Consider the following 461,373-nt stretch of genomic DNA (forward strand, 5'->3'; position numbering starts at 1 on the left):
CTGGAAAGTTTGAATCTGCCGGCGGCGCTGCTGTTGGGGCCAATGGCAATGGCGATCGTTTTTGCCGCGCGAGACAAACCGTTAATCATCCATCGCAATCTGTTTTATCTGGCACAGGGCGTTGTGGGCAGCATGATTGCCCGCGCCATTCCCGCTTCAATATTTGTAGAAATCGCCAAAAACTGGCCCTTATTTATCGCCAGTATTTTCTCGGTCATTATCGCCAGTTCGTTGCTCGGCTGGTTACTGACGCGTTTTCAGGTGTTGCCCGGTTCGACGGCCATTTGGGGCTCATCGCCTGGTGCGGCTACCGCCATGACGCTGATGGCGGAAAGTTATGGTGCGGACGTACGGCTAGTGGCGTTTATGCAATATCTTCGCGTGGTGATTGTGGCGGTTGCGGCAACCATCGTGGCGCGGATTTGGGCGCCGGAGGTGCCTGCCGGTGCCGCGCCTTCCAGCTTTGATATTATTCAGCCTGTCGCCTGGGGATATTTTGCCATCACTGTTTTGGTGATCCTCGGTGGCGTGTTGGCCGGCAAAGTTTTCCGCATTCCGGCGGGACCGTTGTTAATGACCTTAGCGGGTGGGGTGATTCTGCAGGATTTTAATCTGCTGACCATTGAATTGCCGCCGGCGTTATTGATGGTGGCGTATGCGATTATTGGCTGGAGCATTGGTCTGCGATTTAATCGCGCCATTCTGCTGTATGCCGCCAAAGCACTTCCCCGACTGTTGCTGTCTATATTAAGCCTGGTGGCGATTTGTGGTTTGTTCGCATTTTGTCTGGTGCATTTCGCCGGAATCGATCCGCTGACCGCCTATCTGGCAACCAGTCCGGGTGGGGCGGATTCAGTCGCGATTATTGCGTCATCCAGTCACGTGGATATGCCTTTCGTGATGTCGATGCAAACCGGCCGCTTTATAGTGGTGTTATTAACCGGCCCGGCGCTGGCGAGGTGGGTCGCCAATTCGATGGCATCCCGACAGCGTAAGCAGGATCGGCATCCCTGAAAAACAAAAAGCCGGGTTACCGCGCAGTCATGTCAGAGGCATTTCGACATTAACGGGCGGTAACCCGGCTTTATTGCGCCGTGCTTTACTGCGTTTCAGGGAACGGCATGGCGTTTCCTGGTGCTTCACGGTGAATATGCAGGAAGGTTAAATGACGTTCGTACTGATCGAGAATGTCATTAATGATCTGCTCTTTGGTGTAATCCATCAAATCATTGCCCTGGCTGCCTTCCAGCAGGAAGGTTTCCAGTCGGTAGTAATCGGTTTTACCGCTACGCGCACGGTAGGTGAAGGCCGGAACCGAGTACTGCTGTGGCCAGATCTGATACAGGAAGCTCTGCTCTTCACCCAGCGCTACCGACATTTCCAGATGGTTCAGACGTTCATCTTCCAGCGGCGGCAGTTCATTGACCTGCACCTGAGCACCGCGACGTTCCAGTTCAAGCGCAACTTCCTGCATCGCTGGCAGACACACGGTGTCGAGCATCTTGCGGGTATGCGTACTGCCCGGATAATGCATCACGCGGGAGATACGCTGTTTCCAGTTCAGGCGATCTTCACGCGATACCGGCATTGGCTGGGTATTCACCACGCTGCTCGCGCGACGGTGATCTTCCACCCGCAGGGATTTATACAACCCGGCCATCACAAAGAAAATCACGAAGCTGAACGGCAGACCCATGATCACGGTGGTTTTCTGCAACGCGGTCACGCCATTCACCATCAGCATACCCACGGTCAGCAGGCCTATCGCCAGTGACCAGAAGATCCGCAGCCAGTTCGGCGCATCATTGTTGATATCACTCAGTTTTGAGGTGAAGTTACCTAATACCAGTGAACCCGAATCGGCAGAGGTCACATAGAACAGCAGGCCGGTAATGGTGGCGACCGAAGCACTGAAGGTGAAGGCAGGATACTGCGCCAGCAGGCTGTAGAATCCGCGTTCAGGGTGCGCCAGCGTTTCCTGGGCAAAGGCCATGTTGCCGCCGATGATTTCGTGCAGGGCGCTGTTACCAAAGATCGACAGCCATAACAGCGTGAAGATAAAGGGTATGGTCAGGGTGCCAACCACAAACTGACGGATGGTACGTCCACGGGAGATGCGCGCCAGGAACAGGCCCACAAATGGCGACCAGGCAACCCACCACGCCCAGAAGAACAGCGTCCAGTTATTCATCCATTCAGTCGGGCGGTCAAAGGCGAAGCTGTTCAGCGTCATGCCCATAAAGCGGCTGATGTAATCACCGACGTTCAGCACCAGCGCATTCAGTAAGAAGCTGGTATCGCCGACAAACAGCACGAAGATGATCAGGAACAGCGCCAGCAGCACGTTCAGCTCCGACAGAATGCGAATACCTTTATTCACGCCCGAGGTAACGGAAATCGTCGCCATTATTACCGATAAGGCAATCAGCGCCGCCTGCGCGGTCAATCCTTCCGGCACATGGAACAGTACATGCAGACCGTAGTTCAGCTGCACCACACCAATACCCAGCGTGGTGGCAATACCAAAGATGGTACCGATCACCGCCGCGATATCCACGGAGTGGCCAATCGGGCCATTAATACGCTTGCCGAAAATAGGGTATAAGGCGGAACGAATGGTCAACGGCAGACCATAGCGGTAGCTAAAGTAGCCCAGCGCGATGCCCATCAGTGCATACATCGCCCAACCGGTCAGTCCGTAGTGGAACAGCGTCCAGACCATGGCCTGACGCGCAGCTTCCATGGTTTGTCCCTGGCCTTCTGGCGGCATCATATATTGCGTCACCGGCTCGGCCACGGAGAAGAACATCAGATCGATACCGATACCCGCCGCAAACAGCATCGCTGCCCAACTGGTCAGGCTAAACTCCGGCTTGGATTGCTCCGGCCCCAGTTTGATTGAGCCAAAGCGCGAGGCGGCAATCAGCACCACAAAGACGATATAGACCGTTGCTGCCAGCAGGTAATACCAGCCGAAGGTATTGGAGACCCATTCAAGGGCACTGTTAATCCACCGATCCGATAAATCCGTGAAGAAAATAGTGGTGAGGGAGAAAAGCAGAATCAGTCCTGCAGAAGTGAAGAAAACCACTGGGTTGATGCGGTCTTTTTGTTCTTTCCTGGATATTTCAGTCGTCGGCATACCATCTCCGAAAATAATCAAGATTGACCCCGATCTTTGCAAAGCGTGCCTTAGCGCATACTGGGAAATTCCGCCGCATATCCGCTAACTACACTGGGCAATAGTCAGGTTGTGAATTTATCCTTCTGATTTGGTTGTATTAATTCGTCAATTTCTCACCTTTTTTGTTGAAGATTTGTCAAAAGAGGCCACTATCATAGGTTTTATTGATTGAGCATTCAATTAAAAATAATTTCAGTATGGAAACTGTTGGCTTTATTTCCACATAAAGTGTGGCTTTATTTAACGGGGATTTTGACAGGAATATTCGAAGCGGCAGAAATAAGAATGCCGCCAGGGATGAGCTGGCGGCAGTGCGGGCGAAAAGCAATTAGTTATAAATGATGGCTGTGCCATGCAGGTTGTTCTGACCAGAGGTCGAAGTGATGAGGAAAGATTTCGCGCCCGCCAGTTGGGCCTTCTCCGAGAGTTGTGACTCCAGTGAGGCGAGGTTGGTGCTACCCGTTGCGCTGATCACGCCGATTTTCTGCTGGTTATCCGGGGCACTGCTGACCAGGTCGGCAGCCATGCTACCGAAAGACAATGAACCTAAAATCACAGCAGCTACAGCTAATTTGATGTTTTTCATGACGATACCCTTAATTTAAAATTTGTTATGGTGCAAAAAGCTCATACGGTGCAATTACTGATAAATCTCTGCAGTAGCATGCATGCGGTTATTACCGGTGGTTGAGGTAATACGGAACGATTTTGCACCGGCTGCATCGGCTTTAGCCGACAGCTGAGATTCCAGGGAAGACAGGTTAGTACCGGTGGCGGTAACCACGCCGACCTGCTGTTGATTAACCGGTTCCTGACCGACGCTGTCAGCAGCGAAACCAGCAAAGGAAACGGAAGTCAGTGCGATAGCAGCCAGGGTCATTTTCAGGTTTTTCATAGTCTTTATTCTCTCTCAATTCGGTTTAGTTGATGTCTGCGTCGTTATTAGTTAACGATCGATAACTAAATGGTATTCCTGCCACGGCGATCCGTCAACTGCATTTTATTAACGACCGTTAATTTAATGGTCAAGCGCTTGATAAAAAATGATTTAAAGTTTCAAAAAAGTTTTTCCCGACGCGGATTTCGCCCACAACATCCTCGTAAACAAGGAAAGTGACGAACAGGCTCGACATGGCCGCTTGATTGTTTTTATAATGATCGGTAATTTATTCCTCATTGCGTTGCCAAAGAGAGGATCTATGACCGATCAGGAAATCTGCACCCGTAAGGGCCGGGGACGGCCAAAAACCTTCGACCGGGAAGCGGCGTTAGACATTGCGCTTGAGCTGTTCTGGCGTCATGGCTATGAAGCCACTTCACTCTCCGATCTGGTTGAAGCGACCGGAGCGAAAGCGCCAACGCTGTACGCCGAATTTACCAATAAAGAAGGGATGTTCCGCGCCGCAGTGGATCGCTATATTGAGAAGTTTGCCGAACAGCGGCAGGCTGCTCTGGCTTGCCCTGAAAGCTGCGTAGAGAAAGGCGTGGAAGGGTATTTTCGTTCCACCGCCGCCTGCTTTACCGATGGCAAAAAACCGGCCGGCTGCTTCTTTATCTGTACCTCTACCGCACTCTCAGCGGATTCATCCGAGGTCGCTGATATGCTGCGCGCGCGCCACAACAGTCAGGAGAATCACCTGAATGAGTTTCTGCTGGCGCGTCAGGCCGCAGGTGAGCTGGACGCGAAGACCGACATCACGGCGCTTTCTGCCTATCTGGGATGCTTACTGCAGGGCATGTCCGTCCGCGCCCGCGAAGGCGCCAGCCGCGCAGAACTGGATAGCATTATTGATACGCTTATGCTGCAATGGCCGATATTAAGCCGGACAGGCTGTCACTGAGTCCGGCACGATCGTAAAAGAGGAGTCACCATGACAATTGAATATGCAACCATCGCCGGGGGCTGCTTCTGGTGCACAGAAGCGGTCTTCAAACAGATTACTGGCGTCGTGTCGGTAGAGAGTGGCTATATTGGTGGCCACACCAGCAATCCAACCTACCGTCAGGTTTGCGATGGCAACACCGGCCATGCAGAAGCCATTCGTCTTGGCTTCGATCCGGAGAAAGTCAGCTATGGCGACCTGCTGGATATCAGCTTTGCCACCCATGATCCTACCCAGCTGAACCGCCAGGGCAATGATATCGGCACGCAGTACCGTTCAGCGATTTTCCCGGCTGATGAAGCGCAGGCAGAAGAAGCCAAAGCGGCAATTGTGCGTGCGCAGGAAGATCAGACCAGCCCGATCGTGACCACCATTGAAGGTCCGGCCGAGTGGTATCCGGCGGAAGAGTATCATCAGAACTATTGGGAAGGTGAAGGGCAACAGAACCGTTATTGCCTGGCCGTGATCCCAGCCAAACTGCAGAAGCTGCACAAACGTTACGCTGACCGTACCAAGTAGCGGACAAACAAAAGAACGGGCGCAAGGCCCGTTATTTTATAACGCTTTGCTGCGAAGACGAACGCCCACCAGCAACGCCAGCACCAGTAAGGTACAGATAAAGGCGGTAATGCCAACCCAGCCAAACTGATGCCAGAAAACGCCTCCCAACGTGCCCGCCAGGCTCGAACCCAGATAATAGCTAAACAGATACAGCGAACTTGCCTGTCCTTTGGCACGTCTGGCGCGTGGGCCAATCCAGCCGCTGGCAACCGAATGGCCGGCAAAGAACCCCGCGGTAAAGAGCATCATTCCCGGTAAAATCAGCCATACCGAACTGAACAGCGTCAGCAGAATGCCCACCACCATCATCCCGATGGAAAACAACAGTACTGCCGGGCGGCCATATTTGGCGGTCATCGCGCCCGCTTTAGGGGAACTCCAGGATCCGGTCAGATACACCACGGACAGCAGGCCTACAATGGCCTGACTGAGCCCATAAGGCGGCGCCAACAGGCGATAGCCGATGTAATTAAACATCGTCACAAACGCGCCCATGAGCAGGAAGCCTTCCGCAAACAGCAACGGCAGACCGCTGTCGCGCCAGTGCAGCCGGAAGTTAATCAGTAAACTGCGCGGCTTGAGCGAGGCAGGCCGGAAATGGCGCGAAGGCGGCAGAATTTTCCAGAACATCAGCGCCGAAGCCAGCGCAAAGCAGCCAATTACCGCCACCGCCACCCGCCAGGAAGTGAAATCAGTGATCACGCCGCTCAGCAGCCTGCCGCTCATGCCGCCAATCGAATTGCCGCTGATATAAAGGCCCATTGAGAAGGCAATCACCCCAGGATGCACCTCTTCACTGAGATAGGTCATGCCAACGGCCGCCACGCCGCTTAATGACAGCCCGATTAGCGCGCGCATAATCAAAATGCCGTGCCAGCTGGTCATGGTGGCAGAAAGCAAGGTGCAGACTGCTGCCATCAACAGCGCGGTCACCATCACCGATTTACGGCCAATCGCATCCGACAGCGGCCCCGTTACCAACAGCCCGAGTGCCAGCAAGCCGGTCGCAACGGAAAGTGACAGGCTGCTGGCCGCCGGAGATACGCCGAATTCCTGCGAGAGCACCGGCATTATGGGCTGCACGCAATAAAGCAGGGCAAAGGTCGCCAGTCCGGCGGAAAACAGCGCCAGCGTGACCCGCATAAACTGCGGTGTGCCGCGATTGATGTACTCATTGCTGAGCGGGAGGGGTTCAGAAGGCCGCTGCAGGCTGTCAGGAAGCGTCGCGGAAGGTGATGAGCGATTCACTGCAAATCCTTGAAATGAAATTATTCTGTTTACTGTAATAAGGGATTAATATGATGTCTAATCTATTAATAATCTCGAATGAGATGTTTAAAATATGACTATTGAGCTTCGTCACCTGCGCTACTTTATTGCGGTTGCAGAGGAGCTGCATTTTGGCCGGGCGGCGCAGCGGCTGAATATCTCACAGCCACCGCTCAGCCAGCAGATCCAAATCCTTGAGCAGCAAATTGGTGCCAGGCTGTTTGCCCGCACCAACCGCAGCGTGCAGCTTACCGCCGCAGGCAGCCAGTATTTGCTCGATGCCCGGCAAATCCTGCTGCAGGTCGATCAGGCTGCGGATAAGGCCGCCAGGCTGCACCGGGGAGATGAGGGGGAACTGCGCATAGGTTTTACCTCATCCGCACCTTTTATTACCGCCGTCTCTGATGCGCTGTTTACCTTTCGCCAGCGCTATCCCGGCGTGCATATTCAGATGCAGGAAATCAACACCCGCCAGCAGTTGGAGCCGATTAACGAAGGGCGGCTGGATCTGGGGGTGATGCGCAATACGCCGTTACCTGAAACCCTGGACCATCAGCTGATGCTGCGCGAGCCGTTATTTGCGGTATTACCGAAATCCCACCGCTTAGCCACGCGCCCGGAGATCTCTGTCAAAGCGTTGGCGCAGGAACCTTTTGTTTTCTTCGATCCTAAAGTCGGTACGGCGCTGTACACGGAAACGCTGGCGTTGTTACAACGCTACGAGATCCAGCCCAATATTGCCCAGGAAGTGGGCGAGGCGATGACCATTCTCGGACTGGTTTCAGCGGGATTAGGCATTTCAATTCTGCCGGCCTCATTCAGCCGCATTCGTCTTGAGGATGTCAGTTGGGTGGCGCTAAAAGAAGCGGATGCCTGGTCAGAAGTGTGGCTGGTTTGGGCGAAGCGGCGGGAAACCACCGCGTTGATGAAACACATGAAAGAACTGCTGTTACCCTCGCCAACTGATGGATTATCAGCCGGCTGAACGGCTTTTATGTGCTGCAAATCACATTCCGAATCAAATATTTGACGCCATCCGCGAAGTGTTTCACCATGACCAAAAGCTTTATTTTGAAGCGCGAAAATAAGTGGGAGCAGGGGTGTGATAGCGGACGGTCAGCCTGGCCACATTGACCAGATCAAACAGACAAATGCAGGGGCAGTTTATCGGCTGATTGATCGGTTTGGTCCCATTTCGCGTATAGAATTAGCCCGCAAGGCGCAGCTTGCGCCTGCCAGCATCACCAAGATTGTGCGTGAGATGCTGGAAGCCCACCTGGTTCAGGAAACCGAGTTTCAGGAAGCCGGCAGTCGCGGCCGTCCCGCAGTGGGATTAATTCTGGATACTCAGGCCTGGCATTACCTTTCTGTTCGTATTGGCAACGGTGATATTACCCTCTCGTTACGCGATTTAAGCAGCCAGCTGGTGACCGAAGATCTCTGCCCGTTACCGGTGGAAAACAGCGAGCCGTTAGTCGGGCGCATTATTGCTGAAGTGGACGCCTTCTTTATCCGTCATCAGCAAAAACTCGAGCGTCTGACGGCGATCGCCATCACCTTGCCCGGCATTCTCAATGCCCGCAGCGGCATAGTTCATCGCATGCCTTTCTATCACATCACCGATATGCCGCTGGGTCCCGAGCTGGAAAAGCGGACCGGTCTGCCGGTCTATATTCAGCATGATGTTTGTGCCTGGACGCTGGCGGAATCGTTATTTGGTGCCGCTCAGGAAGCGAAGAACGTCATCCAGGTGGTGATTGACCATCAGGTGGGTGCCGGCGTGATCACCGGCGGCAGACTGTTACATAACGGCAGCAGCACGCTGGTTGAAATTGGTCATACCCAGGTCGATCCTCACGGCAAGCAGTGCTACTGCGGCAATCACGGCTGTCTGGAAACCGTTGCCAGCAGCGAGAACCTGCTGGAACAAGCGGCGTTGCGGCTCGCAACCTCCGCTGACAGCACGCTGCATGACCAACCGTTGACGCTGGAAGCGTTGTGCGATGCGGCCTTACAAGGCGACCCACTGGCTACCGAGCTGATCGTCGGTGTCGGTCACAGCGTGGGACGCATTGTGGCGATCATGGTCAACCTGTTTAATCCACAAAAAATACTGATTGGTTCTCCGCTCAATCAGGCCAGAGACATTCTCTTCCCGGCGATAGCAGATTGCATCCATCGTCAGTCTCTCCCGGCTTACAGCCAGCAGATCGCCCTCGAGCCGACACAATTTCTTAACGTCGGAACGATGCCCGGTGCCGCACTGGTAAAAGATGCCCTTTATGATGGCACCTTGCTGGTTAAACTGCTGCAGGGCTGATTCTCCTCGCTTATCGATAAAATATTGCGCTAACGCAAGCTGACTTTCCGCAGACTGTCCTACTATGCCGGTTGTTAATTGTTAATTCTTTTTAATCAATTTGATCGGTTATGACTAACGGAGGGCAGCAATGTTGAAGCGGATATTTGTGACGGGCACGGATACTGAAGTGGGGAAGACCGTAATCAGCCGCGCGCTCCTGCAGAAGCTGGCTGAAGGCAATAAAAGCACGGTGGGCTATAAGCCTGTCGCCAAAAGCAGCCAGCAAACAGAGCAGGGGCTCAGGAACAAAGATGCGCTGATCCTGCAATCTTCCTCCACGCTGCAATTGCCTTATGCCGCGATCAATCCGTTCACCGTGCTCGATGATGAGGTGAGCACCAGTCAGGACATCTTCGTTGATTACGCCACATTAAGCACCGGACTCAGTTCGTTAACTGAGCAGGCGGATTATGTGGTGGTGGAAGGTACCGGCGGCTGGCGCAGCCTGATGACCGATTTACGGCCGCTTTCTGAATGGGTGGTGGAAGAGAAAATTCCGGTGGTGTTGGTGGTCGGCATCAAGCTGGGTTGCCTGAGTCATGCGCTGTTAACGGCGGAAGCGATTATTAATGATGGTTTGCCGCTGCTGGGCTGGGTCGCGAACCGCATCAATCCGGGGCTGGCGCATTACGCTGAAATTATTAAGGTGTTGAGCAACAGCATTCAGGCACCGTTGTTAGGGGAACTGCCGTATCTGCCACGGGCTGAAACGCGCGATTTGGCGAAATACATCGATTTAAGCGCAGTCAGGTTTTGACGGTTTGCATCGGCCTGACAGGAAAAGGCCCTTAACTGACTTTCAGCGGCGTCCCTGTAGCTGAAAGTCAGTTATCGTCGGATCAGGACAGGTTCAAGGCGCGACGTGTACGACCAGAACTCAGATAGCCCGCAATATAATCCTGCGAAATCTCCCCGCTGTATCGGCCTTCTTCATCGACAATCGGCATCCACACCAGATTGTGCTCATACAGTTTCGACAGCACGATACGCAGGTTCTCTTCCGCACGACCGGTGACGGTAAACTTGTTCAGCATTTCAATACACTGTCCGGTGGCACCGCGCGCCTCACGACGTTTTACAAAGCCCAGCGGCTTGCCGTCATCATCCACTACGGTAATGGAGCGCATGTCGTTGTCATCCATCATGCCGAACGCTTCAGACAGCGGCGTATTCTTCTTCACGGTGATGGTGGGCTGCTGATCGGTAACGTCGCCGGCCTGAACCAGCAGAAGGCGTTTCAGCGTACGGTCCTGGCCAACGAAAGAGCCAACAAAGTCGTTAGCCGGCTTCGCCAGCAGCTCATCCGGGCTGGCGCACTGCACGATTTTCCCCTGACCGAATACCGCGATTCGGTCACCCAGTTTCAACGCCTCATCAATATCGTGGCTGACCAGCATCACCGTTTTCTTTAGCTGGCGCTGCATATCCAGAAACTCATTCTGGATCACTTCACGGTTGATCGGGTCGACCGCGCCGAAGGGCTCATCCATCAGCAGTACCGGTGGATCTGCGGCCAGCGCACGGATCACGCCGATACGCTGCTGCTGTCCGCCGGACATCTCACGCGGATAGCGATGCAGGAAGGTTTTCGGATCCAGCGCCACCATGCTCATCAGCTCAGTCGCGCGCTCACGACAGCGCTTTTTATCCCAGCCAAGCATTTTTGGCACCACGGTAATGTTCTCTTCGATGGTCATGTTAGGGAACAGACCAATCTGCTGGATCACATAGCCGATGTTGCGGCGCAGCGTCACCGTATCCAGCCCGCTGGTGTCTTCGCCATTAATCAGGATTTTGCCGCTGGTTGACGGGATCAGACGGTTAATCATCTTCAGTGTGGTGGACTTTCCGCAGCCAGAAGGGCCGAGCAGCACACACATTTCGCCTTCCGGCACGTTCAGGCTGACGTTATCCACGGCATTAAAGGTGGACCCATTTTTCTGGCTAAACGTTTTTGTGAGATTTTCCAGTTTTATCATTATCGAATCCCCTTCGGAGTCAGCGCCAGCTGCAAGCGGTGCAGCAGCCAGTCGAGAATAATTGCCAGCAAACAAATCATCAGCGCGCCTGCAATCAACATACGGACGTCACTGCCGCTGATGCCGTCAAGCAACAGCAGGCCGAGACCACCCGCACCAATCACGGCGGCAATCGCCATGACACCCACATTCATCACTACCGCGGTACGAATACCGCCGAAAATGACCGGCAGCGCCATTGGGATCTCCACCCAACGCAGACGCTGCGAAAAGGTCATGCCGATTCCACGTCCCGCTTCACGCAAACCCGGCGGTATATTTTCCAGCGCGGTATGGGTGTTGCGCACAATCGGCAGCAGGGAATAGAGGAATACCGCGGTGACCGCAGGCAGCACGCCAATGCCCTGACCGATCATGGAAAACAGCGGGATCATCAGGCCAAACAGCGCGATAGACGGGATGGTCAGCACGATAGTCGCCAGGCCCAGCACCGGCGTTGCCAGCCACTTATAGCGAACAATGACGATGCCGAGCGGTACGCCGATGACGATCGCCATACCGACGGCCAGCCCGACCAGCCACAGATGCTGAAAGGTCAGTGAGGCTAAATAGCTCCAGTTATCAATAATATAATGAATGGTATCCATACTGCCTCCTTAGATTAAGCCTTTCGATTTAAGGAAATCACTCGCGACCGTCTGCGGCGACTGATGATCGATATCAACGCGCTTGTTCATCTCGGTGATGGCTTCATCGGTGATAAACGGTGACAGGGTATTTAGCGCATCGGCCAGTCCCGGATGGGAATCCAGCGTCTCTTTGGTGACCACCGGCGTTACCGCGTAGCTTGGGAAGAAGTTCTTATCATCCTTCAGCACTTTCAGCTCGAACCCTTTTACGCGGCCATCGGTGGTATAGATCAGTCCGGCATCGACAAAACCATCACGAATGGCGTTGTACACCAGGCCTGGGTCCATCTGGCGGATTTGCGGGCGATCCAGCGGCATGTTGTAGGCTTTCTGCAGAGGTTTCATGCCATCAGAGCGGCCGGCAAATTCCAGATCCAGCCCTAACATCCAGTTATGGTCGGGATCGTTTTTACGCACTTCTTCAATCTTCGCCACCAGCTGTGACATGGTGTCGATATGCTCTTCATCGGCACGTTTGCGCTGCATAGCAAACGCGTAGGTGTTGTTCATTGGCGCCGGATTAAGCCATACCAGGCCAAGTTTGGCATCAAGATTTTTCACCGTCTCGTAAGCCTCTTTCGAGGACATCGGCTTGTTGATATGGTTGAAAATAATCAGCGAGGTGCCGGTATATTCCCAGGTCATATCAACCTGCTTATTGATCATCGCATTGCGGCCGATGGTGGTGGCGATATTGGTTTTCGCTTCAATCTGGAAACCTTTCTTGCGCAGATACTGGGTGGTCAACGCGGAAAGGATATGCTGCTCGGTGAAGCTTTTCGTCGCCATCACAATCGGTTCAGCGGCGGCCACGGTGGCACTCATGGCCAGCGTGGCGCTCAGCGCCAGTGCGGTATGACGAACCCAGCGGGTTAACGAAGAGGCCTTAGCCATGTATTGCTCCTTATTATTCTTCTAAACGGCCGTATGCGGGCTGACCAGACGGCCAAGGCCTGCCAGCAACATATCGAGGATCAGCGCAAACAGCGCGGTCGCAGCGGCACCCAGGATCAGCGTCGGGAAGTCGTTAAGGTAGATGCCGGGGAAGATCAGCTCGCCATAGCTACTGGCACCAATCAGAAACGCCAGCGGCGCGGTTCCGACGTTAATTGCGGTAGCCACACGGATGCCGGACAGCATCACCGGCCAGGCATTGGGCAATTCTACCTTACGCAGGCGCTGACCTTTGGTCATGCCAATGCCGTTGGCCGCTTCAATCAGCGAGGCCGGCACCGAACACAGGCCCGAATAGGTATTTCGCACAATGGGCAGCAAAGACGCGAGGAACAGGGCGATAATCGCCGGACGATCGCCAATGCCAATCACCACCATCGCCAGCGCCAGAACGGCGAGGGGCGGTAAAGTGTTACCCACATTGAAGATCTGCATGACATACTCGGCCCACTTTCGGGCGGCGGGGCGGCTGAGGATAATCCCACTGGGGATGCCGACCAGCAAGGCGAACAGCATTGACCAGAACACCAGCATCATATGCTGCTGGCCAAGGTACACCAGGTCTACCTGGCGGGCTTTGATGCTTTCAACGCCCAGGCCGTATACCAGCAAGCCAATGACTACGGCAAGAAACAGAACGGCCAGTGCAGCACGCCGGAGAAGCGTTTGGTTTTGCATGAATTCCTTTCTCCCTGATATTCCGGAATGAAGCGTGCCCCGGAAACGGTTATAAATGTGACGTTAAACGCTTTTATTGGATAAAGGGTTTGAAAGCGCCTTAAAACCTATAGCAGGCTAGTCACGGCTGTGCCAAGTTTTAGGCCGAAAATCAGTAGGATAGTTTTCGACCATACTGATGCAGAAGCCTTACCAGCACTGGCTTGAGTTCAATGAAAATATTTTATCGTCAAATTGGTGACACCGTAACAAATAGCCGTTTATAAGAAAGCACGTTTCGGAAACTCTGTCCTTAAAACCAGGCCAGAATAGAAGGAGTTTATCAAGGGAACCCTATGTCTGAATCAGCACAACACCAGGTCACGCATCGCCACTGGATACTGGTCGCCGCCATGCTGGCGATGTTTATGGCGGCCATTGAAGTGACTATTGTTGCTACCGCCATGCCAACGATCATTGCCGAACTCGGCGGCTTTTCGCTGTTTGGTTGGGTTTTTTCTATCTACCTGCTGACTCAGGCAGTGAGCGTGCCAATCTACGGACGTCTGGCGGATCTCTGGGGCCGGAAACGGGTGTTCTTTATTGGCACTTCACTGTTTTTGATCGGCTCAATACTCTGTGGATTTGCCAGCAATATGGCGTGGCTGATCCTGTTCCGCGCATTTCAGGGGCTGGGCGCAGGGGCGATTATGCCGCTGACCTCAACCATCATCGCCGATGTTTACCCGCCTAAAGAGCGGGCCAGCATTCAAGGGTGGCTTTCCAGCGTATGGGGAATTGCGGCCATTACCGGACCGCTGACCGGCGCGTGGATCGTTCAGCACTTTAACTGGGCGCTGATATTTTGGGTAAACGTGCCGATTGGCATTATCTCGATGCTGATGCTGGCCAAATGGTTTCCTGAATCCAGCAAAGAACAGACGCAAAAGCTCAATCTGGCCGGCAGCGGCTGGTTAATGCTCACCGTGACAGCGCTGTTAACGGCGTTGTTACAGGCCGAGAGCCTCGGTTACTGGTCGGTGGCGCTGTTGGTCATCGCTCTGTTGTCGGGCTATGCGTTAGTCAGGCATGAGCGGGGCGCTGATGAGCCGTTGTTCCCGATGGCTATCTGGCGCAGCCGCACGCTGGTCGCCGGCAATGCCGGAAATCTGGTGATTGGCGCGGCGATGATGGGGATCAGTGCCTTTCTGCCCACCTGGATTCAGGGGGTAAACGGCGGCACGCCGCTGCAGGCTGGCAGTGCGTTAGCGATGATGTCGATCGGCTGGCCGCTCGCCAGCACCCTCAGTGGCAGATTGATGCAGCGAACCTCATACCGGTTTACCGCGCAGTTGGGTTCGGTGTTGTTAATCGTAGGCACGGCGATGCTACTGACGCTACACAGCAACAGTTCGGTCTTTCACGCCGGGATATCAGCTTTTGTGATCGGCACCGGCATGGGGATGACCAGCACCACCTTCCTGATTGCGGTACAAAACACTGCGGAGTTTCATATTCGCGGCATCTGCACCGCATCGATTATGTTTAGCCGCATGTTGGGTTCAGCGCTGGGCACGGCGGTATTGGGCGCGGTACTTAACTATAACCTGCTGATCCGCCTGCCGGATTACAACGATCCGGTACAACAAATCATGTCGCATTCACAGCGTGAAGCGTTGCATCATGGCACGCTGCACCAGATGGTGAGTGAGATTGCCTTGTCGTTGCATTGGGTTTTTGCGGTGTCGGTGGGCATTGCGATGGCGAGTCTGGTGATCGCGCGATTTATCCCGGCGACAAAACCGCATTAGGTGGCACGGGCATGGCAGAATTGTTGAAGAGTTGAAGAGTTGAAGAGTTGAAGAGTTGAAGAGTTGAAGAGTTAAAGAGTTAAAGGGGGCGAAGCGTTTCGCCCCCAACGCGTCAGGAAGCGGGTGCATCCTGTGAAGTGCCGGTGCTGGCTGGCACCGCGTCATTATCGGCGCCGTTGCGCTTATAGACAATTTTCTGCGTATCGTTTTCACAGTGACCGACAACCTGGCCGCCGGCCTGGTCTGCCTGATCGTTTGGCACGATATCCAGCGAGAAATCGCCCGCCGCTACGCCATTATTGATAATCTTCTGATTAATATCCGCTTTTACCGTTTCACAGGAAGCCTGTGCGGCCAGAGGTGCAACAACCATCAGTGCGGCTAACATCCACTTAGTGTGTTTCATCATGTCATCCCTATTTTTGCGTGTGCTATCAATACTGTGCTAACTATAGCAGCTCAGGGCGCAATGATCTGACGACCAGAGCGGCGATCCAGGCAGCGCTGAGTATTCGGCTCCCAGTAGGCATTCACGTTCAGACTTTGATCGCAGGCATCACGGGTATCAGCAGCCCGATCGTACTTGTCGAAATTCTTCTCAACGCGCGAGTTTACTTTGTTACGTAAACGATGAGTTTCATCCCATTGCTCTTTTTCCTGACGAGCCTGCTCATTGCTCAGGGCATTATTGCCATCCTGAATAATCAACCTGTCAGTTTGCGCCTGTGCGCTGTGCTGGATGCTGAACAAAGTGCCAAAAAGCACCAGCGGCAGAGCAGCCTTGCTCAGATGTTTTTGCCATTGTTTCATCGTCATTTCCTTGGTTTTGCTGTTGATCCCAACGCCTGTCGGCAAGCGTATGCTTAAGATAGTATATCATCAGGCTGAAAAGGCTCACCAGTCAGCCGCGTCTTCGTTTAGGTTTCAGAGAGTGAATGAATGCTGTTTTTTAAGACAACCTTGCTGTTTTTTCTCACCGCGCTGGCAGAAATTATAGGCTGTTTCCTGCCGTACCTGTGGCTTAAAAAGGGCGGTTCCGTGCTGTTGCTGCTGCCGGCAGCGGCCAGTCTGGCCGCCTTTGTCTGGCTGTTAACCCTGCATCCTGCGGCAAGCGGACGCGTGTATGCCGCTTACGGCGGCGTCTATGTGGTGACCGCGTTACTGTGGTTGCGTTTTGTCGATGGTGTAAAGCTGAGCCAGTACGACTGGCTGGGTGCCATCATCGCCTTTAGCGGCATGCTGATCATTGTTGCAGGCTGGGGAAGGAGTTAACGGGGTAAGGGCAAGCGGGGTAGATTCAGGAGCGAATCGGAACCTCACTTGCCCATCTGACTTATTCCTGAGCTAATGCTTCCAGGTTATCGCGGAAAGCGGTGACGGCAATCGCCCGGTTATCGGCCTGATAACGGTCTTTCGCTGCGGGTGCTGAGCTTTGCACCGCAATCAATTGCCACGCATCATTCACCTTCAGTAATAGCGGGGAACCGCTGTCGCCAGGCAAGGTATCACACTGGTGTGAAAGCACGCCTTTTTGTGCCCAGCCGGTCACCAGACAATCGCTATGAGAATACAACGTTTCCAGATGATCCAGCGGATAGCCTGCCTGGGTCACTTTGCGATCCTGGGTTTTTAACGCATCGGTTAAATCGCTGCGGCTACCGTCAAATAACGGGATTGGCGTAATACCGGAAGGCGGATTGCGCAAAATAATCAGACCGTAATCATAAGGGGCCGCAGAAGAAGGGACAATCCAGCCGTCACCGTCTGCTTTCAATTTGTGGCCGAGTTCGGGATCGACACGGGTTTCGATATCGTGAATATCATAACGCCAGCGACCTTTGGTATTTGAAATAAAGCGCAGAGCAATGGCTTTATCGACTTTACCCGGCGGGGCCAACAGGCAATGGCCGGCGGTCAGAACCAGGTGAGCAGAGATCAGGGTAGCGCTACAGAGATTGCCGCTTGCCGTTTCCAGTTGGCCGATGGCTTCCCAGGGTGGGCTGGCGGTATCAGCGACAGGTTTGCGATCGTCTTTCCCAAAGAACAGGGTTTTGACGTCAGCGGCACTAGGGCTTTCATCGTCATCATCTGCGTGGGCATAAAACGAAAAGGCTAAACATCCGATTAAAAAAACAGCTGTCAGTCGCATGTCTCTCTCTGAGTGGAGAATTAATGGGGGGAGTTAACCACGGCGTGATAATAACTATAGTCGTATAGTCAAAAAAAAGGGAGTTTAATTTGGAATATCAGCACGCTACGAAAGTTACAGGTAAAAACTGGCGGCGATAACACCACAAAGGATCATAAAGCCCAGGATAATTTCGAATAAATAGCGACGCACCATCATCCGATACTCCAGGAAAGAAACACCCGGAATAATCCGGGTGTTTGATTGAAAGGCTGTTGAGGGGGGAGTCTGGCTCCCGCTTCATGAATTACGCTTTAGGAGCAGCGGCTTTCTTAGCAACTTTCTTGTGGTGTACTTTTTTCGCTGCCTGAGCTTTCTGAGCTACTGGCTTAGCGGCTTTCTTGTGGTGCACTTTTTTAGCAGCCTGCGCTTTCTGAGCGACTGGCTTAGTGGCTTTTTTGTGGTGCACTTTTTTAGCAGCCTGCGCTTTCTGAGCGACTGGCTTAGTGGCTTTCTTGTGATGTACTTTTTTCGCTGCCTGCGCTTTCTGAGCTACTGGCTTAGCGGCTTTCTTGTGGTGCACTTTCTTAGCAGCCTGCGCTTTCTGAGCAACTGGCTTCTTAGCGGTTTTCTTGTGGTGCACTTTCTTGGCAGCCTGCGCTTTCTGCACAGTTGCTTTGTGTTTTTTGTGATGCTTAGCGGTAGTCGCTTTAGCCGGAGCAGCAGTCGTTGCAGCAGAAGTGGTTGCTGGAGCGGCGGTGGTTTCAGCAGCGAAAGCAACTGAAGACATACCCATTGCAGCGGCTACAACCAGAGCAAATAATTTTTTCATTGAAAAACCCTCAAAAGTTTAGTTCATGTGTCAGCCCACTGCGGGGCCGGTGAAGTAACTATATGAGAAGGGGGAAAGGCTTTCAGTGAGTGATTGGTATCGGCGTGTAACGGATTGTACGAAGTGAGGAAGGCAGGCGTGTAGCCTGCCTTGCAGGGGGATCAGAAGCCGTTTAAATAACGATTTTCCAGATGTTGACGGAAGTATTGCGGGTTAAGATCTTCCCCGGTGGCGTTCTCAATCAGCTGTTTGGTACTGAAACGGCTGCCGTGCTGCCAGATATTTTGCTGTAACCAGTCAAACACCGGCTGCAGGTTGCCTTCGCGCAGCAGTTCATTAACGTCAGGCAGCGCTTTCTTCACGCCCTGGAACAGCTGAGCGGCGTACATGGCACCCAGGGTATAGGTTGGGAAATAACCAAAGGCACCATCGGTCCAGTGAATATCCTGCATACAGCCGTCACGGTAGTTGCCGGTGGTATCCAGACCCAGCAGTGACTGCATTTTTTCCTGCCAGAGATCCGGGATATCGTCGACCTCAATCTCGCCTTCGATTAACGCACGTTCAATCTCATAACGCAGAATGATGTGTGCCGGGTAGCTGACTTCATCGGCATCAACGCGGATCAGGCCTGGCTTCACCCGCTGATTCAGCGCGATAAAATTGCCTTCTTCCAGCTCCGGACGATCGCCAATCAGCAGCTTAACCTGGGGCAGCAGCAGGCTGAGGAAATCCGCGCTGCGTCCGAGCTGTTTTTCAAAGAACAGGCTTTGCGATTCGTGGATCGCGGTGGAGCGGGCATGAGCAACCGGCTGGCCTGCCCACTGCTTTGGCAGGTTCTGCTCGTAGCGCGCATGACCGGTTTCGTGGATCACGCCCATCATCGCGCTGATAAATTCGTTCTCGTTATAGCGGGTGGTGATGCGCACGTCATCAGGAACGCCGCCGCAGAACGGATGCGCGCTGACATCCAGTCGGCCCGCATTGAAATCAAAGCCCAGCTGCTTCATCACCGCCAGACCCAGCTGTTTCTGCGATTCGACCGCAAACGGGCCAACCGGCACATCCACCACTTCCTGAGCCTGCTTATCAACAATGCGCTGCAGTAACGATGGCAGCCACTCTTTGATCTCGCCAAAGGTCTTATCCAGTTTGGCACTGGTCATGCCCGGCTCGTAAATATCCAGCAGCGCATCGTAGCGCGAACAACCGTTAGCCTGGGCGCGGATTTCGGCTTCCTCGCGGCTCAGCTTCACCACTTCCTTCAGGTTCTCTGCAAACCCTTGCCAGTCGTTAGCCGGACGCTGCTGACGCCAGGCGTGCTCACAACGGGAACCGGCAATCGATTTGGCTTCCACCAGCGAGGCGGGAAGCAGGGCAGCCTGCTGCCATGCGCGGCGCATCTCGAACAGGTTGGCGCGCTCAACATCATTCAGTGAAGCCTGTTCAGCTTCATCCAGCCAGTGGCCAACCTCTTTTGCGGTCAGGATTTCGTGCTGCAGCACGCTCAGTTCCGCCAGGGCAGCACCGCGCGCGCTGCTGCCACCTGGCGGCATCATGGTCATCATATCCCAGCCAGCAATGGCGGAGAGGTGGCCGAATCGCGACAGGCGCGTGAAGGTCCGGGTTAAATTAGCGTAGGCAGATGACATGGCGCTCCCTTGAATGATTTATGGCGCTGTCAGGCAGCGCGAGGTGACGATAAGGGTAAATTAACTGGCCAGCAAAAGCGAACGCTGGCGCCGCCGAGCGGGCTGGCATCGATCAGCACATAGCCGTCAAATGCCTGGGCAATGGAGTGGACAATCGCCAGGCCCAGGCCACAGCCGCCAGTCGCGCGGTCACGGCTGGGATCGAGACGCATGAAGGGCTCGAATACGCGCTCGCGCTCTTCCAGCGGAATGCCCGGACCATCGTCTTCCACCTGCAGGCAGGCAGTATCACCGTCAAACCACAGGCCGACCCGCAGCCGCTGGTCAGCATAGCGCAGCGCGTTGTTGACCAGGTTGTCCAACACCCGCTCCATCAGGCGGGTATCCGCCACGCCCAGGTTTTGACGCTGCGGCATATCCAGTTCGATAGTGAAGTCAGGCTGAACCGAGCGGATATCATCCAGCCGTTCACGCAGCCATTCGGCTAAATCCAGTGACTGCAAATTCAGATCAACCTTAGGGCGATCCAGCCGGGCATAGGTCAGCAGTTCTTCAATCAGCGCTTCAAGCTGACCAATGTCCCGGTTCAGCGCCGCCGCTTCGGCATCGGTGAGGTTATCGCTCATCTCCAGCCGGTAACGCAGGCGAACCAGCGGGGTGCGTAATTCATGGGCGATGCCGTCAATCAGCTGTTTTTTACTGGCCACCAGCGTATTGATGTTGTCGGCCATCTGATTAAACGCCACGCCAAGGCGCAGCAGGCTGGAGGCGCTGTCGAAATGGATGCGCTCGTTCAGATGGCCCTGGCCAAAGCGCTGGGCGGCCGTTTCCAGCCTGAGCATGTCTTTCCAGTGCGGTCGCATCCAGATAAACACCGGCAGCGCCAGCGAGATGCCAATAAAGGCTAACAGCGCGATATCCAGAATGCGCATCTCATGCAGGAAGAACAGATAGGGAATAGGCCCAACCGCCAGCACATAGTGGCTGCGGGGAATATGCTGCAGGAAGGTGTACTGATCGTCCAGCGCCACAATCTCACCGGCGCGCAAGCGGCGCAGGGTCGGGGGATCCAGCTGATAGCTGCTCATCGGTTCTATATGCAGCTTGAAAGATAAATTCAGCTCCAGATTATCGATGGTTTTATTCCAGTCGCGTGGCGGAATTTCACGCAGTTCGCTGCGCATCAGATAGAGCGAGCTTTTCATCAGGTCATCCATCGACTGACGACCGGCCCGCTCGGCGGTAAATTTATACACCAGGCCGACCAGCATCGCCATGACCAGAAAGCAGACGAACAGCAGCAGGTAAAACTGAATAAACAGCTTCTTCATTTAGCGTCCCACGCGTGTGGCGCAAAAAGGTAGCCCTTATTACGAATGGTCTTGATGCGATAGGGTTCGGTGGCGCTGTCCAGCAACTTTTTACGCAGGCGGGAGATCGCCACGTCAATGCTGCGATCCATGCCATCATAGCTGACGCCACGCAGCGTTTTCAGCAGGGCATCGCGGTTAAGGATCGACCCGGCATGCGTCGCCAGCTCCCACAGCAGATCAAAGTCCGCAGTTGAAAGGGCGACGACTTCATTATTCAGCGAAACCTGGCGGTTGACCGGATCGATAGCCAGCGTGCCGAAGCGCAACGCATTCTGACCGGCAACTTTAGGCGCGATCTCATCACTCTGGCTGCTGCTGCCAGCCTGACGCAGATGCAGGCGTAGCCGCGCCAGCAATACCGCGGGTGGGGTGGTTTTCAGAATGTAATCATTGGCCCCCATCTCGAGAGAGAGAATGTGATTCATGTCGCTGTCGAGAGACGTCAGCAGCACGATCGGCCCCGACCAGTCCTGGCCGGCACGCAGGTCCCGACACAAGGTCATGCCGTCTTTGCCAGGCAGCATAATATCCAGCATCACCAGGTCTGGCATGGCTGCCGCGATGGTCGCTTCGGCCCGATCGCCACGGCTTTCAACAATCACTTCAATATCATGGCGACTCAGGTACGCGGCGATCAGTTCACCAACATCCTGGTCATCTTCGACAAACACGATTTTGTTCATAGGGCTGTTTTTCTGAAATGGAAAGGCAAGATTACCCTTTGTTAAACTTAACTACTATTACCCGCTGCTAAATAACGTCAGATGTATAGTATAAGCACCCTATACTATGCCATTATATCCGCCGGGTTGCCGTGGCGACTCAGGGGAATAATCTTGAGAGAAAGGAGAACGAGAGTGTCTGATAATAAGCTGGCATCTGCCGGGTGCAGTGATTATATCTGCCTCAATTATATCGATTTTCTCGCCGCATCCTGTAAAAAGCGTTGGAGCTTTATGGATGCGATCTATGGGGTTATCCCGATTTTCGGTGTGGTGACCCGAAACTCCCGCGACCTGCCTGAAATCCCTTCTGAAAGACTCAAAGCGCTGGCGTTACAAATCATTTCGACCCAGGTCAGCGATGAGATAAACATCGCCCGATTGATTACCCTCGCTGAACAACAACACATTGAGCAGTTTGATATTCTTCTGCCTTATCCGCTTTCGGATCGTCAGCTTGACCTCGTCCATCAGGAGTACGTCAAGCCGCTGACCCTGCAGCAGAAAGATGACCGCTTAACGGTCAACCTTCCGGCCTTTTCGCACTAGCGAACCAGCATCCACATCGCAGGTGCCGACGCCACCACCAGCAATGCCATCGCCCCTTTTTCCAGCACGTTAAGCTGCGCTGTGCCGCGTCCACCCCGGCGGGCAAACAGGAACAGCAGTACGCCTGGCGCATACAGCACTACCGAAAGCAGCAGATGCAGTGGGCCTGAGGCATACAGCAGCCAGAGGCCATACGCACTGGCGCCGCTGGCGATAGCCATGATGCCCGGTCGGTTTAGCTGACGCGCCACCTTAAACAGATACGCACCCACCAGGAAATACGGCACCAGGATCATTTCTGAGGCAATGGTCAGCAGCGTGTTGTAATCCGACCCCGTCAGCCAGATCAACACCAGGCACACCTGCACACTGATATTGGTTAGCCACAGCGACGCGGAAGGCGCGCCGCGACGGTTCTGCTTTGCCAGCGATCGCGGGAAGGCGCCATGCTCTGCGGCCATCAGCGGCACTTCGGCGGCCATAATCGTCCAGCTGAGATACGCACCGCACACCGACACAATTAAGCCCACGGCGATGATCACATCTCCCCAGGATCCGACCAGACGGGTCATTAATCCGGCCATCGATGGATTGCGCATGCCAGCCAGTTCCGCTCTTGGCACCAGGCCTAAAGAGAGCAGGGTGACCAGCAGATAAACAATCAGTGCCGCCATTACCGCCAGTAAGGTCGCGCGGCCCACATCCTTCTTATTACGCGCGCGGGCAGACACCACCACCGCGCCTTCCACGCCGATAAACACCCACAGGGTTATCAGCATGGTGTCTTTCACCTGCTGCCAGACCGGCGTGTGCAGCGCCAGGCCGGTAAAGTCAAAATGGAAGCGGTCATAGTTAAATGCCACGGCGGCAAGCACCACAAACAGCCCTAACGGCACCAGCTTACCCAACGTGGCCACCAGATTGATGCTGGCGGCGGTTTGCACGCCACGGAGCACCAGCCAGTGCACCATCCACAGCAGCACGGAAGCGCCGAGCACCGCCTGCCAGGTGTTACCATCACCGAACACCACGTGTCCCGGCGAATCGGTAAAGAAGCTGAGCGCGGAAAAGACAATCACCAGATAGGAAACGTTGGCGATCACCGCACAAAGCCAGTAGCCCCAGGCGGAACAAAACCCGACCAGCTCACCAAAACCTGCACGGGCATAGGTAAAAATGCCTCCATCCAGTTCGGGCTTCAGGCGCGTCAGTAACAGCAACGCCAGTGACAGCAAAATAATGCCCGCGCCGGTGATGGCCCAGCCGATCAACAGCGCTGCCGGGCTGGCAACTGCCGCCATATTTTGCGGCAGGCTGAATACGCCCGCGCCAAGCATCGAGCTGAGAACCAACGCGGTCAGCGCGGTAAGACCTAATTTTTTGTCCAAAAAAGCATCCCGATAGCAGAATAAAACACCAGTTCAGTGATAATCCGTCGCGTTTAATGCGTGTAAACAGCATGGGCCGTGAAGGGATCAACTGAAGAAGGCGGGGATTCTACGGAGTGAGGGCAGGAGATGCAATGCGAACAGGCTGGTTTGTGACTGGTTATGCACAATCAGGGTAGGAAGTATGCAAAAGAGAGAAGACGGCCCGGGAGCCGTCTTCTGACGAGATTACTTGAACAGGTCAGCAGAGACCGTCAGGTTACCGCCGCTCTGGTTAGACCATTGACGCGTGATGTGATAGTACTTCGCGCCTTTCTTAATCGCCGCCTGACCAACAGCATCAGAAATTTCGGTTGGGGTACCGAAGTGGCCGGTAAAGGTCACGCTGTCGAATGGCTGCATCTGTGCCGCAGTGATGGCGCTCACTTCCTGCACGCTCTTGCCGTCCGGTGTTTTGACCGTGTAGCGCTGACCGGTAGAGGATTGCGTCTCGAAGAAACGTCCCACATCCGCGCTTGGCGTTTGCGAGGACGCAACGCCTGGGATTTGTACCTTCGCCGCTTCCGCACCACCCGCCGCCAGCGCCGCTTTACCGGCTTGAGAATCAGCAGGGATCAGGTCTGGAGACTGAACTTTACGCTCTGGCGCATTGGCTTTGTAGACATAGGCGGTGATGTACTGGTTGCCGCCGCTGTTGGCATCAATCTGACGAACAATAAAGAAGGACGCAGCGCCTTTCTCTTTTGCCGCTTTAGTGATGGCATCATTGACGTCAGGCTGACTGCGGTAGAAACCACTGATCGAAACCGTATCGTAAGGTTCTAATTTATAGGCTTCAGCTTTATTCAGTTCACGAACGCCGTTGATCACGCGGTCGTTAGAAGGTGCCGCTGCAGGCGCATCATTGTGATACACGTCTGCCACAACACGCCAGTTCCCGCCATTGCCGTTGGTATCATTAATACTTTGAATGTAATAAGAAGCGGCGCCCAACTCATCGGCACGTTTTGACACGGCAGCGCTGGCGTCGTTAATCGCATTAAAACGGCCAGAAATCGCAATACGATCAAAGGGTTTCAGCGCGGCCGCTTTTTCTGGTGACAGTTCCTGTGCCGCAAAAGCGGATAATGATGTGAGTGACAACAGGGCTGACGCCAGAATGGTGTTCTTCAGCTTCATAAAAATAATCCTTCGCCTTACGCAAAAAATGAGTACGAAAACGTGCTGGACTCTTGATGTGTAACAGATTAGCAGCCGATTATTGCATGTAATAATGCCTGCTGTCTCAGCCATTTTGAGCGATTGGTTGTCTGCGCTGAGCACACCCACGGTGAGGATATTAAATAATTGTTAAATTGCGCGCTTAGCCGTCCGCTTACCACCTAAGCTGGTTATTGATATCACTTATATCGTTAATTCATTGTTAAATAATATGTTTTTCCCACGCTGGCAGGCCCGTCAGGATGTTTTTTGCTAGCAGATTATGCGTGTTTGTCGAGTAAATACAGTATCAAAGTGATGCCTTTGCCGCTTTCCTCTGAATTTTTATATGAAAAGTCGCGAAGTGTCGTGCCGTGGCTGGATCGCAGCACATATTTTCAGTAGGTTATAAACAGTTTGAAACAGATCCTGCACCGGTCGTTTGGGCCGTTGCAGCAGGACCAACCATCATTTCACCTCTGATGAAAGGGATTATTATGCTAATTGGAATAACCAAAGAGCGGTTGCCCAACGAAGCGCGAGTCGCTGCAACACCGAAAACGGTAGAGCAGCTTTTAGCACTCGGCTTCAGCGTGGCGATTGAGCACGATGCCGGGAAGCTGGCCAGTTTTGATGATGCTGCCTATGCGGCCGCCGGCGCCACGCTGGTCGACACCGCTACCGTCTGGCAGTCAGATATTATTCTGAAGGTCAATGCACCGGATGATGCCGAGATTGCCTTGACCCGCGAGGGCAGCACGCTGGTGAGTTTTATCTGGCCAGCCCAGAATCCTGAACTGTTGGAGAAACTGGCAGCGCGCAACGTGACCGTGATGTCGATGGACGCCGTGCCGCGCATTTCACGCGCTCAGTCGCTGGATGCATTGAGTTCGATGGCCAACATCGCCGGCTACCGCGCGATTGTTGAGGCCGCCCATGAGTTTGGCCGCTTCTTCACCGGTCAAATCACCGCCGCAGGCAAAGTACCGCCGGCAAAAGTGATGGTGATCGGTGCGGGTGTGGCGGGTCTGGCAGCGATTGGTGCCGCTGGCAGCCTTGGCGCGATTGTCCGTGCTTTTGATACCCGCCCGGAAGTGAAAGAGCAGGTGCAGAGCATGGGCGCCGAGTTCCTTGAGCTGGACTTTGAAGAGGAAGCGGGCAGTGGCGACGGCTACGCAAAAGTGATGTCAGAAGCCTTTATTAAGGCGGAGATGGCGTTATTTGCGGCACAAGCCGAAGAGGTCGACATTATTGTCACTACCGCGCTGATCCCAGGGCGCCCGGCACCGAAGCTGATCACCGCTGAAATGGTGGCTTCGATGAAGCCGGGCAGCGTGATTGTTGATTTAGCGGCGCAAACCGGCGGTAACTGCGAACTGACCGTCGCCGATCAAGTGACCACCACCGCAAACGGCGTGAAAATCATCGGTTATACCGATCTGCCAAGCCGTTTACCGACGCAGTCCTCACAGCTGTACGGCACTAACCTGGTTAACCTGCTGAAGCTGCTGTGCAAAGAGAAAAACGGCGAAATCAGCGTAGATTTCGAGGATGTGGTGATCCGCAGCGTCACGGTTATCCGTGAAGGTGAAGTGACCTGGCCGGCACCGCCGATTCAGGTGTCTGCTGCCCCGAAAGCGGCTCCAGCGGCGAAAGCTGTCGAGAAAGTTGAGAAGGCGCCGGTTTCTCCGTTGCGTAAATATGTGCTGTTCGCGCTGGCGATCGTGCTGTTTGGCTGGTTCGCCAATGTCGCACCTGCGGCGTTCCTGTCGCACTTTACCGTTTTTGCACTCTCTTGTGTGGTCGGCTATTACGTGGTCTGGAACGTCAGCCATGCCCTGCACACGCCGCTGATGTCGGTGACCAATGCCATTTCAGGCATCATCGTGGTCGGTGCCGTCCTGCAAATCGGTCATGGCGGTTGGGTCAGCTTCCTGTCCTTTGTTGCGGTGCTGATTGCCAGTATTAATATTTTCGGTGGTTTCACCGTCACTCAGCGCATGCTGAAAATGTTTCGTAAGAACTAAGGGGTAATCAATGTCTGAAGGATTAGTGACTGCAGCATACATTGTTGCCGCAATTCTTTTTATCTGCAGCCTGGCTGGGCTGGCGAAACATGAGACGGCTAAACAGGGCAACCTGTTCGGTATCAGCGGTATGGCGATTGCGCTGCTGGCGACCTTGCTTGGTCCGGACAGCGGCAACGTTGGCTGGGTCCTGTTAGCGATGGTCATCGGTGGCACCATCGGTATCCGTCTGGCGAAGAAGGTCGAAATGACTGAAATGCCAGAGCTGGTTGCCGTGCTGCACAGCTTTGTCGGTATGGCCGCAGTGTTAGTGGGCTTTAACAGCTACCTCGATCATGGCCCGGGCCTTGATTTGGTGCTGGAAAATATCCATCTGACCGAAGTGTTTATCGGCATCTTTATCGGTGCGGTGACCTTCACCGGTTCTCTGGTGGCCTTTGGCAAACTGCGCGGCAAAATTTCATCCCGTCCGTTGATGCTGCCGCATCGTCATAAGCTGAATCTGCTGGCGCTGGTGGTTTCACTCTGCCTGCTGATTGCCTTTGTCCGCACCGACAGCACCGGAGTACAGGTGTTTGCTCTGCTGATTATGACGGTGATTGCGCTGGCTTTCGGCTGGCATCTGGTGGCCTCAATCGGCGGTGCGGATATGCCGGTGGTGGTGTCAATGCTCAACTCCTATTCAGGTTGGGCAGCGGCGGCAGCGGGCTTTATGCTCAGCAACGATCTGCTGATCGTCACCGGTGCGCTGGTGGGCTCCAGCGGGGCGATCCTCTCGTACATTATGTGTAAGGCGATGAACCGCTCGTTTGTCAGCGTGATTGCCGGTGGGTTTGGCACCGACAGCAGCTCAACCGGTGAAACCGATGAAGTGGGTGAGCACCGTGAGATTGATGCGCAAGGCACGGCAGACATGCTGAAAAACTCCACCTCGGTGATCATTACCCCAGGCTACGGCATGGCGGTCGCGCAGGCGCAATATCCGGTTGCGGAAATTACTGAAAAGCTGCGCGCCCGGGGCATCAAGGTTCGTTTTGGTATCCATCCGGTCGCGGGTCGTCTGCCTGGGCACATGAACGTGCTGCTGGCTGAAGCGCGCGTTCCGTACGATATCGTGCTGGAAATGGATGAAATCAACGACGATTTCAGCAGCACCGATACCGTGCTGGTGATTGGTGCCAACGACACGGTGAACCCGGCTGCGCAGGAAGATCCACGCAGTCCAATCGCGGGTATGCCGGTGTTAGAGGTGTGGAAAGCGCAAAACGTGGTGGTATTTAAACGTTCAATGAATACCGGCTATGCCGGTGTGCAAAACCCACTGTTCTTTAAGGAAAACACGCAGATGCTGTTCGGCGATGCGAAAGCCACCGTCGATGCCATTCTGAAAGCCCTGTAAAAGTGCCCCGTCAGCGGGGGCTTAAGGTGTAAAAAAAGGCCGGGATTTCCCGGCCTTTTTGTTGTTCAGAGACTGACATTAATCGTCTTCATCATCATCAAGTTCAATCGGCGAGGTAAAACCGTCGGGCTTAATCGCCAGCAAATCGCAGCGCAGATGATCAATAACCTGTTCCGCGGTATTGCCGAGGAACGCCGCAGATATCCCGGTTCGGCCAATCGTGCCTAATACCACCACACCCGCATCCAGATGTTCCGCTAAATTCGGGATAACCTCTTCCGGCAGGCCTTTATCGACGTGGGTAAACTTCTCATCAATGCTGAATTTTTGCCGCAACGCTTTCATCGCCAGCAGATGCTGACCGCGGATCGCATCGTTATAAACGCTCGGGTCAAAGTCCGGCAGTTCAATGGCGATATTAATGGGCGTAATCGGGTAAGCGCCTACCAGATGGACTTCGGTATGGTTGACTAAATCAGCCAGTTCCAGCGTCTCTTTTACCAGCTTGGTATTGAGTGGGTCATGATGCGGTTCTTCACTGGCAAGGTTAACGGCCACCACGGCGCGGCCACCTTCAGGCCACGGCTGATCCTTCACCATCCAAACCGGGCACGGGCATTTACGCAGCAGATGCCAGTCGGTAGGGGTAAAGACTACGGCCTGCAGGCGATCGTGCTGGTGAGCCATCTTCAGCACCAGGTCATAACGTCCATTCAGCACTTCCTGAATGATCGCCTCGTAAGGGCGGTTATGCCAGATCACTTTGATCTCAATGTGGACGCCCGCATCCAGATAAGACTGGGCCTGTTCGCGGATCCATTCGGTGCGCTGACTGACCACGCCTTTCCGCATGGTGGTGCGTTCATCAGGCGACAACAGGGTGGTCATTTCGTATGAGAAATCATAAATCGGCAGGAAAGCCGTGATCCGGCCACCGAGGCGCTGGTTCAGGTATACGGCACGGCGTAGCGCAGGCTGATCGTCCTGCTGCGGATCGACCGCCACGAGAATGTTTTGATACTTGGTCATAACGGGTTCTCCAGACACTGATCGTGATAGGTTAAAGATAGCCCAATAGCGGCCCGTGCAGAAGGAAAAAGTTATAGGCGGATCAATATTATAACAAATAATAAGCAGGCTATTCACACCTCGCCAGCCGGCTAACAACAGCAGAAAAAAGGCTTAGCAAAACCGCGTTGCCAACCCGGCCCCAGCAACCCCACGCCATCAGCGGTAGCTGGCGTGTGCAAAGCAAGACGCGGTCATTTTTCAGAAATCAGAAAAAGGGGTGATTCAAAGCCGTTGGTGTTAAAAACATCCCGCCATCAAGCCGTTGAAATTAATCTTTTAACTTCATTATTTCGCACTTTAGGAATCTCTAACCCTGAACTTTATAACCGAAGCGTGAACCAATGAAAGACCGTCACAATAATCTGCGGCCAGGTTAGTAACGGCAGTCATTATAAGTCATGAATGAATAATCTGATTAAAATTGATGTTTTGGGGTTGAATGTTGTGTTAGCGAAAAAAGAGTGTGAACGATGTGATAAGGACAGGAATTTATTCGACAGAGTCACCTCTACGGATAAAGCGCTGTGTGAAGAGTGTTTACATACTGAAGTGATTGAACTGAGAAACCGGCAATGCCAACAGAATGCTGGGGCTGACAACAATGTTAAATAAGAGTGGTTTACCCATGACGGATAATATTGATGTGAGCATCATTATTCCGGTGTTTAATGCAGCGGATAGCATTGGTGATTTGATAGACGAAATTTGCCGTGAAAAACGGGTTAATTTTGAACTGATCGTCATTAATGACGGTTCCAGCGACACCACTCACGACATTATCGCCGCCATCGCCGATCCACGGGTGGTATTGATAGACCAGGTCAATAAGGGCGTTTACGCGGCAAGAAATGCCGGTTTGGCCGCTCACCGCGGCAAATGGTTGATGTTCCTCGATGCGGATGATCGTGTCGGGGAAGGGTTTATCTATAACCGCTTAATGCTGGCGGAAGAGAACCACGTTGATGTACTGGTGATGAATGCCTGGCGCGATGGCTTCGGGCATGAACATAAGGTTGCGATCCACCAGAAGCAATCCTGCAATAAAGTGATTAGCGGATTCAGCTGGATGCAAAGCTGCGTTGATAACGATGAGTGGCCCCATTACCTTTGGCTACAGCTGGTCAGGTCGGACTACGTCAAAAGGCATCGAATGACCTTCCATGAAGGCAAAAGCCACAAGGACATTTTGTGGACGGTAGAATTAGCCATCAATAATGGCAACTTTTATATTTCGGATGAGAAAGACTATACCTATCTGCACAATGCTCAGTCGATTACCAATCGCGGGGATTATTTTGATCTCAGAGCAACCAGCTATATCGATGTGATTAAAAAATTAATCAACTATTCCCGTAAGCCAGGATATGAGTCGGTCAGGCTCTGTTTATTGCGGCATGCCCTGGTTGAGACGCGACATTTTCTTGGACTGTACCGCAACCGGGTACGGGATAAGGATAAAATTAAGCGCAACTTTAAGGGGAATATTTCGCTTTCAAGACTGGGTAAGGGAATTAACAGTCCGAGTGATTTCTTCTTTTATATAAAGCTGGTGCTAAAGCTAAGATAAACAGCACTGAAAAGGCGGGAAGGGGGCAAAAACGCCGGGTTAGCAGGCCAACCCGGCGGAGTTTAATCAGGCGATGGCGCGGCTTTGTCCGGCCAGCTGCGACAGCACATCATGATCTTCAATGGTGATGTATTTGCCTTTTACCGCCAGCATTCCGCTTTTCTGGAAGCGACCCAGCAAACGGCTGATGGTTTCAACGGTTAAGCCGAGATAATTTCCAATGTCGCCACGGGTCATGGTCAGACGAAACTCGCGTGGAGAGAAGCCGCGTTCGGCAAAGCGACGAGACAGGCCGTAGATAAAGGCCGCCAGTCGCTCTTCGGCATTTTTCTTGGAGAGCAGCAGGATCATTTCCTGATCGCCTTTAATCTCACCGCTCATCAGGCGCATCATCTGCTGACGCAGGCTTGGCATTTTGCCTGACAGGTCATCCAGCGTTTCAAACGGAATTTCACACACCATGGCCGTTTCCAGCGCCTGGGAGAAACTCGGATGCTGGCCACCATTGATGGCATCGAAGCCCACCAGGTCACCCGCAAGGTGGAATCCGGTAATCTGTTCGTCACCCTGTTCGGTGATGGTATAGCTCTTAATGGTTCCGGAACGAATAGCGTACAGCGATTTCAGCTCGTCCCCAGCTTTGAACAGCGTCTGGCCTTTCTGAATCGGCTTTTTGCGTTCGATAATATTATCCAGCTGATCGAGCTCATGCTCGTTCAACGTGAAGGGAATACAGAGCTGGCTGATGCTGCAATCCTGACAGTGAATAGCACAACCGCCAGACTGGATACGTCTGTTGATAACACGCTTTTCCGGGATCATAGAGATACGCTCGATTGATTATTGACTGGGGTCAATTTTAACATTTTTTAGTCACAGAAGGGAACTGATCCGAGCAGTTTTAGCCATATAAAAAGAAGGGATGCTGTTTAAATTTGCATCCCGTTGAATATATTGATTTTAATCAAACCTAAGGCTTATCCACTGCGGTAATGCTGCCCGAATAGTGCTTTGTTTTACTCTTTTCGTTCACGCGAGCAGGTTGTTCTACTTTTATGATTAGCGTCAAGATCCCCGCAAACAGGTACAAACCGGTATAGGTCCAGACAACCCCGACGATATCAAAGAAGGGCAAAACCAGCGAGGCGATCGCCGGAGCTAAAAAGTTACTCAACCCGGCAGACAGGTTATAAATCGAAATGGCCGCACCTTTATGTTTCGGTTCCAGCACCGGGAATACCGCGGTCATCGGTACAAACGCGGCAACCGTAATCCCTAACATCACTGCCGGGATCATCGCCACCCAGTAATTGTGGCCAAAGGTGACCGGCAGATAGTAAAACGCCAGGCTGGACAGGGCGCAACCCAGGCAACCGAACCAGCGAACCTGACGGATCCAGCCGATATATTCTCCCAGCACGCCCCACATAATATTGGTGAAGATGGTGACAAAGAAGAACACCGCCCAAATCTGCAGCCACTCCGACATGCTAAAGCCCAACCGGCCGACAAACAGCATTGGCATGATCACCGCAAACCCGAACAGCGACAGGGTATTGATAATGCGGATCAGGCATGCGAGGAAGATATTGCGGTTGGTGAACAGAATCGTCACCGCTCGGGACAGCTCGGTGAACTTCTCCCGGGTGGTCAGCTTGGCCTTTTCACTTTCGCCACCCACTTTGCGCAGCAGCACCATCGCCATGACGCCGCCGACCACCACCCAGGCAATTGCGAACCACAGCGTGCCGGTTTCGCCTATCCACGGAATAGTGAAGCTCGGCAGATAGCTGCCAATACAGCCAATGCCCACCGAGTACATCGCCCAGAACCAGCCCATCGCCGATGAAAGCTGATGTTTAGGAACGTTTTGCACCACCAGCATCACAAACGAGTAGATAAACAGCGGATACGCCAGCCCACGGATGCCGTAGAACAGCAACATCAGCGGATAGTTACGCATGCCCAGTCCGAGGGTCATAAACAGGATATGCATCACCACCCAAAGGATGAAGCCAATGCGCATTGCGCGCTGCGGGGTGATAATTTCTGCCACCACACCCGAGCTCCAGGCCGCCAGCGCCGCCGCCGCACCGTAAATCGTGAACACCAGAGCGGACTCTGCCGGGCTGAATCCGAGGTCGGTGATGTGTTTTGACAGGAAGGCCATTTCGAAGCCGTCGCCACTCATAAACACCGCAATGGCGATATAACCCCAAATCAAAGACAAGGGGAGGCCGAACCAGTTTTTTGCTGATTGCATGATGATTCCTCTAAGGCGTGCAGGGCCCGGACGGACATGGCGTCCGGGATGATTTAGAAACCGAGTGCGCGAGCCTCGCGCTGTTGTTGATAGAGCAAGCGGAAATAAGCCAGCCGCTTTTGCAGCCGCTGATGGCGGCCAGCCTCAGGCAGATAGCGGGTTAATTCGGCAGGCTTGCGGCAGACCACGGCTTCGTCACCGCCATCAGCCAGCCAGCCTAATCGCGCGGCGCCCAGCGCACCGCCAGCTTCACCGCCCTTATGGGTAACAATCGGGATATTCAGCGCGTCAGCCAGCAGTTGCGCCCACCACGGACTGCGGGCGCCGCCGCCGATCAGTGAACAGCTGTTGATGCGGGTGCCCGCCTCCTCCAGCACCTGCAGGCCGTCAGCCATGCCAAAGGTCACGCCTTCCAGCACGGCATAGGCCAGTGAGGATCGCTGGGTGGCGTGCGTCAGCCCATGAAACGATCCTGTCGCCTGCGGGTCGTTGTGCGGCGTGCGTTCGCCCGATAAATAAGGCAGAAACACCGGCGCGTTGAGCTGTTCAGCAGCACTTAAGGTGGCCACTTCCGCTAACAGCGTGGTTTCTGACGCTCCCAGCAGATCGCACAGCCAGCGCAGCGCACTGGCAGCCGTCAGCATCACGCTCATCTGGTGCCAGCGCTCAGGTAACGCATGGCAAAATGCATGGACCGCAGACGCCGGATTAGGGCGGAAGCGATCGTTAACCGCGAACAGCACGCCGGATGTGCCCAGAGAAATAAACGCATCGCCCGCATTGACGGCGCCAATGCCCACCGCGCTGGCCGCATTGTCACCGCCGCCGCCGGCGATGATCACCTCATCACGCAATCCCCACTGGCGGGCCAGTTCCGGTTTGAGTTTTCCCGCAGGTTCAGATCCCTCAACCAGGCGCGGCATATGATCGCGAGTCAGGCCACAGGCAGCCAGCAGGCTGTCGGACCAGTCTCTCTTCGCCACATCCAGCCAGAGGGTGCCCGCCGCATCCGACATATCACTCAGTTTCTCACCGCTCATTTTCCAGCGCAGATAGTCTTTTGGCAGCAGGACGCTGGCCGTCTGGGCGAAAATTGCCGGTTCATGGCGCGCCACCCATAACAGCTTGGGCGCGGTAAAACCGGGCATCGCCAGATTGCCGGAAATCGCCGACAGATCGGCGGCTAATGCCATTAGCTCCTGGCATTCTGCGGCACTGCGGGTGTCGTTCCATAAAATGCACGGACGCAGCACCCGATTATCACCGTCAAACAGCACGGCGCCATGCATCTGGCCGGAGAGTCCTATCGCACGGACGCTGGCCCAACGTTCGCCGACTTTTGAACGCAGGCTGCTGACCGCCTGTTGCAGCGCCTGCCACCATTCAGCCGGATCCTGTTCAGACCAGTGCGGATGAGGGCGCTGCACCGTGAGTTTCGCGCCTGAAGTAGCGATAATCTCGCCATGTCGATCGATCACCAGCGCCTTGATTTCCGACGTTCCCGCATCAATTCCGAGATACATAACCGGCTCCTTATTCGCTTACCGGCTGCGGATGTCTGGCCCAGCTTTGCAGGCTGGCGACCGAACGCTCCAGTAACGCGGCAAACTCTGCGCGCTGTGACAACGGCCCAAACAGGGTGGCATCGGCGGCATAGCGCGCCAGCGCATCCTTATGGCTGAACATCTCATGGCGTGCCGCTGCATCAAGAGCACCGTCCTGATAGTCATAAGGCAGATCCTGTTGATGCCAGCGTTGCAGGAACAGGAAGAACAGCGCCGGGAGCAGCGAGGTCGCGCGCGGCGTTTCGCCCCGTTGGTAGGTTTCCATCAGGGTGGGGGTAATAAAACCAGGGATCTTCGAGAGACCATCGGCGGCCACGCGCTGGTTAGTGTCGCGAATATACGGATTCGCAAAGCGGGCCAGCACCACGTTGCGGTAGTTCTCAAGATCTAACGGGCTTGGCAACAACGACGGGATCACGTCCTGAGTGACATACTCCCAGGCCATCTCTTTAATTTCCTGGGTCTGAGTACTCTGGTGAATAAAGTCCTGCCCGACCAGCGTCCCGGCCCAGGCAATGCAGCTGTGGCTGGCGTTCAGGATGCGGATTTTGGCTTCTTCCCATGGCAGCACGGAGTCGACCATCTCCACATTGACCTTTTCCAGCGCCGGTCGTCCGGCGGCAAAGTCATCCTCAATTACCCACTGGATAAAGGCTTCCGCCATTACCGGCGCGTTATCGGCAAAACCGGTGGCGTCCAGCACGCGCGGCGCGATATCGGCAGTCGGACGCGGCGTGATACGGTCGACCATGGTATTGGGCGAGGTGGTATTTTCCGTAACCCAGGCCAGTAACGCCGGCTCGTTGCGCAGTTTAAGGAAGGTGAGGAAACCCTGGCGGAAACGTTCGCCGTTATGCCGCAGGTTGTCGCAGTTAAGCAACGTCAGCGGATTGCCGTGCGCGGCCATGCGGGCCAGCAGCACGCGGGTCAGGGCACCATAAATCGTCCGTGCCTCTCCCCGCAGATCGGCTTTGATATCCGCATGCTCAGGGTCTAACTGGTGATCGTTATCCAGAAAATAACCGCTCTCGGTCACGGTAAAGGCAATCACTTTAGTACGCGGATCGGCGCCTTGCTTGATCAGCCCTTTAAGCTCCGCGTCCCACGGCACCAGGGTTTTTATTGAGGTAATTTTCTCATACTGACGTTCCCCTTCCGGGGTGACGGTTTCCAGCGTGTACTCGCCATTTTGCGCGGCCAGCGCCTTAAACAGCGGTACCGCATCATCGCGAATATTGCTGAGCGCGATCTCCCAGCGGCAATCACCCTGAGCCATCAGGCGATGCAGATACCAGGCCTGATGGGCACGGTGAAAGGATCCTGCACCAATGTGCAGCCAAATCGACGGGGTAGCAGTGGTCATCATTCTCTCCTGATTTTGGGCATTTGCTCGCAAAAGGGGCTTTTGCCTGATGCGTTATAGCCTGCTGATTCTGCGCACGGCTGTCTGCGGGATAGATCACAAAATTTGCTTTTGCCCGATGGTCGGGCAATTATTCAGAGTAAGCTGGAAAAAAATCGCGGAGCCAAGGAATGAGTAAGCACAATAAGAAACTGGATCAGGCTGCCAGAGCCGCCTGGATGTATTACGTCGCTGGGGAAACCCAGCACGACATTGCCGATAAGCTTGGCGTATCACGCCAGGTGGCCCAGCGGCTGGTGGCGCTGGCGGTAGAGGAGGGCCTGGTGAGCGTCAGCATTACCCATCCGGTGGCGGACTGCATGACGCTGGCCGAACAGATGAAAACCCGCTTCAATCTGGAGATCTGTCAGGTGGTGCCGTCGGCGGGAGTGGATGGTGAAGGCTTGCAGCAGATGATCGCGGTTGCCGGCGCGGAAGTGATGGCACAAACGCTGAAGCTGGAAGACGCGCAAACCATTGCCGTTGGCTCGGGACGCACCTTGCGGGCAACCATTGATGAGCTGCCCGAGTTTGACCGGCCGCAGCACAGTTGCGTGTCACTGATTGGCGCAATTGCCAGTGATGGTTCCTGTACCCGCTATGACGTACCGCTGTGGATGGCGGAGAAAACCCAGGGCCGCTATTTTATTCTGCCTGCGCCGCTGTATGCCGACAGCGTAGAAGACCGCGATCTGTGGTGTAACCACCGCATCTATCGCACCGTCACCGAAAAAGCGGCCAGTGCCGATATCATGTTCGTTGGCATCGGGCAGGTTGCCGCAGGCTGCCCGCTGAATGCCGACGGCTTTATTACCGACAGCCAGGTGAGTACGCTGGAATCGCTTAAGGTGGCGGCAGAAATGCTTGGGCACTTTATCGGTGAGGATGGCCAGCGGGTGCCAAGCGAGTTAGATCGGCGGCTGACCAGCGTGGAACTCACCGCGCAGACGCAACGTAAAGTGATCGCCTTTGCGGGCGGTGAGGACAAGCATAAAGCGATCGCCGCCGCATTACGGGGACGCTGGGTGACCGGGCTGATCACCGATGAGGCCAGCGCCCGTTACGCGCTTTCGCGGGGCGATTAAGGGGATAGCTTCCGGCGAGACTTTTGCTAAACTTGCTGGGTGGAGCCATTCTCCACCTCCGTTTTTTTGACCTCCGGGGGACCGCAAGATGAATCTTGACGAGCAGGATCTGTTTAAAGATGCGATGGCACTGGAAGACGTTAAGCCGCTAAAGGATTGCGCCAATGTTCACTGGTTGAAATCCCCCTCAACCAAATCACCCCGAAACACCCTGGAAGACCTGCAGCTGGATAATCCCCTGACCAGCGGTTTTCTCACCATACTCCCGCGCGAAACGCCGTTAGAATTCAAGGCCGAAGGTATTCAGCAGGGCGTTCTGGATAAGCTGCGCCACGGAAAATATCCCGCCAACGCCACGCTGAATCTGCTGCGGCAGCCGGTGGAAGCCTGCCGACAGACGCTTTACAGCTTTATGCTGCTGGCCGAGCAGGAGAACTACCGCAATCTGTTGATTGTGCACGGTAAAGGGCGGGAAGATGATTCACATGCCAACATCGTGCGCAGCTATCTGGATCGCTGGTTGCAGCAGTTCGATCTGGTACAGGCTTACTGCTGCGCGTTGCCGCAGCATGGCGGCAGCGGGGCCTGTTATGTCGGATTGAAGAAAACCGAGCAGGCCCGGCTGGAAAACCGCGAACGCCACGCCAAACGCAGTCGTTAAGCCTTAAGCTGGCTACCCTGAATGGGATTTACGCACGGTAGCCAGCAGCACTTCTGCGCTAAGGCTTAACGGCGCGCCGGTACAGGTTATGATCCCCACCGATTCACCAGGCCCGTGCGATGCGATTGGCAACGCGGCCAGCGACTGATGCAGCAAATCCTCTTTGATCGCGCCCGACGGCACAAACCAGACGTAGTTGTAACGCAAGGCAAGCTGCCGGGCGAGGGACGTCGCCGACGTTTCCACCAGCGTGGACGGCAAGCGGCAGCCCTGTTCTTTGATCATCTCATCTGCCAGACGTCGGGGTGCCGTGCCTTCCGGCGAAATCACTACCGGCCAGGACAAGGCTTTGGAAAGCGTGACGTTGTCACTCAATAACGGGTGATCGGGCCGAACCACTAGCCGTAAATTTTCCATAAACAGCAGTTCATAGGTCAGCCCGGTCATCATTTCCGGATCGGCCATGCGACCGATGCCGACATCAAATTCTCCGGCTCTCAAACCGGCAATCAGCACGTTATTGTGCAGGGTAGCCACCTGAACAATCGCCTGAGGTTGCAGCTGGTGGAAGCGATCCAGTATCGACGGCAGCATCCCCAGCGCCACGGTGGTCAACACGCCCACGCGCAGCACCGCCGGCTGATCAATCTCTGCCGGGCTGAAGGATTGCCCGGCGTGATTCAACGCATCAAGGATCCTCACCGCATGGGTCAGGAACTGCTCGCCCATGGTGGTTAACTGCGCGCCCAGCCGCCCGCGATCGAATAACCGTGCACCGGCCAGCTCCTCAAGTTCGTTAAGGGTCTTGGACAGCGCAGGCTGGCTCAGCGACAGCGTTTCGGCGGCACGACCGAGCGTCCCTTGCTGAGCAACGGCGACAAAAGTGTGCAGATGGCGCAAGCGAATGCGCTGATTAAACAGGTAATTTTTATCCATAACCCAGCGTAAGTAGCAGGCCAGCCAACTGGCAAGGCGCATAAGAGAGATTTGTTAACCTTATTGCAAAATTTAGTTAACATTTACGGCTTTTGCACAGTTTTCCATCACTTTTAACCGCGTTCATAGCGGCTAAGTATCAAAGCGCATTATCAAAACGGCCTTTATTCACCGCTGTCGTAACGGTTGTTCCTTAATAAGACAGGTCAACACGCAGACAATCCGTTATCATAGCCGACACTTTTTTTCAGGAAACGTCGCCAGCCCCTGACTGCTGCTGGCCCATGGAGCGCTAACGTGGAGAGTACCGCTGCGATTGATGTGCGTGCCTTAATTAATCAAGGCAGCATCAGCCGTTACCAGCAAAGGATTATTGCCCTGTGCTTCGCCGTGGTGGCAATGGACGGCATGGACATTGCCCTGATGGGGTTTATTGCACCGGCGCTGAAAAGTGACTGGGGCGTCAGCACTCATCAGCTTGGGGCGGTGATCAGTGCCGCACTGATTGGCCTGGCGCTGGGGGCGATGCTGGCAGGTCCGCTGGCCGACCGGTTTGGCCGTCGGGTGGTGATCATCAGCAGCGTGTTCTTCTTCGGCTTATGGACGCTGATGACCGCGCTGTCGCACAACGTCGATCAAATGATGCTGTTCCGCTTCCTCACCGGGCTGGGGATGGGCGCGGCAATGCCCAATGTCGGCACGCTGGTGGCGGAATACTCTCCTGAACGTAAACGCGCCTTCATTATCACCGTGGTGTTCTGCGGCTTCACCTTTGGTGCGGCGGGCGGCGGATTTGCGGCGTCGTGGTTGATCCCCAACTTCGGCTGGCATGCGGTGCTGGTGGTGGGTGGAATTTTACCGTTACTGATGGTGCCAATCTTGCTGAAGGGATTGCCGGAATCGGTGCGGTTTCTGATCGCCAGACAGGCGCCCGCTGAACGCATCCGCCAGATCGTCGCAAAAATGGCACCGGACCAGGCACTGAACGGGCGTCAGTTCGCCATGGCGGAAAAACCGCAGTGCCACGGCGCGGCGCGGCTGGTGTTGAGCCGTCCTTACCTGCTGGGCAGCACACTGCTGTGGGGCGCCTATTTTATGGGGCTGTTCCTGGTGTATCTGATCGGCAGCTGGTTGCCTTCGCTGGTGAAAGACATGGGGATGACGGTCACGCAAGCGGCGCTGGTCACCGCGATGTATCAGGCAGGCGGCACGGTGGGTTCGCTGTTTGCGGGCTGGATGATGGACCGCTTCAATGCCAACCTGGCGCTGGCAGCGATCTATTTTACCGGTGCCATCGCCACGGTGGCGATTGGCTTTGCCCCAGCCCACACGCTGGTGCTCAGCCTGGTGGCCTTCTGCAGTGGTTTTTGCCTGAATGGCGCCAATACCGGAATGAACGCGCTGTCTGCCAGCTATTATCCCACTCACGCCCGTGCCACCGGCTCCAGCTGGATGCATGGCGTCGGGCGGATTGGCGCGATCCTCAGCGCGTTTGCCGGCGCGCAAATGCTGTCGATGGGCTGGAACATCACCGAAGTGTTTAGCAGCCTGGCGATCCCGGCGGTGCTGACCTCATTACTGCTGCTGGCGAAATACCGTTACGGCTACCGTCGCTAACCCGCAATCCCGGGGCCGATCACAAATTACCAATAATTTTTTCCGGCTCCTGCGCTTTCCAGTAATCTGACTGCATCACTGCAATAAGGGTCAGAAAATGGAAAGTAGATGGGTGTCTGCCGATAGCCTTCGCGCCGGGTTTGCCAGTGCGATGTCGGCGATGTATCAGCAGGAGGTGCCGCAATATGGCACGCTGCTGAAACTGGTCTCACAGGTTAATGCCGAGGTGCTGGCGCAGAATCCGGCCCTGAAACAGCAGCTTGAGCGGGACAATGAGCTGTCGCGGTTAAGCGTTGAACGCCACGGCGCAATTCGGGTGGGCACCGCGGCTGAACTGGCTATGTTGCGGCAGGTGTTTGCCATTATGGGCATGTATCCGGTCGGCTATTATGACCTTTCTCAGGCCGGGGTGCCGGTTCACTCCACGGCGTTTCGTCCGCTGGACGATGACGCGCTGAATGCCAATCCTTTCCGTCTGTTTACCTCGTTACTTCGTTTAGAGCTGATCGACGATCCTTCCCTGCAGCAGCAGGCGGCAGAAATTCTGGCCGCGCGCGATATCTTTACGCCGCGCTGCCGTGAACTGGTCAGCCTGCATCAGCAGCAGGGTGGATTGACCGAGCAGCAGGCGGAAGAGTTTATTCCGCAAGTGCTGGAAACGTTCCGCTGGCATCAGCAAACCACCGTTGACCAGGGCACCTATCAGGCCTTACTCGACCAGCACCGTCTGATCGCCGATGTGGTCTGTTTCCCCGGCTGCCATATCAACCACCTGACGCCGCGCACGCTGGATATCGATCGCGTGCAGGCGCTGATGCCAGACGCGGGCATCACGCCGAAAGCGATTATCGAAGGGCCGCCGCGTCGCGAGGTGCCGATCCTGCTGCGGCAGACCAGTTTTAAAGCGCTGGATGAGGCGGTGCGTTTTCGCGACGCGCAGCAGGGCACGCACACCGCCAGGTTTGGCGAGATTGAACAGCGGGGCATTGCGCTCACTGCCAAAGGCCGCGAGCTGTACGATCGCCTGCTGCAGGAGAGTGAAACGGGCACTGACAACCGCGTTCACCAGCAGAAGCTGGGCGACATTTTCCAGGCCTTCCCGGATGATGCCAAAACCTTACGCGTGCAACAGCTGGCCTGGTTTACCTTCCGCCTGAGCGAAAAGGGCCGCGCGCTTCCTGAGCAGATTGCCGCGCAGCAAAATATCGAGACTTTACTGGATGCGGGGCTAATCAGCGCCACGCCAATGATCTATGAGGATTTCCTGCCGGTCAGTGCCGCCGGGATCTTCCAGTCGAATTTAGGCAGCGAAACCAAAGCACGGAGTCAGGGCCACAGCAGCAAAGCGGAGTTTGAAAAAGCGTTAGGCGCGGCGGTGCAGGATGAAATTGCACTCTATGCCCAGCGGCAAAAAGCCAGTCTGGCGAGATGTGGTGTGACGCAGATGCGCTAAAAAAACCGGGGCATGAGCGCATGCCCCGGTTTTTTACTGTAAACGTGGATTTTTTATTAGCGCATATTTACCCGCGCCGAGGAACATAATCGCCAGCGCACCAAACAGGTAAAGCGCCTCGCCTTCCAGCGCCCAGGCCCCTACGTTGGTACGGTCCCAAATCGCGCCGGTTTTGACCAGCAGCGTGGCCACCACCAGATTCACCGCAATCACAAATGCGGCCGGACGGGTCATCAGACCGATAATAATCATAATCGGGGCAACAATTTCCCCAATATACGCGCCGTACGCCACGAAGCCGGGTATGCCATGCGGTTTCAACATATTGGCAATCCAACCGACGCCATGGATTACCTTAAATTCGCCATGAAACAGCAGCAAAATGCCAAAGGTCAGGCGCAGCACCAGCTTGCCTAAATCAGGACGATCGGTCAGGCGGGAAAATCCATTATTCAGGGCCGAAAACATGGTCAAATCCTTTCAGATAAGGGGAGAGGAAAACATAATCAAAAATGAACAGCGATGAAACTCAAATCCTCTGAATCTCTCTTTCAATCGATTTGCTGTCCGCTCAGCATAATCTGCAAATGGCCGCAAAGATTGGACTTTCGTCTCACGGCTGCAAATAATGATTAGCAGGCTATTTCAGGATGAGATGATGAGACACGATCGTTTGTTAAGGACCAGTACCGCGGAAGGACGGCTTCGCGGAAGTCTAGAAGACGGTGTTTTTGTCTTCAGGGGCGTTCCCTATGCGTCACCACCCGTGGGTGCGTTACGCTGGCAGCCGCCTAAACCCGTTAAACCGTGGCAAGGTGAGCGCGATGCCACCGCCTGGGGAAATGCCAGCTGGCAGAACCGGGAATATTGTCTGGCGGTAGGCGGAGGCGATCCGGGTAACTTTAGCGAAGACTGTTTGTATCTCAACGTCTGGACTCCCGATCTGGAACCGGCTCGTCCACTGCCGGTGATGGTGTGGATCCATGGCGGCGGTTATGCCATGGGCGCGGGCGGTCTGGCACCTTATAACGGATTGCCGCTGGCTTCGCGCGGGGTGGTGATCGTCACCATCAACTATCGACTGGGCCATATGGGCTTTTTTGCCCATCCGGCGTTAGACAAAGAGTATCCGGCGGGTGAGGTGGTGAATAACTTTGCCTTGCTCGATCAGATTGCCGCGCTGCAATGGGTACAGCGCAATATCGCCAGCTTTGGTGGCGACAGCAGCAACGTCACCCTTTTTGGCGAATCTTCCGGGGCGCGAAGCGTTCTGTCCCTGTTTGCTTCGCCGTTGGCCGCCGGGCTTTTCCACAAAGGCATTGCCCAGAGCGCCTATACGCTGCCGGATGTTCCCCGCCAAAAAGCCCTCAACACCGGCGTCAGGCTGGCCAGCCATTTCGGGCTGGAACAGGCAACGGCCGAGCAGCTGAGGGAATTACCTGCTGACGCCTTCTGGCAGCTGGACAGCTCGCTGGCTAACGGACCGGTGGCCATCGCTGGCGACTGTGTGTTACCGGAACCGATGCTCAGCGTCTTCACCGCCGCGAAACAGCTAAAACTGCCGCTGATGATCGGCAGTAACAGCGATGAAGCCAGCGTACTCAGCTACTTTGGCGTTGACCCGGCAAAAGTGATTGCCGGAGTACGCCAGACGCAGCGAATCGGGCTGCGGCTGAAAATGATCCGCATGATGTACGACGGCGTGTATGACGACAGTGAGCTGGGCCGACAGGTGGCCCGCGATATGACCTTCACCACCATGGGCTATATCGCCGCGCTGGCGCAGCACCGCAACGGCATGCCGGCATGGCGGTACTATTTCGATTATGTCTCTGAAAACGCGCGCGATCTGTATGTGAACGGCACCTGGCACGGTAACGAAATCCCCTACACGCTGGATACGCTGGACGCCTTCGGTGACGAGAAAAGCGATCGACCGTTTACCGACAACGATCGGGCATTCGCCAAAAAGGTCAGCGACTACTGGCTGAGTTTTGCCCGGGATGCCAGCGCCTTCTCGCATCAAATCGAGGGCGAGATCAACTGGCCGGCCTGGCGTCCGTGGGAAGACAAGGTGATGCGCTTTGGCGTCAAGGGGCAGGCGGTGCTGAAGCTGGAAAAGCGCTTTATGCGCCGACGGACCCAGTTGTTCCGTCTGTTGATGAAAGGGATGGTGCGGTTAAACGACTAGTTGCGTAACATAATTATTTCTCCGCTAAATCGAATGTTTTGGCGGTTACTGCGTTAAATGACTTTGGCAGCAAGGACTTAACTGATATGGAGGTCAGTCTAAGTTTTTGAATCGCCAGCGGATATCCCCTCAGTTTTTCTCACTCCGTGCCGATAATAGCGGATAAGCGCCCGATCTTTCAGGCGATGTAATCCGCATTAATACCGTTACGGAGTAGTTATGAACCTGTTAAAAAACTTTACCATCCGCAGCGTGATGCTCTGGATCCTCGGGCTGTTCTGCCTGATGTGGTCTGCCGTCGGCATGTACAGCGTCTATTCCCTCAATGCGCTGGGCCACGGAAATGAGGTCGATCGTGAACTGGTCAATCAGATGACCACCCTGAGCAAAGGCAACGATCAATATTTCCGCTTTATCACCCGCCTGACGCGTGCCGTGGAGTCCCGCCAGTCTGGCAGTGCCTCTGCTGCGGCGGATATGGCGTCGGTGCAAAAGGCGCTCGATAACATGTCTGCGTTGCTGGCCGATTTTAAAGCCCAGTCACCGGGGCCGATGGATGCGGGCTATTCCGCAGCGGTGATCGGCAGCTGGCAAAAGCTGCTGGATAACGGCGTGCTGCCACAGATGCAGCTGGCACAGCAGGGCAATATGGATGCGTTTCGGCGCCAGGCGACCGGCGTCACGCCAGCCCTGAGCCGCGAGTTCGGAGCCACCGTCGACAAATTCAATCTGGCGGCGGGTCAGAAGCTGGATACCACCCGCGTTACCGTTGACCATCTGACCGATGTCACCAAAATTGTCATTGTGCTGTCGGTGATCGTCGGCCTGTTTATCTTACTGTTTACTGACCGCTACCTGGTCAAAATGCTGGTGCGTCCGCTCGACGGCATGCGTGAGCATTTCCGCCTGATTGCCGATGGCGATCTGAGCCATCCGCTGGAAGATATCGGTCGTAACTGCGTCGGAAAACTGGTGCCTTTGCTGCGCGCCATGCAGGACAGCCTGCGTGAAGCGGTGAGCGCCATCCGCAGCGGTACGGACAATATCTATCGCGGCGCGGCTGAAATCTCTTCCGGCAACAACGATCTTTCTTCTCGCACTGAAGAGCAGGCTGCCGCGCTGGAACAAACGGCGGCGAGTATGGAACAGCTGACGGCCACGGTGAAATTTAACGCCGACAACGCCCGTCAGGCCAGCGACCTGGCGCAGAATGCCTCGGTCACCGCCAGCAAAGGCGGCAAGCTGGTGAATGATGTGGTCACCACCATGCAGGGCATCGCGGGCAGTTCGAAGAAGATTGCCGAGATCACCAGCGTGATCAACAGCATCGCCTTCCAGACCAATATTCTTGCGCTGAACGCGGCAGTTGAAGCCGCGCGGGCCGGTGAGCAGGGCCGTGGCTTTGCGGTGGTCGCCAGCGAAGTGCGTAACCTGGCGCAGCGCAGCGCCGGTGCAGCGAAAGAGATTGAAATGCTGATTGCTGACTCAGTTTCCCGCGTGGAAAAAGGATCGCTGTTGGTCGGTGAAGCCGGCAGCACCATGGACGCGATCCTCAGCGGCGTGGTGGAAGTGACCGAAATCATGAAGCAGATCGCTTCGGCTTCTGAAGAACAGAGTAAAGGGATTTCGCAGGTCGGTACGGCGATCACCGAAATGGACAGCGTCACCCAGCAGAACGCCTCGCTGGTAGAGCAGGTGTCGGCAGCGGCCAGTCAGCTGGAACGCCAGACGGAAGAGCTGACCCTGTCGGTCTCGAAATTCCGCCTGTCGCCCGTGTCTGCCGCAGCAGCGCCCGCACCGGCTGCCTATGTTAAGCCCGCCGGCGGTATGACGCGCGCGCTGACGGCTAAACCGGCGGCGGCTTCGGCAGATGAGTGGGTATCGTTCTAAGGGTTGTGCCCGCGGAGATCACCGCTGGCATAACCACGCCACCAATGCAGCCAGCTGCGGTGGCGCTTCTTCCGGCGGGCGCTGGATCAGACTGTAGACTGCGCCCGTTTTCACCGTCTCACTGAACGGGGCGATCAGCCTCTTCATCGCCAGATCCGCTGCGATCAGGGTCACATCGGCCACCGTCACGCCAAATCCCTGAATCGCCGCGCTGATCGCCAAATCCATGGTATCGAAATGCTGGTTGCGCTTCAGCAACACCGCTGACGGCTGCTGGCTTAACCACAGCTGCCAGTCACGCCCGTCGGCCGTGGGATGCAAAAAAGTGAAGCCTGAGAGATCGCTGACTGCCATCGGTTTTTCAGGCTGCAGGCTGGCGGCGATAACCGGCGTCAGTTCCTCATCAAACAACCGGCAACTGCCGGCCGGCTGGCTCCCGTACAGGATCGCCACGTCATGATTATCCAGCTGGGTGCTGTGGTCGACGGTGCTGGTCAGCGAGACGTGGAGATCGGGTTGCGCCTGCTCCAGCGCCACCAGTTTAGGCACCAGCCAGCGCATGGCACAGGTCGGTGCCTTCAGCCGGATCACGCCATGGGTTTTGCTGGCCTGTTCGGCCGCCTGCATCATCTGTTCGAAGGGGGTTTTCATTGCGGGAAGCAGGCTGGCGCCCTGAGCGGTGAGGGTCAGGCCACGGGCGTGGCGATCAAACAGCGCAAACCCCAGCCAGTTCTCAAGCGAAGCAATTTTGCGGCTAACGGCGCCCTGGGTGATGCACAGTTCCCCGGCAGCGCGGGTCAGATTCAGGTGCCTGGCAGTGACAATGAAGGCATGAATTGCATTGAGCGGGAGCGTGCGCCGTGACATTGTTTGCCTCTGAGCTATGTTTAAAAGTCATAGCTATTATGACAACAATTCGCTTGTCGGCTCAAGTGTGCTCACGTTGAATAGAGACATTGCGCATTCCACCTCCAACGGAGACAGCATGACCATCAAATCCTCTGTACAGCAGCGTTCAAAATTACCGGATGTTGGCACCACCATTTTCGCCGTGATCGGCCAACTTTCTGCCCAGCATAACGCCATTAACCTGTCCCAGGGCGCACCCAACTTCCCGTGCGACGAGGCTTTGATCAACGGCGTCACCAAAGCCATGGAGCAGGGGCATAACCAGTATGCGCCGATGACCGGACTGGGAGCGCTGAAAGAGGTGTTAGCCAGCAAGGTGCAGACGCTGTATGGCCAGCAGTATGACGCGGCCAGCGAAGTGCTGATCACCGGCAGCGCCAGCCAGGGGATTTATGCGGCAATCGGTGGTCTGGTGCACAGTGGCGACGAAGTGATCTTCTTCGAGCCGGCATTTGACAGCTATGCGCCGGTGGTTCGCTTGCAGGGCGGCGTGCCGGTCGGTCTGAAGCTGCAGGTGCCGGATTTCGCCATCGACTGGGATGAAGTTCGCGCCTCAATTACGCCGCGCACGCGGATGATTATCATCAACACCCCGCACAACCCGAGTGCTCAGGTGCTGTCGCGGGCCGATCTTGATCAGCTGGCGGCCATCACCCGCAACACCAATATCGTGGTGCTGTCCGATGAAGTCTATGAACATATCCTGTTTGATGGTCGTCAACATCAGGGCATGGCAACGCACCCGGAGCTGGCTCAACGCAGCGTGATCGTTTCATCGTTTGGCAAAACCTTCCACGTGACCGGCTGGCGTGTTGGCTATTGCCTGGCCCCGGCGGAGCTGATGGAAGAGATGGTCAAGGTTCACCAGTTTATGATGTATTCCGCCGACACCCCGATGCAGGTTGCCTTTGCGGATTACCTGCGCGAACCGGCTAACTATCTCGGACTGGGGGAGTTTTATCAGCGTAAGCGCGACATGCTGGCGGAACTGATGAAAGCGTCGCCATTTACGCTGCTGCCGTCAGCAGGTTCGTTCTTTATGTTGGCCAGCTATGCAGATTTCAGTGACGAATCTGACAGCGAAATGGTAAAACGTTTGATTGTTGATCACGGTGTAGCAACTATCCCACTTTCGGCGTTCTACACGGATGGTACTGACAATAAATTGATCCGTCTCTCTTTCGCAAAAGACGAAGCCACACTGAAGGCGGGCGCTCAGGCGCTGTGCCAGGTGAAGCCTCGCTAATAAATCTCCTGAGGGGAAGTTGATGAAGAAACTGAATGCACTGTTTGTGGCTGTAGGCCTGCTGTCTTCCATGTCTGCACTGGCGCAGGAAACGCTGCGTTACGGTCTGGAATCGCAGTATCCGCCATTCGAAAGCCGCAACGCCTCCGGTGAGCTGGAAGGGTTCGATATCGAGCTGGGCAAAGCGATTTGCCAGGCGGGCAATTTTAAATGTAGCTGGGTAGAAAGCAGCTTTGATGCACTGATCCCGGCACTGGCGGCGAAGAAATTCGACGCCATTAACTCGGCGATGAACATCACCGAAGCGCGCATGAAAAGCATTGGCTTCACCAAACCGATTTACCGTATTCCAAGCCAGCTGATTGGCAAAAGCGGCTCAGGCCTGCAACCGACCGTTGACTCTTTAAAAGGGAAAAACATCGGCGTGTTGCAGGGCTCAGTGCAGGAAACCTTCGCCAAGAAGCATTGGGAACCGCAGGGCGTGACGGTCACCTCTTATCAGGATCAGAACCAGGTTTACAACGACATGGTTGCTGGCCGTCTTGATGGCACGCTGGTGATGTCCGCAGCGGGTCAGTCTGGCTTCCTGGAAAAGCCGCAGGGTAAAGGCTTTGCCTTTGCGGGTGGCGCGGTAGAAGACACGCAGATCCTCGGCGTGGGTATCGGTTTTGGCCTGCGTAAAGACGATGCCAAACGCAAGCAGGAACTGGATGCGGCCATCACCAAAGTTCAGGCTGATGGCACCGTGACCAAGCTGGCGGCGAAATTCTTCCCAGGCATTGATGTTGCAGTTAAAGAATAACGCGCGGGCGTGAAGTCGCGCTGAGAGGCAGAGTGAGAAGGGGCGAAGAAATTCGCCCCTTTTTTGTTTTTATTTCGCCGCCAGCAGGCAGAGCTGCTCTGCGACCAGGTAGGACTTCACAAACGAGGGCACCGGCAGGAACTCAAACTTCGAATGGAAGTTATGCGCACCGGTAAAGAAGTTTGGCGTCAGCAACCCTTTAGCGGAAAGCGCCGCGCCGTCTGTGCCGCCGCGCATTGGCGTCACTTTCGGGGTGATATCCAGTGCTTCCAGTGCGGCAAAGATCAAATCAATGGCGCGACGATCTTCGCCGATCGCATTGCTGATATTGCTGTAGGTGTCGGTAATGGTAAATTCCACGCTACCGGTCGGGTACTGCTGGCGGATTTTCTCGGCCACATCGGCAATTTTCTGTTTACGCTGCTCAAATGAGGCCAGGTCAAAGTCACGAATTGAGGCCTTCAGCCGCGCTTCGTTGGCGTTGGCGGTCATATCATTAAACCAGACATAGCCTTCGCGGCCTTCGGTATGTTCAGGGGTTTCGAAACGGTCGAACTCACCGACAAAATCCATTGCCATCAGCAGCGGATTGACCAGCACGCCCTTGCCGGACATTGGGTGCGCGGTCACGCCGGTCAGCCGGATTTCAGCCGCCGCCGCGTTAAAGTTTTCATACACCACTTCACCCAGCTCACAGCAGTCGATGGTGTAGGCAAAATCGACATCGAAGCGCGATTTCAGATCGAGGGCTTTCGCCCCACGCAGGCCGATTTCTTCATCAGGCACAAACGCCACCACGATATCGCCGTGCGGCGTGTCGTGAGTCAGATTTTCCATCAGCGTCATCACCACGGTGACCGCCGCTTTATTATCCGCACCCAGCACGCTGGTGCCGTCACTGAAGATCACGTCCTGGCCATGATAGGCATTGATTTCCGGGTGTTCCGCAGTGCGTAACCAGATATCTTCTTGCTGATTCAGGCACAGGTCTTTGCCTTCAAAGCGCAACGTCTGCGGATGGATATGCGGAGACAGACCAACGTCGACGGTATCAATATGGGTGATAAAGCCGATGCGGGGTGCAGCAGGGCGGTTACCCGGTTTAACGGCGGTGACGGTAGCGAATTCATCAATCACCACATCCTGTAATCCCAGCTCACGCAGTTCTTCGGCCAGCATTTTCGCCATATTGTGTTGTTCAGGCGTGCTGGGCAGAACCTTAGCCGAGGCATCACTCTGGCTGGTGACGGCAAGGTAACGGTAAAAACGGGTGCTGAGCTGGCTGGCCAGTTGCTGATTCATCCTGTCTTCCTGTGTCTGTGTGGGGGTAAAGCGGATTTGTTATAACTATCAGAGAGTCAGGCCCAGGTCAAAGCCCGGAGCGGAGAAATGACGGAGCGGACTGGTCAGTAAATAGCCAGTTGAAAGGCTTCTTCCGGCGAAGCGCTGAGAAGCCACTATACTGAATGTTCATGATAAACAAACAGGAGGACAGTCATGACCATTCATAAGAAAGGGCAGGCGCACTGGGAAGGCGATATTAAGCAGGGTAAAGGCACGATCAGCACCGAAAGCGGCGCGCTGAAAGAGCAGCCATATGGCTTTAATACCCGTTTTGAAGGCAAACCAGGCACTAACCCGGAAGAACTGATTGGCGCGGCCCATTCGGCTTGTTTCTCAATGGCGCTGTCGCTGATGTTAGGCAATGCAGGCTTCACCCCGGAAAGCATCGATACCGTGGCCGATGTGTCACTGGATAAGTCGGGTGATGGTTTTAAAATCACCAAAATTGCCCTGCAAAGCCAGGTCAAACTGCCGGGCATTGATAGCAGCAAATTCGATGAAATTATCAACCAGGCGAAAGCCGGTTGTCCGGTCTCTCAGGTGTTAAACGCTGAGATTACCCTCGAGTACAAGCTGAACTGATCCTTCAGTCTTCTTGACGCTCTGTGTTCCCTGCCGTCCGGTGGGGAACAGTCATTTTACCTCCGTCCTACCCTCACTTCTCATTGACTTCTCGTCAGACGCCACTCACTTTTCAGGCGGATATTTTACCGATCCCGCGCGCAAATAATTTTCAATCATTTGAAATATAACCCAATCTTATGGTCAAAAATGCGTCTTTTTACTGGCTCCCTCTGGAGATAGCGATTAGATTGTTAACTGTTCAGGACAGACAATAAAAGCACTTTAAAGTGAGGATGGAGATGAGAAAATCAGTATTAAGGACGGCAGTCGCCGCGTTGGCGTTGGTTGTGGCTTCTGGGGCCGCGGCGAAAACGCTGGTGTTCTGTTCGGAAGGATCGCCGGAAAACTTTAACCCGCAGTTATACACCTCAGGGACCAGCGTTGATGCCAGCGCCGTGCCGGTATATAACCGGCTGGTGGATTTTAAAGTGGGCACCACAGAACTGATCCCTAGTCTGGCAGAGAGCTGGGATATCAGCCCCGATGGTAAAACCTACACCTTCCATCTGCGGAAAGGCGTAAAGTTCCAGAGCAATAAAGCCTTCAAACCGACCCGCGACTTCAACGCCGATGACGTGATTTTCTCGTTTATGCGGCAGAAAGATCCAAAAAACCCGTACCACAATGTCTCTAACGGCACCTACGCCAACTTTGAAAGCCTGGAGTTTGGCTCGCTGATCCAGAATATTGAAAAAGTTGACGACAACACCGTGCGCTTTACGCTGGCCCATGCAGAAGCGCCGTTCCTCGCCGATCTCGGCTGGTACTTTGCCTCGATTCTCTCGGCTGAATACGCTGACGCGATGTTAAAAGCGGGCACGCCAGAGAAGGTCGATCAGGTGCCGATCGGGACCGGACCTTTTGAGCTGGTGCAGTATCAGAAAGATTCGCGCATCCTGTTCAAGTCCTTCCCGGAATACTGGCAGGGTAAAGCCAAGCTGGATCGGCTGGTATTCGCCATCACGCCGGATGCGTCGGTGCGTTTAGCCAAGCTGGAGAAGAACGAGTGTCAGGTGATGCCGTTCCCGAATCCCGCCGATTTGCCGCGCATGAAAGAGAATAAGGATTTGGTGCTGATGCAGAAGCCCGGCCTGAACACCGGTTTCCTCGCATTCAACACGCAAAAGCCGCCGATGGATAACGTTAAGGTCCGTCAGGCGCTGACCATGGCCATCAATAAGCCGGCGATCATTCAGGCGGTCTTCCAGGGAACCGGCACCGCAGCGAAGAATCTGTTGCCGCCGGGCGTGTGGAGTGCCGATCAGGATCTGAAGGATTACGACTACGATCCTGAGAAAGCCAAAACCCTGTTAAAAGAAGCCGGCATCAAGCCGGGCACCACTATCGAGCTGTGGGCAATGCCGGTTCAGCGTCCGTATAACCCGAACGCGCGGCGCATGGCGGAGATGATCCAGGCCGACTGGGCGAAAGTGGGCGTCAATGCCAAAATCGTCAGCTTTGAATGGGGTGAATACCTGAAGCGGGTGAAGGATGGCGATCATCAGGCCGCGCTGATGGGCTGGACCACCGCAACCGGCGATCCGGATAACTTCTTCGGTCCGTTGTTCAGCTGTACCTCGGCCAACGGCGGGTCGAACTCCTCGAAATGGTGTTACAAGCCGTTCGACACGCTGATCACCGAAGCCCGTAGCGAGCAGGATCATAATAAACGCATCCAGCTTTACCGCCAGGCGCAGCAAATCATGCACGATCAGGCCCCTGCGGTGATGATTGCCCATTCGACCATCTTTGAACCGGTACGCAAAGAGGTGACCGGCTATGAGATCGATCCGTTTGGCAAACATATCTTCTATCAGGTTGATATGAAGTAATGCCGGTGGCCCTCGTTATGGGGGCCGCCGTTTATCCCCTTTGCTGTTGACGCCAGTGAGCGATCAGCGTGGCGGTTTTTTCCCGGTCGATCGGCCGGGAAGGGGTATAAATCACCAGGCCCAGATCGGCGCGGCCATCAACGGCAAACGAAGAGTATTCGAAATTGCACTCGCCCACTAACGGCAGGCGCGTATGTTTGATGCCCTCGCCGTACTGCTGAACATCATAATTTTGCCAGATGGTGTTGAATTCGCTACTGCTCTGGCAAAGCTCATCAATCAATGGCTGCACGGAATCCATGGCACCGGCGCGCATCACTTCCGATCGAAAAGCCGCGACGGCAAACGTGGCATCCTGCAGCCAGTTCACCATATGTTCTTTCACGCGGGGATCGCCAAACAGGATCCGCAGGATGTTCCGCTGTTCGGGCGCCATTTTGCTGTAGTCCTTCAGCACCGCACGCGCGGCTTCGTTCCAGGCAATGATGTCCCAGGTCGGGGTTTTCACCATCGCCGGGCTGTATTCCAGCGAATCCAGCACCCGCTGAAGCTGCGGCGATATCGGCTCCCAGGCCTGATAATGCACCTGCGGCGCGCGCTGTTGCGCCAGGAAAAACAGGTGTTCGCGTTCCACCGGTGTCAGTCCCAGCGCTTCAGCAATCCGGTTGAGCACTTCAGCCGAAGGCGAGCCGCCGCGGCCTTGTTCCAGCCAGGTATACCAGGTGGCGCTGACGTTGGCGCGGTTGGCCACTTCCTCCCGCCGCAATCCCGGCGTACGGCGGCGGATCGGGGAAATACCAAAATCCGCCGGATTCAGCTTCGCCCGCCGATCTTTCAGGTAACTGCCCAGTAATTTGCTGTCCACGTTATGGCTTCCTCAAGAATGACTTACAGGGGTAAGTTGTTTGGTTGCTCTGTTTATTGCTGTAGCAAGTCGTCTGGATGCTTCGGTGACCTCGTCAGGGCGCAAAGTCGTTGTTAACCTTTCCCTCAGTGCTGGCTGAGTTTGCCGCTGTTACAAAGCAATTCGTATGGATGCTCTGGTGGCAAGTTCAGGGAGAGAAGGTTGAACGCAAAGTCGCCGTGCACCCATCCCTGGGGACTCAGCGGCGACATCCCTGTCGCCGATGCTTTGCTTATCAACCTTCTCTCCCTTCCCCAAGGCTTCATTGTTGCCTGTTTCAATGGGGTCACACAAATCAAAACCCGCTCCCCTAATGTATTTGACCTGTGTATCCACCAGGCCACCCAACGACACTAATGTTATGGGGTGGCGGCATAGAGCCCGGTAGCCGAGTGTCTGCGGCAGGGATGCCGCAGCCAAGCCCCCAGGGATGGGTTCACGGCGTCTCGGATACCGGGCTCTATGCTGACGCCATACCCCCGAGCCGGTGTTGACCTAAAGCCTTTGACCTTAATGCCTTTAAACTTAAAACCCCGAACCCACTCAGAACCCATACTCGCTACGGAAAAATTCATTCTGCTGCTGCAACTGCTCACTGACAAAGGTGAGAAACAGATTCAGCGCTGCGGATCGCTGGCGGCCGTTAACCGTTTGGACCTGAAGCGTGCGCTGGGTGAGCTGATCGATGCCGATAGACCGTAATGCCAGACCGTGCTCTTTGGCCTGATAAAGCACGGTAAACTGGCTGCAAATGGTGATTGCCTGCGGGTTTTGCTGCAGGAAAAAATAGAGCGTACTGAAATTATTGCAGGTGATCGCCGGCTCGATAAAAGTACCGCTCATCTGGCAGGAGAGCTCAAACAGCTGGCGGACGGTGGTGCCCTGATCGGGTAACGCCACGGGGAAGGCCTGCAAATCCTTTAGGGTAAACGCCTTTTTCGCCAGCGGATGGGACTGTTGCATCACGATCAATACCGGCGCAGGGAAAGAGGCCACGACATCGACGCCTCTTTCCGGCTGCAGGCTGAACTGAAAAGCAACATCACACTCTCCCCGGCGCAGGATCTCCGCCACTTCCAGCGCGCTGCCCACGGTCAGATTAAAACTGACCGACGGATTCAGATGACGAAACTGCGAACAGAGCGCGGGCAGCAGGCTGAACGCCATGCCGTCAGTGCAGGCAATACGCAGCGCGGTTCTTCTCACCGCTTTCAGCCCTTTGATTTCCGCCATCGCATGTTCCATATCCATCAGGCTCCGGCGCACATGATTTTCAAAAATCTTCCCGGCATCGTTCAGCACCATACCGCGCGCATGTCTGTCGAACAGCGGGGCGCCGATTTCCGCTTCAAGCTTCTGGATCTGGCGACTGATGGCCGAAACCGCGACAAACAATTGTTGGCTGGCGGCACTCAATGAGCCGCAGTTGGCGACGGCCAGAAAATAGCGAATTTCAGAACTGTGCATTGCTTTGCCTTCTGCTGGTGCATGCTGCTTAACTGTGCAATCTTGCCTTGCTTTAAAAGCAACGCGTGTTTGATATTTTGATGATTGTGGCAAACCCCGATTTTAGCTTAGATGGATGCAGAACATAACAACAAACAAGCAAACACAACGGGCGGACCTATGACGGGTGAACAGGCAGTGGCGCAGGCCACAGCGTATTTTGATAGCGGCGAATTTAAACAGGTACTGGCACGACGCGTTGCCTTGCGTACTGAAAGTCAGCGCAACGATCGTGACGAAGAACTGCAGCGCTACCTTGATGAAGAGATTGCCCCGGCGATGCAGGCGCTTGGGTTTACGCTGACCCAGCTTGAAAATCCCAGCGCACACGCACGCCCTTTTTTAGTGGCCAGCAGAATCGAAGATGCAGCCTTACCTACGCTGCTGTGTTACGGACATGGCGATGTGGTATTTGGCGATGATGAAAACTGGCGCGAGGGACTGGATCCCTGGCAGCTGACCGAAGAGGGCGACCGCTGGTACGGCCGTGGCAGTGCCGATAATAAAGGACAGCACACGGTAAACATCGCGGCGCTTGAGCAAATCTTCCGCGCGCGCGGCGGCAAGCTGGGTTTTAACTGCACGTTCCTGTTTGAAATGGGTGAAGAGATCAGCTCACCTGGCCTGGCGCAAATCTGTGCCGAAAACCCAGAATTGCTGAAGGCCGATATCTTTATTGCTTCTGATGGTCCACGGCTGAATGCGCAGCGCCCAACGCTGTTCCTCGGATCGCGTGGCGCGGTAAACGTCCGACTCAGTATCCATGCGCGCGACCGCGATTATCATTCCGGTAACTGGGGCGGTTTACTGACCAATCCGGGAACTCAACTGGCTAACGCGCTGGCCTGCGTGGTCAATCAACATGGTCAGCTTCAGGTTGCAGCGCTCAAACCGCCGGCGATCTCCGCTGCCGTGCGGGAAATCCTCAGTGATATTGATGTTCTGGACAGCACCGATGGCCCGCAGATTGAGGTTAACTGGGGCGAAGCCGGGTTGACGCCAACCGAACGCTTATACGGCTGGAATACCTTCGAAGTGCTCTCACTCCTGACCGGTAATCCAGAAAGGCCAATGAATGCCATTCCCGGCAAAGCTACGGCGGTGTGCCAGCTGCGTTTTGTGGTCGGCACCGACTGGGAAAATATCGCTCAGCATCTGCGTCAGCATCTCGACAGTCATGGCTTCAGCCAGGTTGAGGTGGAGGTACTGCGAGGATCGCCTGCAACCCGGCTTGACCCACGCGATCCGCTGGTGGACTGGGCGCTTCAGGCGATGTCCTCGATTAGCGGGAAAAAACCGGCGCTGTTACCCAACCTCGGCGGCTCGCTGCCAAATGATGTCTTCGCTAAAATCCTCGGCTTGCCGACGTTATGGGTGCCGCATTCCTATCCCTCCTGCGGTCAGCATGCCGTTGATGAACATATGCTGAAATCCATTGCCCGCGAAGGGCTGCAAATGATGACCCAGCTGTTGTGGGAGCTGGGCGAGAAGGGCGCGGATCTGCTGGCCAGCCATCAACAGTATCAGCAGCAGGAGAAGACGGTATGAGCAGCGTCGTTCACCCGCAGTCTGACACGTTAAGCACCACGCCGAACCTGTATAAAACCCTGTTTGCCACCTGCGTGGGCAATGCTCTCGAATGGTTTGATATCGCGGTATACGGCTTTTTCGCCAGCTATATCGCCCATGCGTTTTTCCCCACTCAGGATCCCGCCGTTTCCCTTTTGCTGACCTTTGGCAGCTTTGGCGTGTCCTTCCTGATCCGGCCATTGGGGGCGATCGTACTGGGCGCTTATGCTGACCGCGTCGGGCGCAAAAAGGCACTGATGATGTCGATCACCCTGATGATGGTCGGCGGGCTGATCATTGTGCTGATGCCGGCTTACGGCACCATCGGCCTGATCGCGCCAATCATGATCCTGCTGGCGCGACTGATTCAGGGGTTCTCTGCAGGTGGCGAGTTTGGCAGTTCCACCGCCTTCCTCGTTGAACACTTTCCTCATCGCCGCGCATTTATCGCCAGCTGGCAGTTCGCAACCCAGGGCGCGAGCACCCTGTTAGCGTCGGCGTTCGGACTGGGATTAACCCAGTGGCTAAGCGAAGCGCAAATCCAGGACTGGGGATGGCGCATTCCTTTTGCTTTCGGACTGTTAATTGGCCCGGTCGGCCTCTATATTCGTCGTCATGTGCATGAACCCGCCAGCTTTGTCGCGCAGGAGAAAGCTCATTCTCCGCTGAAATTGCTGGCCGGGCAGCAGAAGAATCTGATGCTATTGGCCATCGGACTGATGGTGATCTCGACCGGCATTAACTACATGCTGAATTATGTCCCCACCTATGCCACCAAAAGCCTGCACCTCTCTGGGACGGCGGCGTTCAGCGCCACCCTGTTAGCCGGGGTTATTCTGACGGTGGTCACGCCATTGATGGGGCTTTGGGCGGAGAAAATAGGGCGCACACCGCTGATGTGGGGATCGCTTATCTTGCTGATCCTGACGATTTACCCGGCCTTCCTGCTGGTGGTGAACCGTCCTACGGCGGGAATGCTGCTGATGCTGGTGGGATGGATGGCGTTGCTGAAATCGGTTTATTTCTCGACGGTGCCGTCAATGATGGCCGATCTGTTCCCAATGACCACCAGGGCCAGCGGGATGGCGATCAGCTACAACATCGCCGTGACGGTGTTTGGTGGTTTTGCGCCCTTAATCTGTACCCTGTTGATTACCGCTACCGGAACAAGTTTAGCGCCAAGCTATTATCTAATGGCACTGGCATTGCTCAGCGGATGGGCGTTGTATAAAACCCAGTCGCTAAAACGCGTAACGGCATAACGAAGAAATGCACCTCTATTGTCCGCAGGCAACGGACAATTGGAGGTGCACTTTCAGCGAACGTTTACCCCGCTTTTACCTGCAGGATCACTGAGGCACGGCGTTCAATCATCCAGTAAACCAGGTAACCGAAGCCGACTGAGCCAACCAATAACAGCGCCATTGCGAGGTACAGAATAGTCTGGCTGCTGCCCGCAGGAATAATCAACTGGATCATTTCCACCAGTGCCCCCATCAAAAGGCGATGGCAGACATAGATTGAATAGGAAGCCAGACCGACGGCCGTTAATACGCGACCCGCAGAAGACGTTTTACTGATGCGGAAACTGAAAAACGTCAGAATAAAGAAACTCAGGGTCAGCACCACCAGTTGCAGAAAACCCTGGGAAAGCGTTGTCCCAACGATAACCAGGAAGGCCACCATCAGCAGCGAATATCCGCTGTGAAACCAGGGTATCGTTAATCTCGGCTGTATGGCAAAACAAAAAACACCGCTGAGAAAATAAAGCATTACTGGATTGGTATAGAACTGGAACCAGGGGTTATCGCTCGGAACCAGTAAACTGGCGGCGGCCAACACAATCACGCTGAGGAAAATCAAGGTCAGTCCAGAACGGCGTGCCAGCAATAAGCCAGTAGAAAAAATCAGATAAAACAACATCTCGTAGCAAAATATCCAGCCTGAGGAGAGCACCGGTGTCAACGAACCGAGCTCTTTAATGTAGACCGAAGGAATAAAAAGCAGTGACAGGATATTATCCACAGGTTCTACGGTTGTAGATGGAAACCACGAGGGTTGTATCACCCAAAATACAATAGTGACCAGCGTGAATAAATAATAAACCGGCAATATTTTTACCAGTCTTCCTTTAATAAACGGAATGACCTTTCCTTCGCCAAAGTCATTCCAGTGCAGGCTTGAAATAAGATAGCCACTGCTCATAAAAAAAAGGAAAACGCCTAGCTGACCGATTGAAGAACCATAACCTGCCAAACCTGAAAATTTCACGTCACTTAATTTACCGGCAAAACTTTCTGCATTGCAGAGTACGATCAATAAACAGGCTGCGGCGTGCAGCCAGGTAATAGAGAGTAAATTATTTTTCATGTAAATGACCCCGGTGCTGTGTAGGAAACCCCTCACCGCAGAACGGTGAGGGGCAGGGAGCATATCCATTTTTAGAATTGAAGATTGATGGATTTTATCATTGGGCCTTTATTGGCCTCTTTGTAATGAGATTGCTGTGTGTGTCTTTCTTTCAACACATAAGCTCAAACGCGCTCTGTGTGAGGTGATACATTAACCTGATTTAATCATTTATTTCCATATGTAAAATACCACTTTAATTAGTTTAGGAATTTCCTGTACCTGTTGCTTTAATTAATTTTGGATAAAGTGTGCAAGTAATAAATGGCGCTAATAATTGTTTTTTGTTTAACCGTCAGCAAGGTGCTGAATTCAGGCAACACAGTGCTAATACTGGGAATTTAACGGCGACAAATGATTAGCAACTTCTGCCAAAATGCCGGGGAACACAACCGGTCATCATGAATAGTTAAGGACCCTTAACTATGGGACTATTCCTGGATCCCGGTATAAGGGGGCTGAATGAATGCGGCATGGCCTGATATGACCGGAAGCAGCCGGTAAAACCCCGCCGGCTGCTTCATTACTGGAAACACAATGTGAATTAATGATACTGCAGATAGGCCACGTGAGTTTGTAAGTACTCCTCCAGACCGTGGCGGCCGTCGGCGCCGCCGATACCTGATTTTCGCCAGCCGGCATGGAACCCCTGCATCGCCTCAAAATTCTCGCGGTTCACATAGGTCTCGCCAAACTTCAGCTGTTGGAGTGCCTGCATTGTGGTGTTCAAATCACGGGTGAAAATCGAGGAGGTCAGGCCATACTCGCTGTCATTGGCCAATTCAATCGCCTCTTCAAGGGTGTTGAAGGGAATAACCGGCAGCACCGGGCCGAAAGTTTCTTCCTGAATAATCGCCATTTTTTGAGACACGTTGGTCAAAAGCGTCGGCTCGAAGAAATAGCCGCGCTGGCCACTGCGTTTCCCGCCGGTGACAATTGTCGCGCCTTGTTCAACCGCCAGCGCGACCTTTTGTTCAACGCGCGTCAGGGCATCGGCGGAGATCAATGGGCCCATATCGATGTCGCTGCGTTCTGCCGGATTGCCGCTGGTCACCTGGCCGAAAGCGGTCGCCAGACGCCCGACAACCTCGTCATAAACCTCCCTTTGCACATAGAGCCGCTCAGCACAGTTACAAACCTGCCCGGTATTGATCATTCTGGAGCTGACAATGGCTTTTACCGCCAAATCGAGGTCTGCATCATTCATCACTATTGCAGGCGCTTTTCCGCCCAACTCAAGAGAAACTTTAGTGATATTCGGCGCCGCTGCCTGCAAAGTGGCAATACCAGCGTTGACGCTACCCGTCAGGCTGACCATACCGACCTTGGGATTGGCGGCCAGCGCCTGGCCGACCTCCGGACCATAACCGGTTACCAGGTTAAAGACGCCCGCAGGCAGACCCACCTGGTCGACAATGTCGGCAAACAGCATGGCGTTGTTGGGCGTCAGTTCGCTGGGCTTAATCACGATGGTGTTACCGGTGATTAAGGCCGGGGCCGCTTTACGCGCAATCAGGAAGAAGGGGAAGTTCCACGGCAAAATACCGGTGGTAACGCCAATCGCTTTTTTAAATACCATGATGGTTTCATTCACCCGATCGCTTTGTACGATCTCGCCTTCATAACGGCGAGCCCACTCAGCCATATAGTCGAGGTAATCTGCGGTAAACAGCACTTCCGTTTGCGCCAGTTGCTGGGTTTTACCGCCCTCGGCAACAATGGTGGCGGTGATTTCTGCTTCACGGCTACGGATACCGGCAGAAATTTTGCGCAGCCAGTTGCCCCGTTCCACGGCAGGAAGGGCTTCCCAGGCGGGCTGTGCCGCTTCTGCGGCATCAATCGCCCGGTCGGCATCTTCACGGTTGCCTTCCGGCACCTGAGAGAGCAATGCTTCCGTCGCGGGGTTAATCACATCAATCCAGCGTCCGCTGCGGTTTTCTACAAACTGGCCATTGATATAAAGGCGATGTTGGCGTGCGGTCATGGCAGATTCTCCGTAAACACTATTTTATGGTGAGGTTAATGAAATGTTGCGTTATAAAATACTGCCGCAGGAAAAGCGCGATGACCTTTCCCTGACTGCCATTCAGTCGTAAGGAGTGGCAGAATCTAAAAGAACCGCAGGGTCTGACGGTGAAAAAGCAATTTACGCTTAAAAATGAGGGGATTATCAGGTGGGAAGGGGATTTTCATGGAATGGCATCAGAAACAGGATTTGTGATCGCGGTCAGCAGGAGGCGCTGAATTTTGCCAGGTTTCTGCCACAGCGGGCAGTCAGCCTAAGGTGCCCGCGGTTCGATCCTTCGTAGACTGCGGATACCGGGCACCTCACCCTCCTACGAAGGAAATAATAATGAATCAAGCAATCCTTTCAGGCATCCTGTGGCATCTGGTGGGCGCGGCCAGCGCCGCCTGCTTCTATGCTCCGTTCAAAAAAGTCCGTCACTGGTCATGGGAAACCATGTGGTCAGTTGGCGGTATCGCATCGTGGATCGTTTTACCCTGGGCGGTCAGTGCCGTATTGCTGCCAAACTTCTGGGGGTACTACAGCAGCTTTTCTCTCTCTCAGCTGTTGCCTGTCTTTCTCTTTGGCGCCATGTGGGGCGTAGGGAATATCAACTACGGTTTGACCATGCGCTATCTGGGCATGTCGATGGGGATTGGTATTGCCATCGGTATCACTCTGGTGGTCGGCACGCTGATGACGCCGTTACTGCAGGGCCGCTTCGTCGAACTGTTCAGCTCAGCAGGGGGCAGGCTAACGCTGCTGGGCGTCCTGGTTGCGCTGATTGGTGTGGCCATCGTTTCACGCGCGGGCTTATTAAAAGAGCGGGCGATGGGCATCACCGCCGAAGAGTTCAACCTGAAAAAGGGGCTGGTGCTGGCGGTGATCTGCGGCATCTTCTCCGCCGGCATGTCCTTCGCGATGAACGCCGCCAAGCCGATGCATGATGCGGCGGCGGCCCTGGGTATCGACCCGCTGTATACCGCATTGCCGAGCTATGTGGTGATTATGGGCGGCGGTGCGCTGGTCAATCTTGGCTTCTGCTTTATTCGTCTGGCAACAAAATCCGATCTTTCGGTCAGAAAAGATTTCTCGGTGGCCAAATCCATGCTGATCAGCAACGTGCTGCTCTCCGTGCTGGGCGGCACCATGTGGTATCTGCAGTTCTTCTTCTATGCCTGGGGCCATGCCCGCATTCCTGCGGAATATGACTTTATCAGCTGGATGCTGCATATGAGCTTCTACGTTCTGTGTGGTGGTCTGGTCGGGCTGGTATTAAAGGAGTGGAAAAATGTAGGGCGTCGTCCGGTCAGCGTACTTTGCGGTGGCTGCGCGGTGATTATCCTCGCAGCGAATATCGTCGGAATGGGCATGATGTCCTGAGGCGAGCCTGAGTGGGCAGGATGCCCGAGGTTGTTACCGTCACCACAGGGACGTGGTGCCGGCCGTTCCTTCCTTCCTTTATCCTTCGTGTCGGGCAAAATGCGTTTTACGTTGATTGCCATGTTCAAACTGTTGCCTGAAGGCGCTGGGCGTTAAGCCCGTTTCGCGGGTAAACACCACCGAAAAATAGTTACTGTCATCAAAGCCGCATCGGGCGGCCACTTCACCGATCAGGCAGTCGCTGCTGCGCAGCAACACCTTCGCCCGGCACAGCTGCAGCTGGCGAATGTAATGGCCAGGCGTCATCCCGGTTTGCTGGCGGAACAAGTGCTTCAATGCACGTTCTGACAGCTGATGCTGTTGGCAAAATGCGCTGAGGTCAAAGTTAGTGGCAATCTGTCCCTGAATGGCGGACATCAACAGGTCTAACTGCTCACCTTCCGGTAATTGCCAGGCGCTGTCCGCGGCATATCGGTGACGTTGTAACGTCAACACCAGCTGCAGGAATAAGGTTTCGGTTAGCTGCCTGGAGAGCTGGTCGCTTTTCCGGCTCTCCTGCATCAGCTGCTGAATGACTCCACGGGCCAGCGCCATCCCCCGGGTGGTCAGCCGCCAGGCGGAACCGTCATTCTCCGGCAGGAAGTTTTTCCAATCCAGTCCCAGCGTGAAGCGCTCCGGGCAGTAGATAATGTTGTCCAGCACCAGATCGTTAACCGACTGGAAGCTGTGACAGTCATCTGGCCGCAGGTAGAACAAATCCCCGCAGGTGATTAGCCAGGGTTTGTCATTCATCACATGCAGGCCGTTGCCCCGCCAGACGATCACTAACTCGCTGAATTCATGGATATGCAGCGGGAAGCTGGGCTGTGGCGCGCGGTCAGCAACCGCCACAGGCATCAGCTCAGAAGGGAAATAGTCGGCTTTCGCCAGGCGAAGGGTTGGCGTCAAGGTTCACCTCACAGATCATTTTGTCTGATGGTACGCGGAGAGGTGCCAAACTCGCGCTTAAACAGTGTGGAAAAGTGATTGCTGTCACCAAATCCACACTGATAAGCAATATCGGTAATGCGCATTTCACTGTGCCGTAGCAAATGACGCGCCTGCAACAGACGTAGTTGATTCAGATAACGTTGCGGTGTGCTGCCAGTTTGTTGTTTTAACTGGCGATGCAGGGTGCGTAGCGACAGCGAGAAGCGGGTTGCCAGCGCTTCCCAGTCAATTTCTTCACTGAAATGCTCGGCCAGCCAGTTAAGCAATCCGCGCATCCGGCCATCCTGATCGTCTCCTGGCAATTCGCTGCACCCACGGCGCAACAGCACCAGCAGCTGCATAAAGCGCATCTCCTGTTCCGCCTGATTTTCCCAGTCGGCGCGATCGGGCGACTTGCCCAAATCATCAATCAGCGCTTTCGCCTGTGCCAGCACCTTGTTGCCAATGCGCCAGTGGGACGGGTAGTTGCCTTCGCATTCCTGCGGCAGAAGATGCTGAAAGCCGGTGACAAAGCGGAAGGCTTCCGGCCCGCGGTAGAGCACATTGGTGAGGATCAGCTTGTCGGTATTTTCGTACAGATGGCGATCGTGATTGCGCACAAAGCAGACGCAGCCACCGCATAAAGGACGCGGCTCGCCATTAAAGATATGGATGCCCGCACCTTGCTCGACAATCACAATCTCATGGAAATCATCGTGATGGTGCTCGGGAAACGCACCCTGAGGGGCACGCGGTTCTATGGCTATCGGCAGTCCGCCGCTCGGGAAAAAATCCACGCTGTGTAATACGGTCATGATCTTTCCTCTTTAGCAGTCATCGGGCAAGTCTACTGCCCGACGCGGGGCGCTGACCTTGAATTTTCGACAGCAATTAGCCGCAAACGAGCTGTATTTCTAAGAATGGTGCAAGGGAATAACAGATTTGCGCGGCGTGTCACATCGACACCCTAAGCAGTTGAAAAACAAAACTGTGAGCTGATTCACGTTCACCTTTGCCAGATTGCCAGCGGCCGACAGCGGCTGGCAGTTACGGGAAGGTGTCAGATCGTCAGGCTTTTAGACTGTGGCTATCGAACAGAAAGGAAGCCAATGCTATGACCTTGCGAAATTGTGTTGCCATCGATCTGGGTGCCTCCAGCGGCCGCGTGATGCTGGCCCGTTTTGATGCCCAAACGGGTGAGCTTCAGCTGGAAGAAGTGGCCCGTTGTGTTAACCGTCTGGTGACCGTGGATGAGCAGCAGTGCTGGGATGTGGATGCGCTGGAAACCTTTATCACCCGCGCCCTGAACACGTTGGTCGAACAGGGCATCGTGCCGGACAGCATCGGGATCGATACCTGGGGCGTGGACTACGTTCTGATGGACCAGGATGGCGAAAGGGTCGGTTTGCCGGTGGCCTACCGCGATGGCCGTACGCAGGGCGTGATGCAGCAAGCCTGTCAGGCGTTATCTCGTGAGACGATCTATCAACATACCGGCATCCAGTTCCTGCCTTTTAACACCCTGTATCAGCTACGCGCGCTGACCGCCTCCAAGCCTGAATGGCTGGATCGGGTTAAGCATGCGCTGATGATCCCGGACTACCTTCATTATCGTTTAACTGGCCAGCTGAACTGGGAATACACCAACGCCACTACCACTCAGCTGTTGAACATTGATAGCGGAGAGTGGGACGAGACGTTATTGGCGTGGACCGGTGCAAAGGCCAGCTGGTTTGGCACGCCTTCGCAGCCGGGGACGCCACTGGGTAACTGGACCAGCGCCGATGGCCAGCAGGTGCCGGTGATTTCCGTCGCTACCCACGATACCGCCAGCGCCGTGCTGGCAGCGCCCGTCGCCGGAACCAATGCCGCGTGGATGAGCTCAGGCACCTGGTCGCTGATGGGGTTTGAAAGCCTCGAACCCTTTACCGGTGACGCCGCGCTGGCACTGAATATCACCAACGAAGGCGGCGCGGAAGGCCGCTATCGTGTGCTGAAAAATATTATGGGCCTGTGGTTGCTTCAGCGTGTTTGCAGCGAACTGGCTATCGAGGATTTATGTGCGTTGATCGATGACGCAGAACGCCAGCCAGCCTGCCGGTCACTGATCAACCCCAACGACGATCGCTTTATCAACCCAACGAATATGGTGCGGGAAATTCAGGATGCCTGCGTTGAACAGGGTATGCCTGCGCCAACGGACGCACCGGCACTTGCCCGCTGTATTTTCGACAGCCTGGCGCTGTTTTATCGCCAGGTCCTTCATGAACTTGAGGCGTTGCGGGGCCATGCTTTTAGCTGGCTGCATATTGTCGGCGGAGGCTGTCAGAACCCGTTACTCAACCAACTTTGCGCGGATGCCTGCGGTATCCCGGTGATCGCCGGGCCAGTTGAAGCCTCCACGCTCGGCAACATCGGCAGCCAGCTGATTGCCAGTGGTGATATTCAGGACGTCACGCATCTGCGTCAGCTGATCAAACAAAACTTCTCTCTTAAAACGTTTACCCCTCACGCCAGTGACGTCTATCGCCGCAGTTGGCCGCGTTTCCAGTCACTGACACACAAGGCAAAGGAGCTATGTATATGACCCGAGCAATCGAACAGGCGTTTGAGCTGGCGAAACAGCGTTTCGCTGAAATTGGCATTGACGTCAACGCTGCGATGGCCCAGCTGGATGAGCTACCCGTTTCCATGCACTGCTGGCAGGGCGACGATGTAAAAGGCTTTGAAAATCCGCAGGGCGCGCTAACGGGCGGTATCCAGGCCACCGGGAATTATCCGGGCAAAGCCACCACGGCTAACGAACTGCGTGCCGACCTCGATCAGGCGATGGCGTTGATCCCAGGACCGAAGCGTCTGAATCTGCACGCTATTTATCTGGATGCCGAAAGCCCGGTCGATCGTATCGACATCAAGCCCGCGCATTTCAGCCAGTGGGTTGAATGGGCGAAGAAAAATAAGCTCGGTCTGGACTTTAACCCTACCTGTTTCTCGCATCCGCTCAGTGAGGATGGTTTTACTCTGGCGCACCCTAATCCGGAAATCCGCCAGTTCTGGATTGAACACTGCAAGGCCAGCCGGAAAATTTCCGCCTCCTTTGGCGAACAGCTGGGAACGCCGTCAATTATGAATATCTGGGTTCCGGACGGCATGAAGGATCAAACCATCGATCGTTTTGGCCCGCGCGAACGACTGATGAACTCGCTGGATGAGATTATCAGCGAGAAGCTCGACCCTGCACATCATTACGATGCGGTGGAAAGCAAGCTGTTCGGCATCGGTGCGGAAAGCTACACCGTGGGCTCCAATGAATTCTGCCTTGGCTATGCCAGCAGCCGCCAGACGGCGCTGACCCTGGATGCCGGTCACTTCCATCCTACCGAGCAGGTCTCTGACAAAATCTCCACCGCCATGCTGTACGTTCCGCGTCTGTTGCTGCATGTGAGCCGCCCGGTGCGTTGGGATAGCGACCATGTGGTGGCGCTGGATGATGAAACTCAGGCCATTGCCAATGAAATCGTCCGCCAGAAGCTGTTCGACAAAGTGCATATCGGCTTGGACTTCTTTGATGCCTCCATCAACCGTATTGCGGCCTGGGTCATCGGTACCCGCAACGCGAAAAAGGCGCTGCTGCGTGCGCTGCTTGAGCCGGTAGACACCCTGAAAACGCTCGAGCTGGAAGGGGACTACACCACGCGTATGGCGCTGTATGAAGAGCAAAAATCTCTGCCGTGGCAGGCCGTGTGGGAAGCCTACTGCCTGCGTCACGATGTGCCGGCCGGTGCCGGTTGGTTAGGCGATGTTCGCCACTATGAACAACACGTTCTCAGCAAACGTTAAGGATCTAACATGCAAAATATTCTCAATGCCTGGTTTGTGCGGGACATGGTCAAAGCCACCAGCGATATGTGGCTGAAAGGATGGGATGAGCGCAACGGCGGTAACGTCAGCCTGCGTTTACTGGACGAAGAAGTCAGGCCTTTTGCGCAGGACTTCGATCGCGAGCCACGTACCGTTGAGCTGACGCAACCGGCTCCGGGACTGGCAAACTGCTGGTTCCTGGTGACCGGATCGGGCAAGTTCTTCCGCAATGTGCAGCTGGATCCTGCCGACAGCCTGGTGCTGCTTCGGGTCAGCGAAGATGGCCGCGCCTACAGCATTTATTGGGGGCTGACCAACGGCGGCCTTCCGACGTCTGAACTGGCATCACATTTCCAGTCGCACAGCGTGCGCATCAAGGCCACCAACGGTGCCGACCGCGTGATCATGCACTGTCACGCCACCCACTTTATGTCGCTAAGTTATGTGGTTGAGCTGGATTCTGCCCGTTTCACCCGCCTGTTATGGGAAGGCAGTACCGAGTGTCTGGTGGTCTTCCCCGATGGCGTGGGCATCGTGCCGTGGATGGTGCCTGGCACTGACGGCATCGGCGAAAAAACCGCTGAACAGATGGCCTCCCACAGCCTGGTGATGTGGCCATTCCACGGCATCTTTGGCGCAGGACCGACGCTTGACGAGACCTTTGGTCTGATTGATACCGCGGAGAAATCGTCAGAAGTGGTGGTGAAAGTGCTGTCGATGGGCGGTATGAAGCAGAGTATCACCACCGCAGAACTGATTGCGCTGGGCGAACGCTTTAACGTTAAGCCGTGGCAGGCTGCACTGGAGGCGCGTCATCCTCATGTTGCGTAAAGCGTTCGTGATGCAGGTTCATCCGGATAAGCATCAGGAGTATCAGCAGCGGCACAACCCGATCTGGCCTGAACTGGCGAAAACCCTCAAGGAGCATGGCGCGCATCATTACAGCATCTTTCTTGATGCGCAGCGCAACCTGCTGTTTGGCGTGGTGGAGATAGAATCAGAAGCGCGCTGGAATGCGGTGGCAGAAACCGACGTATGCCAGCGCTGGTGGCAATCGATGTGTGAACTGATGCCGTCTAACGCGGATAACAGCCCGGTAAGTACTGAGCTCAAGTCGGTGTTTTATCTGGACTGAGAAAACAAAAAACCACCTGAAAAGGTGGTTTTTTTTAAGCTTAAATCCGCTTAGCCATTAATGCGTAACTGCGGATAACGCCGCATGCTCCACGCACACCAGGCCAGCGCTAGCAGGCCAATCGTACCGCCAGCGTAACCAATATTCTGCATATCCAGATGCAGGCTAACCTGATTACCCAGCAACGCGCCGCCGCCAATCCCGATATTATAAATCCCCGAGAGTAACGACATGGCGACGTCAGTTGCATCCGGTGCCAGCGCCAGCACGCGAACCTGCACCGCCAGCCCGATAATCATTATTCCCATGCCCCAGAAAATACACAGCGTGGAAATCGCCAACGTATGGGTGGCCGAAACATACAGCGTCAGCATGCAAAGGGTAATTAGCGCTATGGCACCCAGTAAAAATGCCGCCGGAAATTTATTGCCGAGGGTACTGAACAGAATGCTACCGACAATTCCGGCTGCACCAAATATCAACAGCAGGAAGGTAGTAAAGTTGGCACCCATCGCCGCCACACTTTGAATAAACGGCTCGATATAGCTGTAGGCGGTATAATGCGCGGTCACGACGATGGCAATCAGTAAATAAAGCGAAACCAGAGCAGGGCGCTTAAATAACATCGGCACGCTTTTCAGTGAGCCAGTGTGCTCACTTGGCAGCTTCGGCAATAATTTCGCCAGGCACAGCATGGTCACCAGCGCGACGAATCCAATCACCCCGAAAGTAATACGCCAGCCGAGGTACTGTCCAATCATGCGACCAATCGGCAGGCCCAATACCATCGCCAGCGCGGTGCCGGTTGCCAGCATACTTAATGCCTGAGTCTTTTTGCCCGCTGGCGCAACGCGGATCGCCAGAGACGCGGTAATCGACCAGAAAATGGCATGAGACAGGGCAATGCCGATACGCGACAGTACCAGGATATTGAAACTCCAGGCAAAGGTCGAGAGCACGTGGCTGGCGATAAACAGCGTGAAAATGGCAATCAGCAGGAAGCGACGCTCAACATTTCTTGTCAGCAACATCATCGGCAGTGACAGCAGGGCAACGACCCAGGCATAAATGGTCAGCATCAACCCGACCTGTGCCGTGTTCATATTGTAGCTGGCCGCAATGTCAGACAGCAGACCGACCGGTGCAAATTCGGTGGTATTAAAGATAAATGCGGCAATGGCTAACATGAAGACACGTAGCCACGCTGTTTTGCGTGAAACAGGATTAGTAGATTGCATTGGAGTTAACGACTTGTTGATAGAAAGTTAATTCCACATCGGGCGGAATCTAAGAAATTAAGCGCGTATTGTGTTTTATTTATCCGCCAGATGACACCGAAAAAGTGCCCTTTTTTGTAAAACAGTATAATTGTCGGACTCTTCGCCAATAAAAAGGCCGCAACGGCCTTTATGAGTCTTGATAATGCCTTAGCTGTGGCAAAAAAACGGCTGGCTGTCGGCAGGAAATAACCTGTCCGGCCGATTCAGCTGGCGACCGGCTTGGCGTGCTTACCGCCCTTAACCAGGCTGGACCAGTAAACTCCGGCGTGTCGCTACCGCTCGGATCACCAATACCAGCATCACAATCCATTCAGCGGCCAGCGTCAGCAATACCGCCTGCTGATAACTGCCATGCTGTTGTAATACCTGACTGTAAACGGTGCCTAACAGCATCGGTCCCAGGCCAAACGCGGCCTGCTGCACGGTAGACAGCATCGCACTTCCCGCACCGGCATGATCTTTCGGCACATCAGACAGGCCGATACGATAGAAGCAGCTGACGATAAACGACTGGCCAAAACCAATTAAGGCGGTTGCCGGGATCAGCGCATAAATGCCAACGTCAGGCCAGCCGGTTTTAAAGGTGGCCATCAATGCCAGTAATCCCGCCATTTGAATCCCACAGCCGGTCAGCAGCATGGCGATGCGGCTTAACTTCTCAGCGATGCGGGTGGTGCACAGCGAGCCAATAAAATAGGCCACGCCCAACGCAATAAAGGCGTTCCCCGACTGGAAAGGCGTCATACCCAGGCCGGACTGCAGGGTAAGCGCCACGGCAAACATAAAACCGCTCCAGCAGGAGAAGAACAGCACCGCAATGGACAGGCCGAAGCGCACACCGTTCAGACGCATCAGGCTGGGTGGCAGCAGCGGATGCCCCTGTTGCTGTTCCAGCGTCACTTCCACCCGCCATAAACGGTGCAGCAAGACCGGGAAAGCGGCCAGCAGCAGGATGCAAGGCCAGGACCAGTGCAGCAACGGCCCCAGCGCCAGCGCTAACAGCAAGCAGCCAATGGCGCTGGCGAGGAGAACCGTGCCGGCCAAATCGATGGAGACCTTCTGCGATTTTTTGGTTTCAGGGATGCTTTTCGCGGCAAAAAGCACGATCAGGACACAGAGCGGGATGTTGATCAGGAACACGCTGCGCCAGCCATAGCCCCCAAGGTTGGCGGCAATCAGGAATCCGCCCAGCACCTGCCCGATAATAAAGGCCAGCCCGCCAATGCCGCCGTACAGGCCGATAGCGCGGGCATGGGCGCGCCCATGCAGACAGACGTGCAGCGTAGCGAGGATCTGCGGTACCACCATCGACGCGCCAATGCCCTGTAACGCGCGGGCAACCAGCAACAGCCAGACGGAATCCGCCAGGCCACACAGCAGCGAAGCGATGCCGAACACCACCACGCCCAGCGTAAACACCCGGCGGCGGCCATAGTTGTCACCCATTCGGCCGCCCATTGCCAGGCTAACGGCAAAGGCAATGCCGTACACCGCAACGATCAGCTCCAGCTGGATCGGCGAAGCGTGCAGGGTGGTGGACATGGCATCCAGCGCCACGTTAACGATGGAGAAATCGATCATCGGCAGCAGTTGCCCCGCCAGTAAGACCAGCAGGCCGCTGCGGCCCAGCGTTGGAGAATCGGAGGCGTTGTTCATCAGGTAAAAACCTTGTCAGCAATCAGAATGAGGCATAGCATCAGCGATCTGTGAAACGGGTACCAGTTTTTGATTATCATGGTATAAATGCTACCCGTATGCCCTGGAGAGCCCGACATGCCTGAGATTACCGTTATTCCTGCTGCGGAAAATAACCGTCAGTTATTGGGGGCCTTTCTGCGCCGCCGTCGGGAAAGCCTGGATCCTAACCGATTGGGGCTTCCGCGCATGCGAAACCGCCGTACGCCGGGCCTGCGGCGGGAAGAAGTCGCGCAGATGGCCGACGTCGGCGTCACCTGGTATACCTGGCTGGAACAGGGAAGGGAGATCAAAGCCTCCAATAAAACGCTGACGGCGATTGCTTCGGCGTTACAGTGTAACGAAGCGGAAACTCAACATCTTTTTTCGCTGGCCGGTCATCAGTATCCGGTGCAGGCCGCGGCACGGGTCTGCGCGAAAGTGTCGGCGCATGGGCAAATCACCCTCGATGCGCTGCATCCGTTACCCGCCGTTATTCAGTCGGCGCGCTTTGATATTATTGGCTACAACCAGGCGTGGCAGAAGTTGGTCAATCTGGATTTACAGGCCATTCCTCCGGAAGACCGAAACTGCATTTTGCTGGCATTTACCAGTCAGGCCTGGCGGGACTCCATGCTGGACTGGGAAACGGTGATGCCGAATATGGTGGCAAGATTCCGCGCGCAAATGGGCGATAACCTTGAAGATCCGCACTGGAAATCGATGGTCGATCGTCTGCTGGCCTGCTCGGACGAGTTCCGCAATATCTGGGAACGATATGAAATCCGCGCGATTGAAAATCAGGTTAAACGCTTCTTCCATCCTAAAGTGGGTGCCTTAACCCTGCGGCAAAATAACTGGTTCTCCGCACCACGAAACGGTGAGCGTCTGCTGGTTTATATCCCGGAAGATGAAAACAGCGCGGCGGCGTTAAGCCAGATCACCGCTGACAGCTAGCGGATAATTGCCGCGCTAATTCACACCCTCTTACCAATTCAGGGCGCATTATTCCCCTCTCAGGTTAAGCAATCCCCCGCGCATTGCGCTACCCTGGTCAGTGAAGGCGGCAGCAATGTCGCTCCCGTTTCTCAGCATAAGGAATTCAGTAATGACTCAACGTCCCACTGTTGCAGTATTGGGATTAGGCGCGATGGGCCACGCCTTCGCCGCTAATTTAGTGAAAAATGGCTTTACCACCTCTGGCTGGAACCGTACCAAAGCCCGCGGCGAAGATCTGCAGGGCGCAGGACTGAAGCTGGCGGACAGCCCAGAACAGGCGGTAGAACAGGCCGATGTGGTGATCGCCATGCTGGCCGATGCACAAACCACGGAATCGGTGCTGGCTCAGGCGCAAGGCTCGATGAAAAACGGCGCGATTGTGGTGCAAATGGGCACCATTGGCGTTGAATCGACCGAAAAATTGATTGCCACCTTCCAGCAGCAGCGCCCTGATGTGGTGTTTCTCGACGCGCCAGTTTCCGGCACCAAAACCCCGGCCGAAAATGCCCAAATTGTGGTGCTTGCCAGCGGCGATCGTCAACGTGCTGCCGCGGTTGAGCCGGTTTTTGCCGCCATTTCAAAAGGCACCAAATGGCTGGGCGAAGCGGGTGCCGCTTCAAAAATGAAGCTGGTGGTGAATGCCTGGCTGATCTCGATGGTGCAGGGCCTGTCAGAAAGTACCCAGATGGCGAAAGAGTTTGGCTTCACGCCGGATGACCTGTGGTCGGTGCTGGACGGTGGTCCGCTGGCGGTACCTTATGTAAAAGGTAAGCTGGAGATGATGAAAGAGGGAACTTATGACCCACAAATGCATCTTACATGGGCACTAAAAGACGTTAACCTGGCATTAGCGGCGGCCAAAAACAGTGAACTGCCTGGCCTCAACCTGATCTCGGATGTCTGGCAGGATGCAGTGGACGCGGGCTATGGAGAGAAAGATTTGTCGGTGGTTTATCGCTATCTTAGTGAGAAGTCCGGCTAAAAAAGCGAGCCGGTCGACGATCGGCTCAGTCATAATCCCCTAAATATCATAATGATAAGGGGAATAGCAGTAATCGCTTAGGCAGAACCTTCTAAAGTGCAACAGTATTTGTTATATTAAACAGGTATTGTTTTTACTAGTTGATTGATTTTTAATGCTTTTTAAGACCGCCGCAAAAACGGTGATGCACAGCTAAAAGCAAGGATCTGAACATGCTTGATATTCGTTTTCCTACAGCCTTACAAATGGTGCTCTGTGTGGCCCAGGCGGAGCGGGAAGGTAAACGCAGCACCAGCAAAATTCTGGCGATGGGCCTTGAGGCCAATCCCAGTTTTGTCCGCAAGATGATGGTGCCGCTGACTCGCGATGGCATTATTGTTTCCACACTAGGCCGGGCCGGGACCATTCGTCTTGGCCGACCGGCAGACGAGATCACCTTATGTGATATCTATACGTCTGTGCTGGAAGACAAGCCGTTACTGGCAGGGCGCCCTGAAGTGCCTGCCCGCTGTCTGGTCAGTGCCAACACCTGTTGGTTCTTCAAGGAACTGGCGCGAGAAGCTGAACAGGCTTCGCTGGACGTGCTGGCTAAGCGCACGGTCGCAGATGCGTTAAGAGAAATTTTTGAGCGCGACAGGCGTGATCCGGAAGGCAGCTGCGAGGCAACACGCGCCCGCGAAGAAGCTGAAAGCTAGCCCTCCCGTAAAAAGAAACCGGACATCGTGATGATGCCCGGTTTTTTTATGTCCGTTACCAGGCCGACGCTTCCTCAGGCGGCGTGGGTTCTTCGCCGGAATAGCGCGTCGGTGGGATCCCGACATGGCGGGTGAAGGCGACGCTAAACGCGCTGGCCGAGTTATAGCCCACGCGTTCCGCCACGTCGGCAATCCCTCCCTGTTTACGCAACAGCAGATTTTTGGCCATCGCCATCCGCCATCCCAGTAAATAAGCCATCGGCGCCACGCCTACCGCCTGACGGAAACGTTCAAAAAACGTCGAACGGGACAGGGCGGCTTCCTTTGCCAGCTGCGCAACCGTCCAGGGAAAGGTCGGCTGCTCATGCATTTTGGTAATGGCGCTGGCCAGGCGTTCATCGGCCATTCCCCGCAACAGGCCCGGCGAGGCAGCGGCTTCGGAAGTGGATCGCAACGCTTCGATCAGCATCACTTCCAGCAGCCGCGCCAGAACCACCTCCCTTGCCGGACGCTGGGCGCGGCATTCATCGCCGACCAGTTGCAGCAGCGTCGCCAGCCTTTTTTCGCCACGGATATGCACCAATTCGGGAAGCAGGGAAACCAACAGGCTGGCATCGGGCGAACCAAAAACGCAATGGCCGACCAGCGTCTGCACCTCGGGCGGACCATTCTGCGCGCCTAAGCGGAAGTGACCGGGCTGCAACGCCACCGGCAGGCAAAAATCGTCAGCTGCGATGCGTTGCTGGCTGGTCATGATGAAGCCCTCAGCCGCGGGGATCAGCACAAAGTCGTCCTGCTGTAATAGCAGCGGCGCTTTGCCATCCATTGTCAGCCAGCACGCGCCCTTAAGAATCACGCAGTAGAAGGGGTCACCCGAGACGGAACGCCGTATCCCCCAGGTTCCCGCCGCACTGACCACTTTCGAGAACGGCGTACCCGGTTGTAAAAGGGTAACGACTTCGGCAAGCGGATCGATCATGGCTGGACTCCTGCTAATGAAATCTGGACGTTTGAGTGTAGCAAGTCCGGAACGATGCGCCTATTGTTTCTGCTCTGTTCACAACACCACGGAAACTCTGATGAAAACGATTCTGATTACCGGCTGTTCATCCGGCTTTGGTCTTGATATTGCACGCTATTTCTTGCAACGGGACTGGAAGGTCATCGCCACCTTACGCACGCCGAAAGAGGGAATTTTCCCCGCTTCCGACAATCTTACCGTGCTGCCGCTGGACGTGACCGACACGGACAGTATCCAGCAAGCCATTGCCGCCGCCGGACCGATTGATGTGCTGGTGAATAATGCCGGCATCGGGCTGTTTGGCATTTTTGAAAACCTGTCGCTGGATACCGCGCGGGAGATTTTTGAAACCAACACCTTTGGCACCATGGCGATGATCCAGGCGGTGCTGCCGCAGTTCAGAGAAAAGCAGGCGGGGGTGATCGTGAATGTGACCTCCAGCGTGACGCTGATAGCGCTGCCGATGCTGCCTGTCTACACCGCCAGCAAGGCGGCGGTGAATGCCTTTACGGAATCACTGGCGCTGGAACTGGCTCCCTTCAATATTCGTCTGAGTCTGGTGCTGCCAGGCAAGTCGCCGGAAACGCGCTTCGGAGAAAACGCCCGTTCGCGGCTGGGTGAATTCCCGCCGGCCTACGCAGGCTTTGCACAACAGGTTTTTGAACAGCTGACCGCGCCATCCGACGACGTCACCACCTCGCAGGATGTGGCCGAAGCGGTGTGGCGTGCGGTGAACGATCCGTCCAGCCCGATGCGGATTGCGGCGGGAAAGGATGCGGTTCCGCTGTTAAAGGCGTAATGCCAGGCGCATAAAAAAAAGCCGGACAGCGTAAAGTTGTCCGGCTTTTTGCGTTGAGGCGCTTGGCGTCTCGGATCAACCGGGGCAAACGTCCACCCCGGAATTTAAGGTTTAGCCTTCAAAGGCCGGTGACGGTTCTGCTGCGGGTTCTTCCTTTTTCACCAGCTTGCGCAGGGCAACATAGAACACCGGCGTCAGGAACAGGCCGAACAGCGTGACGCCCAACATGCCGGCAAACACGGTGATGCCGGTAACGGTACGCACTTCGGCACCGGCACCGTGGCCCAGCATCAGCGGGATGGTCCCGGCGATAAAGGCAATTGAGGTCATCACGATCGGGCGAAGACGCAGGCGACAGGCTTCCAGCGCGGCCTGAACGATAGTCCGTCCCTGCATTTCCAGTTCACGGGCAAACTCGACGATCAGGATGGCGTTTTTACAGGCCAGCCCCATCAACACCACTAATCCCACCTGCACGAAGACGTTGTTATCCCCGCCGGTCAGCCAGACGCCAAACAGCGCGGACAGCATGGTCATCGGCACAATCAGGATCACCGCCAGCGGCAGCGTCCAGCTTTCGTACAGCGCAGCCAGCACCAGGAAGGCCAGCAGCACCGCCACCGGGAAGACGATGATCGCCGCATTGCCCTGCGTGGACTGCTGATAGCTCAGGTCGGTCCATTCAATGTTCATACCGTTTGGCAGGATCTGGTCGGCAATATGCTGTACCGCCTGCATCGCTTCGGCAGAAGAGAGCACGCGCGGATCGGCATCGCCAATCAAGTCCGCCGCCGGGAAGCCGTTATAGCGGATCACCGGATCGGGCCCATAGGTGGTGCCGATATGCACCATGCTGCCGATCGGCACCATTTCGCCATTCGCATTGCGGGTGCGCAGGTTGGCAATATCCTCAATGCTGTCACGGAACTGACCATCGGCCTGCGCATACACTTTCCAGGTACGACCAAACCGGTTGAAGTCGTTAACGTAAGACGATCCGAGATAGGTTTGCAGCGTGCCAAACAGATCGGTCAACGCCACGCCCTGCGCCTTGGCCTTATCACGGTCAACCTGTGCATCCAGCTGTGGCACGTTGGCCTGATAAGTGGAGATCGGGAAGTGCAGGCCAGGCGTTTGCATAATGGTGCCGGCCATGGCATTGGCAGCCTCCTGCAATGCGCCATAGCCTAATCCCGCGCGATCCTGAATATACAGCGAATAACCGGCACCCTGGCCGAGACCGAGGATGGGCGGTGGCATAATCGAGAAGGTGAAGCCTTCCTGAATCTGCGACAGCTTGGCGTTGATTTCGGCGTTAATCTCAGACGCGGAGCGCGTGCGTTGATTCAGCGGTTTCAGCGCAAAAAACACCGTGCCGGTATTCGGCGTGTTGGTGAACTGCAGCGCGTTCAGGCCAGGGAAGGCGACCGCATCGGCAACACCGTCGGTGTGCAGCGCAATATCGCTCATCTGGCGGATCACTTTATCGGTCCGTTCCAGCGAGGATCCTTCCGGCATCTTCACGCCGCCAATCAGGTACAGCTTGTCCTGAGTCGGGATAAAGCCCGCCGGCACCGCTTTAAACATCACGCCGGCACCAATCAGCAACAGAATATAGACGCCGAACACCGATCCACGGCGCTTCAGGATGCGGGAAACACCGCCCTGGTAGCGCGCAGAGTTACGGTTAAAGAAGCGGTTAAACGGACGGAACAGCCAGCCGAACAGCGCATCGATAATCCGGGTAGTACGATCCTTCTTCGCATCATGCGGTTTCAGCAACAGCGCCGCCAGCGCCGGAGAGAGCGTCAGGGAGTTGATGGCTGAGATCACCGTGGAAATGGCGATGGTCACCGCAAACTGCTTGTAAAACTGTCCGGTCACGCCTGACAGGAAGGCCATCGGCACAAACACCGCACAGAGCACCAGCGCAATGGCGATAATCGGACCCGACACTTCGCGCATCGCCTGATGCGCTGCCGCCCGCGGTTCCAGACCTTCTTCGATATTTCGCTCGACGTTCTCCACCACCACAATGGCATCATCGACCACGATCCCTATCGCCAGCACCAGCCCAAACAGGCTGAGGGTGTTAAGCGAGAAGCCCAACAGGTACAGGATTGAGAAGGTCCCGACCACCGACACCGGCACCGCCAGCAACGGAATGATCGAGGCGCGCCAGGTCTGCAGGAACAGGATCACCACCAGCACCACCAGCAGAATCGCTTCCAGCAAGGTATGCAGCACGGAACTGATGGAATCACGTACGAAAATAGTCGGATCGTAAGGGGCTTTCCACTCGACGCCATCCGGGAAACGGGTCGCCAGCTCGGCCATTTTCGCCCGAACCGCATTCGACAGATCGATGGCGTTGGCGCCCGGTGCCTGGAAAATACCAATCCCTACCGCGTCTTTATTATTCAACTGCGAGCGTAAGGCATAGCTGCCCGAGCCCATTTCAATGCGGGCCACGTCGCGCAGGCGAACAATCTGCCCGTCTTCGCCGCTTTTCAGAATGATATTGCCGAACTCTTCTTCGTTCTGCAGGCGTCCCTGCGCATTGATCGACAGCAGGAAATCGCTTTTATTGGGCATCGGCTCTGCGCCAAGCTGCCCGGCAGACACCTGCACGTTCTGCTCCTGGATCGCCGACACCACATCGCCTGCGGTCATACCGCGCGCGGCAACCTTGGTCGGATCCAGCCAGATACGCATGGCATATTCACCGGCACCGAAAATCTGCACCTGGCCGACACCCGGCAGACGCGCCAGCTCATCTTTCACCTTCAGCTGCGCGTAGTTGCGGAGATACAGCGAATCGTAGCGACCGGACGGTGAATCCAGATGAACCACCAGCGTCATGGTCGGCGACTGCTTCTGCGTGGTGACACCCTGACGGCGCACATCCTCCGGCAGACGCGCTTCGGCTTGCGCCACGCGGTTTTGCACCTGAACCTGCGCCTGATCCGGATCGGTCCCCGGACGGAAGGTGACGGTGGTCACCAGCACGCCATCGGAACCGGCAATCGATTTCATGTACATCATGTTTTCGACGCCGTTAATCGCTTCTTCCAGCGGCGTCGCCACGGTTTCAGCAATCACTTTTGGGTTGGCGCCTGGGTATTCCGCACGCACCTGCACGCTTGGCGGTACCACATCAGGGTATTCACTGATCGGCAGCAGCGGAATGGCAATCAGCCCGGAGACGAAGATCAGAATCGACAGCACGGCCGCGAATATCGGTCGGTCGATGAAAAATCTGGAAAAATCCATAACAGTTCCCGCAGCTTAAATTAAAGGGAGGCTGGCGCCATAGGCACCGTTTTGGCATTTACCGCCATCCCAGGCATAAATACTTTCTGCACGCCGTCGACAATCACCCGATCGCCGGACGTCAGGCCGCGCTGCACAATGCGCAGGCCGTCAGCCATCTGGCCGGGCTGGATATCACGACGCTGGGCTTTATTCTGCGCATCGATCACCCAGACAAACTTACGGTCCTGATCGGTCAGCACCGCTTTGTCATTGACTAACAGGGCAGGGAAGTCGGCGCGGCCCGGCAGCTGCACGCGGGCGAACAGCCCTGGCGTATACAGACGCTGGTCGTTATCCAGCAGCGCGCGCATGCGGATGGTGCCGGTGCTGGCAGTCAGTTGGTTATCGGTAAAGTCGACTTTGCCGGTGTGCGGATAGCCATCCTCACCGACCAGGCCGATTTTTACCGGCAGCGCGTGATGCGCCGCAGCGGCACTTTCGCCTTCACGGCTGATGCGCTGATAACGCAGGAAGGTGGCTTCATCGACGTCGAAATAGACATACACGGTGTTGAGCGACACCAGCGTGGTCAGCACGCTGCTGCTGTCGCCGGCGGTCACCAGGTTACCGGAGGTGATCATCGCGCGGCTGGCGCGGCCATCAATCGGCGCGGTGACTTTGGTAAAATCGAGATTCAGGCGCGCCATATCCACTGCGGCCTGCGCCGCCAGCACGTTCGCCTGCGCCTGGGTTGAGGCTGAACGCCGTTGTTCCCACACCTCACGTGAAATCGCCTGGGTGCCAATCAGCTTCTCGGTCCTGCCGGACTCGCTGCGGGCCAGCTGCGCCTGAGTGATGGCACTGGCGAGATCGGCCTGAGCGCGTTCCAGCTCAGCGCGATAGGTACGGTCATCAATGGTAAACAGCACGTCGCCTTTTTTAACTTCCTGGCCTTCGGTGTAGTTCACTTTATCGATATACCCGGTCACGCGCGGGCGCAGCTGGACGCTCTGCACCGCTTCAATGCGGCCATTGAAGTTATCCCACTGGCTGACGGTTTGTTGCTGAACCTCAGCGACACTGACCTGCGGGGCAGGCGGTGCGCTCTGTTCAGCCCCTTTGGAGTCGCAGCCCACCAGCCAGATTGCTGTGAGAAGCGACAGTGCACTGAGGCGCAGGTGCGATGAGGTGAAAGATTTCATGGTTATTAATCCCTTGCAGATGCTGACGACGTGAAAAAAGGAGCACGGCATAATGCATAAAATGTATTTATGATAAATACACTAAACGCAAGGATTGTAGGGAGAGGGTAAATTAAGTGCAAGTGTTATTGTTGCTTTTAGCATTTTCTTGTCAACACCCGTATCAAAATGTGAACGGCAAGAAAACAGGGGGAAGAGTGAGGCGATAAAGAGGAGAGTGCCAGCGAATCGCATTTAATGCAACAATTAAACTTGCATTAAGCGGTCGGCTGCTTTAACTTGTGGATATGCATTCATTAAAGTTACCTTTTACCCTTCTGCGGGGGAGAGGTCAAGCCAGGCTAAAACAAAAAGCATTAAAAGGGGAAGCGCAATGAGCCATGATGATTTTATTACCGATCTCGTAAAGTGGATCGACACCCACATCGAAGGGAAAATGGATCTGGATACCGTTGCCGATCGGGCCGGGTATTCGAAATGGCACCTGCAACGGATGTTCAAGCAGCATACCGGCTACGCACTGGGCGAATACATCCGCGCACGTCGTCTGAAAAAATCTGCTGAGCGCCTGGCAACGGGTGGTGAGCCGATTCTGGATGTGGCGATTTCGTTTGGATTTGATTCCCAGCAGTCGTTCAACCGCAGCTTCAAACGTCAGTTTGGTCAGTCTCCGGGCGCATGGCGTCGACAGGTTCAGGTCAGCGCCTGTTCATAAACTGCGCATCTCTTCAATAGCGGGCGTCTCAGCCCGCTGTGATTTCTGCAATAAGTCCCGTCCACACCTCAGACTCGTCTTGTTTATTCCGCCCGATAGCCGCAACGCATTGTATACTGTCTGAATCACGCTGATTTTTATTACTATTCAGACAGGAATTGTCATTGATGTGGAAACAGAACAAACAGGGTTGGTGCGAGGCGGCCAGTTATCTACTGATTTTCGCCGCGCTCTTTATGATATTCCCGTTACGCCTCCTGCCCTGTTTTCTGGCCGGATTTATCGTTTACGAAACCATCCTGGCGCTGACGCCGTGGGTTGAGCGACTGGTCAAAGGGCCGATTGCCCGCTGGATCATCATATTCTTCCTTACTGTCATCATTGTGTTAGGGCTGGTGGTTGGCGTCAGCAAGCTGATCGGCTTCTTATTGAATGATTTCCAGAACCCGGCGGCGTTCCATGCGGCGGCCAGCAAACTGCTGGAAGACGCCCAGCGTACGCTTTCTCCGGTGGTTTCCCGCTATTTACCGGCCGATATAGATGAGCTGCAACATCAGGTGGTCACCTGGCTGCGCGAGCATCTGGTGGTGGTCCAGACCTTTGGTCGTACCGCGGCCCATACCTTTGCCACCATGCTGATTGGCATGTTGCTGGGGGCTATCATCTCCCTGCGCATCAGCAATGTGGATACGCAGGATGCACCGCTGCGCCATGCGCTGCTCGAGCGTCTGACCGTACTGGCCGACTCGTTCCACAACGTGGTTTTCGCGCAGATCAAGGTCTCGCTGGTGAATACGGTGCTGACCTGTGGCTTCCTGTTCGGCGTGCTGCCGCTGTTCGACCTGCACTTCCCGTTTGGCAAAACGGTGGTGGTGCTGACCTTTGTCGCCGGATTGCTGCCGATTATCGGCAACCTGATCTCCAATACGGTGATTGTGCTGATTGGCCTGTCGATTTCCCTTGAAGCGGCGGTGATCTCGCTGGTGTTCCTGATGCTGGTGCATAAGCTGGAATACTTTATCAACGCGCGGATTTTTGGTTCGCGGATCAATGCCAAAACCTGGGAAATCCTGCTGGCGATGCTGGTGTTTGAATCCGCCTTTGGCCTGGCCGGGGTGGTCGCGGCACCGGTCTATTACGCCTACCTGAAAAGCGAGCTGCGCATTGCCCGGCTGATTTAATCCTTGTCGCGGGCCTGATATCAGGCCCGCACTGCCTTTTTCCCACCGTCGCCACTATCAAGGCTTTACGCCACATCACATCGATCTTATGGTAGGGAAAACGACTGACAGTTGAGCCCGCCATGCCCGCGCTTTTGCACACGTTGCTGCACCAAATCCTGCTTTCCATGCCGTTATTTATCCTTATTGCCTTAGGCTGGATGCTGGTTCGCTGGCGAAAATGGCCCGACAGCATTACCGAAGCGCTAAACCGCGTGGTCTTTAAAATAGCGCTTCCGGCGATGTTATTCCGGCTGATAAGCGATTTCGGTCAAAGCCCGCCGGTTGATGCCCGCTTACTGATCGCTTTTTTCGGCAGCTGCCTGATCGTTTTTGTTCTCGGCAGAGTGATGGCCAGCCGGCTGTTTAAGCTGGATGGCATTTCCGGGTCGGTATTTGCGCTGGGCGGCATCTTCTCCAATAACGTGATGCTCGGCTTGCCGATTGCCACGGTGATGCTGGGCGAAAAGGCGATCCCGTCGGTGGCGCTGGTGCTGGTGTTTAACGGCCTAATTTTATGGACGCTGGCCACGGTGTCCGTCGAGTGGGTCAAACACGGCGCGCTTAATTTGAAAGGGTTTGGCAAAACCGCGGTCAGCGTGCTGAAAAATCCGCTGATTATCGCCATTCTCTCCGGCACCTTGTTCAGCCTGACCGGCATCCCGCTGCCGCAGATGATCGATAAACCGGTGAGCATGCTGGGCACCATCGCCGTGCCGCTGGCGCTGGTGGCGTTAGGCATGAGTCTGGCCGCCTATAAAGTGAAGGAGGGCCTGAGAGAGAGTTATGCGATTTGCCTGCTGAAGCTGATTGTCCAGCCGCTGGTGATTTGGGGCCTGGCGGTGATGCTGGGCCTGCCGCCGCTGGAAAGCAAAGTGGTGGTGCTGTTAGGATCGATGTCAGTCGGCATCAATGTCTATTTAATGTCGCAACAATTCAATGCCTTAACCGGCCCGGCCGCCACCAGCATGCTGCTGTCGACGGTTTTCTCCGCAGTGACCACGCCGCTGCTGCTAATGCTAATGGACCTTGCCTGACGATGAAGTGTGAGCCAGCTGGCGGAACTGACGCGAGACGCTTGCGGTAAGTACGTTTATTTCATTATCTTCTTTTATCGGTAATTTTGTTTCGTTTATAAGCACGGCGAAACGGACCGATCCTTACCTCCGGAGAAGAAGAATGAAAACCTACAAAGCCCTGCTGCTCGTCGCCTCACTGAGCTGTTCCACCAGTGTGCTGGCGGAAACCATCGGCGTTTCAATGGCCTATTTCGACCAGAACTTCCTGACCATCATCCGCCAGTCGATTGATAAAGAAGCCAAAGCCCGTGGCATCACCGTGCAGTTTGAGGATGCGCGCGGCGACGTCGGCCGGCAGACCGATCAGGTGCAAAGTTTTATCAGCGCCGGTGTTGATGCCATCATCGTCGATCCGGTCAACTCGGCCGGCACCCCGGCGATGACCAGACTGGTGACCGCCGCCAAAATTCCGCTGGTTTACGTCAACCGCACGCCTGGCGATATCAAACTGCCGAGCGGCGTGGTGTTTGTCGGCTCTGATGAGAAGCAATCCGGCACCCTGCAGATGGAAGAGCTGGCGCGTCTGGCAAACTATCAGGGCAAAGTGGGCATCATGATCGGCAACCTGACCGATGCGGGCGCCATTCAGCGCACCAAAGACGTGGAGCAGGTGGTCGCCAAGTACCCGAAAATGAGCGTGGTACAGAAGCAGACCGCCAACTATTCCCGCAATGAGGGGATGGATCTGATGCTCAACTGGATGACCAACGGTGAAGAGATCGACATCGTGGCCGCCAACAATGATGAAATGGCGATTGGCGCGATTATGGGCCTGCAACAGGCCGGCAAGAAAGACAGCAAAATCCTGATTGGCGGCATTGATGCCACGCCGGATGGGCTGAAAGCCATGTCCTCGGGCAAAATGCAGGTGACCGTTTTCCAGGATGCAATTGGCCAGGGCAAAGCGGCGGTGGATGTGGCGCAGAAGATGATTAAAGGCGAAAAGCTCGACCCGTATTACTGGATCCCGTTTGAGCTGGTCACCCCGGCCACGTTACAAAAATACGTTGATAAGGAATAGACGCTAAATCTGCCGTCGCGGTAAACTCCGGCGATGAATAAAAAACTGATTATTGCGGCGATCCTCGCCATTGTGGCCACCGCCGCCGGCTTACGCCACCCGTCCAAACCGCCTGCCGATCGTCAGCAGGCGGCGCACACCTCAACCGCCTCCGCGACCAACAGCAGCAGCGATATCAGCACGCTCACGCAACAGCAGCGGGTGGCCGACTATCTGCACCAGCATCAACGCCTTCCTGCCTATTACCTGACCAAAGGTGAAGCCAGAAAACAGGGCTGGGAACCGTCGCGGGGCAATCTGTGCCAGAGCCTGCCAGGCCGGGCAATCGGTGGCGATCGCTTCTCCAACCGCGAAAAAGTGCTGCCGGAAAAGCAGGGGCGACACTGGTTTGAAGCGGACGTGAATTATGACTGCGGCCGCCGGGGAAGCGACCGCATGCTGTACTCCAGCGACGGGTTGATTTACGTGACCAAAGACCATTACCGCAACGTTGAACAGGTGTATTAAGATGAACACGGTCAGCTTCGACTTTGAGCATATCGCCGACGTAGCAGACTTTTATCGTCAGTTCTGCCACAAGTTCGCCATTGACATGGCCTTCGGCAACAATCTGGATGCATTTTGGGATGCGCTAACCGGCATGATCGCACTGCCGGCGCGCGTAACGCTGCGTCATCTGACCGCGCATGCCGATCCTCAGCAGTTTGACGGCGTGATTGCCGTGCTGCGGGAAGCGGAAGAGGCTTCCGGGGGAAAATTCAGCCTGCGCATTCGCTAACGCTATTGATGGAAGCGCAGGGCGACATCAAAGCCCTGCTGCGGCAAGACCACAATCGCGTCCTCCGCCTCGCTAAACTGCAGATCGCCCTGATGCAGTGCCGCTCTGACCTTCGCCAGATCCTCAGTCTGAAAACTTAACGCCGCCATGCGTGCCGAGCCATCATAATTATCCGGCAGCGCGTGGAAGCGCGACCTGACATAATCTTCGGTCGCAAAGCGCACGCTGGTCACGCCGGCGGTCAGCAAAAAGGCGCCTTCCTGACATGCTCTCAGGCTGTTGGTGCCAAACAGGCGGCTGTACAGCGAGGCAACCGAGGCCGGATCTCTGGCCACAATCACAAACTCGCTGATGTTTTTCACGCCGTTCGGGTGCTGTTGCCACGCGGGCTGCCACACCGCTTCCGGGGTTAAATGCTGACAGAAAAAGCTGCGGCCATCGGCGATCAGCGACGGACGAACCCGCACGGTGCGGAACTTCGCTTCAGTCACCGTGCCGTCCGGCAGGGTCACCGGACGGTGGAAAGAGGCGGGCTCATCGCCGTCTAAATCCTGACGTAACAGATGCTTATAATCCTGATCGGCATCCTCCGTTTTCCACACCAGGCCACTGAGGCCCGGAGACGCCTGCCAGAGATCGGCGCGGCTGCTCTTTTTACCTTTCTCATAGCCGAGCAGCTCAAGGTAATTTTCACCAAAAATTGCCAGATGATTACTGGAGCCAAGAGAATGATGGCCACGTTCGGTCAGCTGAAAACCCAACCTGCGGTACAGCGCGCTGGCAGCATCTAACTGGTCGGCGACGTTAATCACCACATGATCAAGAACCGCCTTAGGGGTAGGGACAGGCATAATGGTGCTCCTTTTTTTATTATTTCGCCGCCACCCGCGCTAAGGCGCGAGGAACCAGCTGGGTAAAATAGCGGACGGAGGAATCAATGATCGCTTCATCAGGATCAAAGCCTGGATGATGCAGGCCAAACTCACTTGCGCTGCCGATGCTGACAAACACCCCCGGCACATGGTGCAGATAGAAGGCAAAGTCCTCGCCGCCCATCTGTGGCGTCGCGGCGGCTTCCGCCTTAAAGCCGGCCTCGCTGGCCAGATCGAGCGCAAACTCCGCCCATTCCGGCGTATTCACCAGCGCAGGCGGACCTTCAATCCACTCCAGCTCGGCTTTGGCGCCAAAGCCGCCGGCAATGCCCTTAATCAACGCCGTGATCTTTTCAGGTATTGCCGTGCGGATAGCCGCATTGTGCGTGCGCACCGTGCCTTCCAGCTCGACGCTTTGTGGCAGCACGTTCCAGGTGTTGCCGGCGGTGAAGCGCGTCACGCTGACCACCACCGACTCCAGCGAGCTGAACGTCCGGCTCGGCAAGGTTTGCAGTGCGGTGACGATCTGGCTGGCAATCACGATTGAATCAATGCCTTCATGTGGCCGTGCGGCGTGCGCACCTTTGCCCTCAAGGCGGATCACAAAGCGGTCGACGTTGGCATAGAACGGACCGGCGCGGGTTTTAAAGCTGTTCAGCGGTAAATCGGGCGCGTTATGCATACCAAAAATTGCCTGAACGCCGTCCAGCACGCCGGCATCGATCAGCTGTTGCGCACCGTTAAAGGTCTCTTCAGCCGGCTGAAACAGGATGCGCACCCGGCCCGTCAGTTCGGCTTCCTGCTGCTTAAGCTGATGCGCCACGCCGAGCATCACCGAGGTATGGATATCATGGCCGCAGGCGTGCATCACGCCGGCATGGGTCGACGTCCAGGGATGATTCACCGCTTCATCAATCGGCAGCGCATCAATATCGGCCCGGAGGGCGATCAGCGGTTCGCCCTGGCCGATTTCAGCCACCACGCCGGTTTTCAAATCGTACGGCAGCAGGCGGATATTGCCTTGCTTCAGCCACGCGGTAATCCGTTCCGTGGTGGCGAATTCCTGATTCGACAGCTCCGGATATTGATGCAACTCACGGCGCCATTGCACCAGTTGGCTGGAGGGTAACGAAGTCATACGGCTCCTTATACGTCAGAAGGGATAAAGGGTTCGCCCAGCGTCAGCATCAGGCGGTTGGCCCAGGCAAAAAAGGCGCTGGACTGGATCACATCCAGCAGCGCCAGGGTATCCAGACCCTGCTGCTGCAACGCGACAATCTGTCCCAGCGTGGCCTGTTGCGGCGTCACGGACAGGGCAGCGGAGAAATCGATAATGGCCGCCCAGCGTGCGGACTGGCCTTCGGACAGCTTGCCGCCGGGGGCGACGCCAATCAGTTTTTCGACCGAATCGAAATCTTTCGACAGCTGGCTGGCTTTGCGGGCGTGTACCGAGGCGCAGAAGATGCAGCCGTTAACCTTACTGACCACCGCAGCCGCCAGTTCGCGGTCGGCGCGTGGCAGGCCGCCGGAGGTGAAGAAAATGCCTTTATCCGTCAGCGTGCGCTGTTCCAGCACCGGTAAATTCCGCGCCAGCAGGCGGAAATAATCGGAGTCGCTATGACCAAACTTCGCCAGCACCTGTTTCTCTTCATCCGTGAATTCCGTCAGCGGTTTGGCGGCCAGCCAGGGTTCCCAGCCGAGGTCCTGCTGGGTGAAGGCGGTCAGCGCGGTTTTGCCACTGGCGGTGGTGGCCGCCTGATGCCAGACACCTGCCACCACCGGCAGTGCGTTGGCGGTTGAGGCGTGGCCCTGCAACAGCTGTAAGCCGGCCCGCAGGCGACTCTGGAAGTTAATAAAGGCCACTAACTGTGACAGTGTCACGATGCCGCGCGCGGTCCAGCCCGCCGCCTGTAAGGCCTGCAGATGTTCAGGCGTGGCGCTGACCGGCTCGAAGGTCAGACGGTGCGCCCAGGCTAACGCCAGCTCATGACGGGGGCTGTTATCCAGTGCGCCAGCCTGCGGCTGGTAATGCGCCTGTAAAGTGGGCTGCGCATTCCATTCCGCCACCCGTGCCGCCAGGGCGAAACGTTCAGCCAGCGGGAAATCGGCATCCTGCTGGCTAAAGATCACCTCATAGCTGCCTTGCGCGTGGCGGGTTGCCGCTTCCCGCGTGTTGCGGGCCTGGGCAAGCTCAGAATCCGGCGCGATATCCGCCAGCGAAGCCAGTAAATCCGTTGCAGTGGTCATCATCATCTCCGGTTAAGGTTTCAGGGTTCTTAGCAGTGGCGCAATGTGCTCAGCAATCAGCTCAACAGAGCGCAACGTGTCGGCGTGCGGCGGTTCAACCGAATGAACCTGGAAAGAGATATCGGTGACGCGGGGCAGCACGCTGTCCTGCAAAAGCGATGCGGTGACCCGTTCCACGTTGCCGACATGGGCGTCAACCTGGCGTAAATAGTCGTCAAAACTGTCGCCGCGCAGCGGCTGACCGGAGGCCACAAACTGGGTGACCTGGGCACGAATACCCGGCTCTGCCAGCTTGCGGGCGTAGTGATCGGAGTCGGCAACAAAGGCGGTGCGGGACGCGAGGATCCTCGGCTCAACGCCGGCCGGAAGGGCGTCGAGATAGGCATCGATCATCGGGTTTTGCAGCGCATCCAGCGGCAGATTGGGCTGGTCAGCCGGGCGAGGCTGGGTGCGTGACAGCATCAGTCCATGCCCACTTTTCGCCGCGCGTACTGCGCCTTCCACCGAGAAGGTGGCAATCCACACGCGGTCCGCCAGCTGCGGCGCCGGGGGATACAGGTGATTATCGGGATGGCTGAGCGAGTCGCCACGCCAGGCACTGAGCAGCGTGTGCAGATGTTCTCCAAACACCGCACCGCGTTGTTCGAAGGTCAGGCCAAACGGCAGGAACGAGGTTGGTGTGCCGCCGGAACCCAGTCCAATCTCCAGTCGACCTTCGGCCAGCAGATCCAGCACTGCGGCATCTTCCGCCACGCGCAGGGCATTTTCCATCGGCAGCGTGATAATCGCCGTACCCAGACGGATGCGCTGGGTATGGGCAGCAACATGCGCCAGAAACAGCAGCGGCGAGGGCAAACCGCCTTCATTTTCATGGAAATGGTGCTGGGCTATCCAGGCGCTGTCGAAACCCAGCCGCTCAGCGTGCTGGATCTGCTCGGTGGCCAGGCGGTAGCGCGCGCTGGCCGGGACCTTATCCAGCAGGCGGGTGAAAAAGCCGATACGTTTAGCGGTCATGAAAACTCCTTAACCGGCGGGGAATAAACAGGGATCGCGGCCAGCAGCTCGCGGGTGTAAGCGTGTTGCGGTGCGTTAAAAATAGTGACAACGTCACCAGATTCCACCACTTCACCGGCCTTCAGCACGGTCAGGGTGTCGGCAATCTGCTGCACGGTAGCCAAATCGTGGGTAATAAACAGGTAGGTCAGGCCCTGTTCTGCCTGCAACTGTTGCAGCAGGGCGAGGATCTGCGCCTGCACCGTGACGTCCAGCGCCGAGGTGGCTTCATCCAGCACCAGAATCGACGGTTGCAGGATCAGCGCCCGGGCCAGCGCCACGCGCTGGCGTTGGCCGCCGGACAGTTCCCGCGCGCTGCGCGACAGGATATCGAGCGGCAGCGCCACCTTCTGCGTCACCGCTTCCACCCGCTGGCGGCGTTCGTCGCGGCTGAGCCGGTCAAAATTCAGCAGCGGTTCTTCAATAATGCGAAACAGCGTTTGCCGCGGATCGAGCGAGGCGAACGGGTTTTGGTAAACAAACTGGATGCGGCGTCGCAGCTGGCGCAATGATTCGCCCTGCAGGCCGTTGACCACGATACCGTCGAGGGTGATGCGGCCAGCGTCCGACGACTCAAATCCCAGCAGGATCCTCGCCAGCGTGGTTTTGCCCGAACCCGACTCGCCGACGATGGCGTGGGTGGTGCCACGGGCCACGGCAAAACTGACCTCGTTCAGCGCCTGTAACCGTTGGCTTTTCCCCAGCGCGAAACCCTTGCTGATGCGCGAGGCCTGAATCGCCGGAGCGGAGAATGAGCGCGGGCTGGCGGAATTATCAGGTTGGCGCGGACGCGGCAGGGCATCGGCAAGCAACTGGCGGGTATAAGCCTGTTTTGGCGCGCCGATCACCTGCGAGGTCGCGCCCTGTTCCTGAATCTCACCATTGCGGAACACAATAATGCGGTCGGCGCGCTCGGCGGCCAGCGCCAGGTCATGGGTGACAAACAGCACGGCGGTGCCGGACTCACGGCGTAAATGATCCAGCAGGTCGAGAATGCGCTTCTGTACGGTGACATCCAGCGCGCTGGTCGGCTCGTCGGCAATAATAATGTCCGGTTTCAGCGCCAGGGCGATGGCAATCAGCACGCGCTGTTTCATGCCGCCTGACAGCTGATGAGGATACTGGTTAACGCGCTGCTCAGGATGGCTGAGCCCGACGCGGGTCAGCAGCTCGATCGCCTGCTGTTTGCGTCCGGCGCGGTCAGAGACGCGATGCAGACGTAAAATCTCCTCCACCTGATCGCCAATGGTTTTCACCGGATTAAGCGAGTTGCCCGGATCCTGCGGCACCAGGCTGATACGCGCGCCGCGAACGCTGTCCAGCCGTCGCGACGACCACTGGCTGATATCTTCGCCGTTCAACAGGATACGACCCCCGTCGCGACGGCCATTTTCCGCCAGCAGGCCAATAATCGCCTGCGCGGTGGTGGTTTTACCTGAGCCGGATTCGCCGACCAGCGCGACCATTTCCCCTTTGTTAAGCTGGAAACTGACCTGATGCACCACCTCTTTCCAGGCTGCGCCAGTGCGATAGCTCAGGCTCAGTTGCTCAACGTTGAGCAGTAACTCGGGTTGCGAACTCATTTCCGGCCTCCTGAAAGTTGCTGGCTGATGCGGTTGGCCGCCAGCACCACGAACACCACCACCAGACCGGGGAAGGTGGTCAGCCACCAGGCGGTGGCCAGATAGTTGCGGCCTTCGGCGATCAGCAATCCCCATTCCGGGGCTGGCGGCGGGGTGCCGTAGCCGAGGAAACTCAGGGTAGAAAGGGCGAGGATCGCTTGACCAAACTGTAGCGCACCATAGGCAATGACCGGGGCCAGCGCGTTGGGTAAAATATGGCGCCACAGCACCGACAGAAAGCGTCCGCCGCTGCCAAACGCCGCTTCGACGTAATCACTGTGGCGAATGCGCACCACTTCACCGCGCGCCAGGCGGGCAAAGCTGGCGATGGAGGCAATCCCCACCGCCGTCGCTGCGTTGAGGGTGCCAAAGCCCAGCAGGATCAGCACGCTTAACGACAGCAGCAGCGAGGGAATCGACAGCAGCACGTCAACCGCACGCATCGCTACCGACTCGGTTTTACCGCCTACCGCACCGGCCAGCACGCCCAGCGCGGTGCCAAAAATTCCGCCCATGGCCACCGCCAGCAGCGCGGCGGACAACGAGTGCGACGCGCCATAGACAATGCGGGCGAAAACGTCACGACCCAGCTGATCGGTTCCCAGCCAGTGTCCGGCCTGCGGGGCCAGACGCTGCGCGCCGGCAATCCCTTCAACCGCGCTGTATGGCGTCAGTAAAGCGGGAAACAGCGCGGCGATGGCCGCCAGCAGCATCACTAACCACGCCAGCCACAGACCGGGCTGAACGTTCCAGGCCTGACGGGTGGGCGTGGGCTTTTGCCGCGCGGTGGCAAAATCAACAAGGCTCATACGGCACCTCTGGTCACGGTTTGCAGACGGGGATCGAACAGCGGCATTAACAGATCGACCAGCATATTAATCAGCACAAAGCCCAGTGCCGAAATCATCACCACCGCCTGTAATACCGCGACATCCTGATTATTCACCGCCTGTTGCGTTAACTGGCCGAGGCCACCTAAACCAAACACCGTTTCGGTGATCAGCGCACCGGCGATCAGCTCGCCCAGCAGCAGTCCGGCGACGGTCAGCACCGGCAGCATGGCGTTACGCAGTACGTGCCGCCACAACACCCAGCTTTCGCTGGCGCCTTTGGCGCGAACCACCGCCACAAATGGCCGGGTTGCCACCTCGTCGATGCTGCGTAACAGGATTTGCGCCAGCGGGGCGGAAATCGGGATTGCCACGGTGATCACCGGCAGAATCAGGCCCTGTAACGGGGAAGGGTTGATCACCGGTATCCAGCGCAACTGGAAAGAGAACAGCTGAATTAACGCGATACCCAGCCAGAAGGTCGGGATGGAGATAAACAGCACCGGCACCGATTGCAGCAGGTTTCGCAATCCCCGCAGCGCCGGAATGCGCGACAACGCGGCCAGCACAAATGCCAGCACCACCGCCAGCACAAAACCGCAGCCGGCCAGGCGCAGCGTCTCTGGCAGATTACTCTGCAACTGTTCGCTGACCGGCACGCCGGCCTGTACCGAATAGCCAAAATCGCCTTGCAGCATCGCGCCGAGGGTATGCAGATACTGCTGCCACAACGGACTGTCTGCGCCATAGGCCTGCCGCATCTCGGCGATCTGTTGCGGGCTCAGCCCCAAATCCGGGTTCTGAAACTTAATCAGGATCGCATCGCCGGGCAGCACCTGCAGCAGCACAAAGGAGAGCGTAAACGCTGCCCACAGCACCAGCACCCCATGCCCAACCCGATACAGCAGATAATGGCGCATTCAGATCTCCTTAATGCTTTTCAAGCCAGGCGCTATAAAGCGCAGGACGGCCGACCGCTTCGAACTTCACGCCCTTAAGCCATGGCGCACCGGCAAACACCTGCGGCTCTTCGAAAATCGGGATCACGTAAGCCTGCTCCAGCAGGTAGCGTTGCACATCGCCGGTCAGCTGCAGACGTTTGGCAGGGTCGATCTCGGCAGAAATATTCACCAGCAGCTGATTCAGCTTGTCATCCCGGAAGCTTTTCACCTTGTCACTCGATCCGCCTTTTTGCAGCAGCGCATCGCGGTTGGCCGGATAGAAGCTACTTTTGATCACGTCCGGATCGGCACGGCCCACTTCGGTGACGTTCAACGGCGTTTTCAGCGGGTCAAGGCTGTCCAGCGTTTTGCTGCCTGCATCACCCGCCTTCACTTTCAGTTCCACGCCGACCTGACGCCACTGCTGAGCGATAAGCTGCAGCACCTCTTTGTTCTGCGGCTGCGGCAGGGACTCGTAAACGGTCAGCGATAGCGGCTTGCCGTCTTTCTCGCGGATGCCGTTGGCGCCCGGTTTCCAGCCCGCTTCATCCAGCAAGCTTTTGGCTTTCGCCTGATCGAAGGTCAGCTTGTCGGCAAGGTTGACGTAGCCTGCGGCGGTGGTAGCAATCACCGACGTGGCCTGCGGATAGTTAGGGGAGAACAGCGTTTCCACCACCTGCTTCGAGTTGGTGGCAGTCAGCAGGGCCTGACGCACACGCAGATCGCTGACCAGCGGGTTATCAGGACGGAAGCTCAGGCTGTCGTTGACGCCACGGGTGGGTGCGGCATAAATCGGGAAGTTTTGATCTTTAGCCTGTTTCTCGTCGTAGGCCTGCACCTGGCGGATAAAATCCGCCTGACCGGCCAGCAACGCGCCGATGCGCACGCTATCCTCAGGCGTCACAATAATCTTGATGCCGTCGAGGTTCGCCGGGCCTTGCTGAGAGATGTTTGCCGGTCCCCACTGGTAATCCTTACGGGCGACCAGATCGACCTCACGACCCAGCTTCTCATCGCTGACCACAAACGGGCCGGAGCCGATGATATGGCGGGCATCGCCCAGCTGATCGAAGCTGCGCGCCAGGGTGCTGAGTGACACCAGTCCTGAACCGATGGTGGCGGTGCCTTGCAGGAAGCCGGGGGACGATTTTTTGAAATAGAACTTCACGGTCAGCGGATCGACCACTTCGCTATGATCATAATTGTTAATCACTTCTGAAACCGGCAGGCGCAGGGCTTTATTACCCAATCCGTAGGTGTCGAAGTTCTTGGCGACCGCATTGGCATCCAGCGGCGTGCCGTCGGAGAAGGTCACGCCGGGATGGAGTTTGAAGGTGTATTCGGTTTTATCGGCGTTAGTTGTCCAGCTCTGGGCAATCCAGGGTTCAACCTTGAGGGTTTCCGGATTTTGCCAGGTCAACTTGTCGGTAATCTGATTCAGGATGCCGCCGTTAGGGTAAAAACCGCCCGCCGGGGGATACAGGTTGGTGTGCGCCTGCTGCTCCAGATAAATCAGCGTGCCGCCTTTAACCGGCGAATCCGCCGCAACGGCGTTTCCACCAAACAGGGCAAGGGCAATGCTTAAAGCCAGCGGACGAGCCAGCGCCTCAGGGCGGAAAGTGTGTGGCATAGTGGGATCCTTTAACGTCAATATTTTCAGGGAAGTGACGTTAAATATCAGGCTTTAGCAGGAGCGGGGTGAACCAAGGAAATCATCTAAGGTTAATCGGCAGGCGAATATAGGCGGGATTGACGGTACGGCAGTCTTATTGTGGGCTGAAGCTGCACAAACGCTGCTTCAGCCCGGATATTCAGGGTGATACCGACGATCAGCGGGGCGGCTCTTCAGGCTCTGCGGCATATTCAACGATCAGCGTGCCGCAGTCCAACATCGCAAAGTATTTCTTCACATTTTCGGTGTTGGTTTGCGTAAAGGGGATGAACCAGTCTGAATCTGTTTTATGGATTTCGCCATCAAGGAAAGTAATTTGAGCCGCCTGAGCGGCAGACCAGGCTTTACCCTCAGACGACCAGCCATCATAGTTTTTCAGCCGGGAGCGTAAGACTACAATTTTCGCCTGTTCCGGCGTGAACTTCTGGCACTTCGCCAGATTCTCCTCGCTGTAAAGATAGTGCCCGGTGCGCAGGTAGATAAGGGCAATGACTGCCGCCAGCGGCACGGTAACTATCAGCACAATCGCCCATATCCCTATTTTTACTTTCCTGTTCAAATTCGATCCTTCACTTTTCATTTTTAACGAAGCATTTAATTGATTTATAGCAATAAAGTTTCAATCTCTATTTCATCCTAAACCGCCAGGAAGCAATAATCATCCTTCTTATCATGAAATGGAGTTCATCGAATGGCAATATCAGTTTATTTACGGGTTAGCGGCAATATTCATCAGATGATCCGACGTACCATGATTTTAATTGCCGGTATCTTATCGACGGCGTGCATGGCAGCAGCAAACGACTGGCACGCTTATATTCGGCTGGTGGAACAGGCCGACGGCAAAACGCTGCAGGCACTGCCGCAGGAGATTAACCGTATTGGCGACACCCTTGACGATCGGCAGACGGAGGCGCTGACGACCGCGCTTAGCAGGGCGCTGATTAAAGACCCTGTCGCGGTAATTACTGCAACCCGCGCGCTGGATCACAATGCCGACCCGTTAAAACAGCGTTTCGGTAGCTCGTTTATTTGCGCCATACCCGGCATGACCCACTTTACTCAACAGCAAATTGAAGCCTATTTTGCCAGGGCTGAACCGGCGCTAAAAAGGGCTGGTCCTGAGGCGGCGGGGTGCCTTGGAACCCTGCAGGAGGTGATTGAAGAGGTCAGGCAAGAAATAGCACAACATCCTGCAAGATAATCTCCCAGCCCAAACCCGGCGGATGCCGGGTTTTCTTTTCTCACATCGGCACATTTCGCTAAACCCGTTAATTGCCAAATATTCCCACCCCGCACCCGCCCATCATATTCACTTTAGCTATAAGACATTCCCTTTAAGTCCTTTCCAGTCATATCGGCTCTGCCTACTATCCCGTGTCATAAGTTTTATCAATAATGCAGCAAAAACAATCAGTTCATTTAATAAGCGATTCAATCGCCGCAGACAGACAGGCAACAGATGATAGTTTTACGCAACGTATTCAAGACCTTCAAAGGCACGGCGGGTCCGATCAGGGCCGTCGACGATGTCAGCCTTCAGGTTGAACAGGGGCAGATCTACGGCATTATCGGCTACAGCGGCGCGGGAAAAAGTACGCTGATCCGTCTGCTTAACGGGCTGGAAAAACCCACGTCGGGCAGCGTGACCATTGCCGGGCAGGATATTGCCCAGGCAAAAGGCGAAGCTTTGCGCGCGGCACGGCTGAAAATCAGCATGGTGTTTCAGCACTTTAATTTGCTGTGGTCGCGCACCGTCAGCGAAAACATCGCTTTTTCGCTGCAAATTGCCGGCGCACCGAAAGCGGCGATCCAGACGCGGGTCAAAGAGCTGATTGAGCTGGTGGGGCTGACCGGCAAAGAGTCGACCTATCCGGCCAACCTCAGCGGCGGGCAGAAGCAGCGTGTCGGCATTGCCCGCGCGCTGGCCAACAATCCCGAAGTGCTGCTGTGTGACGAAGCCACTTCGGCGCTCGATCCGCAAACCACCGATGCTATCCTCGATCTGCTGCTGGATATCAACCGCAAGCTGAAGCTGACCATCGTGCTGATCACCCACGAAATGCACGTGGTGCGCAAAATCTGCCATCGCGTGGCGGTGATGGAAGACGGTCGCATCGTCGAAGAGGGCGAGGTGCTGTCGGTCTTTACCCATCCGCAACAACCGATCACCCGCCAGTTCGTGAAGCAAACCAGCGAGTACAGCCGCGCAGACACGCCGTTCAATGCTGAACTGGTGGATGAGACGGGCGGCAGCGTGCTGAAGCTGACCTTTATCGGTCAGAGCACCCGCCAGCCGATTGTCGGCGAACTGACGCTGAAATACGCGCTGCCGTTCAACATCCTGCACGGCAAGATGACGCAAACCAGCAACGGCACCTTTGGCGAACTGTGGTTACAGGTCAACGCAAACCGCAGCCAGTTGGAGAACATTCTGCAGGACCTGCACGCGCATGGCATTACAACCGAGGTGGTCGCCAATGATTGAGTCCCTCTTTCCGCACCTGAAACTGGACCAGCTGTGGTCTGCGACCGGTGAAACCCTGTACATGACCGCGATTTCCGGCGTGGCGACCTTTGTGCTGGGAATTGTACTCGGGCTGGCGCTGTTCCTGACCGCGCGCGGCGGCCTGTTCCAGAACCGGGCGATCTATGCGCTGATCTCGGTGCTGGTCAACGTCTTCCGCTCGATCCCGTTCATCATTCTGATTGTGCTGCTGATCCCGTTCACCAAAAAGCTGATCGGCACCATTTTGGGCGCGGATGCGGCCCTGCCGGCGCTGATTGTCGGGGCGGCGCCGTTCTACGCGCGGCTGGTGGAAATCGGCCTGCGCGAAGTCGATAAAGGGGTGATTGAAGCCTCGCGTTCGATGGGCGCGCGCATCAGTACCTTGATTTTCCGCGTGCTGCTGGCGGAATCCTCGCCAGCCCTGGTGTCGGGCATCACCGTTACGCTGATTGCGCTGGTCAGTTACAGCGCGATGGCCGGGGTGATTGGCGCAGGTGGCCTCGGCAATCTGGCGTATCTGGAAGGTTTTCAACGTAACCACGGCGATGTGACGCTGGTGGCGACGGCAATGATTCTGGTGATTGTTTTTATCATCCAGTTCGTAGGTGATCTCGTGACCACACGGCTCGATAAACGTTAACTTTTAGGGGATTTACTGTGAAAAAAACACTGACACTGCTGGCTGCTGCCACTCTGGCTGCGATGAGTCTGAGCGCATGGGCTGATACGCTGACCGTTGGCGCGTCCAACGTACCGCATGCTGAAATTCTGGAGCAGGCCAAGCCAATCCTGGCGAAGCAGGGCATCGATCTGGAAATCAAACCTTTCCAGGACTACATCCTGCCAAATACCGCGCTGGCCAGCCGTGATATCGACGCTAACTACTTCCAGCACGTGCCGTATCTGAACAGCGTGCTGAAAGACCATGCCGACGACAAGACCTATGATTTTGTCAGCGCTGGCGCAATCCATATCGAGCCCATTGGCATTTACTCGAAGAAATACAAATCGCTGAAGGATCTGCCACAGAACGGCAAAGTGATCATGCGTGATGCGGTGGCGGAAGAGGGCCGTATCCTGTCAATCTTTGAGAAGGCAGGCGTGATTAAGCTGAAGCCTGGCGTCAGCAAAGTGGACGCGCGCATCAGCGACGTGGTTGAGAACCCAAAACACCTGCAGTTTATTGCTAACGTCGAAGGCGCGCTGCTGCCGCAGATGTACAACAATGACGAAGGCGATGCGGTGGTGATTAACGCCAACTACGCCATTGATGCTGGCCTTAATCCGGTAAAAGATCCGATTGCCGTTGAAAGCGGTGAAAATAACCCGTACGCCAATATCATCACCGTGCACCGTGGCGATGAAAACAAGCCGGATATAAAAGCGCTGGTCACCGTGCTGCATTCGAAACAAATTCAGGACTGGATCCGCACCAAATATAAAGGTGCCGTTATTCCGGTGAATAACTGATTCCAGGTTTTGTTTATGCAAAGGCCGGGAAACCGGCCTTTTTCACATCGAGGCGTTATGCTTCGCGGACTTAGTTATTTCTCTGGAAACCTTTGCGCTATTTCTTAATTTACCTTTCAGACGATAAGCGGAATATTTGCCAGTAGATTGCTTAACCCGCCTGACTGGAGCGCATGATGACAATACATAATGGCATTACCGAACTGGTAGGTCAGACCCCGCTATTACGCCTCACCCGCTTTTCCCAACAGCATCAACTGACTGCCGATCTGGTCGCCAAGCTGGAATATTTTAATCCCAATCACAGCATCAAAGATCGCACCGCGCTGGCGATGATCGAAGCGGCGGAGCGCAGCGGCAAGCTCAGGCCGGGCATGACGCTGGTCGACACCACCAGCGGCAATACCGGCATTGGCCTGGCCGCGATTGCCGCGGCCAAAGGCTATAAGTTTCGCGTCTATCTGCATGACAAACTTAGCGCCGAACGTTTTGCCATCCTCAACGCCTTTGGTGCGGAAATCATCCCGTTTAGCGCGGTGCCCGGCTTCGACAAGGTGATCGAAGCGAGTGACGGCGACTTTGTGGCTGCCGCCCGCTGGCTGGCCGATAACGTGATCCTGAAAGAGCCGAATATCTGCTTCACCTGCCAGTTGGAAAACCCGGCCAATCCGCAGGCCCATTTCCACAATACCGGGCCGGAAATCTGGCAACAGGCCGGAGGGCAGGTTGACGTGCTGATCGCGTCCGTCGGCACCGGCGGCACGCTGTCAGGGGCGGGACGCTATCTTAAGCAGCTTAACCCGCAGATCGCACTGATCGCCGTCGAGCCCGGCCGCTTCAGCATCCCGGACAAGGACAACCCGGACACCCGCGAGATCACCGGCGTGCATGCCTTCAGCGAGGTGCCCCCGGAGCGGGTGCCACTGACGCTCGATCGCGGTTTGTGCGATGAAGCGATTGCGGTGGAGAGCTGGCAGGCGGTGCAGACGGCGAGGGAAGTCGCCTTGTCGGATGGCATCCTGGTGGGTGAGTCCTCGGGTGCGGTGCTGTATGCCGCGCGCGAGGTTGCCCGGCGGCCGGAATATGCCGGCAAGCGGATTGTGGCGATCCTCGCGGACAGCGGCCTGACCTACCTCTCCACCGGCCTGTTCGATCCCGGCCTCAGCGTTGAACAGCTGCAGGCGGCCGCGCTGAATCGCCAGGCGGAAGCGATCGCCTGAGTCACCCCAGCCCATAAAAAAGGGCAATCAGCTGATTGCCCTTTTTGCCATTACATCAACATTATTTCTTATCCAGCGACCAGGTTGCGCTGGCAACGTTAACCTTCACCGGCAGCAGGCCAATCTGGGTAAACTTATCTGCCAGCGCCTGCTGTTCCTTAAACACTTCCGGCGTCATTCGCTCTGCGCCAAACGGCATTCTGGCAATCGCCCGCTGCCAGATCGGCTGCGGCAAACCGGTCGACGTTGACAGTATTTTGGCTGCCTCTTCCGGGTTTTTGTTGGCCCAGTCGCTCAGCGTGCCGAGCTGATCGACCACCTGTTTGGCGGTCTGCGGATAGGTATCGGCAAACTTACGGCTGGAGAGATAGAAGGTGTAATGCGGCACCAGCCCTTCGGCATTTTTGATCAAACGGGCTTTGGCATTGGTTTCCACTTCCGCGTAGTAGGGATCCCAAATCACCCAGGCATCGACCGCGCCACGCTGGAAGGCGGCACGCGCATCGGCAGGCGGCAGGTAAATGGCCTTCACGTCCTTGTAGCTTAATCCGGCATTTTCCAGCGCGCTGACCAGCAGATAGTTAACGTCGGAGCCTTTATTCAGCGCCACGCGTTTGCCTTTCAGATCGGCCACGGTTTTGATGTCTGAGTTTTCCGGTACCACAATCGCTTCGGTTTTGGGGTTAGCGGGCGAGTGCGCCAGATACACCAGGTCGGCCTGCGCCGCCTGGGCGAAGGTCGGTGGTGCATCGCCGGTGGCGGCCAGATCGATACTGCCGACGTTCAGCCCTTCCAGCATCTGCGGGCCGGCCGGGAATTCGACCCACTTCACCGCGATGCCTTGTTTTTTAAACTCGGCATCCAGCGTGCCGCGGTACTTCAGCAGCGCAAAAATATTGGCTTTCTGGAAACCGATGGTGACCTGTTTAGGGGCAGTTTCTGCCATGACGTTAAACGCCGAGGCGCTGAGTGCGGCGGCAATCAGGCCGCTCAATACGATTTTTTTCATCTTTAATCCCAGTGTTTTAAGTGGTGTTTCAGCAACATAGCAAACCGCGCGAAAACGGCTTAACGAGTAAAATTGCTTTGCTTAGCTGAAAAAATCATGGCCAGACCGCCTCACGCACCTTGATCGCGCGGGAAAGCAGGCCAAGGGCGTAGAAGCGATCCGCAATCGCCTGCTGCTGGCGAATAATGGTCAAATCCATGCGCCGCGGCTGATGGCTGCGGCGCGCCAGCGCATGGCCGAGGGACGCGGTGGACAGCCCGAGCTCAGCGGAGAGCAGCACGGCGGCCTCATCGCGGTGTGCCTCGATATACTGTCCGGTGTGTTCCAGGGCCGACATCAGCGTGTCCAGCAAATCGGCGGAATGCCCGACAAAATCGCGATGCGCCAGATAGAACTGATGGTTGTTCACCCGGCCAACGCCGTTGGCGATCACCCGCAGCTGCTCGCCGTGTTCGGCATCGCTCAGCAGCGGGTCCCACATCATCCAGGCATCGACCGCATGATGATCGCTGGGGGTCAGCGGATATTTCGGCGGGGCATAGACCACGCGCACGTCGTCCAGCGTCAGGCCCGCCTCATCGAGAATTTGCAGCAACAGGTAATGGACGTTGGAGCCTTTATTCACCGCGATGCGCTTACCGCGTAAATCGGCCGGCGTCTGCACCGGGCTGTCGTGCGCCACCAGCAGCGCCACGCTTTGCGGCGCGGCGGGTTCCCAGGCGACATACAGCAGCGGACTGTTGCTGGCCTGGGCGAACAGCGGCGGCACTTCGCCGGTGGTGCCAAAATCGATCTCGCCGTTGGTCAGCGCGTGCAGCAACTGCGGACCGGCGGGAAACTCGCTCCACAGCACGCTAACGCCGCGATCGGCAAACTGCGTTTCCAGCGTCTGCCGCACTTTCAAAATCCCCAGATTGCCAAACTTCTGGTAACCAATCCGCAGTTCGCGCTCGCTGCTGCCCAATTCGTTCGCGGTTTTGCCTGTCGCGCCGGCCACGCTGCGGCGGGCTTTAATCAGGCCCAGATGGCCAAGATGGGTGCGCAGCGTATTGCGGCTGATGCCCAACAGGGTAGCGGTTTGCAGCTGGTTGCCCTGGCTCAGTTCAAAGGCATTGCGCACCAGCGAATCCAGCACCCGCTGATAAAGCGGGCTGTCATTTTCTACCAACTGCTGGCGTAAGAACGCATCCAGCGAATCGTCATCATGGGGCAGCGAGGTCAGATTAGCGGCGCTGAGCCGCAGCTGCTGCGGCGTAATCAGCGGCTCTCTGCTCAACAGCACCGCATTGTGCAGGGTGTTTTCCAGCTCGCGGATATTGCCCGGCCAGGCATAATCCATCAGCGTGCCCAGCGCTTCCTCACTGAGGCGCAGCTGCGGACGGCCCAGCCGCCGGGCATACAGCGTTAAAAAGTGATCGGCCAGCAGCGGAATATCTTCCCGCCGCTGGCGTAACGGCGGCAGCGCCACCGCCGCGACATTTAGCCGGTAATAGAGGTCTTCACGGAAACGACGTTCACGAATGGCATGCGCCAGATCCACATGGGTGGCCGCCACCATCCGAACGTTGACCTTTACCGGGCGACGCGATCCCACCCGCGTCACTTCGCGCTCCTGCAACACCCGCAGCAGCTTCACCTGCAACGGCAGGCTAAGCTCGCCGATTTCATCCAGCAGCAGCGTGCCGCCTTCCGCCGCTTCAAACCAGCCCTGATGACGATCTGCCGCGCCGGTAAAGGCGCCTTTCTCATGACCGAACAGTTCGGATTCGGCGAGGCTTTCGGTCAGCGCACCGCAGTTAACCGCCAGGAACGGCCGGTCGCGTCGCGGGCTGTGATGATGCAGATAGCGCGCCACCACCTCTTTGCCGGTGCCGGTTTCCCCGACGATCAGCACCGTGGCGTCGGTCGGCGCCAGGCGGTCCAGAACGCTCTGGAAGGCAATAGAAGCAGGATCAATTAACACCGGGCCGTGGGTTTGCATCGGGGATCCCTCACATTAAGCGGAACGGAAACCATACCTTCAGACGCGGGCGATAACGAGGGGGTGACCGGCCGGTTTGCTGCAAATGCAGCAGACGGTCATCAGTGGCTGTTGCATTTGCAGCAAAAAGGGACGGGGATCTTAAAATCTAACCCATTGAAAAATAATAACAATGGCAGGATTAAATTGTGGCATGGTTCCTGCTATGGTCTTTATAACCAAACGAGAATAATCAATACAATAAATTCAGATATCGTTATATAGGAAACGGATAATGAGCGACGCAGCGCAGGACAATCTCAACGTATTTTGGTTTTTACCGACCCACGGCGATGGCCGTTATCTCGGCACCACCGAAGGCGGAAGAGCCGTCGATCTGCCGTACCTGCAGCAGGTGGCGCTCGCCGCCGACAATCTGGGGTATTACGGCGTACTGATCCCCACCGGCAAAAGCTGCGAGGATTCCTGGTTAGTGGCCTCCGCGCTGGCGCCGATCACCAAACGGCTGCGCTATCTGGTCGCGGTGCGTCCCGGCTTACAGCCGCCGAGCCTGGCCGCGCGGATGGCCGCCACGCTGGATCGCCTGTCGGAAGGGCGTCTGCTGATCAACGTGGTGACCGGCGGCGATCCGGTAGAAAACAAGGGCGACGGCATCTTCCTCAGCCACGCCGAACGATACCAGGTCACCCGCGAGTTCCTCGAAGTCTATTCGCGCCTGTTAAAGGGCGAGAAGGTCGATTACCACGGCGAGCATATCCGCGTGGAAGGGGCTGAAGTGCTGTTCCCGCCGGTGCAGGAAGACGGTCCGCCGCTGTTCTTTGGTGGTTCTTCGGAAGAAGCGCTGGAGGTGGCCGCCAACCAGATCGATACCTATCTGACCTGGGGCGAACCGGTTGAACAGGTGGCGGAGAAAATCGCCGTGGTGCGTCAGCGCGCTGAAGAGCGGGGCCGCACGCTGGATTACGGCATTCGTCTGCACGTGATTGTGCGGGAAACCGAAGAAGAAGCCTGGGCCGCCGCCGACAAGCTGATTGCCCACCTTGATGATGACACCATCGCCGCCGCGCAGAAGATCTTCTCGCGGATGGATTCCACCGGACAGGCCCGCATGAGCGCGCTGCACGGCGGCTCGAAAGACGGGTTGCGCATCGCGCCTAACCTGTGGGCCGGCGTTGGCCTGGTGCGTGGCGGAGCGGGCACGGCGCTGGTAGGCAGTCCGCAGCAGGTGGCGGATCGTATTCGTGAATATCAGGCACTGGGCATCAAAAACTTTATCTTCTCGGGCTATCCTCATCTGGAAGAAGCGCACCGCTTTGCGGAACTGGTGATGCCGTTGCTGCCGCTGGCCAGCAATGCCGAGAAGCGCCAGCGTACCATCAATACCGGACCCTTTGGCGAAACCATCGGTGGCGATCGCCGTCCGGGCAAACAGGGAAACTGAGTCATGAGCGATCGGCAGATTGTCATTATCGGCGGCGGCTTTACCGGCACGGCGCTGGCTGTCCACCTGGCGCGGTTGGGTCACGCCGGACTGGAGGTGACAATTATTGAACCGCGCGCCCAGCTGGCTCAGGGGGTGGCCTATGGCACCATCGATCCGGCGCACAGGATTAACGTGCCGGCGGCCAGAATGCAGCTTTCGGCGGCGGAAGAAGGGGACTTTGACCGATGGTATCGTGCCTCGGCCGCTTTTCAGATCGATGCCAAAGCCTTGTGGCAGGACGGCAAGGTCTATCCGCAGCGCGGCCAGTTTGGCGCTTACGTGGCAGGCAAGCTGGCTGAGGCGCTGAACACCTCGGCGGTGCGGGTGACCCATATTCAGGATCGGGCGATAGCGCTGCAAAACGGCGAGGTGCTGACGGCGTCCGGCAAAAAATACCGCGCGGATGACGTGGTGCTGGCGGTCAGCCATCCGCCGCCTGCGGTGCCGGCAAAACTTCAGCAGGCGCTGGCCGGGCATCCTGCGCTGATCGCCAATCCGTGGCAGGCCGATGCGCTGAGCCAGGTGGCTAAAGACGATCGGGTGGCCATTATCGGCTCCGGTTTAACCATGTCGGACGTGGTCGCCTCGCTGCATCGTCAGGGGCATCGCGGCAGCATCGTCGCCTTCTCCCGCCGGGGTCAGCTGCCGCGTCCGAATATCACCGGTGACTTTGCGCCGCGACCACTTGATTACCAGCAACCGCAGGCCGCGACCGCACTCGGCTGGTTGCGCCGCATCCGCCAGGAAGTCCGTCTGGCCGCCGCCGAACAGCAGCCGTGGCAGCTGGTACTGGACGATATTCGCCTCAACGGTCAACGCCTGTGGCAACAGCTGCCGCTCAGCCAGCAGCGCAGTTTCCTGCGCCATCTGCGGCCGTGGTGGGATGTGCATCGCTACCGCATTGCACCACAGGTCAGCGCGGTGCTGACGCGACTGCTGCACAGCGGGCACCTTCAGGTGCTGGCCGCCAGCCTGCAACAGGTGGCGGTCGATAACGACACGGTGATCCTGAGCCTGAAGCGACGCGGCCAGGCACAGGCCGACAGCGTGCAGGTCGACCGGCTGATTGTCACCACCGGCCCGGCCCACGGCGCACTGTTAAGCAGTAATCCGCTGCTACAGCAGTTGGCGACGGAAGGGCTGATTAAGGCCGATCCGCTGGCGATGGGGATCGCTGTCGATGCCTATTCCCGCACCCTGAACCGCCACGACCAAAGCAATCCCCACCTTTACGTCGTCGGGCCCGCCGCGCGCGGCCGCTTCGGTGAATTAATGGGCTTACCGCAGGTTGCTGAACACGCCGAATCCCTGGCGCAGCAGCTGCTGGGGATCGCTTCCCGGTCCGACGGCGAGCGATGTCCCCCTTCCTGAACCGCTGATTTTTCCTGAAAAAAATATCCTTTTACTGAGTGCCGGAACGGAAGGGCGAGCCCTTGCCGTGCCTGCTATGGAGTCTGCTATGTCATCGCAACGTGAAATTCGCCTGAACGCTTTTGATATGAACTGTGTCGGTCACCAGTCTCCCGGCCTGTGGGCGCACCCGCGCGACCGCTCGTGGGAATATAAGGATCTGGCCTACTGGACCGATTTGGCCCGCCTGCTGGAAAGAGGCAAGTTCGACGGACTGTTTATTGCCGACGTGCTGGGGGTGTATGACGTGCTGGACGGCAACAACCATGCCGCGATCCGCAACGCGACCCAGGTACCGGTTAACGATCCGCTGGCGCTGATCACCCCAATGGCGTTAGTCACCGAACACCTTGGTTTTGGCCTGACCGCCTCGCTCTCCTTCGAGCATCCTTACCCGTTTGCCCGCCGTATTTCCACGCTGGATCACCTGACCAAAGGTCGCATCGGCTGGAACATCGTCACCTCGTATCTGGAAAGCGGGGCAAAGAATATCGGTCATCAGAGCCAGACCGATCACGATGCGCGTTATGACTATGCCGACGAATATCTGCAGGTGGTGTACAAGCTGCTGGAAGGCAGCTGGGAAGACGATGCGGTGGTACGCGACCGCGTGCGCGGCATCTTCAGCGATCCGACAAAAATCCACCCGATTAACCATCAGGGCACCTTCTTCCAGGTGCCGGGCATTCACCTGTGCGAACCGTCGCCGCAGCGCACGCCGGTGCTGTATCAGGCCGGAGCCTCCAGCCGGGGCAAGCAGTTTGCTGCTGAGCATGCCGAGTGCGTGTTTGTTGCCGCGCCATCAAAAGTGCTGCTGAAGAAAACCGTGGCGGATATTCGCCGTCGCGCGGCGGAGGCCGGCCGCGATCCGCGCAGTATCCTGATTTTTAACCTGCAAACGGTGATCGTCGGTGAAACCGACCAGGCAGCGCAGGCGAAGTGGGAAGAGTACAAAAAATACGTCAGCTATGAGGGCGCGCTGGCGCTGATCTCCGGCTGGACCGGGATCGATTTTGGCCAGTATCAGCCGGACCAGGTACTTAAACACCTGCACACCAACGCCATCCAGTCGGCGGTGGAAACCTTCTCCACCGCCGATCCGGATCGTCAGTGGACGGTGCAGGCGCTGGCCGACTGGGTGGGGATTGGTGGTTTTGGCCCGCTGCTGGTGGGCAGTGCAGAAACCGTCGCCGACGAGCTGCAAAGCTGGGTGGAAGAGACCGATGTCGATGGCTTTAACCTCGCCTACGCCGTCACTCACGAAACCTTCACCGATGTGGTGGAGTTGCTGATCCCGGAGCTGCAAAAACGCGGCGTCTACAAGAAGGACTATCAGCCGGGCACCCTGCGCGAAAAACTGTTTGGCCAGGGCGACCGTCTTGCAGCGCCGCATCCTGGCGTGGGCTATCGCCGCGTGTCGGGCGACGTGCCGCAGCCGGAGAGTGAGGTGCTCAATGATTGAAATCTCTGAGCTGAAAAAACACTATCCCGCGCCGGGCCGGAAAACGGTGGAGGTGTTGAAAGGCATCTCGCTGACCGTGCCGCCGGCGTCGATCACCGCCGTGGTCGGCCCGAGCGGCGCGGGAAAATCCACGCTAGCGAAGTGCATCAGCCTGCTGGAAAAACCCTCGTCGGGCAGCATCCGGGTCAATGGCGAGGATCTGTCGCAGCTGTCGGGTGACGCGCTGCGCGCCAAACGCCGGGCCATTGGCACCGTGTTTCAGTCGTCAGCGCTGTTGCAGCGTAAAACCGCCTGGGAAAACATCGCGCTGCCGCTGGAGTGGCTCGGCGTGGTGCCCGGTGAAATCAAACGCCACGTCGGGCAGCTGCTGGACAGCGTCGGCCTGAGCGATAAAGCCAACGCCTTTCCGGCGCAGCTGTCCGGCGGCCAGCGCCAGCGTGTCGGGATTGCCCGCGCGCTGGCGCTGAAACCGTCGGTGCTGCTGGCCGATGAAGCCACCTCGGGGCTGGATCCGCAGGCCACCAGTTCAATCCTCGCATTGCTGAAACAGCTGCGCGATCGCTTTGGTCTGTCGATTATTTTGATCACCCATGAAATGGACGTGGTGCGCAGGGCGGCGGATGCGGTGGCCGAAATCAGCGACGGACGGCTGGTGCAACAGGGCACCCTGAGCGATCTGCTCTCCAGCCCGCAGTCGAGCCTGGGACAACGGCTGTTTCCGCTACAGCCGCTGGAGGCGTCGGGGGATATTCTGCTGCAGCTGACCTATGGCGATCGCCCCCTAGCCACCGACTGGATCAGCCAGCTTAGCCAGCAATATCAGCTGCACATCGATCTGCTGGCGGCACACGTTGAGCAGGTGGGCGAGCGGCTGGCAGGGCGGATGCGCATCGCCGTGCGCTTTGGCGCGCAGCGGCCCCGCCATCAGGTGCTGATCCAGCAGCTTTATCAACTGGGTATCAATGCCGAAATTCTCGATCTCCAGCCCGCATTGCAGGAGGCCGGATGAAACCCGCAGACGTAATGAGTCATGACACCCCGTGGCGCGATATCCACACCCTGATGCTGCCGGCCTACGGCGAAACCTGGCTGATGGTCGGCATCGTGATGCTGTTTGTGGTCACCTTCGGCGGCCTGTTGGGCATCGTGCTGTTTAACACCTCAAAGCGCGGATTGTTTCCGCATGTGGCAATGAACCGTAGCCTGAGCTGGATAGTGAACATGGGACGCTCACTGCCGTTTCTGGTGCTGATGGCGGCGATCATTCCGTTCACCTTCTGGCTGACGGGTACCACCATCGGCATCCCTGCGGCGGTGATCCCAATGATTGTTGCCGGTACGCCGTTCTTTGCCCGGCTGGTGGAAACGGCGCTGCGCGAGCTGCCGGCTGACGTCACCGCCGTGGGGCTGGTCTCCGGCGGGTCGACCTGGCAAATCATCCGCCGGGCGCAGGTCAGCGAAGCCTTGCCCGCCATCGTTGCGGCTATCGTGCTTAACCTGATCTCGATGATTGAGTACTCGGCGATTGCCGGCACCATCGGCGCAGGCGGTATCGGTTATCTGGCGGTGGTCTACGGCTATCAGCGCTTCGACAACCACATCATGATCGCCACCATTCTGGTGCTTATTGCCACCATTCAACTGATTCAGTTTACTGGCGACCGCCTGGTTGCCGCACTTCAACCTTCTCAGGGATCCTGACCATGTCGCAGCACCAGTTTGAAATCAGAAAAAAGAAAAAATGGCCGGGCGTTGTCGCCGTGGTGGTAGTGATTGTCGTGGCGGGCGTGGCCTGGCATCTGCTGGCGAAAAAGAGTGACGCCGTCACCTTTACCGACACGCTGAAGGTCCATTTTGAACCGGCGATGGCCGGCGAAGAGCGCATTATCCAGTACGTCGGTCAGCATATCGCGCCGGATTATGGCATCAAGCTGGAAGCGGTGGGCTTGCAGGATCCGGTGCAGGCAGACCGCACGGTGGCCGACGGCCAGTATGCCGCCACCGTCTATCAGCATCAGTGGTGGTTAAAGCAGGTGGTCGACGCCAACAAGTTTGCTTTAACCCCGGCGCTGCCGATTTTCCAGTGGGCATTTGGCATCTACTCCGATCGCTATACCTCGATTAAGGATTTACCGGAAGGCGCGGAAATTGTGGTGCCCAATGACGGTGCCAATCAGGGCCAGGCGCTGTGGTTATTGCAACGCATCGGGCTGATTGGTCTGGATCCGACGGTGGAGCCGCGAATGGCGCAGCTTAAGGATATCAAAACCAACCCGCATAATTTCAAGTTCAAGGAGCTGGACCTGTTAACCATGCCGCGCGCATTGAACTCGGTGGATGCGGCGATTGGCTACGTGTCCCAGTTTGACGCCGGCAAAGTTCCGCGTGAGAAAGGGATCCTTTTCCCGCCCGCGCCGAAAACCTTTGCCTCGCAGCTGGTGATTGGCACGCCGTATCTGGACGACGAGAACATCGTCAAGCTGAAGAAGGCCTTTGCCGACCCACGCTTGCAGCAGTGGCTGAAAGAGACCAATGACCCGTTAGTGAAAGGTGTGCTGGTGCCTGTTTCGGCAGAATAATCGCGCGCGTTTTAACCCTGAATCACCGGATAGGCCTTTGGCTTTTCCGGTTTTTCTGCTTGTCAAAAAAACATGAATATCTTATTGATTTTTATGGTTTTATAATGATTATTTGTTGTTTGTCCCCGCCGCAAGATCCTTCTATAAACAGCTCATCACCCGCGAATAATAAAATGATGAGGCCAGTATGAGCACGATTAATCTTGAGGGCGAACGGATACTCCCGCCGCCGCATTCAACACCGATAAGCTCTGTCAGTGACGTGGCAAACGTCATTAACAGCAGCAGCAGTAAAAACAGCTACGCCCGCTGGATCGTGTTTCTGGCACTGGGCGGCGTCTTCCTCGATGCCTACGATCTGACCACGCTGTCCTACGGGATTGATGACGTGGTGAAAGAGTTCGGGCTGACGCCAACCCTGACCGGGCTGGTGACCTCGTCGATCATGATCGGCACCATCGTCGGCAACCTGGTCGGCGGCTGGCTGACCGATAAGTACGGCCGCTACTCGGTATTTATGGCCGACATGCTGTTTTTTGTGGTGTCGGCGATCGCTGCTGGCCTGGCACCGAACGTCTGGGTGCTGATCGGCGCGCGTTTCCTGATGGGCGTCGGCGTCGGGATTGATTTGCCGGTGGCGATGGCCTACCTGGCGGAATTCTCTAAATTCACCGGCAAGGGCAATAAAGCCTCGCGGCTGGCAGCCTGGTGCCCGATGTGGTACGCCGCGTCCTCGGCCTGTTTCTTTATCATTTTTGCCCTCTATTTCCTGCTGCCGAAAGAGCATCTGGACTGGCTGTGGCGCGCATCGCTGCTGTTTGGCGCGGTGCCTGCGCTGCTGATCATCGCCGTGCGCAGCAAGTTTATGAATGAATCGCCGCTGTGGGCGGCCAATCAGGGCGATCTGAGTGGTGCGGTGCGCATCCTGCGCGATTCCTACGGCATCGTTGCCCACGAAGCTGAGCCAGAAAAGCCGGCGATTGAGAAAAAAGCGCCGCCTAAGGTCAGCTTCCGCGTGCTGTTCCAGAAACCCTATCTGGAGCGCACCGTGGTGACCGCGGTGATGAACGTCTGTATCTCGTTTGAATACACCGCGATTGCCTTCTTCCTGCCGTCGATTCTGGCGCAGTTCCTGGGCGCCGGCGTGTTTGAAACCATCTCCGCCTCACTTGGCCTTAACGCGCTGTTTGCCTTTACCGGCGGCCTGTTGGGCATGCGCCTGGCGTGGAAATTCCCGTCACGGCATGTGGCGATCGCCGGCTTTGCGCTGCAGTTTATTGCGCTGATTTCGCTGGCGCTGGTCGGCCATCCTGAAGCGACCGCCGGGGTGGTGTTTGCCATGCTGATGCTGGGTCTGTGGCTGTTCGCCGAAGGTTTTGGCCCTGGCGCGCAGATGATGATCTATCCGGCGCTCTCTTATCCTACCCATATTCGCGCCACCGGCGTCGGCTTTGGCCGCTCGCTGTCAGGCATTGGCAGCGCGCTGGCGCTGTTTATCCTGCCGATCCTGCAGGCGGCGTACGGCACCAATATGTTCTGGATTGTCTCGCTGGCCGCCATTATCCCGATTTTCTTCCTGCTGATTATTCGCTTCGAACCGACCCGTCAGGACATTGACACCGAACACGAAACTGGAGAACACCATGTCTGAAGTCACTTACCCAGATTACGAAATTCTGGCCGCCCGATTCCGCCCGATCTTCAACCAGATTGCCGAAGGCGCGGTCGCGCGGGAACATCAACGGACGCTGGCCGATGAGCCGATCCGCTGGCTGAAGCAGGCCGGATTCGGCACCCTGCGCATCCCGGTCGATCAGGGCGGATTGGGTGCCAGCCTGCCGCAGCTGTTCCAGTTGCTGACTGAACTGGCCGAAGCCGACTCCAACCTGCCGCAGGCGCTGCGCGCCCATTTTGCCTTTGTCGAAGATCGCCTGAATCAGCCCGACAGTGAAGGGCGTCGCCAGTGGTTCAGCCGGTTTGCCGACGGTGAACTGGTCGGCAGCGGCTGGAGCGAAATCGGCAACCTGAAGCTGGGCGAAATCAAAACCCGGGTGTCGCCGGGCGAAAACGGCTGGCGGTTGAACGGCGAGAAGTTTTACAGCACCGGCACGCTGTACGCCGACTGGATCGATGTCTTTGCGAAGCGCACCGACAACGACCGCGATGTGATTGCGCTGGTCAGTACCCATCAACCGGCGGTACAGCGCGACGATGACTGGGATGGCTTTGGTCAGCGCCTGACCGGCAGCGGCACCACGCGCTTCAACGAGGCGGAGGTGGAGCAGGCGCACGTCTATGACTTCAGCGAACGCTTCCGCTATCAGACCGCGTTTTACCAGCACGTATTGCTGGCGACGCTGGCCGGCATTGGCCGCGCCGTCAGCCGCGATGCTGCGCAGGGCGTGGCGGCGCGTAAGCGTATCTACAGCCACGGCAACGCGCCGCTGGTGAAGCAGGATGTGCAGGTGCTGCAGGTGGTCGGACAAATCGACAGCTGGGCATGGGCGGTGGAGTCCGCCGTGCAGCGCGCCGGCCATTCGCTGCAACGGGCGTTTGACGTCGAGCATCAGGGCGGCAGCGAAGAGGCGATCCAGCAGGCCAACGTGCAGGCGGAGCTGGAAGCTGCCAAAGCGCAGGTGATTGCCACCGAGCTGATCCCGCGTGCCGCCACCGAACTGTTTAACGCGCTGGGCGCATCGGACACCCGCGTCAGCAAGGCGCTGGATCGTCACTGGCGTAACGCGCGCACCGTGGCGTCACACAACCCGGTGATTTACAAAATCCGCAACGTCGGCGACTGGGCGGTTAATGGCCGCGAACCGACGTTTATCTGGCAGATTGGCAATGGGGAATAGGGCTGTGGACGCGCCGAAAAAAATCCTGTTAAACGCCTTCAATATGAACTGCGTTGGGCATATTCATCACGGCATGTGGACGCATCCTCAGGATCGTTCCACGGAATTTAACAGCCTGAGTTACTGGCTGGATCTGGCGAAGATCCTCGAAAAAGGGCTGTTTGACGGGCTGTTTATCGCCGACATTCTCGGCGTGTACGACGTCTATCAGCAGGGGATCGCCCTGACCGCCAGCGAATCTATCCAGCTGCCGGTCAACGATCCGCTGATGCTGGTGTCGGCAATGGCCAGCGTCACCGAACATCTGGGCTTTGGTTTGACCGCCAACCTGAGTTACGAAGCGCCGTATCCGTTTGCCCGCCGCTTTTCGACGCTCGATCACCTGACCGCCGGTCGGGTGGGCTGGAATATCGTCACCGGTTATCTCGACAGCGCCGCCCGCGCCATGGGGCAGACGCAGCTGTTGGGGCATGACCGTCGCTACGATCAGGCCGATGAGTTCCTCGACGTCAGCTATCAGCTGTGGGAAGGCAGCTGGGAAGAGGATGCGGTGCTGGCCGACCGTCAACAGCGGCGCTATGCCGATGCCAGCAAAATTCATCCTGTGCGTCATCACGGGGAATTTTATCAGGTTGAGGGTTATCACCTTTCCCAGCCGTCTCCGCAACGCACGCCGCTGCTGTTCCAGGCGGGAAGTTCTGCACGGGGCATCCAGTTCGCCGCGCGCCATGCGGAGTGCACCTTTGTTAATGGCAGCACGCCACAGGCGATGCGCGCACAGGTGGACAGGCTGCGGCAGGCGGCGAAAGAGGCCGGCAGGTTGCCGGAGGATCTGAAAATCTTTATGGGCATTTCGGTGATCGTCGCTCCCACCGAACGCGAGGCGCAGGAGAAGCATCAGGAATACCTGCGTTATGCCAGCCCGGAGGCGGGCATTGCCCACTTCTCCAGCTCGACCGGCATCGATCTGGCGGCGTTCGACCTTGATGAGCCGATTCAGAGCGGTGCCACCCGGGCGATCGAGTCGGTCAGCAAAGCCTACAGCGGCTGGACCAAACGTCAGCTGCTGGAGCAGCATGCGTTGGGGGGACGCTACGCGCTGATTGTCGGCGATCCGCAACAGGTCGCGACCGCGCTGATCGACTGGATCGACCAGGCCGGGATCGACGGCTTTAACCTCACGCGCATCGTTAATCCGCAAAGCTATATCGACTTTATTGAATTAGTGGTGCCGGAACTGCAACAGCGCGGGCGGTATAAGACCGCTTATCAGCCCGGCTCGCTGCGGAAAAAACTGTTTAATAGCGACAGGCTTGCCGAACGCCATCCGGCCGCAGCCTGGCGTAAAGGAGGGCGGAATTACCGCAATAATCAGTAATCCGTTCTATTGCTAAAACTCGCTCAGGCTTAGCTGAAATTGATCTGAATGGATTAATTTCAGCATGCTAAGTTGAACTCTTATTAATTTCACCAGGTACAGATGATGATTAGCCAAAATATAAAAAACAGTGCGGTTATTAAGTCAGGTTTGCGTGCGTCAGGTTTAGCCTTATTTACCCTGTCGGTATTATTTTCCCTGTCCGCTCAGGCGGCACCGAATGGTGAGGTGCCGTCGTTGCAGGGAAAACGCATCGGGATCACCGTGGCCGGGACCGATCACTACTGGGACCTGAAAGCCTATCAGGGTCAGGTGGATGAGGTGAAACGCCTTGGCGGCACGCCAATCGCGCTGGATGGCGGCAGGAAGGAGGCGCAGCAAATCGGCCAAATCCAGACGCTGATTGCGCAAAAGCCGGACGCGATTATCGAAACGCTCGGCACCGCCTCGGTACTGGAACCCTGGCTGAAAAAAATTCGCGCCGCCGGGATCCCCTTATTTACCGTCGATACCGCCAGTCCGTCGAGTATTAACGTTACCACCTCGGATAACTTTTATATTGGCGAGCAGCTGGCGCTGAAAATGGTTAACGATCTGCATGGTGAGGGCAATATTCTGGTATTTAACGGTTTCTATGGCGTGCCGGTGGTTGCCATGCGTTATGACCAGCTCAAAGCGGTATTAAAATGGTATCCAAAAATTAAAATCATTCAGCCGGAGCTGCGTGATGTGATCCCCAATACGGTGCAGGATGCCTATGCGCAAATTAGCCAGCTGTTAAATAAATACCCGAAAGGCACGGTGCAGGCGATCTGGGCGGCGTGGGATGTGCCGCAAATTGGGGCCACCCAGGCGGTGGATGCCGCCGGGCGGAGCGAGATCAAAACCTACGCCGTTGACGGCAGCCCGGACGTGGTGTCGCTGGTGAAGGATCCGAAATCCAGCGCCGCGTCGGTCGTGGCGCAGCAACCGTACCTGATCGGCCAGACCGCGGTGCAGAACGTCGCACGCTATCTGGCGGGCGATCGCTCTCTGCCGCCAGCCACCTACGTACCGGCGCTGGTGGTGACCAAAGAGAATGCCGCTGAGGTGCAGAAAACGCTGGGACAGAGCGATGCAAAATAACGCTCCGCTGCTGGCGATGAGCAACATCAGTAAAGCCTTTGCTGGCATCCCGGCGCTGCGTCAGGTCTCGCTGACGCTGGCGGCCGGGGAAATCCATGGCCTGATCGGCCATAACGGTGCGGGCAAATCGACGCTGATCAAAATTCTCGCCGGGCTGCAGCAGGCGGATGACGGGCAGATTGTGCTGGAAGGGCGGGAAACCGCGCTTCCTTCGCCGCAGGCGGCAAAGGCGCTGGGGATTGAAATTGTCCATCAGGAGCGGCTGCTGGCCCCGAGCCTGACGGTGGCGGAAGCGCTGTTACTGGGTGAGGAGCCGCGCTATCCCGGCCTGCCGTTGATCAACCGACGGCTGATGCGCCGCACGGCGGCACAGGCGATTACCGATCTGTTTGGCATCGCCATTCCTCCCGATCGCCTGATCGCCGATTTAAGCGTGGCGGAGCAGCAGCTGGTGCAGATTACCCGAGCCATGCGCCAGTCGCCGCGCATTCTGGTGTTTGACGAGCCGACCGCCGCATTAGGGCAACATGAAGTGGCGGCGTTGTTTCGCGCCATTCGCCACTTGCAGCAAAAGGGTCTGGCGATCCTCTACGTCTCGCATTATCTCGATGAAATTACCGCGCTTTGTCAGCAGGTGACCGTGCTGCGCGATGGCCGTAACGTCGCCCATCATCAGGTCAGTCAGATCACCGCCAGCCAGCTGATTGGCGATATGCTCGGCGGCGAACAAAAAGCGCTGACCCGCCGGGATGCGCAGCCGCAAACGCATCCGCTGTTGCGGGTTGACAATCTGGCGGCCGCCGGGCGCTTCGAACAGGTCAGCTTTACCGCGTATCGCGGTGAAATTCTTGGCATCACCGGCCTGCTGGGCTCCGGCGGCAAGGCGCTGGTGCGCGCGCTGTTTGGGTTGGAACATGGCCTGAGCGGCGCGCTGACGCTGGATGGCGAGGCCTGGCTGCCGCATTCGCCGCATCAGGCGGTGAAGCATGGCGTGGCCTTTGTGCCGGAAGATCGCCGGGCCAACGGCATCGCGCCGGATCTGAGCGTCAGGGAAAATATCGCCCTGACCAGCCTGTCGGCCTTAACGCAAAAACTGCTGATCGATGGCGGTAAAGAACGCCGCCTGGTGGCGGACAATATCCGCGATCTGGGGATCCGCACGCCCGGCGATCGGGCTGCGGTGCGCCTGCTGTCCGGCGGCAACCAGCAAAAGGTGGTGCTGGCAAAATGGCTGAATACCGGGGCGAAAGTCTATCTGCTGGATGAGCCGACGGTGGGGGTGGATATCGGCGCGAAGGCGGAAATCTACCGCGCGCTGCACCAACTGGCGGCCAGAGGGGCGCTGGTGATCCTGTTTTCAACCGATTTACTGGAATTGCAGTCGCTCAGCGATCGCATCCTGGTGATGGCGCGCGGCAAAGTGGTGAAAACCCTGCAGGGCGCGGACACCGACGATCATGAAATCCTCGCCTGGGCCGCTGGCGCTCAGTCGGCGGCGACGGGAGCGTTAACATGACCGAACTTTCTTCTGCTGCGTCAGCAACGGCGGTTAGCGGACGCACTGCCTCCGCGCGCGATCGTAAAGGGCCGCTGCTGCAACTGGGCGCGTTTCTGCTGATTATTGCGGTGCTGGCGGTGTTTGCCTTCCTGTCACCCATTTTCCTCACCTTCGGCAATCTGGGCAACGTCCTGCAGCAAACTGCGGTCACCGGCACGCTGGCCTTTGGCCTGACGCTGGTGCTGAGCGGTGGCGGCAGCCATTCGCTGACCGGCGGCATCGATCTGTCGGTGGCGGCCAATATGGGTCTCAGCGCGGCGGTTTTCGCCACTCAGCTAAGCCAGGGCGGGTCGCTGGAAACCGCCTTGCTGTTGGCGTTACTTACCGGCGGCGCGGTCGGGCTGGTCAACGCCATCGCGGTGGTGTGGCTGAAGATTTTGCCGCTGTTAGCCACCCTGACCACCATGAATATCGCCCTCGGGCTGGAGATGGTGGTGACGCAGAATTCAACGGTGCCGGTGAGCGGCCCGCTGTTCGATGCGCTGATTGGCGCAGGGCCGTTATCGCTGCCGTGGCTGGCCTGGGCCTTTGCCATCGTGGCAGGGCTGTTCGCGGTTCTGACCCATCTTTCTCCGTTCGGCCTGCGGCTGCAGGCGGTGGGCAGTCATCCGCTGGCCGCACGGGCCAACGGGCTGTCCGTCACGCGCTATCTTGCCGCCAGCTACGTGCTTTGCGGGCTGGCAGCCGGTCTGGCGGCGTTCGGTTCAGTCACGGTGCTCAGCGGCAGTTCGCCGGGCGCCAACGATAACCTGCTGATGGTGATCGCCGCCGTGTTGCTTGGCGTGGTCTTTTCGCGGCGGCTGGTGCCCACCATCCTCGGCACATTGGTAAGCGTGGTGTTCCTCGGGCTGATCGCCAATGGTTTCCAGCTGATCAACGTCTCCAGCTACTGGATCAACGGCGTAGAAGGCGTGCTGATCCTGCTGGTTGTCTCGCTGACCGCCTTCCTGCGTCAACGCCATCAAAGGAGTAAGGTCCTTGTCTGATATCACTCTGTCGCCGGTCCTGACCCGGCTGCGTGGCAACCTGCTGCGGGTCAGCGTGTTGATCTGTTTTGCTGCGCTGCTGATCTTCTTTAGCTGCTTCGCGCCAGGATTCTTCAGCCTCAATAATCTGCAAAGCGTGCTGCTGAATAATGTCGCGCCGCTGGCTATTGCCGCGCTGGCGATGACCGTGGTGGCCTCGATGGGGGCCATTGACCTGTCTATCGGTACCGCCATCGATTTTGCCTGCCTGGTGCTGGTGACGCTGATGCTGCATCAGGTCGGCCTGCCGCTGGCGCTGGGTGCCGCGTTACTGGCGGCGCTGTGCGTCGGGCTGTTCAACGCCTTTCTGGTGGCGGTGCTGGGCGTGGAGCCGTTTCTGGCCACGCTCGGCACGCTGTTTATCGGCCAGAGCGTGCAACAGCTTTCGTCGGGCGGCGGCCAGCCGGTCTATTTACTCAGCCAGGTGCTGCCGCCAGGCTTCTCCGCCATCAGCCACGGTTTGCTGGCGGGGATCCCGCTGCCGCTGTGGTACGTGCTGGTGATTGCCGTGGTGCTGCATATCCTGCTGCAACGCACCCGCTTTGGTCGCGCGCTGACCTTTACCGGCGTGCAGATCAGCGTCGCCCGCTACTCGGGCATCGCCGTTGGCCGCACGCTGGCGGTGGGATTTGTGCTCAGCGCGGTGGTGGCGGGCGTGGTGGGGCTGATGCTGGCCGCTAACGTCAAGGCCTGGGTGCCGATGTCGGGCAATGCCTACCTGCTGAACGCCATCGGCGCGGCCTTTATCGGCAGCACCTTTTCGGCTCAACGGCGGCCCAACGTCGCGGGAACCTTGCTGGGCGTGGTGTTGCTGAGCTTTGTCGCCAACGGGCTGTTGCTGATTGGCTGGAACTTTTACTGGCAGCAGGTCGCCACCGGCGTGCTGATTTTTCTGGTGCTGGCCGCCGGTGCGCTGAAAGGCCGGCAACGCGCCTGAACAAGGAACAATGATGACTGACAAGACGCCGCAACCCTTTATCCTGTTCGGCTTTATGATGAACGTGGTCGGACATATTTCCGCCGGATTATGGCGCCATCCCGAGGACAGCGCCGACCGCTACAAGGATATCCGCTACTGGGTGGAGATCGCCCGCTTGCTGGATGATGCGGGCTTTGACGCGCTGTTCCTCGCCGATGCGTTGGGCCAGCTGGATGTCTACCAGGGCAACGCTGACAGCGCCTTGCGACTGGCGGCGCAGATGCCGGTGAACGATCCGCTGCTGCTGGTTTCGGCGATGGCGGCCGCCACCCGCGATCTGAGCTTCGGGGTGACGGTGTCGACCACCTATGAACACCCCTATCTGCTGGCACGAAAATTCACCACCCTCGATCATTTGACCAACGGCCGGATTGGCTGGAATATCGTCACTTCAATGCTGGATTCAGCGGCTCGCAACCTCGGACTGACCCGGCAAATTTCCCATGACGAACGCTACGATCGCGCGGAAGAGTTTCTGCAGGTCACCGGCAAGTTATGGGAAGGGTCCTGGGAAGACGACGCGGTGCGGAATAACAAACGGCAGGGGGTGTATACCGACCCGCGCAAGGTGCATCCGATCGCGCACCAGGGCCGCTATTATCAGGTGCCGGATGCGCACCTCAGCGAGCCCAGTCCACAACGCACGCCGGTGCTGCTGCAAGCGGGCACCTCATCGCGCGGCAGCCACTTTGCCGCGAAACATGCCGAAGTCATTTTTATGGCCGGGCTGACCGCCGAGGCGATCCGCAACGATATTGCGCTTATTCGCACGCTGGCGGCGGAGTACGGGCGCGATCCCGCCTCGCTGCGCTTTATTGCGGCGGTCACCGTGGTCACCGGGGAAAACGATGCGCAGGCCCAGGCGCGCTATGAGGATTTCCAGCACTACATCAGTGAAGAGGCGGCGCTGGCGCTGTTCTCCGCCTGGACCGGCGTTGACTGGTCGGCGTTCGATTTGGATCGTCCGCTGGAGTATATCGAAACCGATGCCTGCCGTTCCGCGCTGGCCAGCCTGACCCGAATTGACGCAGGCCGACAGTGGACGCTGCGGGAAGCGGCAGGTTACATCGCCATTGGTGGCCTGCATCCGACGCTGGTCGGCGGCGCGGCCACCATCGCCGATCGGCTTGAGCAGTTTGCGGCTGAATCCGGCGTCGATGGTTTTAATATCGGTTATGCGATCAGTCCCGGCAGCTTTGAAGATTTCGTCCACTATGTGGTGCCTGAACTCGCGGCGCGCGGCAGGATCGCCGCCAGACCGGCCACGCCCTTAACGCTGCGTGAGCGGTTACAGGGCGAAGGGCAATCAAGGCTGCCGGACGATCATCCCATCAGCCAGTACCGTCATAACCGCTCTGAACCCGGCTAACCCTGCTTTCCTGTGCCAGGCTTAACAGCGATGCATAGCATAAGACATCGCCTGAGACCTTAAGGAGAACCAATGAAAAAGATGCTGGCACTGGCCGCATTACTGGCTTTTAGCAGCCACACGATGGCCGCAGAGGGCGGATATAAAACCGGCGAAGCGCCACCGCCACCGCAGCAGAAAGATGCGGGTAAAAAAGGCACCGAAGATACCGCCGAAAGCACGGTCGCCTCACTGGCGGATCAACGATTAAATGCCTGGGTGACGCTGGAAGGATTTTTGATTAAGAAAACCGGGGCGGAAACCTTCGATTTCCGGGATGACAGCGGCACCATCCGCGTCACCGTGCCGCAAAGCGCCTGGAAAGGTAAAGAGTACAGCGCCAAAGATCTGGTCCGCCTGAGCGGCTATGTGAAAGGTCAGGGCAAATCCCGCCATGTCCAGGCGCAACAGATCAAAGCGCCGTAAGTTCACTATTTCACAGCTCCTGCCGGACAGGGGCTTTTTTCCGTTTCCTCACGCCGCTTGAAAACCATAATTAGCCTGAAGCTCGAACCATCCCCTTTTATTACCCGTGTGCCATTTAACTGGCCATGAAAACCCCACCCCAAATACAGCAAACCGCATTGCTTAATCTGTTTCAGGCAAAGCTTTGCCGAAAATAAAATAACCGAATTTTGCCGTGTTAATTACGTCAACTTCAATCTGCTTGCGAGGTAAATGGCGTATTGCCATTTTATCACTACATATTTCACTTTTTGTTGTTTTACCTGTTCGCATTGCCACGCCACACTCAGTGGCAATTAGACGTGAAAAGGAATGGGTGAATGGCATATCGACTGAGTCTGTTAGATAAATCACCGGTTGCACCGGGTGAAACGCCGGGCGCAGCCCTGCAGCGCACGCTGCAACTGGCTCAGCAGGCGGAAGCCTGGGGCTTTCATCGTTTCTGGCTGGCTGAACACCATAATACCCGTCATCTGGCTGGGCCTTCGCCAGAAGTATTAATTGCGTGGATTATCGCCCAGACCCGACATATTCGCGTCGGCTCTGGCGGCGTGATGTTGCAGCATTACAGCCCGTATAAAGTTGCCGAGAATTTTAATTTACTCGCCTCACTGGCGCCCGGTCGAATTGATCTTGGCGTCGGTAAAGCGCCCGGTGGATTACCCCTTTCGACCCATGCATTACAGCAAGGCGTTCATGCTGACGAAAAGGGCAGCTTTGCCGAACAGTTGAGCTTACTGGATAACTGGTTGCAAACCCCATCGCCGGGTGATGAAGCCGATGAGGAAACGCTGAATGCCACGCCGCTGCCGTTAAAACCGGTGTCCCGCTTTTTGTTGGGGGCCAGTGAAGAGAGTGCGCGGCTGGCGGCTGAGCTGAACTGGCAGTTTGTCTTCGCGGCGCATATCAACGGCGACAGAAAGCAGCTGGAAAACGCGTTAAACACCTATGCACGCTTAAGCCAGGGACAGAAAGCGCTGGTGGCGGTGCAGGTGGTGGCGGCGGACTCGCCGGCGCAGGCCGAGCTGCTGGTCTCCGGCATGAAGCAGTTCCACGTGCAGGTCAAAAACGGTCCCGGCGTTAATGTTGCCAGCCTTGAACAGGCGGAACGCTATATACGACAGGGCGGCTTTACCGATTACCTGATCGAACCGCGCACGCCATCGCTGCTGAAAGGCACCGCCGCGCAGGTTCATGCGCAGTTTGAAGCGCTCCATCAGAACTTTGGCATTGATGAATTCATCATCGATACACCGATCGTCGATGCCGCAGCGCGACGAAACTCGCTGGAACTGCTGGCGACCCATCATCTGATCGCGGCCTGAAACGTGCAGCGGAGGTTTACCTTGAAGCCAAATGAAGCACAGCTGATTGAATGGCGTCGCGAATTGCACACCTGGCCGGAGCTGTCCGGCAAAGAGTTTGCCACCACCCGACGCCTGCGTGAATGGTTGCAGAATGCCGGCATCAGGCTGCTGGAAACGGCGCTGGAAACCGGCGTTGTGGCGGAAATCGGTGAGGGTGAACCGCTGATTGCGCTGCGTGCGGACATCGATGCGTTACCGATTTTTGAAACCAGCGGCGTGCGTTTTCACTCGCGGGAAGCGGGCGTGATGCATGCCTGCGGTCATGACCTGCACAGCGCGGTGATGCTCGGTGCCGCGCTGGAGCTGAAGGCCAATGAAGCGCAGCTGAAAGGCCGGGTACGCATCCTGTTTCAACCGGCGGAAGAGATCGCCGTCGGGGCAAAGCAACTGATCGCCGCCGGACTGCTCGACGGCGTGCAGGCGATTTTCGGCATGCATAACGAGCCGGGCCTGCCGGTCGGCACCTTTGCCACGCGCAGCGGCGCGTTTTATGCCAACGCCGACAAATTTATTATTCGGGTGACCGGCAAAGGCGCGCACGCCGCCCATCCCGAACAGGGGGTTGATGCGATTGTCGTCGCCAGCCAGATTATTCAGGGGCTGCAAGGGCTGACCAGCCGCAGCTTCAATACCCTCGACAGCCTGGTGCTGAGCATTACCCGCATTGACGGCGGAAAAACCTGGAACGTGCTGCCAGCGGGCGTCGAATTTGGTGGCACCGCACGGACCCACGATCTGCAGGTGCGCGCAGAGCTGGAAGCCCGCGTGCGCCAGCTGGTGGAAAGCTACGCGCTGGCCAGCGGCGCAGAAGCCACCCTGAGCTGGCATGCCGGCCCGCCGGTGCTGGTGAACGATGCGGACTGGGCGCAGTTCAGCGCGCAAGTCGCTGAGCAGGCCGGTTACCGGGTGCTGAATGCCGATCTGCATCTGGGGGGCGAAGACTTTGCCTTCTATCTGCAACAGGTGCCAGGCGCTTTTGTCAGCATCGGCAGCGCCAGCGAATATGGCCTGCATCACGGCAGCTTCAATCCTGACGAGGCGTCTATCGCCCCGGCCTCACACTATTTCGCGCTACTGGCGCAGCAGGCGTTGCAACAGCTTAACGCCCGATGTTGTACGCCCCTGACCGAAACGCACTAAATCCCCGATTAACGCCTGAGCGGGAGGATCACCGTCCTCCCGTCCGGCACCGCTATCGCTAAAAAAGAGAGAACATTATGACCCGTAGACAGCTTCGACTGGGCACTATTCTGCACGGCGCATCTGGCAATATGTCCGCATGGCGCCATCCGGCGGCGCAGGCAGATGCCAGCATCAACATTGATTACGCCAAAAAAATCGCCCGTAAAGCCGAGCAGGGCAAGCTGGACTTCCTGTTTGTCGCCGACGGTCTGTTTATCAACGAAAAGTCGATCCCGCACTTCCTCAATCGCTTTGAGCCGCTAACGCTGTTGTCCGCACTGGCGGGCGCCACCGAGCATCTGGGGCTGGTGGGAACGGTTTCCACCTCTTACAGCGAACCCTTTACCGTCGCCCGACAGTTTGCCAGCCTCGATCACCTGAGCGGCGGTCGCGCCGGCTGGAACGTGGTCACTTCGCCGCTGGAAGGCTCGGCAAAGAACTTCTCGCGCCAGCAGCACCCGGAACACGCGCTGCGCTACCGCATTGCGGATGAATATCTGCAGGTGGTGAAAGGGCTGTGGGATTCCTGGGAAGAGGGCGCGTTTGTGCGCAACAAGGAGAGCGGTCAGTTCTTCGATCCGCAGAAACTGCACACGCCAAATCACCACGGCGATTTCTTCCAGGTGCAGGGCCCGCTGAACATTGAGCGCACGCCGCAGGGCCGTCCGGTGATCTTCCAGGCCGGCGCGTCTGAAGATGGTCGCAAGCTGGCCGCCCGCCATGCTGATGCCATCTTTACCCATCAACCGACCCGTGAAGAGGCGCAGGCTTTTTACCGCGATGTGAAAAATCAGGTGGTGCAGAACGGCCGTCAGGCGGATGAGCTGCATATTTTCCAGGGCGTCAGCGTGATTGTCGGTAACGATGCGCAGGATGTTGAGGATCAGTATCAGGCCACCGCCGCGCTGGTGTCGATCAAAGATGCGCTGAACTATCTGGGGCGTTTCTTCGACCATCATGACTTCTCGCAATACCCGCTGGATGAGCCGTTCCCGGAGCTGGGCGAGATTGGCCAGAACAGCTTCCGCAGCACCACCGATGAGATCAAACAGAAAGCCCGTCAGCACGGCCACACCCTGCGTCAGGCCGCGCTGGAATCGGCCACGCCGCGTCCGCTGTTCCACGGCACGCCGGAACAGGTCGCCGACGGTTTGCAACTGTGGTTCGACAGCGAAGCGGCCGATGGCTTCATCATCAATGGCGGGACGCCGGATACCTTTGAGCGCTTTGTCGATCGCGTGGTGCCGATCCTGCAGGCAAGAGGCCTGTCACGTAGCGAGTATCCCGGCAAAACCCTGCGCGACAGCTTTGCCCTGAAAAATCCCCTTAATCAGTTCGCTAAATAATAAGAGCCTGAACAATGCAGAAAACTCATACCTTTATCGCCTTACTGTTACTGGCCGCCAGCGGCAGTAGCCTTGCAGATACCACCAATGTGGCGGTTAACGGTCAGCGCGTCAGTCTTGAAGCCAATAAAACCCCGGTCAATACCGAAAAAAATCCGCAGGCGGTCTCGGCATTACCCGCTGGATTCCGCCCGGCGGTTCCCGGCTCCTTTACCGTGGCGGTGGCAGCGCTGAATTCGCCGCCGCTGACGGTGTTTTCCGATGACAACAAAACCCTGCTCGGCAGCGAAGTGGATATCGCCCGTCTGGTGGCCGACAGCCTCGGCCTGAAGCTCAACGTGGTGCCGACTTCCTGGGAAGACTGGCCGCTGGGCGTGGCTTCCGGCAAATATGATGCGGCGATCACCAATATTACCGTCACCAAAGAGCGCAAAGAGAAGTTTGATTTCGCCACCTACCGTAAAGACTCGCTGGGCTTCTACGTCAAAACCAGCAGCCCGATTAAATCGCTGAGCAAAGCGGAAGACATCGCTGGCCTGCGCATCATCGTCGGTTCCGGCACCAACCAGGAAGCGATTCTGCTGGCCTGGGATAAAGAGAACCAGGCGAAAGGGCTGAAGCCGTTTACCCCGGTCTATTCCAAAGATGATGCCGCCCAGACGCTGGCGCTGCAGTCCGGCCGCGCGGATGCCTATTTTGGCCCGAACGTGATTGGTGCCTGGAAAGCGGCGCTGACCGGTAAAACCCGACTGGTCGGCAGCGTCGATGGTGGCTGGCCAAAGGCGGCGCATATCGCGGTGACGCTGAAAAAAGGCAGCGGCCTGGTCGATCCGGTGAATATTGCTTTGAACGGCGTGATGAAGAACGGCGACTACCAAAAGGTGCTGAATCGCTGGGGAGAAGGGGTTGAAGCCATCGACCATTCCGAAATCAACCCACCCGGATTAGGCGACTAAGGAGCCCGCAATGAGCGACAGACAATTCCGCGATGTCTCGCCGGAGGCGCCCGAACTGCAACCGATCCTCACCGGGTTGTTTGGCGAGTATGCCGCGCGCTACGGCGATTACTTTAGCAGTCTGAAAGAGGTGGAGCTGACCGAATGGTATCTGCCGCCGCAGGGGCTGTTTATCGTGCTGGAGAGTGATGGCGAGATCATCGCAATGGGCGCGTATAAGCCGTATGACGCGCAGACGGCTGAGCTGAAGCGCATCTGGACGCGCAGCGATCGGCGTCGTCAGGGGCTGGCGCTGATTGTGGTCAAAGAGCTGGAGCGCCGGGCGATCCTCGCCGGTTACAGCCGCTTTTTCCTCACCACCGGATTCCGTCAGCCCGAAGCCGTGCGCCTGTACAGCGGCCATGGCTACGTGCCGCAGTTCGATCTGAGTGGCGACCTGGAGCGTTACAGCCAGCCGCCGCATGACGGTCGCCTGCGTTTTATTAAAGTGGTCGATGCTGACCGCATCGCCCAGGCCAGTTAAGGAGTGAGCATGGACAAGCAGCTGGAAGTGGTACCGGCCCGGTATCCAGGGCGCATTATCGGGGCGGTGGTCGCCCTGTTTATTCTTGCCGGTGTGGTGCAGTCGGTGGCCTTTAACCCGCGCTGGGAATGGGGCGTGTTTGCCCGCTGGTTCTTCGATCCGGTGATCCTGCACGGGTTGGGCCAGACGCTGCTGCTGACCCTGTTGGGCACGGTGTTCAGCCTGGCGTTCGGCGGCGTGCTGGCACTGGCCAGGCTCTCTTCCTCCTGGTTGCTGAGCAGCCTGGCCTGGGGCTATATCTGGCTGTTCCGTTCACTGCCGCTGATTGTGGTGCTGATCATTCTGTATAACTTCTCGTACCTGTACGAAACCCTGTCGGTCGGCGTGCCCTTTACCAGCCTGTCGTGGGGCCATTTCCAGACCATTAACGTGCTCGGTCAGTTCCCGGCCGCGATTATTGGCCTGACGCTGGTGCAGGCGGCGTACAGCGCCGAAATCATTCGCGGCGGTTTCCTCGGGGTGGATTTTGGTCAGCACGAAGCGGCGTCGGCGCTCGGCTTATCGGCCTTCCGCCGTACCTTCCGCATCATTTTGCCGCAGGCGTTACGCGCCATTATTCCGACCGCCTTTAATGAAATCATCAGCCTGGCGAAGGGCACCGCGATGGTGTACGTGCTGGCGATGCCGGAACTGTTCTACACCATTCAGATGATTTACAACCGCAATCAGGAAGTGATCCCGCTGTTGATGGTGGGTGCGGCCTGGTATCTGATTATCACCACCGTGCTGTCCGTGATCCAACATAACGTGGAAAGCTGGCTGGCACGCAGCGTCACCCGCGAACCTAAACCTTCACGCTGGCGTCAATGGCGTACCCGCGTCACGCCTGTTACCCCGTCAGAGGAGATCGTTCATGTCAGAAGCCATTGATTACCGCAACGTCAATGCCACCGGTGCCATCAGCATTACCGGCGTCAGCAAAAGCTTTGGCCAGCATAAGGCGTTGAACGACGTCTCGCTGGAACTGGAACCCGGTTCGGTCACGGTGATCCTCGGCCCGTCGGGCTCCGGGAAATCCACCCTGCTACGCTCGATTAACCATCTGGAGCGGGTCGACGAGGGCTTTATCCGCATTGATGGCGACTACATTGGCTATCAGCAGCGGGGAGACAAGCTGTATGAACTGAAGGAGAAGGCGATCCTGCGGCAGCGCATCAACGTCGGCTACGTGTTCCAGAACTTCAATCTGTTTCCCCATCTGAGCGTGCTGGAGAACCTGATTGAAGCGCCGATCGCCCATCGTCAGCTGTCAAAACGCGATGCGATTATTCGCGCCGGTGAGCTGCTGGATATTGTTGGCCTGCGTCACAAGGCCGATGCCTGGCCGCGCCATCTTTCCGGCGGTCAGCAGCAGCGCGTCGCCATTGCGCGGGCGCTGATGCTGAATCCGCGGGTGATGCTGTTTGACGAGCCGACCTCCGCGCTGGACCCGGAGCTGGTCAGCGAAGTGCTGGACGTGATCAAGAAGCTGGCACGGTCCGGCACCACGCTGGTGATCGTCACCCATGAGATCGGCTTCGCCCGTGAAGTGGCGGACCATGTGGTGTTTATGGACGAGGGCAAAATCATCGAGCAGGGCAGCAGCACCCAGGTGTTGAACAATGCCCGTCATGAACGAACGCGGCGTTTCCTCGCCCGTGTGCTGTAAGGAAGGGACATGATGATCAAAGCAAACCCATTATGGCAATGCAGTCTGCTTGCCGCTTCGCTGACCAGCGTGATCTGGCTCAGCAGCGTTACCGCCACGGCGGCAGAAAAACTGGACGTGTTGAAGAACGAAACGCCAATTAATGCGCCGGCGAACCCGGACGCGATCGGCAAGATCCCGGCGGGATTTCATTTTATCGAACCGGGTTACCTGACGGTGGCGACCTCAGCCACCAATTCGCCGCCGCTGGCGTTGCTGGCGTCGGACAATAAAACCCGCATTGGCAGCGACCCGGATATCGCCCGCTTATTAGCCGACAGTCTGGGCTTAAAGCTGCGACTGGTGCCGGCTTCGTGGGAGGACTGGCCGTTAGGGATAGCGGCCGGGCGTTATGATGTGGCGATGTTTAATATTGCGGTCACCGAAGAGCGCAAAAAGAAGTTCGATTTTGCCACCTATCGCTCGGATAACCATGCGTTTTCGGTGAAGGCCAACAGCCCGATCGCCGCCATTAATTCGCCGAAGGATGTCGCCGGTAAGCGGATTATCGTTGCCTCTGGCACCAATCAGGAACGCATCCTGTTGAGTTGGGACCAGCAGAACCGGGAAAAAGGGCTGGCGCCGGTTGAGCCGATTTATCTGACCGATGATGCCTCGGCGACGCTGTCGCTGCTATCCGGCCGCGCGGATGCGATGTTTGGTCCACACTCTATCGCCGCCTGGAAAGTGGCATCTCGTGGGCAAACCAAACTGGTGGGCAACGGCCCATTCCGCGCCTGGGTGGCCGTCACCACCAAAAAGGGCAACGGCCTGGCCCCGGCATTACAAACCGCGCTGGATGGCACCATTGCCGGCGGGCAGTATCAACAGGTGCTGCAACGCTGGGGCGAGCAGGATGAAGCGATTGCTCATTCCACGGTGAATCCGCAGGGGATTGTTTATTAAAAATATTGGTATTTTGCAGAAGTATAGGGTTGATTTGTTGACAATATAGGTTTTCGACCCTATATTTCGCATGGCGCTGGGATGGCGTTTTAAGGGATGTTAAGCTAACAAGGATGTTATATGGTTCAGATCTATTGGACAGGTAAAGCAGCGAAAGACCTGCGAAAACTACCAGCGAGAGACCAGGAAGCTGTGCGCAGCAAGGTTAATTCTCTGGGTGATTTCCCCATTATCGGCAATCTTGATTTCAAAAAGCTTACCGATATGAAAAACCAGTTTCGCCTCAGAGTTGGAAATTATCGTGTCCTCATAGAGTTACATGGTGGAACCCCAGTAGTGATTGAAATTCTGCACGTTCTTCGCCGAAACAACTCGACCTACTAAGCAAACTGGGCGATCCGTCTGGCTTTTCACCTTAGCTTATGATTTTTGGGCTAAGACGCCAAAACAAGCAGCATAATGATAATTTTATAACTCTCTGAATTAGGAAGGATTAATGGCATGGCGATTCAATATATCACCAACAGTAAAGGTGAAAAACTTTCGGCTATTGTGCCTATGGATTTGTTTAAAAAGTTAATTTTTAACAGCGAGTTAGATGAGCTTTATGAATACCTTGAAACCGAAAGGGGCCCCAGCGATAACGTTAAATACCCCAATGAGGTGATAAACATATTCTCATCGAAAAACTGCACCATGCAGGCTGCCTGGCGACTCTACAGAGGCATGACGCAAAAGCAAGTTGCTGAAAAATTAGGAATCACTCAAGCAACTGTTTCAGAGTTTGAAAAGTCAGAAAAACCCAGAAAAGATAATTTAGAAAGGCTTGCCCAACTCTATAAGTGTGATCCCGAACAGTTGACGTTAGAATAAATTTAACCCCGCATAAGCGGGGTTTTTTGTAGATAAATTAAGGCGATAGAAACAGGGTGGCAACCTGTTTCACTGATGATATGTCGGCGAACAGGTCGCGGCTTTTATAAGGTCAGATAAGTGAGCGCCTGGCATATCTGTCCACCGCATAACGGATGCAGATATCCTTATTTCCGTTCAATGCTGGGATCCGGTAAATCTGGTGTCACAGAACGAATAATCCTTTAGGAGATGATGATGAGCAACTGGTTAACTCGCCTGTTTGGGCAGATCGCTAACGGGCAAACCGATGAAATGGCCAATCACAATCCGATCTCAGAACGCGTGTTTGAGTCGATTATTCCTATCGCCGGGATGTATGGCCTGGATTTTGGCAATTTCGATCCAAGATGGTTTGCTAACGCCGATTCGCAGTAAACCCGTAAGTGGGTCACAGCTCAGGAAACAGATCGGGATAGTCCGTGTAGCGTAAAGATTGAACGTCGAAACCATCGCCGTGAGGTGAAGGAATGTGTTGAAAGTAGGGTCGTGTGTTGAGGTTTGCTGTAGTTTTGCACGCTATGTGTTACCGGGGCAGGCTGAATCTGCCCCGGTTTTTTCATGCCTTACTTGCCAATCTGCTTCAGGATTAATGCCAGCTCATCACGCTGTTCGCTGTTGATTTCACGCGCTGCCGAGTAGCCCGCGTTCTGCAAAATCATCTCGTTTAATCCCACCAGCCAGTCGTAAATATACCAGGCCGCGTAATTATTCGGTTTCAGATCCAGTTTGGTCAGGCGCTGGCCGGGGCCCAGGCTGGCGGTCTGCGTTTCCGGTTTGGCGAAAATCGGCTTTCCACGGTTGATCTTGCTCTGCGGACGCTCGGCTTCCGGCACATGCTGGAAACCTAACCAGGCGACAAAATCCCCCATCACGCTTAGCGCGCGGGAAACCTGACGATCGGCCATCATTTCAACCGGCGTGCCTGACGCGTCATGATCGGTCAGCTTTTTCACCAGCAGGGCTTCAATATCTAAACGGATGCTGGCGGTCACCAACTCTTCGGTCAGCATTTCCAGCGTCGGCTTGGTCACGCCCAGCAGCTCCAGCAGCGGCCCCTGATCCGGCAACTGACGCAGAATATTGATCCAGTGGCGATACACCTGCTGGGCAAATTCGGCTTCGGGCTCTTCGGCGGCGTGTTGCTCTTCCGCATTCAGCAGTCCGGCGACCGGCTCATCGCTCAGTAAATCGATGCTCATGCCGATGCCAAACGGGTCATCTTCACTTAACGCATACTCTTCCACCAGCGGACGCTCGCCGGGATTCTGACGCTGCAGGAACAGGTGACGCAGGGTTTCACGCGCAGGCAACAACCTTTCCAGCAGCTCGCCATGCACGCCGGTTCTGGCCTGCAAGGATTTCAGCAGGCTTCCGGCAATGCGCAGACGCGCCTGCGGCTCTTCCTTCTCGGAGGCCAGATACCAGCGGCCCAGCAGGTTTTCTGCCAGTTCACGACGGATTTCGGCGCTCTGTTCCTGCAATCTTTCCACTTTGGCTTCGCGACGGATCTCGGTCATCAGCCAGCCCGCCATGCGCTTAACGCCTTTTTCATCCATCGCCAGCATCGATCCCCAGACATCGCCCGGATTACCGACATAACGCTGAACGGCAGCATCAAAGTTCTGTCCACGGGTGATGCGCTGATCGAACGGCGTCAGTGCCCAAATCAGGCCGGGCTTGCGGCGGCTGCGCACCTGGGTATTTTCGCCCTGAGTCTGCTTCACCCAGTTATCCAGCACGCGGCCAACGGTGCGGGTCTCTGAACGGTGACCGACGGCGCTGCACACCATCAGCAGGTTAACATCCTGATGCTCTGCGGCACGGGTTAACAGGAAAGGGCGCTTGGCGGTCATAAAGGCCAGCGCCAGCTCATGGTGTTCATCATCGGGCAGCACCGCAGGCTGTTCGAAGCCCGGATAATCCAGCATATCAACCTGCTCAAACAGGCTCTCACGCGGGGCGCTGTACAGCGGCATCAGCACTTCACGGCCTAACAGCGCCAGCTCGGCCAGCGGCAGATTGACCGGCTGCAGATTGCGGCCGTTATGCTGAGGTACCACCTGAATCACGCGATCCGACGAGGCGTTGAAATAACGCAGGCCGTTGCTATTCAAAATACTCAGGGACGCATCGTCCAGCGCCGCCAGCGGAGCCAGCACGCGAGGCACGCAGGAGACATGATGCAGCACGTGCGCCAGCTGGCGATAAAGGGCGGTCAGCCCGCGATCTTCATTCCATAACAGCGAGAACAGGCGGGCACGATCGTCGACGCCGAGCATCGGGGCCAGTTCAATCGCCAGCGGCCAGAAGTGCGTTTCCAGCGCTTTACCGGAACACAGCTGCGAGGTGGCAAGGCGATCCCACAAGGCCACCACGTCCTGGCGGTTCATGCCATCGATGGCCTCTGGCTGACGGTACATCGACACCGTTTTCAACCGTTCAGAAATCTGCTGCTCGTCGAGCACCGCCGGTTGATCGCCGCAGCGGCGTGACCAGACGTCGGCCAGAATAGCGACCAGCTCTGCTTCACTCAACAGCGCCAGCTGCACCGGCCACTCGTTATCAACGCGAACCTGCTGACCGCTGTAGCGAACCACCATGGTGCCGGTCAGCTGTTGCGGATTCAGCACGCTGTAGTCGATCACTGAACTGCCCAGCGCAATCTCGGTTTTGCCTTTTTCACTGGCCGCCAGGGAGGTGATCAGATAGGACTTTCCCGCCTGCGACAGGCCAAAGAAGCCAATCGCGCACTCTTTACCGGCGGCTTCCAGCAGGTTAGTGGCTTTATTCAGCTGACGCTGCAGCCGCACGCTCAGGCGATCGGCTTCCATATTCAGGCGCGGCGAGGTTTCGCGGGCGCTTTCCAGCCAGCTGACCGAGCGCTCAATGCCCTTGGCCAGCGTTTCCAGTTTTTTGCCGAAGGTGCCGGACAGCTGTTTTGGCGTCAAAGGTTTCATTTCTTGTATACGCTCCCGCTGTCGATCCAGTAATGGGTTAATCCCGATCCGCTGCTGGCTAAGGTGTTCAGCTTCAGGCGTAAATGCTCCAGCGGAACCTGGGTGCCGTCATCGAGCGTGGCGTCCGCAATTTCAAAGCGTTCCGGGCCAAAGTCGCCGGATTCTTTAGCGACAGCAAGTTTAATTTTCAGCACCTTGTCGCCAGCCACGCTGCGCGCCAGCTGTGGATCGGCAATGTGCAGGGTGTAAAGCGGCGAGGCGGGCCAGCGGTCATTATCCAGCTGACGGAAGCCCAGCGTCAGGGCACCGCGTACCTGGAAACGCTGACGGGAATCGAGGCTGAACTTCTCGTCATCCAGATCGATATCGCCATACCAGACGTTATCGCTGCTCAGCGCGCCGTTGCTGTCCAGCATCCCCAGATAGCGGATGGTTGAATAGGGCTGGAAATCGCCGGCTTTGAACCAGAAGTTCGCCAGGCGTAAATCCAGCGACAGCAGGCAGAGCATTGCCCCGACGGCGGCGGTAGATTTAGGGTTCTCAATGCGGCCCTGTTTGTTAAACGGATACCAGTCGTTGGTGTGGTAACCGTCCAGCGACAGAATACGACTGACCGGCAGCGGCTGAAGGTGGCGGAACAGCGCCTGCACGCCAGGGAAGCGTGAAGGGCGACCGGTAAGCAGCAGCACATCGCAATCATACACCGCCACCACTTCCGCCATCGAACGCAGGCTGTGGGTGATGTTCATGCGCGGTGACAGGAACTCGGCGTGCAGCTTGCTCAACTTGACGATCAGCGGCACGCGCAGAATATCAAACTCATCGGCTTCACCCGGCAGCTCGCGCTGGATTTCCCGGTTGATGTAATCCAGCAGCTTGCTGGTCGGTGGCAGCGCCAGCAACTCTTCAAAGCGGGCATCCACTTCGGCATTCAGATCCAGCGGATCGAAGCGCTCGTAGGCTTCCAGAATCGCCTGGCCGACCGGAATAAACACCTGTAACGTGACCTGCTGACGCAGCGTGGAGTGCCCATCCAGACGACCTTCATGGCCGAACAGCCGGGTCATCACGCCTTCCGGGTTGACCATACCAGCCTGCTTGAACGCCGCCTGTAAGGCCGGCAGAACATACAGCTGGATCACGTCGAGTAAGATGTCGTCACCGGCCAGCTTAAAGCCTTCACGGAACAGCAGGCGCGGCATGATTTTGACGTTGTTGCCGACGCCATCATCAAGACGGTACTGGGTGATCGCCAGGTCCGTGGTGCCGCCGCCGATATCAATCGAGGCGATGCGCAGGGTTTTGCCAACCGGCTCATCCGCCGCGCGGGCGCGGTCCGGGCGTGCCATGCTGACAAAGAAGGCTTCCGCACGGCCCCCAAAGTTCACCTGGGTTTCATTGTAGAGATAGACCATCTGACCACAGGTGGCTTCATCCCATTCCATCTGCACTTCCGGCACCGGCACCAGGCTTTTGGCCTTATCTTTGGCGCTGGTAAAGTCGTCATCTGCCGGGTGCCAGCCCATCGCTTTCCACACCAGCGCGATGGCTTCGTGCATCCGGCGGCGGAAGATTTCCCGCTCGGGTTTCGGCATCGCCGACGGCAGCGTCAGGATGATGTTGCGTAACTGGCGCGGCGCGCTGCTGTGCAGCATTTTCTGGCGCTGGATGGCGCTGTTCATCTGCATCAGGGCCTGGGCCAGCAGTTCAGACAGCATAAAGCTCATCACCGAGCTGCGGCTGTACTGCGGCAGGAACACCGGCAGACGCTCATCAAACGGTTGGTTATACAGCGGCTGGCCTTCGTCATTGACCAGATTGGTCATCGGCGCGGCGGTGGCCAGCGGCTCCTGGGCGGAGTTGCCCGGCGTCCGGCTGAAGCGCCAGCCCGGCGTGTAGCTCTCTTCATCCCACAGGTAGCGACGCGGGCTGGAGATGCCGGTGGCGCCTTCGGTGCCGAGACGCTGCAGCGCCAGATGGCTGGCTTCGCGGCCCACGCGGGTGATCGATGGCCAGATAAAAGCGTCATCGCGCCCGCTTTCGACCGAGAAGTTCTGTTTGCCAAAGTTGGCCTGGGCAAACTCCACGCGGCTTTCAAACAGCTCGTTAAACAGCTGATGCGGTTCGCTCAGGTTGCGCAGATGCAGTTCATAGGTGTGCTTGAGGCCATGATGATCGTCAACATGCTCTTCCACCATAATGCCGCAGGTGTGCGAGTTGCCGACATCGAGGATCAAGTCCACCGGGATCGCCGGTTCCTGCAGGGTGGCGGCGCTGATTTTTAGCTCTGGCAGATTGAGCTGATCACCGAGCATATGCAGGACATTCAGGTAATGCGCCTGATATTCGAACTCGCGCAGGGCGGCACGAATATTGACCTGCGGGCGGTCTTCCACGCTGGCCGCCTGCTGGCTGAACACTTCGCGCAGCCAGCCGTCAATCCAGGTGTGGTCGAGGAATTCGCCCAGTTCGTTACTGCGATGTGCCAGCGCAAAGCTGACGCCATTTTTGACGTCGCTTTCGTTCAGCGCCAGCGACTCATCTTCACCTTCGGCCCAGACACGGGTTTCAAAGGCCAGGCAGACGCGGTACGAGTTGCCATTCTGATCCGGCTTTTCAAGGGCGATAATCTGCATGCGCGCCCAGTTATCCGGGCCACCTATAAAGGTGCGCGGCGGATTGAAGCGCAGGAAGGGCAGCGGCAGCCAGATGCCGTTCAGCAGCGCAAGGGATTGCGCCAGCGGGAAGCTGAACTCCGGCTTCACCACTTCAGGCGCGGTGCCGGCGTTCACCGGCAGCATATATTTGCCATTTTGCGTGTTGAAGTTCAGGCGCAGCAGCGGGCCGTTGGCGGTCTGGCGGACAAATTTGCCCGGCAGATCGGCGTCCAGCTCAGGCGTCAGCGCAAAGTCGAGGAACTGAATGCCACTGTTCTGAATCAGCGTCATATTCGGTTTAAAATCAGCGATCGTTGCCAGCATCATCATTTACTCTCGCGCTTCATCGTCATCGGTAACACCGTATTGGCATCGTACTGTCCGCTGCATTCGGCTGCGCCAGTCAGGCCTTGTTTACATACCAGGTCCGGCATCTGATAGCGCGAACCGTCACTGCATTTGGCTTTGGTGCGGCTGTTGATCACCAGGTTGCCGGATTTCATCAGGCCGGCATACACATCAACGCGGCACACGATGCCATCGCCCATGGTCATTTTTGCCACGCCTTTGCCAGCTTTCATCTGATAGCGCAGGCTCGGTGGCTTGCCGGTGATCGGGTTCTTACCGCCAACAATCACGCGCCACTGGCCATCAAGGAATTTGGTTGATCCCAGCTTCACCGCATTGGCCGGCAGCACCAGGTCATCTTTCTGCGCGGGTGGCAGGTCGGCGACCGGTTCAGCGGGTTGTTCTGCCGCGGGTGTCGCCGCAGCCGTCGCATCAACCGGGGCAACGGTTGAAGGCGCGACCGGCAGCGCAGGTTTCACGTCGGCAGGCGTTTGCGGTTTAGCGGCTTCAGGCGCGGCTGCTGGCTGAGGTGCAGCTGCGGACTGAGGTGCGGCAGCAGACTGAGGTGCTACGGCGGGCGTTGTGGCTGTCGCTTCAGGCTGTGGCTGGGCTTCTGGCTGCGCTTTCGTCGCTTCAGGCGCGGCCGGTTTCACTTCCGCCGGCGTGGCGGTTTTCGCCGTATCCGGTTGGGAAACACAGCCTTTAATCTGCACGCCAAAGGCAATCAGCAACGCGGCAGCCGGCACCATCCAGCCGTAGCGGATCAGCTTGTTTTTCGCGGCAGGCGATGTCACCGGCGGTTGCGCTTCTACGGCTGCAGGGGCTGCATCCACCGGGGCTTCCGGTAATAAAGGCGTCACGGCAACCGGCTCTGGCAGCACGTCAGGTGCGGCGGCAACCGGAGCAGGAACGATAACCGGGGCCACGGCGGTAACCGCGGGGATCGTCGCCGTCATTTTGGAGAGATTCAGTGGCGGCTCGTCCTCTTCCACGGCGCGCAGGCAATCCAGTGCATCCTGACGGGATTTTTTATCCAGGCTGACGAAGCCCCAGAAGGTCAGCACCGGCTTACCGCCCACCAGATAGACAAAGTTCTGGTCGGGGAACTGCAGCGCCTTGGCGAGCAGGGCACCGAACAGCTTCTGGCTGGTTTTTTCTGACTGCTGTGCTTTCTGGCACATATCCGCAACGGCCTGCTGGCAGGCGATCAGCTGATTGAGCGCATGGCTGCGGGAGCTTTCGCTCGCGGCGGCCCAGGAAGTGACCTTTCCGGAAATCGGTGAGTACCAGTCAAGGCGATCGCCGGCATCGTTAGGCTGAGGGATAGCCAGGCAATCAGCAATCTGAGGTTGTTTCCTGAGGCGCAGCGTTTCGCGCAGTTGCAGGGCTGACAAATAAACGGGCTGACCGTTCTCGCCAAGAGGCAGAACCGCATCCAGACTTCCGCTGCGTAAGAATGATTTTGCCACGCAAAAAGGACCTTCTAGTCAGAAGTGGAAAGTAAACTCTTCTCCAGTGTTGCCGATAGTGTAGTTGAATTTGACTTAAGGCTAAGGCGGAAATAAGAGGGTAAACAGGTGATTACTTTCGCAATGGGATGCGCGAAAGGCAGTGCCGAATAGGGTGAAAATTCACGGTGGCCATCCATGGCCGGGGGATATCCTGCCGTTTAACCGTTTACTCGCCGGCTAAACGGGCGTACAGCCTGTCCAGATCGTGCCATTCCTCAATGCGATGCTGGTCGATCAGCAGGAAGCGATTGCAGCTTGAGGCGATCAGCTCCCGGTCGTGACTGACGATCAGCGCGGCACCCTGATAGTTACCTAACGTAGCGGCGAGCTGCGCTTTGCCATCCAGATCCAGATGGTTGGTCGGCTCGTCGAGCAGCAGCAGGGAATAACGCGCCAGCGAGAGGCCGACAAAAAGCAGCCTCGATCGCTCGCCGCCGCTCAGCGTACTGACCGCTTGCTGATGCCGTATCCACGAAAATCCGGCGCTGATTAACGCCATTTTCCGCTGTTCGCTGGTCATCGGGGCAAAACGCGCCAGCGCATCGCTCAGGCTTTCACGCTCATCGAGCTGCATTAGCCGCTGATCGTAATAGCCCACCTCAACGCGGGGATGAAACACCAGCCCGTCACGCGGGTGCGAAAATCCCTGCCAGACGGTACGCAGCAGAGAGGATTTACCGCCGCCGTTGGCGCCGATAATCGCCACGCGATCGCCACTTTTGACCTTCAGACTGTTGACGGTAAACAGCCGCGGAGAGCCAACATCGGCGGAAATCACCGCATTCTGTAGCTCAATAAGCCGATCGGCAGGCAGTGCTTCGCCCTGAAGCGTCAGCCGCCATTTCGATCCTTCCGTCAGCAGCGTTTGCTCATCCCGGAGCTTGTCGATGCGCTTCTCCATCTGCTTAGCCTTGCGGGACAAATCCTCGTTATCGTAAACCTGTCCCCATACTGCCAGCCGTTTCGCGCTTTTCGTCACCCGATCGATTTCACGCTGCTCGGCTTGATTGCGTAACGCATCGGTTTCATCCCGCAGGGCCAGTTCCGCCAGCGCCTGGCTACAGGGCAAGTGAAAGCTGTGCAGCTGCTGGTCACGCATAATCCAGCTGCGCTGAGTGACGCGATCCAGCAGATAGCGGTCATGAGAAACCAGTACAAAACTGCCGTGCCAGCTTTTCAGAAACTGCTCCAGCCACAGTAGCGTCGGCAAATCCAGGTGGTTGCCCGGTTCATCAAGCAGCAATAAATCGGGCTGCAGCATTAACGCTCTCGCCAGCAGCAAACGCGTATGCTGTCCGCCGCTGAGGGTATCAACCTGTTGTTGCCAGACCGCTTCGTCAAAGCCTAAGCGGTCGAGCATTACCTCGGCCTGCCAGCGATCGCTTTGACGTTCGGCAGCGGGAAGTTGGGCAACAACCGCGTCAATCAACGTCGATTGGGTCAACGCGGCGGGAAGGTGCTGTTCGATATGCGCCATCAGACAATGACTGGCTTTAGTCACCGAACCGGAAACAGGCTCGATATCGGCGGAAAGCAGATGCAGAAGGGTGCTTTTGCCACAGCCGTTATGACCAATCAGGCCAATACGATCGCCGCTTGAAAGCGTCAGGGAAACCCGATCCAACAGCGGACCAAAGGCGTTATCAAAACAGAGTGATTGTGCAGAAAGTAATGTGCTCATTGCTTAATCCAGAGTTGCAGGCAAAAGCATGCCCGTCGTCATAAAAAGCAGACGACAACCCGGAAAGCCGGAGGGAAGGGAAAATCAGTAGGTAGCTTCGCTCAAGCTCAGGTCATCGCCGCAGGAAAGCGGATTAGCCTGAGCAGCCCAAATACCAAAAGTACGTGAAAATAAATTCATTTCACAATACTGCATGGGGGCCTCCTTACTATTGGTTAAGGGTTAATTTGTGCCAGAAGTATAGCCATGAAATCAACAGGGTTTCAAATCGCATTGAAAATAATCAGAAAAAACCGTTTTAAAGATGCCTCTCAATTACAGCTTAAATTTCCGCCAAATCTGCCGATAGTGTACTTGTGACGAATACCATAAATATGACAATAAGGTTACAACATGATTAGCACGATTAAATCCGGGGTTTTATCACGTGTTTTCTACAACAATACCCGTCATTCAAAAGCGACATTAAGTTCGCTGAACGACGCCATTGCGATGATCGAATTCACGCCCGAAGGCATTATTTTGAATGCCAATGCGCTGTTTTTAGAAAAGATGGATTACGAGTTGCATGAGGTGATCGGACAGCATCACCGGATGTTTTGCCCGCCATCGCTGGTCAGTTCGCCCGAATATGCCCACTTCTGGCAACGGCTGAAACAGGGCGAAAGCTTCAGCAATAAGTTTCTGCGCATTGCCAAAAACAGCCGTCCCTTATGGCTGGAGGCCAATTACGTGCCGGTGCAGGACCGCAGCGGTCGGGTGATCAAAATCGTTAAGCTGGCCTCGGACATCACCGACCACATTCTGGATGCGCAGGAACAGCGGGCGATGACCAATGCGATTAACCGCTCAATGGCGGTGATTGCCTTTAACCTGCGCGGCCAGGTGCTGCGCGCCAATGACAATTTCCTGAAAACCATGGGCTATCAGTCCCATGAAATTATCGGCAAAAATCACAGCCAGTTTTGTACGCCTGAGCTGGCGAACAGCCGGGAATATGCCGAGTTCTGGAAAAAACTGCGCCGTGGCGACTTTGTTTCCGGGCAGTTTGCGCGCATCAATAAGCAGGGCAAAACCATCTGGCTGCGCGCCACCTATAACCCGGTATTCGACGAAAACAATCAGCTGTATGAAGTGGTGAAGTTTGCCACCGACGTGTCACCACAGGTGATGAAAAACCAGCAGGAGCGCGAAGCCGCCGAGCATGCCTATCAGGCCGCGCTGGAAACCAGTGAAAATACCCGCGTTGGCGTGACGGTGATTGAAAACAGCGTGCGAAAAATGAATGAAATTGCCAGCGAGCTGCGCAAAGTCTCCAACGATATTAACGGGCTCAGCTCGCAGTCGGCGCAAATTGGGGTGATTGTCGAAACTATCCGCTCGATTGCCAGCCAGACGAACCTGCTGGCGCTGAATGCGGCGGTGGAAGCTGCACGCGCCGGCACCCATGGCCGCAGCTTTGCGGTGGTTGCCAACGAGGTGCGCAGCCTGGCGGCCAATATTCATACCGCCAGTCAGGAGATCTCCGGCGTGGTCGATCGCAATCACGAGTTAGCGGCGATGGCGCAGAAGAACATCACCGCAAACCTGGTGCGTGCCGATGAAGGCGTCCATCTGGTGCGCGAAGCGGGCAACGTGATCGTCGATATTCAGGCCAATTCCTCGCAGGTTGTCGAAGCGATCGGCCACGTTACCCACAAACTGACGGATTAAGTGGCGCCCGGCGTAATCTCTGGTTATCGACGCCTCGCGGTTCATTTTACCGCGAGGTTAATTTTCGCGCGGTCTGGTCGATAAAACCGCAATAGTTACAATCAGATACAATAGACTGGTCTCTTATGACGCGTTTCGGTCCATGGCAGCCTTGAGCGGTTTGCTAAACTCTCTCAGGTAATTTCAAAAACCGAGGTGAAGAGTGAAAATTAAAAGCTACGCAGCTATGCAAGCCGGACAGGCCCTTGAACTGTACGAATACGAAGCAGGTGCACTGAGTACAGAAGAAGTGGAAGTGGAGGTTGAATACTGCGGCGTCTGCCATTCTGACCTGTCGATGATTGATAATGAGTGGGGCATCTCCAGCTACCCGACCATTGCCGGCCATGAAGTGATTGGTCGCGTTTCGGCACTGGGCGAAGCGGCTGCGGGCAAAGGCCTGAAAGTCGGTCAGCGTGTCGGCATTGGCTGGACGGCGAAAAGCTGTCAGCACTGCGATTCCTGTATCAAGGGTGAGCAGGTTAACTGTGAAAATGGTTCAACGCCGACCATCCTGAATCACGGCGGTTTTGCTGAAAAACTGCGTGCAGACTGGCAGTGGGTGATCCCGCTTCCGGAAAGCCTGGACGTGGCCAGCGCCGGTCCGCTGCTGTGTGGCGGTATTACGGTGTTCAAACCGCTGCTGATGAGCAACATCAACGCCATGAGCCGCGTCGCGGTGATTGGGATTGGTGGTCTGGGCCACATCGCCATCAAAATCCTGCGTGCAATGGGCGCGGAAGTGGTGGCATTCAGCTCAACGCCAGGCAAAAAGCAGTCGATTCTGGATATGGGCGCAGATGAAGTGGTGAACAGCCGCGATCCTGAAGCCCTGAAAGCGCAGGCCGGACGTTTCGATCTGATCCTCAGCACCGTGGCTGTCGACCTCGACTGGAAACCGTACTTTGACGCGCTGGCGCCACAGGGTAAATTCCATACCGTGGGTGCAGTGATGAAGCCGTTCCAGGTCAGCGCGTTCGACCTGATTATGGGCGACAAAGCGGTAACGGGTTCTTCTACCGGTTCTCCGGGCCAGCTGCGCTCTCTGATGAAGCTGGCATCCCGTGCCAACATCGCCCCACAGGTCGAGTTCTTCCCAATGTCGAAAATCAACGACGCGCTGGATCATGTCCGCGCCGGTAAAGCGAATTTCCGTGTGGTTCTGAAAGCGGATTTCTGATTCGCGCATAAAAGTTCCTGACATTGTTAACCAGCGCACTGTGCGCTGGTTTTTTATTGTCTGAAGCCGGGCATTCACCCGCTATAATCAGTGTTATTGCACTCCCGCGCAGCATTCAGTATGTTGTCCGCCATTCTCACCCGGATCAGGACATACCATGACCACTCACTCTTCAAATGACCCAATGCATGGCGTAACCCTTGAAGCCGTCGTTCTCGCTTTAGTGGATCGCTTTGGTTGGGCCGAGTTGGCCAACCGCATCAACATCAACTGCTTCAAAAGCGACCCGAGCGTCAAATCCAGCCTGAAATTCCTGCGCCGCACGCCGTGGGCACGTAAGGAAGTGGAGGATTTGTACCTTGCCTCGCTGAACGACAAATCTGCCGCGACCACCCGCGCCACAGCAGTGCCGCAATCTGCGCCGGTGCCCGATCACAGCGCGACGCACGAGCCAGACATCCTCACCGAAGATCCCTGGGCGAACTGGAAAAAGAAAGACCAGTAAATCAGAGGCTTCTTAGCGCTTAAGGCATGTTCGGGCAAGTGAGCAGGCATTTATGGCTGATACTCTTTCATTCATCATGGCAACGACCTGACGGTCAGCGCTGGTTTATGACGAATAACGAAAGGATTACCCATGAAAGCTGCAATCTACACCTCACCTGGCAAACCTGAAGTCCTCCATATTGCGGACGTTGCCGATCCGGTTCCTGCGGATAATGAACTGTTGATTCGGGTTGAAGCGATCAGCATTGAGGGGGGTGATCTGGTAAATCGCCGCGAATTTCCTCAGGAAGACCATGCGGTGATCGGCTATTCCGCCGCCGGTGAAATCGTACAAATCGGTAAAGACGTCAGCGGATTTAGCCTGGGTCAAAAGGTCACGACCTTCTCGTGGAAAGGCTCCCACGCTGAGTTGCGCGCTGTTCCGGCGGGCAACTGTTTTGTGGTGCCGCATGGACTGGATTTGGGCGTGGCGGCGACTATCCCGGTCAGTGCCGGAACGGCGGCATGGGTTCTGGAACTGGGCGCGCTCAAGGCCGGTCAGACCGTGCTGGTGTTAGGTGCCAGCGGTGGCGTGGGCGTGGCGGCAGTGCAACTGGCAGCGAAGAAGGGCGCGCGCGTGATTGGCACCGGCACCCGTGCGGAAAGCCTGGAAAAACTGCGCGAATATGGCCTGTCTGACGCCATCGTCACCGCCGATAAAACCGCCCATGAGCAGGTTCGCGCACTGCTGGACGGCAAGGGCGTCGATCTGATTATCGATAACGTCGGCGGCGATGTATTAAATGATGCGCTTCAGGCATTGAACGAAGGCGGACGGGCGGTATTGGTTGGTGTATTCGGTGGCCGCAAAACGCAAATCGATGCCGGACAATTGCTGATGCGCCGTCAAACGGTGATTGGCTGCCTGCTTGGCCCAATTATGGGTGAGCCGGAACCGCGTAAACTGATTGAGGAACTGCTCAACCAGGCGCTTAGCGGCGAACTGAACGTGCCGATTGACGCCACCTTCGCCTTCGCCGATGTGGCCGAAGCCCATCGCCGTGCAGAAGAGCGCGGCCGCATTGGCCGCGTGGTGATGACCCTTTAGTCAGCCAGATCCTCTTTGGTCAGATAATGTCTCTGCATGCCTCGCTCGGGGAAATCCGGCAGAGACATTTTCAGCGCATAGCCGAGTTTCTGGTAAAACGGCAGCGCCTGGAAGCTCATCGTATCGACCTGAACATGCAGGCAGCCCAGCGTCAGGGCTTCCTGCTCTGCCGCTTGCATCAGTTCACTGCCTAATCCAGAGCCTCTGCTGCTTTCGCTAACCCACAGATAATCAATGCACAGCCAGGGACCTCTTTTGGTGGCAATAAGCCCGCCGGTCATCTTGCCTTCACTGTCGTGGCGGTAAATCCCCACCTCATGCCACTGGCTGTTACTGAAAAATTGGCGGTTATATGCACGAAGCCCATCCAGCAATTCTTCACGATCTTTATCGGTAATTTTATGGCTGACGGTCAGTTTCATTGCGGTCCCTTTTTGCTCTGATTTTAAGGCGTTATAACACAATAACCCCTCTCCAGATCAATGATCCGCGCCTTACCATGGCACCACCTTTCCCTGATAATCCAGATAGTGCAGCCCGCGGCGGCCTTCATATTCCGCCATGGTATTGACCAGTGACGGAATGCTTTCACCGATGGTTAACCGCGCGCCGGCACCGCCCATATCGGTACGTACCCAGCCTGGCGCCATCAACAGCAGCGTTTTGCTGTCATCACTGTGGCGCGCGGCAAAACTGCGCATAAACATATTCAACGCCGCCTTGCTGCCGCGATAGAGTTCGTAATTGCCGTTGGTGTTATTGGTCAGGCTGCCCTGGCCGGAAGACATCACCGCCAGGGTTCCGTTTTGCTCCACCAAATCCTGAAACGCTTCGATAAAGCGCATCGGGCTGAGGGCATTGGTGATCATCACGCGAATAAACTCCTCGGTGGACACATCGGCGATGGTTTCTCCGTCCTTGTTTTTCACCCCCGCATTAACAAACAGCATCTCAAAGCGATGTTCACTGAGGCGTGAGTGCAGATCCTGAACCTCGTCCGGCACGGTGATGTCGACGGTTTCCACTTCAAGCGCATGCGGGAACTGCTCTGCGAGCATCTCCAGTTTTTCGGTGGAAGCGCTGCGGCCGGTGGCAACCACCTTGCAGCCGCGCTGCAGATACTCTTCGACCAGCGCGAATCCCAGCCCGCGAGAAGCGCCGACGATCAGCACGGTTTTGGCATGTGATAAAGGCATTATGCTGTTCCTCTGAATAAGGCTTCCGGTCAGGGAAGCGAAGACGTTTGCGTCACTGAGAGAAATATAGACCCGTGACAGACCGGGCGGAAGACGCAGCATTTGCAGTAATAACCTGCATCAAACGCCTTCCCACCGTTTCTGTTGCATGCCAGGATAGGGCATGACTGATCCCGATCTGAACTTACTGATTGCGTTAGATGTGCTGCTGGCTGAAATCAGTGTGGCTGGCGCTGCGCGTCGGCTTGGCTTAAGTGCTTCGGCGATGAGCCGCACCCTGAGCCGGCTGCGTGCGGTAACCGGCGATCCGTTACTGGTGCGTGCCGGACGAAAAATGGTGCTGACACCCTATGCCGACGGCCTGCGCGAACGCACCCATCACGCGGTTTCCGATGCCCGATCGCTGCTGCGACCTTCCACCAACACCTTGCAGTTAGCCACCCTGGAGCGAACCTTTACGCTGCGTACCAATGACGGTTTTGTGGAAACGTTCGGTGCGGCATTGATTGCAGCCGCCGCTGCCGTTGCGCCCGGCGTGTGTCTGCGGTTTGCGCCCAAGCCGGAAAAAAGTGCCGAACCGCTCAGGGAAGGGCTGATTGATATTGAGATCGGCGTACTGGGTGAGATGGGGCCGGAAGTGCGGTTGCAGGCGCTGTTCCGCGATCGTTTTGTTGGCGTGGTCAGAAAAGGGCATCCGCTGGCGGCAGAAACCCCTGTCAGCAAAGCGCGTTATGTCTCTTTCAGCCATGTGATCGCGTCACGCCGTGGGAAGCTACGGGGTCCGGTAGATGACGTGCTGGCCGAGTCCGGCCTGCAGCGGAAAATTGCGGCAGTGGTGCCGGGCTTTTCTGCCGCGCTGGCGGTAGCTGAAGCGTCCGATCTGGTGGCGCTGGTGCCCGCTTCCTGCCTGAACAACACCATGCTGTCGGGGCGACTGGTTGCCTTTGCGCTGCCGGTGAAAACGGCAGAGATCACCGTTTCACAAATGTGGCATCCCAGGCTGGATGCGGATGCCGCACATCGCTGGCTGCGCCAACTGCTGCTGAGCGTCTGTCGGCCGCAAAATACGCTATCGTCCTGAGCTGTGGCATACTGCGTATAATAAACCGTACGGTTCAGTAATTAATAATGCGGTTCCGATCGTCATCGCATCAAGGCTCAACCCGTTTTTAAGGAATAATTATGAGAACACTGACAGAGGAAAAACGTCAGGCAATCATTGTCGCGGCTTCCCAACTTTTCCAGGATGTGGGCTACGAACGCGCCTCAATGAATGAAGTAGCAAAACGAGCCGGCGGTTCCAAAGCCACGCTGTATAACTATTTCGCTTCGAAAGAAGCGCTTTTTGAAACGGTGGTCCGCCATCACAGCACCCGCTTTCTGACTGAAGCCGCGTTGCAACTGGTGGCAGAAGAAAACGTTGGCCAGAACCTGGAACAACGGCTTATTCAGTTTGGGGAAGGGATGTTGAAGGTGCTGGGCGGTGACAATCAGGCGATGCAAATTTACCGCGTGGTGGTCGGTGAAGCGGGGCATTCTGATATCGGCAACCTTTTCCTCGATGCCGGCATTCGCGAAAGTATGGGCACGCTTGGCCAAGTGATGTCTGAAGCCATGCGGAAAGGTGAGCTGAGTGAAGCCGATCCGATGCTGCGAGCCCAGCAATTCACGTCGTTAATGAAAGCCGAGATAGACGGTTTCATGCTGCAGCGGGAAATTCCCCAATTCACCTCAGGGCAGATCGCACTGATGGTAACCAGGGGCGTGAACGTCTTCCTGTACGGCACCCTGGCTGGGCAGGCGGGTCGCCAGTCATAAGTTTCCCTGTGCCGGACAGGATGCTGTTTGCGTCGACAAGGTGATTGCGGTCGCTGCAATCTGTTCACTGAGCCGGTTGAGCAGGGTTTGCCACGCCGGGAACAGCGCTGAAACGTCACCCCTTACCGCTTGTGATAAATCGCTGTGACACAGGGCCTGACGGTTTTCAGGTTTCAGCGTCAGTATCCAGTCAGCCTGCAGGTGGATTTTGTTTCCTGGCCAGCTGTCAAAACGGCGCACTTTTACCTTCACGGTGACCACGGGCCTGTTCGGCTGATTCGCCAACCCGGCAATATCCTGCGTTGCCAGTCGCTCCGCCAGTTGAGCGGACAGGGCGGTGGTAAACTCATCAGCCAGCGGGCTTAACCAGCGCTCGTTTTCAAGTATCGCCGCGCCGCTGCTGTTCTCTCTGATCACCACCTGCTGCATATCGAGCTGTGCCGGCACGATAACCGGCAAAACACTGATATCAAAATGGCTCCGATAAGCGGCGGAAGGCGTGCTGCTCATTAAGGTGTGATAGTGACTATCAGGCGACGTACATGCCGCCAGCAGCAGGCATATTCCGGGCAGTAAATATCTCACTCGACCCTCCATTACTGTTTCCCTTCTGACTTCGCCTGGCGATCGGCCGCGCGGCCCTGAATCAACGATTCGGGATGGCGGCTCAGCTGGTCGCTGACATTTCTGATCGCTTTAAACGCCCGTGCCGATTCCTGCAGGGTCTGCACTAACCCCATTAACAGCGGTGAATCTTCGGAAGTTATGTTCTGAACGTTGTCACTGCTTTTCTGTACCGACAGCAGCAGCGAATTGGCGCCAGGTAAGGTTTGTGTATTGACGATGCGCAGGGTTTTGCTCAGTTCGAACAGCGTGCTGTCCAACCGGTTGCCGATCGATTCCAGCGGCATTTTATTGACCTTACCGACGATATCGGCGAGCTGTTGCTGAATTTCATCCAGTCCGCCGCCGATCGTTGGCAGCATTAACGGCCGGGCATGGCGATCAAACGGGACCTTTGCCGCCTTGGGGAAAAAATCCAGTGTCAGGGTCAGCTGTCCGGTTAACAGGCTGCTGGCAACGGCTTGCGCCCGTAACCCGTGATCGACCAGATCCTCGGTGAAAACAGCGGCCGCCATTGCCGGATCGCCTGAAGATTTAGGCAGTTTATTGAGCACGTTGCCCATTCTGGCCGGATAGACCTCAATATCGACCAGCGTGGGGAAACGATAGCCGTGGGGATCGTAGTCCAGCGAGACGGCAGAGACCCGGCCGATCCTGACGCTGGCGAACACCACCGGCGCGCCCACCTCCAATCCACGCACCGAGTGTTCAAATCTAAGGCGAAAAGTCATCTCCTGACCATCTGCGGGCGCCATCGCTTTATCCTGATCGGCGGCCAGCGGGAAAATGGCGGCAGGATTAGCGGGTGCTGATGGCTGACTGTCCGGCGTGTAAAAGGCGATGCCGCCGGCCATAATGGCGGCCACCGTTTGTGTCTTTAACTGGAAACCGTTACTGCCAACGGAAAGATCCAGCCCGCTGACGTTCCAGAACCGACTATTGGCGGTGACCAGGCGATCGTAAGGGGCGTCAATAAAGACTCGCAGCTGAACGCCTTTCCCGTCCTCCTGAAGATGGTAGGAGGCAATGCGGCCAACCTGCACCCGGCGAAAGTAGACCGGCGAACCCACATCCAGCGAGCCCAGATCGTCTGTGTTAAGCAGAAATTGACTGCCGGGCGTATCGTTGATCACCGAAGGCGGCTGTTCAAGCCCGGTAAATTCGCTGGCATGTTGCGCGGCTTTGCCTTTATCCACGCCGATATAGGCACCGGAAAACAAGGTATCAATTCCGCTCACGCCATTGATAGCCACGCGCGGCCGGACGACCCAAAAACGGCTGTCTGCGGCGGTTAAATTCTCTGCATTTTTATTCAGTCTGACCTGCACCAGCACCTTTGCATCGTCAGAACTTAGCGAAACCGCCTCCACCACACCGACGTTGACCTCTTTGAACTTCACCACGGTTTTTCCCGCCTCCAGTCCTGAAGCATTGGTGAAGACAACGGTGATCAGCGGCCCTGCGGCCAGATGAGACTGTATGAGCAGGGTTATCCCGATCACCAAAGCCACCATGGGCACCAGCCAAATCAGATAGGGTTGGCTGCGCAGATAGAGTGGCTCGTCAGTTGGCTGTGCGTTCATGGCGTGACTTCCCAGATACTTTGTGAACGAAAACGCTGTGCCGACAGCATCGTCAGGATCACCACCAGCGCGAAATAGATAATCCCAGGCCGGGGTTCGGCTTCACTCAAGCCCGGAAATTGCACCAGACCGGTGATAATCACCACCACGAAGACATCAAGCATCGACCAACACCCGACCCATTCGGTGAAGCGATACAACCGGTCTCTTTCGCGTCGCGCCCACTGGCTTTTGCGCTGGCTGGTCAGCAGCAGCAGGGCCAACGCGATAAATTTAATAAAAGGAATAACCATACTGGCCAGGAAGATCAGCAGCGCAATGCCCGGAGATCCGCTGCGCCAGAACTCAATGATCCCCTCGAAGATGGTTTTCTCGCTGCCGGTGCCGAAAAAAGAGGTAAACATCACCGGCAGCACATTCGCGGGCAGGTAAAAAATCATCGCGGCTATCAACAGCGCCCACGCCTGACCGTTGCCTCCATGCTGGTCAGGTACCGACGGTGCTGCCCAGAAGGGACGAAGATCCCGTGCAGATAGCCGGAAGAAAAGCAGCGCAGACGCCGCAAGTGCCCATGCGCCGGCACCGGGTTTGACCTGAAGCAATGTGGATAGCTTGATGCCCACCACCAGAAACCCCACGGCAACCACCAGCGGCATGCTCCAGGGGGCGATGGTTCTGAGCAGGGAGGTAATTGCAGCAAAACCCGGGGCTTTTCGCTGAAATTGACCAAATAGTGACAGCCAGACGATCAGCAAAATCTGCGTCATCGGCGCGACGACGATCAAAAAAGTCGACAGCACCGACAGCAGCAGCGAGTGTGCCTCGCCCGGACCCAGCCAGGCGGCTTGCCATAACGTCATCTCTTTTGAGCTGCCCTGAAAATTCAGGCTGATCACGGGCAACAGGCAGGCAAACAGCCAGCCCAGCGCGGCCGCGACAGCAAGGGGTAACAGCGATGGCGCCTGGCCTGCTTTTCGCCACAGCGGTGCACGACAGCGACAACAGAGTGCCGCCTGACTTCCAATCGGAGGAGACAGGCGATGCAGGTAGTTGCACTGTGGGCACACCACCAATTCTGATTCTGGGTTCATGGGCCGACCCTGGCGGATCACTTCAGCGTATTCGCTAATTCATCGGCCCCTTTGTCGATGCCGACTTTGGCCGCGCTAAGCGAGCCAATCGTTGCGGAGATGTTCATGGCATTCGGAAACTGACGGGCAACCCAGGCAGTCAGTAATGTATTGCTCTGCGCATCGTAAACTTCGACCGCATAGTCGACATAACCACTGAACATGCCCCGGCCACCGCGAACAGACTGCACAATATTGTACGGGCCGCCTGCAAGATCGAATTTGGTGAAGGTACCCACGACCTGGGTGGTGGTATCCGCTCCGGTCAATGTCAGTTTTATCCGCAACGTTTTCGGCGCAACCACGGTGGTTTCCTGATAGTGCGCGCGAAGACTGGCGGTGAATTTCTCCTTCATATAGGCCGCCAGCTGTTGGCGATCGGCTGGCGACATATCGCCAAACTGGCTGTCAGCACCCTGATAAATCGTCACTGGTTCAACAATCATGGTGCTGTACTGATTCCAGTCCACCTGCGTGCTGTACTTAAACGGGATGCGATCCGCTTCATCGCCCGTATTGGGTGTCAGCCGCGAGGCGGAATCTATCCCGGCATAGCGGGCGGGTGGCGTGCCGGCACAACCGGTCAGGAAAACAGCTACGGTGAGTAAGGCAACAGTCGACAGTCTGATCATTTTTTAGGCCCTGGATAAAGGAAAGAGAAAGGTCAGTGGATAAACTCAGTCTATAACTGAACTGTACGGTTTAGTTATGCATGGGTTGTGAGGAAGTGTCAAGAGGATGTTGCGTGGTGTTAACGTGAGGGAGGCGGTTAACGCCAGCCACAGAGGATGTGGCTGGCGGAGCGATCAGGGTTGACGGACCAGCGCCCGAGTCTTATCCAGCAGGAAAGGGCGCAGATAACCGACGGTGTTGGAAAGCAGGATGACATCCTCTGATACCGTGATATTCAGCACATCGCGCAGATAGCGTTTGCGGGTTTCCATCCGCTGCCAGACATCCGGATAGTGGGTTTGCAGTGCTTCTCTTAGCGCCGCATCAGCCAGCGCAACGGTATCTTCAATGCTGCAACCGCCATAGCCAGGCAGTGACGGAATAATGTCGATCTGAAAAATCATTCCGCTCTCAAGCGCGATCGTCGAATCCGGGTAGACCGGCGAGCAGAGCCACTCTTCATCCGCCACCAGATGGCCCGGATTTAAATGCCAGTGCCATTTCGCCTTCGGCATGGCTTCTTCAACAACCTGATAAAGCTCGCCGCCCGTCAGGCCTGGGCGAAGGGCTTCCAGCCAGCGGGTTACCGCACGATAGTAGGGGATGGCTAACGCCGGCAGATAATCCGCCACTGCCGCAGGCAGTTCATTTTCAGCCGCCACCACATAGGCGGAACGACTGGTCAGCCCGCCCTTAAAGCCGACGGTCATCGAGAACTTATCACCGGCCTGAATCGCTTTATCCGTGGGGTATAAGCCCGCATTGGCAAAGCGGTCGCCGGTGGCGGCGATGGTAATGACGCTATTCGGCTGACCATCCGCAGCTAATAGCTGGCCAATCTGCTTCTCGGTTTTACCGGGTTCAATCTGCTCAAGCGCGGCCAGCACGTTGGTTGAAGCCAGATTAGCGCCATACTCATAAAAGGCGATTTCGCTGGCGGTATTTAGCCGACGCACGCCAACGTCAGGGGAAATAAACAGCGAGGTGGCGTTAACCACATTTTTCCGCTCGCCTGCGGCGTCGATAATGGCTTCAACAATAAACGACGGCACGTCGAAGGTATAACGGGTGTCGCGCAGCCGGTTGGTAAATAACTTCCAGCCGACCACGCCGATCTGGCTTCCGCTGGTGAGGCCTGCCTGCAGCAGTACATCCACTAACGGCGCGTCGTTATCCATCGGTTGATTAGGCAGGGAAAAGGCCGGTGCGTGCAGGCATTTGCCGCCGTTGCGTGCAAAGGGAACCAGTTTCAGATTCTCATTACCCATCACGTAAGTCAGTTCCCCCTGCGCCGTGAGGATCAGCAAGGCTTCTTCAAAGCGCGGAATAAATCCGGCGAGGTATTCAAAATTCCCGCCATGCTCTTTGTCGGCATAAATTGCAATGGCATCAAGCCGATGCTGCTGCATGGCCAGGAGAATATTCTGCAGCCGCTGACGCATCGCCTCATCGCCGATCGCCGGCGATTTTGCATCAGGGAAGGTCTTTGGTGGCGGGACAGACGTAAGCTCAAAACGGACAGGGGACTGATTCATCGTCAACCTCAATTATGCTGTAGCTCTTTCATTCCATGCATCAGTGTACTGGATATTGCCATCTACAATGCGCCAGGTAATTTTTTCATACTGCATACTGACGCTTTCTGAGTGGTTCATTTTATCGTTTCCCGTAAGTTTTACATTGGGCACTGAGCAGTGAACGCTGGTGATTTTTACATTTTCCAGAAGCACCATATAGTAGCAAACCTCTTGCCCCGCATCATTGATGTTATAGAAGCGGATTTCAGCACTTTTTAATGACTGTCCGGTAGCTGCTGCCTTGTATAGATAGGGAGTTGAGCTATCGACATCCTTTTCAATACGCATTGATGAGTGCTGTCGCGTGCCTGTAATTTTTCCTGCTGCAGTGTCTACCGGTAGGTTTATGCCGTGACTTAATCCAATTATTTCAATGCTTCCTTCACGATCACGAACATCGACAGAGCCTTTAATTACTGCGCCGCCATCATCGGTTAGCCACATATAAGGTGGAATTGGCATTTAACTTCTCCTTATTTTTCGTAGTAACTTCATTGTTAAAATATAAATTACAGTAGTTATGGAAAATACAGAGATGACAGAGATATAAAAATACAGATCGTAAAAATTATCAGCTCCTATCTCTACATCACCATAGATAAGTCTAGCAATCCTAGTCGCTAAATCATGATCAAACCAAAATTCAGGACTGCCGAGCGCTCTTCCGGTGATTAATGACACCCCGAAATAAAAGATTGCTTTGATTGTTCTACGGACAAAAGTTCTTATTGCCACCGGCAATCACCTCTATCAATCCCCGAGCCATAAGAGATTTCATGCAGGGAACCTGTACTGGTGCAGTTTGAAGTAATGCATCACGAATCAAGGCATAATCAGAGTTATGAACTAATGTAATGCATCCTTCAGAGGAACGGCCGGGGTGAAGTCTGAATAATCCACGTTTAACTCCATTTATCCAGGTATGATCGTCAATCGTCAAGTCATCCCTGAACAATGCAAACCATTCATCACGACCAAATTCAGCGCCATTATAAATGCTGTTATAAATATCTTGAGACTTGGCTTTAAGCCACGAGCCTAACCCACCGCCACCACGCTCAACTATCCAGTATTTTCCTGGTGGAACAGGCCCTTCGTTGGGAATTGCTCCGCAGGCGGCATTGTTCATGTAAGCGCCTTTGCCAGAAAAGGCCATAAAAACGCCCACACCATAAAGGTTAAAGGGTACGTAATCCGCGCCGTTCAGAATCAGAGTTCCATTCAGTGCCATCGCTTCTTCTACACTCCATGTAATAACATTGTGTGATGATAACTTTGTTTATTATTTGGGGCCAGCGTTTATTAATTTAAATTGAAAATCAATTTGGCTTAAGTTGATAACGTGCGGGGGAAATGCCCCCCGCGCGTCGCCTTAACGGCCAACGGACTGCATTTGTACCAGCGTCGCCTGCAGAATCTCTGCAACCTGGCGCTGCGTGTCTTCATCGCTGCCGTGATACGCATGCAGCTGGCTGCGCAAATCGTGGATGGCCTGGGTCAACTCCGGTGAAAACGGCTGGCGGTGTTCGAACATCGCCTGACTGACGGAATCACTCTGGCTGGCAAACAGGGCCAGCTTGGCAATCAGGGCATCAGCCACCGCCTTGTTTTCGTTCAGATGCGCTTCGCCTTGCTCATTAATCGCATAGCGTTTGCGGTTGCCTTCCTGCTGAACGGTCACAAAACCCACATCCTCAAGGTAGGTCAGCGCCGGATAAATTACGCCTGGGCTTGGCGTATAAAAACCACCGCTCTTGTCGGTCAGGATCTTAATCAGCTCATAACCGTAGCTGGCCTGTACTTTTAACAGGGACAGCAGCAGCAACTGCAGTTCGTCCGCGCCAAACTTACGGCCACGCAGGAAAGAAGGGCGATCGCGATGACCGGCGTCGTCCCGGCCGCCACGGTGTCCGCCGCGATGCCCATCATGACGATCGCCACGGCGATCGAAATGACGTTCACCAGACGCATCATGACGCCCGCGATGGTGGTGGTGATGTCCGCTGCGGGGATCTTCATGGCGGCTGCGCATCCGCTCATTGCGCATCGCTTCACGCCACTGGTCAAACATCATCGCCAGCGCCTCTTCGCGACTTTCGGCCTGTTGGAAGCAATCACTGCGACGGTCCTGAGACTGGGAGTGAGAATGGTGGCGACCGCCACGGCGATCATTAAACATTTCTTTAAACATAGGGTTCTCCAGATTGAAAGGTATCTTACGACTGTATCGTAAGATAGTGCTAGTTTTATATCTTACGATAGTAAATAGCAACAGGCAGCGATCGGCATTGCGCACGTTATGTTCATTTCGGTCTGAGGGCAGGGAGGGTGAAAAGGGGAATGCGCAAGGGTGGATCTCAGCTCTCATGTCGCCATTGGCAGGAAAGCCGGATCCGTCGCATACTCCTTTAATGATTCATTTTTATCATGTTAAGGAACAACGTCGTGATCAACGAGCAGCGTAAAACCACGCTTTCCTCCATTCCCTTGTGGCAGAGCCGTGGCCATATGGTCAGCCATGCCTTAGCGAAAAGCCTGAGCTGGTTCGCCTTTGTGAACGGCAGCTTTGCGCTGATGATTTACCTGCGCAACATCATGTTTGGCAATTTTGATGCGGGAGTGGTTGTCTCTGGCAAACTTTTGACGGTGATCGACCTGCTGATGTTAGCGACCCTGCTGGTGTCGGTCGCCATGCTGGCCATCTCTTTCGTTTTGAAGGCGAAGCCATCTCCAGCAATTAAGCCTTTACTCTCGCTCCTGTTGCTGCTGCAAAGCGGACTCTGGGCCGCCAGCGGCTTCAGCTTTATCACCGCGTTGCAGACGCCGCTTGCCTATCCCTTAAGTTCGATCTTGATGATGAGCGCGCTGGCAGCCCTCTATTACTGGCCTTCAGGTCTGCTGCTGTTTGTGGTGCCCATCTGGCTGGCCACGGTGGCGGGGAATCTGCAGGTCAATGCCGGGTTGAATCTGCGTTTTTCAGCGGTGTGCCTGATCTTCACGCTGATCCTGATTTACGGCCGCTATATGTTGCAGGGCTGGTTTAATGAAGCCTGGCTGCGCTTTCAGGAAAATCAGCTGCTGATTTCCAGGCTGGATACGCTGGCCCACCAGGATGTGTTGACCGGCACCGCCAACCGCCGTGCGCTGGAAGATCATCTGCACAATGCCGTCAGCCGACAGGCGAGCTTTGAGCTGATTATGCTCGATGTCGATTATTTTAAACGCTACAACGACCATTATGGTCATCAGGCCGGAGATGTCTGTCTGGCGGAAGTGGCTGCGGTGCTGAAAACGGCGGTACGCACCTCCGAGGATCTGGTGGCGCGTTATGGCGGTGAAGAGTTTGTGGTGATGCTGTTTGGCGCAACGCCACAAGGTGCAGAGCAGATTGCCGAACGCATTCAGGCTAACCTGCAACAGGCGCATCTGCGGCACGAACGGTCAGATGTGAGTGACACTGTCACGGTGAGTATGGGCATTGCCTCATCGGATGGCAGTAAGGGCGTGGCGCAGATCCTCGCCGAGGCCGATGCCGCACTGTATCGTGCCAAGGAGCAGGGCCGTAACCGCTGGTGCCGTTAGGGGCACGCAGCGCATGTCAGCAGGGTGAGCGCTGAAGGTTGGCCGCTGTTCCGCTATCGCTACCCGCCGTTATTTTTTTGCCGGCGCACTGTACCAGTCCGCTTCTTTCACCAGGACCGGCGCGTCGGGCTGATTCACAAAGTTAGGCGACATAATCTGCACGGCAAATTCGCTGAACACGTCCTGTATATGGCCGTTGAGTTCACTTCTGACCGCGGCCAGCGACTGGCCTTTCAGCAGTCTCACCTGCAATTCATACGAGATATACCAGTCCATTAACGCCAGTTGGCGCACCACCGGCGGCTGCATGCCATCGATGCCGCTTGTCCGGCTGGCGGCAAGCTCAAGCATTGCATGTACCTGTCGCCACGGCGTGTCGTAACCGATGGTGACGCCGGTGGTCATGTTAACGCCGCCGCTTTGGACGTGGGTACTCAGATTGACAATTTTCCCGCTCACCACCACGGCATTGGGTACCGTCACTTCATAATTTTCCCGGGTGATGATTTTCGTCGCCAAAATGCCCACCTCACTGACCATGCCTTCATGATCCGCCAGCCGGATAATGTCACCCCGGCGCAGCGCGCGGGAATAGGTCAACACCAGTCCGCTCATCGCATGGTTCATCACCCCGGCGGAACCCAGCGTCAGCATTAAACCAAAGAACACGCTGATCCCTTTGAAGGCCAGTGAATTTGCACCCGGCAGAAATGGATAGGCGATCGACAGCGCAAACAGCCAGATCATCACGCTGATTAATTTACGGGTGACGCCAACGGTATCCGGGTGCAATCCCGGCAGCTGCAGGCTGCCGGTTTCAACCCGCTGCAAAACCAGTTTGAGCAGACGCTGGATAATTCCGGTCAGAACAAAGATAACGCAGACGATAAACAGCCCAGGCAGGGCAGACAGGAGAATCACCCCGGCTTTTTGCACCATGCCCACGCTGTAGCCACCCAGCTCCATGCCCCAGATGCGCGTATAGGGGAACAGCCTGAGTACCCAACTGATCCAGAGATAGAAGGCCAGCAGGCACACAAGGGTGACCAGTAATAAATATAACCGCAGTTCAAAAGCGCCGATAAAACCCCGTAACGATCGGGGGATCAGGCTTTTGTTCTTTTGCTGACGTTCAGCGAAGAAGTGCTTCACCGGCCTGATGGAATAGCCCGCCGCAACACACAAGGCGATGACCGTTATCAAACCGGCAAGGCTTTTGCCCAGTGATAACAGCAGGTATTTCGGTGAATACTGCTCAATCATCGCCTGTTGCAGCGTCTGTAATCGTTGTGCCACTTTCGTGGCGGCCTGCGGCAACGTCAGGTCATCGCCTTCATCCAGATCGCTATCGGCCAGCAGCATAAGGGGCTTGTTATTGACGCTAAACAAGACCGCCTGGCGTTGATAACGGGTGATCGGGGTGAGGACCAGCGGATGGCGCAGGTCATCCTGGCTCAAAGCCCGCACGGTATTCACAATGCGCCTTACCCGCTCCTCGGGCGTAGTGAGGCCGAATTTCGCCTGAAGCATCACCACCGGTTGATTAAGTAAGAACAGCGTGCGGGCTATCTCCTGAGGAGAAGGCGACTGGCGCGGCTCGGCGCTATGAGAAAGAAAAGGGAATGACAGCAATATTCCCCAGAGCAGGCAGCAGATCGCGGGTTTGATCATCGGCAAACCTCTGGCACATCCGGAAAAAAATCGCACCTGACCGCGGCGTTTGCTGCCGCAGACAGGCTTCCCGTGTTCATTCACTATTTAATGTCAGGGCACTCTATGTCGTCGATAGCTTCGCCGTAGGCGTCGTTGTTTTTATTCCGTAACGCCGCGGCCACGGCGAGGATCTGCGATTCGGTCTGCTTATCGTGCAGGAACGTGGATTTTATTTTTGCATCGGGAATAGCGGGATCAATCTGGCAATGGCTGCGTAAGTCATTGATGATTTTTTGCTGCCTCAGCGCATAAGCCAGGTCGTCGTACGGTGCTGCCACGGCGGAAGCCGTCAGCGAAAATAAAACACCGGCCAGAATCGTTTTGCGAAAGTTCATGCTGTTGCTCCTGCAGAAGTTAGGGCGTTGTGGTGGTGAGTACGGTGCCATTCCCCGGACACAAGGCGGGATCGAACACCGTTTTCCAGTCTTTTTTCATATCAACAATCGTCCAGCCGTATTTTCCCGCCAGCGTTAATCCGTTCACTAAGGTTCCGCTGGCCGGCGGATGCGCATCGTAGGCATATTCGCGTTGGCTGTCGGTATGGTGTACCAGCAAACCAAAGGTTTTCACGTCGGGATTAGCTGAAGTGTATTGCAACATGGGCACATCGCCATCGCTGTTGCCAAAAGCGGCTACCGGGCGATGGCCCATAAACAGATGGATCGCCACCGGCTTGGCGGCGGCATCATCATAGAACGCACCGTTCATGGTTTTGCGCAGTTGGGTGCCGTTGTCGGTAAGGGAAAATTCAGATAACGAAAAGGAACCCACCACTTGCTCAGGCGGGATGTCATACATTTTCTCTGCCAGCACACGCATAAAATCCACGCCGCCACCGGAGATAATCCAGGTTTTAAAGCCGTTTTGCCGCAGATAATCCAGCAACTGGCGCATCGGTAAATACCCCAGCCGATCGTAACCGCAACCAAAGCGTGCGTGTTTCTGCGTGCTGACCCAGTCGGTCACCCGTTGGGTGAATTCTTCGGTGGTCATATTGCTGTGGGTCAGAGCGACCAGCTTAAACAGCCCTTTGCTGCCCGACGCGGCCAGCGTTTTGATGTCGTTCTTTAACGCCGCAGAAATCAGCGGGTCGCTTTGCCATTCAGGATGGGCCGGTGCCAGCCGCTTCAGCTCATCCAGCGCAAACTGCAGCTGGAAGGTGACCGGCGCTTCTGGCCACAGGGTGCCATCATTATCAAACACCACGTAGCGCTGCTTCTGCGGGATAAAGGCGGGATCGCCCGGCGTGGTGGCGTGGCCAACCCACTGTTCGATGGCCGTTTTGGCGGCGGTGTCATTCCATGCCGACAGCGTCGGATCGGCGGCAGCCTGACACACGCCCACGCCGCATAACAGTGCCAGAGCACAGAGTTTACTCTTCATGTTTTCTTCCTTTTCAGCGTTGCCAGGTCGGGCAGCGGCACAATGCGCCAGATCCGCAACCCGCGTTGAATAACAAAACGGCCCGTGCGCCATAACGCGTGACGCATAAACCAGCCGACAATCGCCAGCAAAATGAGCGCGACAGCGATCGATACGGCAGGCCAAAGGGAGCTCGTGCCCTTAGCTCGCAGGACGTTTTCACTGCCTGCCGCCCGTGCGGGCGCGATGGTATAGGAGGCTGGTGGCAGCGAGGCAATCTGCCATTGCTGATTACGGGTGTCCCACCAGCGCAGCTTGATCTCGGGCAGGATCAGGGTGCCGGCCGTGGCGGGCAGATAGCGCAGGCGTTCAGTGCGCTGGGCGCCGATCACCTCACCGCGGCCCTCGGTTAGCAGGCTGTTTTCCGGCGTCAGGCGTTGCGTACCTGAGCCAGGAATGGCGAACAGGATTTGCGGGATCTGCGCCGGGATCACCGCCTGCGCCTGCACCGTTACCTGCCGTTCAATGACGTCACCAACATGAATCGTCCGTTCGCCGTCGGCCCGCCAGACCTGAATTTTCTGCTGCAGGCTGAGGGCGCTGGCCGGCAGAAAACGATCCGGCTGTTGTACGCCGGCTGGCCAGCTGACCTGTTTCTCTATCGCGGGCAGCGTCACCGTTTGCGGCGGTTGCCCGGCCGAAGTTAGCGTCAGATCCATCGCCGGCAGCCTCAGCATGCCGCCATCCCAGGCCATCAGCTGCCGCTCCATTTTGATGCCGCTCCAGCTGGTACTTCCCTCGCGCCGTGAAACCAGCTGGTTGGGCAGCGAAGTGGTCAGCAGCATGCCATTTTCGACCGTCATTTCTGGCCATTCCGGCGGAGGATTAAACCAGCTATCCGTCCAGAAGGTGATCGCCACCCGCACAGGTTGTCCGGGGACCAGATGATCCGGTGCTTCCAGTTCGCGGGTCAGCGTCATTGCCGCCTGCGGCATCGCGGAAAACAGTAAAAGTATCAGCAGAAACCGTCTCATTTCCCCTCCGCAGGCGCTGAGTTGTAGAGGTTTTCCAGCAGGCCGCTGGGTGACAGGCTGAGATTGTCGTACCACTGATTAACCTGCGGCGAGTTGCCCGCCGTGGCCTGCATATCCTGCTGCTTAACGCCCTGATCTTTCTTCAGATCGTTTTTGATCGCATCGGGCGTTTCATCCTGTTCCTTATGCTGAGAATCCTGACGATCGCGCTCTTTTTGCCGTAATTGCATGATGATGTGCGCAATCTTCGCCCGGTTATCTTTCGCCATCGTCCAGTCAGGCCGCAGGCTTAATGCCTGGTCATAACTGGTCAGCGCCTGCTGCCACTGCTTTTGCTGCGCGTAGCTGTTGCCGATCCACAGCAGGGTATCGGGTGTGGCTGGCGCCTGAAGAAAAGCGCTGGTGGCCGCAGGGAAATCGCCGGCGTTGTAAAGGGCAATGCCGCGCCACAGGGGATTGGTGAAATGCGCTGCTGCCTCAGCATAATCACCCCGGTTGAAGGCCCGCTGCCCCTGTTGATCCGGACTGATAAAGGCCTCAGTCCAGGCTGCGGCGGCTGGTGGCGTAAAGGTGGTCAGCGAGACGGCGATCAGCAGCAGTAAAATCATCTGCTGACGCCAGACCAGCAGCAATAACAGCATTGGGATAATCAGCAGGTAACCACTGTTTTTCCAATGCAGATCGCTGCGGGAGTTTTGCTGCGCCACCACGGACTGCTGAATGTTTTGCAGAATGGCGGGCAGGTCGTCATCGTCAGCGGTCGCCAGCGTTACCGGAATACCGTTATTGCGCAGCTGTTCGAAACGCGGCACGTTCAGGCGGGTATCAATCCCTCGCGCTGCCAGCGCCTCCGGCAGCGCGCCGCCTTTAGCCGTGCCGGGCACCCATACCTGCAACGGCAGTTTCTGTTCCGCCAGCCAGCGCGCGTCTTCCGCGCTGAGGTTGTCGGCCACCAGCAGCAGGCTGTGCGGCACCGTCGGCGACTGAGGCAGGTTTTTTAGTGCCAGCGCAATGGCTGCCTGTAATCCGGAACCTTCCCCTTCGGGCAGCTGCGTGGGCTGCTGCGCGTCGAGAAACAGCCGGAAAAATGCGCCGTCGTTGGTCATGGGCGTGGTCAAAAATGCCTGCGCGTTGTACACCACCAGGCCCATATGGCTGCCGGGAAGCCGGCTCATCAGCGCTTCAATTTTCGGCTGCATGCGTTGATGACGGGAAGGCGGTAAATCCTGCGCCATCATGCCCAGGTCCTGTTGCAGGATCACCATGACCTGAGTTTGCGAGGTCATGCCGGCGGGCAGATCTTTTTGCCAGCTCGGCCCGGCCAGCGCAATACAGCCCGCTGCGAAAAGCCACGGCAGCACCTGAAACAGCGATCGGCGCTGGCCATGAATGAGTGCGCGGGCAAAAGGTTTGGTCATAATGCGGTGCCAGGCGCTGCGCGAACCGCTGGCGAGAAACCACAGCAGTGGGCAGAGCAGCAGCCCCAGCAGCCGCCACGGATAGATAAAGAGAAAGTCCGTCATGTTCTGCGCTCCCGGATAAGCCGTAGCACGGTGAACGCCAGCAGCAGACACATCGCTCCCATTAGCGGCCAGTGAAACAGCGGCAGGTGCCAGGAGAATCCCGTGGTCCTGACCTGCGAAGGCGTCATCGCATCAATCTGCTGCCAGACGCTGTCCAGCGCCTTACCGGATGTGCTGGCCTGCAGGGCCTCGCCGCCGGTCAGCTGGGCGATCTGTTTTAACAGCGCCGTATCCACTTTATCCTCTCCGCTGCTGTTGATGTCGCCAAAGGCGATGGTATGCACCTGAACGTGATGCGATGCTGCCAGCTGTGCCGCCAGCGCCGGAGAGAGCTGTGACGCGGTATCGTTGCCATCGGTCAGCAGGATCGCCAGCCTGCTGGCATCTCGATCCAGGCTGCTGTCCAGCAACTTGACCGCCACACCCAGCGCATCGCCAATGGCGGTTTGTTGGCCAATCATGCCGGGGGCCAACTGGTTAATCCGCGCCAGCAACGCCTGCTTATCCTCACTGATGGGCGCAAAGGGCCAGGCGCTGCTGGCAAAAATAACCAGTCCAATGCGATCCGTTTTGCGCTGGGCGACAAAAGCACGCACCGATCGCTGTACCGCCTGCAGCCGGGTGATGCCATCCTGCGCATCGTTTTTCTCCATCGATCCGGACACGTCCAGAATCAGCACCATATTGCGCATCGGCTTGATGATTTGCTGTGGCGGCATCAGGTATTCCGGCCTGGCCAGCGCACACACCAGCAGCGCCCACACCAACCAGAAGACCAGCCGGTCCGGCCAGCGGATTTTCGCCGCTGGCGTATGCAGCTTCAGCTCGCCCGCCAGCGCCGGTAAAAACGGCACGCGGACTTTCTCTTCCTGCTGCCGTTCTTTTGTCGGCAAAAAGTGCAAGACCAGCGGCAGCAGAAGCAGGATCCCGGCCAGCGGCCAGGCAAAATCAATGTGGGTCAGCAGGTCAGACATCAGGAAGCGTCTCCAGCCAGCGGGAGAGTTGCTGTTGCAAACGTGCATTTTGATCCGGCTCCAGCCGGTTATCCCGCTGACAATAGCGGCCAATCAGCAGCTGTCGGTCAGGTTCATCCAGCGGCAAACGGGCGAGCAGGGCTTCTGGACGGTCCAGCGTCGAGATGTCGTCGCGCGGATGGTGCACCAGCAAAATGCGTTTGATCACCGCCAGCCAGCCGTCGGCATTTTGCTCCTGCCGGATATGGCGTCGCGCTTCACGTCGCCACCGGTTCCGCCGCCAGCGCAACAGGCGGAGGCAGAACCACACCAGCAATGCTGCTGACAGTAACGCGCCGAGCACAATCCAGCCCGGCGGCAAGGGCAGCCATGGGATCGCCGCAGGCAGGGCGGGATGCGCCAAATCAGGCACGGAAAATCCTTTCGCCAGCATTCAAAACCCCTTTTGTAGTTGCGGCAGCAGATCCTCACCGACCACAATCTGATTGACCTTAATCCCCAGACGCGTCAACCGGTTCTTCTGGTTTGCCAGCCGGGTGGTCACGCTGTCCTGAATTTGGCTGCGCAGGGCGGGCGAAAGCGAAAGGGTGGTTTGCCGATCCTGATACCAGGCGGCCAGCTGGCCTTGTGCCGGTAAACGCAGATGCAGGTCGTCGAGGGTAACAAAGGCGCTGATTTCACAGCGACGCCGCAGGCCTGCCAACAGCGCTTCACTGTGGGCATCCTGGTCGTGGAAATCGCTGATAATTGCCAGCCAGCTGCCGGTCGGCACGCTGCCAGCGATCCGTTCCAGGCTTCCCGCCAGGGTCATCGTTGCGATGACTTCCTGCGGATACTGTTCCGCTAACCGCTGGTTATAACTCTCAAGGTGGCTCAGTAGCGGGGTCAGGCTGGTTTTCGGCGAACGGCAGGGAGTCAGCGCGCAGGTTTCATCGTCAAACACCAGGCACCCGAGGCGATCGCCGTCATGCCAGCTGCGCCAGGCCAGCAGCCCGGCCAGCGTCGCCGCAGCCACCGATTTGCTCTGGCCGCGGGTGGCGAAATACATATCCAGACGCTGATCGACCAGCAGAAACACCGGGCGCTCACGCTCTTCGTTATACAGGCGTATCCACGGCGAACGCAGCCTGGCCGTGGCCTGCCAGTCAATCAGCCGGACATCATCCCCCGGCTGATAGCGACGCAGGCTGTCAAAATTGAGGCCGCGACCCTGCTGTTTTGACGCCCGTTCACCCGCCATTGCACCGGGCGGCATCTGTCCCGGCGGGTTGTTCAGCCTGCGGGCTTCGCCAGCCAGCGCCATCAGCGCGGCACGATCGATCACCAGAGGGCTGCTCATCATGCCACCACGGCATCAAGCAGCATTTGTACTGCCCGATCGGCGCTACAGTTATCCGCATTGGCCTGATAGCTCAATAGCAGGCGATGGCGTAATACCGCTGGCGCAATGCGCTTGATGTCTTCGGGCAACACCGCATCGCGACCTTCCAGCCACGCCAGCGCGCGACCGCAACGATCCAGCGCCAGCGTACCGCGCGGGCTAACCCCAAGGGCGATATAGCTGGCAAAGGTTTCACTGACCGAGGCCGGCTGTCGGGTCATTTCGACCAGGTTAATGATGTAACTCTCGACCGTTGGCGCGACGTAAACGCTGGCGATCTCCCGCCAGCAGCTGGCAATGTCGGCCTGGCTTAGCCGGGTGATCGCTGCGGCAACAGCGTCGGGTCGGGCCGCCTGATACTGTGCCTGCTGCTCGGCCCGCACCAGTTGCATCACCTTTTGTTCGTTTTCCTGCGAAGGATAGCTGACGAGGATTTTCATCAGAAAGCGGTCAAGCTGCGCTTCGGGTAACGGCCAGGTGCCTTCCTGATCGATGGGGTTTTGCGTTGCCAGCACCATAAACACGCCGGGCAGTGGCCAGGTTTTCCCGGCAACGGTGACGTGCCGCTCTTCCATCGCTTCCAGCAACGCCGACTGCACGCGGGCTGAGGCGCGGTTAATTTCATCCGCCAGAATAATGTTGCCGAACACCGGACCAGGACGAAAGCGGAACTGGTCTTCTTCCCGCGTGGCATTTTGCTGGTAGATTTCGCTGCCGGTAATGTCCGACGGCAACAGATCGGGGGTGAACTGGATACGGCAAAAATCGCCTTCGAGGTGTTTCGCCAGTTCGCGCACGGCACGGGTTTTTGCCAGGCCTGGCAGGCCCTCAAGCAGCACATGGCCATCGCAGAGCAGGGCCACAATCAACATTCTGACCAGCTCTTCCTGCCCGAGCACCTGGGCATTCATCTCGGTTTCCAGTGCCAGCATTTTTTCCCTTTGAGTCATAGCTGCTCCACCGGTTTAGGTTGCAGAAGGGTGGCAAGGCCCACCAGCATCGGGTGTGAATAGTTGAAAAAGGCTTTAATACCCGGGCAGAGATAGTTGAGGCCCAGTTCGCCGTCTTCACTGCGCACCAGACGATTTTTCGGGCATTCGCCATAACACAGCTTCAGGTAAGGGCAGCTTTTACAGGCCTGCGGCAGGGTTTCGCGTTTACCGTAGCCGAAGGCTTTTTGCCGTTCAGAAAACGCCAGATGCGCCAGTTTGGTTTGTTTGATATTGCCCAACTGGTATTCGGGGTAGACATAGTGGTCGCAGGAGTAGATATCGCCATTTTTTTCGATGGCCAGCCCTTTACCGCAAAACTCGGAGGTGATGCAGATCTGCGCGGGCATCCCCATGGTCTGGGCGACGGCGGTTTCGAACAGATTCACCTGCACGCGGCCCAGGTCGTTGTTGACCCACTCTTCAAAGACGGCAATCAGGAAGCTGCCCCAGTCATCGGGATCGACCGACCAGTCGGTGACGATGGAATCCAGGTCTCCGGGTTTGGCGCGACGGGTGCCGGTGATCGGAATGCTGTCATCACGCCAGAACTGCGGTGCGGTACTTTTGAAGTCCACCGGCTCGACGCAAGGATTAAACTGGATATAGGTCGCGCCCAGTTCTCGCGTCAGGAAGCGATAAACCTCCAGCGGAAACTTCGCATTGGTGCGGTTGACGGTGACCAGGGCATTAAACGGCACCTGATGGCGCTTCAGCGCCTCGACGCCTTTCATCACCATGGCAAAGGTCGGTTTGCCGCTGCGCGTCACGCGGTAACGATCGTGGAGTTCGGCCGGACCATCAATCGACAGGCCCACAAGAAAATGGTGCCGCTTCAGAAATGTGGCCCACTTATCATTCAGCAGAATGCCGTTGGTTTGCAGATCGTTTTCAATCCGCTGGCCGGGCTTCTGATAACGCTTTTGCAGCGCAACAACTTTCTCAAAATAGGCCAGGCCCATCAGCGTGGGCTCGCCGCCTTGCCAGGAAAACACTACCTGTTCGCCGTCCTGACTGTCGATGTAATCGCGGATAAAGGCCTCGAGCACCTCATCGCTCATCCCGCTGTGATCCTGCTTCAGCAACTGCTCTTTATGCAGGTAGAAACAGTAATTACAGTCGATATTGCATCGCGATCCCGTGGGTTTCGCCATGACATGAAAACGGCGCTTATATGCAGGGCCCCGACCGTCGTACTTTTCTGCCGTGGGCAGTGCCTTAGCAGGAAGAGTGGTACTGTATTTCATCTCAGCCTCCGGAAGCCGGGCAGATAACCGCCCGGCTGTGGGTCGTCACATCAGTTCGTTGACGGATTACCTTGCTCAATCAACGCGGACACATCCGATACGGTGAAGGAGCCCGGTTTCTGCCTCGGCGGGAACTCTTTGAAGCTTTCTATCATCTCTTTGGCGTATTTCTGCGCGCCGCCCAGCAGGAACAGGCGGTCATAGAACCAGTGGTTGTAGTCCATGCCGTCGGAGCCTTTTTCAAGCGGATCGATTTCCAGATCGAAAAGCAGCGGCGTACGCAACTTAACAAACGGGTATTTCCACAGGTCCAGGCCAGTATGCTCCTGGATCATGAAGTGCATTTTCCAGCGGCCATAGCGCATCGCCAGTAAATCGCCATCATCACTCCAGTAGAAGAACTCTTTACGCGGGTCCTCCTGGGTTTTACCTGTCAGGAAGTCCAGCTGGTTATAGCCATCCAGGTGAACTTTGTAAGTCATCGCGCTGGTTTTGTAGCCTTTAAACAACTGTTGTTTAATGTCCGGTACGCCGGCAGCGGCAACCAACGTTGGGAACCAGTCATTGCTGCCAACCATATCGTTGATCAAAGTGCCAGGCTTGATGTGCCCTGGCCATTTGACCATCGCCGGTACGCGGAAACCGCCCTCCCAGCCGGTGTTTTTCTCGCCACGGAACGGCGTCATCCCCGAGTCAGGCCAGGTGGCGATCATCGGGCCGTTATCGGTGGTGTAAACCACGATAGTGTTATCCTCAATGCCGAGATCCTTGATCTTCTTCAGCACTTCGCCCACGATTTTGTCGTGCTCAACCATGCCGTCGGCATAGTCACCCAATCCGGTCACGCCTTTGTCAGCGGGCTTGATATGGGTCTTGTTGTGCATGCGGGTGGTGTTATACCAGGTGAAGAACGGCTTGTTGGCCTTGACCTGACGTTCCATAAAGTCATTGTTGGCCGCCAGCGTCTCCTCATCGACGGTTTCCATGCGCTTGGTGTTGAGCGGACCCGTGTCTTCGATCTTGCCATCGGCAGTTGATTTGATGACGCCTCGCGGCCCAAACTCTTTGCGGAATGCCGGATCCTTCGGATAGTCCGGGTTCTCCGGTTCTTCTTCCGCATTCAGGTGATAGAGGTTACCCATAAACTCGTCGAAGCCATGGGCCGTCGGCAGAAACTCATCGCGATCGCCGAGGTGGTTTTTACCGAACTGGCCGGTGGCATAGCCGAGTTGTTTAAGAACCGACGCAATGGTGGGGTCTTCTTTCTGCAAACCCTGCGGCGCGCCAGGCATCCCGACCTTACTCATCCCGGTACGAAACGGCATCTGACCGGTGATAAAGGACGAACGGCCTGCGGTGGAGCTTTGCTCCGCGTATTAGGAGGTAAACTTGGCCCCTTCCGCCGCGATGCTGTCAATGTTCGGGGTTTTATACCCCATCATTCCCTGGTTGTAGGTACTGAGATTCCAGTAACCAATATCATCGCCAAATATCACCACGATATTGGGCTTGCCCTTACTTTGTTCCGGGGCGGTGGTCGCGGTATTGCTGTCCGGTGCAGCCTGTGCGCTGAATGAACAGCAGGCAACAGACAGCATCGAGGCTAACAAGGTTTTGCAAAAAGGCATTCGTGACATTTTGCGCTCCATTGGGTTGAGCTTTGGGTTTACCTGTGCCGGCAGGATATTGACGGCAAAGAGGCTGGACTGCTTGGGCTTAAATCCTCCCATCGCGAGGGTTAAAAGGTCCGGTTGTAGTTCACGCCAAAGAAATACAGTGCCGGGTTGGAGTAACCGCCTTTCAGCAGCGGCGAGGAAATTTGAGAAGAAGCGATATGGGCATATTCAAATGCCGCACCGATGCTGCTGCTGTTATCGAGCTGATAACGGGTGCCGACGCCCCAGCGCCAGGTATCGCCGGATGGCATGGTCAGGGAGGCGTCGTTCTGGTTGCGGTAGAAACTGCTGTCGAAGGCGACGCCGCTATTGAACGTCCAGGCTTCGGTGGCGCGGAACTGCGTACCCAGCGCCAGATGCCAGGTATCCCGCAGGCGATCGTTGCCCGCCGTCGAACGCCCGTTAACCCGAATGTCGCTGTTGCTGTACTCACTCCAGTCCTGCCAGCCCAGGTCACCCATGATTGCCCAGCGCGCGTTCAGATCGTGATACAGGCTGGTCATCACCTGTTGTGGCGTGTTGACGCTGGCTGCAATCGGCAGGGTGTAGGAGGGCGAATCATTTAGCTGTGACAGGGTGACGGTGGGCGCAATATTGAAATGGTAATCGGTGCGGCTGGTATAGGTGATCCCCGCCCGGGTTCGGCTGTTGAACTGATACAACGCGCCTGCTTTGACGTTTAAGGCCCAGTCATGATCCGACTGATCCTGCGTACCGCCCTGCAGATTTTGCCGCTTGAGAGAGAGATACCCGTAATTAATGCCGATTCCGGCCCCTAATGAAAGCGCATCGTTAACCTGCCAGGCCAGTGCGGGCATCAGCGTTAATGCCAGCAACGTGCTGTCTTTTATCAGGTTTTCACCGGCCCAGTTACCGAAGTGCAGCCCCAAGCCGTAATTCCCGTACAGGCCAACACCGGCGGTGACCTCAGGGGAGACTTTTTGGCTGTAGAACGCGCTGCCGCCTGGAAACCAGCCGATCACGTTACCGGGACTTTTGCCGTTTAGCTGGGCATCATCACTCAGCTGATAGGGCGTATCGCCATACAGCGCCTGACCGCCCAGCGACAACGAGCGGTCCGGAAGCAGCGTCATACCGGCCGGATTGGTAAACAGCGTGCCGGCATTCTGCGCACGCGCCGCCTGGCCCGCGCCGGCCAGGCCCAGGTCATCGGTACCAATTTCATAGAGATACAAGCCGCTCGCGAAGGTGTGAGCTGAAAAAAACAGCGCAACGCTTCCGCAAGCCACTCGCTTTAACCTGATTTTCACATTCCTGTCCTCAGTGATTGCGCGCAGTGAATCGCTATCGAAAGTTGGCAAACCGGACCCGATTTATCAGGTTCGCACTGACATTAGCCTGCTTTCAGAAGAAAGAATGGCCGTAAAAAATGGATATTTGTCTCAAGTTAAAATTGGTTTTCAGGGTAATTAATTTGGTGCGAAAATCAGACTAAAAAGCGATGGGGCAAAAAAACAAATAACGGGGTGCTCCAGTGAAAAAATGTGTTTGTTAAATTAGTAATATTTTGAATTAACCTTAGTAAAAACCTTACGTTATGCAAGGCAGGATTTTTGTAAAAACACCAACATATCGTATTTAATTGATATTTATGTACTTTTACTGAATGAGCTAGCTATTGCTAGCTTGGGGTTCTGTCGTTTTTATGGAGGCAATACAGTAACGTGAAGATGAATGTGGACGGGGGAATTAATTTTGTACAGGTTTGTGGCTGACTTGTGCAATTTTTTTTTACGTGTGGGATATATGCGGGATTATACCGGCAGGGGATAAGGATAATATAAGGTAACTGGAATGGTGATGATCACGACACTTTTTAAAAATCTTTATATTTAAAGTGGCCTTGAAAATAACGCCTGTCATTATGTCGGACATAAGGCAGGCAAGAATGCTGTGACTGTTATTCCGGCGAAATTCCTTTGCACAACAGGGCGAGCGCGTGTTGGACGATCGCTTCACGGGTTTCATCATCATCACCCGGCCGCAGTTGCACCAGAGGCACCAGCACCAGGCTAAGTAGAGAGCTCATCAACAGCACCGTATTGATCTGCGCGTTGATTTTTCCCTGCTTTTTCCAGCCCTCCATAATGCTGAGGATTTTAATGCGCGCTTCTTTGCCAAATTTTTCCTGGATCCGCAGGCGCAGTGGCGAGTTTTCACTGACCGCTTCCTGCATCCACAGGGGGGCAAACCAGCTGTCGCGCTGCGCGGTGGACGCCAGTTCCCTGACCATCTGTTCAATCGCCAGCATCGGTGCGTCAGCGTTGGCGACAAAAACCGCAAAAATACGACTGCGCACCGGCAGGAAACGCTCTTCGATAATGATATCGAGCAGGGCTTCTCTGGAGTGAAAGTAGTAATTCATCATCGCCGGCGTCACACCGGCGTTACGGGCGATGGCGTTCATTGAGGTTTCGGCGATGCCCTGTTGGGCAAAAAGATGGATCGCAATATCCAGCAGATGATCGCGCTGCTCGACGTTAATCGCACCGCCGCGAGGGCGGCCTGGCTTACGTGGACCAGTTTTCAGCAGCTTAGCGCCAGAATTTGCTTTCAGTGCGGACATTTTTTACCTGCCTGTTGCGTTCATGTTAAGCTTTGCGGTAAATATTAATTGTGCATTTAATTAATTACAAGCGAGTCATCTCATGGATTCAGAATCCACTTCATTAAATCAACCTGACGTGCAGACCAAAGAGCCTTCTTTGCGTCTGCTGTTTATCGCGTTACTGCTGGTTATGCTGCTGGCCGCACTGGACCAGACCATCGTTTCAACGGCGCTGCCGACCATCGTGGGCGAGTTGGGCGGGCTGGATAAGCTCACCTGGGTGGTGGTGGCCTATACGCTGGCCTCCACGGTGGTGGTGCCGCTGTACGGTAAGTTCGGCGATCTTTACGGTCGGAAGCCGGTACTGCAGCTGTCGATCGTATTGTTCCTGCTGGGATCGGCGCTGTGCGGACTGGCGCAAAACATGGATCAGCTGGTGTTGACCCGTGCGCTTCAGGGACTTGGCGGCGGCGGGCTGATGGTGGTCAGTATGGCGGCGGTGGCCGATGTGGTTCCACCCGCCACGCGGGGCCGTTATCAGGGGCTGTTCGGCGGCGTGTTTGGCCTGGCCACGGTGATCGGGCCGTTAACCGGCGGATTTATCGTCCAGCATATGTCGTGGCGTTGGATTTTCTATATCAATCTGCCGCTGGGGCTGCTGGCGCTGGTGATTATTGGACTGGTGCTCAAGCCCGGCGGCAAGCGCAAACAGCATGAGATTGATGTGCTGGGTGCCTTTTATCTCAGCATGGCGCTGGTGGGCATCACGCTGTTTACCAGTGAAGGCGGCTCGGTGAAAGCCTGGTCCGATCCGGCATTATGGTGCATCCTGGCGTTTGGCATCGTCGGTGTGATTGGCTTTATCCACGAAGAGCGGCTGGCCTCGGAGCCGATTATCCCGCTGCGGCTGTTCCGCGAGCGCAGCTTCCTGCTGTCGAGTCTGATCGGCTTTATTATCGGCATGTCTTTATTCGGCAGCGTAACCTTCCTGCCGCTCTATTTGCAGATAGTGAAGGAAGCAACGCCCACCCAGGCGGGGATGCAGCTGTTGCCGTTGATGGGCGGGTTATTACTGACGTCAATCATCAGTGGCCGCATCATCAGCCGCACCGGAAAATATCGCGTCTTCCCGATTGCCGGCACCTTACTGGCCAGTATCGGTATGGGACTGCTGACCACCATTACCACCGAGTCGCCCACCTGGCATCTTTATCTGTTTACCTGCGTGATGGGAATGGGGCTGGGCATGGTGATGCAGGTGCTGGTGATTGTGGTGCAGAACACCGTGGAGCCGCATTTGCTGGGCGTGGCGACCTCATCCGTCACGCTGTTCCGCTCTGTGGGCGGCTCGATTGGCGTGGCGCTGTTTGGCACGGTATTCAGTCAGGTGCTGAAGTCCGGGCTGGAACGTCTGATACCGGAAGGAACAGAATTGCCGCGCAGCATGGATCCCAAAGCAATACAGCATTTGCCGACGGCCATTCACCATGACTATCTGCTGGCGTTTGGGGATGCCATTCATGCGGCGTTTTTAATGGCGATGTGCGTGATGATCCTCGCCTTTGTTTTATCCTGGTTGCTGCCTGAAGCGCCGCTTCGTCGCGAATAGGCGAGGGGGCTGCACCGGAAAAATAAGCACAGCGCGATGACGTTAATAAGGGGGCGCTCAGGGGAAATAAGTGCAATTTCACCCCTGAACGTTGCCCGGTGTTATTTTTGCAGCAGGGAAGTTTTGTAAAGATAAGTAAGGTGAGGGAGATAGTTAACACTGGCTGTTTAGTCGGATAATTATCTACGGTATAAGTTGTTATCTTTTATCTCTCCCTGCGGCCGTATTAATGAAACATTTATTCACATTCAAGAATCTGTTCACTCTCGCCTTTATCGTCATTGCGGGATGTTCATCGAAACATGATTCTGGCCGTAACGTTGCAGATAATAATGAGCAGCAAAATAGTAACCTGGCAGAGCAACCCGATTTGATTCCGGTGCTCGCCGCTTTGCACGATCAAATGCACTCATGGCAGGGTACGCCGTATCACTGGGGCGGCACCAACCTGCAGGGCGTTGACTGCTCCGGATTTGTCTGGCGCACCTTAAAAGATCGCTTCAATATTCCGATGGACCGCGTCACCACCAAAGAGCTGATCGAAATGGGTAAGCCGGTGGCAAGAAATCAACTGCAAACTGGCGACCTGGTATTTTTCCGTATTCATAATGAGCTGCATGTGGGTTTTTATGATACTCAGGATCAGTTCCTGCATGCGTCAGTCAGTAATGGCGTGATGCGTTCGTCGCTGGATAATCCGTACTGGAAATCGGTTTATTACCAGGCGCGTAGGTTGAAAAAAGAAGTCGGGGCGGAAATTTCGTTTAATAGCGATAAGAAAAATCTCTTTCTTGCCAGTAAATAACCGACAACGATATATCGATCGCAGGATCGTGGCGTAATTATCACTCGGCGCCGACCTGACGATTTCCCCGGTGGGTCAGACCGGGGACGTTAACCCATTAACCATTCTTGCTAAGCCAGTTTTCCAGTAGCCGTAAACTGGCTTCCTTCAGACTGTTTTCTCTCCACACCAGATAGTAGGTCAGCTTGCCGCAGTCAACCTGGTGCGCTTCCATGGCGATCAGCGAACCAGCCTGCAGCTCGCTTTCAACCAAGACCCGTTGCGCCAGAGCAATTCCCTGACCTTCAAGCGCCGCCTGATACGCCAGCGCGGAGCTTTCCAGTTCACGCCAGCTCTGTTGATTCAGATCGACGCCAAACGCCTCACCCCAAATCTGCCAGTCATCCGGTCTTCCGCGCACGCTTAACAAGGTATGTTTATTCAGGCTGTCGGGCCGGAAACTTTCTTTTCTGCCCGGCGTCGGTCGACAGACCGGAACCAGCACGTTGCCAACTAAGGCGGTGGCATGGAGCTGCGGCCAGTCGCCGCTGCCCAGGCGGATGGCGGCATCATAATCGGTGGCATCGTCCCAGTCAGAGGCGGTGGTCAGCCGGATATCGATTGCCGGATGCGCCAGCTGAAATGACGTCAGCCTGGGGATCAGCCAGCGCGTGGCGAAGGTGGTAAAAGAGTGCAGGCGGATAACGGATTTCCCTGCGCTACGATGCAAGAGGCCGCCGGCCTTGCGTAAGCCTTCAAAATGCACGCTGACCTGCTGGTAATAGGCATTCCCTGCGTGAGTCAGCAGCAATCCGCGTCCCTGTCGACGGAACAGTTCAGTGGCAAAATGTTCTTCTAACAGGCGCAACTGCCGACTGACCGCACCGGGCGTCACCGACAGGGATTCCGCCGCGGCGCGCACGCTGCCGGTGCGGGCAACGGATTCAAAGGCGAGCAGGGCATTTAACGGTGGAAGTTCACGCACAGAAATTTCCCGATTTAGTTTTTCTCAATGATTGCGTAATTTTAATCGATTGTGGCGAGAACGCTATCGCAGCACACTCTCGGGACACCTCTCCTCCGTCCGGTTGAGAAGAACCTGTTCAGACGACAACCCAGGAAATCATCATGATCGATGTAATCAATCCCGCCGACGGCTCGGTGATCGGCCAGACGCCGTTAATGAGCCCGGCAGAGGTCGCCGAGGCGATCGACCGCACCTGTGAAGCCTTTCCGGCATGGGCGCTAAAAACCGCCAAACAACGCAGCGATATCCTGCGCCGCTGGTATGACCTTGTGCGCGCCGATAAGCGCGTGTTCGCCGAACTGATGGTCAGAGAAAACGGCAAATGCCTGAGCGAAGCGCTGGGCGAAATCGAGTACGGTTTGGGCTTTATCGAATGGTATGCCGAGGAAGCGCGACGCGTGTATGGCGACACCCTCCCGTCGCACGATGCCAATGCCTCGGTGCTGGTGATGAAGGAGCCGGTTGGCCCGACTGCCGCCATTACGCCATGGAATTTCCCCTTTATGATGATCACCCGCAAGGTGGCCACCGCGCTGGCAGCGGGCTGCACCATGGTGATCAAACCGGCAGAAGAGACGCCGCTGACGGCGTGGAAGTTACTGGAATATGCGCGCGAAGCCGGTATTCCGTCCGGGGTGTTTGAAATGGTCACCGGCGATCCGCAAGCGATAGGCGAAGCCTTTACCCGCGACGAGCGTATCCATAAGGTGTCGTTCACCGGTTCGACCCGCGTTGGAAAGATCCTCGCGAGCCAGTGCGGCACCACGCTGAAAAAAATGACCCTGGAACTGGGTGGCAATGCGCCATTTATCGTCTTCGACGATGCCACGCTTACGGACGCGGTAGCCGGCCTGGTCAGCGCCAAGCTGCGTAATTCTGGACAGGTGTGTATTTCGCCCAACCGGATCTTTGTGCAGGAAGGCATTTATTCCCGTTTTGTAGAGCAGCTCATCGCGGCCGTCTCGAAAATTCGGGTGGACCAGGGCATGCAGGAGGAATTTGATGTCGGGCCGCTGATTAACCAGCAGGCGGTGAAGAAAGTCACGTCGCTGGTGAACGATGCCATTGACCAGGGCGCGACCGTCCATCTGGGTGGGAAACTGCATGAGAAAGGCGGATTATTTTTCCAGCCGACTATCCTCGGTGATTTAGACGACAGCTCAGCACTGCATAACACCGAGATTTTCGGCCCGGTATTCGCCCTGTATCGCTTCAAAACCGAGGAAGAAGCGATCCGTCGCGCCAACAACACCGAATATGGCCTGGTGACCTATGCCTGGACCAACCAGCTTGGCCGCGCTTTCCGCCTGTCGAAACAGCTGGAAGCGGGGATGATCATCATGAATTCCGGCTCGGTCGGCACCGCGTCGGTTCCTTTCGGCGGCATCAAGCATTCGGGATATGGTCGTGAAGGTGGGCATTACGGTATTGAGGAATACGTGCAGGTGAAATATGTGCTGATGGCAGGACAGCAGCATTAATCCTGTCTGGCAGTCGCCGCTGCCATATTCTTCGGGACAACAATTCATTCTGTGACGGCCATCAACCCAATTGCTGGCTATCTGTTTATACTGCGATGGTAGGCTACCATACAAGATAAACAGTATAGCGAGAATTTATCATGCAAATGACGATGCGTTGGTTCGGTCCGGAGCAGGACAAAATCCCCCTGGAGTATTTCCGTCAGGTACCGGGCGTGGAAGGCGTGGTTGGGGCACTGTACGATGTCGCCGTCGGTGAAGTCTGGCCGGAAGAGAAGATTGCCGCGCTGGTGGGGCAGGCTCAGGCCGCAGGACTGACGATGGAAGTGATCGAAAGCGTGAATATTCACGACGACATCAAGATTGGCCTGCCAAGCCGTGACCGTTACATCGCCAATTATCAGCAAACTATCCGTCATCTGGCCAAAGCGGGTGTGAAGGTGATTTGTTATAACTTCATGCCGGTATTTGACTGGATGAAGACCGATATGAACTACGTGCTGCCAGACGGTTCCCTGACCATGGCCTTCGAGAAGAAGGGTATCGACAAGAGTCTGGAAGAGGTGGTGAAAGAGGTTCTGGAAAATTCCAACGGGTTTGCCTTGCCAGGCTGGGAACCGGAGCGTCTGGGTAAAGTGCAGGAGCTTTTTGCCCAGTATAAAGACGTCGATGATGTAAAACTGCGTGAAAATCTGGCCTACTTCCTGAAAGCGGTGATCCCGGTGTGTGAAGAAGTCGGTGTGAAGATGGCGATCCACCCGGACGATCCCCCGTATTCCATTTTCGGCCTGCCGCGCGTAGTGAAAAACCGCGACGATCTGGACTGGATCTGTAACGCGGTCGATTCCGAGGCAAACGGCATTACGCTCTGCACCGGTTCCATTGCGGAAGATCCGGCTAACGACGTGTACGGCATTCTGGCTGAGTTTTCGCGTCGTAAGCGCATTCACTTTGCCCATGTGCGCAACATCAAAATCATTCAGGACAAGGATTTCTACGAATCGGCGCATCCCACTCAGTACGGTTCCCTGAATATGCTGAAGGTCATTCAGTCGCTGCACGACAATGGCTTTGATGGCTATATCCGTCCGGATCATGGCCGCTTTATCTGGGGCGAGACCGGTCGTCCGGGCTATGGTTTGTACGATCGTGCATTAGGCGTTACCTATCTTCTTGGCTTGTGGGAAGCCGTCAGCAGTAAATAACCTCTCCAGCGGGGAGCTTTCCCCGCTATTTCCCGGTGTCGGCTTACAGATAGATAACATCATTATGAGGGATCATTATGTCGCCTGTATTATCACTTACATGGGTTCTGCTAGGGATTGCGTTATTAGTCGTACTGAATCTCAAATATAAATTTCATAATATCTTTTCGCTGTTGATTGCCGGCGTGCTGGTGGCGATTTTAGAGGGGATCCCGCTAGATAAGATTGTTTCCACGGTACAGCAGGGTATTGGCAGTATCATGGGCCACCTGGCGCTGATTATTATCTTCGGTGCAGTGATCGGTAAGTTTATGACCGAATCCGGTGCCAGCCAGCAAATTGCCGACACGGTAATCCGGCGCTGTGGCACGCGATATCTGAGCGTCGGGCTGATGTTTATCGGGGTCATCTTCGGTATCGCCATGTTTTACGAAGTGGCCTTCCTGATCGCTATGCCGCTGGTGATGAATATCGCCAAAAAAGCCAACATCCCCTATATGAAGCTGGTGATCCCAACTGTTGTCGGTGCAACTATGGGACACAGCCTGTTCCCGCCGCAACCGGGGCCGGTGGCACTCATCAGTGCCTTTAATGCCGATATCGCGCAGGTCTATCTGTATGGCGTGCTGGTGATTATACCTGCGCTGTTTTGTGCCGGGATCCTGCTGCCTAAATTCCTGCCGGGCATTAAAAACATCCCGCTCAATTCGATGATCAAACCCGTTGCCGAGTTAGATCCGCAGTCGCTGCCTTCGTTTAAAACCAGCATTATGGTGCCGCTGATCCCGGCTATTTTGATGATTCTGGCATCAATAATTAAGCCACTGGCCAGCAAGGGGACCTTACTGACGCAGTTATGTGATTTCCTCGGCAGTGCGGAAATCAGCATGTTAATTGCTACTTGTACCGCCATCTGGTTCCTCGGTATCCGACGTGGGATGACCGCGGACGCCGTAACAAATAACGTCAGCCTGTCGATTTCGCAGATCGCTAACGTGCTATTTGTGATCAGCGCCGGCGGGATACTCAAACAGGTGATTATTGATTCGGACGTTGGCGACAGCATTGTCCACGTGATGAGCAGCGTGCCGTTCTCGCCGTTTGTGATTGCCTGGCTGATTACCGCCGTCATTCGCATCCTGACCGGTCAGGGTGCGGTGGCCGCCATTACCTCCGCCGGGATTGTGGCACCGATGGTCGGTGCCTTCCATCTTAATCCGGCATTGATGGTGCTGGCCGTAGCCTGCGGCAGTAACACCATTACGCTGATGTACGACGGGGGTTTCCTGCTGTTTAAGGAGACGTTTGGCATCTCGATGAAAGACACCTTTAAGACCTGGGGATTGCTGGAGTTAATTAACTCGGTGGTCGGCCTGGGGATGGTGCTGCTGTTAAGCCTGTGGATCCACTGACACCCGTTCGTTCTGAAGACGCAACCCCCGCTGCAAACGGGGTTGCGTTTTTATCACCCCTTCCGCTTAGCGGCTGAGCGTGGCGTTCAGCGCATCAATCGACGTTTGTAACCCCGCCTCGACGCTCATGGTCAGATCTTCCATCTCCAGCGAAACATAGCCGTCGTAGCCGGTCATACGCAGCACCGAAAAGAACTCTTTCCACCAGCGCAGATCCTGGCCACAGCCGACCGCGACATAGTTCCAGGTGCGGGTTTTGGTGTTGGTCACCGGCTGATACTCCATCAGCCCATCGATGTCGGCCAGCCCGCGTTCGATGCGCGCATCTTTGCCATGAACATGGTAAACCGCACCCTCAAGCTTGCGCGCTGCAGCGATAGGATCGGCGCCCATGGCAATCAGGTGCGAGGGGTCGAGATTCATCCCGATCATCTCGCCGACCGCCTCCCGCAAACGCAGTAATGTCGATGGGTTAAACACCAGCTGGCAAGGGAACTCTTCGATCGCAATCTGCTCAATGCCATGTTCTCTGGCATGGGCGACAAATTTCTTCCACCACGGAATAGCCACTTTGTTCCACTGATAATCAATCACTCCTGGCATATAGCCCGGCCAGGAAACGGTTGAGGTGATCCAGTTGGGTATACGATCTTCCGGTCCGCCGCCGGGCAAACCGCTCATCATCACGATCTTTTTAACACCCAGCTTGCCTGCCAGCTCAACGGTACGATAGCTGCTTTGCGTGTGTTGCTCGCCCAGCTCACCCGGCGCTAAAGGATTCCCTGAGCAGTTAAGGGCAACAATCTCCATTTCACGCTGGGCAAGCGCGTGACGAAACTGGTCGAGCTTTTCTGCCGAGGAGAGCAGTTCTTCAGTATTGACATGCGGGCAGGGCGACCAGCCGCCGGCCGTCATTTCAACGCCGGTAATGCCGTAGCTTTTAACTTTATCCAACATTTTCTCAAACGATAAATCAGCCAGAACGTCGGTACAAAGGGCGAGTTTCATAACATATCCTTATTCAGAGTCAGAGCATCGTTATAACAGAGAGATGAATGAAAGCGACGCAGCGGAAAAAAGCGTGATTTCAGACTGTGCTGAAGATCAATTATCTGAATACAAAAAGAGAAATAGCCGTGACGGTCATCCCAGTTACGGTTTAACGCGTTGACATAGCAAGAATGGAGAGAAGCGAAATAAGCGAAAAATGGGCCGAAAAAAGATAACGCGACGGGATTCAGGAAATCAGTTGCGTAGTTTTAATTAACACGCAAAATTGGTCGTACAACAGGCCGCAAGAATAGCGACAAACTCAGCGGAGGCGCCATGCTGACTTTTTGCAGTAACCAACAGCCTTCATCAGGCGGTTTTGCCCAGGACAGTCGTCCCCGGCTGATGTTCATCTGCAAACATCAGGGAAAAGAAGCGGCTAAACCGAGGATAATGCACAAGCATGACGAGCGTTTTGAACTGATGTTTGTGGTTGAAGGGACGGGAAGCTACAACATTGATGGACGCGGTTATCAGGTCAAACGCGGTGACCTGATGCTGTTTAATGTCGGCGTGTTGCATGATGAAAACCCGCATGCGTCAGACGATCTGTTGCTGTACAGCTGTGGTGTTGAGCAGCTGAAATTTGAAGGATTGCCGGTTAACGTTCTGACGCCACGTTCGCACATTGCGGTGATGCCCAGCGGTGAGTGTTACGATGAGATCCGTCATCTTTTTGAGCAAATGTGGCGACACGTCAGCGCTAAAAAGCTGCATGGTGCGGACATTGGCAACAATCTGTTGAACGTATTGTTACTGCTTTGCCGCAGCCTGTGGATCGAAAATACAGCGCTTGATGACACCACGGAAGTATTATTGGGGCAGCGCATTAAAGATTATATCGACGATCATTATAAAGAGGATATCGACCTGAAATCGATTACCGCGGCCATCAGTATGAGTCCGTTTTATCTGGCCCATGTCTTTAAGGATTTCTCAGGCTACTCGCCCAAGCATTATCAGAGCCGTCGCAGAATAGGTGAGGCGCAGAACTTATTACTCAGTACCGAACTGGGCGTGACGGAAGTGGCGAATGCGGTGGGTTACGATAACGTGAATAACTTCCACCGCATATTTAATAATATGGTGGGGATCCCACCGGCCAAATATAAAAAATACTGGCTAACCGGTCAGGCTAAGGCCTGACGATACACCTGCAAATTGACGTTTACCGCGTTCAGTAGCGGCGTGCTGACGCTGTTCCTTGACGCGCGCAGCAGCAAATCGCCAATCACCTGGTCTGACTCAATGTCATAGCCCTGGCTCAAATCGCGGTACATCGACGAGGTCATCGGCGTGTCAGGGTTGCTGAGGATGGCGTAAATTTTGGCGGTCACCGCCGGGCGAGGGTGATAGCCATCGGCGCTGATGACCGCGAGGATCTCGCTGAACACGCCCTGCAACAGCGCTTCGCCGCCTTGTGACCGCAGGATCTGCTGAGTGTTGCCGCGTGACAGGCAGGTGACCGCGCCCAGCGTGCTGAGCAGCAGCCACTTTTCCCACAGCTCGCTGATAATGTCGTCGCTGAAAATCGTCTCTAAGCCGCAATCGCTTAACGCCGCATCGACCCGCTGCAGGCGCGCGTCATTGTTGCCATCCAGCGCGCCGTAATAAATTTGCTGCAGCGGCGTCATTTGCACCACTTCGCCATTGGGCCCCAGCGTGGCGATGATTTTGCACAGGCCACCGATGACACGGTGCTCGCCAAAGCGATCGCGCAGGGTGTCGATATGGCGCATGCCGTTGAGGATCGGCATGATCAGCGTCTCCGGCCCGACCGCCGGCGCGATATCCTGCATGGCCTGTTCAAGGCCGAAGCTTTTGACCGTCAGGATAATCAAATCAAACGGCCCGTTGAGCGTGCTGGCCTGCGCCAGCTGCGGATGCAGCGTCTCGGTTCCACTGGGCGTTTGTAATATCAGCCCGTTCTGCTGCAACTGCTGCAGGCGACGTTCGCGTACCAGAAAGGTTACATCACGACCGGCCTGCGCCAGACGTCCACCAAAATAGCCACCGGTTGCTCCGGCACCCACCACCAGAATACGCATTATGTGATCCTGTTAAGTCATCAAGAGAACCCCTACCTTAAAACGCGTCGGCAGGCGTTGCCAGCAGAGAAATGTTTCATTCATCTGAGCACGCTGTGTGCTGCTATTCCTCAGATTGTCGCGTAGTCTGGCGAGTCCGGCGCCGCCGTGCCATTCAGCCGGTATTACGGTTACCGTCTTTCACTGAGGAGCAGTTCCATGTTTCACCTGATTTTCAGTTTGCCTTCGCTGTACGTTATCACGCGTTTTATTGGCCCAATGCCCTGGCCGCTGTCCGTCCGGCTGGCAACGGCGCTGTTGCTGCTGATCGCTTCTCAGTACCATCTTTTCTGCCGCTTTTCGTCCGGCAGCGTATTTGCGCCGGAAATGCCGCGCTTTATCGTTATTCTGTTTAACTGGGCGTTTTGCGCCATCTTCCTGATTGCGCTGATGCAGATCGCCACCGATGCGGTCGCACTGATTTCGCTGATCGTTCAGCACAAAATCGCCATTCTGCCGGGCTACCGTTACGCCATCGGACTGATTGCCGTGGTGCTGTCGGCGTATGGCGTGCATCAGGCGATACGGGTGCCGCCGGTGAAAAACATCACTGTGGAAGTCAGCGGTCTGCCGGCCGAGTTTGAAGGCTATAAGATTGTGCAACTCACCGATATGCACATCAGCCGCTTGTTTCCTGCTTCCTGGTCGGCGGCCGTGGTGAAAAAAGCCAACGGACTGGGCGCGGATCTGATTGCGATAACCGGCGATGTGATTGACGGTACCGTTAACAATCGCCGGAAGGATGTTGAACCGCTGCGTGACCTGAGCGCGCCGGATGGCGTGTATGTGATCACCGGCAACCATGAATATTTCTTTGAACAGAAAAAATGGACGGAACACCTGATCCAGCTGGGGATGAAGTCGTTGCCGAACAAGCATGCGGTCATCAACCGCAACGGTGCTAAGCTGCTGCTGGCTGGCGTGAACGATCTTTCCGCCAGCAACCGTTCTTCCACCTCATCCGATCTCGATCAGGCGCTGGAAAATGCCCCGGTCGGCGCGCCGATTATCCTGCTGGATCATCAGCCGAGAAATGCCCGCCAGGCCGCGGCACGCGGTGTTCAGCTGCAGCTTTCTGGCCATACGCACGGCGGATTGATTTCCGGGCTCGATCGGTTCTTCGCACCGGCGAACGGCGGTTTTGTTTCGGGATTTTATGATGTGGAGGGGATGACGCTTTACGTCAACAACGGTACCGGTCTGTGGCCGGGCATGGCGCTGAGGTTGGGACGTCCTTCGGAGCTGACGTTGATCACCTTAAAAGCCCGCCGCAGCGAGCCCGCAAAAGAAGCCGTGCCTGAGACGGTGGCCCTCGCCAGTGAGTAAAGACTGAATGTCCCGGCTCTGCGAACTGCTGTTGCGCAGAGCCGGGCGTTTGGATCAGTTCAATCGCGATCCCGACTTACTCAACCGCAATCGGTTTCTCATCGATCTTGGCCGGCTCATCTCCCTGAATCGTTTTAACCCGCTGTTCAACTTTCTGCACCGCCGCCGCGTCTTTCAGCAGGGAATAGGTGAGGGTGAATTCGGTGCTCTGGCCCGGTTGCAGTTGCTTAACCCGACCCTGTTCTTTTTCGATGGTCACCGGATAGGCGTAGTTGGTGCCCGGTTCAATGCCGGTGACATAACCCTGTTTCAGCGTGTCGGTATTCTTCCACATGGTCAGCAACGGCAGTTGATGGGTATCGAACTCAATCGACGCGCCTTTATCCCCTTTACTGTTAATCACCGCGGCCAGCGTCTTGCCACCTTTGTCCGCTTTCGGCTTCAGGTTAAACACCATCTCATCAAAGTCTTTGGTAGGCGCACCATAGGTTGACCAGCCATCCAGCCCTTTTTTGGCATAGTCATTAAACGGCGATACCGATTCCAGCGGAGCGATAAAGCGGGCGTTCTTCTCGAGGATCGGCGTACCAAAGTTACTGTGATAAATAATCTGGTAATCGTGCGGATAATCCGCCTGGTTGGTCAGCACGTCATGGACGGTAAAGGAGTCGCTGCCCGGCGTATAGCGCAGTTCAGTCCAGGTCTCCAGATTGGCTTTCTTGAAGGTATGTTCCTTCAACAGACCGCGGATGCGGATCTGGTGCGGCGCCTGGTCATCAACAATCACCTCGACTCTTGATGCTGGTGTATTGCCTGCCTTGCCATGCAGCGTATAAATAACGCCGTCTTTGGTCACCGGATGGCCGGTCCACTCAAAGCCGCAGCGCACCATCATTTCGTTGAAGCCTTCCAGCCAGCCGAGGCCGTTGCGACTCTCCAGATTTATATAAGCCGGATTAACCACTTCGTTCACCGGGGAATCCCACCCTAAACGCACGCCATGACCCTGCACATGCAGTAAATCCATGCCTCGGGTTGGGCTGAGGGTGATAGTCAGGCCGTTGGCGCTGGTCAGGGTAATAATTTTCGATCCTTCCTGCTTGCCGCCGTGCAACACCTGCTGTTCGATGCTGAAGTTCTCTCCGCCAGCCTTCAGCTGATCGCTGGAGATTTTCCAGTTTCCCTTTTCAGTACTGGTGCTTGTGTCCGTCAGCACCCAGGTTTTAGCTGGGGTCTGGGTACTGATTACAGCGAGTAGTGCGAGAGCCAGGGTACGTTTTTTCATTATTATCTGCCTTTTTGCTGAATTGATTTAGCTGAAAACGTCCCGAGAGTACAAAGCACTGAGCATTAAAAACGTGAACAGGGTCACCGCAAGGTAAATTCGTTGAAAAAGGCGGCAGAACTTAGAGTTTCATCACGAAATCATGAGCGTTATTTTAGTTTTCATCAACGGGATGTGACCTGGAAGAGGACGAAAAGCGAAAAGCTGAACTCGATTCAGCTGGCTGTCCGGCGAATGTCCTTAGCTGGCCATCGGTCTGATTCGGTCCGGACGTCCGATCAATCCTGCGGGCAACACCTGACTTTCCGGGCGCTTTAGCCGGGGAAAGTTTCACCGGCTGGCCATCAGCGGGTAATTCATCGTCTATGATTATTTTTTACCATGAGTGCCTGAGAACCGGACTCCACCGCGTTTTTTCTTCTCCACCATTATTGCTTTTGCCCATTGCTGGCTTAAACGAGGGAATCGAATGGCGTCCAAATCTTTTATCAAACGTTGGGGTAGTGAGATCGTTGGCGACGGAAAAGTCCGCTTTCGTTTGTGGGCGACCGGGCAAAAAGAGGTGATCTTAAGGCTTGCGGGTGAAGATCATCAGATGACGGCGCAAGCCGACGGATGGTTTGAATATCAGGCCAGCGGCGTTTCAGCAGGGGCGGAATATAACTTCGTGCTGGCCGATGGCATGGTGGTGCCCGATCCGGCATCACGCGCGCAAAAGTCGGACGTTAACGGTCCCTCGCTGGTGGTCGATCCTGAGCACTACATCTGGCATAACGCCGACTGGAAAGGCCGTCCATGGTCTGAAAGCGTGGTTTATGAACTGCATATCGGCACCTTCACGCCTGAAGGGACCTTCGCCGCCGCCAGTGAAAAGCTGCCTTATCTGGCCGGCCTCGGTATCACCATGATTGAAGTTCTGCCGTTGTCACAGTTCGGCGGCAGTCGTGGCTGGGGTTATGATGGCGTGCTGCTGTACGCGCCACACTCGACGTATGGCACACCCGATGATTTTAAGGCCTTTGTCGACAGTGCCCACCATCACGGCATCTCGGTGGTGCTGGATATCGTGCTCAATCACTTCGGGCCGGAAGGCAATTATTTGCCGCTGCTGGCACCGGACTTCTTCCATAAAGAGCGGATGACGCCATGGGGAGCGGGCATCGCCTATGATGTTGCGGCCGCCCGCGACTATATGGTTGAAGCGCCGCTGTTCTGGCTGGAAGAGTACAACCTTGACGGCCTGCGCTTTGACGCCATCGACCAGATTGAAGATAGCTCGGAGAAGCATGCGCTGATTGAAATTGCCGAACGCATCCGCCATCAGTTTCCTGACCGCCATATCCATCTGTCGACCGAAGATTGCCGCAATGTCACCTTCCTGCATCCGCGCGCGGCGGACGGCTCGGCGCCGTTGTTTACCGCCGAATGGAACGATGACTTCCACAATGCGGTACATGTCTTTGCCACCGGTGAAACCCATGCCTATTACCAGGATTTTGCCCGGCAGCCCGAAAAGCTGGTGGCCCGAACGCTGACCGAAGGCTTTGCCTATCAGGGCGAAGTGGCGCCGCAGTCTGGCGAGAAAAGGGGCGTCAGTAGCCTCAGTCAACCGCCGGTGACCTTTATTGATTTCATCCAGAACCACGACCAAATCGGTAACCGCGCGCTCGGCGAGCGGCTTATCGATCTGGCGGGTGCCGGGCGCACCCAGGCGCTGCTGGCGATGCTGCTGCTTTCACCGCATATCCCGATGCTGTTTATGGGCGAAGAGTATGGCGAAACCCAGCCGTTCCTGTTCTTTACCGACTTCCATGGCGATCTGGCCAAAGCGGTGCGCGAAGGGCGGGCACGGGAGTTCGCAGGACATGCCGGACACGAAGGCACCCGCGTCCCCGATCCTAACGACAAGCAAACCTTCGTCAGCTCAAAGCTTGACTGGGAGAAACTCACCCGTGAAGACGGCAAGCAGTGGCTGGCACTGACAAAACAGCTGCTGACGCTGCGTCAGCAATATATCGTGCCGTTGCTGGACAAGGCCCGCGGAAACAGCGGCAAGGTGCTGAAGACGGCGGAAGGCTTCCTCGCCGTCAGCTGGACCTTCCCGGATGGCACGCTGTCTCTGGCCATCAATCTGGCTGAAACCGCTCAGCCGCTGGTTGACCTTCCGGGGGAAACCCTGTTCGCCTGGCCTGCCGCTGAAGAAACGCTGGCGCAAAACGCCATTATTGTCCGTCTGGACAGGGAGAGCTGAAGTGACCATTCCCGCTGCAACTTACCGAATTCAATTCCGTAATGGCATGACCTTCGATCGTGCCGCCGATCTGGTGCCTTATTTACTGCAACTCGGCATTAGCCACCTGTATGCGTCGCCGATATTTACCGCCACCCAGGGTTCAACCCACGGCTATGACATTACTGATGCCAATGAAATCGATCCGGATATCGGTGGCCGCGCCGGTTTTGACCGCATGGTCAGGGCGTTAAAAGATGCCGGACTGGGCCTGATCCTCGACATTGTGCCGAACCATATGGCGGCCTCGCTGGAAAATCCCTGGTGGCGTGACGTTATTGAACACGGTGAAAACAGCCGCTATGCGCGCTATTTCGATATCGACTGGTCGCGGCGGCTGACCCTACCTTTCCTTGGAGACACCTTTGACGTCGCGCTGGAAAAGGGCGACATCACGGTCAAAGCCGATCCTGAAACCGGTCGTCCGGCGTTGGCCTATTTCGACAGCTTCTATCCGCTGACGCCGGAAAGCTGGCAAGGGAATGAGCAGGCGATCCTGCAACTCACCGACAAACCGGCCATTGCGGAACTGCATGACCGTCAGCCCTGGCGGCTGATGTCGTGGCGCGATGCGCCAGAAGAGCTCTCCTACCGTCGCTTCTTTGAAATTACCGGTCTGGCGGGCGTGCGGGTGGAAGATCGCGCCGTGTTTGATGATACCCACCGGCTGATCCTCGAACTGGTGCATGCCGGCGCGGTTGACGGACTCAGGGTGGATCATGTGGATGGCCTGGCCGATCCGAAAGGCTACCTTGAGCTGTTGCGCCAGCAGGTTGGCCCGGACTGCTACCTGACCGTTGAGAAAATTCTGGGTGAGGGTGAGGTTATTCCGGCGGACTGGCCGATTTCCGGCACCACCGGCTATGAATTTATCGCGGCGATATCTGATGCGCTGGTCGACGGCAAGCAGATCGGCACCTTGCGCAAAGTCTATGAGCGGGTGATTGGCCGACAGGTTGATATGGAGGCGGAACTGCGCGCCGCCAAAATGCTGATGGCGGACCGAAATTTCGCCGGTGAGTTCAGCACCTTGCTGACGCTGGCCACCGGGATTGCCAACAAAGAAAACGTCAGGCTGGACGAGGAAACCGGGCGGGAAGCGCTACGCGAACTGCTGATCGCTTTCCCGGTGTACCGCACCTACGGCACCGAAGAAGGTCTGCCGGAAGAAGGCACTGAAATGCTGCACCAGGTGGCCGGAGAGGTTAAAACGGGCGAGAACGTGCCTGATCGTGGCGCGGTAGATTTTCTCACCCGTATCCTCGCGGGCAAGGTGTCAGACGGTGCCACGGAAGAGGCGGATACCTTCCGTACCCGTTTCCAGCAGCTTACCGGACCGCTGATGGCGAAATCGGTAGAGGACACCTTGTTCTTCCGTCAGCATATGGAGCTGGCGCTGAATGAAGTCGGTGCCGAACCCTTGCCGCGCACCTTTACGCCAGAGCGTTTTCATCAGGAGATGGCGCAGCGGCTGCAACTTCAGCCCGATGCGATTTCCAGCACCTCAACCCATGACACCAAACGCGGTGAGGATGCCCGCGCCCGACTGTATACGCTGACGGAAGCGCCGCACATCTGGCAGGCGTGCATCGTTCGCTGGCAGCAGATGAATCAGCATAAGGTCAGCAAGCTGGCGGATGGCCTGGCGCCGAAACCGGCGGTAGAGTGGATGCTGTATCAGGCGCTGGCTGGCGTCTGGCCGGCTACGCTTGAGCCGCAGGATCAAGCGGGCTTAAAAGCGCTGGAAGAACGCTTCCTCGCCTATGTGGAAAAAGCCCTGCGCGAAGCGAAGCAGCGCACCGACTGGGCCGACACCAACGAACCCTACGAACAGGCGGTATTCGACTATACCCGCCATCTTCTCGATCCGCAGAATCAGACCTTCCTGCAGGACTTCCACCGTTCGCTGCAACCCTTTGTGCGGGCGGGGCTGGTCAACAGCCTGACCCAGTCGGTGATTAAGCTTGTCGCACCCGGCGTACCGGATATTTATCAGGGAAGCGAAGCGCTGAATTTCAGCCTGGTCGATCCTGATAACCGTCGCGATCCTGATTTTCCGCTGCTGCAACACCAGCTGACGGCTGACAGCGTATTGCCATCGTCCTGTGAAGAAGCCGACTGGCGCAGCGGCAAGCTGAAACAGCAGGCGATCGCCCGACTGCTGCATCTGCGGCTGGATAATCCTGAGCTGTTCAGAAAAGGCGAATATTTGCCACTGCAGGCCAGCGGAAAGCAGGCGGAGAACATTCTGGCCTTCGCCCGCAGCGACGGGGCTAACGCAATCATTGTGATCCTGCCGCGACTGGTGTTGGGTCTGGTGGGTGAAAGCCTGTCTGCCGGGCCGAAGCAATACTGGAATAACGCTGTGATTAACCTGCCGCCTGAGCTGGCTCAGCGTCGTTATCGCGATGTGCTGACCGGGGAAGAACACTTCCTCAGCGGCCGCTTCAATTTAGAAAATATTGAATGCGTTACCCCTGTGATCCTTCAGGGTTGATTGAAAAAAAACAATCTAAAAACCGCAGTCACATTAACGTTTGCAATGGAGAGTGGCATGTCTAACGGTAAACCTTACGGGATCACCGCGGGTAACAGCCTGCGTCTTGGCGCTAATTATGATGGCAAGGGGGTGAATTTCGCGCTGTTCTCCGCTCATGCCGAACGGGTCGAACTCTGTCTTTACGATCCAACCGGGGTATTTGAAATCACCCGGCTGGATCTGCCGGAATACACCGATGAAGTCTGGCACGGCTATGTGCCGGATCTGCAAGCTGGCGCGCTGTATGGCTATCGCGTGTATGGCCCTTACGATCCGGAAAATGGCCACCGCTTTAATCCTAACAAGCTGCTACTGGATCCTTATGCCCGTGAGCTGTCTGGTGAAATTGAGTGGGACGAATCGCACTTCGCTTACAACCTGTATGATGATGACAAAGACCTGACCTTCGACGATCGCGACAGCGCGCCACATACGCCAAAATGCCGGGTTATCGACCCCGATGAGTTCAACTGGCAGGATGAGAATCGCCCGGTGATCGGCTGGCCGGAAACGGTGATTTACGAAACCCATGTGAAGGGCTTTACGCAGCTCAACTCCGCCGTACCGGAAGCTATCCGTGGTACTTACGAAGGTATGGCGCATAAGGCCACCGTCGATTACATCAAAAACCTGGGCATTACCTCCGTTGAACTGCTCCCGGTTCACTGGTTCCCGGACGATCAGCATCTGCTGGAAAAAGGGCTGAAGAACTACTGGGGCTACAACACGCTGAATTTCTTCTCGCCCGCCAGCCGCTATTTCGGCCCGAATGGCATTCAGGGTTTCCGCGATATGGTGAAGGCTTATCACGATGCCGGTATCGAGGTGATCCTCGACGTGGTGTATAACCACACCGCCGAAGGCAATGAGCTGGGTCCGACGCTGTCATTCAAGGGCATCGACAACTACTCTTATTACCGCACCTTTCCCGAACAACACCGCTATTACATCAACGATACCGGTACGGGCAACACGGTAAACACCTCGCATCCGCGCGTCTTGCAAATGATTATGGATTCGCTGCGCTACTGGGCGGAATCGATGCATATCGACGGTTTTCGCTTCGATTTAGGCACCATTCTTGGCCGCGAGCCGGAAGGTTTCGATCAGCGCAGCGGCTTCTTTGACGCCATAATGCAGGATCCGGTGCTGTCGAAACTGAAGCTGATTGGCGAGCCGTGGGACATTGGGCCTGGCGGCTATCAGGTGGGCGGATTCCCGCCGGGCTGGGCAGAGTGGAATGACAAATATCGCGACACGGTGCGCGAATACTGGAAAGGTGACAACGTCGCGTCTGAGTTTGCTGCACGCCTGCTGGGCTCCGGCGACTTATACGATTTGCGGGGCCGTCGGCCATGGGCAAGCGTCAACTTTATCACCGCCCATGATGGCTTCACGCTTAACGATCTGACGTCCTACAACGACAAGCACAACGAAGCCAACGGCGAGGACAACAACGACGGCCATAATGATAACCGATCGTACAATTATGGTGCCGAAGGCCCGACCACGGACGAAGGCATTAACGCGGTGCGCGATCGACAGCGCCGCAATTTCCTCACCACCATTCTCTTCTCTCACGGCACGCCGATGTTGCTGGCCGGCGATGAGTTTGGCCGCAGCCAGCTGGGCAACAACAATGGCTACTGTCAGGACAGCGAAATTTCCTGGGTAGAGTGGGACAAAGTGCCGGATACCGGTGCGGCACTGCGCGAATTTACCCGCCAGGTGATCAAGCTGCGTGCAGAACAGCCGTTGCTACGCCGTGAAAGCTGGCGCGATGGCATGGATATTAAGTGGTTCAATGCCGGCGGGGGTTTCCAGCAGCCGGATCAGTGGGACGAAGGCGTTACGCTCGGGGTGTATATTGGCCGCCCGGATCTGCATACCGAAGAGGGCATCTGGCATGACGTGCTGATGCTGTTTAACCCGTATGAGGGCAACGTACCGTTCCAGATCCCGCAGTTTGGTGAAGGTGGCTGGGTGCTTGAACTGACCACCGCCACCTCGTTGACCGCAAAACCGGGGCTGGTGATTACCCGGGAAAAGGATTTCGAGCTGGAAGGGCGCAGCATTGCCTTATTCAGAAGGCCATAATGGACGACAAGGAATAATGCGTGTCAGATGTAACGAATATGTAATCAGATGAGAATATCTTCCTGAAAGTTCCGTTAGTTGTGGCGGAACCTTTCTTAACAAGAATTTAGCAAGTTTAGCTAAAACGATTAACGAGAAAGGGAGTTAAGTAGACCTGACGGCGCAATTCGCCGGACGTGCGCAATAACCGACAGGGCGGAACATTCCCGTCGACCTGACAGCAATAATAATGCCGCCTTATCGGTTTTGAACTGGAATACTCAGGAGTCACAACATGAAAGATCTCGTTAACGATGTTTTATCCATCTTCTCACCACAAAGCGTTAAGCCTGTCCTGATCCGTGCAGGGTTAACCCATCGCGAGATTGCCTCCATGCATCCAGTTGGCGTAACACAGGTCAGTTGGGTGACCTCCATGGAAGAGCTTAACGATGCCTTTGTGAAAAAAGCGATGGAAGCGGGAGCCGCGGGTTATCACATTACCGATGTGGAGTCTCACAAGCCGGGAAACGATGACCAACATGTGCTGGCCGCCAAAGCCACGCTGTATTATGTTGCTGAAAAAGCGGCTAATGGCTGATGTTTTTATCTGACAACAACGGAATAAATAAACACCGCAGCTCGTAACCGAATGCGGTGTTTTTTTTCGCCTTAAATAGCGCGACTGTCATAGCTAAGATTGGCTTCATCAATACTGTCGCCATGTTCCATCGCCCACTGACACAGCGCCTCAAAGGGGCCGCGTAATGAATGCCCCAGCGGCGTAATGGCATATTCCACGCCAATCGGCGTTGTCGGTAACACGGTGCGCGTCACCAGACCATTTTTTTCCAGCCGTTTCAACGCATCAGCCAGCGCTTTATGGGTGATATTCAGCCGTTTTTTAATTTCGTTAAAGCGGGCAGGCTGCGGGCAAATCACGGTCAGGATCATGATCGTCCATTTATCGGCGATTTTATTCAGCACCGGACGAACCAACTCCATATCGGCGCGGCTTTTCTCAAACAGCCTGTCCAGCTCGGTATACTCAACCATATCTTGTATCCTTCAGGTGCGTTATTGATATCAGATATAAGAAGTATATCATCCATTCTCTACGCTAATGAGGAGAGAATGATGAGCAAAATGACGGATAAAGTTGCCCTGATCGTGGGGGGTGCCAAAGGCATCGGTCTTGCCATTGCTGAACGGCTGACCGCAGAAGGCGCGGTGGTGTTCCTGACGGGCAGGCGTGAAGAGGAAGTGAACGCTGCGGTTACGCAGTTGGGCGCGAGCGTGACCGGTTTGGTAGCCGATGCCGGAATACAGAGTGATATTCAGCAGGCGATTGCCACCATTACGCAACGCAAAGGCAAGATTGACCTGCTGGTACTTAACGCCGGCATGAGCACGCCCGCATCGTTGGCGGAAGAAACGGCCGGGCACGTCAATCAACTGTTTAGCGTCAATGTGCAAAGTCACGTCACGTCATTTCAGGCCGCGCTGAGTTCGCTCAATGACAAGGCCTCGGTGGTGTTGATTGGCTCTGTCGCCAGCGGACTGGGTGTGGCGGGGTACGGCACCTACAGCGCCACCAAAGCCGCGCTGCGATCTTATGCCCGCACCTGGAGTCTGGAACTGGCACCGCGCGGCATTCGTGTCAATGTGGTGGCGCCGGGCCCAACCGACACCGATATGATGGCCGCCGTGCCGGAAGCGGTTCGCCAGACGCTGATCGCGCCGATCCCGCTAGGGCGCATGGCACGTCCGCAGGAGGTGGCTGCTGCGGCGTCCTTCCTGTTAAGTGAGGATGCGAGCTTTATTACCGGCGTGGAACTGCTGGTGGATGGCGGCATGGCGAATAACCTGACCTGATTCCCTCTGGCCGCGATGGGCAAACCATCGCGGCTAATTACGCTGGATAATGAGTGAGAAATATTCTGTCCGCGCAAGCTAAGAAAGGCGATTTTTAGCGGGTGATAATCCGCGTTCCCGGAATAGTTAAGGCGAAATCAGGCCCGAAGACTTTTGCGGGCGTTTGAAAACCCGGTTGATGGTCACCATTCAGCACGCGGGATACAGCCGCTATGGCGGCGAGGGGGGTATAAGAGTACCCATTCACCGTTTCAATCACCGCATCGTGAATCTCTCCGTTGGCTGCGGTGATTTCTACCAACGCGCGCGCAATACTTTTTTCTCGTTCTTCAGGCGTCGGGCCATCAGGCAGCTGGGATAAATCACCTGAAGGAAACGCGTCGCCGCTCACGTGCACATACATTTCAATATTGGGGATGCGGGTTGAATGCCAGGCAGTCACAAGGTCACCAAAGGAGAGCGGTAAGCACTCAACTTTGCCTTCGCCAAAATCAAACCACTCGGTTGCGCTGTTCGCTTTGGTCGTCAATACCCCGTTTACCCGGGCAAGCAAACCTGCACTGATAATTTCTCCTGCACTTATCGCCGATCCCCGCGACATCGATCCGGCTACCTGCAGCGCAATTCTTAGCCTTACCGGTGTATTAACCTGTTGTGCCAGCATGACCGACAGACTATCAGTCGGCACCACATCCCAGCCCACGCCAGCCATCAACATACTCCCCGACGACAACGCCGACTCATTTAACGATTCGGCCAGACGGTAGACGTTAATCTCAGCAGTGATATCAAGATAATGGATCCCCAGCTGAATACAGGCTTTCATCAGTGGCTCAGCCGTCTGGGCAAACGGGCCAGCACAGTTGAGAACCACGCTCACGCTCTGCAATTCCTGAGCAAGCCTGTCCGCGTCATCTAACGTGAAGACTGATGCCTGAAGTTTCAGCTCGCTCGCCAACTCGTGCAGCTTAACCGGGTTCCTTCCGGCGAGAATGACATTCAGTCCGGCTGAGGTTGCCTGTTCGGCAATCATGCGCCCGGTGTAACCCGTCGCGCCGTAGATCAGTAGTGTTTTCATGATGGCGTGTGCTGCCAGCTTTTATAGACGAATTCAAGCGTATGACCGTCGGGATCGATCACCCCGGCGGCGTAATAGCGTGGGTCATAATACAGGCGTGCGCCAGGCGCGCCATGGTCTGTGGCACCCGCCGCTATCGCCGCGGCATAGGCAGCATCTACCTGGCTTTCGCTGTTCGCCACAAAGCCAACATGGGTAGCGCTTCCGCCGGGTAGACCCGTGCGCAGCCAGAAGAAAATCCGGCCATGTGCACCAAACCCCTTCAGGTTGGGATGGCCCGGCGGTCCGTCTTTGCCGTCGTAGTCCAAACGGACGGTGATGCCGAGCGGTGCCAGTGTCTGAGTATAAAACGCGACGGAATGGTCGGTATCGTTAACCGCCAGAAAAATATGATCGAGCATAGAATCCCCTTACTGGATTAAATTTGATAGTGGCCAGCGACTCTGGATGACGTGCAAGACATTCAGAGTAGGGAAAACGGGCGGATGCGGATTCCGTGTTCCTGCTCGATTCTTGCCTTTTTCTGCTTTATGCTGCCTTACGTTGTTTCGCGGAAGGATGAAAAGGTGTTTAACCTGCAGCTTGATGAATTGCGCGAACTGGCGGCCCATGCCAGAAACTGGCGAACTGAAACCGGCATCCCCCGTGTGGCAATGGTGCAGGGCAATGTGCCGGCTGAGGCGCTCGCCGCCGTGTATGAACCGATGATTAACCTGATCCTGCGCGGCAGTAAGTCGATGACCGTGGGAGACAGAGTCTTCAATTACGATCCCGCCTCGTACTTTGTCATGTCGGTGGATTTGCCCGCCATCGGCTCGGTGCATCCCACAGAGCGTGGTGAGCCATATCTGGCCGTCAGCCTGACCATCGACCCACAGCGTGTTGCGGCGATGATCGAGGATCTGCCACCGTCAGCGATGCAGGAACGACCGGACGGTGGGGCATTTTCAGTTGCCTCGGTGACGCCTGAACTGCTGGATGCCTGGGTCAGGATGCTGCGCCTGATGAAAACCCCTGAGGATATCGCGGCGCTGGCACCGGGATACGAACGAGAGATCCTCTACCATGTGTTAAAAGGTCCGCACGGCTGGATGCTGAGGGATATTGCCTCGCCGGGGACGATGCTGGCGAGGATTGGTAATGCGATTCACTGGTTGCGGCACAATTTTGCCGAAGAGTTTATTGTCGGGGCGCTGGCAGAGCGGGAGGCAATGAGCGTTTCCGCGTTTCATCGCCACTTCAAAGCCGTCACCGCGATGAGTCCTGTCCAGTATCAAAAGCGGGTGCGGCTTCTGCATGCCCGCCGTATGCTGCTCGGCAGGCAACAGAGCGTCACCTTTGTGGCTCAGGAAGTTGGCTATAAAAGCGTGCCGCAGTTTAACCGCGATTATGCCCGCGTCTTCGGTCTCCCGCCGCTGAAGGACGTCACGCAGCTGCGCAAGGCGATCAACGTACGCGACGGGCAGGGGTAATTATATGGACCAACTTCTGGCTATGCGGGTGTTCATTCGTATCACCGATGCCCGTTCGCTGGCAAAAGCGGCTGATTCGCTAAACCTCCCCCGATCCTCCGTCAGCAAGCTCCTACAGGATCTTGAGCAGCATCTCGGCGCTAAACTCATCGAACGCAGTACCCGATCTTTCACCATTACCCCGTTGGGTGAACGTTACCGGGAGCAGACGCGTGAAATACTGGCTCAACTTGATGAAATGGATACCGCCGCAAGGTACGCAAAGGTAAATCCTCAGGGAAAACTGCGCGTTGATGTTGGTTCATCACTGGCTAATGAGATCATCATTCCGGCACTGCCCGAGTTTCATGCCCGTTATCCGCAGCTTGAATTATTGCTTGGCGTCAACGATCGTCCGGCTGACCTGATAGGCGAGGGGGTTGATTGCGTCATACGTGGGGGAGTACTTCCTGACAGCTCAATGATTGGCAGACAGCTCTGCACCCTTGATTATGTCACCTGTGCCACATCGGGGTATCTTTCGGCTCATGGCACGCCTGTGCATCCGCAAGATATTAAGGATAACCACCAGACTGTACGGTATTTCTTTCCGCACTCGGGGAAATCATTGCCTTTACAGTTCAGCAACGGAACGGACGAGTTTGAAATTCACGGTAACACGGTGGTCAATATCAGTGAGAGCACGGCACTGACGGAAGCCTTGTTGACGGGAATGGGTATTGGACAGATTTTTCGCTTTAGTGCTGAGCATCATTTCCTCTCCGGTCGTTTAATTCCGCTACTGGAGGAATGGAAGCAACCTTCGCTGCCTGTGCAGTTGGTTTATCCGGCCAACCTGGCTGAGGGTGCCCATGTCTATATCACCGGCCGCAACAAAGCGGCGCTTAAGACGGTGCAGGACGAATTGGGCAGTTCGGTAACCTGTATTGAGGTTGATTCAACCCACGGCCCCGATCTTGATCGTTTGTACCGTCAAATAGAAGCGGAAGCGGGTGGACTTGATGTGGTATTTGCCAATGCGGGTGGGGGATCCATGTTGCCTTTAGGGCAGATCACGGAAGAGCATGTTGACCAGATTTTTGGCCAAAATGTGAAATCGTTGATTTTCACCGTTCAGAAAGCATTACCTCTGCTGCGCAAGGGCGCTTCAATTATCCTTGCGGGGTCCAGTGCCAGTATTGAAGGCACCGCCGCCTTCAGCGTTTACTCCGCCTCGAAAGCGGCGGTGCGCAACCTTGCGCGGAGCTGGGTACTTGATCTTAAGGGCACCGGGACGCGAGTGAATGTGCTCAGCCCGGGGCCGATACGAACGCCGTTTCTGCTCGATTTTGCCGGCGACGATCCGGCACATCAACAGGCCATGCTCGATTATCTTAATACCCGTATTCCGCTGGGTCGGATTGGCGAGCCGGAAGAGATTGCCAAAGTGGCCCTGTTTCTTGCCTCAACGGATTCGAGTTTCGTGAACGGCACTGAGCTTTTCGCCGACGGCGGACAGGCTCAGGTTTGAGCCTTTACTGAAAAGACGTTCAGTAACCGACGCCCCGGACGCCACCGGCGGCTCTCAATGATTCGCCCGTGACCCAGTGTGCATCATCAGAGGCCAGGAATACCGCAACGGGACCAATATCCTCTGGTTCGCCAAAACGGCCCAGAGGTGTTCCGGCCAGCAGCTTTTCACCCAGCTCACCGGCAAAATCCCCGTCCGTACCAGGGGTGTTGGTATGCCCCGGCAGGATCGAATTTACCCTGATCCCTTTTGCCCCCAACTCTCTGGCAAGGGCAAACGTGAGCGTATCGACCGCGCCTTTGGTGGCGGAGTAAACGCTTGAAGCCAGATACGGGTCGGTACTCAGAATCGAACTGATGTTGATAATGCTGCCAGACGGGCTGAATTGCTTTAGCGCCTCACGCGTGGCCAACAGGTAACCCAGCACATTCAGATTAAACTGCTTATGAAAGGCCTCTTCGGTCAGATCTTCAATCATTTCAAACACCGCCACGCCGGCATTATTGACCAGAATATCCACGGTGCCGAATTCCTGCCTGATCGTATCAAACATCCGCGTAATATCCGCAGACTGACTCATGTCCGCTTTTATAGCCGTAGCTTTTCCACCTTCGTCACGGATGTGCGACACTACCTTTTCCGCATCGCGTTGACTTGATGCATAGTTGACGATGACCGTAGCCCCTGCCGCAGCAAGTGCTTTAGCAATACCGGCACCGATCCCTTTAGACGCGCCGGTTACGACGGCTGTTTTGCCTGATAATTTCATTTAATGACCTTTAGATGAGTGAGAAGTTGTCGGCAAACAGTATCGGTTCTGAGGGGCATTAAGCGCGTGCCCAATCTTCCCGGATAATTGCCTGTTCTTCTCAACGCCCTTGTTTGGCGGAAATATCAGGCCTATGCTCGACGGGATGAATACAGTGATGAATGAACTTCGCAGCTACGTGTTGCCTGCTGATAATAAGTGGACAGCAACGGAGCTTCCTCGCGTCTCGATGGTCAACGCGGAAGCCTGTGCCAATCAGATCTACCAGCCTATGATGCATTTTGTCCTGCAGGGAGAGAAAACACTGTCCATTGGTGGGCAGATGTATCGCTACACTGCGGGGACGTATTTCGTGGTGCCTGTGGATATGCCGGCCACAGGGGAAATTTTCGCTGATGGTCCAGACAAGCCTTTTCAGGCGGTCAGCTTAACGTTAGATGCGCACATCATTGCCTCGCTGTTGGCCGCGAACAGTGACATGCCTGTCAGGCCTGCGAACGATAGCTATGCTCCGGTAGCCACCTCACCGGAACTGCTTGATGCCTGGCTGCGAATGATGCGATTGCTGGCGCGGCCAGGTGACGCGACAGTGCTGGCGCCGATGATTGAGCGTGAAATTTTGTTCAGAGTGTTACAAGGGCCGTCAGGTGACGTGCTGCGTAATATTGCCTGCCCGGATGGGCATTTGTCGCAGATTCGCCGTTCGATTAACTGGATACGCGATCACTATGCGGAACCTCTGCGCGCAGAGGCGTTAGCTGACATCGCGAACATGAGCGTCGCGGCCTATTATCGCCATTTCAAAGCCATCACCCATATGACCCCGATCCAGTACCAGAAACAATTACGCCTGATCCGCGCACGGTGGCTGCTGATATTTGAACCCAGCGATGTGGCGATCGTTGCCTTTTCGGTGGGTTATGAAAGTGCTTCACAATTCAGTCGTGAATATGCCCGCCTTTTTGGGCGACCTCCGGCACGCGATGCAGCGCATTTCAGGTCTTTACCCACTCTTCCGATCGCCCACCAGGGCCGTCCCACAACCGCATAACCTGCCGGATTGACCGTTCAATATCCTCAAAAGGCACACCATCGCGTGCCAGCGTGGAAACCCCGGTGAGAAAACTGTTAAAGGTGAGGCCCAGGGTTTTCGCGGACGTCCCGGCAGGCAGCTCGCCGCTCAACAGGCCGCGATTGACGCAGTGAATAAACCCGTCGCAGGTCTTTTTTCTCGATTGCTCCAGCGGGCTGAGCAGGTATTTGTGCTCATCGGTACTCACCGACATCAGGCCCAGCGTGACCATGCAGCCTTTGGGATGATCGTCTGCACACTGCATGCGTGCCGAACGTAGCAGGGTGGATTCAATGGCGTCGCGCGGCGGCAGTTCGTCCTGCCACAAGGCTTCGGTCACGCGCCCGTGTGACTGCAAATAGCAGTCAACCGCTTCCTGAAACAACTTCTCTTTTGAGCCAAACGCCGCATAAAAGCTCGGCGCGGTAATGCCGTTGCCGATCGCACTTTTCAACTGACTCAGCGAGGTCGAGTCAAAGCCGCGATCCCAGAACAGGTGCATTGCCTGTCGCACCGCTTCATCGCGATCAAACTGCCTTGGTCTGCCCGTTCTCATTCGGTTTCTCCTTTCAACTAAGTTATATACTAATCGATACATAAATATTTGACAATGCTGCGCGCCCGGGATATCTATACCAAACGATACATAATTAACTGGATACCTAAGAGAGGGCAGTTTGGCTGATATTTCTCCGGTCGCGAAGGCGACCCAACAGGACCGACTACCGGTGATGGCGCTGCTGGCACTGGCGATGACCGGCTTTATCTGCATCGTCACGGAAACCATCCCAGCCGGTCTGCTGCCGCAAATCAGCGCCGGACTGACGATTTCACTGTCGCTTGCCGGCCAGATGGTGACGGCGTACGCCGCCGGATCGCTGATTGCCGCCATCCCGTTGACCATCGCCACCCGAACCTGGCGGCGTCGCAGCGTTTTGCTGATCACAATTGTTGGATTTTTGCTGTTCAACACCCTGACCGCGCTGTCGACCAACGTGGTGCTGACGCTGGCCGCGCGTTTCCTGGCGGGCGCATCCGCCGGATTAGCCTGGAGCCTGCTGGCAGGCTACGCCCGCAGAATGGTGCCGGTTTCATTGCAGGGAAAGGCGATGGCGCTGGCGATGGTTGGTACGCCCATTGCCCTGTCGCTGGATGTGCCGTTGGGCACCTGGCTGGGGAATTTGCTGGGATGGCGGCTGACGTTTGCCGTGATGTCGGGCTTATCGGTGCTGCTGGTGGCCTGGGTTCTGCTGGCCGTGCCTGATTTTGCCGGGCAAAGCGGGCAGCAAAAAATGGCGCTGAAGAACGTCTTTACCACGCCTGGCGTGCGCCCGGTACTCGGCGTGGTGTTCACCTGGATGCTGGCCCACAACATTCTTTACACCTATATCGCCCCGTTTGTGGCACCGGCCGGACTGGAAAATAAGGTCAGCCTGATTTTGCTGATTTTTGGTCTGGCGGCGCTGGTGGGCATCTTTATCACCGGGCGGATTGTCGATCGTCATCTTCGTCTGGCCGTCTTAATTTCGCTGGCGGTGTTCGCACTTATCTCACTGATTTTCGCCGTCGCCTCAACGTCGCCTGCGGTGATTTATGCTGGCGTGGCGGTGTGGGGCCTCAGCTTTGGCGGTGCTGCCACCTTGCTGCAAACCGCGCTGGCCGATGCCGCCGGTGAAGGGGCAGACATAGCGCTGTCAATGAATGTGGTGGTGTGGAACAGCGCGATCGCCGCAGGTGGCATGAGCGGAGGAATGTTATTAGAACAGGCTGGCGTCACCTCTTTTCCCTGGGTAATGCTTATACTTTTGCTGCTGAGTTTTGCCATCGCGTCCCGCGCCAGCAAACACGGTTTCAGTAAAGCAGGCAGACCCGTTTGTTCAATCGCCAGCTCATAACAGTGGAGCTGGTCAATTCTGATTATTATCAATACATAACGAGGAATGACCATGACTGATTACACCGATAAACCCGCTACAGGCAGAAAGGTACTGATCCTGGGCGGCAGCCGCGGCATTGGCGAGGCGATCGTCCGTCGCTTTGCTGAGCAGGGCGATGACGTGGTGTTCACCTACGCCAGTTCCCAGCAGAAAGCCGAAGTCATCGCGCAGGAGACACACAGCCAGATGATCAAGCTGGACGTGTCGAACCGTGCCGAACTGGTTGAGGCCGTCGCGCAGGCGGGCGAACTGGATGTGCTGGTGTTCAACGCCGGGGTGCTGGCCGCCGGCGATCCGCTGGAGATCGATGCTGACGAAATTGAGCGGCTGTTTGTGATCAACATCCATGCCCCTTACTTCGCCGCCGTCGAAGCCGCCCGCAAAATGAAGGACGGCGGGCGCATTATCATCATTGGTTCGGTCAATGCCGACCGCGTTCCGGTCGAGGGCCTCACTGCCTATGGTGCCAGTAAATCTGCCGTTCAGGGCATGGCCCGTGGGCTGGCCAGAGATTTTGGCCCGCGCGGTATCACCGTCAACGTGGTGCAACCCGGTCCGACCGACACCGATATGAACCCGTCTGACGGGCCGATGAACGAAATGATGCACAGCTTTATGGCGATTAAACGCCATGCGCACGCCAGCGAAGTCGCCTCGATGGTGTTATGGATTGCCAGCAGTGAAGCAGGCATGGTGACCGGTACGGCCCTGACCATTGATGGTGGCTTTGGCGCCTGAGTTAGCCTTCAGGGTTGACTGAATTTCGCGCAATCAACCCGGTGACCCAGTCGGCAAACACCCTGACTTTGGTGCTGAGTTGGCGGCTGGGCGCATAGCTGAAATAGATGTCCACCGGCGGTGCCCGCCAGTCCTCGAGGACGGGCACCAGCTTGCCTGCCTTGATGGACGGGTGAATCATAAAATCCAGCGTATGAATTAAGCCAATACCCGCCAGCGCCGTCGCCAGATGGGCGTTACTCTCATTGACCATCACCTTGCAGGCGGGGGTGATCTCCAGCGATTCTCCCTGTTTGCAGAATTTCATCGGTAACAAAATGCCGGTTTGTGACGAAAAATAGCCGGCCACCGGGAAATTGCCATCCAGAATTTGCTGCGGATGCTCGGGGACGCCATAGCGTTGCAGATACGCTTTGCTGGCGCAGGTGGTCCAGCCGAACGCGCCGATTTTACGCGAGATCAATGCGCCATCAGCGGCACTGATGCGAATGGCGCCATCAATGTTCTCGCCAATCACATCGGCCGTGCGGTCGGACACGCCAACCTGCAGCTCAATATCCGGATAACGGGCACAAAAGTCTGGCAGCGCCGGGATCAACAGCAGGCTGGCGACGGCTCCACCGGTTTCGATACGTAACCGTCCCTTAGGCGTTGCCTGCGATCGACCCAGCGTGGCATCAATATCCTCAAGCTCGCTGAGCAGATGTTTGGTCCGTTCATAATATGCCGTGCCGTCGCGGGTGACGCTGACCCGCCGGGTGCTGCGTTCAAGCAGTTTTACCCCGAGATGCTTTTCCAGCGCCTGAATCGATTTGCTCAGGGTGGCATTGGGCATTTGCAGCGATTGCGCGGCTTTCGAGAACCCACCGGTTTCGACAACCCGCGCAAAGGCCCGTATGGCTTGAAGTTGATCCATGGCAGAACGCTCCCGGCTGATTATCTCTGTGGGGGAATAAAGATTTCGAATTTACGCTATTTATTCCTGAATCCGCCAGTTCTATATTCATTCCCGTACTGACAACCCAATCACTCGCGGAGAATGTCCATGAAAATTATCGACCTCAGCAATATCCACAGCAGCAAACATCAGGGAAAAATTGCGCTTGTTACCGGCGGCAGCTCGGGTATCGGTCTGGCGACCGCCATGCGTCTGGCCCGCGAGGGTGCCACGGTTGTCATCACCGGTCGTCGTCAGACTGAACTGGACAGCGCGATTGCGCAGATAGGGTCTGGCGCCACCGCGATTCAGGGCGATATCTCTGTTGCCGCAGATGTGGATCGTATTGTTGCCAGTCTCCGCGAGGCACACGGTCGTCTCGATTTACTGTTTGCCAACGCAGGTGGTGGCGAGTTTGCGCCGCTGGAGTCCATCAGCGAGGCGCAGTTCGACAAGTACTTCAACATTAACGTTAAGGGCTCGCTATTCACCATTCAGAAAACGCTGCCGCTGATGGGCGAGGGAAGTGCCATCGTAGTCACCGGTTCAATCGCCGCTAATCAGGGGATGCCCGCTTTCGGCGTGTATGCCGCGACCAAAGCCGCACTGCGCTCTTTTGTGCGCACTGCTGCCTCCGATCTTAAAGGCCGTCATATCCGCATTAATGCCATCGCTCCTGGCGTGGTGATCACCCCGGCCTATAAATCCGAATTAGGCATGAGCGATGAGGACATCGAGGGATATCTGCAGCAGGTGGCCGAGAAAACCCCGCTGGGCCGGGCTGCCAGCGCCGATGAGATGGCAAAAGCGATGTCGTTTCTGGCCTCGGACGATGCCAGCTATATCACCGGCATTGAACTGGTTGTCGATGGCGGCATGACCCAGATTTGAAGTTAGTGGGCTGTTAAGTAAAGGTCATCGCCCAGGTGATCATACCAGCAATACAGGTGGTGAAGGTCAGGGCGATCAGAAACAAAATGTCGATCCATTTATCCAGCGTTGGGCTGTGTTTCACCCCTTTAGAGCGCAGCCCCCAGTAAGACAGGATAGTGGTGATCAAATACAGGAAAGCATTGATCGCCAACATATCGTCCCCCAGCGTTCCTTCCTTTCTCAGGGTAGTCACCACCTGAAATATCCCGATTACCGTGATGCAAACGCCGACCATCCCGGCTGAGGCGGTAAATATATGCACGCAAATATCTTTTTCGACTTCGGCATTCTCACTCTCTTTGGACATGGCAATGACTCCGCGAATGGGGCTGAGGACAGGCTATTGCCAGTATAGTCCGGCAGATTTCTCTGCAAATCATCCCAGCCAATCAACTCACTTCGTGAACTCCCTCTCAGATCTGATCCTTTTCAATTGATACCGCTTGTTTATTAAATTGCGGGGTGTATATATTACACAACTTCACAAATAAACGTGAATATGGAAAGTACATTACAACCTCATTAAGGGCCTTCCTATGTCAGAACTGAAATTCGCTACACGTCTCAACTCTTTTTCATCGGGAGCGCATCTGTACTGGCCCGATCTCCAGGGCAAACCTTCAGTTCTGCAGATGATTGCCCGTGCCGGCACGGCGAAAGGCTTAACCCATCTCGATCTTAACTATCCTCAGCATATCACCAGCAATATCAGCACCATGCGTCAAGCTATCGCCGATGCCGGACTGGCGGTAAACGGCATGCAAATGCGTTGGGATGCACCGCAATTTAAGATCGGTGCCTTCACCAATCCGGATGCAAAAATTCGTCGTGAAGCCATTGAACTGACCAAGCGCGGCATCGATGCCGGCCGTGAATTCGGCTCGACGCTGATGACCTTATGGATGGGGCAGGATGGTTTTGATTACTGTTTCCAGGCGGACTATAAGAAGATTTGGGAAGACGCCGTCAGCGCCGTTCGTGAAGTTGCGGACTATGCACCGGATGTCGACGTCAGCATTGAGTACAAACCGAATGAGCCGCGCGCCTACAGCATTTTCCCCAACGTCACCTCCTGCCTGCTGGCCGTGGAAGAAGCGGGAAGCCCAAATCTCGGCATTACGCTGGACTTCGCCCACGTGTTATTCGCTAACGAAATCCCGGCTTATGCAGCGGCGATGGTTGCCCGCCGCTCGCGCCTGTTAGGGTTGGATCTCAATGATGGCTGGGGGAAACGTGACGATGGCCTGATGGCCGGTTCGGTAAACCCCCGGGCAACGCTGGAGTTCCTCTGGCAGATGCAGCGCGATGGCTATAAGGGCGCTTACTATTTCGATACCTTCCCGGATGCCAGTGGCCTGGATCCGGTCCGTGAAGCAGAAACCAATGTGCTTACCGTGAAACGTCTGCTGAAGTTATGCGACAAGCTTCACGAGAATCCTGCATTGCTGGACGCCATCAGCCGTCAGGATGCGGTCAGCTCACAACAGATTGTGAACGACATTATGCTGGCTAAAGAGTAGTCCCCGTTTCTTACCCTGCGACAATAATAAAAAAGGCTCAGAAGATGAAAAAATTCCTGCTCTCTGTACTCGCATCCTCACTGCTTTGTTCCACCGTCTATGCGGCTGAACTTGCCCCGCTGAAGTCCGACACCGAACCCGATCGTACCGACTGGACCCAGCTCGACAGCAAATACGGCGCAATACCGAAGGTTGAAGGCAATCTGATGATTGGCGGCGTCTCGAAAACCCTGACCAATGAATACTGGCGCTCGCTGGGTCAGGGTTATCAGAACGGTGCGAAGAAATACGGTTTTACCGTGGCCTATCAGGCGGCGGCCAATGAAGACGATCAGATGGGTCAGCTGTCGATCGCGGAAACCATGATCTCCCAGGGATTTAAGGGTCTGCTGGTTTCGCCGCAGACCGATATCAATCTGGAACCGGCGCTGGAAAGTGCCAACAGCAAAAAGATCCCGGTAGTTAACGTCAACGATGCGGTGATGCCCAATGCCCAGTATTACGTCGGGAACGTGCAGAAAGACAACGGTGTGCGGGTAGCAAAATGGTTTATTCAGCACCATCCGCAGGGCGGTAACGTCGCCATTATAGAAGGTCAGCCGGGCGTGTATGCGGCAGGCCAGCGCACCAGCGGCTTCAAAGAAACCTTACAGGCTAACGGTAAATTCACCATCGTGGCCAGCGTGCCGGCTAACTGGAGCCGTGAAACGGCCTACAACGCGGCATCGACCATCTTACAGCAGCATCCTGATTTGATTGGCTTTTACGCCAACAATGACACCATGGCGCTGGGGGTGGTTGAAGCGGTGCGTTCACTGGATAAAGCCAAACAGACCGCCGTCTTCGGCACCGATGGTATTTCAGATGCTTACGCCTCGATTAAACGCGGCGAGCTGACCGGCACGGTTGACAGCTTCCCGGTGCTGACCGGCGAAGTGGCGATGGATGTGATGGTACGGTTGATTGGTGGACAGAAACTGTCCCGCGTGATTTCAACGCCACAGGCGCTGATCACCAAGGAAAATGCCGACGCGTTCTCCACCAAAGATAACGTGAAATTACGTCAGCTGTTAGCGCAGCAATAAGTCAGGCGGAGAGTGTATGGAACAGTATCGCTTAACGATGCGCGGCATCAGCAAGACCTACGGCAGTGCCGCTGCGTTACAAAATGTGGACTTTACTGTCAGGCCTGGTGAAGTGCATGCGCTGATTGGTGAAAATGGTGCGGGCAAATCGACGCTGTTGAACATTCTTTCTGGCGTGCGCAACGCCGACAGTGGTGAGATCAGCGTGAACGGGGTGCCGGTGCAGATGAAAAATCCGCTCAGTGCCCGCCATGCCGGCATCGCCATGATCCATCAGGAGTTACAGCATGTTCCTGAACTTTCCGTCGCGCAGAATATGTTTCTCGGTCGCCCGCTTACCAAAGCGAACGGCATGTGGATTGACAAAAAGGCGCAGGTTGCGCGGGCCACCTTCATCTTAAGAACGCTGGATCCGACTATCGATCCTAACGAACCGATCAAAAATCTGAAGGTGTCGCAACAGCAGATCGTTGAGATTGCCCGCGCCATGCTGGATGACGCCAAAATCATCGCCATGGATGAGCCGACGTCCAGCCTGACGCCAACGGAATTCGATCGGCTGGCGGAGTTGATTAGCGATCTGAAGTCGATGGGCGTGTCGCTGATTTACGTCTCGCACAAGATGAACGAGATTTTTCGGGTCTGCGATCGCGCCACCATCATGCGTGATGGTCAGCAGGTTGGCGTGGTTAACCTCTGTGACGAAACCGAGGAAACTATCGTCGCCAAAATGGTGGGCCGTAAAATCGAGAAGCTGGATCACAACGCGTATGTCACCGAGCGTGTGGTGCTGCAGGTGGAAAACGTCACGCGCGGAACCGAGATTAAAGCCACCAACTTCACCGTCCGCGCCGGCGAAGTGCTGGGCATTGCCGGGCTGGTGGGCGCAGGGCGGACCGAACTGCTGAAACTTATTGCCGGCATTGATAAGCGCAGCAGCGGCAGCGTGATGGTCAACGGTAGCCCGGTAAGTAATCATAACGTCACCGCCGCCATTCGCGCGGGGATCGGGCTGGTCCCGGAAGATCGTAAGAAAGAGGGCATTATTAAAGAACGTGCGGTGAAAATGAATATGGCGTTGCCTTCAATGTTTAAATTCACCAAAGCGGGCATTATCCGCCGAAATAAACTCAACCTTGTCGCCCATGAAGTGATGAGCGAATTAAATCTTCGGCCGCTGGATATTGAAAAAACCATTGGCACGCTCAGCGGCGGTAATCAGCAAAAGGTGATTATCGGTCGCTGGGTGGCAGCCGATGCCAAAGTGTTTTTATTTGATGAGCCAACCCGGGGAATCGATATTGGCGCCAAGTCCGAAATCTACAATTTAATCGAAAAATTAGCTAAGGCCGGCAAAGCCATCGTGGTCGTCTCTTCAGAAATGACCGAGATCATTCGGATATCTGACCGCGTACTGGTAATGAGAGAAGGGAAGATCACCAAGGAACTCAGCGGTGAAGCTATAACGGAAGAAAATATTGCCCGTTATGCGATTAAAGATACTGAAACCGTTTAGCGTTTAAACCTGATTTTATAAAGGCCCTAAAATGATGACTCAACCAACAAGTCGACCGTTTACGCCTGCTTCATCATTGATTAAATTCAATGTGCGCGATGCAGGAACTCTGATCGGATTACTTATTATTGTGATCACCTTCTCATTTTTGTCACCGGTATTTTTTACCCTGCCAAATTTGCTGAATATTTTACAACAGTCTTCCATAAACGCATTGATTGCGATGGGCATGACGCTGGTGATTATATCCGGTGGTATTGACCTGTCCGTCGGGCCAACCGCCGCGCTTTCAGCGGTATTAGGCGCCACCTTGATGGTCTCTGGCGTTCCGGTACCACTGGCCATTATCGCCACGCTGGGCGTGGGTGCGGTCTGTGGCGTATTTAGCGGATCGTTAATCGCCTATGCCGGACTGCAACCGTTTATCGTCACGCTAGGCGGGCTTTCTCTGTTCCGCGCCATTGCGTTGATCTATACCGGCGGCAACCCCGTGTTCGGCATTCCTTCTGAGTTTCGTAGCATCATCAACAGTTCGATTTTCAGCATTCCCACGCCGATTATCATTGTGGCGGTGATTGCGGTCGTGCTGTGGACGGTGATGAATAAAACGCCGCTGGGTGAGTTTATCCTCGCCATTGGCGGCAATGAGGAGGCCGCGCGCGTGGCCGGCGTGCCGGTGAAACGCACCAAGGTCACGGTCTACGTGATTTCTGGAACCTTAGCCTCGCTGGCGTCGCTGATTCTGATTGGCCGACTGGGCGCGGCCGAACCGACCATCGGTAACCTGTGGGAGCTGGATGCTATCGCGGCAGCAGCCATTGGCGGCGCGTCATTGATGGGCGGTAAGGGCAGCATGTTTGGCACCATCATCGGGGTCATTATTTTAGGGGCATTACGTAACGGCTTGACCTTGCTAAATATTCAGGCTTTTTATCAGTTGCTTGCCACAGGCCTTATTATTATCATAGCGATGTTGATTGACCGAGCGACCCGAGGCAAGTAATGAAGCAAGATCCACGAGCCATTGGTGCTCAAATTCGTATGCGTTTGCCGCAACTGACGCCTTTAGAACGCCGTGTGGTTGAATCAATTACGGCGAGGACGGATATTACCGAACAAACCTCTTTAAAAGAGATTGCGCTGGAAAATAACGTCTCCGAGGCGATGATTGTTAAAATCACCAAAAAGCTCAGCTTTACGGGCTTCAGAAACTTCAGAAGCAGCCTGGTTTATTATAATCAGTCTGAAGTGGCAAGTTTGCATGCGGAAATAGAGCCGGATGACTCGTCGGAACAATTACTGGCAAAAGTATTCAGAACCTCCATTCAGGCAATAGAAGAAACGCTGTCTATTCTGGATATTTCTGAATTCAACCGCGCTGCGGACATTATATTTAAGGCGCGCCATATCGATCTTTATGCTGTCGGGGGATCCGCCGCTGTCGCGCGCGATCTTTCGCATAAGATGCTTAAGATCGGTATTAAATCGTCGGCCTATGACGATGCGCATATTATGTTGATGTCGGCGGCGGTGTTATCTGACGATGATGTGGTGATTGCTATCAGCCATTCGGGTGCCACGCGTGCCGTTAATGACCCCGTCAAACTGGCGGCGCGCAATGGGGCCAAGGTGATTGCCATTACCAACTATGCCGAGTCGCCCATTGCGCGAAGTGCGCATGTCGTGCTCAATTCAACCTCTCAGGGATCGCATCTGTTAGGGGAAAATGCCGCGTCACGCATTGCCCAGCTGAATATCCTGGATGCACTGTTTGTGGCCATCGCCAAGAAAGACTTGAAGCGGGCAGAGAAAAACCTGACTAAAACACAGCATGCGGTTCAGAACCTTCGGGAATTCTAACCATGAACAAGATCGTTGTTACCGGCAGCCTGCACTACGACATTATGCTGGATGCCCATCATCGCCCGGAAAAAGGCGAAACCGTGATGGGGTCGGCGTGCCGCTATAAGTTTGGTGGCAAGGGCGGCAATCAGGCGATCGCGGCCGCGCTGGCCGGCTCAAACGTGATCTTCGCCGGCGCGGTGGGAAACGACGAGCAGGGCACTTTTCTGCTTAAGATGCTGCAGGGCGCGGGCGTGAATACCGACGCAGTGGCGGTGATAGCGTCCGTGCCGTCTGGGATGAGCGTCGCCATTACCGATGCGGAAGGCGATTACGGTGCGGTGGTGGTCTCCAATGCCAATCTGCATATTCCGCAGACGGTATTTGATCGCGACGCTTTCTGGCAGGATGTGTCGCTGCTGATTTTACAAAATGAAGTCGCGGAAGCGCTTAACGTCCATGCCGCGCAGCAAGCGAAAAAGCGCGGCATTACCGTGTGCATTAACGCCGCGCCAGCCCGTCTGCTGAGTCCGCAGTTGCAGGAAAACATCGATGTGCTGATCGTTAACGCCATCGAAGCCCGCGATATGTGTGCGGTTGTGGTCAGCGATCTGGCTTCGGCGAAGCAGGCGGCTGAAGTGCTGTCAGCAACCTATTCTCAGGTGGTGGTGACGGCCGGTGAGCATGGCGTTGCCTGGTGCGTGCAGGCGGAAGAGAGTCAGTCAATGGCGGCGAAGAAGATCACCCTGGTCAGCACCCATGGTGCGGGCGACTGCTTTACCGGCGTGTTGTGTTCGGCGCTGGCCAACGGTAAACCCTTAGGTGACGCGGTTGTCAGCGCCAATGAGGCGGCTGCAGCGCATGTCTCCAAAGTGGCGGTTGAACTCAGCCCGGTTTAAGGGCGATTCTAATCAGCAAGACCGGAACCTCTCCGGTCTTGCTAGGCATAGTTTTCCTGGGTATAGACCATAAAGGTCACCTTCCCGCGATCAAAATCTTCAGGCACGTCCCCTTGTTCGAGATAGCCCAGCAGGATATCCACCGCCAGCTGGGCGTGGCGAACGGAATTCTGATCCAGCGTCAGCGCCAGCGCTTTTTTGGCGAACAGCGCTTTGGTGGTGGAATAGAGTTCATGGGTGATTAAGGTGCAGGAATCGGTGAGGCGATGCCGCGCTAACGCCTGGCTGATCTCGGTGTTACCCAGCCCGGTATTGTACAGGCCCACCACGTTGGCAGACTGCGCCAGCTGCTTTTCCAGCAGCTTGCTGATGGTGATGCGGCTCTCCTGACCGGCCAGCACCTCCCGTAAGGCGATCTGCGGGAAGCGCTCCTCAAGAACATCGCGAAAGCCCTGAATGCGCTGCTGATGCGCGCGATACTCAAAGCGTCCGCTGACGACAATCACCTCACCTTGCTGTTTGATCATGCTGCCCATCATCAACCCGGCGGTGCGGCCGGCCTGCAACTGGTTAATGCCAACGTGACACAGCCTTTCCGCGCCGGGCAGATCGGTCACGATGGTGATCACCGGCACGTCGCGTTGTTTGCAGAGTTGCAGAGCTTCATAAATCGCCGGATGTTCATGCGCAAAAACAATCAACCCGTCGCGGGTTTTGCTGCGCTCACCAATCAGCGTCGCCAGCCTGTCCGGACGCGATTCGGGCACAAACGTGCGGTGCAGCACAATGCGGCGATAACCCAGACGGGTGGCGATGGCGGCAAAGTCGATAGCCAACTGTTTGAAGAAAAACGAGTCGTTACCGCTTAACAACACTTCTATCTGCCAGGCATGCCGGTGCTCCTCGGGCAGAATGCGCTTCAGTCCGGCCTCACGTGCGGCCTGCAGGACCTTTTGCGTGGTACGCGGCGAGACGCCGCCACGCTCATTAAGCACGCGATCGACCGTTGCCACGCCGACACCTGCCAGTTCAGCCAGCATCTCCAGAGTGATTGTTTTCATTGCCGTTCCTGTTGAGGGAATTCCATCAAAACACGCGTTCCTCAGGGTAAGCCAGCAGGCTATTTTGGCAACGACTTTATTGCTGAACTTTGACCTGCAGACAGGAATACACCATGACTGAGAAAAAACGTTTTGCCCTGATTGGCTGTGGCTTTATCGGCCAGGTACACGCTGCGAACCTGGCGGCCCATCCGGGCATTGAGCTGGCGATGGTAGCCGATGTGGACCGCGCTCGCGCCAGCGCAATCGCCGCACAATTTCACAGCCAGGCTGGCGAGGTCAGTGCCGCCATCAATAGCGACAATATTGACGCGGTGCTGATCGCCAGCGCAACGCCGTCCCATGCGGAGCTGCTGGAAGCCGCCGCACGGGCCGGTAAAGCAGTCTATTGCGAAAAGCCGATCGATTTATCGCTGGAACGGGCCAACCGCGTGGTAGAGAAAGTGCTGCCCCTGAATGCAAAAATCACCGTAGGTTTCAACCGCCGTTTTGACAGCAGCCATCAGCAGTTAAAACGCCAGCTGCAGCTGGGCACCCTTGGTCGTCCTGAACTGATTCAGATGGTCTGCCGCGCGTCTGAATTGCCGCCGCTCAGCTACCTGCAGTCTTCCGGTGGGCAGATGCGGGACCAGGCCATCCACTTCTTCGATCTTCTGCGCTGGCTGACCGACGATGAGGTGGTTTCGATTGGGGCGATGGGTGCCGCGCTGGCGATGCCGGCCATCGGTGAATTTGGTGATGTCGACACCTCGGTGCTGATTATGCAGATGCGTCAGGGCGGATTGGCGCAGCTGGATAACACCCGCCGCACCGGCTATGGCTACGATGAACGCATCAGCGTGATGGGTGAGAAAGGGCTGGCAGAGTCCGGTTCTCAAAGTCCGCATGGGATGACGCTGTATCAGGGCAACACCATCGCCAAACCGGGGCTGTACCCGGACTGGTTCACCCGCGTGCAGGCAACGTACTATCAGCATCTGGATGCGTTTGTGCGTTATCTGCATGGGGAAGCGGTCGCTGACTTGCCAGGTTTACTGGATGGCATTCAGGCGCAAGCCATTGCAGAAGCGGCGGTGAAATCTCTGGCAACCCGGACCTTTTGCCCGGTAGGGTTGATGCGGTAGAAAAAAACAACCCGGTCAACAGCGCTGAGGATGTTGACCGGGTTGGCGTTAACGCCAGAATCGCGCGGTTTAGCGCTCTTCGTTAAACACGATCCCCAGCTGTCCCCGCACGGTATCCATGGTGGATAGGGTCATTAATGCCGTGGCAAGCGGGCGAACAGGTGAATCCGTTAATCCCTGACCGACACACCAGGCAAAATGCTGGATCTCATGATTAAGCTGCGTGTAGCGGTTCAGCGGTTCTTCCCAGCGTAATGATTTATTGCCCTGGCTTGAGGTTAATACAAAGCCACCCGGCGCGTAAAATTGACCGTCCAACACCAGCGTAGCATCGCGGCCGGCAATAATCGCTTTGCCCGGAGTATTGCTGAATAACGTGGTGTTCAACACCGAATGCATGCCGTTGGCATGTTCAAACAGCATCGACGCCTGACCGTTGATATTGCCTTCAGCCTGCTGACCGCTGGACTGAATACGCTCGGGCGCGCCGGCCACCATCACGCTCAGTGAAATCAGATAGCTGCCTAAGTCCATCATCGGTCCACCGGCCAGATCGGCATTGAATATGCGGTGATCCTGGGTGAAAAACTCACCATGATCGGCAATCAGGGTATGCAGATCGCCCAATGCGCCATCCGCCAACAGTTGCCTCAGCACATCGTATTTTGGCGCAAAGTCGCACCACATGCCTTCCATACAGAGCACGCCCTGACGCTGCGCTTTCGCCTGTAACGCCGCGCCTTCTTTGGCATTCAATGCCAGCGGCTTCTCAATCAGCACGTGCTTGCCCGCTTTCAACACGCGCAAACCATCCGGGAAATGATGATTGTGCGGCGTGGCGATATATACCGCGTCCAGATCGTTCATCGCCAGCATCTCGTCGACGTTGCTGAATGCCGCCGGGATCGTCCAACGATCGGCGAATGCCCGTGCCTTATCGCCATTACGTGCGGCTACCGCAACCAGCTGTTGCCCGGTGTGTTCTTTTAACGCGCGGGCAAAATGATCGGCGATCCAGCCGGGGCCGATAATGCCCCAGCGCAGGACCGGTATGGACTGCGCTGACGGCAGGCGGGGTACGGGTAAAGAAGAGGGAAACATACTAACTCCTTGTTGCGATGCCGGTTCAACGGTTATTCGCCACGTGAACCCATTGATGGGAGTCCATGGACTGCTCGATAGCGGTCAGGATCTGTTGATTTTGTAAACCAAACGCAAAATTCGGATAACAATCTTCGTTGCTGCAAATGCCCTGTACCAGGTCGTGGACTTCAATGACCTTCACGTCAAAATAGCCCAGTCCGCCGCCGCCAAAATCAAAGCCGAAGAAGCCCGCATAGGCCGGGATCTGGCTGCCTGCGTACAGGGTCTTAAATCCGCGATCGTGTTTGTCGTCGTTGAAGCGATAAACCTGCAGCTCGTTAAAACGTTCACCGTCCATGTAGATCGTGCCTTCGGTGCCGGAGACTTCCCAGAACACACCAAAAATACGTCCTGCGGCAATGCGCGACGCTTCAATCACGCCGCTGGCGCCGCTGGCGAAGCTCACCAGGCACTGAACCTGGTCATCATTCTCGACTTCGCGGCGTTCGGCGTTTTCATCGGTGCGGCTGGCATAGCCGGCATCCACCTGGGGAACCGGGCGCTGACGCAGATAGGTCTGCGCACTGGCGGTGACCTCGCGGATACCGCCCATCAGAAACTGCGCTACGGAGAGCGTATGTGCGCCCAGGTCGCCCAGCGAACCGCTGCCGCCCAGTTTTTTGGAACAACGCCATGACCATGGCAGTTCCGGATCGTTATAAAAGCCCTGATCGAAGGTGCCGCGAAAACGGATCGGCGTGCCGATATCGCCACGTTCGATAATCTGCTTTGCCAGCAGGGCTGCGGGGGTTTTGATATTGTTAAATGCCACCATGGTTTTCACGCCGGCTTTTTCTGCCGCCTGCGTCATTTCCAGCGCTTCCTCAGTGCTGACCGCCAGCGGCTTTTCACAATAGACATGCTTGCCGGCCGCAATCGCCGCCAGCGCCATCTCAAAATGCAGATGGTTAGGGGAAGTGATATCCACCACGTCGACATGCGGGTCGGCCACCAAATCACGCCAGTTGCCGTAGGCTTTTTCTGCGCCAAAGCGTGCGGCATTTTCATCGGCCAGGGTCTGATTCTGATCGGCCAGCGCATACAGGTTTGGGCGTTTCGGCAGGTCGGGATAGATCATTGCCGCACGACGGTAGGCATCGGCATGCGCCTGTCCCATAAAGCCAGAGCCGATCAGGCCAATATTCAGCGTCTCTTTCATTGCGCGGTTTCCTCGACATCGGCAGAAAGTTGAAAAGTGTTTTGTGCCCAGCGAAACGCGCGGGAAACGGCGGCAAACGGCTCTTCTTTTTGCGGGTCCTGTTCGGCTTCGACAATCAGCCAGCCCTGGTAACCCGAATTGGCCACAAACTCAATCAGCGGGGCATAGTCGATGCAGCCTTCGCCCGGCACGGTGAACAGCCCGGCACGGACCGCATCATTAAAGCTGAGATCGTCCTGCTGCACCTGGCGCAAAACGTCCGGGCGGACATCTTTCAGATGTATATGTACCACGCGATGGCCAAACCGTTCGATCGTCTGGGCCAGATTGACGCCGCCTGCAAAGGCGTGACCGGAGTCGAGCACCAGCCCAACGTTGTCCGAGGTTTTCGCCAGAAACTCCTGAAGCTCATCATGCTGTTCAACCAGCATCATCAGATGGTGGTGATAGGCCAGCTTCAGGCCAAACTCGCGCAGCAGAATGTTGGCAAACTCGCTCACCTTGCGGGCATAGTCATCAATATCAACGCAGCTCAACACCGGCGAAAGGGAAAGCGGTTCGTCCAGCGGATGGCTGCCCGGCATTTTGCCGCATTCGCCATACACCATTACTTTTGCCCCCAGCGCTTTAAGCAAGGCGGCATGGGGCTGAACGGCAGCGACTTCTTCCGCCACACTGCGGTCGGCAAGGAATCCGCTGTGCCAGCCGGATGCCAGCCGCAGATTCACCTCTTTCAGTAACGGCGCTAATTGCGCGGCAGTACGCGGAAATTTCCTGCCCAGTTCAATACCCTGATAACCGGCGGATGCCGCCTGGCTCAGACAGGTTTCTAATGAGATGTTGTCGCCCAAATCGAGCAGGACATCATTGGTCCAACTGAGTGGGCTGACACCTAACTGAATGCATGAATTCATGGGAATACAGGCTCCTTACGGCTTAAGTTGAAGACACTATAAAGAGAGTAATAACAGGAACGTTATCGCTTCAATGATGGAAAACCATCAATTGGGTTGGCGTACGGATTCAGCGGTGAAAAGTGTGATCAAAAGGAGGTTTCCAACAGGGCACGACGTTAAACAAAATGGACGGCTGCGGGTGGTCAATAAAATAACGCCACGACTATTACAGCTTTACAGTCATTCCTGTTAATCAAATGTTTAAGCGATGTAGGGAGATTTGATTGATGTGATTAAATAATTAATTCTTTCGATGTTAGAAAAGAATAATTTATAAAATACTGTGATCAAGCGCGAGTTGTTAAGCAAAATTTACAGGAATCAAGGTGGACAGAACAACCGGGTAATCACTACAATGGCTCCCTAAAATTTTTGGAAATTTTTGGTACGAGCAATCGATAACATTGGCACGTACTAAACGTAACAAGTATAGAAAAATTAGGATCGCGAATGCGTAACAGGCGCTGGAAAATGCAATAGGATATTTCAGCAGGATGTTGAAAACGAAATAAGGTGAGCCCATGAGCTCTCGAAATTATATCATTGATGATGTTGTTGTTTTTATTCCCAAAGACAAAGTGTTGAGATCGTTAGCGACACAGAAATCGCTCTCTATTCATTCTCCCGCAGCAAAGTGTCTTTTACTTCTTATCGAAAGAAGAGAACTGGTTTCACAAGCCGATCTTTACAAAGCAGCATGGGGAGATGATGCGTTAAAGAAGGTCTCAAGCGCCACCTATTACCAGTGCTTTGTGAACCTGAGGAAAGCCTTAAAGTATATCGGTTATGATGGGGAGTTAATTAAAACTATCCATAAAGAAGGCGTAATAATAAACGAAGACATAGCCATTACCGAATATACGCCATCAGCCTGTATTGAAATGGAAGAGAAGGGACGAGGGTGGAAGTTATCTAAGAAACAATCAATCCTGTCTTTCATGGTAATGTCTATTATAGCAATATATTCATTATACGCTCTGCAAAGTCACGATGGCAGTGAACTTTTTGGCGATGAACGCTATATCAAAATCTCTGGTTTACCTGACTGCGTCTATGTCTATAAAGGGAGTCCGGAGGGGGTGTCAACGCGTCGTGTTGTTGAAATTTTAGAAACAAGAGCCTCATCATGCAAAAACAAACACAAGATATTTGTTTATCTGGGATCGATCAGAACCACCATCTTTGATTGCCCGCCGACGATGCATTGTATGTCATACACTGACTCACGGGTGAATAAATGAGAATAAAAATGACGCTGGCCCTTATGCTGATATCCACTTCGGCTGGCGCTGCCGATATGCACTGTACGGCTTTGCATGTGATAGAAAACACGGCAGGAAAGGTCTATGCCACCTATAAGATCAACATTAAAGATAACAAGGGGGTGTTCAACATAGATGCAAGATTTGAAGGAGATGATGATAAGAAAATGATTAGCAGGCAAATTTTCTTAACGGCTGAAAGAATTAGCGATACAGGTTATGTGTTCACCGCGAAAAAAATAAAAACCAACCCTTCAGAGTCAATCAACGAAGTGAGCTCGCTCATTAATTTCTATCCCGATTTTTTTTGGCAGCAGGATAAATCAACCGCATTTTCGATAAAAAGGCATCAAAATTCACATATCATGAGTTGGTCTGCAGAACCGATGTTCTTTTGCTTTTGATGAGTACATTGTAGCGTTACGCCTCGTCTGATATTCCGGTAAGGTATTTCGGCAGGGGCGTAATCCGAAAGAACTGACACTCAATTTTAAGCAGTACTACACCACATTCCATCGTTTTATCATCCCGCTCTTTACAGAGTACCGCAGTAAAGCATTCTCCATATTTAGCTCATATAAATCAGATAAATTCAATTTAATCAGTAGGTTATGAGCCTATAAATAGACATCTAATTTTCGGCAGTATATTCTAATTAAAAAAAATAGATAAAATCCGTAACCAAACTAAGCAGATTTTGGTTCTGTTTTGCTGAATAATATAGAAGTGAAAGTTAAAATAACTAAGATACGTCTCAATCTTGTTTCTACACAGAGAGAAGAGAGCATCTTACATGTAGCGTGTGCTTTTTAAATAGACCAACCAATTTTGATAAATAAACGTTGGGATTAATGTCGACTATTTTATATGAGGTGAAAAATGATGGGGTTTAAAAGTAAGTATTCGATGAGAATGACGATACTCGCTAGTGTGATTGCGGTTTCTGGCGGTGGCGTGGCAAGTAGTGCTGGCGCGAGTGATGGTACTATCACCTTCGATGGAAAGATTCAGGATGTCACCTGTGTAATTTCAGGCGGAACAACTCCCGGCTCATTAGATGGAAAAGCAGATTTTACCATAACTTTGCCTAACGTCAGCACGTCAGCATTGAAGAAATCAGGTCAAAGAGCCGGAGACACACGGTTTTATATACAGCTTTCGGGCGCTGACTGTCAAGATGGTAAAGTAGCTGACGTTGTCTTTGAAAAAGCGCAATCCACCATTGATGCGACGACAGGTAAACTCATTAATCAAATAAAAAAAGCTAGTGGGGGTAGTGAAAATGTTCAGATTGCCATATTGAATAATGATAAAACCGACATCAATTTGAACAACAGCGGATCGCATCAGTCAGTAACTATTGCTAGTAATAAAGCCTTGTTCGAATATTGGGCGCAATATTATGCCACAGGTATAGTAACTGCAGGTTTAGTACAGTCGCAAGCCTTATATTCAATAACTTATAATTAATAAATTAAGCTATTTCTTACCTGTCCTAAAGGTAAGAGATAGCTTTTAAAACATGCCCACATGGAAGGGCCGATGGGTAAGAGGGAAGTTGCAATGTTTACGTCAAGGTTAATCGCCATGGGTATCGGGCTGTTGCTCAACAGTACAAATCTGTACGCAACGCTACAGATCAACACTACCCGCATTATCATCGCGGGAAACAAAAAAGATGCCAGCGTACGTATTAATAACATCGGGTCAGCGCCTTCTTTGACAAAAGTTTGGCTTAGCGATGCCGAAACAAAAGGATTAGAGGGAGGCAACGATCGGCTGCCTTTCTTTATCAGCCCACCTGCATCACTGATCGATGCCGGCGAGGCAAAGGTCTTTCGTTTCCTCAAGTTAGATGACGCTGAAAGCACACTATTGCAGGACAGAGAAACCGTCTTGTGGTTTAACGTCATGGATATTCCGCCCCAGAAAGAAAGTGACCAGGATAAAAATGGCATTGAAATGGTTTTCAGAACTATCATCAAATTTTTCTATCGTCCTGCTGGTTTGAAGGGGACACCCATTCAGGCTGCCGAAAACCTCAGTTTTACCTACGCATCATCAGGTAATAAAACACAGGTTAAGGTGACGAATGATCATCCCTATCATGTGTCGGTAAATAAAGTCTCTTTTGATAATGGCGCAGTAAAAAAAGAGGGTGAGGCAAGCATGATCGCGCCTTTCAGCACCAAAACATTCACTTTTGATGGCATTAATCCGGGGGTGCGTAACACGATAGAATATCGCTACATCACCGACCTCGGAGCGACGATAACAATAAATAAACCATTGAAATAAAGTGTTATGAACACAAAAACGCTCGCGATGAAGTTTTCTTTAGCATTGCTTGGACTGATTATTATCTCTCCAAAGCAAACTTTTGCCACGGACGAGAAACAGGGGGAAGTTATAGAAAAAAAGTCCGAACGCTTTACGTTTAATACTGACTTTATGAAACAGTATGATAGTAATGTCGATTTGGATTATTTAACAAAGGAAAAAATAACCCCAGGGATCAACTACGTCGACCTGACGGTTAATGACAGAAAGCTGGGTGGCGAAAAAATAACATTCGACACTGTCGATGGCCAATTGACTCCCTGCATAACCCGAGAATTGCTGGTTGCGTTTAAGATAGACAGTCAATATTACTCTGTTGAAAACATCTTAGACGGTTGTAGAAAGCTGGAATCGTTAATCCCTGGCTCGGTGGTGGTGTTCGAGAAGAGTGAAAGCGCACTGAATATCACCATCCCACAAATCTACCTCAATCGCGCTTCCGATGATTATATCAATCCCGCCCTGTGGGACGACGGTGTCAATGCATTAAAAATGTCTGGCAATGCGAATGTCGCCAGTTATATGGAAAAAGGGAAGAATGCCGTCAACAGTTTATACGTGGGAGCCAGTACAAGCTTCAATCTGGGTTCCTGGCGTTTTAATACAAATGACAATCTCTATTTTACTAATGGGAAATCCAGTTATAACCGTACGCTGGTACATGGTGATGCCTATGCTGAGACCGCGGTCAGAAGCCTGCAGTCGAGATTTTTAGTCGGTGATATCTCGACGTCCGGCGAATTTTTCGAGAGCTTAAGTATCAGGGGCGCTTCTCTTAGCACCTGGGACCCCATGCTGCCCATGTCGATGAGAAACTACCTGCCGTCAGTGCGGGGTATTGCGGACACCAATGCGACGGTCACGTTAGTCCAGAATAATAATGTGATCTATGAAACCAATGTGCCACCTGGCGAGTTTGAGCTTCGGGAATTTTACCCTGCAAGTTATGGCGGGGATATCGTGGTCAACATCAAGGAGTCGGATGGTCGCGTCCAAAGCTTCACCGTACCCTATGCCAATGTCCCTCAGCTTCTCCGCCAGGGGTATCTGCGTTATTCCTCTACTGTCGGGCAGATACAGCTCTCCGGCGTGTCTGCCTCACCAATGCTGTTTGAGGGCATGCTCCAGTATGGAATAGCCAGTAATACCACGCTCTACAGTGGTGTACAGCAAACAGATTTCGCATACAAAGCGCTTAAAACCGGCGTGGCATTCAACACGCCTGTGGGCGCAATCAGCAGCGATATTACCTGGTCATATACCGATTTCAAAGATGGTAAGAAAGAGCATTGCAGCTGGACTTGCAACGCAGCCATACAATTAAATTACTCCAAATACGTCAATCAAAGTGATACGGCGATCAATCTGTCATTCCGACGGGCGATGAAAGATGATTATTATACATTGTCGGACGCGTTATATGAAAAGGAGTTCGAACGTGTAGAACGATCGCGTGACAGAGTCGACGTGACCCTTTCGCAACAGTTACCTGATTACTGGGGAAGCCTGTATTTAAGTGGGTACATGGGACGAACATGGCATAAAGACGACAGTAATTATAATAAAAGCTACCAGGTTTCATATCGTAATGCCTATCGCAATTTCAACTATTCAATTTCCCTGACGCAATATCATGACAGCAAAGGTTATGATGACCGGCAGATTTACGTCAATTTCTCAGTGCCATTACACCGCTCTGCAACAGACACCGTGAATCTGGTTGCATCAGGGGGGTACAATTCAAACAGCGCCTCCCTGAGAACCGCGGTAACGGGAACCACCGGCGAGGAAAGAGAAAATAACTTTAACGCCTATGTAAACACCCGTGAAAAAGTCATCCAGAACAGCGGGGTGAGTTTCTCCCGAAATACCGATCTGGCTGCAACGACGGCGAGTATAAGTAAAACATCTCATGCGGTTTCTGCCGCAATCGGCTTATCCAGCGGGGTGATCATTCATTCAGGGGGGGTGAATTACTCTCAGGGGATGGGTGACAGTATTGCCATCGTGAATTCTCAAGGTGCTGAAGGTGCAAGGATTTACCCAGATAACCTGGCCAGAATACAAAGCAATGGCTACGGCATTGTCCGTAATCTCATACCCTATCAATATAACGAGTTATACCTCGATCCCGAAGGCAGTTCCTTTGAGCTGGAGACAGAAGACGTCCATAAAAAAATCATTCCTACCCGCGGTGCCATTCTGTTACTTGATATCGAGTCGACAAACGAGCCAATGAAGTTATATCGCATCAGCCACAGCAGTGGACTGAATATACCTTTTGGTACTGCGGTTAAGGACAATGAAGGTCAGGTTGTAGGCCTGGTGGGACAGGGCGGACGCGTCATGTTACCTCAAAATAATCAAACGTCCCGTTACTCAATCGCATGGCAGAAAGACAAATCCGTCCATCACTGCAGTTTAACCATTTCGCCAGTCCCGGAATCAGTAAAGACGCCAGAAGGATTATCACACCAGGATGTGCATTGTTTGTCAGAGGGAAATGAAAATGAAGGCTAAATCGACGATATTACTGTTTTCATCCTGTCTTGCGCTCGTAATTCAGTTTGTTCTTGCAACACCCGCGCATGCCGCAAAGTGCACTATCACTTCAGGAGGAGTGATAAATCTTAACATCGGTGAATCAATCACCTTGAATCCCTCTAAATCAACATCGCCGACGGAAACGGTGCTTTACTCACGCCATTTTCCTGTTTCAGCCATTTCATACACCTGTGAAAACGGCGCGACGGTTAACTGGCAATCAGCATACTCAAGGTCTTATGCCAAAAGTGTTTATTCAAACATTTATATTACAGAAGTGGCTGGTATCGGCATAAGAATGAAGTGGCCAGCATCCTTTTCAGACGCTTATTATGTTCCCGGTAAGTCATTGAACTGCATAGAAGTCTGCACCATTCCAGCGGACAACGTATTGGTTGAATTGGTGCATATTGGTTCTGTTGCAGAAGGGGAACACATTATTTCTGCAGGAGAAATTGCCAAAGCCTATATCCCCACCGACAGCGGCGAAGTGGCGCTGATGCATGTCAACTTGGGTTCAAATATTGTCATTAAACCGAAGAGCTGTGCGGTCGTCCCCTCATCTACCTTTATTAATCTGGGCACCTATGATTCTGCCTATTTTTCGAAATCTACTAAGCAAGGCGAAGAAGTGAAATGGAACTTTCATGTTAGTTGTCCAACGGCATCATCAATCGGATTAACCTTCAATTCTGATAATTATTTGTTTGGTGCTGAAACCGGTGAAATTGGCGTTATCAGCGGTGAGGGGTACGCTAAAAATGTTTCAGTCAAGGTGAAAATAAATAGAATTGGTTCAGTGTATTCATATGTCAATATGGGGTCTAAATACTCATTCAAATCTGTTATTGAAAAGAACATTAATATGTCTGCGCACTTATACGTCAAAGATTCAGAAAGAGCCAACATCACGCCAGGTAAAGTCTCGGGCACGTTACTTTACACCATTAGCATTGATTAAATCCCAACACTTAAATTTTAAATGGCTTAAATACCATGTTTACTAAAAAAATAACCTTAATAATTTTATGCGCGATGACCCTGTTCCTTTTCCAGTGTCATTCCTATGCGGCATCCCTCGCCGAACGTGATATCGATCAATTTTTACGTGAACAGAACGTCACTGAAAGCCAGGATGCAATTGAAGACGAGAAGAAAATTCAGTCCGCGCAAGAGGAGAACCGCCAACAGACAGCAAACGATCGGGTGGCAGATAAAAATGCTGGCCCAAAATATCTTATTTCAAAAATAGAAGTCACCAATGATGATCTCTTCGCCACGTCGAAAGAAAGAAATCAGATTATCTCATCATATCAAGGTACGAAGATGGGAAGGGCGGATATTATAAAGCTAATCCGCGAATTAACCAATTTCTATATCGGAAAGGGGTATTCAACGTCTCTGGTCAGCCTGGAGAGAACCAATCTCAACAGTGGCATTCTCAAACTCACCGTGCTCTGGGGCAAGATCGAAAGCATCACCATAAACGGTAAAAGTGATTATGGCTGGAGGGACCGCCTACAGCTCTTTGCCGCGGTCCCTGTTGCCCAGGACGGCAAACTCAACATACAAGAGCTGGATCAAGGGCTGGAAAATATGTTGAAGGTATCGCCAAAAACCGCCATTAAAGTCAATGCAACTGAGAAGCCCGGCTATTCCGTTGTCGATTATAGCGATTTGGACGTTCGCTATTTTTCATTTGGCGCCGGGTTAAATAATTCCGGTACAGAGCCTCAAGGCGATCACCAATACTATCTGACGGCAACAGGCAGAAATATTCTTGGCGTAAATGACTCCTTATCCGGCAGGTACTCCTGGTACAACATGAAGGATGATAAAGAGCATCAGTATACGGCTTATGGTTCACTCAACCTGCCGTATCGCTACTGGAATCTCGATTTAAGCTATCTGTATTCGAATTATGAAAACTATGTCGGGGGTACCTATGGTCGTTACCATGGTGAGGGCACCTCACGCCGCTTATCAGCCAAAGTGAGTCGGCTGATTGGGCGCGATGCCAGCGGTAAATTTAGCGCCTGGGCGAAAGTTGAGAAGCGCTACAGCACTAACTTCATTGAAAATTACAAAATAGCGGTCAGTTCAAAAAACTACAGCAACGTTTCTACCGGCATTAACTATGTCGGAAACGTGCTTGACGGTTGGTTCTATGGCGATTTGTCGGTGGTGGCCGGCACCCCGTGGTTTAACGCGAGCTGGACAGACGATCCGGACCTTAAAGGCTATGACATCGATTTTGTGAAATACGTCGGCTATATGACATGGAAGAAAAATATTGCCAGCATCAAACGTATCGGCTTGCAGTATGAAGGCACGACAACATTCCAGTACACCAATGATACCGTGGTCAGCAGCGAGCAGATAACGGTAGGGGATGAATATTCGGTCAGGGGCTTTAAAAATGACTACATCCGCGCGGCATCAGGTGCTGTGCTATCCAATAACATTAATTTCCCTGTTGCTATTAATGCCTACTCTTTTAATACCCTGACGCCTTTTGTTGGTTACGATATTTCTGTGGCGAAAGATAATTGTGACACCAGGTGTAATACTCAAACCCTTTCAGGTGCAGCTGTCGGTATCAAAGTTTCAAACAACCATTTCTCTGCAGCATTAACATCCGCATGGCCAGTCAGTATACCTGACGATTTGAAGAGAAATAAAATCGACAGAAACGTTGTTTATTACAATATGAACGTTAATTTTTAATACATATGGAGCGTGTACATCATGAAAAGCAATGCCAAAAAAAAGTCCTACAGAACGGCCAGAAAATTCAAATTAAGCCCGGTATTTATCAGCTTAATGGGGCTTCTCCCTTTATCTCAGAGTTACGCGGGTAACATTGTCGTTGATCCAACGCAAATTAATGGTCCCGGTATTAATGCAACCGCCAACGGTATACCCTTGATCGACATCGCTGATCCTAACAACAAGGGGATTTCACATAACAAATTCACTGAGTTCAATGCCAGTAACCCCGGTGTGGTGTTCAATAACAGCATGACCGATGGGGTGAGTCAGATTGGAGGCTATGCGCTTAAGAACAGTAACCTGAGTAAAGAGTCCTCTGCCATTATTACCGAAGTCACCGGCTCGAAATCGTCCCATCTCCAGGGCACGTTGGAGGTTTTAGGCAGCAAAGCGGATTTAATCATCGCTAATGAAAATGGCATTGTGGTGAATGGCATATCGACCATCAACAGCCAATCTCTCACCTTGTCGACGGGTAAAGCACAGCAGCAAGATGATGGCCATTACCTCCTTTCTGTTGATAAGGGCAACGTGCTGATTGATTCGGCTGGCGTCTCAACCGAGGGGCTGGACTACTTCGATATTGTCAGCCGAAGCGCCACCCTGCAGGGCAGTATATCCGGCCCGGCGGCAATAAAGGTGTTGACCGGTAATAACGACTATGACCCGTCGAGCCGTGAGCATGCTGTTCGCGCAGCGAAGGGCGAAAACACGCCAGCTATCGCCATCTCGGGTTCAAGCGTGGGCTCCATGTACGGCAGCAGGATACAGCTGATCAGTACCGAGAGCGGTGCGGGGGTGAAACATGACGGCAGTATCATCAGTGCCAGCGATATTGAAATCTCAGCCTCGGGCGATATTTCTCTGGCCGCACTGAAATCTGAGCGAGATATTACCGTGACAGGTGAAAATATCTCCACCACGTCTTCGGGCAGCATTGGCGGTTTCAATGCAGAAAGAGACATCTTTATATCCGCACTGAATAAGCTCAATGTCGGTGCGGATATGGTGTCAAATAGCGGGATAATCAGAATCGTCGCTGATTCACTTTTGCAAAAGGCAGCGAAAATTCAGTCTAAAGGCCTGCGTACCGATATCACTTCCATTGATATTAATCTGAACGGCGATTACACGCTCACTGGCCAAATCCAGGTACTGGACAGCAATAATAACATTATCAGCAATGCGGTTATTACCCTGCAGGATGGCAGTTATGTCGTCACGGTAAAGGGTAATAAGGTCGCTTATTCTACGATTGTCTCCGATGTCGCCCTGAACGCCAAAAACGGCAACGTCAACATCAATGCCAAAGGCGTAAGCAATCAGGGGGGAAGCCTGAGTGCAGACGTCGGGAAGCTGACCTTCAACGTACAGGATGTCATTTCCAGTAACGGCATTATCCAGTCAACCGGCAATCTGGTGCTGGTCTCCAACTCGCTGTTAAACAACGGACTGGCGTACAGTTCGGCTGCGGTCAGTATCAATGTCAACGATTTGACTAACGCGGGCGCGATTAAGGGTAAAAAGCGGGTGTCACTGACCAGCGCTAACTCAGTGAACAATTCTGGTTTGATCGCGAGTGATACTGCTATTGATATCACCGCTACAGACAGTATTAACCAGGGCAAGATTCACGCCGCCGACACCATCAATTTCAACCTTAAAAAATCACTTTCCAACAAGGGGGCCGGTGAAATCATCAGCGACAATGACATTGTGGTGAATACCCTCGATAACACGGTCGTTGCGGTGAAAAATGAGGGCGCCGCCCAGATACAGGCAAACAACCTCACTCTCAATGGCAGCAGTACGCTGGATAATACCGACCAGGCGCAGATTTTGATCGCCGACCGCTTAAGCATGAGTCGCCTGCAGGCGCTATCGAACGGTGGGCTGATTCAGGCCGCATATATCACCTTAACCGGCAATGAGAAACTGAGTAATGACGGGCAGTTAATCGCGACCGATACGCTCTTGATCGTGTCAAAGTCCGTCATGAACAGCAGTACGTTGCAGGCTGAGAACACGCTCACCCTCACAACGGGCACTCTGGATAATAGCGGAACGGTGCAATCAAAGGGTGGCATGACGGTTAGTGCTGCCAGCCTGACAAACAAGGAGGGTGCTACTATTGCTGCAAGCAACGATCTCAACCTCAACCTTAGCTCAGCGCTGGAAAATGATGCTTCCAACATCATGGCAGGCGGCACGCTGAATATTATCGGGAATGCCAACGAGAAAACGTTAAATATCAGCAATTCTAATGGCGCTGAAATCAGTGCCGCTGCGTTGATTATTGAAAACGTTGCAAACCTGATCAACAGCTCAAGCGTTATCGGCAGTACCGCTAATCTGATAATCAAAAATGTTGAGTCGATCAAAAACAGTCTCGATGAAGCCAAGATTCAGGGCAGGGACGTTGTCATTTCAGATGTGAGCAACATCACTAATGCAGGATTGATTTTTGCAAATGACAAGCTGGCGTTAAATAACATTAAAAGCCTGGATAACACGTCAAAAATTTCCGCAGAAGATACCATATCTACTGACTCCATTAATACGATTAATAACTCCGGAACGGTTTCCAGTGGCAGCAGCGTAACGATTTCGAACAGCGGTGAGTTAATCAACAGCGGTGAAATTACCTCTGGAAATGTTAAGATTGATAACATCAATACCCTCGATAATACATATTCTATCGCCGCTGAGTCGGATCTTGAATTTAAACAGGTCAACAAATTAACCAACAGTGGCTTACTCTATTCCGCTAAAAATATCACTCTTCAGGACCTCATTGATTTAATCAATTCAAGTGACAGCAAATCGGGTAGTGAAGCACAAATAATTGCCGATGCAGGCATGGTGATAAAAAACATCACTAACCTGATCAATGCCGGTGACACAGCCGTTATTAATAGCTTTGGCCTGCTTAACATTGTTGATGTGGCAAATATTGCTAACAGCAAACGCGCGATCATCAGTGGTGATATGGGACTGGTATTAGATAAAATTGGCACCCTCCTCAATAGCGCTGCTGCCAGCGTGATCAGCCAGAATGGTACAGTCACCGTCAGTGCGAAAAGCATAGAGAACACCGGAAGTTATTATGAGGATGTTTACAATGATGAAGGCAAGCTGGTAGACCAGATAGATGAGACGTCTATTTTCTATGCTATGGATGACTTAACGGTAACTGCCGACAAAATTATTAACAGTGATGAAGCGTATCTGTTCAGTGAAAATGGCAGTATTGATGTAACCACCGGTCGGTTAATTAACGATAATGCGGTGATTTCAGCCGCCAATGCCCTTAATGTTCACGTGGACAAAGGCACGGTGACGAACTCAGCGGGGACCATGACTGCTGATAAGATCGCGATTACCGCAGATTTGTTAGAGAACAAAGATGATGGTTCACTCTATGCCAAAACCCTCAATCATTTTATTGTTAACAGATTGGACCATAGTGATGGGCGAATTTCTTCGTCGAAAGACATCATTATAGATATTAAAGATGACTTCGCTTTCGGCAACAGAAGCATCCTCGCAAATGACAATATCACTATAAACTCTGCGGGAAATATCACCAATGATAAAAATGAAGAGAATTATGCCAGCTTCATTCTTCATGCTAAAAAAGACTTTATCAATTACAGTGGCGGTTCGTTAGTAACCGCAAAGAATCTGATTATCACAGCAAAAAACTTTATTAATGAGAGCAACACGCTGCTTTGGTCTCTTGGCGATCTCGCAGTTAATGTCGGCGCTGGCGATTTTACAAATCACTCCGAAGGCAATATTTACAGCAATAAATCGATGTCATTGATAGCCCTGAACCTGTTCAATTATGCTGGTCACATTCAATCTGGTGGCGATTTGTTAATTGATGCTAACGAGTTGATAAATAGAAGCTCCTATAATGAGGTTAAGTGGTCGTTAGGGCAAAGTAATGAACTTTCTGGTATGCATCAATACAAAACCTCAAAGATTTATGTCAACGAAGACTATGTCTTTATGACGTTACCCACCTGGCAATCAGATATCTACATCGACCAGAAAGCGGCAATCAAGTCCGGGAGAGATTTGAAAATAAACAGTCGCGGGGTTTTCAGTAATCCAAAAGTGACCAATACCGGCGGTTTACTTGCAGCCTCGCAGGATGTTTTTATTAACGGCGATCTTTATAATGAACCAGAATATGCGTCCATGTCGCTATTTGAATATATGAACACGCCGTTCAACGTTATATTACAACATGACTATTACAAAGCGATTTCGACTAAACACCAGAAAGTGCAATTCTCTACATTGTACGCCATGCTGGACTATGTTTTCGGAGAAGGTAAATCACCTTCAACGCTGGATGTTTCAAAGGGTTTTCACTCCAGCCTTATCAATGTCTCTAAATCAAGCAACCCGTTTGAAGAAGTCATGACCCGCCTGTTTGGCGAAACCTGGAGGAATAAATCCTGGGATGAGATGCAAACCTTGTGGTCTTCTGCCATCTCTTCACAGGACCAACTGATCAAACAGCAGATGGTGTATTTCTTACCGATGGATCAGGGCGCGATTACAGCGGGCAGGAACTTCACCCATACCGGCGGTTCATTCAATAATGGCATAAGTGACGATATCGTCAAAACCAATACCGTTGTAGATGTTGAGGTGGGTGATAAAACAGTTCAAGCACTTGAATCCAATGCTCAAATCCTCGTGAATCAGAAGGTGTTGGCTGAGATTTTCATGGGTATCAGTACCTTACCGACGGTTGGCGAGCTTAACCGTATTCCGGGCATGTTTACGCATTCGACCGCGTTTAAAAAATATATTTCCACGGGCAGTGTCACCGGGACAGTGGATGCCACCACTGCCGTGGGAGACCACACCCTGACGATCATCCCTTTGTATGAGACAACCCTGACGATGATTGATAAGAGTTCGCTTTACGGCTCTGATTACTTCTTCAAACAGATTAACTATACCTCCGATAAGCCGGTAACCGTGGTCGGTGATAGTTACTATCTCACCGAATTGATCAATCGCCAGATTGAAACGACATTGGGTTCATTCTTCAGTTACCGCAACAGCCTTGCCGGGACTGAACTGGTTAAACATCTGATGGATAATGCTGCACTGGTTGCCGACGCTATGGGATTAGAAGTTGGTGTGGCGTTGACTGAAGATCAGCGTAAGAATATTGATGAAGATATTATTTGGTATGTCGAGCAGCAGGTTGACGACTATATGGTACTGGTACCGACCATCTATTTATCTAAAACCACGCAGAAGCAGCTCAACGAAGGCGTTCCAAGTTCCGTGGTGCATGCAAACCAGGACATCAATATCGATGCCAGCTCAATAACCAGCGTTAACGGGCTTATTTCCGCAGGAAAGGATGCAAATCTATCCTCTGAAGGCGATATTTCCATTGCCTCTAGTGATGTGGCAGGCGGCATTGCAGCGGGTGGTAACCTGGCTATTACCTCTGAGGAAGGGGACATCAACGTTAGCGGTTCCTACCTGCGCAGTGGTGAGGATATGAGTATCACGGCTGAAAAGGGCGATACGACCTTTACCGCCAGTATTGGCACCAAATATGATGGGAATAAAAAGCTTCACACTATTGATGACAGTATTCAGGCAGGCGGTAATCTGAAAGTCACCGGCGAAAACGTCATTTTCAACGCGACCGATGCGGTCGCCGGTGGCGATGCGGAAATCACCGCGACGACGGGCGACGTTGAGTTCAATGCACTTAGCGAGATTGTCTCTGAACGCAGCATCGATTACAGCAATGACGGTTTGTTCTCCGATACCTCCGTCGATAAGCAGAGTATTACCGCCACGGCCGTCACCAGCAGCGTTACGTCCGGGGGGAATCTGAAGGTGAAATCAGCCAATGATATCAATATCGAGGGGGCGTCGTTCTCCGCCGAGAATGGCAGTTTTGTTGCAGGAAATGATGTCAATATCTCCACTGCGCAAGATGTTACTTGGGAAAAAGAAACCACCACTAAAAATGAGTTCGTGTTTGGTGCAAGCGCTTCAGGCGGCGGATCTTCCGCTGATATGGAGGCTTCAAGCGTGGATGGTTTAGAAACGGGTACGTCCAATGGATATGATAGCGTGAACCAGTATGGTGGCGAGACCACCGGTCGTGGCAAAAGTAATGGCGCAGCAGGAGTGACACCGACCGCCGGTTTCAAAGCGGGTATGCAAAGCACCACCACAACCACAGAAAAGTCTTCGGTGAAAAACGCCAATGCGCAATTCGATTTTTCAAATTCCGGTACGTTTTCTGCCGAAGAAACTGTCGATATCGGCGGCGGTGATTTCGCCATGGAGGAAATGAATGTTGAGGCAAATAATATTGCGTCAACCAAATATCTGGATGAATCCAAGACTACCACTGAAACAAAACAGACTTTCACCGGCATTAACGCTGAAGGGCATAGTGTCGTTGCGGATGTTACCAACAAATATGCTGCATTAGCTCAAGAGGGGAACGATGTCAATATCGGTGAAACGACGGCTTCTGCCGTTGGTGACGCGACAAACCTGATATTTAATGACCTGGCGGGAGGATCGGTCAGTTTTGGCTATCAGACTACGACCTCTGGAGAAAAAACCTATAACGCGCAGGAAAACATTAACAACATTAATGTGGGCAGTTTGAATCTTAAATCTAATAATAACACCGTGCTGAGTGGTGTGGATATTAATGCAGAAAATGTCACCGTTGAGGCGGGAGGCGATTTTACCATGGAATCTGCGAAAACCTATTCGCAGTCCGATACCTATTCCAGCACCAAAAGCGGCGGTCTCAGTGTCGGTGCTTCAGCGGGGGCGACCGGCGCAGGTGTCGGTGCCAGTCTTGATTATGCTCAATATGACGAGAAGTCCTCAGCATCATCTACTACACACACGAATTCCCAGATGAATGCCGGCAACGTCAACATTACCACCGGCGGGAATATGACCCTTGAAGGGGCGAATATCATTGCCGATAAGGCTGATCTCAATGTTGGTGGCGATCTTAACATTACCAGTGCCCAGGATACGGTTAACACCACGGCATCAAGCAGCCAGGCAAGTGCCTCTGTCGGCGCGGCACTTTCAACCTCGGGAATTATTCCAACCGGAAATGCGGGATATGGCCAGGGAAGTGAATATCACGATTCAGCCCTTGTTGGTGAGCAAAGTGGCATCACCAGCACGGGAGAGTTGAAAATCAAAGTAGGCAAGGACCTCAACCTGACCGGTGGCCATATTCTCTCTGACTCAGCAGGCAGCAGTTTGAACGTTGAAGGCGACATTAATGCCACCACGCTGGTCGATTCGATTGAGCAGGACGGATTATATGCCGGCGGGAGTGGTGGACTCGATAAAAAGGGCAATGTGATGGGCAGTGGATATGTCACAACGGTGGATGAAATTCATTATAAGGAAGATCAAAAAGCGACGATCTCCGTAGGCAATATTAACGCTGGCGGTAACGTTAACGGAGAGGTGAATCAAGACAGCAGTAATATGAGCGAAGTGACTAAAGACAGTTACACGGCAGGGAGCGATATTTCGTTTACCATTGGTGGAAACGCAAAAGTTAAGGGCAAAACTAAGTCCAAGACTGAGAACGGCAATAATACCGCGTCTGCAACGCCGGATACTGGCAGTCAGTCTGGTAGCAACTCCTCATCTTCACATCCTGTACACGACTCGCCGTCAAATGTCCCAGATACCGGACATGCCTCGGCGAAGGATCCTTCTACGGGCCATTCGACAGAGAAATCGCCAGGTAACAGCACGGATAAATCTACAACGAAGCCTGACCAGGTACATGAGACGCCAATAAAGGTACCGGATGTTGGCCATTCCTCAGCGAAGGATCCTTCAACAGGAAACTCAACTGAAAAAACGCCATCAAATACCGATACGGCCCATGAATCTCCGACAACTGTCCCGGATACTGGCCTTTCATCCGCAACGGATCCCTCATTGGGCGATGCGATCGAACAGTCAAAACCTAAGCGTAAAGTCTGGGCATTGAGTCCGCAGGGCAACCTGAAGGGCGGCAGCAATGTCGGTACCATTAAAAATGGCCCAAAACTGGATTCCATCATGGAGAAATGGAAAAAAGAGTATGAAAAACGCAATGAAGATTAAGGTGATGGAGTAGATAACTCCCTCGCTAGCGTCCCGTCGCGCCCGATATTGCTAATCGGGCGCGGCACGATTTTTGCGACGTTGACTACGACAACAACGGGCCAGAAATCCACCCTAAACCTGACATCAGCAAGTGACTTAATTACGATACGGTCACGCGTTGTCAATCAGAACGCATTACGCTAAGCTGGCAAAATGACGAAACAAATAAATGAACTTCCCCCGCGGGGGCCGTCGGATCACAGTGTCCGCGATCAGGTTGTCGAAGCTGCCACCGAGCATTTTGGACATTACGGCTATGAGAAAACCACCGTGTCGGAACTGGCGAAAGCCATTGGTTTTTCTAAGTCTTACATCTACAAATTTTTCGATTCCAAGCAGGCCATCGGCGAGGTGATTTGCAGCAACCGACTGGCGATGATTATGGTGATCGTCAATGCCGCCATTGCCGATGCACCGTCTGCTTCTGAAAAAATACGGCGTTTATTCAGTAGCATAACCGAAGCAGGCAGCGATCTATTCTTTCACGACCGCAAGCTTTATGACATTGCTGCCGTCGCGTCGCGTGATAGCTGGCCTTCCGCAGAAGCGTATAAAGGTCGGGTACGCCAGCTGATCGAACAGATCATTGTCGAAGGGCGTCAGGCCGGGGAGTTTGAAGGTAAAACGCCGCTGGATGAGGCAACCCAGGCAATATATCTGGTCATGCTGCCTTACATCAGTCCAGTACAACTGCAATTCAATTTGGAAACCGCGCCGGCTGCGGCAACACTCCTGTCTTCGTTGATACTGAGAAGTCTGTCACCCGACTGGTGACTATTGACAATATTGGTCACTAGTCTGAGAATACGGTTACTCTCCTGTTAAAGTGTAAGGGAACCGATGCTCAGGCTACATCCTGCCCGTTTTGCTGTTTACCTGTTACCGCTTGCCCTGGTGGCCTGCGGTGACGCTTCCGTTGCTGACGATCCCCGGACTCAGCCCCCTCTGATAAGAACGGCAACCGTGGTCAGTGCGGTCGATGCCTCACGCGCCTTCACCGGCGTTGTGGTTGCCCGTGTGCAAAGCGACCTCGGCTTTCGCGTTGAAGGGAAGATCCTCGAACGCCTGGTCGATACCGGCCAGAACGTTAAGCGCGGTCAGCCATTAATGCGTCTTGATCCGGTTGACTTACGCCTGCAGGCACAGGCTCAGCAACAGACCGTTGCTGCCGCACGGGCGCGGGCAAAACAAGCGACTGATGACGAGGGGCGCTATCGTGGCCTGGTCAAAACGGGCGCTGTGTCAGCCTCGGCCTACGATGGCATCAAAGCGGCGGCAGAGTCGGCCAAAGCTGAACTCAGTGCGGCTCAGGCACAGGCGAATGTGGCACAAAACGCCACCGGCTATGCCGTACTGCTGGCCGATGCTGACGGCGTGGTGATGGAAACGTTGGCTGAACCCGGTCAGGTTGTCAGCGCCGGGCAGCCGGTTGTCCGTCTGGCCAGAGCAGGGCAGCGGGAGGCGGTGGTGCAACTGCCCGAGACGCTACGACCGGCTCCCGGCAGCGAGGCCGCAGCAACGTTGTACGGTGCCGGCCAACAGGCCGTTCCTGCGAAACTGCGGCTCCTTTCCGATGCGGCCGATCCGGTCACCCGTACCTTCGAAGCGCGATATGTGCTTGAGGGGACGCTGGCGGCAGCCCCGCTGGGATCCACCGTCACGCTGCATATCAGCGACAATCCGTTACCGCAGCAGATGATGCAGGTTCCTTTGGCCGCACTCTATGATCCGGGAAAAGGGCCGGGAGTCTGGACGATTTCGGGCTCGCCGGCAAAAGTGTCATGGCGGCCGGTTTCAGTCGTGGTATTGGGTGACGATGCGGCAAGCGTGACCGGTTCGCTTAAGCCGGGTGAGCAGGTGGTCGCGCTGGGCGCTCATCTGTTGCATGAGGGTGAAGCCGTGCGCATTGCACAGAACGAGGGCAGCATTGCCGGGAGCCGGCCATGAGGGAAGGGCGATTCAATCTTTCAGCGCTGGCCGTTCGCGAGCGCTCAATCACACTGTTTCTGATTATATTGATTACCGTGGCCGGCATTCTGTCGTTCTTTGAACTGGGGCGCGCTGAGGATCCGCCTTTCACCGTCAAGCAAATGACGATTATTACGGCCTGGCCAGGTGCCACCGCACAGGAAATGCAGGACCAGGTGGCCGAACCGCTTGAAAAGCGGTTGCAGGAACTGAAGTGGTACGACCGCAGTGAAACCTACACCCGCCCCGGTCTGGCTTTTACCCTGCTGTCACTGCAGGACAGCACGCCGCCTTCACAGGTGCAGGAAGAATTTTATCAGGCACGTAAGAAGCTGGGTGATGAGGCCGGTAACCTGCCGGCTGGCGTTACCGGGCCGATGATCAATGATGAATTCTCCGACGTGACCTTTGCGCTTTTTGCCTTAAAGGCAAAAGGCGAACCGCAGCGGCTGCTGGCCCGTGATGCCGAATCGCTGCGCCAGCAGCTTCTGCATGTGCCGGGCGTAAAAAAGGTCAATATCATCGGCGAACAGGCCGAACGTATCTTTGTTTCCTTCTCCCATGACCGACTGGCCACGCTGGGCATTGCCCCTGAAGATATTTTCTCCGCCCTCAACAGTCAGAATCTGCTCACGCCTGCCGGGTCGATTGATACCCAGGGACCGCAGGTCTTTATCCGTCTCGATGGCGCATTCGACAAGCTGGACAAAATCCGTGAAACGCCGATCGTCGCCGGAGGCCGGACCCTGCAACTTTCTGACGTGGCAACCGTTGCGCGTGGTTATCAGGATCCTGCCACCTTCCTGATCCGCAATCAGGGCGAGCCGGCGCTGTTGCTGGGCATCGTTATGCGGGATGGCTGGAACGGCCTGGATCTGGGTAAAGCGCTGGATGCGGAGACGGCAAAAATCAACCACGGCATGCCGCTGGGAATGAGTCTGACCAAGGTCACCGATCAGTCCGTCAACATCAGCTCCGCCGTTGACGAGTTTATGATCAAGTTTTTCGTCGCGCTGCTTGTGGTGATGGTGGTGTGTTTTGTCAGTATGGGGTGGCGCGTGGGGGTAGTGGTGGCTGCCGCGGTGCCGCTGACCCTGGCCATCGTCTTTGTGGTGATGGAGGCATCCGGGAAAAACTTCGACCGGATTACGCTGGGTTCGCTGATTCTGGCGCTGGGTCTGCTGGTCGATGATGCCATTATCGCCATCGAAATGATGGTGGTGAAAATGGAGGAGGGCTACGACCGCATTAAAGCTTCCGCCTATGCCTGGTCTCACACGGCTGCACCAATGCTGGCGGGCACGCTGGTCACCGCCGTCGGTTTTATGCCCAACGGGTTTGCCCAGTCCACCGCCGGTGAATACACCAGCAATATGTTCTGGATCGTCGGGATTGCGCTGATCGCCTCCTGGGTGGTGGCGGTGGTATTTACCCCCTATCTGGGTGTTAAAATGCTGCCGGACATCAAAAAGGTGGAAGGGGGACATGCGGCCATTTACAACACCCGCCATTACAACCGCTTTCGCCGCTTACTGACCCGCGTCATTGCACGCAAGTGGATGGTGGCCGGCAGCGTCATTGCCCTCTTCGCTGTGGCGATAGTCGGCATGGGCGTGGTGAATAAACAATTTTTCCCGACCTCCGATCGCCCGGAAGTGCTGGTAGAAGTGCAGATGCCTTATGGCACCTCGATTGAGCAGACCAGCGCCACAACCGCGAAAATCGAAAGCTGGCTTAGAAAGCAAAGAGAGGCACAAATCACCACGTCTTACATCGGACAGGGGCCGCCGCGTTTTTATCTGGCCATGGCACCAGAACTACCGGATCCGTCATTTGCCAAGATTGTGGTGCTGACCGACAGTCAGGAAGCGCGTGAAACGCTTAAGTTTCGGCTTCGTGACGCCGTAGCAGCGGGGTTGGCGCCCGAAGCGCGCGTGCGGGTGACGCAGCTGGTGTTTGGTCCGTATTCCCCGTATCCGGTCGCCTATCGTGTGATGGGACCTGATCCCGACACCGTGCGCACCATCGCCGGCAAGGTTGAAGCCGTGATGCAGGCCAGCCCGATGATGAGGACCGTCAATACTGACTGGGGCCCACGCGTGCCGACGCTGCATTTCACACTTGATCAGCATCGCCTGCAGGCGGTGGGACTGACCTCCAATGCGGTGGCGCAACAGCTTCAGTTCCTGCTGTCAGGCGTTCCGCTGACCTCCGTGCGTGAAGATATTCGTTCGGTGCAGGTCATGGCACGTGCGGCAGGCGATATCCGGCTCGATCCGGCAAAAATCGCCGGTTTCACCCTGGTGGGTTCAGCCGGCCAGCGCATTCCACTATCTCAAATTGGGACGGTTGACGTGCGGATGGAAGATCCGCTTCTGCGTCGTCGCGATCGCACCCCGACGATTACCGTGCGCGGCGATATTGCCGAGCACCTGCAGCCGCCGGATGTCTCCACGGCAATCATGACCGCTTTGCAGCCGATCATCGCCCAGCTTCCGGCCGGATACCGCATCGAACAGGCGGGATCGATCGAAGAATCCGGCAAAGCCACCAAAGCGATGGCGCCGCTGTTCCCGATCATGATAGCCATGACGCTGTTGATTATTATCCTGCAGGTTCGCTCGATGTCGGCGATGGTGATGGTTTTCCTCACCGCGCCACTGGGGTTGGTGGGGGTCGTGCCCACGCTGCTGCTCTTCAACCAGCCGTTTGGTATCAATGCGCTGGTCGGCCTCATCGCGCTGTCGGGGATTTTGATGCGTAACACGCTGATCCTGATAGGGCAGATCGATCACAACCAACGCGAAGGACTTGCGCCATTCGATGCAGTGGTGGAAGCGACGGTGCAGCGCGCCCGGCCGGTATTACTGACGGCAATGGCCGCGATTCTGGCCTTTATTCCCCTGACACACTCCGTATTCTGGGGAACCCTGGCTTATACCCTGATTGGCGGGACATTCGGTGGCACCATCATCACGCTGGTGTTCTTGCCGGCGATGTACGCAATCTGGTTCAAAATTCGCCCCCAGCAATCAACGCCTGACGATAAAGAGGTAGTCCCCCATGAACAGTCATAACAACATGCGCATCGTCGTGAGCGGCTGCGGCCTGGTCAGCCCTCTGGGATGCGGCACGGAGAAAGTCTGGCAAAGGCTGCTGGAAGGGCGCTCGGGGATTACCCGCCTGTCGCCTGAAATCAGAGAAGGAACCGGCGTTACCGTCGCAGGCCAGGTTCCTTCTCTGTCAGAAGACCCTGAGGCAGGCTACGATCCGGATCGGTTTATCGCCGCCAAAGAACGCAAGAAAATGGACCGTTTCATCGAATTTGCCCTCGTTGCGGCCGAAGAAGCGCTGACGCAGGCCGGCTGGCATCCTGAGGATGACCATCAGCAGCAACGAACCGCCACCATTATCGCCTCCGGCGTGGGCGGGTTTGGTGCCATCGCGGATGCGGTGAGGACGACAGATACCCGAGGTCCGCGCAGGCTATCACCGTTCACTGCGCCCTCATTCCTTGCCAATATGGCGGCTGGCCATGTCTCGATCCGCTATGGTTTCCGGGGACCGCTCGGCGCACCGATCACCGCCTGTGCTGCAGGCGTTCAGGCGATTGGCGATGCGGCCCGGCTAATTCGATGTGGTGAAGCGGATATTGCCCTTTGCGGCGGCACCGAGGCAGCCATCGATCGCGTCACATTGGGTTGTTTTGCCGCTGCGCGCGCGCTCTCAACCGGATTTGCAGATGCACCGGAACAGGCATCACGGCCCTTTGACTGCGATCGCAATGGTTTTGTGATGGCAGAGGGCGCCGGACTTTTGGTGATCGAATCGCTTGAGCATGCGCTGGCGCGCGGCGCGACCCCGCTTGCCGAACTGGTAGGGTATGGCACCAGTGCCGATGCCTGGCATCTGACGGCAGGACCGGAAGACGGCAGCGGTGCCCGGCGGGCAATGGAACTGGCGTTAGGTCAGGCGGGGGTTAAGGCTGACGACATTCAGCATATCAATGCCCATGCCACCTCAACCCCGGTGGGTGATCGGGGCGAACTGGCGGCCATTAAGTCGGTGTTTGGCACAGAATCTGATGTGGCCATCAGCTCGACAAAGTCTGCGACCGGCCATTTGCTGGGCGCAGCGGGCGGGATTGAAGCCATCTTTACCCTGCTGGCACTGCGTGACCAGGTGATTCCACCGACGCTGAATTTGCATCATCCTGATGAGGCCGGAAAAGGACTGAATTTTGTGGCATTAAAAGCCTGTCCAACGGCCATCACCTATGCATTATCAAACGGCTTCGGTTTCGGCGGCGTCAATGCCAGCGTTCTCTTTCGCCGCTGGGAAGACGTCAGTTAATCACTCTGATCCACTGAACTAACCGCGAGTTATTGCGATCGTTTAGCGACGATCGCAATAACACACTCGTCTTGCCGGGAAAGTTGTCTTTTTAAATCGTGGTCAAATTTTTAGCCCCAGGCTGCCAGTCCGGATCTCCCGATCGCGAGACAACCCGGCGCAGAGCGGATCGCACCACCGCGACGTGGAACGGGGTAATGACAAAAAGATAAATTCTGCCAAACCAGCTGTTCACCTTTACGCTGGTTGTTGAACGCAGCATCATCCCGGCGTCGGTAGCATCAAGCGTAAACCAGGCCCTGAAATCCAGATGGCTGTCCAACATTCCCAGCTCTACTTCGTCAGGTGAGGAGTGGATCACCGGGAAGAAGGCGATATGATCGACGTTGCTGTCGTGATGCTTAATCTCTTCGGAGGTTTTGACGCAAAAAGGCGAGACTATCATATCCCGCAATTTCATCAGGCCACGAAACAGGGCCGGCGGCTTTGAAAAGGCAATCTGAGCAAGCCAGTAGGCATCTGCCCGGGTGCCCGCAGGCAAAATAACCCCGTAACAATCAATCAGGTCAGGCGAACTAAAGTGGTTTTTCGCCCGTAATGGCGGAGGTGTAACAAAGACGCCTTTTGATGCTTTATGCATTTCCATGCAGGCCTTCCTTTTAAAGAGATTGTTTAGGATATTAACCGACCCAGTTACGTTTAGCCGCCTCAATTTCCCCCTTATTCTGCTCAACCCACAGCAAAATCGCCTGTAGATGCGGTTCTAACGAACGCCCAAGGGCGGATATTTCATAGATCACCGCCACCGGCGACTGGGTCAGTACCGTGCGGGTAATAAATCCATTGGCTTCCAGTCTCCTCAGCGTCTGCGTCAGCGCCTTTTGCGTGATGTCCGGCATCGCGCGTCGCAGTGCATTGAAGCGCACGGGTCCATGACAGAGTTCATTAAGGACCAGCAGCGTCCATTTACTGGTTAACTCTTCCAGAATCACCCGACTTGATTCCAGCTGTTGAGGCGTTGATGAAGACATAAGGAAGGATACTCCAGGCTACCTGGTGGCATTCAGGTACCTAATTGCAATCAGGTATAAATAGTATACTAATAAGATCTCTGATAACAAGGAGAGCACTATGACGCTTAATCATCCGCACAATCGCCCCATTTTGGTCTTTGGCAGCACCGGTCAGCAAGGTGGAGCCGTGGCTTCTGCATTATTATCCCGTGGCCTACCGGTCAGGGCATTCGTTCGCGATCTGACCAGCCCCGCCTCCATGAGTCTGGCGGCCGCTGGCGCGCAGTTGGTAAAGGGCGACTTCAACGACGGTGAATCTATCCGCGAAGCACTGCGCGGCGTCTATGGCGTATTCAGCATCCAGCCAAGTTCAGGGCAGGGTGAAGCCTACGGCGTGACGGATGAGCAGGAAATTCGTTACGGCAAGACGATCGCCGATTTCGCCGTCGAGCAACGGGTTCAGCATCTGGTTTACACCTCGGTGAACGCCGCAGGTCAGGGCCCCACCGGGCTGGGGCATTTTGACAGCAAGACCGAGATTGAGAACCATATACGGCAGATGGAAATTCGCTATACGATTATCCGACCAGCGGCCTTTATGGAACTGCTGCTGCTGCCTGGCATGGGGCTGGATCAGGATAAATTCACCTTCTTTGCTCGCCCGGAGCAGGCTTTTCAGCTTATCGCCGTGCAGGACATCGGCAAAATTGTGGTTGAAATTTTTAGCAAGCCGCAACAGTTTGCGGGACGAACCCTCGAGATCGCCGGCGATCGGGTTACCGGGAATGATTTGCAGGCTTTGCTCAGCCAGGCGGCCCGTAAACCTATCCACTATCAGCGTTTCTCCGAGACGCTGCTCAATGAGAATGATTTTCTCAAGCGTCTGGCTGCCGTGATAGACGACGGTCGCTGCGCCGGTCATGCGGATTTGCCGGCGCTGAACCAGGAGTTTGGTCATTTAACCCGACTGCAGGAATGGCTGGCAGGGCCAGGCAAAGAGGCGTTTGCCGCGGCGTTGGTCAATGAGAGTGCCGATATCGCGTTGCGGTAATCCTAAGCGATTAATATTCCTGACCCGCTATCCGAACTGATTTAAACCATAAGCAACACATCAAGCTGGGCAATTTTTATACCTCTTTATCGCCTTCAATTATCAGCCATCCTAATCTCAGTCGTGGATTAGGATGGTCTGCACAGACATGTTATTTACACATTTGAGTTAGTGGTTCTATTAATTTAACTTAGTGCAAACGCTAATAGTGAATTAACGGCGAGTGGTATTTTATTATTATTATTTTTGTTGTTAGGGAACTTTCTGATTGTTAAAGTGATATTCTTCTTTTCATCATTTACACAATCCTTACAATCAGAATAACGTTCAGCAGACTTATGAAACTTAATACAGGGAAGTGGGTGGCATTAGCCATCGGACTAATGACGTTCAGCGCCTTAGCGGCACCCTTGTCACCGGGCGATCATGATTTCATTCAGAATGAACAAAGCCAGCGTCTGCAGCAGAATCAGGATCAGCGCGATGCGCTGTGGCATGCGGCCACGCCTGAAAGCCGGCCCGTTCCGCAGCCCAATCAGAATGGACCGTGTTTCACCGTTCGTCACATTCTAATCAAAAATTCCACGCTGATATCAGAAAAGCAAAAACGCACGTTTATCCGCCCTTATATTAATCGTTGTCTGAACTTACCGGAAATTAATGCGCTGGTACACGCTATCTCAGACTGGTATATGCAACGTGGCTATATCACCAGTCGGGCATTTTTAACCGAGCAGGATCTCACGCAGGGCGAACTGGTTATTCCGGTGCTGGAAGGCAGGCTGGACAGCATTCGTCTGGATGGTGCACATGCGCGCATTTTACAAACGACCTTTCCGGGAATGGAAGGGGGAATTCTGAACCTGCGGGATATTGAGCAGGGAATGGAACAAATCAATCGCGTGCAAAACACGCCTGCGCAAATCGAAATCCTGCCCTCGCCAAAAGCGGGTTATTCCGTGGTGAACCTCGCGACGGTATCGCAATTCCCGTTAAGCCCGTCGCTCAGTTTTGATAACAGCGGACAAAAATCCACCGGTGTTGGCCAGATAAACGGAGCGCTAACCGGGAATAACTTCCTGGGCATTGCTGACAAGTGGTTCATCAGCGGTGGCCGAAGCAGCGCGTTCAGTCAATGGCGTGACGCCCAGAACCTGCAGGCCGGCGTGAGCGTGCCTTATGGCTATGGACTGCTGGATTACAGTTACAGCTGGAGCAGCTATCACAGCAGCTTCGAGAATAACGGATATACCTGGCTAAGCAACGGCGACAACATTTCGCACCGCTTAAATGGTTCCTGGGTGCTGTTTCGTAATGGCGATATCAAAACCGGCGTTCAGCTCGGCCTCAATCATTATTCCAACCACAACTATCTCAACAGCACGCTGTTGCAAACCAGCAGTCGCAAAATTACCAGCCTGCAGGCAGGGATCGCTCACACCCAAAAAATCGCCGGCGGCGTGGCCACCCTCAACCCGATGTTCAGTCGTGGGATGCCGTGGCTCAATGCGGAAAACGATCGGGGAAAAAACGGCGACTTGCCCAAGGCTGAGTTTCGTAAATGGAGCCTGAGCGGCAGCTATCAACGTCCGCTGACGGCGCGGGTGTGGTGGCTGAGCAGTTTTTATGGCCAGTGGTCACCGGACAGACTTTACGGCAGTGAACGCCTGACCCTCGGTGGGGAAAGCTCAGTGCGCGGGTTTAAAGAGCAATACCTTAGCGGTGACGTGGGTGGCAACCTGCGCAACGAGGTGAATGTCAGCCTGATGACGTTGCCGGTGGTGGGAGAAATCAGCACCACTGTGGCCCTCGACGGTGGCTGGCTCAAAAGCGACAAATTCAACCGTGGCTACACCGGGTCGCTGTGGGGAAGTGCCGTTGGCATCACCACCCGTAATCAGCACGTCTACACCCAATACACCCTCGGTGTACCGCTCAGCCATCCTGACTCGCTGCATCCCGACAATATCAGTATTTATGCCCGGATCGGGCTGACTTTCTAAGAGGCAATGATTATGGACGATCGTCAACCCGTTTCCCTTTTTCGTCGCGCGCTGAGCTACCTGATTTGCGGTCTGATTGCCACGCAACCTTTGCTGCCGGCTTTTGCTGACCAGATCACCCCGGTGACGCCCGGCACCAAAATGGATGCGGCCGGCAACGGCGTGCCTGTGGTAAATATCGCCACACCCAACCAGGCCGGTGTTTCCCATAACCAGTATCAGCAGTACAACGTCGGTAAAGAGGGGCTGATCCTCAATAACGCCACTGGACAGCTAACTCAGACGCAACTTGGCGGGCTGATCCAAAATAACCCCAACCTGAAAGCCGGTCATGAAGCGCAGTCGATCATTAACGAAGTGGTGGGTGCCAACCGCTCACAGCTGCAGGGGTACACAGAAGTGGCGGGCAAAGCGGCCAATGTCATCGTGGCCAACCCCTACGGCATCACCTGTAACGGCTGCGGCTTTATCAATACGCCAAACGCCACGCTGACGACCGGTAAACCGCAGCTGGATGCAAACGGCAATCTGGCTTCACTTGAAGTCACAAAAGGTTCGGTGATTGTTGAAGGACAGGGGCTTGATGGCAGCAGCGCCGATGCGGTGTCGATCGTCGCGCGCGCCACGGAGATCAATGCCGGGATCTACGCGAAAGATTTGACGGTGACGGTCGGTGCAAACCGGGTTGGGAAAGATGGATCGATCACACCCATTGCTGGCGAAGGCGCGGCACCTTCTGTCGCAGTGGATACCAGCGCGCTGGGTGGCATGTATGCCAACCGTATTCATCTGGTGTCGAGCGAAAAAGGGGTTGGCGTTAACCTCGGTAATCTCAATGCGCGGCAGGGCGATATGGTGCTGGATGCTCAGGGGAAACTGACGCTAAACAATAGTCTGAGCAGCGGTTCGCTGACGGCAAATGCCAGTTCGGTGACCCTCAGCGGTGATAACAAGGCCAGCGGGCAGGTGACGGTTAATGCCGTGCAGGATATTGCTCTGGAAAAGGGCACGCTGGTTAGCGATGCCGGCATACAACTGCGGGCGCAAAACCGGTTCGACAACAGTGGCCAGATAACGGCCAGCAAAAATTTGTCGGCTACTGCGCAGCAATTGAATAACAAAGGCATGTTGGCCGGCGCAACGACTACTGTTGTGGCGACCGACCTGCAGAACAGTAAAGGCGCGGCGATTTCTGCGGTGAATAGCCTGGCTATTAACAGCAACAGCCTGGTGAATCTTGGCGTGTTTTCAGCGCCAGTTCTGTCACTCAGCAGCGCGGAAATTGATAACAGCGGCTTGATTCAAGGCTCACAATCGCTTGGTATAACGGGTAATCGCTTAACAAACCTCGCGGGTGGCACGCTCAGCTCTGATAACAGCTTTGCATTGAACCTTCCTGAACTGAATAACAGCGGGCTGATCACCAGCGGTGCCACGCTGTCGCTGTCCGGCAGCAATCTGACCAATCAGGGTGAAATTAATGCGGCTGATATTGCTGCACACAACACGATTTTGAATAATCAGCAGGGCGGTCTGCTTCTTGCGGATAACACCCTGTCTTTACAGAACAACTCGCTTGCTAACGCAGGCCAGATAGCCGCTGAAAAATTGGATATCGACACCGCCCAGGTCACTAATACGGGTACGCTGCAGGGTACCGGGTCTCTGCAAACCCAGGGCAAACAGCTGACGAACAGCGGGACGTTGCTCAGCGGAGGCCAGATGACGGTCGCTGCGGATAAGCTTGATAACCAGGGCTTGCTGCAGGGACAACAGCTCACACTCACATCCAGTTCCACCGATAACAGCGGCCGGCTGATGGCGCAGGTGCTGACCCTACAGGGCGATTTGATCAACAGCGGCTTGATGCAGGGTACAAAAACCCTGGCGTTGCGGGGCGGAGACGTTAGCAACAAGCGCGGTGGACAGTTGCTGAGCGGTGGGACGCTGAATGTTCAGGGCAACGCCTTAGATAATCAGGGCTCTGTAGAGGCCGATCGGCTTGATGTAGCGCTGCAAAGCTGGCAGAACGCAGGCAACACCCGCGTCTCCACACTGCTGAGTGCTGAGGTCAGCGGAGCGCTGCATAACAGTGGCACATTGGTGAGTGAAAAGGATTTTAATCTGACCAGCGGTGACATCACCAACGCCGGTACGCTGGCGGCCGATCAACTGAACATGACGGCACAGCAGGTCAATAACACGGGCCTGCTGCAGGCTGACAATGCGCTGTTGCTCAATAGCCGGGAAGTTACGAATAGTGCTGATGGCGTGCTGCTCAGCGGCGGTGACTTAACGCTGACGGGGTCAACCTTCAACAATGCCGGTGTCTGGCAGGGACAGAGGCTTACTTATCAACTCGATTCACTGCTTAATACCGGTACCGTAAACGGTAAAGCTGCCTTAATGGGGACATCATCAACATTACTTGATAACCGTGGCAGTTTGCTAACGGGCGGTAAAGCAAAGATCACCGCAGTCCTTTTGCTGAATAGCGGCAAAATCATGGCGACGAGTCTGCAGCTACGTGGTGGCTCTCTGGGTAACAGTGGACTGTGGCAAGGAGCCTCTTCTCTTGATGCACAAGCCACCAACGATCTGACGCAGACCTCAACGGGTAAAGCGTTAAGTGCTGGTGATCTCCTCCTTAATGCCAGCAATCTCAGTACGGCCGGAACATTGCAGGGTGCCAACGCACATATTACCGCCAACACCTGGTGGCACCAGGGTTCATTACTGGGCACGGACGGGATGTCGGCCGCAATCGATGAAGAATTGCGCAACGACGGTGAATTGCTTTCAGAAGGAACCGCGCAGTTTTCAGCGCAAAATCTGCTGAATAACGGTTCGATGCTGGCTGAGAAAGCCATGACGCTTAATGGCGGCGCACTGAACAACACGGGTACCGTGCAGGGCGAAACGCTGGATATTACGCCAGCCAGCGTAACCAATCAGGGCAGTCTGATTGGCCTGAAGTCGCTAACTCTTGGGCCGCTGCAACAGCGCAGTGCGCTGAGAATGCGCATCGCGCAGGCAACACCGTCGCGCGTTCTTATCAATAATGCCGGCGGTAAGCTGCTGACTCAGGGCACGTTGAGCCTAACCGGTGACACTGTAACCAATAACGGCATCTGGCAGGGACAGCAAATTCTGCTGGATGCCAATAGCCTGACGAATGGCGGTGCCATCCAGAGCGCGGACGGCCTGCAAATCACACTGCGCGATAACCTCACATCCACTTCTGGCAGCAAGATTTCGGCCAACGGCAGCGCCGTATTCAATGCCCTTAATTTCACGAACCAGGGTCAGTGGATCGCTAAAAACCTGACGCTGCAGGGTGGGACGTTAAACAATAATGGCGACATCAGTGGTGTGGATGCACTCAGCGTTCAGCTTAACGGGGCACTGACGCAGCAGCAGAATAAAACGCTGTTGAGCGCTGGCAAGTTGGATCTGCATTCAGCGTCGTTAAGTAACGCCGGGCAGATTCAGGGACAAACCCTTGAAGTCACCACCGGGGCAGTCAATAACGGCGGGCGTATTCAGGGGGATAATAACCTTGTAATCACTGCCAGCGGTCGGCTGACTAATAACGCCAGCGGCACATTGCTCAGTAAGAGTGGACTGACGCTGACCACGCCGGAGCTTTACAACTATGGTCTGATTCAGGGTGGCACCGCCCGTATTACGGCAAATAACACAGCAAATAATAGCGGCAAAGTACTTTCAGCGGGTGAGCTGACCTTTAATACCCCCCAGCTCACCAACAGTGGCTGGCTACAGGCGGCGCAACTGACTCTTAACGCCGCCAGTGCCAGCAACAGCGGCACATTGCTTGCCGATCAACAGGGAACGCTCACCGGCTCGCAACTGCAGAATCAGGGCATGGCACAGGGCGGCAATCTGGCAGTCAATTACGCACAGCTCAATAACAGCGGAACGGTGTTAGGCGTTGACCAGCTCACCGTCAATGCCACCCAGGTCACCCATCAGGCTTCGGGGAGACTGTTCAGTGGCGGCAGTCTGCTGCTGAAAAGTACCGGATTTGATCAGCTCGGTCAGGTCGTGGCGTTGGGCGACGCTACCTTGCAGTTAATCAATGGTTTTACCGGCAGAAACACGCTGGCGGCAGGCAACCGCCTCAGCATTAGCAGCAATGGTGCTATCGAGAACCAGAGCCAGATGCAGGGTCAGGCAGTGACGCTGAGTGCCGGGGGCGATCTCACCAATAACGGACAGATCACCACCGGAACCGGCGACAGCAGCCTCAGCGGCAACCGCATCAACCTGAACGGCGCAGGGTCATTACAGGGCGGCGGCAATCTGGCGCTGACCAGTCGCAGCGATGTCGTGGTGAATGGCTTTACCGGCACGCTTGGCAATCTGACCATCAACTCGCCAGGCAGCATCATTAACACCGCGCTGCTGTATGCCGGCCAAAATCTCTATCTGTACGGCAACAGTATCCAAAATCAACGCGGCGACATGCTGGCAGGTAACAGTCTCTGGCTGCAGCGAGATGCGGCGGGGAATGCCAACGGGGAGGTGATTAATACGTCCGGGACGATTGAGTCACAGAATGGTGATATCACCATTAAAACCGGGCATCTGCTTAATACGCGGGATGGGCTCACGACGAGTTCCACCACCATTGAGGGGCCCGGTATTCCAGCTGGAGCTGAAAGCGGGTCTTTTGAGCTGGAGTTGGCTGACTTTTCTGTTGAAAATAAAGAGTTAGGTTACTATTTCAAAGAATCTAAAGGTGGTAGCAGTGGACACGGCGCGAGCGGAACCGTACGGGCCTATCTTGCACCAACTGAAAAAACACGCGTAAAGCGCTATCTGGTGAGCGAAACCAGCGTAACTGCTTTTGCTGACGGAGGAGCTGGTCGGATCGCGGCAAGCCGGGACCTTTCAGTGAGTGCTTCTACGCTGAACAATCAGGCAAGTTATCTGCTTGCCGGCAGGAATGCGAATCTGTCAGGAGGACAGTTGAATAATGCATCCTGGCAGAACGGGACAACCAGCCAATATTTAACCTACACCTCATTAGCAGACATAAGGCCTGTTATGCAGGTCATTGTTAAGAAAAAACCTGGTGAGGATAACATTGGCGCAAGCAACGTAGAGTTTTACGACCCGGATCGGTTCGCCATAAACAGGGGTAACACCAGCGATGAAACCGTCACGTACATTTTGTCTGGCACTCCTGAATATGAGACGACTTACACAGGGGACGGATTACGGGCCGTTATCCAGGCGGGAGGCAGCGTCAATGCCAGCTTCAGCGGCGACATCAGCAACACCTCAACCACGGCGAATGCCGGATGGAGCGGGAATACGCTGGCCGCACCAGCCCTCAGCGGTCTGTCGGGCATAAACAAGACGACATCATTACAACGCCAGCAGTTGACGGGCAGTGAGAATGTGGCGATCAACTCGCCAGAATGGCGCGATCAACTGCAAAATGCGCTGCAGCAGGTTAACGGCGGCGCGACGCTGGTGGATCGGTCAGAAGCGACAAAAAACCTCACTGACGTTGAAAAGGCACATAATGCCGCCAGTGGCACCAGTGTGCTGCCCGCATCGCTTCACCATTACGCCGCTGCGAACGTCGACACCAGCGCCTATCCGCTACCCTCCAGTGAAAATGGCTACTTCGTTACAGGAGACAGCAAAAGTCCGTACCTGATCACCCTCAACCCAAAACTCAATGGATTAGGGCAACTCGATAGCAGTCTGTTTGGCGATCTCAATGCGCTGCTGGGTAAACAGCCGGGGAGTGCGTTGCAGGAAACGCGTCAGCAATATACCGATGTAAACACCTTCCTCGGTTCGGCCTATCTGCTTGATCGCCTCAACCTGAAACCTGAAAGCGATTACCGCTTCCTCGGCGATGCGGCGTTTGATACGCGTTACGTCAGCAATACCGTGCTTAATCAGACCGGTAGCCGCTATCTGAATGGGATTGGATCCGAGTTGGATCAGATGCAGTACCTGATGGATAACGCGGCAGCGGCACAGCAATCACTCGGGCTGCAGTTTGGTATATCTCTGACGGCAGAACAGATCGCGTCACTGGATAAGAGCATTATCTGGTGGGAGTCCGCTTCAGTGAATGGCCAGACAGTACTGGTCCCTAAAGTTTACCTGTCATCCAAAGACGCAGCGATGAATGACGGCAGCGTAATTGCAGGTAATAACGTCACGCTGTCAGGTGGCAATATCACCAACAGTGGCAGCAGCATTACTGCGCAGAACGCCGTAGCGATAGACAGTCAGAATAACATCGACAATCTCAACGCCGGTCTCATTAAAGCGGGCAGTGACCTTCAGCTAGGCGCGTTAAACGATATCAACAACGTCAGCTCAACCATCAGTGGTAAAAAAGTTGCTCTGGAGAGCATTAACGGTGACATCAATAACATCACCGCCAGCTCAATGTGGAAGATAGGCGGCAACGGACCGGTGCAGGCAAGCAAGACGCTGATTGGCCAGAAGGCGGCGATTACGTCACAAGATGCGCTCAGTCTGAAGTCCGGCAACGATATAAATATCACCGGTGCCTCACTCAATGCTGGTGGCGATCTGCTGCTCAATGCCGGGCACGACCTCAGTCTCAACAGCATCGCGACCAGCGAAAGCCGCAAAATAGGCAACAAAGAAACGCATAGCTCAGGTGCCGAGCGCACAACGCTTTCCAGCGGCGGCGATCTGACGTTAAGAGCCGGGCAGGATATAACCAGTCAGGCGGCAGCGCTGGCAGCAGAGGGTGATATTGGTCTTCAGGCGGGACGTGATATCAACCTTGAAGCGGAAGCGACAACATCCGGCAACAGCGAGCGCGGCAGCAAGAAAACGGTGATCAATGAAACCGTGCGTCAGCAGGGCACTGAAATAGCCAGCGGCGGCAATACTTCATTAATAGCAGGCCATGACATCAACAGTCAGGCGAGTGATATAACGGCTCAACAGGACATTACATTGCACGCCGGTAATAACGTAGATCTGGGTACTGCAACAGAGAGCGATTATTACTACAAAGAAGAAACCAAAACCAAAAAAGGTCTGCTCAGCAAGAAGACGACGCATACCATTCAGGAAGACAGTGCAACCAATGAAAAAGGCACGCTGCTAAGCGGGAATAATGTCTCCGTTTCTGCTGGAAATGACCTGCTGGTTAAGGGTTCTCAAGTGGTTGGTGACGGAAAAGTTGACCTAAACGCAGGTAATAACGTTGAGATCGCAGCCGCAACCAACATGGATTCGGCCTGGCGTTTCTCGGAAACCAAAAAAAGCGGTTTGATGGGTACCGGTGGGCTAGGGATTAGCATTGGTAGCAGTAAATCTCTTCACGAGATGAAGCAGAAAGGGACTACGCAAAGTCAAAGCATTAGCACGGTGGGTAGCACCGCCGGGGATGTTTCAATTACGGCTGGTAAGCAACTTCAGGTCAACGGTGCCGATCTTATTGCCGGTGGTAACATGGCACTCCAGGGCGATAGCGTGACAATCACTCCGGGCCATGACGTACGGACGCGTGATGAACGGTTTGAACAACGCACGAGTGGCCTGACTCTTGCGCTCTCCGGTGCAGTGGCTGAAGCAGTCAATAGTGCTATTGCCGCAGCGCAATCTGCAAAGCAGGAGAGTGACGGACGACTTGCCGCATTACAGGCGACAAAAGCGGTACTCTCCGGTGTACAAGCTAATCAGGGAAGTCAGCTCGCACAGGCAAATGGCGATCCCAACAACGGCATTGGCATCAGTCTGTCACTGACTACTCAACAATCTAAATCACAACAACACCAACAATCAGACACGGTTAGCGGCTCAACGATCAATGCCGGAAAAAATCTCAGTATTGATGCGACCGGTAAAGGAAACGGTGTTAATAGCGGTGACCTGCTGATTGCCGGCAGTCAGCTGAAAGCCGCTGGCGATACCTCCTTACATGCAGCAAACGACATCACACTGGCCGCGGCGTCTAACACGCAACAGACCACCGGAAAGAACAGCAGCAGCGGTGGCGGAGTTGGGATCAGCTTTGGCGTAGGGTCGGGCAGTGCAGGGCTTAGTATCTTTGCCAGCGTCAATGGCGCTAAAGGTCATGAAAAAGGCAATGGTACTGTCTGGAGTGAGACCACTCTGGATAGCGGTGGAGATGTATCTATTACTAGCGGCCGTGATACCACGCTCAGCGGTGCGCAGGTGAATGGCAACAGCGTCAAAGCTGATATTGGGCGTGACCTGACGATGGCCAGCCTTCAGGACAGCGACAATTACGATTCGAAACAAACCAGTTTTGGGGCAGGAGGCAGTTTCACCTTTGGTTCCATGACGGGCTCTGGTTACGTCAACGTCAGTCAGGACAAGATGCACAGCAATTATGACAGTGTGACTGACCAGAGCGGGATTTATGCGGGTAAGGGCGGTTTCGACATTACGGTCGGTAATCACACGCAATTGAACGGCGCCGTAATTGCCAGCCAGGCGGACGCTGATAAAAATCGTCTTGATACCGGTACCCTGGGTTATACCGATATTCATAATGAAGCAGATTATAAAACCGAACATGCGGGAATTGGTATTAGTTCTGGTGCGAGCATGGGGGGGCAGTTTGCGGGCAATATGGCAAATACACTGCTGGCAGGCGCAGGGGGTTCCGGGCATGCAGAAGGAACCACCCAGTCTGCTGTGGCACAGGGCACAATCATTGTTCGTGATAAAGCCAATCAACAGCAGAATGTGGATGACTTGAGCCGTGATACCGAGCATGCTAACGACAGTATCAGTCCGATCTTTAACAAAGAGAAAGAACAAAAACGTCTGCAGACAGCGCAGTTGATAGGTGAGATCGGCGTGCAAGCAATGGATATTGCCAGGACGCAGGGCCAGATAGAAGCCACAAAAGCCGGTAAGGCAGAGCTGGCTGCGAAAGGCGTTAAAGAACCGGGTGAGAATGCCACGAAGGAAGAACGTGCCGCCTGGAATAAAGCCCTGACGGAAACCTCCGGCTATAAAACGGCCCAACAGCAATGGGGAACCGGCAGCGCCATCCAGCAGGGTATCCAGGCGGCGACTGCGGCGGTGCAGGGTCTGGCGGGTGGGAATATCGCTCAGGCAGTCAGCGGCGCGGCGGCGCCTTACCTCGCTGAGCAAATTCATAATATGACCACCACAAAAGGCCCTGACGGTAAGGATGTGGTGAACACACAAGCCAACCTGATGGCTCATGCCGTGGTTGGTGCAGTAACTTCCTGGGCTGCGGGCAACAGCGCATTAGCAGGGGCCTCCGGCGCGGTAATGGGTGAATACATAGCCCAGCAGATGTATCCGGGCGTTGACCGTAAAGACCTGACGGAAGAGCAGCGCCAGACGATAAGCGCGCTGGGGACACTGGCGGCAGGACTTGCCGGTGGCGTTGTTGGTGACAGCACGGCGGATGCGGTTGCGGGGGCGCAGGCGGGTAAAACGTCGCTCGAAAACAACAATCTTATTCTGCCTGCACCAGTGCCTGTACCGGGCGTGCCCGTTGGCCCCGGCGATCAGGTCAAACAGGATGCGGATAAGCAGATAGCTTCCGGCCTGGACGGTTCGCTGAAAGATTTTGGTGAAGCCATAGATAAAGCCACACAGTGTTCATTCGGGCGGGCCTGTTCTGAAGATACTGGCGAAAGCAGCGCAAATCAGCCTAATATTGGAAAGGATCTGACCGATGCAGAGAAGGCTGAACTGAGTGGATCCGGATCCGGAACACCGGGCGGCTGGGAGCCTCAGGATGAGGAGAATGCGCGCAATAATGAGAATAAACAGAATAATAATTTTGATCGTTTCAAAAAAGATGATCTTGTCTCTTCGGCCAATGAGCCAATTAATGAGCAAGGATTATCAGCAGCGGCCAGAGCGTGGGAAAAACATGCAGGTAGACCTGGCGGTGTTTTTGAACCATTAAAAGGTAATCCCGCACAAAAAAGCGAAGCAGCTAATCAGTTTGTAAACGAAGTTTTGAACAATAAAAACACTGTAAAAACAGACCTGTCCAGAGGGGGCGTAGAATACAGACTTCCTGACGGTAGAGGGGTGCGATATAACTCTGATGGTTCATTTTCTGGTTTCTTAGATCCTAAAATGCCGAGATAAAAATATGGATAACAATTTTGAAATAACGTTCTTCAGTGATTCTAAATACGAAAAAATCACAGCAGAGATCTCTTATAAGGATCAAATAGTTTGCCAATTAAACAAAGATAAAGGTCCTGATAATATTGAGATCGAATTCTTCTCAGATGCCAGAATGTTAGCTGAACAGAATGCAATGAAATTTAGTCTGAGCAGCTTTTTGCAGATATTAGAGGAAGCAATGGAAGAATTGAAAGTATCCTAACCAAGATGGAATCCCAGCCCTTACAGCTGGGATTTTACTTTATAACCAGCGAGCTACCTTAGGTCTGCCGACACTCAATCGTCCCTTCCGGGATCTTCCGTGGCCGCTTCTGCGGTGTGCGGGTTCAACCACCTACAGCGCCATCTCGCCGGGTACTATCGAGATACGAAACCCGGACGGTCAGCAGCAGGATGTCTTGCAACTCAGTCGGGACACGGCGTCCGCAGAGAATGCGCTAATGGACAGCTTCGATGCGGAAAAAGTGCAGAACAGCCTCACCGCACAGCGCGAGATGGCCGCACTGGCACAGCAGGTCATTACGCAGACGTTCGATTATCTGAAGGAACAGGAGAAGCAAGAGCAGAAGAAAAAGCTTGAGAACGACAGTGAATTCAACAAGCTGACTGACGTTGAAAAAGAAAAAGTGCTGGATAAGGCAGCCGAAGATAAATATGGTATTGGCTCAAAAATGCAGATTGCCGCGCAGGCCATCAGCGGCGTGTTTGCCGGCCTTGCGGGCGGGAACGTAGGCGGGGCGGTCGCAGCCGGTGCGGCTCCGCTGCTGGCACAGATGGTGAAGCAGGTTTCGCAAGACAATGAGCCGTTGCGAATTCTGTTGCACACCCTGGCATCGGGGCTTATTGCCAAAGCTCAGGGCGGTAGCGTGGCTGGAGGCGCTGCGGGCGGGTTAACTGCAGGCTTAATGGGTTATAACGACGCGCTCAGTAAATTGTTGTTTGGCAGGGAGCCTTCTGAGCTGTCTGCTGATGAAAAAATGCTTATCGCCAATATTATTACGCTGGCAGGCGCAGCGACAGGCGGAGCAGTGGATGGCAGTGCAGGAGTTGGAAGCGGGGCATCTGCAGGCAGGACTGAGGTTGAGAATAACTATCTAAGCCAGAAACAGCAGGCTCAGAAAGAGAAAGAAATCGCTGAATGTCAGACCACAGCCTGTAAAGCTGGCGCACAGGCGAAATGGACCGCGATAGACCTGGGGCAGGACGGGAGCTTTGCGGCGGGTATGGTCGCCGGGGTTCCGGCAGGGCTGTATGACACGATTGACAGCATCGTTAAAACTGCCAGCAATCCACAGGAAACCTATGACGCCTTGAAATCGCTGTTTAACAGCGGTGATGTGCTGGGTAATGTTTCAGATGCGGTGAAGCAGTCCTATATCGACCGTATCGACCGTATGGAAACGGAATACCAGAAAGCCGGAGCCAGCGGCTCGTTTAATGCGGGTGTTGAGGGTGGTAAGCTTGTGACCGATATAGCCGGGCTGCTGGCTGGCGGTGCCGGAGTGGTGAAAGGTGGCGCGATACTGACGGAGAAGGTTGTTGCGAAAACCACTGGTATGGTGGAAACAGCATTGAAATCTTCGGTAGTTAATAAACTTCTTGAAGCAGACCGAATTGGCAGTGGGTTAAAACCAGAATCCTACTCATAGAGGTGCAAGTTATCTGAGCCGTGAGCAATTGATGGATGGAAAAGTTTTCACTATCAAAGGCGGTGATGGTATAAAAAGAAAATTACTGCAAGCTGAAGGTTCCTTTAATGATAAGAAAGGTATATTTGAATATATCTATGATAATAAAGGAAACGTAACACACCAAAGATTTATTGAAGGTGGCAGCATTACCGGTACCCCTAACCAACGATTGCCGAAGGTAAAATGACATGAATTTATATCCAATACCTTTTGATTTTATTGATAAAAGTGCTCATCTTTCATGGTGCGATGTAAAATGGGGTTATGAAAATAATCTCATTACCTCAGACGTGCCAATAAAGAAAGCAGAAAAGAATGTATTAACAGGAGGTTATACTAATCCTGAGCTTGAATTATCATTCGTAATACCTGGTGAAGTAAATCAGATGGCTCCCTTTTTAAAGAAACTATGTTCTGAATTTGAGCAGAAAGATGATCTGACGACCAAAAAAAAATGGCTATTTATTGTTCTAAGCTGGCTCTGGAGTAATCGTAATAGCTTTGAAGATCCATTAGCTGAAGTTGAAATAATTTATGCTGATTTTGATTATCCGTCTGAAATGGAGGGTTTTATTAAATATATGCCTCCTTCTGATGGATATGACCCGTCAACGCACTCTCAAATGGAAAATATTAATCATTTAATGGGTAAGTGGAAAAATTATTTAGAAAAAGGCTCTGCTGTCTTTAAGAATTAGATAAATCCCACCCCTGTCGGCGGGATTTTACTATGTAGGCCAGTTACTTATCACTTCTCAATGAGCCGTTGTGAATTCTGTTACACACCCTGGCATCGGGGCTTATTGCCAAAGCTCAGGGCGGTAGCGTGGCTGTGTATGGAAAGGTCCCTGATAAAAACCTCGCCTTTAATCGGCGGGATTTTTTTACCAGTCAGTCAGCCCGTGGCCGGATAATCAGCTGTACGTGCTCGACGGTGACGGAATAATAAGTGATAAAAATTACCCCCCTAACAAAAGATGACTTTTATCATAAAAAAATCCCCTCTATTTTTCATGATATTGAATATGCTCATTATTATTACTATGTCACTTTTGATGAAGTGGTGGTTTTTAAATTTTCTACGCAAAGTGAAATAAAACCTACCGTTATGAGATTAGCCAACGTAATAGGGTTTATTAAAAAATATATCTAAATCAGGGTGTTATGGGGGTGTAACCGATCTTTTTTCGTCCAATGTTCAGGGGCTGCGATATGGCTCTCAAGGAAAATTTATAGACTTTTAGGTACCACCAAAATGACAAACAAACTTCATGCTCAAATAGCGAGCTTGCCGGATAGAGAAAATGTAGTTTATGAAATCTATTTAGGTACAGATCAGGTCGCTGAGGTATCTAATGAACCAGATACAGGAATGCGTATAGAAATATTTAATTGTCAGCATGCCAACAGTTGGGATTTAGATTTTAACGAATTTAATATTTTGGTTGAGCAGTCAAAGAAAAATATATCAGCATGAAGAAATCCCGGCCAATCAAAGTTGTCAGAGAGTGCAGTACAGATGGCAGACCAAAGTGAGCGGAGCCATTTCTTGGGGAAAAGTTCGATATTGCGATTATGATAATATTGATGATTTACTAAAGAAATTTTTCGATTAGGAATAAGACCTATATAAAACATTATTGCGGTTAAATTGTCATCTCCTAAAGACGTCATCGGATACCTCAAAAAATGGCATCCACAGAATCAAAACACATTCAAAAATGATATCGCTACGTGAAATCTGCAAGGCAAGGGGTGCCACGTCATAAAAGAATTCACGTAGCGACGCCATCGAAAAACGATAAAACGGAGGACATACCAATGCGCATTGTCGTCGTAGCGCCATACGATCAGCAGTGGCCAGTGCAGTATCAAGCAGAACGCGCCAGGTTGGAGGCTGTGCTGAAGTCAGTGATGGTGTCCAGTCATCATATCGGCAGCACATCAGTACCGGGATTGGTGGCGAAGCCGGTGATAGACATTTTGCTGGAAGTCACAGACCTGAGTGAGTTGGATAAATGCAACCGGGCTATGGCTGCATCAGGTTTTGATGCTCGGGGTGAAAACGGCATTGCCGGCAGAAGATACTTCACCAAAGGCGGAGATCGTCGGAGTCATCAGGTGCATGCGTTTGAGGTGGGTGATGAACAAGTCGTTAAACATCTGGCGTTCAGAGATTATCTGATAGAGAACCCGCAAGTGGCAGAAGCTTACGCGGAGCTGAAACAGAACGCGGCCAAAGTTTGTAGGAATGACATAAAGCGGTATCAGCAGATGAAGACGGATTTCATCAGTCATTATCTGAAGCTTGCCATGGAAGAGCCAGAAGCGCGGCAAAAGGCTACCAAAGCCAATGGCGGCTCAAAAGCACAGAATCCCCGTAACGATACATAGGTTCGCATAATGTATATTATGTTAAATTGCATATTAACCCGCGAATCGCCCATTGATAAATCCCATACCTTCCCTCTATTACTCATCTGGCGGCTAGTCATTGCCAATCTCTCTGCTGGCCATCAATCTGGGACGCCACTGGATCGTCACAACATCTTCTGCATTTTGAAATTGATAAACGCTTGCCCCCGCACCTGCACCAGCTGTTGTTCGTTCACATCGAAACCCTGGTGAATGAAAAACGGTTTTGCCGTGATGCTTGCTTCAGTCATTATCGACGTCACGCCATTCTCCCTCGCCCATTGCTCAACTGTTCTGTACAGCGCTGTCGCCACACCGCGTCGCTGATACTCCGCATCGGTGAACAACAAATCCAGATGACCATCTGCTTCCAGACTGATGATGCCGACAATGCGCCGATGGATTTCCGCCAGCCAAACCTTGCTATCATTTAACCGCTGCTGCCAGCGCTGACGATCGACCTGACTCCACGCCAGAATCTGCTGTTGATCATAATCCTTGCTGGCGATGCCACGCACCGCGCATTGGAACACGGCAATCGCTGCATCCAAATCTTCTGGCCGGTACAACCTTGTTATGATGCGCATTGCATGCCTCTGAATAAACAAAAACCCCACGCAACATTAGTAAAATTGCAGGCTGACATCAACGGCTTCCACGTTTCTCAATCTGCCCACCACAGACCCGCCAGGCTCCCTCGCCTCTTAACCTTGCCGTTCACTTCATCCATAACCCCATCCAGTGCACAAAACACGTAAATGATCTGCATGTTCCCCTCATCCTTTTCTCACCGCTGCCGATACCAATTAAGACAGGCATTTGCGTGCCCGTTACTTTTTACAGAACATCAGGAAAATGACTCCAATTTCATCCCAGCATGCGCACCAACGTGCGTAAAGAGATACGTCCGTCGCCTTAAGGCGTTGGATCAAGTGTCCAGCAGGGAAAATTACCCGGCAGCTTGCCGAACAGAATTTCGTTGTGATGGACGTGGCCAGACGCCGCGCCCGCAACGGGATCATTGCGCTATTGCTAACTTCCTGAGGTGTTCTATGTTTGGTGTGAAAAAATCGGTTTTTTCTCTGCCCTCGTCCAAAAGTAATAGCATCGCAAGGGATATCGATGCGATCAAACAGCATGTGGCATGGATTGAGTTTTTGCCCGATGGAGAGATCCTCAGCGCCAATCAGCAGTTCCTCGACGTTACCGGCTACACGCTCAGTGAGATTCAGGGCAAGCACCACCGAATTTTTTGTAAGCCAGACTTCAGCCGCTCATCCGCTTATGCCGCCTTCTGGCAAACTTTAGCCAGCGGCGAGTCCGTTACCGGCATCTTTGAACGCTTCAGTAAACTGCGCCAGCGTTTCTATCTCAGCGCGACCTACTTCCCGGTCAGCGATGATAAAGGCCAGGTTTATAAAGTGATCAAAGTGGCGAGTGATATCACCGCCCGCCATCAGGAACTGGAACAAAAAGAAGCGGTGATCACCGCGCTGGATCTGTCGATGGCGGTGATTGAGTTCACGCCGGATGGCAAAATCCTGACGGCCAACAGCAACTTTCTCACCCATATGGGCTACAGCCTGTCTGATATCGTCGGGCAGCATCATCGCATCTTCTGCTTTGAAAGCTTCTACCGGGAAAACCCGGATTTCTGGCAGAAAATTGGCAAAGGCCAGCACTTTGTCGGACGCTTCGAGCGCAAAACCGCCAGCGGTGAACGTATCTGGCTGGAAGCCAGCTACAACCCGGTGTATGACGCCGATGGCCATGTGTACAAAGTTATCAAGATTGCCTCGGACATCACCGCCCGGGTGGAAGCGGCTAAACGCGTGGCTGACATTGCCGTCACCACCTCCGAGCAAACCTCGCAGATCACCCACAATGCCAACGAAGTGCTGGATGAAACGGTGCGCAACTCCGGGCTGGTTGCGGTTCAGGTGAATGCGGCGACAGAGATTGGTGCACAGCTCAGTGCTTCGGCCAAAAGCATCAGCGAAGTGGTGGATACCATTAACGTGATTGCCGCGCAGACCAACATTTTGGCGCTGAATGCCGCCATTGAATCCGCCCGCGCGGGTGAAGCCGGACGTGGATTCAGCGTGGTTGCGGCAGAAGTTCGCCGGCTGGCGGCATCAACCGCCAGCGCCACGCAAAAAATTACCACTGTGGTGGAGCTGAACTCAGACCTGATCCAGCAGATGTATAAGCAGCTCGATGCGGTGAAGCAGTTCGTCACCTCCGAGCAGGATAAAATCACCGACCTGTCGCGCAGCCTGAAGGAAATCAACAGCGGCGTCAGCCAGTTTGTCAGCGTTATCCACCGGCTGGATGTGTGATCGCGCTACGTGAATTCTGCCAATCTATCAAGGCACTGGCCTTGCAGAATTCACGTAGCAACACCAAAAAAGAGGGCGCAAATGGGTTATTTGCGCCCTTTTCTTCTGTTTATTTACCGGGTTCGGAAACTACTCAACGCCGGCGATCCGCTTAAGCTCTTCTTCCGCACCCGGTGCAACCGCCAGAACCTTAGCGCCTTTGGTTATCCGATCGCCTTCGGTGTTAAACGGTAAATACCAGCCGCCCGCTTCTTTCACCAGGCAGTATCCGGCCAGGCAATCCCAGGCATGCATATAGGGTTCGAAATATCCGACCACGCGACCGGCAGCGACCCACGCCAGCATCAATGCACCCGATCCGATGCGGATAAAGTTACCGCCCGCTTCCAGTACGGCGCTCAACAACTCGCCGACTTCTTTTGGCGTCACGTAGCTGTTGGCACCAAAACCGACCACATGGTTCTGCAAGGTTCTGGCCGGATCGACCTTCAACGTGACGCCGTTTAAGGTTGCGCCCTTGCCGCTGGCGGCAATGTAGCACTCATCAAAACAAGGCGCGTAAATCACTCCAATCACCGGCTCACCGGCATACAGCACGGCGACGGAGACGCACCAGTTTTGCATGCCGTTAAGAAACGGGCTGGTGCCATCAATCGGATCGACCACCCAGGTGAAGCCTGAGGTGCCGGTTTGTAACCCGGTTTCTTCACCCAGGAAACCGTCGTTGGCGAACTGCGTACGGATCAAATCGTCGATATGCTGTTCGACTTCGCGATCGGCAATCGAGACCACATCCTGCAGATCTTTCTTGGTTTCAATCACTAAACGTTCACGCTGGTTGAACCACTTCAGGGCCAGCGCGCCGCCGGTTCTGGCGGCTTTTTCGGCCAGCGCCAGACGCTCCATCAGCGCGCCGTTATCTAACTCAGTCATAGTTGTTCCTTACATCCAGGGTTAAGGGGCAATCAGCGCCAGGCCTTGCGGTTTAAAATCCAGCTTCACCCGAGCATTAGGCGGCAGCCGCTGTTCCATCTGCGTATCAACGATAAACAGCGCGCCAAGGTCAGTTTTCACTTCATATTCAATATGATCGCCAAGCCAGGTGGTATGTATAATTTCACCGTCGAGCGCGCCTTCGCCAGACGGGCAGACGGTGATGAACTGCGGACGCACCGAGAGCTGAGCCTTACCCGGTTGCGCGCCGTTCCCCTGCACCCGATAACGCTGGCTGCCGAGGCGGATCAGGGCATTATCCCCTTCCAATGTTTCAACTTCACACGGCAGGATGTTCGCTTCACCCATAAAATCGGCGATAAACACCGAGTTCGGCGAGCGGTACAGGGTTTCCGGCGCACCCTGCTGGGCAATATTCCCCTCCTGCATCACGATGATTTTATCGGAAACGGCCAGCGCCTCTTCCTGATCGTGGGTGACATACACGGCGGTGAAGCCCAGGCGCTGTTGCAGATCGCGGATATCCGTCCGCACCCGACGGCGCAGGCGTTCATCGAGGTTAGACAGCGGCTCATCCAGCAGCAGCACCTGCGGTTCCAGTACCAGCGCGCGAGCAACGGCAATACGCTGCTGCTGTCCGCCGGAGAGTTCCGAAGGCAGCCGGTTGCCCTGATGCTCCAGACCGATCATCTTCAGCCCTTCTCTGGCGCGGTCCTGCGCCTCCTTCTTGTTCATGCCGCCGGCCTGCAATCCGTACATCACGTTGTCCAGAGCCGACATATGCGGGAACAGCGCGTAGGACTGAAACACCATCGCCACGTCGCGCTCATTGGCCGGCAGATTGGTCACATCTTTGCCGCTGATGCGAATGGTACCGGACGTGGGATGTTCCAGCCCGGCCAGTAAACGCAGCGTGGTGGTTTTGCCGCAGCCCGAAGGCCCCAGCAGCGTCACCAGCGTGCCCGCCTCAACCGTCAGCGACAGGTCGGGAACGGCGGTGAATCCGGCAAAGCGCTTTGAGACATGTTCAAACACAACGGTTCCGGCTTTTAACGCGCTCATACGGCATTCTCCTGGGTTAAGGCAGCGGCAGACGGTGCTATCGTCGCCACCTGCGTGGTTTTACTTGCCCGGCCCAGGCGACGTTCGCCGACCAGCAACTGGAATACGGCAATGATCGCCAGCATCACGACGATCAGCACCGAAGAATAGGCGATGGCCACACCGTACTCGCCGTTTTCGACCAGCCCAACAATGTACGAAGTCGCCATGTTGTACTGCGCGCTGACCAGGAAAATCACCGCACTGATTGAGGTGATCGCCCGGACAAAGGCATACACAAGTGCGGCGCTGATCGCCGGTTTCAACAACGGCAGCACCACTTTTCTCAGCGTGCGGAAGCTGTTGGCCCCAAGGGTCAAGGAGGCTTCATCAAGGCTCTGGTCGAGCTGACTCATCGCCGCGATCCCCCCACGCACGCCGACCGGCATATTGCGGAAGACAAAGCAGACGATCAGGATCAACGCGGTGCCGGTGATTTCCAGCGGCGGCAGGTTGTAGGCCATCACATAGCTGACGCCGATCACCGTGCCGGGAATGGCAAAACTCAGCATCAGCGCAAACTCAAACGCCTGACGACCGGCAAACTTCTGCCGGACGATCAGCCAGGCGGTTAACAGGCCGACGATGGCCGTCAGAGGTGCGGCGATCAGCGCGATTTCCAGCGTGGTCCAGAACGAGTTCCAGGCGACGCCGGTCCACAGCAGATGCCCATCCTGCAGCGTGATGCTAAAGGCGCGAATATAATGTTCCAGCGTCAGGTTATTGTTCAGTCCCCACGACTGCACGAAACCGCCGATCATAATCATGCCGTAGATCACCAGGGTGAACAGTCCCCACGGGATCACCAACCCATACACGCCAAGCCGCATCGGTTTCGGTAACTGCGCATGGCGGCCGCCATCCCCCTTGCCGGTCACGGTGGCGAAGCTTTTACCGGAGAGCCACACGCGTTGAATTATAAAGGCGCATAAGGTAAAGCACAGCAGGATCATTGCCAGCACCGCTGCCCGGCTCGGATCGTTCTGCGCACCGACCACCGAGAAGAAAATCTCGGTAGAAAGCACGCCGTGACTGCCGCCCAGCACCATCGGGTTGCCGAAATCCGCCATGCTTTCGATAAAGCTGATCAGGAAGGCGTTGGCCAGTCCCGGCGCCATTAACGGCAGCGAAACCCGCGAAAAGGTGTGCCAGCGGTTGCCGCGCAACGTTTGAGATGCTTCTTCCAGTGACGGGCTGATGCCTTCCACCACGCCAATCAACACCATAAAGGCCACCGGCGTAAACGACAGTACCTGGGCAATCCAGATGCCGGTCATGCCATACAGCCAACGTCCCGGTTCAATGCCAAACAGCGCGGCGAGCTGCGTGGTGACCACACCCGAACGGCCAAACAGCAGGATCAGGGCCAGCCCGATCACAAACGGCGGCGTGATGATTGGCAGGATGGTCAGCATCCGCAGCGCTTTTTTACACGGCAAGCCGGTACGCGATACCGCCAGCGCAAAAGCCAGTCCCAGCAACGTTGATCCGGTGGCGGTCATCAGCGCCAGCATCAGCGTGCGCCAGGCGGTGCCGCAACTTCCGCCGGTCAGGCAGGACAGGCTCCAGATGGCCGGATCCTGAATATTGCTGATTAGCCCGTCCGGCTTAAAGCTACCGTCGACATCCTGCACCGATGCGACAAACAGGCTCAGCACCGGATACAGCACAAAGGTGCTGACCAGCGCGACCAGCATCACAATCGACGCGACCACAAAGGCATCGCCTTTCAACACTCCACGCTCTGCCAGCGCAAAGGAGAACAGCAGCAGAAAGGTGGTAAGCATCAGAATTGCGCCGGCGCCAAACGCGGGTTGGCCCTGTGCCAGCGGCCCGAAGGCATTTTCCAGCCACAGCCAGTTCCAGCCGCTGTAGCCAATTGCGTGCCCTTCAACCACCATAAATACGATGCCCAGCGCGCTGACCGCCAGCAATAAGGCACTCCTCGTGCCGCTGTGTTTGATCAAGCCACTGAGTGCCGCCAGCCCAAACAAACTGACGATCGCCATTAACCACGGATGCAAATGCGACAGCATCTGACACAGGCCTGGCGCGGTCGCCTCATCGCCCCACAGCGTGGTGAGCCAGGAGAACTGGAAGAACCCCGCTTCCAGGCTGTACCAGGGCAGCAGCGATAATGCGACCGCGCCCAGACCCAGCGCGCCGACTAACCGCCGGTTATTTGTATTCATACAACACCTCGACCTGAACGGGCAGGCTGAAGCGGACGTCAGGCGTGAGCCACCGCTGTTCGGTAAAGCTACCGGGCGATCCCGGCAGTGCGAGATTACTGAGCGCTTGCGCCGATTTCTTTATCCCAACGGCCCAGCAGCGCTTTGCGCTTCGCGGTATCGCCATAGGTTTTGAAATCGTAATCAATCAGTTTGATATTTTCGAAGCGCGGCGCGTATTCAGAGATTTCAGCTTTGGTATTGGACGGCAGCTGGAAGGATTTGGCTTCTTTCATATGCGACTGGGCTTCTGCGCTCAGCGCCCAGTCATACCAGACCTTGGCACTGGCCAGGTTGCGTGCGCCCTTCACAATCGACATCGACCCAATCTCGTAGCCGGTGCCTTCACAAGGCGCGACCGTTTTCACCGGGAAGCCATCGACTTCCATCGCCACCGAATCATGCATAAAGACGATGCCGACGGTGGTTTCACCGCGCGCCGCCGCTTTCACCGGCGCAGAGCCGGATTTGGTGTACTGCGAGATATTGTCATTGAGCTTTTTAAGGTAATCGAACGCCTTATCTTCACCCATGATCTGCACCAGCGTGGCTAAGGCGTTATAGGCGGTGCCGGAGGAGTTCGGGTTAGCGATTTGGATTTCGCCCTTGAAGGCCGGGTCAAGCAGGTCCGCCCAACAGGCCGGCGCTTTGATCTTCTTCTCGGCGAGTAGCTTGGTGTTATAGCCCCAGCCCAGCGCACCGGCGTAGATGCCGACGGTGCGATAACCAGAAATCTCGGCCTGCTTCTGTGCCCAGTCTTGCTGCTGCGGCAACAGCGGCGATTTGTACACCTGGGTCAGCCCTTCTGATGCGGCCTGCATATGCGGATCGCCGGTGCCTGCCCACCAGATGTCGGTGCGCGGGTTACGCGCTTCGCTGCGTAAACGGGCATAGGCTTCTCCGGCGGAGAGCCGGACCATGCTGACTTTAATGTCCGGATGCGATTTGCTGAAGATGTCGGTCATATGTTCGCAGACCACCACATCCGCTGAACAGATCATATTGAGGTTCCCGGCGGCGCTGGCCATCAGCGGCAGGCTGGATCCGCAAAGTGTCAGGGCAGTGATCAACAAGGTGTGACGCATGGGTATTCTCCTTGATTGTTATTTGTGTTGCTGATAAAACAAGCATCTTGCACATGTGTGCAAAGTAATAGAGTACATAATTTCGCCCGTCAATCACCTTGGTGCCGAATTGACTGGCAGTGTCACAAAATTGCAACATAATCACGGCGCATTATTTTGCACACTTGTGCAAAAGGTGGAATAGTCATTCAGGTGTGGTTGCCAGCAGGAGAGAAAATGTGAGCCAGGGTAAAACGGGGATTAATGCGTATGACGTCGCGCAGCGTGCCGGCGTGTCCCGATCGGCGGTGTCGCGCACCTTTACACCAGGTGCCAGCGTGTCTGAAAGTACCCGCAACCGGGTGATGAAAGCGGCAGAAGAGCTGGGCTATCACGTTAATCATCTGGCGCGTAGCCTGGTCAGTAACCGCAGCGGCATCGTGTGCCTGATCGTCTCCGATGTCGCCACGCCCTACCGTGCCAGCCTGGTCAGTTGGCTGACGCATTTTTTGCAGGAAGCCGGCAAGGTAGCGATGATCATTAACACCGATCTTTCCGATAACAGCGTCTCGGCGGCCCTGCAGCAGGCGATCAACTTCCGCGCCGATGCCTCGATTATTCTTTCAGGCATGCCGGACAGCGGCATCACTCAGCTTTGCTATCAGCACGGTCAGCACCTGATTCTGATTAACCGTGACGAATCCCTGCCCGGTTCGCTAAGCATCAACCTGGATTCCCGCAAGGCGGCCGATACCGCCATCAGCGCCTTTGTGCGCGCAGGCTGTCGCCATCTGGCCTTTGCCAATTCGCTGGCCGGTACCCCCAGCCTGATGAAACGAGAAACAGATTTTCTGGCCGCGGCCGAACGCGCCGGCCTGACGGTGGACGTTGAGCGCTTCGGCACCACCTCGTATGAAAGCGGACAGATACTGGCGCATCGCCTGCTGACCCGGCAGAAGCGGCCCGATGCGGTATTTTGCGTTACCGATCTGGTGGCCTGTGGTTTTATGGACGAAGCGCGAACTCGTTTCAGCTTACGCATCCCGGAAGATTTGTGTATCGTGGGCTACGACAATATTGCGCAAAGCGGCTGGTCATCCTACAACCTCACCACCTTCGCCCCGCCGATGGAAACCTTTTCCCGCGAGGCGGTACAGTGGCTGGTTGCTCAGGAAAAAAGCAGCCATGAACTGGATCCTCGCGTCGATCGGCCCAGCGACAAATGCCTGTATGAAGCCAGCGTGGTGTGGCGTGGCTCGGTCCGTGGGGGATAAACCAACACTATTCAGAGGTCGTCATGTCAGACATTAAGTCAGCACAGTGCCATTGTGGTTCCGTCGTGTTTAACGTCGAGCTTATTGATGGCTTTAACGGCGTGCTTCGCTGCAACTGTTCCCTGTGCGCGAAGCGTGGCGCGGTGATGGCGATGGGTAAACGGGTTGAGGTGATCAAAGGGCAGGATATGCTGACCGAGTACCGCTTTAATTCAGGCGAAGCCGCGCATTTCTTCTGCAAAACCTGCGGTGTCTATACCTTCCACCAACGGCGTTCGAATCCGGAATTTTACGGCATTAACGTCGCCTGCATAGAAGGCGTTACGCCTTTCGACTTTTCCCCGGTCCCGGTCTCCGATGGCCTTAATCACCCCAAAGACGGCGGCGCGGGCGGCATCGCCGGCTACATCTCGTACACACCCAAGTAATCACCGTCGGTAATCAGGTGTCTCTGAGACGCCTGATTAGGGTAAGATACGGCAACTTTTTACGTCAGCACGGAGGCTATCATCGCCCTTTCTCGCCGCTTTTTCCCGGCCACCAATCTGAAAAAATTCAGCGCGCTGGCGCTGGTTGGCACCGCGTTGCTGCTTGCCAGCTGCGCCTCACAGCCACCCAAATCGCTGGTAACGCCCTTTCCACCGGTGACTAAGCAACCGGTCCCTGTGACACCGTCACTTACCGCGCAGCCGATGCGCGGCGTCTGGCTGACCACCGTTTCGCGGCTGGACTGGCCACCGGTCTCGTCGGTGAACGTTAGCAGTGCGGCGCTGCGTATCAGCCAGCAGCAACAGGCGCTGAAGTACAAGCTGGATAAGCTGAAAAGCCTCGGCATCAATACCGTCTTCTTCCAGGTTAAACCGGATGCCACCGCGCTGTGGCCCTCCAAAATCCTGCCGTGGTCAGATATGCTGACCGGCAAAATTGGCCAGGATCCGGGTTACGATCCGCTGCAGTTTATGCTCGATGAAGCGCACAAGCGCGGCATTAAGGTGCATGCCTGGTTTAACCCCTATCGCGTGTCGGTCAACACCAAAGCGTCGACGGTTGCCGAGTTAAACCGCACCGTGTCGCTTCATCCCGCCAGCGTGTTTGTGCTGCATCCCGACTGGATCCGTACCTCAGGCGATCGCTTTGTCCTCGATCCGGGCATTCCGGAAGCGCGGGACTGGATCACCAGCATCGTCTCCGAAGTGGTTGCCCGTTACCCGATAGACGGCGTGCAGTTTGATGATTACTTCTATACCGAATCGCCCGGCTCTGCCCTGAACGACAATCAAACCTACAGCCGCTATGGTCAGGGGTTTGCCTCAAAAGCGGACTGGCGCCGACATAACACCCAGCTGCTGATCGAGCAGGTGTCGCGCACCATCAAGCAGCTGAAACCGGATGTGCAGTTTGGTGTCAGCCCGGCCGGCGTCTGGCGGAATATTTCGCACGATCCGGCTGGTTCAGCGACTCGTGGAGCCGCCGCCTATGACGAATCCTATGCCGATACCCGCCGCTGGGTGCAACAGGGCCTGCTGGATTATATTGCGCCGCAGCTGTACTGGCCTTTCGCGCGCGATGCGGCGCGCTATGATGTGCTGGCAAACTGGTGGGCGAACGTGGTGAAAAACACCCCGACCAAACTCTATATCGGCGTGGCGCTGTATAAAATTGGCGAACCGTCGAAGATGGAGCCGGACTGGATGATTGAAGGCGGCGTGCCCGAGTTGAAAAAGCAGCTCGATCTGAACGATGCCGTGCCGCAGATTGACGGCACGATCCTCTTCAGGGAGAACTACCTTAATCAACCGCAGACGCAGAAAGCGGTCGATTATCTGCGCTCACGCTGGGGACGCTAATCAACCTGTTCGGCCAATAAATTCCAGGCGCTGGGATGCTGTTCAAAACCGATTTTTGGGTAGTATTCCACCGCCAGCGGCGCGGCCAGCAGGATAACGCGGCATTTTGGATGAAGCTGCGCGGCGGTGACTGATATCAGCTTTTTACCCAGCCCGGACTTTTGCACCGTCTCGGACACCGCGAGGTCGGACAGATAGCAACAAAAGCTGAAATCGGTCAGCGATCGCGCCACGCCCACCAGCCGGTCGCCAATCCAGGCGGTCACCAGCAGGTTGCTGTGTTTCAGCATATCGGCGATGCGATCCCGATCGGCAATTGGCCTTCTCTCGCCAAGCGAGGTCTCTTTCAGTAAGTTGATAAACTGCGTTTCGGTGATAGGTTCATTAATTTTGTAGCCGATCTCTGCCTCTGACATGCCAGACTCTCCTGCTGATGATGGCGATCGATAGTATCAAGACTCAAGGAGCATCATCATGGAACATCCGGTCAGCAATCAAGACTATTTTCAGCAAACCTTCGATAAGCTGGATCTTATTTCAGCCAGTCTGGAAAGCGCGCGATTTGAAGAGTGCGTGTTCAATAACTGCAACTTTACCTCGGCGCAACTGACCCGCTGTAAGTTCACCCAATGTACCTTCAACCACTGTAACCTCAGCGTGACGGGCATCAGCTGGTCGACGTTTTATGAGGTGGCGTTCAATGAGTGCAAGCTGAGCGGCATAGACTGGACGCGCGCGCAGTGGCCAACCTTCAATCTCGATCCTGAGCTGCAGTTTACTCAATGCCTGTTAACCAACGCGTCGTTTCAGGGATTGAAGTTAAATGGTTTGAGGCTGGACGAGTGCAAGCTGCATGAGGTGGACTTCCGCGAGTGTGATTTGGCCAACGCAACGATCACCGGCTGCGACCTGGCAGGCAGTTTATTTAACAACACCAATCTGCGGGCGGCGGATTTTACCGACTCGTGGAACTTCACCATCGACGTGATGCACAATACCGTCGCGCGGGCGAAATTTTCGCGGCTGGAAGCGGTGAATTTGCTGGCAGGATTGGGGATTGAATTAGTCGATTAAACAGAATATTCGTCATCTGGTTGATGAATAAAGAAACACCAGATGACGTAAAGCCGATTTAGGTTACACGATTAACTAATTAACCAGATGGAATTTAGCCGTTGCGGCACTTCTTTCTTTTACCGGCAGGCTGGTCAGGCTGTCTTCGAGGATACCCAGAATGGCGCTATCGACCTGTTCATCGAACTTTCTGGCGAATAAATTTTTACTGTTAAGCAAAACCACTGAATCTTTTCGGACAAAATCACGCGGACGCAGCTTAATATCGTCACTGGCGACCCAGTCAATTTCACGTTTATCGTCGGAGACGATCACTGATTTAAAGGTGGTATTCATCAATACCGTCTGGAAAAAACCTTCATCTGCGATCAGCGTATTTCGGTAGAAGTCTTCAAACTTTTTCAGTTCAGGACTGTAGGTAATGAACGCACAGAATGCCCGGCTGAGGATCATCCATTGATTGCCAATATAGGGCGTCACACCTTTTAAAAACATCCGGTTGGCAAGCGGATCGATTTCTAATTTATCCCCCACTTCCTGCACATAGTCTTTAATGCGGTGCAGGGTTTCCGGACGGATTTTGGCCTGATCGGCAACCTTAATAAATTCAACGCCTTTATGCAGATTCAGGAAGCTCAGTATCTCTGCCTGACTTTTTAACGGGAAGTCCTGCCCGCTGAGGTTGATAAAATATTCCCATTTAACGTCCATATTGACCAGTTTTTTAATGCCGCGTAATGCTGCATCCACCAGACTATAGCCGCCCCAGATCGCATCTTTGCTTTCTAATATCGACGCATTGTCATAGTCTTTTAAAAACAGGGTGATGTCATCAACCGTTTCAGCCTCTGCACCTTTATCGATATGGATCAGGTAATGATTATCCGCATGATAGATAGATTTAAACAGACGTTTAAACTGGTGAGGGTAACGGTGTGCAAGAATAAAATAAGCGATCATTGAATTTCCTTTCTTGATTATTATAAAATAATCCTCATGGAAATAATGAGGTAACAAACGAAGGGATCTTCGTTAAAACCAAATGAGAGAAAGTGGTAATAGATCGAGTATAACACGCTTACTGCCGTTTCATTTTTATACTTTTCAATCTTGCCGATTAATGACAAAAACTCAGCAACAAAAAAGGTCTAACCAGTTGAATACGTAAACAATGAGAGGCTTAAATTTTAACGGGGAATTAAAAATTATCTCCCTTCCATTTCAACCCCTCTTAACGATATTTATTCTTCTCAGTCAGACCAAACCGGCCAGCGAATGCCAGCCGTGTCGTTGCCGGCTTTTACACCGTTGGCGTCGCTCTCTCTTGGGTGTTTGGAAGAGTGGTCACATTCGCCCGTGAGCCGATTGTTTGCTATATTCGGCTCATTCAGTGAGCCGAATAGTCAGATTAATCGGCTCACCACTTGATTAAGGCGGGCAAAAATATGACTTCAGATTGGATTTGGCAACAGCCGGACTGGCCCCACTTTCGCTGGGATGAGGCGGCATTATTGCCACGTCTGCGCGATATTCAGCAGCAACGCGGGCTGTTGCTCGGGCGCGCGGGAATGCTGCCCGATGATGAAGTGCAAACCCTTGATACTCTGATGGCCAATATCCTCTCCTCTTCCGCCATTGAAGAAGAGCCGATCAATGTGCAGTCGGTGCGATCGTCGCTGGCCCGCCGGCTGGGCGTGACGGAAGAACAACCCTGGCCGGTTTCCGATCGTTCTGAAGGCCTGGCGGCGATGATGCTGGATGCCATCGATAACCGGCAGCATCTGCTGAGCGTCGAGCGCCTGTGTCAGTGGCATCAGTGGATCTTCCCGCAGGAGGGGCTTTCCATCCATTCGCTTGCGGTGGGCAAATTACGCGGCAATGAGCCGATGCAGGTGGTGTCCGGACGTATCGATAAACCGGTGATCCACTTTATCGCCCCACCTCGCGAGGGGCTGGAAGCGCAGCTGGCCCAGTTTATTGACTGGTTTATTGCCAGCGAGAAAGATGCGCTGCTGGATCCTCTGCTGCGTGCGGCCATCAGTCATCTGTGGTTTATCACCCTGCATCCCTTTGATGATGGCAACGGACGTATCACCCGCGCATTAACCGACCTGGCGTTATCGCAGGCGGACAGCCAGACCATCCGGCTGTATGCCATGTCACCGGCAATCCTGGCAAGGCGCGCAAGTTATTACCAGATACTGGAACAGACGCAGAAAGGCGGCCTGGATATCACCGACTGGCTCAGCTGGTTTCTGGACACGTTGCAGGAAAGCATCCGCGAAGCCATTAACAGTGTTGAGCGCACGCAGATCAAAGCCCGCTTCTGGCAGCGCCATCACCATGACGCGCTGAGTAAGGAACAAATTAAAGTACTGAACCGCCTGCTGGATGGCGGCGATCAGGGCTTTGAAGCGGGCATCAGCGCCAGTCAGTACCAAAAGGTGGCCAAAGTCAGTAAGGCCACCGCAACCCGCCATTTAGCGGATCTGCTGGACAAAGGCTGTATTGAAAAACTGCCGGGCGGCGGACGCAGCACCCGTTATCAGGTGTTAGTGACTAAATGAAGTTTAAACACATGTTACGCAAGGTAAGCGTTTGCGTATCTTTTGGCCGCTTTCTGCTTAAACATCCCTCTTCTCAGCCGGTCTCAAAGTCCCTTTTGTGCTGTTTAACAAAAACGTCACATTTGTATGATAACCACACACAGTAAAAGGACACTGCAACGGTATGATTCATAAAGAAAAATAGTAAACAAATCTTAACAAAATTAATCATTGAGCTCGGGGGGGAAAAGCCCTATATTGGGCGCGCTTTTATACAGAGTCGCTACTTTTTTAACCAGTTTCAATCAGGGTGCCAACGATGCCCCCGGTTGTAGGAGAGATATGATGACGGATAAAGTCCGTATTGATACTTTAGGTGCAAAGTCTTCACATGCAAACAATGAAACCTATTTGGCGAGACAAGCTGAATTTGAATCAAATGTCAGGAGTTATCCACGCAAGTTGCCGTTTGCTATAGCAAAAGCACAGGGCGTCTGGATTACCGACGTTGAGAATAATCACTATCTTGACTGCCTGGCTGGCGCGGGAACCCTGGCTCTTGGCCACAACCACCCTGACGTCCTGCAAAGCATACAAAGTGTCATTACCAGCGGCTTGCCGTTACATACACTGGACCTGACCACGCCATTAAAAGATGAGTTCTCTGCTTATCTTCTCTCTTTACTCCCTGGTCAGGGTAAAGAGTACTGCCTGCAGTTCACCGGCCCTTCTGGCGCGGATGCCGTCGAAGCGGCGTTGAAACTGGCAAAAAAACATACCGGTCGTACTGGCGTGATCAGCTTCTCCGGCGGCTATCACGGCATGACCCATGGCGCGCTGGCGGTAACAGGTAACCTGTCGCCGAAAGAAGCCGTCAACGGCATGATGCCTGAAGTGCAGTTTATGCCGTATCCGCACCTCTACCGCTGCCCGCTGGGCATTGGCGGTGAAGCTGGCGTGAAGGCGTTGACCTACTACTTCGAAAACCTGATCAACGACGTGGAAAGCGGCGTGCGCAAACCTGCGGCGGTGATCCTCGAAGCCGTTCAGGGCGAAGGCGGCGTTAACCCGGCGCCGGCTGAGTGGCTGCAGCGCATCCGTAAAGTCACCAAAGAGCACGGCATCCTGCTGATCATCGATGAAGTTCAGGCTGGCTTCTGCCGTACCGGCAAGCTGTTCGCCTTCGAACACGCGGGCATTGAGCCAGACATCATCGTGATGTCTAAAGCTGTAGGTGGCGGTCTGCCACTGGCGGTGCTCGGTATTAAGAAAGAATTTGATGCCTGGGAACCGGGTCACCACACCGGCACCTTCCGTGGCAACCAGCTGGCGATGGCGACCGGCCTGACCACGCTGAAGCACCTGACCGAAAACAACATTGCCGGGAAAGTGGCCGCACAGGGCGAATGGCTGAAAGGCCAGTTGGCTGAGATGCAGAAACGTTTCCCGGTGATCGGTAACATTCGCGGTCTGGGCCTGATGATCGGCATTGAGATCGTGAAGCCAGGCGAAGCGCAGGATCATATGGGTTGCTACCCTGCCGATCCGGAACTTTCTGCACTGTTGCAGAAGAAATGCTTCCAGGCGGGTCTGATCCTGGAGCGCGGCGGCCGTAACGGTTGCGTGCTGCGTCTGCTGCCTTCCCTGTTGATTTCTCAGGAAGAGCTGACCGTGTTCCTGGATAAATTTGAAAACGCCCTGTTAGCTGCTGGCGTAAAACCCGTCTGAGTGGAGTGAAGTTGATGTCCGGATTAAACCCTATTCTGGCGGCTTCTGCGCAGAGCACAGAAGCATATAAGCAGGCGATCGAGCAGAGCAGCCAGGCCGTGGTGCAATGGCTGCAACAACCTGAGATGTATCAGGGGAAAACTGTTGCTGAGCTTCGCGAACGCATTACGCTGGATTTTAATCCTCAGGGCCTGGGTAACCAGGCCGCTATTGAGCGTGCGATTGAGTTCTTCTTAAAAGACAGCCTGTCGGTGCATCACCCACAGTGTGTGGCGCACCTGCACTGCCCGAGCCTGGTGGTGAGCCAGGCGGCGGAAGTCTTGATCAATGCCACCAACCAGAGCATGGACTCCTGGGATCAAAGCCCGTCAGCCACCATCATCGAGATGAAGCTGATTGAATGGCTGCGTACTCAGGTTGGCTATCAGGCTGGCGATGCGGGCGTGTTCACCAGCGGCGGCACCCAGAGCAATCTGATGGGCCTGATGCTGGCGCGTGATGCCTTCTTTGCCCGTCAGGGACACTCAATTCAGCAGGATGGCCTGGTGGGCAACCTGAAGAAGATTAAAGTGTTCTGTTCTGAGCATGCGCACTTCTCGGTGCAGAAGAACATGGCGTTGCTGGGTCTGGGTTATCAGTCCGTTACCCTGGTTAAAACCGACGAATTCGCCCGTATGGATTTGGCCGATTTAACGGAGAAGCTGGCGGCGGCGAAAGCCAACGGTGAGCAGGTGCTGGCGATTGTCGCCACCGCTGGCACCACCGATGCCGGTGCTATCGATCCGCTGCGCGCGATTGCGAAGCTTGCCGCTGAAGAGCAGATCTGGGTGCACGTTGATGCGGCCTGGGGCGGTGCGCTGCTGCTGTCTGAGAAGTATCGCGATTATCTGGACGGCATTGAGCTGGTGGATTCCATTACCCTGGACTTCCACAAGCAGTTCTTCCAGACCATCAGCTGCGGCGCCTTCCTGCTGAAAGAAGCGCGCCACTATGAGCTGATGCGCTATCAGGCGGCTTACCTGAACTCCGAGTTTGATGAAGCTCAGGGCGTGCCAAATCTGGTGTCCAAATCGCTGCAAACCACCCGCCGTTTCGATGCGCTGAAACTGTGGATGGGTCTGGAAGCATTAGGACAGAAGCAGTACGCGGAGATCATCGATCACGGCGTAACCCTGGCGCAACAGGTGGCAAGCTACGTGGCTGAGCAGCCTGCGCTGGAGCTGGTGATGAAGCCACAGCTGGCAAGCGTGCTGTTCCGTTATCGTCCGCAGCAGTCTGCGTTCCCCACGGATGCGGCTATTGTGCTGCTGAACCAGAAGATTGGTGATGCGCTGCTGGATTCAGGCCGCGCCAACGTCGGTGTGACCGAGTCGAATGGCGTCACCTGTCTGAAAATGACCTTGCTGAACCCGACCGTAACGCTTGAGGACATCAAAATCCTGCTGGCGCTGGTTGAGAGCACGGCACAGACGTTAATCGCCGCGTAATTTTCGCAGCATTAACAGAAAAGCCGGTAACAGTGATGTTACCGGCTTTTTTATTGCGTCATGGATGGCAGTTTTACTGACTGTAATCCATTGCCTGCAAGTCGGCGATCAATCCCCGTTCCCTGGGCTGCCAACCCAGCTGTTGCTGCGTCCATTTGCCTGAGGCGCGCAAATCCATACTGGCGAACATCGCAAACCAGCCAAAGTGCGCCGCTGCCTCTTCCGGCGGCAAGGACACCACCGGAACACCCAGACCGGCGGCGACGACGTTGGTGATCTCTTTGGCAGACACGCCCTCTTCAGCCACCGCATGATAGCGCTGGCCTTTCTGGCCCTTTTCCAGCACCAGCAGATAGAGCTTCGCCACGTCCAGCACGTGCGCCGCCGGCCAGCTGTTAGTGCCCTCGCCGACATATGCCGCCACGCCCTTCTCCCGGCTGATGGCGATATACGGCGTGATCAGTCCCTGCTTCACCGTATCGTGCACCTGTGGCAGCCTGACCACCTGCACATTCACGCCCGCGTCCAGCAGCGTATTGCCGGTTAATTCGGACATAATGCGCGGGTTGGCGTGCTGAGGATTAAATACCGATTCAGACGCCGGCTGACCGTCGCCGGCATCGCCGATACCGGTGCCCGAGGTAATGATCAGCGGGCGGTCAGAGCCTTTCAGCGCATCCCCCAACGCCTCGATCACCCGACGATCCTTTTCGCAGTTGGCGACAAAGTTATCGAAGTTATGATCGAACGCGGTATGGATCACCGCATCCGCACGGACCGCCCCGGCGCGCAGGCTGTCCGGATCTTCCAGCGTGCCGCGATACGCTTCCACGCCCGCCGCGGTTAACGCTTCCGCCCCGGCGTCAGAGCGGGTGACGCCAAGGACCTGATGTCCGGCAGCCAGCAGTTCGGTAACAATGCGCGAGCCGATAAACCCCGTCGCGCCAGTGAGAAATACAAGCATCAGATAGCCTCCTGGTTGTGTGAGCACCAGTGTTGCGCTTAAGCTCAACGCAGAAAAGTAGTGACTTTATCGTAGTATAGAAACTAACAGGTTCGATTCAGAACGCCGCAACGCGCTGACGATAACAGGAGAGATACAGGTGAATATCAATCAATACGGTCAACAGGTGGGCGTGGCGTTACCCGACTGGCAGCCCGCGGGCCCTTTTCCGCGCGGTTCGCTATCCGGACGGTATTGCACGCTCGAACCGCTTGATCCGCAGCACAGCGACGCCCTGTTTCAGGCCTTTTCGCTGGCGGAAGACGATCGCGACTGGACCTGGCTGGGAGCGCAAAAACCGGCCTCACTGTCGGAGATGATCGCGTGGGTAACGCATAAATGCCTGGATCAGGGGCTGGTGAGCTATGCCGTGGTCGATAACAGCACCCGGCAAGCCGTTGGCGCGGTGTGCTTCGCCAATATCGATGCGGTCAACGGCGCCTGCGAAATCGGTCACGTTACCTGGTCGCCGCTGATGAAGCGCACGGTACTCGGCACCGACGCCCTGCTGCTGCTGCTGACCCAGGCCTTTTCCCTCGGCTATCGCCGCGTGGCCTGGCGCTGTGATTCCACCAATCTCGCCTCACGCCGCGCGGCTGAGCGGATCGGCTTTACCTTCGAGGGTTGTTTCCGTCAGGCGATGACCCGCAAGCAGCGCAACCGTGACACCGACTGGTTGTCGATCATCGATGGCGAATGGCCGGCGATCGCGGCCGCACTGTCTGGCTGGCTCTCAGCCGCAAACTTCACTACTGATGGCCAGCAGAGACTGCCGTTATCGGCTTTTTTCAAAAACGGATAAATGCCCGCGCTGAATTTTCAGGACGCGTGGATTGCGAACAAAGATCGCCCGCTTGACATACTTGCTGTTAATTTTTGAGACGAACCCTAACGCTACGCTGCTGTATTACTCCGGCCAGTAGCGTTAAAATGGCCGTCTTAAAGCAACGCTGGATAGCGAGGTATAATGTCTTATCGTTTCACCCTGGCCGCAGTAACGGCCGCCATAACGCTCACCGGTTGCGCCAAACAACAGAAGCCCGGCGCGCCAGAAGATTTCTTCAATGGCCCGACCCAAATCAATGTGTCTCATGTTGTGACCCGTGCGGACGATGGTTCCGCCATTTTCCTGACGGTTGATGGTAATGACGCTGGCCCACTGGTTGCCGGGAAAAACACCGAGCTGCATATTCCGGCCGGTAAGCACAAAGTCGGGGGTTATGCTCAGACGCTGCTTGGCCTGGGGCGCGTGACGATTCAGTCTGTCGATGTGACAACCAAACCGGGAGAAGTGACGCAGCTGGCCTATTCGGTCACCCGCGACAAGCCGGTGTTTGCGAAAGAAGGTGTCACCAAGCTGCCGCCTAAACCGGTTGCGGCACCGGCTGCAGCGCCGGCAGAACAGGCTGCGCCAGCGCAGACCGACCAGACTGCGGCAACGGCAACCTCAGCCACCATCCCAACGGTTGCCGCCACGCCACCGGCTGCGGTGCCCGTAACGACCGGGACTCAAGCGACGCAAAGCACCACCGCGACGACGACCACACCTGCTGCTACCGTTCAGAGCACGTCAGCGCCTGCAACAACCACTGAAAGTACCACTACACCTGCAACGACCAGTCAGAGTTCGGCGGCAACACCGGCTGCGACCTCAACTGACACCACGCAGAGTACGACAGCCACGGCGCCGGCAACCACGTCGACCAGCACCACGCAGAATGCGGCAACAACCAGTCAGCCTGCGACCACGACAACCACCACCACGCAAAGCGCAACGGAATCGTCAGCCAAACCGGCAACGACCACCACCGAAACGTCGAAGAGTACTGATAGCGAGACAACGCATTCAGCGACCAGCAATACGGAAAACGCGCAAAGCTCTGGCAGCTCAACCACCACGCCAGTCGAGACCACTGAGTCCTCTACTAACGGATAATTCGGTCACGGTGTCGGTATTGTTGATCCGGCAAGGCTCGCTGAAGGCGATGGCCTTCAGCACGCACCCTTTCTCTGATTTGTTCGAACTAGTCGCGCCAGCCCAACGCGGGCGCGACATGTTTCAGAATCGACTCCATCACATGCGCACAATAGTCGACGCCCAGCTGGTTCGGGATGGTCAACAGCAGCGTATCCGCTTCCGCAATCGCCTCATCTTTCGCTAACTGTGCAATCAGCGCTTCCGGCTCGGCTGAATAGCTACGGCCAAAGATGGCGCGGGTTTTCTCATCCAGATAACCGATTTGATCGCCACCTTCGCGGCTGGCACCAAAGTAGGCGCGATCTGTCGCATTCATCAAGGCGAAGATGCTGCGGCTGACGGAAACACGCGGCTCACGCGTGTGCCCTGCTTCCTGCCAGGCGGCGCGATAGACGCGGATCTGTTTGGCCTGCTGAATATGGAACGGCTCGCCGGTTTCATCATCTTTCAGCGTCGAGCTTTGCAGGTTCATACCCAGCTTCGCCGCCCACACCGAGGTGGCGTTAGAACCGGATCCCCACCAGATGCGTTCACGCAGGCCCTCGGAGAAGGGCTCCGGCCGTAACAGGCCAGGCGGATTAGGAAACATTGGCTGTGGATTAGGTTTCGCAAAGCCTTCGCCGCTCAGCACTTCCAGCAAACGCTCGGTATGACGACGGCCCATATCCGCATCGCTTTCCCCTTCCTGCGGCGCATAGCCAAAATGGCGCCAGCCTTCAATCACCTGCTCCGGCGATCCACGACTGATACCTAACTGCAGACGGCCGCCGCTGATCAGATCCGCCACGCCGGCATCTTCGGCCATATACAGCGGGTTTTCGTAGCGCATATCAATGACGCCGGTACCAATCTCAATACGTTTGGTTTTCGCGCCGACCGCAGCCAGCAGCGGGAACGGTGCGCTAAGCTGGCGGGCAAAATGGTGAACGCGGAAATAGGCACCGTCAGCGCCTAATTCTTCTGCTGCCACCGCCAGATCGATGGATTGCAACAGCGCATCAGAAGCGGATTGCGTCGCCGACTGTGGTGACGGCGTCCAGTGTCCAAATGACAGAAATCCAATTTTTTTCATGACCGGAGTGCCTTGTTTCAGAGTTAAAAGTGGTAATGCGTCCGACAGAATGAAGCTGAATACCCGTAGCTTGCAAGCTTTTGACTGTATCAATCTTTTATCGGGTAACCATTCTCGTGCACCTGGGCCTCAGCCCGCGTAAACAACCGTCCATAGACGCCCGGCGTCATGCCGGTGACTCTGACAAAGGCTCGGCGCATAACGTCGACGCTGGCGAAACCGCACTCTCCGGCCAGGGTTTTGCTGGCCATACCCTGCTCCAGCAGCTGTTTCGCTCTGGCCACGCGCTCCCTTTCCAGCCATTGCGCCGGGGAAACGGCCAACGTCTGACGAAACAACCGGGAAAGGTGGCGCTCGCTGACGTTCATATGCTCTGCCATCACCGCGACATTTTTCACCTTATCGAGATGGCTGGCGCTCCAACGCAGCAGCTCCTGAAAGGATGAACGGCCGGAAAGAGTGACATTGTCACCGCGCATAAAATGATTCTGACTCACCGGTCGGCGGAAGAACATCACCAGGTTACTGGCGATCTCCAGCGCGACGTCCCGCCCCAAATCTTCCTCCACCAACCTTAGCGCCAGATCGAGACCTGAAGTGACGCCCGCTGCGGTGCGGATCGGGCCATCGGCAACATACAGCGCATCAGCATCGACGCTGATCTGCGGGAAACGGCTGGCCAGCTCGCTGGCGCAGGCCCAGTGCGTGGTCACCCGCTTGCCCTGCAACAGACCCGTTTGTGCCAGCAATAATGCCCCGCTGCACACCGAACCAAATCGCTGACTTCGCCGGCACAGCCCGCTAATCGCGTCCAGCTGTTGAGGCTCGGCAATGATGTCGGTGATACCGGGTGCGCCAGCCACTAAGAAGGTCTGCGGCGAGTAATCCGCGGATTCACTGAGCAGCCGATCGGCGGTCAGGCGGACGCCGGAAGAGGAACGCAGCACCGGCGTGGAAAATGACATCACTACCGGCGTATACACCTGGCGTTGCAGAATGCGGTTCGCTTCGGCAAACACGTCCAGCGGGCCGCAGACATCCAGCATCTGTACGCCAGGCACGGCGAGAATGGCAATGTCACTGTTCATTATTCCTCCGGTGTCCGGGTTTGCCGGAATGTCCCGTATCGTCGTAATCAGTCGCTTTAAGTCATTTATGATGCCCAGCATATTGCTTAAACACAATCCCGAGGCGAGAAAATCATGAACCAGACAATTAACGTTCCAGACAGTCAGATGGCGAAAGAAGTCACCGAATTGGTGCGCGATACCGAATCCGAGCTGCTGTTTCACCATTCCAGCCGCGTTTACTACTGGGGCGCGCTGGCGGGACAACAGCGCGGGCTGAAAGTCGACAGCGAGCTGCTGTACGTCGGCTGCATGTTCCACGATATGGGGTTAACTCACGATCACTGTAGCTGCGACAAACGTTTTGAAGTGGATGGTGCCAACGCAGCGCGGGACTTCCTGCAGCGTCACGGCATTGAACAGGCCGATATTGATAAGGTCTGGACGGCAATTGCCCTGCACACCACGCCAGGTATCCCGGAATTTATGGCGCCCGAAATCGCACTGGTCACTGCCGGCGTGGAGATGGATGTGCTGGGGATGGGATATGAGAATTACAGCGAGCAGGACATTACGGCGGTCACCGCGTTACATCCGCGCCCTGAGGCCTTTAAAGAAGCGATCATTCAGGCCTTTTATGACGGCATTAAGCACAAGCCGCAAACCACCTTCGGCAACGTGAAAGCGGACGTGATTAAAGATAAGGAAGCAGGCTTTACGCCGGGGAATTTCTGTCAGGTGATCCGCCAGTCGCGCTGGAGAGGTTAACGGCACGGCGCTCGCTACGTGAAGTCGCTTTCAGTCAAAAGGGGGATTTCACGTAAACGTTGTCTTGCAGCAGAGGGCAGGTCAGTCTCGGCGGGCGGTGATCAGTCCGGCTTCACCAGCCGGATAGCGTGTTCCAGCACCTTCTGTTCATCACGGTCGGCATCCGATCGGCCCTGCCGGGTCTTTAACAGCAGATTCGACAACACCTTACGATCGGTGTCGAAACCCCCTTCTGCCAGCACAATCACCGCATCGCCAATCACCCGGCACACTTCATCGTAATACTCTTCACTCAGCACATCGCGTTTCATCATTCATTTCCTGTCGCTGGTTCGGTTAGACCTTAATGGCTTAAACCTGGCAAACAATCAGATGCAAAACAAGTTGAGACATACTTTGTAAAAACTTAATGCAGTCTCGCCAGGTGATGAACATCGCATTTTTCAGCATCAGTGCCGTGATTTATCAACGAAAACTCAACCAGTGTTGTTTTTCTTTCGCCACGCAAAGCATTTGCTGTGAAGGTAAGGCGTTTTTTACTTTTCAAGGACATGAAAATGAAGATAAATACAGGGGCAGTTCTCGTTATATCATTATTCCTGACCGCTTGTGCCGGCTCAGAAACAGCAAAATATCCTACCCTCATCGATAACGTCACGTCTGAAAACATACAGCGGATACTCCAATCAGACGTTATTCCCTCAACCGGTGAAAGCCACGGTGAAGTCATCAGCCGGGTATCGTCAGCCTTTCTCGGCACGCCCTATCAGGCCGACACGCTGATTGGCGGAGCTGATACCCCGGAAGTGCTTGTCGCCAATTTCAACCATGTAGACTGCTTTACCCTGATCGACTACGTGGAAGCCCTGACCCGAAGCCGCGACCAAAAATCCTTCCTGAATAACCTTGTCAAAATCCGCTATGCCGGGGGGCACGTCGACTACCTCAGCCGCCGGCACTTCTTTACTGATTGGTTCGCCACCGTCCCACGCAATGCCCGCGACGTCACGCCCGAGATCAGTCCGGACTTTCTCGTCGCTAACAAGCAACTTAACCGCAAAGCCGACGGTGGCGAATACATTGCCGGCCTTGGCGTTCATCCACGTAAAATCAACTATGTTCCCGGCAAGGCCATTAATGAACACCTGCTCAACCGGCTGAAACCCGGCGATTATGTCGGTGTCTTCTCCCCACTCAGCGGACTGGATGTTTCACATGTCGGGATTGTGGTTCGCCACGACGGTAAGGTGTGGTTCAGAAATGCCTCTTCGCTGGCCGCAAACAGAAAAGTCGTGGATTCGCCTTTTATCGAATATATGCAGTCGAAACCGGGAATCGTTGTGCTGCGGTCTGACTGATTTGCGCAGCGAATGCCCTTAATCAGTCTGTGGATGTGCATTCCTGTTTATCTCTTCTATCTTTATCTGCAAGATGAAACGATAAGTCGGAGAGACAACAATGAGCAATGATCCACGTAAACCTACCACCACTGATGCTGGCATCCCGGTTGCCAGCGATGAATACTCATTATCAGTCGGGCCGGATGGCCCTGTCCTGCTCCACGATCACTATCTGATTGAACAGATGGCGAACTTTAACCGTGAACGCATTCCGGAACGCCAGCCGCATGCGAAAGGCAGCGGTGCCTTTGGCCACTTTGAAGTGACCCATGATGTCAGCCAGTACACCAAAGCCGCCGTTTTCCAGCCGGGAACCAAAACCGATCTGGTGATGCGATTCTCTACCGTTGCCGGTGAACGCGGCAGCCCGGATACCTGGCGCGATCCGCGTGGTTTCTCGATCAAGTTCTATACCACCGAAGGCAACTACGACATGGTGGGCAACAACACGCCAGTGTTCTTTATCCGTGACCCGATGAAGTTCCAGCACTTTATTCGCTCGCAAAAGCGTCGGGCGGATAACAACCTGCGCGATAACGATATGCAGTGGGATTTCTGGTCGCTGTCACCCGAGTCAGCGCATCAGGTGACCTATCTGATGGGCGATCGCGGCATTCCCAAAAACTGGCGCCATATGAACGGCTACTCCAGCCATACCTATATGTGGGTGAATGCGGCGGGCGAGAAGTTCTGGGTGAAATACCATTTCCATACCGATCAGGGTATTGAGAACCTGACTCAGGAAGAAGCCGATAAGCTGGCGGGTGAAGACGGTGATTACCATACCCGCGATCTGTTCATGTCGATCAAAAACGGCCAGTTCCCAAGCTGGACGCTGCATATGCAAATCATGCCGTTTGCCGAAGCGGAAACCTACCGCTTTAACCCGTTTGACCTGACCAAGATCTGGCCGCACAGCGATTATCCGCTGATCCCGGTGGGCAAATTAACCCTTAACCGTAACCCAACGGATAACCATGCGCAGATTGAACAGGCTGCCTTTGAGCCCAACAACCTGGTGCCCGGCATTGGTTTGAGCCCGGATAAAATGCTGATTGGCCGCGTATTCTCTTATGCTGATGCGCACCGTGCGCGTCTGGGCGTCAATTACAAGCAGATCCCGGTCAATGCGCCACACTCGCCGGTGAACAGCTACAGCAAAGATGGCGCCATGCGCATGAATCCGGTGTCCGATCCGGTCTATGCGCCTAACTCCAAAGGTGGCCCGGTGGCGGATGGCGATCGTTATCCGACCGACTCGACCTGGCCGTCGAGCGGCGAGATGGTGCGCGCGCCATACACCCTGCGCCGCGATGATGACGATTTTGGCCAGGCCAATACGTTGATCAATAAGGTGATGGATCAGGCGGGACGCGATCGTCTGGTGAGTAACGTTACCGGCCATCTGCTGAATGGCGTTGAGGAACCGGTGTTGTCGCGCGCCTTTGAATACTGGCGCAATATCGACCAGACCATCGGCGACCGCATTGCCCAGCAGGTCACTGACGAACGGGCGAAACGCAGCTAATCGTCTTAAATAACAAAATGGCCTTCGCAATGAAGGCCATTTTTTTTGTCTTAACGCACGCGAAACGGCGTTATTTGGCAGCAGCAGCAGCCTGTTTCACCCAGCCATCGAATGTCGCCTGATGGGAGGCAATCCAGCCATCCACATGACGGTCGATATCGTCGGAACTGCCCTGTCCTTCATGCATCCGCAGGTTTTGCGCATTCACGTCCGCCAGCGGCAGCTTCATCACCGCAAACAGCTTCGCCGCGGCCGGATTCGCCTGGGCCCAGGCCTTGTTAGCAACGATATGTTCGTTGTTCACCGGGAAGCCGTAATTCTTGCCGTTGGGTAAAGTGGTATCCAGATCTTTCTGGCTACCCGGATTAGCAGAATGCGGCACCGTTAACCACACCACATCTTTCCCTGGCTTAAGTTCATCGCTGACCCAGTAAGGCGTCCAGGTGTAATAAAGCACCGGCTTGCCGGCCTTAAATCGGGTGAGCGTATCGGCGATAATCGCGGAATAATTTCCCTGGTTCTGCACCACCGTATTACTCAGGCCATACGCTTCAATCTGGGTGCTGATTACCGAGCCACATACCCAGCCAGGATTACAGCCGGCAAGGTCAGCTTTGCCATCGCCATCGGCATCAAATAATTTGGCGATATTGGGATCTTTCAGCTGCGAAATATCGTGGATATGATATTTGTCCGCAGTCTTTTTATCGATCAGATAGCCCTGCGCTGCACCGGAAATATAGGTGCCCTGACGATAAAATTTATTGTCGCCACCTGCTGAGGCGTACATGTCCTTTTGCAGCGGATCCCAGTTGACCGCCATATAGGTGGCGTCACCGCTGGCAATCGCCGTGTAGGCCACGTTGTAATCCACTTCTTTGATCGGTTGAACGTCGTAACCTAACGCCTGTAAGGCCCGGTTAACCAGCTCGGTCTGGAAGGTTTCTTCCGGCAAGCTACTCTGTACGGCGTTAACCACTACACCTTTGCCTGGTAACGTTGCCGAGAACGCTGGGGATGCACTGGCAAGGGTTGTAATGGCTAACGTCAAAATTCCGCTGGTTCGCATGATGAGTCCTTTTTATTTTTTTAGGTGTTAACGCTAAAAATAGAAGAAAAAATCACGCCACTCTCTTACAAATAACAACAGCCACTCTGGCAGTTTTTGGGTAAATATTTGCTGCGCTGAGTGAGGGTTATTTCATGAATAACGTATCAGGGAGTGCCGCAATATATTTAACGGGGTATACCCTACCACAGTGAAATTCTGAGGCAACCGGAAATGTCCGGCTCTCAGACCCCGGTCTTTAGCCCGATCCACGTCATAAGAATTTCCTATGCGTGCCACCTCTGCCGGAAAAAACCGATCAGCGTTACGATAGTGCGCAGACCAGCCAACCGACGAGAAACTGATGGAAATTGTTACGGCGCAAGCCGCTCATGTTGCAGGAATACAGCAGATTTATGCGTGGCACGTCCTTAATGGACTGGCGACTTTTGAGACCGAACCGCCTACTGCGGATGAGATGCTGGCAAGGCTTGCGAAAGTACAGGAAAGCGGAGGATTCTGGCTGGTGGCATTAGAAGAGCACCGGGTTGTCGGCTACTGCTACCTGGCGCCCTACCGCCCGCGTTATGCTTATCGCTTTACGCTGGAGGATTCGATCTATCTCGATCCTGACTGCGCCGGACGCGGTATTGGCCGCGCGTTGCTCGGTGAAGGCCTGCGCCAGGCGCAGGAAGCCGGATTCCGTCAGGTGATGACCGTCGTCGGCAACAGTGAAAATGTGGCTTCACTGGCCCTGCACCGCTCGCTGGGTTTTGAGCTGACCGGCGTACTGAAATCCGTGGGCTTTAAGCATGGCCGCTGGGTAGATACCGTGATGATGCAATGCACGCTGGGTGAAGGCGACACCACGATACCTCAGGATCGCTAAGCGTTATGGTCGGGCGGCGGTGCCGTCCGGCAAACGTGCGTTAGTCCAGTCCGGCAAGCCACCGGTCACCGGGAAGCGTTTCGCCTTCTCTTCATCAATATCGACGCCCAGTCCCGGACGATCGCTCAGGTAGGCATAGCCGCGATCGATTTCAGGACAACCCGGGAACACCTCCATCAGCGCATCATTCACCGGCGTATATTCCTGAATTCCGAAGTTGGTGACGCTCATATCCAGATGCAAATTGGCTGCCACGCCCACCGGCGAGATATCGCCCGGTCCGTGCCAGGCCGTGCGCACGCCGTGGATCTCGGCATAGGTGGCCAGTTTTTTCGCCGGGGTAATGCCGCCAATGGTGCTAACGTGGCAACGGATATAATCAATCAGCTGTTGCTGAATCAACGGCTTCCACTCGTTGACGTGGGTAAACAGCTCACCCATCGAGATCGGCGTGCTGCTCTGTGCGCGGATCATTTTCAGCCAGTCGATATTTTCCGGCGCAACCGGATCTTCGAGGAAGAACAGCTGATAGGGCTCCAGGCTCTTGGCCAGCTGCACTGACGCGACCGGCGTAATGCGTTCATGCACATCGTGGATAAACTCGACGCCAAAGCCAAGCTTGTTGCGCAGATGGTCGAACAGACGCGGCACCGCGCGGGCGTAAGCATCCGGATCGAAATAAATGCCCGGCGTCTGCGAACGCGGTGAGACCTTCGGCTGAATATTGCGCGCCTTCGCCAGTTTGCCGGCGATAAGCTTGAGATCGTCTGTGCCGGCACCGCCGTACATGCCCATCTGGCAACGAACATACTGATAACCCTCTTCCATTCTGGCGCGAATGTTATCTTCCACTTCGACTTCATCGGCACCATCGCAGTGGCGGTAGAGCGGAATGCCGTCGCGGCAACGTCCGCCCAGCAACTGGTACACCGGCAGGCCTGCCACTTTCCCTTTGATATCCCACAGCGCCATATCCACGCCCGAAAGCGCATTGTTCATCACCGGGCCGCTGCGCCAGTAACCGCTGACCGCCGCCGACTGCCAGATATCTTCATTGCGCAGCGGATCCTTACCAATCAGGAACGGCTTCATATAGTTTTCAATTGCGGCTTCCACGGCAAAAATGCGCTGGGTAAAGGTGGCGCAGCCGAGGCCGTACAATCCCGGCTGATTGGTTTCCACTTTCACCACCACCAGGTCGATACCACCCGGGGCGGTCAGCAGCGTTTTAATGTTGGTAATTTTCAACGTTTCCATAAGTCTCTCCGGATCACCGCAATGATGTATGATCTCCTACATGTTAGAGGTAAATAAAAACCTCATGACGAGGTTTTCTTAAGGTTATTTCTCTGTCAGCTTCACTTCTGTAATCGCGTCCACGTTGTGGGCCATGGCATTGTTTAACGTCTCGCTGGCGGTGGTCGCGTCGCGATTCTTCAGTGCCATAAACACTTTGATATGTGCTTCAACACTTTCCAGCGTGATCCCCAGTACCCGGTTTAACTCTTCAAGGTAATGGATATAAATGTTCTTCAGCGACTCCATCACATGGATGAAGACCTTGTTATGCGACGCCTTAACGATTGCCAGATGGAAATCATAGTCGGCCTGCGAATATTTCTTATAGTCGTCTTTGCTGACCAGCATGCGGTTTAAGGCCTGCTCCAACTGGCGGATGTCCTCATCCGTCGCCTTCTCTACCGCCAGGTCCATACAGCGGAATTCCACGGTCTGACGAAACACCCGCATATCATCAAACTCTTCCTGCGACAGGTGCAGGATCGGCTGGTTGTCACTGAACGCGCCATAGCGGGCGATCTCACGGGTGACGTAGGTGCCCTTGCCCTGATGGGTGATCACCACGCCCAGATCGCGCAGCTTCTGCACGGCACTGCGAACGCTGACGCGGCTGACGTTAAAGGTCTGCGTCAGCTCTGACTCGGAAGGCAGCTTGCAGCCGGGCTCCCAGACGCCGTCCTGGATATTCTTTTTCATTTGCTCGTAGATAACGTTCACCACGTTATGCTTCTGCACGCTTTCCAGTGTCACGTCTTTCCCCTGTTGCTGGTTAATGTCGCCATTCTATTCTGCTGGCTTGCTGATACCAGCAAAACAGCATGATTGACGTCGACCATCAGCTTGTCCTACAAGTCCGAATCTCTTTTTAGCACTCCCAATATCTCTCTGGCAAGGAATAGTTTTTCACTGTGCCAGACTGTGAAGTGAATCACAAAACCGCCTCATCACCCTGTTTTTACAGGCTATATTCAAGGCATAAAGTGGCCACACCACAGATTATTGTGATCGGGGCTACAATTTCTTAACCTGTAGATTGCTCAACTACCTCGCCTCACGTAGATCTAAAAACACAACTTGTTAGTCATGTTACATGAAGTTTTTCAGGAGTGATTATGTCTTCACTGTTCTCTCTCAGCGGCAAAACCGCGCTGATTACCGGTTCAACTCGCGGTCTGGGACTGGCCTACGCACAGGGACTGGCCGCTGCCGGTGCAACGGTCATTCTGAACGGCACCCAGGAAAGCCATATGCAGACGGCGCTGGCCACGTTGAAGGAACAGGGCGCCAATGCGCATGGCTTCCTGTTCAACGTGGCGGATGAAGACGCGGTCGAAGCGGTGTTTAAGGAGCTCGACGATCGGGATATTCATGTCGATATCGTGATCAACAACGCCGGCATTCAGTTCCGTCAGCCGATGCTTGAGCTGGCGTTAAGTGACTGGCAGCGCGTGCTGGACGTAAACCTGACCAGCGCCTTTCTGATCGGCCGAACCGCCGCCCGACGTATGGTATCCCGCACAACCGGCGGCAAAATTATCAATATCGGATCGCTGACCAGCGAGGCCGCCCGCGCCACGGTGGCGCCTTATACCGCGGCGAAAGGCGGCATCAAGCTGCTGACCAAATCAATGGCCGCTGAATGGGCACAGTACAACATCCAGAGTAATGCAATTGGTCCCGGCTACATCCTTACCGATATGAACCAGGCGCTGGTCGATAACGTTGAGTTCGATCAATGGGTGCGCAACAGCAACCCCTCCGGCCGCTGGGGAAAACCCGATGAACTGATTGGCACCGCCGTGTACCTGGCGTCTGACGCCTCTAATTACGTCAACGGCCAGATCATCTATGTCGATGGTGGCTGGCTGGCCACGCTGTAACCGTCTCACGAGCACAACATAATAATCCCGCCAGGCAATAAGACCTGGCCTCGTGCCCTACCGTTCGAAAACGCCGAGGTACTACCATGAACCAGACCCGTGCAGGGACATTGCCCGCCAGCCGCTGGGGGAAACTGATCCCCATCGCCTTTATCACTTACAATCTTGCCTATCTGGACCGCGCCAATTATGGCTTTGGTGCGGCGGCCGGACTGGCAGAAGATCTGAATATCACCCCAGGCATCTCTTCTCTGCTGGGCGCCCTGTTCTTCCTCGGCTACTTCTTCTTTCAGGTGCCTGGCGGGATTTATGCGGAAAAGCATTCGGCAAAGCGTCTGATTTTCTGGAGCCTGATCCTCTGGGGGATACTGGCTGCGGCCACCGGTATGGTGCACAACATCGCCCTGCTGGCGGCCATCCGCTTCCTGCTGGGTGTGGCGGAAAGCGTGGTGATGCCGGCGATGCTGATCTTTCTCAGCCACTGGTTTACCCGCGCGGAACGCTCCAAAGCCAACACCTTTTTGTTCCTTGGCAACCCGATTACCGTGTTGTGGATGTCGATCCTCTCCGGTTACCTGGTTAATGCCTTTGGCTGGCGCGGAATGTTTATTATCGAAGGGGTGCCCGCTATCCTCTGGGCCTTTATCTGGTGGGCGGTGTACGCCGACCGGCCGCGCGATGCTAAATGGCTGAACGACAGCGAAAAGCGATCCATTGAAGAAGCGCTGGCGGCTGAGCAGGAAAATATCAAACCGGTTAAAAACTACCGTGAAGCGTTTCGTTCACCGAAAGTGCTGGCGCTGGCCTTTATCCACTTTTTCTGGAATATCGGCATGTACGGTTTCATTATGTGGCTGCCGTCGATGCTCAAATCCGCGTCCGGCCTCGGCATCGTCGCTACCGGCTGGCTTTCTGCCGCCCCTTATGTGCTTGCCATTCCGCTGATGCTCGCCGCATCCTGGTTCTCCGATAAATTCCAGCAACGTAAATTGATCGTGGTGCTGTTCCTGGGGCTGGGCGCCGTCTGCTTTATCGCCTCGTTCAGCATTGGTGCGTCGCACTTCTGGCTCTCCTGGGCACTGCTGGTGATTGCCGGCGGCGCAATGTACACGCCGTACGGTCCGTTTTTTGCCGCCATCCCTGAAATGATCCCGCGCAACGTGGTCGCTGGCGCCATGTCCTTTGTGGTGTGCTTTGGTGCGCTGGGTTCCTTCGTCGGCGCGTGGATTGTCGGTTATCTGAATGGCGTCACCGGCAGCCCGGATGCGTCTTATGTCTTTATGGGCGGATCGCTGGTGTTTGCAGTGCTGCTGACCGCTCTGACCCGGTTCAGCAGTCAGACGCCGGTCGTGGCGAAAACCACGTCAGCTTACTGACCACAGGGAGGTAAAAATGATCATGAAACCGACCCGTTCACGCCTGAGCATTTTGATGATGCTGTTTGTGGTGACCGCGATAAATTATATGGACCGCGCCAATCTCTCGGTGGCCGGTTCCCATATTCAGGGACAATTTGAGCTGTCCCCGACGCAGCTCGGACTGCTGTTCTCGATGTTTACCTGGTTTTATGCCATGAGCCAGATCCCGGTGGGCTATATTCTCGACCGGGTAGGCTCCCGGATCCTGTATGGCAGCGCTATCGTGCTGTGGAGCGTCTTCACCTTTGTGATGGGCTTTGCGTCTCACCATATCTTCGCCACCGCGACCGCATCCTTTGCGATGCTGCTGGTCTGCAGGGCGTTAATTGGCGTGGCGGAAGCACCCTCGTTCCCGTCCAATACTAAGATCATTGCCAGCTGGTTCCCGGACCATGAACGGGCGCGCGCCACGGCGTTTTACTCCAGCGCGCAGTACATTGGCCTGGCCTTATTGACGCCGTTACTGTCGTTTATCGTGGCCGAATACGGCTGGGAAGCCTCGTTCTATCTGTCGGGCGGCGTGGGAATTATTTTTGGCATCTACTGGCTGATTGCCTACCGCGATCCGCAGGACAGTAAAAAGGTCAACGACGCCGAGCTGGCCTACATACGTGACGGTGGCGGTTACGGCTCGGCCAATCAGCAAGGGGGAAATGGCAAAGTAAACTGGGCCAGCGTGAAGCACATTCTGCGTCAGCGCACCGTCTGGGGACTGTTTATTGCCCAGTTTGCGGCCTCCTCCACACTCTATTTCTTCCTGACGTGGTTTATTGTCTATCTGGAGAAAGGGCTGGGCTTATCGATTGCCAAAGCTGGGATCGGCGCGATGTTCCCTTACCTGATGGCGATGGCTGGGGTGCTGTGCGGTGGAACCCTGAGCGATATGCTGCTGAAAAAAGGCCACAGCCGCACCTATGCCCGCAAGCTGCCGGTGATGGCCGGTTTGCTGGTGACGACGTCGATCGCGCTGGTGAATTTCTTCCAGCACAGCCCGACCATCGCCATCGCCATCCTGTCAGTGGCCTTCTTCGCCAATGCGTTTTCCAATCTGGGTTGGGTGGTATGCAGTGATGTGATCCCCCGCCATCTGATTGGCACCATCGGTGGATTTCTCAACATTTTCGGTAACCTTTCCGGGATTATCAGCCCGATCGTGATTGGCGTGATCCTGCAACGCACGCAAAACTTCCAGTATGCCATGTGGTATATCGCCGCCGTGGCGCTGATCGGTTTTCTCGCCTACTTATTACTGGTGGGTAAAATTGAGGTGATTTCGCTGCCGGACGATCGGGGGCAAGAAAAAGAGCCGCAGAAACCGTTCAAAAACCCGTCCAAAGCCTGAGGATTTGTTATGAAGCAGAAAGAGATAGTTGCCAGCGTGGTCAGTGCCGCGCATGACGTCAGCAACCAGTCGCGCACCATTGAGTGTGCGGATGACCAGGTGCTGGTACAGGTTGAACGTGGCGGGATTTGTGGCTCGGACATTCACTATTTCCAGCATGGTCGTGCGGGGATGTCAGTGCTGAAAGAGCCAATGACGCTGGGCCACGAATTTGTCGGTCGCATTGCGGACGCACCGGCAGACAGCGGGCTGAAGGTCGGTCAGCGCGTGGCGGTAAACCCTTCCCAACCCTGTAACGCCTGTGAATTCTGCCTGTCGGGTAAGCAGAACCTGTGCCGCACCATGAAATTTATGGGCAGCGCACAGTTCTTCCCACACGTTCAGGGCGGCTTTGCCAGCTTTGTCGCGGTCAGCCCGGCGCAATGTGTACCCTATTCCGATAAGGCCGATGCAAAGGTGATCGCCTTTGCCGAACCGTTGGCCGTGGCAATTCATGCGGTACATCAGGCGGGTGACCTGGTCGGCAAAACAGTGCTGGTGACTGGTTCCGGACCGATTGGCTGTCTGGTGATTGCGGCGGCCTTTGCGGCAGGCGCTTCAGAGATTATCGCCACCGATATGAGCGATCGTTGCCGTGCGCTGGCGTTGGAAATGGGCGCCTCGAAAGCGGCCGATCCCACCGATGGCGAGGTCACCGGTAAATGGCAGGAAAACAGCGGCTATTTTGACGTCTGCTTTGAGGCGTCTGGCGCGCCGGCGGCCATTGCCTCCACCGTAGGCTTTACCCGTCCAAAAGGTCGGATTGTTCAGCTCGGCATGGGTGCCGCGACGGTTGACTTCCCGCTGGGGTTGATGCTGGTGAAAGAGATTGAGCTGGTCGGTTCATTCCGCTTTATCAATGAGTTCGACATTGCCGTGCGCTGGCTGGAGAGTGGTCGAATTAATCCTCTGCCGCTGCTTTCAGCGGTGTTCCCGCAGCAGGACGTGGTGAAAGCGCTGGAGATGGCCAGCGATAAAAGCCAGGCCGCCAAAGTCCAGCTGACCTTTAGTTAATGCTGACTGCCCGGGATCGCCATCCCGGGCACTCTCTGCAGGCATGAAATACGCGTTCTCACAGAATTCTAACTATGTTTGAAATTCTCGATATATCATTTTATTTTAAAAGTAAAATATTTGGCATGTCGCAGTGATTATTTTTAAGCATGAAATTAGCATAAACTGCACCAATAGCACCGGTCATTAAGGACTTCTCTTCGCTAAGGTTATTCAAGTCCAGGTCAACAGGGAACCGAGACGAGAAATCTTCTCGTTGTATTATAGTATTTCCATAAATCCCATGACATAAGGATTTAGCACTATTAACACCTCGGGTGTCGGCAGTTTTAAAATAATGACTAATATCAGATTCTAAAATATCCATAATTTCACCTGAAATATTCAGGCCTTCTGCTCTTATTGCCTGGCGGGACATGTATATTCCTGGGGCCCCATTACACCAAGCATTGAAGTCAGTATCATTATCATGAAACTCAACCCCTTTCCAACCCGATTTTATTTTGAAGCATTTTTCATAATTAAGAGACTTAAGAATTAACGTGTTTATGTCCTTGCGATTCAACATGTTATTTGCAAGTACAAGCGAATAAGCAATGCCTGAATTACCATGCGAGAAACCCGTCCATTTCTTCCCCCATGTAATGCATTCATCATCAATTTTTTTTGAACTACTTAATATTTGCCCTGCTAAATATGATATAATGGAAAGCAATTTGTTATTAGGGAATTTAGAATATACTCTACAACATAATATTAGGATCCCAGAAGCACCACTAATAACATCAAACTTTTTATTCCTATTAAACAATGAAATGACATTTTCTAATCTTTTCATAAAGCGTTCAACGTGTTCCGTGCCAAAGTTTTTTACAAACAGATAGTCAATGTATAAAAGCCCTCCATTGGACTCGAAGATACCATAAGTATCGCCTTCCCTTTGCGCATCCGCTTTCTCATAAAGATTGAATAAAGCATTTTCTTTCAAAAGCGTTGGGGATTCTATAAAATCACACAACTGAATTATCATTGGGCCAGCAAGGCCGTCATAAAGATCATCATTCCTTTTAAGGATCGTTGTTGCGCCAAAGTAGTCTTTTTTAACACCCAGCCATACATCATTGCCGTTATGTTTGACTGCACTCCCCTTAAGGAAGTTGATGTATTCCTGATTATCGTTACTATTTGTATTCAGAGGCTTTACTGATGGTAGCAGTGACCATAAGGACATATTCAAAAGATGCCGCTGATACAACATTGCATGAGTGGAGGCTTCATTATTAAGATGTTTTTCATTAAGTTCTTTGAAGGTATATAGTTTTTTGAAAAATTCCGAATTTTCATCAAGTTCAATTTTCGTTTTGTCCCCAAGGAAAAACTCGCCATTAAGTATGTCATAATAGAAAATTGGAATTATATTTTGATAAATAGACTGAAACTCATATTTAATTATCTCTATGGGCTTTGTTTTATCATACACTGCACATGCTATAAAGAGCGATCTAAGTTTAGGGAAAAGCGTGTATCTGGGATGACTTGAAAAATTAATCACATCACCGTAGTATTTGCTCGATCTCAAAAGGAGACGTCCAGGTAACTCTTTTTTATTGATTAGAATGCTTATAATTTTTATGTTTTTACTAAAAGCATTCATCATGCACTCAAATCCTTTGGCAACGGATTTTCTTAACTCACAATTTGATATGTCAGACCGATATCTTACAGGCCTGTTATGGAAGTTGGGGATCTTAACAGTTTGCTTGCCCTTGATGATTTCATTATCTTCATCAATGTACAAAACCTGTTTTTCAACCTCACCATTGAGATCTCTTTCACCGATGCCGCAAGTGAAGCGATCAACTGTACTTCCAGAAAGGCCTGGAAGAATGCAGGTAGTAAGGACTGAATTTGAGAAATCACTGGTCTTTATTACGCCAGAAAAAATACACTCTAAATCTACAAAGAAGGGAATATCATTTGAACATATAATGTTTTCGAAATGAAAGTCACCTGCATTAAGCATATGGAATAGCCCTACGGCTGCACCAATGTTTTCATAAAAACGTGAAATTTCTTCAGATGACAAACTGTCTTTAAAGGTTATCTTTTCATGCCAACTATGTGTAACCCTATCAATGCATTTAGGAATGCCAATTTTCAAATATCCTAAATCATGCTTTAATAAATCCAAAAGCTCACAAACAATGAGTTCATTTTTTGCAGTCCGTGGTTTATAAATAATCTCAAGTGAGTTAGTAAACACTATCTTTGAGACGCATTGGCCAAAAGAATGGTAATCACCCATTGAAATGTCGATTTTTGATACTCTGTAATCTGCCATATCAAAATTTCTGGCAACGATTTCTTTATCAGAAGCAAGGTTATGCAAAACATCGGTAAAAGAATACATCATATGCCCAGCATAAGATGTGACTTTATCAAGCAGTGAAGGATAGGTAGTAAATAACTTATCCCAGCTATCCATCTTATTTTTAGTTGATGCGTTCATTTTAGAGATGAAAAGGCACAACTGCCGAATATCCTCAGGCAATTTAATTTTAATCTGATTATAAAAATCATTTTCTAACGCATCTAAATTATGGCAAACATCCCTAAATTGATAAAGAAAAGATTTTACCTCATCGGCTATTGCGTTTGTTAAAGTATCTTTAAAAACACACAAGAAATCATTAGCATTATTTAGAGAAAGATCATAATGATAAAATCGATCGCGAATTCTTTCTCTATTGGCTTTAACAAATAAAGTCTCAGGGTGAATAGTCTCTTCGCATTCAAATACCCCCCCTACTACCTCACTATAAATATCTTTGGCTTCAGGATATTTTTTGAGGATGGCTTCTAATGTTTTCGTATATGCATTCATATTTTCAGGCGCCATTTTATAAAAATGGGGTTGGATTAATCAACCCCATTTAATTTCAACAATTAATAAAGCGTTGAAGTAATGATGCTACAACAACCCAGTTCGGTACACATGAAGTTTTCCTGATGATGCTTGACTGACTCTAATGAGTCTTCTACATTACCGAATTCTTCAAGATTGCACTCTAAAATCTCATTGGTCTCTGCGTTAATTTGTTCCATAATAATCTCCAGTAGTGGTTGGTTTTTAAAAAACGTGGTTATTTAAAGGCTTCTATTAACCTCATCATGTAAAAAATGAAAGTAATACCTCCTTTATTTTGCATTCAGCTTTTCAGTAAGTTTTTTCTCGATAACCGCATATACATCATCGAAGTTTTTTTCTAAAAGTTCAGACAACCGTTGATCATTCTCATTAACCTTCGGCGCTAACCGGCTGATGATGGTGCACGTTTGAGCCGTTATGAAATAGATAGGGTTCATATTGCTATCCTCTAATTTTATCAATTTGGACTGATGATTAATCAGTAGCGAACTCATTTCTTGTAGAGAATTTAATGTACTCAAATGAAAAAATCCATGGCAAAATCCATTAATGAGAAATTTATGATATTTAAAATCCGAATGATTTTTTTATGAGAGTTTCATGAAAATTTCATGAGAACAATGTACCTAAATCAATAAGTTATCTTCTCCCGCCCTAACCACATCCCTGAGGTGTTTCTTTCGGTCGCCGACTTGGAGATAACTCATTTTGATTTAACGGGTGATGATCTGGCTTATTTCATCCATTATTTTGGTAAAAGATAATTACTCAGATTACGATCGGGCAGGATAAAGGGGGGAGATTAGCCAGTCAGCTATATACGGCGATTCACTCGGAGGATTTGGATGTCGAGAAAAATGGAAGTTAAAGGCTAATTGCCCATAGATTATTGATATCTGCCCGGGATCGCCATCCAGGGCATTTTTATATATGTTGCCTTATTTTTTTAGCGGCAATCCACCACCAGTCTGCCGCGCACCTTTCCGTCCAGCAGCTCAACGGCTCTCTCCGCCACCTCGTCCAGCCTACAAACACCGGCAAGACCGGGCAGTTGTTCTGGTGACAGTAAAGACGCCAGCCTTTGCCAGACGGCTGCGCGACGCTCAGCCGGATAGCGTACGCTGTCGACGCCTTTCAACGTCACGGCACGCAGGATAAAAGGCGCGACGCTGGCAGGCAGATCCATCCCCTGAGCCATGCCGCAGGCGGCAACCGCGCCGCCGTAATTCAGGCTGGCACAAACGTTACTCAGCGTATGGCTGCCAACGGTGTCCACCGCCGCGTTCCAGCGGGATTTTTGCAGCGGCTTGCCGGGCGCGTTCAGCTCATCGCGGTTGATGACCGCAGAGGCCCCCAGCGATTTCAGCAGCCAGTCATTTTCCTCAACACGCCCGGTCGAGGCTTCAACGGTGTAGCCCAGCGCCGCAAGCAGGCTGATGGCAAAACTGCCCACGCCACCCAACGCGCCGGTTACCAGCACCGGACCTTGCTCGGGAGTGATGCCACAGGCTTCCAGCGCCTCCACACACAGCATGGCAGTGAAACCTGCGGTGCCAATCGACATCGCCTGTTGCGTCGATAAAGAAGATGGCAGCAGCACCAGATGCTGGCTGGCGACTTTTGCTTTCTGCGCCAGGCCACCCCAGCTGCTTTCGCCGACGCCCCAGCCGGTCAGCAGCACCTTATCGCCCGGTTTGAAATCCGCGCTGTCGCTTTCACTAACCGTGCCGGCAAGATCAATACCCGGCACCATCGGGAAGGATTTAAGGATTGGGCCGCGCCCGGTGATGGCTAACGCGTCTTTGTAATTCAGCGAGGAGTATTCAACGTCAACCACCACGTCACCCGCCGGAAAAGCCGACAGCTCAAGGTTTTCGATGCGTGCCCGATGGCCTTCGTCATCTTTACGGACCATAAGTGCTTTAAACATACTGACTCCTTTCAGACCGTGGGTCTGTTTTAATCAGAAAACACAGCAGGCCAGGCCTGCCAGAAAGTGATGAATAAACAAGACTGTTCTGCATTATCCGCTGCCAGTCACTGAATGCTACCCCGATCTGCTACAGTTGGGGCACCGGTTTTTTTTCTTCACTAAAGGGAAAGCATATGGAAACCTCAAAACAGGCGCTGATTATCGGTGCTTCACGCGGCATTGGGCTGGGTCTGGCCAACACCCTGGCGCAGCGCGGCTGGAAAGTGACGGCCACCACCCGAAATAACGCCCCCCTTTCCGATTCAGGCATTTACTGGCTGACCGCTGATATCAACGAGCCCACCCAACGGCAGACGCTGAAGAATGCCATTGAAGAGCAAAGCTTTGACCTGATCTTCGTCAACGCCGGTGTATTTGGGCCGGATCATCAGGATATCGAACAGGCCAAAGATGATGAGCTGGCCGCACTGTTCCTGACTAACGCCATCTCCCCGGTGCGCTGCGGCATGGAATTACAGCCGCTGCTCTCCTCAACCGGCGTACTGGCGTTGATGACCTCTCAGTTAGCCAGCCTGAACGAAAATACCAGCGCGACCTACCCGCTCTATTCCGCCAGCAAGATGGCGCTGAATATGCTGTCCCGCACGTTAGCGGCCAAACTGAGCACCGGCCAGACGCTGTTAAATGTTCATCCGGGCTGGGTGCAAACGGATATGGGCGGTGAAAACGCTACCCTGACCGTTAATGAGAGCACCAGCGGTATCGTCGAACAGCTTGAACTCTGGTCAGGCAAAGGCGGCCATCAATATATTGATTACGCCGGCAAGCAGCTTAGCTGGTAGCCAATGATGTTTTCTGAGTAATCATTTTTCTTTCCATTCGTAATGTTATTGGTTTGTAATGCCGAAGTTTAATAACTTCGGCATTGCAAACCATCACGTTTAATTTGAACTCCTGGATTTTTCCTGGGTCTTAATCTGGGTTAAGATACCGTTGCGTTTTTTATGACAAGGGCTGAGAAGCGGGTATCGGTTTAAAAACGCAATACTCTTTCGAGTAATGGAGATAGTCACTAAGGGATTTAGAAAAAAATGAATAATGATTTCATAAAATGGTTTGTGGCCATAATAAGATTTTTAAGTCTGATTATCACCCCCCTGTTATTAACATTTTTTATCGCAACATTTATCGTCTATTACTTCTCTCTAATCAGCTTTGCCTATATTATTTTGGGTGCTTTCGTAATAATTATTCTGCTCGCTGCGTTGGCCGGTTAACACCTGTCATAGTGGCGCTTCGCTCACGTTAATTCTATAAGGATAGTTTGTAATGGAAACTTCTACACACACGCTTTCTGACGGCATTCTCCTGACGCTTCGCTCTCCTGCGAACACCCACAACCATCCAGTGATTATTCTGTGCCATGGCTTCTGCGGTATCCGGGATATTTTACTGCCTGATTTTGCAGAAGCATTTACCCGCGCCGGATTCGCGACCATTACCTTCGACTATCGCGGTTTCGGCGATAGCGATGGTGAACGCGGACGTCTGGTACCCGCCATGCAGATTGACGATATTATTGCTGTTGTGAATTGGGCCAAAGCGCAGCCCTCGCTGGACGCACAGCGTATTGGCCTGTGGGGAACATCATTTGGTGGCTGTCATGTATTTGGCGCCGCAGCCAGAGAACCGGCCATAAAATGCATTGTCAGCCAGCTGGCCTTTGCGGATGGAGAAGAGATCGTTACAGGAAAAATGAATGACTCAGATAAAGAGGCGTTTCTGTTAACCCTGAATAAGATGGCTGAAAAGCAGAAGATTACCGGAAAAGAGATGTTTGTTAGCGTTAACCGCGTTTTGAGTGATGATGAGTCAAAAGCTTTCTTTGAAGAAAACAGGTCGCAGTATCCCAGGATGGATATCAAAATACCCTTTCTTACCGTACGAGAAACCCTGCTGTATAAACCTGCCCTGAATGCGGCACAGGTCACCTGCCCGACGCTGGTAGTTATCGCCGGCGAGGACCGGGTTAATCCACCTGAGCAGGGGCGCGCGTTGTTTGAAGCGGTCGGTGCTAAAGAAAAAAGGTTATATGAGCAAGCCGATGCCCGTCATTACGACATCTATACCGGCGAGCACTTTAAGCAGGTAATCGACGTTCAAACCTCATGTTTTAAAACCCACCTGTAATACCGCTGAAATCGCACGGCGGGATGAACATCACCCGCCGCGTTGAAAACGTATCGCAATTTGAAGCCCAACGTTAAACCGTAAACACCGTGCGTGCAGCGCTGTCATCCGCTTCCCAGACCTCCGCTACGCGTGACAACGTCACTGGGTTGGTGGCGAGCTGGAATCCAGCCGGTACGGCGGCTTTCAGCAATCCTTTCAACGTACGCAGTAATCCCCGATCGGACACGCTGCCCAATCCGCTGCCCATCAGGGCGATTGCCTTTGAGCGCAGAATTGCGCTGGATAAGGTGATCTCATTGCCGCTCATTGACCCGACCTGCACAAAGCGCACTGGCTTGCCGTCTTCCGCCATTTTTGCGGCGGATGTCAGCAAATGCCCGGCGGACTTGCCCCACAGATAATCGATCACCACATCGACACCCTGCGCAAACTGTTCGCCGAACTGTGCGTTTAACGCTTCCTCTTCCTGCGTCAGCGGGATCACCACATCTGCCCCTAACAGCATCAGTTGCTCCAACACGGCGGGATTGCGTCCGGTAGCGATAATCTTTTTGGCCCCGAGATAGCGGGCAATCTGCACCGCCAGCTTGCCCGATATGCCGGTTGCGCCATTGATCAGCACCGTTTCGCCGATCTGCAGCTGCGCCCGTTCCGTTAATGCCGCCCAGGAAGACATTCCGGGATTGGCAATCGCGGCCGCAGTTATGTCGTCCAGATCATCCGCCAGCGCGATGCACTGAGCGGCCGGCACTAAGGTCTGCTCTGCCATGCTGCCGTAAGGCGCTACCGGCTTGATAAAATAGACCCGCTGCCCATCGTCCTGAATACCCACGCCATCAATACCGGCGATAAACGGGTATTGCCCGCTGGCGCTGTAATGGTTGCCTGACGCGCGATTTTTTACCAGATGACTCAACGCCGCGGCTTTCACCACGATCCTTTGAGCATTGTCCGTGGCGACCGGTTCTGCAAAGTCCCCGTAAACCGGTAACTGCCCTGCTTTTGTTACTATGGCTGCTTTCATGAATTTCCCTCTGTCGGTGCATGAATAATTAGGTGTATAATGCACACATTAAATTGGAGGTCGTATGTCGTCAAGCAATAATGTGCAAAATACACATATCAGCCAGCAGTTGCATAAGCTGCATCGGGCGATACTGGAAATTGTCGCGGTGATCAACCGCCCACAGGGCGATGAGGTGCTGATTAAAGAAGCCGGGATCAATCTGGAACGCGCCCTGTTCCCGTTACTGGTGGGAATTGAACGCTTTGGGCCAATTGGCGTGGTGGAACTGGCGGAACGGGTTGGGCGCGATTACACCACCGTCAGTCGCCAGGTGGCCAAGTTAGAGAACAGTGAACTGGTAGAGCGTCGCCCCAGCGAAGCCGATCGTCGGGTCCGAGAAGCGGTTATCACGCCTAAAGGCAAAACCATGACCGATCATGTTGATGCGGCGAGGGAAAGAATGGCGAAGGAGATCTTCGCCAGCTGGCAGGAAGAAGATGTTGAACAGCTGGTCAGGCTGATGAGCAAGTACGCCACGGCGTTGAAGAGCAAGATTGCCTGACCGGCCCCCGTTTACCGGTTGTGTTGCGCCAGCACGCTGGCCTTCATTCTTTTCACCGCCGCATGCGGCGCGGTCAGTACCGGCACCGTCACCTGTGCACGGACGTCCGCCGCGGCGCGTGATGTGGAGAAGTGCGCCAGCATAATCACATCACAGTGAGCCAGCTCGTTGGCTCGGGCCGCCACCAGCCGGTTATGCCCTTCCGCATCCCCTTTTTTCATCAGATCGATGGCATCCGCCACCAGCAGCGTGGTCAGCGTCGCTGATGAACCATGTTCAGCGACATAGTCATTAAACTCTTCGGTCATGGTCTCAACTGACGGGCCGAAGGTGGCCAGCATGCCAATCTTTTTCCCCTGCGCCACCGCTTCATGAAACATCGCTTCATTGGGCTTCAGCACCGGGATCGGCACGCTGTCTGCCAGCCTGTCGATAGCCGGACCAAATGCCGAACAGGTAATCAAAATTCCGTCGGCCTGCATGTCATAGCCGTACTGGCCCAGGCGGACAAAGCGTTCAATCATGGATTCACTCAGATCCGACGCTCTGGAACGATCCAAAGACAGGCCATCGTCGAGCAGGTTTATCAGCTCGGCTTCTGGCCACTCTTCTTTGAAAGCCGTATGGATCGGCTCCATGGCAACGGGTGTGGCATGCAGTAATACAATTCGTGTGGTCATGACTGACTCCGGGTTGGCATTCGTAAGCGTGATACTAATGTAAGGGCTTACAAATGTTTCTGTAAAGTGAAGTGGATCACATAAAAGCACGCGGTTAGCGATAAGGTGTTATTGAAATGTTAGTGAGTATTGACCAGAATTGATAGCGCTTACAAAATAAATTCCACTCCGGCAAGGCAGGTTCCTCCTGTCTGCCGGGACGCTACTGACGGAGTGTGAGAACGCCTTATGACATCACCTGCCAACTCTTCATCTTTACCCAATGTCGCTGCCGCCAGTCCGGCAAAGGCTGACAGCAACCCGGCGGTAAAAAAACTGCCGCGCCACTTCCGCGATCTGCTGGCGCTGGATGACTTTGAGCGCCACGCCCGCCGCCGTTTACCAAATATGATCTACCAGTATGTCGCCGGTGGCGTGGAAACTGGCCGGGGCATCGCCGGCAACTTTGAGGCGTATCAGCGTTATGCCTTCCTGCCCCGCATGTTCCGCGACGTCTCCGGACGCGACCAGCGCACCACCCTGTTCGGCCATACGTATCAGCACCCTTTTGGCGTGGCGCCGTTGGGCGGCGCGTCGTTTGTCGCCTATCAGGCGGACGTGGCGTTAGCGAAAGCCGCCCGCGAGATGAATGTGCCGATGATCCTCAGCGCGTCTTCGCTGGTGAAGCTGGAAGATGTTCATGCGGCCAACCCCGATGCCTGGTTCCAGGCCTATCTGGCCGGCGATCAGCCGCGCATCGATCGTCTGGTCGATCGGGTTGCCGCTGCAGGCTATAAAACGCTGGTCGTCACCGGTGATACGCCGATGTTGGGTAACCGTGAACACAACACCCGCAGCGGCTTCAGCATGCCGATTAAAATCACGCCAAAAGTGGCGTTCGAAAGCGCCATGAGCCCACGCTGGCTGCTGGGAACCGTGGCGCAAACCTTTTTGCGCCACGGCGCGCCGCACTTTGAAAATACGGATGCCGAGCGCGGGCCACCGATGATGTCGAGTAAAGTGCGAAATACCCAGGCGCGGGACAAGCTGAACTGGAAAAACGTCGAAGCAATCCGTAAAAAATGGCGCGGTAATCTGGTGGTTAAGGGCCTGATGTCGCCAGAAGATGCCTTTATCGCTCGTGACCTCGGCGCGGATGCGGTGATCCTCTCCAACCATGGCGGTCGTCAGCTGGATTACACCTTCCCACCGCTCTATTCGCTGGAAGAAATTGCCGCGAAAAAAGGCGCGATGAAGGTGATTATCGACAGCGGTATTCGTCGCGGTACCGACGTGATGAAAGCGATGGCGCTCGGTGCAGACTTTGTGTTTCTTGGCAGACCGTTCCTGTATGGCGCAGTGATTGGCGGCCAGGCGTGCGTCGAACATGCGATGCATATCCTGCGCGATGAAATTGACCGTGACCTGGCGCTTATCGGCGTGCGCACCCCCGGCGAGCTGGACAGCAGCTACCTCCGTCGTATGCCCTGACCTGTAAGGAAATTGACCATGACTTCTGCACTTCCGATCCGCCTGTTCAACGTGCTGGCAATCCGCGCACCCTTTGTTGAACTGCAGGCTGAGTGGGAACGACAGCATCCTGATAAACCGCTGCTGATTGACTGGAACCCGACCACGGTGATTGAGGAGAAGGTGGCCCGCGGCGAACGGGCCGATGCCACCATTGTGACCGCACCGGCGATGGACAAGCTGATCGCCGACGGCCGGATTGTGCCCGCCAGTCGGGTAGAACTGGTGGATTCTCAGGTGGGCCTGGCGATGCTGCCCGATGCCAGGGTGCCAGACATCAGCAGCGTCGAGGCGCTGAAAACGGCGCTGCTGAATGCACGCTCGGTGGGCTATTCGCTGGCTGGTGCCAGCGGGCTTTATTTCCAGACGCTGCTGAAAACCCTGGGGATAGAACAGCAGGTGAACGCGAAAGCGACCACTATACCGGAAGGCTTTACCGCCAGCCTGTTACTGGAAGGCAAAGCGGATATCGCCGTGCAGCAAATCAGCGAGCTGTTGATGGTGAAAGGCATCAGGGTGATTGGACCGCTGCCGGCTGGCGCTGAAAAGGTGCTGTCGTTTTCCGGCGGGGTGTTTACCGATGCCGCCAATCCAGAGGGTGCTGCACTGTTGCTGAACAGCCTGCGGACCGGGGCGGCCCGCAAGGCGTTTGAAGGTTTTGGATTACAGTGGCGTAACTAGCCGAACGTTACTTGCTTACCACGCGGGGCGCCGAGCCAGTGCTGCCGCGTACAATCAATTCCGGTTTCAATATCGTCTGTCGCACGCCGGTCTCGCCGTTTAGTTCTGCCAGCAAAAACTCAGCGGCGCGCACGCCAATCTCATCCAGCTCGACCCGCATGGTGGTCAGCGGATGCTCCAGATGTTCGGAGTATTCATAGTCATTAAAGCCGGTGATCGAAATATCGTTGGGGATGCGCAAATAGCGCTCGCCTGCCGCCCGCATCGCGCCAAACGCCAGCAAATCGTTACCGCAAATCACCGCCGTTGGCGGATTGGGGCTATCCAGCAGCTGGAACATCGCCAGACGCGCATCGTTCATTGAAAACGCGCGGTTAAACAGATTGCGATCGTCCAGGCTCAGGCCCGCCGCCGTCAGCGCCTGACGCGTTCCGGTGATCCGATCGGAAACGCGGTCGTTTGACGGCGGCGTACCAACAATCACGCCGAAATTTTTATGCCCCAGCGCCAGAAGATGGGCGGTTAGCTCGCCCGCCGCCAGCTCGTTGTCATAGCCCACGCTGGGATAGCGCTGGTCGACCGAGAAAGTCTGAATACAGGGAATATTCTGCTGAGTGATCCGATCCCACAACTTAGGATGGTGCGAATTCCCCACCAGCATCAGCGCATCAATGCCGTACTCCACCAGCTTGTTCACTTCCTTCAGCTCGGTGTCCGGATCGAAGTCAGAATTCGCCAGCAGCATCGTATAACCCGACTGGTGGATCTGCTGCTGGAAGGTCGCCAGCGGGCGGGAAAACGTCTCTGTTGCCAGCGTCGGCACCACGGCGCCGATGGTCATACTGCGGCGCGAAGCCAGCGTTCGTGCGGCCCGGTTGATCACATAGCCCAGCTCTTCACATGCCTGCTCGACCGCCTCGCGGCGCGACTGCCTGACGGTGGTGCTGCCGTTCAGCACCCTGGAAACGGTCGCCGTGGAGACCCCCGAACGCAGCGCAACATCTTCCAGTGAAACCCTCGACGGAGGTAAAGGCTTATCGGACATGATCGGACTCCAGGCTGAAATTAGTGACGTCGTCCACAAAGTTAGCAGACAGGCAAAGATTCATTTTGAAAGCGCTTACTTTTAGCTTGACTGATTTTTGTAATCGCTTACTTTTAACATCATATTATCAAATATAGCGTCTGGTTTCACCAAATGATAACAACGAGCCGTGCCGGAGCACCCTCCTCTGACACCGGCCTCGCCCTTAAAAGCACCGAGATAATAAAGGAATTCACCATGCGTAGATACCCACGGGTCCGCTGGCTGATGATCGCGTTTTGTTTCCTCGCCATCGCCATCAACTATATAGACCGCATTAACCTGGCCATCGCGGCACCTCACATTAAAGCGGATTTGGGGCTGGATGACACCAGTATGGGTCTGATCCTCGGGGCTTTTTTCTGGACCTATGCCCTGATGCAAATCCCGGCTGGTCGTCTGATTGACCGCGTGGGTGCCCGTACCGGCCTGGCGATTGCCGTGGGCTGGTGGTCACTGTTCACCGTGTTTACCGCCTTTGGTAAAGGCTTCACCTCAATTTTCGCCTCACGCCTGATGCTCGGCCTCGGTGAATCCGGTGGCTATCCGGGCTGCGCAAAAGTGGTCTACTCCTGGTTTGCTAAAAAGGAACGCGCCACCGCCAGCGGGATCTTCGATGCCGGTCCGCGTGCGGGCAGCGCCATCGCCCTGCCGCTGGTGGCCTGGCTGATCAGCACCTGGAACTGGGAAACCTCGTTTATCGTTACCGGTGCGCTGGGGCTGATTTGGGTCGGCGTCTGGCTGGCGTTCTACCGCGAACCGGAAGAGATGAAAGGTCTGGACGAGCAGGAGCGCCAGAATCTGCTGGAAGATCGTAGCGTGCATGTGGTCGACAAGAGCGAAAAAGTGCACATCGGCGCCCTGTTCCGTTACAGAACGGTGTGGGGAATGATGATCGGCTTCTTCTGCATGAACTTCGCCACCTACTTCTTCGTCACCTGGTTCCCGACCTATCTGACCATGGCGCACGGCTTCTCCCTGAAGGAGCTGGGTACGCTGGGCGCGATCCCTGCGCTGATGGGGATCCCCGGCAGCCTGCTGGGTGGCCTGGCCTCCGACTGGATGTACCGCAAAGGCTACTCGCTGACCACCGCGCGTAAAACCTGTCTGATTGCCGGCATGTTGCTGTCATCGGTGATCGCCTTTGCCGCCTTTACCGACAGCATTGCGGTGATCCTCACCTTGTTCTCGCTGACCTATGCCGGACTGGCCTTTACCGCCGCCAATATCTGGACCTTACCGGCCGATGTGGCGCCAAGCTCCGGGTACGTGGGCACCCTCGGCGGCATCCAGAACTTTGCCGGCAATCTGGCGGGCATCGTCACCGCGTCCTTCACCGGTTTGATGCTGACGCTGAGCCACGGCTCCTTTGTCATCCCGTTGCTGGTTGCCGGTGGGATTTGCCTGTTCGGCGCCTTTAACTTCCTGTTCATCATGGGCAAGGTTGAGCCGCTCGAGCTGAAAAAAAAGCCCGAGGTGACTAACGCTATCCCTGCCGACCGTCAGGCCTGATCCCATAACTCTAACGACGGCGGCTTCGCTCTCCCCTACAAAGGCAAGGATTGATCATGAAACGCACTATTTATGCAGGCGCACTGGTCTCAATGATGGCGGTCAGTGCAGGCGCTCAGGCGGAAAGCCTGCTGTATGTTTCCAATGCCGACAGCGGCACGGTAACCGGCTATCAGCTGGATAAACAGCAGATGAAACTGCTGCCGACCGGAACCTTCCCGGTGGGCAGTAAAGCGATGTCTTCCGTGGTTTCCCCGGATAAGAAAAAGCTCTATGTCTCGGTGCGCAGCAAACCTTACAGCGTGGTGGTGTTCGATATCCAGCCGGACGGCAAGCTGATCAAAGCGGGACAGTCGCCGCTGCCGGAAAGCATGGCCTATCTGTCGATGGATAAAACCGGGCACTATCTGCTGAGCGCCTCTTACGGTGGCGATCTGTTCAGCATCAACCGCATCCAGAGCAACGGCCTGGTCGAGGCTAAGCCGGTGCAGGTGGTGCATACCGGTAAGCGCGCCCATGCCATTCAGGTCGACCCGACCAATCATTATCTGTACGTCACGCTGTTGGGCGCTGACCAGCTGCTTCAGTACCATTTTGATGCGGCAACCGGCCACGTCACGCCAAACACGCCGCCGTTTATCAATATTCAGAGCGAAGCCGCCACCGGCCCGCGCCACTTTGTCCTCGCGCCGAAGCGGGACCGGCAAGGTAAGCAGAATATGTACATCCTGACCGAGATGGCGGGCAACATTACCCGCCTGACGCTGAATAAGGATGGCACCGCGACGCCGGTGGAAGACGTTAGCTCGGTGTCTCCAAAAGAAGAGCTGCAGCGTGGCGAAGCGCGTCCGTTAACCGGTGATGACGACCTGCCGCCATCGCATAAACCGCGCATCTGGCAGGCCGACCTGCACCTGACGCCGGATGGCCGCTATCTCTACTCGACCGAGCGCACCAGCAGCACCTTGTCATCCTTCTCCGTTGATGCTGAAAACGGGCATTTGAGCTATCTCACCAGCATCAAGACCGAGCAGCAGCCTCGCGGGTTTGCCATCGATAAAACCGGGCGCTTCCTGATCGAGTCGGGGCAGAAATCCACCCAGCTTTCGCTGTACACCATCAATGGAGCAACCGGTGCGCTGACGCTGGTCGGGCGCTATCCGACCGGCAAAGGCGCCAACTGGGTGACCATGGTCGAACAATAAACATTCATTGGGGCCCGGCGCGCTGTTTCTGGCCGGGCTGCGTCTGCACTAACTGGAGTCATTATGAAACGTTCAACCCTTTCCGCCCTGCTCGCTGCGGGCTCGCTGGCGCTTTGCGCTATCCCAACCAGTCAGGCCGCCGAACAGGTGATTTCCACCAATCTTGAGCCGCTCCATCACGTTATCCTTGAGAACCAATATGTCACCGTGATGCGGGTAATGCTGCGTCCGGGCGAGTCGACGATGTTTCATGAACAGCATCTCGATTATGTGAATACCCACGTTAACGGCAGCCTGGTGAATATCTCCTACCCGGACAAACCGGCCAAAAATACCGAGATGAAAAGCGGCAACGTCAAGTTTGGCGCGCATCAGGGCAAATCCGAGACCGATAAGGTCACCAATACCGGCACCACGCTGAATCATCAGGTTTCTTTTGAGATCAAACAGGCCGGTCCGCTGAATTTTGGCGGCGCGACCCGTCCCGCCTTGCCGTTATTCCAGCAGGTACTGGATCAGAAAACGGTGAAAGGCTGGAAGGTCACGCTGCAACCCGGTGAAAGCACCACGCTGTATACCCAGCATGGCCCCGGCGTCAGGGTGTTCTTCACCGAAGGTCGCCTGCTGACCGCCATTCCCGGCCAGCCCAATCGCAACAAAGAACAGTGGATCCATCGCGGTGATGCGATGTTGACCCAGCCTGGCAAAATCGAATTAACCAACGGCGGCGAGACCCCGCTGATTTTTAACGATTACGAACTGCTTTAACCCAGAGGCGCACGCAGAGGCGCCCTTTGCACCCTGTATAAAAAAAACCGTTTTCTTTTTTAAGGAGCATGTCAGGTGAGACGATTATGTCTGCCTTTCGCCATCAGTCTGAGCCTGCTGTCGGCCGCCAGCGTTGCTGCGCCGCCGTCGCCCGATCTGATAGCGAAAGGAAAAATTCTCGCGACCGCAGCCGACTGCGGGGCTTGCCACACGTCACCTCACCAGGGTGCACCGATGGCGGGCGGAGTCGCAATCTCCTCCCCAATGGGCAGTATTTATGCCAGCAACATCACCCCTTCACTGAGCGAGGGCATCGGCCAGTACAGCGAAGCGGATTTCGCCCGCGCCGTACGGCAAGGGATTAACAAGCAAGGGCAACATCTCTACCCGGCGATGCCCTATCCCTCCTATGCAAAAATCAGCGATGACGATATTCACGCGCTGTACGCGTATTTTATGCATGGCGTGGCACCGGTTGATGTCGCCCCAACCCACACTGCGCTGCCTTTCCCGTTCAGCATCCGCAGTTCGATGGCGGTGTGGAACCTGATGTTTGCCGGAGACAAACCCTGGACGCCGACGCCTGGCGCCTCGGCTGAGGTCAATCGCGGCGACTATCTGGTCAACGCGCTGGCGCACTGCGATACCTGCCACACGCCGCGCAATGTGCTGATGGGTCAGCAAAACGATCGGGCCTTATCGGGTGGCAGCCTTGGCAGTTGGTACGCGCCCAATATCACCCCCGATCCGCAATCCGGGATCGGAAACTGGTCAGCTACCGAGCTGGCTCAGTACCTGAAAACCGGGCATGTTGCCGGCAAAGCGCAGGCCGCCGGTCCAATGGCGGAAGCGGTGGAACACAGCCTGCAATACCTCTCTGACAGCGATATCCAGGCAATGGTGGCGTATCTGCGCCAGATCCCCGCCGTCAGCAACGGCGCGGTGATGCCGAGGGACAGCTACGGCGCGCCGTCAGAAACTGAGCAACAGGTTCGTGGCCAGAGCGGCACGGCCGATGCGGGCTGGGCGGTGTTCAGCGGCAGCTGCGCCAACTGCCATCAGCCTGATGGTCAGGGCAACGCGCGTTACCCGTCGCTGTTCCACAACACCGCCACCGGCGCAGAAAATCCCGATAACCTGGTTTCCGCCATCCTGTATGGCGTGCACAGGACGGTGAACGGCGAAGGCATTTCCATGCCGGCCTTTGGACCGGATGCCGATTTCACTACCCGCCTGAGCGACAGGCAGATTGCCGATGTCAGCAATTATGTGCTGAAAAATTACGGCAATCCTCAGCTGACAGTGACCGAGGCGCGGGTGAAAACCCTGCGTGAAGGCGGTGACACGCCGCTGCTGGTCAGGCTGACGCGCCCTGCGGTATTGGGGAGCGCGGTGGGGGTTGTGCTGCTGCTCGGCGTGATGGGTGTTTGGATCAGAAACAGGAGGCAACATGCCCGCAAACCGTAATACACCCGCCGGGATTAGCCGTCGCCGCTTGCTGCAAGGAATGGCGGTGCTGTCTGCCAGCGCGGTTTGCGCCTCGCTGTTTCCGGCCCAAATGGCCGCAGCACAACAGGCCGTCGACAGCGGCTTTGCGGGCCTGTCGGCCTTTTTAGTCAGCCGCCCAACCAGCCCGGTCCTCAGCCAACGCTACTATCAGGCGTTACAACGTCACTATCCTGACTTCCCATCGCAGCTGGCTGCGCTTTCGGACGCCCTGAAAATGCATAATTTCGCCCATGTAGATGAGTTTTTACAGTCGGTGAAGCCGGATGATGCCCTGTACCAAACGGCGGCATTGATTATCGGCAGTTGGTATACCGGCGTGGTCGGCGAAGGCGCGGACAGCGAGCTGATCGCCTATTCCGGGGCGATGATGTACCTGCCTACCCAGGGGATTCTGGTGGTCCCGACCTATGGCGGCGGCCCGGATTCCTGGGGTAGCAAGCCCGTTGACCCGCAGTCAGAGAAAGGAGCAACAGCATGAACAAAGTCGATGCCGATGTGATCATTATTGGTTCCGGCGTGATGGGCGGTCTGGTGGCAACCCAGCTGGCGAAGGCGGGAAAATCGGTGATTATCGTTGAGGCCGGTCCGCGCATTAAGCGCCAGGACATTGTCGAACGCTTCCGCAATTCGCCGTTCAAAATGTCGCTGACCAATATGAAGCTGCAAGGGGTCGGTTCACCCTACCCGGATCTGCCGCATGTGCCGTCCACCTATGGCGAGTATCTGCAACAAACCGGTCCGGTGAAGTACCCGACCAAATACCTGCGGGTGGTCGGCGGCACTACCTGGCACTTCGGTTCCGCCCTGTGGCGGATGATCCCTAACGACTTCCGCCTGCAAAGTCTGTATGGCCGGGGTCGGGACTGGCCGTTTGGTTATGACGAGCTGGAAAGCTGGTACGGCAAAGCGGAAGCGGAACTCGGCGTGTCCGGGATGGATGGCCAGGATGAGAGTGGTCACGGTGGCCAGCCCTGGCCGCCGCGCTCCACGCCTTTTCCGATGGTCGGTCTGGAGCCGAGCTACCTGTTTAAGCGCCTGTCGGAACTGTTAAGCAACGGCGGCTACAATCCGGTGATGGAACCGAACGGACGGGCCACGCGTCCTTACGGTAAGCGTCCGGTCTGTGCCGGGAATAACAACTGCAACCCGGTCTGTCCCATTGGCGCCAAATATGATGGCTCAATGCACATCGACGAGGCCGAACGGCACGGCGCGCAGCTGCTGGATAATTCGGTGGTGTATCGCATTGAGGCCGATGATAGCGGGAAAATCACCGGCATCTGGTACAAGAAGCCGGACGGTTCTGAGCATCATCTCACCGCACGTTACTTTGTGCTGGCGGCGTACGGCATCGAATCACCCAAGCTGCTGCTGATGTCCACCTCCGAACGTTATCCGGACGGCATCGCCAACGGCTCCGATCAGGTCGGCCGTAACCTGATGGGCCATACCGGGATCAGCATGAACGTGATGATGAAAGAGGACGTCTGGCCGGGTCAGGGACCGACCGAGCTGCTGGTGTACCTGAATAACCGCGATGGCGCGTTCAGGAAGGATTTCCCCAGTTATAAAATCAAGGTGCGCAATACCGTGCCGACCGCGGACTATGCCGCCGGGCTGATCAAGAAAGGCGTGCTGGGCTCGAAGCTGGACGAACAGCTGAAAACCCTGTCAGCGCGGTCGCTGAACTTTGCCATCGATTTTGAAACGCTGCCGCTGGCCGAAAACCGCATTGTGCCCAGCAAAACCAAAAAGGATGCAATTGGCCTGCCGCTGCCGGAGATTTACTACAGCGTCACCGATTACTGGCATGCCGGCAAAGCCGAAGGGTTGAAAGATTTCGATAATTTTGCCCGTCTGCTGAATGCCGACGTGTCAAAAATCGATACCGGCTATCAGGATCGTCAGCACATTATGGGCACCACCATTATGGGCAACGATGCCAAAACCTCGGTGGTCGACAGCAACTGCCGGACCCACGATCACCCTAACCTGTTTATCGCCGGGACCAGCGTGATGCCTTCAGCCTCCTGCATGAACCCGACGCTGACCGGCGCGGCGTTAAGCCTGCGGCTGGCCGATCATTTGCTGAAGGTGGTGAAGGTATAAGGTTTCGCGCATAAAAAAACCACTCCGGTCAGGAGTGGTTTTTCTTCTTCAGCGGCTGAGCATCAGGCTTCCGACTTCGCGCCCATCTGCTGGCCGGTCTCGACGGTTCGTGATGGCCATTTGCGGAACATCGCAACCGACCCTATCAGCGCGGCGATGGCCGGAATGGCGGCAATGTAGCCAACCGATGACACGCTCAGATCCATGCTCACCTTGTTCCCCAGCAATGCCCCCGCACCGATACCAATATTGACGATACCGGAGTACAGCGCCATCGCCACATCGGTGGCATCCGGTGCCAGCGTCAGCACCTTCATTTGCAGGCTCATGCCGACGATCATAAAGGCCATGCCCCACAGCATCGAGACCGCAATGGTGCCATATTCGCTGACCGATACCGCCAGCAGGATCAGCAGGCAGACCGAAATCACCCCAATCGACACCGTCAGCATCTGCGCAGGACGCTGATCGCCCATCCGGCTGAATATGACGCTGCCGGCAATACCGGCGATGCCAATCAGGAACAGCAGCAGCGTGGCAAATCCTTCGGTGAAACCGGCCACCTGCACCACAAAGGATTCAATATAGGTAAAGGCGGTGAAATGGGCGGTGACAATCGCCACCGTCACCGCATACAGGCTCATCAGTGCCGGACGACGCAGCAGCGTCGGCAGGTTTTTCACCGAACCGCCTTGCTCAGACTTCACTGACGGCATCACGCGGATAATCATCCACAACAGTACCAACGCGGCGGCACCGATGATCAGGAAGGTATAACGCCAGCCGGCAAACTGGCCGATCACGCGCCCCAACGGCAAACCCAGCACCGACGCTAACGCGGTGGCCATCGCCAGCAGGCTTAACGCCTGGGCCCGTTTACCGGCCGGTGCCAGTCGCACCGCCAGCGATGCGGTGATCGACCAGAACAAGGCATGTGCCAGCGCCACGCCCGCGCGGCTAATCAGCAGCACGTCAAAATTCCAGGCAAAAAACGACAGCAAGTGGCTGCCGGCGAACAGGATAAACAGCACGATCAGCAGCGTGCGGCGATTCACCTGGCTGGTTGCCAGCATCAGCGGCAGCGACATCAACGCCACTATCCAGGCGTAGACGGTCATCATTATGCCAGCCTGCGACGACGCGAGGCCAAAACTGCTGCCAATGTCAGAGAGCAAACCAACAGGGATATATTCGGTGGTGTTGAACACGAAGGCGGCAACTGCCAGAGTCAAAACCCTGGACCAGGCAACCTTGCGCGAAACGGCTAACAAATCAGACATAGCGTGCAGCTCCTGGATGAAAGAAAGACGTCCGAAAGCGCAATAGTGTAGGTCGATTTGAATTTTATTCAATAAAAGTGTGACCAATATCTCATTTTTAAGATATGAATTCTGGATAAGGCGGGGATTGTTGACCGGAAAAAGTCATCAGGCGGAGCGGTAAATCAGGGCGGAACTGGCGTTCCGCCCTCAGTGTATTACTTCAGACGGTATGCGACAACCGCATCACCCTCTTTCGTGCCCAGTGAACCATGTCCACCTGCGGCAATCACCACGTACTGCTTATTATCCGCGCCCATATAGGTTGACGGTGTGGCCTGGCCACCGGCTGGCAGCTCGGTTTCCCACAGCAGTTTACCGGTGCTGGTGTCATACGCACGGAAGAAGTTATCCGCCGTTGCACCGTGGAACACCAAATCACCTGCGGTGGTCAGTGGGCCACCGTGTGCAACCATGCCCATTGGGAAACCAATCGGGAAGCGACCCGGCAGGAAGCTGGTTTTCAGGTTTTTGGTGGTGCCCACGCGGCGCAGCCACTCGGTTTTACCGGTTTTCAGATCCACGCCGACCATACGGCCCCACGGTGGCGCGATACACGGAATACCCAGGCTGGAAGAGAGCTGCTGGATATGGATTGCGTAATCGCCGTCGAAGTTCTCGTTCCAGTAAGGCGTGCCGTCTTTGGTGAACAGACGCTGAGTGGCCGTTTCTGGCGTGCGTTTGATCAGGTTGTACTTGTACGCCAGACGCACTGGAGAGGCAATCAGGATCTGACGCTGAGGATCCACGGTGACAGAACCCCAGTTGAAGACACCAATGTTGCCAGGGAAGATGATCGAGCCGCCTTCCGTTGCCGGTGTCCATGGATTGCCATCATAACGCAGAGATTTGAAGTCGATGCGGCACGCCATCTGATCGAACGGCGTCAGGCCCCACATGGATTTCTCATTGATTGGATCTGGCAGGAAGTTCAGCGCAGACACTGGCTGAGTCGGTGAATACTTCTCACCGGCAATCCCTTTGGTCGACACATCCACCTGATTGATTGGGTATACCGCTTCGCCGGTCAGACGGTTCAGCACAAACAGGTTACCGGTTTTGGTTGGCAGGATAACCACCGGCTGTTTTTTGCCCTGATAATCGATATCTACCAGCGACGGCTGGGAGGGATTATCACGGTCCCACAGGTCATGTTTAGAGGACTGGAAGCGCCATTTGAACTGGCCGGTTTTCAGATCCAGTGCCACCAGCGTGTCACGGAATTTCTCGGTGTTGCTGTTGGCATCACGCTCAATACCCAGTTCATCCGGGGACGCATTACCGAACGGCACATACACCAGGCCATTCTTAATGTCAGCACTCAGCGTGGCCCAGGCAACCGGCGTATCCTGCGGATAGGTCTGGCCCGCAGCAATCGGCTGGGTGTTTTCCGGATTAGCCGGATCGAAGTTCCACACCAGACGACCGGTGATCACGTCATAGGCGCGAATAACGCCCGATGGGTTGCCGGCGTTAAAGCCGTTATCCATCACGGAACCACCCACAATCACCAGATTACCGGCAACCAGCGGTGCGGCGGTTTGCATCAGCGCATGCGGACGGATTTCGCCCATGTTGGCACGCAGATCGACCACACCGTTGTTACCAAAATCAGCACACAGCTTGCCGGTATCGGCATCCAGCGCCAGCAGTTTGGCATCGTTCGCGGCATTGAAGATACGCTTACGGCATACGGCTGGAGAGTTAGCCTCGGCGGCAGGCTGCACGGCATTGGTCGCCGCCGCTTCTGGCGCTTCGTAGTAGCTCACGCCACGACAGGTCTGATGCTGCTGCAGATATGAGCGATCTTTGGTTGGCTCATATTTCCACTTCAGCGCACCCGTTTCCGGGTTCAGTGCATGCACTTCATTATGTGGCGTACAGAAGTAGATGCTGTTGTTCACCTTCAGCGGCGTGGCTTCGAACGTGTACTCTGACGCATCTTTCGCATCACGCAGGTCGCCGGTGTGGTAGGTCCAGGCCACTTCCAGATTGCTGACGTTGTCAGTGGTGATCTGCTTCAGGTTAGAGAAACGCGCACCGTTGTTGGTTCCGCCGTAAGCGGCCCAGTCGTTGCCTGCCACGTCGGTCTCAGCTGGCGCACGCTGGTTGGTGATGTTCCCTTCCTTTGGATACGGATCGTAAAACATCAGGCCAATCACAATGGCGATCATGATGATAACGGTGGTGCCCAGGAAAGGATGGAATTTGGCAGGGTTTGCAGGGTTCTGTGCTTTCGACAGCGGACGAACCACCCAGGGTAAGGCCAGCCAGACACCGATCAGGCCGATCAGATCGCCGCGAGGGATCCACTGCCATTTGTCGAAGCCGACTTCAAAAATCATCCACGCCAGAACAATCCACATCAGGATGGCGTAAATGGTTAAGGCAATCTTTTTATTCTTGAACAGCGCAACTGCGGTAATCAGCAGTCCGATTGCCATAATGGCATAAAATGGTGAGCCGCCGATCATCAGCAACTGACCACCCATGTAAAGCATAGCGAGACCCACAATCGCTATAACGATACTCGTCAATTTGTTAATCATTTTCATCTCTCAATGTATACAAATGGATAAATATTATCCTTACGAACCCTTACAATTCGACAACACAAATTTAACTAAAAAAACATTAGAAATAAAACCCATTTATTTAATGTATAGCAGGTTATTATTTCAGTGCGGTAATACTTTGCAGGTGCGGGAAGAACGGGGGCTAAGGCAGGTGTTGGGCATAAAAAAGCCTCTTTTACAGAGGCTTATTAGGAATTATTCTGACAACATGGGCTTTAGCGCCCTGCTTTCAACGGTTGTAAAGCATTTGAAGCTGTTGTTGATAGGCTAATATATCGTGTTCATTTCTAATTCTTGCAATAGCCGCATTCGCTTTCTGGTTAATCTGTTCCGGCGCGGCGAAGATCGACAGGATAATAGCCTTGAGCTGTTCGATGGTTTGCATGCGGACATAATTTCGTTCCTGAATGGATTTCACGCTGTAATCCAGATCGTCATTCAGGCTGTTGATGACCTGCCAGCCCGCCTGTTCAGGATTAATCTCCGGCAGTGCGCGGACATTGGTGGTGATAACCGGACAGCCACAGGACTGCATTTCCAGTACCGAGAAACCGTAGGTCTCAGCCCAGGTCGGCAACAGCCCGACATCCGCCTGCTGCAACAGCTTAAGTACCCGATCGTTCGGCATAAAGCCGACATGCTCAATCCAGCCGTGGCGGGCAATGACCGATTCTGTGTAGCTGGCAAACAGCGGGTCGTCCTGATAGTGGCCATGCGCGTAGTTATGTTTTTTCTCCAGGTCACCAATCAGCGTAACTTTAAGCTGCTCTGGGTTAATCAGGTTTTCTTCCACCAGTTCGCTAAAGGCGCGAACCACCTCACCGCCGCCTTTGCGGTAAAACTCATTACCAATAAAGACAAAATGAATCGGTTGAGAAGGATCGCGCGCTTCGCGGTGTGCCAGGGTGAGTTTTTGCGGTGGATGCATCACCACCGTTTTAGCCAGAATCGCCTTTGCCAGCTCAGGCGTGCGCAGAAACAGCTTGCTTTCCATCTTGTAAGCCGCACCGGAAAGCGCAATCAGCGCTAAACAGTTGTCGGCGGCCAGCAGCGGCGCCAGGCGATCCAGTTCAGGAAAATTGTCGCTTTTATCACCACTCTTTTGCGGCAGGACCCGCGGTAATTCTGTCTCAAAGGTGGCCACCCATTTGCGATCGGTCTGCGCTACCTCGTTAAAAAGATGGAATATATCGACATTCCCCTTGTCCTGGATGCTCAGGGGTTTAAAGAGAAAGTTCTTTCTTTTCTTCAAAACCTTCATATTAAGAAGATTAATATAGTAATAAACGTTTTTGGTCTTGAAGTTAATATATTCGACATTATTGTCGACAATAATTGTTCGCTTCTCAGGATAACTATCATTAGAAATGCCGACGATCATTCTGCACCTCGATTAGGTTTACGCTTCTAGCCCTGTGTGTTTGAGAAAACAGCATTGTCGGTTGCTCTCTTATATTTATCGCCATTACATCACCACAGCAATGACAAATTGTAAACATCCGTTTATTCCTATAGTTGACGCCCGGCCTTTACTCCTGATACCACGACAATACCAGGTTAATTTTGATGTGAATTCGCTAATGTTAATCTTACAAATGATTTTCCCGGCGATTGTTTTTAATAATGGTAAATAACCAAATGCGCTCACGACGGGAAAGGACACTATAAGAGAAAGTGTGCCAATAAAAATACCAACAAATACAACAACCTGAAATTATTCCTTATGCGTTTTTATCATATTACCTTACTGCTTTTTACATTGCCTTCGGATTTACCTCAGGAATTACGCCCAGCGTAAGTTAAGTAAAAATATTAGCGTCCATGATGCAATAGCGTTCTCCCGTGCGAATCCTCTGATTAACATTGGCCATTAGGACAAAGAGTTGACTTATTCCACGGTAAAGGGCTTGATAGAATTATTAAAACCAACGCAGCCCGATGGGAATTTCAATGAAACTATCCGTAATCATCCCTGCCTATAATGTCGCACCGTATATTGTGGAGTGCATTGATTCTCTACTTATGCAGATTGCTGCACCGAATGAATTAATTATTATTAACGATGGCTCTACCGACAATACGTTAGCGCTGGTCGAAATGCATTATCGCCACCTGAGTAACGTTAAAGTGTTTACCATTCCCAATGGCGGACTGGGCCAGGCACGTGACTATGGCATTCGCATGGCGATGGGCGAATTTGTCTTCTGTTGCGATCCCGATGATGTATTGGGCGCCGGCTTCTTTGATGAGCTGAACAGGGTGACCAATCAGCATACTGATGTGGAGATATTCTGTTTTAATTCGGTGATGTTTGATGATGATGCGGAAGCCAAAACCCAGCCTAAAATGGTCCATCAGCGCTTTGGCCTGATGCCCGCCAGGGCCGTTTTCACTTCGTTACTGGAAACCGACAGCTATACCTCGGCCACCTGGAACTATGCGCTGAAACGCGCGGTGATTATCGACAACGGCATGCGCTACAGCCGTCGCCTGCACGAAGACCATATTTTCACCGTCGAGGCCTTTCTGCGCAGCGGCAAAGCCTTCGTCAGTCGGAATGTCTATTATAAACAGCGCATAAGAAGTGGTTCTTTAACCAACAGCGCCAAAAACGACAGCTTCTACCGTCAGCGTTACGATGCCTTTTTATGCTCATACAACATTCTGCTGATGCTGTTGGATCAGGATCCTGACCGCGACTATCTGAAGCGTTTGTATGCCATCCAGCAGTTCAAGCTGATGATGTATCTCTGCGCCTGGGATAATACCGCCCCGCCGCAATACCTTCTCGACGCGGTGCAGTACCTGGGACGCGACCTGAAGCCCGGCAGCCTGATCAATATGATCCTGTTAAATCATCCGGCGCTGTATGGCTCGTTAATCCGCATGAAGCTGAACCGTCGCATCGCGAAAGAAAAAAAAGTCATTCAGAAAGCAGCCTCCCGCTCAGTCGCTTAGCAAAATTACGCTGACGGATTCTACACTTCACATTTTCTCCAACCAGCAGGGCCACGCTGCTGGTTTTTTTTATTTAAAACGCCGCAATCATCGGTCGGGCGATGTAGCCAGAATCTGCGACACAACCGGGCTGCCCCAGTTAAGGGGCAGCCCGGTTGCTATCAGAACGCTTCCCAGTTCTCACTGGTGTTTGAGGCGACGGCCATCGCCGGTTTCCTTACCGCGCGTAACGGGGCAGATTTCACTGACACCGCCTTACGTTCCGCTTCCTGCGTCAGACGGAATACCGCAACGGCACTGTTAAGGTGGGCTGCCTGCGCTTCCAGCGACTGCGCGGCAGAGGACGCTTCTTCCACCAGTGCCGCATTCTGTTGCGTCACCCGATCCAGCTCTGACACCGCCAGCCCCACCTGACTGATGCCTTTGCTTTGCTCATCGGAAGCAGAAGAAATTTCGTCCATGATGTCGCGCACCTGCTTCACCGACACCACTATCGCCTGCATCGAGTCTTCGGCCTGTCCCGCCAGCTTCGAACCGTTCTGCACCCGCGCGGACGATTCGGCAATCAGGGTGTTAATGTCTTTGGCAGCAACAGCACTGCGCTGTGCCAGATTACGGACTTCTCCGGCCACCACGGCAAAACCACGACCATTTTCCCCGGCACGCGCCGCTTCAACCGCCGCATTCAGCGCCAGGATATTGGTCTGGAAGGCAATACTTTCAATCACGCCGGTGATTTCCGCGATTTTCTTCGAGCTTTCTTCCAGCCCGAAGATGGTTTTGATTACGCCATCGACGATCTCTCCGCCCTTTTCTGCCGTTTCCGCCGCTGACAGCGCCAGTTTTGCCGCCTGATGCGAGTTATCGGCATTCTGCTTCACGGTAGCGGTGATCTGCTCCATGCTGGCTGCCGTTTGCTCCAGCGAGGCGGCCTGCTGTTCGGTGCGGGAAGAGAGGTCGTTGTTACCGGCGGCAATTTCACTGACGCCGGTCAGAATGCTGTCCGAACTGGCGCGCACGTTACCCACGGTTTTCACCAGCGCCAGCTGCATGCCGTGCAGGCCAGCCAGCAGACGCGCCATTTCGTTACGCGCGCTGCGGTCGATCTCAATTGGCTGGGTCAGGTCGCCCTGCTCAATGGCACGAATATGGCCCAGCGCCAGGTTCAGTGGCTGAATTAACACCCGGCTCATTACCCGCCAGCACAGGCCAATAAAGAACACCACAATCAGCAGAATGGAACCGAGCAGCCAAAGCATGGTGGCAAATGCCTGATTACTGCGGGTCGACGCCTGTTTGGACAGCTTGCTGATCGCATCGCGCCAGTGGTTATAGTCCGCTTCCATCGCCAGCTGATCGTTGGCGATATTCAACCCAAACAGACCCGGCATATCGCGGTTAGCGGCAATGCCAATCAGCGTCGATAGCTGCGTGGAATAGACCTGATAGGTGGCGGCCAGCCGATCGTTTAACGCCGGATCCAGACCAGGAATGGCCGGGCCTGACTGGTATTCCTTAAACCAACGGTCTGCCAGCGCAATCTGTTCTTTGCCATGCTGCACCATGCCTTCGATTTTGCTGCTTGATGGCCCGTCTTTCTGCAACCAGATCAGGACGCGATTGCTGTCGGCGCGCGCGGCGTTCAACGCATACCAGGCGTTGGTTAACGCCATTACCTTGTCGTTTGCCGAACTGGCTGTTTCAAAACTGTCTTTATTGTCGCTAAGGGAAGAGAGAAAGAGAGCACCTGCAATAAGCTGTAATGCCCCGAAGGCGACAATGCTACAGAGCAGGAAAGAGGAGGTTTTAATGCGGTTGAAAACTGACATATCAGCACCCTGTTAAATGTGACACAAATCACATTTATCGGCATAGTTACCGGTAACATTAGGGCTGGTTAAGGGTTTATTTCACCCCTTAACCGTTGATGATTGGCATGACCACAATCAGCTGCGTTCAATCTTTTTGGCCGCTTCATCCAGCGCATCGATAATGTCATACAGCGTGGATTGGGAAAGCTCGGGATGGGACAAGCGGGTATTGAGGGCCATTTTCATATTGTGAATGGCACGCTCAATTTCCGGAATGCTGCGGTTATTGACCAGCACGGCCATCGAGGTCAGCCTGCCGATGATGACTTGCAGGCTATCCTTAGCCTGTTCGAGCTGGCGTTCCCCTTCCTTCTCCAGACCATACGCCTTGCGCGCGGCCTGCGGATCCTTAACCCGAATGCAGTCCATCTCTTCCAGCAGCGTCAGATTGGGATAGATGATGCCCGGGCTGGGCGAATACTCGCCTTTCGATAGCTCCTCAATCGACTTTATCAGCTCGTAGCCATGCGCCGCACCCTGCGCGATAAAGTGCAGGATCAGCAGCCGGATATCGCTGGCATCCAGCATTTTTTCGCGCCGTTTTCTGCGGACTTTGGCACAGGCTTCCTGCTGGGCCGGATCCTGAGGCGATTGCGGTGAGAGTTTCATGCGCTTATTTCTGATGCCAGTAAGCGACCGCGCGTACAAGGTCGGCTTCTTTTTGCCGTTGGCCGGTAAAGTAATCGCTCAGCAGTTTGACGGCTGCGCCCTCACCGGTCAGCCAGATAAAATAGTCTTCATCTGGCAAGGCGATCTGATCCAGCTTGCCGATCAAATCCGCGGCGGTTGCGGTATTCATGTTGCCGCTGCCTAACCAGCAGACGTCAACACCGTCCATCTCTGGCAGGTAGGCTTTGCCGGTGGCTTCATCAGCCCAGGCAAACAGCGTAATCTTGCTGGCCGTCATTGTTGCCAGACGGCGCTTAAAGGCGGGAAGCCCGGTTTCATCGCAGACATACAGCTGAAAATCATAATCCTCTGGCACCACCAGTGAACCGCGTGGACCGCCGACCGCCAGCTTGTCACCCGGTTGCGCTTTCGCCGCCCAGTCGCTGGCCACGCCGGACTGATGAAGATAGAAATCGAGCGTCAGCGTTGACTGGCCATCAAAGAACAACGGCGTGTAGTCGCGTGCGACCGGCCGGACGCCATCTTTCCACACCACGCCATCTTCGGTGATTTCCGGCAGGTGAAACTCACCGGTCTTAGGATCGGGGAAAAAGACTTTGATATGATCATCAAAACCTTGCGAGGTGAAGCCTTCAAGGGCTTCGCCACCAAATTCGATGCGGTAGAAGTTGCCGGCAATAAATTCCTTCGAGACCACTTCTAACGGGCGAAAACGCAGTTCATTTCTTACGCGGCGCGGGATGCGACGACTTTTTTCAGCGAACTCAGACAAGATCATTCTCCCAAATGGGGTGGCGAACCCGTGATTACGCGCCAACTGGCTTGGGCTAAAATATATCTATGATATATCTTGATCACAAGCTAATTCGCTAACGCTCTGCACGGGCCGCCAGATCCTCAGGGTTTCGCTGCGGCGGTTACCCGCCAGACCACATTGCCGGCATCATCCGCAATCAGTAATCCACCCTGCCGATCCATGGTTAGCCCGACAGGCAACCCGCGCACCTCTTTCTGGTCATCAGTCAGGAATCCGGTCACCACCGGTTTAGGCTGGCCCACCGGCTTGCCGTCTTTAAAGGCAACCCAGACAACCTGATAGCCATTCAACGGTTTACGGTTCCAGCTGCCGTGTTCACTGATAAAGGCGCCACCGCGATAGTCTGCCAGGTTATCGCCCTGGTAGAACCACAATCCCAGCGGGGCTACGTGCGAACTCAGGGCATAATCTGGCTTGAGCGCTTTGGCGACCAGGTCCGGACGCTGCGGGCTGACGCGTTGGTCGATATGCTGGCCGTAGTAACTGTAAGGCCAGCCGTAGAAACCGCCCTCCTGCACCGAGGTCATATAGTCCGGCACTAAATCGGCACCGATTTCGTCACGTTCGTTGACGATCGCCCACAACTTGCCAGTTTGCGGTTCCCATTGCAGACCGGTTGGATTGCGCAATCCGCTGGCGTAAATACGGCTGGCACCGGAAGCAACATCGACTTCCAGAATGTCCGCGCGGCGGTATTCAGCGCCAATGCCGTTCTCGGTAATGTTACTGTTGGAGCCAATCCCCGCATACAGCTTACTGCCGTCCGGGCTGGCTAGCAGCGACTTGGTCCAGTGGTGATTGATTGGGCCGCCAGGCAGCTCGGTCAGCTCGGTGCCGGCGTCACCGATCTTCGTTTCCCCGCTTTTATACGGATATTTTCGAATCGCATCGGCGTTGGCGACATACAGGTTGTCGCCAATCAGCTGGATACCAAACGGCGAATAGAGGCCTTCGAGGAAAACGTGTTTTTCCCAGGTTTTCCCATCGCCGTTGCTGTTTCTGAGCAGCGTGATCCGGTTGCCGCCCGCGCCGCCTTTGCCGGACGCATTTTTAATGAGGCCGGTGATCAGCTGTTTTGGCTGGGTGGTCGGCGCTTTTGGCCCGCTGCCTTCAACCACCAGAATATCGCCGTTCGGCAGCGTATAAAGCTGCCGTGGATGTTGCAGGCCGTCGGCAATTTTCTCGATGTTCAGTCCTTCCGCCACCTTCGGCTTTTCGCCCTCTTTCCACGCGGCACCCGCAGGCACCTGCATCGGCGGGATCAGGAAGTTTTTGGCTGCCGGAAGTTCAGGATTTGCCCCGGTCTGCCGGGAGGGATCGATTTTCGCGCCGTCATCACAGCCTGAAATGACCAGGGTAATTGAGACGGCCAGCAACGAGAGGATCAGTGATTTAGGGATCATAAAACCTCCTGAGTGCGGGTACGTAAAGCCAGCTGAACATTCGCAAACAGCAGCAGTAGCACCACCAGCGTGGATAGGATTGCGCCAGTCGGCACGACGGCAAAGGCATCACGGCTGTGAACAAAGGCGTTGAATACCGCCAGCACAATCGCCAGCAGCCATGCCCAGAAATGGATTTTGATTGCCGATCCCTGCGGATAGGAATGCCCCACCCACACCTGAACCAGATTGATCAGACGGGGGATAATGGCGATCACCAGACCAAAAGCAATCAGCCAGCTGGCGGCTCGGGTCCAGACGATCTCCGTGCTGTAGATATAAATAATATCGAACATCCAGGCGGCAACAAAAAAGCCAAGAGGCACGGGATTCAACAACGAATAAAGGGCAACAGCCAGGGCGGAATTACGGGATGGTGCATGAGATGACATTCACAGGCTCCTTTTACAAAATGCGCACGGCGAAGGGAAAAGCCGACGTGCCCGACTGTAAAAGGTTAGTTAACTTAATGACTTTGTGTTTGTAAATGTGACATTAAGTGATTCAAACGCCGAAAAAAAAGCCGGCGGACGGGCATCCACCGGCTTACATCACGTTAACAAATCGCGTTACGCTTCCTGCCACACCGTCTGAGCATTGGTGAACTCGCGGATACCGAAGTGGGACAGCTCACGACCAAAGCCGCTGTGCTTTACGCCACCAATCGGCACACGGGGATCCGAGAAGCTTGGCGAGTTGATAAACACGCCACCGGTTTCAATCTGACTTGCCAGTTCGCGTGCTTTTTCCAGATCCTTGCTCCACAGGCTGCCGCCCAGGCCGAACTCAGAATCGTTGGCCATCGCAATGGCATCAGCGGCGTCTTTGGCCACAATCAGCGAGGCGACCGGGCCAAACAGCTCCTGCTTAAAGCTGGTCATGCCGGGCTTCACGTTGCTTAACACGGTCGGCGCATAGAAGTTGGCCTCGCCTGGGATCACATGGCCGCCTAACAGGCACTCGGCCCCTTCTTTCAGCGTTGCCTGCACCTGAGAATCCAGCTCATCACGCAGATCGAAGCGCGCCATTGGGCCGATATAGGTGTCTTCTTCGCGCGGATCGCCCACTTTCATCGCTTTTACCGCGGCGACAAACTTGTCACGGAACTCGTCGAATACCGCAGATTCAACGATGATGCGTTTCGCGGCAATACAGATTTGTCCGCTGTTGGCAAAACGGCCTGAAATTGCCCCTTTTACGGCCGCATCAATGTCGGCATCGGCCAGCACGATAAAGGCATCGGCACCGCCCAGCTCCAGCACGCTTTTCTTGATTGCCGCACCCGCCAGACCGGCAATTGCCGCACCCGCACGCACGCTGCCCGTTAAGGTCACCGCAGCAATACGGCGATCGTTAATGATTTTAGCCACCGCGTCATTATCGGCATTCACTACTTTGAACAAGCCTTCCGGCACGCCGGCTGCAGTCAGCACGGATTGCAGCAGCAGTGCTGAGCCCATCACGTTTGGCGCAGGTTTCAACAGGTAGCTGTTACCTGCCAGCATGATAGGGACCGCGCCACGCAGCACTTGCCAGACCGGGAAGTTCCACGGCATTACGGCCAGAATCGGGCCCAGCGGCAGATACTGCACAAAGGCTTTATTGTTCTCAACCAGCGTCGGCTCAGGCTTGAGGAATTCCGGGCCCTGCTCGGCATACCATTCGCACAGACGCGCGCTTTTCTCGACTTCAGCCAGACCTTGCGTCACCGGCTTACCCATTTCATCGGTCATCATCTCTGCCAGCTCGCGGGCATGTTGACGCAGGCCGCCAGCGATATTTCGCAACAGCGCGCTGCGGGCGGAGATATCGGTGACGCGCCAGCCCTGGAAAGCGGACCAGGTCTGCTGCAGCGCCGTATCGACATCGGCTGCGGAGGCAAAAGGCGTGTTACGTGACACGTCGCCAGTAAAGGGATTGCGTGAGACTGCACCTGTAGTTGCGTTCATAAAATTCTCCTGATCCGTGGGCATCATTGCCCGAAGCAAAGGGATTAACGTTGATATCATCATCATAGGCTTGCGGAGCTTTCTTTAAAAATGAATAATAATGAAAATATCTTACTCATATTGAGAATGTTATGGATCTGACCCAGCTGGAAGTGTTCCGCGCCATCGCGGAGGAAGGGAGCGTTACCGCTGCCGCTGAGCGACTGCATCGCGTGCCGTCGAATATCTCCACCCGCTTACGCCAGCTGGAGGACGAACTCGGGGTGATGCTGTTCAGCCGCGAGAAGTTACGCCTGCATATTACTGACGCGGGCAGAACCTTGCTGGATTACGCCATCCGCATTCTGGCCCTGACTGAGGAAGCCCGTGAGCGGGTCTCCAGTCAACATCCCGCCGGGATTTTCACCCTTGGCGCCATCGAAAGCACCGCCGCCGTTCGCCTTCCTCCGCTGATCGCCCGCTATCATCAGGCGTGGCCAGGGGTGGAACTGGATCTCTCTACCGGTCCGTCTGGCGATATGACCGATGGCCTGCTGTCTGGCCGATTCAGCGCGGTGTTTATTGATGGGCCGCCGAAGCACCCACAGCTGGAAGGCGTGGCGGCCTTCGCTGAAGAGATGGTGCTGATCTCCTCCCTAAATCATCCGCCGGTGAGCCGCGCAGCCGATATCAACGGCTCGACGATCTATGCTTTTCGCGCCAACTGCTCTTACCGGCGGCTGTTTGAAAACTGGTTTGCGCTGGATAACGCCGCGCCAGGCAAAATTTTCGAGATGGAGTCGTATCATGGCATCGTGGCGTGCGTCAGTGCCGGTGCCGGCCTGGCGATGATCCCGAAGAGTATGCTGGAGAATATGCCAGGCAGAGACAGCGTGATGGCCTGGCCAGTGGCTGACGATCGTGGGCATCTGGATATCTGGCTGATTTGGCGAAAAGGCAATGGTTCGGCAAACCTCAAGGCGATGGCGAGCATGCTTGAACCGCTTGCCGTGGCGGGCTGAACGGACTGACGAAATACAGCGGCAACACCATCGGAAGTTTCCTACACGACAGGCAGAATGACCTGACAGACGGGTCTGAGCCCGGTGGTCATAATACGCGCATCCCAACATAAGGTGTGCTGAATAATGAATAACTATCAGGTCTGGTCAGGTGTGGTTTTATTTTGTGCGTCATTTTATACGCTGATTGCCGCGATGGCGTTCTCCGTATAACGCTTATTGTTGCCTGCCAGGGAAACGTTTAAGCCAAAAAAAAAGCCTGTCCGAAGACAGGCTTTTTTATGCATGCAGAACAGGAATTACATCTGCACCAGATTTTTGATCTTAACGTCTGGGTTAACGTCAGCATCGTAATCCACGCCCGGCAGGCCGAAACCGAACAGGTGCATAAATTCGGTTTTGTAGCCGACGAAATCAGAGATTTCGTTCAGGTTTTCGTTGGTCACCGTTGGCCACAGTTTTACCACTTCATCCTGCACTTCTGGGGTCAGCTCTTTGTAGTCCGCGCGCAGACGGCCGACGTCATCCAGAATTGGCGATGCGCCGTACAGGCTGTCCTTGAACAGGCCGTAAACCTGCTCGATGCAACCTTCGTGCGTACCCTTCTCTTTCATCACTTTAAACAGCAATGACAGATACAGCGGCATCACTGGGATCGCAGAACTCGCCTGAGTCACGACCGCTTTCAACACGGAAACGCGCGCGTCGCCGCCTTTTTCCGCCAGGGTGTCACGAATGGTCAGAACGCGCTTGTCCAGATCCTTCTTCGCTTCCCCGATGGAGCCGTTCCAGTAGATGTCATGGGTGATCTGCTCGCCCAGGTAGGTAAAGGCAGTGGTCTTCGCGCCATCAGCCAGAACGCCTGCGGCTTTCAGATCGTCAATCCACATCTGCCAGTCTTCACCACCCATAACCGCAACAGTACCGTCGATCTCTTCCTGCGTTGCCGGTTCAAGCGTGATGTCGGAGATGGTTTCTTTGTCGGTGTTCAGGCCGCGCGTGGTCAGGGTCTTGCCCACTGGCTTCAGCGTTGAGTTGAACACTTCACCGGTTTTAGGGTGAGTACGACGTGGAGACGCCAGGCTGTAAACCACCAGGTCAACCTGACCCAGGTCCTGTTTGATCAGCTCAATGGTCTTCTGCTTCACGGCGTCAGAGTAAGCGTCGCCGTTGATGCTTTTTGCATACAGGCCTTTCGCTTCAGCCAGCTCTTCAAAGGCGGCAGAGTTGTACCAGCCAGCGGTAGCCGGTTTGGTTTCTTCGCCAGCACGTTCAAAGAACACGCCCAGCGTATCGGCTTCGCAACCGAACGCCGCAGAGATACGGGCAGCAAGGCCGTAACCGGTTGAAGCACCAATCACCAGTACCTTTTTCGGACCATTGGCAATTTTGCCGTGGCTGGTCACGTACTCGATTTGTTTTTCAACGTTAGCTTTGCAACCCGCCGGATGGGCAGTAACACAGATAAAGCCACGGATGCGTGGTTTAATAATCATGTCGACCTCAATTGATACTGTCACAGTAAATATGGGCAGTAGAATACCCGCTTGTGCCGGTTCAGGCAAAGCTATCGGCGAAAGGATCGCGTTTAGCCCCGTCGTTTGCTCACTCTTCATGCAGCAAATAATCAACGACAGGTGACTAAAAGCGTATAACAAAGGATTAAGACACATTTTACCGCGATGAAAAAGTCAGGGAGGCCCGGAGGCCTCCCTTAAAATGACGGATTAACGTGACGCGTGTGGCTTACGGGTTAACGTGGCACCAGTTGCGTAATTCGTTGATGCCGCCGTCTGGCGAGGTATAGCCAATACACCCGAGGATGCTGTCGAACAGCTTCTCGTGGAACACCGGGGTTTTATCCTTCGCCAGCTTTTTCAACTGCTGGAAGGCCGTGGCGTTGTCAGGCTGTTGCAGGAACTTATCTGAGGCCCATACCATAATCGGAACGCTGCGCTGTGCCATCGGCGCGACATCACGCGGTGTGCCGTGGAAGTGCATATTTTTCGAAATGGATTCGCCGTGATCCGAGGCATAAAACACAATCGCGTTTTTGTCCCGCAGCTGGTTGAACACCTGTTCCAATACGTGGTCGGTGTACAGCAAGCTGTTATCGTAGGAATTGACCATTTCTTCGGTAGAACACTGGTCATCAATGCCCTGGCACTCTGGCTTGTAGCGCGCGAATGAGCGTGGATAGCGTTCGGTGTAGAGATAGTGCGAGCCTTTGGTGTGCAGGATCACCAGGTGTTTGCCTTGCGGATGGCGATCGATAGAGTCTTTTAGCTCGTTAACCAGCGCCATATCATCAATCGGCTTGCCGACGTTACGCTTCTCAGACTGGATGGTTTCGCGCAGCGCATAATCATCCGCCATTACTTTGTTGTAGAACCACGCCTCGCTCTGCATTGAGAACAGTTCTGACGAGAAGCCCTGCTTTTTCAATACCGAGAACACGTTCATCTCTTTCAGCGTACGCTGAGGTGCCTCAGACGCGCCGCCTTCCCTGACAAACATACAGCGCAGCGAAAGCTTGGTTGAGGTGTCGCAGGAATAGCCCTGCAATGCCGCCAGGTTCGGCTCTTTATCCAGATTCGGCGTGTTATCCCGGTCGTAACCGTAAAGACCCATATGATCGCGACGGGCACTTTCACCAATCACAAACACCACGTACAGATCCTTCACGTCCTTCGGTGGCGTATAGGTGAAGTGGGCCGCAGGGTCGAACAGATTGCGGCTGTCCTCGGCCTGGCTCCAGCTGCTGTAGGCCAGCAGCCCCATACCCGAAAGCCAGTTGGACGGGGAGTAGGTTCCGGCAACCACGCCGCCATAGCTGGCCATCATGCGGTTGTTTTGTTTATCCTGCTGATCCTGGTGGTCACCCATCACTTTCAGCGGCACCCAGCAACAGGCCGCCGCAGCCAGCATCACCCCAGCACGACGCAGAAACGCCTTGCCGTTTTTGATGCGCAACGAGGCTTCCGGCATCGGCGTCAGCCATAACATCAATACCGGCAGGACGCTCACCAGTACCACCCACACCATAAAGTGCCAGCCAACGGACTCTTTCGAAAGGTCCAGGCTGTCGGTAGCCATCACCGAGGCGATAATGCCGTAGCCGATATCAACATTGAAGAAGATCATGTAATAGCTGGCAGCCACCGAGAACACCACCAGCAGCGTGGTCAGTATTCTGAACAGCCAGCGCCCGGTCATTGATAACAGCAAGGTGGTAAACAGGACCAGCATAAACGCGGCCACCAGCTCGATGCCGGTCGACAGAATGGCGTCATGCTGCAACTGGTGAAAACGGCGGAAAAAGATCGGTAGGTTAAGCAGGATCCCAATGTATAAAGCAATAAAACAACAGACCCGGTGCTGGGTCAGAAAATGCAGTTTTTTCATCTGGTTCTTCATTAATGCCGGTGAATGTCATGCCAGGAACAGAGCGTAAGTGTTCTGAAAGCTGCCACAGAAATGCGTTAGCAGAATGTCAGACAAAGTAAAGAAGACGGAGTTTAACGCAGCGGCAAAAAAATGGCTGTTATAATGTAACAAGAAATGTGTCCATCACTTCAGTCATTCGCGGTCCTGACCCTTCATCAACAAAGTGTTTTCCGCGCCCTTCCCTCAAATTGCATAATTTGATCGCATTCAAAGTTCTGATAAATAAAGCCAAAGCAGCGAATATGCACTTTTACTGCATAACTATGAGAATAATTCTCACCTTCTCTGTTTAACTGCCCTCGCGGGTAAGTATTTATTCGCTTCTGCCCTGCCAAACCCGGCCTCAACCACAAATTTCACACTAAATTAACGATTTGGAAACGTCGTTTTAGTGGTAGATTCTCTCGCGAAGAAGTCGTATCAACTAACCACTCGCTGGTTTCGCAGTACATATAACTAATTAATGAAAGGTTTGTTATGGATAAGCTATCTTACGTTTCAGAAGGCAGCACAACGGCCTGGTCTACCTACCTGCAGCAAATCGACCGCGTCGCCCCTTACCTCGGCGACCTTACCCGCTGGATTGATACCCTCCGCCATCCTAAACGCGCGCTGATTGTTGATATCCCGCTGCAGATGGATGATGGCAGCATCCGCCACTTCGAAGGTTTCCGCGTGCAGCACAACCTTTCCCGCGGACCGGGCAAAGGCGGCGTGCGTTATCACCCTAACGTCGATTTGAATGAAGTGATGGCGCTGTCAGCCTGGATGACCATTAAGTGTGCTGCGGTAAACCTGCCTTATGGCGGTGCCAAAGGCGGCATTCGTGTCGATCCTTTCAAACTGTCCGAAGGTGAGCTGGAACGTCTGACCCGTCGCTATACCAGCGAAATCGGGCTGATTATTGGGCCGCAGAAAGACATTCCTGCGCCGGATGTCGGCACCAACGCAAAAGTGATGGCGTGGATGATGGATACCTATTCCATGAATCACGGCACCACCATTACCGGGGTTGTAACCGGCAAACCTATCCACCTCGGCGGTTCGTTAGGCCGTGAAAAGGCCACCGGCCGTGGCGTGTATATTACCGGCCGTGAAGTTGCCCGCCGTTCCGGCATCGAGATTGAAGGCGCGAAAATCGCCGTTCAGGGCTTCGGTAACGTTGGCAGTGAAGCCGCACGGTTGTTTGTGGCGGCGGGTGCGCGGGTGGTGGTGATTCAGGATCACTCCGCGACCTTATTCAACGCTAATGGCATCGATTTAACCGCACTCAGCGAGTGGCAGGCCAGCAACAAAAATATTGCGGGCTTCCCTGGCGCGGAAGAAATTGCCAGCGAAGCGTTCTGGTCCACCCAAATGGATATTCTGATCCCTGCTGCGCTGGAAGGACAGATCACCCGTGAGCGCGCTGAGATCCTCAGCTGTAAGCTGGTGCTGGAAGGCGCTAACGGCCCGACCTATCCGGATGCGGACGATATGCTGACATCACGCGGCGTCACCGTGGTGCCGGATGTCATCTGTAATGCCGGCGGCGTAACGGTCAGTTACTTCGAATGGGTGCAGGATATGGCCAGCTTCTTCTGGAGCGAAAGTGAGATCAACGATCGTATGGATAAAATCATGACCGAAGCGATGATCCACGTCTGGGATAAAGCCAGCGAGAAATCGTGCAGCCTGCGTACCGCTGCCTATATCGTGGCCTGCGAACGCATTCTGATGGCCCGTAAAGACCGGGGAATCTACCCAGGTTAAGCTGTTAAGGGCGGAGCAATCCGCCCTGTTTACCTTACTCGAAGTTCACCCACACCGCGCCGCTGTCCGCCGAGCGCACGCAGTTCTCCACCCAACGCACGCCGTCCAGCCCCGCATCAATACCCGGATAGACCATTTCAGCCAGCGCAGCCTCATCGCCACGCTGTTTCGCATCGATGGCGACGGCAAACTTCAGATAGATATTCGACCAGGAATCAATCAGGCCTTCGGTGTGCAACGCGCCCAGACGATCGTCGGCTAAGGCCGATTCATCCAGATACGGCATGCCGTGGTGCATCACTTGGTTCGGCTGACCCTGAACTTCATACACCAGTTCGTTTGGCTGGTAATCGCCCCATTGCAGGCTGGCCTTTGATCCCACCACGCGAATAAACTGGCTGTTCATCGAACCGGCGTTAATCGCCGAGGTCCACAAGCGGCCGACCGCGCCACCGTGATAATGCATCAGCACCATGGCGTTATCCTCCAGCGGCGCGCGGGAGGAGATAAAGCTCTGCCGGTCGCACAGCAACGATTGCAGCTTTAGCTCCGGCAGCACCAGCTGCGAGATATAGAAGGTATGGGTGGAGAGATCGCCCAACACAAAACTTGGCCCGGCAATCTTCGGATCCACCCGCCATTTCTGGGCATCGGAGAATTTGTCGGCGCTGTCATTGGCGCTGAAACCGTGGGTATATTGCAATTCCACCATGCGCACGTCGCCAATATCCCCCTGCGCGATCATTTTGCGCATTTGCAGCAGCATCTGATGGCCTGAATAGCCGTAGGTGACGCCAACGATCAGCCCCTTCTCTTCGGCCAGCTGCTTCACTTCTTTTACTTCGGCACTGGTGAAGAACAGCGGCTTTTCGCAAATCACATGCAGCCCGGCATTCAGCGCGGCTTTGGTGATCTCGTAATGCGTGCCGTTTGGCGTGGCGATGGTCACCACTTCAATGCCATCGGCGCGCTTCGCCTCTTCAGCAAACATTTCCGGATAGCTGTCATAACAACGGCTGGCATCCACGCCAATGTTGACGCCGAAATCACGTCCGCGCGGCGCATCAATATCAAAGGCACCTGCCACCAGCTGATACGCAGTGTTATCACGTAGCGCACCGCCGCGGTGTTTATACCCGACCTGGCTTAATCTGCCACCGCCAACCATCGCCCAGCGCAGCGGACGGGCAATTTTTTTCTCTCCATTCAACATAACGACCTCTTTTATCGGGTTTATACGGGGTAAGAGACTCTCCGCTGATGTTTGCAACCGGGTGCAAAATGAACAGTGCAACCGGGTGCAAATGTGAGTCAACAGCGGAGATAACGGCCTGACTTTCCGCGAGGATGGGATAGAAGTAAACGGCAGCATGATGAATTCAGCGACCCGATCACAGTAATCAACTTTTTTGCACCCGGTTGCATAAAGCGGATCGCATTGTGCATTACACTGGGGGTCTGAATGAAAAAGAGCGGACATGATGAGCGAAAAAATGCCCCACCAGCCACCTGCACGTAAGGTCACCGCCAGCGATGTGGCGAAACGCGCTGGCGTGTCGAAATGGACCGTATCACGGGCATTCACCGATGGCGCGTCAATCTCTGAAACCGCCATGGAGCGGGTGCAGCAGGCGGCGAAAGATTTGGGTTACCGCCCTAACCTGCTGGCGCGAAGTTTGTCGAAGCGAAGCTCGCATCTGATTGGCGTGGTGGTCGATGAAATGCTCAATCCCAACCTGCTGACCTTGTTGGATCAGGTGACTCAGCAGCTGCAGCTGCGGGGGTATATGGCGCTGTTGATCAATATCAGCGCGCAAAAGAGCGAAGAAGCGGTGCTGACGCTGGCCGATCAGCTGCAGGTCGATGGCTTACTGTTTCTCGGCACGCTGTTGAGCGATGAGCTGATCGCCCTCGCCCGCGATATTCACCGCATTCCGTTGGTGCAACTTTGCCGCAACGATGACAATCCCTACATCCAGATAATCAATACCGACGGCTATCAGGCCGGCTATCAAACTGCCGATCTGCTCCATCAGCAAGGCTACCGGCGTTTCAGTTATATGAAAGGCCCGGATACCGAATCCACCCAGCTGTTGCGGTTCGAAGGCTATCGCGATCGGCTGGTGCAACTTGGCGTGGCAGAAGCCGGGATTACGCTGCTGAAGGCCAACCATTACAACCGGGCCAGCGGCTATAACGCTTATCATCACTATCTGACGTCCACCCCGCAACAGGCCTGGGCTGAGGCGATGTTCTGCGAGAACGATATCCTTGCCATTGGCGTGCTGGATGCGTTGGCCAGTACTGCGCCCGATCATCACTTAGGCATCGTCGGTTATGACAATATCGAGCTGGCAGGCTCCAGCCGTTATCAGCTCACGACCTTCGCTCAGCCGTTGAGCGATATGTTGCAGGAGGCGGTTTATCGCCTGACCGCACCTGACAGCGAGCCACGGCAATACCAGCATCACGACCAGCTTCAGCTCAGGCGTTCACATCTGCGCTAAGCGAGAGGCTCCGGTCAATCTAGCTATCATTTTCTATCAAAATATCATCATAATCTATCAAATTATGACGAACTTCAAAGAATCAATATTTCATTTATTCTTTAAATGGAATATTGATTCCTTATAAAATAGGCTCGTTTCATTATGACTCTCATCCTTACAGGACAGCCAAATGAAACCACCGTATTCAATCGCTAATGCCCCCTGCAGCTGGGGCGTCGACGATCCTAAAAACCCGTTCCTGCCACCGTGGAATAAGGTGCTGACCGAAGCGCGTGAAGCGGGCTACCGCAGCATTGAACTCGGTCCGTGGGGCTACCTTCCAACCGATCCTGTGGCCCTTAAGCAGGCGCTGGAAAGCCATCAGCTGTCGCTGGTGGCCGGCACGCTGTTTGATGACCTGATGTCTGAAGCCAACTTCAGCAAGATGGTGGAACTGACCCATGCCATCTGCGCTAATCTGCAAAAGGTTCCGGTCAGCAGTGCGGACAGCGATGTGCCCCCGCCTTATCTGGTGATCATCGACTTCGGCGATGCAGAGCGCGCCCGCTGTGCCGGTCAGTCGGATCGGGCCAAACGCCTGCCGGAAGCCGACTGGCAGCGCATGGTCGCCAATATCCGCGAGCTGAGCCGCATTGCCTGGCAGGAATATGGCGTGCGGCCGGTGATCCATCCGCATGCGGGCGGGTTTATTGAGTTTGGTGATGAAATCGATCGTATCGCCAGTGATATCCCGGCGGCCGAAGCCGGACTGTGCCTCGATACCGGCCACCTCTATTACGCCGGATTAGATCCGGTGAGCTGGTTACGAAAATATGCCGACCGCATCGACTATCTGCACTTTAAAGATGTGAATAAGGCAGCATTTGAAACGGCCATCAAACAGCAACAGGATTTCTTCAGCGCCTGTGCCGCGGGCGTGATGTGTCCACTGGGCAGTGGCGATGTCGATTACCCGGCGGTGAGAGCCCTGCTCGCCGAGCTCGACTGGCAAGGTTGGATCACCATCGAACAGGAGCGCGATCCGCGCGATGTGGCGGGCAGCTTAAAAGATGTCACCGCCAGCCTGCACTATCTGCGCAGCGTCGGTTTCTGATAAGGAGTACAGAATGAAAAAGGCTTTACACGGTGTTTCGGTACTGCACAGCAATGCGGTGACCCAACTGCGCATCGCGCATGAAACCGGCTTTACCGCCCTTGAACTGCTGCCAGAGCATCTGTTCCGATATCTGGAGCATGGCGGCACGCTGGAACGTTATAAAGCGTTGATGCGCCAGTATGAGATCGAAATTAGCTGCATGAATGCGCTGAAAGGCATTGGTTGTCATCAGCCCGAAGCCCGGCAACAACTGCTGGCGCAGGCGGAGAAGATTTGCCATGCCGCTCAACAACTGGATTGTCCGGTGGTGCAGATTATGGCGCTGAATGAAATCGACGCGCTTTCTGCCGAACAACGCAGCCAGGTGCTGACGGAAAATATCAGCCAGATCGCCAGGATTGGCCAACGCTATGGCATCAAATTTCAAATTGAGGTGGTGGCGTTTACCCCCTTCAATAGCCTGAAACAGGGGCTGGCGATTATTGAGGCGGTCGGCGCCGATAACGTTGGCGTGGTGATCGACTTCTGGCACCTGTATGCCGGTGGCGATACCCAACCGGAAGAAGTGGCCGCGCTGGATCCGGCAGTGATCTACGGCGTGCATTTTTGTGATGGCCGCCGTTTAATGCCCGGTGAGAAATGGGATGAGCGGGTGCAGCGCGATTATCAGCCGGGAGAAGGTGAAGTCGATTTGGCCAGCTGGGTGGCCGCGGTGAAAGCCAGCGGCTATGACGGCGTATGGTGCCCTGAACTGCTGAGTCCTACCCACTGGGAAGATGATTTGTGGCAGATTGCGCGGGATTCGATGAGCAGCCTCGACGCCTGGACTCGCTAGCCTCTTGGTCAACCGTCACGGCCTGGCCGTGGCGGTATCATTTTTTCGGCACTCAGAAGTTTTCTAAGGTCATCAGTTCGAACGGCAGATAGCGTTGCTGATTGCCGCGCGCCTGGCTGTCAAAATCCTCGGCAATCGCCCCGGTGATCCCCGCCGCCAGCGTTGCCATCCGGTGCCAGATAAACACCTCCACCACGCCCTCCAGCAACGCACGCTGTGCGCTGGCAATGGGACCGTGACACACCACGGTCAGCAGCCGGTTCGTGCGCTGCTTTTCCGCCAGCAAGGCCTTAACCACCCCTTCCACGCCGCCGCTGGGCACATACAGCGCAACGAGATCGGGATGGTTCGCCAGCAGCTCGCGCGTGGCCTGTTCAGCCAGGCGATCGTCTTCATGGCAGCGCAGCGGTTCCAGAATCGTGAACCCGCTGGTTTTTTCACGGAAATAGGAGCGGAAGCTGATCTCCGAGGTTTCCTGACAGAGAAAACGGTGATCGCCCAGCAGAATGCCAATCTTGCCCGGCTGTTGGCACAAGCGGGAGAGCGCCCAGGCCGCGGTTCGCCCCGCCTTACGGTTATCGAGGCCGATATAACCGGCGCTGCCGCTGGCGGTCAACTCGCTGAACAGGCTATAGACGCGCACGCCCTTCTCGCGGGCGACGCCAATGGCATGATTCACCAGCGGATGATCGATGGCCACCAGGCCAATCACATCGACCCGATCGCTGAGGGCAATAATTGTCGCAGCGATGGTTTCCGTGGCATTGACGTTGAGATAAATCAGCTCGGGATCGTTGGCGAGCCGATCGCAGCGCGCAGTATGCAACAGCAGCTGTTCACTGAACTCGCGGTAAAAAACCGCCCCAGAGTCGAGTAAAATGTAGGCAGTACGGCAGGATGGCGGTGAATCTGCAGAGAGGCTGATTTTGTCAGAGATAAAGCCCAGCGTTCGCGCCGCCGCCAGCACGCGCTGACGGGTTGCGGCTTTGACGGGTGCCCGTTGATTGATCACCCGATCGACCGTTGCCACACCCACGCCGGCTTCTCTGGCAATATCAGTCATTGTCGGAGTTGAAGCCATGACCTGTTGCCCCTCTGCGGATGGTCGGTTTTATTCAGCCTGTGCGGCAGCAACCGCTGCGGCATACTGCGTTTTGAACGCCTCATTGTCTTCGGTAAGACGAATAGCGGCTTCGATCATGTCGTTCTGCATCAGTGAGGTTTGACCGCTGGTGCGCCAGTGAATATACAGCACGCACAGTGCGCCAACCTGCAACATGTCTTCTTCACTGCTGCCGTTGCCTTCAAAGCCGTACTCTTCATCCGACCAGCGATAAACGTCGGCGACAAACGGCATCTCGCCGTTCTCGTCCAGCGGCGGCAGCGTGGCAAACAGCGCCAGCATCTCAGGCGTGGCGATATAACTCTGGCGGCCAACGGCATCCAGCTGCTTGCCGCGCGAACGCTTGTTATTCGCCTGTTTCGCTTTGGTTTTGGCGCGTTTCGCACGCTTGTCTTGTTTATTACTCACCGGTCATTTCTCGCATCTAAAAAAGAGCGCAATGATAGCAGACCGTCCGCCGGGACGCTGGCTACATTTTGCCGATAAATAATGAAACCAGGCCTGCGGCGATTAACGGACCGACCGGCACGCCCCGGAACAGCGATACGCCAATGATGGTGCCGATTAGCAATCCGCCGACCACGCTTGGCTGGCTGCTCATCAGCGTTACGCCACGGCCGCCCACCCAGGAGACAAAAATCCCGATAGCGATAGCCAGCAGGGATTTCCAGTGCAGGAAGGAATGCATCAAGGTGGTACTGGGAATGGTGCCGCTGGCAATCGGTGCCATCACGCCGATGGTCAGAATGATGATCCCCACCGTCACGCCCTGCTTTTCAATCCACGGAAAGAAGGTGTTCAGCGGCGTCATGCGCACAATAATCAGCACCAGCAGCGCAATCGCCACCGTAAGGTTGTTACTGAAGTAGCTGAGACCGGCCAGAACCAGCAAAATGAAGAGCGTCAGATCGAACATAAAAAATCCCTGTAGTAAGGCGTAACCTGTTGTGCCGTCAGCATAAAACACTTTCCGGCTCAGGTTGAGACTTTTTTAACGTTTCATTAACTTTGTTTTACAAGATGGTTTCGATAGCGGCCTGCAAACAGACCTGAGGCCCGGTCAGCACCGCCAGCGTGCTGTTGATATATTTCTCCGCCCCGGCCATCGAGGCCTGTGCCAGCACGATGCAGCCCAGCGAACATTCGGGGCGCTGCTGAATATAGTGAGCAATTTCGCGGTGATAGCCTTCAATATCGTCATGGTTAAAGTAAGCCCAGGCGCGCGGGATCATCTCAACGGCCAGATGTTCGCCGGGAATAAAGGCCTCGAAAAGCTGCTTAGTGGCTTCCAGCGTGCTGTGCGCGGTGCAGAGCACCAGAATTGAGCCGTGATAACGTGAGGCGACCTTGGCCAGCGTGGCATCCACGCGCAATACCGGCTTGCTGAACTGCTTTGCATCCCAGGCTACCACGCCCAGGGTGGTGCAGGTGACGATCACCGCATCGGCATGTTCGCACAGCTCCTCAATAGCCCGTCGCGTGGCGGCAGCGACGGCAGGTGTTACTTCATTGGCTGCCACGGCCTGGTCGAACAAGCCATCCTCAACCCGGTGCAGCAGTTGAATATCACCAAAATCCAGCGAACGCAGAGCGGTTTCAAATACGTCGATATTACTTCGTGCGGCATGCAGGCAGGCAATAATGGCCATGGGGGTATCTCCGGGAGAGGGTTGCCATTACTGTGACAAAGATCGCCGTATTTGCCAACGTTTCGTGCGGCATAATTGCAAGCGTTTCACCCGCAACTCACCATCATGGTGCAATGCATCACAATAATGCAGGATTGCAGTGAAACTATCGTTTCACTTCCGCAAAAATCCGCCGCTGACGCCACCTGAGCAGTCATAAGAAATTGGTATAGAAATTGCTTAATAAATCTTATGACAGAAAGGAGAGACAGATGAAAGCGATTATCATTGGTGCCGGCATTGGCGGCATGTGCACAGCGATTGCCCTGCACCGTTTCGGCATTCAGACCGAGGTGTTTGAAGCCGTTAAAGAGATCAAGCCGGTTGGCGCCGCCATTTCTATCTGGCCGAACGGCGTAAAGTGCCTGAATTTCCTTGGGATGAAAGAGCCCCTGCGCAAGCTTGGCGGCCCGATGCGTGCGATGGCCTATAACGATTTTCAGTCGGGCACCACGCTGACGCAGTTCAGCCTCGATCCGCTGGTGGCAGATTCCGGCGAGCGCCCCTATCCGGTCGCCCGCGCGGAGTTGCAGGCGATGCTGCTGGACACCTACGGTCGCGAAAAAGTCCAGTTTGGCAAACGCGTCGCCCGCGTGGAGCAGGATGAAAATGGCGTCACCGCCTGGTTTGAAGATGGCAGCGAAGCCCACGGCGACCTGCTGATTGCCTGTGACGGCACCCACTCGGTGGTGCGCAAATATGTACTGGGCCGCACCGTTGAGCGGCGCTATGCCGGCTACGTCAACTGGAACGGGCTGGTGGATATTGATGAAAGCATCGCGCCGGCTGAGCAGTGGACGACCTTTGTCGGCGAAGGTAAGCGCGTGTCGCTGATGCCGGTGGCCAATAACCGTTTCTACTTCTTCTTTGACGTGCCGCTACCGGCAGGATTAGCGGAAGATCGCAGCAGCGTGCGCGATGATCTCAGCCGCTACTTCAGCGGTTGGGCAGCGCCGGTGCAAAAATTGATTGGGCAGATTAACCCGGAAACCACTAACCGCGTGGAGATCCACGATATCGATCCGTTCCCGGAGCTGGTTAAAGGTCGTGTGGCGCTGCTGGGTGATGCGGCTCACAGCACCACGCCGGATATCGGTCAGGGCGGCTGTGCGGCGATGGAAGATGCAGTGGTGCTGGCGAATTGCCTGCAAACGAACGCCTTAGGCATTGAAGACGCGCTGCTGCGCTATCAGTTTAAGCGTGCGGATCGGGTCAAGGATCTGGTGTTGAAAGCCCGCAAACGCTGCGACGTGACCCACGGTAAAGAGATGGACGTCACGCAACAGTGGTATGAAGATCTGAAGAGCGAAACCGGTGAGCGCATTATCCATGGCATGTGCGACACCATTCAGGGTGGTCCGCTGGCCTGATAATAAAACAGGGCGGAAAGGGAGAAACGATCCTCAGACTGTGAGAGCCGTTCCCCCTTCCCGCCCCGGTTAAACGCCGCTATCAGGCTTCTTTCAGGCCGCGATTAATCAGCATCGGTTCAATTACCGGATCCTGCCCGCGCCAGTCAGCATACAGCTGCTTCAAATCCTCGCTGTTACCCTTCGACAGGATCTTCTCACGGAAGATCTGACCGTTTTCCGCGGTTAATCCGCCCTGCTCGTTAAACCATTCGAAGCCATCGTCTGCCAGCATCTGCGTCCAGATATAGGCGTAATAGCCCGCGGCATAGCCATTCCCCCAGATATGCTGGAAATAGCTTGAGCGATAGCGCGGCGGAACCTGAGGCAAATTGATGTTGTCCGCCTGCAACGCCTGCTGCTCAAACGCCGCCACGTCTGCGGGTTTATCCTCCGCGCCCAGACTGTGCCAGTGGAGATCCAATAACGCCGCCGCCAGCAGTTCGGTCATGTCATAGCCCTTATTAAACTTGCTGGCTTTAACAATTTTGTCGCGCAGCGCCTGCGGCATCGGCTCACCGGTTTGATAATGGCGGGCGTAATTCATAAACACCTTTTCATTGCTGGCCCAGTGTTCATTAATCTGCGACGGGAACTCGACGAAGTCCCGTGGCGTATTGGTGCCGGACAGCGTTGGATAAGTCTGTTCAGCAAACAGACCATGCAGCGTATGGCCAAATTCGTGGAACAGTGTGATCACATCGTCCCAGGCGATCAGCGCCGGTTGCCCTTCCGCCGGTTTGCTGTAGTTGCAGACGTTGTAAATCACCGGATGGGTGCCCAGCAGCTTCGACTGGTCGACAAAATTACTCATCCAGGCACCGCCGCCTTTGCTCTCGCGCTTAAAGAAGTCGGTGTAGAACAACGCCATCGGCAAACCATTGTTGTCGATAATTTCATACACGGTGACGTCGGGATGCCATACCGGGATATCGTCGCGACGGGCAAAGGTAATGCCAAACAACTGGGTGGCGGCATAAAACACGCCGTTTTCCAGCACCGACGTGACTTCAAAGTACGGCTTGATCTGGCTTTCATCGAGATCGTATTTCGCCCGACGAACCTGTTCGGCATAGAACAACCAGTCCCAGGGCTCAAGCGCAAACCCGCCCTGCTGTTGGTCAATCAGCGCCTGAATATCAGCCGCTTCGCGTTTCGCGCGTGCGGTGGCGGCAGGCACGATTGCCCGCATAAACGCCAGCGCGGCGTCCGGGGTTTTCGCCATCTGATCCTGCAACTTCCATTCGGCAAAGCTGCTGAAACCGAGCAGCTGCGCCTGTTCCGCGCGGACCGCAGCCAGTTTGACGATTAGTTCGCGGGTGTCATTCGCATCGCCTTTCTCCGTTCGACGCCACGCGAGATCGAATAAATTTTCGCGCGTCTGGCGATCGCTCAAATCCTGCAATACCGGCTGTTGCGTGGTGTTTTGCAGTGCCAGCCACCATTGTCCCTGCAGGCCGCGCTCCGCTGCGGCCTGGGCTGCGACGGTCAGCTCGGCTTCGCTTAACCCGGCAAGGGAATCGGCACTGCTGAGGCTTAAGCCACCGGCTTTGGTGCCGGCCAGTAGCCGATTGGTAAACTGGGTGCTTAAGGTGGCGGACTGTTGATTGAGGGCTTTCAGCGCGGTTTTTTGATCGTCACTGAGGCTGGCACCGGCCAACTGGAAGGTCTGCCAGACCACCTCGACCAGCCTGAGCGCTTCGGCCGGCAGCTCCAGCGATTCGCGCTGCTGATAAACGCTGTCCAGGCGGGCAAACAGTTTGCTGTTCAGCCGGATTTCATCATTCAACGCGGCAAGCCGTGGCGACATCTCTTCATCCAGCGCCTGTAAGGTGGCGTTGGTGTTGGCGGAGGTCATCGCGCCAAAGACATTCTCGACGCGGCGCAGCATCAGCCCGCACTTTTCCAGCGCTTCATAGGTATTTTCGAAGCTCGGTGCGTCGGGGTTTTCGGCAATCTGCTGCACTTCCGCACGCTTTTCGGCCATTGCCTGTTCCAGTGCGGGACGGTAGTCGGCATCGGAAATCCGATCGAACGGCGGTGCCTGATAAGGCAGTGTACTTGGCTGACTGAACGGATTGGCTTGCATCGCAGATCTCCTTGTCATGGGTGACCTTCAGCATAGGCGGTTAATCCGCCTAAGCCAACTCAATCAGTATCAGCCCGTTGATAAGTGGCAATAATTTCTCCCGCCACCGCCACGGCAATCTCCGCCGGCAGTTTGCCGGTGATATCCGGCAGGCCAATCGGGCAGCGCATGCTGTCCAGCTGCTGCCGGGTGAAGCCTTTACCTTCAAGGCGATAGTCGAAACGCTGACGCTTGGTTTGCGATCCAATCACGCCAAAATAACGATAATCGCCGCGCTTAAGGATCGCTTCACACAGTTCTAAGTCGCGCGGATGATGATGGGTCATCACCACAAAATAGCTGTCTGGCGGCATCAAATCCACCTGCTCGGTGGGATCGTCCAGGCAGCAAACGGTGACTCCTTCCGGCACGCTGGAAAACTGCTCGCGGCGTTCATCCACCCAAAATACGTTACAGGGTAACGTCGCCAGCAGATTCACCAGCGCCTGACCGACGTGCCCGGCACCAAATACCACGATTTGCGGCTGGATCTGCAGCAACGGCTCAAACAGTACGGTGGTCATGCCGCCGCAGCACTGACCCAACTTTGCGCCCAGATTGAAATGCTCGCTGTAGGGCTGCGCCTGCCTGGCGCTTAACATCTCTCTGGCGGTGGCAACGCACTTAAATTCCAGATGGCCGCCGCCAATGGTCAGCCAGGTTTTGCTCGCAGACACCACCATTTTGCTGCCGCGATCGCGTGGCACCGAGCCTTTTTCGTCCAGCACGGTGAGCAGCACGCAGGGTTCGCGCCGCTCATGCAGCTGCGCCAACACCATAATCCAGTCATCAGTGCGCATCGGTCACCCCGGCTCTGAGTTTATCCGCGCCCCAGAACACCCTTTCCGGCGTCGCGGGCGCATCCAGCAGCGGATGTTGCTGATAGTTGCTGACGCTGGATACCGCATCCTGCAAGGCGCACCAGGCCGCAATACCCAGCATAAACGGCGGTTCACCCACGGCTTTCGAATGGAACACCGTATCTTTTGGGTTCCTGCGGTTTTCTACCAGCGTCACCCGCATATCTGTCGGCACGTCGCCAATGGCGGGAATTTTGTAACTCGCCGGGCCATCGGTCATTAAGCGCCCTTTGTCGTTCCACACCAGCTCTTCGCAGGTCAGCCAGCCGACGCCCTGCACAAAACCGCCTTCCACCTGACCGATGTCGATCGCCGGGTTCAGCGACGCGCCAACGTCATGCAGAATGTCCGCCCGCAACAGGCGATATTCCCCGGTCAGGGTGTCGATAATCACCTCGGCGCAGGCCGCACCATAGGCGAAGTAATAGAACGGCGTGCCGCGCCCGGCCTGGCGATCGTAGTGAATGCCCGGCACCTTGTAATAGCCGGTTGCCGACAGCGGCACCTGGTTAAACCATGCCATTTGCGCCACGTCCGGGAAGGTGAAGTGCTGGTCTTTTACCCGCACGATGCCGTTGCTGAAAGTCACCTCTTCGGCGCTGCAGCTGTGCAGCTTGCACAGCATTTCGGTCAGGCGGTCACGCAGGATTTCCGCCGCATTCTGCGCCGCTTTACCGTTGAGATCGGTGCCGCTGGAGGCCGCGGTCGGTGAGGTGTTCGGCACTTTTCCGGTATCGGTGGCGGTGATCTGAATCTGATCGACATCGATCTGCAGCACTTCGGCGACAATCTGCGCCACCTTGGTGTTCAACCCCTGGCCCATCTCGGTACCGCCGTGGTTTAACTGCACGGTGCCGTCGGTGTAGATCAGGATCAGTGCGCCCGCCTGGTTCAGGAAGCTTGAGGTAAAGGAGATGCCAAATTTGACCGGCGTCAGCGCCAGCCCGCGTTTCAGATACGGACTGGCCGCATTGAAGGCGCGGATCTCTTCCCGCCGCTGGGCATAAGACGCACTGACTTCCAGCTGTTCAGTCATTTCCGCCATCAGATTGTCTTCAACCTTCTGGTGGTAATGGGTGATATTGCGCTCTTCCTTGCCGTAATAGTTGCGCTTACGCACTTCAAGCGGATCCAGTTTCAGTTCACGGGCGATGTGATCCATGATCTGTTCAATCGCCACCATGCCCTGTGGGCCGCCAAAGCCGCGATAGGCGGTGTTCGACGCGATGTTGGTCCGGCAGCGATAACCGGTGACCAGCGCATCGCCGAGATAATAGGCGTTGTCCGCATGGAACATCGCACGATCGATAATCGAGCCGGACAGGTCCAGCGAATAGCCGCAGTTACCGGCCAGATCGATTTTCACGCCGCAGAATCGTCCGGTTTCATCCACTCCGACGTCATAGCGCACGTAGAACGGATGGCGCTTGCCGGTCATGCGCATATCATCGCGCCGCGCCAGACGCATTTTCACCGGGCGGTTGGTCATCCTCGCCGCCACGGCACACAAACAGGCCACGCCCGCCGCCTGGGTCTCTTTGCCGCCGAAGCCGCCACCCATGCGGCGCATATCGATGGTGACTTTATTCATGGTGATGCCCATCACCGAGGCCACCAGCTTCTGCACTTCCGTCGGATTTTGCGTGGAAGAAAAGACCTGCAGCGAGTTGTCCTCACCGGGAATGACCATTGCCACCTGCGTCTCGAGGTAGAAATGTTCCTGGCCACCGATATGGAATTCACCCTGCAAACGGTGAGCGGCACGCGCCAGCGCAGCCTGCGCATCACCGCGCTGATGAACATGCGGCTGCTGGACAAAGTGCTGCTTTTCCAACGCTTCCCTGACGTCGAGCATGGGCGTCAGCACCTCATACTCAATGATGGCGGCTTCGGCAGCCTGGCGCGCCGCGTCGGGGGTTTCAGCCGCCACGGCAAGCACCACCTGACCGGCGTACTCCACAACCTCCTTCGCCAGCAGCGGGTCGCCCGGCTCCAGTGGGCCGATATCCAGCTCGCCCGGTACCTGATGCCAGGTTAACACCTGCACCACGCCGGGAATGGCGTAGCAGGGTTCAACGTTGATATGCAGAATGCGCGCATGAGCGTGTTCACTCAGCCGTGGGCAGAGATGCAGCATGCCCGGCAGCTCAAGCTTGTCATCGATGTACAGGGCTTCACCGGAGACATGTTTATCGGCGCTTTCGTGCTTGTTACTTTTGCCCACGCCGCTCTGGATCCCTTCCCGGTATTGCCGGGCGATCACGTCTTCTGCCACTACTGGTCGATTATGAGACATAGCGCGATACCTCCAGCAACGTCAGCTCACCCGAACGGGAAGCATAAAAACGACGTAATAAGTTTTTGGCAATTTGCAGGCGGTAATCCGCGCTGGCGCGGAAATCGCTCAGCGGTTTGAAGTCCTGCTCAAGGGCGGCACAGGCCTGTTCGATTGACGCCAGCGTCAGCGGTTTCCCCATCAGCAGCTGTTCGCTGTGGCTGGCGCGTTTGGCAATTTCGGCCATACCGCCAAAGGCGATGCGTGCTTCGGTCACCACGCCGCTGCTGTCGGTGTCGACCAGCAGCGCGGCAAACACCGCCGAGATATCATCTTCCAGCCGTTTGGAGACTTTCCACGCGGCGAATGTTTGTGACGGCGTCACTTTAGGGATAACGATCGCGCGGATAAATTCCCCTTCCTGTAAGGCGGTTTTGCGATAGGAAAGGAAGAACTCCTTCAGCGGTAGACGACGAACGCGCTGGCCGTGTTGCAGTTCCAGCGAGGCATTCAGCGCCAGGAGCATCGGCGGCGTATCACCGATCGGCGAACCGTTGGCGATGTTGCCGCCCAGCGTGCCCTGATGGCGGATCTGCAATGAGGCAAAGCGCTCCAGCATCTCGGAGAACGGCGGAATGTGCGCTGCCAGCAGCTGATAGCAATGATGCAGCGACGCACCGGCACCCAGCACAATCTCGTGCTCAGCTATCTGGCACGTTTTCAGCTCATCAATCTGCTCAAGGGCGATCATCAGCGGTAACGGTTTATAGAACTGCGTAACCTGCAACGCCAGATCGGTGCCGCCGGCCAGCAGCTTCGCCTGTGGAAACTCCAGTAGCAACCCGGCCAGCTGTGCCACGGTTTTCGGCACATAGCAGCGGTTGCCCTTAAAGGTCAGGGTTTGCAGCTCCGCGTTTTTCAACGCGCTCAGGCGCTTCGCCGTGTCCGCACTCTGCAACTGGAAACTGTCAACTTCAGGCTGTTCGCAGGCCTGTCGCGCGGCATCGACAATCGGACGGTAGCCGGTGCAGCGGCATAGGTTGCCCGCCAGCGCCTGTTCAGCCTGCTTATGCTGCCAGCCATCACTGTTTTTTTGCAGCGTGAACAGCGACATCACAAAGCCGGGCGTGCAGAATCCGCACTGTGACGCGTGGCAATCCACCATCGCCTGCTGCACCGAGTGCAGTTTATTGCCCTGCTTTAAATCCTCGACGGTGATCAGCTGTTTGCCCTGCAGGCTGCTGACAAAGGTCAGGCAGCTGTTAGCGGTTTCATACACCATTTCGCCGTTTTCCACCCGGCCAAGGGTGACCGTACAGGCGCCACAGTCACCCGAGGCACAGCCTTCTTTGGTGCCGCTACGGCGTTTATTCTGACGCAGGTAGTTCAGCACGGTCAGATTGGGATCCAGCGACTCTTCGGTCACCAGCGTCTGATTCAGTAAAAATTGGATCATGCGGCTTTTACCTCACTGTGTGTCTGCCAGACGCACTGTCCGTTTACCCAGGTTGCAGCGATATTGCGATCGTCGCCCAGCGTCATCAGCACAAAGAGTTTTTCCCAGATGTCTTTGCTGTTGGCATGGCGCATCTGTTGTAAGGCGGAAACCGCCGGATCCAGCACCACGAAGTCGGCTTCTTTTCCTGGGCTGAAGTTGCCGATGCGGCTGTCCAGATCCAGCGCATGCGCGCCGCCCAGCGTGGCATGATAGAAGGCTTCACAGGCCGCCAGCTTGTAGCGCTGGAGCTGGCCCACTTTGTAGGCCTCGCCCAGCGTCTGCAGCATGCTAAAGGTGGTCCCTGCGCCGACATCGGTACCCATACCCATTTTCACCCCTTTCTGCCAGCAGGTGTTCAGGTCGAACAGGCCGCTGCCCAAAAACAGGTTAGAGGTCGGGCAAAATGCCACGGCGGAGTCGGTTTTGTGCAGGCAATCCCACTCTTCCTCTTCCAGATGCAGGCAATGTGCAAAGACGCTGCGGCGACCGGTCAGCTGATAGGCGTCATACACATCGAGATAATTTTTATGCGCCGGGAACAGCGACTTCACCCATTCAATTTCCTGCGGATTTTCGCTGAGGTGGGTATGCATCCAGGTATCCGGAAATTCGGCCTTCAGCTGGCTGACCTTGCTCAGCAGTTCCGGCGAAGAGGTCGGCGCAAAGCGTGGCGTCAGCGCATAGCTGAGGCGACCCTTGTTGTGCCAGCGCTCAATCAGCGCACGCGTTTGTTGATAGCTCTGCTCCGGCGTTTCGGTCAGGTAATCTGGCGCATTGCGATCCATCATTACCTTACCGGCAATCAGCCGCATCCCCAGCCCGTCGGCGGCGGTAAACAGCGCATCGACCGACTCGGGATGCACGGTGCCAAACACCAGCGCCGTGGTGGTGCCATTGCTCAGCAGCTGGTGCAGGAAGAAGGCCGACATTTTGGCGGCGTGCTGCGGGCAATGGTACTGGCTCTCCACCGGGAAGGTGTACTGCTGCAGCCATTCCAGCAGCTGCTCGCCATAGGCACCGATCATTTCGGTTTGCGGGTAGTGAATATGCGTATCGACAAAACCGGGAACGATCAGCTTGCCGCGATAGTCGAGCACGGGAACGTCGTCGGCAAGCTGAAGGCGCCCTTCTTCCCACGGCTGCAGCGATACGATTTCACCGCCGTTCAGCAGCAGCAATCCATCTTCAATATAACGAGCCTGTTCGGGAAGCTGCGTCGGCATGTCCACAACGGCAGTAATATCAAAAAAGCTTCCGCGAATAGCCTGAGTACAGGTAACTGACATAGCGATTCCTTGGGGAAAGAGTTCAACCCTTTCTTTTGTTATTGCAGGTGATGACCTTTATTTCAAATTGCAATTGTTATGCCAGATCGCGATAGCGTTATTTATGATTAATAATCAACAGGTTAATGGGGGTTTTATGACAAGCTCATGTCTGCCTGCCAGTTAATCGTGTGCGCAACCGGTTGCCTTCCTCCGCAAACGGTTGCATTGAGGGATTATTATTTAAACACCCCAACTATTGGCACTGCGCGGCAAAAAGGCGCACTAAAAAAAGGCAGCGTGCGAATTAAATGCACCAACAGTGTGCAGATCGGTTTAGTAAATAAATCATAACCTTTTCGTCCTTATCAGCTTACCTTTGAAATGGTAAGGTGGCTGGAATTGAAAATACCTTGAGGAACAGTGAGATGATTGTATTTGTTACTGGCGCTACCGCAGGATTCGGAGAAGATATCACCCGCCGCTTTATTGCTCAGGGGCATAAAGTGATCGCCACCGGCCGCCGTCAGGAGCGTTTACAGGCGCTGAAAGAGGAGCTGGGTGACGCTGTATATACCCTGCAACTGGACGTGTGCAACCGTGCCGGTATTGAAGAAGCGCTGGCCAGCCTGCCCGCCGACTGGCGCAATATCGACGTGTTGGTCAACAACGCCGGTCTGGCGTTGGGCATCGAGCCGGCGCATAAAGCCAACGTCGATGACTGGGATCTGATGATCGACACCAATAACAAAGGCCTGGTGTATATGACCCGCGCGGTGTTGCCGGCCATGGTTGAGCGCAATGTTGGCCACATCATCAATATCGGTTCGATTGCCGGCAGCTGGCCTTACGCCGGCGGCAACGTGTATGGCGCCACCAAAGCCTTCGTGCGTCAGTTCAGCCTGAATCTGCGCGCCGATTTGCATGGCACCGCGCTGCGCGTCACCAATATTGAACCAGGCCTGGTTGGCGGCACCGAGTTTTCTAACGTGCGCTTCAAGGGCGACGATGCCAAAGCGGACAGCGTGTATGACGGCGCGGAACCGTTAACGGCAGAAGACGTGACCGAAGCGGTGTACTGGGTGGCGAACCTGCCTAAGCACGTCAATATCAATACGCTGGAGATGATGCCAGTCGGTCAGACGCTGGCAGGTTTGAAGGTGCACAAGGCGTAATGTTAGACGGAGCGCAAGCGCTCGGGCGATAACGATGAAAACAGGCTGCAGATGCAGCCTGTTTTCATTTACCACACCCGGTTAAATCACGATCTCATCCATCGCCTGCTGAATACGCTTCTCCGAAACCGGATAGGGCGTGCCAAGCTGCTGGGCAAAATAGCTCACCCGCAACTCTTCAATCATCCAACGCACGTCCTTCACGTCTTCATCTTCGCGGCGAACGGCGGGCAACTTGTTGTACCAGGTGGACCAGGCCTGCTGAATTTTTTCAATTTTCAGCATTCTGGCGCGATCGCTGTGCGGATCGATCGGCATTTTTTCCAGCCGCCGCTCCATTGCCGTCAGATAACGCAAGGTATCCGACAGTCGCTTCCAGCCGTTCTGGGTAACAAAGCCTTTGTACACCAGGCCGCCTAACTGTGCCTTAACGTCAGACAGCGCCAGCGCCATACTCATATCCACGCGCCCTTTCAGACGTTTGTTGATATTGAACACCGCGGTGAGGATCTGCTCCACCTTTTTCGCGATGTCGACCACCGTGTCGTTCAGCTCGGCGCGAACCTTATCGTGCAGTTTGCTGTAACCCGCTTCCTGCCAGGTTGGGCCGCCGTGTTCATCAATCAGCTTATCAACACCACAGGCGATGCAGTCATCAATCAGATCCAGCACCTTGCCATACGGGTTGAAATAGAGTCCCAGCTTGGCTTTGTTCGGCAGCTTTTCATGCAGGTATTTGATCGGCGACGGAATATTAAGCAGCAGCAAACGCCGCTGGCCGCGCCACATGGCCTTCTGCTGCTCATGCTGCGAGTCAAACAGGCGGATCGCCACGCTGTCTTTCTCATCCACCAACGCCGGCCAGGCCTTCACGCTGTAATTTCCGCGCTTCTGCTCGAAATGATCCGGCAGGTCGCCAAAGCTCCAGATATGCAGACCGCTCTGTTCCAGCCCGTCATCGGCGACCAGCGACAGCGTTTCCTGCACTTTTCCTTTCAGCGCCAGCTTCAGCGCGGCGAGATCGCGCCCTTCGTTCAGCTTGCGGTTGTTTTCATCCACCACCCGGTAGGTGATTTTCAGGTGATCGGGCACCTGATCCCACTGCCAGGCTTCACGGTCAATGGTGATCCCGGTCATGCGGCGGAATTCGCGTTCCAGCGACTCCAGCAGCGGCAATTCCATTGGCGTCACCCGGCCAAGGAAGGCGTCCGCATAGTTTGGCGCAGGCACCAGATTGCGGCGAACGGGTTTTGGCAGCGATTTGATCAGCGCGATAATCAACTCGCGGCGCACGCCCGGAATCTGCCACTCAAAGCCGTTCTCCTCAACCTGATTCAGCAACGGTAACGGCACGTGCACCGTCACGCCATCGGCTTCGGTGCCGGGCTCAAACTGGTAGCTCAGGCGCAGCTTGAGGTTGCCCTGTTGCCAGACGTTGGGATAATCCAGCTTGCTGACGTTGCTTGCGCCCTCTTTAATCAGCATCTCTTTGGCGAAGTTCAGCAGTTCTGGCTGTTCGCGGCTGGTTAGCTTCCACCAGCTGTCGAAATGCCGGGCCGACACCACGTCCTGCGGAATGCGCATATCGTAAAAGGCAAACAGCGTCTCGTCATCTACCAGAATGTCGCGACGGCGGGACTTATGCTCCAGCTCTTCCACTTCTTCACGCAGCTTGAGGTTGGCTTTGAAGAACGCGTGACGCGTCTGCCATTCCCCTTCCACCAGCGCGTTACGGATAAACAGCTCACGGGACAGGACCGGATCGATCTGGCTGTAGTTCACCTTGCGTGCGGCAACAATCGGCAAGCCATACAGGGTGACTTTTTCACTGGCCATTACCGCGCCCTGCGCTTTCTCCCAGTGCGGTTCGCTGTAGCTGCGTTTGATCAGATGCTGAGCCACCGGCTCGATCCACTCCGGATCGATACGCGCGGCAATACGGCCCCACAGCCGGCTGGTTTCCACCAGCTCCGCGACGATGGTCCATTTCGGCGGCTTCTTAAACAGCCCCGAGCCAGGGAAGATCGAGAAACGGGCGTTACGCGCGCCGGTATATTCCTGCTTATCGGCGTCTTTCTGACCGATATGCGACAGCAAACCGGTTAGCAGCGCGGTATGCACGCCACGGAAATCGGCGGGCTCGCTGTTCAGCGGGATCCCCTGTTCACGCACCACCTGACGCAGCTGGGTGTAGATATCCTGCCACTCGCGCACGCGCAGATAGTTAAGGTATTCCATCTTACACAAGCGGCGGAACTGGCTGGACGACAGCGCCTTCTGCTGCTCCTGCAGGTAATCCCACAGGTTCACAAAGGAGAGGAAATCGGACTCCTTGTCGGCAAAGCGGCGATGCTTCTCGTCTGACGCCTGCTGCTTATCTGCCGGACGCTCGCGCGGGTCCTGAATGGACAGCGCCGAGGTGATGATCATCACTTCGCGCGTACAGGCATAGCGCTGCGCTTCCAGCACCATTTTGGCCAGTCGTGGATCGACCGGTAGCTGCGCCAGCGAGCGCCCCGACGGGGTCAGCTTATAATGCTGATCCTCGCTTTGGGTGATGGCACCCAGCTCTTCCAGCAGCTTGACGCCATCCTGGATGTTGCGCTTGTCCGGCGCTTCGACAAACGGAAACGCGGCGATATCGCCCAGTCCCAACGCCGTCATCTGCAGAATGACTGACGCCAGGTTGGTGCGCAGAATTTCCGGATCGGTAAATTCCGGGCGGTTAATGAAATCGTCTTCTGAATAGAGACGAATACAGATCCCTTCAGAGACACGACCGCAACGGCCCTTACGCTGATTGGCCGAGGCCTGTGACACCGGCTCGATCGGCAGACGCTGAACCTTGGTGCGGAAGCTGTAGCGGCTGATACGCGCGGTACCGGGGTCGATGACGTACTTGATGCCCGGTACGGTCAGCGAGGTTTCCGCCACGTTGGTGGCCAGCACGATACGGCGGCCGGTATGCGACTGGAACACGCGGTTCTGCTCAGCATTCGACAGGCGCGCATACAGCGGCAGAATTTCGGTATGCGGAAGATCGCGGCGGTTTAAGGCATCCGCCGTATCGCGGATTTCCCGTTCACCGCTCATAAAGATCAGGATATCGCCACGGCTCTCCTGCCCCAGCTCATCGACCGCATCGAAAATGGCCTGCAGCTGATCGCGATCGGTATCATCCGCGTCTTCCACCACCGGACGATAGCGAACCTCCACCGGATAGGTGCGGCCGGAGACTTCGATTACCGGCGCATTGTGGAAATGTTTGGAGAAGCGCTGCGGATCGATGGTCGCCGAGGTGATGATCACTTTTAAATCCGGGCGACGCGGCAGCAGCTCACGCAGATAGCCGAGTAAAAAGTCGATGTTCAGACTGCGTTCATGCGCTTCATCAATAATGATGGTGTCGTACTGCAACAGCAGCCGGTCCTGTTGGATCTCCGCCAGCAGAATACCGTCGGTCATCAGCTTGACCTGAGTGGTGTCGCTGACCTGATCGTTAAAACGCACCTTATAGCCAATGCAGCCACCGAGGCTGGTTTCCAGCTCGTCGGCGATGCGATCGGCCACGGTGCGCGCCGCCAGGCGTCGTGGCTGCGTATGGCCAATCAGCCCGGTAATGCCCCGGCCCAGCTCCAGACAAATCTTTGGCAGCTGGGTGGTTTTCCCTGAGCCGGTTTCACCGGCGACGATCACCACCTGGTTGTCGCGGATCGCGTCGGCAATGTCCTGCTTCTTCTGACTGACCGGCAAATTTTCCGGGTAACGAATCGTCGGCGTCGCCGCACGACGGCTGGCCACACGCTGTTCAGCCACGGTAATTTCCGCCGCCAGCTCGTCAGCGATCGCCTGCATCGCCTCAGGCTTGCTGACTTTTTTAGCCCCGTGCAGGCGCTTCAGCAGACGCTGGCGATCGCGCAGCATCAGCGAGTCCAGGCGTGGGAAGAGCGCGGTCAGGGGAGATTGAGGTGTTGTCGACATAAAGGTATAAACTCGCTAATCGCCGTCACTCCGGCAAACAACAGATGATTCGAAGGATAAAAATTTTGCGTAGTGTAGCACAGACAACCACTTAGCCATGACTCCCTGCCGTTAACCTTGTTCAGTAAATTCGAACATAGGCCTCAGAATATTGCACTATCACTGAGGGATGTTTACCCCTAGAGTGTAAATCATTGAGTGAAATCCCTTTCACGTATCACACAGGAAATTATCATGAGCAAAGTTTTAGTTCTGAAATCCAGTATTCTTGCCGGTTATTCTCAGTCAAATCAGCTGGCCGATCACTTTATTGCAGAGTGGAAAGCCGCTCACGGTAGCGACGAAATCACCGTACGTGACCTGGCAATGAACCCAATCCCGGTACTGGATGGCGAACTGGTTGGCGCGCTGCGTCCTTCTGATGCCACTCTGACCCCACGTCAGCAGGAAGCACTGGATCTGTCCAACGAACTGATTGCTGAAATTCAGGCTCACGACACCATCGTGATCACTGCACCCATGTACAACTTCAACATCCCAACGCAGCTGAAAAACTACTTTGACCTGGTTGCCCGTGCTGGCGTGACGTTCCGCTACAGCGAAAACGGCCCGGAAGGCCTGATCACCGGTAAGAAAGTGGTGGTGATTTCCAGCCGTGGTGGCATCCATAAAGATACCCCAAGCGATCTGCTGACCCCTTACCTGAAACTGTTCCTTGGTTTCCTGGGTATGTCAGACGTTGAGTTCGTCTTCGCTGAAGGCATCGCTTACGGTCCGGAAGTGGCGACCAAAGCCGCTAACGATGCAAAAGACGTGCTGAAGCAGATCGTTGCTGCTTAAGTCGTGATCTTGCCGTAAAGGGTAAGCCTGAATAAAAGCCGGTCACCGCAAGGGACCGGCTTTTTATTGCCCTTTCTTCAGCCACTGACCGTTGATGCCGCGCACGTATTGCCCGGCGGCAGCGCGCTCAACCAGCTTTTGTCCGGCGATGCGCCCGACTTCAGCGGCGGTCATATTATTGCGCAGCGCCAGTGCCTGATACTGCTGCTGACGGCCCTGGTTGATACGATCTACCAGGGCCTGAGCGTCAGCGTTCTGGGTAACGGCAGCGATGTAGCCGCTCAGGGTTTCGCCGACCAGGCCTTGCTGACGGGCCTCATCCAGCGTCAGGGCCATCGCTGCCGGTGACAACAACAGGAACACCAGCGCCAGCGCTTTTAGCTTTTTCATCATCGTCCCCTCAGAACAGTCCGCTCTGATTTTTTAACAGCGCCTCAACGTCTTTATCGACCTTGATATGGATCTCATGCTCAATTTTCACGTTCATATTGATGGTGATCGGCTCTTTTGGCGCAGCCACCTCAATACGCGGGACGCAGCCGCTAAGCAGCAAAATCCCGGCGGGCATCAGCAGGCTAATGCGTTTCATCGGTCGTTTCCTTTTGAGTCGGCAGTGCAGCGTTTTGCTCTACCCACGATTGCAAATTATCGCCAAAGCGCAGGCTGCGCCACAGCTGGAACAGGTTTTCGCGCTGGGTGTAGTTCAGCGTCACCCGCTGGTTTTTGTCGCTAAAGCGGCTGGTGCCGTTGACCTGCGCCTTCATGGTCATCGCCCCCAGATTATCAATGTCGACGGTCGCCCAGCTGCGGGTGATCTCCATATAGCGCAGCCAGTCTATGGCGGCGCCCGCCGCAATATTGTTGCTGGCGATGGCATCGGCAAAATCCTTATCCATCCTGACGGTCAGGGGGCCGTTATTGGCAATCCAACCGTCTTTGATCAGCCAGTGGGAATTGGTCAGCCACAGCGGCAGTGCGCCATTAATATGACCGGACATGGCAATCTGTTTGGGCTTCATCGCCGTGACCAGTTCGCTCATGCTGATATTTCGTAAGCGCAGCGTCGCGGCTTCGGTCTGCGGCATCTGCAGACTTTCCATACTTAGCTGGCCGCCCAGTACCGCCACCGCAACGTTGCTTAAGCGCAGCGGCTGGCGATCGCTCCATGGATACCAGCCCTGCAAATCGGCGGTGATATTCTGCAAGGCAAACTGATTTTTCACCTCTTTAATCCGCAGCGACACCGGCCCTTTGGCCCCGAAATACCACTGGTGCGCCTTCAGCCTGAACGGCAGCGAAAAGTCGATACCGTTAATTTCGTTGTCCGGCATCCATACGCTACCGTTGTTCACCACCCAGTGACCTCCGGCCTCGAAGCCCTGATCGGCGGCGGCGGAGAAGGCAACCTGCGCCTTGAGCGTTCCACCCTGGATTTTCATCTTCAGGTCATTACTGAGCAGCGGCTGGAAAACCGACAGCGATTGTTGCGGCCACCAGGCCTGACCGCGCAAACGAACGCCGTCCCAGCGGCCCTGAACGCGAACGGGGCCAATATCCTCTGCCTGCAAGCTGCCGTTATAGAGGAACGCCGCCGGATCCTGACCTTTCACCGCCAGGGTCAGCGTCGAAGGCGGCAGATAACCGCCGCTGCTGAAGGTGGTTTGCTGCGCATCCAGGCGGAATTTCCCTGCAAAGGCAGGATGCGCAACATCGCGCTGCCATGATACCGGCACCGCCAGCGTTAAACGCGGCGCACGAACGTTAACGTTGCCATAACTGATCTGGTCAAAGCCGGTTGATAGCGACGTCAGCTCAATCAATGAATCCTGCCAGCGGCCCTTGCCATTCATATCCCATTTCGCCGACAGCGGGGCCATATAGCCCTCGCCCCAATAGCGCCAGAACCACTGACCTTTATCCGGCCAGAAGTCGTTGGCCCGCCCATCCAGATGCAGCTTAAAACGCCCCATCTGCGGGTCATGTGCGGTAAGAATGGCCTGCAGGCGTCCGTCAATGCCGGCGGATGAGACTTTCACCCCGGCCAGCGGCCAACGCGCCTCATCCACTTCCAGCGTCGAAAGCAATCGCCCGCGCATTCGCAGCAACGCGCCCGGCTGTAACAGCAACGTTGGGTCCAGCAGCGGCCCCTGAACCTCGCCAGGCAGCCCGGCGTAGAATTGCAACTGCGCCAGTTTACTTTCGCCGGTCAGGCGGAATGGCAGCTGGCTGTTGCTCCAGTCAAGATGTCCCGGCCCCAGCGACAGCACCACGTTGCCTTTGCCGCCTCTTCCCTGAGTCAGCACGTTAAGTCGGCCGGTGATCTCGGTTGCCGGAATCCCCTGCTGCCAGTTTTTCAGTGCCAGGGTAATGCCGCCGGACAACGGTTGTGCCGCATAAGGCCAGCGCCATTGACCCTGCTGGATCAGGATCTGTTGGTCTGAGATGGCCCATGGCAAGGTCACCAGCGGCGCATCATCGCCCTGCTGATGCACCACCAGTTGCCCCTGCTGCTGTTGCCAGTCCAGATTGACGTTGAGCGGCGCAGGAATGCCCTGCAGCGTCATATCGGCAGTCAGTTTTCCGGCATCAGGCAAGGTGTCAGGGATTTTTGGCAGGTTCAGCGTGCCGGCAACCGTAATTGGCTCGGGGACGCCTGGGGCTTTAACGGTCAGCGAATGGATCGCCAGCTGCTGGCCGCTGAGTTCAGCGTCCAGCGAGAGATTCGGACTGCGGTAACGGACGATCTGTCGCGCGCTGTCGAGGTTGAGCTTCAGCTCTCCACCCCAGCTTTGCCACGGCGAAATAGCCAGACTGTTGATGGTGATATCCGCACCCGGCAGCATGGCCTGCCAGTCGGCGATGGAACGCGGTGCCGAAGGCGTTTCACTGGCCGGGAGCTGGCTGGCACAGGTGCTGTCGACCTGCACCGTCGCGGCATTGACCGCCCAACGTCCGTTTGCGCGGCCCAGTGACAGATCCTGTACAGCGGCAAGTTCACAGTCGCCGACGCGGTAGCGCACGCCCGGGATCTGGAGCTTACCGGACTGCCAGCGGGGATTGCTGTCCAGCACCAGAGCGGTGTTGGCAGGCAGCCACACCCCAGCCAGCCGCGGAAGCCAGTGGGTTACAGTCAGCAACAGGCTGGCAATCAGCAGCACAACGACCAGCACGATCGCTATCGCTACCTTCCAGCCACGCGAAAAGCCAGTCAACATTCCGCTCCATCCGTGAATATCATAGGGTGAAATGATGGCACGGAATGTCACAAGGGAGAAGTTTTTAACAGATAATCAACGCATTCAGCGCAAATATCCGCCGTCCGTCATCTCAGGGTCGCCGCGTATTGAGAATTATTGTTACTATGCTGTCAGCGCTATTCCCTTTACGGTCACAGGAGAGAGATCATGAAACTTGCGGTGTACAGTACGAAACAGTACGACCGGAAATACCTTGAGCAGGTCAATGAAGACTACGGCTATGAACTGGAATTTTTCGACTTTCTGCTGACTGAAAAAACGGCCAAAACGGCGGTGGGCTGCGATGGCATCTGCATCTTCGTTAACGACGACGGCAGCCGCGTGGTGCTGGAAGAGCTTGCTGAACTGGGCATCAAGTTTATCGCACTGCGTTGCGCCGGCTTTAATAACGTCGATCTGGCTGCGGCGAAAGAGCTGGGCATTAAGGTCGTCCGCGTACCGGCCTATTCCCCGGAAGCGGTGGCGGAACATGCCGTCGGCATGATGATGACGCTTAACCGCCGTATCCACCGCGCCTATCAGCGCACCCGTGATGCTAACTTTTCCCTGGAAGGATTGATCGGCTTCAATATGCACGGCCGCACGGCCGGTGTGGTGGGTACCGGTAAGATCGGTCTGGCCACGCTGCGCATCCTGAAAGGCTTTGGCATGAAGCTGCTGGCGTTCGATCCCTATCCTAATCCACTGGCCATCGAGCTGGGTGCCGAATATGTCGATATCGACACGCTGTTTAAGCAATCGGACGTCATCTCCCTGCACTGCCCGTTAACGCCCGAAAATCATCATTTACTGGATATGTCAGCATTTCAGAAAATGAAAGATGGTGTGATGATCATCAACACCAGCCGCGGTGGGCTGATTGACTCGCAGGCGGCGATTGATGCACTGAAGCTGCAAAAGATTGGTTCGCTGGGAATGGACGTGTATGAGAACGAGCGCGATCTGTTCTTTGAAGATAAATCGAATGACGTGATTCAGGATGATATCTTCCGCCGTTTATCATCCTGCCATAACGTGTTGTTTACTGGTCATCAGGCGTTCCTGACCGCTGAAGCGCTGACCAGCATTGCGGAAACCACGCTGGAAAACCTCAGGCAGCTGACCAATAATCAACCCTGCCCGAATGAACTGACGGCGGACTGAATGCGCTGAACCGGTCAGGATCTCTGGCCGGTATTAACGCGCGCAGGTGCCGCTTGCCAGCGCATTTTCACCACAGCGTCGGCCATTTGCCAGCTGGCACATGCCAACGGAGCTGCCGTCTAACTGACGTGATAAGGCTAAGGTTCCCCCGGCATTTGCACAGGTGCTGGACGCTAAGTCGGACATCACCACGCGAGGTGGCACATGCGCACTGGTAGCCTGTTGCGGCGGTTCGTTGTCGGCTTCATTGCTGCTGCAAGCGGACAGCAACAGCGCACAACCCACAAGCAGAAAGGTCGCTGCTTTCATTTATTCTCCGGGGAACGGTAATTATGCAGAAAGCCAGCATAAGCTACGATCCCAGGCGGGTCGATAGCTGTCACGAATATTTACCAAATTAAAATGCCTGAAATAGCAATAGCCTGCCGTCTCATTTTATAACGGGTAACATTAAGCAACTGAAAGTGCCTACAAATCAGAAGGATAATCTATGTTAATGGATCTGCTGCTGCGTATCGCCTTAGCGGGAGCGTTGGGAGGATTAATCGGCCTTGAGCGCCAGCTCCGCGCTAAAGAGGCCGGTTTACGCACCCATATTCTCGTCGGCATTGGCAGCGCGATGTTTATGATCGTCTCTAAGTACGGATTTGATGACATTATTGCTCAGACGCATATTGGTCTGGATCCCAGCCGTATCGCCGCTCAGGTCGTCAGCGGCATGGGCTTCCTCGGTGCCGGCACCATCATTATTCAAAAGCAGGTGGTTAAAGGCCTGACCACCGCGGCAGGCCTGTGGGTCACCGCCGCCATCGGCCTGGTGATTGGTAGCGGACTGTATGAAATTGGCATTTATGGCACCCTGCTGGCGCTGATCGTGCTGGAGACGTTTCGCCGCATCAGCCACTGGCTTATTGGCCGCCACCACACCCTGATCTTCCACCTTAAGCCCAAAAGCGTGCCGCTGGTGTTAATCGCGTTAGAAAAGGAGCGCGTTCGCACCGGCCAGGTATCGGTGGTTAACCGGGATGTTGAAACCGGGCTCTGTGAAATGACAATTGACGTGACATTGTCACGCAATATCGCTCCGCATCAGATTTATGACGCGTTGTTAGAGATTAAAGGCGTGACGTCGGTCGAGATGCAATAAACGCCTGCCAATTTATCAGCCTGTGCGCACGCGGCCTGTAGTCGCCTGACAAATGTGGCATGATGCGTTGATGCATCGCCTGAAAATGAATGAAGATGGCAAAGAATGCGTATCGAAAGCAGCAGTTTACAGGGTCAGGTGGGATTTCCAGCCTGACTGGCAAGGTAACTAAAAGGAGAAGTGGATGACCGATAAAAATATCCTCATCGTGGCAAAGTTCACTGCCCGGCCTGGCAAAGCGGATGAGTTAAAAAAAGTGCTGAACAACGGCGTGAAACCGGCCCGTGCTGAAGCGGGTTGCCTCCATTACGATCTGTATCGCAGTGTGGAAGACGGGAACGTGTTCCTGTTCCATGAAACCTGGAAAAATGCCGAAGCGGTCGAAATCCATGGCGGACAGCCGCACTTCAAAACGCTGATGGCCGACGCCGAACCGTTGCTGGCGCAACCGCCTGAAGTGCATAAAATCTGATGTTTACTCACTAATAAAAAAAGGCCTGATTCGCTCAGGCCTTTTTTATTGCGGGTGATAAAGCGGCTATTTCAGCAAGCGCGCCCGGCAAGATTTGCCTTTGATTTTCACCTGCTGTAATTGCTTCATCGCCTGACGCGCGGTGTCCTGACGGATTGCGACATACGCCTGGGTTGGCGCGATATCGATTTTACCAATCACGTCGCTGCTCAGACCGGCATCGCCGGTCAGTGCCCCGAGAATGTCGCCAGGACGGATTTTCGCCTTACGGCCACCATCCAGACTCAGGGTCGCCATTTCGGCCAGCAGCGGCTGTGCGGCCACCGATTTCAGCTCGGACACTTTATGCCAGCTCAGCTTCATCTGCAGGAAATCCTCCAGCGCATGGGCTCGCACCATCTCATCTGGCGCGACAAAGCTGATTGCGCACCCTTCTGCGCCGGCACGCGCGGTACGGCCAATACGGTGGACATGCACTTCCGGGTCAAAGGAGAGTTGATAGTTAACCACCATCGCCAGGGATTTAATGTCCAGCCCACGCGCGGCAACATCGGTGGCGACCAGCACGCGGCAGCTGCCGTTAGCGAACTGAATCAATACCTGATCACGATCGCGCTGTTCTAAATCGCCGTGCAGCGCCAGTGCGCTGATTTTGGCGCTGTCCAGCGCATAAGCGACGTCGTCACATTCGCGTTTGGTATTACAGAACACCACGCAGGAGCTTGGTTTCTCATCGCTCAACAGACCGATCAGCGCGGTTAACTTTTCACGCGCGCCGGCTTCATAAAAGCGCTGGTCGATAGTCGGTAAGTCAGATACCACGTCGGTTTCAACCGCCACCGGCTCACGCTGAATATTCTGGCTGATACGCGCGATATCCTGCGGCCAGGTTGCCGAGAACAGCAGCGTCTGGCGCGATGCCGGACAGTATTTGATGATTTCTTCAATATCTTCGCGGAAGCCCATTTCCAGCATCCGGTCCGCTTCATCCAGCACCAGGGTGCCGATCTGATCCAGTTTCAGCGTTTCGCGCTTAAGGTGATCAAGGATACGGCCTGGCGTACCGACCACGATATGCGGCGCATGCACCAGCGAATCGCGTTGAGCACCCATTGGCTGGCCGCCGCACAGGGTAAGAATTTTGATATTCGCGGCAAAACGGGCCAGACGACGCAGCTCTTTCGCCACCTGGTCAGCCAGTTCACGCGTTGGGCATAACACCAGCGATTGCGTGACAAACTGGGTCACATCAATGCGGTGCAGCACGCCGAGGCCAAAGGCGGCCGTTTTTCCGCTGCCGGTTTTGGCCTGAGCGCGAACGTCCTTCCCTTCCAGGATCGCCGGCAAAGCGGCCGCCTGGACTGGGGTCATTGTATGGTAGCCAAGCTCATTCAGATTATCGATCTGGCTGGCTGGCAGGGCTGTCAGGGTTGCAAAAGAAGTCACACATTACTCTCTGATAAAACCGGCGGGCGGATTGGCGCTGAGTGTAGCAGAAAACCCTGCCCGCAGGTGGCGGCCGGGTGGGTAACCGGCCAGCTAAGGAAGATTAAGCGGCAACCGTCGCCGCTTAATAAAAAGATTAGAGGTTAGTCACATCGATAAACATGGATTTGTCGATGTTGGTCGAAGAAACCGTCGCTTCGGAAAACGCGTACTCTTCCCTGTCGCCTTCACGATCCAGCGGCAGGTTAACAAAGTCGAACAGATTGCGGTCAGCCAGCTGGCTTGGGCTGACGTTCTGAATCGATTTAAACACGCTTTCCACGCGGCCAGGTTCTTTCTTATCCCAGTCGGTCAGCATCGATTTGATCGCCTGACGCTGCAGATTTTCCTGCGACCCGCAAAGGTTGCACGGAATGATTGGGAAGGCTTTGTGTTCCGAGTATTCAATCAGGTCTTTCTCGCGGCAGTACGCCAGAGGGCGGATAACCACGTTGCGTCCGTCGTCTGAACGCAGCTTCGGCGGCATCGCCTTCATGCGCGCGCCGTGGAAGATGTTGAGGAACAGCGTCTCAACGATGTCATCCATATGGTGGCCCAGCGCGATTTTGGTGGCACCAATCCGCTCGGCAAAAGAGTAAAGCGTGCCGCGACGCAGGCGGGAACACAGACCGCAGGTGGTTTTGCCTTCAGGGATCTTCTCTCTGACGACGGAATAGGTGTCTTTATCGACGATGTAATAAGGAATATCCAGTTTCTCGAAATACGCCGGCAAAATATGCTCGGGGAAACCGGGTTGTTTTTGGTCGAGGTTAACCGCCACCACGTCGAAATGGATGGGGGCGACCTTTTTTAAATTCAGCAGGATATCCAACATGGCGAATGAATCTTTGCCGCCGCTCATACAGGCCATCACCACATCATTTTCTTCAATCATGTTGTAGTCGATGATGGCGTTGCCAACGTTTCTGCGCAGACGTTTCTGCAACTTGTTGTATTCGAGCGATTCTTTTCTTGTATCTGTTTGATTCATAGCGACTTCTCATAACGTCGAAGCGGGTCGACGGTCGATTTCCTGGTTGGACACTTTTCTGGCGGGGAGTATACGGGTTTTTAGTGCAGGTTTAAATAATCCTGGCGGCGGGCAGCGCCAGAAGATAAGGATGACGTCCCTGTCAGCCAACCTGCCCGGTGAGGGGCAGGCATCGCCATCAGGCATAGGGTGGCGGATCTAAAATCGGATCGGGATCGATCGGCGGATCCGGCATCGGTTGTGGGGTTGGGATCGGTTCAGGGATCGGGACCGGGTCGGTCGGAATGGGATCGGATGCGTGTGGAGTGTCCATTGTGTTGAGTAACATGTCTTCCTCCTCAGACGTGGCATGTCCTTAAAGCATAGGCACCCCAGCCTGAGCTGGCAAATGGACAAAAAAAAGCCGGGAATCCCCGGCTTGTACGAATCAATGTGCTATGCAGTAATTCAAATAAAAGGAAGTAAGACAATATGGAGCGCAACGCCCATCGCTTGACGTTGCATTCACCTGCGGGAAAGAGTTTGCCCCAACGTTGCCCGATGAATATTGATTTGGGTCAGTTTTGAACGCCCTTTTTCATCTTTTTCAGGCGGATTTTTCTATCATCTCACAACCATTTACGTCTTTTTAACCACCACGCAACGCCAAGCACCAGCACCACCAACAGGAAGCAGAAGGTGCCAAATCCGTATCCCCAACTTCCGCCGGGAATGCCGCCGAGGTTCACCCCAAACAAGCCGGTCAGGAAGGTGGTTGGCAGGAACACCATCGCCATTAGCGACATGGTGTAGGTTCTGCGGTTCATCGACTCCGCCATCACCGTGCTGATTTCATCCGATAACACCGCAGTTCTCGACACGCTGGCATCCAGATCGTCCAGCCCGCGCCCTAACCTGTCAGCGATATCCTGCATTCTGCGGCGGTCGTCGTCGCTCATCCACGGCAGACGCTCGCTGGCGATGCGGGAAAACACATCACGTTGCGGCGACATGTAGCGCCGCATGATAATCAGCTGTTTACGAATTAACGCCAGTTCACCACGGGGTGGGATCTGCTGATCGACCACCGCGTCTTCCAGGTCGATAATTTTATCGTGCAGTTCTTCAATAAATTCACTGGTGTGATCGGTTAACGCATCACACACGTCCACCAGCCAGCCGCCGCCGTTTAACGGACCGTTGCCGTTTTGCAGATCGGTCAGCACTTCATCGATGGCGAATACCTTGCGCTGGCGGGTAGAAACAATCAGCTTGTCATTAATAAACACCCGAATAACCACCAGCTGATCGGGGCGGGATTCGCTGTTCAGATTCACGCTGCGCAGCGTAATCATCGTGCCATCGCCCAGGCGGTTGACCCGTGGCCGCATACTGTCGCCGCCGAGCGCATCGCGCACCGAATCAGGTAACAGCGGCGTTGAAACCAGCCAGTCGGCACTCTCGCGATGGGTGTAATTCAAATGCAACCAGCAAGGCCTGTCGCAATGAATCACATCTTTATCGTCGATGGGGATTAACCCGCCCTTGCCATCCAGCTGACAGGAAATTATGGCATCCGATATCTGTAACGCCTTGCCTTCAATAACGTCCACAACTGCTCCGCATTAAGCATAATCAATACGATACAGTCTAGCCTGCCCGCTCGTCGTTGCAAAATGGCCATATTCCTGGGAGCGTTAAAAAGCATGTCAATATGCGAACAGATACGCGCCCGCCCGGCAACCCGAGCGGAGAAAGGCAGATATTCATTACACCCGGCAGGAAACGATCAGCTCTGCGCGCCACCCTGACACTTGGTTTGCTCCAGCGCTTTCAGCTGGGTCATGCGCTGGTCAGCATGCTTTTGTGCCAGGCTTTTTGCCACGCCATTGCCGATGCCAAAATCACCGATAAATCCGAGCACCGTAAGGCCGTCGAACTCGCCGGTTTTATTGATTTTTGCCTGGGTTTGTTGCTGCGAGGCGATTTGTGACTCGATGCCGGTGCAGTCCAGCGTGGTCGCCTGAACGTTACTGACAGGAGGTGATGAAGGATATTGCTTCAGGGCACAGCCTGACAGCAACAGAGACGCAGTAAGTAAGCAAACTGACTTCAGCATAAAGTACCTGATCCGGGTTGAAGAACAACGTTGACCGGAACAGTATCCGTTATCAACATCTCATCCGATGCCATGAACAATTGGCTAATTTGCTGGCTTATTACACAATCATCTTGATGGCGCGGCAGCGAAAGCCCCGCGCCAGCCGGTCATCAGTGCTTAAGGATGTACAACGTGCGGCTGTAGGCCACATCTTCCGGGTTGGTGATCGGATAGCCTTTCACCCACGGCTTAATCAGACGTCCATTGGTGTACTGATAAATTGGCGCAATAGGCGACTGGTCGGCAATGATCTGCTCGGCACGGTTGTAATCGCCGTTACGCGCTTCGCTGTTGGTTTCCCGACTGGCTTTATCAATCAGCGCATCGTATTCCGGGCTTTTGAACTTCGCGATGTTGCCGCTGTGAGTCGAGGTCAGCAGGCTGAGGAAGGTCGACGGCTCGTTGTAATCCCCCACCCAGGACGCGCGGATCACATCAAAGTTGCCGGTGTTACGGCTGTCAATATAGGTTTTCCATTCCTGATTTTGCAGCTTAACCGACACCCCAAGATTCTTCTTCCACATGGAGGCGACCGCGATGGCCACCTTCTGGTTGTTTTCCGAGCTGTTGTACAGCAAGGTCAGATCCAGCGGATGGGTTGGGCCATAGCCCGCCGCCGCCAGCAACGCTTTTGCCTGCTGGTTCAGCTCTTCCTGAGAATGCTGCTGCAGGAAACCGGGTTTCGGTTTGAAGCCCGCGGTCACATCTGCGGTGAAGTGCCAGGCCGGTTTCTCACCGGTTCCCAATACTTTTTCGGCGATGATTTTACGGTCGATGCTCCACGAAAGCGCCTTACGCACGCGCACATCGGCCGTCGGTCCTTTGGTGGTATTAAACGCGTAGTAATAGGTGCCCAGCTGATCCGGCGTGTAGACCTGGCCCGGCAGATCTTTCTTCAACATGCTGTACATATTTTTCGGGAAGGACTCGGTGATATCAATATCGTCAGCGCGGTAGCGTTTGGTGGCGCTGGATTCTTCGTTGATCGGCACAAAGGTCACTTTGGTCAGCACGCTGTGGGCGTTATCCCAATAGTGGTCATTGCGCACCAGCACCAGCTTTTCATTGACCACGCGCTCCTGCAGCTTATACGCGCCGTTGCCGACCAGCGTGCCCGGCTGCACCCAGTCTTTCCCTGCTTTTTCAATCACCTTTTCCGGTACCGGATAAAGGCTGAAGTTGGCGGTCAGGCTGACGAAATACGGCACCGGTTTATCCAGCGTGACCTTAAGACGGTGATCGTCCAGTGCGGTGACGCCAAGCTTATCCGGCGTCATCTGCCCTTTGGTGATCGCCCCGGCGTTCTGGATGCCGGCCAGCTCCGCAAACCAGGCAAACGTAGAGCCGATTTTCGGGTCGACTAACCTGCGCCAGCTATACACAAAATCATTGGCGGTCACCGGATCGCCATTCGACCATTTGGCGTCCTTACGCAGGGTGAAAATCCAGGTTTTGTTATCGGTGGTCTGCCACTGCGTTGCCACGCCGGGAATAATGTTGCCTTTTGCATCCTGATTGGTCAGACCCTCGAACAGATCGCGGATCACCTGAATTTCGGGCAGGCCGACCGCTTTTGCCGGATCGAGCGAGGCAGGCTCGTCTTTTATATGACGGACAATTTCCTGACGTGAGGCCAGTGCCGTTCCGGGCGGAACCTCAGCAGCAGAGACAGAAGCAGTGACAGCCAGCGCCAGCATAGCCAGCGTGAAACGGGAGGAATTGTTCATCAGGACACCTCAACGTAGGGGCAATTAAACGGGCAGATATTCCGACTTTAGCGCAAATCGTTGATAGATAAATAGCATTTTTCGCTACATTGGTCATGGGTTCGGAAAACCGTGACCTGACAGCCCTTTTGTTCCCGGCGCGTTTACGCTAGTTTTAAGTAGACCGTCCAGGTTAGACAAACCGTTCAGGAGTGTAAAATCATGTCCCCGATCCATCCGCGCCCGTTACGCGGCAAGCTTGATGCAGTCAGTAAGGTTTATGGTGCCTCGGTACTCGGTGCGCCGCTGTTATGGTTTCCTGCTCCGGCGGCTGACGAAGACAGCGGATTGATCCTGGCGGGAACGCACGGTGATGAGACGGCTGCGGTGGTGACGCTCTCCTGTGCGATGCGCACCTTGCTGGAACCGCATCGCCGACATCATGTGGTGCTGGCGGTGAATCCCGACGGTTGCCAGCTGGGGCTGCGGGCCAATTCACGCGGCGTGGATTTGAACCGCAACTTCCCCGCGGCTAACTGGCAGCCGGGCGACACGGTCTATCGCTGGAACAGCGAGGCCGATGAGCGGGATGTTGTGCTGTCTACCGGCGAAAAACCGGCGTCAGAACCCGAAACGCAGGCCTTATGTGATTTGATTCATGCGCTGAAGCCGAGTTGGATCGTCACCTTCCACGAGCCGCTGGCCTGCATTGAAGATCCGGATACCAGCCCGTTAGGTCACTGGCTGGCGAAGAAGATGGAACTGCCGCTGGTGACCAGCGTCGGTTATGCCACCCCGGGTTCTTTTGGCAGCTGGTGTGCCGACCTGAGCCTGCCGGTGATCACCGCTGAATTGCCGCCGATCTCCGCCGATGAATCGACGGAGAAATATCTCGGCGCCATGGTCGATCTCCTCAGCTGGCAGCCTTAAAAAGCGATCCGGCCACAGCTGAACGGCAGCGCCGGGTCCACATCCACAGCCAGCCAGGTTGGCCCGTCCAGATCGATAAAACGGGCCGAATTAACCAGCGGCAGCGCGGCGGCGATGGCACGTGAAGTACAAAGCATACATCCCAGCATGATCTCAAAACCGGCCGCTCTGGCTTCCTGCGCCAGGGCCAGCGCTTCGGTCAGACCGCCGGTTTTATCCAGTTTGATGTTGACCATCTCATAGCGACCTTTCAACCCCGCCAGGCTTTCACGGGTGTGGCAACTCTCATCGGCACAAACCGGCAACGGATGGATGAAGTTTGCCAGCGAGGCGTCATCGCCCGCCGGCAGCGGCTGCTCCAGCATCGCCACGCCAAGGTCAGCCAGCAGCTGACAGCGCGCAGCCAGTCCTTCACTGTGCCAGGATTCGTTAGCATCAACAATCAGCGTTGCCTGCGGCACGGCGGTTCTGATCGCCACCAGCCTTTCGGTGATCAACGCATTATCCATTTTGATTTTCAGCAGCCTTGCGCCATTTTCCCACAGCGCCAGCGCCGAGCTGGCCATCATTTCTGGCGCATCAATACTGACGGTTTGCGCCATATCGATAATGAAGGGTTGCGTGGTCCCGGTCAGATGCCAGAGGTTGGTGGACAGCTTTCTGGCCTGCAAATCCCACAGCGCGGAGTCAATCGCATTACGCGCCGCGCCAGCAGGAAGCGCCTGCTGAAGCTGTTCGCGGGTCATTCCCTGTTCAAGCTGGGTGTATAACGCCGCAATTTGCGCCAGCACCGACGCTTCAGTTTCTCCGTAACGGGGATACGGCGTGCATTCACCGACCCCTTTAATTCCCCCTTCCTCCAGTTCCACCACCACCACACCGGCCTCGTTGCGTGAGCCACGGGCAATCACAAAAGGCGTATGCAATGGCCAGGCTTCCGGGTACACCTTTACTGCTCTCATCAACAAATCCTTATTGCGGGGAAGAAAGTGAAAATACACCATCAACATAGTCCTGACTGGAAGGGTTTGGCAATGTGTGAGCCAATTTCACAAATTGCCGATCCTGTTTTAAAATAACAGGGGTTAATCATTATTCAGCATCAGTGAGGGAGGTTCGTTTTGACTATTACTGACGAAGATCAGGAGCACCACGTTATGCTTGGCGAAGCAGCGATGAGTCTTATCTTCAGCAGGCAAGAAATAAGTCCGGCAGCATTACTGCACCAACTGCAGGTAATGGCCGTTGATGAAGACGACGATGACAGGCTGTTGCAGATCGCGCAGACGAGAAAATGGCTGGTTACGCAAAAGAACCACCATGCCGGCACTCCTTCAAAAAATGCGGTTACGGCTTCGGATAGCCAGAACGATCCAGAATCCCGTGGCGCTGATAACCGACCACGCTCATCACAGTCTGACGAAGCGGAAAAGTAAACAGCCTGTATCCGGGGAGGCGGCTCTGCTCCTTCCCCCTGTATTTCCCATCCCTCCCAAATCCCCTCACCGCTTGAAATGCATCCAGTTTTTCTGCAAAACAGGCTGTCGTCGCCGCAGCAACACTAAAAATTCTCTTTGTAACTCCCTGATAACAAATAGCTAGCACTTTATGCCTAAAATAGCATCCCTGGATAACCCGGAAATTCTGTACAAGCTTGCTTTACATGTATAACTTTAACGCCGAAAACATGGATAAAATTTGAACTTTATGACTCAGAGGGCAGCTTCATGCATCAGGGCGGATCGCACCCAAAGACTGAAAATGACATCAGTCGTTATTTTAATGAGGCCGTGTTGCCTTCTCAGCAGGAAACATTGGGCCAGATAGTGGTGGAGATTTTGCGTTCAGGCAAAAATCTTAACCGTAAATCACTTTGTTCTAAACTGCTCACCCGGCTGGAACTGGCGTCAGGTCCGGAGCAGGAGCAACACTACCACGAACTGATTGGTCTGCTATTCGGCCGCCGGGGCTGAACGCAGTCTTAATGATTCAGAGATGTTGGTATGGATAAAAACGACGAAGAAAAACGGGTTGATATTCTACTGGGCGAAGCAGTGATGGTCTTGCTTAAGGAAGATGCGGCAATCAGTAATGCTGCGTTGATCAAGCAGATGAGGCTCCAGTCCGAAATGGAAACGGACCCGCGACAAAAGCGTGCTTACCGACTGGCGGTAAGTGAAGTGAGAAACTATGCTTCTGCCGGCACGCCACTACCCCGTCATCAAGTTCACAATCGTGACAAGAAACGGCCCCTTGTAAATCAAGGGCCACCAGACGGCAGCAAAAAACATTGATTTAATTTTACGCTGGCATTACGCCAGTTTTTGTAACTTTATAAGGTCTTACACATGCAACAGCAAAGCACAGAATCCGAAATCCTCTCGTTTTTTAAAGCAGAAGGTGACGTCCTCGCGCAGGAAACGGCTGTCATCGGCATGGTAATCCGCGAGATTGCCACCAAAGGACAGCATGTTAATAACAAGGCCATCATCCTTAAGCTTATTGAGAAACTGGAAACGACGTCCGATGTGGTTCAGTTGGATATCTACCGCCAGGCGCTGGAAGTGGTCGTAGGCCGAACGCCAGACGACGCATAAGAGACTCGTCAATTGCTAGCAGTGAATGATAATTGCTAGCAATTGCGGTTTTACCGGTCAGGTTTAATGAAAACTTTCCAGCAGATATCGGAAGGCCTGCTGATAGATAGATTGAAGATGCTTATCGCGGGTTGCCGTGCTGTGGGCTTGCAGCATAATTAACACATTCTTCTTTTCCAAAGGCTCGCCAGCTTCCAACAATGCAGATACCGCTCTGCCAATCACCGCATAGATTTCTGAAGGATAATCTTTATCTTTGCCCTGCACATCTCCTCCGTATCAGACTGGCCAGACTCAACATTTTATCATCAGATAAGGGTTCCAAAAACCCGGAATAAGCAGATACAGATACTTCCTATACGTGCCTTTATCATTATAGACATTCTGCACAAATCGGGAATATTATTTACGGCACCTTCTTGAAAGTATTAATTATATTTAATTAATTGCCTGGAAAGTATTCCAGCGTTTCATGTCAATATTTCTCTGACCTGTTTCCTGCCAGTCAAAATTTGAACAACATTCGCATCCGAATAAAAAACCTCTATACTGGAACCGCTGTCAGACCATGGCACTCAACATCCTGACTATATAAAAACAATTTTATGGAATCCTCAATGCTGTCTACTCTCCTCTACCGCAGCCATATTTGTGATGATGTTCCGGTCAAAGCACTGAAGAACCTCTTATTAAAAGCCAATAAAAATAATGAATTAAACGAGGTTACCGGGATCCTGCTGTTTAACGGCACCCATTTCTTCCAGCTGCTGGAAGGCCCTGAACAGGCTGTAAAAACCATTTACGAACATATTTGCCTCGATAAACGTCACCATAATCTGGTCGAGTTGATGCGCGACTATGCCCCTTCCCGCCGCTTTGGCAATGCCGGAATGGAACTGTTCGATTTGCGCCTTCACGATCGCGATACGGTGCTGCAGGCGGTGTTGGATAAAGGGACCTCTAAGTATCAACTGACTTACGACGACCGCGCGTTACAGTTTCTGCGCTCTTTTGTCGAGGCGCGTGAAAGTGAAGAGTATTTTGAAATTCCGCCTGCCGTTAACTGGAACTTTGTCAGCGATGCTGAGCCTGACGAAAATGATCGTCAGTTCCCTGAGCAGGGATACAGTTTTGCTTTCCAGCCGATCGTCGACCCGTTGTCCCAAAAGATCGTTTCACTTGAAGCGCTGATGCGTAATGCTTCCGGGCTGAACCCGCTGGACTATTTCGACACCCTGCCTCGTAATGAACTTTACGAACTGGATATCAAGTCTAAGAAAGTGGTGTTTGAAATGGCTAAAAAAATGGGCATCGAGGGACTGACGCTTTCCATTAATTTACTGCCGATGTCACTGGTGATGGTGCCTGATGCGGTAGATTTCCTGATCCAGCAGATCGATGCCAACGGCTTAGTGCCCGAGCAAATCGTGATTGAGGTAACCGAAAACGAAGTTATCTCGCGCCCGGACGAGTTTTCGCTGGCCATAAAACAGTTAAGAGCGGCAGGCTTCAATCTGGCCATTGATGATTTTGGTGCCGGATCCGCCGGCTTGTTACTGCTGGCCCGGTTCCAGCCGGACCGCGTCAAAATCGATCGCTACATTATTAATGACGTGCATAAAAGCGGCCCAAAACAGGCGATTGTGCACGCCATCATTAAGTGTTGTCAGTCGCTGAACATCGGGGTGATTGCGGAAGGTGTCGAGCAGCCGGAAGAGTGGATGTGGCTGGAGTCCGCCGGGATCAGTCAGTTCCAGGGCTTCCTGTTTGCGACCCCAAAACTTGAGGCAGTCCCTGCGGTGGCCTGGCCTGAACTGAACGAAGACGTGCTCTGATACGCTGTTTGTTACGGATTTATCTGTGTGCGATCGCCAGCATGACATACACTCAGTGCTGGGTTTACTGCGCTTATAAGGAAAAATTATGTCTCAGACAGTTCATTTTCAAGGCAACCCGGTTGCCGTTGCAGGTCAGATCCCCGAGAAGGGCGAAGCCGCTAAGCCATTTACACTGGTCGCTAAAGACCTGTCGGAAGTCTCGCTGACTCAGTATGCCGGCAAGCGTAAAGTGCTTAACATCTTCCCAAGCGTCGATACCGGCGTGTGTGCCACTTCCGTACGCAAATTTAACCAGCTGGCAGGTGAAGTGAGCAACACGGTCGTGCTGTGTATTTCTGCCGACTTACCTTTTGCTCAGTCCCGCTTCTGCGGCTCTGAAGGCTTAAGCAACGTGGTCACCCTTTCCACGCTGCGTGGCAGTGATTTCAAACAGGATTATGGTGTGGCGATTGCTGATGGCCCGTTGAAAGGTCTGGCGGCGCGCGCAGTGGTGATTCTGGATGAGCAGGACAAGGTGATTTACAGCCAGTTGGTTAACGAGATCACCACTGAGCCGGAGTATGATGCGGCGCTGGCTGCTTTAAAGTAATGGCAAACGTTGAGTGAAGGGAGCAGGCCTCCTTTCGTCAGCGCGGCATATAAAACAGGGCGGAGTGTTTCCGCCCTGTTTTTTTTGTTTAAAGGTAGGGATAACGGGACTGGCGTTCAGGAACGGTTCTCAGGATCGGCTTTCTTTTGGCTGAGCCCGTATTCACGCAGTTTATTGGCAATCGCGGTGTGAGACACGCCCAGTCGTTTTGCCAGTTTGCGCGTGCTGGGATACGAGAGATAAAGCCGGGTTAAGATTGAACGCTCAAAGCGGCTGGTAATCTCATCCAGCGAACCTTCCATCACTTCCTCGCCTAACGGCATCTCCATGGCGAACTCCGGCAGGATGATATCCTGCGGACGCAGTTCATGACCTTCAAGCTGAGTCAGCGCCCGATACAACGCATTCTTTAACTGGCGCACGTTACCCGGCCAGGTATAACGGCTGAGGAACGCATTCAGCTGTGGCGCGAGTTTTGGTCTGGCCACGCCCTGCTCATCGGCAAACCGGGCCACAAACATTTCGGTCAACGGCAGAATATCCTGCGGTCGATCGCGCAGCGGTGGCAGGTTTAGCGTCAGGACATTGAGGCGGTAGAACAGATCTTCGCGGAACTCCCCGCGATGCACCATTTCGGTCAGATTCTTCTGCGTGGCACAGATCACCCGCACATCCACATGCACTTCATGTTCTTCGCCCACGCGGCGGAAGGTGCCGTCATTGAGGAAACGCAGCAGCTTGGTCTGCATCCTTGGGGTCATTTCGCCAATTTCATCCAGTAGCACGGAGCCGCCGCTGGCCTGTTCGAAGAAGCCCTTCTTGCCTTCCAGCGCGTTCGGATAGGCCCCGGCCGCATGGCCAAACAGTTCGCTTTCGGCCACATCGTCCGGCAACGAGGCGCAGTTCAGCGCCAGGAACGGCTTTTTGCCCCGCGCACTGCGCAGATGACAGGCACGGGCCAGCATATCTTTGCCGGTGCCGGTATCGCCGACAATCAGCAAGGGTGCATCAAGCATCGCCAGTTTGCGCGCCTGATCGACCACCTGACGCATTTTCGGCGTCACCGCGACGATGTGGTCAAATTCGCTGTCGTCATTCACCGCCAGGTTTTGCAACTGCTGGCCCATTCTGGCGGTGGATTTCAACATGACCACCGCACCCACCGGGTTAACCACCTCACCCGCGGCGTAAATCGGGGTGATCTCCATCAGGAAATCGCGCCCCTGAATCACCACATGGTGAGCCTGAGGTTCAATGCGCTCATTCTCCAGCCAGCGTTGAAAGTTGAAACCGGGGATCAATGCACCGGCGCCAAAATTACGCATCTTCTCTTCGTTGAGCGCAAACAATCCCTGTGCCGCCGGGTTCGCCAGCTCCACTTTGCTTTTCATATCGATAGAAAACACCGGTTCCGGCAGCGCGACCAGCAGCGCGCTGAGCGCACGGTGTTCACGTTCCGAAGGAAGGAAGTTGACCGTTCTGACATCGGTTACGCTGGGAATACGGCGGATTTCTGCCATCAGCTGGCTGAACAATTCAAATTCAACCGGACTGAAGTTGAGGTAGATGCGCCCGATTGAGGCAATTTCAATTCCGCGCAAATCGATGTTTCGCTCCACCAGGAGATCGAGCAATTCGCGGGTAAGACCAAGTCGGTCCTGGCAAAAAACTTCCAGACGCATAAGGGGCAACCTTTCATTATTCGGGCTTTGTCTGATGATACTCTATCGGCGTGAGCGCCAGTAGTGGTCTGGAAGGAAAAGTTGACAGGGACCGTGCTGAATGCGCACCAACCCAGCAATAATCCGGGTTGGCGCGTAAACTTTCGACTATTTTTCGGGGTTTACTGGCCCTTTTTGCAGGGTTTCTTTCAGCTGGATAATCAGATCGCGACGGAAATCACCCAGACGGGGTTTGTCACCTTCAATCCACGGCAGCGGACGGCACAATTCCATGGTTTTGATCCCCAACCTGGCGGTCAGCAGCCCGGCACCAATCCCCTGCGCGGCACGGGCAGAAAAGCGCGCGGCCAGATCCTGAGACATCCAGTCCATCCCCACTTCCCTGACCAGTTCGGACGCACCGGCAAACGCGATATTCAGCAGCACCAGACGGAACAGGCGGATACGGCTAAAGTAGCCCAATTCAATGCCATAAATGGCGGCGATACGGTTCACCAGACGCAGGTTTCGCCAGGCGATAAACGCCATATCCACCAGCGCCAGCGGGCTGACGGCAATCATCAGGGTCGACTCAGCCGAACTGCGGCCAATTTCACGCCTGGCCTGACGATCTAACACCGGTTGAACCAGCTGGGCATACAGACCGACGATTTCGCGATCGTTGTGGGTTTCATGCAGCGAGGCATGCCAGCGTTGCAGCGCCGGGTGTCCCTGATCCAGCCCCGCCTGTCTGGCCAGCTTTTCACAGAACGCCCGCCCTTTGCCCATGCCGTGACTGGTGAGTAATTCCCGCGCCACATCCCTTTCTTCCGCACGCTCACGCAGGCGATACAGGCGACGCCATTCGGCAATCAGTGAACCCGCGCCGGCAAACACTATTAACCCACCGGCGACACAGCCGCCCATCGCTATCCAGTCCTGCTGGAGCCAGGCATTGTGCGCCCACTGCACGCCCTGCGCGACCACGCTGATCCCCAGCACTGCCAGACCGGCCTTGACCATTTTGCGCCACAGACTGCGTTTTGGCCGCAGGGCCGCTTCAACCACGCGTTCACCTTCGCCCTCCTCAACAGGCTCAAGATCGGGATCTTCCGGGACGAAAACCGCATTCTGCTGCTCAAATGCCCGTGCCGCCTTCAGATTCGGCAGCGTTTCGGCTTCCAGCGGCTTGGCAAAATCAATTCGAGGTTTAATTGGCGTATTCATCGCAATTTATCTCCCAGTAAAAACTCCAGCGCCGCATCCATCCTGATGTGCGGCAGAGGACGATCCACATCCAAATCCTGTGGCCGGAATTGTTCAAAATGAAAACCCTGCTGCTGCCAAAATGCGTTGCCCGGCAGGCGTGGCGGCACTTCACCGGGATAGACGGTGAGCGGTTCATTATCCGCCAGGCGATGACCGCGTAATGCCGGGATCTTCTCACCCTGATGATCCACCAAGCCACTTTGGGTCGCCTGCACCGAAGCCAGGCCCATACAGTCCATGGTGATACCTTCAAACGCCGCGTTCTGCCAGGCGTCCTGCACCAGCTGCTGCAGCAGTGACACCAGATTGGCGTGCTGATCCGCGGTGACGTGATCGGATTTGGTGGCGGCAAACAGCAGCTTATCGATCACCGGCGAGAACAGGCGGCGAAACAGCGTGCGCTGGCCGTAGGAGAAGCTCTGCATCAACTGGGTCAACGCGAGGCGCATATCGTTAAACGCCTGCGGGCCACTGTTCAGCGGTTGCAGACAGTCGACCAGCACGATCTGGCGGTCGAATTTCAGGAAGTAGTTTTTATAGAAACCTTTGACCACATGCTGGCAATAGTAGTTAAAGCGCGCGCGCAGCATACCGATGTTGGTACTGGCATCCGCCTGCGCCAACCGGGCTTCATGACTTTCATCCAGCTGTGGCCACGGGAAGAACTGTAGCGCGGGCGCGCCGGCCATATCGCCGGGCAGCACAAAGCGACCGGGCTGAATAAAATGCAGGCCTTCCTGCTTACATTTCAGCAGGTATTCCGTCCAGGCCGCCGCAATTTCACCCAGCCGATTTTCATCAGCCGGTGCCAGCGGATCCAGACCTTCGCACAGGGTTTTCCAGCGTTCAGACCAGCTGGCGCGATCGCCCTGCAGCAACCCGGTCATCTGCCGCGACCAGCCGAGGTAATCCTGGGCCAGCATCGGCAAATCCAGCAGCCACTCGCCGGGATAGTCGACAATTTCCAGATAGAGCGTTGAAGTATCTTTGAAATGCCGCAGCAGCGATTCTCGTGAGCGATAGCGCAGCGCCAGACGCATTTCGCTGACGCCGCGGGTTGGCGTTGGCCAGTCCGGCGGCGACGCATAAAGCTGGGAGAGACCTTCGTCGTAGGTGAAGCGCTGAATGCCCATATCACGCTGTGGCACGCGCTTAACGCCTAACAGTCGCTCTTCGCGAACGGCGGAAAACATCGGCAGGCGCGCGCCGGAATTGACGTTGAGGAGTTGATTAACCAGAGAGGTGATAAAAGCGGTTTTCCCGCTGCGGCTGAGGCCAGTGACAGCAAGGCGCAGGTGGCGATCCGCGCCCCGATTCACCAGCGACAGCAATTCATTTTGAAGTCGGTTCATTGTGGTGTCGGCACCTTTTATTGTTCTGTTTACAGCAGTATTCGGGACGGCAAGTGTAGCAAATTAAGGCAAGGTTTTAGACTTATTCCAACGGGCGGAAGCGCCACGTACGGCACGACGCAGTAAGGGTTCCAGTGCCCAGGCAAGGAAGATTTTCAGCGGACGGTGGGCGACAGATTTAACCGCCCAACCAGCCAGACCGCCTGGTCCGTACGTCAGTGCGCTAATCAGCACAAATTTCCCCACCCTCTTGAACGCGGGCGCGGCGTTACTTTTTACAGATGATTGCCAGTTACGCATAAATGTACTCCTGAAAAGAAGAGAAAGGCCCGCGAACGAGCCCGCTCGGAGGGATTATAGCTGACGAAAACGGCTGCGGACGCTGAATGTTTCCGAGGTAACGTAACGCTCCATGTTCCTCAGGCTGGCTTCGCCGCCGTTGAGCTCGGCGCCCAGTTGATCCAGCAGCTGGTGCGCGGTTGGTGCTCTTTCGCCATTTCTGTCCAGTTCATCTGGCATCTCATCCAGCAAAAACGCCAGGCCGAAATAGGCGATCAGGGTGAAGAAAAACAGGCCAAAGAACATCGACAGCACCACAATCACCCGCACCAGACGTACCGGGATATCCAGATATTCGGCCACGCCGGCGCAAACGCCCTTCACTTTGCCGCGAGCAGGAATGCGGTAAAGCTTTTTTCCCTTAATGGTTACGCCGCTCATGGCTGCCTCCAGTTCGGGTGCTCTGCATCCAGAATTTCTTCCAGTGCCTGCACGCGCTCACGCATCCGTTTAGCATCCTGAGTTAACTGCTGCAGACGCTGCAGTTCACCTTGTGACAGCTCAGCGCCGTTGTTCTGACGGTTGCTGTAATGAAGCCATAACCAGATCGGGGCCACAAACAGCACGAAAATCGTCAGGGGTATGGCCAGAAATAACGCGCTCATTCATTCTCCTTGAAATATCGACCTGAACATTTTCAGGAACGGGCATCCAGCCAGGGATGCCGGGCACAGGCATTACTCACTGCGGTTCATTTTGGCTTTTAACGCCGCCAGCTGCTCACTGATTTCATCATCGGCGTGCAGGTCAGCAAATTCCTGATCCAACGTTTTCTTTTTACCAAAGCTCTGGCTTTCGGCTTCGGCTTCCATATGATCGATACGGCGTTCAAAGGATTCGAAACGCGCCATCGCTTCATCAATTTTACCGCTGTCCAGCTGACGACGCACGTCACGTGAAGAAGAAGCGGCCTGATGACGTAAGGTCAGGGCCTGCTGACGGGCGCGGGTTTCGGTGAGTTTTTTCTCCAGCTCGCCAATTTCGCCTTTCATACGGGTCAGCGTCTCTTCAACCTGCTCAGCTTCACGCTTCAGTGACACAATCAGCTCGGTCAGCTTCTGTTTTTCGATCAGCGCCGCACGGGCCAGATCGTCTTTCTCTTTACGCAGCGCAAGCTCGGCTTTGTCCTGCCATTCGGTCTGCTGTGCTTCAGCCTGGTCGATACGACGCACCAGCTGTTTCTTTTCTGCCAGCGCACGGGCGGAGGTCGAGCGCACTTCGACCAGCGTGTCTTCCATTTCCTGAATCATCAGGCGTACCAGCTTTTGCGGATCCTCTGCTTTCTCCAGCAGCGAATTGATATTGGCGTTCACGATATCGGCAAAGCGAGAAAAAATACCCATAATCAAAGTCCTCGGTAGTGTCTTATTGAATGTGCGCAGTCATCTGCGTCGACGCTATTACCTATTCAAATCGCGTGCCAACTTTTATCTTATTGATTTATGGGCATTCTCACTGTTTACAGGCTGATGCAGATTGGTTAATGTGGTGTAAATAACTAACATCTGGTGAATTTCATGAGCGAAAATAACGAGACGTTGCTCGGCGAGTCAAATAACTTCCTTGAAGTGCTTGAGCAGGTTTCCCGTCTGGCGCCGTTGAACAAGCCGGTGTTGGTCATTGGCGAGCGGGGAACCGGGAAAGAGCTGATCGCCAGCCGTCTGCATTACCTGTCCGACCGCTGGCAGGGGCCGTTTATCTCCCTCAACTGTGCGGCGCTGAATGAAAACCTGCTGGATTCGGAACTGTTCGGCCATGAAGCCGGCGCCTTTACCGGCGCGCAAAAGCGCCATCTGGGCCGCTTCGAACGTGCTGATGGCGGCACCCTATTCCTTGATGAGCTGGCCACCGCACCGATGCTGGTACAGGAAAAACTGCTGCGGGTAATTGAGTACGGGCATTTGGAGCGCGTGGGCGGCAGCCAGCCGCTGCAGGTGAGCGTGCGGCTGGTCTGTGCCACCAACGATGATTTGCCGCTGCTGGCGCAGGAGGGAAAATTCCGCGCCGACCTGCTCGATCGCCTGGCGTTTGATGTGGTTCAGCTGCCGCCATTGCGCGAACGCCGCAGCGATATTCTGGTGATGGCCGAGCATTTTGCCATTCAGATGTGCCGCGAGCTTGGCCTGCCGCTGTTCCCCGGCTTTTCGGCGCAGGCAAAGCAGATCCTGCTGGACTACGGCTGGCCGGGTAACGTCCGCGAGTTAAAGAATGTGGTTGAGCGCTCGGTCTATCGCCATAGCGAAGTCGATCAGGAGCTGGACAGCATCATTATCAACCCTTTTAAGCGCCAGCAGCCTGCCAGGGAGACTGAAGTGGCTGAGGCTGGCAGCCTGCCTGATTTACCTCTGGATCTGCGCCGCTGGCAGAATCAGCAGGAGAAAGATCTGCTGGATAAAAGCCTGGCTCAGGCCCGCTATAGCCAGCGTCGCGCGGCGGAATTACTGGGCGTTACCTATCACCAGCTGCGCGCGATGATGAAAAAGCACGGCATCAACGTCGATAAGTGAGCCCTGACGGCAGACAAAAAAAAAGCCCGCTCGAGGCGGGCTAAAAAATACTGGAAGCAATGTGAGCAATGTCGTGCTCTTCTTCGGTAGAGCCACCGTCGAAGCGAAGGAGAATAATAATCATTCGCAGTACCAACTGTAAAGCACTTTGTTGAGAATATTTCTCATTACCATAGCAACATTGGGCGTATTCTGAACACCCCTGAACAGTGCAGGGAAACCTTTTATTCCCTTTTTGTCGGAAAAAACGTCAGTTATCCCGGCAAACTTTGGGGCAGACCGGAGAGTGCGGTACACTCTGACTATTGCCTGATTTTTCAGATGACTTATGCGCACATTATTCTCCACGCTTCTGCTGGGGCTGAGCCTGTTCAGTGCCTCAACCTGGTCCGCTTCGCCCGGCGATATTCGTCAGAGCGGTTTTGTCTATTGCGTCAACGGCGCGGTCACCACCTTTAACCCACAGTTAGCCAGCGGCGGCCTGGTGGTTGATACGCTGGCGGCCCAGCTGTATGACCGTCTGCTGGATGTTGACCCCTATACCTACCGGCTGATCCCGGAACTGGCGCAAAGCTGGGAAGTGCTGGATAACGGCGCCACCTACCGTTTTCATCTGCGGGACAATGTCCATTTCCAGAAAACAGCCTGGTTCTCCCCTACCCGCACGCTGAATGCCGACGATGTGGTGTTCAGCTTTCAGCGCATTTTTGACCGCCAGTCGCCGTGGCATAACGTCAATGGCGGCAGCTATCCCTATTTCGACAGCCTGCAGTTCGCCGATGCCGTGCAAAGCGTGAAGAAGCTGGATAAAAATACCGTTGAGATCCGCCTGCACAACCCGGATGCCTCATTCCTCTGGCATATCGCCACCCATTATGCGCCGGTGCTTTCCGCCGAATATGCCGATCGCTTGACCAAGGAAGATCGCCAGGAACAGATGGATCGCCAGCCGGTCGGCACCGGTCCGTTTATGTTGAGCAGCTATCGTACCGGGCAATATATCCGTCTGGCGCGTAATCCGGAGTACTGGAAAGGCCTGCCGCGCATGCCGCAGGTGGTGATTGATATGGGCGCTGGCGGCACGGGCCGTCTGTCGAAGTTACTGACCGGCGAGTGCGACGTACTGGCCTATCCTGCCGCCAGCCAGATTTCGATTCTGCGCGACGATCCGCGTCTGCGTCTGACCTTGCGTCCGGGGATGAATATCGCCTATCTGGCGTTTAATACCCGCAAAGCGCCGCTGGATCGCGTTGAGGTGCGTCAGGCGCTGGCGCTGGCGATCAACAACGAACGTCTGATGGAATCCATTTATTACGGCACGGCGGAAACCGCGGCATCTATTCTGCCGCGCGCGTCCTGGGCTTACGATAATGAAGCCAGAGTGACCGAATATAATCCGAAAAAAGCCCGTGAAGAGCTAAAGGCGCTGGGCGTGACCGATCTGCATCTGAATTTATGGGTGCCGTCAGCGTCCCAGTCGTGGAATCCCAGCCCGTTAAAAACGGCTGAGCTGATTCAGGCGGATCTGGCGCAAATCGGCGTCACGGTCACCATCGTCTCGGTTGAAGGCCGGTTCCAGGAAGCGCGCCTGATGCAGATGAATCATGACCTGACGCTGACAGGCTGGTCGACGGACAGTAACGACCCGGACAGCTTCTTCCGTCCGCTGTTAAGCTGCGCGGCGATCGGCTCGCAGACCAACTATGCTCACTGGTGCGACCCGGCCTTTGACGAGGTGCTGCATAAGGCGTTGCTTTCTCAGCAGCTGGCTTCGCGCATTGACTATTACGATCGGGCACAACGCATGCTCGCCCAGTCGCTGCCGGTGCTGCCTCTGGCCTATTCCCTACGCCTGCAGGCCTATCGCCACGATATTCAGGGCCTGGTGTTGAGCCCGTTCGGTAACGCGTCGTTTGCCGGCGTGCACCGTGATAAAGGCGAGGAGAAATAACCATGGTGATTTATACGCTGCGACGCCTGGTGCTGTGGCTGGTTACCCTGTTTATGCTGACGCTGGTGGGCTTCAGCCTCAGTTACTTTACGCCGCATGCGCCTTTACAAGGGGCATCGCTCTCAGACGCCTTCTTCTTCTGGTACAAAGGCCTGTTCCAGCTGGATTTTGGCGTTTCCAGTATCAACGGCGAGCCAATTGGTCAGCAGATCCGCGAGGTGTTTCCCGCCACGCTGGAGCTGTGCATTATGGCTTTCGCGCTGGCGATGTTTATTGGTATTCCGCTGGGAATTGCCGCCGGCGTGATGCGCAATAAATGGCAGGATAAAACCATCAGCGCGCTGGCGTTGCTGGGTTTTTCGATGCCGGTATTCTGGCTGGCGCTGCTACTGACGCTGTTCTTCTCGCTGAACCTCGGCTGGTTGCCGGTTTCTGGCCGCTTTGACCTGCTGTATCCGGTGAAGAACGTCACCGGCTTCGCGCTGATTGATGCGTGGATCAGTCCTTCGCCGTGGCGCCATGAGATGCTGGTCAGTGCGCTGATGCACCTGATTTTGCCGGTCACCGCCCTCGCCGTCGCGCCGACCACGGAAGTAGTGCGTCTGCTGCGCATCAGTACCCGCGAAGTGATGGAGCAGAACTATATTAAGGCGGCTGCCACCCGCGGCCTGTCACGGTTTACCATCATTCGCCGCCACGTGCTGCATAACGCGCTGCCACCGGTGATCCCACGCCTGGGCCTGCAATTTTCCACCATGCTAACGCTGGCGATGATTACCGAAGTGGTGTTCAGCTGGCCGGGACTTGGTCGCTGGCTGGTGGATGCCATTCGTCAGCAGGATTACGCGGCGATTTCCGCCGGGGTGATGATGGTGGGCGGTCTGGTGATCACGGTAAACGTGCTGGCCGATATTCTGGGTGCCGCGTTGACGCCGCTGAAGCATAAGGAATGGAACGCCGTCCGCTAGGCGCAATCGCAGGGCAGCTTGAAAAATCGCCTGACTGCGCCAGACTTTAGGCATCGATTAAAGGAGGTCAGTCATGCCCTACGATTCACGAAGTGCCTTACCCGACAGCGTTCAGCATGTGCTTCCTGCTCATGCCCAGGACATTTATATGGCCGCATTTAACAGTGCCTGGGATGAGTATAAAGATAAAAAAGACCGCAAGGATGACAGCTCGCGGGAAGAAGTGGCCCATAAAGTGGCCTGGGCGGCGGTTAAGCATCAGTACGAAAAAGGCGACGATGATAAGTGGCATAAAAAGTCATCGTAATCAGAAGGCCTTAATGCTGGAAATCCTGATGCGGCTTGCTGAAAATTCTCACGCATTATGCTGACCTGAACCGCCGCACGGCGGTTTATTTTTTTGTGCCCGACCACACCCAGTGCTGAATTTCCGGCAGGTCTTCGCCATATTCGCGCACGTAATGATGGTGTTTCTGCAGACGTTGCTGCAGATCGTCAACGGCCTGTGGATGACGGTCGGCCACTCCCGGAACATGGCGGATGGCCGACAGCGCCAGGTGATAACGATCCAGCTCATTCAGCACCGTCATATCAAATGGCGTGGTGGTGGTCCCCTCTTCATTAAATCCATGCACGTGGAAGTTATGATGATTGTTACGCTGATAGGTCAGTCGGTGAACCAGGTTGGGATAACCATGGAAAGCGAAAACGACCGGCTTATCGCGGGTGAACAGCGCATCAAACTCCGTCTCAGATTTGCCATGAGGATGTTGCTGCTGGGTTTGCAATGCCAGCAGGTCGACCACATTAACCACGCGGACGCGTAATTCCGGCAAAATCTCACCTAACAGGTCGACTGCCGCCAGCGTTTCCAGCGTTGGCACATCGCCGGCACAGGCCATCACCACATCAGGTTCGCCCTCACTGCTCGCCCAACGCCACTCACTCATACCGGCTTCGCAATGGGCAATCGCAGCTGGCATATCCAGCCATTGCGGTGAAGGCTGCTTGCCGGCCACGATCACATTAATGCGATCCCAGGTGCGCAGACAGTGATCGCCTACCCACAGCAGCGTGTTGGCATCCGGCGGCAGGTAAATCCGCACGATGTCGGCTTTCTTATTGGCAACATGATCGATAAAGCCGGGATCCTGATGGCTGTAACCGTTGTGGTCCTGCCGCCAGACGTGTGAAGAAAGCAGATAATTCAGCGACGACACCGGCTTGCGCCACCCCAGTTTGCGCGTCACCTTCAGCCATTTCGCGTGCTGGTTGAACATCGAATCTACGATATGAATAAACGCTTCGTAGCAGTTAAACAGGCCGTGACGGCCCGTCAGAAGATAGCCCTCCAACCAGCCCTGACACTGATGTTCGCTGAGGATCTCCATCACTCTGCCATCGCGGGCTAACTGCTCATCATATGTCTTCAGCGGCGCCATCCAGCTGCGGCTGGTGGCGTCGAATACCGGGGTGAGCCGGTTCGATGCGGTTTCATCCGGACCAAAAAGACGGAAATTATCAGGATTGCGGTGGAATATCTCCGCGAGATAATGACCCAACTGTTCCGTAGCGCCTCCGGTTGTGCTGCCTGGCTGACCGGTCTCCAGCGCGAACGCATGGATATCGGGTGCGCTCAGCTCGCGACGAAGGCGACCGCCGTTGGCATAAGGTGACGACCCCATCCGTTTATTCGCCGCAGGCACCAGCGCGCGGAGTTCAGCTATCAGTGAGCCATTATCGTCAAACAGTTCCTGCGGCTGATAACTGCGCATCCAGTTCTCTAAAATTTCCCGATGCGCGTCGTTTTCCCGACAGGCCGAGACCGGCACCTGATGCGCACGCCAGAAATCCTCGACCTTTTTGCCATCTACCTCTTTTGGCCCGGTCCAGCCTTTCGGGCTGCGAAACACAATCATTGGCCATCGTGGAACAGTCTCTGAGCCATTACCCGAACGGGCCTGCTGCTGGATATCGGCAATTTTGGAGAAAGCCGAATCCAGTGCCGATGCCATTTGCTGATGCATGTCGGCAGGTTCGTGCCCCGAGACAAACAGCGGCGCGTAGCCATAGCCGCTAAACAGCTGTGTGAGGTCATCATCACTGCTGCGCCCGAGAATGGTCGGACTGGCTATTTTATAGCCATTAAGATGCAAGATGGGCAGTACCGCGCCATCACGCTGGGCATTGAGAAATTTTATACCGTGCCAGCTTGAGGCGAGCGGCCCGGTTTCCGCTTCACCGTCACCAATCACACAAGGCACAATCAGCTCGGGATGATCGAAAGCGGCGCCAAAGGCATGGGATAAAGAATACCCCAGCTCGCCCCCTTCATTGATTGAACCCGGCGTTTCCGGTGCTGCATGACTGGGTATGCCGCCGGGAAATGAAAACTGTTTGAACAGTCGCTGCATACCCGCTTCGTCTTCGCTGACGTCGGGATAAATTTCACTGTAACTGCCTTCCAGCCAGGTATTTGCCACCATCGCGGGGCCGCCGTGCCCCGGCCCACAGATAAACAGCAGATCCCGATCGCGCTGACGGATAATGCGGTTCAAATGGGCGTAAATAAAATTCAGGCCGGGAGTGGTCCCCCAGTGCCCAAGCAGGCGGGGCTTGATGTGCTCTGGCAAAAGAGGATTGCGTAATAACGGATTACCCATCAGGTAAATCTGCCCCACCGAAAGATAGTTTGCAGCGCGCCAGTATTTATCCAGCAGCGCCAGTTCGTGGGTCACGGTTTCTTCTGCCATCATTTTTTCTCCCGATAGTTAGCCTTTAACTAACCCTACTCGAGGATCACCGATCGCGCGAACCAGCGGACCGGTAGTGGCTGGGATCGGATGGACGCGTCGTGGCGGGTGAAGCGGTCACCCTTAGGGTATGAACGTTAGCCCACGTTGTAGCAGCGGTTAACACACCCAAACCTCATTCAGATATTTTGACAAACAGCAGCAAATAACCCGCCTTTCGCAAAATAATCATCAGGAGTATCATTCTTCACATCGAGGCAGAACGCCTCATTATGAATAAAACAAACTCAGGAAACAATCATGAAATCAGTCAAAAATTTAGTTGCGATTATTGCCTTCTCTACAATTTCTTTCGGTAGTTTTGCGCAAAGCATCACCGCTTCAGCCTCTTCTCTGGATGGTGCAGAAGCACAAATCGCCGCCCAGGCACAGGAACTAGGTGCAAAATATAAAATCACCGAAGCAAGCTCTAACAATTTCGTGCACATGACCGCAGAGCTGATTAAATAATAAAACGCTTCGGGTCGCCCGTCCGGCGGCCCTGATAGCGTTAAATTCTGCCCGCACAGTGACTTCGGAAGGAATACCTGTCTATGTTCAGCAAACTACTCAGCAGCATTTTCAAACGCGGGAATGAAAATTCCACGGAAATGCATTTCGATACTACTCAGCAACAGGAAAATACGATGTCTAATCACTTTCTGGACCTGGCAAAACAACGCCGGACTATTTATGCACTGGGTAAAGACATGCCTGTCGCGGATGAAGAAGCGATCGATACGATTAAAGAGGCGGTGAAACAGGCCCCTTCTGCCTTTAACTCCCAAAGTTCCCGTATCGTTATCCTGCTGGGAAAAGAGCATAACCGTTTCTGGGAAATCACCCGTGAGCAGCTGAGAAAAATCGTGCCGGCGGATCACTTTGCGGGAACCTCTGCCAAAGTCGATGGCTTTGCCGCTGCAGCAGGCTCGGTACTGTTCTTCGAAGATCAGGACGTGGTGAAAACGCTTCAGGAGCAGTTTGCTTCTTATGCTGATAATTTCCCGGTCTGGTCTGAACACAGCACCGGCATTGCACAGTACGCCGTATGGCTGGCACTGGCCGAAAAAGGCATTGGCGCTAACCTGCAGCACTACAATCCCCTGATAGACAGCGATGTGAAGACTGCCTGGCAGATCCCTGAGTCGTGGAAATTGAGGGCACACATGAACTTTGGCTCAATTGAAGCGCCAGCAGGCGAAAAAACCTACATTGATGACGACCAGCGCTTCATCATTGCAAAGTAAAACCTCTTCAGGCCGCCGCCAGGCGGCTTGTTATTAACGGCCCTCTATTCTCAACAATTCATTTCTCATGTTGTTCTTCCTGCCTGATTTATCTTTTTCACTGTCATCATTAACGTGTAGGTAATTAGCGTTTACGCTAAAGTCACTCACTGATTTTCATCCGGGCGCCCACTATGCCAGCAGTTATTTCCACAGAATCCTTCAACAGCATCGTTCATTTTGTGACGGCGGCAAACTCCAACAGCTTTACCGAAGCCGCTGAACAGCTGGGGGTGTCGAAATCGGCAATTGGGAAAAGTATTCAGCGCCTTGAACATAATCTGGGTACCGCGCTGTTCCACCGTACCACCCGAAAAATCAGCCTGACGACGGAAGGTGAAGCCTATCTCGCCAGTTGCCAGAGCGCGCTGGAAACGCTGCAAATGGCCGAGATGGCATTGCGCTCTAAGCTGACGGAACCCACGGGCACGGTGAGGATTGATTTGCCGGCGGCATTTGGCCGATCGGTAATGATGCCGATTTTGATGGATATGACAAAGCGCTACCCCCACCTGAAGCTGACGATCATCTTTAATGACCGCATCATCGACCCACTGGATATTGGCTTCGATCTCGCGATTCGTTTTGGCGCTGTAAAAGACACCACCGATCTTATCGCCCGCAAGCTGAACGACCAGCAGCTGATCATTTGCGCGTCTCCTGACTATCTGTCGGCTTACGGCAAGCCGGAGACTCTGGACGATCTCAATCATCATCGCTGTGTGCTCGCCTGGCGCGGTGGCGCACCGCTCAGCTGGTTGATTCGTGATAGTGAGGGGAAAGATGTCAGAATTAAGCCCACGCCTTTTCATCAAATAAGTGATGGCGATGCGATGATCGATGCCTGCATTGCCGGCGCGGGCCTGATTCAGTTTCCGCAAGCATTGTTGCGGCCTCATATACAAAGCGGCAAGTTAGTGCCGATACTTTCGGCCTGCAATCCCGCCCCCACCGAGCTGAATGTGATCTGGCCACGCGCCCGTCATTTACTGCCCGGCGTGCGCTTTATCATTGATGAGCTTATTGCGTTAGCCGGACAAAAAGCCTTCGCGTGATTGTAGAATTTAATTCTACACTCTGTGCCCTTTCAGCCTGTTTATCCACTTCCACGTTCGGCGTAGGATTTCTTCAACGTCAGGTGTTCTGACAGTTCATCAACTTATGAAGGGGTTCTACCATGCCAGTAGTAAATATTCAGATGTTCGACGGTCGTGATGATGCCAAACCGGCTATCGCTAAAGCGGTGACCGACGCTATCGCCACCCATGCCAACGTTGATCCACAGTATGTCTACGTCATTTTCAACGACGTCACCACCGACAACTGGGCAATTTCAGGTGAGATTTTTGCTGAGACGCTGAAAAAATCGGGCTGAGATGCAGCCATAGCGGCCGTTATGTCTTTGTCCTTAACGGCCTGTGCCACTTCAGTGCGCACTCCCCGCTTTCTCCGTTGTACTTCCGCCTCCTCCCCGATCTCTGGAGATCTTCATGAAAAATGAAATTACCTGCGTATTCCACCTGGCCGTCAATGACGGACAATTTCCGGCGTTTAAAGAGTTAGTTTCCCGCGTGGTCGAAGCCACCAGCAAAGAGCCCGGCACCCTCAGCTATGTCTATAGCATCTGCGACGACCAGAAAACGGCCCACATTGTTGAGCGTTATCGCCAGCAGGATGTGGTAAGCCATGTCGACATCACGTTCGCGCCTTTCGCCGAAGCCTTTCTCTCTTTGGTGACCATCACCGGCCTGACGGTTTACGGTGAGCCGGATGATGAAATTCGTGCACGACTGAACCCATTCGGTGCCGTGTATATGAAACCCTTCGATGGCTTTACCCGCTAAACTCCTGCCACAGACCAAAAAAGATACTGCTATGAAACTGTATGTTTACGATCACTGCCCCTTCTGCGTGCGATCACGCATGATTTTTGGCTTAAAAGACGTTGCCTGTGAAATCGTTACGCTGCCAAATGATGATGAAGCCACGCCAACACGACTCATTGGGAAAAAAATGCTCCCAGTGCTGGTCACCGAGAGCAACGAGGCGATTGGTGAGAGTCTGGATATCGTTAACTATATTGATGCCACCTACGGTTCGCCGATGCTAACTGGATCTGAAAACTCAGCGATAGAAGGCTGGATGGATGACGCTTCGACACGCATTTATCAACTGGCGGTCCCGCGCTGGGCGAGTTCAGATTTTGAAGAGTTTCGTCAAGCGCCAGCAAGGCAGTATTTTACCGCTAAGAAAGAAGCTGTTTTTGGCCCGTTCCCGTCTTTACTTGAACAAACCGATTCGCTGGTTGCGGAAATGAATGAGAAACTTGCCGCGCTGGAAACGTTAATATCAGTGACGAAGCGTGACGGTGAGACATTATCACTGACCGATATTCGCCTTTTCCCCCTGCTGCGTTCATTATCCATCGTCAAGGGAATGCACTGGCCGCCACGGGTTGATGCCTGGCGCAGAGAGATTGCCCTGCGATCTCAGGTCAATCTCAACGACGATATCGCTATATAATGCCGGTCTGCGGGTAAATCCCACGCCACGCCGGAGCCTATTGAAGCTGCATTTACTAAACTGGCCGATGAACTTTCCCACCATCCGCTGTCATTATCGACGGATGCACTACAGGTGCTGGCAGGGTTGGTATTTATCCGTGAGATAACACACCACCTGGCTATTACGGCCATCCACTGCGCATGACTTTCAGGCAAAAAATAGCCGGTTACTCCCAAGAGGTGTAACCGGCAATACGTCTAAGCACATATTATTATTGTGGAGAACTTTTTACGAAAGCTGACTGTTATTCGTAATGGATAACGGTGCGGATAGATTTACCTTCGTGCATCAGATCGAATGCATCGTTGATGTCATCCAGACCCATGGTGTGCGTGACAAACGGCTCAAGCTCAATATCCCCTTTCATCGCGTCTTCAACCATTCCAGGCAACTGACTGCGGCCTTTAACGCCGCCGAACGCCGAGCCTTTCCACTGACGACCGGTTACCAGCTGGAACGGACGCGTGGAGATCTCTTTACCTGCACCGGCGACGCCAATAATGATGGACTGACCCCAACCACGGTGTGAAGACTCAAGCGCGGCACGCATCACGTTCACATTGCCAATACATTCAAATGAGTGATCAACACCCCAGCCGGTCATTTCAATAATGACTTCCTGAATGGGCTTGTCGAAATCGTTTGGATTAATACAGTCGGTCGCGCCGAATTTTTTAGCCAGCTCAAACTTGCCTGGGTTGGTGTCGATAGCAATGATGCGACCCGCTTTCGCCTGACGCGCGCCCTGAATCGCTGCAAGGCCGATACCGCCCAGGCCAAAGATTGCTACCGAGTCGCCTGGCTGCACTTTAGCCGTATTGTGAACCGCACCAATACCGGTGGTCACGCCACAACCCAACAGGCAAACGTGCTCGTGATTGGCTTCCGGATTGATCTTCGCCAGCGAGACTTCAGCGACCACGGTGTACTCGCTGAATGTTGAACAGCCCATGTAGTGATAGATAGGCTGGCCGTTATAGGAGAAACGGGTGGTGCCATCGGGCATCAGGCCTTTGCCCTGGGTGGCACGAACGGCGGTGCACAGATTGGTTTTGCCGGATTTACAGAACAGGCACTCGCCACATTCAGCGGTGTAAAGTGGGATGACGTGATCGCCTGGTTTAACGCTGGTGACCCCTTCACCCACTTCAACCACCACACCCGCACCTTCATGGCCCAACACCGCAGGGAATACCCCTTCAGGATCGTCGCCAGACAAGGTGAAGGCATCGGTATGACACACGCCGGTATGGCTGATTTTCACCAGCACTTCGCCAGCACGCGGCGGCTCAACATCGAGCTCGACAATTTCTAAAGGCTTGCCTGGACCAAACGCAACCGCAGCACGAGATTTCATATATTGCACTCCACATAAATAGGGTTAGAGGAAGCGGAGGGAGAGATCGTGAGTCTCAGTTTCGCCGCTCTCTGCAGGGATGAATGATTCATCATGGGGAATAGTATAGATCGCATACCCCTACGGGGTATATAGACTATAGATATTAAATAGTGCTTAATGAATTAATTGATTGTTATCAAACGAATTTAAATGTCGCTAAAGGGTTTTGACAATATTTTGGCGGGTGCTTCTGATATTTGGCTGACTGAGCAGATGCGCAGTTTTTTGGACATAAAGCAGCCTGTGGGTGGGCTGCCGGCATCGAGATGACTGAACATACTAACAGGACGTTATTTGAAGTAGGATTTAACGAGCTTGACCAGCTCACCGATATCTTCACCCGCCTCGCTGTCAGGCTTCAGTTTGCCGGCAAACTCTTCTTTTATATAGCTTTCGAGGATTTCGGTCATCAGGCCATTCATCGCGCCTCTGACTGCTGCCATTTGCATCAGTACCGGGGCACAATCCGCACCCGCTTCCAGCGAACGCTGTATCCCTTCGCATTGCCCCTGAATCCTTTTTATTCTGTTTAGCGCGCGTTTCTTATCTTCGGGGGAGTGTGGCATACATCCTCATATAGGGTACCGGGGTATATTATGACATGACGTTATAACTGATATGGGCGAAAACTGACAGGATAATTATTCCCCCAGAAAGACCTTAACGCCTTCAGTGATGGACGTTAGCGGACAGTTTGCCAGAGGGGAACGGCTTCACCAATACCCCCACCCTCTACCTTCAGGTTTTTAATGCATCAATCACGATTCTTAATGCCGGTGACACATTCCGATGCGGATAATAGAGGAATGAACCGTCGAGGCGTTGGCTGAAACGCTGTAACACTCTGACCAATCTCCCCCGCTGCAGATCATCGGATACCAGTTCCTCTGGAACATAAGCCAATCCAAGACCACGCCTTGCGGCTTCGGCCTCCATATAACTGTCAGAAAAGGCCCATTGTCCCTGAGGCCGGTGGGTGATTTTTTTTGCCTGCTGGTTAAGTTCCCATGCATACACACTGCCGTCGGCAAGCTGGTAGGCAATACAGGGATGCGCCACTAAATCCTCCGGAGTTTGTGGAAAGCCGTAACGACGAAAATGTTCAGGTGTAGCAACAATCGCCATCTCCATATCGGGCGTAATTCGTACCGCGATCATGCCTTGTCCGACCTCAGGACCAAGACGTATGCCAGCATCGAATCTTTCCGCAATGATATCGACAAACCGGCTTTCGCTGATCAGCTCCAGCCGGATATCCGGGTAGCGTTGTTGAAAGATCGCCAGCTTGGGCAGGAGGACTTTATCTATGGCATGCTGGCTGGCATTAATACGCACGGTGCCAGAAGGCGTCTGACGATAATGTGCCAGTGTGGCCAGTCCACTATTCAGAGCATCGAATCCGGTCTCCGCCGTCTTGTAGAGCTGCTCACCGGCCTGGGTCAGCGATAGCCTGCGTGTGGTACGGACCAAAAGTTGTACCCCTAACCTTTCCTCAAGCTCGCGGACAGAACGGCTAATGCCAGACTGAGCGAGGCCAAGCCGCTGCGCTGCGGCAGTAAAACTGCCTTCCCGCACCACCTGCATAAACAGGTAAAGCTCATTGTAGTTTTCCCGTTTGGCCATCACCGTTCCCATGCATCTCGATCTATACCAATAGGGTATGAATCCTAGCACTTTCCGCCGTCTAATCATCACTATTTACGCTAAGTATAATCCCCCTTTCGAGCTCAAATGCAGCGCCTTCCCTTGCGGAAACTGCATTCACACAGTGTTTTTCAAGGGGAGTCTTTTATGAAAATTTTCACCCGTAAAGTCACAGCTGTCATACCCGCGTTACTGCTATGCACGTCATTAAGTGGAGTTACAACAATGAGTCACGCTGAATCAACCAATCCAAATGCGCCCGTGTCGATGGTGGCGAAATGGGACAAAACCTTTGTTGAAAGCAGTAAGGTCGAACATCGTAAGGTGACCTTCCCAACCCGTTACGGGATAACTCTGGTCGGCGATCTGTATATTCCTAAAGATCGTGGAGACCGCAAGCTTGCGGCAATTGCCGTCAGCGGTCCCTTTGGCGCAGTTAAAGAGCAATCCAGCGGTTTATACGCGCAGACACTGGCAGAAGATGGGTTTGTTACCCTGGCCTTTGATCCCTCCTATACCGGGGAAAGCGGCGGCTCGCCACGCAATGTTGCCTCTCCGGATATCAACACCGAAGACTTTAGTGCTGCGGTAGACTTCCTTGGTTTACAAAAAGAGGTCGATCGCCAGCGCATCGGTATTCTCGGCATCTGCGGCTGGGGAGGTATGGCGCTGAATGCAGCAGCAATGGATACCCGCGTCAAAGCGGTCGCGACCAGCGTTATGTACGACATGAGCCGCGCCATGGGCCATGGTGTTGGCGACGGAAAAGACCGCTATTCAACGGCCGACCGCCGTGCGGTATTACACTATCTGAACGAGCAGCGTTGGAAGGATGCAGAAAGCGGCAAAACCGCCTATGCGGGTCATGATATTTACGTTGATGAGAGCGGGAAAGTAACGACTTCCGAACGCATTCTACCGGAAACCTTACCCGCAAATCCCAATCCGGTGTTGAAAGAGTTCTTCGATTATTACCGTATGCCGCGCGGGTTCCATCCGCGTTCGGTTAACTCTGCCGGTGCCTGGACAGCCACAACGCCCTTATCGTTTATGAATATGCCATTGCTGAGCTATGCCAATGAAATCACTATTCCAACGTTAATCGTTACCGGTGAAAAAGCCCATTCACGCTATTTCGCGGAAGATGCCTTTAAGGCGGTGGGCAGCAAAGATAAAGAACTGGTGATTGTCCCAGGCGCTAACCATGTCGATTTATACGACAACGTTGCCGGTAAGATACCTTTCACCCGCTTTGAAACGTTTTTTAAAACCCGCTTACGTTAACCTCCCGAGAATGATTGGTTTATAAAACCGCCTGTCAGCGACAGGCGGTTTCTCATTCGGGACTGATATTTAGAGAAGTTAATACTATGTCGATAGTTAAAACATCCCATAACCCGCAGCGTGCAAACTGGAATGGTATTTTTGCGATGACCCTCTGCGCTTTCGTCCTGGTTGCTTCTGAATTTTTGCCTGTCAGCCTGCTCACGCCGGTTGCCAACGATTTAGACGTCACCGAAGGGCTGGCTGGGCTCGGGATCGCCATCTCCGGCGCACTGGCGGTATTGACCAGTCTGACAATTTCTGACATTGCCGCCAATATTAACCGCAAACACCTTCTGTTGGGGATGACGGTATTAATGGCCATATCGGGGATGATCATCGCGCAGGCTTCCAGCTATCTGGTCTATATGTCAGGACGTGCGCTGATTGGTATTGCCATCGGTGGATTCTGGTCTCTCTCTGCGGCAACGGCCATTCGTCTGGTGCCCTCGCATCGGGTATCCCATGCGCTGGCTATTTTTAATGGCGGCAATGCGCTGGCGACTGTCGTGGCAGCCCCCCTGGGGAGCTATCTTGGCGCAACCATCGGGTGGCGCGGTGCCTTCATCTGCATTGTCCCTGTTGCGCTGGTCGCCTTCATCTGGCAATGCTTGAGTCTGCCAGATATGCCCGGTAATAAGACAAATCAGCCTCGCGGGAGCGTTTTTAGGCTATTAAGCCGTCCTGTTGTTTTAATTGGCATGCTGGCGTGTGGTTTATTTTTTATGGGGCAGTTTACCTTATTTACCTATGTGCGCCCGTTTCTGGAAACCGTCACTCAGGTAAACCCGTCCGGCTTATCACTGATTTTGCTTATTATCGGTGTTTCAGGTTTGGTTGGGACGTTAATCGTTTCCCTCTTTCTCAACGCGCGGTTTTACCCGACGCTCATGGCCATCCCTTTTCTTATGGCCATTATCGCCGGGCTGTTAATGCTAGCGGGTCACAACGTCTGGTTGGTTGCGCCGCTATTAGGGCTTTGGGGAATGCTTGCAACTGCCGCACCAACGGGATGGTGGACATGGATCGCACGGACCCTGCCGGAGAATGCCGAGGCTGGCGGCGGTCTGATGGTGGCCGTGGTTCAGCTGTCGATCGCCCTGGGGTCAACGGCTGGCGGGATGGTGTTTGATCATCTGGGCTGGCTGAGCGCGTTTGGTCTGAGCGGTGTGTTGCTGCTTAGTGCGGTTGTCCTGACATTTTTCACCTCTCGATCTCAATAAAACGCCGGGGTTTCACACTGCCCCGCAACTTCTCCTGAAGCCACGCCGCCATTTTCCCGCGAAGAGTAAATGCTGTTTGACGGATGACGTTTTCATTTTCTTTAACGAAATATTTATACGGAGACGATACATTTATTTAATCACGGGAATGTTTTACTTTTTTCAGATGAGTGCCACAATAGACATACGACATAAGTAGCACGCTATTATAAAGTGCACTATGTAGTTAAGCGATACCCCTTATCATTTGCAATGACAGCACCAGGGAATACCTACACTACAACCCCAGGCACATAAAATTGCCTCCGCAGAATACAGTCAGCCGCGAATGTAAAATGACGTATTAACAACGACATAACCGGCGTCACCCTGCGAGAGGCATCAGGAATATCTTTATGAGAAATCAACTTATAGAACGGCCGGTGGCCGTAAAGCATAACATTCGTGAACTCAGGATCGCCGCCGGCTTCTCTCAGCAAACTGCCGCAGAGCGTTTCGATCTCAGCCTGCGCGTCTGGCAGATGAAAGAGACGGGAAAGAATCCAACCCCGCTCAGCCAGGGAGAATACGAATTGCTATTGTTACTGGCCGGAGAGCATCCTAATTTTGCCCTTTTGTCTCAAAAGAAAAAATAAGCCGTTCTGCTCACAGGGTTCCTGAGGCTTGTAATGTTGTATTGAACCCTATCCAAAATTAAAGTCCATTTCCCGCCCCTTATCCGCGCCTCAGCAATTCATTAGGCTGATAATGAATGATTGTTTCTCACTGATAGCGCGCGCAACGTCGCAAAGGCCCGAAAAATAAAACCATAACACCCTGAAAAACAATACTAAAAATTAATTTGGCTTTATTTTTACCTCCAGTAAATTTAGTCGTTTATTCACCTGTCAATTCTCTGATCGCCACCTATAATACAATTTTTCTGATTGACCGGGGAGGATGAATAAACCTCTAAAGCATCCACTAAAAGATAAAAATTAGCGTATCTACACCTGCAAAGATTGATGTTAATGGATAAAAAATAACTAAAAAAATTACCTAATGGGTCTGTCTGACCAAAAACAATCAGTACTCTTACACCAGGAAATAAGAATGAAAAACCTACTTAACCGCACCAGTTTGCCTGCTAAGTTTTTACTGCTTGGGCTGTTTTCAGCGATTCTGTTTTTTTTGCCCACGGCTTTATTCATTCAAAGCGGCAGTCAGGCTATTGATGCAAAAAAAATTGAACTCAGCGGCATTCCGGTAGAGAAAAAAATGCTGACGCTGCTTAATAAAATCCAGCGTCACCGCGCCGAAAGCGCCATTGCGATTTCTCAACATAAACCTGACAACGCGCCTCGCCTGGCGTTGGCTGAAGATGCCAGCCGGGATCTCACAACGATCATCACCGACCTCAAGCAGGTGGATAATACTGCCCAGCCCCTAACCAGTTTGGCGACGTTCAATGATGATTGGCGGCAGTTGCAAAACGATATTTTAGCCGGGAGACTGAGCCTGTCTGACAGCCTGCAGCGCCACGCCAGCCTGATTCAAAAACTGCTGATAGCGAATCAGAATGTGCTGGATTTTTATGGCTTAACGCTGGATGCCGATCTCAATACTTATCAGTTTATTATCAGTATTTTTAGTCGCTTACCTCAGCTGACCGAAACCCTCGGACAAATCAGAGCCAGTGGCGCGTCTGTGATTGCTGCGGGCAATAACGTCACCGACGCGGATCGCAGTCGTATGGCGTTTCAAATCGAAAGTGGCAAAACCGCCCTCGCACAGTTCAATAGCAATATGGAAAAAGTGTTCACTATCGAACCCAGCCTGCGTGAAATCTTTGCCCGTTCAGATCAGGATGCGAATAAGCAGGCCAATGACGCCCTGCAACTGGCGGAGCATATCTTTGTCAGTAAAAGCGTTACCGTCGCGCCCGCCGAATACATTCGCGTTTTCACCCAGTCAATAAACCGTTACGCAGAGTTAGGGTCGAATAGCGCGGATAAACTGTCCCAGATGCTGGAAAGTCAGGCAACCGAAAAACGCCATGCTCAATTTTGGCTGCTGGCCGGCTTATTCAGTATCGCGTTACTCGCGGTGTATACGGCGGTTATGATTTCGCGATCGGTCACCGGACCGGTGGAACTGGCGGTTAATGCGGCAAGCAAAGTGGCTGCAGGCGATTTAACGACCTCGTTTACGGTGACAGGAACGAATGAGATGTCCATGTTGTTAAACGCGTTGCTACTGATGCAGAACCGTTTGGCAGAGCTTGTCTCAGGCATCAAATCCAATGCTGTCACCATCGCAACCTCTTCCGAAGAGATAGCCAGCGGTAATGGCGATCTCTCTTCTCGTACCGAACAGCAGGCGGCTTCGCTTGCTGAGACTGCCGCGAGTATGGAGCAGTTAGCGTCCATCATCAGTCATAACGCAGAAAATACCCGCTACGCGTCCACCATGGCAGAATCGGCAACCAATGCTGCCCTTCTCAGTGGTAATGCCATGGAATCCGTTATGGAAACAATGCATAAGATCCGCGGCAGTTCCGGAAAAATTGAAGAGATCACCAGCGTGATTGACGGCATCGCTTTCCAGACCAATATTCTGGCGCTCAATGCCGCGGTTGAAGCGGCGCGTGCCGGAGAATCAGGCAAAGGATTTGCCGTGGTCGCCTCTGAAGTGCGCGCCCTTGCGCAACGTTCGGCTGCTGCAGCGAAAGAGATTAAAGGATTAATTGAGCAGTCGGTTGATCATGCCCATGAGGGGATCGCGATGGCTAAGAATGCAGGAGATAGGGTCAGGCAGAGCGTGGAGGCCATTGAGCAGACCTCACAATTGATCCGCGATATTTCAACCTCATCCGCTGAGCAAAGCAGCGGTATTACGCAGATTAATATCGCCGTAAATCAAATGGATCAGGTAACCCAACAAAACGCCGTGCTGGTTGAGGAATCGGCCACCTCGGCAGATGATCTGGCACACCGTGCGGCTCATCTTCGGGACATGGTGGCCGTTTTCCGTACCGCATCCTGAGCCTCTGACCCACAAGGGCCCGTCACCTCAGGCAACGGGCCCATTTGGGAAAAAAGACCGCTCGGTAAACCAGACGGTTTCTTTTAGTTACCGCGATAGGTCGAGTAACCGTACTGGCTCAGCAGTAACGGGATATGGTAATGCCCGCCATTTTCCACATGGAACAACACCGGGATTTCAGGGAAAAACGTTGGCTTGCCCGCGCTCTTATAGTAATCGCCAGTTTTGAATACCACCTTGTAATCGCCTTCAGTCATCGGCTTATCCTGCGGAAACAGTGCAGCGATGCGCCCATGGTCATCCGTTTTGCCTGACGCCAGGTTAACCCAGTTATCCTTTTGGCGCTGTTGGAGTTCAACCTCCACGCCCGGCGTTGGCGTACCCGTTTCCAGGTTGAGGACATGGACGCTGAGCGGATTGGCAACGGGCGCAGTTTGCGCAGCACCGGCTGTGCAGGAGGCGGCGAAAAGCGATAAAAAGACAATTTTAGAGAAAGTGTTCATGAGTTAGCTCCGCGTTGTAATTGCTAGCTATATTCAACGACATTGATAGCTCACTCAATTTTTCTCTCAAATATCTGAAATTTCCCAGATTGTCTTCCCGCGCTCTTCCCGACCGATCACCTCCCACCTTCCCGGTATTGTTTATCCGCGTTTAAAACGTCCTTAATGTTGTCTTCATCAACCGGATGGGGAGGGTTCCCCCACTGACCTCTGACGTAATTGACAATATCCCGCATCTGCTGGGGCTGAAGCAGGCCATGATAAGCAGGCATTTTGTAGGGAATGTTTCCCTGGGTGACCGGTGTTTCTGCGCCGAACGCGATGACCTTGATCAGATTGTCGGGCTCCTCAGCGCTGACAGACGGGTTATTCACCAATGAGGGGACATTGTCATCGGTTCCCTGCCCGGTTGTACCGTGACAGGTTGAGCAATAACGCAAATAGAGCGTCTGCCCGGAACTGCCTGCAGCGATCGCCCCGCGGGTTTGCGATGCAGCCGCATGGGTATGTGAGGCCGGTTTTTTATCGCTGAGGCTGGCCAGGTAACTGCTGATGGCATTCAGGTCATTGTTATTCAGATACTGGGTACTTTGTGTCACAACGTCGCTCATCGGGCCCGAAATAGCGGAGTGCTTGCTTCGCCCTGTTTTCAGTAAATCTTTTATTTCTTCAGCCGGAATAGCCCCATTCCTGAGCGAGGGTGCATACCAGCCGTCAATCATCGCACCACTCAGGAAAGTGGCATCAGAACTGTCGTACGATTTTTCCTGCATGCCAATCCCCCTTGGCGTATGGCAGGCACCACAATGGCCAGGACCTTCGACAAGGTATTTACCGCGCTGAATTACCCCGTCGTCGACTCCCGCCGGGGTGCTAACCTCTTCTTTGCTATCGGTGAACATCCAGTTCCAGATACCCATCGGCCAACGCGGAGAGAATATCCACGGTATTTCTCCCGGACTATTTTTTTGAGCGGATGCTTTCACATCCTGTTTGAAATAGGTGTAGAGCGCGTGCATATCTTCATCGTTCATTTTGGCATATGACGGATAGGGCATCGCCGGATAAAGATAATGCCCATCGCGGGCCACGCCTTTTCTGACCGCTTTTTCAAAATCTGCGTAACTGTATAACCCGATTCCCTCTTTCACATCCGGCGTAATGTTGGTTGAAAAAATATCCCCTAAGGGAGTATGAAATCGTTTACCTCCCGCCATTACATCGCCGCCCTCTTTGGTATGGCATGCGACGCAGTCCGAAATACGCGCCACATACTCTCCCTCTGGAGACGCGGCGAAACTGCTGGCAGAGATAATCAACGCGCTTGTCAGGATAATTTTAATCATGGTGTTAACCCAGGTTCTTCAGTTCATTGACGGCTCGCCATGCCTGATCAATGGCTGCATGAGCATAAGCACTCCAGTCGGAGTCAGAATTGGCGATGGCAATACGCCCAATTGGCTTGCGTGCTTCTTTGATGATCTCCGGCATTTTATCCATGTCATCGAAAAGTGAACTGGCATAATAGGCGTAGCCATGGGCCCAACGGTTAACCGTGATGCCCGCAATATCCCGTTGATGATCAAATCCTGTCGAGCCAAGCATTTCCTGCAACTGCTCACGGATCATCTGTTCGTGAGTCTCGAAGGTTGTTCCTAATAACCAGGCGCGTCCGCGTTGAAACTGCTCGCGTGCGGTGAGGTTACTGCCGGGATAGGTGGGAACGTAGACCATATGAATAAGCATCGGGTCATCCGCATTACGCGGGTGATGGTATTTCCCCATACTGACGGGATAATCAAGTTTGACCCGACTGTACGGCGCGGCGGGAGAATAAAATTCATGGATACCCAAATCGGTAAAAGATCGCCAGTTGCGGATGGCCACGTTGGTATACACCAGTGGTGCCTTAACGTTCATTCGCAAATACGCTTTCTGTTCCTCCGGCGTTTCGGGGACAAGGAACGGAATCATCATGTTATAACCGGCCATGATGGTATTGCGACCGCGTACGCGATAAGGGTGTCCCTGATGGATATAGGTGACGATAACGCCGTTGTCGGTATTTTTCGCATTGATCACAATGCTGTTCAGGCGCAGTCGCGTGCTAGTTGCTTTCGTGTCCAGACGGCTGTAATCAAGCGTTGAGGTCACGGCGTCTGCCATCGACTCTCCGGGTAATGCATCCGGTATCAGATGCCTGACCAGCATCCGCGTCAGGCCTGCATTGCCATCCGGGAAATGATAGGTGTACGGTTCTTCCAGATCGGCAAGGGATTCCTCATCCAGCGGCGGCAGATGCATTGCCTCCATGCCTGGCAAGGCACATACCCGTGCGTCACTGCAGGAAATGCCCTCAATGCCGATGGCGAAAAAATCATTGGTACGCTGCTGAAAATAGAGCAACGCTATTTTGCTCAGACCGACTTTTTCAGACAGAAATTCGCTGTAACTGTGCTTATCCATCCACGCGAGTTTTTCGTCGACTTTCATCCCCGGCAGATAGTCTTTTGGTCTGACATGCAGTTCGATTAACGCCGCTTTGTCGGTTTCACTGAGCGGGAAATCGTTGATGAAATCTTCAATTTTACGGCCGTTCAGTCTGTCAGCGGGAATATCGTCTGATACTGCCCGTCCCGGATCGCCGCTGACTATGCGGGTTTCCCCGAAGTTCTTTTTATCGAAGAATACCCCACGACTCAGATTCAGGTCGGGATAAAAGTTTTGGTCAAAGCCCGCTTTCATTTTAACGACGCTGATGCCGACATCGGCCAGCAGTTTATTCACTTCAGGACTGAAATTATGTTTTGGCGATTGAAAGGATTCACTGCCACCGTATCCAATCAGTGTGCTTTTTCCCGCGGTAAATTCGTTGCGTTTAGCATGTCCGCCAAAATCGTCATGATTATCGAGGATCAGGATCTTTTTATCTTTGCCTGCCACCTGCTGCCAGAAACAAGCGGACGCAAGACCGCTGATGCCGCCCCCCACGATCACCAGATCGTATTCTTCCTCAACCGTCAGGGAATCGAAGTCGAATTTTTGATGCTCACGCCCGAGGGCATGCGCCATCTCAAATGAACCGGGGTGATTTCCTCGCAACCCCATCAAAGAGGGAGGATAATACTCTCCAGCTTTCTCAGCTATACCGTTTTCTTCCGCCCTGGCCAGATCCCAGGGCGTTAACCCGGCAACGACCGTCAGCGCAACACCGTTAAGAAAATCACGTCGGGTAATGGACATTTTTAACCTTTAAAGTCTGTTAATTATCGGGTGAAGCAAAATGCTTAAATGTGACCCACTCTTTTCCGCCGCGCCTGATGGAAAAGAGCGTCAAGGTGGCGTTATCACTTCGAGGATTGCAGCTCAGCATCCAGTTTTTTTGAATCGTAATAATCGCCCTGATAGGTAATTTTGCCCTTTACCACCTTAATAAAGCTGACGCCTTCAAATTTGATTTTGTTATTTGTTGCAGGACTCCCCGCCCACTCACCCGAATTGGTTCCTGTAAACGTCCACTGAAAGGCAATGGTGTCTTTGTTGTAAACGGGCTTGCTGGTCATTTTCCATTGCAGGTCGGGCACCGCATGAATAAACGCGCCAATCACCTCTTTTTCTGCCCTGTCCTTGCCGTTAACGGGTGAACCCGTTGCCGCGTCGTAATAAATGACATCGTTAGCCAGATAACGCGACGCCTGCGAAGCGTTGTGTCCATTCCAGGCGGCCATATAATCGTTAACCACCGATTGCGGTGACTCTTCTGCCAGTACGCTAAATGAACTCAGCACAACCGTCATTGCCGCGATTTTTAGTAATTTCATGGTGAGCCTCTAATCGTTGATGTCGCACATAATGTGTTTTATGCGGGTGTACTCATCGAGGGAATAGGACGACAGGTCCTTGCCGTAACCCGATTTTTTGAACCCTCCATGGGGCATTTCTGCACACAGCGGGATGTGGTTGTTGATCCACACCGTGCCAAACTCGAGATCGATACTGAATCGCTGCGCGCGGGCATGGCTGCTGGTCCAGATGCTGGCGGCAAGACCATATTCGACGTCATTCGCTTTATTCAGCGCATCCGCCTCCTCTGAGAAGCGCTGGATGGTCATCACCGGGCCAAAAACCTCATGCTGTATGGCTTCGTCGTGCTGTTGCAGACCGGAAATAATGGTGGGTTCAAAGTAGAAGCCAGGCCCCTGGCCCGGATGGCCGCCGGCTTCAATGGTGGCGTGTGACGGCAGGCGTTCAATAAAGCCTTTAACCTGCTCAAGCTGACTGCGACTGTTCAGCGATCCGTAAAGGGCGTCGCGGTCATCTGGCAGGCCAAATTTTATCTCTCGCGTTCGCGACACCAGTTTTTCGAGGAAATCCTGATAGGCCGATTCCTCGACGAGGATGCGGGTTGCCGCCGTGCAGTCCTGCCCCGCATTGAAAAATCCGGCGGTGGTGATGATGTCCACGGCTTTGTTCATATCGGCGTCGGCAAACACGATCACCGGCGCTTTGCCGCCCAGCTCAAGGTGGGATTTAGTGAGGTTGGCGGCGGCAGACGCAGCGACCTGCAGGCCAGCCCGCACCGAGCCGGTGATCGACACCAGTGAGGCGACAGGATTCGACACCACCAGCGATCCGGTATTGGCTTTTCCCAGCACCACGTTAAAGGCGCCCGCTGGGAAGAATGGCGCCGCTAATTCCGCCAGCAAAAGTGTGCTGATGGGCGTGGTATCACTTGGCTTCAACACCACCGTATTCCCTGCCGCTAATGCCGGGGCGATCTTCCAGACCGCCATCATAAAGGGGTAATTCCATGGCGTGACCTGCCCGACAATCCCCAGCGGCTCGCGGCGGATCACCGAGGTGAATCCCGCCGCGTATTCGCCGGCGGCTTTACCTTCCAGGCAACGCGCGGCGCCGGCAAAAAAGCGGATGGCATCGCATGACGCTGCGATCTCTTCTTTCTCAATAAAATGCCTGAGCTGTCCTGTTTCTTTACTCTGCAACTCGGCCAGCCGCGTCACGTTTCGTTCAATTTCATCCGCCAGACCAAGCAGCGCCTTTTGCCGCTGGGCAGGCGTGGACTTTTTCCACACCGCAAACGCCTCTTCAGCCGCAGCATAGGCAAGATCCACCTCCGCCGTTCCCCCGTCTGGTGAAATAGCATAGGTTTCACCATCAACCGGACTGATCAGCTCAAAAAAATCCTCCCTCTGATTCGGGACATACTGTCCGTTGATAAAGTGCTGTAAGGTTTGCATCGCATTCTCCACGTCGGTTAATACATATAAGATATTATGTAATATATATTGGCGTGGTTTTTTTCAATGACTCTCTCCTTACAACATGAAGCGCCTCGCATTTTTAACAAAATGATTACAATGTTGCCCTTCCCTCTGGCATTTTGGGGGAAACCCGATGCAGTGAATTGGCATCAGGCCTCCGGTAAATAACGGATTTCACACCCCATTTCTGCGGTCTGCCTGGCAAAAGACGCCCCTATTTACTGCTTCCTTGCCAGGGTGGTTTATGTTAAGTATGGCGGCCTGCATAAGGGATTTTCAGAGAAGATTATGATTACTCACGCGGTAATTTTCGCACCGATAGGACAGGCCAGCCGTTCTGATCAGATTGTTCAGCGGCTCTCCAATGCCATTGTTACCGGACTGTTAGAACCGCACGAACAGCTGCCGAATGAAACGGATTTGGCAAAGATGATGGGCGTGTCGCACATTACCATCCGGGAAGCGCTAAATACCCTGCGGGCCAATGAACTGATACACACCGTCCGGGGCCGAAATGGCGGCAGTTTTGTCTGTGAAAATGTTCTGCATTCCGGCAGAAACCTCCACCCTTTCAGGGGCATCAGTACCGATTATCTTTCCGATCTGGGAGAGATGCACAGTGCTGTTATCAGCCACAGCGCCAGGCTGGCCTCACGTAGGATGACCGACGTAGATTTGCAGCGACTGCGCGAATTTACGGCATTGCTGGCCTCGGCAGAAACCCCGGAACAGAGAACGCAGGCCGACATGCGTTGCCTGCTGGCCATCGCGGCAAGTTCACAGTCTGCCAGGCTGGCAAATCAGGAACTGCAACTGCAGGCCGAATGGGCGTCGTTGATTGCGGTGCTTTATCGCTCTGATGACGTGCATCGTGAGGTTACCGGGCTTTATGCCACGCTTACCGATGCCCTGGCGTCGCATTCAGAACAGGCAGCCGTTCAAGCCGCTTCGCAACTGATTGATACCTTCACCGTCTATTTATTAGAAAAGAAAATGAATTACCCTTCTGAAAAATAACCCGTATAGGCAATGTCGAAAATGAATTATTCAGAGCACATTCATGCGCTAACCCTCAAAATTGACGACATCTTTCAGTCATCTGTCGACAGTACCGGTTTATTAGCTGAGAAGATCGCCCATTGCCTTTCCGCTCATCCGCAACCCGGGCCCGAAGCATTGCTGGAAACTGGCGTCAAAGCGGCCATCCAACCAATCATCAAACTGACGCTGGATGAAAACCCCTACTGCTCGGGCGCTGGCGTTGCCAGCCACATTGAAAGCACCGCCTCAGTCGGTGAGTACTGGGTGCTGGAATGGTGGTATAAAAAAGATAACGGCTTAAAACAGGTCAGTCTGGACCTCGATCAGTCTACCCAGCAACGGCTGGATTTCCGCACCTTTGCCTGGTTCCAAACCCCGATCGCCGAAGGTAAACCCTATATCCATGGCCCTTACGTTGACTATATCTGCAATACCTCGCTGACGCTGACCGTTGCGGTCCCGGTTCGGGTTGCAGGAAACGTTTTGGGGGTTGCCGCGCTGGATATTCTGGTGAGTCGGATTGAGGAAGAACTGCTGCCGTTGTGTGCGAACGAAAAAGTCGTCCTGACTAACCTTGAAGGCCGCATCATTTTTTCGTCAAATCCCCGGCTGCGCATTGGCGAACTGTTTACGGGTGAAGCGCAACAACGGGCTTACCAAAACAGCTATGCGGCACTGTACTGGCTGTAATCCTGCACCAGGTGCAAACGCATTGCGCCGCGCCAAACGAGTCACCCTCCCACGTCACGCAGTGCAAAAAAAACCGTAGGACCAGGCTACGGTTTTAGTCGCTCGTCTTATAAGAACATTAGCCCGGCAACACTCAAAACTCCTCTTTTGCTCTGAGCTTGCTGGCATATTCGATCGCATCGTTTTCCGGCGCGCTTGAACGACCGAACGGGTTTGCGACAGTCATATAAACCAGCCCGGTCAGCAGCACGACTGCGAGCCCAATCAACACCGTCCAGCGGTCCAGGAAGCCCGCGCTATCAGCAGGCTGCGCCAGCAGCCAGATGCCGCAGAGACCATAAAGTAAGGCGAAGACATTCACCAGAATGCCCCATGCACCCAGCGACCATTCCCCTGCTGGCTTCCAGCCTTTCAGGCGCTGACGTAACGCGGCAAGCACCACCAGCTGGAAAGAGATGTAAATGCCAATCACGGCAAAAGCGGTGATCCGCGAGAGGTTATCCGGCTGGAAATAGACCCAGACGCAGATGATCACCGGCAGAATGCAACTCACCAGCATGGCATTGTCCGGCACGCTATTTTTAGAAATTTTGGACATCCACTGACTGCCCGGCAGCATTTTATCGCGTGAGAAAGAGAAGATAAGACGGCTCAGCGCAGCCTGAAGCGAAAGAATACACGACAGCATGGCAATAATGGCGATGACGATGAAAACGGTGGCGCCGGTGCTGCCCAATGCTTCATTGAGGATCACCGGGATAGGATCGGCGGTTTTACCGGAAACAATGCTGGCCAGATCGGGTGAAGACAGCAGATAGCCCATGACGGAAATCACGGCCGAAATTGCGCCGAATACAATACTCAGGATCATCGCTACCGGGATCTGCTTGCCGGGGTTCTTAACCTCTTCCGCCACATTGCCGCAGGCTTCGAAACCAAAAAACATAAACAGGCCCATCAGCGACGCCGACATAAATGCGGTGGTATAGCTGCCGTCCTTTGCCAACATGCCCATTGAATCAAACACCACCGAGAACGGCTGCGAACGGTGGAAGATCAACAGATAAATCCCCAGCGCGATCACGCTGACGATTTCACACCAAAACCCTATTTTTGCCACCCGCGCCAGGTTTTTAGTCCCCGACATGTTGACGCCCATCATCATCAATAACAGCACCACTGAGGTCATTAGCAAATTGAGCGGTGACTGAACGAAGTGAAATAGCGACGCCACAAAGGTCGAGGTGTATTCCGCAATCGAGGTAATGGTCACCACCAGCGCCCACAGGTAGATCCAGGCGGTAATCCAGGCAAACTTTTTGCCCCACAGCCGTCTCGCCCACGGGTAAAGGCCGCCGGTGATCGGATATTGCGATGCCACTTCACCAAACACTAAGGCAACCAGTAGCTGACCACAGGCAACAATCAGGATCCACCACACTGCGGGCGGCCCGGCTAAGGTAATGGCCAGTGCAAAGAGCGAGTACACGGCGGTTAAAGGAGAAAGGTAGGTAAAGCCGAGCGCAAAGTTGGAAATCAGACCGATTGACCGGTTGAACTGCTCTTTGCTTTCAGGTTGATGGTTATGGCTATTTTTTTCAGATGTCTGTTCCATATGTCGCTCTCTGTTGGGGCATAATCGCAGGCGATAGTGACTAATTTATAAAACATAATAAGTTATATGTATATTGCGTATGTCACACTTTTGTTAATGGCTTGCTGCGGAAAGCGGGATAAAAAAAACCGACGAGTAATAACACTCGTCGGCGCTCGTGTGAGCGAAGTATTCCGGCACAGGGAATGAGGAAGCGTTAGTCCTTCAGCTTTTTATCACCGATTTAAGGATGTTGAGGGCGGCATCAAACTGGTCGTCGGGAATGGTCAAGGGATAAAGGAAGCGGATCACATTGCCATATTGACCACAGGTGAGTAGCAGCAGACCCTGTTCCAGCGCGCGTTTCTGGATCCGCTGGGCAGTGATTGCGGATGGCGCACCCGTCTCCGCATCACAAAATTCCGCCGCAATCATCGAGCCCAGGCCGCGAACCTGCACCAGTTCCGCACAGGACTCTTTGCAATCCACCAGTGCAACACGTAAACGGTCGCCAAGAACGTCCGCACGCTGGCAGAGTTTTTCATCGTCAATAACATCCAGCACTGCATGGGCAGCAGCAACCGCCACTGGGTTGCCGGCATAGGTGCCGCCTAATCCGCCCGGTGACGGCGCATCCATTATTTCTGCCTTGCCCACCACACCTGACAGCGGCATCCCTCCCGCCAGGCTCTTGGCCATGGTCATCAGGTCGGGCTGATGGACATAATGATCCATGGCGAAGAGTTTCCCGGTGCGGGCAAAACCACTCTGCACTTCATCAGCAATCATCACCATGCCGTGCTCATCACAAAGATGACGAATGGCGGCGATAAGCTCAGCAGGCGCGACATTAAATCCGCCTTCACCCTGTACCGGCTCAAATATAATGGCGGCCACCTGGCTGGGATCAATATCCGCTTTAAACAGACGTTCAATGGCGATCAAAGCATCGGCTGTTGAAATGTTATGCAGCTCGGAAGGATACGGCACGTGGTAAACGGATCCGGGGAATGGGCCAAACCCTTTTTTATAGGGCGCCACTTTGCCGGTCAGGGCCATCGTCATGTAGGTGCGACCGTGGAAACCGCCGCTAAAGGCGATAACCCCCGGACGCCCGGTATGCGCGCGTGCAATCTTAATGGCGTTCTCCACCGCTTCCGCTCCGGTTGAGAAGAAGGCGGTTTTCAGTGGGCCGGGGATCGGCACGGCAGCATTAATTTTCTCAGCCAGCGATACGTAGCTCTCGTAAGGCACAATTTGATAGGCGGTATGGGTGAAGGCCTGCAACTGCTGCTCCATCGCCTTCACCAGCCGGGGATGCCGATGGCCGGTGTTCAGCACCGCAATGCCCGCCGCAAAATCGATATAGGTCTTCCCTTCGACGTCGGTGATCGTGCTGTTTTCAGCCGACGCAGCATAAAAATCACACATGACGCCAACACCGCGCGGAGTGGCACTCAGACGACGCTGCTGCAGCTCGTTATTGTTCATAGTCATTGCCTCATCTCTTTACAAAGTGTTTGTAATACCAGAGACAATCTGTCAGCGTTTGGTACCTTAAACGAGAGCCAGACTGTTTTATTTATAGGATCCAAATGCGTTCACTTGCTGGAGATGTGATCAGACAGGCATTTTTTCACCGTGTGGAAGGAAAACTGCATAAGCGACTCTACTCGGCGATCTCTGAGTCGATTCTGAATGGCAACCTCAACCCCGCTGCCCGCATGCCGCCGACGCGCGATCTGGCAAACGAACTTGAGATCTCCCGCAATACCGTGCTGCGGGTGTATGAGCAATTGCAGGCCGAAGGGTATATTTCTACCCAGCAAAGCAATGGAACGTTCGTCACCCACAGCGTACTGGATAATCTGGATGCCCGGCCCCAGGCGTCGGTCAATTCCGAACACCCCGTGGCAGAAGATCGGTCGGTGCTTTCAGACCGATGCCTGCAGCTTCTGCATCATGCCAGCGCAAGTCCCAGCCAGTGGGGGCCTTTTCTTCCCGGCGTACCGGACGTCATTCATTTTCCCCACCGGGTGATGAAGAAGTTCCAGGATCGTCAGGTACGTCATCCCCTTCCGCAGCACCTGACCTACGATTCCACCGGCGGCGCGGAGGTGCTGAAGGTGGCCCTGACCGACTATCTGCGGACGGCGCGTGGGGTGCGATGTACGCCCGACCAGATCCTCATCACCCAAGGTATTCATCAGGCGCTGGACCTGGTAACGCGTTCGTTGTGCAATCCCGGTGACAGCGCATGGACTGAGGAACCGGGGTATTGGGGAATAAAGAATATTCTGCGCATCAACGACGTCGGCATTACGCCGATGCCGGTGGATGAACAGGGTCTTATTCCCGGGCAGACGGTGGGTGCCTCGCCCAAGCTTATCTTCGTCACCCCGTCTCATCAGTATCCTTTGGGGTCGGTGATGAGCCTGAGTCGCAGACAGCACCTGTTGTCGATCGCCCGGACCTCAGGGAGTTGGATCGTTGAAGATGATTATGACAGTGAGTTCCGTTTTTCCGGCCAACCCGTTCCCTCCTTGCAGGGACTTGAAGAGAACAGTCCGGTTATCTATATCGGCACCTTCAGTAAAACCCTTTATCCGGCACTGCGGCTTGGCTATGTGGTGTTGCCCAAAACGCTCTCAGCACCGCTTAAAAAGATGCACAGTGAACTGTATCGCGGTGGACACCTGCAGGTTCAGGCAGCGCTGGCCGAATTTATTGGTGAAGGATATTACGCGGCGCATATTCGCAAGATGCGCCAGCTCTATGGACGCCGCAGGCAGATTCTGGTCGATTTGATTACCCGCGTTATGGGGATCGATGCCCTGGGGCTGTACAACAGTAACGCCGGTCTTCATCTGATTTTGCAACTGCCCATTGATAGCGATGATGCTGACATTGCGCGGCAAGCCAACAACAGTGGCCTGCTGGTGCGGCCCTTATCGCGCTATTTTGTCGGCACGGTGACATCAAGGGGATTACTGCTGGGATTTGCTCATATGGATGAGCAAGAGCTTGAACCTGCCTTCCTAAAGTTGGCTGCCATCATAAAAGCCAGCCTGGCGGACTGAATCCTGTCATTGTCAGAAGGCATAAACGCACAACAGGCATTATGCTGTTAGCATCTCAGCAGCACTCCCCGGAACAATATGATAATCAACAGCATGGTTTACCGGCCTGGCCGGCAGGATGAAGTCGTGGACATGGAAGATATTAGCGAGGTGATCAAAGAGCCTGACGCCTTTGTCTGGCTGGGTCTTTACCAGCCCGAGCCCGACTTTATGTATAAGGTGCAGGAAGAGTTCGGCCTGCATGAGCTGGCAGTCGAAGACGCCCTGACTGCCCATCAGCGCCCTAAGATCGAGCAGTACGGCGACTCCCTGTTTATCGTAGTGAAAACGGTGAAGGAGCATGAAGGTGACTTCAGCTTTGGCGAAACGCATCTCTTTGCCGGTAAAAACTTTCTGATTACCATCCGCCACGGCGCGTCTGAAAGCTATGCCCCGGTCCGCGCCCGCGCCGCGCAGAATCCGGAGATGCTGTCGCATGGTCCGGGCTATCCGCTGTATTGCATCCTCGATTTCATTACCGATCGTTATTCCGAACTGACTGCCGCGCTGGGCGAAAAAATCAGCGATATGGAAGAATCAATGTTCCGCAGCGATTTTGATCGGGACGCGGTGCAGGTTGTTTACAGCATGCGACGTCATCTGCTGGCGCTGAAGAATGCCGCCGCGCCGGTAGAGGAAATCTGCACCCAGCTGATCCGCATTCATGAACACATCATTCCCAAACCGCTGCGGGCCTATATTCGTGACGTGCAGGATCATGCCAGCCATGTGGTGGCGGATACCGATGACATGCGGGAAATGCTGACCAGCGCCATGCATGTGAATCTGGCGCTGGTGACGGTTCAGCAGAATGAGGTGGTGAAAAAGCTGGCCGGTTGGGGTGCCATTTTGGTGGTTCCAACGGTGGTATTCAGCATGTACGGCATGAATTTTACCCATATGCCGGAACTGCAGGCGCGCTATGGCTATCCGGCAACGCTGGTCGGCACGCTGTTATTGTGCGTGCTGATGTGGCGGAAGCTCAGAAAGTCCAAATGGATTTAACCCGTCGCCCTTAAAGGCTTCCCTGCCCTTGCACTGAATGCTATTTTTTCGCCGGCTTGCCGGCTGGCGGTTCCGATGCCGTTTCATTTTCAATCGGTGGGACGGCACCAATATCGGCACCGGTCACCGGATTGACCTGGGGATCGGAGGCTGTTCGGGCCGCAAGGGCATCCAACGCCGCCTGCTGTTTCGCAGGAAGCGTCACGCTTGCCGTTCCGTCTCCGCCATCCACGGCAGGGGCCGGATCGGCAACGTAATCGAAGTTTTCATCCGAGTTCCAACTGCCTCTGACGTCCCCGTCGGCAGACATGTTGTAATAGGCACTGGCGTATTTCTCAATCGGCGGGAGTTTGCCCGGTGGGAAGTTATTGCGGATGGAATAGAGCGCTTTTTCGAAGGAAATCTGGTGCGCGACTTCACGGGTCATCAGGAAGCCAAGCGCATCCTTAACGCCCGGATCGTCGGTCATATTGATCAGGCGTTCATATAAAATCTTCGCTCTTGCTTCGGCAGCAATATTGGAACGCAGGTCAGCGGTAACTTCGCCGATGGTATCGACGTATGCCGCAGTCCAGGGAACCCCGGCAGAATTGGTTAACGCCGGACCGCCTCCGTACAGCAGCGCAGTCAGATGGCTGTCATTGCCGTTGCCGGTAATACTGCGGTACAGATCCCCTTCCTTCTCGGTGCCTTCTGCCAGGTCACCCTTGGCGCCTTTGTTCAGCATCCCGACCAGCGAACCAATAATTTCCAGATGGCTCAGTTCCTCGGTCGCAATATCCATCAGCATATCTTTGCGTCCCGGATCCTCATCACCCAGTCCCTGAGTGAAGTAACGGCAGGCCGCCGCAAGTTCTCCCTGAGGTCCACCAAACTGTTCCAGCAACAGATTTGCCAGCCCCGGATTTGGGCCTGCCACGCGAACCGTATACTGCAGTTGTTTTACATGTCTGAACATTGCTTACTCCGGATAACCAGTATTAATAACGAAAAAATGCACACCGTAGCGGGCATAAAGGAACAGGCTTATTTTTTTGCTTCCACGCCGGGGGTGGCGGAGCGGATCATAAATTGTTCTGTGACGTCAGGGAGATGCTGCAGACACCATTCGGACATGGCGATTTCCTGCTCACGAATTTGGGTGAAAACACGCACGCCTTCGGCGTCACCGACCAGTTTTGCCGCCGCAATCAGGGAGGTATAGCTGGCGATTTCGAGGTTCTCAAAGACATACCCGCTGATGGCACCTTTCACCACTTCATCATCGGCCATCATTCCGCCCATGGCCTGACCCATGGCCGTCAGTTTGCCCATCGCGTCTTTGAAGGTGGAACTTGAGGTGTCGTAACGGTCGATGACGGACTGGACCAGACCCTGCTGCTGCCGGGTTTCTTCAATATGCTGGTCAATACGCGCCTTGAGGTCGGGATAGTGTTCGAGCCGATCGGACATTTTCTCCAGCATGCTTTCAGCCTGCATTTCCATCGCATGGGCATCTTTTACCCAGGCGAGATAGTTTTCTAAATGCGTCATGATGATCCTCTCAGGTTGATGTTATGCCCCTTAATTTAACTATTAATTTCCCGTGCAGGATGGGGTTCACTTTATTTCATCAGTACAATCATCGTAGATGGCATTTAATAATTACTTTGGATATTGCAGGAATAAATGGACGATTAAGATTAATCCTAACGTGGTTTTTTTCACTCATTTTCCGCTAGCACTTAAATGCAATTACTGCACTGCCAACTTATCACCGTAGGTTGCGATAAAATATTCCTTTCCGGCCAAATAAAATTCACAACATACTGAATGAAATAGATTTTAATAATTTCCGATCTTGCATGATATTTATTATCAAAGAGAGGGTAATGAAAAAATTAAGACGTTGATGTCTTTACAGTGCCCTGATTTACATCAGCTAAATAGTGGGAAGCGTTTTTCCAAAAATTTTTTCTTGGGATGGCGTTATTAGATTAAAAACTAACACGTCTGCAAAATAATTTCGGCGGGCTGAGATGATTTTATTCCTCGCCACTTCACATGCAAAAACGCGGGAAATCGCGTCCGCTAAAAGCAACCGTCGCATGCGCTGGCGTTAACAATATTCCGCCAGCGTTCGTAAGCTTCTGTAATCCATCAGTGAAATTGTTCTCTGCGTTCCCTTGCCTGCGACAGTGATATAGAAGGATAATCGCCTATGCTGAGTTGTACGGGCCGATCTTCACCCGCGTCGCGCTTGTGACGCTGCCGGTGGCGGATAGCCTGACATTGAGCCCGCGCGAAGCATAAAAGAGAGCAAATTACTGATATGAATAAAGAATTTAACCCACGCCCAGGCCTGATTACCCCGCATCACGTGGCATCACATGCCCGCTGATAATATTTATGCCGAAGAGCGGCTCCCCAGCACGCTACGCAACGCCTGGCGTCTGTTCTATCACGACACCAGCGCGATGGTCGGTTTCTATGCCTTTATTGCGCTGCTGCTGATTTGCATCTTTGGCCGCTTGCTGGCGCCTTACGGGCTGGATCAACAGTTCCTGGGTTATCAATTGCTGCCACCTTCCTGGTCGCGTTATGGCGACGTGTCGTTCTTCCTCGGCACGGACGATCTCGGGCGGGATATTCTCAGCCGCCTGATAAGCGGCGCTGCGCCGACCGTCGGTTCAGCGATCCTGGTCACGTTTTTTGCTGCAGCATGTGCCATGGTTTTAGGGGTGCTGGCCGGCCTGACCAAAGGATTACGCTCGGCGATAATGAACCATATCCTCGATACGCTACTTTCCATCCCGTCGCTGCTACTGGCGATTATCGTGGTGGCGTTTCTCGGGCCGCGCCTCGAACATGCCCTGCTGGCGGTGTTCCTGGCGATCATTCCCCGGCTGGTTCGCGCCATTTATACCGCGGTGCATGACGAGCTGGAGAAAGACTATGTGATTGCCGCCAGGCTGGACGGCGCAAGCAGCCTGAATATTCTCTGGTATGCCATCCTGCCGAATATCCTCGCCCTGCTGGTTTCTGAATTTACCCGCGCCCTGTCGATGGCGATCCTCGATATTGCCGCGCTGGGGTTCCTGGATCTGGGTGCCCAGCTCCCTTCACCCGAATGGGGCGCGATGCTGGGCGATGCGCTGGAACTGATCTATGTTGCCCCGTGGACGGTGATGCTGCCTGGCGCGGCGATTATGCTCAGCGTGCTAATCGTTAACCTGTTGGGTGACGGTATTCGTCGGGCCATCGTTGCGGGAGTTGAATAGATGCCGTTGCTTGATATTCGTAACCTGACGATTGAATTTATGACCGCCGACGGTCCGGTGAAGGCGGTGGACCGCGTCAGCATCACGCTGACCGAAGGCGAAGTGCGCGGGCTGGTGGGCGAATCGGGTTCCGGCAAAAGCCTGATTGCGAAAGCGATCTGCGGCGTGACAAAAGATAACTGGCGTGTCACCGCCGATCGGATGCGTTTTGATGATATCGATCTGCTGCATCTCTCCCCGCGTGAAAGACGTAAGATCATCGGCCACAACGTCTCGATGATTTTCCAGGAGCCGCAGTCCTGTCTGGATCCGTCCGAAAGCATTGGCCAGCAAATCGTGCAGGCCATTCCCGGATGGACCTACAAGGGTCGCTGGTATCAGCGATTCCGCTGGCGTCACCGCCGGGCGATTGAATTGTTGCACCGCGTCGGCATCAAGGATCACAAAGATATTATGGGCAGCTTCCCGTATGAGCTGACCGACGGCGAGTGCCAGAAAGTGATGATTGCCATCGCGCTGGCAAACCAGCCGCGCCTGCTGATTGCGGATGAACCCACCAACGCCATGGAACCGACCACTCAGGCACAGATTTTCCGCCTGCTGGCGCGTCTGAACCAAAACAACAACACCACTATTCTGCTGATCAGCCATGACTTGCAGATGCTCAGTCACTGGGCCGACCGCATTAACGTGATGTATTGCGGGCAAACGGTCGAGACCGCCCCGAGCGAAGCGCTGATTGTCGCGCCGCACCATCCTTATACTCAGGCGCTGATCCGCGCGATGCCCGATTTTGGTCTTGCGATGCCCCATAAAAGCCGGCTGAACACCTTGCCCGGTGCCATTCCATCTCTGGAACACTTGCCGATCGGCTGTCGGCTGGGGCCGCGTTGCCCCTATGCGCAGAAGAAGTGTATTGAAACGCCGAGGTTGTCCGGTGCCAAATCACATCTGTTTGCCTGCCACTTCCCACTTAACATGGAGAGTCAGTAATGGTTGAAACGCTACTGGAAGTGCGCAATCTCAGCAAAACGTTCCGCTATCGCACCGGGCTGTTTCGTCGTCAGCATGTTGAGGCGGTCAAAGAGGTCAGCTTTACGCTGAGAGAACGGCAGACGCTGGCAATCATTGGTGAAAACGGCTCGGGCAAATCGACGCTGGCGAAAATGCTCAGCGGCATGGTGGCGCCCAGCACCGGCGATATTCTGATCGATGACCATCCGCTGGAGTATGGCGATTATGGTTATCGCAGCCAGCGTATCCGGATGATTTTTCAGGACCCGTCAACCTCGCTTAATCCGCGCCAGCGCATTGGCCAGATCCTCGATTTTCCGCTGCGCTTAAACACCGAACTCTCTACGGAAGCACGCGAGAAAAGGATTATTGCCACGCTGCGCCAGGTCGGCCTGCTGCGCGATCATGCGGCGTACTATCCACATATGCTGGCACCGGGTCAGAAACAGCGTGTTGGCCTGGCGCGTGCGCTGATCCTGCAACCCAAAGTGATTATTGCCGATGAGGCGATGGCGTCGCTGGATATGTCGATGCGTTCGCAGCTGATCAATCTGATGCTGGAGCTGCAGGATAAGCACGGAATTTCGTATATCTACGTTACCCAGCATCTGGGGATGATGAAGCACATCAGCGACCAGGTGATTGTGATGCACCAGGGCGAAGTGGTGGAACGCGGCAGCACGGCAGAGGTGCTGGCCTGCCCGCTCCACGATCTGACCAAACGCCTGATTAACAGCCACTTCGGCGAACCGTTAAAAGCCGACGCCTGGCGTAAAGACCTGGCATAAATTCCGCTAAGCTTTGCCAGAACCGTGCGGAATGTCTGATTTCTGCACGGTTCACGCCCACTCCCGCGCCGTTATACCATTCCGCTATGTGTTAGCACCGATCATTCTTTGGTTCACCTCAGCGCTTGCGCGAGGATAGTCAGGCTCTTCAGGCCCGTTGACGCGCATACCCCTCTTTTTTGGTTCACCGGGCCGGTTAACTTGAAAAGGAATGATCATGGAACAGCGCCGTTTTCCCGGCAACAGCCACTGGTATCATGAAACGCAGTCCACATTAACGCCCCATGCTGCGCCGCTGTTTCCAGAAGCGGCCGAGATTGAAGACCGCTTTCTGCTTGGTCTGGCTCAGCAGTATGCCGACACCTTAGGGCCGACCATCAGCCAATGTCAGCCTGCGATGCTGGCTTCTAGAGATTTGTATCAGCTGCTGTTGCCGCAGCAGCTGACCACCAGCAAAACCCATACGCTGACCATCTACGATCGTCTGAGCACCGCGCTGACCGTGGCTCAGGTCACCGGCATTCAGCGCTTGTGTAACCACTATGCCGCGCGTCTGAACCCCCTGTCCGGCCCCGACTCTTCACGCGAGAGCAACCGACGCCTTACCCAGATCACCGAATATGCGCGTCAACTGGCAAGCCAGCCAACCCTGGTTGACAATGTGGCGCTGGCCCGTCTGGATGAAGTGGGATTAACGGCACCGGATATCGTCACCTTCCATCAGCTGATCGGTTTTGTCAGCTATCAGGCGCGTATTGTGGCGGGGATGAATGCCCTGCTGGCCTTGCCGGTGCGCTGGATCCCCGGTGTTACCCTGCCAGAAGATGCGGAGACCGACTGCTTCCAGCATCTGGACGCCTGGCGCCCGTTTTTACCGCCGGTTGAGTTACGTTACGCCTCCGCCAGTCAGCTGGAAGCCTTAACCTGGTGCCAGCCTCAGGAACTGTTGCGTGATAGCGCCTGGCTGCTGGCCCACGATGGTGAAGCATTGTATGGCTGGGGAAATTTACTTAACGCGATGCAGGACGTGACCGGGACTGAAGCCGGTCGGCTGGCTTCCGCCGTCAGTGCGCGCATTAACGGAAGCCCGCTCTGTTTCCAGCAGTTTGCCGATCCGTCGTTACGTGAAGCGCTGCTTGAAGGCGTGGAACAGGCGCTGAATAAAGCCATAGCGGAACAAAAAGCGGTGATCCACTGCGCGGCCCAGTTGACCCGCTCTCCTGAGCGATTCAGTGCCGCCCACCTACAACCGCTGAAAGAAGCCGGTTTTAGCGATCGCGCGGTGTTCAGTATTGTGCAAAGTATCGCGCTGGCGGCGTGGAACAATCGCCTGATGCAGGCTTTGGGTTCCACCGCGCCCGCAGTGGATTCAGCCCGTTAAACTCGGGGCGGATAGCCTTCCGCCCTGTCCTTCGCTTAACCAGCGACGCACCTCATCGAAGAAGTGCTGCGCAAGCGGCGTCGCCCTGCCCGGTTCAGCAATCACCACCGCAGCCTGACGTGACATCGGCGCAATCGCCAGCTTGCGGCTGTGCAGTTCCGGGGTCATTTCCGGCAGCAAATGGCCGCACGGCGAAATCAGACAGCCCAGCCCCACCTGAATCCCCTGCACCAGCTGAAATATCGAGGTGGTTTCCAGCACCACGCGCAGCCGGATATCCGCTTCACGAAAATGCGTATCCAGATAGCGGCGGAAATAGCGCGTCTGCTCGGCAAGGCACAGCGGTACCTCGGCAAGATCGTTCAGTTCCAGCGGCGTGTCCCCAACCAGCTGGGGAAAATGCTGCGGATGAAACACCACTTCCACGCCGTCATCCCGCAAGGGTTCAGCCTGAAAATGCAGCTCGCGCAGGGTGGCCAGCTCAAAGAAACCGATGCCAACATCCACCGTGTGGCTGTTAAGCGCATCCAGCAGCTGGTCCGCGCTTAACACCGCGACGCGATAATCCAGCTGGGGATAGCGTTCGCTGATGCCCTTCAGCATCAACGGCAGGGAAATACTGCACTGCGGCACCACGCCGATGCGCAGCGTGCCTTTCACGCCGTGCTTGAGTGATTCCACTTCCAGTTTCAGTCCCTGATATACCGAGACGATTTCACGCGCCCAGGAGAGCACGCGCTCACCTTCTGCGGTGAAGCCATCAAAGTTATTGCTGCGGTTGATCAGCGATAATCCCAGCTCTTTTTCCAGATTCTTCAGGCGCATCGACAGCGTAGGCTGACTGACAAAGCTGGCTTCCGCCGCACGACCAAAGTGGCGCTCGCGCTCCAGATTGACCAGATAGGTAAGCTGTTTAATGTCCATCGTTGTTAACTTTCATGTGGTGAAGGCGGTCCTTAATGCTGGCATTCGGGTTATCAGATTGAATGAGCGGGCTATTTTCTGGAAAACCCGCTGAAGTTTACTCCCCTTAACAGTCTTCACAAGATGCTGTCCATCATACCGGCTTCGCAGCCGGTATTTTTTTATCGGCAGATTTCAGCCAACGCCCAGCGCTGTTTTCACCTCGTGGGCAATTTTTTCCACCTGCGGACCGTAAATCACCTGCACGTCATGATCGCTGACCCGGTTAACGCCATTGGCACCCGTCGACATTAAGGTTTGATCGACCACTTCCCGCATTTCTTTCACCCGCACACGTAGCCGGGTGAAACAGCAATCGACGTCCTCTATATTGGCTTCGCCGCCCAGACCGCTGATGATCACCTGGGTTCGCTGATCGGCGGTGACTTTTGGCGGCGCGGTGTCGGCTTCATCCGACTCCCGCCCTGGGGTTTCAACACGCATTTTGGTGATGACAAACTTGAAGCCATAGTAGTAAACCGGCACATATATCAGTCCGAGCACGATGGCCCACCACCACTGCGTTTTACTGCCGCCGAGAATACCAAACACCACCAGATCGATGGCGCCACCCTGGATGTTACCAATCATCAAATGCAGCGCGGACATCAGCATAAATGAGAGCCCGCTGAGCACGGCGTGGAACAGATAGAGCACCGGCGAGACAAAGATAAAGCAGAATTCCAGCGGCTCGGTGATGCCGGTGGTAAAGGAGGTTAGCGCACCCGCCAGCACCAGGGCTTTCACCCGCTGCTTATGCTCCGGTCGCGCGGTGTGGTACATCGCCAGCGCGGCGGCGGGCAAACCAAACATCATTACCGGAATTTTGCCCTGGGCGAGGAACTTGGTGGCATTTTGCACCGTTTCATCGGGGATCGACCCCGGATGGGTTAAGGCGGTGTTGAAGATGTTCAGCGCGCCGACAATGGTCTCGTTGTTTACGGTCGCCACCCCGCCGATGGGCGTAAAGCGCACGGTTTCATTCAGAATATGGTGCAGACCGGTTGGGATGAGCAGCCGCTCACTGGTGCCATAGAGGAATGCGCCATACTGTCCGCTTTTACCAATCAGCTCGCCAACCCAGGCAATGCCTGCGCCGATGGTCGGCCAGATCATCGCCAGCAACACACCCACCAGCGGCAGCACCAGCACGGTGATAATCGGCACCAGCCGCCTGCCGCCAAAGAAGCTGATTGCCGTTGGCAACTGCGTGGTATAGAAACGGTTATGAATCATTACCGTCAACAGCCCGGAAATTACCCCACCCAGCACGCTCATATTGTAAGTAAAGATGCCCAGCATCTGAATATATTCGGCGGAAGTCATCATCGCCGCAGTCTGCGCCATGCCTTTGGCCTGCAATGCGTCTGGCGTGGTGGTTGCCGCAGTCAGTCCCTGTGCACCCAGCGTGGCGCTTACGCCAACATGCATAGCGATAAAGCCGATCACCGCCGCAAACGCCGCCGTAGGTTTTTCGGCCTTCGCCAGGCCAATGGCGCTGGCTACCGCAAAGAACAACGGCAGATTGGCAAACAGAGCCCCGGCCACCTTACGAATAAAACCAATGATCAATTGCGGCGTATGCAGGCTGGCAAAGGCTTCGCCAGTGATCGCCGGGTTCTGCATGGCGGCGGCCACACCAAGGAAAATACCGGCGGCGGCGATCACCGAAATCGGCATCATCAGCGCCTTGCCGAACGCATGGATTTTGCTGGCAAATTCTTTCACAGGCACCTCGTCGTCACTGAAGAAAGGTTAATTATTAGCCTGTTCCTGGCAAGGAGCCTGGTAAAGACACAATGCGACGGGCGATTCTTTGAGTCAGTTCACGCTTTTGCGATAAACACCGCCTATCGCACCATTAAACCAATCAATTAGACAATTTTTTTACCGGGTTGCAGACTAATCCCACAAAAGAAGCAATAGTTTCTTAACAACTCTAAAACAATTAAGACACCTGTGAAGCCCAATGAAATTTAAAACTGAAATTAAGCCGTATAAGGCTGCGGCAGGCGGCTGGGGATCTCTTGAAGCCACCACCCGTTTTGTCTTTGACAGTAAACAAGTCCTGAAAAACATGCGTAACCTGATGCGCATGAACAAAGCCAAAGGCTTTGACTGCCCGGGCTGCGCCTGGGGTGATGACAATAAAAGCACCTTCAGCTTCTGCGAAAACGGCGCGAAAGCCGTGACCTGGGAAGCGACCCGCCGTTATGTCGATGCCAGCTTCTTTGAAAAGTACAGCGTCTCTTCCCTGTATCAGCAGAGTGACTACTTCCTTGAGTATCAGGGGCGTCTGACTGAACCCTTGCGTTATAACCGCGAAACGGATCACTACGAACCGATTAGCTGGGATGATGCCTTTAAGCTGATCGCCAAATATATCAAGGCGATGGACAATCCGGATCAAATGGAGCTGTACACCTCCGGCCGCGCCAGTAATGAAGCGTCCTGGCTGTATCAGTTGTTTGGTCGCATGAACGGCAGCAACAACTTCCCTGACTGCTCCAATATGTGTCATGAAGCCAGCGGCACCGGCCTTAAACGCAGCATTGGCGTGGGTAAAGGCACCATCCGCCTGGACGATTTTGACCATGCTGATGCGATTTTCGTCTTCGGTCAGAACCCGGGCACCAACCATCCACGTATGCTGCACAGCCTGCGTCACGCTGCCGATCACGGCGCGAAAATCGTCACCTTCAATACCCTGCGCGAACGCGGTCTGGAACGCTTTGCCGATCCGCAAAAACCGCTGGAAGTGGTCACCAGCAAAGCCGGCACCATCAGCTCGACCTATTACCAGCCGAACCTCGGTGGTGATATGGCGGCGATCCGTGGCATGGTCAAAGCCCTGTCGCAATCCCATAACGAACTGATTGCCGCCGGTGAAAAAGGCCTGTTTGATGAAGTGTTCATCAATGCCAAAACCGAAGGGATGGAAGAATATCTGGCGGTGGTTGAAGCGACAGACTGGGCGCAAATTGTCCAGCAGTCGGGGCTTACCGAGCAGCAAATCCGGGAAGCGGCGGCGATTTACCAAAGCGCCGAGCGGGTGATCTGTACCTGGGCGATGGGTATTACCCAGCACAAACACTCGGTTGATACGGTGCGTGAAATCACCAACCTGCAACTGCTGTTTGGACAGTTAGGTAAAAAAGGCGCGGGCCTCTGTCCGGTGCGTGGCCACAGTAATGTGCAGGGCAACCGCACCATGGGCATCGATGAAAAGCCCTCCAAGGCCTTCCTCGACAGCATGGCGGCACATTTTGGCTTCGAGCCGCCACGCAACATCGGTCATAACACCGTTGAAGCGCTGGAAGCGATGCTGCGAAATGAAATTAAAGTGCTGATTGCGCTGGGTGGCAACCTTGCCGCTGCGGCACCGGACAGCCCGCGCACTGAAGAAGCGCTGCGTCGCTGCGAACTGACGGTGCAAATCAGCACCAAACTGAACCGCAGCCACCTGTGCCCGGGTGCGGTTGATGCGCTGATCCTGCCAACCATTGGCCGTACCGAGCAGGATATCCAGGCGTCCGGACCGCAGTTCATCACCGTTGAAGACTCCTTCAGCATGGTTCACGCCTCTGAAGGCGTCGGCAAACCGATTGCCGATACCCAGCGTTCAGAAACGGCGATTGTCGCCGGCATCGCCAACGCCGTGCTCGGCAATCAGAAGCTGGACTGGCTGGAACTGGCCGCCGATTACAACAAGATCCGTGACCATATCGCCGCCACCATTCCGGGCTTCGCCGACTTCAATCAGAAGTGCGACATTAAAGGCGGATTCTACCTCGGCAATGCCGCAGCCGAATTCCGCTTCAACACCCTGAACAATAAGGCCCAGTTCAGCAGCGCACGCTTGCCAGACTCTCTATTCCCGCAGTTGGGCGATGTTGAGGTGCCGTTCACCCTGCAGACGCTGCGTTCGCATGACCAGTACAACACCACCATCTACGGCCTTGATGATCGTTACCGTGGCGTTTATGGTCAGCGCGAAGTGCTGTTTATGCACCCGGACGATATGGCAAAAATGGGCTTAACCGCTGGCGATGATGTCGATATCGAAACCCTGTGGAATGACGGTATTATCCGTAAAGTGTTCAACTTCAAGTTGGTCTCTTACAATATTCCTCAGGGCAACCTTGCCGCCTATTATCCGGAAACCAATCCACTGGTTCCCCTTTCCAGCTTCGGTGACGGCAGCGGGACGCCAACCTCCAAATCGGTGCCGGTGAAAATCACCCTCTCCGAGGCGAAACCGGGCCTGCGCATCGCCTGAGTTCACTGCGTTTTCAGAAATTAATCAAAGCCGGGTTTCCCGGCTTTTTACTTGCCGCGAAGCGGTTAATCGCGTAAAACTGTCTGCCGCTCTTAGGCCACGAAAACTGTTGAGATTATGTTCCAGGATAACCCGCTGCTCGCGCAGCTCAAAGAGAAACTCCACTCCCAGACGCCGCGTGTTGAAGGGGTAGTGAAAGGCACCGAAAAAGGCTTTGGCTTCCTGGAAGTCGACGCACAAAAAAGTTACTTCATTCCACCGCCGTTCATGAAAAAAGTCATGCACGGCGATCGCGTGGTCGCCGTCCTGCAAACCGATAAGGATCGTGAAGTTGCCGATCCGGAAAAGCTGATTGAGCCTTTCCTGACCCGTTTTGTTGGCCGCGTACAGCGCAAAGACGATCGCCTGTCGATCGTTCCCGATCATCCCCTGATGAAAGACGCGATTCAGTGTCGTGCCGACCGTAACGTGACGCATGATTTCCAGAATGGCGACTGGGCCGTGGCGGAAATGCGCCGCCACCCGCTGAAAGGCGATCGCACTTTCTACGCTGAACTGACGGCGTTTATCACCACGGCTGACGATCACTTAGCCCCCTGGTGGGTCACCCTTTCCCGTCACAATCTTGAGCGTGAAGCGCCAGACGCCACCGCCGGCGAAATGCTGGACGAGCAGCTGGAACGTGAAGACCTTACTGCCCTTGAATTCGTTACCATCGACAGCGCCAGCACCGAAGATATGGATGATGCGCTGTATGTGGAAGAAGCCGCCGACGGTGCGCTGCGTCTGACCATTGCCATCGCCGATCCGACCGCCTATGTGGCTGCCGGTAGCGAGCTGGATGCCATTGCCGCTGAGCGTTCATTCACTAACTATCTGCCGGGCTTCAACATCCCAATGTTGCCGCGTCAGCTGTCTGATGACATCTGTTCGCTGCGCCCGAACGAGCGCCGTCCGGTGCTGGCTTGCCGCGTGAACGTGGCAGCAGACGGCACCCTGAGTGAAGAGATTCACTTCTTTGCCGCGTGGATTGAGTCCAAAGCGAAACTGGCTTACGACAACGTCTCCGACTGGCTGGAAAGCGACGGTGCCAGCGAATGGCAGCCTGAGAACGACGCGATTGCGGCGCAGATCCGTCTGCTGCATCGCCTGTGCCTGGCGCGCAGCGAATGGCGTCAAACCCATGCGCTGGTGTTCAAAGATCGCCCTGACTTCCGCTTCCTGTTGGGCGAGAAAGGCGAAGTGCTGGATATCGTGGCTGAGCACCGCCGCATTGCTAACCGCATTGTGGAAGAAGCGATGATCACCGCCAATATCTGTGCCGGCACCGTGCTGCGTCAGAAACTGGGCTTCGGCATCTACAACATCCATCTGGGCTTTGATGCCGAGAAAGCGGAACTGGCGGCCACCATGCTGGAAAACCACGGCCTGAAAGTGGATCCGCTGGCGATCGCCACCCTGTCAGGTTTCCGCGAACTGCGCCGCGAGCTGGATTCACAGCCGACACAGTTCCTGGACAGCCGCATCCGTCGTTTCCAGTCGTTTGCTGAAGTCAGCACCGAGCCGGGCCCGCACTTTGGCCTGGGTCTGGAGGCGTATGCCACCTGGACTTCACCGATCCGTAAGTATGGCGATATGATCAACCATCGCCTGCTGAAAGCGATGATCAAAGGGGAAGAAGCCCGCCGTCCAAATGATGACATCACGGTGAAGATGGGCGAACGTCGCCGTCAGAACCGCATGGCGGAACGTGACGTTGGTGACTGGCTGTACTCGCGCTTCCTGCAGAGCGCGGCGGGCACCGACCAGCGTTTCGGCGCTGAAGTCATCGACGTTTCTCGCGGCGGCATGCGCGTCCGTCTGACGGCGAACGGCGCGGTTGCCTTTATCCCGGCACCGTTCATCCACGCCGTGCGTGATGAGCTGGTATGCAGCCAGGAAAATGGCACCGTGCAGATCAAAGGTGAAGTGGCTTACCGCGTGACCGATTTGATCGAAGTGACCATTGCTGAAGTCCGTATGGAAAACCGCAGCGTGGTTGCACGCCCGGTAGCCTAACGGCTTTTCAGGTGGGATAGCGTCCGTTATCCCACCTGACATCTCTTCCCCTCCTCCGCAACAGAAAAAAAGCTTCTCGCCTCACACTTCTCCCTGCCTTCGCTTTCATTAACAAACAATTACATTACTTTAAGTTCTTGTTCAGACCTTCTTATGGATCCTGCAAGGAGTAATGTGATGAAAAACGTCAAAACCGGCGTCACCTGGTCCGCGGTGGCGTTAATCGGAGCCGGGGCGTTTGCTATGCTGGCGCTCAGCCGTGGCGAACATGTTAATGCATTGTGGTTGGTGGTGGCTTCCATCGCGTGCTACAGCATTGCTTACCGTTTTTACAGCCTGTTTATCGCTAAAAATATCTTTGAGTTAGACGATCGTCGCCGCACACCGGCGGAACGTAATAACGACGGTCTGGATTATGTTCCCACCAATAAATGGGTGCTGTTCGGCCACCATTTTGCCGCCATCGCCGGGGCCGGTCCGCTGGTTGGGCCGATCCTCGCCGCGCAGATGGGCTTTCTGCCCGGCACCATCTGGATTCTGGTGGGCGTGATGATGGCCGGTGCGGTGCAGGACTTCCTGATCCTGTTTATTTCGACCCGCAGAGACGGACGCTCGCTCGGGGAAATGGCCAAACAGGAGCTCGGTGCCTTTGCCGGTGTGGTCACCATGCTCGGGGCGTTGGGCGTGATGATCATTATTCTTTCCGCCCTCGCGCTGGTGGTGGTTAAGGCGCTGGCAAACAGTCCGTGGGGATTGTTCACCATCGCGGCAACCATCCCGATTGCGTTGTTTATGGGCATTTATATGCGTTTTATTTGCCCCGGAAAAATCGCGGAAGTGTCATTAATTGGCTTTGTGCTGATGATGGCAGCGATTATCTATGGCGGTGATATCGCGCAACATCCCTACTGGGGACCGTTCTTCACGCTGAAAGGCACGACCCTGACCTGGGTGCTGGTTATTTACGGCTTTATTGCTTCGGTTCTGCCGGTGTGGTTGTTACTGGCTCCGCGCGATTATCTGTCTACCTTCCTGAAAATTGGCGTAATTGCAGGCCTTGCGGTCGGGATTCTGTTTGCCATGCCGGAAATGAAAATGCCGGCGGTAACCCGCTTTATCGACGGTAGCGGCCCGGTGTTTTCCGGTGCCCTGTTCCCGTTCCTGTTTATCACCATTGCCTGCGGCGCGATCTCCGGGTTCCATGCGCTGGTTTCCAGCGGGACCACGCCGAAGCTGATTGAGCGTGAGAGCCATATTCGGTTTATCGGCTACGGTGCGATGCTGATGGAGTCGTTCGTGGCTATCATGGCGTTGATTTGCGCCTCGGTCATTGAACCTGGCGTGTACTTCGCGATGAACTCACCCGCCGCATTGATTGGCACCACGGTGGAAACCGCCTCGCAGGCAATCAACAGCTGGGGCTTTGTGGTGACGCCTGAAATGCTGACCGGCATTGCCCGGGACGTCGGCGAAAGCACTATCCTCTCCCGTGCCGGCGGTGCGCCAACCTTCGCGGTAGGCATGGCGCATATCATTACCGAGGTGTTTAACAGCCGGGTGATGATGGCGTTCTGGTATCACTTCGCAATCCTGTTCGAAGCGCTGTTTATTCTTACCGCGGTCGATGCCGGCACGCGCGCCTGTCGTTTTATGGTGCAGGATTTGGTCGGCGTGGTGGTGCCTTCAATGGCCAACAACCGTTCCTGGTTAGGCAATATGGCCGGCACTACGGTGGCGGTGGCCGGCTGGGGCTTCTTCGTTTATCAGGGCGTGGTCGATCCGCTGGGCGGCATCAACACGCTGTGGCCGCTGTTCGGCATCGGTAACCAGATGCTGGCGTCGATGGCTTTGATCCTCGGCACCGTGGTGTTGTTCAAAATGAAGAAGCAGCGTTATGCCTGGGTGACCATCCTGCCGACCGTCTGGCTGTTTATCACCTCGATGACCGCGGGCTGGCAGAAGATTTTCCATGAGAAGCCGAGCATTGGTTTCCTGGCGCAGGCCAATAAGTTCTCTAAAGGGATCGATAACGGCATCATTATTGCCCCGGCCAAATCCGTGGCAGATATGCAAACAATCGTCTTCAGCAATCAAATCAACGCCGCGCTCTGCGCCTTCTTTATGCTGGTGGCGGTGACGATGTTGATTTCTGCCTTCTTCGTGATCCGTCGCGCGCTGAACAGCGCAACACCGACTACCCACGAAACCGCCGTTTCCTTGCGCAGTGAGGCTCGCCATGTCTGATGCTATTTATGCGATACCTAAACGACGTTCTCTGATCATTTATCGCTGCCTGGCGATGAATAGCACAAAATCACCAGAGAAATTAACGTTACGCCTTCTTATGTCACGTGTGGCGCAAACCTTCCGCCTGATGGTGGGCGTACAGGATTACCCTGGTTATCTTCGGCACATGAATCAGCAGCATCCTCAGACTAAACCTATGACAGAGAAAGAATTTCATCGCTACTGTCTTGATGCCCGCTTCCCGAGTAAAGCTGGGAAGTTAGGCAAATGCCCCTGCTAATCCACGCCCCCGATCGCCAGATCGGGGCATTTTCTTCTCCCCGTTAATTTCTGCTGGAAAAATATATCTGAGATACACCTTGAGATTATACTGGTTGCCGAATACTGTTGCTAAAATAAGAAGATACAGCCTTCATTGCATCCCTCAAGGAGACACCAGATGACCGATGAACCGGGGCAATCATTACTTTATACCTATTTTGGTACCACCAGCCCTCATTGGCGTTTAATGGCAGACAGCGATGCACTCCTTTTTGCTGAGGATGAACAGGCAAGTACACATATCGCCGTGGCGCTAACTGGCCCACAGGCCAGCCTGATCCGCAGCATGACGGTAATTACGTCCAGCGTTAACCTGACACTGTCCCTGTACGGTGAGCCTCTTTCTATGCATCTGGTCGGCAGAAGAGTTAACCAAACCTCATGGGCCGGCAGCGCGTCTGCGTGGGGAGATACCTCCGCCGTGGCGCGCGATCTGGTACTGGGACTCTCATTTGCCGAACAGGTGGTTTCTGAAGCCAATTCGGTGATTGTGATTGTCGATCAGCGCGGCAACATTCAGCGCTTTAATCGATTGAGCGAAGAATATACCGGCCTGAAAGAACAAGAAGTGATTGGCCGTAATGTGTTCCAGCTGTTTATGACCAAGCAAGAAGCCTCGTCTTCACGCCGGAATATCAGCGGCTTTTTCCGCGATGGCAGCTCTTACGAAGTCGAACGCTGGATCAAAACCAAAAAAGGCCAGCGCCTGTTCCTGTTCCGCAATAAATTTGTCCACAGCGGCAGCGGGAAAAATGAGATCTACCTGATCTGCTCGGGGACAGACATTACTGAAGAACGTCGCGCTCAGGAGCGCCTGCGCGTGCTGGCGAATACCGACACCATTACCGGCCTGCCAAACCGCAATGCGATTAACCACGCTATCGCTGAGGCGCTGGAACAGCGTGTTGAGCAGCAGATTGGCATCGTCTATCTCGACCTCGACAATTTTAAGAAGGTCAACGATGCCTACGGGCACATGTTTGGCGATCAGCTGTTGCAGGCGGTCTCGCTGGCGATTTTAAGCTGTCTGGATAAAGATCAGACCCTGGCACGTCTGGGCGGTGATGAATTCATCGTGCTGGCCACCGCCGCCAGTCAGGCCTCGCTGGAAGCGATGGCATCGCGCATCCTCGATCGTCTGAAGCAGCCGTTCCGTATCGGCCTGATTGAAGTCTATTCAGGTTGCTCCATTGGCATCGCGGTCAGCCCGCAGCACGGCGAAGATAAAGAAAGCCTGATGCGCAATGCTGACACCGCCATGTATACAGCCAAAGAAAATGGTCGTGGTAAATTCTGCATCTTCTCTGCCGAAATGAACCAACGGGTATTTGAATATCTGTGGCTGGATACCAACCTGCGCAAAGCGCTGGATCAGAATCAGCTGATTATCCATTATCAGCCAAAAGTTGACGGAAATGGCGAGGTGAAAAGCGTGGAGGCGCTGGTGCGCTGGCTTTCGCCGGAACGTGGTCTGGTTCCGCCAGGCGATTTTATCTCTTATGCCGAAGAGTCGGGATTGATTGTGCCGCTCGGTCGCTGGGTGATGCTGACTGCGCTTGAACAGGTTGTTCGCTGGCGGGAGAAAGGCATCGATTTACGCGTGGCGGTGAATGTCTCCGCCCGTCAGCTGACCGATCAGAGTATCTATACCGATCTGAAACTGGCGCTGGAGCAGTTGAATCTGTCGCGCTGCCCGATTGACATTGAACTGACTGAAAGTTGCCTGATCGAGAATGAAGAAAAGGCGCTGGCGTTGATGTTGCAGTTCCAGCAGCTGGGCGCAGAGGTGCATCTGGACGACTTCGGTACCGGATATTCCTCGCTTTCACAGCTGGCTCGCGTGCCCATTGACGCAATTAAGCTCGACCAGAGTTTTGTCCGCAACGTAAACGATCAGCCGGTATCGCAGTCGTTAGTTAAGGCGATTGTGGCGGTGGCGAAGGCGCTGGATTTGCAGGTTATTGCTGAAGGGATCGAAACCAAAGAGGAAGAGGCCTTTGTCCTGGCGAGTGGTGTGGATACCCGCCAGGGTTATTTATATGCCAGACCCATGCCCGCCGACGATATCGAGCACTGGCTGGCGAACCGGACTAATGCTTAGCCGACTTTACGTAAAACCTGCGCACTGTGACGGTTCTGCAACTGTACCAGACGTTCCATATAGGCAATATCTTTCGGTTCAATGGTGAACGCGAAGTCTACCCAGTCTTCCGTGATATCCATCAGCTCTGCGCGCGTCAGCTGTAACACACGCTGACGCGCTTTCAGCATCGCCTTCACGCCGTTCAGTTTTGGCTTCATGGTGTCGATAAACGTACGCGTCGCCTGGTAACCATCACCCGGCTGGAACAGCTTATCGACCAGTCCACGTTGTTCAAACCATTCGGCGGTATGTGACTCCCCTTCACAGATCAGCTCTTCCGCCAGTTTCATCCCTGAACGACGGGCGACCAGTGAATAGCCCCCCATGCCAGGAAACAGGTTGAACGCAATTTCCGGGAAGCCCATGCGGGCGGTGTTTTGCGCCAGGATAAAGTGGTGGGCCAATGCAGCCTCGAAGCCACCACCCAAAGCGCTGCCTTCAATCATAGCAATACTGACTGCGCCGGTATCAAAGCCGCGTGCTGCGGCATGAATGCAGTCCACGCAGGCCCGGGCATACGCCCTCAGTGCTTCACGCCGTCCATTTTTAATCGATTCAACAAAGAACCGCAGATCGCCACCGGCGTTAAACATCGTCGGAACCAGCGAACCGGTCACCCAAAAGTCGATGGGTAAGCCAGAACGCTGAGCGGCATAACTGAGGTTCATGATCTCTTCGATCAGCTCGTGATTGAAGCTTGGACGCGGTTGCGCGCGAAGTAACATCCACATGGTGCGACGCCCTTCCTCGTAGTACGCGGAGAGCTGTGTGGTTTGTCCAACTTCGCTAAACAACCTGCATGTAGTCTGATTAATTACTGTCATTATCTTATCCTCTGGTTATGGGAGCGCTTAAGCGCGGTTCCAGCGTAATCCAGAGCGGGTAATCACAAAATCTGGTTTTGATTTTTAAGATAAAACAGGTGGGAAGGATGAGCAGTCAAGCGAAAAATAGTGCTAAATATTGCCAGACCGTAATTCAGACAAAACGTTTGCCTGAATTACGTTAACGGGCCTGATAAAATTATTTTTTCTGACCATACCAGGCGTTAGTGCCGTGCTTACGCAAATAGTGATTATCCAGCAGTGGTTGCTGGATGGCAGGCAGGTTGGCCGTGAGTTGCTGACTGAAGATCCCCATGTAGGCCACTTCTTCCAACACCACGGCTGAGTGAACGGCCTCATCTGCTGTTTTGCCCCAACAGAATGGCCCATGCGAATTCACCAGCACCGCAGGAACCGCCAGCGGATCGATTTCACGCTGCTGGAAGGTTTCGATAATCACTTGCCCGGTTTCCCACTCGTATCGCGTCTGAATCTCTTCAGGCGTCATTTGTCGGGTGCAGGGAATGGCGCCATAGAAATCATCCGCATGGGTGGTTCCCCAGGCAGGAATATCCCGGCCAGACTGGGCCCAGATCGTCGCATGGCGGGAATGGGTATGGACGATACTGCCTACCTCAGGCCAGGCCTGATAAAGTGCGCGATGGGTATCCGTATCAGACGAAGGTCGTTTGTTGCCTTCAACCACCTCCCCCGTGGCGACGTTAACCACCACCATATCGTCACGCTGCATAACGTCATAGCTGACACCCGACGGTTTAATCACCATCAGCCCACTGTCGCGATCCAGCGCACTGACGTTACCCCAGGTAAAGACCACCAGACCGTGTTTTGGCAGCGCCAGATTGGCTTCCAGTACCTGTTGTTTTAACTGTTCTAACATTTTTCTTCTCCAGCCCCATTTTCTCCATTTTCCCCCGCGACTTACGGACTGGGTATGGAGCTATTCGCTGGATGCCCGGCAGGAACTCGCTGTAGGCCAGTAAATGCGTGAACAACAGGGATCCCCTCTGCGCACGAATAATCAAAAACAGTGCGTAAACATTTTTCTCTTTACAAAATAAGACATTAGTTTACGAGTGTAATCGTTTCCACTCGCGATTGATTTATATCAACTTAAACCAATCCTAAACGGCGTAATTTGCGCACCGACGAGAAATGGCATGTCGATTCCATTCCGACATTGTTTCCATCGTTTTCATTCCTGGTGAGCTTTCCCCCTGAATGCCTGGCAGGTTTCAGGGGGCTTTTTCCGTGCAGTGAAATAAGTTTCGGTTAGATGTTGATGCCCTGTTATCACCGTCAAATGGGGAATCTGACCGTCATGAATGCGCACAAACCCAAATTACGGAATACCTGAAAATGAAAACCAGTATCAAAATGCTCGCCCTGGCTGTTGCCACTGTTTCAACCTTTGCTGCTGTTGCGGCACCAGAATCACCATCACTCACTGGTTTAACAGGTGGCGCGTTGTCTGATTCAATTAACAACAATTTTGGCAATTCATACATCAATGCTAAAAATACCCAGAGCGTAGGCTACGCAACTCCTGACGCAGTTCCATCAAAACAGCCACAGGTGCCGCAGATTTCACCACAACGCACACCGCAGAAAACTCCTGTTGCAATGGTGCAATCAGTACCACAGCGGATGAATGTTCCGCAGGCAATTCCGCAGGCCACGCCACAGATACAACAAAAAACACCAGTTGCTCAGTTGCAGCCATCCGTTGCGCAGGCCGTGCCACAGGCCGTGCCGCAAGCCCCACAGCGGACGCCAGTGCCTCAGTTGCAGCCCGCTGTTATGCAAGCGGTGCCGCAGACTACTCCGCAGATCCAACAACAAACGCCGATCGCTCAATTGCAGCCTTCAGTACCGCAGGCCGTGCCTCAGACTACTCCGCAGATCCAGCAACAAACGCCGATCGCGCAATTGCAGCCTTTAGTACCGCAGGCCGTGCCTCAGTCGGTACCACAGCGAACGCCAACCCGCATCAATGTCTATATGACACTATTACAAAAAACGCCGGTTGCACCTGTTGCAGTTAACCAGCGCGTGCCAACTATCAACGTCGCGGCATCAACCCTAAACCCGTCAACGCAGGTTTCAGTAACGATCAACGGCGTTACGCAGGTAACAACCGCCGCGCAACTTGCTGCGACGATGCCCGGCGTACAGGTGGCGGTTCCTTACGTCTCAGCCTTCCAGATTAGCCACACCGGTAACCGCCACGACAAAGCGGGCCATAACAAAGGCAGCATTGGCCATCAGGGTCGTGGCGCAGAGAATGCCCAGGCATCAGCGCATAACAGCCCTAATGGCCGTGCGCATGGTCTCTGATTGCTGATTAACTGAATGCAATAAACCGAGGTACAGAATGACTCACATCCCAAGCCGTTACCTTTCCCGCGCGCTGTTGATCCTGGCGATTACCGCAATGTCTGCCGGGCCAGCCTATGCCATCAGTGCTAAATATCGCGCTCAGCTCGAGGCAAGCGGCTGTACGCAGATGACTGATGGCGTGAGCTGCGATATCCATAAAACCAAGGCGCAGAACGCCTCACGGCAGACGCAACCTGAAGAGATTGATGCGATGATCGGGCAGCCAATAAGTGACACTGCCGAACGTCTGCTGGCAGAGGGCTGGAAGCCGCAGAACGGACGCTGGTATCAGGGCGATCGGGTATTGACGCTGACGGTGGTTGATGAGGTCGTTAAACATGCCAGGTTAGCGCAACGAAACGACCGTTAACAGAGCGTTTCAGTGGCCATGCATCTCAGGGAACGGGGTGCGCGATTTGATGGCGGAAACTGGATGGTTCAGGGGAATGCGTTTTAGGACCAGAAATGTCTAAGCATTTAGGATTTTTTACCTGTGAAGATGATCAGCGGTGAATACAATACAGAAAGGCAATAGAACCCGAGGTTATAGTTAGACTTCTATCTATATCCGCTCTGTTGTCAGCGATTAATTGCGTTCCAACTGCGGGCTATGCACAGCATTTTTTATAGCGGTTAATTTCCTTTAAGTGAGATAAACCACTCATAAATATGCCCGGATTGGGCCTTCAACGCAAAGCAGACGCTATACTGAGAAAGATATCTCTGTAAAAGACATTAAGGAGAATTGATGATGTCAATGACCGCAAAACGTATTACCGCTGGCGTGTTAGCCGCAACTCTGGTGCTTTCACTGAGCGCATGCTCGAACTGGTCTAAACGCGATCGTAATACGGCAATTGGTGCTGGTGCTGGTGCTATTGGCGGAAATATTCTGTCCAACGGTAGCGGACTGGGCACCGTGGGTGGTGCCGCTGTTGGTGGTATTATCGGCCACCAAATCAGCAAATAATAACCATAATAAATTCAGACTATGCAATGCATCTACAGCAAAAGGCCGCGAAATTCGCGGCCTTTATTATGGCTTCAGATGATCGGCCTCAGTTGAGATTGCTGCAGCGATGTCGCTTCAGCCTCCTGCCAGCTTCACCTTCAAACCCTTCGCTTCGAGTAACGTTTTTAACAGGTCACGCTTGTCGCCCTGTATTTCAATCACGCCCTCTTTCACCGAGCCGCCGCATCCACATTTTTTCTTCAATTCCGCCGCCAGCTTTTCGATTTCTGCATCATTCATCTCCAGCCCGGTAATCAGACAAACACCCTTGCCCTTTCTGCCGCTGGTTTGCCGTTGCAGACGCACGATGCCGTCGCCCTTAGGCCGCTGGACTTCCTGCTTCGGCTCATCAATACGGCCATACTCCGTCGAGTAAACGAGGCGGCTGTTATTATCGGCCATTATGCCTCCTGTAATGATGCAAGAATGGTTTTCAGCGTGGCTTGCGGATCGGCCGATTGGGTAATTGGACGCCCGATCACCATATAATCCACGCCAGCCTGCTGCGCCTGTTGTGGTGTCATGATCCGACGCTGGTCGCCCGCGTCGCTGCCTGCAGGACGAATGCCCGGCGTCACCAGCTTGAAGTCTGATCCAAAAGCCTGTTTAAAGCGAACCGCTTCATGCGCTGAGCACACCACACCGTCCAGCCCACACTGCTGGGTCAGACGCGCTAAACGCTCGGCATGGTCGGCCGGGGATACATCGATACCAATATCTTTCAAGTCTGAAGCCTCCATGCTGGTCAGCACGGTGACGGCAATCAGCTGCGGCGCATCTTTGCCAAAAGGCAGAAGCGCCTCACGCGCGGCGGTCATCATCCGCGCTCCGCCGCTGGCATGGACATTGACCATCCAGACACCCAGCTCTGCGGCCGCCGCAACGGCGTGTGCGGTAGTATTAGGGATGTCGTGGAATTTCAGGTCGAGAAAGACGTCAAAACCCCGCGTGTGCAGGTCTTTCACCAGCTCAGGTCCGAAAAGGGTGAACATCTCTTTGCCTACTTTCAACCGGCAGCTCTGTGGGTCAATTCGATCCACAAAAGCCATAGCGGCAGCGCGATCGTTATAATCCAGCGCGACCAGAATGGGGGAACCGGTGACCGAAAGTGATTGCATAGAAGAGCCCTCTTAAGAGTGATGCGCCTTTGGCACAAGAGATAAACGGCAAGCATTCTACCTGCGACACCGGCAAAATCACAGGTTGGCGCGTCAGTTTTCGTCAGCCTGCCCTGTCAGACAGCAAACAACGCCGATGTCACAGGTATCTTATTAATAATATTATTTAGTATGTTGTAACTAAAGTTGGGGTGTAAAACAGGCCAGTGACCCAATTACGGGTTACTGGCCGTCGAGACCGCGAATAGGTTTTACCGAAGACCAGGCACGGCATGAAGGACAATGCCAGTAAAGTGCATGGGCGGTGAAGCCACATTTGTGGCAGCGATAACGGGGCTTGGTGCGGATTTGCTCGCCTACCATGTCACGCAGCACCATCAGGCTCTCTTTCGCCCTGCCATCTTCCGCTTCATGCAGGTGATAATCCATCAAACGATGGAACACCCGCATCGTCGGATGGCGCTGAAGCTGACGATTGATATACAGCTGAGCCACTTCCCCGCCCTCGTCATGTTCAATCACATCAGACAGGTACAGCTCTGCCGCCGCTCCGGTGTTCTCTTCCACGCAACGCTTAAGGTACTCTGCCCAGGCATTCGGCTGATCGAGTTGCTGATAACAGGTTTCCAGCATTTCCAGCGTTTCACTGACCAGCTCTTTATCCTGCTCAAGCACGCGCTGCAGGTGGCCAACGGCTTTGGCATACTCGCCTTTGGCCATATGGATACGGCCCATCATGATTGACACGCGTGCGCTCTGCCGGTCGGCTGACTCACCCTTCCGCAGCAGGCCCATTGCGCGATCGAGATCGTCACTGCCCATTGCCTGCAAGGCCAGTTCGCAATAGAAATGCGCAATTTCCATCCGCTGCTTATCTTTGCCCAGCTTCACCAGGCGCTCGGCCACTTCAATCGCTTTAGGCCAGTCGCTGGTTGCCTGATGGATGATCAACAGCTGTTGTAAGGCACCCACGCGGAAATCCGTTTCATCCACCAGCTGGCTGAACATCTCTTCTGCCCGATCGTAAAAGCCAGCGGCCATATAGTCGCGGCCCAGCTGTTGTACCGCTAACAGGCGCTGATCGTAAGTGAGTGAGGCACTTTCCATTAATGCCTGGTGGATACGGATAGCGCGGTCAACTTCGCCACGCGAGCGGAAAAGGTTGCCTAACGTCAGGTGAGCTTCAACGGTGCCACTGTCCTCTTTCAACATATCAAGGAACAGATCGACCGCTTTGTCCTGCTGATTGGAGAGCAGGAAGTTAACGCCCGCCACATAATCGCGTGACAGGCGGCTTGCTTCCTGTTGCTTGTCCTGTTGCGCGCTACGGCGCCCCATATACCAGCCGTAGGCGGCGGCAACAGGTAATAACAGAAACAGCAGTTCCAACATAAGAGATTATTCCTTAACGGCAGGGACTTGTGACACTGTCACTGTCTCTTCTGCCTGCCCCAGCTGTTGCTGAAGGCGTTTTAATTTACGCTGAGTGTGGCCCAGTGAAACACGTACGCGCAGCCAGAACAGACCGCAAATAGCCCAACCAAGTAAGAATCCGGCGGCAAACAATACGGCCAGCAGCGTGGATACGCGGTATTCACCCTGCGCTAACAGGTAGTTGAATGAAACAACCTGATCGTTGTGCGCCCCAAGCGTAATAGAGATGATAAAGATCACCAATACCAGTAAAAAAATCAGCAAATATTTCACAGTCCATCCCATAGTCTGGTGTTAACCAGATGAATTATGCCAAAAAAAAAGCGCTGTTGCTTGTCCGATGCGTCTGGAAACGCGGAGACCATGAAAAATTCCTGCACATCCCTCAGTTATGGGGACAAAAGCCAGAAATTCAATCACTCCGCATCGCGCTGCTGGATTTCCTGCTCTTCCTGCGGTGGCACGGTCAACGGTCCGCAATAGCGCTGCACCAGCCAGGTTGCCAGCGTGACCAGCGCCCAGCTGATCGCGGTGGCGGTAATCAGATCCTGTGGCCAATGCATGCCCAGCGCCAGTCGACTGCCCATCACACCGACCGCCCACGCCACTAATATCACCACCGTGACGATGCGGCGACGCGGCCAGAGCAGCCCAATCCCCAGCAATGCCCAGCTGGCGGCAAACATCGTATGGCCTGAGGGAAACGCATAACCGGTCTCGAATTCCCAATGTTGCTTTAACCAGTCAGGCAGCTGCGTATTGTTGAACAGCGCATTGCGCACCAACGTGCTGCGTTCCGGGCGTTTCTGCTCGTAGAACGTTTTTTCATCAAGCCCATTACTGTGTTCAAGCCAAAGAACATAAGGACGAGGCTCCTGCACCTGCTCCTTTATAAAGCTCTTGGCATACTGCCCGACCAGAATGGCCGAAATCACAATCACCAGCAACAGGAGTGCCGGTTTGAAACGAAAACGCAGGCACCATAAAAACCAGCCACACAGCACCGCACTGGTCAGCGTTCCCCACGGGCTGGTCACCGTTTCGGTCAACCAGAACAGCATTTTATAACCGATGCCCATTTCAACCGGTTGCCAGTGCCAACCCGATAGCCAGACGGCTGCTGGCATAATAAGCAATATCAGTGCACCCAATGTGGTGCGAAGCGCAATTTCTCTCATAGTCATCCTTTACCGGACCGGGTGTTTGATCAAAACAAGATAAGTTTATGATAAAAAATAATAACATACTGACTGACAAGGTGATAATTGTGCGGTATCACTACAATCGCTCTAACTCGTTAACCGCCTTCGCCCTGATTGTGGCAAAATAAGCGTTATGAATTGTGTCAGTTTGCTGACAGCGCGCTACCATGATGATAGCGCAACACTTGATGGTTCTGGAGAGTCACATGCAGCTTAAACGGGTAGCAGAAGCCAAACTGCCCACGCCATGGGGAGATTTCCTGATGGTTGGTTTTGAAGAACTGGCAACCGGTCACGATCATGTGGCACTGGTTTATGGAGATATTACCAACAGCGATGCGGTACTTGCTCGCGTACATTCTGAATGTCTGACCGGCGATGCGCTGTTCAGCCTGCGCTGTGACTGTGGCTTCCAGCTTGAAGCTGCACTGAACCACATCGCCGAAGAAGGACGGGGCGTGCTGCTCTACCATCGTCAGGAAGGACGCAATATTGGTTTGCTAAACAAGATCCGCGCCTATGCCTTGCAGGATAAAGGCTATGACACGGTTGAAGCTAACCACCAGCTTGGCTTTGCTGCTGATGAACGCGACTTCACCCTGTGCGCCGATATGTTCAAGCTGTTAGGCGTGAACGAAGTGCGTCTGCTGACCAATAATCCGCGGAAAGTTGAGATCCTCAGCGAAGCCGGGATCAACATCGTTGAACGCGTCCCGCTGATCGTCGGGCGTAATCCCGAAAACGCGCACTATCTGGATACCAAGGCGGCCAAAATGGGCCATCTGCTGTCAAAAGACTGAGCCGCGATTAGCACAAAAAAAGGGCCGACTGAGATCGGCCCTTTTTCATTTCAGATTGCTTTTGATGACTACGCGTCCAGCATATTACGGATGACATAGTGCAAAATGCCATCGTTTTTGTAATAGGTCAGTTCATTGCCGGTATCGATGCGGCAGCGGGTTTCCAGCACTTCCTTGCGGCCATCAGCATAGGTCAGCGTCACGTTCACCGTCCCGCCAGGCTTAAGCTGCGTCAGATTTTCCACGTCAATCCATTCGTCGCCGGTTAATCCCAACGTTTTACGGGTTACGCCCTGCGGGAATTCCAGCGGCAGGATCCCCATACCGATCAGGTTGGATCGGTGGATACGTTCGAAGGATTCAGAGATCACCACGCGTACACCCAACAAACGCGGTCCTTTGGCGGCCCAGTCACGACTTGAGCCGGATCCGTACTCTTTGCCCGCGATGACGGCCAGAGGCGTACCTTGCTGCTGATATTTCATCGCCGCATCGTAAATGGCTAACTGCTCATCACCCGGCACAAATCGGGTTACGCCACCTTCCACACCCGGCACCATTTCGTTGCGAATACGAATGTTCGCGAAGGTCCCGCGCATCATCACTTCATGGTTACCACGACGCGAACCGTAGGAGTTGAAGTCGTTACGTTCTACGCCATGATCGAGTAAATAGCGCCCTGCCGGACTTTCCGCTTTGATACTGCCCGCAGGAGAGATGTGGTCAGTGGTCACCGAATCGCCCAGCATTGCCAGGATCCGCGCACCTTTAATGTCTTTAACCGGATCGGGCACTTTGCCCATATGATCAAAGAACGGTGACAGGCGAATATAGGTCGATCCTTCATCCCAGTCATAGGTCGCGGCTTCGCTGACTTTGATTTGCTGCCATTCTGGCGTGCCTTCAAACACCTCGGCGTACTCTTTATGGAACATATCGGTCGACACCAGCTGCACAGCTTCGGCAATCTCTTCCGGCGAAGGCCAGATATCTTTCAGGTAGACCGGATTACCGGCCTTATCTTGCCCGATGGGATCCTGTTGCAGGTTGATATTCATGTTACCGGCGAGCGCATAAGCCACCACTAATGGCGGTGATGCCAGCCAGTTCGTTTTCACATAAGGGTGAATACGACCTTCGAAGTTACGGTTGCCGGACAATACGGCGCCAACGGTCAAATCGCCCTGTTTAATGGCGGTTTCCACTTCGTCAGGCAGCGGGCCTGAGTTACCGATACAGGTGGTGCAGCCATAGCCCACAAGGTTAAAACCGAGCTGATCAAGATAGGTTGTTAAGCCTGCGGTCGCGAGATAATCCGAAACCACTTTGGAACCCGGCGCAAGGGACGCTTTCGCCCAGGGCTGGCGTTTCAGGCCCAGCGAAACGGCTTTCTTCGCCAGTAATCCGGCGGCCATTAATACGCTTGGGTTTGAGGTATTGGTACAGGAGGTGATGGCGGAGATAACCACAGCACCGTCTTTCAACGTTTGCTGCAGGCCGGTTTTGCTGTCGGTATAGGTAATGGCCTTGTGCTGTTTCTGCGACTGATTGATTTCAAGCTCGTTACTGGCCTGGAAGGCTTTAGGCACATCGCCCAGCGCCACACGATCCTGAGGACGTTTCGGTCCGGCCAGACTGGCTTCGACTTCATTCATGTCCAGCGCCAGCGAGCTGGTGAACACCGGTTCATCGCCAGGATTGCGCCACATTCCCTGAGCTTTGGCATAGGCTTCAACCAGCGAGACCTGTTCGCTACTTCTGCCTGTCAGGGTCATATATCCCAGCGTAACCGCATCCACCGGGAAGAAGCCACAGGTTGCACCGTATTCTGGCGCCATATTGGCAATGGTCGCGCGGTCAGCCAGCGGGAGGTCGTCCAGCCCGTCGCCATAAAACTCGACGAATTTGCCTACCACCCCATGTTTACGCAGCATTTGCGTAACGGTCAGCACTAAGTCAGTGGCGGTGATGCCGGGTTTAAGTTTGCCGGTAAGCTTAAAGCCGACCACGTCCGGGATCAGCATCGAGACCGGTTGGCCGAGCATTGCGGCTTCGGCCTCAATCCCACCGACGCCCCAACCGAGAACGCCCAGCGCATTGATCATTGTGGTGTGGGAATCGGTCCCCACAAGGGTATCTGGATAAGCAAGCTCTTCACCATCTTGCTGCTCATGCCATACCGCTTTGCCGAGATATTCCAGATTGACCTGATGGCAAATTCCGGTGCCTGGCGGAACCACGCTAAATTTATTAAAGGCTTTCTGCCCCCAGCGTAAGAAAACGTAACGCTCATGGTTACGTTCCATCTCCAGCCGGACGTTTTCTTCAAACGCATCGTCGTCACCAAAGCGATCCACGGTGACCGAGTGGTCAATCACCAGATCGACGGGCGATAACGGATTCACCTTGGCAACATCGCCACCCAGCCGTTTAACCGCCTCGCGCATCGCCGCCAGATCGACGACTGCCGGCACGCCGGTAAAGTCCTGCATCAGCACCCGCGCCGGACGATAAGCAATTTCACGATCGGCATGCGCCTGTTTTAGCCAGCCGGCCAGCGCCACGATATCGGCTTCAGTGACTGAGTCTTCATCCTGCCAACGAAGCAGGTTTTCCATCAGGACTTTCAGGGATTTAGGCAAACGTGTCAGGTCACCCAGTTGCTCCGCGGCGCGGGGCAGACTGTAGTAGCTATAACGTTGGCCTTTAACGTCCAGTGTTGTCCTGGCTTTATTATGTAGGGTCGACGACATTACTCCTCCTTTTTTCAACTCAAATCATAACCTGAGTTATTACAGGGTCTGATTTAAAGATAGTACAAACGAAAGGTAACGTTTTGATAACAACACGAAACGACAACATTGGAAACAACCGGTAAAAACAAAAACGCCCCACTGTACTAGCCAGTGAGGCGTTTCTATATAAATTCGTTTGTTTATGTATGCATTAAAGATGCATCAATAATCCTGCCCAGACGGCGCTTGTCCAGAATAAGGCGGAAAAAGTCCAGGTACTGAACCAGGTCATTTGAGTTAAATTCATTTGCACTCCCCAGGTCTCTGCGACCTTAAAAACGTACTTCATATAAACCATTGCTAAATGCGAATGATTTCACCGTTTTTTTGATGGTTTTCCCATCATTCAGGCAGTAAAGTGCCCGGCCAGATTAGGTGGCCAATTGCAACGTAGGTAACTATTTGTATTATAATTTTCAGCCAACTGGCCGAAGAAAGAATTAGACGCTTATTATTATTTGGTTTTCTTGTCGATCATTGAATCTATAAAACTGCGCTGCAATTCACTCAGGCCCCATGACTCTGGAACAATGACTTCATCGGAAGATTTGCCTTTGCAAAAGCGCTCTTTCATCTTGCTGGTTTGCTGTGACTTCTGATTGCAAGTCTGAAGATGCATAGTTAACCCCACACACGCCAAATCATGAATGCAGCTGCAATCCAAAACACCGCTGAACCAGCGAATACTGCCAGCCAGGCTTTGCGTTTCATGTTAGCGCTACGCTGAACTTTCATGGTCTTATGACCGAAAACGGGTTGTACTGTTAATTTAGTGTTCATAGTTTTTGATAATCACTCTCATTGAAAACGATTGTTTGAACCAATCAGAAATTAGGATGAATCCTAAACATTATTCTGAGCGAAATCCAGTAATTTTTATTGAACAAAACGATTAATGGCATTTATCAAACAAGAAAAACTATATCCTTTGTGATTAATCAAACTTAAGTCAATTAATTACGCCTTAACCCAAATAACATTGATCTCATCAGCTTTCAGATCCATTTAAAACTAGAGTTTTCTTTACCTTCCCTTAAGAACCGCCCTTCTCCGCTGTTCTATAACAAGAGTATGAGAATCATCCTAGACAGACGCAAAGTCCGTCGACCAAAAGTGTGTACCAATTCTCATTTAATGAATAACAATCAGAAAACATGTGATACATGTTTCATTTACGTAAAAAGAATAAAAAGGGTTAATCGTTAAGAGCAATTTAAAGGTCCATTGAAATAAAAAGGGCCGCATGAGCGGCCCTTGACATAACACTAATATTCACGGGGGAAATTATCTTGCAGGAAGTTTAATGTCTTTAAACATCGCTTCAATGTCTTCATTGGAGCGTAAACCTACTGAAGTATCAACCACATCGCGCGTCAGGTGCGGTGCGAATCGTTGGATAAAGTCATACATATAGCTGCGCAGGAAGGTGCTGCGGCGGAAACCGATTTTGGTCGTACTGAAGCTAAATACATCAGTTGCTTCAATCCTTACCAGGTCAGGATCGGAAACCGGATCGACCGCCATGCTCGCAATCACTCCAACACCCAGTCCCAGGCGTACATAGGTTTTAATCACATCCGCATCGGTGGCAGTAAAGACTATCCGTGGCGTCAGCCCTGCACGGTTAAAGGCAGTGTCCAGTTCTGAACGGCCCGTAAATCCGAACGTATAGGTGACTAATGGGTATTCTGCAAGTTCTTCAATCGATACTTTGGCCTTACCCGCCAACGGATGATCGGGGGTAACGACTATCGCCCGGTTCCAGTGATAGCAAGGGAGCATGATCAAATCGTCGTACAAATGCAGCGCTTCTGTGGCAATCGCAAAGTCCGCGTTGCCTTTAGAAACGGCTTCAGCAATCTGCGTTGGCGAGCCCTGATGCATATGCAGCGACACGCGAGGATAGCGTTCAATAAAACCTTTAATCACGTTAGGCAGCGCATAGCGTGCCTGGGTGTGCGTGGTGGCTACATACAGCGAACCTTTATCAGGCCAGGTATGCTCACCGGCGACCGACTTAATGGCATCGACTTTAGACAGCACTTCACGGGCGATGCGGATAATTTCTTGCCCTGCCGGCGTCACCTGAGTCAGGTGTTTGCCACTGCGGGCAAAAATCTGGATCCCCAGCTCATCCTCCAGCATGCGCACCTGCTTACTGATGCCCGGTTGAGAGGTATAGAGCCCTTCTGCGGTGGAGGAGACGTTCAGGTTGTGATTGACCACTTCAACAATGTAACGCAGCTGCTGCAATTTCATTTTTCATTCCATCTGAGGTTTGAAGCTACGCGCCGAAGTCCATGCAGAAAGCGGTGAAAACATCGCTGCAGCAGTGGGGAGTCCGGTCTAATGCGATTTTATAATAAGGAAAGGGATATCTATAACAACTATAACAAAATCAGGGGAGATGTATAGCTCAGCAAGGCGCAGTGGAGGAAGAAAGGGCCAGCTGGCGCTGGCCCATCAGATTACTTCTTCGCCGCTTTTTTCGCAGTGGCTTTGGTGGCCGTGGCTTTATTGGCGGCAGCTTTAACCGGAGCGGCTTTGGTCGCGGTCGCTTTGCTGGCGACTTCCCATTTGCCATCAACGTAAAACGCTGACCAACCCGTCGCCTTACCGTCTTTCTCGGTACTGACGTACTGCTGTTTGGTTTTACGGCTGAAACGCACGACCGCTTTGTTGCCTTCTTCATCGCTGACCGGCGCATCGGCCAGATAGCTCAGTTTTTCAGGCAGACGATCGCGGAAGCGTTGCAGCTCTTCCACCAGCGGCGCACGTGTTTCGCGTGATTTCGGGAAGGTGTTGGCTGCCAGGAACACGCCAGCAGCACCGTCACGCAGCACGAAATACGCATCTGACTTCTCACAGGTCAGCTCTGGCAACGGCACCGGATCTTCTTTCGGTGGCGCAACATCGCCATTACGCAGGATCTTACGGGTGTTTTTGCATTCCTCGTTGGTACAGGCCATGTACTTACCGAAACGTCCCATTTTCAGGTGCATTTCAGAACCACATTTTTCGCACTCAACAATCGGGCCATCGTAGCCCTTGATGCGGAATTCACCCTGTTCGATCTCATAACCATCACAGCCTGGGTTGTTACCACAGACGTGCAGCTTACGCTGGTTGTCGATCAGGTAGCTGTCCATCGCAGTGCCACACTTCTGGCAACGATGACGGGCACGCAGCGCGTTGGTTTCAGCATCATCACCCTCAAGAATATTCAGCACTTCATTCTCAGGGATTAAGTTGATGGTCTGCTTACAACGCTCTTTTGGTGGTAATGCATAACCTGAACAACCGAGGAACACACCGGTACTTGCGGTACGGATACCCATTTTGCGGTTACAGGTCGGGCAGTCAATCGAGGTCAGGATCATCTGGTTCGGCTGCATGCCACCCTCTTCAGGATCCTTATCCGCTTTTTCCAGCTGCTGGCTGAAGTCAGCAAAGAACTGATCCAGCACGCCTTTCCACTGCGCTTCGTTATTCGCAACCTTATCGAGGTTGTCTTCCATATGCGCGGTAAAATCGTAGTTCATCAGCTCGCGGAAGTTAGCTTCCAGACGATCGGTAACGATTTCACCCATTTTCTCCGCATAGAAACGACGGCTCTCAACGCGGACGTAACCACGATCCTGAATGGTCGAGATAATCGACGCATAGGTAGAAGGACGACCGATACCGCGTTTTTCCAGCTCGCGCACCAGCGACGCTTCGCTGAAGCGAGCCGGTGGCTTGGTGAAGTGCTGACTTGGCTTCAGCTGTTGCAGCTTCAGCTCTTCGCCCACTTCAACCGGTGGTAAGGTCCGGTCTTCATCGCCTTTACGCAGCGCAGGCATCACCGCCGTCCAGCCATCAAAACGCAGCGTACGGCCTTTGGCCTTCAGTTTGAAGTCTCCAGCCGCCACGGTCAGCGTGGTGGAGTCATACTGCGCTGGCATCATCTGACAGGCGACAAACTGGCGCCAGATCAGCTGATATAATTTCTGCGCATCGGCTTCCATATCCTTCAACTGCTCGGACTGAATAGCCACATCAGAAGGACGAATCGCTTCGTGCGCTTCCTGCGAGTTTTCTTTGCTGCTGTACACATTGGCGGCTTTCGGCAGGTACTTCGCGCCAAACTCAGTTTCAATGTAGCCGCGAACCATGCTGACCGCATCCTGGCTCAAATTCGTTGAGTCAGTACGCATGTAAGTGATGTGACCCGCTTCATACAAGCGTTGTGCCATCATCATGGTTTTCTTCACGCCGTAACCCAAACGGGTACTTGCCGCCTGTTGCAGCGTGGAGGTGATAAACGGCGCGCCTGGCTTGCTGCTGGTTGGCTTATCTTCACGATCGGCCACCACATAGCGGGCTTTTTCCAGCAGACTAACCGCAGCATGGGTCTGCTCGCCGTTGACCGGGCGGAATGGCTTGTCATGCTGATGCGTGACTTCCATCGGCAGACCGGTGCCTTTCGGCGTGTTCAGGTCGGCGTGCAGTTCCCAGTATTCTTCTGGGGTGAACGCTTTAATTTCGCGCTCACGCTCAACCACCAGACGCACGGCCACAGACTGGACGCGGCCAGCAGACAGTCCACGGGCAATTTTTTTCCACAGCAGCGGGGAAACCATATAGCCCACTACGCGGTCCATAAACCGGCGTGCCTGTTGCGCATTCACACGGTCAATATTCAGTTCACCCGGCTTTTCAAACGCCTGACGAATCGCATTCTTGGTGATTTCGTTAAACACCACGCGGCTGAAGCGTGAGTCATCGCCACCGATCACTTCCCGCAGGTGCCAGGCAATGGCTTCCCCTTCGCGGTCAAGGTCCGTTGCGAGATAGATGTGGTCAGCGTTTTCGGCCAGAGCCTTCAGCTCTGCAACCACTTTCTCTTTGCCAGGAAGGATTTGGTAATCCGCTTCCCAACCATGAAAAGGATCGACGCCCATGCGGCTGACAAGCGCCGCTTTCTCGTCCTTTTTGACTTTTTTTGCTGGTTTACTGGTTGTAGAGTCAGCGCTCTTTTTAACTGTTGATCCACTGGTCGGCAAATCCCGGATATGACCGACGCTGGACTTCACCACGTAGTCATTTCCAAGATATTTATTGATCGTTTTGGCTTTTGCCGGGGACTCAACTATTACGAGAGCTTTGCCCATATTTACCTTTACCTGATTAAAACATCCGAGAGTAAAATGTGCCGTTTGCCAGAGCAAGCGAGACGCGTTAACGATATGGCGACCGGGGAAATAATTTTCAACCCGACGCTTTCTGCTCTGTTGATGCTCCCTGCTTAAGAAGCCAACCTGCTGATTAACGACACTTTTTACAACCTGTTCTGTGCATTTCAAACATTGCGTAAAGCTAGTTTTACGCCCGGAACCCGAAACGCCCACACTGTACCTGATAAAATTCGATACGCAACTTAATTAGCATCTGCCCGCGATTTACGCCAGAAAGTCGGCTAAAAAGAGTCGGCTGGCGCATACACCTATAAAGCCTGTGGAATTGTTAAGCGCGGACGTAATATACTCTTACGCACACGCCTACTATAAAGGAGAGAAAACGTGAATCAGACCCAGACGATAGATCGTCCCGCCCTGCTGGTGATTGCCAATGAGCTGATTGCCGGGCATAAGGATGTCTTCCCAGGATTAGTGGCGACCGATGTGGAACAGAAAGGGGACGTGCTGATATTTCGCGGCGACTACTTTTTAGATGAACAGGGATTACCTGGCGAGAAAAGTACGGTGGTGTTTAACGTGTTCAAGTATCTGGCGGTTGAGCTCTCTCCCCTGTACCGGATCGCGTAACCGCGCCCGCTGAGCGGGCGCAGTGTCTTTTACAGCAGGGGTTTTTCACCACGCTGCCAGAGACGCAGCAGCAGACGTTCTGCGCTACCGGCGGCACTCTGGGTAAAACGGTCGATCATTTTCTTACGACGGGTGAACCGAACGGAAATCACCTCATGATTGGCCATCTGATCGATAATCAAATCATCACTGGTGCCGATGGCATCAACCAGCCCTTTCTCCAGTGCCTGAGTACCGAACCAGTGTTCGCCGGTGGCAACGCTGTCGATATCCAGTGAAGGACGCATCTGATGCACAAACTGTTTGAACAGCAGATGCGTTTCATTCAGATCTTCACGGAATTTCTCACGCCCCTGTTCCGTGTTCTCACCAAACAACGTCAGCGTGCGCTTGTACTCGCCAGCCGTGTGCAGCTCTACATCAATTTCATTGCGCTTCAGTAAGCGATTGAAGTTAGGGATTTGCGCCACCACCCCAATCGAACCGACAATGGAGAATGGCGCCGCAACGATACGATCGGCCACACACGCCATCATATAACCACCGCTGGCGGCAACTTTGTCTACGGCGACGGTCAGGCGAATACCTTTATCCCGCAGGCGCTGAAGCTGTGAAGACGCCAGACCGTAACCATGTACAACGCCGCCCGGGCTTTCCAGACGCAGCAGCACTTCGTCCTGCGGTTTCGCCACCGCCATTACGGCAGAGACTTCTTCACGCAGCGAGCTGACTTCATGGGCATCCATGCTGCCTTTGAAATCCAGCACGTACAGCGTAGGCTTAGTACTCTCGCTTTTCAGGCCCTGCTTCGCCCGTTGTTTGGCGGCTTTTGCTTCCTGTTTATCCTTCTTCTTTTGCTCTTTGTGCCACAGTTTTTGATCCTGATGCTTCATTTTTGCCAGCATCATGTCATCTTTCATTTCCTGGTAGTTTTCACCCAGGTGAGTCAGCTTTAACTGCCCGCCCTGTGCACGCTTGCGCATCGCCAGGTTAGTGATCAGAATGGCAATTGCTGCGATAGCAACCACTACGGTGACCGTTTTGGCCAGAAAAAGCCCATAATAAGAGAGTAAATCCACTCATTCCGCCTTATTTAACATCGTATTAGATCAGCAGCTATTGTAGCCGAGTCACGGCCAGGAGTCGCCCGAATCCCCTTCCTGCCGCACGCTTTTACCCTTATTGAAGATTGAACTGCTCACCAATTTAGGGCATAAAGCACATTATCTATTGCGGGCAATGGCTTAGCAGCGAAGCTGCCAGCGCGATCCATCACCACCGCCAGAGGAATTCAACGTGTACTATCAACCTAAAGACAACCTGCTCACTGGCCGAATCATTCTGGTCACCGGAGCCAGCGATGGAATTGGCCGCGAGGCCGCCGTGACCTATGCACGTTATGGTGCTGAGGTCGTCCTGCTGGGCCGTAATGCAGAGAAACTGCAGGCCGTGGCCGATGACATTGCGGCGACCGGTAAACCGGCGCCGCAGTGGTTTATTCTGGATTTAGAGCAGGCTTCTCCCGCGCGTTGCCAGCAGTTGGCCGCAGAGGTGGCGCAACATGTGCCGCGCCTCGATGGTGTGCTGCACAATGCCGGCCTGCTGGGCGATATTGTGTCCATGGAAAAGCAGGATCCTCAGGTCTGGCAGCAGGTGATGCGCGTCAACATTGATGCCACTTTCTTTCTGACCCAGGCGCTGCTGCCGTTGCTGCTTAAATCCTCTTGCGCCTCGCTGGTGTTTACCACGTCCAGCGTGGGACGCCAGGGCCGCGCCGGTTGGGGAGCTTACTCCGTGTCGAAATTCGCCACTGAAGGCATGATGCAGGTGCTGGCTGACGAATATGACAGCAAACATTTGCGGGTTAACTGCATCAATCCTGGCGGCACGCGCACCAAAATGCGCGCCAGTGCCTTCCCGGAAGAAGATGCCAACAAGCTGAAAACGCCGGCTGATATCATGCCGCTGTATCTGTTCTTGATGGGCGATGACAGCAAGCGTAAAACCGGGATCAGCTACGATGCTCAACCCGGACGTAAACCCGGAGCGGCTGAATAATGACAGAAGATCGGCACCAGCAGCGCCAGCAAAAGTTGAAAGAGAAAGTCGATGCGCGTATCGCCTCAGCGACGGAAGTGCGCGGCATTTTGATGGTCTTTACCGGAAACGGCAAAGGCAAAACGACTGCAGCATTTGGCACCGCCACACGTGCGGTTGGCCACCAGAAGCGCGCGGGTGTGATCCAGTTCATTAAAGGCGAATGGCCTAACGGCGAGCGGAATCTGCTGGAGCCGCATGGCGTCGAGTTTCAGGTGATGGCCACTGGCTTTACCTGGGACACCCAGAACCGCGAAACCGATACAGCAGCCTGTTTGCAGGTCTGGCAGCACGGCAAGCGCATGCTGCAAGATGAGACGTTGGATTTGGTGGTGCTGGATGAGCTGACCTATATGGTCAGTTTTGATTACCTGCCGCTGGAAGAGGTCCTCACCGCGCTGACTAATCGCCCTGCCCATCAAAGCGTGATTATCACTGGCAGAGGTTGTCACCGTGACATTCTGGATCTTGCAGATACCATTACCGAGATGCGACCGACGAGGCATGCTTTTGATGCCGGCATTCAGGCTCAGCAAGGCATTGACTGGTAGCGAGTGTTGAGCCTGCTAGCAAATAAAAAGCCCCCTGATGCAAAACATCAGGGGGCTTTTTCTTCAGGTCAGGTTACCGGCGTTTAACCCCGTTTAGCGGACGGTTTGCCTGAGGTACGCGCTGAAGATTTGCCTGCGGGTTTAGCCGCAGCCGCTTTACCGGATGCTTTGCCCGAAGGGCGACGGCTACCCGGCGCAACCTGCGAGTGGCGCTTAACCGCACGGCGGATCTGGTTGGCTTTGGTGCGACGGCGATCTTTTTCTACCGCAACTTTACTGGTGATTTCTGGCGGCAAGTCGACCAGTTCACGCAGATAGTTGGTTGGAGCCAGCTCCAGCTCAGTCCAGCCGCCACGTGGCAAGCCTTTCGGTAACTGGATGTCGCCGTAACGGGTACGGATCAGACGGCTAACCTGCACGCCGACGGATTCCCACAGACGACGCACTTCGCGGTTACGGCCTTCGGTCAGGGTCACGGTGTACCACTGGTTGATGCCTTCACCGCCGGTGAATTTCAGGGTTTTGAAAGAGGCCGGGCCATCTTCCAGCTGAACGCCACGGCTCAGCTGACGGATTTTATCATCATCAATGGCGCCGAATACGCGCACGGCATATTCCCTTTCAACTTCACGGCTTGGGTGCATCAGACGGTTGGCCAGTTCACCATCAGTGGTAAACAGCAGCAGACCGCAGGTGTTCACATCCAGACGGCCAACGGCAATCCAGCGCGCGCCGCGCAGTTTGGGTAAACGGTCAAATACGGTAGGACGCCCTTCAGGATCGTTACGCGTGCAAAGCTCGCCTTCTGGCTTGTAGTACGCCAGTACACGACAAACTTCTGCGGTGGATTCTGCTACGGAGACCAGATGGCCATCAACGCGGATCTTAATAGAAGGGCTGGAGTCCACGCGGTCACCCAGCGTGGCGAGTTTGCCGTCCACGCTGACGCGTCCGGCAGAAATCATGGTTTCAATTTCGCGGCGGGAACCGTGTCCGGCGCGTGCTAATACTTTCTGTAATTTTTCGCTCATGGCGCTAACCTCTGTGTCGCCTTCCCAGGCGTCATGCTATTCAAGTGGCCCGTGACAGCAGCAGAGGTTGCTGTGCCGCGCCCTGCGCGATGCACACCACCGATCCTCTGCCCTTTTTCAGGGGAAGCGCATTCTACACTAAGTTGACTTCTATTGATAACGGTATGCGCGTGTTTCAACACCCTCGCAGATACATCAGTTTCACCGCAACGAAACAGGCCGTTTTACCGTCGCGGCGACAACGCAATCAGCCATTACCGCCGGACAGACTCATTTGTCTGACTTAACAGAGGCTTGCCACAAACCCGCTGTCACGCTAATGATTTCATTGGAAAAAATAACCAATGTTACTAACCTGTTAAATAATATTAGATGGATTTCGCCGATAATAATGATCCTTGTCATTAAGCCTTAACGCCCGCCAGCGCTCGTTTTCGCATGAAGATAAAGCCAAATAGACCATCATGTAGCTGACTCAACCAGCTTTAAAAGTATCGATAGCTGTTAACACCACTTTTAAATGCAACAATAGCAGATTGTTCTGTCGTAATTAAAATGCACCTTGATATAAGTCAGGTTAAATCAAAATATTCAGACCAATTATATAGAAGGTTGAGTTAAATCTTGATCATCACTATTTTTAACTCTGCCGTGCATTTATTATATTTGCGGCATTAATAAGTTTGTGTAGAATTCACTGAAGCAATTCGGTAATGAATTAACTGGATTGTTAAATAAATATTATAATTTAGTTTAAGTACGTAAAATTTAAAACATAAGACTTATTGCTAGTTTATTAATAAAAGAGGAGCCCGACTCCTCAAAAAAATACGCTGAACTTGTGTCAGCATCGGCATTACACGTCATCTATCTTCACCAGGGATTTACTGACGTGTCCGACTAAGTGTGATCATCATGAAAACTATAATGACCCTTCCGGCATTAGCTGTGCTAATGCTGACCGGCTGCTCTGTCGGTAAATATGAGTACAGCAGTGAAGCCATGAAACGTGTCGATATGAACTTTACCGGGATCCCCACCATCCTGGGCATCGGCGCGCTTGGCACCAGCATCCCCATCACCCCTGAGTACAGTCTCACCGCGGCCCACGTGGCGAAGCTTTCTGTAGAAAAAGTAAAGGCCTACCATCCCTATTGCGACCTCGCGATTATTTATCATAAGAACGATCTTAAATCCTTACCCAAATTCCGTAATGGCGAAATTGGCGACCCGGTAAAGATGTACGGCTACAGCTTTATTAGCGCCATGCCGGTGGAATCGTCTGGGGTAAATCTGGCCCTGACTGGTATTCGTAATGAATGGAATAAACGCCCATGCGTGGCGATGGTTTCGAATGCGGGCGTGGTAAAAGGGATGTCAGGCGGTGCCGTTTATAATCACGATGACACCATTGGCGGTGTGATCGTTGGCTTCACCAAAGAGATAAAACGCCACAAGAATTCAGCAGTTCCTCTTAAGGATGTCTCGCTTTATATTCCGTATGAAGACTTTAAGGACTGGCTGACCAAGTCGACGACTTAACGCAAATAAGATGGATTCACACATTTAACGGACGATTAAATGAAGCTTATTAAATCCGGGCCCACCGAAGAATAATTCCTTTGGTGAGCCCGCTAATATTATAAGAACGGCTGGACGTCGCCGACACCCTCACGCACAACTTCTGGCGTATTTTCGGTAAGGTCGATCACCGTGGTGGGATGCTGCCCAAGATAGCCGCCGTGAATAATCAAATCCACCAGCTTACCAATGCTGTCCTGAATGGCTTCCGGATCCGACTCGGTAAAGTCATTACCGGGTAACATCAACGACGTCGACATCATCGGCTCATTCAGTGCTTCCAGCAGCGCCAGCGCAATCGGATTCGACGGTACACGCAGTCCAATCGTCTTACGCTTGTCGTTCATTAAACGGCGTGGCACCTCTTTGGTCGCCTTCAGAATGAAGGTGTAGTTGCCTGGCGTATTGTTTTTGATCAGCCTGAAAGCGGTGTTGTCCACATGCGCATAGGTCGATAACTCAGACAGGTCGCGGCAAACCAGCGTGAAGTTGTGGTTACCATCCAGCTTCCTGATCTTACAAATCCGTTCCATCGCACTTTTATCTTCCAGCTTACATCCCAGCGCATACCCCGAATCCGTCGGGTAGACAATCACGCTGCCTTTATTCAGTAACTCAACGGCCTGCTTAATCAGTCTTGGCTGCGGGTTTTCCGGATGAATATAGAAAAATTGACTCATAACTAACCTCTTATCTGACGCACCGCAGAGAGATCACTCGGGTGCGATTTCCGGGAAGCGAAGCCAGACTGCTTCGACGCCACCCGGAAGCCATAATTTTTTTCCCAACTCGATCCACGGGCAAGGCTGATGGAAATCAGAGCCTTGCGAGGCCGCGAGTTGATAATCCTGTGCATAACGTGCCAGCTGCGTGCGCTCGTTCGGCGCCTGCTGACACTGAGCCACTTCCATCGCATCGCCGCCCTCTTCACTGAAGTGAGCGATCAGTCGCTTCAGCCACTTGGCAGAAAGCCCGTATCGACCTGGATGGGCCAGTACGGTGCGCCCGCCAGAATGATGAATGGCATCAATGGCTTGTTTAATTGTACACCACTGTGGCGGAGCGTAACCGGTTTTGCCGCGGGCCAGGTAGTTTTTGAAAACCTGCGCCATATTATCGGCCTTGCCCTGCGCAATCAGGAAGCGGGCAAAGTGTCCACGGGTGATGGCGCCACCTTCTGCCAGCGCCAGCGCGCCGGCCAGCGCATCGGGGATATGTGCTTTCTCTAAACGCTCAGCAATCAGTTCGGCTCTCGCCATGCGGCGTTCGGTTTGCTGCTGTAGAAATTCGGTCAGGATCGGGCTGGCGCAATCGACGCCCAGGCCGACAATATGAATCTCGTGGTTTTCCCACAGCGTCGAGACTTCCACCCCGGCCATTAACTTCAGTGGCAGCTGATGCTTAGCAATCGCCTCACGCGCGGGCTGCACACCGTCAATGGTGTCGTGGTCGGTAATTGCCAGCACGCCAACGCGATGCTCTACCGCCCGCAATACCAGCTCTTCAGGCGTAAGCAGCCCATCGGAAGCACGGGTGTGGCTGTGTAGATCATAAATTGGGTAGGGATTCAGCGGGGTTGGATCGGTCAAAACGGCTCCGGCGTTGGCGGATAAATGTCGCAGCATGATACCCAGAATTATCTGCGCGGGGAAAAAGAGTATTGACTTTTTTACCGCGAACCAGTTAACTAGTACGCAAGTTCACATGAAAGGGTATCGCAATCATGACTATGACACAGACGATGATGACTGGTTGGTGGCGCACTTCTCCCTGAATGGGCGAAGGAGTCATGCACGCAACCAGACGTTGTGCAGATACCCAGGCCCGCCAAAAGCGGGCCTTTTTTTTAGTAAAATGTAGAGAACAGACCTCATGCAAAATGCCAAACCTACAGTGAAGTTGATTACCGGCAACGCACCTTATCGCGAGGATCCGGCCGCCGTGTTTCATCAGTTGTGTGGTGCGCGCCCGGCTACGCTGCTGCTTGAGTCTGCTGACATCGACAGCAAAAAAAATCTGCAAAGCCTGCTGATCGTCGACAGCGCGCTGCGCATCAAGGCGCTGGGAAACAGCGTGACCGTTCAGGCGCTTTCAGAGAATGGCCGCGCCATCCTGCCTTTGCTTGATGCCGCACTGCCGGATTCGGTCATCAGCACCGTCCGCCCCGATGGGCGCGAACTGACCTTCCCGGCCAATACTGAAGTGCAGGATGAAGATTCCCGCCTGAAAGCCACCTCGGTGTTCGATGCGCTGCGTCTGATCCCGCAGCTGGTTAACAGCCCGGCTGAAGAGCGCAAAGCCGTGCTGTTAGGCGGTCTGTTCGCCTATGACCTGGTCGCCAGTTTTGAAGACCTGCCGGCGCTGGAGAACCAGCAACGCTGCCCGGATTACTGCTTTTATCTGGCCGAAACCCTGCTGGTGATTGACCATCAAAACCAGACGGCGCGCCTGCAGGCTTCTCTGTTTACGCCTGCCCCAACCGAGTTCTTACGTCTGCAAAGCCGTATCGAACAGTTACACGCTCAGATGTTGCAACCCGCTCACCCGCTGCCGGTTCAGCAGGTTGAAGAGATGGCGCTGAGCGTCAACCAGAGTGATGAAGAGTATTGCGCAGTGGTTCGCCAGATGCAGGACGCTATCCGCATCGGTGAAATTTTCCAGGGTGGTGCCTTCCCGCCGCTTCTCGCTGCCTTGCCCTTCTCCGCTGGCCGCTTATGACACGCTGAAAAACAGCAACCCAAGTCCTTATATGTTCTTTATGCAGGATCAGGACTTCAGTCTGTTCGGCGCGTCACCAGAAAGCTCGCTGAAATATGATGCCATCAGCCGTCAGATTGAAATCTATCCTATTGCCGGTACGCGCCCACGCGGTCGCCATGCGGATGGTTCCCTGAACCGCGATCTGGACAGCCGCATCGAGCTGGAAATGCGGACTGACCATAAAGAGCTGGCTGAGCATCTGATGCTGGTTGACCTGGCGCGTAACGACCTGGCCCGGATTTGTGAACCCGGCAGCCGCTACGTTGCCGACCTGACCAAAGTCGACCGCTACTCGTTTGTGATGCATCTGGTGTCACGCGTGGTGGGAACCCTGCGTGAAGATCTGGATGTGCTGCACGCTTACAGCGCCTGCATGAATATGGGCACGCTGAGCGGCGCGCCGAAAGTGCGTGCGATGCAGCTGATTGCCGGCGCGGAAGGCACCCGTCGCGGTAGCTACGGTGGCGCGGTGGGCTACTTCACCGCCAGCGGCGATCTGGATACCTGTATTGTTATCCGTTCAGCCTATGTGGAAGACGGCGTGGCAACGGTTCAAGCCGGCGCCGGCGTGGTTCTGGACTCTGTGCCTCAGGCTGAAGCCGATGAGAGCCGCAATAAAGCTCGCGCAGTGTTGCGCGCTATCGCAACCGCACATCACTGCAAGGAGATTTTCTGATGGCCGATATTCTGCTGCTCGACAATATTGACTCGTTTACTTACAACCTCGTCGACCAGTTACGCGCCTTTGGCCATAACGTGGTGATTTATCGGAACAACGTGCCTGCAGATACGCTGATTGAACGCCTGCAGAGCATGGAAAATCCGGTGCTGATGTTGTCACCGGGCCCTGGCGCGCCGTCTGAAGCGGGCTGCATGCCAGAAATGCTGACCCGCCTGCGCGGCCGCCTGCCGATTATCGGCATTTGTTTGGGTCATCAGGCGATTGTGGAGGCTTACGGCGGCCATGTGGGCCAGGCAGGCGAAATCCTGCACGGTAAGGCGTCGGCGATTGCGCATGACGATTGCGGCATGTTTGCCGGGTTGACCAACCCACTGCCCGTCGCCCGCTATCACTCGCTGGTCGGCAGTAACGTGCCAGAAGAGCTGACGGTTAACGCCACCTTTAACGGCATGGTGATGGCTGTTCGTCACGATAAGGACCGGGTTTGTGGCTTTCAGTTCCATCCGGAATCCATTCTCACCACGCAAGGCGCAATTTTGCTGGAACAAACACTCGCCTGGGCGCTGGCGTAAAACAAGGAGACACTGATGAACGCTATTCTTGAAAAACTTTACCAGGCCAACACCCTGACGCAGGCGGAAAGCCACCAGCTGTTTTCAGCGATTATTACCGGACAGCTGGAACCCACTCAGTTGGCCGCCGCGCTGATTGCGATGAAAGTCCGCGGCGAACGTCCGGAAGAAATTGCCGGTGCCGCAACCGCACTGCTGGAAGATGCGAAACCCTTCCCGCGCCCGGAGTATGCCTTTGCCGATATCGTCGGTACCGGTGGTGACGGCAGCAACAGCATTAATATTTCGACCGCCAGCGCCTTTGTGGCCGCGGCCTGCGGCCTGAAAGTCGCCAAGCACGGTAACCGCAGCGTCTCCAGCAAATCCGGTTCCTCTGATTTGCTGGCCGCTTTCGGCATCAGTCTGGATCTGCCGGCTGAGCAGGCTCGTCAGGCGCTGGATGATCTGAATGTCTGCTTCCTGTTTGCGCCGCAGTATCACACCGGCTTCCGCCATGCGATGCCGGTTCGCCAGCAGTTAAAGACCCGCACAATATTCAACGTGCTTGGTCCGCTGATTAACCCGGCGCGTCCGCCGCTGGCGGTGATTGGCGTTTACAGCCCTGAGCTGGTGCTGCCGATTGCGCAGACATTGAAAGTGTTAGGCTATCAGCGTGCTGCGGTGGTTCACGGCGGCGGCATGGATGAAGTGGCGTTGCACAGCGCAACCCACGTTGCAGAACTGCGCGAAGGCGAAATTACCAGCTACCAGCTGACGCCAGAAGACTTTGGTCTGAACAGCTATCCGCAGGAGGCGCTGGCAGGCGGAACGCCGGAAGAAAACCGTGACATTCTGACCCGATTACTCCAGGGTAAAGGCGAGCGCGCGCACGAAGAAGCGGTTGCCGCTAACGTCGCTCTGCTATTGAAAATTTTTGGTCATGAAGATTTACGTGAGAATGCTCAGCACGCGCTGCGCACCATACGGAGTGGTCAGGCTTACGAGCGCGTTGTCGCTCTGGCAGCAAGAGGATAATCATGCAGGAAACCGTACTGAATAAAATTGTGCAGGACAAAGCGGTCTGGTTGAGCGAACGCCAGCAACAGCAGCCGCTGTCCTCCTTTCAAAATGACGTCAAACCGTCCACCCGCAGCTTTTACCATGCGCTGCAGGGCGCCAGGACCGTTTTCATTCTTGAATGCAAAAAAGCCTCGCCGTCCAAAGGGCTGATCCGCGAAGACTTTGATCCTGCGACCATCGCCGGGATCTACAAGCACTACGCGTCTGCGGTTTCAGTACTGACCGACGAGAAATATTTCCAGGGAAGTTTTGATTTCCTGCCAATCGTCAGTGCCGCGATCACCCAACCGGTACTGTGCAAAGACTTTATGATCGATCCGTATCAGGTGTACCTGGCACGTTTCTATCAGGCAGATGCCATCTTACTGATGCTTTCAGTATTGAATGATGACCAGTACCGCCAGCTAGCGGCCGTGGCCCACAGCCTGAATATGGGCGTGCTGACGGAAGTGATCAGTGATGAAGAGCTTGAACGCGCTACCGCATTAGGCGCGAAAGTCATCGGCATCAACAACCGCGATTTGCGCGACCTGTCGATCGATCTGGACCGCACGCGTCGCCTCGCGCCTAAAGTGGCGCATGGCGTTACGGTGATCAGTGAATCCGGTATTAACCGTTATTCTCAGGTGCGCGACCTTAGCCACTTTGCTAACGGCTTCCTGATTGGCTCTGCCCTGATGTCCGAAGACGACCTCTCTGCTGCGATTCGCAGGGTGATGCTCGGTGACAACAAGGTCTGTGGGTTGACGCGTGAAGAAGATGCCCGCAGCGCGCATGAAGCCGGAGCCATTTACGGTGGGCTGATCTTCGCCGAAGGTTCTCCTCGTCAGGTTGATGTTGAGCAGGCCCGTCTGGTCATGGCTGGCGCACCGCTGAAGTACGTTGGCGTGTTCCGTAATAACACCGTCAGTGACATTGTCACTTATGCTAATGCGCTTAACCTGCAGGCGGTGCAACTGCACGGCGATGAAGACCAGACGTTTGTTGCCGCCTTGCGCGCCGAACTGCCTGAAACGGTGAAGATCTGGAAAGCCTTCAGCATCAAAGAATCGCTCCCTGCCCGTGACTGGCCACACATCGATCGTTACGTGTTGGATAACGGTAACGGCGGCAGCGGCAAACGCTTTGACTGGTCCCTGCTGCAGGGCGAATCGCTGAACAATGTGCTGCTTGCCGGTGGTCTGGGTGCAGACAACTGTGTTGAAGCCGCCCAGCTCGGCTGTGCCGGTCTTGATTTCAATTCCGGGGTGGAAAGTGCCCCTGGAATTAAAGATGCCTCGAAGATTGCCTCGGTGTTCCATACCCTGAAGGCGTACTGACCGTTGGGGCGGCGACAAACTGCGGCCCCTGTAACGATAAGAGAAGCGAAATGACCTTATTAAATCCCTATTTTGGTGAGTTTGGCGGCATGTATGTGCCGCAAATCCTGATGCCAGCCCTGAATCAGCTGGAAGAAGCCTTTGTCAGCGCCCAGCGCGACCCGGAATTTCAGGCTGAATTTACCGACCTGCTGAAAAACTATGCCGGTCGCCCTACCGCGCTGACGCTGTGTAAGAACCTTACCGCGGGCACCAAAACCCGTTTATACCTGAAACGTGAAGATTTGCTGCACGGTGGCGCGCACAAGACCAACCAGGTTTTGGGACAGGCGTTGCTGGCCAAGCGCATGGGCAAAACCGAAATCATCGCGGAGACCGGCGCCGGACAGCACGGCGTTGCTTCCGCCTTAGCCAGTGCGTTACTTGGTCTGAAATGCCGCATTTATATGGGCGCCAAGGACATCGAACGTCAGTCGCCTAACGTCTTCAGAATGCGTCTGATGGGTGCAGAAGTGATCCCGGTACACAGCGGTTCGTCAACGCTGAAAGATGCCTGTAATGAGGCGCTGCGCGACTGGTCCGGCAGCTATGATACCGCACACTATATGCTTGGCACCGCTGCAGGCCCGCACCCGTTCCCCACTATCGTTCGCGAATTCCAGCGCATGATTGGTGAAGAGACTAAAGCGCAGATCCTCGATCGCGAAGGTCGCCTGCCGGATGCGGTGATCGCCTGTGTCGGTGGCGGCTCGAACGCTATCGGAATGTTTGCTGATTTCATCGATGACGCGTCGGTCGGCTTGATTGGTGTCGAGCCAGCCGGTCACGGTATTGAGTCTGGTGAGCACGGCGCGCCGTTAAAACATGGCCGCGTGGGCATCTACTTTGGCATGAAGTCGCCAATGATGCAGACCGAGGATGGACAGATTGAAGAGTCCTACTCCATTTCTGCAGGCCTCGACTTCCCTTCAGTCGGCCCGCAGCACGCCTATCTGAACAGCATTGGTCGTGCGGAATATGTTTCGATTACCGATGATGAAGCGATGGATGCCTTTAAAATCCTCTGTCGCAGCGAAGGTATCATCCCGGCGCTGGAATCTTCCCACGCCCTTGCCCACGCCTTGAAAATGATGCGTGACGCGCCAGAGAAAGAACAGCTTCTGGTGGTAAATCTTTCCGGACGCGGCGATAAAGATATCTTCACCGTTCATGACATTCTGACCGCTAAGGGAGAAATTTAATGGAGCGTTACGACCTGCTTTTTAAACGCCTTGCTGAGAAGAAAGAAGGTGCGTTTGTCCCTTTCGTGACGCTGGGCGATCCCACGCCGGAACTCTCCCTGCAGATCATTGATGCGCTGGTAGAAGGCGGCGCAGATGCGCTGGAGTTAGGCATCCCATTCTCGGATCCGCTGGCGGATGGACCCACGATTCAAGGTGCAGCCCTGCGTGCCTTCGCGGCCGGCGTGACACCGTCACAATGCTTTGAAATGCTGAAAACCATTCGCCAGAAATATCCGGAGATCCCGATTGGTCTGTTGATGTACGCCAACCTGGTGTTCTCCAACGGCATCGATAACTTCTATGCGCGTTGCGAAGAAGTGGGTGTGGATTCGGTGCTGGTCGCCGACGTGCCGATTGAAGAGTCTGCTCCGTTCCGTCAGTCAGCCATGCGTCACAACGTAGCACCGATCTTTATCTGTCCGCCTAACGCCAGTGATGACCTGCTGCGTGAGATTGCTTCTCATGGCCGTGGCTACACCTACCTGCTGTCCCGTGCGGGCGTAACCGGCACGGAAAGCCGTGGCGTCAGCCATTCGCTGCAGCATCTGGTGGATAAACTGCACGAGTATCATGCCGCTCCTCCCATTCAGGGCTTTGGTATCTCTGAGCCAGGCCAGGTCACAGAGGCGCTGCAGGCCGGTGCCGCCGGTGCTATCTCGGGTTCTGCCGTGGTGAAGATCATCGAGAAAAACCATGCCAACCCACCGGTGATGCTGGCTGAACTGAAGGCTTTCGTCAGCTCGCTGAAAGCGGCCACGCGTTAATTTGCCTTAAATGCCTTATCCGTCCGGGTAAGGCATTATTTTTTCACTCTTTATTACATCCTGCGCTGGAAATATTCCGGACTCTGGCTAAGCTTCTGAGACAGAGAGATTCTGTACACACGGCTTAAGCCAAATAGTGAATGACAGGGAGATTACAATGAAGTTGTTTAAAGTCCTGACGGGTATGGTTATTGCGGCTGTTGTCGCTATCACAGTCAGCGCCTGTGCGCCTACGCCAACGAAAGAAGGCACCGGCGGTTACCTCGATGACACCGTGATTACCACTAAAGTGAAATCCGAACTGCTTAATGCTAAAGACCTGAAATCTACTGAGATCAACGTAGAAACCTTTAAGGGTCGCGTACAGCTGAGCGGCTTCGTTTCCAGCTCAGCAGCAGCTAACCGTGCGGTGCAGGTGACCCGTACTGTTAAAGGCGTTACCGCTGTAACCAACAATATGCAGATTAAGTAATTTTTGTCTGCTGAAAACAAAAGGCGCTGATTAGCGCCTTTTTTCATTTTGAGCAGCAGATTAGAAACGGTAGCCCGCACCGAAGAAGAACACCACCGGGTTGATGCGCGTATCGATGCTCTGATGGCCGGCAGGGGAATCAAAGCCGACTTTGGTGTCGATGTCCATGTACCACACCGACGCATTCAGCATCCAGTCCGGGGTCAGCTGATAATCCAGGCCCACCTGACCGGCGAGTCCCCACGAGTTTTTCACGCTCAGATTACTTAATCCTGCGTCACGACCTGTCTGGTTGAAATCGTTATCATAGAACATAGTGTAGTTAACACCGATGCCCATATACGGCTGTACTTTGCTGGTATTGCCCATGAAATACCATTGTGCCATCAGCGTTGGCGGCAGCTGATGAACGGTAGCCAGCGTCCCGGTAGCACCCAGGCCGACCTT

The 461,373-nt window shown here is 54.7% G+C and carries 397 protein-coding genes, 3 pseudogenes and 1 other annotated feature (2 of these 401 only partly in view); of the genes and pseudogenes, 213 read left to right on the forward strand and 187 right to left on the reverse strand.

The genetic code is table 11. The features are described 5' to 3' along the window. A protein-coding gene (locus EBC_RS11705; RefSeq protein WP_049789601.1) for an AbrB family transcriptional regulator crosses the window boundary here: on the forward strand, window positions 1–1,014 show its 3' portion. Its footprint begins 63 nt before the window's first position; only the last 1,014 of its 1,077 coding nucleotides appear in the window; its start codon lies beyond the left edge, outside the window; it ends in the stop codon at window positions 1,012–1,014. An 85-nt stretch (window positions 1,015–1,099) separates the two neighbouring features. Here the strand turns inward: EBC_RS11705 and EBC_RS11710 are convergent, their stop codons facing one another. The 3 genes from EBC_RS11710 to bhsA (EBC_RS11720) form a co-directional block, all read right to left on the reverse strand. Beyond that, on the reverse strand, window positions 1,100–3,142 hold the full coding sequence (locus EBC_RS11710) for a choline transporter (protein ID WP_013201999.1): 2,043 nt from the start codon (window positions 3,140–3,142) through the stop codon (window positions 1,100–1,102). A 370-nt stretch (window positions 3,143–3,512) separates the two neighbouring features. Continuing rightward, window positions 3,513–3,770: a multiple stress resistance protein BhsA gene (bhsA, locus tag EBC_RS11715; RefSeq protein WP_013202000.1), complete on the reverse strand. Its 258-nt coding sequence runs from the start codon at window positions 3,768–3,770 to the stop codon at window positions 3,513–3,515. Between the two features lie 54 nt (window positions 3,771–3,824). Then, complete coding sequence (gene bhsA, locus EBC_RS11720) at window positions 3,825–4,079, reverse strand: multiple stress resistance protein BhsA (RefSeq protein WP_013202001.1); 255 nt, start codon at window positions 4,077–4,079, stop codon at window positions 3,825–3,827. A 304-nt stretch (window positions 4,080–4,383) separates the two neighbouring features. On the opposite strand from bhsA (EBC_RS11720), the gene EBC_RS11725 reads away from it, so the two are divergent. Beyond that, window positions 4,384–5,025, forward strand: coding sequence for a TetR/AcrR family transcriptional regulator (locus EBC_RS11725; RefSeq protein WP_013202002.1), 642 nt, complete (start codon window positions 4,384–4,386; stop codon window positions 5,023–5,025). A 30-nt stretch (window positions 5,026–5,055) separates the two neighbouring features. Beyond that, window positions 5,056–5,586, forward strand: coding sequence for a peptide-methionine (S)-S-oxide reductase MsrA (gene msrA / locus EBC_RS11730; protein ID WP_013202003.1), 531 nt, complete (start codon window positions 5,056–5,058; stop codon window positions 5,584–5,586). Window positions 5,587–5,622: 36 nt separating this feature from the next. Here msrA and EBC_RS11735 read toward each other — a convergent pair whose 3' ends face one another. Beyond that, window positions 5,623–6,876 (reverse strand): MFS transporter, encoded by a 1,254-nt coding sequence (locus EBC_RS11735; RefSeq protein WP_013202004.1) that lies wholly within the window; start codon window positions 6,874–6,876, stop codon window positions 5,623–5,625. Between the two features lie 94 nt (window positions 6,877–6,970). On the opposite strand from EBC_RS11735, the gene EBC_RS11740 reads away from it, so the two are divergent. The 3 genes from EBC_RS11740 (at window position 6,971) to bioD (ending at window position 10,016) form a co-directional block, all read left to right on the forward strand. Beyond that, entirely contained in the window at window positions 6,971–7,882 is a 912-nt protein-coding gene (locus tag EBC_RS11740; RefSeq protein WP_013202005.1) for a LysR family transcriptional regulator, read from the forward strand. A gap of 117 nt (window positions 7,883–7,999) precedes the next feature. Next, entirely contained in the window at window positions 8,000–9,217 is a 1,218-nt protein-coding gene (gene mlc / locus EBC_RS11745) for a sugar metabolism global transcriptional regulator Mlc (protein WP_013202006.1), read from the forward strand. 130 nt (window positions 9,218–9,347) lie between these two features. Further along, entirely contained in the window at window positions 9,348–10,016 is a 669-nt protein-coding gene (gene bioD, locus EBC_RS11750; RefSeq protein WP_013202007.1) for a dethiobiotin synthase, read from the forward strand. 82 nt (window positions 10,017–10,098) lie between these two features. Here bioD and osmV read toward each other — a convergent pair whose 3' ends face one another. From osmV to osmY, 4 genes are read right to left on the reverse strand one after another with little or no spacing between them, the layout of a single operon-like run. Continuing rightward, complete coding sequence (osmV, locus tag EBC_RS11755) at window positions 10,099–11,238, reverse strand: osmoprotectant ABC transporter ATP-binding protein OsmV (protein WP_013202008.1); 1,140 nt, start codon at window positions 11,236–11,238, stop codon at window positions 10,099–10,101. Next, window positions 11,238–11,885: an osmoprotectant ABC transporter permease OsmW gene (gene osmW / locus EBC_RS11760; RefSeq protein ID WP_013202009.1), complete on the reverse strand. Its 648-nt coding sequence runs from the start codon at window positions 11,883–11,885 to the stop codon at window positions 11,238–11,240. The genes osmV and osmW overlap by 1 nt, the downstream gene beginning before the upstream one ends. Window positions 11,886–11,894: 9 nt before the next feature. After that, window positions 11,895–12,821, reverse strand: a complete 927-nt coding sequence (locus EBC_RS11765; RefSeq protein WP_013202010.1) for a glycine betaine ABC transporter substrate-binding protein — start codon at window positions 12,819–12,821, stop codon at window positions 11,895–11,897. Between the two features lie 21 nt (window positions 12,822–12,842). Further along, complete coding sequence (osmY, locus tag EBC_RS11770) at window positions 12,843–13,559, reverse strand: osmoprotectant ABC transporter permease OsmY (RefSeq protein WP_013202011.1); 717 nt, start codon at window positions 13,557–13,559, stop codon at window positions 12,843–12,845. Between the two features lie 335 nt (window positions 13,560–13,894). Here osmY and EBC_RS11775 point away from each other — a divergent pair, with 335 nt between their 5' ends. Next, window positions 13,895–15,349: an MDR family MFS transporter gene (locus EBC_RS11775; RefSeq protein WP_013202012.1), complete on the forward strand. Its 1,455-nt coding sequence runs from the start codon at window positions 13,895–13,897 to the stop codon at window positions 15,347–15,349. 112 nt (window positions 15,350–15,461) lie between these two features. Here the strand turns inward: EBC_RS11775 and EBC_RS11780 are convergent, their stop codons facing one another. Further along, window positions 15,462–15,758, reverse strand: a complete 297-nt coding sequence (locus tag EBC_RS11780; RefSeq protein WP_013202013.1) for a DUF1161 domain-containing protein — start codon at window positions 15,756–15,758, stop codon at window positions 15,462–15,464. A 50-nt stretch (window positions 15,759–15,808) separates the two neighbouring features. Continuing rightward, the gene (locus EBC_RS11785; protein WP_013202014.1) at window positions 15,809–16,159 is read right to left on the reverse strand and encodes a DUF1283 family protein; all 351 of its coding nucleotides are present in this window, start codon (window positions 16,157–16,159) and stop codon (window positions 15,809–15,811) included. 129 nt (window positions 16,160–16,288) lie between these two features. Between EBC_RS11785 and EBC_RS11790 the strand changes: the two genes are divergently transcribed. Further along, the gene (locus EBC_RS11790; RefSeq protein WP_013202015.1) at window positions 16,289–16,621 is read left to right on the forward strand and encodes a YnfA family protein; all 333 of its coding nucleotides are present in this window, start codon (window positions 16,289–16,291) and stop codon (window positions 16,619–16,621) included. Window positions 16,622–16,682: 61 nt separating this feature from the next. On the opposite strand, the gene EBC_RS11795 is transcribed toward EBC_RS11790, so the two are convergent. The 6 genes from EBC_RS11795 to rstA all read right to left on the reverse strand — a co-directional run bounded on the left by EBC_RS11795 (window position 16,683) and on the right by rstA (window position 22,017). Then, the gene (locus EBC_RS11795) at window positions 16,683–17,498 is read right to left on the reverse strand and encodes a trypsin-like serine peptidase (RefSeq protein ID WP_013202016.1); all 816 of its coding nucleotides are present in this window, start codon (window positions 17,496–17,498) and stop codon (window positions 16,683–16,685) included. A 114-nt stretch (window positions 17,499–17,612) separates the two neighbouring features. Continuing rightward, window positions 17,613–17,696 carry a small membrane protein YdgU gene (ydgU, locus tag EBC_RS26395; protein ID WP_455864531.1) on the reverse strand — a complete coding sequence of 28 codons (84 nt, stop codon included), beginning with the start codon at window positions 17,694–17,696 and terminating at the stop codon, window positions 17,613–17,615. Window positions 17,697–17,784: 88 nt separating this feature from the next. Beyond that, window positions 17,785–18,309, reverse strand: a complete 525-nt coding sequence (gene asr / locus EBC_RS11800) for an acid resistance repetitive basic protein Asr (RefSeq protein WP_013202017.1) — start codon at window positions 18,307–18,309, stop codon at window positions 17,785–17,787. Between the two features lie 161 nt (window positions 18,310–18,470). Continuing rightward, complete coding sequence (locus EBC_RS11805; protein WP_013202018.1) at window positions 18,471–19,961, reverse strand: carboxypeptidase M32; 1,491 nt, start codon at window positions 19,959–19,961, stop codon at window positions 18,471–18,473. 29 nt (window positions 19,962–19,990) lie between these two features. Next, complete coding sequence (rstB, locus tag EBC_RS11810) at window positions 19,991–21,292, reverse strand: two-component system sensor histidine kinase RstB (protein WP_013202019.1); 1,302 nt, start codon at window positions 21,290–21,292, stop codon at window positions 19,991–19,993. Then, the gene (gene rstA / locus EBC_RS11815) at window positions 21,289–22,017 is read right to left on the reverse strand and encodes a two-component system response regulator RstA (RefSeq protein WP_013202020.1); all 729 of its coding nucleotides are present in this window, start codon (window positions 22,015–22,017) and stop codon (window positions 21,289–21,291) included. The genes rstB and rstA overlap by 4 nt, the downstream gene beginning before the upstream one ends. A gap of 174 nt (window positions 22,018–22,191) precedes the next feature. On the opposite strand from rstA, the gene EBC_RS11820 reads away from it, so the two are divergent. Further along, window positions 22,192–22,605 carry a hypothetical protein gene (locus tag EBC_RS11820; RefSeq protein WP_013202021.1) on the forward strand — a complete coding sequence of 138 codons (414 nt, stop codon included), beginning with the start codon at window positions 22,192–22,194 and terminating at the stop codon, window positions 22,603–22,605. Here EBC_RS11820 and EBC_RS11825 read toward each other — a convergent pair. Further along, window positions 22,602–23,993, reverse strand: a complete 1,392-nt coding sequence (locus EBC_RS11825; protein WP_013202022.1) for an amino acid permease — start codon at window positions 23,991–23,993, stop codon at window positions 22,602–22,604. The two genes, EBC_RS11820 and EBC_RS11825, sit on opposite strands and share 4 nt — an antisense overlap. Window positions 23,994–24,221: 228 nt before the next feature. Beyond that, window positions 24,222–25,172, reverse strand: coding sequence for a DUF1471 family protein YdgH (gene ydgH, locus EBC_RS11830; protein ID WP_013202023.1), 951 nt, complete (start codon window positions 25,170–25,172; stop codon window positions 24,222–24,224). A gap of 518 nt (window positions 25,173–25,690) precedes the next feature. Here ydgH and pntA point away from each other — a divergent pair. After that, window positions 25,691–27,220, forward strand: a complete 1,530-nt coding sequence (gene pntA / locus EBC_RS11835) for a Re/Si-specific NAD(P)(+) transhydrogenase subunit alpha (RefSeq protein ID WP_041692290.1) — start codon at window positions 25,691–25,693, stop codon at window positions 27,218–27,220. A gap of 10 nt (window positions 27,221–27,230) precedes the next feature. Further along, on the forward strand, window positions 27,231–28,619 hold the full coding sequence (pntB, locus tag EBC_RS11840; protein ID WP_013202025.1) for a Re/Si-specific NAD(P)(+) transhydrogenase subunit beta: 1,389 nt from the start codon (window positions 27,231–27,233) through the stop codon (window positions 28,617–28,619). Window positions 28,620–28,697: 78 nt separating this feature from the next. Here pntB and uspE read toward each other — a convergent pair whose 3' ends face one another. Next, window positions 28,698–29,648, reverse strand: a complete 951-nt coding sequence (gene uspE / locus EBC_RS11845) for a universal stress protein UspE (protein ID WP_013202026.1) — start codon at window positions 29,646–29,648, stop codon at window positions 28,698–28,700. Between the two features lie 625 nt (window positions 29,649–30,273). Between uspE and EBC_RS11850 the strand changes: the two genes are divergently transcribed. Beyond that, window positions 30,274–31,257, forward strand: coding sequence for a glycosyltransferase (locus EBC_RS11850; protein ID WP_231853691.1), 984 nt, complete (start codon window positions 30,274–30,276; stop codon window positions 31,255–31,257). Window positions 31,258–31,323: 66 nt separating this feature from the next. Here EBC_RS11850 and EBC_RS11855 read toward each other — a convergent pair whose 3' ends face one another. From EBC_RS11855 to dalD, 4 genes are all read right to left on the reverse strand, one after another. Then, on the reverse strand, window positions 31,324–32,079 hold the full coding sequence (locus tag EBC_RS11855) for an FNR family transcription factor (RefSeq protein ID WP_013202029.1): 756 nt from the start codon (window positions 32,077–32,079) through the stop codon (window positions 31,324–31,326). Between the two features lie 148 nt (window positions 32,080–32,227). Continuing rightward, a complete protein-coding gene (locus EBC_RS11860; RefSeq protein WP_013202030.1) occupies window positions 32,228–33,520 on the reverse strand; it encodes an MFS transporter in 1,293 nt (430 codons plus the stop codon). 53 nt (window positions 33,521–33,573) lie between these two features. Beyond that, window positions 33,574–35,043, reverse strand: coding sequence for a xylulokinase (gene xylB / locus EBC_RS11865; RefSeq protein WP_013202031.1), 1,470 nt, complete (start codon window positions 35,041–35,043; stop codon window positions 33,574–33,576). 10 nt (window positions 35,044–35,053) lie between these two features. Beyond that, on the reverse strand, window positions 35,054–36,448 hold the full coding sequence (gene dalD, locus EBC_RS11870) for a D-arabinitol 4-dehydrogenase (RefSeq protein ID WP_013202032.1): 1,395 nt from the start codon (window positions 36,446–36,448) through the stop codon (window positions 35,054–35,056). A gap of 170 nt (window positions 36,449–36,618) precedes the next feature. On the opposite strand from dalD, the gene EBC_RS11875 reads away from it, so the two are divergent. Together EBC_RS11875 and smrA are read left to right on the forward strand one after the other, a co-directional pair. After that, window positions 36,619–37,572 (forward strand): sugar-binding transcriptional regulator, encoded by a 954-nt coding sequence (locus tag EBC_RS11875; protein WP_013202033.1) that lies wholly within the window; start codon window positions 36,619–36,621, stop codon window positions 37,570–37,572. Window positions 37,573–37,660: 88 nt separating this feature from the next. After that, window positions 37,661–38,233 carry a DNA endonuclease SmrA gene (gene smrA, locus EBC_RS11880; RefSeq protein WP_013202034.1) on the forward strand — a complete coding sequence of 191 codons (573 nt, stop codon included), beginning with the start codon at window positions 37,661–37,663 and terminating at the stop codon, window positions 38,231–38,233. Between the two features lie 12 nt (window positions 38,234–38,245). On the opposite strand, the gene EBC_RS11885 is transcribed toward smrA, so the two are convergent. Continuing rightward, a complete protein-coding gene (locus EBC_RS11885; protein WP_041692291.1) occupies window positions 38,246–39,169 on the reverse strand; it encodes a LysR substrate-binding domain-containing protein in 924 nt (307 codons plus the stop codon). Between the two features lie 297 nt (window positions 39,170–39,466). Here EBC_RS11885 and EBC_RS11890 point away from each other — a divergent pair, with 297 nt between their 5' ends. After that, a complete protein-coding gene (locus EBC_RS11890) occupies window positions 39,467–40,786 on the forward strand; it encodes an MFS transporter (protein ID WP_013202036.1) in 1,320 nt (439 codons plus the stop codon). 97 nt (window positions 40,787–40,883) lie between these two features. After that, window positions 40,884–42,239 (forward strand): 2-oxoadipate dioxygenase/decarboxylase HglS, encoded by a 1,356-nt coding sequence (gene hglS, locus EBC_RS11895; RefSeq protein WP_013202037.1) that lies wholly within the window; start codon window positions 40,884–40,886, stop codon window positions 42,237–42,239. Between the two features lie 33 nt (window positions 42,240–42,272). On the opposite strand, the gene EBC_RS11900 is transcribed toward hglS, so the two are convergent. Then, window positions 42,273–42,707: a DoxX family protein gene (locus EBC_RS11900; RefSeq protein WP_013202038.1), complete on the reverse strand. Its 435-nt coding sequence runs from the start codon at window positions 42,705–42,707 to the stop codon at window positions 42,273–42,275. 190 nt (window positions 42,708–42,897) lie between these two features. On the opposite strand from EBC_RS11900, the gene EBC_RS11905 reads away from it, so the two are divergent. Beyond that, entirely contained in the window at window positions 42,898–44,430 is a 1,533-nt protein-coding gene (locus EBC_RS11905) for a carboxylesterase/lipase family protein (protein WP_013202039.1), read from the forward strand. A gap of 219 nt (window positions 44,431–44,649) precedes the next feature. Next, window positions 44,650–46,320, forward strand: a complete 1,671-nt coding sequence (locus EBC_RS11910; protein ID WP_013202040.1) for a methyl-accepting chemotaxis protein — start codon at window positions 44,650–44,652, stop codon at window positions 46,318–46,320. 18 nt (window positions 46,321–46,338) lie between these two features. Here EBC_RS11910 and EBC_RS11915 read toward each other — a convergent pair whose 3' ends face one another. Further along, complete coding sequence (locus EBC_RS11915; RefSeq protein ID WP_013202041.1) at window positions 46,339–47,187, reverse strand: LysR substrate-binding domain-containing protein; 849 nt, start codon at window positions 47,185–47,187, stop codon at window positions 46,339–46,341. A gap of 118 nt (window positions 47,188–47,305) precedes the next feature. Between EBC_RS11915 and EBC_RS11920 the strand changes: the two genes are divergently transcribed. Beyond that, on the forward strand, window positions 47,306–48,475 hold the full coding sequence (locus tag EBC_RS11920) for a pyridoxal phosphate-dependent aminotransferase (RefSeq protein ID WP_013202042.1): 1,170 nt from the start codon (window positions 47,306–47,308) through the stop codon (window positions 48,473–48,475). Window positions 48,476–48,497: 22 nt separating this feature from the next. After that, complete coding sequence (locus EBC_RS11925; RefSeq protein WP_013202043.1) at window positions 48,498–49,277, forward strand: transporter substrate-binding domain-containing protein; 780 nt, start codon at window positions 48,498–48,500, stop codon at window positions 49,275–49,277. Between the two features lie 69 nt (window positions 49,278–49,346). On the opposite strand, the gene pepT is transcribed toward EBC_RS11925, so the two are convergent. After that, entirely contained in the window at window positions 49,347–50,579 is a 1,233-nt protein-coding gene (pepT, locus tag EBC_RS11930) for a peptidase T (protein WP_013202044.1), read from the reverse strand. A gap of 195 nt (window positions 50,580–50,774) precedes the next feature. Here pepT and EBC_RS11935 point away from each other — a divergent pair, with 195 nt between their 5' ends. Next, window positions 50,775–51,203 carry an OsmC family protein gene (locus tag EBC_RS11935; protein WP_013202045.1) on the forward strand — a complete coding sequence of 143 codons (429 nt, stop codon included), beginning with the start codon at window positions 50,775–50,777 and terminating at the stop codon, window positions 51,201–51,203. 281 nt (window positions 51,204–51,484) lie between these two features. Beyond that, window positions 51,485–53,077 carry an ABC transporter substrate-binding protein gene (locus EBC_RS11940; RefSeq protein ID WP_013202046.1) on the forward strand — a complete coding sequence of 531 codons (1,593 nt, stop codon included), beginning with the start codon at window positions 51,485–51,487 and terminating at the stop codon, window positions 53,075–53,077. 31 nt (window positions 53,078–53,108) lie between these two features. On the opposite strand, the gene EBC_RS11945 is transcribed toward EBC_RS11940, so the two are convergent. Both EBC_RS11945 and EBC_RS11950 read right to left on the reverse strand, forming a co-directional pair. Continuing rightward, window positions 53,109–53,942: a helix-turn-helix transcriptional regulator gene (locus EBC_RS11945; RefSeq protein WP_013202047.1), complete on the reverse strand. Its 834-nt coding sequence runs from the start codon at window positions 53,940–53,942 to the stop codon at window positions 53,109–53,111. Between the two features lie 582 nt (window positions 53,943–54,524). Then, window positions 54,525–55,448: a LysR family transcriptional regulator gene (locus EBC_RS11950; protein WP_013202048.1), complete on the reverse strand. Its 924-nt coding sequence runs from the start codon at window positions 55,446–55,448 to the stop codon at window positions 54,525–54,527. A 159-nt stretch (window positions 55,449–55,607) separates the two neighbouring features. Between EBC_RS11950 and EBC_RS11955 the strand changes: the two genes are divergently transcribed. Further along, window positions 55,608–57,035, forward strand: coding sequence for a M20 family metallopeptidase (locus EBC_RS11955; protein ID WP_013202049.1), 1,428 nt, complete (start codon window positions 55,608–55,610; stop codon window positions 57,033–57,035). Further along, window positions 57,032–58,318 (forward strand): MFS transporter, encoded by a 1,287-nt coding sequence (locus EBC_RS11960; RefSeq protein WP_013202050.1) that lies wholly within the window; start codon window positions 57,032–57,034, stop codon window positions 58,316–58,318. Before EBC_RS11955 ends, EBC_RS11960 begins: the two co-directional genes overlap by 4 nt. A 64-nt stretch (window positions 58,319–58,382) precedes the next feature. Here EBC_RS11960 and EBC_RS11965 read toward each other — a convergent pair whose 3' ends face one another. Both EBC_RS11965 and aldA read right to left on the reverse strand, forming a co-directional pair. Then, a complete protein-coding gene (locus EBC_RS11965; protein WP_013202051.1) occupies window positions 58,383–59,426 on the reverse strand; it encodes an acyltransferase family protein in 1,044 nt (347 codons plus the stop codon). Window positions 59,427–60,009: 583 nt separating this feature from the next. Next, window positions 60,010–61,449: an aldehyde dehydrogenase gene (gene aldA, locus EBC_RS11970; RefSeq protein ID WP_013202052.1), complete on the reverse strand. Its 1,440-nt coding sequence runs from the start codon at window positions 61,447–61,449 to the stop codon at window positions 60,010–60,012. 369 nt (window positions 61,450–61,818) lie between these two features. Here aldA and rhaT point away from each other — a divergent pair, with 369 nt between their 5' ends. Beyond that, entirely contained in the window at window positions 61,819–62,853 is a 1,035-nt protein-coding gene (gene rhaT / locus EBC_RS11975; RefSeq protein WP_013202053.1) for an L-rhamnose/proton symporter RhaT, read from the forward strand. Between the two features lie 78 nt (window positions 62,854–62,931). Here rhaT and rhaR read toward each other — a convergent pair whose 3' ends face one another. Further along, window positions 62,932–63,801, reverse strand: coding sequence for an HTH-type transcriptional activator RhaR (rhaR, locus tag EBC_RS11980; RefSeq protein WP_013202054.1), 870 nt, complete (start codon window positions 63,799–63,801; stop codon window positions 62,932–62,934). Window positions 63,802–63,809: 8 nt separating this feature from the next. After that, entirely contained in the window at window positions 63,810–64,637 is an 828-nt protein-coding gene (rhaS, locus tag EBC_RS11985; RefSeq protein ID WP_013202055.1) for an HTH-type transcriptional activator RhaS, read from the reverse strand. Between the two features lie 299 nt (window positions 64,638–64,936). On the opposite strand from rhaS, the gene rhaB reads away from it, so the two are divergent. The 4 genes from rhaB to rhaM are packed head-to-tail and all read left to right on the forward strand — an operon-like array spanning window position 64,937 to window position 68,818. Continuing rightward, a complete protein-coding gene (rhaB, locus tag EBC_RS11990) occupies window positions 64,937–66,409 on the forward strand; it encodes a rhamnulokinase (protein WP_013202056.1) in 1,473 nt (490 codons plus the stop codon). After that, entirely contained in the window at window positions 66,406–67,662 is a 1,257-nt protein-coding gene (locus tag EBC_RS11995) for an L-rhamnose isomerase (protein WP_013202057.1), read from the forward strand. The genes rhaB and EBC_RS11995 overlap by 4 nt, the downstream gene beginning before the upstream one ends. A gap of 9 nt (window positions 67,663–67,671) precedes the next feature. After that, window positions 67,672–68,514 carry a rhamnulose-1-phosphate aldolase gene (gene rhaD / locus EBC_RS12000; protein ID WP_013202058.1) on the forward strand — a complete coding sequence of 281 codons (843 nt, stop codon included), beginning with the start codon at window positions 67,672–67,674 and terminating at the stop codon, window positions 68,512–68,514. Beyond that, window positions 68,504–68,818: an L-rhamnose mutarotase gene (gene rhaM / locus EBC_RS12005; protein ID WP_013202059.1), complete on the forward strand. Its 315-nt coding sequence runs from the start codon at window positions 68,504–68,506 to the stop codon at window positions 68,816–68,818. Before rhaD ends, rhaM begins: the two co-directional genes overlap by 11 nt. 50 nt (window positions 68,819–68,868) lie before the next feature. Here the strand turns inward: rhaM and EBC_RS12010 are convergent, their stop codons facing one another. Both EBC_RS12010 and EBC_RS12015 read right to left on the reverse strand, forming a co-directional pair. Then, on the reverse strand, window positions 68,869–70,056 hold the full coding sequence (locus tag EBC_RS12010; RefSeq protein WP_013202060.1) for a sugar transporter: 1,188 nt from the start codon (window positions 70,054–70,056) through the stop codon (window positions 68,869–68,871). Between the two features lie 279 nt (window positions 70,057–70,335). Next, window positions 70,336–71,754: an MFS transporter gene (locus EBC_RS12015; RefSeq protein WP_013202061.1), complete on the reverse strand. Its 1,419-nt coding sequence runs from the start codon at window positions 71,752–71,754 to the stop codon at window positions 70,336–70,338. A 117-nt stretch (window positions 71,755–71,871) separates the two neighbouring features. On the opposite strand from EBC_RS12015, the gene EBC_RS12020 reads away from it, so the two are divergent. From EBC_RS12020 to EBC_RS12030, 3 genes are all read left to right on the forward strand, one after another. Next, a complete protein-coding gene (locus EBC_RS12020; RefSeq protein WP_013202062.1) occupies window positions 71,872–72,729 on the forward strand; it encodes a helix-turn-helix transcriptional regulator in 858 nt (285 codons plus the stop codon). A 151-nt stretch (window positions 72,730–72,880) separates the two neighbouring features. Then, a complete protein-coding gene (locus EBC_RS12025) occupies window positions 72,881–73,753 on the forward strand; it encodes an NAD(P)-dependent oxidoreductase (protein ID WP_013202063.1) in 873 nt (290 codons plus the stop codon). Window positions 73,754–73,965: 212 nt separating this feature from the next. Further along, the gene (locus EBC_RS12030; RefSeq protein WP_013202064.1) at window positions 73,966–74,448 is read left to right on the forward strand and encodes an RrF2 family transcriptional regulator; all 483 of its coding nucleotides are present in this window, start codon (window positions 73,966–73,968) and stop codon (window positions 74,446–74,448) included. 55 nt (window positions 74,449–74,503) lie between these two features. Here the strand turns inward: EBC_RS12030 and EBC_RS12035 are convergent, their stop codons facing one another. Next, on the reverse strand, window positions 74,504–75,427 hold the full coding sequence (locus tag EBC_RS12035) for an AraC family transcriptional regulator (protein ID WP_013202065.1): 924 nt from the start codon (window positions 75,425–75,427) through the stop codon (window positions 74,504–74,506). A 100-nt stretch (window positions 75,428–75,527) separates the two neighbouring features. On the opposite strand from EBC_RS12035, the gene EBC_RS12040 reads away from it, so the two are divergent. Next, entirely contained in the window at window positions 75,528–76,268 is a 741-nt protein-coding gene (locus EBC_RS12040) for an SDR family oxidoreductase (RefSeq protein WP_013202066.1), read from the forward strand. Between the two features lie 111 nt (window positions 76,269–76,379). On the opposite strand, the gene EBC_RS12045 is transcribed toward EBC_RS12040, so the two are convergent. Next, the gene (locus EBC_RS12045; RefSeq protein WP_013202067.1) at window positions 76,380–79,541 is read right to left on the reverse strand and encodes an efflux RND transporter permease subunit; all 3,162 of its coding nucleotides are present in this window, start codon (window positions 79,539–79,541) and stop codon (window positions 76,380–76,382) included. Between the two features lie 20 nt (window positions 79,542–79,561). Then, a complete protein-coding gene (locus tag EBC_RS12050; RefSeq protein WP_013202068.1) occupies window positions 79,562–80,725 on the reverse strand; it encodes an efflux RND transporter periplasmic adaptor subunit in 1,164 nt (387 codons plus the stop codon). Between the two features lie 373 nt (window positions 80,726–81,098). On the opposite strand from EBC_RS12050, the gene EBC_RS12055 reads away from it, so the two are divergent. The 6 genes from EBC_RS12055 (at window position 81,099) to EBC_RS12080 (ending at window position 85,538) form a co-directional block, all read left to right on the forward strand. Next, window positions 81,099–81,440 carry a helix-turn-helix domain-containing protein gene (locus EBC_RS12055; RefSeq protein ID WP_013202069.1) on the forward strand — a complete coding sequence of 114 codons (342 nt, stop codon included), beginning with the start codon at window positions 81,099–81,101 and terminating at the stop codon, window positions 81,438–81,440. Window positions 81,441–81,607: 167 nt separating this feature from the next. Then, on the forward strand, window positions 81,608–82,621 hold the full coding sequence (locus tag EBC_RS12060) for an AI-2E family transporter (protein WP_013202070.1): 1,014 nt from the start codon (window positions 81,608–81,610) through the stop codon (window positions 82,619–82,621). A gap of 122 nt (window positions 82,622–82,743) precedes the next feature. After that, window positions 82,744–83,697 (forward strand): AEC family transporter, encoded by a 954-nt coding sequence (locus EBC_RS12065; RefSeq protein WP_013202071.1) that lies wholly within the window; start codon window positions 82,744–82,746, stop codon window positions 83,695–83,697. A 142-nt stretch (window positions 83,698–83,839) separates the two neighbouring features. Beyond that, window positions 83,840–84,760 (forward strand): sugar ABC transporter substrate-binding protein, encoded by a 921-nt coding sequence (locus EBC_RS12070; protein WP_013202072.1) that lies wholly within the window; start codon window positions 83,840–83,842, stop codon window positions 84,758–84,760. Window positions 84,761–84,793: 33 nt separating this feature from the next. After that, complete coding sequence (locus EBC_RS12075; RefSeq protein WP_013202073.1) at window positions 84,794–85,267, forward strand: ribonuclease domain-containing protein; 474 nt, start codon at window positions 84,794–84,796, stop codon at window positions 85,265–85,267. A 1-nt stretch (window position 85,268) separates the two neighbouring features. Then, window positions 85,269–85,538 carry a barstar family protein gene (locus EBC_RS12080; protein WP_013202074.1) on the forward strand — a complete coding sequence of 90 codons (270 nt, stop codon included), beginning with the start codon at window positions 85,269–85,271 and terminating at the stop codon, window positions 85,536–85,538. Between the two features lie 2 nt (window positions 85,539–85,540). On the opposite strand, the gene EBC_RS12085 is transcribed toward EBC_RS12080, so the two are convergent. The 9 genes from EBC_RS12085 to EBC_RS12125 all read right to left on the reverse strand — a co-directional run bounded on the left by EBC_RS12085 (window position 85,541) and on the right by EBC_RS12125 (window position 95,334). Further along, a complete protein-coding gene (locus EBC_RS12085; RefSeq protein ID WP_013202075.1) occupies window positions 85,541–86,389 on the reverse strand; it encodes a VOC family protein in 849 nt (282 codons plus the stop codon). A gap of 19 nt (window positions 86,390–86,408) precedes the next feature. Then, window positions 86,409–87,548, reverse strand: a complete 1,140-nt coding sequence (locus EBC_RS12090) for an amidohydrolase (RefSeq protein WP_013202076.1) — start codon at window positions 87,546–87,548, stop codon at window positions 86,409–86,411. Window positions 87,549–87,556: 8 nt separating this feature from the next. Beyond that, window positions 87,557–88,657, reverse strand: a complete 1,101-nt coding sequence (locus EBC_RS12095; protein WP_013202077.1) for an alkylhydroperoxidase domain protein — start codon at window positions 88,655–88,657, stop codon at window positions 87,557–87,559. Window positions 88,658–88,669: 12 nt separating this feature from the next. Next, window positions 88,670–89,671 (reverse strand): putative FMN-dependent luciferase-like monooxygenase, encoded by a 1,002-nt coding sequence (locus EBC_RS12100; RefSeq protein ID WP_013202078.1) that lies wholly within the window; start codon window positions 89,669–89,671, stop codon window positions 88,670–88,672. Further along, window positions 89,668–91,293 (reverse strand): dipeptide ABC transporter ATP-binding protein, encoded by a 1,626-nt coding sequence (locus EBC_RS12105; RefSeq protein WP_013202079.1) that lies wholly within the window; start codon window positions 91,291–91,293, stop codon window positions 89,668–89,670. The genes EBC_RS12100 and EBC_RS12105 overlap by 4 nt, the downstream gene beginning before the upstream one ends. Then, window positions 91,290–92,141, reverse strand: coding sequence for an ABC transporter permease (locus EBC_RS12110; RefSeq protein ID WP_013202080.1), 852 nt, complete (start codon window positions 92,139–92,141; stop codon window positions 91,290–91,292). The genes EBC_RS12105 and EBC_RS12110 overlap by 4 nt, the downstream gene beginning before the upstream one ends. Beyond that, window positions 92,138–93,082 (reverse strand): ABC transporter permease, encoded by a 945-nt coding sequence (locus EBC_RS12115; protein WP_013202081.1) that lies wholly within the window; start codon window positions 93,080–93,082, stop codon window positions 92,138–92,140. The genes EBC_RS12110 and EBC_RS12115 overlap by 4 nt, the downstream gene beginning before the upstream one ends. Before the next feature lie 10 nt (window positions 93,083–93,092). Next, on the reverse strand, window positions 93,093–94,733 hold the full coding sequence (locus EBC_RS12120; RefSeq protein WP_013202082.1) for a TIGR04028 family ABC transporter substrate-binding protein: 1,641 nt from the start codon (window positions 94,731–94,733) through the stop codon (window positions 93,093–93,095). A gap of 199 nt (window positions 94,734–94,932) precedes the next feature. Further along, window positions 94,933–95,334, reverse strand: a complete 402-nt coding sequence (locus tag EBC_RS12125) for a hypothetical protein (protein ID WP_013202083.1) — start codon at window positions 95,332–95,334, stop codon at window positions 94,933–94,935. A 132-nt stretch (window positions 95,335–95,466) separates the two neighbouring features. Between EBC_RS12125 and EBC_RS12130 the strand changes: the two genes are divergently transcribed. The 5 genes from EBC_RS12130 to EBC_RS12150 all read left to right on the forward strand — a co-directional run bounded on the left by EBC_RS12130 (window position 95,467) and on the right by EBC_RS12150 (window position 99,974). Continuing rightward, window positions 95,467–95,979: a hypothetical protein gene (locus EBC_RS12130; protein WP_013202084.1), complete on the forward strand. Its 513-nt coding sequence runs from the start codon at window positions 95,467–95,469 to the stop codon at window positions 95,977–95,979. A gap of 258 nt (window positions 95,980–96,237) precedes the next feature. Further along, complete coding sequence (locus tag EBC_RS12135; RefSeq protein WP_013202085.1) at window positions 96,238–97,263, forward strand: methionine ABC transporter ATP-binding protein; 1,026 nt, start codon at window positions 96,238–96,240, stop codon at window positions 97,261–97,263. Then, entirely contained in the window at window positions 97,256–97,924 is a 669-nt protein-coding gene (locus tag EBC_RS12140) for a methionine ABC transporter permease (RefSeq protein ID WP_013202086.1), read from the forward strand. The genes EBC_RS12135 and EBC_RS12140 overlap by 8 nt, the downstream gene beginning before the upstream one ends. 17 nt (window positions 97,925–97,941) lie before the next feature. Continuing rightward, window positions 97,942–98,754 carry a MetQ/NlpA family ABC transporter substrate-binding protein gene (locus tag EBC_RS12145; protein WP_013202087.1) on the forward strand — a complete coding sequence of 271 codons (813 nt, stop codon included), beginning with the start codon at window positions 97,942–97,944 and terminating at the stop codon, window positions 98,752–98,754. 176 nt (window positions 98,755–98,930) lie between these two features. Further along, entirely contained in the window at window positions 98,931–99,974 is a 1,044-nt protein-coding gene (locus EBC_RS12150; RefSeq protein WP_065762066.1) for a PLP-dependent cysteine synthase family protein, read from the forward strand. 61 nt (window positions 99,975–100,035) lie between these two features. Here the strand turns inward: EBC_RS12150 and EBC_RS12155 are convergent, their stop codons facing one another. Both EBC_RS12155 and EBC_RS12160 read right to left on the reverse strand, forming a co-directional pair. Further along, window positions 100,036–100,983 (reverse strand): sulfonate ABC transporter substrate-binding protein, encoded by a 948-nt coding sequence (locus EBC_RS12155; protein ID WP_013202089.1) that lies wholly within the window; start codon window positions 100,981–100,983, stop codon window positions 100,036–100,038. 94 nt (window positions 100,984–101,077) lie between these two features. Then, a complete protein-coding gene (locus tag EBC_RS12160) occupies window positions 101,078–102,964 on the reverse strand; it encodes a sigma-54-dependent Fis family transcriptional regulator (protein WP_013202090.1) in 1,887 nt (628 codons plus the stop codon). 274 nt (window positions 102,965–103,238) lie between these two features. Between EBC_RS12160 and ssuD the strand changes: the two genes are divergently transcribed. The 15 genes from ssuD (at window position 103,239) to EBC_RS12235 (ending at window position 120,652) form a co-directional block, all read left to right on the forward strand. Beyond that, complete coding sequence (gene ssuD, locus EBC_RS12165) at window positions 103,239–104,405, forward strand: FMNH2-dependent alkanesulfonate monooxygenase (RefSeq protein WP_013202091.1); 1,167 nt, start codon at window positions 103,239–103,241, stop codon at window positions 104,403–104,405. Window positions 104,406–104,408: 3 nt separating this feature from the next. Beyond that, a complete protein-coding gene (locus EBC_RS12170; protein WP_013202092.1) occupies window positions 104,409–105,818 on the forward strand; it encodes an FAD/NAD(P)-binding protein in 1,410 nt (469 codons plus the stop codon). 88 nt (window positions 105,819–105,906) lie between these two features. Beyond that, window positions 105,907–107,319, forward strand: coding sequence for an LLM class flavin-dependent oxidoreductase (locus tag EBC_RS12175; RefSeq protein ID WP_013202093.1), 1,413 nt, complete (start codon window positions 105,907–105,909; stop codon window positions 107,317–107,319). Then, a complete protein-coding gene (locus EBC_RS12180) occupies window positions 107,312–108,328 on the forward strand; it encodes a methionine ABC transporter ATP-binding protein (protein ID WP_013202094.1) in 1,017 nt (338 codons plus the stop codon). The genes EBC_RS12175 and EBC_RS12180 overlap by 8 nt, the downstream gene beginning before the upstream one ends. Then, window positions 108,325–109,020 (forward strand): methionine ABC transporter permease, encoded by a 696-nt coding sequence (locus EBC_RS12185; RefSeq protein ID WP_013202095.1) that lies wholly within the window; start codon window positions 108,325–108,327, stop codon window positions 109,018–109,020. Before EBC_RS12180 ends, EBC_RS12185 begins: the two co-directional genes overlap by 4 nt. Before the next feature lie 2 nt (window positions 109,021–109,022). Further along, window positions 109,023–109,898, forward strand: a complete 876-nt coding sequence (locus EBC_RS12190; RefSeq protein ID WP_013202096.1) for a MetQ/NlpA family ABC transporter substrate-binding protein — start codon at window positions 109,023–109,025, stop codon at window positions 109,896–109,898. Between the two features lie 187 nt (window positions 109,899–110,085). After that, entirely contained in the window at window positions 110,086–111,549 is a 1,464-nt protein-coding gene (locus tag EBC_RS12195; protein WP_013202097.1) for an MFS transporter, read from the forward strand. Then, window positions 111,542–112,753 carry an acyl-CoA dehydrogenase family protein gene (locus EBC_RS12200; RefSeq protein ID WP_013202098.1) on the forward strand — a complete coding sequence of 404 codons (1,212 nt, stop codon included), beginning with the start codon at window positions 111,542–111,544 and terminating at the stop codon, window positions 112,751–112,753. Before EBC_RS12195 ends, EBC_RS12200 begins: the two co-directional genes overlap by 8 nt. Continuing rightward, window positions 112,743–114,131 (forward strand): LLM class flavin-dependent oxidoreductase, encoded by a 1,389-nt coding sequence (locus EBC_RS12205; protein WP_041692002.1) that lies wholly within the window; start codon window positions 112,743–112,745, stop codon window positions 114,129–114,131. The genes EBC_RS12200 and EBC_RS12205 overlap by 11 nt, the downstream gene beginning before the upstream one ends. Before the next feature lie 102 nt (window positions 114,132–114,233). Next, window positions 114,234–115,256 carry a sugar ABC transporter substrate-binding protein gene (locus tag EBC_RS12210; RefSeq protein ID WP_013202100.1) on the forward strand — a complete coding sequence of 341 codons (1,023 nt, stop codon included), beginning with the start codon at window positions 114,234–114,236 and terminating at the stop codon, window positions 115,254–115,256. Next, window positions 115,246–116,772, forward strand: a complete 1,527-nt coding sequence (locus EBC_RS12215; protein WP_013202101.1) for a sugar ABC transporter ATP-binding protein — start codon at window positions 115,246–115,248, stop codon at window positions 116,770–116,772. Before EBC_RS12210 ends, EBC_RS12215 begins: the two co-directional genes overlap by 11 nt. Beyond that, window positions 116,769–117,800, forward strand: coding sequence for an ABC transporter permease (locus tag EBC_RS12220; protein WP_013202102.1), 1,032 nt, complete (start codon window positions 116,769–116,771; stop codon window positions 117,798–117,800). The genes EBC_RS12215 and EBC_RS12220 overlap by 4 nt, the downstream gene beginning before the upstream one ends. After that, window positions 117,793–118,776 (forward strand): ABC transporter permease, encoded by a 984-nt coding sequence (locus EBC_RS12225; protein ID WP_013202103.1) that lies wholly within the window; start codon window positions 117,793–117,795, stop codon window positions 118,774–118,776. The genes EBC_RS12220 and EBC_RS12225 overlap by 8 nt, the downstream gene beginning before the upstream one ends. Before the next feature lie 13 nt (window positions 118,777–118,789). After that, window positions 118,790–120,187: an LLM class flavin-dependent oxidoreductase gene (locus EBC_RS12230; RefSeq protein ID WP_013202104.1), complete on the forward strand. Its 1,398-nt coding sequence runs from the start codon at window positions 118,790–118,792 to the stop codon at window positions 120,185–120,187. 72 nt (window positions 120,188–120,259) lie between these two features. Beyond that, window positions 120,260–120,652: a YgiW/YdeI family stress tolerance OB fold protein gene (locus EBC_RS12235; RefSeq protein WP_013202105.1), complete on the forward strand. Its 393-nt coding sequence runs from the start codon at window positions 120,260–120,262 to the stop codon at window positions 120,650–120,652. A 162-nt stretch (window positions 120,653–120,814) separates the two neighbouring features. Here EBC_RS12235 and EBC_RS25765 read toward each other — a convergent pair whose 3' ends face one another. Further along, complete coding sequence (locus EBC_RS25765; RefSeq protein WP_157868017.1) at window positions 120,815–120,970, reverse strand: hypothetical protein; 156 nt, start codon at window positions 120,968–120,970, stop codon at window positions 120,815–120,817. Window positions 120,971–121,011: 41 nt separating this feature from the next. Between EBC_RS25765 and EBC_RS12240 the strand changes: the two genes are divergently transcribed. The 11 genes from EBC_RS12240 to EBC_RS12290 all read left to right on the forward strand — a co-directional run bounded on the left by EBC_RS12240 (window position 121,012) and on the right by EBC_RS12290 (window position 130,008). Beyond that, the gene (locus EBC_RS12240) at window positions 121,012–122,016 is read left to right on the forward strand and encodes an MsnO8 family LLM class oxidoreductase (RefSeq protein ID WP_013202106.1); all 1,005 of its coding nucleotides are present in this window, start codon (window positions 121,012–121,014) and stop codon (window positions 122,014–122,016) included. Between the two features lie 21 nt (window positions 122,017–122,037). Continuing rightward, window positions 122,038–123,198: an amidohydrolase gene (locus EBC_RS12245; RefSeq protein ID WP_013202107.1), complete on the forward strand. Its 1,161-nt coding sequence runs from the start codon at window positions 122,038–122,040 to the stop codon at window positions 123,196–123,198. Window positions 123,199–123,275: 77 nt separating this feature from the next. Next, on the forward strand, window positions 123,276–124,586 hold the full coding sequence (locus EBC_RS12250; RefSeq protein ID WP_013202108.1) for an LLM class flavin-dependent oxidoreductase: 1,311 nt from the start codon (window positions 123,276–123,278) through the stop codon (window positions 124,584–124,586). Between the two features lie 14 nt (window positions 124,587–124,600). After that, the gene (locus tag EBC_RS12255) at window positions 124,601–125,542 is read left to right on the forward strand and encodes an ABC transporter substrate-binding protein (RefSeq protein WP_013202109.1); all 942 of its coding nucleotides are present in this window, start codon (window positions 124,601–124,603) and stop codon (window positions 125,540–125,542) included. A gap of 10 nt (window positions 125,543–125,552) precedes the next feature. Next, a complete protein-coding gene (locus tag EBC_RS12260; RefSeq protein WP_013202110.1) occupies window positions 125,553–126,065 on the forward strand; it encodes a GNAT family N-acetyltransferase in 513 nt (170 codons plus the stop codon). A 9-nt stretch (window positions 126,066–126,074) separates the two neighbouring features. Continuing rightward, a complete protein-coding gene (locus EBC_RS12265) occupies window positions 126,075–126,995 on the forward strand; it encodes an amino acid ABC transporter permease (protein WP_013202111.1) in 921 nt (306 codons plus the stop codon). Further along, on the forward strand, window positions 126,979–127,773 hold the full coding sequence (locus EBC_RS12270) for an amino acid ABC transporter ATP-binding protein (RefSeq protein WP_013202112.1): 795 nt from the start codon (window positions 126,979–126,981) through the stop codon (window positions 127,771–127,773). The genes EBC_RS12265 and EBC_RS12270 overlap by 17 nt, the downstream gene beginning before the upstream one ends. Window positions 127,774–127,782: 9 nt before the next feature. Then, window positions 127,783–128,718 carry an ABC transporter substrate-binding protein gene (locus EBC_RS12275; RefSeq protein WP_013202113.1) on the forward strand — a complete coding sequence of 312 codons (936 nt, stop codon included), beginning with the start codon at window positions 127,783–127,785 and terminating at the stop codon, window positions 128,716–128,718. Window positions 128,719–128,838: 120 nt separating this feature from the next. Continuing rightward, window positions 128,839–129,102 (forward strand): type II toxin-antitoxin system RelE family toxin, encoded by a 264-nt coding sequence (locus tag EBC_RS12280; protein ID WP_013202114.1) that lies wholly within the window; start codon window positions 128,839–128,841, stop codon window positions 129,100–129,102. Window positions 129,103–129,219: 117 nt separating this feature from the next. Then, window positions 129,220–129,591 (forward strand): helix-turn-helix domain-containing protein, encoded by a 372-nt coding sequence (locus tag EBC_RS12285; RefSeq protein ID WP_013202115.1) that lies wholly within the window; start codon window positions 129,220–129,222, stop codon window positions 129,589–129,591. Window positions 129,592–129,828: 237 nt separating this feature from the next. Further along, a complete protein-coding gene (locus tag EBC_RS12290) occupies window positions 129,829–130,008 on the forward strand; it encodes a hypothetical protein (protein ID WP_041692003.1) in 180 nt (59 codons plus the stop codon). Window positions 130,009–130,196: 188 nt separating this feature from the next. Here the strand turns inward: EBC_RS12290 and EBC_RS12295 are convergent, their stop codons facing one another. The 4 genes from EBC_RS12295 to EBC_RS12310 form a co-directional block, all read right to left on the reverse strand. After that, a complete protein-coding gene (locus tag EBC_RS12295; protein WP_013202117.1) occupies window positions 130,197–132,590 on the reverse strand; it encodes a virulence factor SrfC family protein in 2,394 nt (797 codons plus the stop codon). After that, window positions 132,587–135,571, reverse strand: coding sequence for a virulence factor SrfB (locus tag EBC_RS12300; protein ID WP_013202118.1), 2,985 nt, complete (start codon window positions 135,569–135,571; stop codon window positions 132,587–132,589). Before EBC_RS12300 ends, EBC_RS12295 begins: the two co-directional genes overlap by 4 nt. A 2-nt stretch (window positions 135,572–135,573) precedes the next feature. Then, window positions 135,574–137,064, reverse strand: coding sequence for an SrfA family protein (locus EBC_RS12305; protein ID WP_013202119.1), 1,491 nt, complete (start codon window positions 137,062–137,064; stop codon window positions 135,574–135,576). Between the two features lie 208 nt (window positions 137,065–137,272). Further along, window positions 137,273–138,787 carry an ABC-F family ATP-binding cassette domain-containing protein gene (locus EBC_RS12310; RefSeq protein ID WP_013202120.1) on the reverse strand — a complete coding sequence of 505 codons (1,515 nt, stop codon included), beginning with the start codon at window positions 138,785–138,787 and terminating at the stop codon, window positions 137,273–137,275. 393 nt (window positions 138,788–139,180) lie between these two features. Between EBC_RS12310 and EBC_RS12315 the strand changes: the two genes are divergently transcribed. The 4 genes from EBC_RS12315 (at window position 139,181) to EBC_RS12330 (ending at window position 143,313) form a co-directional block, all read left to right on the forward strand. Further along, entirely contained in the window at window positions 139,181–140,500 is a 1,320-nt protein-coding gene (locus EBC_RS12315) for a methyl-accepting chemotaxis protein (RefSeq protein ID WP_013202121.1), read from the forward strand. Window positions 140,501–140,702: 202 nt separating this feature from the next. Further along, window positions 140,703–141,719, forward strand: coding sequence for an NADPH-dependent aldehyde reductase Ahr (gene ahr / locus EBC_RS12320; protein WP_013202122.1), 1,017 nt, complete (start codon window positions 140,703–140,705; stop codon window positions 141,717–141,719). A gap of 157 nt (window positions 141,720–141,876) precedes the next feature. After that, the gene (locus tag EBC_RS26325; protein WP_013202123.1) at window positions 141,877–142,224 is read left to right on the forward strand and encodes a VF530 family protein; all 348 of its coding nucleotides are present in this window, start codon (window positions 141,877–141,879) and stop codon (window positions 142,222–142,224) included. A 132-nt stretch (window positions 142,225–142,356) separates the two neighbouring features. Further along, on the forward strand, window positions 142,357–143,313 hold the full coding sequence (locus tag EBC_RS12330; protein WP_013202124.1) for a quinone oxidoreductase family protein: 957 nt from the start codon (window positions 142,357–142,359) through the stop codon (window positions 143,311–143,313). Here the strand turns inward: EBC_RS12330 and EBC_RS12335 are convergent. Together EBC_RS12335 and EBC_RS12340 are read right to left on the reverse strand one after the other, a co-directional pair. After that, window positions 143,310–143,735, reverse strand: coding sequence for a GNAT family N-acetyltransferase (locus EBC_RS12335; RefSeq protein ID WP_013202125.1), 426 nt, complete (start codon window positions 143,733–143,735; stop codon window positions 143,310–143,312). The two genes, EBC_RS12330 and EBC_RS12335, sit on opposite strands and share 4 nt — an antisense overlap. Window positions 143,736–143,807: 72 nt before the next feature. Next, the gene (locus EBC_RS12340) at window positions 143,808–144,509 is read right to left on the reverse strand and encodes an SDR family NAD(P)-dependent oxidoreductase (protein ID WP_013202126.1); all 702 of its coding nucleotides are present in this window, start codon (window positions 144,507–144,509) and stop codon (window positions 143,808–143,810) included. A gap of 163 nt (window positions 144,510–144,672) precedes the next feature. On the opposite strand from EBC_RS12340, the gene EBC_RS12345 reads away from it, so the two are divergent. Beyond that, entirely contained in the window at window positions 144,673–145,590 is a 918-nt protein-coding gene (locus EBC_RS12345) for a LysR family transcriptional regulator (protein ID WP_013202127.1), read from the forward strand. 101 nt (window positions 145,591–145,691) lie between these two features. Continuing rightward, window positions 145,692–146,327: a TetR/AcrR family transcriptional regulator gene (locus EBC_RS12350; protein WP_013202128.1), complete on the forward strand. Its 636-nt coding sequence runs from the start codon at window positions 145,692–145,694 to the stop codon at window positions 146,325–146,327. Here EBC_RS12350 and EBC_RS12355 read toward each other — a convergent pair. The 8 genes from EBC_RS12355 to EBC_RS12390 form a co-directional block, all read right to left on the reverse strand. Then, on the reverse strand, window positions 146,322–146,912 hold the full coding sequence (locus EBC_RS12355; protein ID WP_013202129.1) for a PqiC family protein: 591 nt from the start codon (window positions 146,910–146,912) through the stop codon (window positions 146,322–146,324). The genes EBC_RS12350 and EBC_RS12355 overlap by 6 nt on opposite strands. A gap of 11 nt (window positions 146,913–146,923) precedes the next feature. Then, complete coding sequence (locus EBC_RS12360) at window positions 146,924–148,534, reverse strand: PqiB family protein (protein ID WP_013202130.1); 1,611 nt, start codon at window positions 148,532–148,534, stop codon at window positions 146,924–146,926. After that, a complete protein-coding gene (locus tag EBC_RS24695) occupies window positions 148,531–149,625 on the reverse strand; it encodes a paraquat-inducible protein A (RefSeq protein ID WP_013202131.1) in 1,095 nt (364 codons plus the stop codon). The genes EBC_RS12360 and EBC_RS24695 overlap by 4 nt, the downstream gene beginning before the upstream one ends. Before the next feature lie 17 nt (window positions 149,626–149,642). Then, window positions 149,643–150,296 carry a DUF3313 domain-containing protein gene (locus tag EBC_RS12370; protein WP_013202132.1) on the reverse strand — a complete coding sequence of 218 codons (654 nt, stop codon included), beginning with the start codon at window positions 150,294–150,296 and terminating at the stop codon, window positions 149,643–149,645. Window positions 150,297–150,470: 174 nt separating this feature from the next. Continuing rightward, on the reverse strand, window positions 150,471–151,871 hold the full coding sequence (locus EBC_RS12375) for a M24 family metallopeptidase (protein ID WP_013202133.1): 1,401 nt from the start codon (window positions 151,869–151,871) through the stop codon (window positions 150,471–150,473). A gap of 12 nt (window positions 151,872–151,883) precedes the next feature. Continuing rightward, entirely contained in the window at window positions 151,884–152,375 is a 492-nt protein-coding gene (locus EBC_RS12380) for an Hcp family type VI secretion system effector (RefSeq protein ID WP_013202134.1), read from the reverse strand. A 247-nt stretch (window positions 152,376–152,622) separates the two neighbouring features. After that, window positions 152,623–153,144 carry a DUF2778 domain-containing protein gene (locus EBC_RS12385; protein WP_013202135.1) on the reverse strand — a complete coding sequence of 174 codons (522 nt, stop codon included), beginning with the start codon at window positions 153,142–153,144 and terminating at the stop codon, window positions 152,623–152,625. 141 nt (window positions 153,145–153,285) lie between these two features. Next, complete coding sequence (locus EBC_RS12390) at window positions 153,286–154,104, reverse strand: PadR family transcriptional regulator (RefSeq protein WP_013202136.1); 819 nt, start codon at window positions 154,102–154,104, stop codon at window positions 153,286–153,288. Window positions 154,105–154,358: 254 nt separating this feature from the next. Between EBC_RS12390 and EBC_RS12395 the strand changes: the two genes are divergently transcribed. Beyond that, window positions 154,359–155,495, forward strand: a complete 1,137-nt coding sequence (locus EBC_RS12395; protein WP_013202137.1) for a GGDEF domain-containing protein — start codon at window positions 154,359–154,361, stop codon at window positions 155,493–155,495. Window positions 155,496–155,564: 69 nt separating this feature from the next. On the opposite strand, the gene EBC_RS12400 is transcribed toward EBC_RS12395, so the two are convergent. From EBC_RS12400 to EBC_RS12460, 13 genes and pseudogenes are all read right to left on the reverse strand, one after another. Beyond that, window positions 155,565–157,166, reverse strand: a complete 1,602-nt coding sequence (locus tag EBC_RS12400) for a mechanosensitive ion channel family protein (protein ID WP_013202138.1) — start codon at window positions 157,164–157,166, stop codon at window positions 155,565–155,567. An 83-nt stretch (window positions 157,167–157,249) separates the two neighbouring features. After that, complete coding sequence (locus EBC_RS12405) at window positions 157,250–157,543, reverse strand: YicS family protein (RefSeq protein ID WP_013202139.1); 294 nt, start codon at window positions 157,541–157,543, stop codon at window positions 157,250–157,252. 19 nt (window positions 157,544–157,562) lie between these two features. Next, window positions 157,563–158,591, reverse strand: a complete 1,029-nt coding sequence (locus EBC_RS12410) for an HAD family hydrolase (protein WP_013202140.1) — start codon at window positions 158,589–158,591, stop codon at window positions 157,563–157,565. Beyond that, on the reverse strand, window positions 158,588–159,604 hold the full coding sequence (locus EBC_RS12415) for a BatD family protein (RefSeq protein WP_013202141.1): 1,017 nt from the start codon (window positions 159,602–159,604) through the stop codon (window positions 158,588–158,590). Before EBC_RS12415 ends, EBC_RS12410 begins: the two co-directional genes overlap by 4 nt. Further along, window positions 159,601–161,127 (reverse strand): vWA domain-containing protein, encoded by a 1,527-nt coding sequence (locus EBC_RS12420; RefSeq protein ID WP_013202142.1) that lies wholly within the window; start codon window positions 161,125–161,127, stop codon window positions 159,601–159,603. The genes EBC_RS12415 and EBC_RS12420 overlap by 4 nt, the downstream gene beginning before the upstream one ends. Then, window positions 161,124–162,101 (reverse strand): VWA domain-containing protein, encoded by a 978-nt coding sequence (locus EBC_RS12425; protein ID WP_013202143.1) that lies wholly within the window; start codon window positions 162,099–162,101, stop codon window positions 161,124–161,126. Before EBC_RS12425 ends, EBC_RS12420 begins: the two co-directional genes overlap by 4 nt. Next, window positions 162,094–162,534 carry a DUF4381 family protein gene (locus tag EBC_RS12430; protein ID WP_013202144.1) on the reverse strand — a complete coding sequence of 147 codons (441 nt, stop codon included), beginning with the start codon at window positions 162,532–162,534 and terminating at the stop codon, window positions 162,094–162,096. Before EBC_RS12430 ends, EBC_RS12425 begins: the two co-directional genes overlap by 8 nt. Then, complete coding sequence (locus EBC_RS12435) at window positions 162,535–163,440, reverse strand: DUF58 domain-containing protein (protein ID WP_013202145.1); 906 nt, start codon at window positions 163,438–163,440, stop codon at window positions 162,535–162,537. Further along, entirely contained in the window at window positions 163,440–164,432 is a 993-nt protein-coding gene (locus EBC_RS12440; protein ID WP_013202146.1) for an AAA family ATPase, read from the reverse strand. Before EBC_RS12440 ends, EBC_RS12435 begins: the two co-directional genes overlap by 1 nt. Next, window positions 164,429–165,718 carry an anaerobic sulfatase maturase gene (locus EBC_RS12445; RefSeq protein ID WP_013202147.1) on the reverse strand — a complete coding sequence of 430 codons (1,290 nt, stop codon included), beginning with the start codon at window positions 165,716–165,718 and terminating at the stop codon, window positions 164,429–164,431. The genes EBC_RS12440 and EBC_RS12445 overlap by 4 nt, the downstream gene beginning before the upstream one ends. Window positions 165,719–165,768: 50 nt before the next feature. Then, a pseudogene (locus tag EBC_RS12450) lies at window positions 165,769–167,355 on the reverse strand (arylsulfatase). Between the two features lie 101 nt (window positions 167,356–167,456). Continuing rightward, window positions 167,457–168,623, reverse strand: coding sequence for an OmpP1/FadL family transporter (locus tag EBC_RS12455; RefSeq protein ID WP_041692302.1), 1,167 nt, complete (start codon window positions 168,621–168,623; stop codon window positions 167,457–167,459). Between the two features lie 692 nt (window positions 168,624–169,315). Then, window positions 169,316–169,981: a TetR/AcrR family transcriptional regulator gene (locus tag EBC_RS12460; RefSeq protein WP_013202149.1), complete on the reverse strand. Its 666-nt coding sequence runs from the start codon at window positions 169,979–169,981 to the stop codon at window positions 169,316–169,318. A gap of 82 nt (window positions 169,982–170,063) precedes the next feature. Between EBC_RS12460 and EBC_RS12465 the strand changes: the two genes are divergently transcribed. After that, on the forward strand, window positions 170,064–171,572 hold the full coding sequence (locus EBC_RS12465; RefSeq protein WP_013202150.1) for an MDR family MFS transporter: 1,509 nt from the start codon (window positions 170,064–170,066) through the stop codon (window positions 171,570–171,572). Window positions 171,573–171,801: 229 nt separating this feature from the next. Then, window positions 171,802–172,377 carry a C40 family peptidase gene (locus EBC_RS12470; RefSeq protein WP_013202151.1) on the forward strand — a complete coding sequence of 192 codons (576 nt, stop codon included), beginning with the start codon at window positions 171,802–171,804 and terminating at the stop codon, window positions 172,375–172,377. A gap of 97 nt (window positions 172,378–172,474) precedes the next feature. On the opposite strand, the gene EBC_RS12475 is transcribed toward EBC_RS12470, so the two are convergent. Then, on the reverse strand, window positions 172,475–173,341 hold the full coding sequence (locus EBC_RS12475) for a LysR substrate-binding domain-containing protein (RefSeq protein ID WP_013202152.1): 867 nt from the start codon (window positions 173,339–173,341) through the stop codon (window positions 172,475–172,477). Between the two features lie 143 nt (window positions 173,342–173,484). Between EBC_RS12475 and EBC_RS12480 the strand changes: the two genes are divergently transcribed. The 3 genes from EBC_RS12480 to gntP all read left to right on the forward strand — a co-directional run bounded on the left by EBC_RS12480 (window position 173,485) and on the right by gntP (window position 177,481). Continuing rightward, window positions 173,485–174,864 (forward strand): NAD-dependent succinate-semialdehyde dehydrogenase, encoded by a 1,380-nt coding sequence (locus EBC_RS12480; RefSeq protein WP_013202153.1) that lies wholly within the window; start codon window positions 173,485–173,487, stop codon window positions 174,862–174,864. A gap of 140 nt (window positions 174,865–175,004) precedes the next feature. Then, window positions 175,005–176,069, forward strand: a complete 1,065-nt coding sequence (gene uxuA, locus EBC_RS12485) for a mannonate dehydratase (RefSeq protein WP_013202154.1) — start codon at window positions 175,005–175,007, stop codon at window positions 176,067–176,069. A gap of 77 nt (window positions 176,070–176,146) precedes the next feature. After that, complete coding sequence (gene gntP, locus EBC_RS12490; protein ID WP_013202155.1) at window positions 176,147–177,481, forward strand: gluconate permease GntP; 1,335 nt, start codon at window positions 176,147–176,149, stop codon at window positions 177,479–177,481. Between the two features lie 66 nt (window positions 177,482–177,547). On the opposite strand, the gene EBC_RS12495 is transcribed toward gntP, so the two are convergent. Next, entirely contained in the window at window positions 177,548–178,489 is a 942-nt protein-coding gene (locus EBC_RS12495; protein ID WP_013202156.1) for a sugar phosphate isomerase/epimerase family protein, read from the reverse strand. Window positions 178,490–178,807: 318 nt separating this feature from the next. Here EBC_RS12495 and EBC_RS12500 point away from each other — a divergent pair, with 318 nt between their 5' ends. Further along, entirely contained in the window at window positions 178,808–179,677 is an 870-nt protein-coding gene (locus EBC_RS12500; protein WP_041692004.1) for a helix-turn-helix transcriptional regulator, read from the forward strand. Here EBC_RS12500 and EBC_RS12505 read toward each other — a convergent pair. Then, window positions 179,662–180,579: a ketopantoate reductase family protein gene (locus EBC_RS12505; RefSeq protein ID WP_013202158.1), complete on the reverse strand. Its 918-nt coding sequence runs from the start codon at window positions 180,577–180,579 to the stop codon at window positions 179,662–179,664. The two genes, EBC_RS12500 and EBC_RS12505, sit on opposite strands and share 16 nt — an antisense overlap. Before the next feature lie 198 nt (window positions 180,580–180,777). On the opposite strand from EBC_RS12505, the gene EBC_RS12510 reads away from it, so the two are divergent. Then, window positions 180,778–181,944, forward strand: coding sequence for a metallophosphoesterase (locus EBC_RS12510; protein WP_013202159.1), 1,167 nt, complete (start codon window positions 180,778–180,780; stop codon window positions 181,942–181,944). Window positions 181,945–182,020: 76 nt separating this feature from the next. Here EBC_RS12510 and EBC_RS12515 read toward each other — a convergent pair whose 3' ends face one another. Next, complete coding sequence (locus EBC_RS12515) at window positions 182,021–183,229, reverse strand: aldose 1-epimerase family protein (RefSeq protein ID WP_013202160.1); 1,209 nt, start codon at window positions 183,227–183,229, stop codon at window positions 182,021–182,023. A gap of 469 nt (window positions 183,230–183,698) precedes the next feature. Here EBC_RS12515 and treZ point away from each other — a divergent pair, with 469 nt between their 5' ends. From treZ to EBC_RS12535, 4 genes are all read left to right on the forward strand, one after another. Then, window positions 183,699–185,480, forward strand: a complete 1,782-nt coding sequence (gene treZ, locus EBC_RS12520; protein WP_013202161.1) for a malto-oligosyltrehalose trehalohydrolase — start codon at window positions 183,699–183,701, stop codon at window positions 185,478–185,480. 1 nt (window position 185,481) lies between these two features. Further along, window positions 185,482–188,016, forward strand: a complete 2,535-nt coding sequence (gene treY / locus EBC_RS12525; RefSeq protein ID WP_013202162.1) for a malto-oligosyltrehalose synthase — start codon at window positions 185,482–185,484, stop codon at window positions 188,014–188,016. 57 nt (window positions 188,017–188,073) lie between these two features. Further along, window positions 188,074–190,155 (forward strand): glycogen debranching protein GlgX, encoded by a 2,082-nt coding sequence (gene glgX, locus EBC_RS12530; RefSeq protein ID WP_013202163.1) that lies wholly within the window; start codon window positions 188,074–188,076, stop codon window positions 190,153–190,155. Window positions 190,156–190,429: 274 nt separating this feature from the next. Then, window positions 190,430–190,735, forward strand: coding sequence for a YdgH/BhsA/McbA family protein (locus EBC_RS12535; protein ID WP_013202164.1), 306 nt, complete (start codon window positions 190,430–190,432; stop codon window positions 190,733–190,735). A 71-nt stretch (window positions 190,736–190,806) separates the two neighbouring features. Here EBC_RS12535 and EBC_RS12540 read toward each other — a convergent pair whose 3' ends face one another. Next, on the reverse strand, window positions 190,807–191,190 hold the full coding sequence (locus tag EBC_RS12540) for a winged helix-turn-helix transcriptional regulator (RefSeq protein ID WP_013202165.1): 384 nt from the start codon (window positions 191,188–191,190) through the stop codon (window positions 190,807–190,809). 81 nt (window positions 191,191–191,271) lie between these two features. Here EBC_RS12540 and EBC_RS12545 point away from each other — a divergent pair, with 81 nt between their 5' ends. Continuing rightward, window positions 191,272–192,009 carry an SDR family NAD(P)-dependent oxidoreductase gene (locus tag EBC_RS12545; RefSeq protein ID WP_013202166.1) on the forward strand — a complete coding sequence of 246 codons (738 nt, stop codon included), beginning with the start codon at window positions 191,272–191,274 and terminating at the stop codon, window positions 192,007–192,009. A 94-nt stretch (window positions 192,010–192,103) separates the two neighbouring features. Here the strand turns inward: EBC_RS12545 and EBC_RS12550 are convergent, their stop codons facing one another. Continuing rightward, window positions 192,104–193,087: a saccharopine dehydrogenase family protein gene (locus EBC_RS12550; RefSeq protein WP_013202167.1), complete on the reverse strand. Its 984-nt coding sequence runs from the start codon at window positions 193,085–193,087 to the stop codon at window positions 192,104–192,106. After that, a complete protein-coding gene (locus EBC_RS12555) occupies window positions 193,084–193,488 on the reverse strand; it encodes a VOC family protein (RefSeq protein ID WP_013202168.1) in 405 nt (134 codons plus the stop codon). Before EBC_RS12555 ends, EBC_RS12550 begins: the two co-directional genes overlap by 4 nt. A 129-nt stretch (window positions 193,489–193,617) precedes the next feature. On the opposite strand from EBC_RS12555, the gene EBC_RS12560 reads away from it, so the two are divergent. Continuing rightward, complete coding sequence (locus EBC_RS12560; RefSeq protein ID WP_049789654.1) at window positions 193,618–194,559, forward strand: AraC family transcriptional regulator; 942 nt, start codon at window positions 193,618–193,620, stop codon at window positions 194,557–194,559. Between the two features lie 4 nt (window positions 194,560–194,563). After that, the gene (locus EBC_RS25120) at window positions 194,564–196,069 is read left to right on the forward strand and encodes an SDR family oxidoreductase (protein WP_013202170.1); all 1,506 of its coding nucleotides are present in this window, start codon (window positions 194,564–194,566) and stop codon (window positions 196,067–196,069) included. Window positions 196,070–196,088: 19 nt separating this feature from the next. Here EBC_RS25120 and EBC_RS12575 read toward each other — a convergent pair whose 3' ends face one another. Further along, window positions 196,089–196,838 (reverse strand): glucose 1-dehydrogenase, encoded by a 750-nt coding sequence (locus EBC_RS12575; protein WP_013202171.1) that lies wholly within the window; start codon window positions 196,836–196,838, stop codon window positions 196,089–196,091. 133 nt (window positions 196,839–196,971) lie between these two features. Between EBC_RS12575 and EBC_RS12580 the strand changes: the two genes are divergently transcribed. Further along, complete coding sequence (locus tag EBC_RS12580; RefSeq protein WP_231853693.1) at window positions 196,972–197,889, forward strand: AraC family transcriptional regulator; 918 nt, start codon at window positions 196,972–196,974, stop codon at window positions 197,887–197,889. On the opposite strand, the gene EBC_RS12585 is transcribed toward EBC_RS12580, so the two are convergent. After that, window positions 197,834–198,466, reverse strand: coding sequence for a TetR/AcrR family transcriptional regulator (locus EBC_RS12585; protein ID WP_013202173.1), 633 nt, complete (start codon window positions 198,464–198,466; stop codon window positions 197,834–197,836). The genes EBC_RS12580 and EBC_RS12585 overlap by 56 nt on opposite strands. Before the next feature lie 175 nt (window positions 198,467–198,641). Here EBC_RS12585 and EBC_RS12590 point away from each other — a divergent pair, with 175 nt between their 5' ends. Both EBC_RS12590 and bdcA read left to right on the forward strand, forming a co-directional pair. Beyond that, window positions 198,642–199,805 carry an MFS transporter gene (locus EBC_RS12590; RefSeq protein ID WP_013202174.1) on the forward strand — a complete coding sequence of 388 codons (1,164 nt, stop codon included), beginning with the start codon at window positions 198,642–198,644 and terminating at the stop codon, window positions 199,803–199,805. Between the two features lie 51 nt (window positions 199,806–199,856). Next, on the forward strand, window positions 199,857–200,585 hold the full coding sequence (bdcA, locus tag EBC_RS12595; protein WP_013202175.1) for an SDR family oxidoreductase: 729 nt from the start codon (window positions 199,857–199,859) through the stop codon (window positions 200,583–200,585). A gap of 1 nt (window position 200,586) precedes the next feature. Here the strand turns inward: bdcA and EBC_RS12600 are convergent, their stop codons facing one another. Beyond that, the gene (locus EBC_RS12600) at window positions 200,587–201,501 is read right to left on the reverse strand and encodes a LysR family transcriptional regulator (RefSeq protein WP_013202176.1); all 915 of its coding nucleotides are present in this window, start codon (window positions 201,499–201,501) and stop codon (window positions 200,587–200,589) included. A 129-nt stretch (window positions 201,502–201,630) separates the two neighbouring features. Between EBC_RS12600 and EBC_RS12605 the strand changes: the two genes are divergently transcribed. Further along, window positions 201,631–202,413, forward strand: a complete 783-nt coding sequence (locus EBC_RS12605) for a glucose 1-dehydrogenase (RefSeq protein WP_013202177.1) — start codon at window positions 201,631–201,633, stop codon at window positions 202,411–202,413. A 13-nt stretch (window positions 202,414–202,426) separates the two neighbouring features. Here EBC_RS12605 and EBC_RS12610 read toward each other — a convergent pair whose 3' ends face one another. Continuing rightward, window positions 202,427–202,762: a hypothetical protein gene (locus EBC_RS12610; protein ID WP_013202178.1), complete on the reverse strand. Its 336-nt coding sequence runs from the start codon at window positions 202,760–202,762 to the stop codon at window positions 202,427–202,429. Window positions 202,763–202,991: 229 nt separating this feature from the next. Between EBC_RS12610 and EBC_RS12615 the strand changes: the two genes are divergently transcribed. Genes EBC_RS12615 through EBC_RS12640 form a run of 6 tightly spaced genes read left to right on the forward strand, consistent with a single transcriptional unit; the run spans window position 202,992 to window position 209,317 of the window. Beyond that, window positions 202,992–203,975 (forward strand): TIM barrel protein, encoded by a 984-nt coding sequence (locus EBC_RS12615; protein WP_013202179.1) that lies wholly within the window; start codon window positions 202,992–202,994, stop codon window positions 203,973–203,975. Window positions 203,976–204,019: 44 nt separating this feature from the next. Beyond that, window positions 204,020–205,060 carry a sugar ABC transporter substrate-binding protein gene (locus EBC_RS12620; protein ID WP_013202180.1) on the forward strand — a complete coding sequence of 347 codons (1,041 nt, stop codon included), beginning with the start codon at window positions 204,020–204,022 and terminating at the stop codon, window positions 205,058–205,060. 16 nt (window positions 205,061–205,076) lie between these two features. Further along, complete coding sequence (locus EBC_RS12625; RefSeq protein WP_013202181.1) at window positions 205,077–206,576, forward strand: sugar ABC transporter ATP-binding protein; 1,500 nt, start codon at window positions 205,077–205,079, stop codon at window positions 206,574–206,576. Between the two features lie 31 nt (window positions 206,577–206,607). Next, entirely contained in the window at window positions 206,608–207,579 is a 972-nt protein-coding gene (locus tag EBC_RS12630; protein ID WP_013202182.1) for an ABC transporter permease, read from the forward strand. Beyond that, window positions 207,579–208,436, forward strand: coding sequence for a MurR/RpiR family transcriptional regulator (locus EBC_RS12635; RefSeq protein ID WP_013202183.1), 858 nt, complete (start codon window positions 207,579–207,581; stop codon window positions 208,434–208,436). The genes EBC_RS12630 and EBC_RS12635 overlap by 1 nt, the downstream gene beginning before the upstream one ends. Before the next feature lie 2 nt (window positions 208,437–208,438). Then, window positions 208,439–209,317, forward strand: coding sequence for a ribokinase (locus tag EBC_RS12640; RefSeq protein WP_013202184.1), 879 nt, complete (start codon window positions 208,439–208,441; stop codon window positions 209,315–209,317). 41 nt (window positions 209,318–209,358) lie between these two features. Here the strand turns inward: EBC_RS12640 and EBC_RS12645 are convergent, their stop codons facing one another. Continuing rightward, on the reverse strand, window positions 209,359–210,378 hold the full coding sequence (locus EBC_RS12645) for a LacI family DNA-binding transcriptional regulator (protein ID WP_013202185.1): 1,020 nt from the start codon (window positions 210,376–210,378) through the stop codon (window positions 209,359–209,361). Between the two features lie 113 nt (window positions 210,379–210,491). On the opposite strand from EBC_RS12645, the gene EBC_RS12650 reads away from it, so the two are divergent. Beyond that, window positions 210,492–211,502 carry a Gfo/Idh/MocA family oxidoreductase gene (locus tag EBC_RS12650; RefSeq protein ID WP_013202186.1) on the forward strand — a complete coding sequence of 337 codons (1,011 nt, stop codon included), beginning with the start codon at window positions 210,492–210,494 and terminating at the stop codon, window positions 211,500–211,502. Between the two features lie 69 nt (window positions 211,503–211,571). On the opposite strand, the gene EBC_RS12655 is transcribed toward EBC_RS12650, so the two are convergent. From EBC_RS12655 to iolE, 3 genes are read right to left on the reverse strand one after another with little or no spacing between them, the layout of a single operon-like run. After that, window positions 211,572–212,603 (reverse strand): Gfo/Idh/MocA family protein, encoded by a 1,032-nt coding sequence (locus EBC_RS12655; RefSeq protein ID WP_013202187.1) that lies wholly within the window; start codon window positions 212,601–212,603, stop codon window positions 211,572–211,574. Window positions 212,604–212,628: 25 nt separating this feature from the next. Next, a complete protein-coding gene (locus EBC_RS12660) occupies window positions 212,629–213,804 on the reverse strand; it encodes a Gfo/Idh/MocA family protein (RefSeq protein WP_013202188.1) in 1,176 nt (391 codons plus the stop codon). Further along, window positions 213,801–214,718, reverse strand: a complete 918-nt coding sequence (gene iolE / locus EBC_RS12665; RefSeq protein ID WP_013202189.1) for a myo-inosose-2 dehydratase — start codon at window positions 214,716–214,718, stop codon at window positions 213,801–213,803. Before iolE ends, EBC_RS12660 begins: the two co-directional genes overlap by 4 nt. Before the next feature lie 563 nt (window positions 214,719–215,281). On the opposite strand from iolE, the gene EBC_RS24700 reads away from it, so the two are divergent. The 12 genes from EBC_RS24700 (at window position 215,282) to fabF (ending at window position 238,204) form a co-directional block, all read left to right on the forward strand. Further along, complete coding sequence (locus EBC_RS24700; protein ID WP_013202190.1) at window positions 215,282–216,001, forward strand: winged helix-turn-helix domain-containing protein; 720 nt, start codon at window positions 215,282–215,284, stop codon at window positions 215,999–216,001. An 8-nt stretch (window positions 216,002–216,009) separates the two neighbouring features. Beyond that, on the forward strand, window positions 216,010–216,426 hold the full coding sequence (locus tag EBC_RS12675; RefSeq protein WP_013202191.1) for a hypothetical protein: 417 nt from the start codon (window positions 216,010–216,012) through the stop codon (window positions 216,424–216,426). A gap of 502 nt (window positions 216,427–216,928) precedes the next feature. Further along, on the forward strand, window positions 216,929–217,492 hold the full coding sequence (locus tag EBC_RS12680) for a fimbrial protein (RefSeq protein WP_013202192.1): 564 nt from the start codon (window positions 216,929–216,931) through the stop codon (window positions 217,490–217,492). Window positions 217,493–217,564: 72 nt separating this feature from the next. After that, entirely contained in the window at window positions 217,565–218,320 is a 756-nt protein-coding gene (locus EBC_RS12685; protein WP_049789605.1) for a fimbrial biogenesis chaperone, read from the forward strand. A gap of 6 nt (window positions 218,321–218,326) precedes the next feature. Then, window positions 218,327–220,882 carry a fimbria/pilus outer membrane usher protein gene (locus EBC_RS12690; protein WP_013202194.1) on the forward strand — a complete coding sequence of 852 codons (2,556 nt, stop codon included), beginning with the start codon at window positions 218,327–218,329 and terminating at the stop codon, window positions 220,880–220,882. Beyond that, window positions 220,872–221,867: a fimbrial protein gene (locus EBC_RS25770; protein ID WP_013202195.1), complete on the forward strand. Its 996-nt coding sequence runs from the start codon at window positions 220,872–220,874 to the stop codon at window positions 221,865–221,867. Before EBC_RS12690 ends, EBC_RS25770 begins: the two co-directional genes overlap by 11 nt. Window positions 221,868–221,902: 35 nt before the next feature. Next, window positions 221,903–223,633: a ShlB/FhaC/HecB family hemolysin secretion/activation protein gene (locus tag EBC_RS12700; protein ID WP_013202196.1), complete on the forward strand. Its 1,731-nt coding sequence runs from the start codon at window positions 221,903–221,905 to the stop codon at window positions 223,631–223,633. 21 nt (window positions 223,634–223,654) lie between these two features. Beyond that, entirely contained in the window at window positions 223,655–231,841 is an 8,187-nt protein-coding gene (locus EBC_RS12705; protein WP_013202197.1) for a two-partner secretion domain-containing protein, read from the forward strand. Window positions 231,842–232,036: 195 nt separating this feature from the next. After that, window positions 232,037–232,657: a TetR/AcrR family transcriptional regulator gene (locus EBC_RS12710; protein ID WP_013202198.1), complete on the forward strand. Its 621-nt coding sequence runs from the start codon at window positions 232,037–232,039 to the stop codon at window positions 232,655–232,657. Window positions 232,658–232,723: 66 nt separating this feature from the next. Beyond that, a complete protein-coding gene (locus EBC_RS12715) occupies window positions 232,724–233,830 on the forward strand; it encodes an efflux RND transporter periplasmic adaptor subunit (RefSeq protein ID WP_013202199.1) in 1,107 nt (368 codons plus the stop codon). After that, a complete protein-coding gene (locus tag EBC_RS12720; protein ID WP_013202200.1) occupies window positions 233,827–236,928 on the forward strand; it encodes an efflux RND transporter permease subunit in 3,102 nt (1,033 codons plus the stop codon). The genes EBC_RS12715 and EBC_RS12720 overlap by 4 nt, the downstream gene beginning before the upstream one ends. After that, on the forward strand, window positions 236,915–238,204 hold the full coding sequence (fabF, locus tag EBC_RS12725) for a beta-ketoacyl-ACP synthase II (protein ID WP_041692008.1): 1,290 nt from the start codon (window positions 236,915–236,917) through the stop codon (window positions 238,202–238,204). The genes EBC_RS12720 and fabF overlap by 14 nt, the downstream gene beginning before the upstream one ends. A 91-nt stretch (window positions 238,205–238,295) precedes the next feature. Here the strand turns inward: fabF and EBC_RS24705 are convergent, their stop codons facing one another. After that, the gene (locus EBC_RS24705) at window positions 238,296–238,850 is read right to left on the reverse strand and encodes a DUF2867 domain-containing protein (protein ID WP_013202202.1); all 555 of its coding nucleotides are present in this window, start codon (window positions 238,848–238,850) and stop codon (window positions 238,296–238,298) included. A 34-nt stretch (window positions 238,851–238,884) separates the two neighbouring features. Further along, window positions 238,885–239,235, reverse strand: coding sequence for a winged helix-turn-helix transcriptional regulator (locus tag EBC_RS12735; RefSeq protein ID WP_013202203.1), 351 nt, complete (start codon window positions 239,233–239,235; stop codon window positions 238,885–238,887). A gap of 100 nt (window positions 239,236–239,335) precedes the next feature. Here EBC_RS12735 and EBC_RS12740 point away from each other — a divergent pair, with 100 nt between their 5' ends. From EBC_RS12740 to EBC_RS12780, 10 genes are all read left to right on the forward strand, one after another. Continuing rightward, on the forward strand, window positions 239,336–240,268 hold the full coding sequence (locus EBC_RS12740; protein WP_013202204.1) for an NmrA/HSCARG family protein: 933 nt from the start codon (window positions 239,336–239,338) through the stop codon (window positions 240,266–240,268). 338 nt (window positions 240,269–240,606) lie between these two features. Then, entirely contained in the window at window positions 240,607–242,271 is a 1,665-nt protein-coding gene (locus tag EBC_RS12745) for a ShlB/FhaC/HecB family hemolysin secretion/activation protein (protein WP_013202205.1), read from the forward strand. A gap of 12 nt (window positions 242,272–242,283) precedes the next feature. Continuing rightward, window positions 242,284–252,414: a hemagglutinin repeat-containing protein gene (locus EBC_RS12750; protein WP_013202206.1), complete on the forward strand. Its 10,131-nt coding sequence runs from the start codon at window positions 242,284–242,286 to the stop codon at window positions 252,412–252,414. A gap of 4 nt (window positions 252,415–252,418) precedes the next feature. Beyond that, window positions 252,419–252,658 carry a hypothetical protein gene (locus tag EBC_RS12755; RefSeq protein ID WP_013202207.1) on the forward strand — a complete coding sequence of 80 codons (240 nt, stop codon included), beginning with the start codon at window positions 252,419–252,421 and terminating at the stop codon, window positions 252,656–252,658. 196 nt (window positions 252,659–252,854) lie between these two features. Then, on the forward strand, window positions 252,855–254,105 hold the full coding sequence (locus tag EBC_RS12760; RefSeq protein WP_231853694.1) for a VENN motif pre-toxin domain-containing protein: 1,251 nt from the start codon (window positions 252,855–252,857) through the stop codon (window positions 254,103–254,105). Between the two features lie 31 nt (window positions 254,106–254,136). Then, entirely contained in the window at window positions 254,137–254,334 is a 198-nt protein-coding gene (locus EBC_RS26150; protein WP_231853695.1) for a hypothetical protein, read from the forward strand. 1 nt (window position 254,335) lies between these two features. Further along, window positions 254,336–254,845, forward strand: coding sequence for a DUF2247 family protein (locus EBC_RS12765; RefSeq protein WP_013202209.1), 510 nt, complete (start codon window positions 254,336–254,338; stop codon window positions 254,843–254,845). 251 nt (window positions 254,846–255,096) lie between these two features. Continuing rightward, complete coding sequence (locus EBC_RS12770; RefSeq protein WP_013202210.1) at window positions 255,097–255,300, forward strand: hypothetical protein; 204 nt, start codon at window positions 255,097–255,099, stop codon at window positions 255,298–255,300. A gap of 102 nt (window positions 255,301–255,402) precedes the next feature. Further along, complete coding sequence (locus EBC_RS12775) at window positions 255,403–255,624, forward strand: hypothetical protein (RefSeq protein WP_013202211.1); 222 nt, start codon at window positions 255,403–255,405, stop codon at window positions 255,622–255,624. Between the two features lie 344 nt (window positions 255,625–255,968). Beyond that, on the forward strand, window positions 255,969–256,541 hold the full coding sequence (locus EBC_RS12780; RefSeq protein WP_013202212.1) for a GrpB family protein: 573 nt from the start codon (window positions 255,969–255,971) through the stop codon (window positions 256,539–256,541). Window positions 256,542–256,687: 146 nt separating this feature from the next. On the opposite strand, the gene EBC_RS12785 is transcribed toward EBC_RS12780, so the two are convergent. Further along, entirely contained in the window at window positions 256,688–257,113 is a 426-nt protein-coding gene (locus EBC_RS12785; RefSeq protein ID WP_231853696.1) for a GNAT family N-acetyltransferase, read from the reverse strand. Between the two features lie 501 nt (window positions 257,114–257,614). Here EBC_RS12785 and EBC_RS12790 point away from each other — a divergent pair. Then, window positions 257,615–258,901 carry a methyl-accepting chemotaxis protein gene (locus EBC_RS12790; RefSeq protein ID WP_013202214.1) on the forward strand — a complete coding sequence of 429 codons (1,287 nt, stop codon included), beginning with the start codon at window positions 257,615–257,617 and terminating at the stop codon, window positions 258,899–258,901. A gap of 129 nt (window positions 258,902–259,030) precedes the next feature. Here the strand turns inward: EBC_RS12790 and EBC_RS12795 are convergent, their stop codons facing one another. The 4 genes from EBC_RS12795 to EBC_RS12810 all read right to left on the reverse strand — a co-directional run bounded on the left by EBC_RS12795 (window position 259,031) and on the right by EBC_RS12810 (window position 264,272). Beyond that, window positions 259,031–259,834 (reverse strand): inositol monophosphatase family protein, encoded by an 804-nt coding sequence (locus EBC_RS12795; RefSeq protein ID WP_013202215.1) that lies wholly within the window; start codon window positions 259,832–259,834, stop codon window positions 259,031–259,033. 21 nt (window positions 259,835–259,855) lie between these two features. Then, window positions 259,856–260,917, reverse strand: coding sequence for an ABC transporter ATP-binding protein (locus EBC_RS12800; protein WP_013202216.1), 1,062 nt, complete (start codon window positions 260,915–260,917; stop codon window positions 259,856–259,858). Further along, a complete protein-coding gene (locus EBC_RS12805; RefSeq protein ID WP_013202217.1) occupies window positions 260,914–263,148 on the reverse strand; it encodes an ABC transporter permease in 2,235 nt (744 codons plus the stop codon). The genes EBC_RS12800 and EBC_RS12805 overlap by 4 nt, the downstream gene beginning before the upstream one ends. Window positions 263,149–263,243: 95 nt before the next feature. After that, window positions 263,244–264,272, reverse strand: coding sequence for an ABC transporter substrate-binding protein (locus tag EBC_RS12810; protein ID WP_013202218.1), 1,029 nt, complete (start codon window positions 264,270–264,272; stop codon window positions 263,244–263,246). A 218-nt stretch (window positions 264,273–264,490) separates the two neighbouring features. On the opposite strand from EBC_RS12810, the gene EBC_RS12815 reads away from it, so the two are divergent. From EBC_RS12815 to EBC_RS12830, 3 genes are all read left to right on the forward strand, one after another. Continuing rightward, window positions 264,491–265,525 (forward strand): LacI family DNA-binding transcriptional regulator, encoded by a 1,035-nt coding sequence (locus EBC_RS12815; protein WP_013202219.1) that lies wholly within the window; start codon window positions 264,491–264,493, stop codon window positions 265,523–265,525. A gap of 23 nt (window positions 265,526–265,548) precedes the next feature. Continuing rightward, on the forward strand, window positions 265,549–265,953 hold the full coding sequence (locus tag EBC_RS12820) for a GFA family protein (RefSeq protein WP_013202220.1): 405 nt from the start codon (window positions 265,549–265,551) through the stop codon (window positions 265,951–265,953). A gap of 117 nt (window positions 265,954–266,070) precedes the next feature. After that, complete coding sequence (locus EBC_RS12830; protein WP_081461037.1) at window positions 266,071–267,372, forward strand: glycoside hydrolase family 10 protein; 1,302 nt, start codon at window positions 266,071–266,073, stop codon at window positions 267,370–267,372. Here EBC_RS12830 and EBC_RS12835 read toward each other — a convergent pair. After that, window positions 267,369–267,788, reverse strand: coding sequence for a GNAT family N-acetyltransferase (locus tag EBC_RS12835; protein WP_013202222.1), 420 nt, complete (start codon window positions 267,786–267,788; stop codon window positions 267,369–267,371). The two genes, EBC_RS12830 and EBC_RS12835, sit on opposite strands and share 4 nt — an antisense overlap. Window positions 267,789–267,846: 58 nt before the next feature. On the opposite strand from EBC_RS12835, the gene EBC_RS12840 reads away from it, so the two are divergent. Next, entirely contained in the window at window positions 267,847–268,446 is a 600-nt protein-coding gene (locus EBC_RS12840; protein ID WP_013202223.1) for a pentapeptide repeat-containing protein, read from the forward strand. Window positions 268,447–268,521: 75 nt separating this feature from the next. Here EBC_RS12840 and EBC_RS12845 read toward each other — a convergent pair whose 3' ends face one another. Beyond that, window positions 268,522–269,406, reverse strand: coding sequence for a beta-1,6-N-acetylglucosaminyltransferase (locus EBC_RS12845; RefSeq protein ID WP_013202224.1), 885 nt, complete (start codon window positions 269,404–269,406; stop codon window positions 268,522–268,524). 485 nt (window positions 269,407–269,891) lie between these two features. Here EBC_RS12845 and EBC_RS12850 point away from each other — a divergent pair, with 485 nt between their 5' ends. From EBC_RS12850 to EBC_RS12860, 3 genes are all read left to right on the forward strand, one after another. Beyond that, window positions 269,892–271,013, forward strand: coding sequence for a Fic family protein (locus EBC_RS12850; RefSeq protein ID WP_013202225.1), 1,122 nt, complete (start codon window positions 269,892–269,894; stop codon window positions 271,011–271,013). Window positions 271,014–271,334: 321 nt separating this feature from the next. Beyond that, window positions 271,335–272,720: a diaminobutyrate--2-oxoglutarate transaminase gene (locus EBC_RS12855; protein WP_013202226.1), complete on the forward strand. Its 1,386-nt coding sequence runs from the start codon at window positions 271,335–271,337 to the stop codon at window positions 272,718–272,720. 14 nt (window positions 272,721–272,734) lie between these two features. Further along, window positions 272,735–274,207, forward strand: coding sequence for a pyridoxal phosphate-dependent decarboxylase family protein (locus EBC_RS12860; protein WP_013202227.1), 1,473 nt, complete (start codon window positions 272,735–272,737; stop codon window positions 274,205–274,207). Window positions 274,208–274,280: 73 nt separating this feature from the next. On the opposite strand, the gene EBC_RS12865 is transcribed toward EBC_RS12860, so the two are convergent. After that, window positions 274,281–275,171 (reverse strand): SDR family oxidoreductase, encoded by an 891-nt coding sequence (locus EBC_RS12865; RefSeq protein WP_013202228.1) that lies wholly within the window; start codon window positions 275,169–275,171, stop codon window positions 274,281–274,283. A gap of 139 nt (window positions 275,172–275,310) precedes the next feature. Here EBC_RS12865 and EBC_RS12870 point away from each other — a divergent pair, with 139 nt between their 5' ends. Together EBC_RS12870 and EBC_RS26300 are read left to right on the forward strand one after the other, a co-directional pair. Then, the gene (locus EBC_RS12870) at window positions 275,311–276,012 is read left to right on the forward strand and encodes a GNAT family N-acetyltransferase (protein ID WP_013202229.1); all 702 of its coding nucleotides are present in this window, start codon (window positions 275,311–275,313) and stop codon (window positions 276,010–276,012) included. Window positions 276,013–276,177: 165 nt separating this feature from the next. Beyond that, window positions 276,178–277,146, forward strand: a complete 969-nt coding sequence (locus tag EBC_RS26300) for a hypothetical protein (RefSeq protein WP_013202230.1) — start codon at window positions 276,178–276,180, stop codon at window positions 277,144–277,146. Window positions 277,147–277,234: 88 nt separating this feature from the next. On the opposite strand, the gene EBC_RS12880 is transcribed toward EBC_RS26300, so the two are convergent. Continuing rightward, the gene (locus tag EBC_RS12880; protein ID WP_013202231.1) at window positions 277,235–278,260 is read right to left on the reverse strand and encodes an LLM class flavin-dependent oxidoreductase; all 1,026 of its coding nucleotides are present in this window, start codon (window positions 278,258–278,260) and stop codon (window positions 277,235–277,237) included. Between the two features lie 89 nt (window positions 278,261–278,349). Continuing rightward, window positions 278,350–279,348: a GlxA family transcriptional regulator gene (locus EBC_RS12885; protein WP_013202232.1), complete on the reverse strand. Its 999-nt coding sequence runs from the start codon at window positions 279,346–279,348 to the stop codon at window positions 278,350–278,352. Between the two features lie 114 nt (window positions 279,349–279,462). Between EBC_RS12885 and EBC_RS12890 the strand changes: the two genes are divergently transcribed. Next, window positions 279,463–280,095 carry an HD domain-containing protein gene (locus EBC_RS12890; RefSeq protein WP_013202233.1) on the forward strand — a complete coding sequence of 211 codons (633 nt, stop codon included), beginning with the start codon at window positions 279,463–279,465 and terminating at the stop codon, window positions 280,093–280,095. 101 nt (window positions 280,096–280,196) lie between these two features. Here the strand turns inward: EBC_RS12890 and EBC_RS12895 are convergent, their stop codons facing one another. Continuing rightward, the gene (locus tag EBC_RS12895; RefSeq protein WP_041692010.1) at window positions 280,197–280,406 is read right to left on the reverse strand and encodes a DUF2767 family protein; all 210 of its coding nucleotides are present in this window, start codon (window positions 280,404–280,406) and stop codon (window positions 280,197–280,199) included. A gap of 240 nt (window positions 280,407–280,646) precedes the next feature. Between EBC_RS12895 and EBC_RS12900 the strand changes: the two genes are divergently transcribed. Both EBC_RS12900 and EBC_RS12905 read left to right on the forward strand, forming a co-directional pair. Continuing rightward, window positions 280,647–281,453, forward strand: coding sequence for a DUF1460 domain-containing protein (locus EBC_RS12900; RefSeq protein WP_407919944.1), 807 nt, complete (start codon window positions 280,647–280,649; stop codon window positions 281,451–281,453). Between the two features lie 100 nt (window positions 281,454–281,553). Continuing rightward, window positions 281,554–283,023, forward strand: coding sequence for a catalase (locus EBC_RS12905; RefSeq protein WP_013202236.1), 1,470 nt, complete (start codon window positions 281,554–281,556; stop codon window positions 283,021–283,023). Between the two features lie 70 nt (window positions 283,024–283,093). Here EBC_RS12905 and proX read toward each other — a convergent pair whose 3' ends face one another. Next, on the reverse strand, window positions 283,094–284,092 hold the full coding sequence (gene proX / locus EBC_RS12910) for a glycine betaine/L-proline ABC transporter substrate-binding protein ProX (RefSeq protein WP_013202237.1): 999 nt from the start codon (window positions 284,090–284,092) through the stop codon (window positions 283,094–283,096). Window positions 284,093–284,435: 343 nt separating this feature from the next. Between proX and EBC_RS12915 the strand changes: the two genes are divergently transcribed. Further along, window positions 284,436–284,960, forward strand: coding sequence for a GNAT family N-acetyltransferase (locus tag EBC_RS12915; RefSeq protein ID WP_013202238.1), 525 nt, complete (start codon window positions 284,436–284,438; stop codon window positions 284,958–284,960). Window positions 284,961–284,963: 3 nt separating this feature from the next. Here EBC_RS12915 and EBC_RS12920 read toward each other — a convergent pair whose 3' ends face one another. Together EBC_RS12920 and EBC_RS12925 are read right to left on the reverse strand one after the other, a co-directional pair. Beyond that, window positions 284,964–286,217: an enolase C-terminal domain-like protein gene (locus tag EBC_RS12920; RefSeq protein ID WP_013202239.1), complete on the reverse strand. Its 1,254-nt coding sequence runs from the start codon at window positions 286,215–286,217 to the stop codon at window positions 284,964–284,966. 84 nt (window positions 286,218–286,301) lie between these two features. Continuing rightward, window positions 286,302–287,009: a FadR/GntR family transcriptional regulator gene (locus EBC_RS12925; RefSeq protein WP_013202240.1), complete on the reverse strand. Its 708-nt coding sequence runs from the start codon at window positions 287,007–287,009 to the stop codon at window positions 286,302–286,304. A 362-nt stretch (window positions 287,010–287,371) separates the two neighbouring features. Here EBC_RS12925 and EBC_RS12930 point away from each other — a divergent pair, with 362 nt between their 5' ends. The 4 genes from EBC_RS12930 (at window position 287,372) to idnD (ending at window position 291,952) form a co-directional block, all read left to right on the forward strand. Continuing rightward, entirely contained in the window at window positions 287,372–288,139 is a 768-nt protein-coding gene (locus tag EBC_RS12930; protein ID WP_013202241.1) for an SDR family oxidoreductase, read from the forward strand. Between the two features lie 86 nt (window positions 288,140–288,225). Next, the gene (locus EBC_RS12935; protein ID WP_013202242.1) at window positions 288,226–289,515 is read left to right on the forward strand and encodes an MFS transporter; all 1,290 of its coding nucleotides are present in this window, start codon (window positions 288,226–288,228) and stop codon (window positions 289,513–289,515) included. Window positions 289,516–289,537: 22 nt separating this feature from the next. Continuing rightward, window positions 289,538–290,899, forward strand: a complete 1,362-nt coding sequence (locus EBC_RS12940) for an MFS transporter (protein ID WP_041692318.1) — start codon at window positions 289,538–289,540, stop codon at window positions 290,897–290,899. Window positions 290,900–290,908: 9 nt separating this feature from the next. Beyond that, window positions 290,909–291,952, forward strand: coding sequence for an L-idonate 5-dehydrogenase (idnD, locus tag EBC_RS12945; RefSeq protein WP_013202244.1), 1,044 nt, complete (start codon window positions 290,909–290,911; stop codon window positions 291,950–291,952). A 100-nt stretch (window positions 291,953–292,052) separates the two neighbouring features. On the opposite strand, the gene lanM is transcribed toward idnD, so the two are convergent. The 4 genes from lanM to acuI all read right to left on the reverse strand — a co-directional run bounded on the left by lanM (window position 292,053) and on the right by acuI (window position 296,811). Further along, the gene (gene lanM / locus EBC_RS12950) at window positions 292,053–294,836 is read right to left on the reverse strand and encodes a type 2 lanthipeptide synthetase LanM (RefSeq protein WP_013202245.1); all 2,784 of its coding nucleotides are present in this window, start codon (window positions 294,834–294,836) and stop codon (window positions 292,053–292,055) included. 62 nt (window positions 294,837–294,898) lie between these two features. Next, window positions 294,899–295,057, reverse strand: coding sequence for a hypothetical protein (locus EBC_RS25775; protein ID WP_013202246.1), 159 nt, complete (start codon window positions 295,055–295,057; stop codon window positions 294,899–294,901). Window positions 295,058–295,150: 93 nt separating this feature from the next. After that, on the reverse strand, window positions 295,151–295,318 hold the full coding sequence (locus tag EBC_RS25780) for a hypothetical protein (RefSeq protein WP_013202247.1): 168 nt from the start codon (window positions 295,316–295,318) through the stop codon (window positions 295,151–295,153). A 509-nt stretch (window positions 295,319–295,827) separates the two neighbouring features. Then, entirely contained in the window at window positions 295,828–296,811 is a 984-nt protein-coding gene (gene acuI / locus EBC_RS12955) for an acrylyl-CoA reductase (NADPH) (protein WP_013202248.1), read from the reverse strand. Window positions 296,812–296,987: 176 nt separating this feature from the next. Here acuI and EBC_RS12960 point away from each other — a divergent pair, with 176 nt between their 5' ends. Both EBC_RS12960 and uilS read left to right on the forward strand, forming a co-directional pair. Beyond that, window positions 296,988–297,656, forward strand: a complete 669-nt coding sequence (locus tag EBC_RS12960; RefSeq protein WP_013202249.1) for an SDR family oxidoreductase — start codon at window positions 296,988–296,990, stop codon at window positions 297,654–297,656. Window positions 297,657–298,143: 487 nt separating this feature from the next. Then, complete coding sequence (gene uilS / locus EBC_RS12970) at window positions 298,144–299,004, forward strand: UilS family quorum-quenching N-acyl-homoserine lactonase (RefSeq protein ID WP_013202251.1); 861 nt, start codon at window positions 298,144–298,146, stop codon at window positions 299,002–299,004. 73 nt (window positions 299,005–299,077) lie between these two features. On the opposite strand, the gene EBC_RS12975 is transcribed toward uilS, so the two are convergent. Next, window positions 299,078–300,031 carry a quinone oxidoreductase family protein gene (locus EBC_RS12975; protein ID WP_013202252.1) on the reverse strand — a complete coding sequence of 318 codons (954 nt, stop codon included), beginning with the start codon at window positions 300,029–300,031 and terminating at the stop codon, window positions 299,078–299,080. 64 nt (window positions 300,032–300,095) lie between these two features. On the opposite strand from EBC_RS12975, the gene EBC_RS12980 reads away from it, so the two are divergent. Then, window positions 300,096–300,575 (forward strand): MarR family winged helix-turn-helix transcriptional regulator, encoded by a 480-nt coding sequence (locus EBC_RS12980; RefSeq protein WP_013202253.1) that lies wholly within the window; start codon window positions 300,096–300,098, stop codon window positions 300,573–300,575. A gap of 11 nt (window positions 300,576–300,586) precedes the next feature. On the opposite strand, the gene EBC_RS12985 is transcribed toward EBC_RS12980, so the two are convergent. Beyond that, window positions 300,587–301,255, reverse strand: coding sequence for an aspartate/glutamate racemase family protein (locus EBC_RS12985; RefSeq protein ID WP_013202254.1), 669 nt, complete (start codon window positions 301,253–301,255; stop codon window positions 300,587–300,589). Between the two features lie 228 nt (window positions 301,256–301,483). Between EBC_RS12985 and EBC_RS12990 the strand changes: the two genes are divergently transcribed. Continuing rightward, window positions 301,484–302,725, forward strand: a complete 1,242-nt coding sequence (locus tag EBC_RS12990; RefSeq protein WP_013202255.1) for an alpha-hydroxy acid oxidase — start codon at window positions 301,484–301,486, stop codon at window positions 302,723–302,725. A gap of 18 nt (window positions 302,726–302,743) precedes the next feature. Next, complete coding sequence (locus EBC_RS12995) at window positions 302,744–303,445, forward strand: molybdate ABC transporter substrate-binding protein (protein WP_013202256.1); 702 nt, start codon at window positions 302,744–302,746, stop codon at window positions 303,443–303,445. Window positions 303,446–303,452: 7 nt separating this feature from the next. Here EBC_RS12995 and EBC_RS13000 read toward each other — a convergent pair whose 3' ends face one another. Further along, window positions 303,453–304,490: a LacI family DNA-binding transcriptional regulator gene (locus EBC_RS13000; protein ID WP_013202257.1), complete on the reverse strand. Its 1,038-nt coding sequence runs from the start codon at window positions 304,488–304,490 to the stop codon at window positions 303,453–303,455. 237 nt (window positions 304,491–304,727) lie between these two features. On the opposite strand from EBC_RS13000, the gene EBC_RS13005 reads away from it, so the two are divergent. From EBC_RS13005 to EBC_RS13030, 6 genes are all read left to right on the forward strand, one after another. Beyond that, window positions 304,728–306,041: an MFS transporter gene (locus EBC_RS13005; protein ID WP_013202258.1), complete on the forward strand. Its 1,314-nt coding sequence runs from the start codon at window positions 304,728–304,730 to the stop codon at window positions 306,039–306,041. A 56-nt stretch (window positions 306,042–306,097) separates the two neighbouring features. Continuing rightward, on the forward strand, window positions 306,098–307,246 hold the full coding sequence (locus EBC_RS13010; RefSeq protein WP_013202259.1) for a lactonase family protein: 1,149 nt from the start codon (window positions 306,098–306,100) through the stop codon (window positions 307,244–307,246). A gap of 63 nt (window positions 307,247–307,309) precedes the next feature. Beyond that, window positions 307,310–308,014, forward strand: a complete 705-nt coding sequence (locus tag EBC_RS13015) for a hypothetical protein (RefSeq protein ID WP_013202260.1) — start codon at window positions 307,310–307,312, stop codon at window positions 308,012–308,014. 75 nt (window positions 308,015–308,089) lie between these two features. Next, on the forward strand, window positions 308,090–309,481 hold the full coding sequence (locus EBC_RS13020) for a cytochrome c (RefSeq protein ID WP_013202261.1): 1,392 nt from the start codon (window positions 308,090–308,092) through the stop codon (window positions 309,479–309,481). After that, window positions 309,465–310,001, forward strand: coding sequence for a sugar dehydrogenase complex small subunit (locus EBC_RS13025; protein ID WP_041692012.1), 537 nt, complete (start codon window positions 309,465–309,467; stop codon window positions 309,999–310,001). The genes EBC_RS13020 and EBC_RS13025 overlap by 17 nt, the downstream gene beginning before the upstream one ends. Next, a complete protein-coding gene (locus tag EBC_RS13030) occupies window positions 309,998–311,632 on the forward strand; it encodes a GMC family oxidoreductase (protein ID WP_013202263.1) in 1,635 nt (544 codons plus the stop codon). Before EBC_RS13025 ends, EBC_RS13030 begins: the two co-directional genes overlap by 4 nt. Before the next feature lie 62 nt (window positions 311,633–311,694). Here EBC_RS13030 and EBC_RS13035 read toward each other — a convergent pair whose 3' ends face one another. The 3 genes from EBC_RS13035 to EBC_RS13045 all read right to left on the reverse strand — a co-directional run bounded on the left by EBC_RS13035 (window position 311,695) and on the right by EBC_RS13045 (window position 316,788). Next, the gene (locus EBC_RS13035; RefSeq protein ID WP_013202264.1) at window positions 311,695–312,912 is read right to left on the reverse strand and encodes a sugar transporter; all 1,218 of its coding nucleotides are present in this window, start codon (window positions 312,910–312,912) and stop codon (window positions 311,695–311,697) included. A 197-nt stretch (window positions 312,913–313,109) separates the two neighbouring features. After that, window positions 313,110–315,500 (reverse strand): membrane-bound PQQ-dependent dehydrogenase, glucose/quinate/shikimate family, encoded by a 2,391-nt coding sequence (locus EBC_RS13040; RefSeq protein ID WP_041692320.1) that lies wholly within the window; start codon window positions 315,498–315,500, stop codon window positions 313,110–313,112. 256 nt (window positions 315,501–315,756) lie between these two features. Continuing rightward, window positions 315,757–316,788, reverse strand: a complete 1,032-nt coding sequence (locus EBC_RS13045) for a glycosyltransferase family 4 protein (protein WP_225309835.1) — start codon at window positions 316,786–316,788, stop codon at window positions 315,757–315,759. A 689-nt stretch (window positions 316,789–317,477) separates the two neighbouring features. Here EBC_RS13045 and EBC_RS13050 point away from each other — a divergent pair. Continuing rightward, a complete protein-coding gene (locus EBC_RS13050) occupies window positions 317,478–318,485 on the forward strand; it encodes a glycosyltransferase family 2 protein (protein WP_231853657.1) in 1,008 nt (335 codons plus the stop codon). A gap of 161 nt (window positions 318,486–318,646) precedes the next feature. On the opposite strand, the gene EBC_RS13055 is transcribed toward EBC_RS13050, so the two are convergent. From EBC_RS13055 to EBC_RS13080, 6 genes are all read right to left on the reverse strand, one after another. Beyond that, window positions 318,647–320,314: a methyl-accepting chemotaxis protein gene (locus tag EBC_RS13055; RefSeq protein WP_013202269.1), complete on the reverse strand. Its 1,668-nt coding sequence runs from the start codon at window positions 320,312–320,314 to the stop codon at window positions 318,647–318,649. A gap of 117 nt (window positions 320,315–320,431) precedes the next feature. Then, window positions 320,432–320,965 (reverse strand): PadR family transcriptional regulator, encoded by a 534-nt coding sequence (locus tag EBC_RS13060; protein ID WP_013202270.1) that lies wholly within the window; start codon window positions 320,963–320,965, stop codon window positions 320,432–320,434. 4 nt (window positions 320,966–320,969) lie between these two features. Further along, entirely contained in the window at window positions 320,970–321,764 is a 795-nt protein-coding gene (locus tag EBC_RS13065) for a siderophore-interacting protein (protein WP_013202271.1), read from the reverse strand. A gap of 119 nt (window positions 321,765–321,883) precedes the next feature. Next, on the reverse strand, window positions 321,884–323,206 hold the full coding sequence (locus EBC_RS13070; protein ID WP_013202272.1) for a PQQ-dependent sugar dehydrogenase: 1,323 nt from the start codon (window positions 323,204–323,206) through the stop codon (window positions 321,884–321,886). Further along, window positions 323,203–323,637 carry a DUF2231 domain-containing protein gene (locus tag EBC_RS13075; RefSeq protein WP_013202273.1) on the reverse strand — a complete coding sequence of 145 codons (435 nt, stop codon included), beginning with the start codon at window positions 323,635–323,637 and terminating at the stop codon, window positions 323,203–323,205. Before EBC_RS13075 ends, EBC_RS13070 begins: the two co-directional genes overlap by 4 nt. A 177-nt stretch (window positions 323,638–323,814) precedes the next feature. Further along, window positions 323,815–325,194, reverse strand: coding sequence for an NAD-dependent succinate-semialdehyde dehydrogenase (locus EBC_RS13080; RefSeq protein WP_013202274.1), 1,380 nt, complete (start codon window positions 325,192–325,194; stop codon window positions 323,815–323,817). Window positions 325,195–325,325: 131 nt separating this feature from the next. Between EBC_RS13080 and ptrR the strand changes: the two genes are divergently transcribed. After that, window positions 325,326–326,195, forward strand: coding sequence for a putrescine utilization regulator PtrR (gene ptrR / locus EBC_RS13085; RefSeq protein WP_013202275.1), 870 nt, complete (start codon window positions 325,326–325,328; stop codon window positions 326,193–326,195). Window positions 326,196–326,494: 299 nt separating this feature from the next. On the opposite strand, the gene fabV is transcribed toward ptrR, so the two are convergent. Beyond that, window positions 326,495–327,691 (reverse strand): enoyl-ACP reductase FabV, encoded by a 1,197-nt coding sequence (gene fabV / locus EBC_RS13090; RefSeq protein WP_013202276.1) that lies wholly within the window; start codon window positions 327,689–327,691, stop codon window positions 326,495–326,497. 250 nt (window positions 327,692–327,941) lie between these two features. Further along, a complete protein-coding gene (gene eptB, locus EBC_RS13095; RefSeq protein WP_013202277.1) occupies window positions 327,942–329,600 on the reverse strand; it encodes a kdo(2)-lipid A phosphoethanolamine 7''-transferase in 1,659 nt (552 codons plus the stop codon). 519 nt (window positions 329,601–330,119) lie between these two features. Here eptB and EBC_RS13100 point away from each other — a divergent pair. Further along, window positions 330,120–331,394 carry a Glu/Leu/Phe/Val family dehydrogenase gene (locus EBC_RS13100; protein ID WP_013202278.1) on the forward strand — a complete coding sequence of 425 codons (1,275 nt, stop codon included), beginning with the start codon at window positions 330,120–330,122 and terminating at the stop codon, window positions 331,392–331,394. 34 nt (window positions 331,395–331,428) lie between these two features. Here EBC_RS13100 and EBC_RS13105 read toward each other — a convergent pair whose 3' ends face one another. After that, window positions 331,429–332,607 (reverse strand): Gfo/Idh/MocA family protein, encoded by a 1,179-nt coding sequence (locus EBC_RS13105; RefSeq protein WP_013202279.1) that lies wholly within the window; start codon window positions 332,605–332,607, stop codon window positions 331,429–331,431. A gap of 265 nt (window positions 332,608–332,872) precedes the next feature. Here EBC_RS13105 and EBC_RS13110 point away from each other — a divergent pair, with 265 nt between their 5' ends. From EBC_RS13110 to EBC_RS13120, 3 genes are all read left to right on the forward strand, one after another. Then, complete coding sequence (locus tag EBC_RS13110; protein ID WP_013202280.1) at window positions 332,873–333,901, forward strand: LacI family DNA-binding transcriptional regulator; 1,029 nt, start codon at window positions 332,873–332,875, stop codon at window positions 333,899–333,901. A gap of 172 nt (window positions 333,902–334,073) precedes the next feature. Then, window positions 334,074–334,997, forward strand: coding sequence for a TIM barrel protein (locus EBC_RS13115; protein WP_013202281.1), 924 nt, complete (start codon window positions 334,074–334,076; stop codon window positions 334,995–334,997). A 13-nt stretch (window positions 334,998–335,010) separates the two neighbouring features. Next, window positions 335,011–335,835 carry a sugar phosphate isomerase/epimerase family protein gene (locus EBC_RS13120; RefSeq protein ID WP_013202282.1) on the forward strand — a complete coding sequence of 275 codons (825 nt, stop codon included), beginning with the start codon at window positions 335,011–335,013 and terminating at the stop codon, window positions 335,833–335,835. A gap of 52 nt (window positions 335,836–335,887) precedes the next feature. On the opposite strand, the gene EBC_RS13125 is transcribed toward EBC_RS13120, so the two are convergent. The 4 genes from EBC_RS13125 to EBC_RS13140 form a co-directional block, all read right to left on the reverse strand. Beyond that, window positions 335,888–336,916, reverse strand: coding sequence for a LacI family DNA-binding transcriptional regulator (locus EBC_RS13125; protein WP_013202283.1), 1,029 nt, complete (start codon window positions 336,914–336,916; stop codon window positions 335,888–335,890). A 30-nt stretch (window positions 336,917–336,946) separates the two neighbouring features. Further along, a complete protein-coding gene (locus EBC_RS13130) occupies window positions 336,947–337,366 on the reverse strand; it encodes a hypothetical protein (protein ID WP_013202284.1) in 420 nt (139 codons plus the stop codon). A gap of 61 nt (window positions 337,367–337,427) precedes the next feature. Then, window positions 337,428–337,874, reverse strand: a complete 447-nt coding sequence (locus tag EBC_RS13135) for a DUF441 domain-containing protein (RefSeq protein WP_013202285.1) — start codon at window positions 337,872–337,874, stop codon at window positions 337,428–337,430. A 97-nt stretch (window positions 337,875–337,971) separates the two neighbouring features. Next, entirely contained in the window at window positions 337,972–338,607 is a 636-nt protein-coding gene (locus EBC_RS13140; RefSeq protein ID WP_013202286.1) for a hypothetical protein, read from the reverse strand. Window positions 338,608–338,858: 251 nt separating this feature from the next. On the opposite strand from EBC_RS13140, the gene hpxO reads away from it, so the two are divergent. Next, the gene (hpxO, locus tag EBC_RS13145) at window positions 338,859–340,016 is read left to right on the forward strand and encodes an FAD-dependent urate hydroxylase HpxO (RefSeq protein WP_013202287.1); all 1,158 of its coding nucleotides are present in this window, start codon (window positions 338,859–338,861) and stop codon (window positions 340,014–340,016) included. 82 nt (window positions 340,017–340,098) lie between these two features. Here hpxO and dcp read toward each other — a convergent pair whose 3' ends face one another. From dcp to guaD, 5 genes are read right to left on the reverse strand one after another with little or no spacing between them, the layout of a single operon-like run. After that, window positions 340,099–342,144 (reverse strand): peptidyl-dipeptidase Dcp, encoded by a 2,046-nt coding sequence (gene dcp / locus EBC_RS13150; protein ID WP_013202288.1) that lies wholly within the window; start codon window positions 342,142–342,144, stop codon window positions 340,099–340,101. Between the two features lie 59 nt (window positions 342,145–342,203). Beyond that, on the reverse strand, window positions 342,204–342,983 hold the full coding sequence (gene xdhC / locus EBC_RS13155) for a xanthine dehydrogenase accessory protein XdhC (RefSeq protein ID WP_013202289.1): 780 nt from the start codon (window positions 342,981–342,983) through the stop codon (window positions 342,204–342,206). Continuing rightward, on the reverse strand, window positions 342,973–345,339 hold the full coding sequence (gene xdhB / locus EBC_RS13160) for a xanthine dehydrogenase molybdopterin binding subunit (RefSeq protein ID WP_041692013.1): 2,367 nt from the start codon (window positions 345,337–345,339) through the stop codon (window positions 342,973–342,975). The genes xdhC and xdhB overlap by 11 nt, the downstream gene beginning before the upstream one ends. Continuing rightward, complete coding sequence (xdhA, locus tag EBC_RS13165; RefSeq protein ID WP_013202291.1) at window positions 345,329–346,774, reverse strand: xanthine dehydrogenase small subunit; 1,446 nt, start codon at window positions 346,772–346,774, stop codon at window positions 345,329–345,331. The genes xdhB and xdhA overlap by 11 nt, the downstream gene beginning before the upstream one ends. Further along, window positions 346,771–348,102, reverse strand: coding sequence for a guanine deaminase (guaD, locus tag EBC_RS13170; RefSeq protein ID WP_013202292.1), 1,332 nt, complete (start codon window positions 348,100–348,102; stop codon window positions 346,771–346,773). Before guaD ends, xdhA begins: the two co-directional genes overlap by 4 nt. Before the next feature lie 407 nt (window positions 348,103–348,509). Between guaD and ydfG the strand changes: the two genes are divergently transcribed. Next, entirely contained in the window at window positions 348,510–349,256 is a 747-nt protein-coding gene (ydfG, locus tag EBC_RS13175; RefSeq protein WP_013202293.1) for a bifunctional NADP-dependent 3-hydroxy acid dehydrogenase/3-hydroxypropionate dehydrogenase YdfG, read from the forward strand. Between the two features lie 81 nt (window positions 349,257–349,337). On the opposite strand, the gene hrpA is transcribed toward ydfG, so the two are convergent. Next, window positions 349,338–353,237, reverse strand: a complete 3,900-nt coding sequence (hrpA, locus tag EBC_RS13180) for an ATP-dependent RNA helicase HrpA (RefSeq protein ID WP_013202294.1) — start codon at window positions 353,235–353,237, stop codon at window positions 349,338–349,340. A 234-nt stretch (window positions 353,238–353,471) separates the two neighbouring features. Between hrpA and EBC_RS13185 the strand changes: the two genes are divergently transcribed. Next, window positions 353,472–354,077 (forward strand): FMN-dependent NADH-azoreductase, encoded by a 606-nt coding sequence (locus EBC_RS13185; protein WP_013202295.1) that lies wholly within the window; start codon window positions 353,472–353,474, stop codon window positions 354,075–354,077. 63 nt (window positions 354,078–354,140) lie between these two features. On the opposite strand, the gene EBC_RS13190 is transcribed toward EBC_RS13185, so the two are convergent. Genes EBC_RS13190 through EBC_RS13200 form a run of 3 tightly spaced genes read right to left on the reverse strand, consistent with a single transcriptional unit; the run spans window position 354,141 to window position 357,292 of the window. Then, entirely contained in the window at window positions 354,141–354,467 is a 327-nt protein-coding gene (locus EBC_RS13190) for a YdbL family protein (protein ID WP_041692014.1), read from the reverse strand. Between the two features lie 10 nt (window positions 354,468–354,477). Further along, complete coding sequence (locus tag EBC_RS13195) at window positions 354,478–354,666, reverse strand: YnbE family lipoprotein (RefSeq protein ID WP_041692015.1); 189 nt, start codon at window positions 354,664–354,666, stop codon at window positions 354,478–354,480. Further along, window positions 354,653–357,292 (reverse strand): YdbH family protein, encoded by a 2,640-nt coding sequence (locus EBC_RS13200; protein WP_013202298.1) that lies wholly within the window; start codon window positions 357,290–357,292, stop codon window positions 354,653–354,655. Before EBC_RS13200 ends, EBC_RS13195 begins: the two co-directional genes overlap by 14 nt. A gap of 189 nt (window positions 357,293–357,481) precedes the next feature. Here EBC_RS13200 and EBC_RS13205 point away from each other — a divergent pair, with 189 nt between their 5' ends. Beyond that, the gene (locus EBC_RS13205; RefSeq protein ID WP_013202299.1) at window positions 357,482–358,477 is read left to right on the forward strand and encodes a 2-hydroxyacid dehydrogenase; all 996 of its coding nucleotides are present in this window, start codon (window positions 357,482–357,484) and stop codon (window positions 358,475–358,477) included. A 33-nt stretch (window positions 358,478–358,510) separates the two neighbouring features. On the opposite strand, the gene EBC_RS13210 is transcribed toward EBC_RS13205, so the two are convergent. Then, entirely contained in the window at window positions 358,511–358,786 is a 276-nt protein-coding gene (locus EBC_RS13210) for a putative hemolysin (protein ID WP_013202300.1), read from the reverse strand. A 181-nt stretch (window positions 358,787–358,967) separates the two neighbouring features. Here EBC_RS13210 and EBC_RS13215 point away from each other — a divergent pair, with 181 nt between their 5' ends. Then, a complete protein-coding gene (locus tag EBC_RS13215) occupies window positions 358,968–359,624 on the forward strand; it encodes an MgtC/SapB family protein (protein WP_013202301.1) in 657 nt (218 codons plus the stop codon). 184 nt (window positions 359,625–359,808) lie between these two features. Then, a complete protein-coding gene (locus EBC_RS13220; protein ID WP_013202303.1) occupies window positions 359,809–360,096 on the forward strand; it encodes a putative quinol monooxygenase in 288 nt (95 codons plus the stop codon). 66 nt (window positions 360,097–360,162) lie between these two features. On the opposite strand, the gene dbpA is transcribed toward EBC_RS13220, so the two are convergent. From dbpA to EBC_RS13245, 6 genes are all read right to left on the reverse strand, one after another. Further along, window positions 360,163–361,542, reverse strand: a complete 1,380-nt coding sequence (gene dbpA / locus EBC_RS13225) for an ATP-dependent RNA helicase DbpA (RefSeq protein ID WP_013202304.1) — start codon at window positions 361,540–361,542, stop codon at window positions 360,163–360,165. 136 nt (window positions 361,543–361,678) lie between these two features. Next, window positions 361,679–362,572 carry a tRNA 2-thiocytidine(32) synthetase TtcA gene (gene ttcA / locus EBC_RS13230; protein WP_013202305.1) on the reverse strand — a complete coding sequence of 298 codons (894 nt, stop codon included), beginning with the start codon at window positions 362,570–362,572 and terminating at the stop codon, window positions 361,679–361,681. A gap of 178 nt (window positions 362,573–362,750) precedes the next feature. Further along, a complete protein-coding gene (locus EBC_RS25785) occupies window positions 362,751–362,900 on the reverse strand; it encodes a hypothetical protein (protein WP_013202306.1) in 150 nt (49 codons plus the stop codon). 280 nt (window positions 362,901–363,180) lie between these two features. Next, window positions 363,181–364,164 (reverse strand): zinc transporter ZntB, encoded by a 984-nt coding sequence (zntB, locus tag EBC_RS13235; RefSeq protein WP_013202307.1) that lies wholly within the window; start codon window positions 364,162–364,164, stop codon window positions 363,181–363,183. 176 nt (window positions 364,165–364,340) lie between these two features. Beyond that, on the reverse strand, window positions 364,341–364,670 hold the full coding sequence (locus tag EBC_RS13240) for a hypothetical protein (protein ID WP_013202308.1): 330 nt from the start codon (window positions 364,668–364,670) through the stop codon (window positions 364,341–364,343). A gap of 152 nt (window positions 364,671–364,822) precedes the next feature. Continuing rightward, window positions 364,823–366,439 (reverse strand): peptide ABC transporter substrate-binding protein, encoded by a 1,617-nt coding sequence (locus EBC_RS13245; protein ID WP_013202309.1) that lies wholly within the window; start codon window positions 366,437–366,439, stop codon window positions 364,823–364,825. Window positions 366,440–366,640: 201 nt separating this feature from the next. Here EBC_RS13245 and mpaA point away from each other — a divergent pair, with 201 nt between their 5' ends. Next, window positions 366,641–367,348 (forward strand): murein tripeptide amidase MpaA, encoded by a 708-nt coding sequence (mpaA, locus tag EBC_RS13250; protein ID WP_013202310.1) that lies wholly within the window; start codon window positions 366,641–366,643, stop codon window positions 367,346–367,348. On the opposite strand, the gene ycjG is transcribed toward mpaA, so the two are convergent. Continuing rightward, window positions 367,345–368,310: an L-Ala-D/L-Glu epimerase gene (gene ycjG, locus EBC_RS13255; protein ID WP_013202311.1), complete on the reverse strand. Its 966-nt coding sequence runs from the start codon at window positions 368,308–368,310 to the stop codon at window positions 367,345–367,347. The genes mpaA and ycjG overlap by 4 nt on opposite strands. Before the next feature lie 159 nt (window positions 368,311–368,469). Between ycjG and EBC_RS13260 the strand changes: the two genes are divergently transcribed. From EBC_RS13260 to EBC_RS13275, 4 genes are all read left to right on the forward strand, one after another. Further along, the gene (locus EBC_RS13260) at window positions 368,470–368,784 is read left to right on the forward strand and encodes a hypothetical protein (RefSeq protein ID WP_157868020.1); all 315 of its coding nucleotides are present in this window, start codon (window positions 368,470–368,472) and stop codon (window positions 368,782–368,784) included. Window positions 368,785–369,075: 291 nt separating this feature from the next. Then, the gene (gene ycgZ / locus EBC_RS13265) at window positions 369,076–369,321 is read left to right on the forward strand and encodes a regulatory protein YcgZ (RefSeq protein ID WP_013202313.1); all 246 of its coding nucleotides are present in this window, start codon (window positions 369,076–369,078) and stop codon (window positions 369,319–369,321) included. Between the two features lie 30 nt (window positions 369,322–369,351). Beyond that, window positions 369,352–369,642 (forward strand): hypothetical protein, encoded by a 291-nt coding sequence (locus EBC_RS13270; protein ID WP_013202314.1) that lies wholly within the window; start codon window positions 369,352–369,354, stop codon window positions 369,640–369,642. Between the two features lie 54 nt (window positions 369,643–369,696). Further along, the gene (locus EBC_RS13275; RefSeq protein WP_013202315.1) at window positions 369,697–369,945 is read left to right on the forward strand and encodes a biofilm/acid-resistance regulator YmgB/AriR; all 249 of its coding nucleotides are present in this window, start codon (window positions 369,697–369,699) and stop codon (window positions 369,943–369,945) included. A gap of 63 nt (window positions 369,946–370,008) precedes the next feature. On the opposite strand, the gene EBC_RS13280 is transcribed toward EBC_RS13275, so the two are convergent. Continuing rightward, on the reverse strand, window positions 370,009–370,212 hold the full coding sequence (locus EBC_RS13280) for a hypothetical protein (RefSeq protein ID WP_013202316.1): 204 nt from the start codon (window positions 370,210–370,212) through the stop codon (window positions 370,009–370,011). 350 nt (window positions 370,213–370,562) lie between these two features. On the opposite strand from EBC_RS13280, the gene EBC_RS13285 reads away from it, so the two are divergent. Both EBC_RS13285 and tpx read left to right on the forward strand, forming a co-directional pair. Then, window positions 370,563–371,780 carry a diguanylate phosphodiesterase gene (locus EBC_RS13285; protein ID WP_013202317.1) on the forward strand — a complete coding sequence of 406 codons (1,218 nt, stop codon included), beginning with the start codon at window positions 370,563–370,565 and terminating at the stop codon, window positions 371,778–371,780. An 88-nt stretch (window positions 371,781–371,868) separates the two neighbouring features. Then, complete coding sequence (gene tpx / locus EBC_RS13290; protein ID WP_013202318.1) at window positions 371,869–372,372, forward strand: thiol peroxidase; 504 nt, start codon at window positions 371,869–371,871, stop codon at window positions 372,370–372,372. Window positions 372,373–372,488: 116 nt separating this feature from the next. Here the strand turns inward: tpx and tyrR are convergent, their stop codons facing one another. From tyrR to pspA, 7 genes are all read right to left on the reverse strand, one after another. Further along, window positions 372,489–374,054 (reverse strand): transcriptional regulator TyrR, encoded by a 1,566-nt coding sequence (tyrR, locus tag EBC_RS13295; RefSeq protein WP_013202319.1) that lies wholly within the window; start codon window positions 374,052–374,054, stop codon window positions 372,489–372,491. Window positions 374,055–374,201: 147 nt separating this feature from the next. Continuing rightward, window positions 374,202–375,260 (reverse strand): YcjF family protein, encoded by a 1,059-nt coding sequence (locus EBC_RS13300; RefSeq protein ID WP_013202320.1) that lies wholly within the window; start codon window positions 375,258–375,260, stop codon window positions 374,202–374,204. Beyond that, entirely contained in the window at window positions 375,257–376,654 is a 1,398-nt protein-coding gene (locus EBC_RS13305) for a YcjX family GTP-binding protein (protein ID WP_013202321.1), read from the reverse strand. The genes EBC_RS13300 and EBC_RS13305 overlap by 4 nt, the downstream gene beginning before the upstream one ends. 63 nt (window positions 376,655–376,717) lie before the next feature. Next, window positions 376,718–376,954, reverse strand: coding sequence for a phage shock protein PspD (gene pspD / locus EBC_RS13310; protein WP_013202322.1), 237 nt, complete (start codon window positions 376,952–376,954; stop codon window positions 376,718–376,720). A gap of 54 nt (window positions 376,955–377,008) precedes the next feature. Next, window positions 377,009–377,374: an envelope stress response membrane protein PspC gene (gene pspC / locus EBC_RS13315; protein ID WP_013202323.1), complete on the reverse strand. Its 366-nt coding sequence runs from the start codon at window positions 377,372–377,374 to the stop codon at window positions 377,009–377,011. Continuing rightward, window positions 377,371–377,598: an envelope stress response membrane protein PspB gene (pspB, locus tag EBC_RS13320; protein WP_013202324.1), complete on the reverse strand. Its 228-nt coding sequence runs from the start codon at window positions 377,596–377,598 to the stop codon at window positions 377,371–377,373. The genes pspC and pspB overlap by 4 nt, the downstream gene beginning before the upstream one ends. A gap of 72 nt (window positions 377,599–377,670) precedes the next feature. Then, window positions 377,671–378,336 carry a phage shock protein PspA gene (gene pspA / locus EBC_RS13325; protein ID WP_013202325.1) on the reverse strand — a complete coding sequence of 222 codons (666 nt, stop codon included), beginning with the start codon at window positions 378,334–378,336 and terminating at the stop codon, window positions 377,671–377,673. A 174-nt stretch (window positions 378,337–378,510) separates the two neighbouring features. Here pspA and pspF point away from each other — a divergent pair, with 174 nt between their 5' ends. The 4 genes from pspF (at window position 378,511) to chaB (ending at window position 382,726) form a co-directional block, all read left to right on the forward strand. Then, window positions 378,511–379,500, forward strand: a complete 990-nt coding sequence (gene pspF / locus EBC_RS13330; protein ID WP_013202326.1) for a phage shock protein operon transcriptional activator — start codon at window positions 378,511–378,513, stop codon at window positions 379,498–379,500. A 328-nt stretch (window positions 379,501–379,828) separates the two neighbouring features. Then, on the forward strand, window positions 379,829–381,451 hold the full coding sequence (gene sapA, locus EBC_RS13335; protein ID WP_013202327.1) for an ABC transporter substrate-binding protein SapA: 1,623 nt from the start codon (window positions 379,829–379,831) through the stop codon (window positions 381,449–381,451). A gap of 2 nt (window positions 381,452–381,453) precedes the next feature. After that, on the forward strand, window positions 381,454–382,419 hold the full coding sequence (gene sapB / locus EBC_RS13340; protein WP_013202328.1) for a putrescine export ABC transporter permease SapB: 966 nt from the start codon (window positions 381,454–381,456) through the stop codon (window positions 382,417–382,419). 73 nt (window positions 382,420–382,492) lie between these two features. Beyond that, the gene (gene chaB, locus EBC_RS13345; RefSeq protein WP_013202329.1) at window positions 382,493–382,726 is read left to right on the forward strand and encodes a putative cation transport regulator ChaB; all 234 of its coding nucleotides are present in this window, start codon (window positions 382,493–382,495) and stop codon (window positions 382,724–382,726) included. Window positions 382,727–382,811: 85 nt separating this feature from the next. On the opposite strand, the gene EBC_RS13350 is transcribed toward chaB, so the two are convergent. Further along, window positions 382,812–385,175 carry a phosphoketolase family protein gene (locus EBC_RS13350; RefSeq protein WP_013202330.1) on the reverse strand — a complete coding sequence of 788 codons (2,364 nt, stop codon included), beginning with the start codon at window positions 385,173–385,175 and terminating at the stop codon, window positions 382,812–382,814. Window positions 385,176–385,472: 297 nt separating this feature from the next. Here EBC_RS13350 and EBC_RS13355 point away from each other — a divergent pair, with 297 nt between their 5' ends. The 6 genes from EBC_RS13355 (at window position 385,473) to grxB (ending at window position 389,020) form a co-directional block, all read left to right on the forward strand. After that, on the forward strand, window positions 385,473–385,682 hold the full coding sequence (locus EBC_RS13355) for a YdgH/BhsA/McbA-like domain containing protein (protein WP_013202331.1): 210 nt from the start codon (window positions 385,473–385,475) through the stop codon (window positions 385,680–385,682). 176 nt (window positions 385,683–385,858) lie between these two features. Next, window positions 385,859–386,458, forward strand: a complete 600-nt coding sequence (locus tag EBC_RS13360) for a nitroreductase family protein (protein WP_041692323.1) — start codon at window positions 385,859–385,861, stop codon at window positions 386,456–386,458. Window positions 386,459–386,631: 173 nt separating this feature from the next. Further along, window positions 386,632–387,552, forward strand: coding sequence for a LysR family transcriptional regulator (locus EBC_RS13365; protein ID WP_013202333.1), 921 nt, complete (start codon window positions 386,632–386,634; stop codon window positions 387,550–387,552). Window positions 387,553–387,674: 122 nt separating this feature from the next. Next, window positions 387,675–387,872, forward strand: a complete 198-nt coding sequence (locus EBC_RS13370) for a tautomerase family protein (RefSeq protein ID WP_013202334.1) — start codon at window positions 387,675–387,677, stop codon at window positions 387,870–387,872. Between the two features lie 115 nt (window positions 387,873–387,987). Beyond that, window positions 387,988–388,341: a putative quinol monooxygenase gene (locus EBC_RS13375; protein ID WP_013202335.1), complete on the forward strand. Its 354-nt coding sequence runs from the start codon at window positions 387,988–387,990 to the stop codon at window positions 388,339–388,341. Window positions 388,342–388,372: 31 nt separating this feature from the next. Continuing rightward, window positions 388,373–389,020, forward strand: a complete 648-nt coding sequence (grxB, locus tag EBC_RS13380; RefSeq protein ID WP_013202336.1) for a glutaredoxin 2 — start codon at window positions 388,373–388,375, stop codon at window positions 389,018–389,020. A 286-nt stretch (window positions 389,021–389,306) separates the two neighbouring features. On the opposite strand, the gene EBC_RS13385 is transcribed toward grxB, so the two are convergent. The 3 genes from EBC_RS13385 to EBC_RS13395 all read right to left on the reverse strand — a co-directional run bounded on the left by EBC_RS13385 (window position 389,307) and on the right by EBC_RS13395 (window position 392,084). Then, on the reverse strand, window positions 389,307–390,419 hold the full coding sequence (locus tag EBC_RS13385) for an S-(hydroxymethyl)glutathione dehydrogenase/class III alcohol dehydrogenase (protein ID WP_013202337.1): 1,113 nt from the start codon (window positions 390,417–390,419) through the stop codon (window positions 389,307–389,309). Window positions 390,420–390,751: 332 nt separating this feature from the next. Next, complete coding sequence (locus tag EBC_RS13390) at window positions 390,752–391,027, reverse strand: metal/formaldehyde-sensitive transcriptional repressor (protein WP_013202339.1); 276 nt, start codon at window positions 391,025–391,027, stop codon at window positions 390,752–390,754. Between the two features lie 172 nt (window positions 391,028–391,199). Continuing rightward, the gene (locus EBC_RS13395) at window positions 391,200–392,084 is read right to left on the reverse strand and encodes a LysR family transcriptional regulator (RefSeq protein ID WP_013202340.1); all 885 of its coding nucleotides are present in this window, start codon (window positions 392,082–392,084) and stop codon (window positions 391,200–391,202) included. A 168-nt stretch (window positions 392,085–392,252) separates the two neighbouring features. Here EBC_RS13395 and EBC_RS13400 point away from each other — a divergent pair, with 168 nt between their 5' ends. The 4 genes from EBC_RS13400 to EBC_RS13415 all read left to right on the forward strand — a co-directional run bounded on the left by EBC_RS13400 (window position 392,253) and on the right by EBC_RS13415 (window position 397,675). Next, window positions 392,253–393,389: an alpha/beta hydrolase gene (locus EBC_RS13400; RefSeq protein WP_013202341.1), complete on the forward strand. Its 1,137-nt coding sequence runs from the start codon at window positions 392,253–392,255 to the stop codon at window positions 393,387–393,389. 86 nt (window positions 393,390–393,475) lie between these two features. After that, window positions 393,476–394,651, forward strand: a complete 1,176-nt coding sequence (locus EBC_RS13405) for an MFS transporter (protein ID WP_013202342.1) — start codon at window positions 393,476–393,478, stop codon at window positions 394,649–394,651. A 395-nt stretch (window positions 394,652–395,046) separates the two neighbouring features. Beyond that, window positions 395,047–395,286: a hypothetical protein gene (locus tag EBC_RS13410; RefSeq protein WP_013202343.1), complete on the forward strand. Its 240-nt coding sequence runs from the start codon at window positions 395,047–395,049 to the stop codon at window positions 395,284–395,286. 457 nt (window positions 395,287–395,743) lie between these two features. Next, window positions 395,744–397,675, forward strand: coding sequence for a methyl-accepting chemotaxis protein (locus EBC_RS13415; RefSeq protein WP_013202344.1), 1,932 nt, complete (start codon window positions 395,744–395,746; stop codon window positions 397,673–397,675). Window positions 397,676–397,758: 83 nt separating this feature from the next. Here the strand turns inward: EBC_RS13415 and uraH are convergent, their stop codons facing one another. The 5 genes from uraH to EBC_RS13440 all read right to left on the reverse strand — a co-directional run bounded on the left by uraH (window position 397,759) and on the right by EBC_RS13440 (window position 403,436). Next, window positions 397,759–398,178: a hydroxyisourate hydrolase gene (gene uraH, locus EBC_RS13420; RefSeq protein ID WP_013202345.1), complete on the reverse strand. Its 420-nt coding sequence runs from the start codon at window positions 398,176–398,178 to the stop codon at window positions 397,759–397,761. 116 nt (window positions 398,179–398,294) lie between these two features. Next, window positions 398,295–399,524, reverse strand: coding sequence for a c-type cytochrome (locus tag EBC_RS13425; RefSeq protein WP_013202346.1), 1,230 nt, complete (start codon window positions 399,522–399,524; stop codon window positions 398,295–398,297). Window positions 399,525–399,528: 4 nt separating this feature from the next. Then, the gene (locus EBC_RS13430; RefSeq protein ID WP_013202347.1) at window positions 399,529–401,421 is read right to left on the reverse strand and encodes an NAD(P)/FAD-dependent oxidoreductase; all 1,893 of its coding nucleotides are present in this window, start codon (window positions 401,419–401,421) and stop codon (window positions 399,529–399,531) included. 104 nt (window positions 401,422–401,525) lie between these two features. Then, on the reverse strand, window positions 401,526–401,999 hold the full coding sequence (locus tag EBC_RS13435) for an ester cyclase (protein WP_013202348.1): 474 nt from the start codon (window positions 401,997–401,999) through the stop codon (window positions 401,526–401,528). Window positions 402,000–402,008: 9 nt separating this feature from the next. Beyond that, on the reverse strand, window positions 402,009–403,436 hold the full coding sequence (locus tag EBC_RS13440; protein ID WP_013202349.1) for a gamma-aminobutyraldehyde dehydrogenase: 1,428 nt from the start codon (window positions 403,434–403,436) through the stop codon (window positions 402,009–402,011). Between the two features lie 312 nt (window positions 403,437–403,748). Here EBC_RS13440 and EBC_RS13445 point away from each other — a divergent pair, with 312 nt between their 5' ends. Then, the gene (locus EBC_RS13445; protein ID WP_013202350.1) at window positions 403,749–404,477 is read left to right on the forward strand and encodes a FadR/GntR family transcriptional regulator; all 729 of its coding nucleotides are present in this window, start codon (window positions 403,749–403,751) and stop codon (window positions 404,475–404,477) included. A 21-nt stretch (window positions 404,478–404,498) separates the two neighbouring features. Further along, a complete protein-coding gene (locus EBC_RS13450; protein WP_041692324.1) occupies window positions 404,499–405,191 on the forward strand; it encodes a cache domain-containing protein in 693 nt (230 codons plus the stop codon). 133 nt (window positions 405,192–405,324) lie between these two features. Here the strand turns inward: EBC_RS13450 and EBC_RS13455 are convergent, their stop codons facing one another. Both EBC_RS13455 and puuE read right to left on the reverse strand, forming a co-directional pair. After that, window positions 405,325–406,806 carry an APC family permease gene (locus tag EBC_RS13455; RefSeq protein WP_013202352.1) on the reverse strand — a complete coding sequence of 494 codons (1,482 nt, stop codon included), beginning with the start codon at window positions 406,804–406,806 and terminating at the stop codon, window positions 405,325–405,327. Between the two features lie 204 nt (window positions 406,807–407,010). Then, the gene (gene puuE / locus EBC_RS13460) at window positions 407,011–408,276 is read right to left on the reverse strand and encodes a 4-aminobutyrate transaminase (RefSeq protein WP_013202353.1); all 1,266 of its coding nucleotides are present in this window, start codon (window positions 408,274–408,276) and stop codon (window positions 407,011–407,013) included. A gap of 104 nt (window positions 408,277–408,380) precedes the next feature. Between puuE and pdxR the strand changes: the two genes are divergently transcribed. Together pdxR and EBC_RS13470 are read left to right on the forward strand one after the other, a co-directional pair. After that, on the forward strand, window positions 408,381–409,865 hold the full coding sequence (gene pdxR / locus EBC_RS13465; protein ID WP_013202354.1) for a MocR-like pyridoxine biosynthesis transcription factor PdxR: 1,485 nt from the start codon (window positions 408,381–408,383) through the stop codon (window positions 409,863–409,865). Window positions 409,866–409,943: 78 nt separating this feature from the next. Next, the gene (locus EBC_RS13470) at window positions 409,944–410,909 is read left to right on the forward strand and encodes a magnesium and cobalt transport protein CorA (protein ID WP_013202355.1); all 966 of its coding nucleotides are present in this window, start codon (window positions 409,944–409,946) and stop codon (window positions 410,907–410,909) included. A 40-nt stretch (window positions 410,910–410,949) separates the two neighbouring features. Here EBC_RS13470 and EBC_RS13475 read toward each other — a convergent pair whose 3' ends face one another. Then, on the reverse strand, window positions 410,950–411,867 hold the full coding sequence (locus tag EBC_RS13475; RefSeq protein WP_013202356.1) for a manganese catalase family protein: 918 nt from the start codon (window positions 411,865–411,867) through the stop codon (window positions 410,950–410,952). Between the two features lie 68 nt (window positions 411,868–411,935). Beyond that, on the reverse strand, window positions 411,936–412,442 hold the full coding sequence (locus EBC_RS13480; protein WP_013202357.1) for a ferritin-like domain-containing protein: 507 nt from the start codon (window positions 412,440–412,442) through the stop codon (window positions 411,936–411,938). 836 nt (window positions 412,443–413,278) lie between these two features. On the opposite strand from EBC_RS13480, the gene sapC reads away from it, so the two are divergent. The 4 genes from sapC (at window position 413,279) to EBC_RS13500 (ending at window position 417,352) form a co-directional block, all read left to right on the forward strand. Continuing rightward, window positions 413,279–414,169: a putrescine export ABC transporter permease SapC gene (gene sapC / locus EBC_RS13485; RefSeq protein ID WP_013202359.1), complete on the forward strand. Its 891-nt coding sequence runs from the start codon at window positions 413,279–413,281 to the stop codon at window positions 414,167–414,169. Beyond that, complete coding sequence (sapD, locus tag EBC_RS13490) at window positions 414,170–415,162, forward strand: putrescine export ABC transporter ATP-binding protein SapD (RefSeq protein WP_013202360.1); 993 nt, start codon at window positions 414,170–414,172, stop codon at window positions 415,160–415,162. Further along, window positions 415,162–415,971 carry a putrescine export ABC transporter ATP-binding protein SapF gene (gene sapF, locus EBC_RS13495; protein WP_013202361.1) on the forward strand — a complete coding sequence of 270 codons (810 nt, stop codon included), beginning with the start codon at window positions 415,162–415,164 and terminating at the stop codon, window positions 415,969–415,971. Before sapD ends, sapF begins: the two co-directional genes overlap by 1 nt. Before the next feature lie 217 nt (window positions 415,972–416,188). Then, complete coding sequence (locus tag EBC_RS13500; protein ID WP_013202362.1) at window positions 416,189–417,352, forward strand: CMD domain-containing protein; 1,164 nt, start codon at window positions 416,189–416,191, stop codon at window positions 417,350–417,352. On the opposite strand, the gene EBC_RS13505 is transcribed toward EBC_RS13500, so the two are convergent. Continuing rightward, window positions 417,341–418,276: a LysR family transcriptional regulator gene (locus tag EBC_RS13505; RefSeq protein ID WP_013202363.1), complete on the reverse strand. Its 936-nt coding sequence runs from the start codon at window positions 418,274–418,276 to the stop codon at window positions 417,341–417,343. The two genes, EBC_RS13500 and EBC_RS13505, sit on opposite strands and share 12 nt — an antisense overlap. Window positions 418,277–418,450: 174 nt before the next feature. Further along, window positions 418,451–419,998, reverse strand: a complete 1,548-nt coding sequence (locus EBC_RS13510) for a PTS transporter subunit EIIC (RefSeq protein WP_407919947.1) — start codon at window positions 419,996–419,998, stop codon at window positions 418,451–418,453. 286 nt (window positions 419,999–420,284) lie between these two features. On the opposite strand from EBC_RS13510, the gene EBC_RS13515 reads away from it, so the two are divergent. The 5 genes from EBC_RS13515 to pdeR all read left to right on the forward strand — a co-directional run bounded on the left by EBC_RS13515 (window position 420,285) and on the right by pdeR (window position 429,321). After that, window positions 420,285–422,594: an FdhF/YdeP family oxidoreductase gene (locus tag EBC_RS13515; protein ID WP_013202365.1), complete on the forward strand. Its 2,310-nt coding sequence runs from the start codon at window positions 420,285–420,287 to the stop codon at window positions 422,592–422,594. 117 nt (window positions 422,595–422,711) lie between these two features. After that, window positions 422,712–424,652 (forward strand): exoribonuclease II, encoded by a 1,941-nt coding sequence (locus EBC_RS13520; RefSeq protein ID WP_013202366.1) that lies wholly within the window; start codon window positions 422,712–422,714, stop codon window positions 424,650–424,652. 177 nt (window positions 424,653–424,829) lie between these two features. Continuing rightward, entirely contained in the window at window positions 424,830–426,896 is a 2,067-nt protein-coding gene (locus EBC_RS13525) for a carbon starvation CstA family protein (protein ID WP_013202367.1), read from the forward strand. Further along, window positions 426,889–427,179, forward strand: a complete 291-nt coding sequence (locus EBC_RS25125) for a YbdD/YjiX family protein (RefSeq protein WP_013202368.1) — start codon at window positions 426,889–426,891, stop codon at window positions 427,177–427,179. The genes EBC_RS13525 and EBC_RS25125 overlap by 8 nt, the downstream gene beginning before the upstream one ends. A gap of 159 nt (window positions 427,180–427,338) precedes the next feature. Next, window positions 427,339–429,321 carry a cyclic di-GMP phosphodiesterase gene (gene pdeR, locus EBC_RS13530; protein ID WP_013202369.1) on the forward strand — a complete coding sequence of 661 codons (1,983 nt, stop codon included), beginning with the start codon at window positions 427,339–427,341 and terminating at the stop codon, window positions 429,319–429,321. On the opposite strand, the gene EBC_RS13535 is transcribed toward pdeR, so the two are convergent. Both EBC_RS13535 and araD read right to left on the reverse strand, forming a co-directional pair. Then, window positions 429,318–430,187 carry a crotonase/enoyl-CoA hydratase family protein gene (locus EBC_RS13535; RefSeq protein ID WP_013202370.1) on the reverse strand — a complete coding sequence of 290 codons (870 nt, stop codon included), beginning with the start codon at window positions 430,185–430,187 and terminating at the stop codon, window positions 429,318–429,320. The genes pdeR and EBC_RS13535 overlap by 4 nt on opposite strands. Window positions 430,188–430,386: 199 nt before the next feature. Further along, window positions 430,387–431,088, reverse strand: coding sequence for an L-ribulose-5-phosphate 4-epimerase (gene araD / locus EBC_RS13540; protein ID WP_013202371.1), 702 nt, complete (start codon window positions 431,086–431,088; stop codon window positions 430,387–430,389). A 479-nt stretch (window positions 431,089–431,567) separates the two neighbouring features. Here araD and EBC_RS13545 point away from each other — a divergent pair, with 479 nt between their 5' ends. The 3 genes from EBC_RS13545 to osmB all read left to right on the forward strand — a co-directional run bounded on the left by EBC_RS13545 (window position 431,568) and on the right by osmB (window position 433,557). Beyond that, on the forward strand, window positions 431,568–432,545 hold the full coding sequence (locus EBC_RS13545; protein ID WP_013202372.1) for a hypothetical protein: 978 nt from the start codon (window positions 431,568–431,570) through the stop codon (window positions 432,543–432,545). A gap of 37 nt (window positions 432,546–432,582) precedes the next feature. After that, a complete protein-coding gene (locus tag EBC_RS26330) occupies window positions 432,583–432,957 on the forward strand; it encodes a hypothetical protein (protein WP_013202373.1) in 375 nt (124 codons plus the stop codon). Between the two features lie 381 nt (window positions 432,958–433,338). Next, window positions 433,339–433,557, forward strand: coding sequence for an osmotically-inducible lipoprotein OsmB (osmB, locus tag EBC_RS13555; RefSeq protein WP_013202374.1), 219 nt, complete (start codon window positions 433,339–433,341; stop codon window positions 433,555–433,557). A 117-nt stretch (window positions 433,558–433,674) separates the two neighbouring features. On the opposite strand, the gene yciH is transcribed toward osmB, so the two are convergent. The 5 genes from yciH to pgpB form a co-directional block, all read right to left on the reverse strand. Continuing rightward, window positions 433,675–434,001, reverse strand: coding sequence for a stress response translation initiation inhibitor YciH (gene yciH, locus EBC_RS13560; RefSeq protein WP_013202375.1), 327 nt, complete (start codon window positions 433,999–434,001; stop codon window positions 433,675–433,677). After that, the gene (pyrF, locus tag EBC_RS13565) at window positions 434,001–434,717 is read right to left on the reverse strand and encodes an orotidine-5'-phosphate decarboxylase (RefSeq protein WP_013202376.1); all 717 of its coding nucleotides are present in this window, start codon (window positions 434,715–434,717) and stop codon (window positions 434,001–434,003) included. The genes yciH and pyrF overlap by 1 nt, the downstream gene beginning before the upstream one ends. Before the next feature lie 222 nt (window positions 434,718–434,939). After that, window positions 434,940–436,109: a lipopolysaccharide assembly protein LapB gene (gene lapB / locus EBC_RS13570; protein ID WP_013202377.1), complete on the reverse strand. Its 1,170-nt coding sequence runs from the start codon at window positions 436,107–436,109 to the stop codon at window positions 434,940–434,942. A gap of 6 nt (window positions 436,110–436,115) precedes the next feature. Then, window positions 436,116–436,424, reverse strand: coding sequence for a LapA family protein (locus tag EBC_RS13575; RefSeq protein WP_013202378.1), 309 nt, complete (start codon window positions 436,422–436,424; stop codon window positions 436,116–436,118). A 143-nt stretch (window positions 436,425–436,567) separates the two neighbouring features. After that, entirely contained in the window at window positions 436,568–437,329 is a 762-nt protein-coding gene (gene pgpB, locus EBC_RS13580; protein WP_013202379.1) for a phosphatidylglycerophosphatase B, read from the reverse strand. Between the two features lie 230 nt (window positions 437,330–437,559). Here pgpB and ribA point away from each other — a divergent pair, with 230 nt between their 5' ends. Then, window positions 437,560–438,153: a GTP cyclohydrolase II gene (gene ribA, locus EBC_RS13585; protein WP_013202380.1), complete on the forward strand. Its 594-nt coding sequence runs from the start codon at window positions 437,560–437,562 to the stop codon at window positions 438,151–438,153. Window positions 438,154–438,221: 68 nt separating this feature from the next. Here the strand turns inward: ribA and acnA are convergent, their stop codons facing one another. The 4 genes from acnA to topA form a co-directional block, all read right to left on the reverse strand. Next, on the reverse strand, window positions 438,222–440,906 hold the full coding sequence (gene acnA / locus EBC_RS13590) for an aconitate hydratase AcnA (protein WP_013202381.1): 2,685 nt from the start codon (window positions 440,904–440,906) through the stop codon (window positions 438,222–438,224). A gap of 663 nt (window positions 440,907–441,569) precedes the next feature. Beyond that, window positions 441,570–441,728 carry a YmiA family putative membrane protein gene (locus tag EBC_RS25130; RefSeq protein ID WP_013202384.1) on the reverse strand — a complete coding sequence of 53 codons (159 nt, stop codon included), beginning with the start codon at window positions 441,726–441,728 and terminating at the stop codon, window positions 441,570–441,572. 504 nt (window positions 441,729–442,232) lie between these two features. Further along, on the reverse strand, window positions 442,233–443,207 hold the full coding sequence (gene cysB / locus EBC_RS13595) for an HTH-type transcriptional regulator CysB (protein WP_013202385.1): 975 nt from the start codon (window positions 443,205–443,207) through the stop codon (window positions 442,233–442,235). Window positions 443,208–443,416: 209 nt separating this feature from the next. Then, entirely contained in the window at window positions 443,417–446,101 is a 2,685-nt protein-coding gene (gene topA, locus EBC_RS13600; protein ID WP_013202386.1) for a type I DNA topoisomerase, read from the reverse strand. Between the two features lie 408 nt (window positions 446,102–446,509). On the opposite strand from topA, the gene EBC_RS13605 reads away from it, so the two are divergent. Continuing rightward, window positions 446,510–446,755, forward strand: a complete 246-nt coding sequence (locus EBC_RS13605; RefSeq protein ID WP_013202387.1) for a YciN family protein — start codon at window positions 446,510–446,512, stop codon at window positions 446,753–446,755. A 29-nt stretch (window positions 446,756–446,784) separates the two neighbouring features. On the opposite strand, the gene sohB is transcribed toward EBC_RS13605, so the two are convergent. Further along, entirely contained in the window at window positions 446,785–447,834 is a 1,050-nt protein-coding gene (gene sohB / locus EBC_RS13610) for a protease SohB (RefSeq protein ID WP_013202388.1), read from the reverse strand. A gap of 217 nt (window positions 447,835–448,051) precedes the next feature. Between sohB and EBC_RS13615 the strand changes: the two genes are divergently transcribed. Together EBC_RS13615 and cobO are read left to right on the forward strand one after the other, a co-directional pair. Further along, on the forward strand, window positions 448,052–448,813 hold the full coding sequence (locus tag EBC_RS13615) for a YciK family oxidoreductase (protein WP_013202389.1): 762 nt from the start codon (window positions 448,052–448,054) through the stop codon (window positions 448,811–448,813). Further along, window positions 448,813–449,403: a cob(I)yrinic acid a,c-diamide adenosyltransferase gene (cobO, locus tag EBC_RS13620; RefSeq protein WP_013202390.1), complete on the forward strand. Its 591-nt coding sequence runs from the start codon at window positions 448,813–448,815 to the stop codon at window positions 449,401–449,403. The genes EBC_RS13615 and cobO overlap by 1 nt, the downstream gene beginning before the upstream one ends. Before the next feature lie 83 nt (window positions 449,404–449,486). Here cobO and rluB read toward each other — a convergent pair whose 3' ends face one another. Further along, window positions 449,487–450,434 carry a 23S rRNA pseudouridine(2605) synthase RluB gene (gene rluB, locus EBC_RS13625; RefSeq protein ID WP_013202391.1) on the reverse strand — a complete coding sequence of 316 codons (948 nt, stop codon included), beginning with the start codon at window positions 450,432–450,434 and terminating at the stop codon, window positions 449,487–449,489. A 927-nt stretch (window positions 450,435–451,361) separates the two neighbouring features. Here rluB and EBC_RS13630 point away from each other — a divergent pair. Next, entirely contained in the window at window positions 451,362–451,976 is a 615-nt protein-coding gene (locus tag EBC_RS13630; protein ID WP_013202392.1) for a serine protease family protein, read from the forward strand. A gap of 98 nt (window positions 451,977–452,074) precedes the next feature. Here the strand turns inward: EBC_RS13630 and EBC_RS13635 are convergent, their stop codons facing one another. Together EBC_RS13635 and rnm are read right to left on the reverse strand one after the other, a co-directional pair. Further along, complete coding sequence (locus EBC_RS13635) at window positions 452,075–452,695, reverse strand: L-threonylcarbamoyladenylate synthase (RefSeq protein WP_013202393.1); 621 nt, start codon at window positions 452,693–452,695, stop codon at window positions 452,075–452,077. 33 nt (window positions 452,696–452,728) lie between these two features. Then, entirely contained in the window at window positions 452,729–453,640 is a 912-nt protein-coding gene (rnm, locus tag EBC_RS13640; RefSeq protein ID WP_013202394.1) for an RNase RNM, read from the reverse strand. A gap of 122 nt (window positions 453,641–453,762) precedes the next feature. Then, window positions 453,763–453,862: a sequence feature (Trp leader region), on the forward strand. A 25-nt stretch (window positions 453,863–453,887) separates the two neighbouring features. On the opposite strand from rnm, the pseudogene EBC_RS13645 reads away from it, so the two are divergent. From EBC_RS13645 to EBC_RS13675, 6 genes and pseudogenes are all read left to right on the forward strand, one after another. Further along, window positions 453,888–455,451 (forward strand): annotated as a pseudogene (locus tag EBC_RS13645) (anthranilate synthase component 1). Further along, window positions 455,451–457,043 (forward strand): annotated as a pseudogene (gene trpD / locus EBC_RS26160) (bifunctional anthranilate synthase glutamate amidotransferase component TrpG/anthranilate phosphoribosyltransferase TrpD). The pseudogenes EBC_RS13645 and trpD overlap by 1 nt, the downstream one beginning before the upstream one ends. A gap of 2 nt (window positions 457,044–457,045) precedes the next feature. Then, a complete protein-coding gene (trpCF, locus tag EBC_RS13660) occupies window positions 457,046–458,407 on the forward strand; it encodes a bifunctional indole-3-glycerol-phosphate synthase TrpC/phosphoribosylanthranilate isomerase TrpF (protein WP_013202399.1) in 1,362 nt (453 codons plus the stop codon). Between the two features lie 50 nt (window positions 458,408–458,457). Beyond that, window positions 458,458–459,648 (forward strand): tryptophan synthase subunit beta, encoded by a 1,191-nt coding sequence (trpB, locus tag EBC_RS13665; protein WP_013202400.1) that lies wholly within the window; start codon window positions 458,458–458,460, stop codon window positions 459,646–459,648. Next, entirely contained in the window at window positions 459,648–460,454 is an 807-nt protein-coding gene (gene trpA, locus EBC_RS13670) for a tryptophan synthase subunit alpha (protein ID WP_013202401.1), read from the forward strand. Before trpB ends, trpA begins: the two co-directional genes overlap by 1 nt. A 157-nt stretch (window positions 460,455–460,611) precedes the next feature. Further along, window positions 460,612–460,926, forward strand: coding sequence for a BON domain-containing protein (locus tag EBC_RS13675; protein ID WP_013202402.1), 315 nt, complete (start codon window positions 460,612–460,614; stop codon window positions 460,924–460,926). Window positions 460,927–460,986: 60 nt separating this feature from the next. Here the strand turns inward: EBC_RS13675 and ompW are convergent, their stop codons facing one another. Next, window positions 460,987–461,373 carry the 3' portion of an outer membrane protein OmpW gene (gene ompW / locus EBC_RS13680; RefSeq protein ID WP_013202403.1) on the reverse strand. Its footprint extends 246 nt past the window's final position, so 387 of the gene's 633 nt are visible here — the last part of the coding sequence; the start codon falls outside the window, past its right edge; its stop codon occupies window positions 460,987–460,989.

It is taken from the genome of Erwinia billingiae Eb661 (assembly GCF_000196615.1).
GTDB lineage: Bacteria > Pseudomonadota > Gammaproteobacteria > Enterobacterales > Enterobacteriaceae > Erwinia > Erwinia billingiae.

What these genes read in the sequence shown, in the direction of transcription:
- EBC_RS11710 (WP_013201999.1), bottom strand. Translation starts at nt 3,142, where the DNA reads ATGCCGACGACTGAAATATCCAGGAAAGAACAAAAAGACCGCATCAAC.
- bhsA (WP_013202000.1), bottom strand. Translation starts at nt 3,770, where the DNA reads ATGAAAAACATCAAATTAGCTGTAGCTGCTGTGATTTTAGGTTCATTG.
- bhsA (WP_013202001.1), bottom strand. Translation starts at nt 4,079, where the DNA reads ATGAAAAACCTGAAAATGACCCTGGCTGCTATCGCACTGACTTCCGTT.
- EBC_RS11725 (WP_013202002.1), top strand. Translation starts at nt 4,384, where the DNA reads ATGACCGATCAGGAAATCTGCACCCGTAAGGGCCGGGGACGGCCAAAA.
- msrA (WP_013202003.1), top strand. Translation starts at nt 5,056, where the DNA reads ATGACAATTGAATATGCAACCATCGCCGGGGGCTGCTTCTGGTGCACA.
- EBC_RS11740 (WP_013202005.1), top strand. Translation starts at nt 6,971, where the DNA reads ATGACTATTGAGCTTCGTCACCTGCGCTACTTTATTGCGGTTGCAGAG.
- bioD (WP_013202007.1), top strand. Translation starts at nt 9,348, where the DNA reads ATGTTGAAGCGGATATTTGTGACGGGCACGGATACTGAAGTGGGGAAG.
- osmV (WP_013202008.1), bottom strand. Translation starts at nt 11,238, where the DNA reads ATGATAAAACTGGAAAATCTCACAAAAACGTTTAGCCAGAAAAATGGG.
- osmW (WP_013202009.1), bottom strand. Translation starts at nt 11,885, where the DNA reads ATGGATACCATTCATTATATTATTGATAACTGGAGCTATTTAGCCTCA.
- EBC_RS11765 (WP_013202010.1), bottom strand. Translation starts at nt 12,821, where the DNA reads ATGGCTAAGGCCTCTTCGTTAACCCGCTGGGTTCGTCATACCGCACTG.
- osmY (WP_013202011.1), bottom strand. Translation starts at nt 13,559, where the DNA reads ATGCAAAACCAAACGCTTCTCCGGCGTGCTGCACTGGCCGTTCTGTTT.
- EBC_RS11775 (WP_013202012.1), top strand. Translation starts at nt 13,895, where the DNA reads ATGTCTGAATCAGCACAACACCAGGTCACGCATCGCCACTGGATACTG.
- EBC_RS11780 (WP_013202013.1), bottom strand. Translation starts at nt 15,758, where the DNA reads ATGATGAAACACACTAAGTGGATGTTAGCCGCACTGATGGTTGTTGCA.
- EBC_RS11785 (WP_013202014.1), bottom strand. Translation starts at nt 16,159, where the DNA reads ATGAAACAATGGCAAAAACATCTGAGCAAGGCTGCTCTGCCGCTGGTG.
- EBC_RS11790 (WP_013202015.1), top strand. Translation starts at nt 16,289, where the DNA reads ATGCTGTTTTTTAAGACAACCTTGCTGTTTTTTCTCACCGCGCTGGCA.
- EBC_RS11795 (WP_013202016.1), bottom strand. Translation starts at nt 17,498, where the DNA reads ATGCGACTGACAGCTGTTTTTTTAATCGGATGTTTAGCCTTTTCGTTT.
- ydgU (WP_455864531.1), bottom strand. Translation starts at nt 17,696, where the DNA reads ATGATGGTGCGTCGCTATTTATTCGAAATTATCCTGGGCTTTATGATC.
- asr (WP_013202017.1), bottom strand. Translation starts at nt 18,309, where the DNA reads ATGAAAAAATTATTTGCTCTGGTTGTAGCCGCTGCAATGGGTATGTCT.
- EBC_RS11805 (WP_013202018.1), bottom strand. Translation starts at nt 19,961, where the DNA reads ATGTCATCTGCCTACGCTAATTTAACCCGGACCTTCACGCGCCTGTCG.
- rstB (WP_013202019.1), bottom strand. Translation starts at nt 21,292, where the DNA reads ATGAAGAAGCTGTTTATTCAGTTTTACCTGCTGCTGTTCGTCTGCTTT.
- rstA (WP_013202020.1), bottom strand. Translation starts at nt 22,017, where the DNA reads ATGAACAAAATCGTGTTTGTCGAAGATGACCAGGATGTTGGTGAACTG.
- ydgH (WP_013202023.1), bottom strand. Translation starts at nt 25,172, where the DNA reads ATGAAGCTGAAGAACACCATTCTGGCGTCAGCCCTGTTGTCACTCACA.
- pntA (WP_041692290.1), top strand. Translation starts at nt 25,691, where the DNA reads ATGCTAATTGGAATAACCAAAGAGCGGTTGCCCAACGAAGCGCGAGTC.
- pntB (WP_013202025.1), top strand. Translation starts at nt 27,231, where the DNA reads ATGTCTGAAGGATTAGTGACTGCAGCATACATTGTTGCCGCAATTCTT.
- uspE (WP_013202026.1), bottom strand. Translation starts at nt 29,648, where the DNA reads ATGACCAAGTATCAAAACATTCTCGTGGCGGTCGATCCGCAGCAGGAC.
- EBC_RS11850 (WP_231853691.1), top strand. Translation starts at nt 30,274, where the DNA reads ATGCTGGGGCTGACAACAATGTTAAATAAGAGTGGTTTACCCATGACG.
- EBC_RS11855 (WP_013202029.1), bottom strand. Translation starts at nt 32,079, where the DNA reads ATGATCCCGGAAAAGCGTGTTATCAACAGACGTATCCAGTCTGGCGGT.
- EBC_RS11860 (WP_013202030.1), bottom strand. Translation starts at nt 33,520, where the DNA reads ATGCAATCAGCAAAAAACTGGTTCGGCCTCCCCTTGTCTTTGATTTGG.
- xylB (WP_013202031.1), bottom strand. Translation starts at nt 35,043, where the DNA reads ATGTATCTCGGAATTGATGCGGGAACGTCGGAAATCAAGGCGCTGGTG.
- dalD (WP_013202032.1), bottom strand. Translation starts at nt 36,448, where the DNA reads ATGACCACTGCTACCCCGTCGATTTGGCTGCACATTGGTGCAGGATCC.
- EBC_RS11875 (WP_013202033.1), top strand. Translation starts at nt 36,619, where the DNA reads ATGAGTAAGCACAATAAGAAACTGGATCAGGCTGCCAGAGCCGCCTGG.
- smrA (WP_013202034.1), top strand. Translation starts at nt 37,661, where the DNA reads ATGAATCTTGACGAGCAGGATCTGTTTAAAGATGCGATGGCACTGGAA.
- EBC_RS11885 (WP_041692291.1), bottom strand. Translation starts at nt 39,169, where the DNA reads ATGGATAAAAATTACCTGTTTAATCAGCGCATTCGCTTGCGCCATCTG.
- hglS (WP_013202037.1), top strand. Translation starts at nt 40,884, where the DNA reads ATGGAAAGTAGATGGGTGTCTGCCGATAGCCTTCGCGCCGGGTTTGCC.
- EBC_RS11900 (WP_013202038.1), bottom strand. Translation starts at nt 42,707, where the DNA reads ATGTTTTCGGCCCTGAATAATGGATTTTCCCGCCTGACCGATCGTCCT.
- EBC_RS11905 (WP_013202039.1), top strand. Translation starts at nt 42,898, where the DNA reads ATGAGACACGATCGTTTGTTAAGGACCAGTACCGCGGAAGGACGGCTT.
- EBC_RS11910 (WP_013202040.1), top strand. Translation starts at nt 44,650, where the DNA reads ATGAACCTGTTAAAAAACTTTACCATCCGCAGCGTGATGCTCTGGATC.
- EBC_RS11915 (WP_013202041.1), bottom strand. Translation starts at nt 47,187, where the DNA reads ATGTCACGGCGCACGCTCCCGCTCAATGCAATTCATGCCTTCATTGTC.
- EBC_RS11920 (WP_013202042.1), top strand. Translation starts at nt 47,306, where the DNA reads ATGACCATCAAATCCTCTGTACAGCAGCGTTCAAAATTACCGGATGTT.
- EBC_RS11925 (WP_013202043.1), top strand. Translation starts at nt 48,498, where the DNA reads ATGAAGAAACTGAATGCACTGTTTGTGGCTGTAGGCCTGCTGTCTTCC.
- pepT (WP_013202044.1), bottom strand. Translation starts at nt 50,579, where the DNA reads ATGAATCAGCAACTGGCCAGCCAGCTCAGCACCCGTTTTTACCGTTAC.
- EBC_RS11935 (WP_013202045.1), top strand. Translation starts at nt 50,775, where the DNA reads ATGACCATTCATAAGAAAGGGCAGGCGCACTGGGAAGGCGATATTAAG.
- EBC_RS11940 (WP_013202046.1), top strand. Translation starts at nt 51,485, where the DNA reads ATGAGAAAATCAGTATTAAGGACGGCAGTCGCCGCGTTGGCGTTGGTT.
- EBC_RS11950 (WP_013202048.1), bottom strand. Translation starts at nt 55,448, where the DNA reads ATGCACAGTTCTGAAATTCGCTATTTTCTGGCCGTCGCCAACTGCGGC.
- EBC_RS11955 (WP_013202049.1), top strand. Translation starts at nt 55,608, where the DNA reads ATGACGGGTGAACAGGCAGTGGCGCAGGCCACAGCGTATTTTGATAGC.
- EBC_RS11960 (WP_013202050.1), top strand. Translation starts at nt 57,032, where the DNA reads ATGAGCAGCGTCGTTCACCCGCAGTCTGACACGTTAAGCACCACGCCG.
- EBC_RS11965 (WP_013202051.1), bottom strand. Translation starts at nt 59,426, where the DNA reads ATGAAAAATAATTTACTCTCTATTACCTGGCTGCACGCCGCAGCCTGT.
- aldA (WP_013202052.1), bottom strand. Translation starts at nt 61,449, where the DNA reads ATGACCGCACGCCAACATCGCCTTTATATCAATGGCCAGTTTGTAGAA.
- rhaT (WP_013202053.1), top strand. Translation starts at nt 61,819, where the DNA reads ATGAATCAAGCAATCCTTTCAGGCATCCTGTGGCATCTGGTGGGCGCG.
- rhaS (WP_013202055.1), bottom strand. Translation starts at nt 64,637, where the DNA reads ATGACCGTATTACACAGCGTGGATTTTTTCCCGAGCGGCGGACTGCCG.
- rhaB (WP_013202056.1), top strand. Translation starts at nt 64,937, where the DNA reads ATGACCTTGCGAAATTGTGTTGCCATCGATCTGGGTGCCTCCAGCGGC.
- EBC_RS11995 (WP_013202057.1), top strand. Translation starts at nt 66,406, where the DNA reads ATGACCCGAGCAATCGAACAGGCGTTTGAGCTGGCGAAACAGCGTTTC.
- rhaD (WP_013202058.1), top strand. Translation starts at nt 67,672, where the DNA reads ATGCAAAATATTCTCAATGCCTGGTTTGTGCGGGACATGGTCAAAGCC.
- rhaM (WP_013202059.1), top strand. Translation starts at nt 68,504, where the DNA reads ATGTTGCGTAAAGCGTTCGTGATGCAGGTTCATCCGGATAAGCATCAG.
- EBC_RS12010 (WP_013202060.1), bottom strand. Translation starts at nt 70,056, where the DNA reads ATGCAATCTACTAATCCTGTTTCACGCAAAACAGCGTGGCTACGTGTC.
- EBC_RS12015 (WP_013202061.1), bottom strand. Translation starts at nt 71,754, where the DNA reads ATGAACAACGCCTCCGATTCTCCAACGCTGGGCCGCAGCGGCCTGCTG.
- EBC_RS12020 (WP_013202062.1), top strand. Translation starts at nt 71,872, where the DNA reads ATGCCTGAGATTACCGTTATTCCTGCTGCGGAAAATAACCGTCAGTTA.
- EBC_RS12025 (WP_013202063.1), top strand. Translation starts at nt 72,881, where the DNA reads ATGACTCAACGTCCCACTGTTGCAGTATTGGGATTAGGCGCGATGGGC.
- EBC_RS12030 (WP_013202064.1), top strand. Translation starts at nt 73,966, where the DNA reads ATGCTTGATATTCGTTTTCCTACAGCCTTACAAATGGTGCTCTGTGTG.
- EBC_RS12035 (WP_013202065.1), bottom strand. Translation starts at nt 75,427, where the DNA reads ATGATCGATCCGCTTGCCGAAGTCGTTACCCTTTTACAACCGGGTACG.
- EBC_RS12040 (WP_013202066.1), top strand. Translation starts at nt 75,528, where the DNA reads ATGAAAACGATTCTGATTACCGGCTGTTCATCCGGCTTTGGTCTTGAT.
- EBC_RS12045 (WP_013202067.1), bottom strand. Translation starts at nt 79,541, where the DNA reads ATGGATTTTTCCAGATTTTTCATCGACCGACCGATATTCGCGGCCGTG.
- EBC_RS12050 (WP_013202068.1), bottom strand. Translation starts at nt 80,725, where the DNA reads ATGAAATCTTTCACCTCATCGCACCTGCGCCTCAGTGCACTGTCGCTT.
- EBC_RS12055 (WP_013202069.1), top strand. Translation starts at nt 81,099, where the DNA reads ATGAGCCATGATGATTTTATTACCGATCTCGTAAAGTGGATCGACACC.
- EBC_RS12060 (WP_013202070.1), top strand. Translation starts at nt 81,608, where the DNA reads ATGTGGAAACAGAACAAACAGGGTTGGTGCGAGGCGGCCAGTTATCTA.
- EBC_RS12065 (WP_013202071.1), top strand. Translation starts at nt 82,744, where the DNA reads ATGCCCGCGCTTTTGCACACGTTGCTGCACCAAATCCTGCTTTCCATG.
- EBC_RS12070 (WP_013202072.1), top strand. Translation starts at nt 83,840, where the DNA reads ATGAAAACCTACAAAGCCCTGCTGCTCGTCGCCTCACTGAGCTGTTCC.
- EBC_RS12075 (WP_013202073.1), top strand. Translation starts at nt 84,794, where the DNA reads ATGAATAAAAAACTGATTATTGCGGCGATCCTCGCCATTGTGGCCACC.
- EBC_RS12080 (WP_013202074.1), top strand. Translation starts at nt 85,269, where the DNA reads ATGAACACGGTCAGCTTCGACTTTGAGCATATCGCCGACGTAGCAGAC.
- EBC_RS12085 (WP_013202075.1), bottom strand. Translation starts at nt 86,389, where the DNA reads ATGCCTGTCCCTACCCCTAAGGCGGTTCTTGATCATGTGGTGATTAAC.
- EBC_RS12090 (WP_013202076.1), bottom strand. Translation starts at nt 87,548, where the DNA reads ATGACTTCGTTACCCTCCAGCCAACTGGTGCAATGGCGCCGTGAGTTG.
- EBC_RS12095 (WP_013202077.1), bottom strand. Translation starts at nt 88,657, where the DNA reads ATGACCACTGCAACGGATTTACTGGCTTCGCTGGCGGATATCGCGCCG.
- EBC_RS12100 (WP_013202078.1), bottom strand. Translation starts at nt 89,671, where the DNA reads ATGACCGCTAAACGTATCGGCTTTTTCACCCGCCTGCTGGATAAGGTC.
- EBC_RS12105 (WP_013202079.1), bottom strand. Translation starts at nt 91,293, where the DNA reads ATGAGTTCGCAACCCGAGTTACTGCTCAACGTTGAGCAACTGAGCCTG.
- EBC_RS12110 (WP_013202080.1), bottom strand. Translation starts at nt 92,141, where the DNA reads ATGAGCCTTGTTGATTTTGCCACCGCGCGGCAAAAGCCCACGCCCACC.
- EBC_RS12115 (WP_013202081.1), bottom strand. Translation starts at nt 93,082, where the DNA reads ATGCGCCATTATCTGCTGTATCGGGTTGGGCATGGGGTGCTGGTGCTG.
- EBC_RS12120 (WP_013202082.1), bottom strand. Translation starts at nt 94,733, where the DNA reads ATGCCACACACTTTCCGCCCTGAGGCGCTGGCTCGTCCGCTGGCTTTA.
- EBC_RS12130 (WP_013202084.1), top strand. Translation starts at nt 95,467, where the DNA reads ATGGCAATATCAGTTTATTTACGGGTTAGCGGCAATATTCATCAGATG.
- EBC_RS12135 (WP_013202085.1), top strand. Translation starts at nt 96,238, where the DNA reads ATGATAGTTTTACGCAACGTATTCAAGACCTTCAAAGGCACGGCGGGT.
- EBC_RS12140 (WP_013202086.1), top strand. Translation starts at nt 97,256, where the DNA reads ATGATTGAGTCCCTCTTTCCGCACCTGAAACTGGACCAGCTGTGGTCT.
- EBC_RS12150 (WP_065762066.1), top strand. Translation starts at nt 98,931, where the DNA reads ATGACAATACATAATGGCATTACCGAACTGGTAGGTCAGACCCCGCTA.
- EBC_RS12155 (WP_013202089.1), bottom strand. Translation starts at nt 100,983, where the DNA reads ATGAAAAAAATCGTATTGAGCGGCCTGATTGCCGCCGCACTCAGCGCC.
- EBC_RS12160 (WP_013202090.1), bottom strand. Translation starts at nt 102,964, where the DNA reads ATGCAAACCCACGGCCCGGTGTTAATTGATCCTGCTTCTATTGCCTTC.
- ssuD (WP_013202091.1), top strand. Translation starts at nt 103,239, where the DNA reads ATGAGCGACGCAGCGCAGGACAATCTCAACGTATTTTGGTTTTTACCG.
- EBC_RS12170 (WP_013202092.1), top strand. Translation starts at nt 104,409, where the DNA reads ATGAGCGATCGGCAGATTGTCATTATCGGCGGCGGCTTTACCGGCACG.
- EBC_RS12175 (WP_013202093.1), top strand. Translation starts at nt 105,907, where the DNA reads ATGTCATCGCAACGTGAAATTCGCCTGAACGCTTTTGATATGAACTGT.
- EBC_RS12180 (WP_013202094.1), top strand. Translation starts at nt 107,312, where the DNA reads ATGATTGAAATCTCTGAGCTGAAAAAACACTATCCCGCGCCGGGCCGG.
- EBC_RS12185 (WP_013202095.1), top strand. Translation starts at nt 108,325, where the DNA reads ATGAAACCCGCAGACGTAATGAGTCATGACACCCCGTGGCGCGATATC.
- EBC_RS12190 (WP_013202096.1), top strand. Translation starts at nt 109,023, where the DNA reads ATGTCGCAGCACCAGTTTGAAATCAGAAAAAAGAAAAAATGGCCGGGC.
- EBC_RS12195 (WP_013202097.1), top strand. Translation starts at nt 110,086, where the DNA reads ATGAGCACGATTAATCTTGAGGGCGAACGGATACTCCCGCCGCCGCAT.
- EBC_RS12200 (WP_013202098.1), top strand. Translation starts at nt 111,542, where the DNA reads ATGTCTGAAGTCACTTACCCAGATTACGAAATTCTGGCCGCCCGATTC.
- EBC_RS12205 (WP_041692002.1), top strand. Translation starts at nt 112,743, where the DNA reads ATGGGGAATAGGGCTGTGGACGCGCCGAAAAAAATCCTGTTAAACGCC.
- EBC_RS12210 (WP_013202100.1), top strand. Translation starts at nt 114,234, where the DNA reads ATGATGATTAGCCAAAATATAAAAAACAGTGCGGTTATTAAGTCAGGT.
- EBC_RS12215 (WP_013202101.1), top strand. Translation starts at nt 115,246, where the DNA reads ATGCAAAATAACGCTCCGCTGCTGGCGATGAGCAACATCAGTAAAGCC.
- EBC_RS12220 (WP_013202102.1), top strand. Translation starts at nt 116,769, where the DNA reads ATGACCGAACTTTCTTCTGCTGCGTCAGCAACGGCGGTTAGCGGACGC.
- EBC_RS12230 (WP_013202104.1), top strand. Translation starts at nt 118,790, where the DNA reads ATGACTGACAAGACGCCGCAACCCTTTATCCTGTTCGGCTTTATGATG.
- EBC_RS12235 (WP_013202105.1), top strand. Translation starts at nt 120,260, where the DNA reads ATGAAAAAGATGCTGGCACTGGCCGCATTACTGGCTTTTAGCAGCCAC.
- EBC_RS12240 (WP_013202106.1), top strand. Translation starts at nt 121,012, where the DNA reads ATGGCATATCGACTGAGTCTGTTAGATAAATCACCGGTTGCACCGGGT.
- EBC_RS12250 (WP_013202108.1), top strand. Translation starts at nt 123,276, where the DNA reads ATGACCCGTAGACAGCTTCGACTGGGCACTATTCTGCACGGCGCATCT.
- EBC_RS12255 (WP_013202109.1), top strand. Translation starts at nt 124,601, where the DNA reads ATGCAGAAAACTCATACCTTTATCGCCTTACTGTTACTGGCCGCCAGC.
- EBC_RS12260 (WP_013202110.1), top strand. Translation starts at nt 125,553, where the DNA reads ATGAGCGACAGACAATTCCGCGATGTCTCGCCGGAGGCGCCCGAACTG.
- EBC_RS12265 (WP_013202111.1), top strand. Translation starts at nt 126,075, where the DNA reads ATGGACAAGCAGCTGGAAGTGGTACCGGCCCGGTATCCAGGGCGCATT.
- EBC_RS12270 (WP_013202112.1), top strand. Translation starts at nt 126,979, where the DNA reads ATGTCAGAAGCCATTGATTACCGCAACGTCAATGCCACCGGTGCCATC.
- EBC_RS12275 (WP_013202113.1), top strand. Translation starts at nt 127,783, where the DNA reads ATGATGATCAAAGCAAACCCATTATGGCAATGCAGTCTGCTTGCCGCT.
- EBC_RS12280 (WP_013202114.1), top strand. Translation starts at nt 128,839, where the DNA reads ATGGTTCAGATCTATTGGACAGGTAAAGCAGCGAAAGACCTGCGAAAA.
- EBC_RS12285 (WP_013202115.1), top strand. Translation starts at nt 129,220, where the DNA reads ATGGCGATTCAATATATCACCAACAGTAAAGGTGAAAAACTTTCGGCT.
- EBC_RS12290 (WP_041692003.1), top strand. Translation starts at nt 129,829, where the DNA reads ATGAGCAACTGGTTAACTCGCCTGTTTGGGCAGATCGCTAACGGGCAA.
- EBC_RS12295 (WP_013202117.1), bottom strand. Translation starts at nt 132,590, where the DNA reads ATGAAACCTTTGACGCCAAAACAGCTGTCCGGCACCTTCGGCAAAAAA.
- EBC_RS12300 (WP_013202118.1), bottom strand. Translation starts at nt 135,571, where the DNA reads ATGCTGGCAACGATCGCTGATTTTAAACCGAATATGACGCTGATTCAG.
- EBC_RS12310 (WP_013202120.1), bottom strand. Translation starts at nt 138,787, where the DNA reads ATGAGCACATTACTTTCTGCACAATCACTCTGTTTTGATAACGCCTTT.
- EBC_RS12315 (WP_013202121.1), top strand. Translation starts at nt 139,181, where the DNA reads ATGATTAGCACGATTAAATCCGGGGTTTTATCACGTGTTTTCTACAAC.
- EBC_RS26325 (WP_013202123.1), top strand. Translation starts at nt 141,877, where the DNA reads ATGACCACTCACTCTTCAAATGACCCAATGCATGGCGTAACCCTTGAA.
- EBC_RS12330 (WP_013202124.1), top strand. Translation starts at nt 142,357, where the DNA reads ATGAAAGCTGCAATCTACACCTCACCTGGCAAACCTGAAGTCCTCCAT.
- EBC_RS12335 (WP_013202125.1), bottom strand. Translation starts at nt 143,735, where the DNA reads ATGAAACTGACCGTCAGCCATAAAATTACCGATAAAGATCGTGAAGAA.
- EBC_RS12340 (WP_013202126.1), bottom strand. Translation starts at nt 144,509, where the DNA reads ATGCCTTTATCACATGCCAAAACCGTGCTGATCGTCGGCGCTTCTCGC.
- EBC_RS12345 (WP_013202127.1), top strand. Translation starts at nt 144,673, where the DNA reads ATGACTGATCCCGATCTGAACTTACTGATTGCGTTAGATGTGCTGCTG.
- EBC_RS12350 (WP_013202128.1), top strand. Translation starts at nt 145,692, where the DNA reads ATGAGAACACTGACAGAGGAAAAACGTCAGGCAATCATTGTCGCGGCT.
- EBC_RS12360 (WP_013202130.1), bottom strand. Translation starts at nt 148,534, where the DNA reads ATGAACGCACAGCCAACTGACGAGCCACTCTATCTGCGCAGCCAACCC.
- EBC_RS24695 (WP_013202131.1), bottom strand. Translation starts at nt 149,625, where the DNA reads ATGAACCCAGAATCAGAATTGGTGGTGTGCCCACAGTGCAACTACCTG.
- EBC_RS12370 (WP_013202132.1), bottom strand. Translation starts at nt 150,296, where the DNA reads ATGATCAGACTGTCGACTGTTGCCTTACTCACCGTAGCTGTTTTCCTG.
- EBC_RS12375 (WP_013202133.1), bottom strand. Translation starts at nt 151,871, where the DNA reads ATGAATCAGTCCCCTGTCCGTTTTGAGCTTACGTCTGTCCCGCCACCA.
- EBC_RS12380 (WP_013202134.1), bottom strand. Translation starts at nt 152,375, where the DNA reads ATGCCAATTCCACCTTATATGTGGCTAACCGATGATGGCGGCGCAGTA.
- EBC_RS12385 (WP_013202135.1), bottom strand. Translation starts at nt 153,144, where the DNA reads ATGGCACTGAATGGAACTCTGATTCTGAACGGCGCGGATTACGTACCC.
- EBC_RS12390 (WP_013202136.1), bottom strand. Translation starts at nt 154,104, where the DNA reads ATGTTTAAAGAAATGTTTAATGATCGCCGTGGCGGTCGCCACCATTCT.
- EBC_RS12400 (WP_013202138.1), bottom strand. Translation starts at nt 157,166, where the DNA reads ATGATCAAACCCGCGATCTGCTGCCTGCTCTGGGGAATATTGCTGTCA.
- EBC_RS12405 (WP_013202139.1), bottom strand. Translation starts at nt 157,543, where the DNA reads ATGAACTTTCGCAAAACGATTCTGGCCGGTGTTTTATTTTCGCTGACG.
- EBC_RS12410 (WP_013202140.1), bottom strand. Translation starts at nt 158,591, where the DNA reads ATGAAGAGTAAACTCTGTGCTCTGGCACTGTTATGCGGCGTGGGCGTG.
- EBC_RS12415 (WP_013202141.1), bottom strand. Translation starts at nt 159,604, where the DNA reads ATGAGACGGTTTCTGCTGATACTTTTACTGTTTTCCGCGATGCCGCAG.
- EBC_RS12420 (WP_013202142.1), bottom strand. Translation starts at nt 161,127, where the DNA reads ATGACGGACTTTCTCTTTATCTATCCGTGGCGGCTGCTGGGGCTGCTG.
- EBC_RS12425 (WP_013202143.1), bottom strand. Translation starts at nt 162,101, where the DNA reads ATGTCTGACCTGCTGACCCACATTGATTTTGCCTGGCCGCTGGCCGGG.
- EBC_RS12430 (WP_013202144.1), bottom strand. Translation starts at nt 162,534, where the DNA reads ATGCTGGCGAAAGGATTTTCCGTGCCTGATTTGGCGCATCCCGCCCTG.
- EBC_RS12435 (WP_013202145.1), bottom strand. Translation starts at nt 163,440, where the DNA reads ATGAGCAGCCCTCTGGTGATCGATCGTGCCGCGCTGATGGCGCTGGCT.
- EBC_RS12440 (WP_013202146.1), bottom strand. Translation starts at nt 164,432, where the DNA reads ATGACTCAAAGGGAAAAAATGCTGGCACTGGAAACCGAGATGAATGCC.
- EBC_RS12445 (WP_013202147.1), bottom strand. Translation starts at nt 165,718, where the DNA reads ATGAAATACAGTACCACTCTTCCTGCTAAGGCACTGCCCACGGCAGAA.
- EBC_RS12460 (WP_013202149.1), bottom strand. Translation starts at nt 169,981, where the DNA reads ATGTCCGCACTGAAAGCAAATTCTGGCGCTAAGCTGCTGAAAACTGGT.
- EBC_RS12465 (WP_013202150.1), top strand. Translation starts at nt 170,064, where the DNA reads ATGGATTCAGAATCCACTTCATTAAATCAACCTGACGTGCAGACCAAA.
- EBC_RS12470 (WP_013202151.1), top strand. Translation starts at nt 171,802, where the DNA reads ATGAAACATTTATTCACATTCAAGAATCTGTTCACTCTCGCCTTTATC.
- EBC_RS12480 (WP_013202153.1), top strand. Translation starts at nt 173,485, where the DNA reads ATGATCGATGTAATCAATCCCGCCGACGGCTCGGTGATCGGCCAGACG.
- uxuA (WP_013202154.1), top strand. Translation starts at nt 175,005, where the DNA reads ATGCAAATGACGATGCGTTGGTTCGGTCCGGAGCAGGACAAAATCCCC.
- gntP (WP_013202155.1), top strand. Translation starts at nt 176,147, where the DNA reads ATGTCGCCTGTATTATCACTTACATGGGTTCTGCTAGGGATTGCGTTA.
- EBC_RS12495 (WP_013202156.1), bottom strand. Translation starts at nt 178,489, where the DNA reads ATGAAACTCGCCCTTTGTACCGACGTTCTGGCTGATTTATCGTTTGAG.
- EBC_RS12500 (WP_041692004.1), top strand. Translation starts at nt 178,808, where the DNA reads ATGCTGACTTTTTGCAGTAACCAACAGCCTTCATCAGGCGGTTTTGCC.
- EBC_RS12505 (WP_013202158.1), bottom strand. Translation starts at nt 180,579, where the DNA reads ATGCGTATTCTGGTGGTGGGTGCCGGAGCAACCGGTGGCTATTTTGGT.
- EBC_RS12510 (WP_013202159.1), top strand. Translation starts at nt 180,778, where the DNA reads ATGTTTCACCTGATTTTCAGTTTGCCTTCGCTGTACGTTATCACGCGT.
- EBC_RS12515 (WP_013202160.1), bottom strand. Translation starts at nt 183,229, where the DNA reads ATGAAAAAACGTACCCTGGCTCTCGCACTACTCGCTGTAATCAGTACC.
- treZ (WP_013202161.1), top strand. Translation starts at nt 183,699, where the DNA reads ATGGCGTCCAAATCTTTTATCAAACGTTGGGGTAGTGAGATCGTTGGC.
- glgX (WP_013202163.1), top strand. Translation starts at nt 188,074, where the DNA reads ATGTCTAACGGTAAACCTTACGGGATCACCGCGGGTAACAGCCTGCGT.
- EBC_RS12535 (WP_013202164.1), top strand. Translation starts at nt 190,430, where the DNA reads ATGAAAGATCTCGTTAACGATGTTTTATCCATCTTCTCACCACAAAGC.
- EBC_RS12540 (WP_013202165.1), bottom strand. Translation starts at nt 191,190, where the DNA reads ATGGTTGAGTATACCGAGCTGGACAGGCTGTTTGAGAAAAGCCGCGCC.
- EBC_RS12545 (WP_013202166.1), top strand. Translation starts at nt 191,272, where the DNA reads ATGAGCAAAATGACGGATAAAGTTGCCCTGATCGTGGGGGGTGCCAAA.
- EBC_RS12550 (WP_013202167.1), bottom strand. Translation starts at nt 193,087, where the DNA reads ATGAAAACACTACTGATCTACGGCGCGACGGGTTACACCGGGCGCATG.
- EBC_RS12555 (WP_013202168.1), bottom strand. Translation starts at nt 193,488, where the DNA reads ATGCTCGATCATATTTTTCTGGCGGTTAACGATACCGACCATTCCGTC.
- EBC_RS12560 (WP_049789654.1), top strand. Translation starts at nt 193,618, where the DNA reads ATGCTGCCTTACGTTGTTTCGCGGAAGGATGAAAAGGTGTTTAACCTG.
- EBC_RS25120 (WP_013202170.1), top strand. Translation starts at nt 194,564, where the DNA reads ATGGACCAACTTCTGGCTATGCGGGTGTTCATTCGTATCACCGATGCC.
- EBC_RS12575 (WP_013202171.1), bottom strand. Translation starts at nt 196,838, where the DNA reads ATGAAATTATCAGGCAAAACAGCCGTCGTAACCGGCGCGTCTAAAGGG.
- EBC_RS12580 (WP_231853693.1), top strand. Translation starts at nt 196,972, where the DNA reads ATGCTCGACGGGATGAATACAGTGATGAATGAACTTCGCAGCTACGTG.
- EBC_RS12585 (WP_013202173.1), bottom strand. Translation starts at nt 198,466, where the DNA reads ATGAGAACGGGCAGACCAAGGCAGTTTGATCGCGATGAAGCGGTGCGA.
- EBC_RS12590 (WP_013202174.1), top strand. Translation starts at nt 198,642, where the DNA reads ATGGCGCTGCTGGCACTGGCGATGACCGGCTTTATCTGCATCGTCACG.
- bdcA (WP_013202175.1), top strand. Translation starts at nt 199,857, where the DNA reads ATGACTGATTACACCGATAAACCCGCTACAGGCAGAAAGGTACTGATC.
- EBC_RS12600 (WP_013202176.1), bottom strand. Translation starts at nt 201,501, where the DNA reads ATGGATCAACTTCAAGCCATACGGGCCTTTGCGCGGGTTGTCGAAACC.
- EBC_RS12605 (WP_013202177.1), top strand. Translation starts at nt 201,631, where the DNA reads ATGAAAATTATCGACCTCAGCAATATCCACAGCAGCAAACATCAGGGA.
- EBC_RS12610 (WP_013202178.1), bottom strand. Translation starts at nt 202,762, where the DNA reads ATGTCCAAAGAGAGTGAGAATGCCGAAGTCGAAAAAGATATTTGCGTG.
- EBC_RS12615 (WP_013202179.1), top strand. Translation starts at nt 202,992, where the DNA reads ATGTCAGAACTGAAATTCGCTACACGTCTCAACTCTTTTTCATCGGGA.
- EBC_RS12620 (WP_013202180.1), top strand. Translation starts at nt 204,020, where the DNA reads ATGAAAAAATTCCTGCTCTCTGTACTCGCATCCTCACTGCTTTGTTCC.
- EBC_RS12625 (WP_013202181.1), top strand. Translation starts at nt 205,077, where the DNA reads ATGGAACAGTATCGCTTAACGATGCGCGGCATCAGCAAGACCTACGGC.
- EBC_RS12630 (WP_013202182.1), top strand. Translation starts at nt 206,608, where the DNA reads ATGATGACTCAACCAACAAGTCGACCGTTTACGCCTGCTTCATCATTG.
- EBC_RS12635 (WP_013202183.1), top strand. Translation starts at nt 207,579, where the DNA reads ATGAAGCAAGATCCACGAGCCATTGGTGCTCAAATTCGTATGCGTTTG.
- EBC_RS12640 (WP_013202184.1), top strand. Translation starts at nt 208,439, where the DNA reads ATGAACAAGATCGTTGTTACCGGCAGCCTGCACTACGACATTATGCTG.
- EBC_RS12645 (WP_013202185.1), bottom strand. Translation starts at nt 210,378, where the DNA reads ATGAAAACAATCACTCTGGAGATGCTGGCTGAACTGGCAGGTGTCGGC.
- EBC_RS12650 (WP_013202186.1), top strand. Translation starts at nt 210,492, where the DNA reads ATGACTGAGAAAAAACGTTTTGCCCTGATTGGCTGTGGCTTTATCGGC.
- EBC_RS12655 (WP_013202187.1), bottom strand. Translation starts at nt 212,603, where the DNA reads ATGTTTCCCTCTTCTTTACCCGTACCCCGCCTGCCGTCAGCGCAGTCC.
- EBC_RS12660 (WP_013202188.1), bottom strand. Translation starts at nt 213,804, where the DNA reads ATGAAAGAGACGCTGAATATTGGCCTGATCGGCTCTGGCTTTATGGGA.
- iolE (WP_013202189.1), bottom strand. Translation starts at nt 214,718, where the DNA reads ATGAATTCATGCATTCAGTTAGGTGTCAGCCCACTCAGTTGGACCAAT.
- EBC_RS24700 (WP_013202190.1), top strand. Translation starts at nt 215,282, where the DNA reads ATGAGCTCTCGAAATTATATCATTGATGATGTTGTTGTTTTTATTCCC.
- EBC_RS12675 (WP_013202191.1), top strand. Translation starts at nt 216,010, where the DNA reads ATGACGCTGGCCCTTATGCTGATATCCACTTCGGCTGGCGCTGCCGAT.
- EBC_RS12680 (WP_013202192.1), top strand. Translation starts at nt 216,929, where the DNA reads ATGAGAATGACGATACTCGCTAGTGTGATTGCGGTTTCTGGCGGTGGC.
- EBC_RS12685 (WP_049789605.1), top strand. Translation starts at nt 217,565, where the DNA reads ATGGGTAAGAGGGAAGTTGCAATGTTTACGTCAAGGTTAATCGCCATG.
- EBC_RS12690 (WP_013202194.1), top strand. Translation starts at nt 218,327, where the DNA reads ATGAACACAAAAACGCTCGCGATGAAGTTTTCTTTAGCATTGCTTGGA.
- EBC_RS25770 (WP_013202195.1), top strand. Translation starts at nt 220,872, where the DNA reads ATGAAGGCTAAATCGACGATATTACTGTTTTCATCCTGTCTTGCGCTC.
- EBC_RS12700 (WP_013202196.1), top strand. Translation starts at nt 221,903, where the DNA reads ATGTTTACTAAAAAAATAACCTTAATAATTTTATGCGCGATGACCCTG.
- EBC_RS12705 (WP_013202197.1), top strand. Translation starts at nt 223,655, where the DNA reads ATGAAAAGCAATGCCAAAAAAAAGTCCTACAGAACGGCCAGAAAATTC.
- EBC_RS12710 (WP_013202198.1), top strand. Translation starts at nt 232,037, where the DNA reads ATGACGAAACAAATAAATGAACTTCCCCCGCGGGGGCCGTCGGATCAC.
- EBC_RS12715 (WP_013202199.1), top strand. Translation starts at nt 232,724, where the DNA reads ATGCTCAGGCTACATCCTGCCCGTTTTGCTGTTTACCTGTTACCGCTT.
- EBC_RS12720 (WP_013202200.1), top strand. Translation starts at nt 233,827, where the DNA reads ATGAGGGAAGGGCGATTCAATCTTTCAGCGCTGGCCGTTCGCGAGCGC.
- fabF (WP_041692008.1), top strand. Translation starts at nt 236,915, where the DNA reads ATGAACAGTCATAACAACATGCGCATCGTCGTGAGCGGCTGCGGCCTG.
- EBC_RS24705 (WP_013202202.1), bottom strand. Translation starts at nt 238,850, where the DNA reads ATGGAAATGCATAAAGCATCAAAAGGCGTCTTTGTTACACCTCCGCCA.
- EBC_RS12735 (WP_013202203.1), bottom strand. Translation starts at nt 239,235, where the DNA reads ATGTCTTCATCAACGCCTCAACAGCTGGAATCAAGTCGGGTGATTCTG.
- EBC_RS12740 (WP_013202204.1), top strand. Translation starts at nt 239,336, where the DNA reads ATGACGCTTAATCATCCGCACAATCGCCCCATTTTGGTCTTTGGCAGC.
- EBC_RS12745 (WP_013202205.1), top strand. Translation starts at nt 240,607, where the DNA reads ATGAAACTTAATACAGGGAAGTGGGTGGCATTAGCCATCGGACTAATG.
- EBC_RS12750 (WP_013202206.1), top strand. Translation starts at nt 242,284, where the DNA reads ATGGACGATCGTCAACCCGTTTCCCTTTTTCGTCGCGCGCTGAGCTAC.
- EBC_RS12755 (WP_013202207.1), top strand. Translation starts at nt 252,419, where the DNA reads ATGGATAACAATTTTGAAATAACGTTCTTCAGTGATTCTAAATACGAA.
- EBC_RS26150 (WP_231853695.1), top strand. Translation starts at nt 254,137, where the DNA reads ATGGATGGAAAAGTTTTCACTATCAAAGGCGGTGATGGTATAAAAAGA.
- EBC_RS12765 (WP_013202209.1), top strand. Translation starts at nt 254,336, where the DNA reads ATGAATTTATATCCAATACCTTTTGATTTTATTGATAAAAGTGCTCAT.
- EBC_RS12775 (WP_013202211.1), top strand. Translation starts at nt 255,403, where the DNA reads ATGACAAACAAACTTCATGCTCAAATAGCGAGCTTGCCGGATAGAGAA.
- EBC_RS12780 (WP_013202212.1), top strand. Translation starts at nt 255,969, where the DNA reads ATGCGCATTGTCGTCGTAGCGCCATACGATCAGCAGTGGCCAGTGCAG.
- EBC_RS12790 (WP_013202214.1), top strand. Translation starts at nt 257,615, where the DNA reads ATGTTTGGTGTGAAAAAATCGGTTTTTTCTCTGCCCTCGTCCAAAAGT.
- EBC_RS12795 (WP_013202215.1), bottom strand. Translation starts at nt 259,834, where the DNA reads ATGACTGAGTTAGATAACGGCGCGCTGATGGAGCGTCTGGCGCTGGCC.
- EBC_RS12800 (WP_013202216.1), bottom strand. Translation starts at nt 260,917, where the DNA reads ATGAGCGCGTTAAAAGCCGGAACCGTTGTGTTTGAACATGTCTCAAAG.
- EBC_RS12805 (WP_013202217.1), bottom strand. Translation starts at nt 263,148, where the DNA reads ATGAATACAAATAACCGGCGGTTAGTCGGCGCGCTGGGTCTGGGCGCG.
- EBC_RS12810 (WP_013202218.1), bottom strand. Translation starts at nt 264,272, where the DNA reads ATGCGTCACACCTTGTTGATCACTGCCCTGACACTTTGCGGATCCAGC.
- EBC_RS12820 (WP_013202220.1), top strand. Translation starts at nt 265,549, where the DNA reads ATGTCAGACATTAAGTCAGCACAGTGCCATTGTGGTTCCGTCGTGTTT.
- EBC_RS12835 (WP_013202222.1), bottom strand. Translation starts at nt 267,788, where the DNA reads ATGTCAGAGGCAGAGATCGGCTACAAAATTAATGAACCTATCACCGAA.
- EBC_RS12840 (WP_013202223.1), top strand. Translation starts at nt 267,847, where the DNA reads ATGGAACATCCGGTCAGCAATCAAGACTATTTTCAGCAAACCTTCGAT.
- EBC_RS12845 (WP_013202224.1), bottom strand. Translation starts at nt 269,406, where the DNA reads ATGATCGCTTATTTTATTCTTGCACACCGTTACCCTCACCAGTTTAAA.
- EBC_RS12850 (WP_013202225.1), top strand. Translation starts at nt 269,892, where the DNA reads ATGACTTCAGATTGGATTTGGCAACAGCCGGACTGGCCCCACTTTCGC.
- EBC_RS12855 (WP_013202226.1), top strand. Translation starts at nt 271,335, where the DNA reads ATGATGACGGATAAAGTCCGTATTGATACTTTAGGTGCAAAGTCTTCA.
- EBC_RS12860 (WP_013202227.1), top strand. Translation starts at nt 272,735, where the DNA reads ATGTCCGGATTAAACCCTATTCTGGCGGCTTCTGCGCAGAGCACAGAA.
- EBC_RS12865 (WP_013202228.1), bottom strand. Translation starts at nt 275,171, where the DNA reads ATGCTTGTATTTCTCACTGGCGCGACGGGGTTTATCGGCTCGCGCATT.
- EBC_RS26300 (WP_013202230.1), top strand. Translation starts at nt 276,178, where the DNA reads ATGTCTTATCGTTTCACCCTGGCCGCAGTAACGGCCGCCATAACGCTC.
- EBC_RS12880 (WP_013202231.1), bottom strand. Translation starts at nt 278,260, where the DNA reads ATGAAAAAAATTGGATTTCTGTCATTTGGACACTGGACGCCGTCACCA.
- EBC_RS12885 (WP_013202232.1), bottom strand. Translation starts at nt 279,348, where the DNA reads ATGAACAGTGACATTGCCATTCTCGCCGTGCCTGGCGTACAGATGCTG.
- EBC_RS12890 (WP_013202233.1), top strand. Translation starts at nt 279,463, where the DNA reads ATGAACCAGACAATTAACGTTCCAGACAGTCAGATGGCGAAAGAAGTC.
- EBC_RS12895 (WP_041692010.1), bottom strand. Translation starts at nt 280,406, where the DNA reads ATGAAACGCGATGTGCTGAGTGAAGAGTATTACGATGAAGTGTGCCGG.
- EBC_RS12900 (WP_407919944.1), top strand. Translation starts at nt 280,647, where the DNA reads ATGAAAATGAAGATAAATACAGGGGCAGTTCTCGTTATATCATTATTC.
- EBC_RS12905 (WP_013202236.1), top strand. Translation starts at nt 281,554, where the DNA reads ATGAGCAATGATCCACGTAAACCTACCACCACTGATGCTGGCATCCCG.
- proX (WP_013202237.1), bottom strand. Translation starts at nt 284,092, where the DNA reads ATGCGAACCAGCGGAATTTTGACGTTAGCCATTACAACCCTTGCCAGT.
- EBC_RS12915 (WP_013202238.1), top strand. Translation starts at nt 284,436, where the DNA reads ATGGAAATTGTTACGGCGCAAGCCGCTCATGTTGCAGGAATACAGCAG.
- EBC_RS12920 (WP_013202239.1), bottom strand. Translation starts at nt 286,217, where the DNA reads ATGGAAACGTTGAAAATTACCAACATTAAAACGCTGCTGACCGCCCCG.
- EBC_RS12930 (WP_013202241.1), top strand. Translation starts at nt 287,372, where the DNA reads ATGTCTTCACTGTTCTCTCTCAGCGGCAAAACCGCGCTGATTACCGGT.
- EBC_RS12935 (WP_013202242.1), top strand. Translation starts at nt 288,226, where the DNA reads ATGAACCAGACCCGTGCAGGGACATTGCCCGCCAGCCGCTGGGGGAAA.
- EBC_RS12940 (WP_041692318.1), top strand. Translation starts at nt 289,538, where the DNA reads ATGAAACCGACCCGTTCACGCCTGAGCATTTTGATGATGCTGTTTGTG.
- idnD (WP_013202244.1), top strand. Translation starts at nt 290,909, where the DNA reads ATGAAGCAGAAAGAGATAGTTGCCAGCGTGGTCAGTGCCGCGCATGAC.
- lanM (WP_013202245.1), bottom strand. Translation starts at nt 294,836, where the DNA reads ATGAATGCATATACGAAAACATTAGAAGCCATCCTCAAAAAATATCCT.
- EBC_RS25775 (WP_013202246.1), bottom strand. Translation starts at nt 295,057, where the DNA reads ATGGAACAAATTAACGCAGAGACCAATGAGATTTTAGAGTGCAATCTT.
- EBC_RS25780 (WP_013202247.1), bottom strand. Translation starts at nt 295,318, where the DNA reads ATGAACCCTATCTATTTCATAACGGCTCAAACGTGCACCATCATCAGC.
- acuI (WP_013202248.1), bottom strand. Translation starts at nt 296,811, where the DNA reads ATGTTTAAAGCACTTATGGTCCGTAAAGATGACGAAGGCCATCGGGCA.
- EBC_RS12960 (WP_013202249.1), top strand. Translation starts at nt 296,988, where the DNA reads ATGGAAACCTCAAAACAGGCGCTGATTATCGGTGCTTCACGCGGCATT.
- uilS (WP_013202251.1), top strand. Translation starts at nt 298,144, where the DNA reads ATGGAAACTTCTACACACACGCTTTCTGACGGCATTCTCCTGACGCTT.
- EBC_RS12975 (WP_013202252.1), bottom strand. Translation starts at nt 300,031, where the DNA reads ATGAAAGCAGCCATAGTAACAAAAGCAGGGCAGTTACCGGTTTACGGG.
- EBC_RS12980 (WP_013202253.1), top strand. Translation starts at nt 300,096, where the DNA reads ATGTCGTCAAGCAATAATGTGCAAAATACACATATCAGCCAGCAGTTG.
- EBC_RS12985 (WP_013202254.1), bottom strand. Translation starts at nt 301,255, where the DNA reads ATGACCACACGAATTGTATTACTGCATGCCACACCCGTTGCCATGGAG.
- EBC_RS12990 (WP_013202255.1), top strand. Translation starts at nt 301,484, where the DNA reads ATGACATCACCTGCCAACTCTTCATCTTTACCCAATGTCGCTGCCGCC.
- EBC_RS12995 (WP_013202256.1), top strand. Translation starts at nt 302,744, where the DNA reads ATGACTTCTGCACTTCCGATCCGCCTGTTCAACGTGCTGGCAATCCGC.
- EBC_RS13000 (WP_013202257.1), bottom strand. Translation starts at nt 304,490, where the DNA reads ATGTCCGATAAGCCTTTACCTCCGTCGAGGGTTTCACTGGAAGATGTT.
- EBC_RS13005 (WP_013202258.1), top strand. Translation starts at nt 304,728, where the DNA reads ATGCGTAGATACCCACGGGTCCGCTGGCTGATGATCGCGTTTTGTTTC.
- EBC_RS13010 (WP_013202259.1), top strand. Translation starts at nt 306,098, where the DNA reads ATGAAACGCACTATTTATGCAGGCGCACTGGTCTCAATGATGGCGGTC.
- EBC_RS13015 (WP_013202260.1), top strand. Translation starts at nt 307,310, where the DNA reads ATGAAACGTTCAACCCTTTCCGCCCTGCTCGCTGCGGGCTCGCTGGCG.
- EBC_RS13025 (WP_041692012.1), top strand. Translation starts at nt 309,465, where the DNA reads ATGCCCGCAAACCGTAATACACCCGCCGGGATTAGCCGTCGCCGCTTG.
- EBC_RS13030 (WP_013202263.1), top strand. Translation starts at nt 309,998, where the DNA reads ATGAACAAAGTCGATGCCGATGTGATCATTATTGGTTCCGGCGTGATG.
- EBC_RS13035 (WP_013202264.1), bottom strand. Translation starts at nt 312,912, where the DNA reads ATGTCTGATTTGTTAGCCGTTTCGCGCAAGGTTGCCTGGTCCAGGGTT.
- EBC_RS13040 (WP_041692320.1), bottom strand. Translation starts at nt 315,500, where the DNA reads ATGATTAACAAATTGACGAGTATCGTTATAGCGATTGTGGGTCTCGCT.
- EBC_RS13045 (WP_225309835.1), bottom strand. Translation starts at nt 316,788, where the DNA reads ATGAAGGTTTTGAAGAAAAGAAAGAACTTTCTCTTTAAACCCCTGAGC.
- EBC_RS13050 (WP_231853657.1), top strand. Translation starts at nt 317,478, where the DNA reads ATGAAACTATCCGTAATCATCCCTGCCTATAATGTCGCACCGTATATT.
- EBC_RS13055 (WP_013202269.1), bottom strand. Translation starts at nt 320,314, where the DNA reads ATGTCAGTTTTCAACCGCATTAAAACCTCCTCTTTCCTGCTCTGTAGC.
- EBC_RS13060 (WP_013202270.1), bottom strand. Translation starts at nt 320,965, where the DNA reads ATGAAACTCTCACCGCAATCGCCTCAGGATCCGGCCCAGCAGGAAGCC.
- EBC_RS13065 (WP_013202271.1), bottom strand. Translation starts at nt 321,764, where the DNA reads ATGATCTTGTCTGAGTTCGCTGAAAAAAGTCGTCGCATCCCGCGCCGC.
- EBC_RS13070 (WP_013202272.1), bottom strand. Translation starts at nt 323,206, where the DNA reads ATGATCCCTAAATCACTGATCCTCTCGTTGCTGGCCGTCTCAATTACC.
- EBC_RS13075 (WP_013202273.1), bottom strand. Translation starts at nt 323,637, where the DNA reads ATGTCATCTCATGCACCATCCCGTAATTCCGCCCTGGCTGTTGCCCTT.
- EBC_RS13080 (WP_013202274.1), bottom strand. Translation starts at nt 325,194, where the DNA reads ATGAACGCAACTACAGGTGCAGTCTCACGCAATCCCTTTACTGGCGAC.
- ptrR (WP_013202275.1), top strand. Translation starts at nt 325,326, where the DNA reads ATGGATCTGACCCAGCTGGAAGTGTTCCGCGCCATCGCGGAGGAAGGG.
- fabV (WP_013202276.1), bottom strand. Translation starts at nt 327,691, where the DNA reads ATGATTATTAAACCACGCATCCGTGGCTTTATCTGTGTTACTGCCCAT.
- eptB (WP_013202277.1), bottom strand. Translation starts at nt 329,600, where the DNA reads ATGAAAAAACTGCATTTTCTGACCCAGCACCGGGTCTGTTGTTTTATT.
- EBC_RS13100 (WP_013202278.1), top strand. Translation starts at nt 330,120, where the DNA reads ATGGATAAGCTATCTTACGTTTCAGAAGGCAGCACAACGGCCTGGTCT.
- EBC_RS13105 (WP_013202279.1), bottom strand. Translation starts at nt 332,607, where the DNA reads ATGTTGAATGGAGAGAAAAAAATTGCCCGTCCGCTGCGCTGGGCGATG.
- EBC_RS13110 (WP_013202280.1), top strand. Translation starts at nt 332,873, where the DNA reads ATGATGAGCGAAAAAATGCCCCACCAGCCACCTGCACGTAAGGTCACC.
- EBC_RS13115 (WP_013202281.1), top strand. Translation starts at nt 334,074, where the DNA reads ATGAAACCACCGTATTCAATCGCTAATGCCCCCTGCAGCTGGGGCGTC.
- EBC_RS13120 (WP_013202282.1), top strand. Translation starts at nt 335,011, where the DNA reads ATGAAAAAGGCTTTACACGGTGTTTCGGTACTGCACAGCAATGCGGTG.
- EBC_RS13125 (WP_013202283.1), bottom strand. Translation starts at nt 336,916, where the DNA reads ATGGCTTCAACTCCGACAATGACTGATATTGCCAGAGAAGCCGGCGTG.
- EBC_RS13135 (WP_013202285.1), bottom strand. Translation starts at nt 337,874, where the DNA reads ATGTTCGATCTGACGCTCTTCATTTTGCTGGTTCTGGCCGGTCTCAGC.
- EBC_RS13140 (WP_013202286.1), bottom strand. Translation starts at nt 338,607, where the DNA reads ATGGCCATTATTGCCTGCCTGCATGCCGCACGAAGTAATATCGACGTA.
- hpxO (WP_013202287.1), top strand. Translation starts at nt 338,859, where the DNA reads ATGAAAGCGATTATCATTGGTGCCGGCATTGGCGGCATGTGCACAGCG.
- dcp (WP_013202288.1), bottom strand. Translation starts at nt 342,144, where the DNA reads ATGCAAGCCAATCCGTTCAGTCAGCCAAGTACACTGCCTTATCAGGCA.
- xdhC (WP_013202289.1), bottom strand. Translation starts at nt 342,983, where the DNA reads ATGCGCACTGATGACTGGATTATGGTGTTGGCGCAGCTGCATGAGCGG.
- xdhB (WP_041692013.1), bottom strand. Translation starts at nt 345,339, where the DNA reads ATGTCTCATAATCGACCAGTAGTGGCAGAAGACGTGATCGCCCGGCAA.
- xdhA (WP_013202291.1), bottom strand. Translation starts at nt 346,774, where the DNA reads ATGATCCAATTTTTACTGAATCAGACGCTGGTGACCGAAGAGTCGCTG.
- guaD (WP_013202292.1), bottom strand. Translation starts at nt 348,102, where the DNA reads ATGTCAGTTACCTGTACTCAGGCTATTCGCGGAAGCTTTTTTGATATT.
- ydfG (WP_013202293.1), top strand. Translation starts at nt 348,510, where the DNA reads ATGATTGTATTTGTTACTGGCGCTACCGCAGGATTCGGAGAAGATATC.
- hrpA (WP_013202294.1), bottom strand. Translation starts at nt 353,237, where the DNA reads ATGTCGACAACACCTCAATCTCCCCTGACCGCGCTCTTCCCACGCCTG.
- EBC_RS13185 (WP_013202295.1), top strand. Translation starts at nt 353,472, where the DNA reads ATGAGCAAAGTTTTAGTTCTGAAATCCAGTATTCTTGCCGGTTATTCT.
- EBC_RS13190 (WP_041692014.1), bottom strand. Translation starts at nt 354,467, where the DNA reads ATGAAAAAGCTAAAAGCGCTGGCGCTGGTGTTCCTGTTGTTGTCACCG.
- EBC_RS13195 (WP_041692015.1), bottom strand. Translation starts at nt 354,666, where the DNA reads ATGAAACGCATTAGCCTGCTGATGCCCGCCGGGATTTTGCTGCTTAGC.
- EBC_RS13200 (WP_013202298.1), bottom strand. Translation starts at nt 357,292, where the DNA reads ATGTTGACTGGCTTTTCGCGTGGCTGGAAGGTAGCGATAGCGATCGTG.
- EBC_RS13205 (WP_013202299.1), top strand. Translation starts at nt 357,482, where the DNA reads ATGAAACTTGCGGTGTACAGTACGAAACAGTACGACCGGAAATACCTT.
- EBC_RS13210 (WP_013202300.1), bottom strand. Translation starts at nt 358,786, where the DNA reads ATGAAAGCAGCGACCTTTCTGCTTGTGGGTTGTGCGCTGTTGCTGTCC.
- EBC_RS13215 (WP_013202301.1), top strand. Translation starts at nt 358,968, where the DNA reads ATGTTAATGGATCTGCTGCTGCGTATCGCCTTAGCGGGAGCGTTGGGA.
- EBC_RS13220 (WP_013202303.1), top strand. Translation starts at nt 359,809, where the DNA reads ATGACCGATAAAAATATCCTCATCGTGGCAAAGTTCACTGCCCGGCCT.
- ttcA (WP_013202305.1), bottom strand. Translation starts at nt 362,572, where the DNA reads ATGAATCAAACAGATACAAGAAAAGAATCGCTCGAATACAACAAGTTG.
- EBC_RS25785 (WP_013202306.1), bottom strand. Translation starts at nt 362,900, where the DNA reads ATGTTACTCAACACAATGGACACTCCACACGCATCCGATCCCATTCCG.
- EBC_RS13240 (WP_013202308.1), bottom strand. Translation starts at nt 364,670, where the DNA reads ATGCTGAAGTCAGTTTGCTTACTTACTGCGTCTCTGTTGCTGTCAGGC.
- EBC_RS13245 (WP_013202309.1), bottom strand. Translation starts at nt 366,439, where the DNA reads ATGAACAATTCCTCCCGTTTCACGCTGGCTATGCTGGCGCTGGCTGTC.
- mpaA (WP_013202310.1), top strand. Translation starts at nt 366,641, where the DNA reads ATGTCCCCGATCCATCCGCGCCCGTTACGCGGCAAGCTTGATGCAGTC.
- ycjG (WP_013202311.1), bottom strand. Translation starts at nt 368,310, where the DNA reads ATGAGAGCAGTAAAGGTGTACCCGGAAGCCTGGCCATTGCATACGCCT.
- ycgZ (WP_013202313.1), top strand. Translation starts at nt 369,076, where the DNA reads ATGCATCAGGGCGGATCGCACCCAAAGACTGAAAATGACATCAGTCGT.
- EBC_RS13270 (WP_013202314.1), top strand. Translation starts at nt 369,352, where the DNA reads ATGGATAAAAACGACGAAGAAAAACGGGTTGATATTCTACTGGGCGAA.
- EBC_RS13275 (WP_013202315.1), top strand. Translation starts at nt 369,697, where the DNA reads ATGCAACAGCAAAGCACAGAATCCGAAATCCTCTCGTTTTTTAAAGCA.
- EBC_RS13285 (WP_013202317.1), top strand. Translation starts at nt 370,563, where the DNA reads ATGCTGTCTACTCTCCTCTACCGCAGCCATATTTGTGATGATGTTCCG.
- tpx (WP_013202318.1), top strand. Translation starts at nt 371,869, where the DNA reads ATGTCTCAGACAGTTCATTTTCAAGGCAACCCGGTTGCCGTTGCAGGT.
- tyrR (WP_013202319.1), bottom strand. Translation starts at nt 374,054, where the DNA reads ATGCGTCTGGAAGTTTTTTGCCAGGACCGACTTGGTCTTACCCGCGAA.
- EBC_RS13300 (WP_013202320.1), bottom strand. Translation starts at nt 375,260, where the DNA reads ATGAATACGCCAATTAAACCTCGAATTGATTTTGCCAAGCCGCTGGAA.
- EBC_RS13305 (WP_013202321.1), bottom strand. Translation starts at nt 376,654, where the DNA reads ATGAACCGACTTCAAAATGAATTGCTGTCGCTGGTGAATCGGGGCGCG.
- pspD (WP_013202322.1), bottom strand. Translation starts at nt 376,954, where the DNA reads ATGCGTAACTGGCAATCATCTGTAAAAAGTAACGCCGCGCCCGCGTTC.
- pspC (WP_013202323.1), bottom strand. Translation starts at nt 377,374, where the DNA reads ATGAGCGGCGTAACCATTAAGGGAAAAAAGCTTTACCGCATTCCTGCT.
- pspB (WP_013202324.1), bottom strand. Translation starts at nt 377,598, where the DNA reads ATGAGCGCGTTATTTCTGGCCATACCCCTGACGATTTTCGTGCTGTTT.
- pspA (WP_013202325.1), bottom strand. Translation starts at nt 378,336, where the DNA reads ATGGGTATTTTTTCTCGCTTTGCCGATATCGTGAACGCCAATATCAAT.
- pspF (WP_013202326.1), top strand. Translation starts at nt 378,511, where the DNA reads ATGAGCGAAAATAACGAGACGTTGCTCGGCGAGTCAAATAACTTCCTT.
- sapA (WP_013202327.1), top strand. Translation starts at nt 379,829, where the DNA reads ATGCGCACATTATTCTCCACGCTTCTGCTGGGGCTGAGCCTGTTCAGT.
- sapB (WP_013202328.1), top strand. Translation starts at nt 381,454, where the DNA reads ATGGTGATTTATACGCTGCGACGCCTGGTGCTGTGGCTGGTTACCCTG.
- chaB (WP_013202329.1), top strand. Translation starts at nt 382,493, where the DNA reads ATGCCCTACGATTCACGAAGTGCCTTACCCGACAGCGTTCAGCATGTG.
- EBC_RS13350 (WP_013202330.1), bottom strand. Translation starts at nt 385,175, where the DNA reads ATGATGGCAGAAGAAACCGTGACCCACGAACTGGCGCTGCTGGATAAA.
- EBC_RS13355 (WP_013202331.1), top strand. Translation starts at nt 385,473, where the DNA reads ATGAAATCAGTCAAAAATTTAGTTGCGATTATTGCCTTCTCTACAATT.
- EBC_RS13360 (WP_041692323.1), top strand. Translation starts at nt 385,859, where the DNA reads ATGTCTAATCACTTTCTGGACCTGGCAAAACAACGCCGGACTATTTAT.
- EBC_RS13365 (WP_013202333.1), top strand. Translation starts at nt 386,632, where the DNA reads ATGCCAGCAGTTATTTCCACAGAATCCTTCAACAGCATCGTTCATTTT.
- EBC_RS13370 (WP_013202334.1), top strand. Translation starts at nt 387,675, where the DNA reads ATGCCAGTAGTAAATATTCAGATGTTCGACGGTCGTGATGATGCCAAA.
- EBC_RS13375 (WP_013202335.1), top strand. Translation starts at nt 387,988, where the DNA reads ATGAAAAATGAAATTACCTGCGTATTCCACCTGGCCGTCAATGACGGA.
- grxB (WP_013202336.1), top strand. Translation starts at nt 388,373, where the DNA reads ATGAAACTGTATGTTTACGATCACTGCCCCTTCTGCGTGCGATCACGC.
- EBC_RS13385 (WP_013202337.1), bottom strand. Translation starts at nt 390,419, where the DNA reads ATGAAATCTCGTGCTGCGGTTGCGTTTGGTCCAGGCAAGCCTTTAGAA.
- EBC_RS13390 (WP_013202339.1), bottom strand. Translation starts at nt 391,027, where the DNA reads ATGCCACACTCCCCCGAAGATAAGAAACGCGCGCTAAACAGAATAAAA.
- EBC_RS13395 (WP_013202340.1), bottom strand. Translation starts at nt 392,084, where the DNA reads ATGGCCAAACGGGAAAACTACAATGAGCTTTACCTGTTTATGCAGGTG.
- EBC_RS13400 (WP_013202341.1), top strand. Translation starts at nt 392,253, where the DNA reads ATGAAAATTTTCACCCGTAAAGTCACAGCTGTCATACCCGCGTTACTG.
- EBC_RS13405 (WP_013202342.1), top strand. Translation starts at nt 393,476, where the DNA reads ATGTCGATAGTTAAAACATCCCATAACCCGCAGCGTGCAAACTGGAAT.
- EBC_RS13410 (WP_013202343.1), top strand. Translation starts at nt 395,047, where the DNA reads ATGAGAAATCAACTTATAGAACGGCCGGTGGCCGTAAAGCATAACATT.
- EBC_RS13415 (WP_013202344.1), top strand. Translation starts at nt 395,744, where the DNA reads ATGAAAAACCTACTTAACCGCACCAGTTTGCCTGCTAAGTTTTTACTG.
- uraH (WP_013202345.1), bottom strand. Translation starts at nt 398,178, where the DNA reads ATGAACACTTTCTCTAAAATTGTCTTTTTATCGCTTTTCGCCGCCTCC.
- EBC_RS13425 (WP_013202346.1), bottom strand. Translation starts at nt 399,524, where the DNA reads ATGATTAAAATTATCCTGACAAGCGCGTTGATTATCTCTGCCAGCAGT.
- EBC_RS13430 (WP_013202347.1), bottom strand. Translation starts at nt 401,421, where the DNA reads ATGTCCATTACCCGACGTGATTTTCTTAACGGTGTTGCGCTGACGGTC.
- EBC_RS13435 (WP_013202348.1), bottom strand. Translation starts at nt 401,999, where the DNA reads ATGAAATTACTAAAAATCGCGGCAATGACGGTTGTGCTGAGTTCATTT.
- EBC_RS13440 (WP_013202349.1), bottom strand. Translation starts at nt 403,436, where the DNA reads ATGCAAACCTTACAGCACTTTATCAACGGACAGTATGTCCCGAATCAG.
- EBC_RS13445 (WP_013202350.1), top strand. Translation starts at nt 403,749, where the DNA reads ATGATTACTCACGCGGTAATTTTCGCACCGATAGGACAGGCCAGCCGT.
- EBC_RS13450 (WP_041692324.1), top strand. Translation starts at nt 404,499, where the DNA reads ATGAATTATTCAGAGCACATTCATGCGCTAACCCTCAAAATTGACGAC.
- EBC_RS13455 (WP_013202352.1), bottom strand. Translation starts at nt 406,806, where the DNA reads ATGGAACAGACATCTGAAAAAAATAGCCATAACCATCAACCTGAAAGC.
- puuE (WP_013202353.1), bottom strand. Translation starts at nt 408,276, where the DNA reads ATGAACAATAACGAGCTGCAGCAGCGTCGTCTGAGTGCCACTCCGCGC.
- pdxR (WP_013202354.1), top strand. Translation starts at nt 408,381, where the DNA reads ATGCGTTCACTTGCTGGAGATGTGATCAGACAGGCATTTTTTCACCGT.
- EBC_RS13470 (WP_013202355.1), top strand. Translation starts at nt 409,944, where the DNA reads ATGATAATCAACAGCATGGTTTACCGGCCTGGCCGGCAGGATGAAGTC.
- EBC_RS13475 (WP_013202356.1), bottom strand. Translation starts at nt 411,867, where the DNA reads ATGTTCAGACATGTAAAACAACTGCAGTATACGGTTCGCGTGGCAGGC.
- EBC_RS13480 (WP_013202357.1), bottom strand. Translation starts at nt 412,442, where the DNA reads ATGACGCATTTAGAAAACTATCTCGCCTGGGTAAAAGATGCCCATGCG.
- sapC (WP_013202359.1), top strand. Translation starts at nt 413,279, where the DNA reads ATGCCCGCTGATAATATTTATGCCGAAGAGCGGCTCCCCAGCACGCTA.
- sapD (WP_013202360.1), top strand. Translation starts at nt 414,170, where the DNA reads ATGCCGTTGCTTGATATTCGTAACCTGACGATTGAATTTATGACCGCC.
- sapF (WP_013202361.1), top strand. Translation starts at nt 415,162, where the DNA reads ATGGTTGAAACGCTACTGGAAGTGCGCAATCTCAGCAAAACGTTCCGC.
- EBC_RS13500 (WP_013202362.1), top strand. Translation starts at nt 416,189, where the DNA reads ATGGAACAGCGCCGTTTTCCCGGCAACAGCCACTGGTATCATGAAACG.
- EBC_RS13505 (WP_013202363.1), bottom strand. Translation starts at nt 418,276, where the DNA reads ATGGACATTAAACAGCTTACCTATCTGGTCAATCTGGAGCGCGAGCGC.
- EBC_RS13510 (WP_407919947.1), bottom strand. Translation starts at nt 419,998, where the DNA reads ATGATGCCGATTTCGGTGATCGCCGCCGCCGGTATTTTCCTTGGTGTG.
- EBC_RS13515 (WP_013202365.1), top strand. Translation starts at nt 420,285, where the DNA reads ATGAAATTTAAAACTGAAATTAAGCCGTATAAGGCTGCGGCAGGCGGC.
- EBC_RS13520 (WP_013202366.1), top strand. Translation starts at nt 422,712, where the DNA reads ATGTTCCAGGATAACCCGCTGCTCGCGCAGCTCAAAGAGAAACTCCAC.
- EBC_RS13525 (WP_013202367.1), top strand. Translation starts at nt 424,830, where the DNA reads ATGAAAAACGTCAAAACCGGCGTCACCTGGTCCGCGGTGGCGTTAATC.
- EBC_RS25125 (WP_013202368.1), top strand. Translation starts at nt 426,889, where the DNA reads ATGTCTGATGCTATTTATGCGATACCTAAACGACGTTCTCTGATCATT.
- pdeR (WP_013202369.1), top strand. Translation starts at nt 427,339, where the DNA reads ATGACCGATGAACCGGGGCAATCATTACTTTATACCTATTTTGGTACC.
- EBC_RS13535 (WP_013202370.1), bottom strand. Translation starts at nt 430,187, where the DNA reads ATGACAGTAATTAATCAGACTACATGCAGGTTGTTTAGCGAAGTTGGA.
- araD (WP_013202371.1), bottom strand. Translation starts at nt 431,088, where the DNA reads ATGTTAGAACAGTTAAAACAACAGGTACTGGAAGCCAATCTGGCGCTG.
- EBC_RS13545 (WP_013202372.1), top strand. Translation starts at nt 431,568, where the DNA reads ATGAAAACCAGTATCAAAATGCTCGCCCTGGCTGTTGCCACTGTTTCA.
- EBC_RS26330 (WP_013202373.1), top strand. Translation starts at nt 432,583, where the DNA reads ATGACTCACATCCCAAGCCGTTACCTTTCCCGCGCGCTGTTGATCCTG.
- osmB (WP_013202374.1), top strand. Translation starts at nt 433,339, where the DNA reads ATGTCAATGACCGCAAAACGTATTACCGCTGGCGTGTTAGCCGCAACT.
- yciH (WP_013202375.1), bottom strand. Translation starts at nt 434,001, where the DNA reads ATGGCCGATAATAACAGCCGCCTCGTTTACTCGACGGAGTATGGCCGT.
- pyrF (WP_013202376.1), bottom strand. Translation starts at nt 434,717, where the DNA reads ATGCAATCACTTTCGGTCACCGGTTCCCCCATTCTGGTCGCGCTGGAT.
- lapB (WP_013202377.1), bottom strand. Translation starts at nt 436,109, where the DNA reads ATGTTGGAACTGCTGTTTCTGTTATTACCTGTTGCCGCCGCCTACGGC.
- pgpB (WP_013202379.1), bottom strand. Translation starts at nt 437,329, where the DNA reads ATGAGAGAAATTGCGCTTCGCACCACATTGGGTGCACTGATATTGCTT.
- ribA (WP_013202380.1), top strand. Translation starts at nt 437,560, where the DNA reads ATGCAGCTTAAACGGGTAGCAGAAGCCAAACTGCCCACGCCATGGGGA.
- acnA (WP_013202381.1), bottom strand. Translation starts at nt 440,906, where the DNA reads ATGTCGTCGACCCTACATAATAAAGCCAGGACAACACTGGACGTTAAA.
- EBC_RS25130 (WP_013202384.1), bottom strand. Translation starts at nt 441,728, where the DNA reads ATGAACACTAAATTAACAGTACAACCCGTTTTCGGTCATAAGACCATG.
- cysB (WP_013202385.1), bottom strand. Translation starts at nt 443,207, where the DNA reads ATGAAATTGCAGCAGCTGCGTTACATTGTTGAAGTGGTCAATCACAAC.
- topA (WP_013202386.1), bottom strand. Translation starts at nt 446,101, where the DNA reads ATGGGCAAAGCTCTCGTAATAGTTGAGTCCCCGGCAAAAGCCAAAACG.
- cobO (WP_013202390.1), top strand. Translation starts at nt 448,813, where the DNA reads ATGACAGAAGATCGGCACCAGCAGCGCCAGCAAAAGTTGAAAGAGAAA.
- rluB (WP_013202391.1), bottom strand. Translation starts at nt 450,434, where the DNA reads ATGAGCGAAAAATTACAGAAAGTATTAGCACGCGCCGGACACGGTTCC.
- EBC_RS13630 (WP_013202392.1), top strand. Translation starts at nt 451,362, where the DNA reads ATGACCCTTCCGGCATTAGCTGTGCTAATGCTGACCGGCTGCTCTGTC.
- EBC_RS13635 (WP_013202393.1), bottom strand. Translation starts at nt 452,695, where the DNA reads ATGAGTCAATTTTTCTATATTCATCCGGAAAACCCGCAGCCAAGACTG.
- rnm (WP_013202394.1), bottom strand. Translation starts at nt 453,640, where the DNA reads ATGCTGCGACATTTATCCGCCAACGCCGGAGCCGTTTTGACCGATCCA.
- trpCF (WP_013202399.1), top strand. Translation starts at nt 457,046, where the DNA reads ATGCAGGAAACCGTACTGAATAAAATTGTGCAGGACAAAGCGGTCTGG.
- trpB (WP_013202400.1), top strand. Translation starts at nt 458,458, where the DNA reads ATGACCTTATTAAATCCCTATTTTGGTGAGTTTGGCGGCATGTATGTG.
- trpA (WP_013202401.1), top strand. Translation starts at nt 459,648, where the DNA reads ATGGAGCGTTACGACCTGCTTTTTAAACGCCTTGCTGAGAAGAAAGAA.
- EBC_RS13675 (WP_013202402.1), top strand. Translation starts at nt 460,612, where the DNA reads ATGAAGTTGTTTAAAGTCCTGACGGGTATGGTTATTGCGGCTGTTGTC.